At 72.1% G+C, this 454,970-nt stretch carries 412 protein-coding genes, 6 tRNA genes, 10 pseudogenes and 2 riboswitches (2 of these 430 running past the window's edge); of the genes and pseudogenes, 188 read left to right on the forward strand and 240 right to left on the reverse strand.

The window, feature by feature from the left end; translation table 11 throughout:
- The 3 genes from GA0070607_RS03410 to GA0070607_RS03420 form a co-directional block, all read left to right on the forward strand.
- Positions 1-986 carry the 3' portion of a sensor histidine kinase gene (locus tag GA0070607_RS03410; RefSeq protein ID WP_089016859.1) on the forward strand. Its footprint begins 307 nt before the window's first position, so 986 of the gene's 1,293 nt are visible here — the last part of the coding sequence; its start codon lies beyond the left edge, outside the window; its stop codon occupies positions 984-986.
- Positions 974-1,639 (forward strand): response regulator transcription factor, encoded by a 666-nt coding sequence (locus tag GA0070607_RS03415; RefSeq protein ID WP_089016860.1) that lies wholly within the window; start codon positions 974-976, stop codon positions 1,637-1,639. The genes GA0070607_RS03410 and GA0070607_RS03415 overlap by 13 nt, the downstream gene beginning before the upstream one ends.
- Positions 1,640-1,737: 98 nt before the next feature.
- Positions 1,738-2,808: a Gfo/Idh/MocA family oxidoreductase gene (locus tag GA0070607_RS03420; RefSeq protein WP_089016861.1), complete on the forward strand. Its 1,071-nt coding sequence runs from the start codon at positions 1,738-1,740 to the stop codon at positions 2,806-2,808.
- 43 nt (positions 2,809-2,851) lie between these two features.
- Here GA0070607_RS03420 and GA0070607_RS32240 read toward each other — a convergent pair whose 3' ends face one another.
- From GA0070607_RS32240 to GA0070607_RS03430, 3 genes are all read right to left on the reverse strand, one after another.
- Entirely contained in the window at positions 2,852-3,010 is a 159-nt protein-coding gene (locus GA0070607_RS32240) for a hypothetical protein (protein ID WP_157743077.1), read from the reverse strand.
- Positions 3,011-3,194: 184 nt separating this feature from the next.
- Positions 3,195-3,413 (reverse strand): hypothetical protein, encoded by a 219-nt coding sequence (locus GA0070607_RS03425; RefSeq protein ID WP_074318338.1) that lies wholly within the window; start codon positions 3,411-3,413, stop codon positions 3,195-3,197.
- Positions 3,414-3,611: 198 nt separating this feature from the next.
- Positions 3,612-4,709, reverse strand: a complete 1,098-nt coding sequence (locus GA0070607_RS03430; protein ID WP_089016862.1) for a PIN domain-containing protein — start codon at positions 4,707-4,709, stop codon at positions 3,612-3,614.
- Between the two features lie 204 nt (positions 4,710-4,913).
- Between GA0070607_RS03430 and GA0070607_RS03435 the strand changes: the two genes are divergently transcribed.
- Positions 4,914-6,944 (forward strand): glycosyl hydrolase family 28-related protein, encoded by a 2,031-nt coding sequence (locus GA0070607_RS03435; protein WP_089016863.1) that lies wholly within the window; start codon positions 4,914-4,916, stop codon positions 6,942-6,944.
- A 51-nt stretch (positions 6,945-6,995) separates the two neighbouring features.
- On the opposite strand, the gene GA0070607_RS03440 is transcribed toward GA0070607_RS03435, so the two are convergent.
- The 5 genes from GA0070607_RS03440 to GA0070607_RS03460 form a co-directional block, all read right to left on the reverse strand.
- Positions 6,996-7,337: an MmcQ/YjbR family DNA-binding protein gene (locus tag GA0070607_RS03440; protein ID WP_089016864.1), complete on the reverse strand. Its 342-nt coding sequence runs from the start codon at positions 7,335-7,337 to the stop codon at positions 6,996-6,998.
- Between the two features lie 36 nt (positions 7,338-7,373).
- Complete coding sequence (locus tag GA0070607_RS03445; RefSeq protein WP_089016865.1) at positions 7,374-7,994, reverse strand: CG0192-related protein; 621 nt, start codon at positions 7,992-7,994, stop codon at positions 7,374-7,376.
- Positions 7,995-8,122: 128 nt separating this feature from the next.
- Positions 8,123-9,217 (reverse strand): cellulose binding domain-containing protein, encoded by a 1,095-nt coding sequence (locus tag GA0070607_RS03450; protein WP_089016866.1) that lies wholly within the window; start codon positions 9,215-9,217, stop codon positions 8,123-8,125.
- Positions 9,218-9,280: 63 nt separating this feature from the next.
- Positions 9,281-10,330, reverse strand: coding sequence for an NAD(P)H-dependent flavin oxidoreductase (locus GA0070607_RS03455; protein WP_089021626.1), 1,050 nt, complete (start codon positions 10,328-10,330; stop codon positions 9,281-9,283).
- A gap of 4 nt (positions 10,331-10,334) precedes the next feature.
- Positions 10,335-11,450: an SMP-30/gluconolactonase/LRE family protein gene (locus GA0070607_RS03460; protein ID WP_231930804.1), complete on the reverse strand. Its 1,116-nt coding sequence runs from the start codon at positions 11,448-11,450 to the stop codon at positions 10,335-10,337.
- Positions 11,451-11,678: 228 nt separating this feature from the next.
- On the opposite strand from GA0070607_RS03460, the gene GA0070607_RS03465 reads away from it, so the two are divergent.
- Complete coding sequence (locus GA0070607_RS03465; protein WP_089016867.1) at positions 11,679-12,641, forward strand: hypothetical protein; 963 nt, start codon at positions 11,679-11,681, stop codon at positions 12,639-12,641.
- A 199-nt stretch (positions 12,642-12,840) separates the two neighbouring features.
- Positions 12,841-13,113, forward strand: a complete 273-nt coding sequence (locus tag GA0070607_RS03470; protein ID WP_089016868.1) for a hypothetical protein — start codon at positions 12,841-12,843, stop codon at positions 13,111-13,113.
- Between the two features lie 41 nt (positions 13,114-13,154).
- Here the strand turns inward: GA0070607_RS03470 and GA0070607_RS03475 are convergent, their stop codons facing one another.
- Both GA0070607_RS03475 and GA0070607_RS03480 read right to left on the reverse strand, forming a co-directional pair.
- Complete coding sequence (locus tag GA0070607_RS03475) at positions 13,155-13,700, reverse strand: hypothetical protein (protein WP_157743078.1); 546 nt, start codon at positions 13,698-13,700, stop codon at positions 13,155-13,157.
- A gap of 157 nt (positions 13,701-13,857) precedes the next feature.
- The gene (locus GA0070607_RS03480) at positions 13,858-15,126 is read right to left on the reverse strand and encodes an Nramp family divalent metal transporter (RefSeq protein WP_089016870.1); all 1,269 of its coding nucleotides are present in this window, start codon (positions 15,124-15,126) and stop codon (positions 13,858-13,860) included.
- 220 nt (positions 15,127-15,346) lie between these two features.
- On the opposite strand from GA0070607_RS03480, the gene GA0070607_RS03485 reads away from it, so the two are divergent.
- The 3 genes from GA0070607_RS03485 (at position 15,347) to GA0070607_RS03495 (ending at position 17,720) form a co-directional block, all read left to right on the forward strand.
- Complete coding sequence (locus tag GA0070607_RS03485) at positions 15,347-15,754, forward strand: GntR family transcriptional regulator (RefSeq protein WP_089016871.1); 408 nt, start codon at positions 15,347-15,349, stop codon at positions 15,752-15,754.
- 89 nt (positions 15,755-15,843) lie between these two features.
- Positions 15,844-16,734, forward strand: a complete 891-nt coding sequence (locus tag GA0070607_RS03490) for an ABC transporter ATP-binding protein (protein WP_089016872.1) — start codon at positions 15,844-15,846, stop codon at positions 16,732-16,734.
- Positions 16,731-17,720 carry an ABC transporter permease gene (locus tag GA0070607_RS03495; protein ID WP_089021628.1) on the forward strand — a complete coding sequence of 330 codons (990 nt, stop codon included), beginning with the start codon at positions 16,731-16,733 and terminating at the stop codon, positions 17,718-17,720. The genes GA0070607_RS03490 and GA0070607_RS03495 overlap by 4 nt, the downstream gene beginning before the upstream one ends.
- 39 nt (positions 17,721-17,759) lie before the next feature.
- Here the strand turns inward: GA0070607_RS03495 and GA0070607_RS03500 are convergent, their stop codons facing one another.
- On the reverse strand, positions 17,760-18,851 hold the full coding sequence (locus tag GA0070607_RS03500; protein ID WP_197701232.1) for a DNA glycosylase AlkZ-like family protein: 1,092 nt from the start codon (positions 18,849-18,851) through the stop codon (positions 17,760-17,762).
- Positions 18,852-19,012: 161 nt separating this feature from the next.
- Here GA0070607_RS03500 and GA0070607_RS03505 point away from each other — a divergent pair, with 161 nt between their 5' ends.
- On the forward strand, positions 19,013-20,623 hold the full coding sequence (locus GA0070607_RS03505) for a hypothetical protein (RefSeq protein WP_157743079.1): 1,611 nt from the start codon (positions 19,013-19,015) through the stop codon (positions 20,621-20,623).
- 127 nt (positions 20,624-20,750) lie between these two features.
- On the opposite strand, the gene GA0070607_RS03510 is transcribed toward GA0070607_RS03505, so the two are convergent.
- The 4 genes from GA0070607_RS03510 to mmsA (GA0070607_RS03525) all read right to left on the reverse strand — a co-directional run bounded on the left by GA0070607_RS03510 (position 20,751) and on the right by mmsA (GA0070607_RS03525) (position 26,123).
- Entirely contained in the window at positions 20,751-22,013 is a 1,263-nt protein-coding gene (locus tag GA0070607_RS03510; protein ID WP_408630866.1) for an ROK family transcriptional regulator, read from the reverse strand.
- A 112-nt stretch (positions 22,014-22,125) separates the two neighbouring features.
- The gene (locus GA0070607_RS03515) at positions 22,126-23,229 is read right to left on the reverse strand and encodes a substrate-binding domain-containing protein (protein ID WP_089016874.1); all 1,104 of its coding nucleotides are present in this window, start codon (positions 23,227-23,229) and stop codon (positions 22,126-22,128) included.
- A gap of 51 nt (positions 23,230-23,280) precedes the next feature.
- A complete protein-coding gene (gene mmsB, locus GA0070607_RS03520; RefSeq protein ID WP_089016875.1) occupies positions 23,281-24,579 on the reverse strand; it encodes a multiple monosaccharide ABC transporter permease in 1,299 nt (432 codons plus the stop codon).
- Positions 24,576-26,123 carry a multiple monosaccharide ABC transporter ATP-binding protein gene (gene mmsA / locus GA0070607_RS03525; RefSeq protein WP_089016876.1) on the reverse strand — a complete coding sequence of 516 codons (1,548 nt, stop codon included), beginning with the start codon at positions 26,121-26,123 and terminating at the stop codon, positions 24,576-24,578. The genes mmsB (GA0070607_RS03520) and mmsA (GA0070607_RS03525) overlap by 4 nt, the downstream gene beginning before the upstream one ends.
- A gap of 507 nt (positions 26,124-26,630) precedes the next feature.
- Between mmsA (GA0070607_RS03525) and GA0070607_RS03530 the strand changes: the two genes are divergently transcribed.
- The gene (locus tag GA0070607_RS03530; RefSeq protein ID WP_089016877.1) at positions 26,631-27,053 is read left to right on the forward strand and encodes an acyl-CoA thioesterase; all 423 of its coding nucleotides are present in this window, start codon (positions 26,631-26,633) and stop codon (positions 27,051-27,053) included.
- 45 nt (positions 27,054-27,098) lie between these two features.
- Here GA0070607_RS03530 and GA0070607_RS03535 read toward each other — a convergent pair whose 3' ends face one another.
- Positions 27,099-28,250 carry an alcohol dehydrogenase catalytic domain-containing protein gene (locus GA0070607_RS03535; RefSeq protein WP_231930805.1) on the reverse strand — a complete coding sequence of 384 codons (1,152 nt, stop codon included), beginning with the start codon at positions 28,248-28,250 and terminating at the stop codon, positions 27,099-27,101.
- 149 nt (positions 28,251-28,399) lie between these two features.
- Positions 28,400-28,639, reverse strand: a complete 240-nt coding sequence (locus GA0070607_RS03540) for a tautomerase family protein (protein ID WP_089016878.1) — start codon at positions 28,637-28,639, stop codon at positions 28,400-28,402.
- Between the two features lie 84 nt (positions 28,640-28,723).
- On the opposite strand from GA0070607_RS03540, the gene GA0070607_RS03545 reads away from it, so the two are divergent.
- From GA0070607_RS03545 to GA0070607_RS32930, 3 genes and pseudogenes are all read left to right on the forward strand, one after another.
- Entirely contained in the window at positions 28,724-29,344 is a 621-nt protein-coding gene (locus GA0070607_RS03545; RefSeq protein WP_089016879.1) for a TetR/AcrR family transcriptional regulator, read from the forward strand.
- A 140-nt stretch (positions 29,345-29,484) separates the two neighbouring features.
- Positions 29,485-29,940: pseudogene (locus tag GA0070607_RS32925) on the forward strand (ATP-binding cassette domain-containing protein); the annotation flags it as partial.
- Positions 29,941-30,025: 85 nt separating this feature from the next.
- Positions 30,026-30,967 carry an aminotransferase class V-fold PLP-dependent enzyme gene (locus tag GA0070607_RS32930; RefSeq protein ID WP_231930806.1) on the forward strand — a complete coding sequence of 314 codons (942 nt, stop codon included), beginning with the start codon at positions 30,026-30,028 and terminating at the stop codon, positions 30,965-30,967.
- A 35-nt stretch (positions 30,968-31,002) separates the two neighbouring features.
- Here the strand turns inward: GA0070607_RS32930 and GA0070607_RS03560 are convergent, their stop codons facing one another.
- Positions 31,003-31,401, reverse strand: a complete 399-nt coding sequence (locus GA0070607_RS03560; protein WP_089016880.1) for a hypothetical protein — start codon at positions 31,399-31,401, stop codon at positions 31,003-31,005.
- Between the two features lie 342 nt (positions 31,402-31,743).
- Here GA0070607_RS03560 and GA0070607_RS03565 point away from each other — a divergent pair, with 342 nt between their 5' ends.
- Positions 31,744-33,000: a glycoside hydrolase family 16 protein gene (locus tag GA0070607_RS03565; protein ID WP_089016881.1), complete on the forward strand. Its 1,257-nt coding sequence runs from the start codon at positions 31,744-31,746 to the stop codon at positions 32,998-33,000.
- A gap of 75 nt (positions 33,001-33,075) precedes the next feature.
- Here the strand turns inward: GA0070607_RS03565 and GA0070607_RS03570 are convergent, their stop codons facing one another.
- Positions 33,076-34,374 (reverse strand): DUF1479 domain-containing protein, encoded by a 1,299-nt coding sequence (locus tag GA0070607_RS03570; RefSeq protein WP_231930807.1) that lies wholly within the window; start codon positions 34,372-34,374, stop codon positions 33,076-33,078.
- 90 nt (positions 34,375-34,464) lie between these two features.
- Between GA0070607_RS03570 and GA0070607_RS03575 the strand changes: the two genes are divergently transcribed.
- Both GA0070607_RS03575 and GA0070607_RS03580 read left to right on the forward strand, forming a co-directional pair.
- Positions 34,465-35,595, forward strand: coding sequence for an ROK family transcriptional regulator (locus GA0070607_RS03575; protein ID WP_089016882.1), 1,131 nt, complete (start codon positions 34,465-34,467; stop codon positions 35,593-35,595).
- A gap of 123 nt (positions 35,596-35,718) precedes the next feature.
- Positions 35,719-36,741, forward strand: a complete 1,023-nt coding sequence (locus tag GA0070607_RS03580; protein ID WP_089016883.1) for a DUF4331 family protein — start codon at positions 35,719-35,721, stop codon at positions 36,739-36,741.
- Positions 36,742-36,859: 118 nt separating this feature from the next.
- On the opposite strand, the gene GA0070607_RS03585 is transcribed toward GA0070607_RS03580, so the two are convergent.
- Both GA0070607_RS03585 and GA0070607_RS03590 read right to left on the reverse strand, forming a co-directional pair.
- Positions 36,860-37,090, reverse strand: coding sequence for a DUF2188 domain-containing protein (locus GA0070607_RS03585; protein ID WP_089016884.1), 231 nt, complete (start codon positions 37,088-37,090; stop codon positions 36,860-36,862).
- 105 nt (positions 37,091-37,195) lie between these two features.
- Positions 37,196-37,855: a M23 family metallopeptidase gene (locus GA0070607_RS03590; RefSeq protein ID WP_089016885.1), complete on the reverse strand. Its 660-nt coding sequence runs from the start codon at positions 37,853-37,855 to the stop codon at positions 37,196-37,198.
- Between the two features lie 136 nt (positions 37,856-37,991).
- Between GA0070607_RS03590 and GA0070607_RS03595 the strand changes: the two genes are divergently transcribed.
- The 6 genes from GA0070607_RS03595 to GA0070607_RS03620 all read left to right on the forward strand — a co-directional run bounded on the left by GA0070607_RS03595 (position 37,992) and on the right by GA0070607_RS03620 (position 46,608).
- Positions 37,992-40,427: a PEP/pyruvate-binding domain-containing protein gene (locus GA0070607_RS03595; RefSeq protein WP_089016886.1), complete on the forward strand. Its 2,436-nt coding sequence runs from the start codon at positions 37,992-37,994 to the stop codon at positions 40,425-40,427.
- A complete protein-coding gene (locus GA0070607_RS03600) occupies positions 40,424-41,089 on the forward strand; it encodes a hypothetical protein (protein ID WP_089016887.1) in 666 nt (221 codons plus the stop codon). Before GA0070607_RS03595 ends, GA0070607_RS03600 begins: the two co-directional genes overlap by 4 nt.
- A gap of 53 nt (positions 41,090-41,142) precedes the next feature.
- Positions 41,143-41,721, forward strand: a complete 579-nt coding sequence (locus GA0070607_RS03605) for a TetR/AcrR family transcriptional regulator (RefSeq protein WP_089021632.1) — start codon at positions 41,143-41,145, stop codon at positions 41,719-41,721.
- A gap of 253 nt (positions 41,722-41,974) precedes the next feature.
- Positions 41,975-42,604, forward strand: a complete 630-nt coding sequence (locus GA0070607_RS03610) for an ATP-binding cassette domain-containing protein (RefSeq protein WP_231930809.1) — start codon at positions 41,975-41,977, stop codon at positions 42,602-42,604.
- Positions 42,605-42,688: 84 nt separating this feature from the next.
- Positions 42,689-45,709: an FtsX-like permease family protein gene (locus GA0070607_RS03615; protein WP_089016888.1), complete on the forward strand. Its 3,021-nt coding sequence runs from the start codon at positions 42,689-42,691 to the stop codon at positions 45,707-45,709.
- Positions 45,706-46,608: an ABC transporter ATP-binding protein gene (locus GA0070607_RS03620; protein ID WP_089016889.1), complete on the forward strand. Its 903-nt coding sequence runs from the start codon at positions 45,706-45,708 to the stop codon at positions 46,606-46,608. Before GA0070607_RS03615 ends, GA0070607_RS03620 begins: the two co-directional genes overlap by 4 nt.
- Before the next feature lie 22 nt (positions 46,609-46,630).
- Here GA0070607_RS03620 and GA0070607_RS03625 read toward each other — a convergent pair whose 3' ends face one another.
- From GA0070607_RS03625 to GA0070607_RS03635, 3 genes are all read right to left on the reverse strand, one after another.
- Positions 46,631-47,272, reverse strand: coding sequence for a GNAT family N-acetyltransferase (locus GA0070607_RS03625; protein ID WP_089016890.1), 642 nt, complete (start codon positions 47,270-47,272; stop codon positions 46,631-46,633).
- Positions 47,273-47,345: 73 nt separating this feature from the next.
- A complete protein-coding gene (locus tag GA0070607_RS33175) occupies positions 47,346-47,831 on the reverse strand; it encodes a TolB family protein (RefSeq protein WP_231930810.1) in 486 nt (161 codons plus the stop codon).
- Positions 47,832-48,326: 495 nt separating this feature from the next.
- Positions 48,327-49,622 (reverse strand): MFS transporter, encoded by a 1,296-nt coding sequence (locus GA0070607_RS03635; protein WP_231930811.1) that lies wholly within the window; start codon positions 49,620-49,622, stop codon positions 48,327-48,329.
- Positions 49,623-49,844: 222 nt separating this feature from the next.
- Between GA0070607_RS03635 and GA0070607_RS03640 the strand changes: the two genes are divergently transcribed.
- Positions 49,845-51,221: a CBM96 family carbohydrate-binding protein gene (locus GA0070607_RS03640; protein WP_089016892.1), complete on the forward strand. Its 1,377-nt coding sequence runs from the start codon at positions 49,845-49,847 to the stop codon at positions 51,219-51,221.
- Positions 51,222-51,518: 297 nt separating this feature from the next.
- On the opposite strand, the gene mmsB (GA0070607_RS03645) is transcribed toward GA0070607_RS03640, so the two are convergent.
- The 16 genes from mmsB (GA0070607_RS03645) to GA0070607_RS03720 form a co-directional block, all read right to left on the reverse strand.
- Positions 51,519-52,769 carry a multiple monosaccharide ABC transporter permease gene (gene mmsB, locus GA0070607_RS03645; RefSeq protein ID WP_089016893.1) on the reverse strand — a complete coding sequence of 417 codons (1,251 nt, stop codon included), beginning with the start codon at positions 52,767-52,769 and terminating at the stop codon, positions 51,519-51,521.
- Complete coding sequence (mmsA, locus tag GA0070607_RS03650) at positions 52,766-54,304, reverse strand: multiple monosaccharide ABC transporter ATP-binding protein (RefSeq protein WP_089016894.1); 1,539 nt, start codon at positions 54,302-54,304, stop codon at positions 52,766-52,768. Before mmsA (GA0070607_RS03650) ends, mmsB (GA0070607_RS03645) begins: the two co-directional genes overlap by 4 nt.
- Positions 54,305-54,383: 79 nt before the next feature.
- Positions 54,384-55,526, reverse strand: a complete 1,143-nt coding sequence (gene chvE / locus GA0070607_RS03655) for a multiple monosaccharide ABC transporter substrate-binding protein (protein ID WP_089016895.1) — start codon at positions 55,524-55,526, stop codon at positions 54,384-54,386.
- 239 nt (positions 55,527-55,765) lie between these two features.
- A complete protein-coding gene (locus GA0070607_RS03660) occupies positions 55,766-56,755 on the reverse strand; it encodes a LacI family DNA-binding transcriptional regulator (protein WP_197701233.1) in 990 nt (329 codons plus the stop codon).
- A gap of 291 nt (positions 56,756-57,046) precedes the next feature.
- Positions 57,047-58,549: an L-arabinose isomerase gene (gene araA, locus GA0070607_RS03665; protein ID WP_089016896.1), complete on the reverse strand. Its 1,503-nt coding sequence runs from the start codon at positions 58,547-58,549 to the stop codon at positions 57,047-57,049.
- A 26-nt stretch (positions 58,550-58,575) separates the two neighbouring features.
- Positions 58,576-59,565 (reverse strand): galactofuranose ABC transporter, permease protein YjfF, encoded by a 990-nt coding sequence (gene yjfF / locus GA0070607_RS03670; protein WP_089016897.1) that lies wholly within the window; start codon positions 59,563-59,565, stop codon positions 58,576-58,578.
- Complete coding sequence (locus tag GA0070607_RS03675; RefSeq protein WP_089016898.1) at positions 59,562-60,632, reverse strand: ABC transporter permease; 1,071 nt, start codon at positions 60,630-60,632, stop codon at positions 59,562-59,564. The genes yjfF and GA0070607_RS03675 overlap by 4 nt, the downstream gene beginning before the upstream one ends.
- The gene (locus tag GA0070607_RS03680) at positions 60,629-62,170 is read right to left on the reverse strand and encodes a sugar ABC transporter ATP-binding protein (protein WP_089016899.1); all 1,542 of its coding nucleotides are present in this window, start codon (positions 62,168-62,170) and stop codon (positions 60,629-60,631) included. The genes GA0070607_RS03675 and GA0070607_RS03680 overlap by 4 nt, the downstream gene beginning before the upstream one ends.
- Before the next feature lie 116 nt (positions 62,171-62,286).
- Positions 62,287-63,285, reverse strand: coding sequence for an ABC transporter substrate-binding protein (locus GA0070607_RS03685; protein WP_172898975.1), 999 nt, complete (start codon positions 63,283-63,285; stop codon positions 62,287-62,289).
- A 127-nt stretch (positions 63,286-63,412) separates the two neighbouring features.
- Positions 63,413-64,105 (reverse strand): L-ribulose-5-phosphate 4-epimerase, encoded by a 693-nt coding sequence (locus tag GA0070607_RS03690; protein ID WP_089016901.1) that lies wholly within the window; start codon positions 64,103-64,105, stop codon positions 63,413-63,415.
- Positions 64,102-65,784 carry a ribulokinase gene (araB, locus tag GA0070607_RS03695; protein ID WP_089021635.1) on the reverse strand — a complete coding sequence of 561 codons (1,683 nt, stop codon included), beginning with the start codon at positions 65,782-65,784 and terminating at the stop codon, positions 64,102-64,104. Before araB ends, GA0070607_RS03690 begins: the two co-directional genes overlap by 4 nt.
- A 216-nt stretch (positions 65,785-66,000) precedes the next feature.
- A complete protein-coding gene (locus GA0070607_RS03700) occupies positions 66,001-66,789 on the reverse strand; it encodes an ABC transporter permease (RefSeq protein ID WP_089016902.1) in 789 nt (262 codons plus the stop codon).
- Entirely contained in the window at positions 66,786-67,742 is a 957-nt protein-coding gene (locus tag GA0070607_RS03705) for an ATP-binding cassette domain-containing protein (protein ID WP_089016903.1), read from the reverse strand. The genes GA0070607_RS03700 and GA0070607_RS03705 overlap by 4 nt, the downstream gene beginning before the upstream one ends.
- A gap of 44 nt (positions 67,743-67,786) precedes the next feature.
- Positions 67,787-68,629: a DUF4097 family beta strand repeat-containing protein gene (locus GA0070607_RS03710; protein WP_089016904.1), complete on the reverse strand. Its 843-nt coding sequence runs from the start codon at positions 68,627-68,629 to the stop codon at positions 67,787-67,789.
- A 72-nt stretch (positions 68,630-68,701) separates the two neighbouring features.
- Positions 68,702-69,223: a hypothetical protein gene (locus tag GA0070607_RS03715; protein ID WP_089016905.1), complete on the reverse strand. Its 522-nt coding sequence runs from the start codon at positions 69,221-69,223 to the stop codon at positions 68,702-68,704.
- 101 nt (positions 69,224-69,324) lie between these two features.
- Positions 69,325-70,536: an FUSC family protein gene (locus tag GA0070607_RS03720; protein WP_089016906.1), complete on the reverse strand. Its 1,212-nt coding sequence runs from the start codon at positions 70,534-70,536 to the stop codon at positions 69,325-69,327.
- Between the two features lie 230 nt (positions 70,537-70,766).
- On the opposite strand from GA0070607_RS03720, the gene GA0070607_RS03725 reads away from it, so the two are divergent.
- Entirely contained in the window at positions 70,767-72,974 is a 2,208-nt protein-coding gene (locus tag GA0070607_RS03725; protein WP_231930813.1) for a hypothetical protein, read from the forward strand.
- Here GA0070607_RS03725 and GA0070607_RS03730 read toward each other — a convergent pair.
- Both GA0070607_RS03730 and GA0070607_RS03735 read right to left on the reverse strand, forming a co-directional pair.
- Positions 72,971-73,717 (reverse strand): SDR family oxidoreductase, encoded by a 747-nt coding sequence (locus GA0070607_RS03730; RefSeq protein ID WP_089016908.1) that lies wholly within the window; start codon positions 73,715-73,717, stop codon positions 72,971-72,973. The genes GA0070607_RS03725 and GA0070607_RS03730 overlap by 4 nt on opposite strands.
- Positions 73,718-74,091: 374 nt before the next feature.
- Positions 74,092-74,394: a DUF6069 family protein gene (locus GA0070607_RS03735; RefSeq protein ID WP_231930815.1), complete on the reverse strand. Its 303-nt coding sequence runs from the start codon at positions 74,392-74,394 to the stop codon at positions 74,092-74,094.
- A 116-nt stretch (positions 74,395-74,510) separates the two neighbouring features.
- Between GA0070607_RS03735 and GA0070607_RS03740 the strand changes: the two genes are divergently transcribed.
- Both GA0070607_RS03740 and GA0070607_RS33180 read left to right on the forward strand, forming a co-directional pair.
- A complete protein-coding gene (locus GA0070607_RS03740) occupies positions 74,511-75,410 on the forward strand; it encodes a tetratricopeptide repeat protein (RefSeq protein ID WP_089016909.1) in 900 nt (299 codons plus the stop codon).
- Positions 75,411-76,020: 610 nt separating this feature from the next.
- A pseudogene (locus tag GA0070607_RS33180) lies at positions 76,021-76,551 on the forward strand (ice-binding family protein); the annotation flags it as partial.
- A gap of 55 nt (positions 76,552-76,606) precedes the next feature.
- Here the strand turns inward: GA0070607_RS33180 and GA0070607_RS33185 are convergent.
- Complete coding sequence (locus tag GA0070607_RS33185) at positions 76,607-76,903, reverse strand: hypothetical protein (protein ID WP_231931240.1); 297 nt, start codon at positions 76,901-76,903, stop codon at positions 76,607-76,609.
- A 53-nt stretch (positions 76,904-76,956) separates the two neighbouring features.
- Here GA0070607_RS33185 and GA0070607_RS33190 point away from each other — a divergent pair.
- The 4 genes and pseudogenes from GA0070607_RS33190 to GA0070607_RS03775 form a co-directional block, all read left to right on the forward strand.
- Positions 76,957-77,076, forward strand: a pseudogene (locus GA0070607_RS33190) (LPXTG cell wall anchor domain-containing protein); the annotation flags it as partial.
- A 408-nt stretch (positions 77,077-77,484) separates the two neighbouring features.
- Positions 77,485-78,025: pseudogene (locus GA0070607_RS33195) on the forward strand (RNA ligase RtcB family protein); the annotation flags it as partial.
- Between the two features lie 25 nt (positions 78,026-78,050).
- Positions 78,051-78,884 (forward strand): PIG-L family deacetylase, encoded by an 834-nt coding sequence (locus GA0070607_RS03770; protein ID WP_089016913.1) that lies wholly within the window; start codon positions 78,051-78,053, stop codon positions 78,882-78,884.
- Between the two features lie 155 nt (positions 78,885-79,039).
- Positions 79,040-79,567, forward strand: a complete 528-nt coding sequence (locus GA0070607_RS03775) for a MarR family winged helix-turn-helix transcriptional regulator (RefSeq protein ID WP_089016914.1) — start codon at positions 79,040-79,042, stop codon at positions 79,565-79,567.
- A 16-nt stretch (positions 79,568-79,583) separates the two neighbouring features.
- Here GA0070607_RS03775 and GA0070607_RS03780 read toward each other — a convergent pair whose 3' ends face one another.
- Positions 79,584-81,890, reverse strand: a complete 2,307-nt coding sequence (locus GA0070607_RS03780) for an LLM class flavin-dependent oxidoreductase (protein WP_089016915.1) — start codon at positions 81,888-81,890, stop codon at positions 79,584-79,586.
- A gap of 236 nt (positions 81,891-82,126) precedes the next feature.
- On the opposite strand from GA0070607_RS03780, the gene GA0070607_RS03785 reads away from it, so the two are divergent.
- From GA0070607_RS03785 to trxA, 3 genes are all read left to right on the forward strand, one after another.
- Complete coding sequence (locus tag GA0070607_RS03785; RefSeq protein ID WP_089016916.1) at positions 82,127-82,456, forward strand: nuclear transport factor 2 family protein; 330 nt, start codon at positions 82,127-82,129, stop codon at positions 82,454-82,456.
- 206 nt (positions 82,457-82,662) lie between these two features.
- Positions 82,663-83,055, forward strand: a complete 393-nt coding sequence (locus GA0070607_RS03790; RefSeq protein ID WP_089016917.1) for a MerR family transcriptional regulator — start codon at positions 82,663-82,665, stop codon at positions 83,053-83,055.
- Positions 83,025-83,372 carry a thioredoxin gene (trxA, locus tag GA0070607_RS03795; protein WP_089016918.1) on the forward strand — a complete coding sequence of 116 codons (348 nt, stop codon included), beginning with the start codon at positions 83,025-83,027 and terminating at the stop codon, positions 83,370-83,372. Before GA0070607_RS03790 ends, trxA begins: the two co-directional genes overlap by 31 nt.
- A 5-nt stretch (positions 83,373-83,377) precedes the next feature.
- Here trxA and GA0070607_RS03800 read toward each other — a convergent pair whose 3' ends face one another.
- The gene (locus tag GA0070607_RS03800; RefSeq protein ID WP_089016919.1) at positions 83,378-83,929 is read right to left on the reverse strand and encodes a DUF5872 domain-containing protein; all 552 of its coding nucleotides are present in this window, start codon (positions 83,927-83,929) and stop codon (positions 83,378-83,380) included.
- A 98-nt stretch (positions 83,930-84,027) separates the two neighbouring features.
- Here GA0070607_RS03800 and GA0070607_RS03805 point away from each other — a divergent pair, with 98 nt between their 5' ends.
- On the forward strand, positions 84,028-85,923 hold the full coding sequence (locus GA0070607_RS03805; RefSeq protein WP_089016920.1) for an ABC transporter ATP-binding protein: 1,896 nt from the start codon (positions 84,028-84,030) through the stop codon (positions 85,921-85,923).
- A gap of 61 nt (positions 85,924-85,984) precedes the next feature.
- Here GA0070607_RS03805 and GA0070607_RS03810 read toward each other — a convergent pair whose 3' ends face one another.
- The 3 genes from GA0070607_RS03810 to GA0070607_RS03820 all read right to left on the reverse strand — a co-directional run bounded on the left by GA0070607_RS03810 (position 85,985) and on the right by GA0070607_RS03820 (position 88,631).
- On the reverse strand, positions 85,985-86,530 hold the full coding sequence (locus GA0070607_RS03810) for a PepSY domain-containing protein (protein ID WP_089021637.1): 546 nt from the start codon (positions 86,528-86,530) through the stop codon (positions 85,985-85,987).
- Between the two features lie 74 nt (positions 86,531-86,604).
- Positions 86,605-87,939: a HAMP domain-containing sensor histidine kinase gene (locus tag GA0070607_RS03815; RefSeq protein WP_089016921.1), complete on the reverse strand. Its 1,335-nt coding sequence runs from the start codon at positions 87,937-87,939 to the stop codon at positions 86,605-86,607.
- Positions 87,936-88,631, reverse strand: a complete 696-nt coding sequence (locus GA0070607_RS03820) for a response regulator transcription factor (protein ID WP_089016922.1) — start codon at positions 88,629-88,631, stop codon at positions 87,936-87,938. Before GA0070607_RS03820 ends, GA0070607_RS03815 begins: the two co-directional genes overlap by 4 nt.
- Before the next feature lie 102 nt (positions 88,632-88,733).
- Here GA0070607_RS03820 and GA0070607_RS03825 point away from each other — a divergent pair, with 102 nt between their 5' ends.
- Positions 88,734-89,189, forward strand: coding sequence for a septum formation initiator (locus GA0070607_RS03825; RefSeq protein WP_089016923.1), 456 nt, complete (start codon positions 88,734-88,736; stop codon positions 89,187-89,189).
- On the opposite strand, the gene GA0070607_RS03830 is transcribed toward GA0070607_RS03825, so the two are convergent.
- From GA0070607_RS03830 to GA0070607_RS03840, 3 genes are all read right to left on the reverse strand, one after another.
- Positions 89,190-90,263: a hypothetical protein gene (locus GA0070607_RS03830; RefSeq protein WP_089016924.1), complete on the reverse strand. Its 1,074-nt coding sequence runs from the start codon at positions 90,261-90,263 to the stop codon at positions 89,190-89,192.
- A complete protein-coding gene (locus GA0070607_RS03835) occupies positions 90,260-90,607 on the reverse strand; it encodes a PadR family transcriptional regulator (protein WP_089021638.1) in 348 nt (115 codons plus the stop codon). The genes GA0070607_RS03830 and GA0070607_RS03835 overlap by 4 nt, the downstream gene beginning before the upstream one ends.
- A 101-nt stretch (positions 90,608-90,708) precedes the next feature.
- On the reverse strand, positions 90,709-94,650 hold the full coding sequence (locus GA0070607_RS03840) for a ThuA domain-containing protein (protein ID WP_089016925.1): 3,942 nt from the start codon (positions 94,648-94,650) through the stop codon (positions 90,709-90,711).
- Positions 94,651-94,973: 323 nt separating this feature from the next.
- Here GA0070607_RS03840 and GA0070607_RS03845 point away from each other — a divergent pair, with 323 nt between their 5' ends.
- Positions 94,974-95,357, forward strand: a complete 384-nt coding sequence (locus GA0070607_RS03845; protein WP_089016926.1) for an MmcQ/YjbR family DNA-binding protein — start codon at positions 94,974-94,976, stop codon at positions 95,355-95,357.
- A gap of 30 nt (positions 95,358-95,387) precedes the next feature.
- On the opposite strand, the gene GA0070607_RS03850 is transcribed toward GA0070607_RS03845, so the two are convergent.
- On the reverse strand, positions 95,388-96,089 hold the full coding sequence (locus tag GA0070607_RS03850) for a hypothetical protein (protein WP_089016927.1): 702 nt from the start codon (positions 96,087-96,089) through the stop codon (positions 95,388-95,390).
- Positions 96,082-96,582: a SigE family RNA polymerase sigma factor gene (locus tag GA0070607_RS03855; protein ID WP_089016928.1), complete on the reverse strand. Its 501-nt coding sequence runs from the start codon at positions 96,580-96,582 to the stop codon at positions 96,082-96,084. Before GA0070607_RS03855 ends, GA0070607_RS03850 begins: the two co-directional genes overlap by 8 nt.
- A 180-nt stretch (positions 96,583-96,762) precedes the next feature.
- Here GA0070607_RS03855 and GA0070607_RS03860 point away from each other — a divergent pair, with 180 nt between their 5' ends.
- Entirely contained in the window at positions 96,763-99,987 is a 3,225-nt protein-coding gene (locus GA0070607_RS03860) for a S8 family peptidase (protein ID WP_157743080.1), read from the forward strand.
- Positions 99,988-100,139: 152 nt separating this feature from the next.
- Here GA0070607_RS03860 and GA0070607_RS03865 read toward each other — a convergent pair whose 3' ends face one another.
- Positions 100,140-100,733: a TetR/AcrR family transcriptional regulator gene (locus tag GA0070607_RS03865; RefSeq protein WP_089016930.1), complete on the reverse strand. Its 594-nt coding sequence runs from the start codon at positions 100,731-100,733 to the stop codon at positions 100,140-100,142.
- Positions 100,734-100,873: 140 nt separating this feature from the next.
- Here GA0070607_RS03865 and GA0070607_RS03870 point away from each other — a divergent pair, with 140 nt between their 5' ends.
- Positions 100,874-101,893, forward strand: coding sequence for an aldo/keto reductase (locus GA0070607_RS03870; RefSeq protein ID WP_089021639.1), 1,020 nt, complete (start codon positions 100,874-100,876; stop codon positions 101,891-101,893).
- A gap of 45 nt (positions 101,894-101,938) precedes the next feature.
- On the opposite strand, the gene GA0070607_RS03875 is transcribed toward GA0070607_RS03870, so the two are convergent.
- Complete coding sequence (locus tag GA0070607_RS03875; RefSeq protein ID WP_089016931.1) at positions 101,939-102,337, reverse strand: DUF2267 domain-containing protein; 399 nt, start codon at positions 102,335-102,337, stop codon at positions 101,939-101,941.
- Between the two features lie 220 nt (positions 102,338-102,557).
- Between GA0070607_RS03875 and GA0070607_RS32245 the strand changes: the two genes are divergently transcribed.
- Entirely contained in the window at positions 102,558-102,716 is a 159-nt protein-coding gene (locus GA0070607_RS32245) for a hypothetical protein (RefSeq protein ID WP_157743081.1), read from the forward strand.
- A 93-nt stretch (positions 102,717-102,809) separates the two neighbouring features.
- Complete coding sequence (locus tag GA0070607_RS03880) at positions 102,810-103,370, forward strand: NADPH-dependent FMN reductase (protein ID WP_089016932.1); 561 nt, start codon at positions 102,810-102,812, stop codon at positions 103,368-103,370.
- A 99-nt stretch (positions 103,371-103,469) separates the two neighbouring features.
- On the opposite strand, the gene GA0070607_RS03885 is transcribed toward GA0070607_RS03880, so the two are convergent.
- Complete coding sequence (locus GA0070607_RS03885; protein WP_089016933.1) at positions 103,470-103,961, reverse strand: MarR family winged helix-turn-helix transcriptional regulator; 492 nt, start codon at positions 103,959-103,961, stop codon at positions 103,470-103,472.
- Positions 103,962-104,067: 106 nt separating this feature from the next.
- Here GA0070607_RS03885 and GA0070607_RS03890 point away from each other — a divergent pair, with 106 nt between their 5' ends.
- Genes GA0070607_RS03890 through GA0070607_RS03900 form a run of 3 tightly spaced genes read left to right on the forward strand, consistent with a single transcriptional unit; the run spans position 104,068 to position 106,882 of the window.
- A complete protein-coding gene (locus GA0070607_RS03890) occupies positions 104,068-105,102 on the forward strand; it encodes an LLM class flavin-dependent oxidoreductase (RefSeq protein ID WP_089016934.1) in 1,035 nt (344 codons plus the stop codon).
- A complete protein-coding gene (locus GA0070607_RS03895) occupies positions 105,095-106,126 on the forward strand; it encodes an LLM class flavin-dependent oxidoreductase (protein WP_089016935.1) in 1,032 nt (343 codons plus the stop codon). The genes GA0070607_RS03890 and GA0070607_RS03895 overlap by 8 nt, the downstream gene beginning before the upstream one ends.
- 39 nt (positions 106,127-106,165) lie before the next feature.
- Positions 106,166-106,882 (forward strand): NADPH-dependent F420 reductase, encoded by a 717-nt coding sequence (locus GA0070607_RS03900; RefSeq protein ID WP_089016936.1) that lies wholly within the window; start codon positions 106,166-106,168, stop codon positions 106,880-106,882.
- Between the two features lie 4 nt (positions 106,883-106,886).
- Here GA0070607_RS03900 and GA0070607_RS03905 read toward each other — a convergent pair whose 3' ends face one another.
- Positions 106,887-109,136 carry an ATP-binding protein gene (locus tag GA0070607_RS03905; protein WP_231930817.1) on the reverse strand — a complete coding sequence of 750 codons (2,250 nt, stop codon included), beginning with the start codon at positions 109,134-109,136 and terminating at the stop codon, positions 106,887-106,889.
- A 169-nt stretch (positions 109,137-109,305) separates the two neighbouring features.
- On the opposite strand from GA0070607_RS03905, the gene GA0070607_RS03910 reads away from it, so the two are divergent.
- The 3 genes from GA0070607_RS03910 (at position 109,306) to GA0070607_RS03920 (ending at position 113,806) form a co-directional block, all read left to right on the forward strand.
- Positions 109,306-109,761 carry a carboxymuconolactone decarboxylase family protein gene (locus GA0070607_RS03910; RefSeq protein WP_089016938.1) on the forward strand — a complete coding sequence of 152 codons (456 nt, stop codon included), beginning with the start codon at positions 109,306-109,308 and terminating at the stop codon, positions 109,759-109,761.
- A 78-nt stretch (positions 109,762-109,839) separates the two neighbouring features.
- Positions 109,840-110,301, forward strand: coding sequence for an iron chaperone (locus tag GA0070607_RS03915; RefSeq protein WP_089016939.1), 462 nt, complete (start codon positions 109,840-109,842; stop codon positions 110,299-110,301).
- A 166-nt stretch (positions 110,302-110,467) separates the two neighbouring features.
- On the forward strand, positions 110,468-113,806 hold the full coding sequence (locus tag GA0070607_RS03920) for a S8 family peptidase (protein ID WP_231930819.1): 3,339 nt from the start codon (positions 110,468-110,470) through the stop codon (positions 113,804-113,806).
- A 42-nt stretch (positions 113,807-113,848) separates the two neighbouring features.
- Here the strand turns inward: GA0070607_RS03920 and GA0070607_RS03925 are convergent, their stop codons facing one another.
- From GA0070607_RS03925 to GA0070607_RS03950, 6 genes are all read right to left on the reverse strand, one after another.
- On the reverse strand, positions 113,849-116,728 hold the full coding sequence (locus GA0070607_RS03925; protein WP_089016940.1) for an AfsR/SARP family transcriptional regulator: 2,880 nt from the start codon (positions 116,726-116,728) through the stop codon (positions 113,849-113,851).
- 123 nt (positions 116,729-116,851) lie between these two features.
- Positions 116,852-117,376, reverse strand: a complete 525-nt coding sequence (locus tag GA0070607_RS03930) for a sigma-70 family RNA polymerase sigma factor (protein WP_089016941.1) — start codon at positions 117,374-117,376, stop codon at positions 116,852-116,854.
- A 114-nt stretch (positions 117,377-117,490) separates the two neighbouring features.
- The gene (locus GA0070607_RS03935; protein WP_089016942.1) at positions 117,491-120,304 is read right to left on the reverse strand and encodes an AfsR/SARP family transcriptional regulator; all 2,814 of its coding nucleotides are present in this window, start codon (positions 120,302-120,304) and stop codon (positions 117,491-117,493) included.
- 77 nt (positions 120,305-120,381) lie between these two features.
- Entirely contained in the window at positions 120,382-121,311 is a 930-nt protein-coding gene (locus tag GA0070607_RS03940; RefSeq protein ID WP_089016943.1) for an RNA polymerase sigma-70 factor, read from the reverse strand.
- Positions 121,312-121,452: 141 nt separating this feature from the next.
- Positions 121,453-122,082 carry a VOC family protein gene (locus tag GA0070607_RS03945; RefSeq protein WP_089016944.1) on the reverse strand — a complete coding sequence of 210 codons (630 nt, stop codon included), beginning with the start codon at positions 122,080-122,082 and terminating at the stop codon, positions 121,453-121,455.
- Positions 122,083-122,196: 114 nt separating this feature from the next.
- Complete coding sequence (locus tag GA0070607_RS03950; protein WP_172898976.1) at positions 122,197-123,387, reverse strand: MFS transporter; 1,191 nt, start codon at positions 123,385-123,387, stop codon at positions 122,197-122,199.
- 259 nt (positions 123,388-123,646) lie between these two features.
- Between GA0070607_RS03950 and GA0070607_RS03955 the strand changes: the two are divergent.
- Both GA0070607_RS03955 and glnA read left to right on the forward strand, forming a co-directional pair.
- Positions 123,647-124,660 (forward strand): annotated as a pseudogene (locus GA0070607_RS03955) (right-handed parallel beta-helix repeat-containing protein); the annotation flags it as partial.
- Positions 124,661-124,920: 260 nt separating this feature from the next.
- On the forward strand, positions 124,921-126,345 hold the full coding sequence (gene glnA, locus GA0070607_RS03960; protein ID WP_089016945.1) for a type I glutamate--ammonia ligase: 1,425 nt from the start codon (positions 124,921-124,923) through the stop codon (positions 126,343-126,345).
- Positions 126,346-126,505: 160 nt separating this feature from the next.
- On the opposite strand, the gene GA0070607_RS03965 is transcribed toward glnA, so the two are convergent.
- Both GA0070607_RS03965 and GA0070607_RS03970 read right to left on the reverse strand, forming a co-directional pair.
- Positions 126,506-127,135, reverse strand: a complete 630-nt coding sequence (locus GA0070607_RS03965; RefSeq protein ID WP_089016946.1) for a TetR/AcrR family transcriptional regulator — start codon at positions 127,133-127,135, stop codon at positions 126,506-126,508.
- 151 nt (positions 127,136-127,286) lie between these two features.
- On the reverse strand, positions 127,287-128,258 hold the full coding sequence (locus GA0070607_RS03970; RefSeq protein ID WP_089016947.1) for an NAD(P)-dependent alcohol dehydrogenase: 972 nt from the start codon (positions 128,256-128,258) through the stop codon (positions 127,287-127,289).
- Positions 128,259-128,531: 273 nt separating this feature from the next.
- Between GA0070607_RS03970 and GA0070607_RS33200 the strand changes: the two genes are divergently transcribed.
- A complete protein-coding gene (locus GA0070607_RS33200) occupies positions 128,532-129,128 on the forward strand; it encodes a TraR/DksA family transcriptional regulator (RefSeq protein ID WP_231930825.1) in 597 nt (198 codons plus the stop codon).
- Between the two features lie 50 nt (positions 129,129-129,178).
- Here the strand turns inward: GA0070607_RS33200 and GA0070607_RS03980 are convergent, their stop codons facing one another.
- From GA0070607_RS03980 to GA0070607_RS04000, 5 genes are all read right to left on the reverse strand, one after another.
- Positions 129,179-129,421 carry a potassium transporter TrkA gene (locus GA0070607_RS03980; protein WP_089016949.1) on the reverse strand — a complete coding sequence of 81 codons (243 nt, stop codon included), beginning with the start codon at positions 129,419-129,421 and terminating at the stop codon, positions 129,179-129,181.
- Between the two features lie 30 nt (positions 129,422-129,451).
- Complete coding sequence (locus GA0070607_RS03985; RefSeq protein ID WP_157743082.1) at positions 129,452-130,270, reverse strand: rod shape-determining protein; 819 nt, start codon at positions 130,268-130,270, stop codon at positions 129,452-129,454.
- Between the two features lie 53 nt (positions 130,271-130,323).
- Positions 130,324-130,533 carry a hypothetical protein gene (locus GA0070607_RS03990; RefSeq protein ID WP_089016951.1) on the reverse strand — a complete coding sequence of 70 codons (210 nt, stop codon included), beginning with the start codon at positions 130,531-130,533 and terminating at the stop codon, positions 130,324-130,326.
- A gap of 151 nt (positions 130,534-130,684) precedes the next feature.
- Complete coding sequence (locus tag GA0070607_RS03995; RefSeq protein ID WP_089016952.1) at positions 130,685-132,208, reverse strand: non-reducing end alpha-L-arabinofuranosidase family hydrolase; 1,524 nt, start codon at positions 132,206-132,208, stop codon at positions 130,685-130,687.
- Positions 132,209-132,463: 255 nt separating this feature from the next.
- Positions 132,464-133,369: a MerR family transcriptional regulator gene (locus GA0070607_RS04000; protein WP_089016953.1), complete on the reverse strand. Its 906-nt coding sequence runs from the start codon at positions 133,367-133,369 to the stop codon at positions 132,464-132,466.
- Between the two features lie 117 nt (positions 133,370-133,486).
- On the opposite strand from GA0070607_RS04000, the gene eno reads away from it, so the two are divergent.
- Positions 133,487-134,752, forward strand: coding sequence for a phosphopyruvate hydratase (eno, locus tag GA0070607_RS04005; protein WP_089016954.1), 1,266 nt, complete (start codon positions 133,487-133,489; stop codon positions 134,750-134,752).
- A 9-nt stretch (positions 134,753-134,761) separates the two neighbouring features.
- Here the strand turns inward: eno and GA0070607_RS04010 are convergent, their stop codons facing one another.
- Complete coding sequence (locus GA0070607_RS04010; RefSeq protein WP_089016955.1) at positions 134,762-135,028, reverse strand: helix-turn-helix domain-containing protein; 267 nt, start codon at positions 135,026-135,028, stop codon at positions 134,762-134,764.
- 100 nt (positions 135,029-135,128) lie between these two features.
- Between GA0070607_RS04010 and map the strand changes: the two genes are divergently transcribed.
- Together map and GA0070607_RS04020 are read left to right on the forward strand one after the other, a co-directional pair.
- Complete coding sequence (gene map, locus GA0070607_RS04015) at positions 135,129-135,947, forward strand: type I methionyl aminopeptidase (protein WP_089016956.1); 819 nt, start codon at positions 135,129-135,131, stop codon at positions 135,945-135,947.
- Positions 135,948-136,272: 325 nt separating this feature from the next.
- Positions 136,273-136,992 (forward strand): hypothetical protein, encoded by a 720-nt coding sequence (locus GA0070607_RS04020; RefSeq protein WP_157743083.1) that lies wholly within the window; start codon positions 136,273-136,275, stop codon positions 136,990-136,992.
- 46 nt (positions 136,993-137,038) lie between these two features.
- On the opposite strand, the gene GA0070607_RS04025 is transcribed toward GA0070607_RS04020, so the two are convergent.
- The 4 genes from GA0070607_RS04025 to GA0070607_RS04045 all read right to left on the reverse strand — a co-directional run bounded on the left by GA0070607_RS04025 (position 137,039) and on the right by GA0070607_RS04045 (position 141,458).
- On the reverse strand, positions 137,039-137,506 hold the full coding sequence (locus GA0070607_RS04025; protein ID WP_089016958.1) for an NUDIX hydrolase: 468 nt from the start codon (positions 137,504-137,506) through the stop codon (positions 137,039-137,041).
- Between the two features lie 150 nt (positions 137,507-137,656).
- Positions 137,657-139,249, reverse strand: coding sequence for an FAD-dependent monooxygenase (locus GA0070607_RS04030; protein ID WP_197701235.1), 1,593 nt, complete (start codon positions 139,247-139,249; stop codon positions 137,657-137,659).
- Between the two features lie 249 nt (positions 139,250-139,498).
- On the reverse strand, positions 139,499-140,656 hold the full coding sequence (locus GA0070607_RS04035) for a serine hydrolase domain-containing protein (protein ID WP_231930827.1): 1,158 nt from the start codon (positions 140,654-140,656) through the stop codon (positions 139,499-139,501).
- A 514-nt stretch (positions 140,657-141,170) separates the two neighbouring features.
- Positions 141,171-141,458, reverse strand: coding sequence for a hypothetical protein (locus GA0070607_RS04045; RefSeq protein WP_231930829.1), 288 nt, complete (start codon positions 141,456-141,458; stop codon positions 141,171-141,173).
- Positions 141,459-141,620: 162 nt separating this feature from the next.
- Between GA0070607_RS04045 and GA0070607_RS04050 the strand changes: the two genes are divergently transcribed.
- The 3 genes from GA0070607_RS04050 to GA0070607_RS04065 all read left to right on the forward strand — a co-directional run bounded on the left by GA0070607_RS04050 (position 141,621) and on the right by GA0070607_RS04065 (position 145,517).
- Entirely contained in the window at positions 141,621-142,502 is an 882-nt protein-coding gene (locus GA0070607_RS04050; protein WP_089016961.1) for a fructosamine kinase family protein, read from the forward strand.
- A gap of 182 nt (positions 142,503-142,684) precedes the next feature.
- Positions 142,685-143,521: a MerR family transcriptional regulator gene (locus tag GA0070607_RS04055; RefSeq protein WP_089016962.1), complete on the forward strand. Its 837-nt coding sequence runs from the start codon at positions 142,685-142,687 to the stop codon at positions 143,519-143,521.
- A gap of 541 nt (positions 143,522-144,062) precedes the next feature.
- Positions 144,063-145,517: an alkaline phosphatase PhoX gene (locus GA0070607_RS04065; protein WP_089016963.1), complete on the forward strand. Its 1,455-nt coding sequence runs from the start codon at positions 144,063-144,065 to the stop codon at positions 145,515-145,517.
- A 100-nt stretch (positions 145,518-145,617) separates the two neighbouring features.
- On the opposite strand, the gene GA0070607_RS04070 is transcribed toward GA0070607_RS04065, so the two are convergent.
- Entirely contained in the window at positions 145,618-146,010 is a 393-nt protein-coding gene (locus GA0070607_RS04070; protein WP_089016964.1) for a YybH family protein, read from the reverse strand.
- 107 nt (positions 146,011-146,117) lie between these two features.
- Here GA0070607_RS04070 and sigJ point away from each other — a divergent pair.
- The 3 genes and pseudogenes from sigJ to GA0070607_RS04085 all read left to right on the forward strand — a co-directional run bounded on the left by sigJ (position 146,118) and on the right by GA0070607_RS04085 (position 148,754).
- Positions 146,118-147,060 (forward strand): annotated as a pseudogene (gene sigJ, locus GA0070607_RS04075) (RNA polymerase sigma factor SigJ).
- Between the two features lie 86 nt (positions 147,061-147,146).
- The gene (locus GA0070607_RS04080) at positions 147,147-148,082 is read left to right on the forward strand and encodes an NAD-dependent epimerase/dehydratase family protein (RefSeq protein WP_089016965.1); all 936 of its coding nucleotides are present in this window, start codon (positions 147,147-147,149) and stop codon (positions 148,080-148,082) included.
- Positions 148,083-148,214: 132 nt separating this feature from the next.
- Positions 148,215-148,754, forward strand: a complete 540-nt coding sequence (locus GA0070607_RS04085) for a GNAT family N-acetyltransferase (protein ID WP_089016966.1) — start codon at positions 148,215-148,217, stop codon at positions 148,752-148,754.
- An 86-nt stretch (positions 148,755-148,840) separates the two neighbouring features.
- Here the strand turns inward: GA0070607_RS04085 and GA0070607_RS04090 are convergent, their stop codons facing one another.
- The 3 genes from GA0070607_RS04090 to GA0070607_RS04100 all read right to left on the reverse strand — a co-directional run bounded on the left by GA0070607_RS04090 (position 148,841) and on the right by GA0070607_RS04100 (position 150,524).
- Entirely contained in the window at positions 148,841-149,455 is a 615-nt protein-coding gene (locus GA0070607_RS04090) for an NAD(P)-dependent oxidoreductase (RefSeq protein ID WP_089016967.1), read from the reverse strand.
- Positions 149,455-149,919: an SgcJ/EcaC family oxidoreductase gene (locus GA0070607_RS04095; protein ID WP_089016968.1), complete on the reverse strand. Its 465-nt coding sequence runs from the start codon at positions 149,917-149,919 to the stop codon at positions 149,455-149,457. The genes GA0070607_RS04090 and GA0070607_RS04095 overlap by 1 nt, the downstream gene beginning before the upstream one ends.
- Before the next feature lie 68 nt (positions 149,920-149,987).
- Positions 149,988-150,524, reverse strand: coding sequence for a MarR family winged helix-turn-helix transcriptional regulator (locus GA0070607_RS04100; protein WP_089016969.1), 537 nt, complete (start codon positions 150,522-150,524; stop codon positions 149,988-149,990).
- Positions 150,525-150,925: 401 nt separating this feature from the next.
- Here GA0070607_RS04100 and GA0070607_RS33205 point away from each other — a divergent pair, with 401 nt between their 5' ends.
- Both GA0070607_RS33205 and GA0070607_RS04110 read left to right on the forward strand, forming a co-directional pair.
- Positions 150,926-151,738, forward strand: coding sequence for a hypothetical protein (locus GA0070607_RS33205; RefSeq protein ID WP_231930831.1), 813 nt, complete (start codon positions 150,926-150,928; stop codon positions 151,736-151,738).
- Positions 151,739-151,752: 14 nt separating this feature from the next.
- A pseudogene (locus GA0070607_RS04110) lies at positions 151,753-152,175 on the forward strand (tyrosine-type recombinase/integrase); the annotation flags it as partial.
- Between the two features lie 75 nt (positions 152,176-152,250).
- Here the strand turns inward: GA0070607_RS04110 and GA0070607_RS04115 are convergent.
- Positions 152,251-152,322 (reverse strand) — tRNA-Val (locus GA0070607_RS04115).
- 50 nt (positions 152,323-152,372) lie between these two features.
- Entirely contained in the window at positions 152,373-152,999 is a 627-nt protein-coding gene (locus GA0070607_RS04120; RefSeq protein WP_408630867.1) for a TIGR02611 family protein, read from the reverse strand.
- Between the two features lie 294 nt (positions 153,000-153,293).
- Between GA0070607_RS04120 and GA0070607_RS04125 the strand changes: the two genes are divergently transcribed.
- A complete protein-coding gene (locus tag GA0070607_RS04125; protein ID WP_007457244.1) occupies positions 153,294-153,725 on the forward strand; it encodes an SsgA family sporulation/cell division regulator in 432 nt (143 codons plus the stop codon).
- Between the two features lie 114 nt (positions 153,726-153,839).
- On the opposite strand, the gene GA0070607_RS04130 is transcribed toward GA0070607_RS04125, so the two are convergent.
- Positions 153,840-154,616: a glucose 1-dehydrogenase gene (locus GA0070607_RS04130; protein WP_089021645.1), complete on the reverse strand. Its 777-nt coding sequence runs from the start codon at positions 154,614-154,616 to the stop codon at positions 153,840-153,842.
- Positions 154,617-154,814: 198 nt separating this feature from the next.
- Between GA0070607_RS04130 and GA0070607_RS04135 the strand changes: the two genes are divergently transcribed.
- The 4 genes from GA0070607_RS04135 (at position 154,815) to GA0070607_RS04150 (ending at position 157,121) form a co-directional block, all read left to right on the forward strand.
- Positions 154,815-155,771 (forward strand): helix-turn-helix transcriptional regulator, encoded by a 957-nt coding sequence (locus tag GA0070607_RS04135; protein WP_089016972.1) that lies wholly within the window; start codon positions 154,815-154,817, stop codon positions 155,769-155,771.
- A gap of 43 nt (positions 155,772-155,814) precedes the next feature.
- A complete protein-coding gene (locus tag GA0070607_RS04140; protein ID WP_089021646.1) occupies positions 155,815-156,270 on the forward strand; it encodes an RrF2 family transcriptional regulator in 456 nt (151 codons plus the stop codon).
- A complete protein-coding gene (locus GA0070607_RS04145; protein ID WP_089016973.1) occupies positions 156,270-156,788 on the forward strand; it encodes a GNAT family N-acetyltransferase in 519 nt (172 codons plus the stop codon). The genes GA0070607_RS04140 and GA0070607_RS04145 overlap by 1 nt, the downstream gene beginning before the upstream one ends.
- 153 nt (positions 156,789-156,941) lie before the next feature.
- Complete coding sequence (locus GA0070607_RS04150; protein WP_089016974.1) at positions 156,942-157,121, forward strand: DUF4236 domain-containing protein; 180 nt, start codon at positions 156,942-156,944, stop codon at positions 157,119-157,121.
- Positions 157,122-157,215: 94 nt separating this feature from the next.
- Here GA0070607_RS04150 and GA0070607_RS04155 read toward each other — a convergent pair whose 3' ends face one another.
- Both GA0070607_RS04155 and GA0070607_RS04160 read right to left on the reverse strand, forming a co-directional pair.
- Complete coding sequence (locus GA0070607_RS04155) at positions 157,216-158,106, reverse strand: hypothetical protein (protein ID WP_089016975.1); 891 nt, start codon at positions 158,104-158,106, stop codon at positions 157,216-157,218.
- Positions 158,107-158,130: 24 nt separating this feature from the next.
- Positions 158,131-158,652, reverse strand: coding sequence for a VOC family protein (locus GA0070607_RS04160; RefSeq protein WP_089016976.1), 522 nt, complete (start codon positions 158,650-158,652; stop codon positions 158,131-158,133).
- 49 nt (positions 158,653-158,701) lie between these two features.
- Between GA0070607_RS04160 and GA0070607_RS04165 the strand changes: the two genes are divergently transcribed.
- Together GA0070607_RS04165 and GA0070607_RS04170 are read left to right on the forward strand one after the other, a co-directional pair.
- Entirely contained in the window at positions 158,702-159,163 is a 462-nt protein-coding gene (locus tag GA0070607_RS04165) for a MarR family winged helix-turn-helix transcriptional regulator (protein ID WP_089021647.1), read from the forward strand.
- A gap of 57 nt (positions 159,164-159,220) precedes the next feature.
- Positions 159,221-160,900 carry a tetratricopeptide repeat protein gene (locus GA0070607_RS04170; protein ID WP_089016977.1) on the forward strand — a complete coding sequence of 560 codons (1,680 nt, stop codon included), beginning with the start codon at positions 159,221-159,223 and terminating at the stop codon, positions 160,898-160,900.
- Positions 160,901-160,920: 20 nt separating this feature from the next.
- Here GA0070607_RS04170 and GA0070607_RS04175 read toward each other — a convergent pair whose 3' ends face one another.
- Both GA0070607_RS04175 and GA0070607_RS04180 read right to left on the reverse strand, forming a co-directional pair.
- A complete protein-coding gene (locus GA0070607_RS04175; protein ID WP_089021648.1) occupies positions 160,921-162,285 on the reverse strand; it encodes a sensor histidine kinase in 1,365 nt (454 codons plus the stop codon).
- Positions 162,286-162,458: 173 nt separating this feature from the next.
- Entirely contained in the window at positions 162,459-163,115 is a 657-nt protein-coding gene (locus GA0070607_RS04180) for a response regulator transcription factor (RefSeq protein ID WP_089016978.1), read from the reverse strand.
- 96 nt (positions 163,116-163,211) lie between these two features.
- Here GA0070607_RS04180 and GA0070607_RS04185 point away from each other — a divergent pair, with 96 nt between their 5' ends.
- A complete protein-coding gene (locus tag GA0070607_RS04185; RefSeq protein WP_089016979.1) occupies positions 163,212-164,354 on the forward strand; it encodes a LolA family protein in 1,143 nt (380 codons plus the stop codon).
- Between the two features lie 55 nt (positions 164,355-164,409).
- Here GA0070607_RS04185 and GA0070607_RS04190 read toward each other — a convergent pair whose 3' ends face one another.
- The gene (locus tag GA0070607_RS04190; protein WP_089016980.1) at positions 164,410-165,042 is read right to left on the reverse strand and encodes an SGNH/GDSL hydrolase family protein; all 633 of its coding nucleotides are present in this window, start codon (positions 165,040-165,042) and stop codon (positions 164,410-164,412) included.
- A gap of 223 nt (positions 165,043-165,265) precedes the next feature.
- Here GA0070607_RS04190 and GA0070607_RS04195 point away from each other — a divergent pair, with 223 nt between their 5' ends.
- On the forward strand, positions 165,266-167,485 hold the full coding sequence (locus tag GA0070607_RS04195; protein ID WP_172899156.1) for a HelD family protein: 2,220 nt from the start codon (positions 165,266-165,268) through the stop codon (positions 167,483-167,485).
- 62 nt (positions 167,486-167,547) lie between these two features.
- Here the strand turns inward: GA0070607_RS04195 and GA0070607_RS04200 are convergent, their stop codons facing one another.
- Positions 167,548-167,967 carry a hypothetical protein gene (locus GA0070607_RS04200; RefSeq protein WP_089021649.1) on the reverse strand — a complete coding sequence of 140 codons (420 nt, stop codon included), beginning with the start codon at positions 167,965-167,967 and terminating at the stop codon, positions 167,548-167,550.
- A 191-nt stretch (positions 167,968-168,158) separates the two neighbouring features.
- Between GA0070607_RS04200 and GA0070607_RS04205 the strand changes: the two genes are divergently transcribed.
- The 3 genes from GA0070607_RS04205 (at position 168,159) to GA0070607_RS04210 (ending at position 170,751) form a co-directional block, all read left to right on the forward strand.
- Positions 168,159-169,019 (forward strand): glycerophosphodiester phosphodiesterase family protein, encoded by an 861-nt coding sequence (locus GA0070607_RS04205; RefSeq protein WP_197701335.1) that lies wholly within the window; start codon positions 168,159-168,161, stop codon positions 169,017-169,019.
- Positions 169,016-170,200, forward strand: coding sequence for a glycerophosphodiester phosphodiesterase family protein (locus tag GA0070607_RS32940; RefSeq protein WP_231930833.1), 1,185 nt, complete (start codon positions 169,016-169,018; stop codon positions 170,198-170,200). The genes GA0070607_RS04205 and GA0070607_RS32940 overlap by 4 nt, the downstream gene beginning before the upstream one ends.
- A 266-nt stretch (positions 170,201-170,466) precedes the next feature.
- Positions 170,467-170,751: a hypothetical protein gene (locus tag GA0070607_RS04210; RefSeq protein ID WP_408630890.1), complete on the forward strand. Its 285-nt coding sequence runs from the start codon at positions 170,467-170,469 to the stop codon at positions 170,749-170,751.
- 74 nt (positions 170,752-170,825) lie between these two features.
- Here GA0070607_RS04210 and GA0070607_RS04215 read toward each other — a convergent pair whose 3' ends face one another.
- The 3 genes from GA0070607_RS04215 to GA0070607_RS04225 all read right to left on the reverse strand — a co-directional run bounded on the left by GA0070607_RS04215 (position 170,826) and on the right by GA0070607_RS04225 (position 173,709).
- A complete protein-coding gene (locus GA0070607_RS04215; protein ID WP_089016983.1) occupies positions 170,826-171,788 on the reverse strand; it encodes a sporulation protein in 963 nt (320 codons plus the stop codon).
- 143 nt (positions 171,789-171,931) lie between these two features.
- Positions 171,932-172,714, reverse strand: a complete 783-nt coding sequence (locus GA0070607_RS04220) for an ABC transporter permease (protein WP_089016984.1) — start codon at positions 172,712-172,714, stop codon at positions 171,932-171,934.
- A complete protein-coding gene (locus GA0070607_RS04225; protein ID WP_089016985.1) occupies positions 172,711-173,709 on the reverse strand; it encodes an ATP-binding cassette domain-containing protein in 999 nt (332 codons plus the stop codon). The genes GA0070607_RS04220 and GA0070607_RS04225 overlap by 4 nt, the downstream gene beginning before the upstream one ends.
- A gap of 55 nt (positions 173,710-173,764) precedes the next feature.
- Between GA0070607_RS04225 and GA0070607_RS04230 the strand changes: the two genes are divergently transcribed.
- Positions 173,765-174,487 (forward strand): TetR/AcrR family transcriptional regulator, encoded by a 723-nt coding sequence (locus GA0070607_RS04230; RefSeq protein ID WP_172898977.1) that lies wholly within the window; start codon positions 173,765-173,767, stop codon positions 174,485-174,487.
- A gap of 161 nt (positions 174,488-174,648) precedes the next feature.
- Here GA0070607_RS04230 and GA0070607_RS04235 read toward each other — a convergent pair whose 3' ends face one another.
- The 3 genes from GA0070607_RS04235 to GA0070607_RS04245 all read right to left on the reverse strand — a co-directional run bounded on the left by GA0070607_RS04235 (position 174,649) and on the right by GA0070607_RS04245 (position 178,510).
- Positions 174,649-175,536: a bifunctional 5,10-methylenetetrahydrofolate dehydrogenase/5,10-methenyltetrahydrofolate cyclohydrolase gene (locus GA0070607_RS04235; protein ID WP_089016987.1), complete on the reverse strand. Its 888-nt coding sequence runs from the start codon at positions 175,534-175,536 to the stop codon at positions 174,649-174,651.
- 12 nt (positions 175,537-175,548) lie between these two features.
- Positions 175,549-175,631: riboswitch (ZMP/ZTP riboswitch) on the reverse strand.
- Positions 175,632-175,693: 62 nt separating this feature from the next.
- Positions 175,694-176,470 carry a DeoR/GlpR family DNA-binding transcription regulator gene (locus tag GA0070607_RS04240; RefSeq protein ID WP_089016988.1) on the reverse strand — a complete coding sequence of 259 codons (777 nt, stop codon included), beginning with the start codon at positions 176,468-176,470 and terminating at the stop codon, positions 175,694-175,696.
- 36 nt (positions 176,471-176,506) lie between these two features.
- Complete coding sequence (locus tag GA0070607_RS04245; RefSeq protein ID WP_089016989.1) at positions 176,507-178,510, reverse strand: beta-galactosidase; 2,004 nt, start codon at positions 178,508-178,510, stop codon at positions 176,507-176,509.
- Positions 178,511-178,794: 284 nt separating this feature from the next.
- On the opposite strand from GA0070607_RS04245, the gene GA0070607_RS04250 reads away from it, so the two are divergent.
- The 7 genes from GA0070607_RS04250 (at position 178,795) to GA0070607_RS04280 (ending at position 186,373) form a co-directional block, all read left to right on the forward strand.
- Positions 178,795-180,120, forward strand: coding sequence for an ABC transporter substrate-binding protein (locus GA0070607_RS04250; RefSeq protein WP_089016990.1), 1,326 nt, complete (start codon positions 178,795-178,797; stop codon positions 180,118-180,120).
- Between the two features lie 21 nt (positions 180,121-180,141).
- Positions 180,142-181,098, forward strand: a complete 957-nt coding sequence (locus GA0070607_RS04255) for a carbohydrate ABC transporter permease (RefSeq protein ID WP_089016991.1) — start codon at positions 180,142-180,144, stop codon at positions 181,096-181,098.
- Positions 181,095-182,006 (forward strand): carbohydrate ABC transporter permease, encoded by a 912-nt coding sequence (locus GA0070607_RS04260; protein WP_089016992.1) that lies wholly within the window; start codon positions 181,095-181,097, stop codon positions 182,004-182,006. Before GA0070607_RS04255 ends, GA0070607_RS04260 begins: the two co-directional genes overlap by 4 nt.
- Positions 182,003-184,141, forward strand: coding sequence for an alpha-galactosidase (locus tag GA0070607_RS04265; RefSeq protein ID WP_089016993.1), 2,139 nt, complete (start codon positions 182,003-182,005; stop codon positions 184,139-184,141). The genes GA0070607_RS04260 and GA0070607_RS04265 overlap by 4 nt, the downstream gene beginning before the upstream one ends.
- Positions 184,142-184,244: 103 nt before the next feature.
- Positions 184,245-184,646 carry a YciI family protein gene (locus GA0070607_RS04270; protein ID WP_089016994.1) on the forward strand — a complete coding sequence of 134 codons (402 nt, stop codon included), beginning with the start codon at positions 184,245-184,247 and terminating at the stop codon, positions 184,644-184,646.
- Positions 184,647-184,649: 3 nt separating this feature from the next.
- The gene (locus GA0070607_RS04275; protein ID WP_089016995.1) at positions 184,650-185,972 is read left to right on the forward strand and encodes an RNA polymerase sigma factor; all 1,323 of its coding nucleotides are present in this window, start codon (positions 184,650-184,652) and stop codon (positions 185,970-185,972) included.
- Between the two features lie 80 nt (positions 185,973-186,052).
- Positions 186,053-186,373, forward strand: coding sequence for a DMT family transporter (locus GA0070607_RS04280; protein WP_089016996.1), 321 nt, complete (start codon positions 186,053-186,055; stop codon positions 186,371-186,373).
- A gap of 55 nt (positions 186,374-186,428) precedes the next feature.
- Here the strand turns inward: GA0070607_RS04280 and GA0070607_RS04285 are convergent, their stop codons facing one another.
- Positions 186,429-187,790 (reverse strand): cellulase family glycosylhydrolase, encoded by a 1,362-nt coding sequence (locus GA0070607_RS04285; RefSeq protein ID WP_089016997.1) that lies wholly within the window; start codon positions 187,788-187,790, stop codon positions 186,429-186,431.
- Between the two features lie 380 nt (positions 187,791-188,170).
- Here GA0070607_RS04285 and GA0070607_RS04290 point away from each other — a divergent pair, with 380 nt between their 5' ends.
- Both GA0070607_RS04290 and GA0070607_RS04295 read left to right on the forward strand, forming a co-directional pair.
- Positions 188,171-189,133, forward strand: a complete 963-nt coding sequence (locus tag GA0070607_RS04290; RefSeq protein WP_089016998.1) for a TIGR03557 family F420-dependent LLM class oxidoreductase — start codon at positions 188,171-188,173, stop codon at positions 189,131-189,133.
- A complete protein-coding gene (locus tag GA0070607_RS04295) occupies positions 189,130-189,969 on the forward strand; it encodes an alpha/beta fold hydrolase (RefSeq protein WP_089016999.1) in 840 nt (279 codons plus the stop codon). The genes GA0070607_RS04290 and GA0070607_RS04295 overlap by 4 nt, the downstream gene beginning before the upstream one ends.
- A gap of 170 nt (positions 189,970-190,139) precedes the next feature.
- On the opposite strand, the gene GA0070607_RS04300 is transcribed toward GA0070607_RS04295, so the two are convergent.
- From GA0070607_RS04300 to GA0070607_RS04325, 6 genes are all read right to left on the reverse strand, one after another.
- Complete coding sequence (locus GA0070607_RS04300) at positions 190,140-190,949, reverse strand: endonuclease/exonuclease/phosphatase family protein (RefSeq protein WP_089017000.1); 810 nt, start codon at positions 190,947-190,949, stop codon at positions 190,140-190,142.
- Between the two features lie 8 nt (positions 190,950-190,957).
- A complete protein-coding gene (locus GA0070607_RS04305; RefSeq protein WP_089017001.1) occupies positions 190,958-192,448 on the reverse strand; it encodes a phosphatase PAP2 family protein in 1,491 nt (496 codons plus the stop codon).
- A gap of 79 nt (positions 192,449-192,527) precedes the next feature.
- Positions 192,528-193,529, reverse strand: coding sequence for a YihY/virulence factor BrkB family protein (locus GA0070607_RS04310; protein WP_089017002.1), 1,002 nt, complete (start codon positions 193,527-193,529; stop codon positions 192,528-192,530).
- The gene (locus GA0070607_RS04315; protein WP_089021650.1) at positions 193,522-194,526 is read right to left on the reverse strand and encodes a diacylglycerol/lipid kinase family protein; all 1,005 of its coding nucleotides are present in this window, start codon (positions 194,524-194,526) and stop codon (positions 193,522-193,524) included. The genes GA0070607_RS04310 and GA0070607_RS04315 overlap by 8 nt, the downstream gene beginning before the upstream one ends.
- A gap of 98 nt (positions 194,527-194,624) precedes the next feature.
- On the reverse strand, positions 194,625-195,203 hold the full coding sequence (locus GA0070607_RS04320; RefSeq protein WP_089017003.1) for a Clp protease N-terminal domain-containing protein: 579 nt from the start codon (positions 195,201-195,203) through the stop codon (positions 194,625-194,627).
- The gene (locus GA0070607_RS04325) at positions 195,203-195,439 is read right to left on the reverse strand and encodes an HTH domain-containing protein (protein ID WP_089017004.1); all 237 of its coding nucleotides are present in this window, start codon (positions 195,437-195,439) and stop codon (positions 195,203-195,205) included. Before GA0070607_RS04325 ends, GA0070607_RS04320 begins: the two co-directional genes overlap by 1 nt.
- A gap of 169 nt (positions 195,440-195,608) precedes the next feature.
- Here GA0070607_RS04325 and GA0070607_RS04330 point away from each other — a divergent pair, with 169 nt between their 5' ends.
- The 5 genes from GA0070607_RS04330 to GA0070607_RS04350 all read left to right on the forward strand — a co-directional run bounded on the left by GA0070607_RS04330 (position 195,609) and on the right by GA0070607_RS04350 (position 202,710).
- A complete protein-coding gene (locus GA0070607_RS04330; protein ID WP_089017005.1) occupies positions 195,609-196,469 on the forward strand; it encodes a universal stress protein in 861 nt (286 codons plus the stop codon).
- 72 nt (positions 196,470-196,541) lie between these two features.
- On the forward strand, positions 196,542-198,935 hold the full coding sequence (locus GA0070607_RS04335; RefSeq protein WP_089021651.1) for a phosphoketolase family protein: 2,394 nt from the start codon (positions 196,542-196,544) through the stop codon (positions 198,933-198,935).
- A 10-nt stretch (positions 198,936-198,945) separates the two neighbouring features.
- Positions 198,946-199,803 (forward strand): universal stress protein, encoded by an 858-nt coding sequence (locus tag GA0070607_RS04340; RefSeq protein ID WP_089017006.1) that lies wholly within the window; start codon positions 198,946-198,948, stop codon positions 199,801-199,803.
- A 141-nt stretch (positions 199,804-199,944) separates the two neighbouring features.
- Positions 199,945-200,940 carry an Acg family FMN-binding oxidoreductase gene (locus GA0070607_RS04345; RefSeq protein WP_089021652.1) on the forward strand — a complete coding sequence of 332 codons (996 nt, stop codon included), beginning with the start codon at positions 199,945-199,947 and terminating at the stop codon, positions 200,938-200,940.
- Between the two features lie 39 nt (positions 200,941-200,979).
- Complete coding sequence (locus tag GA0070607_RS04350; RefSeq protein ID WP_089017007.1) at positions 200,980-202,710, forward strand: sensor histidine kinase; 1,731 nt, start codon at positions 200,980-200,982, stop codon at positions 202,708-202,710.
- Between the two features lie 15 nt (positions 202,711-202,725).
- Here GA0070607_RS04350 and GA0070607_RS04355 read toward each other — a convergent pair whose 3' ends face one another.
- Positions 202,726-203,364 carry a response regulator gene (locus tag GA0070607_RS04355; protein ID WP_089017008.1) on the reverse strand — a complete coding sequence of 213 codons (639 nt, stop codon included), beginning with the start codon at positions 203,362-203,364 and terminating at the stop codon, positions 202,726-202,728.
- 223 nt (positions 203,365-203,587) lie between these two features.
- Here GA0070607_RS04355 and GA0070607_RS04360 point away from each other — a divergent pair, with 223 nt between their 5' ends.
- Positions 203,588-204,565 (forward strand): Acg family FMN-binding oxidoreductase, encoded by a 978-nt coding sequence (locus GA0070607_RS04360; protein ID WP_089017009.1) that lies wholly within the window; start codon positions 203,588-203,590, stop codon positions 204,563-204,565.
- 33 nt (positions 204,566-204,598) lie between these two features.
- On the opposite strand, the gene GA0070607_RS04365 is transcribed toward GA0070607_RS04360, so the two are convergent.
- The 3 genes from GA0070607_RS04365 to GA0070607_RS04375 form a co-directional block, all read right to left on the reverse strand.
- Positions 204,599-205,591, reverse strand: a complete 993-nt coding sequence (locus GA0070607_RS04365) for an NAD-dependent epimerase/dehydratase family protein (RefSeq protein ID WP_089017010.1) — start codon at positions 205,589-205,591, stop codon at positions 204,599-204,601.
- A gap of 153 nt (positions 205,592-205,744) precedes the next feature.
- Positions 205,745-205,819, reverse strand: a tRNA-Val gene (locus GA0070607_RS04370).
- 47 nt (positions 205,820-205,866) lie between these two features.
- Positions 205,867-205,939, reverse strand: a tRNA-Gly gene (locus tag GA0070607_RS04375).
- 146 nt (positions 205,940-206,085) lie between these two features.
- Here GA0070607_RS04375 and GA0070607_RS04380 point away from each other — a divergent pair.
- Positions 206,086-206,328 (forward strand): DUF6458 family protein, encoded by a 243-nt coding sequence (locus tag GA0070607_RS04380; protein WP_089017011.1) that lies wholly within the window; start codon positions 206,086-206,088, stop codon positions 206,326-206,328.
- A 126-nt stretch (positions 206,329-206,454) separates the two neighbouring features.
- Here the strand turns inward: GA0070607_RS04380 and GA0070607_RS04385 are convergent, their stop codons facing one another.
- Entirely contained in the window at positions 206,455-207,270 is an 816-nt protein-coding gene (locus GA0070607_RS04385; protein WP_089017012.1) for an isocitrate lyase/PEP mutase family protein, read from the reverse strand.
- Positions 207,271-207,340: 70 nt separating this feature from the next.
- On the opposite strand from GA0070607_RS04385, the gene GA0070607_RS04390 reads away from it, so the two are divergent.
- The gene (locus GA0070607_RS04390; protein WP_089017013.1) at positions 207,341-208,321 is read left to right on the forward strand and encodes an ArsR/SmtB family transcription factor; all 981 of its coding nucleotides are present in this window, start codon (positions 207,341-207,343) and stop codon (positions 208,319-208,321) included.
- 48 nt (positions 208,322-208,369) lie between these two features.
- On the opposite strand, the gene GA0070607_RS04395 is transcribed toward GA0070607_RS04390, so the two are convergent.
- Together GA0070607_RS04395 and GA0070607_RS04400 are read right to left on the reverse strand one after the other, a co-directional pair.
- Complete coding sequence (locus GA0070607_RS04395) at positions 208,370-209,326, reverse strand: NADP-dependent oxidoreductase (protein WP_089017014.1); 957 nt, start codon at positions 209,324-209,326, stop codon at positions 208,370-208,372.
- Positions 209,327-209,384: 58 nt separating this feature from the next.
- Positions 209,385-209,966 carry a TetR/AcrR family transcriptional regulator gene (locus GA0070607_RS04400; RefSeq protein ID WP_089017015.1) on the reverse strand — a complete coding sequence of 194 codons (582 nt, stop codon included), beginning with the start codon at positions 209,964-209,966 and terminating at the stop codon, positions 209,385-209,387.
- A gap of 327 nt (positions 209,967-210,293) precedes the next feature.
- On the opposite strand from GA0070607_RS04400, the gene GA0070607_RS04405 reads away from it, so the two are divergent.
- Positions 210,294-211,727, forward strand: a complete 1,434-nt coding sequence (locus tag GA0070607_RS04405; RefSeq protein ID WP_231930835.1) for a DHA2 family efflux MFS transporter permease subunit — start codon at positions 210,294-210,296, stop codon at positions 211,725-211,727.
- 149 nt (positions 211,728-211,876) lie between these two features.
- On the opposite strand, the gene GA0070607_RS04410 is transcribed toward GA0070607_RS04405, so the two are convergent.
- Complete coding sequence (locus tag GA0070607_RS04410; RefSeq protein WP_089017017.1) at positions 211,877-212,629, reverse strand: alpha/beta fold hydrolase; 753 nt, start codon at positions 212,627-212,629, stop codon at positions 211,877-211,879.
- Positions 212,630-212,691: 62 nt separating this feature from the next.
- Between GA0070607_RS04410 and GA0070607_RS04415 the strand changes: the two genes are divergently transcribed.
- Positions 212,692-213,219: a PadR family transcriptional regulator gene (locus GA0070607_RS04415; RefSeq protein ID WP_089017018.1), complete on the forward strand. Its 528-nt coding sequence runs from the start codon at positions 212,692-212,694 to the stop codon at positions 213,217-213,219.
- Between the two features lie 60 nt (positions 213,220-213,279).
- Here GA0070607_RS04415 and GA0070607_RS04420 read toward each other — a convergent pair.
- The 3 genes from GA0070607_RS04420 to GA0070607_RS04430 form a co-directional block, all read right to left on the reverse strand.
- Positions 213,280-213,354 (reverse strand) — tRNA-Val (locus tag GA0070607_RS04420).
- Between the two features lie 14 nt (positions 213,355-213,368).
- Positions 213,369-213,439, reverse strand: a tRNA-Cys gene (locus tag GA0070607_RS04425).
- 34 nt (positions 213,440-213,473) lie between these two features.
- Positions 213,474-213,546: transfer RNA gene (locus GA0070607_RS04430), tRNA-Gly, on the reverse strand.
- A 419-nt stretch (positions 213,547-213,965) separates the two neighbouring features.
- Between GA0070607_RS04430 and GA0070607_RS04435 the strand changes: the two genes are divergently transcribed.
- The 3 genes from GA0070607_RS04435 (at position 213,966) to GA0070607_RS04445 (ending at position 218,330) form a co-directional block, all read left to right on the forward strand.
- A complete protein-coding gene (locus GA0070607_RS04435) occupies positions 213,966-214,568 on the forward strand; it encodes a TetR/AcrR family transcriptional regulator (RefSeq protein ID WP_089017019.1) in 603 nt (200 codons plus the stop codon).
- 94 nt (positions 214,569-214,662) lie between these two features.
- On the forward strand, positions 214,663-215,241 hold the full coding sequence (locus GA0070607_RS04440) for a TIGR03086 family metal-binding protein (RefSeq protein ID WP_089017020.1): 579 nt from the start codon (positions 214,663-214,665) through the stop codon (positions 215,239-215,241).
- Positions 215,242-215,399: 158 nt separating this feature from the next.
- Positions 215,400-218,330 (forward strand): M36 family metallopeptidase, encoded by a 2,931-nt coding sequence (locus GA0070607_RS04445; RefSeq protein WP_172898978.1) that lies wholly within the window; start codon positions 215,400-215,402, stop codon positions 218,328-218,330.
- An 80-nt stretch (positions 218,331-218,410) separates the two neighbouring features.
- Here GA0070607_RS04445 and GA0070607_RS04450 read toward each other — a convergent pair whose 3' ends face one another.
- Positions 218,411-219,295, reverse strand: a complete 885-nt coding sequence (locus GA0070607_RS04450) for a hypothetical protein (RefSeq protein ID WP_231930836.1) — start codon at positions 219,293-219,295, stop codon at positions 218,411-218,413.
- Positions 219,296-219,445: 150 nt separating this feature from the next.
- On the opposite strand from GA0070607_RS04450, the gene GA0070607_RS04455 reads away from it, so the two are divergent.
- The 5 genes from GA0070607_RS04455 to GA0070607_RS04475 all read left to right on the forward strand — a co-directional run bounded on the left by GA0070607_RS04455 (position 219,446) and on the right by GA0070607_RS04475 (position 223,992).
- Positions 219,446-220,114: a class I SAM-dependent methyltransferase gene (locus tag GA0070607_RS04455; protein ID WP_089017022.1), complete on the forward strand. Its 669-nt coding sequence runs from the start codon at positions 219,446-219,448 to the stop codon at positions 220,112-220,114.
- A gap of 9 nt (positions 220,115-220,123) precedes the next feature.
- Positions 220,124-221,314, forward strand: a complete 1,191-nt coding sequence (locus GA0070607_RS04460; RefSeq protein ID WP_089017023.1) for a cytochrome P450 — start codon at positions 220,124-220,126, stop codon at positions 221,312-221,314.
- A gap of 217 nt (positions 221,315-221,531) precedes the next feature.
- On the forward strand, positions 221,532-222,173 hold the full coding sequence (locus tag GA0070607_RS04465) for a polysaccharide deacetylase family protein (RefSeq protein WP_231930837.1): 642 nt from the start codon (positions 221,532-221,534) through the stop codon (positions 222,171-222,173).
- Positions 222,174-222,262: 89 nt separating this feature from the next.
- Entirely contained in the window at positions 222,263-223,195 is a 933-nt protein-coding gene (locus GA0070607_RS04470; protein ID WP_089017025.1) for an ATP-binding cassette domain-containing protein, read from the forward strand.
- Entirely contained in the window at positions 223,192-223,992 is an 801-nt protein-coding gene (locus GA0070607_RS04475; protein ID WP_089017026.1) for an ABC transporter permease subunit, read from the forward strand. The genes GA0070607_RS04470 and GA0070607_RS04475 overlap by 4 nt, the downstream gene beginning before the upstream one ends.
- A gap of 30 nt (positions 223,993-224,022) precedes the next feature.
- Here GA0070607_RS04475 and GA0070607_RS04480 read toward each other — a convergent pair whose 3' ends face one another.
- The 4 genes from GA0070607_RS04480 to GA0070607_RS04495 form a co-directional block, all read right to left on the reverse strand.
- A complete protein-coding gene (locus tag GA0070607_RS04480; RefSeq protein WP_089017027.1) occupies positions 224,023-224,700 on the reverse strand; it encodes a response regulator in 678 nt (225 codons plus the stop codon).
- Positions 224,697-226,286: a sensor histidine kinase gene (locus GA0070607_RS04485; RefSeq protein WP_089021654.1), complete on the reverse strand. Its 1,590-nt coding sequence runs from the start codon at positions 226,284-226,286 to the stop codon at positions 224,697-224,699. The genes GA0070607_RS04480 and GA0070607_RS04485 overlap by 4 nt, the downstream gene beginning before the upstream one ends.
- Before the next feature lie 54 nt (positions 226,287-226,340).
- The gene (gene bioD / locus GA0070607_RS04490) at positions 226,341-227,045 is read right to left on the reverse strand and encodes a dethiobiotin synthase (protein WP_089021655.1); all 705 of its coding nucleotides are present in this window, start codon (positions 227,043-227,045) and stop codon (positions 226,341-226,343) included.
- 135 nt (positions 227,046-227,180) lie between these two features.
- Positions 227,181-228,317 (reverse strand): 8-amino-7-oxononanoate synthase, encoded by a 1,137-nt coding sequence (locus GA0070607_RS04495; RefSeq protein WP_089021656.1) that lies wholly within the window; start codon positions 228,315-228,317, stop codon positions 227,181-227,183.
- Positions 228,318-228,560: 243 nt separating this feature from the next.
- On the opposite strand from GA0070607_RS04495, the gene bioB reads away from it, so the two are divergent.
- The 4 genes and pseudogenes from bioB to GA0070607_RS04515 all read left to right on the forward strand — a co-directional run bounded on the left by bioB (position 228,561) and on the right by GA0070607_RS04515 (position 231,623).
- Positions 228,561-229,556: a biotin synthase BioB gene (gene bioB / locus GA0070607_RS04500; protein ID WP_074318140.1), complete on the forward strand. Its 996-nt coding sequence runs from the start codon at positions 228,561-228,563 to the stop codon at positions 229,554-229,556.
- Positions 229,502-229,756 (forward strand): annotated as a pseudogene (gene bsaP, locus GA0070607_RS04505) (biotin synthase auxiliary protein BsaP); the annotation flags it as partial. The gene bioB and the pseudogene bsaP, both read left to right, overlap by 55 nt.
- Before the next feature lie 4 nt (positions 229,757-229,760).
- Positions 229,761-230,267, forward strand: a complete 507-nt coding sequence (locus GA0070607_RS04510; RefSeq protein WP_089017028.1) for a GNAT family N-acetyltransferase — start codon at positions 229,761-229,763, stop codon at positions 230,265-230,267.
- 135 nt (positions 230,268-230,402) lie between these two features.
- Positions 230,403-231,623 (forward strand): YbfB/YjiJ family MFS transporter, encoded by a 1,221-nt coding sequence (locus GA0070607_RS04515; protein WP_089017029.1) that lies wholly within the window; start codon positions 230,403-230,405, stop codon positions 231,621-231,623.
- A 48-nt stretch (positions 231,624-231,671) separates the two neighbouring features.
- On the opposite strand, the gene GA0070607_RS04520 is transcribed toward GA0070607_RS04515, so the two are convergent.
- The 3 genes from GA0070607_RS04520 to GA0070607_RS04530 form a co-directional block, all read right to left on the reverse strand.
- Positions 231,672-232,658 (reverse strand): GlxA family transcriptional regulator, encoded by a 987-nt coding sequence (locus GA0070607_RS04520; RefSeq protein WP_231930840.1) that lies wholly within the window; start codon positions 232,656-232,658, stop codon positions 231,672-231,674.
- 62 nt (positions 232,659-232,720) lie between these two features.
- A complete protein-coding gene (locus GA0070607_RS04525; protein ID WP_089017031.1) occupies positions 232,721-233,248 on the reverse strand; it encodes a DUF488 domain-containing protein in 528 nt (175 codons plus the stop codon).
- A gap of 51 nt (positions 233,249-233,299) precedes the next feature.
- The gene (locus tag GA0070607_RS04530; RefSeq protein WP_408630891.1) at positions 233,300-235,816 is read right to left on the reverse strand and encodes a glycoside hydrolase family 9 protein; all 2,517 of its coding nucleotides are present in this window, start codon (positions 235,814-235,816) and stop codon (positions 233,300-233,302) included.
- Between the two features lie 276 nt (positions 235,817-236,092).
- Between GA0070607_RS04530 and GA0070607_RS04535 the strand changes: the two genes are divergently transcribed.
- The 3 genes from GA0070607_RS04535 to GA0070607_RS04545 all read left to right on the forward strand — a co-directional run bounded on the left by GA0070607_RS04535 (position 236,093) and on the right by GA0070607_RS04545 (position 239,272).
- Complete coding sequence (locus tag GA0070607_RS04535) at positions 236,093-236,833, forward strand: LPXTG cell wall anchor domain-containing protein (RefSeq protein WP_089017032.1); 741 nt, start codon at positions 236,093-236,095, stop codon at positions 236,831-236,833.
- A 385-nt stretch (positions 236,834-237,218) separates the two neighbouring features.
- Entirely contained in the window at positions 237,219-238,784 is a 1,566-nt protein-coding gene (locus GA0070607_RS04540; protein ID WP_089017033.1) for an aldehyde dehydrogenase family protein, read from the forward strand.
- Between the two features lie 89 nt (positions 238,785-238,873).
- A complete protein-coding gene (locus GA0070607_RS04545; RefSeq protein WP_089017034.1) occupies positions 238,874-239,272 on the forward strand; it encodes a VOC family protein in 399 nt (132 codons plus the stop codon).
- A 65-nt stretch (positions 239,273-239,337) separates the two neighbouring features.
- On the opposite strand, the gene GA0070607_RS04550 is transcribed toward GA0070607_RS04545, so the two are convergent.
- Together GA0070607_RS04550 and GA0070607_RS04555 are read right to left on the reverse strand one after the other, a co-directional pair.
- On the reverse strand, positions 239,338-240,402 hold the full coding sequence (locus tag GA0070607_RS04550) for a GNAT family N-acetyltransferase (RefSeq protein WP_089017035.1): 1,065 nt from the start codon (positions 240,400-240,402) through the stop codon (positions 239,338-239,340).
- Positions 240,403-240,494: 92 nt separating this feature from the next.
- On the reverse strand, positions 240,495-241,199 hold the full coding sequence (locus GA0070607_RS04555) for an ACT domain-containing protein (RefSeq protein WP_089021658.1): 705 nt from the start codon (positions 241,197-241,199) through the stop codon (positions 240,495-240,497).
- A gap of 145 nt (positions 241,200-241,344) precedes the next feature.
- On the opposite strand from GA0070607_RS04555, the gene GA0070607_RS04560 reads away from it, so the two are divergent.
- Together GA0070607_RS04560 and GA0070607_RS04565 are read left to right on the forward strand one after the other, a co-directional pair.
- Entirely contained in the window at positions 241,345-242,424 is a 1,080-nt protein-coding gene (locus GA0070607_RS04560) for a phosphotransferase family protein (RefSeq protein WP_089017036.1), read from the forward strand.
- Entirely contained in the window at positions 242,424-243,644 is a 1,221-nt protein-coding gene (locus GA0070607_RS04565; RefSeq protein WP_089017037.1) for an acyl-CoA dehydrogenase family protein, read from the forward strand. The genes GA0070607_RS04560 and GA0070607_RS04565 overlap by 1 nt, the downstream gene beginning before the upstream one ends.
- A 162-nt stretch (positions 243,645-243,806) precedes the next feature.
- Here the strand turns inward: GA0070607_RS04565 and GA0070607_RS04570 are convergent, their stop codons facing one another.
- From GA0070607_RS04570 to GA0070607_RS04595, 6 genes are all read right to left on the reverse strand, one after another.
- Complete coding sequence (locus tag GA0070607_RS04570; protein WP_089017038.1) at positions 243,807-244,853, reverse strand: LacI family DNA-binding transcriptional regulator; 1,047 nt, start codon at positions 244,851-244,853, stop codon at positions 243,807-243,809.
- A gap of 82 nt (positions 244,854-244,935) precedes the next feature.
- A complete protein-coding gene (locus GA0070607_RS04575; protein WP_089017039.1) occupies positions 244,936-246,369 on the reverse strand; it encodes a GH1 family beta-glucosidase in 1,434 nt (477 codons plus the stop codon).
- The gene (locus GA0070607_RS04580; RefSeq protein WP_089017040.1) at positions 246,366-247,208 is read right to left on the reverse strand and encodes a carbohydrate ABC transporter permease; all 843 of its coding nucleotides are present in this window, start codon (positions 247,206-247,208) and stop codon (positions 246,366-246,368) included. Before GA0070607_RS04580 ends, GA0070607_RS04575 begins: the two co-directional genes overlap by 4 nt.
- Before the next feature lie 10 nt (positions 247,209-247,218).
- Positions 247,219-248,190, reverse strand: coding sequence for a carbohydrate ABC transporter permease (locus tag GA0070607_RS04585; RefSeq protein ID WP_089017041.1), 972 nt, complete (start codon positions 248,188-248,190; stop codon positions 247,219-247,221).
- A gap of 110 nt (positions 248,191-248,300) precedes the next feature.
- Positions 248,301-249,590: an ABC transporter substrate-binding protein gene (locus GA0070607_RS04590; protein WP_089017042.1), complete on the reverse strand. Its 1,290-nt coding sequence runs from the start codon at positions 249,588-249,590 to the stop codon at positions 248,301-248,303.
- Between the two features lie 296 nt (positions 249,591-249,886).
- Positions 249,887-250,450: a plasmid pRiA4b ORF-3 family protein gene (locus GA0070607_RS04595; RefSeq protein WP_089017043.1), complete on the reverse strand. Its 564-nt coding sequence runs from the start codon at positions 250,448-250,450 to the stop codon at positions 249,887-249,889.
- Positions 250,451-250,600: 150 nt separating this feature from the next.
- On the opposite strand from GA0070607_RS04595, the gene GA0070607_RS04600 reads away from it, so the two are divergent.
- The 11 genes from GA0070607_RS04600 to GA0070607_RS04650 all read left to right on the forward strand — a co-directional run bounded on the left by GA0070607_RS04600 (position 250,601) and on the right by GA0070607_RS04650 (position 261,876).
- Positions 250,601-251,347: a pyrimidine reductase family protein gene (locus GA0070607_RS04600; protein WP_089017044.1), complete on the forward strand. Its 747-nt coding sequence runs from the start codon at positions 250,601-250,603 to the stop codon at positions 251,345-251,347.
- Between the two features lie 37 nt (positions 251,348-251,384).
- Positions 251,385-251,615 carry a DUF433 domain-containing protein gene (locus GA0070607_RS04605; RefSeq protein WP_089017045.1) on the forward strand — a complete coding sequence of 77 codons (231 nt, stop codon included), beginning with the start codon at positions 251,385-251,387 and terminating at the stop codon, positions 251,613-251,615.
- A complete protein-coding gene (locus tag GA0070607_RS34065; protein WP_172898979.1) occupies positions 251,612-251,854 on the forward strand; it encodes a DUF5615 family PIN-like protein in 243 nt (80 codons plus the stop codon). The genes GA0070607_RS04605 and GA0070607_RS34065 overlap by 4 nt, the downstream gene beginning before the upstream one ends.
- A gap of 225 nt (positions 251,855-252,079) precedes the next feature.
- A complete protein-coding gene (locus GA0070607_RS04615; RefSeq protein WP_089017047.1) occupies positions 252,080-253,831 on the forward strand; it encodes an ATP-binding protein in 1,752 nt (583 codons plus the stop codon).
- Positions 253,832-253,846: 15 nt separating this feature from the next.
- Positions 253,847-254,995: an exonuclease SbcCD subunit D gene (locus tag GA0070607_RS04620; protein ID WP_089017048.1), complete on the forward strand. Its 1,149-nt coding sequence runs from the start codon at positions 253,847-253,849 to the stop codon at positions 254,993-254,995.
- Positions 254,995-257,469, forward strand: coding sequence for an AAA family ATPase (locus GA0070607_RS04625; protein ID WP_089017049.1), 2,475 nt, complete (start codon positions 254,995-254,997; stop codon positions 257,467-257,469). Before GA0070607_RS04620 ends, GA0070607_RS04625 begins: the two co-directional genes overlap by 1 nt.
- Before the next feature lie 114 nt (positions 257,470-257,583).
- Positions 257,584-258,543 carry a hypothetical protein gene (locus GA0070607_RS04630; RefSeq protein ID WP_089017050.1) on the forward strand — a complete coding sequence of 320 codons (960 nt, stop codon included), beginning with the start codon at positions 257,584-257,586 and terminating at the stop codon, positions 258,541-258,543.
- An 18-nt stretch (positions 258,544-258,561) separates the two neighbouring features.
- The gene (locus tag GA0070607_RS04635) at positions 258,562-259,419 is read left to right on the forward strand and encodes a spermidine synthase (RefSeq protein ID WP_089017051.1); all 858 of its coding nucleotides are present in this window, start codon (positions 258,562-258,564) and stop codon (positions 259,417-259,419) included.
- Positions 259,420-259,546: 127 nt separating this feature from the next.
- Positions 259,547-260,239: a sigma-70 family RNA polymerase sigma factor gene (locus GA0070607_RS04640; RefSeq protein WP_089017052.1), complete on the forward strand. Its 693-nt coding sequence runs from the start codon at positions 259,547-259,549 to the stop codon at positions 260,237-260,239.
- Positions 260,236-261,021 (forward strand): anti-sigma factor family protein, encoded by a 786-nt coding sequence (locus GA0070607_RS04645; RefSeq protein ID WP_089017053.1) that lies wholly within the window; start codon positions 260,236-260,238, stop codon positions 261,019-261,021. The genes GA0070607_RS04640 and GA0070607_RS04645 overlap by 4 nt, the downstream gene beginning before the upstream one ends.
- 204 nt (positions 261,022-261,225) lie before the next feature.
- Positions 261,226-261,876: a hypothetical protein gene (locus tag GA0070607_RS04650; RefSeq protein ID WP_089017054.1), complete on the forward strand. Its 651-nt coding sequence runs from the start codon at positions 261,226-261,228 to the stop codon at positions 261,874-261,876.
- 133 nt (positions 261,877-262,009) lie between these two features.
- Here the strand turns inward: GA0070607_RS04650 and GA0070607_RS04655 are convergent, their stop codons facing one another.
- From GA0070607_RS04655 to GA0070607_RS04665, 3 genes are all read right to left on the reverse strand, one after another.
- Entirely contained in the window at positions 262,010-263,770 is a 1,761-nt protein-coding gene (locus GA0070607_RS04655) for a stealth family protein (protein ID WP_197701236.1), read from the reverse strand.
- Positions 263,767-266,496 carry a bifunctional glycosyltransferase/CDP-glycerol:glycerophosphate glycerophosphotransferase gene (locus GA0070607_RS04660; RefSeq protein ID WP_172898980.1) on the reverse strand — a complete coding sequence of 910 codons (2,730 nt, stop codon included), beginning with the start codon at positions 266,494-266,496 and terminating at the stop codon, positions 263,767-263,769. The genes GA0070607_RS04655 and GA0070607_RS04660 overlap by 4 nt, the downstream gene beginning before the upstream one ends.
- 64 nt (positions 266,497-266,560) lie before the next feature.
- Positions 266,561-268,375 carry a stealth family protein gene (locus GA0070607_RS04665; protein WP_089017056.1) on the reverse strand — a complete coding sequence of 605 codons (1,815 nt, stop codon included), beginning with the start codon at positions 268,373-268,375 and terminating at the stop codon, positions 266,561-266,563.
- Between the two features lie 510 nt (positions 268,376-268,885).
- On the opposite strand from GA0070607_RS04665, the gene GA0070607_RS04670 reads away from it, so the two are divergent.
- On the forward strand, positions 268,886-269,806 hold the full coding sequence (locus tag GA0070607_RS04670; RefSeq protein WP_089017057.1) for a DNA-3-methyladenine glycosylase family protein: 921 nt from the start codon (positions 268,886-268,888) through the stop codon (positions 269,804-269,806).
- A gap of 10 nt (positions 269,807-269,816) precedes the next feature.
- Here the strand turns inward: GA0070607_RS04670 and GA0070607_RS04675 are convergent, their stop codons facing one another.
- Positions 269,817-270,320: a DUF1990 family protein gene (locus tag GA0070607_RS04675; RefSeq protein WP_089021660.1), complete on the reverse strand. Its 504-nt coding sequence runs from the start codon at positions 270,318-270,320 to the stop codon at positions 269,817-269,819.
- A gap of 61 nt (positions 270,321-270,381) precedes the next feature.
- A complete protein-coding gene (locus GA0070607_RS04680; RefSeq protein ID WP_089017058.1) occupies positions 270,382-270,594 on the reverse strand; it encodes a hypothetical protein in 213 nt (70 codons plus the stop codon).
- A gap of 135 nt (positions 270,595-270,729) precedes the next feature.
- Here GA0070607_RS04680 and GA0070607_RS04685 point away from each other — a divergent pair, with 135 nt between their 5' ends.
- The 3 genes from GA0070607_RS04685 (at position 270,730) to GA0070607_RS04695 (ending at position 273,971) form a co-directional block, all read left to right on the forward strand.
- Positions 270,730-271,845, forward strand: coding sequence for an ATP-dependent DNA ligase (locus GA0070607_RS04685; protein WP_089017059.1), 1,116 nt, complete (start codon positions 270,730-270,732; stop codon positions 271,843-271,845).
- Positions 271,846-271,942: 97 nt separating this feature from the next.
- A complete protein-coding gene (locus tag GA0070607_RS04690) occupies positions 271,943-273,460 on the forward strand; it encodes an alpha/beta hydrolase (protein ID WP_172899159.1) in 1,518 nt (505 codons plus the stop codon).
- A gap of 58 nt (positions 273,461-273,518) precedes the next feature.
- Positions 273,519-273,971 carry a GNAT family N-acetyltransferase gene (locus GA0070607_RS04695; RefSeq protein WP_089017061.1) on the forward strand — a complete coding sequence of 151 codons (453 nt, stop codon included), beginning with the start codon at positions 273,519-273,521 and terminating at the stop codon, positions 273,969-273,971.
- A gap of 185 nt (positions 273,972-274,156) precedes the next feature.
- Here the strand turns inward: GA0070607_RS04695 and GA0070607_RS04700 are convergent, their stop codons facing one another.
- The 10 genes from GA0070607_RS04700 to ligD form a co-directional block, all read right to left on the reverse strand.
- Positions 274,157-274,867, reverse strand: a complete 711-nt coding sequence (locus GA0070607_RS04700; protein ID WP_089021661.1) for an ABC transporter ATP-binding protein — start codon at positions 274,865-274,867, stop codon at positions 274,157-274,159.
- Between the two features lie 41 nt (positions 274,868-274,908).
- Positions 274,909-275,904 (reverse strand): ABC transporter ATP-binding protein, encoded by a 996-nt coding sequence (locus GA0070607_RS04705; RefSeq protein WP_089017062.1) that lies wholly within the window; start codon positions 275,902-275,904, stop codon positions 274,909-274,911.
- A 1-nt stretch (position 275,905) separates the two neighbouring features.
- Positions 275,906-278,611: an ABC transporter permease gene (locus tag GA0070607_RS04710; RefSeq protein WP_089017063.1), complete on the reverse strand. Its 2,706-nt coding sequence runs from the start codon at positions 278,609-278,611 to the stop codon at positions 275,906-275,908.
- The gene (locus tag GA0070607_RS04715) at positions 278,608-281,793 is read right to left on the reverse strand and encodes an ABC transporter permease (RefSeq protein ID WP_089017064.1); all 3,186 of its coding nucleotides are present in this window, start codon (positions 281,791-281,793) and stop codon (positions 278,608-278,610) included. The genes GA0070607_RS04710 and GA0070607_RS04715 overlap by 4 nt, the downstream gene beginning before the upstream one ends.
- A 145-nt stretch (positions 281,794-281,938) precedes the next feature.
- Positions 281,939-282,103, reverse strand: coding sequence for a hypothetical protein (locus tag GA0070607_RS32715; RefSeq protein WP_172898981.1), 165 nt, complete (start codon positions 282,101-282,103; stop codon positions 281,939-281,941).
- Entirely contained in the window at positions 282,100-282,315 is a 216-nt protein-coding gene (locus GA0070607_RS04720) for a helix-turn-helix domain-containing protein (RefSeq protein WP_089017065.1), read from the reverse strand. The genes GA0070607_RS32715 and GA0070607_RS04720 overlap by 4 nt, the downstream gene beginning before the upstream one ends.
- Positions 282,315-282,749 carry a DUF2975 domain-containing protein gene (locus tag GA0070607_RS04725; protein ID WP_231930845.1) on the reverse strand — a complete coding sequence of 145 codons (435 nt, stop codon included), beginning with the start codon at positions 282,747-282,749 and terminating at the stop codon, positions 282,315-282,317. The genes GA0070607_RS04720 and GA0070607_RS04725 overlap by 1 nt, the downstream gene beginning before the upstream one ends.
- A 178-nt stretch (positions 282,750-282,927) precedes the next feature.
- Positions 282,928-284,016, reverse strand: coding sequence for a hypothetical protein (locus tag GA0070607_RS04730; protein WP_089017067.1), 1,089 nt, complete (start codon positions 284,014-284,016; stop codon positions 282,928-282,930).
- On the reverse strand, positions 284,013-284,579 hold the full coding sequence (locus tag GA0070607_RS04735) for an RNA polymerase sigma factor (protein WP_089017068.1): 567 nt from the start codon (positions 284,577-284,579) through the stop codon (positions 284,013-284,015). The genes GA0070607_RS04730 and GA0070607_RS04735 overlap by 4 nt, the downstream gene beginning before the upstream one ends.
- Positions 284,580-284,645: 66 nt before the next feature.
- Positions 284,646-285,680 carry a non-homologous end-joining DNA ligase gene (ligD, locus tag GA0070607_RS04740; protein ID WP_089017069.1) on the reverse strand — a complete coding sequence of 345 codons (1,035 nt, stop codon included), beginning with the start codon at positions 285,678-285,680 and terminating at the stop codon, positions 284,646-284,648.
- Positions 285,681-285,727: 47 nt separating this feature from the next.
- On the opposite strand from ligD, the gene msrB reads away from it, so the two are divergent.
- Positions 285,728-286,132: a peptide-methionine (R)-S-oxide reductase MsrB gene (msrB, locus tag GA0070607_RS04745; RefSeq protein WP_089017070.1), complete on the forward strand. Its 405-nt coding sequence runs from the start codon at positions 285,728-285,730 to the stop codon at positions 286,130-286,132.
- Positions 286,133-286,180: 48 nt separating this feature from the next.
- On the opposite strand, the gene GA0070607_RS04750 is transcribed toward msrB, so the two are convergent.
- From GA0070607_RS04750 to GA0070607_RS04760, 3 genes are all read right to left on the reverse strand, one after another.
- Positions 286,181-286,771: a DUF305 domain-containing protein gene (locus tag GA0070607_RS04750; protein ID WP_089017071.1), complete on the reverse strand. Its 591-nt coding sequence runs from the start codon at positions 286,769-286,771 to the stop codon at positions 286,181-286,183.
- 62 nt (positions 286,772-286,833) lie between these two features.
- Positions 286,834-287,574, reverse strand: coding sequence for a lytic polysaccharide monooxygenase (locus tag GA0070607_RS04755; RefSeq protein WP_089017072.1), 741 nt, complete (start codon positions 287,572-287,574; stop codon positions 286,834-286,836).
- 108 nt (positions 287,575-287,682) lie between these two features.
- Entirely contained in the window at positions 287,683-287,958 is a 276-nt protein-coding gene (locus GA0070607_RS04760) for a glycoside hydrolase (protein ID WP_089017073.1), read from the reverse strand.
- Positions 287,959-288,113: 155 nt separating this feature from the next.
- Between GA0070607_RS04760 and GA0070607_RS04765 the strand changes: the two genes are divergently transcribed.
- The 5 genes from GA0070607_RS04765 (at position 288,114) to GA0070607_RS04785 (ending at position 291,828) form a co-directional block, all read left to right on the forward strand.
- On the forward strand, positions 288,114-288,374 hold the full coding sequence (locus tag GA0070607_RS04765; protein WP_089017074.1) for a Prokaryotic metallothionein: 261 nt from the start codon (positions 288,114-288,116) through the stop codon (positions 288,372-288,374).
- A gap of 179 nt (positions 288,375-288,553) precedes the next feature.
- Complete coding sequence (locus GA0070607_RS04770; protein ID WP_089017075.1) at positions 288,554-289,498, forward strand: DMT family transporter; 945 nt, start codon at positions 288,554-288,556, stop codon at positions 289,496-289,498.
- 59 nt (positions 289,499-289,557) lie between these two features.
- A complete protein-coding gene (locus GA0070607_RS04775) occupies positions 289,558-290,013 on the forward strand; it encodes a GNAT family N-acetyltransferase (RefSeq protein WP_172898982.1) in 456 nt (151 codons plus the stop codon).
- A gap of 118 nt (positions 290,014-290,131) precedes the next feature.
- A complete protein-coding gene (locus tag GA0070607_RS04780; RefSeq protein ID WP_089017076.1) occupies positions 290,132-291,247 on the forward strand; it encodes a lytic polysaccharide monooxygenase auxiliary activity family 9 protein in 1,116 nt (371 codons plus the stop codon).
- Between the two features lie 92 nt (positions 291,248-291,339).
- Complete coding sequence (locus tag GA0070607_RS04785; protein WP_089017077.1) at positions 291,340-291,828, forward strand: GNAT family N-acetyltransferase; 489 nt, start codon at positions 291,340-291,342, stop codon at positions 291,826-291,828.
- 13 nt (positions 291,829-291,841) lie between these two features.
- Here GA0070607_RS04785 and hemQ read toward each other — a convergent pair whose 3' ends face one another.
- The 3 genes from hemQ to hemE are packed head-to-tail and all read right to left on the reverse strand — an operon-like array spanning position 291,842 to position 295,107.
- Positions 291,842-292,543 carry a hydrogen peroxide-dependent heme synthase gene (gene hemQ / locus GA0070607_RS04790; protein ID WP_089017078.1) on the reverse strand — a complete coding sequence of 234 codons (702 nt, stop codon included), beginning with the start codon at positions 292,541-292,543 and terminating at the stop codon, positions 291,842-291,844.
- Positions 292,540-293,949, reverse strand: coding sequence for a protoporphyrinogen oxidase (hemG, locus tag GA0070607_RS04795; protein ID WP_089017079.1), 1,410 nt, complete (start codon positions 293,947-293,949; stop codon positions 292,540-292,542). The genes hemQ and hemG overlap by 4 nt, the downstream gene beginning before the upstream one ends.
- A 6-nt stretch (positions 293,950-293,955) precedes the next feature.
- On the reverse strand, positions 293,956-295,107 hold the full coding sequence (gene hemE, locus GA0070607_RS04800; RefSeq protein WP_089017080.1) for a uroporphyrinogen decarboxylase: 1,152 nt from the start codon (positions 295,105-295,107) through the stop codon (positions 293,956-293,958).
- Positions 295,108-295,322: 215 nt separating this feature from the next.
- Here hemE and GA0070607_RS04805 point away from each other — a divergent pair, with 215 nt between their 5' ends.
- The gene (locus GA0070607_RS04805) at positions 295,323-295,895 is read left to right on the forward strand and encodes a DUF3000 domain-containing protein (protein WP_089017081.1); all 573 of its coding nucleotides are present in this window, start codon (positions 295,323-295,325) and stop codon (positions 295,893-295,895) included.
- Positions 295,896-295,984: 89 nt separating this feature from the next.
- Here the strand turns inward: GA0070607_RS04805 and GA0070607_RS04810 are convergent, their stop codons facing one another.
- Both GA0070607_RS04810 and GA0070607_RS04815 read right to left on the reverse strand, forming a co-directional pair.
- A complete protein-coding gene (locus tag GA0070607_RS04810) occupies positions 295,985-296,878 on the reverse strand; it encodes a hypothetical protein (protein WP_089017082.1) in 894 nt (297 codons plus the stop codon).
- A gap of 156 nt (positions 296,879-297,034) precedes the next feature.
- Positions 297,035-298,252: a S1C family serine protease gene (locus GA0070607_RS04815; RefSeq protein ID WP_089017083.1), complete on the reverse strand. Its 1,218-nt coding sequence runs from the start codon at positions 298,250-298,252 to the stop codon at positions 297,035-297,037.
- A 209-nt stretch (positions 298,253-298,461) separates the two neighbouring features.
- Here GA0070607_RS04815 and GA0070607_RS04820 point away from each other — a divergent pair, with 209 nt between their 5' ends.
- The 4 genes from GA0070607_RS04820 to GA0070607_RS04835 all read left to right on the forward strand — a co-directional run bounded on the left by GA0070607_RS04820 (position 298,462) and on the right by GA0070607_RS04835 (position 304,340).
- Positions 298,462-299,799, forward strand: coding sequence for a ribonuclease D (locus GA0070607_RS04820; RefSeq protein ID WP_089017084.1), 1,338 nt, complete (start codon positions 298,462-298,464; stop codon positions 299,797-299,799).
- A 267-nt stretch (positions 299,800-300,066) separates the two neighbouring features.
- Positions 300,067-301,260: a thiolase family protein gene (locus GA0070607_RS04825; RefSeq protein ID WP_089017085.1), complete on the forward strand. Its 1,194-nt coding sequence runs from the start codon at positions 300,067-300,069 to the stop codon at positions 301,258-301,260.
- Entirely contained in the window at positions 301,257-303,326 is a 2,070-nt protein-coding gene (locus GA0070607_RS04830) for a 3-hydroxyacyl-CoA dehydrogenase NAD-binding domain-containing protein (protein ID WP_089017086.1), read from the forward strand. The genes GA0070607_RS04825 and GA0070607_RS04830 overlap by 4 nt, the downstream gene beginning before the upstream one ends.
- Positions 303,327-303,521: 195 nt before the next feature.
- Positions 303,522-304,340 carry a hypothetical protein gene (locus GA0070607_RS04835; RefSeq protein WP_089017087.1) on the forward strand — a complete coding sequence of 273 codons (819 nt, stop codon included), beginning with the start codon at positions 303,522-303,524 and terminating at the stop codon, positions 304,338-304,340.
- Between the two features lie 66 nt (positions 304,341-304,406).
- Here the strand turns inward: GA0070607_RS04835 and GA0070607_RS04840 are convergent, their stop codons facing one another.
- The 4 genes from GA0070607_RS04840 to GA0070607_RS04855 all read right to left on the reverse strand — a co-directional run bounded on the left by GA0070607_RS04840 (position 304,407) and on the right by GA0070607_RS04855 (position 307,238).
- The gene (locus GA0070607_RS04840; protein ID WP_089017088.1) at positions 304,407-304,826 is read right to left on the reverse strand and encodes a VOC family protein; all 420 of its coding nucleotides are present in this window, start codon (positions 304,824-304,826) and stop codon (positions 304,407-304,409) included.
- Positions 304,823-305,230 carry a VOC family protein gene (locus GA0070607_RS04845; RefSeq protein WP_089017089.1) on the reverse strand — a complete coding sequence of 136 codons (408 nt, stop codon included), beginning with the start codon at positions 305,228-305,230 and terminating at the stop codon, positions 304,823-304,825. The genes GA0070607_RS04840 and GA0070607_RS04845 overlap by 4 nt, the downstream gene beginning before the upstream one ends.
- A gap of 173 nt (positions 305,231-305,403) precedes the next feature.
- Positions 305,404-306,573, reverse strand: a complete 1,170-nt coding sequence (locus tag GA0070607_RS04850; protein WP_089017090.1) for a sensor histidine kinase — start codon at positions 306,571-306,573, stop codon at positions 305,404-305,406.
- Positions 306,570-307,238: a response regulator transcription factor gene (locus GA0070607_RS04855; RefSeq protein WP_089021663.1), complete on the reverse strand. Its 669-nt coding sequence runs from the start codon at positions 307,236-307,238 to the stop codon at positions 306,570-306,572. The genes GA0070607_RS04850 and GA0070607_RS04855 overlap by 4 nt, the downstream gene beginning before the upstream one ends.
- Before the next feature lie 138 nt (positions 307,239-307,376).
- Between GA0070607_RS04855 and GA0070607_RS04860 the strand changes: the two genes are divergently transcribed.
- Entirely contained in the window at positions 307,377-308,555 is a 1,179-nt protein-coding gene (locus tag GA0070607_RS04860; protein WP_089017091.1) for a peptidase C39 family protein, read from the forward strand.
- On the opposite strand, the gene GA0070607_RS04865 is transcribed toward GA0070607_RS04860, so the two are convergent.
- Positions 308,556-309,839 carry an outer membrane protein assembly factor BamB family protein gene (locus GA0070607_RS04865; RefSeq protein WP_172898983.1) on the reverse strand — a complete coding sequence of 428 codons (1,284 nt, stop codon included), beginning with the start codon at positions 309,837-309,839 and terminating at the stop codon, positions 308,556-308,558.
- Positions 309,836-309,973: a hypothetical protein gene (locus GA0070607_RS32720; RefSeq protein ID WP_172898984.1), complete on the reverse strand. Its 138-nt coding sequence runs from the start codon at positions 309,971-309,973 to the stop codon at positions 309,836-309,838. Before GA0070607_RS32720 ends, GA0070607_RS04865 begins: the two co-directional genes overlap by 4 nt.
- A gap of 123 nt (positions 309,974-310,096) precedes the next feature.
- Between GA0070607_RS32720 and GA0070607_RS04870 the strand changes: the two genes are divergently transcribed.
- Entirely contained in the window at positions 310,097-311,980 is a 1,884-nt protein-coding gene (locus tag GA0070607_RS04870; protein WP_408630892.1) for a hypothetical protein, read from the forward strand.
- Between the two features lie 8 nt (positions 311,981-311,988).
- On the opposite strand, the gene GA0070607_RS04875 is transcribed toward GA0070607_RS04870, so the two are convergent.
- Both GA0070607_RS04875 and GA0070607_RS04880 read right to left on the reverse strand, forming a co-directional pair.
- The gene (locus tag GA0070607_RS04875) at positions 311,989-313,794 is read right to left on the reverse strand and encodes a hypothetical protein (protein ID WP_172898985.1); all 1,806 of its coding nucleotides are present in this window, start codon (positions 313,792-313,794) and stop codon (positions 311,989-311,991) included.
- Positions 313,794-315,809 carry a hypothetical protein gene (locus GA0070607_RS04880; RefSeq protein WP_089017095.1) on the reverse strand — a complete coding sequence of 672 codons (2,016 nt, stop codon included), beginning with the start codon at positions 315,807-315,809 and terminating at the stop codon, positions 313,794-313,796. Before GA0070607_RS04880 ends, GA0070607_RS04875 begins: the two co-directional genes overlap by 1 nt.
- A 158-nt stretch (positions 315,810-315,967) precedes the next feature.
- On the opposite strand from GA0070607_RS04880, the gene GA0070607_RS04885 reads away from it, so the two are divergent.
- The gene (locus tag GA0070607_RS04885; RefSeq protein ID WP_089017096.1) at positions 315,968-317,161 is read left to right on the forward strand and encodes a hypothetical protein; all 1,194 of its coding nucleotides are present in this window, start codon (positions 315,968-315,970) and stop codon (positions 317,159-317,161) included.
- 119 nt (positions 317,162-317,280) lie between these two features.
- On the opposite strand, the gene dxs is transcribed toward GA0070607_RS04885, so the two are convergent.
- The 4 genes from dxs to GA0070607_RS04905 all read right to left on the reverse strand — a co-directional run bounded on the left by dxs (position 317,281) and on the right by GA0070607_RS04905 (position 323,940).
- Positions 317,281-319,227, reverse strand: a complete 1,947-nt coding sequence (gene dxs, locus GA0070607_RS04890; RefSeq protein ID WP_089017097.1) for a 1-deoxy-D-xylulose-5-phosphate synthase — start codon at positions 319,225-319,227, stop codon at positions 317,281-317,283.
- 140 nt (positions 319,228-319,367) lie between these two features.
- Complete coding sequence (locus tag GA0070607_RS04895) at positions 319,368-320,537, reverse strand: anhydro-N-acetylmuramic acid kinase (RefSeq protein WP_089017098.1); 1,170 nt, start codon at positions 320,535-320,537, stop codon at positions 319,368-319,370.
- 48 nt (positions 320,538-320,585) lie between these two features.
- Complete coding sequence (locus tag GA0070607_RS04900; RefSeq protein WP_089017099.1) at positions 320,586-321,857, reverse strand: class I SAM-dependent RNA methyltransferase; 1,272 nt, start codon at positions 321,855-321,857, stop codon at positions 320,586-320,588.
- Positions 321,850-323,940, reverse strand: coding sequence for an APC family permease (locus GA0070607_RS04905; RefSeq protein WP_089021664.1), 2,091 nt, complete (start codon positions 323,938-323,940; stop codon positions 321,850-321,852). Before GA0070607_RS04905 ends, GA0070607_RS04900 begins: the two co-directional genes overlap by 8 nt.
- A gap of 163 nt (positions 323,941-324,103) precedes the next feature.
- On the opposite strand from GA0070607_RS04905, the gene GA0070607_RS04910 reads away from it, so the two are divergent.
- The gene (locus GA0070607_RS04910; RefSeq protein ID WP_089017100.1) at positions 324,104-324,769 is read left to right on the forward strand and encodes a potassium channel family protein; all 666 of its coding nucleotides are present in this window, start codon (positions 324,104-324,106) and stop codon (positions 324,767-324,769) included.
- 3 nt (positions 324,770-324,772) lie between these two features.
- Positions 324,773-325,462: a potassium channel family protein gene (locus tag GA0070607_RS04915; protein ID WP_089017101.1), complete on the forward strand. Its 690-nt coding sequence runs from the start codon at positions 324,773-324,775 to the stop codon at positions 325,460-325,462.
- A 28-nt stretch (positions 325,463-325,490) separates the two neighbouring features.
- On the opposite strand, the gene GA0070607_RS04920 is transcribed toward GA0070607_RS04915, so the two are convergent.
- The 4 genes from GA0070607_RS04920 to dut all read right to left on the reverse strand — a co-directional run bounded on the left by GA0070607_RS04920 (position 325,491) and on the right by dut (position 327,941).
- Positions 325,491-326,174: a DUF3159 domain-containing protein gene (locus tag GA0070607_RS04920; protein ID WP_089017102.1), complete on the reverse strand. Its 684-nt coding sequence runs from the start codon at positions 326,172-326,174 to the stop codon at positions 325,491-325,493.
- Between the two features lie 25 nt (positions 326,175-326,199).
- Positions 326,200-326,580, reverse strand: a complete 381-nt coding sequence (locus GA0070607_RS04925) for an OB-fold nucleic acid binding domain-containing protein (RefSeq protein WP_089017103.1) — start codon at positions 326,578-326,580, stop codon at positions 326,200-326,202.
- 124 nt (positions 326,581-326,704) lie between these two features.
- Positions 326,705-327,379, reverse strand: a complete 675-nt coding sequence (locus GA0070607_RS04930) for a DUF3710 domain-containing protein (RefSeq protein ID WP_089017104.1) — start codon at positions 327,377-327,379, stop codon at positions 326,705-326,707.
- A 25-nt stretch (positions 327,380-327,404) separates the two neighbouring features.
- The gene (gene dut / locus GA0070607_RS04935; RefSeq protein WP_089017105.1) at positions 327,405-327,941 is read right to left on the reverse strand and encodes a dUTP diphosphatase; all 537 of its coding nucleotides are present in this window, start codon (positions 327,939-327,941) and stop codon (positions 327,405-327,407) included.
- A gap of 84 nt (positions 327,942-328,025) precedes the next feature.
- Here dut and GA0070607_RS04940 point away from each other — a divergent pair, with 84 nt between their 5' ends.
- Positions 328,026-328,559 (forward strand): DUF3093 domain-containing protein, encoded by a 534-nt coding sequence (locus tag GA0070607_RS04940; RefSeq protein ID WP_408630868.1) that lies wholly within the window; start codon positions 328,026-328,028, stop codon positions 328,557-328,559.
- A 27-nt stretch (positions 328,560-328,586) separates the two neighbouring features.
- On the opposite strand, the gene GA0070607_RS04945 is transcribed toward GA0070607_RS04940, so the two are convergent.
- Both GA0070607_RS04945 and GA0070607_RS04950 read right to left on the reverse strand, forming a co-directional pair.
- Positions 328,587-329,384, reverse strand: a complete 798-nt coding sequence (locus GA0070607_RS04945) for a hypothetical protein (RefSeq protein ID WP_089017107.1) — start codon at positions 329,382-329,384, stop codon at positions 328,587-328,589.
- 121 nt (positions 329,385-329,505) lie between these two features.
- Complete coding sequence (locus tag GA0070607_RS04950) at positions 329,506-329,802, reverse strand: DUF4193 domain-containing protein (RefSeq protein ID WP_007075406.1); 297 nt, start codon at positions 329,800-329,802, stop codon at positions 329,506-329,508.
- A gap of 432 nt (positions 329,803-330,234) precedes the next feature.
- On the opposite strand from GA0070607_RS04950, the gene GA0070607_RS04955 reads away from it, so the two are divergent.
- Positions 330,235-330,753 (forward strand): LytR C-terminal domain-containing protein, encoded by a 519-nt coding sequence (locus GA0070607_RS04955; RefSeq protein ID WP_172899161.1) that lies wholly within the window; start codon positions 330,235-330,237, stop codon positions 330,751-330,753.
- 111 nt (positions 330,754-330,864) lie between these two features.
- On the opposite strand, the gene GA0070607_RS04960 is transcribed toward GA0070607_RS04955, so the two are convergent.
- Positions 330,865-331,686 carry an inositol monophosphatase family protein gene (locus GA0070607_RS04960; protein ID WP_089017108.1) on the reverse strand — a complete coding sequence of 274 codons (822 nt, stop codon included), beginning with the start codon at positions 331,684-331,686 and terminating at the stop codon, positions 330,865-330,867.
- A gap of 289 nt (positions 331,687-331,975) precedes the next feature.
- On the opposite strand from GA0070607_RS04960, the gene GA0070607_RS04965 reads away from it, so the two are divergent.
- Together GA0070607_RS04965 and GA0070607_RS04970 are read left to right on the forward strand one after the other, a co-directional pair.
- A complete protein-coding gene (locus tag GA0070607_RS04965; protein ID WP_089017109.1) occupies positions 331,976-333,583 on the forward strand; it encodes an RNA polymerase sigma factor in 1,608 nt (535 codons plus the stop codon).
- A 245-nt stretch (positions 333,584-333,828) separates the two neighbouring features.
- Positions 333,829-334,062 (forward strand): DUF7455 domain-containing protein, encoded by a 234-nt coding sequence (locus GA0070607_RS04970; protein ID WP_007456919.1) that lies wholly within the window; start codon positions 333,829-333,831, stop codon positions 334,060-334,062.
- Positions 334,063-334,313: 251 nt separating this feature from the next.
- Here the strand turns inward: GA0070607_RS04970 and GA0070607_RS04975 are convergent, their stop codons facing one another.
- The 3 genes from GA0070607_RS04975 to GA0070607_RS04985 all read right to left on the reverse strand — a co-directional run bounded on the left by GA0070607_RS04975 (position 334,314) and on the right by GA0070607_RS04985 (position 337,191).
- Positions 334,314-336,047, reverse strand: coding sequence for a DEAD/DEAH box helicase (locus tag GA0070607_RS04975; protein WP_089017110.1), 1,734 nt, complete (start codon positions 336,045-336,047; stop codon positions 334,314-334,316).
- A gap of 222 nt (positions 336,048-336,269) precedes the next feature.
- Positions 336,270-336,932, reverse strand: coding sequence for a trimeric intracellular cation channel family protein (locus GA0070607_RS04980; RefSeq protein ID WP_089017111.1), 663 nt, complete (start codon positions 336,930-336,932; stop codon positions 336,270-336,272).
- Between the two features lie 40 nt (positions 336,933-336,972).
- Positions 336,973-337,191 carry a DUF3039 domain-containing protein gene (locus GA0070607_RS04985; RefSeq protein ID WP_007456912.1) on the reverse strand — a complete coding sequence of 73 codons (219 nt, stop codon included), beginning with the start codon at positions 337,189-337,191 and terminating at the stop codon, positions 336,973-336,975.
- Positions 337,192-337,280: 89 nt separating this feature from the next.
- Between GA0070607_RS04985 and GA0070607_RS04990 the strand changes: the two genes are divergently transcribed.
- Together GA0070607_RS04990 and GA0070607_RS04995 are read left to right on the forward strand one after the other, a co-directional pair.
- Positions 337,281-338,213, forward strand: coding sequence for a pseudouridine-5'-phosphate glycosidase (locus GA0070607_RS04990; protein WP_089017112.1), 933 nt, complete (start codon positions 337,281-337,283; stop codon positions 338,211-338,213).
- Entirely contained in the window at positions 338,210-339,109 is a 900-nt protein-coding gene (locus GA0070607_RS04995; RefSeq protein ID WP_089017113.1) for a carbohydrate kinase family protein, read from the forward strand. Before GA0070607_RS04990 ends, GA0070607_RS04995 begins: the two co-directional genes overlap by 4 nt.
- Positions 339,110-339,137: 28 nt before the next feature.
- Here the strand turns inward: GA0070607_RS04995 and GA0070607_RS05000 are convergent, their stop codons facing one another.
- Entirely contained in the window at positions 339,138-339,497 is a 360-nt protein-coding gene (locus GA0070607_RS05000; protein WP_172898987.1) for a DUF3099 domain-containing protein, read from the reverse strand.
- A 103-nt stretch (positions 339,498-339,600) separates the two neighbouring features.
- On the opposite strand from GA0070607_RS05000, the gene GA0070607_RS05005 reads away from it, so the two are divergent.
- Positions 339,601-339,888 carry a hypothetical protein gene (locus tag GA0070607_RS05005; protein WP_231930849.1) on the forward strand — a complete coding sequence of 96 codons (288 nt, stop codon included), beginning with the start codon at positions 339,601-339,603 and terminating at the stop codon, positions 339,886-339,888.
- Positions 339,889-339,901: 13 nt separating this feature from the next.
- On the forward strand, positions 339,902-340,213 hold the full coding sequence (locus tag GA0070607_RS05010) for a hypothetical protein (RefSeq protein WP_089021667.1): 312 nt from the start codon (positions 339,902-339,904) through the stop codon (positions 340,211-340,213).
- Positions 340,214-340,234: 21 nt separating this feature from the next.
- On the opposite strand, the gene GA0070607_RS05015 is transcribed toward GA0070607_RS05010, so the two are convergent.
- Complete coding sequence (locus GA0070607_RS05015) at positions 340,235-340,816, reverse strand: HhH-GPD-type base excision DNA repair protein (protein ID WP_089017115.1); 582 nt, start codon at positions 340,814-340,816, stop codon at positions 340,235-340,237.
- A 104-nt stretch (positions 340,817-340,920) separates the two neighbouring features.
- Between GA0070607_RS05015 and GA0070607_RS05020 the strand changes: the two genes are divergently transcribed.
- The 3 genes from GA0070607_RS05020 to GA0070607_RS05030 all read left to right on the forward strand — a co-directional run bounded on the left by GA0070607_RS05020 (position 340,921) and on the right by GA0070607_RS05030 (position 343,767).
- On the forward strand, positions 340,921-342,405 hold the full coding sequence (locus tag GA0070607_RS05020; RefSeq protein ID WP_172898988.1) for a DUF7782 domain-containing protein: 1,485 nt from the start codon (positions 340,921-340,923) through the stop codon (positions 342,403-342,405).
- Positions 342,405-342,827: a D-aminoacyl-tRNA deacylase gene (gene dtd / locus GA0070607_RS05025; RefSeq protein WP_089017116.1), complete on the forward strand. Its 423-nt coding sequence runs from the start codon at positions 342,405-342,407 to the stop codon at positions 342,825-342,827. Before GA0070607_RS05020 ends, dtd begins: the two co-directional genes overlap by 1 nt.
- Before the next feature lie 109 nt (positions 342,828-342,936).
- Complete coding sequence (locus tag GA0070607_RS05030; RefSeq protein WP_231930851.1) at positions 342,937-343,767, forward strand: FkbM family methyltransferase; 831 nt, start codon at positions 342,937-342,939, stop codon at positions 343,765-343,767.
- Between the two features lie 131 nt (positions 343,768-343,898).
- Here GA0070607_RS05030 and GA0070607_RS05035 read toward each other — a convergent pair whose 3' ends face one another.
- Positions 343,899-344,687, reverse strand: coding sequence for a sporulation protein (locus GA0070607_RS05035; protein WP_089017118.1), 789 nt, complete (start codon positions 344,685-344,687; stop codon positions 343,899-343,901).
- 244 nt (positions 344,688-344,931) lie between these two features.
- On the opposite strand from GA0070607_RS05035, the gene sigB reads away from it, so the two are divergent.
- The 4 genes from sigB to GA0070607_RS05055 all read left to right on the forward strand — a co-directional run bounded on the left by sigB (position 344,932) and on the right by GA0070607_RS05055 (position 347,341).
- Positions 344,932-345,936 (forward strand): RNA polymerase sigma factor SigB, encoded by a 1,005-nt coding sequence (gene sigB, locus GA0070607_RS05040; RefSeq protein WP_172898989.1) that lies wholly within the window; start codon positions 344,932-344,934, stop codon positions 345,934-345,936.
- A 120-nt stretch (positions 345,937-346,056) separates the two neighbouring features.
- Complete coding sequence (locus GA0070607_RS05045) at positions 346,057-346,434, forward strand: ArsR/SmtB family transcription factor (RefSeq protein WP_089017120.1); 378 nt, start codon at positions 346,057-346,059, stop codon at positions 346,432-346,434.
- Positions 346,431-346,937, forward strand: a complete 507-nt coding sequence (locus GA0070607_RS05050) for an SRPBCC family protein (protein WP_089017121.1) — start codon at positions 346,431-346,433, stop codon at positions 346,935-346,937. Before GA0070607_RS05045 ends, GA0070607_RS05050 begins: the two co-directional genes overlap by 4 nt.
- Positions 346,934-347,341, forward strand: a complete 408-nt coding sequence (locus GA0070607_RS05055) for a VOC family protein (RefSeq protein ID WP_089017122.1) — start codon at positions 346,934-346,936, stop codon at positions 347,339-347,341. Before GA0070607_RS05050 ends, GA0070607_RS05055 begins: the two co-directional genes overlap by 4 nt.
- An 84-nt stretch (positions 347,342-347,425) precedes the next feature.
- Here the strand turns inward: GA0070607_RS05055 and GA0070607_RS05060 are convergent, their stop codons facing one another.
- The 3 genes from GA0070607_RS05060 to GA0070607_RS05070 are packed head-to-tail and all read right to left on the reverse strand — an operon-like array spanning position 347,426 to position 352,097.
- Positions 347,426-349,981, reverse strand: a complete 2,556-nt coding sequence (locus GA0070607_RS05060; protein WP_089017123.1) for a bifunctional acetate--CoA ligase family protein/GNAT family N-acetyltransferase — start codon at positions 349,979-349,981, stop codon at positions 347,426-347,428.
- A gap of 25 nt (positions 349,982-350,006) precedes the next feature.
- Positions 350,007-351,188: an acetoin utilization protein AcuC gene (locus tag GA0070607_RS05065; RefSeq protein WP_089017124.1), complete on the reverse strand. Its 1,182-nt coding sequence runs from the start codon at positions 351,186-351,188 to the stop codon at positions 350,007-350,009.
- A 48-nt stretch (positions 351,189-351,236) separates the two neighbouring features.
- Complete coding sequence (locus GA0070607_RS05070; RefSeq protein WP_089021669.1) at positions 351,237-352,097, reverse strand: sulfurtransferase; 861 nt, start codon at positions 352,095-352,097, stop codon at positions 351,237-351,239.
- 101 nt (positions 352,098-352,198) lie between these two features.
- On the opposite strand from GA0070607_RS05070, the gene GA0070607_RS05075 reads away from it, so the two are divergent.
- Complete coding sequence (locus GA0070607_RS05075; RefSeq protein WP_089017125.1) at positions 352,199-352,888, forward strand: metal-dependent transcriptional regulator; 690 nt, start codon at positions 352,199-352,201, stop codon at positions 352,886-352,888.
- Positions 352,889-352,919: 31 nt separating this feature from the next.
- On the opposite strand, the gene GA0070607_RS05080 is transcribed toward GA0070607_RS05075, so the two are convergent.
- The 3 genes from GA0070607_RS05080 to GA0070607_RS05090 all read right to left on the reverse strand — a co-directional run bounded on the left by GA0070607_RS05080 (position 352,920) and on the right by GA0070607_RS05090 (position 354,876).
- Entirely contained in the window at positions 352,920-353,468 is a 549-nt protein-coding gene (locus GA0070607_RS05080) for a hypothetical protein (RefSeq protein WP_089021670.1), read from the reverse strand.
- A gap of 122 nt (positions 353,469-353,590) precedes the next feature.
- Positions 353,591-353,845: a DUF5522 domain-containing protein gene (locus GA0070607_RS05085; RefSeq protein WP_089017126.1), complete on the reverse strand. Its 255-nt coding sequence runs from the start codon at positions 353,843-353,845 to the stop codon at positions 353,591-353,593.
- A gap of 41 nt (positions 353,846-353,886) precedes the next feature.
- The gene (locus GA0070607_RS05090; RefSeq protein ID WP_089017127.1) at positions 353,887-354,876 is read right to left on the reverse strand and encodes an asparaginase; all 990 of its coding nucleotides are present in this window, start codon (positions 354,874-354,876) and stop codon (positions 353,887-353,889) included.
- A gap of 181 nt (positions 354,877-355,057) precedes the next feature.
- On the opposite strand from GA0070607_RS05090, the gene GA0070607_RS05095 reads away from it, so the two are divergent.
- Both GA0070607_RS05095 and GA0070607_RS05100 read left to right on the forward strand, forming a co-directional pair.
- Positions 355,058-356,353 carry an MFS transporter gene (locus tag GA0070607_RS05095; protein ID WP_157743086.1) on the forward strand — a complete coding sequence of 432 codons (1,296 nt, stop codon included), beginning with the start codon at positions 355,058-355,060 and terminating at the stop codon, positions 356,351-356,353.
- 228 nt (positions 356,354-356,581) lie between these two features.
- Positions 356,582-357,523, forward strand: a complete 942-nt coding sequence (locus GA0070607_RS05100; RefSeq protein ID WP_089017129.1) for a MerR family transcriptional regulator — start codon at positions 356,582-356,584, stop codon at positions 357,521-357,523.
- Positions 357,524-357,564: 41 nt separating this feature from the next.
- Here the strand turns inward: GA0070607_RS05100 and GA0070607_RS05105 are convergent, their stop codons facing one another.
- Positions 357,565-358,500 (reverse strand): DUF2332 domain-containing protein, encoded by a 936-nt coding sequence (locus tag GA0070607_RS05105; RefSeq protein ID WP_089017130.1) that lies wholly within the window; start codon positions 358,498-358,500, stop codon positions 357,565-357,567.
- Between the two features lie 147 nt (positions 358,501-358,647).
- Here GA0070607_RS05105 and GA0070607_RS05110 point away from each other — a divergent pair, with 147 nt between their 5' ends.
- Positions 358,648-359,760, forward strand: a complete 1,113-nt coding sequence (locus GA0070607_RS05110) for an FAD-dependent monooxygenase (protein ID WP_231930852.1) — start codon at positions 358,648-358,650, stop codon at positions 359,758-359,760.
- Between the two features lie 3 nt (positions 359,761-359,763).
- Here the strand turns inward: GA0070607_RS05110 and GA0070607_RS32725 are convergent, their stop codons facing one another.
- Genes GA0070607_RS32725 through GA0070607_RS05120 form a run of 3 tightly spaced genes read right to left on the reverse strand, consistent with a single transcriptional unit; the run spans position 359,764 to position 360,332 of the window.
- Complete coding sequence (locus tag GA0070607_RS32725) at positions 359,764-359,931, reverse strand: hypothetical protein (RefSeq protein WP_172898990.1); 168 nt, start codon at positions 359,929-359,931, stop codon at positions 359,764-359,766.
- Positions 359,928-360,107: a hypothetical protein gene (locus tag GA0070607_RS05115; RefSeq protein WP_231930854.1), complete on the reverse strand. Its 180-nt coding sequence runs from the start codon at positions 360,105-360,107 to the stop codon at positions 359,928-359,930. The genes GA0070607_RS32725 and GA0070607_RS05115 overlap by 4 nt, the downstream gene beginning before the upstream one ends.
- Before the next feature lie 36 nt (positions 360,108-360,143).
- A complete protein-coding gene (locus GA0070607_RS05120) occupies positions 360,144-360,332 on the reverse strand; it encodes a hypothetical protein (RefSeq protein WP_089017131.1) in 189 nt (62 codons plus the stop codon).
- A gap of 122 nt (positions 360,333-360,454) precedes the next feature.
- On the opposite strand from GA0070607_RS05120, the gene GA0070607_RS05125 reads away from it, so the two are divergent.
- Both GA0070607_RS05125 and GA0070607_RS05130 read left to right on the forward strand, forming a co-directional pair.
- A complete protein-coding gene (locus tag GA0070607_RS05125) occupies positions 360,455-360,631 on the forward strand; it encodes a DNA-binding protein (RefSeq protein ID WP_231930856.1) in 177 nt (58 codons plus the stop codon).
- Positions 360,632-360,690: 59 nt separating this feature from the next.
- Positions 360,691-360,947 (forward strand): annotated as a pseudogene (locus GA0070607_RS05130) (transposase); the annotation flags it as partial.
- Positions 360,948-361,371: 424 nt separating this feature from the next.
- Here GA0070607_RS05130 and GA0070607_RS05135 read toward each other — a convergent pair.
- Positions 361,372-361,911, reverse strand: coding sequence for a DUF6817 domain-containing protein (locus GA0070607_RS05135; protein ID WP_089017133.1), 540 nt, complete (start codon positions 361,909-361,911; stop codon positions 361,372-361,374).
- Between the two features lie 189 nt (positions 361,912-362,100).
- Between GA0070607_RS05135 and GA0070607_RS05140 the strand changes: the two genes are divergently transcribed.
- Positions 362,101-362,832 carry a class I SAM-dependent methyltransferase gene (locus tag GA0070607_RS05140; RefSeq protein ID WP_089021672.1) on the forward strand — a complete coding sequence of 244 codons (732 nt, stop codon included), beginning with the start codon at positions 362,101-362,103 and terminating at the stop codon, positions 362,830-362,832.
- Between the two features lie 14 nt (positions 362,833-362,846).
- The gene (locus GA0070607_RS34070; protein WP_408630893.1) at positions 362,847-363,575 is read left to right on the forward strand and encodes an SDR family NAD(P)-dependent oxidoreductase; all 729 of its coding nucleotides are present in this window, start codon (positions 362,847-362,849) and stop codon (positions 363,573-363,575) included.
- A gap of 51 nt (positions 363,576-363,626) precedes the next feature.
- On the opposite strand, the gene GA0070607_RS05150 is transcribed toward GA0070607_RS34070, so the two are convergent.
- Complete coding sequence (locus GA0070607_RS05150) at positions 363,627-366,509, reverse strand: vitamin B12-dependent ribonucleotide reductase (RefSeq protein ID WP_089017134.1); 2,883 nt, start codon at positions 366,507-366,509, stop codon at positions 363,627-363,629.
- Positions 366,510-366,571: 62 nt separating this feature from the next.
- Entirely contained in the window at positions 366,572-367,075 is a 504-nt protein-coding gene (gene nrdR / locus GA0070607_RS05155) for a transcriptional regulator NrdR (protein ID WP_089017135.1), read from the reverse strand.
- A 593-nt stretch (positions 367,076-367,668) separates the two neighbouring features.
- Here nrdR and lexA point away from each other — a divergent pair.
- Positions 367,669-368,454: a transcriptional repressor LexA gene (lexA, locus tag GA0070607_RS05160; protein ID WP_089017136.1), complete on the forward strand. Its 786-nt coding sequence runs from the start codon at positions 367,669-367,671 to the stop codon at positions 368,452-368,454.
- A 71-nt stretch (positions 368,455-368,525) separates the two neighbouring features.
- On the opposite strand, the gene GA0070607_RS05165 is transcribed toward lexA, so the two are convergent.
- The gene (locus tag GA0070607_RS05165; protein WP_089017137.1) at positions 368,526-370,211 is read right to left on the reverse strand and encodes a hypothetical protein; all 1,686 of its coding nucleotides are present in this window, start codon (positions 370,209-370,211) and stop codon (positions 368,526-368,528) included.
- Positions 370,212-370,261: 50 nt separating this feature from the next.
- Entirely contained in the window at positions 370,262-371,716 is a 1,455-nt protein-coding gene (gene hflX, locus GA0070607_RS05170) for a GTPase HflX (RefSeq protein WP_089017138.1), read from the reverse strand.
- Positions 371,717-371,900: 184 nt separating this feature from the next.
- Between hflX and GA0070607_RS05175 the strand changes: the two genes are divergently transcribed.
- Complete coding sequence (locus GA0070607_RS05175) at positions 371,901-373,367, forward strand: NAD-dependent malic enzyme (protein WP_089017139.1); 1,467 nt, start codon at positions 371,901-371,903, stop codon at positions 373,365-373,367.
- 262 nt (positions 373,368-373,629) lie between these two features.
- On the opposite strand, the gene dapF is transcribed toward GA0070607_RS05175, so the two are convergent.
- Genes dapF through GA0070607_RS05190 form a run of 3 tightly spaced genes read right to left on the reverse strand, consistent with a single transcriptional unit; the run spans position 373,630 to position 376,113 of the window.
- Positions 373,630-374,481 carry a diaminopimelate epimerase gene (gene dapF / locus GA0070607_RS05180; protein WP_089017140.1) on the reverse strand — a complete coding sequence of 284 codons (852 nt, stop codon included), beginning with the start codon at positions 374,479-374,481 and terminating at the stop codon, positions 373,630-373,632.
- A gap of 7 nt (positions 374,482-374,488) precedes the next feature.
- Complete coding sequence (gene miaA / locus GA0070607_RS05185) at positions 374,489-375,412, reverse strand: tRNA (adenosine(37)-N6)-dimethylallyltransferase MiaA (protein WP_231931099.1); 924 nt, start codon at positions 375,410-375,412, stop codon at positions 374,489-374,491.
- The gene (locus tag GA0070607_RS05190) at positions 375,397-376,113 is read right to left on the reverse strand and encodes a class III extradiol dioxygenase subunit B-like domain-containing protein (RefSeq protein WP_089017142.1); all 717 of its coding nucleotides are present in this window, start codon (positions 376,111-376,113) and stop codon (positions 375,397-375,399) included. Before GA0070607_RS05190 ends, miaA begins: the two co-directional genes overlap by 16 nt.
- 201 nt (positions 376,114-376,314) lie before the next feature.
- On the opposite strand from GA0070607_RS05190, the gene GA0070607_RS05195 reads away from it, so the two are divergent.
- Together GA0070607_RS05195 and GA0070607_RS05200 are read left to right on the forward strand one after the other, a co-directional pair.
- Positions 376,315-377,523, forward strand: a complete 1,209-nt coding sequence (locus GA0070607_RS05195) for a DUF349 domain-containing protein (RefSeq protein ID WP_089017143.1) — start codon at positions 376,315-376,317, stop codon at positions 377,521-377,523.
- Between the two features lie 316 nt (positions 377,524-377,839).
- Entirely contained in the window at positions 377,840-379,429 is a 1,590-nt protein-coding gene (locus tag GA0070607_RS05200) for a cellulase family glycosylhydrolase (protein ID WP_089017144.1), read from the forward strand.
- A 171-nt stretch (positions 379,430-379,600) separates the two neighbouring features.
- Here GA0070607_RS05200 and miaB read toward each other — a convergent pair whose 3' ends face one another.
- On the reverse strand, positions 379,601-381,094 hold the full coding sequence (gene miaB, locus GA0070607_RS05210; RefSeq protein WP_089017145.1) for a tRNA (N6-isopentenyl adenosine(37)-C2)-methylthiotransferase MiaB: 1,494 nt from the start codon (positions 381,092-381,094) through the stop codon (positions 379,601-379,603).
- A 219-nt stretch (positions 381,095-381,313) separates the two neighbouring features.
- Here miaB and GA0070607_RS05215 point away from each other — a divergent pair, with 219 nt between their 5' ends.
- Positions 381,314-382,222: an alpha/beta fold hydrolase gene (locus tag GA0070607_RS05215; protein WP_231930858.1), complete on the forward strand. Its 909-nt coding sequence runs from the start codon at positions 381,314-381,316 to the stop codon at positions 382,220-382,222.
- Between the two features lie 71 nt (positions 382,223-382,293).
- Here the strand turns inward: GA0070607_RS05215 and fxsT are convergent, their stop codons facing one another.
- The 6 genes from fxsT to GA0070607_RS05245 all read right to left on the reverse strand — a co-directional run bounded on the left by fxsT (position 382,294) and on the right by GA0070607_RS05245 (position 391,494).
- Positions 382,294-386,163 (reverse strand): FxSxx-COOH system tetratricopeptide repeat protein, encoded by a 3,870-nt coding sequence (fxsT, locus tag GA0070607_RS05220; protein WP_089017147.1) that lies wholly within the window; start codon positions 386,161-386,163, stop codon positions 382,294-382,296.
- Complete coding sequence (locus GA0070607_RS05225; protein ID WP_089017148.1) at positions 386,160-387,428, reverse strand: TIR-like protein FxsC; 1,269 nt, start codon at positions 387,426-387,428, stop codon at positions 386,160-386,162. Before GA0070607_RS05225 ends, fxsT begins: the two co-directional genes overlap by 4 nt.
- Positions 387,425-388,084: a TIR-like protein FxsC gene (locus tag GA0070607_RS05230; protein WP_157743087.1), complete on the reverse strand. Its 660-nt coding sequence runs from the start codon at positions 388,082-388,084 to the stop codon at positions 387,425-387,427. The genes GA0070607_RS05225 and GA0070607_RS05230 overlap by 4 nt, the downstream gene beginning before the upstream one ends.
- 52 nt (positions 388,085-388,136) lie before the next feature.
- The gene (locus GA0070607_RS05235; RefSeq protein WP_231930859.1) at positions 388,137-388,964 is read right to left on the reverse strand and encodes an aminoglycoside N(3)-acetyltransferase; all 828 of its coding nucleotides are present in this window, start codon (positions 388,962-388,964) and stop codon (positions 388,137-388,139) included.
- On the reverse strand, positions 388,948-391,242 hold the full coding sequence (locus GA0070607_RS05240; protein ID WP_231930860.1) for an FxsB family cyclophane-forming radical SAM/SPASM peptide maturase: 2,295 nt from the start codon (positions 391,240-391,242) through the stop codon (positions 388,948-388,950). The genes GA0070607_RS05235 and GA0070607_RS05240 overlap by 17 nt, the downstream gene beginning before the upstream one ends.
- A gap of 63 nt (positions 391,243-391,305) precedes the next feature.
- A complete protein-coding gene (locus GA0070607_RS05245) occupies positions 391,306-391,494 on the reverse strand; it encodes a hypothetical protein (RefSeq protein WP_089017151.1) in 189 nt (62 codons plus the stop codon).
- Between the two features lie 170 nt (positions 391,495-391,664).
- Here GA0070607_RS05245 and GA0070607_RS05250 point away from each other — a divergent pair, with 170 nt between their 5' ends.
- On the forward strand, positions 391,665-391,919 hold the full coding sequence (locus GA0070607_RS05250; RefSeq protein ID WP_089017152.1) for a DUF2277 family protein: 255 nt from the start codon (positions 391,665-391,667) through the stop codon (positions 391,917-391,919).
- Positions 391,920-392,013: 94 nt separating this feature from the next.
- Here GA0070607_RS05250 and GA0070607_RS05255 read toward each other — a convergent pair whose 3' ends face one another.
- Positions 392,014-392,493 carry a hypothetical protein gene (locus GA0070607_RS05255; RefSeq protein ID WP_089017153.1) on the reverse strand — a complete coding sequence of 160 codons (480 nt, stop codon included), beginning with the start codon at positions 392,491-392,493 and terminating at the stop codon, positions 392,014-392,016.
- A 233-nt stretch (positions 392,494-392,726) separates the two neighbouring features.
- Positions 392,727-393,716 carry a selenide, water dikinase SelD gene (gene selD / locus GA0070607_RS05260; RefSeq protein WP_089017154.1) on the reverse strand — a complete coding sequence of 330 codons (990 nt, stop codon included), beginning with the start codon at positions 393,714-393,716 and terminating at the stop codon, positions 392,727-392,729.
- Positions 393,717-393,910: 194 nt separating this feature from the next.
- Between selD and GA0070607_RS05265 the strand changes: the two genes are divergently transcribed.
- Genes GA0070607_RS05265 through GA0070607_RS05280 form a run of 4 tightly spaced genes read left to right on the forward strand, consistent with a single transcriptional unit; the run spans position 393,911 to position 397,316 of the window.
- Positions 393,911-394,666 carry an amino acid ABC transporter ATP-binding protein gene (locus GA0070607_RS05265; RefSeq protein WP_089017155.1) on the forward strand — a complete coding sequence of 252 codons (756 nt, stop codon included), beginning with the start codon at positions 393,911-393,913 and terminating at the stop codon, positions 394,664-394,666.
- A 57-nt stretch (positions 394,667-394,723) separates the two neighbouring features.
- Positions 394,724-395,602 carry a glutamate ABC transporter substrate-binding protein gene (locus tag GA0070607_RS05270; RefSeq protein WP_089017156.1) on the forward strand — a complete coding sequence of 293 codons (879 nt, stop codon included), beginning with the start codon at positions 394,724-394,726 and terminating at the stop codon, positions 395,600-395,602.
- 41 nt (positions 395,603-395,643) lie between these two features.
- Entirely contained in the window at positions 395,644-396,351 is a 708-nt protein-coding gene (locus GA0070607_RS05275; RefSeq protein ID WP_089017157.1) for an amino acid ABC transporter permease, read from the forward strand.
- Complete coding sequence (locus GA0070607_RS05280; protein ID WP_089017158.1) at positions 396,348-397,316, forward strand: amino acid ABC transporter permease; 969 nt, start codon at positions 396,348-396,350, stop codon at positions 397,314-397,316. Before GA0070607_RS05275 ends, GA0070607_RS05280 begins: the two co-directional genes overlap by 4 nt.
- Positions 397,317-397,386: 70 nt before the next feature.
- Here the strand turns inward: GA0070607_RS05280 and GA0070607_RS05285 are convergent, their stop codons facing one another.
- The 8 genes from GA0070607_RS05285 to GA0070607_RS05320 all read right to left on the reverse strand — a co-directional run bounded on the left by GA0070607_RS05285 (position 397,387) and on the right by GA0070607_RS05320 (position 406,153).
- Positions 397,387-397,770 carry a hypothetical protein gene (locus tag GA0070607_RS05285; protein WP_157743088.1) on the reverse strand — a complete coding sequence of 128 codons (384 nt, stop codon included), beginning with the start codon at positions 397,768-397,770 and terminating at the stop codon, positions 397,387-397,389.
- A 9-nt stretch (positions 397,771-397,779) separates the two neighbouring features.
- A complete protein-coding gene (gene rny / locus GA0070607_RS05290; RefSeq protein WP_089017160.1) occupies positions 397,780-399,546 on the reverse strand; it encodes a ribonuclease Y in 1,767 nt (588 codons plus the stop codon).
- Between the two features lie 612 nt (positions 399,547-400,158).
- Positions 400,159-400,857, reverse strand: a complete 699-nt coding sequence (locus GA0070607_RS05295) for a regulatory protein RecX (protein ID WP_089017161.1) — start codon at positions 400,855-400,857, stop codon at positions 400,159-400,161.
- 14 nt (positions 400,858-400,871) lie between these two features.
- Entirely contained in the window at positions 400,872-401,918 is a 1,047-nt protein-coding gene (gene recA / locus GA0070607_RS05300) for a recombinase RecA (RefSeq protein WP_089017162.1), read from the reverse strand.
- 184 nt (positions 401,919-402,102) lie between these two features.
- Positions 402,103-402,303, reverse strand: coding sequence for a DUF3046 domain-containing protein (locus tag GA0070607_RS05305; RefSeq protein WP_089017163.1), 201 nt, complete (start codon positions 402,301-402,303; stop codon positions 402,103-402,105).
- A gap of 4 nt (positions 402,304-402,307) precedes the next feature.
- Positions 402,308-403,687, reverse strand: a complete 1,380-nt coding sequence (locus tag GA0070607_RS05310; protein WP_089017164.1) for an MFS transporter — start codon at positions 403,685-403,687, stop codon at positions 402,308-402,310.
- 109 nt (positions 403,688-403,796) lie between these two features.
- Complete coding sequence (locus GA0070607_RS05315; protein ID WP_089017165.1) at positions 403,797-404,501, reverse strand: UdgX family uracil-DNA binding protein; 705 nt, start codon at positions 404,499-404,501, stop codon at positions 403,797-403,799.
- 311 nt (positions 404,502-404,812) lie between these two features.
- On the reverse strand, positions 404,813-406,153 hold the full coding sequence (locus GA0070607_RS05320; protein ID WP_089017166.1) for an aminotransferase class I/II-fold pyridoxal phosphate-dependent enzyme: 1,341 nt from the start codon (positions 406,151-406,153) through the stop codon (positions 404,813-404,815).
- A 34-nt stretch (positions 406,154-406,187) separates the two neighbouring features.
- Between GA0070607_RS05320 and GA0070607_RS05325 the strand changes: the two genes are divergently transcribed.
- A complete protein-coding gene (locus GA0070607_RS05325) occupies positions 406,188-407,429 on the forward strand; it encodes a bifunctional pyridoxamine 5'-phosphate oxidase family protein/GNAT family N-acetyltransferase (protein ID WP_089017167.1) in 1,242 nt (413 codons plus the stop codon).
- Entirely contained in the window at positions 407,429-408,097 is a 669-nt protein-coding gene (leuE, locus tag GA0070607_RS05330; protein WP_089017168.1) for a leucine efflux protein LeuE, read from the forward strand. Before GA0070607_RS05325 ends, leuE begins: the two co-directional genes overlap by 1 nt.
- Before the next feature lie 73 nt (positions 408,098-408,170).
- On the opposite strand, the gene GA0070607_RS05335 is transcribed toward leuE, so the two are convergent.
- The 10 genes from GA0070607_RS05335 to GA0070607_RS05380 all read right to left on the reverse strand — a co-directional run bounded on the left by GA0070607_RS05335 (position 408,171) and on the right by GA0070607_RS05380 (position 418,376).
- Complete coding sequence (locus tag GA0070607_RS05335) at positions 408,171-409,100, reverse strand: sporulation protein (RefSeq protein WP_089017169.1); 930 nt, start codon at positions 409,098-409,100, stop codon at positions 408,171-408,173.
- A gap of 83 nt (positions 409,101-409,183) precedes the next feature.
- Positions 409,184-410,248: a hemolysin family protein gene (locus tag GA0070607_RS05340; protein WP_089017170.1), complete on the reverse strand. Its 1,065-nt coding sequence runs from the start codon at positions 410,246-410,248 to the stop codon at positions 409,184-409,186.
- Complete coding sequence (locus GA0070607_RS05345) at positions 410,245-411,600, reverse strand: hemolysin family protein (protein ID WP_089017171.1); 1,356 nt, start codon at positions 411,598-411,600, stop codon at positions 410,245-410,247. The genes GA0070607_RS05340 and GA0070607_RS05345 overlap by 4 nt, the downstream gene beginning before the upstream one ends.
- 183 nt (positions 411,601-411,783) lie before the next feature.
- A complete protein-coding gene (gene mnhG, locus GA0070607_RS05350; RefSeq protein ID WP_172898991.1) occupies positions 411,784-412,146 on the reverse strand; it encodes a monovalent cation/H(+) antiporter subunit G in 363 nt (120 codons plus the stop codon).
- Positions 412,143-412,406: a monovalent cation/H+ antiporter complex subunit F gene (locus GA0070607_RS05355; RefSeq protein ID WP_089017172.1), complete on the reverse strand. Its 264-nt coding sequence runs from the start codon at positions 412,404-412,406 to the stop codon at positions 412,143-412,145. The genes mnhG and GA0070607_RS05355 overlap by 4 nt, the downstream gene beginning before the upstream one ends.
- Entirely contained in the window at positions 412,403-413,017 is a 615-nt protein-coding gene (locus tag GA0070607_RS05360; RefSeq protein ID WP_089017173.1) for a Na+/H+ antiporter subunit E, read from the reverse strand. Before GA0070607_RS05360 ends, GA0070607_RS05355 begins: the two co-directional genes overlap by 4 nt.
- Positions 413,014-414,519, reverse strand: a complete 1,506-nt coding sequence (locus tag GA0070607_RS05365) for a Na+/H+ antiporter subunit D (RefSeq protein WP_089017174.1) — start codon at positions 414,517-414,519, stop codon at positions 413,014-413,016. The genes GA0070607_RS05360 and GA0070607_RS05365 overlap by 4 nt, the downstream gene beginning before the upstream one ends.
- Before the next feature lie 22 nt (positions 414,520-414,541).
- A complete protein-coding gene (locus tag GA0070607_RS05370; RefSeq protein WP_089017175.1) occupies positions 414,542-415,021 on the reverse strand; it encodes a Na(+)/H(+) antiporter subunit C in 480 nt (159 codons plus the stop codon).
- A complete protein-coding gene (locus GA0070607_RS05375) occupies positions 415,018-417,852 on the reverse strand; it encodes a Na+/H+ antiporter subunit A (protein ID WP_089017176.1) in 2,835 nt (944 codons plus the stop codon). The genes GA0070607_RS05370 and GA0070607_RS05375 overlap by 4 nt, the downstream gene beginning before the upstream one ends.
- A gap of 137 nt (positions 417,853-417,989) precedes the next feature.
- A complete protein-coding gene (locus GA0070607_RS05380; protein WP_089017177.1) occupies positions 417,990-418,376 on the reverse strand; it encodes a hypothetical protein in 387 nt (128 codons plus the stop codon).
- Between the two features lie 178 nt (positions 418,377-418,554).
- Here GA0070607_RS05380 and GA0070607_RS05385 point away from each other — a divergent pair, with 178 nt between their 5' ends.
- Positions 418,555-423,123: an ATP-dependent helicase gene (locus tag GA0070607_RS05385; protein ID WP_089017178.1), complete on the forward strand. Its 4,569-nt coding sequence runs from the start codon at positions 418,555-418,557 to the stop codon at positions 423,121-423,123.
- Positions 423,124-423,304: 181 nt separating this feature from the next.
- Here GA0070607_RS05385 and GA0070607_RS32255 read toward each other — a convergent pair whose 3' ends face one another.
- The gene (locus GA0070607_RS32255) at positions 423,305-423,874 is read right to left on the reverse strand and encodes a hypothetical protein (protein WP_157743089.1); all 570 of its coding nucleotides are present in this window, start codon (positions 423,872-423,874) and stop codon (positions 423,305-423,307) included.
- A gap of 147 nt (positions 423,875-424,021) precedes the next feature.
- Here GA0070607_RS32255 and GA0070607_RS05395 point away from each other — a divergent pair.
- Both GA0070607_RS05395 and GA0070607_RS05400 read left to right on the forward strand, forming a co-directional pair.
- Positions 424,022-424,334, forward strand: a pseudogene (locus tag GA0070607_RS05395) (SAM hydroxide adenosyltransferase).
- Between the two features lie 25 nt (positions 424,335-424,359).
- Positions 424,360-424,620 (forward strand): CPCC family cysteine-rich protein, encoded by a 261-nt coding sequence (locus GA0070607_RS05400; protein WP_074317977.1) that lies wholly within the window; start codon positions 424,360-424,362, stop codon positions 424,618-424,620.
- A 6-nt stretch (positions 424,621-424,626) separates the two neighbouring features.
- Here the strand turns inward: GA0070607_RS05400 and GA0070607_RS05405 are convergent, their stop codons facing one another.
- Entirely contained in the window at positions 424,627-425,874 is a 1,248-nt protein-coding gene (locus GA0070607_RS05405) for a hypothetical protein (protein WP_089017180.1), read from the reverse strand.
- Between the two features lie 109 nt (positions 425,875-425,983).
- Between GA0070607_RS05405 and GA0070607_RS05410 the strand changes: the two genes are divergently transcribed.
- Both GA0070607_RS05410 and GA0070607_RS05415 read left to right on the forward strand, forming a co-directional pair.
- A complete protein-coding gene (locus tag GA0070607_RS05410; protein ID WP_089017181.1) occupies positions 425,984-426,811 on the forward strand; it encodes a DNA-formamidopyrimidine glycosylase family protein in 828 nt (275 codons plus the stop codon).
- A gap of 169 nt (positions 426,812-426,980) precedes the next feature.
- On the forward strand, positions 426,981-430,667 hold the full coding sequence (locus GA0070607_RS05415) for a hypothetical protein (RefSeq protein ID WP_089017182.1): 3,687 nt from the start codon (positions 426,981-426,983) through the stop codon (positions 430,665-430,667).
- A gap of 42 nt (positions 430,668-430,709) precedes the next feature.
- Here GA0070607_RS05415 and pspM read toward each other — a convergent pair whose 3' ends face one another.
- The 7 genes from pspM to GA0070607_RS05455 all read right to left on the reverse strand — a co-directional run bounded on the left by pspM (position 430,710) and on the right by GA0070607_RS05455 (position 437,215).
- Positions 430,710-431,495: a phage shock envelope stress response protein PspM gene (pspM, locus tag GA0070607_RS05420; protein ID WP_089017183.1), complete on the reverse strand. Its 786-nt coding sequence runs from the start codon at positions 431,493-431,495 to the stop codon at positions 430,710-430,712.
- Positions 431,496-431,518: 23 nt separating this feature from the next.
- Positions 431,519-432,400, reverse strand: coding sequence for a PspA/IM30 family protein (locus tag GA0070607_RS05425; protein WP_089017184.1), 882 nt, complete (start codon positions 432,398-432,400; stop codon positions 431,519-431,521).
- Positions 432,401-432,600: 200 nt separating this feature from the next.
- Positions 432,601-433,059 (reverse strand): helix-turn-helix domain-containing protein, encoded by a 459-nt coding sequence (locus tag GA0070607_RS05430; protein WP_089017185.1) that lies wholly within the window; start codon positions 433,057-433,059, stop codon positions 432,601-432,603.
- 152 nt (positions 433,060-433,211) lie between these two features.
- Positions 433,212-433,811: a CinA family protein gene (locus GA0070607_RS05435; protein ID WP_089017186.1), complete on the reverse strand. Its 600-nt coding sequence runs from the start codon at positions 433,809-433,811 to the stop codon at positions 433,212-433,214.
- A gap of 199 nt (positions 433,812-434,010) precedes the next feature.
- Entirely contained in the window at positions 434,011-434,601 is a 591-nt protein-coding gene (gene pgsA, locus GA0070607_RS05445) for a CDP-diacylglycerol--glycerol-3-phosphate 3-phosphatidyltransferase (protein ID WP_089017187.1), read from the reverse strand.
- Positions 434,602-434,678: 77 nt separating this feature from the next.
- Positions 434,679-436,214 carry a 30S ribosomal protein S12 methylthiotransferase RimO gene (rimO, locus tag GA0070607_RS05450; RefSeq protein ID WP_231930862.1) on the reverse strand — a complete coding sequence of 512 codons (1,536 nt, stop codon included), beginning with the start codon at positions 436,212-436,214 and terminating at the stop codon, positions 434,679-434,681.
- A 77-nt stretch (positions 436,215-436,291) separates the two neighbouring features.
- A complete protein-coding gene (locus tag GA0070607_RS05455) occupies positions 436,292-437,215 on the reverse strand; it encodes an ornithine cyclodeaminase family protein (RefSeq protein WP_089021676.1) in 924 nt (307 codons plus the stop codon).
- A gap of 116 nt (positions 437,216-437,331) precedes the next feature.
- A riboswitch (guanidine-III (ykkC-III) riboswitch) is annotated at positions 437,332-437,398 on the forward strand.
- A 61-nt stretch (positions 437,399-437,459) separates the two neighbouring features.
- Here GA0070607_RS05455 and GA0070607_RS05460 point away from each other — a divergent pair.
- Positions 437,460-437,774 carry a DMT family transporter gene (locus tag GA0070607_RS05460; RefSeq protein WP_089017188.1) on the forward strand — a complete coding sequence of 105 codons (315 nt, stop codon included), beginning with the start codon at positions 437,460-437,462 and terminating at the stop codon, positions 437,772-437,774.
- Positions 437,775-437,865: 91 nt separating this feature from the next.
- Positions 437,866-438,111 carry a hypothetical protein gene (locus tag GA0070607_RS05465; RefSeq protein ID WP_089017189.1) on the forward strand — a complete coding sequence of 82 codons (246 nt, stop codon included), beginning with the start codon at positions 437,866-437,868 and terminating at the stop codon, positions 438,109-438,111.
- Between the two features lie 53 nt (positions 438,112-438,164).
- Here the strand turns inward: GA0070607_RS05465 and GA0070607_RS05470 are convergent, their stop codons facing one another.
- Positions 438,165-440,447 (reverse strand): FtsK/SpoIIIE family DNA translocase, encoded by a 2,283-nt coding sequence (locus GA0070607_RS05470; RefSeq protein ID WP_231930863.1) that lies wholly within the window; start codon positions 440,445-440,447, stop codon positions 438,165-438,167.
- A gap of 287 nt (positions 440,448-440,734) precedes the next feature.
- Here GA0070607_RS05470 and GA0070607_RS05475 point away from each other — a divergent pair, with 287 nt between their 5' ends.
- On the forward strand, positions 440,735-441,214 hold the full coding sequence (locus GA0070607_RS05475) for a type III secretion system chaperone family protein (protein ID WP_089017191.1): 480 nt from the start codon (positions 440,735-440,737) through the stop codon (positions 441,212-441,214).
- Positions 441,211-442,851, forward strand: coding sequence for a type III secretion system chaperone family protein (locus tag GA0070607_RS05480; RefSeq protein WP_089017192.1), 1,641 nt, complete (start codon positions 441,211-441,213; stop codon positions 442,849-442,851). The genes GA0070607_RS05475 and GA0070607_RS05480 overlap by 4 nt, the downstream gene beginning before the upstream one ends.
- Positions 442,852-442,907: 56 nt before the next feature.
- Here GA0070607_RS05480 and GA0070607_RS05485 read toward each other — a convergent pair whose 3' ends face one another.
- The 5 genes from GA0070607_RS05485 to GA0070607_RS05505 all read right to left on the reverse strand — a co-directional run bounded on the left by GA0070607_RS05485 (position 442,908) and on the right by GA0070607_RS05505 (position 448,354).
- Positions 442,908-444,596 carry a ribonuclease J gene (locus tag GA0070607_RS05485; protein WP_089017193.1) on the reverse strand — a complete coding sequence of 563 codons (1,689 nt, stop codon included), beginning with the start codon at positions 444,594-444,596 and terminating at the stop codon, positions 442,908-442,910.
- A gap of 52 nt (positions 444,597-444,648) precedes the next feature.
- Complete coding sequence (gene dapA / locus GA0070607_RS05490; protein WP_089017194.1) at positions 444,649-445,575, reverse strand: 4-hydroxy-tetrahydrodipicolinate synthase; 927 nt, start codon at positions 445,573-445,575, stop codon at positions 444,649-444,651.
- A gap of 47 nt (positions 445,576-445,622) precedes the next feature.
- A complete protein-coding gene (thyX, locus tag GA0070607_RS05495; protein ID WP_089021677.1) occupies positions 445,623-446,363 on the reverse strand; it encodes an FAD-dependent thymidylate synthase in 741 nt (246 codons plus the stop codon).
- Between the two features lie 214 nt (positions 446,364-446,577).
- A complete protein-coding gene (locus tag GA0070607_RS05500) occupies positions 446,578-447,135 on the reverse strand; it encodes a DUF2752 domain-containing protein (RefSeq protein ID WP_089017195.1) in 558 nt (185 codons plus the stop codon).
- Positions 447,125-448,354 carry a winged helix-turn-helix domain-containing protein gene (locus tag GA0070607_RS05505; protein ID WP_089017196.1) on the reverse strand — a complete coding sequence of 410 codons (1,230 nt, stop codon included), beginning with the start codon at positions 448,352-448,354 and terminating at the stop codon, positions 447,125-447,127. The genes GA0070607_RS05500 and GA0070607_RS05505 overlap by 11 nt, the downstream gene beginning before the upstream one ends.
- 80 nt (positions 448,355-448,434) lie before the next feature.
- On the opposite strand from GA0070607_RS05505, the gene GA0070607_RS05510 reads away from it, so the two are divergent.
- The gene (locus GA0070607_RS05510) at positions 448,435-448,986 is read left to right on the forward strand and encodes a GNAT family N-acetyltransferase (RefSeq protein WP_089017197.1); all 552 of its coding nucleotides are present in this window, start codon (positions 448,435-448,437) and stop codon (positions 448,984-448,986) included.
- Here GA0070607_RS05510 and GA0070607_RS05515 read toward each other — a convergent pair.
- Positions 448,885-450,159 (reverse strand): glycosyltransferase family 87 protein, encoded by a 1,275-nt coding sequence (locus GA0070607_RS05515; protein ID WP_089017198.1) that lies wholly within the window; start codon positions 450,157-450,159, stop codon positions 448,885-448,887. The genes GA0070607_RS05510 and GA0070607_RS05515 overlap by 102 nt on opposite strands.
- A 35-nt stretch (positions 450,160-450,194) precedes the next feature.
- Here GA0070607_RS05515 and GA0070607_RS05520 point away from each other — a divergent pair, with 35 nt between their 5' ends.
- Both GA0070607_RS05520 and GA0070607_RS05525 read left to right on the forward strand, forming a co-directional pair.
- Complete coding sequence (locus tag GA0070607_RS05520) at positions 450,195-450,791, forward strand: GNAT family N-acetyltransferase (protein WP_089017199.1); 597 nt, start codon at positions 450,195-450,197, stop codon at positions 450,789-450,791.
- Positions 450,792-450,880: 89 nt separating this feature from the next.
- A complete protein-coding gene (locus GA0070607_RS05525) occupies positions 450,881-451,849 on the forward strand; it encodes a sigma-70 family RNA polymerase sigma factor (RefSeq protein ID WP_089017200.1) in 969 nt (322 codons plus the stop codon).
- Positions 451,850-451,866: 17 nt separating this feature from the next.
- Here the strand turns inward: GA0070607_RS05525 and GA0070607_RS05530 are convergent, their stop codons facing one another.
- The 3 genes from GA0070607_RS05530 to GA0070607_RS05540 all read right to left on the reverse strand — a co-directional run.
- Positions 451,867-452,760 (reverse strand): carbohydrate ABC transporter permease, encoded by an 894-nt coding sequence (locus tag GA0070607_RS05530; RefSeq protein WP_089017201.1) that lies wholly within the window; start codon positions 452,758-452,760, stop codon positions 451,867-451,869.
- 1 nt (position 452,761) lies between these two features.
- Positions 452,762-453,883, reverse strand: a complete 1,122-nt coding sequence (locus tag GA0070607_RS05535; protein ID WP_089017202.1) for a carbohydrate ABC transporter permease — start codon at positions 453,881-453,883, stop codon at positions 452,762-452,764.
- Positions 453,884-453,971: 88 nt separating this feature from the next.
- Positions 453,972-454,970, reverse strand: the 3' portion of a protein-coding gene (locus GA0070607_RS05540; RefSeq protein WP_089017203.1) for a sugar ABC transporter substrate-binding protein. It continues 252 nt past the right edge of the window; 999 of the gene's 1,251 nt are visible here — the last part of the coding sequence; its start codon lies off the right edge, out of view; the stop codon is at positions 453,972-453,974.

The following is a 454,970-nucleotide window of genomic DNA, read 5'->3' on the forward strand; positions in this document are numbered from 1 at the left end:
TGGACGGCCGCCCGCTGCCCGCGTCGCCGTGGCCGGGCCTGGCCGCCCGCTACCGCACCGCCGCCGCGTGGCGGGAGGTGGCGTACCTGTTCTGGCTGGGCGGGTTCGTGCCGGTCGCGTACTGGGTGTTCCTGCTGCTGGTGCTGCTGGACGTGGGTCTGGTGGCCAGCCCCTGGCTGGCCGGGGACGCCGACCAGGTCATCGTCGTGTGGGCAACGGTGGACACCGCCGGCGAAGCCGCCCCGTACGCGGTCGTGGGCGTGCTGCTCATCCCGGTGCTCTGGTACGCCGCCGGGCTGCTCGCCGCCGTCCAGGCCGCCGTGACCCGGTGGGCGCTGTCCTGGCCGGTCGACGTGGCGGCGCTGCGCGAGGTCGCCCGGTCGCGGACCCGGCTGGTCGGCGCGTACGAGGCCGAGCGGCGACGGATCGAGCGCGACCTGCACGACGGCGCTCAACCCCGGTTGACCAGCCTCACCCTCCAGCTGGGGCTGGCCCGGCTCGACGTGCCGGAGGACTCCCCCGCCGCCCGACCCCTCGCTGTCGCGCACGAGCAGGCCCGGGGCCTGATGGTGATGCTCCGGCAGTTGGTGCACGGCATCCGGCCGCAGAGCCTCACCGACCTCGGTCTCGCCGGTGCGGTACGGGAGTTGGCCGACGCGTCCGCGGTCGGGGTCACGGTCCACGCCGACCTCGACGGCGAACTACCGGAGATCGTCGAGACGACCGCCTACTTCGTGGTGTCGGAGTCGCTGGGCAACGTGGCCCGGCACGCCGGGGCGAACCGCGCCGAGGTGCGCCTCACCCGCACCGGCGGTGAGCTCGTCGTCGAGGTGTCCGACGACGGCCGTGGTGGCGCCGACCCCGCGCGGGGCAGCGGCCTGACCGGCCTCGCCGACCGGGTCGCCGCCGCGGACGGCCGGCTGCTGCTGTCCAGCCCGCCCGGTGGGCCCACACTGGTCCGGGTGGAGCTGCCATGCCGTCCGTGACCCGTGTCGTGCTGGCCGAGGACGAGGTGCTGCTGCGCGAGGGCCTGGTCGCGCTGCTCACCCGGTTCGACTTCGTGGTCTGTGCCGCTGTCGGCTCCGCCCCCGAACTGCTGGACGCGGCCCGCACGCACCGGCCCGACCTGGTGCTGACCGACATCCGGATGCCGCCCGGCCGGCGGGACGACGGGTTGCGCGCCGCCGTGGCGTTGCGCGCCGAGCGGCCCCAGCTCCCGGTCGTGGTCCTGAGCCAGTACGTGCAGACCGGGTACGCCGCGGCGCTGCTGGACAGCGGCGACGGCCAGCGGGTGGGCTACCTGCTCAAGGACCGGGTGGCCGAGGTCGCCGAGTTCGTCGACACGCTGCACCGGGTCACGGCCGGCGGCACCGCCGTCGACCCGGACGTCGTCCGGCAGCTGCTGCACCGCCCGCGCGACCCGCTCGCCGCGCTCTCCGCCCGGGAACGTGAGGTGCTGGCGCTGCTGGCCGAGGGGCGTTCCAACGCGTCGATCGCCGCCCGGCTGCACGTCACCGAGGCGGCTGTCGGCAAGCACGTCGGCAACATCCTGCTGAAGCTCGACCTGCCGCCCAGCGACGACACCAACCGCCGCGTGCTCGCGGTGCTCACCTACCTGCGCGCCGATCCGGCCGGCTGAGCAGCACCGGGCGCGGGCCTGGCCCGGCCGACCGGGGCGTAGATTCGATCACCGGGACCGCCGTCACCAGGGCGCGGGCCGGGAGACGGGAGTACGGCATGGCGGAGGCGCTGCGGGTCGGTCTGCTGGGGTACGGGCTGGCGGGCCGGGTGTTCCACGCACCGCTGATCGCCGCGACGCCCGGGCTGCGGCTGGACGCCATCATGACCCGCGATCCGCAGCGGCGCGAGCAGGCCCGGCAGCACCACCCGGACGCCCGCCTGGTCGACGACGCCGACGAGCTGTGGCGTACGCCCGACGCGCTGGACCTGGTCGTGGTGGCGACGCCGAACCGGCAGCACGTGCCGATGGCCCGGGCGGCGCTGAGCGCCGGCCTGCCGGTCGTGGTCGACAAGCCGCTGGCACCCACCGCCGCCGACGGCCAGGGGCTGGTCGAGGAGGCCGACCGCCGGGGCGTGCCGCTCACGGTGTTCCAGAACCGTCGCTGGGACGGCGACTTCCTGACCGCACGGCGCCTCGTGGAGCAGGGTGAGTTGGGGCGGGTGCTCCGCTTCGAGTCCCGGTTCGAGCGTTTCCGCCCGACCATCAAGCCGGGTTGGCGGGAGCTTGCCGGCCCCGAGGAGGCCGGAGGCGCCCTCTTCGACCTCGGCGCCCACCTCATCGACCAGGCCGTGCAGCTCTTCGGTGCCGTCGACCGCGTCTACGCCGAGGTCGACCGCCGCCGTGCGGGGGCCGAGGTCGACGACGACGCGTTCGTGGCGTTGACCCACGCCAACGGGGTCCACTCGCACCTCTGGATGGGAGCGATCACCGCTCAGCTCGGGCCCCGGCTGCGGGTGCTCGGTGACCGGGGCGGCTACACGACGTACGGGCTGGACGTGCAGGAAGCGGCGCTGCACGACGGTGGCCGGCCGGACCAGCCGGGATGGGGCGAGGTTCCGCCGGAGCGGTACGGCCTGCTCGGCGTCGACGGTGACCTGCGCCCGGTGCCCACCGAGCCCGGCTCGTACCAGAGCTTCTACCAGCAGGTGGCGGCGGCGCTGCGCGATGGCACGCCGATGCCGGTGGATCCCCGGGACTCGGTCGCCACCGTCGAGTTGATCGAGTTGGCGCACCGGTCGGCCGCCGAGGGCGTGGTGCTGCCGGTTCCGACGGGCCCGGCCGCCTGACCCCTGCCGTCGAGATGGGGCCGGCTCGGCTCGGGCAGAACACCTAGTCGGCGTCCTGCTCGGTACGGTCGATATCCGACACCCGGGCTTCCTCGTCGGTCAGCGCGTCCTCGGACCGGTCACCGAGCGCGCCCAGCCGGCGTTCGGCCTCCCGCGCCTCCTGCTCGATCCTCGGGTTCTCGTCGTTGGGACCCTGCGACATGGGCGACCTCCATCGGGCACGAAACGGCCTCCCTGGGTGTACCCCGCCTGACGCTGGGGACACCGGGATCGCGCAGAACCCGGATCCACGTGCAGGACAGCTGGTGGACAGCCGAGCGCCGGGCCGGCCGGTGACCGCGCCGGGCTGGAGCCCTGGAGCGTTGCCGGCCCGGCCCGGTGCCGGATCAGCGCGTCAGTTCGCGCCAGGAAGGGTGGGTGCCGCGCCAGGCGTCGGCGAGGATGGCCGCCGAGGCCCGGCTGGGGCACTGCTGCACCCGCTCACGACCCGACGCCCCACCGATCTGGGCGCGGACCTCCCAACCCTGCCCGTCAGTACGGATGTACACGTCCCGGCGCCCGCGCGGGGTCGTGTCACCGTTCCACCAGTGTTCCTCCACCATCATTCGCCGACCGTATAGCAATTCGGCGGCAAGGGGTACGGCGCAGGTGGGCTTAGAGCGGCACAATAGCCGCTATCCGGGCGCAGTATGGGCCAACTCGAGACGTGGAGGAGCCCCCGCGGCCACTCCTCCGGGCCTGAGCAGCGGATCAGAACCGGGACGAGGCGGCGGCGCGCATGCCGGCCGGGGGCCGGCTCGCACTCACCCCTGCGCGGTGAGCAGGTAGTCGTCCGCTTCGGGGCTCCAGCGCAGGTCGACCACACCGCCGGTGGCGGCGGCCTTGCAGAACTGGAGGAAGCTGCGGTAACCGAGCTTCTTCTCGCTGAAGTCGGGCCGGGCCCGGCGCAGCTGGTTCTTGAGCCCGGACAGCGCCACCGGGTTGCCCGCGCTGCCCAGGTCCGCCACGACGCCACGGAGCAGACCGAAGGCCACCTCACGATCGCCGTGCTCCGGCAACGAGACCTCCGGGTCTCCCTTCGCGGGGCCTTCGGCCAGCTCGATCACGCTCTGCGCGGCGAGGTGGCGCAGCAGCTCGCCGAAGGTGCGGAACCCGTAGTCGGACTCGCTGAACGTCGGGTCCTTGCGCAACAGGGTGCGCTTGAGCCGGGAGGCGGTCACCTCGCCGCTGGCGCTGCCCTGCAGCCCGGCCACCGTCTGGGCGACCAGCACGGCGAGGGCGTCCACGTCCCGGCCTGGCTCCTCCCCCGCCGGCTGCCGCTCCTCCTCCGGCTCCGGCTCCCGCTGCTCCTCCGGCTCGGGTGCACGCTGGTCCGGGCCCGGTTGCCGTACCGGCCGACCGCGCCGGCCCCGGGTCGGCGGGATGTCCACACCCTCCAGCCGGTCGTAGTAGAGGAACTCGTCGCACGCCGGCGGAAGCAGCGCCGACGTCGACCCCTCGACTCCGACGCCGATGACGCGCTTGTTCAGCTCACGGAGCTTGTGCACCAGCGGGGTGAAGTCGCTGTCGCCACTACAGATCACGAAGGTGGAGATGTAGTCGCGCTCGAAGGCCAGCTCGATGGCGTCCACGGCCATCTTGATGTCGGCCGCGTTCTTGCGGGACGCCCCCATCCGCTGCGGGATCTCGATCAGCTCGACGTGGGACCGGGTGAGCATCCGGCGGTCCTCGTCGAAGTACGACCAGTCGGCGTACGCCCGGCGCACCACCACGCGCCCCCGCTCGGCCAGGGCGTCCGCGATGGGCCGGAAGTCGAAGGCCATGCCGCCACGGTTGTCGCGAGCCCCCAGCGCGAGGTTCTCGTAGTCGAGGAACAGGGCGATCCGGTCTTCTTGATCCACGCGGTTCAGCCTACGCCCGTCGGGACCGGCTCTGGTGGAGCTGGCCGACGGAGAGCATTCACGCGTGTTGTCGGTTTCTTTCTGCAGACCGGTCGTCGCTTTTCATGTTTCCATCTTGCTCTTGCAACGTGACGTACGCCACTGGCATCATGGCGGTCGATGCTGAGCGCCGGTGAGAGCGCCCGCGGCCACAGAGGAGAGTCCATGTCCCGGAGCACAACGCCGGCGCGGCGCCGCCCCCAACGGCCACTGACCGCAGGCGCGGTCGTGGCCGTGACCGCCCTCGCGCTGCTGGGCGGTGGACCCGCCGCGGCCGCCACCCGGCCATCCGGCGCGCAGCCGGTGGTCACCCGGGCCGCCCTCGACCCGGCATTGGTCGCCGGGCGCGGCGCGAAGGTCGGCTTCCTCGAACAGGAGGCGGAGAACGCCAGCACCAACGGTGAGATCATCGGCCCCGACCGGTCCGCCTACACGCTGCCCGCGGAGGCCTCCGGCCGCCGGGCGGTGCGTCTCACCCCCGGGGAACACGTCGAGTTCGTCCTGCCCAGCGCGGCGAACGCGATCACCGTGCGGTACAGCATCCCGGACGCGCCGAACGGCGGCGGGATCACCGCCCCGCTGGGCGTCGCGGTCAACGGCAAGCACATCCGCGGCATGACGCTGACCTCGCAGTACTCGTGGCTCTACAACCAGTACCCGTTCTCCAACGACCCCCAGGCCGGGCTGCTGCACCCGGACTGGTGGATCACCGAGTGCTCATGCGTGCCGTCGGCCACCACGCCGTACCCGACCATCAGCACGCCGTTCCGGCCCACCCACTTCTACGACGAGCAGCGGCTCCTGCTCGGGCGCACCTACCGGGCCGGCGACCGCATCCGGCTGACCGCGCCGGCCGGCAGCGCCGCTGCCTGGACCGTCATCGACCTGCTCGACTCCGAGGTGGTCGCGCCACCGCACGTCCGGCTCCTCGCCGCGAACGTGCTGGCCTTCGGCGCCGACCCCACCGGCCGGCGGGACTCCGCCGCCGCCCTGGACCGGGCCATCACCTTCGCCCGGCGGGCCCACCTGAAGGTGTACATCCCACCGGGCACCTACCAGGTCAACCGGCACATCATCGTCGACGACGTGACCATCGAGGGCGCCGGCAGCTGGTACACCATCATCAAGGGTCGCGAGGTCGCCCTGCCGACGCCGGCCCCGGACGGCTCGGTGCACACCGGCGTCGGCTTCTACGGCCGCGACGCCGCCGACGGCGGCAGCCGCAACGTCCACCTCTCCGGCTTCGCCATCGAGGGCGACGTGCGGGAACGCATCGACACCGACCAGGTCAACGCGATAGGTGGAGCGATGAGCGACTCCACCATCGACGGGCTCTACCTGCACCACACCAAGGTGGGCCTGTGGTTCGACGGGCCGATGACGAACGTGCGCGTGACCAACAACATCATCGTCGACCAGATCGCGGACGCGCTCAACTTCCACATCGGCGTCACGAACTCGCTCGTCGCCCACAACTTCATCCGCAACACCGGCGACGACGGCCTGGCGATGTGGTCGGAGACGACGGCCAACGCGCGGAACACGTTCGACCACAACACCGTGCAGTCGCCGACGCTGGCCAACGGCATCGCCATCTACGGCGGCAGGGACAACACCGTCTCGCACAACCTCATCGCCGATCCGGTGCGCGAGGGCAGCGGCATCCACGTCGGTTCCCGCTTCGGCGCGCAGCCGTTCGCCGGACACCTGCGGATCACCAACAACACCACCGCCCGCGCCGGCACGTACGAGCTGAACTGGAACATCGGACTGGGCGCGATCTGGATCTTCGCCCTGGACCGGAGCATCGACGCGGCCATCGAGGTGGTCGGCGACGCGTACCTCGACAACACCTACAACGCGATCATGCTGGTCAGCGACTGGCCGGTGAAGGACCTCTACTCGATCACCAACGTGCACTTCCGCGACATCCGGGTCGACGGCACCGGCACCTCCGTGGTCAGCGCCCGGTCGGCCGGGTCGGCCTCGTTCGCCAACGTGGACGCCCGCAACGTGGGTGCGGTCGGCGTCAACAACTGCGGGTCGTTCCACTTCACCCCGGCCGGCTCGGAGTTCGCGCTGACCGACCTCGGTGGCAACGACGGCGGCTGGTTGGCCCCGTGGCTGTTGCCGAACGCCATCACCTGCGACGACCGGCCGCCGGTGTCGCCACCGCCACCACCGGCCCGGTGGTGAACGCGACGGGGGCCCGGTAGCCGGGCCCCCGTCCTCGTGGTTCGCCGCCCGTCAGCCGCCCAGCCGCTGCCGGGCCAGGAACTTCGGCACCACCATCCGCCACGCCTCCGTGACCAGCTCGGTCATGTACCCGTGCTCCAGCCGGGCGGTGTGGCAGCACACCCAGTGAAAGCGCAGGTCGGACTCGCCGGGCAGGAAGAACAGATCCGGCTCGGCGGCGACCAGCCCGGCCCGCTCCTGCTTGGGGAACCCGAAGCCCATCGTCGCCTCGTCACGGGAGAACGCGACGTACACGATGGACCCGACCCGGAACTTCACCCGGTCCCGGATCAGGTGCTCGCTGCTGCGGGGCAGCGTCCGGGCGAGGGCCCGCACGTCGGCGACGGTGATCACACCATGACGGTAACGGCCGGCCGGGCCGCCGTGGCGTCAGCGCGCCCGGGCGTACGCCAGCGGCACGGTCGTCGGCTGGCCGTTCCAGCTGCCACTGAGGACCGCCCCGGCGGCATCGGCCGCGCCGGGTCGGCGTACGACGACCAACTCGACCGAGTCGGTGACGATGAGCGTGGCCTCCTCGTCGACCACCGGTCCCGGGGCGTCGACCGGGAGCGGCGCGGCACCGCTGGCGACGATCGTCATGTTCGGCTCACGCAGCTCGCGTCGGCCGTCGACCTCGAAGTACTGGTCCGCCTGACCGGTGCCGGCGAGGATCGCGTCGGCCAGCGCCGCCGCGTACACCGGGTCCGCGCAGCCGTCGTACACCCAGCGCGGACCGAGCACCGAGTGCTCGGTGGTGCCGACGAGCCAGTCGTCGGCGCCGTCGAGCGGCGCGGCGCGGTAGGTGAGCGGGACCTGGTGGACCGGCCCGTCGGCGGCGCCGACCAGGATCGTCTCGATGCCGACCGCGCCGGCCGGGTCGTCGAAGCGGTAGGCGCCCCGGGTCACCAGGTCGGCGCCGGCCGGCCCCCGGTACCACTGTCGAGCGGGCAGCCAGGTCGCCAGCAGGTCGAGCTTCGAGGGGCGCAGAGTCGCCCGGTGCAGCAGTGCCATGCCGCCAGCCTAGGGACGACCGCCCGCCCGCATGCCTCCGGGTCGGGCCGCCGCCGGACAACGGCGAGAACCTGTGGACGCGGCACGACGACCCTCGCCGCGCTCGGGCCGCCCGTCGCGGCCCGCGTTCACACGCCCGCGCACGGGTTGCCGCCCACCGTGCAGCCCTCCGGCTCCCTGGCATTGGGCCGGCCGTCGCGGACGTCGAAGTGGAACGTCTTCGACCCGCCGGCCGGCACTGCCGACCCGGTGAAGGTGAGCGTCCGCCCATCCCGCTCCACGTCGGCGCCGTCCACGTCGTCGAAGGTGCTGCCCTCGGCGAGGGTGACCACCACGACCCAGTCCGCCACCGGTGCGCCGCCCGGGTTGGCGACCACCACCTCGCCCGTGTAGCCGAACAACCGGCTGGAGTCGGTGCGGTAGTTGGCGGTCAGCGGCGGTGGTGCCGGGACTGAGGCGAGGCTGGGCGACGGTTTCGCCGTCGGCGTGCGGCTCGGGCGGGCGGTCGCCGACGCGGCGGTCCGCGAGGGGCGCCCCGACGGCGTCGCCCTCGGTGTGCCGGTGGGCGCGACGGCCGCCACGGACGACGACGAGGGCGCCGGCGACGGTGCCGCCGGGGGCGGGGCGGCGGCGCTGTCCGGCTCGCCCGGCAAGATGACCCACGCCGCCAGCCCCGCGACCAGTACGGCGCCGGCCAGCACCGCGACCACCATGCGGCGACGGCGGCGGGCCCGGGCGGGACCCTCGCCGAGCGCGCCGATCGTCGGGAGTTCGGCCGTCATTCCGGCGTCACCGCGCCGCAGGTCGACCTGTTGGAAGGCGAGCCAGTCGAGAATGGCCGGCAGGCGCACGGTCAGCGCCTGCCGGAGCTGCTGCTCGCGTGGATCGTGCTGCTCGGCGGACCAGGTGCCGTGCGTCGTCACCTCGCGGATTGCCAGCCGGCAGCCCTGCTTCGTGGCGGTGACGACGCAGGTCACCTCGGTGAGCCGGCCGGCCTCGTCGCAGCGCATCGTGAGCAGCTCCGGCACCCGCCGCTCGGTCACCTCGACCTCGACGTTGGCGTCGAAGCCGGGCAGCCCGGCCGTGTGCAGCACCAACCGGTCCGGGACGTCCGCCACGTCGGCCTCGGCGAACCACCGGCCGAGCAGCTCCCGGTCCGTCAATGCGAGCCACACCCGGTCCGGCGGGTGGGACAGGTCGACCTGCGCGCCGATCTCGATCACGGCGAGACTCTACGGCTTTCGCCTCAGCCCCGTCCGGCCCGCCCGGGCCGGGCGTCCGTCCGGTCAACCCCAGTGGGTCGCCCGCTCGGCCGCCGCCGCCAACGCGGTCCGGGCGCCGGCGCTGACCTCGACGACCAACTCGGCCGCCGGCAGGTCCCGGGCCAGGGGGTGCGCCTGCCCGGCCCACAGGTTCGGCACCGACGCGTCCCCGTCGCGCCGGGCGGCGGCGAGCAGCGGGCGGGTCAGGTGCAGCACCTGCGGGTAGCCGGCCGGCGCCGCCGCGTCGTGCCGGCGCAGAAAGTCGTTGACCACGCCACGAGCCCGCTTGCCCGTGTACGCCCGGGTCAGAGCGGTCGGCGCGGAGCTGGCCACCGCCGACCGGTGCATCGGCGAACTGCCCGCCTCCGGGCAGCGCAGGAACGCCGTGCCGAGCTGCGCGGCGGCGGCGCCGGCGGCCAGCACCCCAGCCACCCCGGGGCCGTCGACGATGCCACCGGCGGCCACCAGCGGCAGGTCACAGCCGGCGGCGACCAGCCGAAGCAGCGGCAGCAGCGCGTAGTCGTCGTCGTCCGGCAGGCCGCCGCGATGTCCACCGGCCTCGGTGCCCTGCACCACCACGGCGTCCACGCCCAGCTCGGCGGCGGCCGTGGCGGCGTCCGGCCGGGTGACAGTGGCCCACACCTCGCTGCCCCGCTCCCGCAGCGCGGCCACCGCGGCCCGGTCGGGCAGCCCGAACACGAAGGACACCACCGGGACCGGGTCGGCCAGCAGCATGGCCAGCTTGTCCGGGTACCCGTCGTCGCCGCCCACCGCCTCGCCCAGGGTCACCCCGCGCTGGCCGGCGTACGGGGCGAGCCGGTCCGCGTACGCCCGGATGGCCGCCTCGTCGACGGTGCCGGAGCCGGGCAGGAAGACGTTGACACCGAACGGCCGGTCGGTGTGGGCGCGGACCTCGGCGATGTCGGCGGCCAGCCGGTCGGTGTCGATCATCCCGGCGGCCAGGAATCCCAACCCGCCGGCGGCGGAGACGGCCGACACGAGCGCCGGCGTGGACGGGCCGCCGGCCATCGGGGCGGCGACGATCGGGTGGCGCAACGTGGACAGCACGGACATCCCGTCACCGCCGGGCCGTGTGTCGCCGCCACAGCACACCGGCGAGCCCGACCAGCGCCAGCAGCGTCCCGGCGCCGGCCACCAGCGGCCAGGTCCGGTCGCCCCGGACGCCCACGTCCGCCGCCGCCGGGCGGGCCGCGGTGGGCACCAGCGGGCCAGCGGTGGTGGATTCCACCGGGCGTGGGGTGGCGGCCGTCCCCGTCGTGGCCGGATACCGCAGAATCGCCGGGTCCGTGCCCTGCGGCTGGCCGGCGGACTCGGAGACGGTGAGCAGCGACCGGCCGTCCCGGCTGTAGGTGATCGACTCGCCCTGGGGCTCGTCCGGCAGCGGAGTGACCCGCGGGACGCCCTTGGTCAGCGCGGCAACCAGGTCGCCGTCGGGGACGTCGTACTCGAAGGCGTCGGCGTAGCTGCGCAGCACCACCCGACGCCCGTCCGGCGCGCTCGCCGCGCCGGTGACCACAGCGCGGCCGAGGAAGGAGTACGGGTTGCTGGTCGTGGAGGACGGCAGGGCCACCTGACCGACCGGGGCCAGCGGCGTCGTTCCCGAGGGCCGCAGCGCGCTGGTCGGCGCGTACAGGAAGACCGTCCCGCTGCCCCCCTTGGTCACGATCAGCGGTCGGCCATCCGCGTCGAGCAGCAACGCCTCCGCGTCGTGCGGGCGGTCCGGGTACGTCATCCGGTGCAGCACCGGCCGGTCCGCGTCGGGCGCGAGCCGCCACAGCGCGATCGTCTCCCGCGTGCGGTCGTTGTCGCCGATGTCGGCGACCCAGATGGTGCCGTCCCGGCCGACGGCCAGGTCCTCCGTGTCGCGTGGTTGGGACGGGTAGGCGACCGTCCGCACCACCGCGCAACGCCGGTCGAGAAAGAAGATCCGGCGGCGGGCCTCGTCGTCGGCGCCGTCGTTGACCACCACGTACCCGTCGTCCGTTGCGACCATCCCGGAGATCTCCCGGAGCCGATCGTCGTGCACCTGGCAGACCGGCGTTCCGGGGCCGAGCGCGCCGGCCAGCGCCGCGCCCGGCGTCAGCACCAGCGACACGGCCCCGACGAGCACGGTGGCCAGCGCCGTTCCCGCCCGGGCGTGCCGCCCTCGGGTCACCCGCGCCCGCACCCGCATCGCCCGCCCTCCTCGCCACGGCCGTGGCCGGCCGCCTCGCCCATCCTGGCCGATCTCGGCCACCGGTGGTGGCTATCGCGGGGATGGCCCCCACATCCTTGCCCATCCATAAACGATCTATCTATAGTGCCGGCACCCGGCTGTGTCAGCTCGCCACCGCCGCCGAGGCACGACTGCGGCACCTGCGTTTCCCCCCGCCCTGCCTGACCCCGGACCCCGAGGATGGCCATGCCGACCGCTGCCCTGTTGGCCCGCCGGTGCTGGCGGCTGCTGCGCGGCCGGCTCGGCCGCCCCGCCAGTTACAGCGTCGTCGCCTGGGCCGCGCTGGCCGCGCTGATCTGCGGCCTCTTCGCCGGCGCGCTGGCCAGCCGGCTCGCCTGGGAGACCTCCCGACCGCAGCCCGACCGCGCCGAGGCCGGTGCCATCCTGACCGAGGTCTTCCCCGGACACGATCTGAGCGAGATCGACACCCCACCCGCGCTCTTCGTCGTGTACGGGCACGCGCTGCGCCTGAGCAACCTCAAGACCGTGCTGCTCGGCGACGGCGGCGAGTACCAGGAGAGCGCCACCGGCGCGGCCGCCTTCGGTGCTCCACCCGTGCCCGCCGAGCAGATCGTCACGGTGGCCCGGCAGCGCCTGCGCGAGGCCGGCTGGCGGATGTACGACCCACGGGTGTCCAGTTACACCGGCTGCACGGACAAGCTGTGTGCCACACCGCTGCTGATCACCGACACCACCCTGACCGCCCGGCGCGGCGACACCATCCTGAACGCCTCGATCTCGACGCAGAGCACCGCCGACGCCACCTACCTGGCGGTCGAGCTGCACCGCGCGCCGCCGCCTGCGGTGGTTCCCGCCGGACTGGTCGGCGCGCTGCTGGGCGCGCTCGCCGGTTGGCTGGTCTTCGGTTGGGCCAGCCGACGCACCGAGGAACGCCTGGTGAGCGGCATGGTGAAAGCACTGTTCGGCGTCACCATTGTGCTGTGGTGGCTGCCGGTGCTCCTCTCCGCACCGTTGCTGCTGCGGCACCACTTCGGCGAGCCGCACCCGGCGTGGCACCCGCTGTGGGAGTGGCTGGGCCAGCCGACGGCCTCGCTGCTGTTCCTGGTCGGCGCGGCGTGCGCGCTGCTGGCGCTGGGGCTGGCCGCCGAGTCCCGCCGTGACCGGTCCATGGTGACGCTCGCCGACTGATCCGCCAGAGCCTCTACTGAGGACCGGATCGGTCGATGCGCACCCGACTCCAGTGCCGCATCAGCCGCTCCAGCGCCGCCTGCACCAGGTCCTCGCGCGCGGGGTGTCCACCACGGGACGGCGATGGGGCGTGAATCGGACGGTGACGGGTAGGCAGCGGCCCGGCGGCATGTCGACACCCGCCGGGTAGGAGATGGCGATGAGCACGTACCGGGACGAGCAGAGTGATCCGATTCCCCCGCCGGACGCGGACGCCCTCGAGCAACGGCAGGACGCGATCGACACGGGACCGCCGGATCGAATGTCGGGTGACGTGGACCCGGAGGCGTCCGAGGCCGACCTGGCCGAGCAGGGCGCGCTACCGGCGGGCACGCTCGAGGAGGCGACGTCGCTTCCGGCCGATGCCAACGCGGCGGACGCCCTGGAACAGCGCCAGGCGATTCCCACCCGGGACGAGGGCCGGCGGACGTGACCGGGCCGGCCGCGGCCGGTTGAGCGCCGTCCGGTCGCGGCTCAGCCGAGTCCCCGCAGCCTGCGGTTCCACCAGCCCGGCCGCTGACCGGCGATCTCGCGCAGCCGCCAGTGCTCGGCGTGCTGCGTGACGATGAGCAGAGGCACCAGGCCGAGCGCCAGCAGCGGCAGGTAGCGCGGCGCCGATCGGTTCTCCCGCAGCAGCGCGCCCAGGGCCGCCGCGCCCGACACGTACAGGATCGGGTTGTAGTACCGCATCAACTCCGGACCCATCCCCTCGCACTCGCGCAGCCAGGGCACGCCGAGGCGGGTCCGCCGGCCGGGCCAGCCGCGCAGGTGGGCGATCACCGCGGCCAGCCCGACGCCGTTGCAGACGGCGAAGATCCGGTCGCTGGACGCCGGGCGGGTACCGGCCGCCCGCCACAGCGTGCCGGTGCCCAGGGTCCACAGCCCGGCGGCCGGCATCGGGCCCAGAACGGAGGCCGCCGGCATGCCGACACCGGCGCCCAGCTCGAAAAAGACGTGCGCCGCCAGCCCCGCCGTGGCGATCCTGGTCAGCGGCCGCCGGGTCGCCCGATCCGGTCGCACCCGGCCTCCGCCCGTCCACCCGATCCGGTACGACCCCACGGCAGGACCCTTCCCCAGTACGGCAGCTCGGCTCGTCGCCGGTCACGCTCCCGGACCAGCCCGATCGCGGTACCCGCTCCGGCCCGGCCTACACGCTCCGGCCGGCACCGGCCCCTGCTCAGCCGGCGACGACCTGCCAGAGCAGGAAGGCGTTGAGTGCGACGACCAGGGCGGCCACCAGAGACGCGGTGGCGGTGGTGAGCGGGTGGTTGACCAGGTTGCCCATCAGGTCACGGCGGCGGGTGAAGGCGACCACCGGGATCAGCGCGAACGGGATGCCGAAGCTGAGGATGACCTGGGACAGCACCAGGGCCTGGGTCGGGTCGAGGCCTATGGCGAGCACGGCCAGCGCGGGCAGCAGGGTGACCAGCCGGCGCAGCAGCAGCGGGATCCGGCGGCGCAGGAAACCCTGCATGATCACCTCACCCGCGTAGGTGCCGACACTTGTGGACGCGAGCCCGGAGACCAGCAGGGCGATGGCGAAGCCGAACGCCGCGGCGGTGCCGATGGTCTGGCCGAGGCCGGCGTGCACGCCCTCCAGGCTGTCGGCGCCGACCGGGCCGCCGCCGCGGAAGCTGGCCGCGGCGATCAGCAGCATGGCGAGGTTGACCGCGCCGGCAGCCGTCAGCGCGAGCAGCACGTCCGCGCGCTGACCGCGGAAGAGCGTGCGGCGCTCGGTGTCGTCGGTGGCGGGGATGCGGTCGCGGGTGAGCGCGGAGTGCACGTAGATGACGTGCGGCATGACGGTGGCGCCGAGGATGCCGGCGGCCAGCAGCACGCTGTCGGTGCCCTGGAGCCGGGGCACCAGGCCGGCCACGGCGGAGCCCGGGTCGGAGCCGGCGGCGAGCAGGTTCGCCGCGAAGGCCAGGACGATGACGCCGAGCCCCACGGCGATGGCGATCTCGAAGGCGCGGAATCCACGCGAGCGCAGGGCCAGCACGGCGAACGCGGCGGTGCCGATGATGATCCCGCCGGGCAGCAGGGGGATGCCGAAGAGCAGGTACAGGGCGACGGCGCCGCCGATCACCTCGGCCAGGTCGGTGGCCATGGCGACCAGCTCGGCCTGCACCCACATGACCCGGTTCACCGGCTTCGGCAGGCGTTCCCGGCACAGCTCGGGCAGGCTGCGCCCGGTGGCCAGGCCCAGCTTGGCGGTGAGCGTCTGCACGAGCATGGCCATGAGGTTGGCCACCACCACGACCCAGACCAGCAGGTAGCCGTAGCGGGCGCCGGCGGCGGAGTTGGTGGCGAAGTTGCCGGGATCGACGTAGGCGACGGCGGCGACGAAGGCCGGGCCGAGCAGGATGAGCCGTCCGCGTAGCCGGCCCCGAGCGCGGGCTACCTGGAGCGGCGTCGGTCTCGCCGTCGTCAGTTCGTTGGTGACCATCGAACACCTCCTCATCCACACGGATCACGTGCCCGTTCCCTTCCCGGCCGGTTGACCCGTCGGTGCCACCTGCTGGCCTTCCGGTGCCAACACCGCCGGCCCAGCCCGGAGACCCACCCGTTCGGGGCGACTCTGCGGGCCGCCCTTGACAGCGGTCCGGCTCCCGGTGAAGCTGTCTATTAGTCCTACTGTCGTAGGACAACAGGGAGGAACGTCTCGAGTGATCGAGTTTGTGCTGGACAGCCGGTCGAAGGTGAACACCTACATGCAGCTCGTGCAGCAGGTGAAACAGGCGCTGCGAGTCGGCCTGCTGGTGCCGGGTGACCAGTTGCCGAAGGTCCGGGACGTCGCCCAGTCACTGGCGATCAACCCGAACACGGTGCTGAAGGCGTACCGGGAGTTGGAGATCGAGGGTCTGGTCGGCGGCCGACCGGGAGTGGGCACGTTCGTCCAGCGCACCCTGGCCGGATCGTCCCTGCCCAATCAGGCCGAGCTGCGCGAAGACCTGGTCGCGTGGCTGCACCGGGCGCAGGCCGCCGGCCTCACGGCCGACGACGTCGTCGCCCTGGTGGAGACCACGCTGCGAGCCACCCTCGCCGACGACGCCGCTGAGAAGGAGCCTGCGTGACCGAGCGCAGCGAGCGAACCAATCAGGTACAGCAGCGGGCGCTCGCGCAGCCGCGAAGCGGTGGCGCGAGCGGAACGAGAGGACAGAGGATGGACGTGGTCTTGGAAGCCGACCGGCTGGGCAAGCGGTACGGCAGCACCTGGGCGTTGCGGGACTGCTCCCTGCACCTGCCGGCCGGCCGGATCGCCGCGCTGGTCGGGCCGAACGGTGCGGGCAAGAGCACCCTGCTGCACCTGGCCGTCGGGCTGCTCAAGCCCGACGCGGGCGCGGTACGGGTGTTCGGCAGATCGCCGTACGGCGACACGGAGGGCCTGGCCGACATCGGGTTCGTCGCCCAGGACACCCCGCTGTACCGGGACTTCACCGCCGCCGAGCTGGTCGTCGCCGGCGGCAAGCTGAACCGGCGGTGGGACGCGGCGCTGGCCCGTACCCGGCTGGCCCAGCTCGGCATTCCGCCGGACCGGCCGGTCGGGAAGCTCTCCGGTGGACAACGCGCCCAGGTGGCGCTCGCCCTGGCGCTGGCCAAACAGCCCCGGCTGCTGCTGCTGGACGAGCCGGTCGCCAGCCTCGACCCGCTCGCCCGGCGGGAGTTCCTCCAGTCGTTGATGGGCAGCGTCGCGGACTCGGGCACCACAGTCCTGCTCTCCTCGCACCTGCTGGCCGACCTGGAACGGGTCTGCGACTACCTGATCGTGCTCAACGCCGCCCAGGTCCGGCTCGCCGGAGCGGTCGACGACCTGGTGGCCGGGCACCGGCAGCTGATCGGCCCACGGCACGACGGCGGCCCGATCGGGGGCGTCGCCGCCGTCGTCCGAGCCAGCCACACCGACCGGCAGTCCACGCTGCTGGTCCGCACCGACGGCCCGGTCACCGATCCCGCCTGGACAGCGCGCGAGGTCGGCCTGGAGGACGTCGTCCTGGCCTACCTGGCCGAGGGCACCGCACAGACCAAGCACAGCGAATGGGGGGTCCCGGCATGATCTGGCTGACCTGGCGGCAACACCGCAAGCAGGTGCTCTTCACCCTGCTGGGGTTCGCGGCGCTGGCCGCCCTGATGGTGCCGATCGGCCTGTCGATGCGGAGCAGCTTCGCCGACCTCGGCCTGCCGGAGTGCGTACGCCAACTGAGTGACCCGAACCTGGCCGCCGCGACCCGGGAGGGCTGCGACGCGGCCTTCCACCGCTTCAGCACCCGCTACGGCAGCCTCAACCTGCTGGCCGTGCTGTTGATCACCCTGCCGGTCCTGGTCGGCCTCTTCTGGGGCGCACCGCTTGTCGCCCGGGAGGTGGAGCACGGCACGCACCGCTTCGTCTGGACCCAGGGCGTCGGCCGGACCCGCTGGGCGCTGGTGAAGTTCGGGCTGGTCGGCGCTGGCGGGGTGGTCCTCGCGGTCGGCTACGGACTGGGCATCTCGTGGTGGGTCGAACCGCTCACCCAGGCCACACACGAGGGTCGGCTCGGCATGATCGTTTTTGATCTGCAGGGCATCGTCCCGATCGGCTACACCCTGTTCGCCGTGGCGCTGGGCGTCTTCGCCGGCACCGTGTGGAAGGGCGTGCTGCCCGCCATGGGCATCACCCTGGCCGGATTCGTCGGCGTACGGGCGGCGGTGGAGATCCTGGCCCGACCGCACTACCAGCCCGCCCGCACCAAGACCTTTCCGATCGAGGCGGAAGGGCCGCCGGTGACCAGCTGGGGTGACTGGATCCTCACCCAGGGCGTCCGGAACCCGGACGGGACGATGATCGCTGAGGACACCCGGATCCAGTGTCCGCCGGGCGGAAAGGGACCGGACGGTCGGACCTGCGGGGCGGAGTTGGGCCTTGAGCCGGGCGCGTACAACTGGCAGCTCTACCAGCCGGCGGACCGGTTCTGGCTGTTCCAGGGCATCGAGACCGGCATCTTCGTCGCCCTCGCCCTGCTCCTGCTGTACCTCGCCGTCCGCCGGATCCGCCGGATCGCGTAGCTCGCGACGGGTGATCGCCGGGGCCACGGGGCCTGGCGATCACCTGTCAGCGAGGCCTTCGGCGGTCAGTTTCAGCCAGGACGCGAGGTCGTGCAGCTCGTCGTGCACGGCCCGGGCCAGCTCGGGGGTGAAGGGCACGTCCTCGTGGATGGCGTGCACGGTGAGGACACCGCGCCGGCGGTCCGCCGTGGCGTCGACCTTTCCGACCAGCCGGTCGCCGTGCAGGATCGGCAGCGCGAAGTAGCCCCACCGTCGGCTGGCCTTCGGCTTGTACATCTCCAGCACGTACTCGTACTCGAACAGCTCGGCGAGGCGGACCCGGTCGTGCACCAGCCGGTCGAAGGGCGACAACACCGCCGTACGCCCGGTGAAGGGCTGCCCGAGCGCGGCCGGGTCCACCCGCCAGACCCCCGGAACGCCCTCGACAACCGCCGGCTCACCGGCTTCGCCGACTTCCGCCGGCTCGCCGGGGACGATCACCGCCCTCTCCCGGGCGATGCCCAACGCCCGCAGCCGCCGCTCGTTGCGCAACCGGAGCGCCTGCTCCAGCGGGACCACAGGCGTGCCGGGCGGGTAGACCCGCTCCGCCACATCCCACAGTCGCTGCCGGCCCTGGCGTCCGGCGATCGCGACCTCCCCGCACAGGACCAGGAACTCCAGCATCTGTGTGACGTTGCGGTTGTTGGTCCACCCCGACGACGGCCACGGCACGACGCACGTGTCCGGGATGTCGCGGGAGAGCAGCGGCCCCGAGCGGCCGAGCAGGTGGAGCACGTCGCGGCGGAACGAGTCGTTGGCGCGCAGCCACTCGCGCTGGCGCTCGTGACCAGGCGAGGCCGCCATGGCGGCGAGGTAGAGCCCCAGATCGTCCATCGGCCGCACCATCGCCTGGTGCTCGAAGAGCGACCGGTCCCGCTCCAGCGCCCGCTGCAACTCGGCCGGCTGGTACGACGACCCGAGCCGGCTCCAGGCGACCAGATCAGCGCTCGGCGCGACGGCGGCCGTCGGGTCGATCTGCAACAGCGTCAGCTGACGAACCACGGTCAGCAGGTCGGTCGGCCGCGGGGCGGCGAGCAACTGGGCCCGGACGGCGATCCGCCGCGCCTGCGCCCGGTCGAGTTGGTGCACCACGCCGTCGAGCCTAGCCGCGACCCCCGACGTCGCGCTGACCGGCGAAGTCGGATTCCGGCCCGTCGCCAACGCGACTGAACGTGCCGGTCCGATCACGATCAGTGCTCCGATGTGGACCGCAGGGCCCGCGTTCCGCGGGCCGCAGGGATGGGAGCGTACGCGTGAAGTCTAGAATCCTCCGGCGGGTCGCCGCGTCGGCCGTGGCGCTCGCCTGCGCCGTGCTGGGCACGGTGGCACTGCCGGCCGCCCCGGCGACCGCCAGCCCGATCCGCAACGCGACCGCCTGGTCGGTGCTGCTGTGCAAGTTCAGCGACAAGCCGGCCGAACCGAAGGCGCCGTCGTTCTTCGCCAACTTCCTCACCGCCGCCGGCATCGGCACCGGCGGGGTGGCGGACTACCTGGCCGACCAGTCCGGCGGGCGCGTCTCGCTGGCCGGCTCGGCGGTCCGGGGCTGGTACACCATGCCGTACACCCTCGCGCAGTTCCAGTCGATCGACCGGTGGACCCGGCTCCAGCGCTGCGTGGACACCGCGGCGACCGCCGGCTACGGGGTGCCGGCCGGAAACCGGATCGCAGTGATGCTCAACGACTGGGTGGATTCCGGGGCGGCCGGCGGCCGGGTGCTGCTCGACCCGGGCGCCTGGAACGTCGGCTTCGCCGCGCACGAGATGCTGCACGGCTACAACCTGGGCCACTCGTTCTCCAACGACACCACCTACCAGAACGCGCCGTGGTCCCAGCCCGGCGAGTACGACGACCCGTGGGACGAGATGAGCGCGATGCACATCCACGCCTTCGGCACCACGAACTACGGCACCAGCGCGGTCGGGCTCAACGGGCCGCACCGTGACGAGCTGGGCTGGCTGCCGAAGAACCGGGTGTTCACAATGGCCGCCGACGGCGTGGGCTCGCGCACCCTCACCCTGGCGCCGCTGGAGGTGCCCGCGGCGAGCGGACCGCAGTTGGTCCGGATCCCGTTCGACCCCGCCGACCTGTTCCACTACTACACCGTCGAATTCCGTCGGAAGACCGGCTGGAGCGCCGGCATTCCGGCGGACACGGTGCTGCTGCACGAGGTCCGCAACGGCACCCCCACCCTGCTGCGCACCGGGCCAGGCGGCGGGCCGGCCCAGTCGCTCAACGCCAACGGCGTGCAGATCGGCGTGAACTGGGTGTCCGGCAACTCCGCGTCGGTGACGGTGACGACCGACGTGGTCAACCGCTGCCTGCAGGGGTACGTCTGGCGGGAGGCCCGCCCCGGTGACCTGGTCTGCGTCACCGGCGCCACCCGCAGCCAGGTGTGGGCGGACAACGCCGCCGCGCCGAGCCGCTGGGTGAACGGCCCGTACGGTCCGCACACCTGCGTCGCCGGCTACGTGTGGCGCGAGGCGTACGCCGGGGACGACGTCTGCGTCACCGGCACCCAGCGCAGCCAGGCCGCCGCGGACAACGCCGCCGCCGCGTCCCGGCGCAACCCCGCCCGGCTGGTGTCCGGCCCGAACACCTGCGTCAGCGGGTACGTCTGGCGCGACGCCGACCAGTCGGACTACGTCTGCGTGACCGGCACGACCCGCTCCCAGGTGCTCGCGGACAACGCGGTCGCCGCGAGCCGGTGGGTCAGCGGCCCGTACGGTACGCACACCTGCGTCGCCGGCTACGTGTGGCGCGAGGCGTTCCTCGGCGACGACGTCTGCGTCACCGGCTCCCAGCGCAGCCAGGCCGCGGCCGACAACGCCGCCGGCCCCGGCCGGGTGCTGCGCCCCGCGGGCTGACCGCTGGCGTCCCGATCAGGCGGGCATCCCCCCGCCCGATCGGGTGCCGGCACGAACGCCGAGCAGGTCACCGGAGGCCGCCGGGCCGGCTGCCGCCGCACTGGCGGGCTCACCGCCCGCGGCGCGGCTACGCCGGGTCGTCGGCGCCCAACTGGCCCGTGACGCCGACGTTCAGCGGGTCGGCCAGCAACTTGTCGAAGGCCAGTTCGGCGGCACCGATCAGGACGGCGTCCCGGCCGAGCGCCGCCGCCTCCAGCCGTAGGTGCTCGCGGGAACCCGGCAGCGGCATGGCACCCAACCGGCTGCGAACCGTGTCCGCCCCGGCGATGAAGACGTCGCGCAGCGAGCCGCCGAACACCACGGCGTCCGGGTTGACCACGTTGACCAGGTTGGCCACGCCGAAGCCGAGCCAGTCGGCGACCTGCTCGACCGCCTGCCGGGCGGTCCGGTCGCCGGCGGCCGCCGCACCCAGCACCTCGGCCACCGCCGCACGGTCGCCAGGGTCCCGACCGGCGTGCCGCAGCAGCGCGGCCTCGCCGATCTCGGTCTCCCAGCAGCCGCGGGAGCCGCAGCCGCAGAGCAGCCCGTTCGGGTTGACCACCATGTGGCCGACCTTGCCGCTGTGGCCGCGGTGCCCGATCACCAGCCGGCCGTCGACGATGATGCCGGCGCTGATGCCGAGGTCACCGTGCAGGTAGATGAGATCGTCGATGCCGGCCGCCACGCCACGGATGTGCTCGGCCAGGCCGGCGATGTCGGCCAGGTCTCCGGCCACGAAGCCCGGGCCGGCGACGAACTCGGCCTCGAGCGCGACGCCCAGACTCTCGTCGACGCCGGCGATCCGGATGCTGCCGTCCGCCTCGCAGGTGGTGTCGGTGACCGCGACCGCGCCACCGACCAGCAGCGCGTCGGCGGCCACGGAGCGTTCCATGTCGCGGACGAGGTCGGCCAGCGGCCCGACCGCGTCGACCGCCGTCATGCCACCGGGGCGGGCGACCTCGCGCAGGTCCAGGATGCGCCCACCCAGGCCGACCCGGGCCGCGCGCAGTCGGTCCGCGTCGATGCTCAGCGCGCGGGCGTAGACCCGGTCGGATCGGGGGCTGACCACCAGCGACGGCCGGCCTGCCCGGCGGGCGGTGGTCGGCGCCTCCTCGGTGACCAGGCCACTGGCGACCAGGTCGGCCGCGAGCGCGCCGATGGTGCTGCGGTTGAGGCCGAGGCGGCTGGTCAGCTCGGCCCGGGACGTCGGCCCGTGCAGGTGGACGTAGCGCAGGACGGCGCCGAGGTTCTGCCGCCGGATCTCCTCCTGGCTCGCGCCGGGAACGGAGGGCAGCGGGGATTCGGGGTTACGGCCGACGCCGGCTGGCCTGGCCCGGACTGGTGACGCCACGGTCAGACCTCCTTCCGGATCGGTACCGGCTGGTGCGGGGGTGCCAGGACGACGATGGGTCCCGGAACACGAGATCCGGGACCCATCGGTGTCACTGCCTACCGTGTGGTGCTTACTTGGTGAGCGGCGCGAGCTTCGGGTCGTTGGCGTACGCCTCAGCCGCGTTCGCCTTGGTGACGGCGACCGGCGGGAGCAGGTACGTGTCGACGACCTTGCTGCCGTTGTTGTAGGACTTGGTGTCGTTCACCTGCGGGGTGTCACCGGCCTGGAGGGCCTTGACCATGTTGATGGTCTCCTTGACCAGGTTCCGCGTGTCCTTGTTGATCGTCATGTACTGCTCGCCAGCGACGATCGACTTGACCGACTCGACCTCGGAGTCCTGACCGGTGACAACCGGGACCTTCTTGCCAGCACCCTTGATCGAGGTGATGATCGCGCGGGCCAGGGTGTCGTTCGGGGAGAGGACGCCGTCCAGCTCCTTGTTGCCGTAGGTCGAGGTCAGCAGCTGGTCCATACGGGCCTGCGCACCCTCGGCCTTCCAGCCCTGGATGGCGGTCTGCTTGACGTCGGTCTGCTTCGAGGCGACGACCACGGTGCCCTTGTCGATCTCCGGCTTGAGCACGCTCATCGCGCCGTTGAAGAAGACACCGGCGTTGTTGTCGTCCGGCGAGCCGGAGAACAGCTCGATGTTGTACGGGCCGTTCGGCTTCTTGGCCTTCATGCCCTCGAGCAGGGCCTGGCCCTGGAGCTGGCCGACCTTGAAGTTGTCGAACGCGACGTAGTAGTCGAGGTCCGGCGTGTTGGTGATGAGCCGGTCGTACGCGATGACCTTCACACCGGCGGTGTGGGCCGCGGCGACCTGGGTCGAGAGCTGCGCGGCGTCGGTCGCGCCGATGACGATGACCTTGGCGCCCTTGGTGACCATGGCGGTGATCTGGGCCTGCTGGTCGGCCACCGTGGTCGACGCGCCGGCGTACTGCACGTCACCCTGGAAGCCGGCCTCCTTGAGGCCGTTGGTGAACAGGTCACCGGCGAGGACCCAGTTCTCCGAGGTCTTGGCCGGGAGGGCCACGCCGATCAGCGAGTTCGCCGGGAAGCCCTTGGCGGCCTCGCCGCCGGAGCCGCTGTCGCCGTCGCGGCCGGAGCCGCAGCCGGCGAGAGCCAGCATGGCGGCGGCGCTGATGGCAACCACCGACGTGCCGAAGAATTTACGCATGGGAGGACTTGCCTTTCTGATAATTGAGACGGGTGGAGAGGTCGGTGGCCGTCAGCCGGACACCGCAGCCTTGGCGGGCTCGCGCTCCGCGTCCGGCGGTGAGGCGGGTGGGGCGGCGTCCTCGCGACGGAACGGTCGCATCAGACTTCCGATGATGGAGAAGCGCCCCTGGCTCTTGTTGTAGACGTCGATCGCGACGGCCAGCAGCAGGACCAGGCCCTTGATGATCTGGACGCGGTCGGTGCCGACGCCCATCAGTTGCAGACCGTTGTTGAGCACGGCCATGACGAGACCACCAACGATCGATCCGCTGATGGTTCCGATACCGCCGGAGACGGCCGCGCCACCGATGAAGACCGCGGCGATCGCGTCCAGTTCCCAGCCGTTACCGTCCTGCGGTCCGGAGGCCGCCGAGCGGGCCACGAAGATCATGCCGGCCAGGGCGGCCAGGACGGACATGTTCATCATGACGAGGAAGTTGACCCGCTTGAGCTTCACACCGGACAGCTCCGCGGCCCGGGAGTTGCCGCCGACCGCGTAGATGTGCCGGCCGCCGGCCGTGTTGCGGGTGTAGAAGGAGTAGGCGATGACCAGCGCCACCAGGATGATGCCGGAAATCGGGAAACTGGTGCCGACGCGACCGCTGGCGAAGCGCAGCGAGGCGAAGGCGATCACGCCGACCATGACGGCCATCCGCAGGATCGAGATCCACATCGGCGCGGGGTCCGCGTCCATCGCCCGGCGGGTCTGGCGCAGCCGCAGCTCCCGCCAGACCAGGGCCACCGCCGCGGCCAGGCCGAGCAGCAGCGTGGCGTTGTTGTAGCCGGTGTTCGGACCGAACTCGGGCAGGAAGCCTGCGCCGATCTCCCGGAAGCCCTCCGGCACCGGAACGGTGCTCGCGTTACCGATGAACTGGTTGCCGCCGCGGAAGAGCAGCATGCCGGCCAGGGTGACGATGAACGCCGGTACCCCGATGTAGGCCACCCAGAAGCCCTGCCAGGCGCCGATCACCGCGCCGATGGCCAGACCGAACAGGATGGCGACTGGCCAGGGCAGGTTCCACTCGGCCATCGACTTGGCGACCAGGATGCCGGCGATCGCCGCGACCGAGCCGACCGACAGGTCGATGTGCCCGGCGACGATCACCATCAGCATGCCGATGGCCAGGATGAGGATGTACGAGTTCTGCTGGAACAGCGCGATCAGGTTGTCCGATCGCAGGGTCAGCCCGTCGGTCAGGATCTGGAACAGCAGGACGATCGCCACCAACGTGAAGATCATGCCGAACTGACGGGCGTTGGAGGTGGTGCCTCCAAACAGGTTCTTCTGAAGGTCCTTCAATCGGCTCATCGTGTCAACATCTTCTTCGTAGAGGTCATCTGCTTCATGAGGGTCTCGGGGTCCGCATCCTCGCGGGCGATCTCGCCCGTGATGGCGCCTTCGAACACGGTGTAGATGCGGTCGCAGAGCCCGATCAGCTCAGGCAGTTCCGAGGAGATGACGACGACGCCCTTCCCCTGGTCGGCGAGCCGCTGGATGATGCCGTAGATCTCGTACTTGGCACCCACGTCGATGCCGCGCGTCGGCTCGTCGAGGATCAGCAGGTCCGGGTCGGTGAACATCCACTTCGCCAGCACCACCTTCTGCTGGTTACCGCCGGAGAGCTTCGAGACGCCCTCGTCGACCGTCGGAGCCTTGGTCCGCAACTCCTTGCGGTATGCCTCGGCCGCCGTGTACTCCTCCACCTGGTCGAGGACACCGTGGTGCGTGATCTTGGACAGCTTGGCGGCCACCGTCGACGACTTGATGTCGTCGAGCAGGTTGAGGCCGATCGCCTTGCGGTCCTCGCTGACGTACGCGAGGCCGTTGGCGATCGCGTCCGCCACCGACTTGAGCACGATCTCCTTGCCGTCCTTGATGATCGTGCCCGACTCGTACACGCCGTAGGAGCGACCGAAGATGCTCATCGCCAACTCGGTACGACCCGCGCCCATCAAGCCGGCGAAACCGACGATCTCGCCGCGGCGCACCACGAAGCTCTCGTTCTTGCAGACCTGGCGGTCGGCGGAGATCGGGTGCCGGACGTTCCAGTTGCGGACCTCGAAGAAGACCTCACCGATCTTCGGCGTGTGGTCCGGGAACCGGCTGCTCAGCTCGCGGCCGACCATGCCCCGCACGATCCGGTCCTCGTCGATGCCGTCCTCGGTGACCTCGAGGGTCTCCACCGTCCGGCCGTCGCGCAGGATCGTGATCTGGTTGGCGATCGCCGCGATCTCGTTGAGCTTGTGCGAGATCATGATCGAGGTGATGCCCCTGGACCGGAACCCGCGCAGCAGGTCCAGCAGGTGTCGGGAGTCGGCCTCGTTCAGCGCCGCGGTCGGCTCGTCCAGGATGAGCAGTTTGACGTCCTTGGCGAACGCCTTCGCGATCTCCACGAGCTGTTGCTTGCCGACCCCGATGTCCTTGATCAGGGTGTCCGGGTCCTCCTGTAGACCGACCCGGGCCATCAGGTCCAGCGCCATCCGGTTCGCGGCCGTCCAGTCGATCGCGCCCCGCTTGCGCGGTTCGTTGCCGAGGAAGATGTTCTCGGCGATCGACATGTGCGGGATGAGCGCGAGTTCCTGGTGGATGATCACGATCCCGGCGTGCTCGCTGGCGCGGATGTCGGAGAACCGGGCCTCCGCGCCCTGGTAGACGATCTGGCCGTCGTAGGTGCCGTACGGGTAGACCCCGCTCAGAACCTTCATCAGGGTCGACTTCCCCGCGCCGTTCTCACCCGCGATGGCATGGATCTCGCCGGCGCGAACCACCAGGTTGACGTCGGAGAGGGCCTTGACTCCGGGAAACTCCTTGGTGATGGAGCGCATCTCAAGGAGGATGGGCACGTCGCTCATCGCTCGTACCACCTCGCCAACGTCATCGGTTGCCTCCGGAAGGTTTGACCTTCACTCGGTTTTGTTGTTGACGGCAACGTATTGCGGTGGAAGGGTCATCCGCAAGGCGAGGGCCTGTTGAAAATGTAACAATCCGGCAATATCGACGTCGCGCAGTGTTCACACGCCCCAGCAGTCGCCGGAGCCCCACCGGAGACCCGACCGCCCCTCACCGGACCTCCATCGACCCGGCGTGACGGGCCGATCGACCTCGGCCATCGTCCCGGGCCCGCCAGCAGGCACAACGCGCTCCGAGCGGCTGGCGAAGCACCGCGAGCGGACGCCGACGCCATCGAGCCATCCTGATCGTCAGCCCCCCGACGACCTCGACCAACGCCGATGCGACCCACCCCGGCCGGCGATGTGATCAACGCCTCGGGCGGACGACCGCCGGCGGATGATCTCGCCCGACCAAGACCAGGATCACCGCGTACGTCGGCTTCCCGGGGCCCCACTACCCTCGGGTCCATGGGAGATCCGTTCCGGGTACGCATCACTGTTCGTGGCTACGAGCTGGACACCCAGGGCCACCTGAACCAGGCCGTCTACCTCCAGTACGGCGAGCACGCCCGGTGGGAGTGCCTGCGCGCGGCCGGCATCGCGCAGGACCGGCTTCTCGCCGCCGGCGTGGGACCGGTCGCCATGGAGGTGACCGTGAAGTACCTGCGGGAGCTACGCGGCGGCGACGAGGTGGACGTCTCCTGCCAGTTCCGCTGGGGTGAGGGTCGCGCCTTTCACATCGACCAGGACTACACCCTGCCGGACGGGACCCCGGTGGCGCGGCTGACCGGGGTGGGCGGGCTGCTGGACCTGTCGAGCCGGCGGCTGGTGCCCGACCCGCGCGGGCGGTTCCGGGAGCTGGCCACCGACCCGGCGCCACTCAACCTCTGACGGCCGGCCGGGGCGCCGGCGCTCACGGGCGCAGAACCGCCTTGATCACCCCGTTCTCCCGGCGGTCGAAGCTGCGTACAGCTCGGGCGCGTCGGCGAGGGTGCCGTGGTGGGTGACGATCACGCTGGGCCGGGCTCGGCCGGAGACGACCAGGTCACGCAGCAGCACCGTGTAACGGCGGTCGTGGGTACGGCCGAACCGGACCGAGACGCCCTTGCTGAACAGCGTTCCCCACGGTGCCGTCAATTCCTCCCTGGCGCTCGCGCCGGGGCGCGGTTGCAGGTCCTTCTCCGGGTACACGCCGGCGACCGCGATCGCTCCGGCCGGGTTGACCAGCCGGGCCGCGTCCGCGATGACCTGGTCGGGGCGCTCCTGGTCCGGGCGTTCGCGGTCGCGGGCCTGGAACCCGACGGCGTCGACGACCTTGTCGATCCCGCCCAGCTTCTCCTCGCCCAACGGCAGTCCCGCGCGGGCCCTCTCCGCGCGGATCTGCTCCACGGGGTCGCCGCGGCGGAAGTCGACCGGCACCGCGCCGATCTCACCGGCCTTGTCCAGCCGGGCGTCCACACCGTCCACGCAGTACACCACCCTGGCCCCGCGGATCAGCGCCGAGTACGCGCTGAGCAGGCCGATGGTGCCGGCGCCGAACACGGCGACCGTGTCGCCGGGCTCGACCCCGGCGAGGGTCGCGGTGGCGTGCCACCCGGTGACGAACGCGTCGGCGAGCAGCACGAAGTCGTCCTCGTACCCGTCACCCGGCTCCCCGGGGACGGGTACGCAGTTCGCGTCGGCCCACGGCACGCGCAGCAGGTCGGCCTGCGCACCCCGGTACGGGCCCATACCGGCGTAGCCGTACGCGGCACCCGGCCCCTCCGCGCGGACGCGCAGGCAGGCGGCCGAGAGCCCGCGGGCGCACATCACGCAGGTTCCGCAGAACAGGTGCGTGGGGATCACCACGCGAGTGCCCGGACGGACCGTCTGGACGGCGCTGCCCACCTGCTCGATCACGCCCAGCGGTTCGTGGCCGAACACCAGGCCGGGTTCGGCTCCGGTCCGCCCGTCGTACATGTGCAGGTCGGTGCCGCACAGAGCGGTGGAGGTGATCCGCACGAGCGCGTCGGTCCCCGCCTCCAGCGTCGCGTCCGGGACCTCCCGCACCTCGACGGTCCGGACGTCCGCGTAGACGACGGCCCTCATCTGGACTCCCCACTCCGACGGCGGACGACGTTCTTCCCGCGAGCGGGGCGTTCATGCCACCGGCGGACGCTTCGACCGTCCCGGGGGCGTCGACGTTGCGACGCCCCCGGCGCGGGGGTGTTCGGAGGCCGGTGCGGCTCGGGCGGCCGCTACTCGGCTGTGGCCCCGCTCTGCTGCTGCCGGAACTGGTCGACCGGAAGGCCACCGCGACCCCAGTTCTCGGTGTCGACCTCGTCGATCACCACGAAGGTCGACGTCAACGGCTTGTTCAGGACGTCGCGCAGCAGTTCGCTCACGCCCTTGATGAGGGCGGCCTTCTCCTCGGCGGTCGCCGCGGACGTGCCCGGCGTGTTGCCCTCGCGAGTGATCTGGATGGTGACGATCGGCATTGTCGGCTCCTCGGATCTCGCCCGGAATGACCACTAGACGACTGGTCGACTAAAGCTAGCCGACCGGTCGGGTATCGTCAAAGCATGGGACGGACCAGTGACGCGCGAAACAAGATCCTCGACGCGGCCGCAACCCTGATCGAGCAGCGCGGCTACTCCGCCCTGGGCGTGGCGGAGATCTGCGCTACGGCAGGTGTGCCCAAGGGCAGCTTCTACTACTTCTTCGAGTCCAAGCAGGCGCTCGCCCGCACCGTCATCGACGAGCACTGGGCGAACCAGCGCCGCCAGTGGGAGCAGCTGCTCGGCAGCGGGCGCGACCCGCTGCGGCGGCTGCGGGACCTGTTCGAGGCCACCGAGGAGGTCCAGCGCACCGGCCAGCAGAAGGCCGGCGTGGTCGCCGGCTGCCTGTTCGGCAACCTCGCCCTGGAACTCAGCAACCGGGCCGAGGAGATCCGTCGCCGGCTCCAGGAGATCTTCGAGGCCCAGATCGACCTCATCGAGCAGGTGGTCGTCGAGGCGAAGGCGACCGGACTCGCCGGCCCGGCGGTCGACACCCGCGAGGCCGCCCGGTCCATCGTGGCCCAGATCGAGGGGCGGGTCCTGCTCGCGAAGCTGCTCAACGATCCGGCGCAACTGGAAACGTTGTGGCGCAACTGCCTCGACCTCCTGCAGGTGCCGGCGGAGGCGCGGACCACGACCGACTGAGTGGTCGAGCCGGTGGAGTGGCAGCCGGACGTAGCATCGGCGATGCACGATGTTCAGGCGGGACACTCCCGACCGGATCGAGCACACGCCACATGACGACCGAGCAGACGACGTCTCCCCAGCACGCCGGCGTCGGCATCATGACCAGGGGCCTGGGCCAGAGCGTCCGGGACGGGCGCCGGATCCTGGACGACATCTCGTTGACCATCCAGCCGGGTGAGGTGGTCGCCATCATCGGCGCCAGCGGCGCCGGCAAGACCACCCTGCTGGAGACGCTCGCCGGGATACGGCGACCGGCGTCCGGCACCGTGTCGTACGACGGCGCCACCGGAGACGATGCGGTCGGCTACGTCCCGCAGGACGACATCATCCACCGCGAGCTGCCCCTGGAACGCACACTGCGGTACGCGGCCCGACTGCGCCTGCCACCGGGGACCGGCCCGGTCGAGGTGACCGACCGGGTCGCCGAGGTGCTCGCCGGGTTGCGGCTGACCGACCGGGGTTCCGTCCCGGTGGGGCGGCTCAGCGGCGGCGAGCGCAAGCGCGCCAGCATCGCCGTCGAGCTGCTCACCCGGCCGGGCGTGTTCTTCCTGGACGAGCCCACCTCCGGGCTGGACCCCGGCACGCTACGTACCGCTGACCGGTCCGGAGCTGCGGGTCGCCGAGGCGGACCTGGTCGACGTGCTGGACGCCAACCGCGGCAGGCTGTGGGGCCGGCCCGACGGTCGGGGCCTGTTCGCGTACCCGGCACAGAGCAACTTCTCCGGCGTGCAACACCCGCTGAGCTGGGTGGAGCTGGCCCACCGACACGGGTACGACGTACTGCTCGACGCCGCCGCGTACGCCCCGACGAACCGGTTGGACCTTCGCGTCGTCCAACCCGAGTTCGTCTGCCTGAGCTGGTACAAGCTCTTCGGCTACCCCACCGGCGTCGGCGCGCTGCTGGCCCGCCGCGACGCGCTGGCCCGGCTGCGCCGGCCGTGGTTCGCCGGCCGCACGATCCGGGCGGTCAGCGTGCAGGGCGACTGGCACCGGTCGATGGACGACGAGTCCGCGTTCGAGGACGGCACGCTCAACTTCCTGAGCATCCCGGACGTGGAGTTCGGGTTGCGCTGGCTCGACGCGATCGACGTGGACCTCGTGCACACCCGGGTCGGCCTGCTCACCGGGTGGCTGCTGGACCGGCTGACCACGCTGCGGCACCGCACCGGCCGGCCACTGGTCCAGGTGTACGGCCCAGCGACGGGTGCGGACCGGGGCGGCACTGTGACGTTCAACCTCCGCCACCCGGACGGCTCCCTGGTCGACGAGCGGCTCGTGGCGCGGGAGGCCGCGGCGGCGGGCTTCTCCCTGCGTACCGGCTGCTTCTGCAACCCGGGTGCGGGTGAAGGCGCATTCGGGATCAGCCCGGACTCGCTGCGCCGGCGGCTGCTCGCCCGGATCGACACGATCGACGAGTACCTCGGGGCGCTGCGGCTGCCGACCGGTGGCGCGGTCCGCGTCTCGTTCGGTCTGGCCTCCAACGCGACCGACGCGGAACGTTTCCTCGCGTTCGTCGAGGCGACCTACCTGAACCGCGGGGCCACCGCCGACTCACCGCTGCCGCCCCGGCTGCGCTGCTGACCCGCCTCCGGCACGACCGCGCTGCGGCAGGCCCGTCAGCTCGCCTGAGCCACCGACGCCGGGCGGCGCTTCGTCTCCTCCATGAAGGGGAACCGGGCGGTGAGCTCGGCGAGCGTCAGCCCGGCCCGCCAGGCCGCGGCCAGCTGGGCCACCTGGACCAGGTCCATGGCGTCGCCTCGCGCCTGGACCTCTCCGGACACCCGGAGATCGATCATGAAGTATCGGGCCTGGGAGCCCAGCCCGACGCAGACCACGCCCTGATCGGAGTGCAGCTCGGCGCAGGTGAACCGGGCACGTCCCTGCTCGGGAGCGGTGACCCGGCCGAGGTCGAGCTCGTACCGGGCGGCGATCTCGATGAGCGCGGGGGCCAGACCACCCCGCTCGACCAGGTCCGGGTAGAGGCGCACACCCAGCGCCGTCGACACGTCGCTCATGACTGACTCCCACTTCCTCGTGACAGAGACCAGCAGCGCGCAGGTTACGGGGATGTTTCCGGCGAGCCTCGTCATCCTGTCCCCCATGGACGCCTCACGGCAATAGGAAGGATCGAATAGACCCCTATCGGAGGAATGTGCTCCGAGCCCGCATCGGCCGAGGCGGCGGCTCGAGCGAAGGCGGCGGAGAGAGCGCGCGAGTGGGCGGACGGTAACGGACTGTCGTCGCATTGGAAACACTCTTGACAAAAAGACCGTCATATCGACATGCTTCGCTATAGAGAGCGCTCTCAGGCCCTCCGGTGCACAGCCTCCGCCACCCCACCCGCTGAGGAGCCCCCCGTGTTCACAGCCCGTCCCGCCCCCCGTTTCCGACCCCTCGTCCTCGCCGCGGTCGCTCTCCTCGCCACCACCGCGGCGCTCGTCCTCCCGGCGCACCCGGACCGGGCCGAGGCCGCCATCGGCCCGATCACCTGGCAGGACGAGTTCAACGCCCCGGCCGGCGCAGCCGTCGACCAGAGCAAATGGCGCTTCGACATCGGCGGTGGCGGCTGGGGCAACAACGAGCGGCAGTACTACACCAACAGCACCAGCAACGCCGTCCACGACGGCCAGGGCAACCTGGTCATCACCGCCCGCCGGGACAATCCCGCCAACTATCAGTGCCACTACGGACGCTGTGAGTACACCTCCGCCCGGCTGCTGACCGCGGCCACCTTCACCCAGACGTACGGCCGGTTCGAGGCCCGCATCAAGATCCCGCGCGGTCAGGGCATCTGGCCCGCGTTCTGGATGCTCGGCACCGGCGGCGGCTGGCCCGACGCCGGCGAGATCGACATCATGGAGAACATCGGCAGGGAACCCAACACCGTCTACGGCACCGTGCACGGGCCCGGCTACTCCGGCGGCGGCGGCATCACCGGCAGCCGCACCCTCGGAGGGCCGCTCGCCGACGGCTTCCACACCTACCGGGTGGACTGGGAGCCGAACGTGATCACCTGGTACCTGGACGGCGTGCAGTACCACCGGGTCGACCCCGCCCGGCTGGGCGGCAACCGGTGGGTGTTCGACCACCCCTTCTTCATGATCCTCAATGTGGCGGTCGGCGGTAACTGGCCCGGCTACCCGGACGGCTCCACGCAGTTCCCGCAGCAGATGCTCGTCGACTACGTCCGGGTGTCCGGCTACACCTCCGGAGGTGGCAACCCGGCCCCTGGCACCAGCCGGATCCGGGGCGCGCAGAGCGGGCGCTGCATCGACATTCCCAACGCCAACCCTGTCGAGGGCGCCAAGCTGCAGATCTGGGACTGCAACACCACCGCCGCGCAGGCCTGGACCTTCGCCTCGGACGGGACCGTCCGCGCGATGGGCAAGTGTATGGACCCCGCCTGGGCCGGCACCGCCAACGGCACCGAGGTCAACCTGGTCTCCTGCAACGGGAACCCGGCCCAACGCTTCACTCTCAACGCCGCCGGTGACCTCGTCAACGTCAGCGCCAACCGGTGTGTGGACGTCCGGGACGCCAACCCCGCCAACGGCGGCAAACTGCACCTGTGGGACTGCATCGGCGCGGCCAACCAGAAGTGGTCCCGCGTCTGAGGCCGCCGGCAGCTCGTAGCACCCGCGAGTGGGCCGCCCGAGAAAATGTCCGGGCGGCCCACCGCCATGCGCCAGTCAGTCCAGGCCCAGGCCGCGCCGTCCGGTGGGGTTCAGGCTGTCGGGCTGGAAGCGGTTGGGCCAACCGCGCTCGTAGTGCTCGGCCGGGAAGTCGGTCGGACTCGACCCGGTCTGGAAGGCTTCCCGGACGGCGGCCGAGTACCTCTCGTTGCGGGGGCACCACGGGGCCGCGGGGATGTACATGACGTTGCCCCACCCCAGTTGACCCCGGACGGGCGCCACGCTGTGGATCATGTCGCAGTGCCACCAGACGGAGTCTCCCGCCCGGACGTCGGGGATGCCGGTCAGGGCCCGCATGAGCAGCGGGTGCCACCTGTCGTTGGCGGGAAAGACCTGGTTGACCGTGACGCCGCACATGTCGTCGGCGGGCACGTCGGCCAGCAACGGCCGGAGCATCAGGTAGCCCATCGCCTCGGGAATCGGGACCGTGTGCAGCACCCCCTGGTCGTGGTCCATGTCCGAGAGCGCGGTCCAGCCCTGGAAGGTGCGGAAGGCCGAGCACATGGTGGTGCCGGGATACTGCGGTCCGGCGGTGCGGTGGGCGGCGTCCCAGGGGTCGTACTGCTCGACTGTGCCGTTGAAGAGGTGACCGAAGCTCTTCTGGTACGCCTCGGTCATCCACAGATCGAGGGTGCCGGGGTCGAGATGGGCGCCCAGACCGTTGGAGTCGGCGCCCGGCGGCCGGCGGCGGATCCGGTCCGGGTAGAGCGAGTCGCGGTTCGGGTCGAACCACCGCACGCCCTCGGACTCGTGCTTCCACTGGCTGTTGAGGAACGCCTGCACCCGCGCCATCCGGTCGCTCTGGCGGGCCTGCATCTGCGCCGGCGACCAGTAGATCGGGTAGATCTCGGGCTTGGACCCGACGCTGCCGAAGAAGTCGTCGCCGGGACCTCGGTACGCGTCGAAGAAGCCGTTGCTGTCCACGTAGTCGACGATGTCGCGGTCCCAGTCGAGGGCCTGCTGGCGGTCGAAGTGCCCGCGGACGACGAGGCAGCCCCGCTGGCGCAGTTTCTCCACCGCCGCCGCTGACACCGTGCCCGCCTCGATGTCCGCGTACTCGATGACCGGCCAGATCGTCTCGCCGCGCTCCCTGGCGGCGGTGATGTCGTCGACCTTCGCCTGGACCCGCTGTTCGACGACCGCGAACACCTCCTCGACCGTCCGGCCGGAAGCCTCGATTCGGGCCCGTAGCGCGGCCTTGATCTGGCGGATGGCGGCGGGAAGGTCGTCCGGCGGCGACTCCCAGTGCGGCAGGGACGGGAGCGGGGCGGCGGCCAGAGCGGGGTGGGCGTCCACGGCGCGACTCCTTCTAGTTAGGGCTCCTTCTTGGAAAGACTCTAGGAGGCGGGCACCCTTCTAGGCAAGACTCCTGCCTAGAATCGGTGGGTGACCACCGTCAAGCCCTCGCTGGAGCTGCTCCGCTCGCTGACCGACGAGCACGTGCTGCGGGAGTTGATGCAGGCACGGCGGCTGACCCGGGCCGACCTCGCGACTCGCAGCGGCCTGTCCAAGCCCACCGTCGGCGAGAGCGTGCGCCGGCTGGCCGAAGCCGGCCTGGTCGTGGACACCGGGGAACGGACGCCCGGCGGGCGCGGCCGCGGCCGGGTCGGCTCGTACTACGCCCTCGCCGACACAGCCGGCACCGCCCTGGCCATCAGCATCGCGCCCGACGGAGTGGTGGTCGAGCGAATCGACGCCCACGGCGACGTCCTCGGGCGGACCCGGCACGACATCAGCCGACCGGCGCGGGCCGAGCAGGTGGCGTCAGCCCTGCGCGCCGCCGCCGCACAGGCACGGGAAAGCGCCGGAGGAGCGATCCGACTGGCGGTCGTCAGCGCCGCCGACCCGGTGGAACGCGCCAGCGGACGACTGGTCCGACTGCCCGACGCGCCGTTCCTGCTCGGCGAACTCGACCCGGTCGACGTGCTGGCGTCACAGGTCGGCGGCCCGGTCATCGTCGACAACGACGTCAACTGGGCAGCGCAGGCCGAACGAGACAATGATCCGACCCGCCTGAGCGACTTCGCCTACGTCTTCCTCGGCGAGGGGCTGGGCTGCGCTGTCGTCAGTGACGGCGAGGTACGCCGTGGCCACACCGGGCTGGCCGGCGAGATCGCGCACCTGGTGACCATCGGCCCACACGGCCAGGCAACCCGGTTCATCGACGTGTTCGCCGACCTCGGCCTGCGCCGCGCCGGCACGACGGCCATCGACGTCGATCGCGTCCGCCAGACCGCCACGGCCACGCGTGAAACGCTGGGGCACGCCGTCAGCGGCGTCCTCGCCGCCATCGTCGCGCTCACCGACCCGCGACTGGTCATCGTCGGCGGCCCATGGGGCAGCCATCCGGCGGTCCTCGATGCCATCACCACGGCGTTCGCCCAGATGCCCCGCCACACCGAGATCCGCCCGGCACTGCTGACGGATGAACCGTCGCTGACCGGCGCCCGCGCGGAAGCCCTCAAGCGCCTCCGCTCCACCATCGTCGCTCTCCCCCAGCGGACGGCCCCCCGGTGACCAGCGGCTCCTGATCCCGCACAAGGCCAGCGCGCGGGATTCGGCCGATGACCCGAGGCGCACAAACGATGCCCGCTATGTTCGGGTTCGCCCAGTAATTCCGGCATCACCTGGAGTGAACCCATGTCGCATCACCTCGACACCCCCCTCGCTGCCCAGAACGGCCAGCTCTACATCAACGACCTGTTCGTCTTCAACGGTGAGCGCGCCACCGTGTTCGTCATGGACGTCAACAGCTCGGTGACGAAGGCCGACATCCAGCGCGGCTTCCACGCCGAGGCGCGCTACGAATTCAAGATTCACGTCGATGGCGGGGAGTTCGAGGAGTTGACCTACCGGGTGGCCTTCGGCGAACCGGACGGCGCCGCGAAGCAGACCCTCATGGTGTACGAGCTCACCGGAGCGGATGCCCGCGACGACGCCGCGATGGGCACTCCCGTCGTCGAGGGCCGGACCGGCGAGGTTTCCAGCGGCGGGAACGTCCGGATCTGGGCCGGGCGGATCACCGACCCGTTCTACATCGACCTCGGCCAGCTCGCGACCGTCAACGCCGCGTTCAAGAACGGAGCGAAGCTGGACCGCTCGGCGTGGAAGGCCGACCAGGCCACGAACAGCTTCGCCGGCACCACTGTCGAGTCGATCGTCCTCGAGGTCTCCCAGGACGAGCCGCTGCTGCGCGACGGCACGCAGATCGGCGTCTGGTGCACCACCAAGCTGGCGACCGACGCCGGGGGGTGGCGCCCCATCAACCGTGGCGGCCACCCGATGATGTGGCCGATCTTCTGGCCGACCGACACCGACTTCTCCAACCCGGCCAACGCCCGGCACCCCAGCAGGGACCTCGCGGAGGATGGCGAGGAGATCGCATCGGCGGTCGCGCGGGTGGTCGCCGCGAACGGGACCGCGCCGGATCCACAGGCGTACGGCTGGAGCGTGGCCCGCCAGCTGTATCCCGACGTGCTGCCGTACCGGGTCGGGACGCCGGCCAACTACGGCTTCGCGGTCCGCAACGGTCGCACCATGGCCGACAACGTACCCGAGGTGATGTTCTCCCTGGTGCTGAACACCGGGATGACCTCCGGCCTCACCCCGGACGTGACCAAGGCCGCCAGCGCCGACGCCTTCCCGTACGTGGTGCCGGCCTGACCGGGCCGCCTCAACCCCTGTCCGACCCGGCGGTTCAGGCTCGGGTTTTCCCAGTCGCTGAAAGCGGACCCACCTCCTCGCCGCGCCGAGGAGGTCGGTCCGCAGGGGCTGGACGCCGTCAGCCCTCGATGTCTCGCGGGTCGCGGCTGCGCGGGTAGGTGTTCTTCTCCCCGACCGTGCCGTCCTGCTTCTTGATCACGTGCTCGACGCCACGGTCGGCCGCCATCTCGCGACCCTGGGCCTGCGCGTCGGCCTTGGAGTCATGGGTACTGCTGGCCCGCGCATTGCCCTCGGGCCGGTTCTTCCACTGCCCGTCCTCGTGGTACGTGTCGACGTCACCCTTGGTCATCGCCGGCTCCTCCCTGAGTCTGCTGTGTCCACCAGACCAGATGCCCGGAGCCGTTCTGGGACAAACGTGGGCTACGCGGTCCTCAACGGACGGTGCTGCTCAGCGTCACCCGGGACGACAGTTGTTGCTCGTCCGCTTGACGATGTGTTCGCGCTCGTCGGTGGTGATACCCGACGGCTCCCCGTCGAAGTGCGTCTCGACCTTGTCCCAGCCGCGGCGCTGCTCGTAGTGCAGGTGGGGAGCCCCGGAGTTGCCGGTGCTGCCGAGGCGGCCGATCTGGTCGCCCTGGGCAACCCGCTGACCCTCGCGGACCAGCGGCGGTTCGAGCAGATGCAGGTACTGGGTCTCCCACTTGCCACCGTGGTCGATCTTCACCCAGTAACCGCCACCGCGACCGCGCGGGCCCTCCGGATTGTCCGGGTTACGCCCGCCCAACGATCCGTTGACGCCCGCCACGGTGACCGTGCCGGCGTAGGACGCGAGCACCGGCCGCCCCCACGCCTCGCCCTCGGTCGGAAACAGATCGACGTCGTAGTCGTCGTGGCCGGGATAGGTGCTGAGCTGCCACGTCTCACCGCATGAGACGGGAAGTTGGAAGAGCGGACGCGGGCCCGGCGGTCGCAGCATCGGTACGACGACCAGGGCGGTGCCGATGAGGGCTCCGACCGCGACGACCGCGACGAGAACCCGGACCGTGGTGCGGCTGCGGACGCGGCGGTGGGTGCGGACTCTGGTGGGGTGGCCGGTCGTCACCGCACCGAGCATGGCAGATCCCGGCAACGCCTCAGCTCTGGGTCACGAACTGCCGGCCGACCACCCGGACCGGTCGCATTGCAGTCGTATCGCCAGCCCGGGTACGGTGGGACGCAATGCAGTCGCATTGCATAGAAAGAGGGCCCACGTGCATGTGATCGCGCTGTCCGAGGCAACCGCCGACATGGTCGAGCTGGTGGGTGGCAAGGCGGCAGGGCTGGGCGAGCTGATCCGGCTGGGCGAACGGGTCCCCGAGGGGTTCTGCGTCACCACCGAGTCCCACCGGCTCGGTGTCATCCCGCAGGCGGAGATCCTCGCCGTGTACCAGCGGCTCGGCGCGGGCCTCGTCGCGGTGCGCTCCAGCGCCACGGCGGAGGACCTGCCCGACGCGAGTTTCGCCGGGCAGCAGGACACCTTCCTGAACGTCACAGGCGCCAACGAGCTGATCGCCGCGATCAGGAAGTGCTGGGATTCGCTGCACACCGCCCGCGCGACCGCCTACCGCGACGCCCGTGCCATCGATCATCAGGCGGCGCGGATGGCCGTCGTCGTGCAACGCATGATCACCCCTGCGGTGGCGGGAGTGCTGTTCACCGCGAACCCGCTGACCGGCCGCCGCGACGAGATGGCGGTCGACGCGGCGCCGGGGCTCGGCAGCACGGTGGTGGACGGTGCGACGACCGTGGACCACTACGTCCTCGACGGCGTCACCCGGGACGACACGGGATGCCTGACGTCGGCGCACCTGGCGGAGCTGCGGACCACGGGTGAGCGGCTGCAGGTTCACTTCGGCCGCCCGCAGGACGTGGAATGGGCGATCGACGGGGACGGCCTGCTGTGGTTGCTGCAGTCCCGGCCGATCACCAGCCTGTTTCCCCTCCCTCCGGAGACCGGGAAGCCCCTCCCCCGGGTCTATCTGGAGTTCGGCCACGTTCAGGGCATGCTGCAACCTGTCACACCGATGGGCATGTCCACGCTGCGATCGCAGATCGCCGCGATGCTCGCCTCGCTCGGCGTCCGGGTCGAGATCGTCGACATCGGCGGTCGCCTCTACGGTGACCTGACCGAGCTGGCCCGGAGCAGGTCGTCACGCAAGCGGCTGGTCAAGCTCCTGGCTGTCGACTTCGGCCCGCGGGCACAGGCGGTGATGGAGCACGTCCTGGCGGATCCGCGCTTCGCACCGACCACGGGCGGCGCCGAGCGCGGCGCGGCGGCGGGGGCCTCGTCCCTGCGCACGGCCGGCCGTGCGGTGGTGGGGATCCTGCGCGCACTGGCCCGTCCCGACGCGGCGCGGATCCGGATGTTCCAGGCGATCGAGCGGATGAGAGTGCGGTCGGCGGCGCCCGACGACCTGCGGACCACTGCTGACCGGCTGCGCTTCCTCCGCTCGCAGGACACCGAGGACAGTGCCGACGACATCATGTGGCCCATCGTGACGGGGATGCTCGCCGCCGCGTTGCCGGCCGCGTTGCTCAGGGGCGTCGCCAGCCCGGACGAGATCCACACGGTGCTGGGCGGGATGCCGCACAACGTGACGATCGAGATGGATCTGGCGCTCTGGCGGCTCGCCCGGGGCGCGGACGAACACCGCCAACTCCTGCTCGACACCCCGCCGGACGAGTTGGCCGCGCGGTATCTGCGCGGGACGCTGCCCGACATCGGGATGGCCGGGTTCCTGGACGACTACGGTCATCGCGGCGTCGCCGAGGTCGACCTCGGCGTGCCGCGCTGGGTGGAGGATCCGGCGCCGGTCTTCGCGGCGATCGCCAACTACCTGCGCGTCACCGATCCCCAGCAGGGGCCCGACCGGCGCTTCCACCGGGCCGCCGCGGCAGCCGAGACCGCGCTGGACGAACTGGCCGCGCGGGCCCGCCGTCGCCGGCCGGTACGCGGCACCATCGCCGGGTTCCTGCTACGCCGGGCCCGGTCGTTGGCCGGCCTGCGGGAGGCCGGCAAGTTCGCAGGGCTGTACCCGTTGCGGGAGAACCGCCGGCAACTGCTGCTCATCGGCGCCGACCTGACCGCCGCCGGTCTGCTGGAGCAGCCCGACGACATCATGTTCCTGACCCTGGACGAGGCGGAGGCGGCGGTGCAAAGCAGCACCGATCATCGGGCCACTGTCGCTTCCCGCAGGGCGGTGCACCGCCGGGAGCTGCGCCGCAGGTCGGTCCCCGTGGCCCTGCTGTCCGACGGCACCGACGTGGAGGCCATCCTGCCCTCGGAACCCGCCCGCGACGGCACCCTCGCCGGTGTGGGGGCGTCGGCGGGCCGGGTGACCGGCACCGCCCGGGTCGTCCACGACCCGGCCACCGCCCACATCGAGCCCGGCGAGGTCCTGGTCGCCGCGACCACCGACCCCGGCTGGACGCCGTTGTTCCTCACCGCCTCGGCGCTGGTCACCGAGACCGGCGCGATCATGGCGCACGGGCCCACCGTGGCCCGGGAGTACGGCATCCCCGCCGTCATCTGCGTGCCCGACGCCACCCGGACCATCTCCACCGGCCAGCTCGTCACCGTCGACGGCGGCGCCGGAACTGTCACCGTCCACCGACCGCCGGCCCACGACCGCGAGGACGAGGTATGACCGACATGAAGGCCCCGACCAGGGCGAAGGTAGCTCCGCTGCTCCGCCGGGCGGCCGCGCTGGAGGCGGCGATGTGGCGCAGCCTGTACGCGTGGGCACGGCGCAAGCCGCTGCCGCTGGCCCCGGGCGACGATCCGTTCGGCTACCTCGGCGTGGTCAAGCCGATCCTCGGCATCTTCATCGCCCTGTCGGTCGTGGAGATTCCGATCTTCGACCTCATCGTCACCCACGTCGTGCCATGGTGGCCGGCCCGCTGGATCGTACTCGGCCTCGGCATCTGGGGTCTGCTCTGGATGGCCGGCCTGTACGCGAGCATGCGGATCCACCCACACGTCGTCGGTGACCGGGGCCTGCGGGTGCGGCTGAGTTCGGGCATCGACATCTGGATCCCGTGGACGGACATCGAGGCGCTGCGCAAGCGTTACCGCTCGCTGCCCTCCAGCAGATCGGTGCAGGTCGAGCAGGAGGGCGAACGCCGGGTCCTGCACATCTCGGTCGGCAGTCAGACCAGCGTCGACGTCCTGCTGCGCCGGCCGACGACCTTCGACCTGCCCAAGGGCCGGTCCGAGCCGATGGACGAGCTGCGGCTGTACGCCGACGACCCCGACGGCCTCCTGCGCAGCGCTCGTGGCACCCCCGCGACCGAAGCCCTCAGCCGGTAACTGCCGCCCGCCGGCGGAGGGTCCGTGCCATCCACTCTGAAATGATCGAGGTCATGCCCAAGAAGGTCGATCACCAGGAGCGACGCACGCGCATCGCTGACGCGCTGATGCGGGTCGCCGCGGATCAGGGCCTGGAGGCCGTCAGCCTCCGTCACGTGGCCGCCCAGGCCGGTGTGTCCGCCGGGATGGTGCAGCACTACTTCCGCACCAAGGACGAGATGATGGCGTTCGCGCTGGCCGTGGTCCGCGAGCGCAGCCAGATCCGGGTCACCGAGGCGGTGGAGCGACTGGGCCCGGACCCCTCCCCTCGGCTGCTGCTGCGCACGATGATCGCCGCCCTGCTGCCACTCGACGAGCGGACCCGCGACGACGGCCGGGTGGCGCTGGCGTTCCTCGCCTACACCGCGGTACGGCCGGCGGCCGCGTCCGGCCTGCATGAGGACACCGTGCAGCTGATCGGGTTCATCGCCGGCCTCCTGCCCCCTCCGAACGCCGACGCCGCCGCGGCCGGCCTGCTGGCGCTGATGGAAGGGCTGGGCATCTACCTGCTGGGCGGGCAGTACACCGCCGCGCAGGCGTTGAGCGCACTGGACGCCCAACTCGACCTGCTCTTCGGCGTCGACGGCGCCTGACCAGCGATCGTCAGCACTCCATTCATCACATCGGAACCTGCCTACGTTCCGTTTGACGCATCGGCCGTCGGGAGCGGTGGTGAACAGGCGAGGATGGGCTGATGAGCCGCGTCCTTCGGTCCCGGCCGGTGCCGGTCCAGTGACCACGTTCTCGACGACGGCGCGGCGGACCGAGGATTGTGCCGCCCACGCTCGCCGTGGCACTGTGCGAATCCTCGGGGAGGGGCGGTTGCAGATGTTTACCATCCAGAAGATGACAGTCGGGTACGGCGACGCACCACCCGTCCTCACGGACGTCTCGGTGACGGTCCGGCCGGGTCGGGTGCTGGCGTTGACCGGCTCGTCGGGCGCGGGCAAGACCACCCTGCTCAATGCCATGGCGGGGCTGCTGCGGCCGCGGGACGGCGCGGTGACCGTCGACGGGCAGCCGCTCCGCGACCGCGATCACGCGGTGGACCACCGGATCGTCCTCATCCCGCAGGACAACGGGCTGGCCCCGATCCTGACCGCCGCGGAGAACGTGCAGGTGGCTCTCGTCGCCGGCGGCGTGGCACCGCCCGAGGCGCGCCGGCAGACCGCCGCGGCACTGGCTCAGCTGGGCCTCGCCGCCCAGGCCGACCAGCTGGTCGAGGAGCTGTCGGGCGGCCAGCAGCAGCGTACGGCCATCGCCCGCGGCCTGGCGCTGCGCGGCGGCGTGCTGCTGGCCGACGAGGTGACCAGCGAGCTGGACGCGGGCAACCGGCAACGGGTGCTGGGACTGCTGCACGACGAGGCCCGGCGGGGTGCGGCAGTTGTCTTCGCAACCCACGACGCGGAGGTGGCCGCCGCCTGTGCGGCCGAACTGCACCTCGTCGACGGGCGAGCGCAGATCGTGCGCGGTTGAGAGGCTCGCGGTAGGTCACCGGCTGGTATCGATCTGCCGGCGCAGGGCGGCGGGCGGGCCGGCCCCTCGATACCGTGACCGTCAATGTTGGCCATCATCTGGGGCGCGCTCGCGGCCCGTCGGGCCCAGGCTTTGGCGGTGCTCCTGCTCGCGGTGCTCGCCAGTGCCGCCGCCGCGGCCGCACCCGGCTACGTGGCCGCCGCCGGACGGGCCCTCGCCAGCGACGGGTTCTCCACCGCCGACCCGAACGAGCTGCGGCTGCGGCTCACCGACCCCACGGAGTACCCGGGGATGCCGGGCGACCCGACCGGAAGCGTGTTCGGCACCAAGGTCGAGCGACTCGCGCCGGCCGGGTTCGTTGTCGTCCTCGGCGCGCAGAGCGGCGGCGTCGCCGCTGGGCCGTCTGGGCGCGTGACCACCAGTCTGATCTACCGAGCAGGGGTGTGCGAGCGGGTCGCGGTTGTCGGCGCGTGCCCCCGGCCCACCTCGAAGGGGCAGCTGCCCGAGGTGCTGGTCAGCACGAATACCGCAGCGCATCTGGGTGTCGCCACGGGTGGCGAGTTCACGTTCGGCGCGGTGCCGGTGCGGGTGGCCGGCGTCTACCGGCCGCTGGACGCGACCGACCCGTTCTGGCTCGGCGGCGAATATCTCCGGCCGCCCGCACCGGGTTCGGCGCCCACGTCGGCCGTGGGCAGCGCACCTGACGCCATCTTCACCTCCGAGTCCTCGCCCTTGGCCGACGACGACGCCATCCTGTACCGGGCGATCGCTGACCTGTACGTGACCGAGCAGGCGGTGTCCACCCGGTCGGCGCAGGACCTACGGGACGCCGCCGCGGCGGTGACGCGCGACGGGAGCCGCGAGGGCTTCGGCGCCGGCACCTCGCTGCCGAGCCTGCTCGATCGCCTCACCCTCCAACGTGGGCAGCTGGCAGCTGGCGTGACACTGGGTGCCGGCCTGGTCGTCCTGCTCTGCTGGCTGGTGCTCTTCGTGGCGGTCAGCTCGGCGGCCGACGAGCGCCGACCGGAACAGGGCCTGCTCCTCCTGCGGGGCGTGCAGCGCCGACGGCTGTGGGCACTGGCGATCGGCGAGCACGCCGTACCCGTGCTGGTCGCGATCCCCCTGGGCTGCCTGGGCGGCCTCGCCGCCGCCCGACTGCTCGCCGCGCACACCCTGCCCGCCCGTGCCGACGTCACGGTGGACGCGACCGTGCTCGGCTACGCCGCCGTCGGCGCCGCCGGGGCGCTCACCGCGGTGCTGCTGGCCCAGGCGCGGACCCTGTCGGCACCGGTCGTCGACCTGCTGCGCCGGGTGCCGGCACGGATGCGGGGATGGCGGGCAACCGTCGGCGACATCGTCGCGGTGTCCATCGCGGTGGCCGCCCTGATGCAGTTGCACTCCGGCGGGTCGCCCTCGGGGTTGGCCCTGTTGGCGCCGGTGGCCGGCGCGCTCGCCGCGGGCCTCCTGCTGGCGCGGGTCGCCATGATCGCCGGGGCCGCGGTCGGGGCGGGGCTGCTGGCACGCGGCCGGACAACCGCTGGCCTCGCCCTCGTTCAGGTGACCCGCCAACCACGGTTCCGGCCACTGATCGCGCTGCTCACAGTGGTCGTCGCGATGCTCGCCTTCACCGCCGCGACGAGCGAGGTCGCGTCGGCCGCCTACACGGATCGGGCGACCGTCGAGGTCGGGGCGCCCCGCGTGATCGGCGTCGACGCGCTCTCGCACCGGCACCTGCTGGAGTCCGTCCGGGCCGTCGACCCCGAGGGGCGCTACGCGATGGCCGCGGTGGTGAAGGAGGCGGCGGCCGAGGCGGGCACGCCGGTGCTCGCGGTGGACTCGGACCGGCTGGCGACGGTGACCGCGCCACACTCGTCGTACGGCATGGCCCTGGCGGACGTCGCGCGAGAGATCCGCCCCGAGCCGCCCGGGCCACCGATCCTGCTGCGGGGACGTGAACTCACGGTGGTCCTCTCCGCCAGCTACGACGAGGAGGCCTTCGGCGGGAACCGCGTCCGCCTCTTCGTCTCGGTCGCCAGCAGGACCGGCACCCGCCGGATCACCGCCCACAAGGACATCAAGCCCGACCTTCGCGAATACCGCGTGCAAATGCCCGAGTGCGCACAGGAATGCCGGTTGGTCAACATGGAGATCGTCGCCCCGGTCACCCCCGACGCGCTGAAGATCCGCTTCGAGGGGGTACGCACCGACGACGAGGCGGCGCTGAGCGGCGCCGAGTTGGCAGACCTGCGGCGATGGCGGTTGTCCGACGCGGACGACACCTCCCTCTCCGCCACGAGCGACCGAGAGGCCGCGCTGGTCTTCGACATGGCAGAGGGGCGACGGTCCGGTCCGACCGCCATCTCCGTGGTCGACTCCCCGTTCCCGTTGCCCGGGTGGCTGACCCGGTCCAAGGAGATACCTGTCGGCTGGACCCACCCCTACGACGGGATCGACGGAACGCCGACGGAGGCATCGGTCGGGGGCTTGGCCGACCGGCTGCCGCGGCTCGGCGCATCCGGCATGATCGTCGACCTGGAGTACGCCGACCGGCTCGCCGTCGCCGGCCAGACCGGTGTCAAGGAGGTCTGGTTGGCGCCGACGGCGCCCGCCGACATACTCGACCGGCTGCGGGCACAGGGTCTGGTCATCCAGTACGACCGGACTATCGCCGCAGCGCGACAGGGTTTCGACCGACAGGGGGCGGCGCTGGCGTTGCGATTCAACCTGTTCGCGGCGCTGGCCGGGGTTCTCATCGGGGCGGCCGGCCTCATCGCGGCCGCAGCGGCCGAACAGCGCAACCGGGTCACGATGCTGGTGGCCCTCCGCCGGCAGGGGCTGCCCGCACGCGCCGTCCGCGGCGGCTACGGATGGCCGGTGGCGGTCGCCACCGTGTCCGCCGGTCTCGCCACCCTGGTGATCTGGCTTCTCACCCGCAGTGGGCAGCGCCTGTTCAGTGACGGCCGGTCGCCGGTCCCGTTGCCCGACTGGCCGGACGTTGGCCGACTGCTGCTGTTCGTGCTGCCCACGGTCGTTCTCTTCGCCCTCACCGCGGCGGTGCTCGGCCGGTTCGTCGCCGCCTCGGTTCGTCGCCGGACCGGCCGATGACCGACGCATCGCGCACGGAGGGCGTACCGGTCACCTGCCACCGGCTGATCCACATCTACACGACCGGAACCGGCGACGTGGTCGCGCTCTCCGGCGTGGACCTGTCCATCTCCGCCGGCGAGATGCTGGCTCTGGTCGGGCCGTCCGGCTCGGGCAAGTCCACCCTGGTTTCCATACTTGGCGGGCTCATGCGGCCCAGCGCCGGCCGGGTGTACGTGGGCGACCATGATCTGTCCCGGCTCTCCCCGAGCGATCTGGCCGCCCTTCGCGGGCCCACTGTCGGCACTGTGTTGCAGGGCGCCGAGCGCAACCTGCTGCCGTACGTGTCGCTGTCGCGCAACATCTGGTTGGCCCAGCGTCCGGCGGCGCGGATCGCCGGGCGTCGGCTGGACCCACCGGAGGCGATCCTGGAACTCGTCGGTCTCGCCGGCGCCGGCGCGCGCCGCTCCGGCGACCTGACCCCGGGGCAGCGTCAGCGGGCCGCACTGGCACAGGGGCTCGCCGCCGGGCCCGGTCTGCTCCTGGTCGACGAGCCGACCAGCCAGCTCGACGGGACCGGCCGCGACGAGGTGCTCGCCGCGCTGGCCACCATCAACTCCGAGCGCGGGACGACGGTGGTCGTGGTGACCCACGACGGTGACGTCGGTGCCCAGCTGGGTCGAGCCGTCACCATCCGGGACGGCCGGGTGGGCGCCGAGGGCCGCAACGGCCGCGACTTCGCCGTGGTGGCCGGGGACGGCACGATCCAGTTGCCGCCGGAGACGCTGGCGAGCTTCCCGGCCGGGACGCTCTTCGAGGTCGACCACACCGATGAGTCGATCACCTTGCGCGCGACCGCGCACCCGTCAACACCTCGGAACGGCGAGGTGGTGAGGGGCGAGCGCGGTCCCGCCGGTTGACGACCAGCCGTCGAGCCGGGCGTCAGAGGCCGAACATCGGGCGGCAGGCCTCCACACCGTCGACCCGCACAACGGGCCGCTGCTGGCGCGTCCACGTCTGCCTGGTGAGCCTCAGCCGGTCAGATACCAGAGCCTCGTCGCCCCGAGCGTCGACGGAGATGCCGTCGTGCTCATAGCCGAGCTTGCGGGACACGCCCTGGGAAGCGTGGTTGTCCTGGAACACCTCGGTGCGGGCGGCTCGCGCCCCCAGGTGGTCGAAGGCCAGCGTGAGCAGACCGATCCGGGCCTCGGTTCCGTAGCCTTTGCCCTGGTGGTCGATTCCCAGCCAGGCCGATGTCGTGACCTCCCGAACGACCGCGAAGTCGTTCGCTCGCAGGGTGACCACGCCGAGCGGGCACCCGTGGTGGAACACACCGAGCGCGAGCCGCCACTGTGCCGCGCTCCACCCCGCGAGCTGACCCCAGTGCGCCCGCAACACGAACCGCGCCCGATCCTCCGGGCTGCCGTCGGTCCACGGGGTCAGGAACGGACGTTCATCCGCGCGGTGCACGCCGTCGCCGGCGAGCTGCGCCAGCGCCGCCAACTCCTCGTCCCTGGGCAGGCGCAGTTCGAGGCGTGGCGTCGAGATGGTCAGGCCGTACTGGGGCCACAGGTCGGCAAGCATGGGCTGATCATGATGCCGGCGGCTCGGCCCCGCTACCGGTTTGTGGGGCCGCTCCCCCGGCCGCGCTCGGCCCTCAGGTGAGCGGGGACGGGGATTCGGCGCCCGGCAGAACCAGTGTCGGTGTACCGGACCCGTCGGCCGGGACGGTCCAGACGTCGGGCCGGCCGTCGCTCTGGCGCAGGGTGTAGGCGAGCGTGCCGGCGTCCAGCCAGGCCGCCTGGTCGTCGACGGTGGCCGTCTCCGCCGTTGCGGTCACCCGCATGGTCGCCAGGTCGAGGACCGACAGCCGCCAGCCCTTCGCCGGGTCGGCGTCGATGGCCTCCTTGAAGGCGATCCGGCTGCCGTCCGGCGACAGCGACGGGCACTCGACGTTCTCCTTCATCGTCTCCACCCGGCGGGCGGTGACGTCACCCCGGACCAGGTAACGCTTCCCGCTCGTGGACATGGTCGCGTAGAAGCGGTTGTCGTCGGCGGTGAAGGTGACGCCCCAGAAGTTGACGTCGGGGTTGCGGTAGGCGCGACCGTCCCGGGTGACCGCGAACTCCTCCAGCGACAGCACAGTGGCGCCGGTGGTGGTGTCGAGGATTCCGGTTCGCGTGGAGAACCCGCTGCTGGTGTAAGGAGTCGCCGCCGACGAACGTGGTCCAGGAGACCATCCGGCCGGAGGACGAGACGCGGGCCCGGTTCGGCAGGCCGGGCACGGGAACCGACCGCGTCGGTCGCAGCGCGGCGTCGAGCACGACAACCTGGTACGTCCACGGCGTCTCCGGCTTCAGGCAGACGCCGGTGCCGGCCGCCGCGTACACCCGAAGGCACTCCAGGTCGGACACGGTGCGCGGCCCGGCGGGGTCGGCCACGGCGACGGACGAGACGTGCCGGTCGGTGAGCGCGAGCAGGCGCGGCCCGGGCGTCAGGGTGACCGCCTGATCGGCGCCGGACGCGGGTGGTCGGGTCCGGTCCCGCCGCGCGGCCGTGGCGGTGTAGCCGACCGCCACGGTGCCCAGCAGCACCGTCGCGACGGCCACCACACCGAGTTTCGTTCGGGTCGACAACGTCATCGGGACACCTTCCGGGTGAGCAGGCGGGACGGGGTGGCCAGCAGGAGCACCGTGCCGACGAGGACTCCGCCGACGGCCAGGGCCGCGAGCCGGATCGCGGTCTCCGGTCCCCACGCCTGCCAGGTGAGACCGAACAGGACCGAGGAGACCAGGTACGCCAACGCCTGCCCGGTCTGCACGAGCGCGATGCCGGTGGTCCGCAGCCGTGGTGGCAGCACCGGCCCCGCGAGCGCGATGAGCACACCGTCGGTGGCCGCGTAGAACGTGCCGTACAGCGCCAGGGTCAGCGCGAGCGCCGGCCAGCCGTGGAACGGGCCGGCCAGCAGCAGGTACGTCACGCCGAGGGTCGAGTAACCACCGACCACCACCGGCAGCCGGCCGATCCGGTCGGCGAGCACGCCGAGCGGGGCGGCGAGGACCAGGTACGCCAGGCTGGTCCCCACCGCGAGCAGCGGAAACCACAGCAGTCCGAGGTCCTCGCGGCGCTGGAGCAGCAGATAGACGAAGCCGTCGCCGATCGTGGCCAGCCCGAGCAGTGCCGCCGCCAGCAGCAGGCGGTGGGCTGGACGGCTGCGCAGCAGACCGACCGCCTCGCGTACGGAGACCTTCGGTTCGTCCGGGCCGTCCGTCGGCTCGCCGGAAGGGCGCTCCCGAACGAAGAGCACGAGCACCACGACGGCCAGTGCGGCGACGCAGAAGCTGGTGACGAAGACCGCGTCGTACGACTGCCAGACGGCCAGCAGGACCGCGAACGCGGCCAGCGGTCCGAGGAACGCGCCGACACTGTCCATTGCACGATGCACACCGAACGCCCGGCCCAGCGCCTCAGGTGGTGTGGAGAGCGTGATCAGCGCGTCGCGCGGTGCGCTGCGTAGGCCCTTGCCGAGCCGGTCGACGGCGATGACGGCCCCGATGGCCGGGACCGACCGGCCGGCGAGCAGCAGGCCGAGCTTGGCGGCGGCCGAGAGCGCGTAGCCGACGCCGGCCACCAGCTTGCGCCGGCGGAACCGGTCGGCGGCGAAGCCGCCGACGACTCGCAGCAGCGCGCTCGCGCCGGTGTGGACGCCGTCGAGCACGCCGAAGGCCAGTGGGCTGAGTTGCAGACCCAGCACCAGGTAGAGCGGCAGGACGGCGGTCACCATCTCGGCGGAGACGTCGGTGATCAGGCTGACCGTGCCCAGGGCGACGACGTTGCCGCCGACCAGGGCCAGCCGGCGGCGGGGCCGACCGGAGGCGGGTGGATCGGAGGGAGGCGGGTCGGCGTCCGGTCGGGAGACGGTCGACAGGTACACGAGCATCTCCTCGAATCGGCGGCCTGACGGTCAGCCATCCTGCGAACTGATCGAAGGGGTTACAAGGGGTCGTCGGGGGCGAGCAGGCATGCGGCGGGTGAACACATGGGGAACATCGAAATGTTTCGCTTTCCGAGCGTACTGTTCATCCGGCCGTAGTCCGCCGGTTCGGCGACCTTCCTACGTTCCTTGCGCTCGACACACGCAGAGAAGGGGTCCTGGATGGACATTCGATTCCCCCGCCCACCGGTGACGCTGGCGGCGGTCGCGGTGCTGGTCGCCGCCACCGCCGCCGTCGTCGTGACCGGCGCAGGTGCGGCGTCGGCGGCCACCGTGACGTTCACGCCGGTCGCCGACGCCTACGTCCAGAGCGACACGGCGTCCACCAACTACGGCACGTCCACGCAGATCGTGGCCGACAACTCCCCCGTCCGACGGTCGTTCCTGCGCTTCACCGTGAGCGGCGTCAGCGGCACGGTGACCACCGCGAAGCTGCGGCTGCGCACGATCAGCGGCAACAGCGGCAGCGACGCCGGTGGCACGTTCCGCAGGGTGTCCAACTCGAGTTGGTCGGAGACCGGCACCACCTGGAACAACCAGCCGGCCATCGACGGGGCCACGCTCGGCTCGATCGGGGCGGTCAGCGGCGACACCTGGTACGAGCTGGACGTCCGGGCGGCGGTCACCGGCAACGGCACGTACAGCTTCGGGGTGACCTCCGCCAGCGGCGACGGCGTCTACTACGACTCGCGGGAGAGCGGAGCCGACGCCCCGCAGCTGGTGGTCACTAGCGGAACCACGCCGCCGCCCTCCGGTGACCCGGTCCTGGTCGGAGCCGGCGACATCGCCAACTCCGGCTCGGGCGACACTGCCACCGCGGCGCTGCTCGACAGCATCCCCGGAACGGTCTTCACCACCGGCGACAACGTCTACAGCAACGGCACCGCCGCCGAGTTCAGCAGCTACTACGCCCCCACCTGGGGCCGGCACAGGGCGCGCACCCGCCCGACGCCGGGCAACCACGACTACAACACCTCGGGAGCCACCCCCTACTACAACTACTTCGGTACGCAGGCCGGCCCCAGCGGCCGCGGCTACTACTCCTACGACCTCGGCAACTGGCACGTCGTGGCGCTGAACTCGAACATCAGCATGTCGGCGGGCTCCACGCAGGAGCAGTGGCTACGGGCCGACCTCGCGGCCAGCAGCAAGCCGTGCACGCTGGCCTACTGGCATCACCCGCTGTTCACGTCCAGCTCCAACCACGCGCCGTCGACGTCGACGCGACCGCTGTACCAGGCGCTCTACGACTACAACGCGGACGTCGTCGTCTGGGGGCACAACCACGTGTACGAGCGGTTCGGCCCGATGAACCCGGCGGGTGGCTACGACGCCAGCCGCGGCATGCGCAGCTTCGTCGCCGGGATGGGCGGTGCGGACCACTACAGCTTCGGCACCATCCAGCCCAACAGCGAGGCCCGGAACAGCTCGGCGTTCGGGGTACTGAAGTTCACCCTGCACGCCGGCAGCTACGACTGGCAGTTCGTGCCGGTCGCCGGGCAGACCTACAACGACAGCGGCACCGGCAACTGCCACTGATCCGTCGGCCCCGCTGCGCTGCTCGCAGCGCAGCGGGTCGCCGTCCGGGCGGACGGCGGTGCGGGAGACGCCGAGCGTGCTGGCGGTGGCCAGGGGCCTGGCCGGGCCCTGTAGAGCTGCCCCAGATATGAGACATCGCCATTCAGCAGCGCACCGCACCGCATTGCCCCGCCGGCAGCACACCGCAGTGCACGGCAGCAGCGGTCCATGTATGGGGCAGCTCGACAGGACCCGCGCAGGGGCCGGTACAGCCCCTGACTCCGCCGACTGGTCGATCAGTTGCCTGGAAGCGCGGCGTCAGCGGGTTCCGGCGGCGCGTCGCTTGTTGTAGACGTCGAAGGCCACGGCCACGAGCAGAACGAGCCCCTTCACCACCGACTGGGTCGACTGGTCGACGCCCATCAGCTGCATGCCGTTGCTCATCACCGCCATGATCAGACCACCGACCATCGCGCCCACCACGGTGCCCACACCGCCGGTGACCGCCGCGCCACCGATGAACGCCGCGGCGATCGCGTCCAGCTCGAACATGTTGCCGGCGGCCGGCTGGGCGCCGTTGGACCGCGAGGAGTAGATGACCCCGGCCACCGCCGCCAGGAAGCCCATGTTGACGAACATCCAGAAGTTGACGGTGCGGACCTTCACCCCGGACAGCGCCGCGGCCGAGAGGTTGCCGCCGATCGCGTAGACCTGACGACCGAAGACGGTACGCCGGGTGAGTAGGCCGTAGACCAGGACGAGGACCGCCAGGACGATCAGCACGATCGGAAGACCACGGGCGTGCGCCAACTGCCAGGCGAAGTACATGATGACCGCGCCGACCACGGCGACCCGGGCGACGAACAGCGGGAACGACTCGACGGGCTGCTGGTAGCGGATGCGCGCGACACGGGTGCGGAAACCGCTCACCGCGTACCCGGCCACGGCGACGGCTCCGATCAGCAGCGTGAAGGCGTCGAAGCCCTGCCCGCCGAGCAGTCCGTTGAGGAATCCCGCCGCGACGCGCTGGTACTCGGCCGGGAACGGCGACAGCGAGATGTTGTCGAGCACCCGCAGGGTGAGGCCACGGAACAGCAGCATCCCGGCCAGGGTCACGATGAAGGCCGGGATCCCGGCGTACGCCACCCAGAAGCCATGCCAGGCGCCCACCGCGACCCCGACGACGAGCGCGGCCAGGATGCCGACCCACCACGGGTAGCCCTGCTGGATGACCAGGACCGCGGAGACCGCTCCGGTGAGCGCGACCACCGACCCCACCGACAGGTCGATGTGCCCGCCGATGATCAGGATGACCATCCCGATCGCGAGCACCAGGATGTACGAGTACTGCAGGACGATGTTGGTGATGTTGCCGGGGCTCAGCGACACCCCGTCGGTCAGGATCGCGAAGAGCGCGACGATGACGACCAGGGCGACGTAGATCCCGCTCTGCCGCAGGTTGTTCAGCACCAGGGCCCGCAGGTCGCTCGTCCCGGTGTGCAGGGCGGCGGCCGGCGCGCTGTCCGGGGGCGTCGGGCGCTCCGTCGAGGGGGTCTTGATGCTGGTCATCCGACGAGCTCCTTGTCCTTGGTCATCAGCTCCATGAGGCTCTCCTGCGTCGCCTCGCCGACCGGCTTCTCACCGGTGATGCGGCCGCCGGCGAGGGTGTAGATGCGGTCACACATCCCGAGCAGCTCCGGCAGCTCGGAGGAGATGATGATCACCGCCTTGCCCTCGGCCACGAGCCGGTTGATGATCGTGTAGATCTCGTACTTGGCCCCGACGTCGATCCCGCGGGTGGGTTCGTCCAGGATCAGCACGTCCGGGTCGGTGAAGAGCCACTTCGACAGGACGACCTTCTGCTGGTTGCCGCCGGAGAGCTTGCCGACGACCGCCATCACGCTGGGCGCCTTGATGTTCATCTCCCGCCGGCTCGCCTCGGCGACCTTGATCTCCTCGTTGCCGTTCACCCAGCCCAGCCGGGCCAGCCTGGCCAACGCGGCGGCGGAGACGTTGCGGCGGACGTCGTCGATGAGGTTCAGGCCGAACCGCTTGCGGTCCTCCGTGACGTAGGCGATGCCGTTGTCGATCGCCTCCGCGACCGTACGGGCCCTCACCTCCCGCCCGTGCACGAAAAGCCGACCACTGATGTCGCGGCCGTACGACCGGCCGAACACGCTCATCGCCAGCTCGGTGCGCCCGGCTCCCATCAGCCCCGCGATACCGACGACCTCACCGGCCCGCACGGAGAGGCCGACGCCCTCGACGACCAGCCGGTCCTGGGTCGGGTGCCGTACCGTCCAGTCCTCGATCCGGAGCACCTCCCCGCCGGGGGACGACACGCGGTCGGGATAGAAGCTGTCCAGGTCGCGCCCGACCATGCCCCGGATGATCCGCTGTTGGGTCACGTCGTCGGCCCGCATGTCGAGGGTCTCCACCGCGCGCCCGTCCCGGATGACAGTGGTCGAGTCGGCGATCGCGGTGATCTCGTTGAGCTTGTGGGAGATCATGATGCAGGTGATCCCCTGCTCCTTGAGCTGCCGCAACAGGCCGAGCAGGTGAGCCGAGTCGACGTCGTTGAGCGCGGCGGTCGGCTCGTCCAGGATGAGCAGGCGTACCTTCTTCGACAGCGCCTTGGCGATCTCCACGAGCTGTTGCTTACCGACGCCGAGCTGGATGACGGGGGTGACCGGGTTCTCGTGCAACCCGACGGACGCCAGCAGCTCCGCCGCGTCGGCGTTGGCCCGGTTCCAGTCGATGAGCCCGCTGCGGCCGCGGCGTTCGTTGCCGAGGAAGAGGTTCTCCGCGATCGACAGGTACGGCACCAGGGCCAGTTCCTGATGGATGATGACGATGCCGTTGGCCTCGCTGTCGCGGATGCCACGGAACTGCATCGGCTTGCCGTCGAACAGGATCTCGCCGTCGTAGGAGCCGGACGGGTGCACGCCGGAGAGCACCTTCATCAGCGTGGACTTGCCGGCGCCGTTCTCGCCGCAGATGGCGTGGATCTCGCCCCGGCGCACCGCGAGGGTGACGTCCTCCAGCGCGGTCACCCCGGGGAAGGTCTTCGTGATGCGACGCATCTCGAGGATGGTGTCGTCCATGGTCACTGTCCTCAGTCGGATCGGGACGTGGTACGCCATGATGCCGGGCTCGGCGGTGGACGCCGAGCCCGGCGGCAGGTTACTTCTTCGCCTGACCGGCGGCGACCTCTTCCGCCGTCCAGTAGCCGGAGTCGATCAGCGTGGCCTTGATGTCGTCCTTGTAGACGGTCGCGATCGGCAGCAGGTACGACGGCACCACCTTGACGCCGTTGTTGTACGTCTGCGTGTCGTTGGCCTGCGGCTGCTTGTCCTGCAGGAACGCCTCGGCGGCGTTCACGGCCTGATCGGCGAGCAGTCGGGTGTCCTTGAAGACGGTCGAGCTCTGCACGCCGTCGTTGATCAGCTTGATCGAGGCGATCTCCGCGTCCTGGCCGGTCACCACGGGGATCTTCTTGGCCGCGGTGCCGTAGCCGGCGTTCTGCAGGGCGGTGATGATGCCGCGGGAGATGCCGTCGTACGGCGACAGGACCCCGTCGACCCGCGCGCCGTCGTTGTAGCTGGAGGTGAGCAGGTCCTCCATCCGCTTCTGCGCGGTCTCCTGCTGCCACCGCAGGATGGCCACCTGCTCGATGGTGGTCTGACGCGACTTCACCTTCAGCGTCCCGGCGTCGACGAACGGCTTCAGCGTGTCCATCGCCCCGCCGAAGAAGTACTGGGTGTTGTTGTCGTCGAGCGAGCCGGCGAAGAGTTCGACGTTGAACGGGCCCTTCGCGGTGCCCTTCGAGCCGTCCTTGTTCTGCAGGCCGAGGCCGACCAGCAGCGCGGTGGCCTGGGCGACGCCCACCTTGTAGTTGTCGAAGCTGACGTAGAAGTCGACGTTCTTGCTGCCCCGGATCAGCCGGTCGTACGCGATCACCGGGATCTTCGCGTCGGCGGCGGCCTGCAACTGGCCGCTGAGCGCCGTGCCGTCGATCGCCGCGATGACCAGAACGTCGGCACCCTGGGTGATCATCTGGTCGACCTGCTGCGACTGGGTGGGGATGTCGTCGCCCGCGTACTGGAGGTCGACCTTGTAGCCCTTCGCCTCCAGCTTCTGCTTCACCGCGTTGCCGTCGGCGATCCACCGCTCGGAGGTCTGCGTCGGCATCGAGACACCGATGGTCAGGTCGCCGGGCTTCTTCGCGCTGGTGTCACCGCCGCTGCCAGCACCCTCGCCACTGCATGCCGCCAGGCTCAGCGCCAGCACCGCGCCGCCGAGAGCAACCAGGAACTTCCTGCCCACGGGCCTCTCCTCTCTGGACTCCCCCGCCGACCGCCGGGGCCACCTGTCATCTTCCCCCGAAAGTGTTAGCGCTCACATAGAGCACGTCAACACTTAACCGGCAATACCGGTGTCACGGTCTCGTAACGGAGGCTCGTTCTGACGGGGCGTCTCGAACGCGTCGTCCACATGGGACCCGGGGCGGCGCGACGGCGGCGGGCGGTCCGGTGCGGTTGGACGGACGGCCGCGCCGGACGCCGTCAGTGTCGGGGCGGCGCGGCGACGCTGTCGCGGGCGACCAGGGTCGGGGCGATGGTCTGCCGCAGCGCCCCTCCGGTACCCGATTCGATCTGCGCCAGAAGCAGCTGGATGCTCGCCCGCGCCACGGCGTCGAAGTCCGGCCGGACGGTGGTCAGCGGCGGAATGAAGTACGCCGCCTCCGGGACGTCGTCGAAGCCGACGACGCTGATCTCGTCCGGCACCCGCCGACCGAACTCGTGCAACGCCCGCAGCACACCGAGCGCGAGATGATCGTTGGCGGTGAAGATCGCGGTGACCTCCGGCATCCGCGCCAACAGCTGCCCGCACCGGTATCCCGAGGCCGCGGACCAGTCCCCCTGCATCAACGGCGGCGCGTCGACCTTCGCGGCCAGCAGCGCCTCCCGCCAGCCTTCGATCCGCCCAACGCTGTCGAACCAGTCGGACGGACCCGACACGTGCCAGACCGTGCGGTGCCCGGCGTCGAGCAGGTGCTGGGTCGCCGCCCGGGCACCCGCCACCTGGTCGACCGTCACCAACGGCACCGGGCGGCGTGGGTCACCGTCGACGGTGACCAGCGGGACGTCCTTGGGCAGGCGTTCCAGCGCCTCACCGGCCGACTCCACCGGCGCGATGACGACGATGCCGGCGACCCGGTGCGACAGGTGCCGCTCGACAGCATCGGAGATGGATCGGTAGTCCAGGTCCCGCACGCTGCCCACACTCACCGCGAAACCCTCCTCCGCGGCGGTCTGCTCCAACGCGGCCAGCAACGACGCCGGCCCGTACAACGTCGTGTTCTGCGCGACCACGCCGATCACCTGTGACCGGCCGGTCACCAACGCGCGCGCCGCGCCGTTGGGCCGATAGCCCAGTTCCGCGATCGCCGCCCGCACCCGCAACCGGGTCTGCTCGCGGACGTTGGGGTGCCCGTTCAGCACCCGCGACACCGTCTGGTGGGAGACACCGGCCAGACGGGCGACGTCCGTCATCGCCGGACCATGCACGGCCATGTCACTTCCCCCGTCCGCGTACCCGAAGCCGCGGCCCGCCGACGTCGACCGGAGCGGTCGGCCGATCCCGGCGCTCGGCCAAAACGCCGATGCCAAACCCCCGCTGACCAGCGCTGGATAGCCGACAGCCTACGCCAGCCACGGCTCCTACCAGGCATGCGGCTGGCCGGGGGCGGCGCCCCGGGCGGCGTGTGCGTCGGTTGCCGGGGCAGGGCATCCTGCCGCCCACACCGCGTGTCACGGTCACTGCTTCACCGCCCCATGATCATGTTAGAAGCCACGGGCCAGCCGGTAGTAGGCCTGATTCCAGCGGATCTCGTCGGCGAAGCGGCGGGGCTCGGTGTCGGCGTCGATGACCACCAGTTCGGTCCGGCTCATCTCGGCCAGGTCGTGCAGCTCCTCCACGCCCACCGCCTGCGACAGCACTGTGTGGTGCGGGGCCCCAGCGGTGATCCACGCCTCGGCCGAACCGGGCAGGTGCGGTCGCGGACGCCAGACCGCCCGGGCCACCGGCAGTCGCCGCAGCGGCTGCGGCGGAGACACCACGTCGATCTCGTTGGCCACGAGCCGGAAGCGCTCACCCATGTCGGCCAGCCCGAGCACCACCGCCGGACCGGGTGCGGCGTCGAACACGAGCCGGACCGGGTCCTCGCGGCCGCCGATGCTCAGCGGGTGGATCTCCACGTTCGGCACGCCGCCCGCGATGCTCGGGCAGACCTCGAGCATGTGCGCGCCGAGCACCAGTTCCTCGCCCGGGGTGAGGTCGTAGGTGTAGTCCTCCATGAACGAGGTGCCACCCTCCACGCCCACGGACATCGCCTTGAGGGTGTGCACCAGCACGGAGGTCTTCCAGTCGCCCTCGCCACCGAACCCGTAGCCGTCCGCCATCAGCCGCTGCACGGCGATGCCGGGCAGCTGACGCAGCCCGCCGAGGTCCTCGAAGTTCGTGGTGAACGCCCGGAACCCGCCGGCGTCCAGGAAGGCGCGCATGCCGAGCTCCAAGCGGGCGGCGTAGCGCAACGAGTCGTGCCGCTCGCCCCCGGAACGCAGCGCCGGGACGATCCGGTAGCTGTCGTCGTACTCCTTGACAAGATCGTCCACCTGCGCGTCGGCGACCTCGTCGACCACCTGGACGAGGTCGTTGACGCCGTAGGTGTTTACCGACACCCCGAAGCGCAGCTCCGCCTCGACCTTGTCGCCCTCGGTCACGGCGACGTCGCGCATGTTGTCACCGAACCGGGCCAGCCGCAGCGACCGCATCGCCGACCAGCCGAGCGCCGCGCGGGCCCACGCCCCGACACGGGCGGTCACCCGCGGGTCGCTGACGTGCCCGGCCACGGTCTTGCGTGCCACGCCGAGCCGGGTCTGGATGTACCCGAACTCGCGGTCGCCGTGGGCGGCCTGGTTCAGGTTCATGAAGTCCATGTCGATGTCGTCCCACGGCAACAGCACGTTGGCCTGGGTGTGCAGGTGCAGCAGCGGCGTCTGCAACGCGTCCAGCCCGGCGATCCACATCTTCGCCGGAGAGAAGGTGTGCATCCAGGCAATGACCCCGATGGCGCCCTGGGCGGCGGCGTCCCGACAGACCTGGAGGATCTCACCGCTGTTGGTCAGGACGGGCTTCCAGACCACCCGGGCGGGAACCTGCGGCGAGTCGTCGAGCACGGCCGCGATCAGGCGGGACTGCTCGGCCACCTGCCGGAGGGTCTCCTCGCCGTACATGCCCTGGCTGCCGGTGAGGAACCAGATCTCGGGTGCGCTGTGTGGTGCCATGGAGTTGCCTTCCGCGAGAGGGGCGGTCACTTGTAACGGATTCCGATGAGGCGCTGGAGGAGGATGAACGCGAAGAGCAGGCCGCCGATCACGATCTTGGTCCACCAGGAGTTGAGGCTCCCGTCGAAGGTGATGAGGGTCTGGATCACGCCCAGGGCCAGGACGCCGAGCACAGTGCCGAAGACGTAACCCGAGCCGCCGGTGAGCACCGTGCCACCGATGACGACGGCGGCGATGACGTCCAACTCCATGCCGACGGCGATCAATGGCGCGCCGGAAAGGGTGTAGAAGGACAACAGGATGCCGCCGATCGCGGAGCACAGGCCACTGATCGTGTAGACGGCGATCCGGGTGCGCCCCACCGGCAGGCCCATCAGCAGTGCCGACTGCGGGTTGCCGCCGATGGCGTACACGTTGCGCCCGAGACGTGTGTAGGCCAGCGTGTACGCGGCGACGGCGACCACGACGAAGGCGACCAGCACGCTGATCGACACGAAGTTGCCCCGGGGATCACCGATCCGCTCCTGCGACATCCTGGTCCAGAACCCGTCGGTGATCGGGATGGACGAGCCGGAGATGAACGTGCACATCCCCCGAGCGAAGAACATCCCGGCGAGCGTCACGATGAACGGCTGGATGTCGAAGAAGTGGATGGCGCAGCCCATCAGCAGGCCGAGCGTCGGGCCGATGAGCAGGGCGATGACGAGCACGAGCGCCGCCGGCAGGCCCTGCTGGAGCAGCGAGGCCGACACCATCGCCGTCATGGCGACGACCGAGCCGACGGACAGATCGATGCCGCCGGTGAGGATCACGAAGGTCATCCCCACCGCGACGACGAGCAGGAAGCCGTTGTCGATGAAGACGTTGAAGATGACCTGCACGTTGGAGAACGCCTGGTACTGCGACACCCCGATGCCGTACATGACCAGGAGCAGGACGAGCGTCGCCAGGACCGGTATCTGCCGCCTCGGCAGCCGGAACCGGGTACGGCCAGCGGTGAGCGATCCAGTGGTCATGCCGGCACCTGCTCCTTCGGCGAGTCGGTGACGGTGCTGGGCGGCGGGGCGCTGCTCCTGCGACGGGTGAACCGCGCCCGGAAGGCCGGCGCCTGGATGAGGCAGACGGCGATGACGACGACCGCTTTGAACAGCAGCGAGGTCTGCGGCGAGATGTTCATCGCGTACACCGTGGTGGTCAGGGTCTGGATGATCAGCGCCCCGAGGATGGTGCCGCTGAGGAAGAACCGCCCGCCCGCGAGGGACGTGCCACCGATGACGACCGCGAGGATGGCGTCGAGTTCCACCCAGAGGCCGGCGGCATTGCCATCGGCGCTGGAGACGTTGGCGGTCATCATGAAACCGGCGACCGCTGCGCAGACGGCGCTGAGGACGTACGCGAGGAAGATGACCCGGCCGGAACGGATGCCGGCCAGTCGGCTCGCCTCGGCGTTGCCGCCCACCGACTCGATGATCATGCCGAGCGCGGTGCGGCGGGTGAACGCGGCGACGAGCAGGGCGGCCGCCAGGGCGATGAGGATGGCCAGCGGCAGGGTCAGCACGTGGCCCAACCCGATCGCCCGGTACGGCTCGGAGTTGATGGTGATGATCTGGCCCTCGGTGATCAGCTGGGCGAGCCCCCGGCCGGCCACCATCAGGATCAGGGTGGCGATGATCGGCTGGATGCCGATCACGGCCACCAGCACCCCGTTCCAGGCACCGAGCACGAGCGCGACCCCGAGCGCCATGGCGAGGGCGGTCAGCACCACGGGAAGGCTGTTCTGGTCGGGCTGCTGGCTGATGTACAGGCAGGCGGTCGCGCCACTGATCGCGCACATCGACCCGACCGACAGGTCGATCCCGCCGGTCGAGATGACCACCGTCATGCCCAGCGCGACGAGGATCAACGGCGCGCTCAGCCGCAGGATGTCGATCGGCGTGCCGTACAGGTGCCCGTCCTTGAGCTCGATGGACAGGAACCCGGGCCGGTAGACCGTGTTCGCGGCGAGCATGACGACGAGCACGGCGGCGGGCCAGAACAGCCGGTGACCGGTCATCGCCCGGTAGCGGCCCACGGTGTCGTTCATCGGTCTGCCTCCTCCCGGTGGGTTCCACTGGCGATGGTCTGCATGACGCGGTCGGCGTCGAGGCTGTCGTCGTTGGCGAGCTGCGCGACCATCTGCCGGTCCCGCATCACGGCGACCTTGTGACTGAGGCGCAGCACCTCCTCCAGCTCGGCGGAGATGAACAGCACGGCCATGCCGCCGTCGGACAGCTGCGTCACGAGCTTCTGGATTTCGGTCTTCGCGCCGATGTCGATGCCCCGGGTGGGTTCGTCGAGGATCAGCAGCCGCGGCTCGGTGATCAGCCACCGGGCCAGGAGCACCTTCTGCTGGTTGCCGCCGGAGAGATTGCGGACCGGCACCTCCGGGTCGGCCGGCCGGATGCTGAGGGCCTTGATGTACTTCTCGACCAGCTCGTCCTGACGGCGACGTGGGATGGGCCGAAGCCAGCCCCGGGCGGCCTGCATGGCGAGGATCAGGTTCTCGCGGACCGACAGGTCGGCGACGATGCCCTCCGCGCGGCGGTTCTCCGAACAGAAGCCGATGCCCCGGTCGATGGCCTGCGCCGGGGTGCGCAGGCCGCTCGGCTCACCATCGACCGCGACCTGCCCGCCGTCGGCCCGGTCGGCACCGAACAGCAACCTCGCCACCTCGGTACGCCCGGAACCCAGCAGGCCGGCCAGGCCCACCACCTCACCGGCGTGGATGGTCAGGCTGAACGGCTCGACCGCGCCTGCCCGGCCGAGGTTCGACACCGCCACGAGCGGGCGGCCCTCCTCCACTGCGGCCAGGTCCCGTCGGGAGTGTTCCTCGATGCCCTCCAGGACGTCGAGCTCCTTGCCGATCATCTTCTCGACGAGGCTGAGCTGGGGCAGCTCGGCGGTGGGGTACTCGCCGACGAGCCCACCGTTGCGCAGCACTGTGATCCGGTCGGCGATCTCGTAGACCTGGTCGAGGAAGTGGGTCACGAACAGGATCGCGATGCCCTCGTCACGCAGTTGCCGCATGATGCGGAACAGCTGCGCGACCTCGCCCGCGTCGAGGCTCGACGTCGGCTCGTCGAGGATCAGCACCCGGGCCTGGATGTCGATCGCGCGCGCGATGGCGACCATCTGCTGGATCGCCAGGGAGTACGAGCCGAGCGGCGCGCTGACGTCGAGGTCGAGGTCGAGGCGGGCCAGGAGCGTACGGGCACGACGGCGGACCTCGCCCCAGCGGACGGCGCCGAACAGCCGGGGCTCGCGTCCGATGAAGATGTTCTCCGCCACCGAGAGGTTGGTGCAGAGGTTGACCTCCTGGTAGACGGTGCTCACCCCGGCGGCCGTCGCCTGCATCGGCCCGCTGAAGGACACCGGCGCACCGTCGAGGGTGATCGCACCCTCATCGGTGTCGTAGACGCCGGTCAGCACCTTGATGAGGGTCGACTTGCCGGCCCCGTTCTCGCCCATCAGGGCGTGCACCTCGCCGGGGAAGAGCCGGAAGTTGACGTCGTGGAGTGCACGCACCCCGGGGAAGGACTTGCTGATCCCGGTCATCGTCAGGACCGGACGGCTATCCGTCATCCCATCAGACCTCTTCTGGGGTTGTCGACGCGAACGGACCGCCTACCTCCGGTCCGTTCGGGGGATGGGCCGACGCTGCGGGGCCGCCGCGCGAGCGCGGCGACCCCCGGCGTCGATCAGTACTTGCGGTTGGGCAGGGCCTCCTTGGCCTGCTCCTGGGTGAAGGTGGTCTCCTCGGTCTCGATCCGAGCAGGCACCTCCTCGCCAGCGGAGACCTTCTTGGCCAGGTCCATCAGCTGTGGGCCGAGCAGCGGGCTGCACTCCGCGATGAAGTTGAACTTGCCGTCGGCGAGAGCCTGCATGCCGTCCTTGACGGCGTCGACCGTGATGATGGTGATGTCCTTGCCGGGCACCTTGCCGGCCGCGGTGATCGCCTCGAGCGCGCCCAGGCCCATGTCGTCGTTGTGCGCGAACAGAACGTCGATCTTCGGGTTGGCCTTGAGGAACTGCTCCATGACCTGCTTGCCGCCGGCCCGGGTGAAGTCACCGGTCTGCGAAGCGATGATCTTCAGGTTCGGGTTGGCGGCGATCGCCTCGGCGAAGCCCTTCTTGCGGTCGTTGGCCGGGGCGGCGCCCGCGCTGCCCTGCAACTCGACGATGTTCACCGGGCCCGACGCGGTCTTCTTCTGCTCGACCAGCCACTCGCCGGCGAGCCGGCCCTCCTTGATGAAGTCCGAGCCGAGGAAGGTCTTGTACAGGCTCTTGTCGGCCGAGTCGACCGAGCGGTCGGTCAGGATGACCGGGATGCCGGCATCCTTGGCCTCCTTGAGCACGGTGTCCCAACCGGACTCCACCACCGGCGAGAAGGCGATCACGTCGACCTTCTGCTGGATGTAGTTGCGGATTGCCTTGATCTGGTTTTCCTGCTTCTGCTGCGCGTCGTCGAACTTCAGCTCGACGCCAGCGTCGGCGGCCGCCTCCTTGATCGAGGTGGTGTTCGCCGTACGCCAGCCGCTCTCCGCGCCGACCTGGGAGAAGCCCAACGTGAGCTTGCCGTCGTCGGCGGCCCCGCCGGTGTCGCTGTTGCCGCAGGCCGCCACGCTGCCGACGAGCAGCACGGTGGCGAGGACCGCGGCGGCGCGCCACGGAGCGGAGTGCGTTCGCATCTTTCTCATCGGATCTCCTTGGCTCGGGGGTGCTGGGTGCCCGCGTCACCGCCGACGTGGGGGCGGGCGGCGTACGCGGGTGGTGCGTGCGGTGCGCTCGGTGGTGCAGCCCGGCGGGTGGTGCCGGGGTCTCCGGTCAGGAACTCGCCGGTGCGGTCGGTTGTTGGCCGTAGACGTTCTGGTAGCGGTGGTAGAGCGCGTCGATGTCCGCCTGCGCGATCGGCACCGGCTGCCCGAGTACGCGGGCGAGGTGTGCGGTGCGGGCGACGTCCTCGCACATGACCGCCGCCTTGACCGCCGCGCGGGCGTCACGGCCGATGGTGAAGACGCCGTGGTTACGCATGAGCACCGCGGGTGAGCGGTGCCCGGCGAGCGTGGTGACGATGCCCTTGCCGATGTCGTCCCCACCGATCAGCGCGAACGGGCCTACCGGGATCTCCCCGCCGAACTCGTCGGCCTGGGCGGTGATGTGGCAGGGGATCGCCTCGCCGCAGGCCGCCCAGGCGGTGGCGTACGAGCTGTGCGTGTGCACCACCCCACCGACCTCGGGCATGGCCCGGTAGACGTAGGCGTGGGCGGCGGTGTCGCTGGACGGGGCGAAGTCGCCCTCGACGAGAGCGCCGTCCAGGTCACACACCACAATGGTGTCCGCCGTGAGGTCGTCGTAGCTGACGCCGCTCGGCTTGATCACCAGGAGGTCCTGGCCGGGGACACGGGCGGAGACGTTGCCGGACGTCCAGGCGACCAGGCCGTACCGGGTCAGCTCGGCGTGCAGTCGGGCGACCGTCTCGCGCAGCTCGCGGATCTGTCGGGCCGTCTCGGTGTTCATGCGACCACCTCCAACGCGGTCTCGGGCGTGGCCGCGCCGGCTCCGACCGCCGCGTTGCGGATCGCGCGCAGGCGGAGCATCACGTCGTTGCCTCCACGACCGAAGTGGTCGTGCAGCCTCCGGTACTCGGCGTAGAGGGCGTCGTAGGCGCGCGCCCGCTCGGGATCCGGTCGGTAGACGGCCTCGTGCACCCGGCCCATCGCCTGCGACGCCTCGTGGATCGACGGGTACTCGCCGGCGGCGACGGCGGCATGGATCGCCGATCCGAGCGCCGGCCCCTGCGCGGAGCCGATGATGTTCAGCGGCCGGTTTGTCACGTCGGCGTAGATCTGCATCAGCAGTTCGTTGGAGGCGAGACCACCGGCGATCACCAGGTCGTTCACCGCCACCCCGGCCTCGACGAACGCCTCGATGATCATCCTCGTGCCGTACGCCGTGGACTCCAGCAGCGCCCGGTAGACGTCCTGCGGCCGGGTGGCCAGGGTCATCCCGACGATCATCCCGCTGAGGTCGTGGTTGACCAGCAGCGACCGGTTGCCGTTCCACCAGTCCAGCGCGACCAGGCCGTGCGCGCCGACCGGCTGGCTGGCGGCCAGCTCGGTGAGGTGTTCGTGCGAGGCGACCCCGGCCGGGGCGGCGTGCTCGACGAACCAGCCGAAGATGTCTCCGACTCCGCTCTGCCCGGCCTCGTAGCCCCACGCGCCGGCGCTGATGCCGCCGTCGACGACGCCGCACATCCCTGCGACCTCGGCGAGGTGCGGGCTGTTTACCACGTGGCAGGTGGAGGTACCCATGATCGCGACGAGTCGACCGGGCTCCACCGCCTGCGCGGAGGCCGCGGTGACGTGCGCGTCGACGTTGCCGGCGGCAACCGCGATCCCCTCCGGCAGGCCGGTCCATGCCGCGGCACGGGCGGTGAGCGTGCCGGCCCGGGCGCCGAGCGGCAGCAGCGGACCGTCCAACTTGGCCACGAAGTCGCCGAAGTCCGGGTTGAGCGCGGTCAGGAAGCTCTGCGCCGGGTACCGGCCGTCCTGCCGGATGCCCTTGTAGCCGGCCGTGCAGACGTTACGGGTCTCGGTGCCGCTGAGCTGCCAGACGATCCAGTCCGCGGCTTCGATGAAGCGCTCGGCGCGGTGGTAGACCTCGGGGTCCTCCTCGAGGATCTGAAGGCCCTTGGCGAACTGCCACTCGGCGGAGATCTTGCCGCCGTACCGGCCGATCCACGGCTCCGCCCGCTCGTGGGCGAGGGCGTTGATCCGGTCGGCGTGCGGCTGGGCGGCGTGGTGCTTCCACAGCTTCACCCACGAGTGCGGACGGTCGCACAGCTCGGGCGCCTCGCAGAGTGGGGTGCCGTCGGCGAACGTCGGCAGCACCGTGCAGGCGGTGAAGTCGATGCCGATGCCGACGATCGCGGCGGGGTCCACTCCCGCGGCGGACACGGCCGCCGGGACGGCGTACCGCAGCACGTCGCGGTAGTCCTGGGGATTCTGCAGAGCCCAGTCCGGCGGCAGCGGTCGACCTCCCGGAAGGGCAGTGCTGATGACTCCGTCGCCGTACTCGTGCACCGCGGTCCCCAGCTCGGCGCCGTCGCCGACCCGGACCACCAGTGCTCGCCCGGACAGGGTGCCGAAGTCGACACCGACGACGTAGCGTTCGCCAGCTCCGTCCACAGGATTCATGTCCACCTCCACCGTCGACGCGCCCAGTGTTAACGCTCACATCCATCTTCGTCAAGACATCTGCCGGCAACAGCTCCGTAACGTCGGCCAGGGCGCCACAGCGACGACGACCGTGACCCCGGAGCCGGCACATCCCGAACGCGAACGCCGACGGCCCGGCCTGCCGGCCGGGCTGTCGGGATGTCGCGGGTGGTCGACCGCGAGCGGGCGCTGCGATCAGCGGGCGGGGTTGCGGTTGTACAGCGCCCTGGCCCAGAAGAAGCAGAGCACTGTGATGACGGCACACCAGGCGACCGCGAGGACCGCGCTGGTGCCGATTCCGGTGCCCAGCAGCAGACCACGGAGGGTTTCCATGACGGGCGTGAACGGCTGGTAGTCGGCGAACAGCCGCACCGCCGTCGGCATCGAGTCGGTGGGGACGAACCCGCTGCCGAGGAACGGCAGTAGCACCAGCGGCATCGGCAGGTTGCTGGCCGTCTCGACACTCTCGCTGACCAGCCCGAGGGCCACCGACAGCCAGGTCAGCGCGAAAGTGATCATCGCGAGGACGCCGATCACGGCGAGCCACTCGACCGGATTCGCGGTCGGCCGGAAGCCGACGAGCAGCGCCACGCCGGTCACGACCGCCAGACTGAGCAGCGCCTGGATCAGGCTGCCCAGCACGTGTCCGGTGAGGACCGACGGTCGGAAGATCGCCATGGTGCGGAACCGGGCGACGATGCCCTCGGTCATGTCCATGGCGACCGAGATGGCGGTGCCCTGCGCGCCGCTGACCACCGTGATGAGCAGGATGCCGGGGGTGACGTAGTTGGCGTACTGGGCCCGGTCGCCGGAGGGCCCGAGGCCGGCGCCGAGAGTGCCGCCGAACACGTAGACGAAGAGCAGCAGGATGATGACCGGGATGCCGATGAGCATCAGCGTCATCGACGGATAGCGCCGCATGTGCAGAAGGTTGCGCCGCAGCATGGTGCTCGAGTCGCGGGCAGCGAGGGTGAGGGTGCTCATCGCGCCATGGCCCTTTCGTTGTCGGGTCGGCCGGTCAGGGTGAGGAAGACGTCGTCCAGGTCGGGGCCGTGCACGGTGAGACCGGCCACGCTCACCGAGGCACGGTCGAGCTGGTCGAGCAGGGCTCGGAGCGACCCGACCCCACCGTCGCTCGGGACCCGCAGGGTCAGTGCCGCGTCGTCCCGGGTGGCCGCCGTGAGCAGGCGGGCGGCCGAGTCGAGGCCCGTGTGGTCGGCGAACTGCAACACGACGTGACCGCCGGGGATGAGCCGCTTCAGCTCGTGCGGGCTGCCCTCGGCGATCAGGCGGCCGTGGTCGAGGAAGGCGATCCGGCTGGCGAGTTGATCGGCCTCCTCCAGGTACTGGGTGGTCAGCAGGATGGTGACGCCGTCGGCGACGAGATCGCGGATGATCTGCCACATCGCGCGGCGGCTGCGCGGGTCGAGGCCTGTCGTCGGCTCGTCGAGGAAGATGACGCGCGGATCGCCGACCAGCGTCATCGCGAGGTCGAGCCGCCGGCGCATCCCGCCGGAGTACGTCGCCACCGGCTTGTCCGCCGCCTCGGTCAGGTCGAACTGCCCCAGCAGCTCGACGACGCGTCGTCGGCCGGCCGCCCTGCCGAGGTGGCGAAGGTCGGCCATCAGGCTCAGGTTCTCCCGACCGGTGAGCAGGTTGTCGACGGCCGAGAACTGGCCGGTGACGCCGATCAGTCCGCGTACCGCGTCGGGCTCCCGGGTCAGGTCGTGACCGCCGATGCGGGCGTCGCCGCCATCGGCGTCGATCAGGGTGGACAGGATCTGCACGGTGGTGGTCTTGCCAGCGCCGTTGGGGCCGAGCAGGGCGAAGATCGTTCCTTCGGCGATCTCCAGATCGATGCCGTCGAGCACGAGCTTGTCGCCGTAGGACTTGCGCAGGCCGGTCGCGACTATCGCGGGCCGGGAAGGGCTGGCCATGGTCTCCTCGATTCGTGTACGGGGTTTCGCCGGGCGGGGGTCCATCAGGCGCGCCGGATCGTGATGTCGCCGTAGGAGGTGTTCGCCCGGACCTCGACCGTGTCGTCGGTCTGCGCCGGGCTGTCGGTCGTTTCGAGCGCGTTGTGCACCCGGCCGTGCCTGGAGCTGACATCGAGCCAGGCGGCAGTGCCGCGGCGAACCCCGACCTCGATGGCCCCGTAGGAGGTCTGCAGCTCGATCGACCCGCGCACAACCGCGCCCAGCCGGACGTTGCCGTAGGCCGTGCGTGCCGTCACCGAGGCCATCGGCCCGTCGAGGGTGATGTCGCCGTAGGCGGTGTTGACCCGGACGTCGCCGTTGCTCTGGCCGATCCAGCAGTCGCCGGACGAGTTCTTGATCTCGGCGGCGCCGTCGACCGCGCCGATGCGTACCTTGCCCGAGGAGGCCTTCACCCGGGCCGATCCGGCGACGTGCTCCACGGCCACCTCGCCGTGGCTGGTGTCGATCTCCAGCGGCCCGGTCCGGTCGAGCCGGATCGCGCCACCGGTCTTGAGGTAACACTCGCCGAGCCGGCCCTCACAGCGGAACGCCGCCCAGGACGCCCTGGCGTGCACCCGTGACCCGCTCGGCACCTCGATCAGGAGGTCGACCGAGGGCCCGGCGCCGGGGCCGAAGCGACGCCAACTCTTCGGTGCTCTGATCAGCAGTTGGCCGGCGGCGTACTCGACGGTGGTCTGCTCGGCGGCGCTCACGTCGGCCTTGCTCGACGGGTCACGGGGCCGCACCTGCACGACGGTGTCGGCGCGGTCGGTCGCGGAGATCCACGCGTCCCCGACGGGCAGCTCGATCTGGACGGAGATGGGTTCTGGCGTGTCGAAAGCAGGCATGGTGATCTCCCGGAATGTGGGCAGCGGGCATCGCCGCAGGTGAGTGGGGGGAGGGGAAGACGGGGTACGCGGTCAGCGCGCCCAGCCGGTGAAGTGCTGGCCCGAGCGGGGCTCCACCCGGCGCGTCGGGCGACGGTCCGGCTCGCCAGCCGCGACGGCGCCGGCGACGGCTCGTACCAGCCAGGCGTTGACCGACAGTCCGGCCCGGCCGGCGGCCTCCTCGACGCTGGCCTTCAGGTGGTCCGGAAGGCGGAGGTTGATTCGCGACGTGCCGCCGTCGTCACCGTCCGGTGCGAGCACCGGCGTCGGCAGCACCGGCGGACCGGTGTCCTCGCCCGCCTCAGCCGGTGGGCTGGCCGGCGTCACCACGAAGTCGGGCTCCCGGCCGCGCAGCCGGACGTGCACCGAGCCCGGAGCGAGTTCGCGGGTGATCTCGTCGGCCGCGTCGGAGAGCGCGTCGAGCAGCATGAGACGGGTCGCCGCCTCCAGTTGGGTGAAGAGCCGCTCGGCCAGCGCCCGGCCGTCCGGATCGACCCCCTCCGCGGCCACGGCGTACTCGTTACGCAGGTTCTCGACGTACGGCCTCAATTCCATGACACCATCATGGCACCACTTTGGCTCAGGATGCAACACCCTTGGCTCAAGGCGGTGCCATCGCCCTGGAGGCGGTCGCCTTCCGGCCGGAAATGTCCTGCTCACCCACGGGCCCCGCTGGGCGGCCTCAGCTCACCGAAGGCGCGCCGGACCACACGGTTCGCGGCCTCCTGGGTGACTCCGGTGGCCACCAACAGGTCACTGACGGTCGTGCGGACCTGCGCGACCACGACCGCGCCGGAGAAGCCGACCCCCTCCCGGTAGGCGTCGCCGGCCGCGCAGACCGCCCGCAGCGCCCGATCCCGCGCCCGCTTGGGTTCGTCGCCTGCGGCGAACTGCCGCTTGATCAGCCGGACCGCCTCGGCCAGGTCGGTGATTGCCCTCGGCATCGCCTCCGGTATCGGCTCGCCGTCCTCGATGAGGCTCACCGACCGGCGGATCAACGTCCCGCTGTTGCGCATCGCCCGGTCGATCGGCTCCGCCGCCTGCGCGTACCGGCCCACCGGTCCGTGCCGTTCGTGCCAGTGCATCGGCGACAGGGTGCTGGCCTCCCGCGCGCCCTGGGTCGCCTCGACGAGTGCCTTCAGCTCGTCCTTGTTCTGCCGCAGCTTGACCATGGCGTCACGTGCCGGAGCGGCATCGTGCCGGGCCAACGCGCCGGCCGTGGCGTCGAGCTGCTTACTCAGGAGGTCCAGCGCCGGCCGTGCGGCCCGGTTCAGCACCCGCAGCGGGTTCAGCGGCAGCAGTAAGGCAGTGACCAAAAGCGCCACCGCTCCCCCGACGAGGGCGTCCACGAACCGCGGGATCTCCAGGTCCCGCACGGACGGACTGAGCGTGGCGATGAGCACCGCCGTCGCCCCGGCCTGGATCACCACCGCCGCGCTGCCCGCCAGAAACAACGCGACGAGAATCGCCAGCACGACTATCAGGGCCAGCTGCCACCAGCCGGTGCCGATCACCACGAGCAGCAGGTCACCGATCAGCACCCCGACCGTCACGCCGATGACCAGCTCGACGGTGCGACGCAGGCGTTGGCCGACCGACGCGGCGAGGGTGGACACCGCGGAGATCGGCGCGAACACCGGCTGCGAGATCTGCAGCACCTCGTGCACCACCAGCCAGGACAGCGCCGCGGCCACGCCCGCCTGCACGGCGAGCCCGCTGATGGCGCGTGCCCGGAGCAGGCGGTCGCGCAGAGTGCCCGCCGCACGGCCACGAAGCCGGACGGCGGTCGCCGCCAGGCCGGGGTGATCGGTGCCGTCGGAGCGGGTCGGCGCAGTCCCGTCACCCCCGTGCCGATCGGCGTCGACCATGGCGGCACCTACCCCACCAGGACCGGATCAATCCTGGCCGGCGTCGTCGCGGGACCGGCGCACCCGGCGGTCACAGGCGTCGGGTGAGCGGCAGCGCGTCCGCTGTTGTCACGGTTGGGTCGGTCCGGGTCGGGTAGACGCCGGTCTGTCACACGGATGGCCGTCTCGCGGGATCGCGTGGCCAGGGCCGCCGGGCACGTCGGGGGGCGATGTCGGATGGATCAGCGGGGGTGAGTCGGCCGGAGATACCCGGCGGCGTCGTGGAGCTGCGGGTGCACGGGGTGTCCGGTGCGAGTGCAGCCCAGGTTCTGGACCTGCGGCAGGTGACGCAGGTGGCGGGGGACCGCAGCGGGGGCTTCTACCGACCCCGCCCGCGAAGCTCGGAGACCGGCGGCGCGCGAGGTGTCACGCTGGAGGCGTACCGCTGGGGTGATCTGCCCTCCGGGACCGTGGCCCGCACTGTGGCGCTGGTGTTCCTGCTGCCGTTCATGCTGGCCAATGTGGCGATCTGGATGCGCCCGGCCAACCCTGGCTCCGAGGCGATGGTCAAATCGCTGTGCCGGGTGCTGGCGCTCACGCTCACCGCGTTCTACGTGCTCGCCATTGCCGGCGTCGCCCTGGACCTGGTCGCCTGGAGGTGCATGGCCACGCCCCGCTGCCTGGCCGGACGCAGCTGGTTGTCCTGGCTGGGAGGGCACCCGACCGGACTGCGGCTGGCGGTGCTCGCGCTGGTCCCGGCCGCCGCCATCGGTGTGATCTGGCGCGCCAGCAACCGCCCGGGGAGGACATTCGACGCATTTCGCGCGCCCGACAGGGCGGTCTCGGACCATCCGCTCGGCGCTGTCGGTCAGTGGGACGCCGAACCGCTGGTGGGTCGGCTGCGCTCCATCCACGTGGCGGCGGCGTTCGCGACGCTGGACCTCACTCTGCTCGCCGCCCGGGCCGCGACCGGCGCCTCCGGCGTGACGGTCGCGCTGGCCGTGGTCACCGGAGCGGTCCTGGCCGCCTGTGTGGCGCTGCTCTGCACGCCCCCGCTCATCGACCGGGGCACCGCCGACCGCCGGCTCGACGGGGTCACCCGCACGCTGCGGACGATCGCCATCATCCTGACCGTCGTCGTCGTGGCCCACGTGCTGACCAGCCGTGCGCCGTGGCGGGCGGGGGGCGGCCTGCCCGCCTACGACGCGACCCTGGCCTGGCTGTTCGTCACCCAGACGACGCTGCTGGCCGCTCTGGGCGTGGTGCTGCTCTGGCGCCGGGACCGGCGACGGGACGTCACCCCGCTGTACGGGCTGGGAGCGCTGGTGATCGCGGCCACCGCGGTCAGCCTCGCGGTGGCGTACTCCGCCGAGCTGGTCTACCGGGTGTCGGACTTCCTGGATCGCGATCTGTCGACCGGCGTGGGCATCGCCACCGGCTCGCCCCGGGCGTACACCTGGGCGATCTACGGCTTCTTCCGCGCGGTGCTGATCACGCTGATCGTCGCGGGCCTGATGATCCTGATCTCCCGCCGCGGCCGGTACCGCGCCGCGGCGGCGATCGTCGCGCGCGACTACCCCGACGCGCCCCCGCACACCGAACCCCGGCTGCGCCAGGTGCGGCAGGCGATAGCCCGGGCCCGGTTCACCGAGAACCTGGTGCCGTTGGCCGTGGTCTACAGCTGCCTCGCCGGCCTCGGCACGGCCACCACCTCCATCGGCCTGCTGGAGCTGTTCCCGAGCGACGTCATCGAGCGGAACGTCGGGGTGCCGGGCGATGTGGTCACCTTCGGCATCGCGTTCGGCAGCTGGCTGATCGCGGCGATCATCCTCAGCCTGATCATCGCCGGGGTCTTCGCCTACCGGAGCGTCCCGTTCCGGCGCCACGTCGGCGTCCTCTGGGACCTCGGCACCTTCTGGCCCCGGGCCGCCCACCCGTTCGCGCCACCCTGCTATTCGGAACGGGCCGTGCCGGAGCTGGCCCGACGGATCACGTACCTGGTCTCGCGGGGCAACGCGGTGCTTCTCACCGGGCACAGCCACGGCTCGGTGCTGCTCGCCGCGACGGTGCTCCAACTGCCGCCGCAGGTCGGCAGCCGGGTCGCGCTGCTCACCCACGGGTCGCCGCTGCGCCGGCTCTACGGGCGGCTCTTCCCCGCCTACATCGACGACGCGGCGCTGCGCGAGATCGGGGACCGGGTCGGCTGGCGGTGGGTGAACCTGTGGCGCGACACCGACCCCATCGGCGGCTGGCTCTTCTCCCCCCACCGGTCGGGGGCGCCGGCGACGGTGGAAGGCCCTCCGGGCGCGGTGGACCGCCGACTGCGAGATCCCACCGATGTGGTGACGCCACCCAGCGACAGCGTCCCGCCACCCATCCAGGGGCACTGCCCGGAGGAACCGGACGAGTCGTTCACCGCCGCGGCGCGTGAGCTGGTGCGGCGCCTCGAAAGACCCTAGGCCGCCTGCGTGCGCCAGTCGTCGAGGCGCGTGCCGGCGACGCGCGCGCCATCGGCGGGGACGAGGGAGCGTTCGCCCAGCGTGGTGCCGAAGTACCGGGCTTCGGGATCGGTCACCACCGAGCGGGAGTCGGAACGGGCCGCGAGCATGTGTCGGCCCAGCTCGTCGAGGCGGAACTGCTCTGGCCCGGCGATCTCGACAGTACCGTTCGTCGGTACGCCGACCGTTACCTCGGCAACGGCGGACGCGACGTCGTCGGCAGCCATCGGCTGGATGAGCGCCGGCGGGAGGCGTACCGTGTCGCCCTCCGTGGCGGCGTCGATGATGCCCTGCACGAACTCGAAGAACTGCGTGGCGTGCACCAGCGAGTACGGCAGCCCGGACGCCGCGATGAGCTTCTCCTGGGCAACCTTGGCCCGCATGTACCCGCTGTCCGGAAGCCGGTCCGAGCCCACGATCGAGAGGGCTACGTAGTGCCCGACCCCGGCTTCCGCCGCGGCGGCGAGGAGGTTCCGGGTGGACGTCTGGAAGAACTCCAACACGGCGGCGTCCTCGAACGAGGGGGAGTTCGACACGTCGACGACGACGTCGGCGCCGTCGAGCACCTCACCCACCCCTTCACCGGTCAACGTGTTCACGCCGGTCTTCGGCGACGCCGGGACGGCCTCATGACCCTGCGCGCCGAGCTTGCTCACGAGCTTGGAGCCGATGAGGCCGCTGCCGCCGATAACGACGATCTTCATGGACCAGCCTTTCCCGCTGTCAGCTGACGGATCACCCCGGGGCGGACGGAGTCACGACGCCATCAGGCTACGTACCCGCGGACACCTCGCGTGGAGACATCACGCCTCATGATTCTGTGCGTCTTCACGGCGGCCCGAAACGCGCCACACACGCCGCCGCCAGGTTGTCGGGCGGGTCGCCACCGATCGGGGTGGGGGTGCGGCGCGGAGCGCGCGGGGCGGGGCGGGGCATGCCCAGCCAACTCGCACCCCACCCCGACCTTCTCGCCGCACCAGCGCCCGTCCCGGTTGTCAAGGCGCGCTTGACGCGCATCGTGCGACCTACTGGAATCCCGCGACGGCCCGCACGTGCCCGATCGGCACGTCGTCCGTCCTTATCGGCAGGCCTGCCGGCCGGGCAGCCCGATGATGAGCGCCGCGCCGACGGTCAGGTGCATGCCGAGCAGGACCAGCCGGCTGCTGGTGCCGATGCCGCTGCCCAGCGGGCCGGCCAGCGTGAGCACCAGCACGACCAGCGCGATGATCCGGAACGTCCGAGCGGGGGCGCGGCCGACGGTACGCTCCAGCAGCGCGAGCAGGCCCCAGGCGGCCAGGCCGGCGATCAACGCGGCCACCACCACAACAGCCGGCCCGATGTGCTGGGTGGCCTCGCCCTGGCGGACGGCGAGGTCGCTCATCACTGGCGCGCAGCCTCACCATCGCCACCGGCCTCGGCGCGGACGAGACGGGCGAGCTGCTGTCCGGCGCGCTGGCCACCGCCGGGGGCGAGGACCCCCTGCTGCGCTGGCAGGCGTTGTGGCAGGTCGCCGACTGGCGGCGGCAACGCAAGGAGTACGCCGAGCAGCGGGCCTACCTCGACGAGCTGACCACGCTCAGTGACCAACTCGGGCTGCCCGAGCTGCGGGCCAGGGCACTGGCCGAGCTGGCCCGCTGCCTGCGGTCCACCGGCGAGGTCCCAGCCGCCGTCGACACCGCGCTGACGGCCCACAAACTTGCCAAGGACAACGCGCTGGCCCCCTATGTCATGGCGAACGTCCTGCTGGCCGTGGTGTCGGCGCTGGCCGAGGCAGACCGACTGCCCGAGGCCGGCCGGCACACCGACGAACTGCTCAGCCTCGTCGAGGGCCGGTCAGACCCGCTGTGGGCCGAGGCACTCTGGACCGCGGCCAACGTCCGACTCCGCCAGGGCGAGCCCGCGGTCGCGGCCGAGCTGCTAGGCGAGGCCGTGCGAGGGTTCGACGGACGCGACAACGCCACCCTGTGGACGCGCCTGCGGATCAGCGCGGCCAGGCTCAACCTCCAGACCACCCCGCCGGACACCGAAGCCGCCCACCGCCGCGTCGAGGAAGTCCAGGCCTGCTTCCCCTTGACCGGCACACCCGCCATCGAACAGGAGCTGCTGTTCCTGCGCGCGCACCTCGCCATGGACACCGGACACCCCGCCGAGGCCCGCGCGCTGCTCGACGAGCTCGACCGCCTCGACCCGCTCCTGCCCTACCAGGACCGCATCCAAGTCGACGTGCTGCGCAACCGGCTCCTCCTACTGGAGGGCGCACGCGACGAAGCGGTGGCCGGCCTGCGCGGCCTCGCCGAACAGGCCCAGGACAACGGCAACATGGCACTTGCCGCTGAAATCTGGCGGCTCCTCGCCGAATCCCTCGCCCAGGACCCACCACGGCCGACCCGCGCGTAGACGATGGTGTGTGCCTCCTGCACGATCAGGAGACGGCATCGCATCGGGAGGGTCGACGTGACCCGGTACCCCACCCGGCGTTCGCCCGGGCCCATGAGCGGGTCAGCATGGCGATGGACCGCGCCAGCACCGCGGAGCACCGGCGGAGTCTCGTCGCCGGCCGATCCGGCCGGGTGGGTACGGCCACCGGCCGGCTGCCCTCGCCACCTCCGCTGCCTCTGGCGGTGATTCATGTCGGACCGAACTGACAACCGGACGATCTGTGGGTCGCCGGGGGCGACGCGATGAACACGAGACCGGCAAGGAGGATGTGAAGCTTTGTCCCATTCGTGCCGATCATCCATCCCTATTGCACCATTTTGGTGGCATAAGCGACGCCAACGTGATGTGGTGGTCAGCGCACTTGTCTGCGCTATTTAGGCCGTTTCGCGCAGGGAGCGACTCGCGAGACGCGTCCTGCGGGTAGTACCCACGGAGGAGTTCTGTGACAGCAAAACCTAATCTTCGTCTACGGCGTGCGGTCTTGCCGACGCTCGCGGCTTCCGCGGCCGCCGCCGTCGCGGCCAGCTTGCTGCTCTTCTCGACCGCAGCCAACGCGCAGGAAGCACCGGTGGGCCTGGGGACGGCGGCGAACTTCTCCGTCCTGGCCGGGGCCGAGCCCACCAACATCGGCGCCAGCTTCCTGGCCCAGAGTCTCGGCCGGTACCCGGGCAACACCCAGTCGGGCTTCGAGACGGCAACCATCGGCGGCGAGGTCCACCTCGGCGACGCGGTCGCCCTACAGGCCCAGAGCGACCTGACCACCGCATTCAACGACGCCGCCGGCCGGACCCCGTTCACAGTCCTTCCGTCAGAACTCGGCGCCGGCAACACACTCAACGCCGGGGTCTACCGGATCGGGGCCGCGGAGCTGACCGGGTCCCTGACGCTCAACGGCCAAGGCAACCCGGCGGCCGTGTTCATCTTCCAGGTCGACTCGTCGCTGACCACGGCGGCGAACAGCAGCATCATCCTGATCAATGGCGCCTCGGCCTGCAACGTGTTCTGGAAGATCGGCAGCTCGGCAACGATCGGCACGGGGACCGCCTTCGTCGGCACCATCATGGCTCAGGCCGCGATCACGATGGCCACGGGCGCGAGGCTCCAGGGCCGCGCGCTGGCGAGAACCGCAGCCGTCACCCTCGACAACAACGTGATCACCGCACCCATTTGCGCTGGGCCGTCCGGCCCACCCGGCCCGTCTGGTCCGCCCGGCCCGTCTGGCCCGCCCGGTAGCCCCGGAGCACCAGGCAGCCCCGGCGCGCCCGGCAGCCCAGGAGCACCAGGCAGCCCTGGAGCGCCAGGAAGCCCAGGCGCACCCGGAGCACCCGGTAGTCCCGGCGCACCCGGAGCACCCGGTAGCCCAGGCGCACCCGGAGCACCCGGTAGCCCAGGCGCACCCGGAGCACCCGGTAGTCCCGGCGCACCCGGAGCGCCCGGTAGCCCAGGAGCACCGGGCAGCCCTGGAGCCCCAGGTAGCCCCGGGTTCCCCACGAGATCGGGCGACAAGGTCCTGCCGGTCACGGGTAGCAGCGTGATCCCAGCCATGACGGGCTTCGGAAGTGTCATGGTCGCCCTGGGCGGGCTCGTGTTCTTCCTCGCCCGGCGTCGAAGCCAGGAGTCCTGATCGGTGGCCCGGCCGGCGACCTGCCGGCCGGGCCCCATCTTTACCGCCCTGACGCGACCACTGACGAGAGCGGGCCGCCGCCCTGCACGCAGCGTCACCCGGACCGTGCCATACGACCGGACGTCTGCGCGCCGGGTGGTAGCCCGCACCCCTCAGATCAGACGCGACGCGGTGCGCTCATCTCGGCAGCGAAACGCCGCCAACCCGATCCCGCAGGCTGCCGGACCGTTGCATGCCAGGCGCAGTCGCTGGCCGCCTGGGGAAAATCGCTTGCTGTGCACGGCGGGCTCCGCGACAGTGGTGTCCATGACGTACTGACGGACAACCCCCTGCTCCACGGCACCGGCGACGCCGCCCCGGTGCCGTGCTGCCGTCCGTCCCTGCGTTTCCCTCGGAAGCGAGCGTCTCTTGTCTGAGCACCACTCCCGTCGGGAGTCTCTGCCCCCGTCCACTCCGGCGACCGTCTCGGTGTTCGCCTCCCCCGCCAGCCGGATCGAGTCCACTGCCCTGGCGCAGTGCCAGCAGGTGGCCGCCGTCGACGCCATCATCCGCGTTGCCGCCATGCCAAACCTGCACGCGGCACAAGGTGCGCCCGTCGGTGCCTCCATGGCGTCGACCGTGCTGTACCCGTTCCTGGCGGGCTCCGACATGGGGGGCGGCACCGTCGTTCTCCCGATCCGGCTCAAGCGCGTCGTACCCGAGTGCCTGGCCGCGCGGTTCTCCGACCTCGACCGTGCGCTGGGCCGAGCGGGACACCAACGACCCGGCCCGGGCCACCGTGCCGGGCGACGTTACGGCCGGCCAATGCCTCGGGACGGTCGGCCGGGGCAACCACTTCGGCAGACGTACGCGCGTCGACATCTTCTGCGACCCCAGTTGCGCGGCCCGTCTCGGGCTCGGCGCCGGTGACCCCGTGCTCATCGTCGAGAACGGGCGTGTCGGCTCCGGCGCGGATGGCCTCGTAGGGTGGTGGCATGGCTGAGCGATCTCTGACCTTGATGGCGGTGCACGCGCACCCCGACGACGAGGCGACGAGCACCGGTGGTGTTCTGGCGCGCTATGCGGCGGAGGGCATCACCACAGTGCTCGTGACGTGCACCGACGGGCGCTGTGGCGACGGCCCCGACGGGGTCAAGCCCGGCGACCCGGGGCACGACCCGGCCGCGGTCGTGGCGATGCGCCAGGCCGAGCTGGAGGCCAGCTGCGCGGCGTTGAAGGTCTCCCACCTGGAGACGCTCGGCTACGGCGATTCCGGGATGATGGGCTGGGCGACCAATGACCTGCCCGGCGCGTTCTGGGCCACGCCGGTCGACGAGGCCGCGGACCGGCTGGCGGAACTGATCCGCCGGTACCGGCCGGACGTGGTCGTCACCTACGACGAGAACGGCTTCTACGGCCACCCGGACCACATCCAGGCCCACCGGATCACCATGGCCGCTGTCGCGAAGACGGACGTTCCCGCGAAGGTGTACTGGACCACTGTGCCTCGTACGGCCTTCGCGGAATTCGGCCGGATCATGCGGGAACTCGGCGTCGACTGGGCCGAGCCGGACGCGTCGTCGGCCGAACCGACGCCGGAGCTCGGCCTGCCCGACGACGAGATCACCACCTGGGTGGACACGCGCAGCTACGGCGAGCAGAAGTTCGACGCGTTGGCCGCGCACGCCAGCCAGACCGAGAACATCTTCTTCCTGCAACTGGGCCGGGAGCGGTTCACCGACCTGATGGGCATGGAGACCTTCGTCCGGGTCCGGGACACCACAGGTGCGCCGCTCCCCGAGGACGACCTCTTCGCCGGACTGCGGTGACCCGTCGCCGCCCGGACGCGGCCCGCAGTGCCGCCGGCGGCCCGACCCGGGTCACGATCACGATCCCGGCCGACCCGCCGTGAACCAAGCGGGCGCTAAACAGTTGACCGGACAACACATAAGGTGATCAACACACTGCTTGTTAGAGTTTGCACATGTCCGACATCGACCCCTGCGAACTGCCAGCCGACCGCCAGCGCGGTTCGAACTTCGGGTGGTCTCTCGGCATGGTGCTGCGACGCTGGCACGAGTACGTCGAAGAGACGCTGAAGGACCTGCCCCACGGCAGCCGCGGCTACCACATCCTGGCCGTGGTCGTGCATGAAGACGTGCCGACCCAGGCGGCCCTGGCGACCCGCCTGGTGATCGACCGCAGTGTCCTCACGTACGTGATCGACGACCTGGAGAACGCCGGCCTGATCGAGCGGCAGTTGGATCCGCGCGACCGCCGTGCCCGCCGGATCGTGGCCACCGAGCGCGGGAGGCTGGCACTGGCCGACGCCGAGAAGCGGGTCGCGCACGCCGAGGACCACGTGCTGGCCGGGCTGCCCGAAGATCAGCGTGCCACCTTCCGGGACTTCGCCGACCGCGCCGCCGAGGCGATCCAGGCCGCCGCGCCCGGCACCGACCCCTGCGCCGCGGTGACCAGCGTCATCGGGACGACCGACCAATCCCCGCGCTGACCCGGACGGACCGGCCTCAGGCGGCACTGTCGGTCTCCTCTCCGCCCTGCCGGGCAGGCGCCGGTGGGATGGGGAAGTTGCGGTTGAAGACGTTGTCCGGGTCGTACGTCGCCTTGACGTCGCGCAGCCGGCTGAGGGTGGGCTCGGGGAAGGCGTCCAGGAGCCGCTCCGGGCTCGTGTCGGACTCGAAGCTCAGGTACATGCCGTCGAGGTGCTCGTACAGGTCGGCCCAGAGCTTGTCGAGTCGGGACCGACGGTCCGGGACGGTGGCGGCGAGCACGGAGAAGTTCTGCTCCCGGTGCGCGTAGGCGGTGGCCTCGCGGGTGACGTCGTTGACCGCTCCCCCGACGGAACGGAACTGCATGACCATCACGTCACCGGAGCCGATCATCGTCGCCATGACCTCTGCGGCCTGCGGTGTGATGTGGTGCAGCAGGCCGCTGTGGCTGTCCGACAGGCCCTGGCCCCGATGCTGGTCGCCGGGCGGGGCGACGAGCGCCGGATACGGCGCGAGCTGCGCCTGCTGGTCGAGGATCGGCCCGATCTCCAGGAACGGGCTCAGAGCGGACTGCGCCGCTTCGATGTCGTCCCCGGCGTACACCAGGGTGACCTGGGCCATCGGTGGGTTGCCGCGGCGTCCGGGGAACAGGCTCAGGAAGCTCGTCAACTCGCGCGGCGCGTCCTCGATGAGCCGGCCCCAACGACCGAGCAGGTCGGCGGTGTCGCTCGCGTCGACCACGAGCCGGGCGAAGACGACCTTGTCGACCTCGTACGCCTCCAGCTCGAGGGCGGTGACGACGCCGAAGTTGCCGCCGGCGCCGCGGATCGCCCAGAACAGGTCGGGGTGGTGGTGTTCGTCCACCCGCAGCAGGCTGCCGTCGGCGGTGACGATCTCGGCGGCGACGATGTGGTCGATGGTCAGGCCATACTTGCGCACCAGGTATCCGACGCCGGCGGTGGTGGCGAGGCCACCGACGCCCACGTCGCCGTAGTCCCCCGAGCTCATCGCCAGCCCGTACGGGGCGAGCGCCTGGGCGACGTGCCCCCAGCGGGCTCCCGGCTCGAGGCGGATCCGGTGGGTCGCCCGGTCGAGCACCTCGACCTTGTCCATCCTGGACATGTCGATGACGATTCCGCCGTCGTTCGTCGACCGGCCGCTGATGCCGTGCCCACCGCTGCGTACGGCGAGCGGAAGCTGCTGCGTCCGCGCGTAGGCCACGGCGTCGACCACCTCGGCGGCGTCCCGGGGGCGGATCACCAGGGCGGGTGAGCCCTTCCAGCTGTGGCTGTGGCGCACCTGCTCGTACTCGGGGTCGCCGGGCTCGACGGACCCCGTGGCCAGCGACGCGGGCAGGGCGTCATAGTCGACGCCGGGCTGGCGCCTGGCCAGGGCCACTGTCGACCGGACCCGGCCGGTTGTGGTCCCGTTTCCCGCGCGTTCCTTGGCCACGGCCTCCCGCAGCGCGGGGGCGATCTCCTGCCCGAACGCCTGGATGAGGCGTGGATCGTCGCGACCGATGAGGAAGGTGCTGAACCCCTCGTCGAGGACCAGCGGGAGGAGCTGGTCGACCCACTGCTCGGCCGGCCCCTGGAGGAAGCCGCGGCTACGCGTCGACACGTCGACCGTGAACACGTTGAGCAGCCGGCGGATCTGTCGCGGGTCGCGTCCGGCCGCCACCGCCGCCTCGTCGATGAGTCGGTTGGCGGTGGCCCGGTCCGGTGACCGGAGGTACTCCTGCGTCGGCAACCAACCGTCGGCCTTCTGGCCGGTCAGTGCCAGCATCCGAGGCTGGTAGGCGCCGAGCCAGATGTTGATGTCGTGCTCCGGTGCCGGGCCGCGCCGCATGCCCGGGATCGGGTAGTACTTTCCCTCGCGCTGGAACGGTCCGGCGGTGCCGTCGTCCCAGACGCCACGCAGCACGTCGATCGCCTCGCGCAACGCCTCGACGCCCTGCCCGGCGGTCAGCCGACGCGCGCCCATCCCCTCGACCCCGTCCCAGAAGGCGCCGGCGCCGAGGCCGAGCTCGAATCGGCCGTGCGACAGCCGGTCCAGGCTCGCCGCGGCCCGGGCCAGGACGGCCGGCGGGCGCAGCGGCAGGCTCAGGACGTTCCCCGAGATCCGTAGCTGCTCGGTACGGGCGGCCACCCAGCTCAGCAGGGTCCAGGTGTCGAGGTAGTCGGCGTTGTAGGGATGGTCCTGGAAGGTGGCGAGGTCCAGCCCCGCCGCCTCGGTCAGCTCCGCCAACGCCACGACCCGGTCCGGGTCGTGCGCGGTCGGCGTGAGGAACGTCCCGAACAGGAGGTCATGTCCGTAATCGGGCATTGCCGTACCACCAATCTGCTTCTCATTGGTCGACAGGTTCTGTTGATCCACAACTTATTTGCCGGACCGCACATTCCGTTCGGCAGCGAGGTGTGTTGGTCACAACATGAGTTGTCGAACAAACGATGGTGAGCGCCGGCCCCGGGTCATCCACGCGTCGGACGCGTTCCGCCCGAGGTCAGCGGCGGTTGCTCTACGCTCACCACCGGACTTTCCAACCGACGAAAGATCGACTCATGGCCACCACGGACACTCCTGCCGCCATCCGCGCCTTCATCGACGCGACCAACACCGGCGACTCGGAGGCCTTCGCCGCCGCCTTCACCGACGACGCCTACCTCAATGACTGGGGCCGCGAGTATCGCGGCCGTGACGGCGTACGCGACTGGGACCGCACCGACAACATCGGCAAGCAGTCGCACTTCGAGATCGTCGCGGTCGAGTCCGGCTCCGATCCCGACAGCTACGTCGTCACCCTCACGGTGACCGGCAACGGCTACAACGGCACCGGCCCGATGACCTTCCACCTGCGCGACAACCTCATCGCGAGCCTGCGGATCAGCTGACGGCCGGCGCCACGCCAGGACACCCGGAACCGCGCCGGCCCGTCACCGCGGTGCAAGTGCGTCCACGATTGACAGCACATCGACGCGCCGCTATTTGACTGGTGTTCGCCGTCTACGGGGAGCAGTTCCGCATCGGCTAGACGCCCTTGCCTTGACGCCGGCGACAAGGTTTAGCGTGGTCGCGACGGGCTGACGGAGGGGGTCGGATGCTGATCGGGGAGCTGGCTGAGCGGGCCGGCACGAGCACACGCGCCCTGCGCTACTACGAGGCACACGGGCTGGTCCTGGCCCAGCGGTCGGCCAACGGCTACCGCGTCTACGAAGAGGCGGAGCTTCGGGTCGTACGGGAGATCCGCGCACTGCTCGACGTCGGCTTCGGCCTCGACGACGTCCGCCCGTTCGTCGCCTGTCTGCGGGCCGGCAACGCGTCCGGCGACGTCTGCCCGGATTCGGTGACGGTGCTGCGACGCAAGCTCGCCGAGGTCGACGCCTACCTCGACCGGCTCGGCGCCGTCCGCCAGCAGCTCCACGCCCAGCTCACCCACGCCATCGCGCACCGGGAGGAAACATGCCCCAGGAAACGGCAGTCGGCTCACTAGTCACCGTCACCGACGACACGTTCGCCGAGCTGGTGCTGGCCAGCGACCGGCCGATGGTGGTCGACTTCTGGGCGGACTGGTGCCCGCCCTGCAAGGCGATCGAAAAGAGCCTGGCCGAGCTGGCCGGGGAGTTCGGCGAGCGGATGGTCGTGGCCAAGCTCAACTCCGACGAGAACCCGGAGGCCACCCGGCGTTACGCCGTCATGTCGCTGCCGACGCTGCTGGTCTTCCGGCGGGGCGAGGTCGTCGGCTCGACAGTGGGGTCCAGGCCGAAGACTTACCTGCGGCAGATCCTGACCACCCAGGCCGGCCTGTAGCTCGGTCAGCGGCGGCTGAGCTCCGCCTCAAGTCGCTGGATGAGCGTCTTGCGGCCCTTGCCGTCGCGCTCCCGTCGCAGGGCGGCTCTGAGCTGACGCGTGTCGAGCCCACGGACCAGCTTGGCCGCCTCGGCGACCGACATCTCCGACATCCGTCCGGCCGTCGTGGCGTCCCGGCGGGCTCGACTGGCCGGCCCGGTGTTGGCCACGAACTGCCTGCCGGTTCGCGACGCCTTCCGCTTCTTGGTGTCGGTGGCGCGCTTTTCCTCCTCCGACAGCTCCTCCCAGGCCTTCTTCGGCAGGTAGCGACTGGTTGTGTCACCGTGCCGGGCCCGGGTGTCGCCCTCCCTGGTCTGCCACTCCTCCGCGCCCCACCGCTGCAGGGACTTCTGCCGCTCGTCCTTGGGGCCCAGGAATCCCCCGCCGCGCCTCTTGTACTCCTGAGTGACCAGTTGTGACTTCCGCGCCGACCACTGCCCCGGTCTGCCGCCCTTGTCGGAAGCCTTGATCTCTTCCTTGATCTGCTCTCTGAGCTCGGGCTTCGTGTACCGCGCCATGGATCGCAGCTACCCGGGGCCGCACCGCATATGCCTCCCGCGCGGCGGCTTGACCTCAACCTCACACGAGGTTCTAGCCTGCTTCCCGGAGGTACGGCATGAGCATGGAAGTTACCGCGTGGACGTCGCTGCACCACGCGATGAACGCGCAGGACGAACGACCGCTGTCCCGGGCGACCCTGACGCGCATCGCGCGGTTCGCACGGCCACATCGTGCGCTGATCATCAGGTTCCTGCTGTTGAGCGTGGTGACAGCTGCCCTCACGGTGGCGGCGCCGGTGCTCGCCGGTCGGGTCGTGGACGCGATCGTCGACGGCGCCGACAGCGGCGTCGTGATCCGGTTGGCGGTGCTGATCGCCGTGATCGCCCTGGCCGAAGCCGGCCTGGGTCTGGTGACGCGGTTCCTGTCCGCCAGCATCGGTGAGGGCCTGATCGTCCAGCTGCGGACGGCCGTCTTCGACCACGTCCAGCGCATGCCTGTGGCGTTCTTCACCCGGACCCGTACGGGTGCGCTGGTCAGCCGTTTGAACAACGATGTGATCGGCGCGCAGCGGGCATTCAGCGGCACCCTGTCGAGCGTGGTCGGCAACGCCGTCACACTGGCCCTGACGCTGGCGGTCATGCTCAGCTTCTCGTGGCAGATCACCCTGCTGGCGCTCGTACTGCTGCCGATCTTCGTCCTCCCGGCCCGGCAGATGGGTTCGCGGCTCGCCCGGTTGCAGCGCGAAGCGGCCGAACACAACGCGGCAATGAGCACCCGGATGACCGAGCGTTTCTCGGCACCCGGAGCGACACTGGTCAAGCTGTACGGACGTCCGGCCGAGGAGTCGGCCGAGTTCGCGGCGCGGGCGCGCCGGGTGCGCGACATCGGCGTCCGCACCGCCATGCTCCAGTGGGTCTTCATCACCGCGCTCACCGTTGTCGGCTCGCTGGCGCTGGCCCTGGTCTACGGGTTGGGCGGTTTCTACGCCCTGCGGGGCAGCCTCGACGCCGGCACAGTGGTCGCGCTCGCGCTGCTGCTGTCGCGCCTCTACGCGCCCTTGACGTCGCTGGCCAGTGCCCGGGTGGAGGTGATGAGCGCGCTGGTGAGCTTCGAGCGGGTGTTCGAGATCCTCGACCTCAAGCCGCTGATCCTCGACAGGTCCGATGCGCGGCCGCTCCCGGACGGACCGGTGGCCGTGGAATTTGACGCGGTACGGTTCGGCTACCCGTCGGCCGACAAGGTGTCGCTCGCGTCCCTTGAGGATGTGACGAAGCTCGATACGCGCGGCGGCGAGGAGGTGCTGCACGGCGTGTCGTTCCGCGCCGAAGCGGGGCAGATGGTCGCCCTTGTCGGCTCCTCCGGGGCGGGCAAGTCGACGATCGCCCAACTCCTGCCGCGCCTGTACGACGTCGAGGGCGGCACGGTGAAGCTCGCCGACGTCGACGTACGCGACCTGTCGGCCGAGTCGATCCGAGCGGCGCTCGGCGTGGTGACCCAGGACGGGCACCTGTTCCACGAGAGCATCCGCGCCAACCTGGTGTTCGCCCGGCCGGACGCGACCGAGGAGGAGATGTGGGAGGTGCTGCGACGGGCCCGGCTCGACACCCTGATCCGCTCACTTCCGGACGGGCTCGACACCGTCGTCGGTGAGCGGGGGTACCGCCTGTCGGGCGGGGAACGGCAACGCCTCACCATCGCGCGGCTACTGCTGGCCCGTCCCCGTGTGGTCATCCTGGACGAGGCCACGGCGCATCTGGACTCCACGTCGGAAGCCGCCGTACAGGACGCCCTCGCCGAGGCCCTGACCGGCCGGACCAGTGTGGTCATCGCGCACCGGCTGTCCACCATCCGCGCGGCCGACCAGATCCTCGTCGTCGAGGACGGACGCATCGTGGAACGCGGGCGGCACAGCGAGCTACTCGCGGCCGGTGGCCGGTACCAGGATCTGTACCGCACCCAGTTCGACCAGGACGAGCCGACGGCCCAGGACGAGCGCGTCGCGGCCGTCTGAGGGATGTCTTCGTACCGCCGCCCGCCACGGTGAGCCCGTGGCGGGCGGCGGCAACCCGGCCTCAGTCGTCGTCGTTCCGGTCGTCGTCATCGTCGTCGTCACGGTCGTCACGGTCGTCACGGTCGTCGCCGTCGTCGTCGACGGGCTCCTGCTCGGCCTTGACCACCGTGCCGTTGTCCCGGTCGACGTCCACCTCGTGCTCGGTGTCGCCCGCGACGATCTCGACGCTCCAGACCGGCCGGCCGTGCTCCTGCTCGGCCTCCACCTCGGTGATCTGGCCGCCACCGGCCCTGGCGAGCGCGATCTCGCCGGCCCGCTGCTGGTCGACGGCCCCGCCGGGGCCGCCGCTCGACGGGCTGCCGCTCGACGGCGCACCGCTGGAGGGCGCACCGCTCGACGGCGTACCGCTGGTTCCCGGCGCCGGGTTGGTACCCCTGGTCGCGCTGTCGTCCGGTGCGTCGGTGGCCGTCGGGTCGACGGTGGCGGCGGTGAGTGCGGTGCCGCTGGCCCGCGAGTCGCCGGCGGCGCTGACGCCGACCGCGACCCCGGCCACGGCCAGCACCGCCGCTCCGCCGACCGATGCCAGGAGCAGAGAGCTGCGCTTCATCGTGATGTCCACCTTTCCTCGGTTGTCGACTTCGAGGATCGGATGGATCGGGATAGCGCCGCGCTGTCCGGACGCTAAGGCCGGGTTAAGCCGTTCCCGGCGGGCCTGGGCCCACCGTCCGCCGCGAGCCGCTCGGGCGTCGGCGGTCCGAGCCGGAGCAGCACCTGCGCCCCGCCTCCCGGACCGGTGCGCAGCTCCAGCCGGCCGCCGCCGGCCTGCGCGGCACGCCGGGCGATGTCCAGGCCGAGGCCGGTCGACCCGGCCGGACTGGCACCCCGGCGGACCGCCCCGGCCGGCATCCCCGGACCCTCGTCGGTGATGGTGAGCTGCACCTGGCCCTCTTCCCGGGCGAGCCGGACGGCGAAGGGCGTGCCGTCGGGGGTGTGCGCGAAGACGTTGCCCAGCAGGGCGTCCACGGCCGCCGTCAGGTCGTCGGCGGGCACACCCACGGGAAGCGGGCCGGGCGCCAGGTCCAGGGTGACGGTCCGGCCGGTGTCCTCGGCCAGCACCGACCAGAACGCGACCCGGTCGCCGACGATCGACGCGGCGTCCGAGGTGGCCGTTCCCGTTGCCGGTGACCGGCGCCAGCGCGCCTGCCGGATCAGCCCGGTGACCGCCCGTTCCAGCCCGTCGGCGGCGGCGGTGATCCGTGCCGCGTCGTCCGGGTCGCGCAGCGACTCCGCCTCCAGCCGTAGCGCCGTCAACGGCGTACGCAGCCGGTGCGACAGGTCGGCGACCTGCTCCCGCTCCTGGCGCAGGAGCACCTGGATCCGGCCGGCCAGGTGGTTGAGCGCGCCGGCCACCTCACGCAGCTCGGCCGGGCCGGCCGGCACGACCCGGGCGTCCAGCTCGGCGTTCGCCAGCCGGTTGGACACCGCGGAGAGGTCGCTGATCGGTCGGACCAGGGAGCGCGCCAGCCGGTCGGCGACCACCAGCCCGATCACCACCAGGACCACTCCGAGCAGGGCCAGCACCAGCCAGGCCCGGGTCACCCCGGCGGTCAACTCATGCGGGGGCACCAGGACCCGGATCACTCCGGTGCCGTCCGCCCGGCCCTGCACCGCGATGACCACCTCCCGGCCGTCCGCCGACTCCCCCGTGAGGCTCTGCCCGCGCGCGGCCAGGGCCACCGCGGGCGTACGGGGCACCGGGGCGCCGAGCACAGTGCCGTCCGGCAGGAAGACGCTCACCGGTCGACCGGACTCCGCGGCGAGCTGCTCGACGGTCAGCCGGATGGTCGTCGCGTCGGCGGTGCCGACCACCGGCACCAGGCTCTGCGCGTCGGCGGTGGCCCGAACGGTGGCCCGGTCCTCGGCGACGGCGCGGACCAGCAGCGCCAACGGCACCAGGAACGCGATCAGGGTGAGGACGCTGACCGCGGCGACCAGCAGCGCGAGCCGGGCCCTCACGGCTGCGCCGCCGGGGCTTCGAGACGCACCCCGACACCACGCACGGTGTGCAGGTAGCGAGGCTGCTGAGCGCTCTCCCCCAACTTGCGGCGCAACCAGGACAGGTGCACGTCGACGGTCTTGTCGGCACCGCCGTACGGGATCTGCCAGACCTCGGTGAGCAGCTCGCGCTTGGTGACCACCTGACCCGGCCGGCCGGCGAGATGATGCAGCAGATCGAACTCGCGGGGCGTCAGCTCGACAGTCGCGCCGTCCAGGGTGACCTGTCGGGCCCGGGGGTCGATCCGCAGCCCGCCGACGACGAGCGACGGGTCCTGCGCGTCCGCGCCGGAAGGCCCCCGGCGCAGCACGGCCCGGGCGCGGGCGTCGAGCTGCGCCGCGGTGAACGGCTTGACCACGTAGTCGTCGGCCCCCGCGTCGAGGACCCGAACGATCTCGGCCTCGTCGTCGCGGGCGGTGGCCACGATGACCGGCACCGTGCTGACCGCGCGCAGCATCCGCAGCAGCTCGCGTCCGTCCAGGTCGGGCAGGCCCAGGTCGAGCACGACGAGGTCGGGCCGGTCCTCCAGCGCGTCGCGGAGCCCGGCCATCGCGGTCGAGGCGGCGGCCACCGCGTGGCCGCGTTCCCGCAGCGCCCGGATCAGCGGCGTCCGGATCGTCAGGTCGTCCTCGATGAGCAGCAGGCGGGCCACAGCTCGCAGGCTAACCGCTGCGGCTGGCAGCGAGGCGCACGTTAACCGTGCCTTAGCCTCCGGATATGCCGACGACAACACTGGATCGGGGATAGTCGGGGGATGGGCCGTCGTTCGATCCTCGTCGCCACCGGGTGGGTGGCCACCGCCGTCGTGGCCACCCTGATCGGGTTGGGCGCGATCCGGCTGGTGGGCGAGAGCATCACCGGCACCCCGGGCGGCGTGCGCAGCGAGGCGGAGATCGAACGCGCGCTCGCCTCGCCGGAGCCGGTGCCCGCCGGCACGACGGGCAGCGCGCCGTCCGCCGGCCCCGCCGCGCCGACCGCCAGCTCCGGGGTCCGCCGGGGATTCGCCACCGGCGGCGGCACGGCCGTGGCCGAGTGCGGTGCCGGCGGCGTACGCCTCGTCTCCTGGGCGCCCGCGCAGGGCTACCGGGTCCGTGACGTGGACCGGGGCCCGGACGACGACGTCGAGGTCAAGTTCGAGGGGCCGGCCGGCGAGTACGAGCTGAAGGTGCGCTGTATCGGCTCAGAACCGGTGGCGGTCGCCGACGACTAGCTAGCCCGCTGGCCGCTCGCGATCGGCGGCCCTGCCAATGGCGATCATGCGTAGCGTCTCCTCCCGGCGACGGACGAGCAGGACCCCGGCCAGGAACGTCACCGGTGGGACGAGAACCAGCATCGCCCACTGCACGGGCACCAGGGGGATGGTGTGTCCCATGTGCATAGTGGAGGTGGCCCAGCCGGCGAGGGCACTGTCGATCACCAGGGCGAGCGTGGCCACCGGCAGGAGCATGACGACGATCCGCCGGCGCACCTCGGGGTCGAGCGTGCCCAGCGCGACCAGCATGGCCAGCGCGACGGCCGCCAGACCGGCGATGTAGAGCCAGAGGACCAGCTCACTGCTTGCCTCAAGGTCGTAGAAGACCTGATAGCTGACCCCGCCGTCAGGGTCGAACCCGGGCCTGTTCGCCCGGTTGACCTCCAGCAGCGCGACCGCGGCGGCCGGCGCGAGCAGCAGCGCCACCAACCGGCGTACGCCCAGCAGCGCGAGCAGCCGGCGCCGCGGTGTCGGCACGGTCAGTGCGGCGGCGGCCACCACGGCGAGCGCGAACTGCGGCAGGGTGTCCACCACGTACGTCGGGTCGTCGCTGGCCTGCGGGGCGACCAGCACACCCCAACCGAGCACGCCGGCCCAGGCCAGACCGGCGGCCGCCCAGCGCCACCCGGCCAGAGCGGCCGCACAGACGATCGCCCAGCCGGCCACCCGCAGCCAGTCGACGATGTCGGTGCCGCCCGGGCCGAACCCCGGCGGCAGACCCGGGTTCCGGATGAGCTGGTCGAGCAGGGACTTGACGGAGAAGGCGAGCAGGACGAGCCCGACCAGCAGGCCGGTCACCGCCGCCGCGTCCGCCCAGGTCGACTCGGTGAACCCCCGTGCGCCCACCCGCAGTCGGGCCCGCAGCCCGGCACCGACCAGATTCAGCACGTCACCGGCGGCGGGTCGCCGCTGGCCCGGCCGAGCGCCGGCGACGAGCACGGCCAGCATCTCCTCCTCGTACGCCCGGCGGTGCTCCCACGGATAGACGGCCAGCAGCCGCCGGTAGCGGCGCTCCAGGTCGTCGCCGCTCACGCCGCACCCCCGTCGGTCAGCAGGCCGCCGCGGCGCAGCCGTACGCGAGCGGCGTCCGCGTTATGTCGCAGGCGGGCCGCCTCGTCGGCGAGTCGGCGCGCGCCCAGGGCGGTGAGTCGGTAGTAGCGGCGCAGTCGCGACTGCACCACCTCCTCGCGCTCGACCTCGATGAGGCCGTCGGCGCGGAGCCGGTCGAGAACGGCGTAGAGAGTGCCGGCACGCAGGCGCACCCGGCCGTCGGAGATGCGCAGCACGTCCTCGATGACGGCGTAGCCGTGCCTGGGTGACCCGGCCAGCGCGGTGAGCACCAGGAAGGTCGGCTCCCGAAGTGGACTCTCGGTCATGCTGAGGAGCATATACACGTTAACGGTATATGCAATGCCTGTTGGACGCCGGTCGTGGCCGGCACGGAGAGGTGCGTGCCGGCCACGTCATCGGTGGTGGTTCAGCTCGCGTACGCCTCCAACTCCCAGAGCGAGTGGCCCCACGGGGTGCCCCGGGCGGTGCCGTAGATCCGCAGGTAGCGACCGTTGGCGCCGAGCCCGGTGTGCTCGTCCACGCCACCGTCGGCGCCGGTCACCGTCTTCACGTTGGCCCAGGTGGTGCCGTCGTTCGAGGTCTGGATGCCGTACGCGCTGCTGTACGCCGCCTCCCAGCTCAGCTTCACCCGGCCGATCGCGGTCGGACTGCCGAGGTCGACCCGGATCCACTGCGGGTCGGCGAACGCGCTCGACCAGCGGGTGGTGAGGCTGCCGTCCACCGCCTGGGCGCCGGACACGTCGGCCCCCTCGTTGCTGGACGTCAGAGTCGGCTTGTTCAACAGCAGGTTGGCGCCGGGGCCGGTCGGGCCGCCGGTGCCGCCGTACACCTCGAACTCGAACAGCGAGTAGCCCCAGGCGGTGCCCCGGGCGGTGCCGGTGAGCCGGACGTACCGGCCGGAGCCGGTGATCCCGGTCAGGTCGTCCACGCCACCGTCGCCGCCGGTCACCGTCCGGACCGTGGTGAAGTTGACCCCGTCCGGCGAGGTCTGGATCTGGTATCCGCTGCCGTACGCCGCCTCCCAGGTCAGCTTGACCCGGTTGATGCCGTAGCTCGCGCCCAGGTCGACGTCGATCCACTGCGGGTCGCTGAAGGAGCTGCCCCAACGGGTGCCGAGCGCGCCGTCGAACGCGTTGGCCGCGACGAAGGCACCCTCGAAACTGGAGGCCCGCGCCGGCTTGCCCCGGGCCAGGTTGGCGCCCGGCTCCGGGTCGGGGTCCGGATCGGGCCCGGGACCGCCGGGGCTGGTGGAGAGGGTGAACTCGTCGATGTCGTACATCCCGCCGCCGCCCTTGAACACCAGGAACAGGGTGCGCGTACCGGTCGGAGCGGTGACCCCGCCGGTGAACGAGGCGAACGTGCCGTGCCCGCCGGTGGGTGTCACGGTGGTCGAGCCGACCAGCGGCCCGGTGGGCGAGTCGACCCGCAGCTCCAGCGTGCCGCCGGCACCGGCCGGGGCTCCCGCCCGGACGCTGAACGACTGGACACCTGTCAGGTTGTACGGGCGGAACGAGATCCAGTCGTTGTTGTCGATGTATCCGACCGCGGCGCCGCCGTTGGCCGCACCCGGCGTGACGACCTGGACGCCGGACGAGTCACCGAAGTGCTCGGCCTGCCGTACCCGTGGCTGCAGGACCGCCTGGGTGTGCGTGGTCAGCGGCGGCTGGCCGCCCCCGCCCAGGTCGGTGTACTCGGCGTCGATGATGCCGAAGATGTTCGCCGCCGTGTCGTGTTCGCCGTCGGCCGAGGTCTGGATGACCCCGGTGCAGCCCTGCACACTGCTGAGCTGGTGGCCGTGCGAGTCGTGCCCGAGGACGTAGTTCACCTTCACCCGGGCGCAGTCGATCGCGCCGTCCTGCGCGTCGGTGACGGTGACGGTGAACGGCACGGCGTCCCCGAAGGCGAACGTCCGCCCGTTCAACGGGGTGTTCACGGTGACCACCGGCGCGCTGTTGCCGACCGTGATGACCACGCTGGCGGTGGCCGTCTTGCCGGTGGTGTCCCGGACCGTCAACGTCGGGCTGCGGGTCCCGTTGGTGGTGTACGTGAAGCTCGGGTTCGCCGCAGTCGAGTCGGTGGTGCCGTTGTTGTCGAAGTCCCAGGCGTAGGTGAACGGGTCACCGTCCGGGTCGAGGGTGCCGGCCGAGGAGAAGGCCACGGTCAACGGCGCCGTACCGCTGGTCGGGGTGGCCGAGACCACCGGACGTGGCGCCCTGCCCGTGCGGGCGTACTCGATGCGGTAGAGCGCCGAGTTGGCGTCGCCGTTGAACCAGCCGGTGCCGTAGTCGAGCACGTAGAGCGCGCCGTCCGGCCCGAACTCCATGTCCATGACCTGGGTACCGGTCCACGGGAAGGGGTTGATCTTCAACGGTTGGCCGGCCGGGTCGAGCTTGATGTTCTTGATCCAGCGACGGCCGAACTCACCGGCGAAGTAGGTTCCGTCGTAGTACGCCGGGAACGCCACGTCGGAGGGGTTGTTCGGGTTGTACCGGTACACCGGGCCGCCCATCGGGGACAGGCCGCCGCCGGTGAACTCCGGCGGGGAGCCGGAACCGCCGTACGGCAGCCACGCCGGGGTGGCCGGCGGCAGCTGGGTGATGCCTGTGTTGTTGGGCGAGTTGTTCACCGGGCCGCCCGCGCAGTCGAACTTCGGACCGGACGGGCCGGACGGGAAGGTGTAGTCGTTGTAGGCGTCGTTCCGGGCCGTGCAGTACGGCCAGCCGTAGAAACCGGGCCGGTCGATCCGGGCGAACTCCACGTTGCCCGCCGGTCCGCGGTTCGGGTCGGCGGTGCCCGCGTCCGGACCGTAGTCACCGAGGTAGACGATGCCGGTGGCCTTGTCCACGCTCATCCGGAACGGGTTGCGGAAGCCCATCGCGTAGATCTCCGGCCGGGTCCGCGCGGTGCCCGGGGCGAACATGTTGCCGGCTGGGATGGTGTACCCGCCCGCCGCGCTGGGCTTGATCCGGAGGACCTTGCCGCGCAGGTCGTTGCTGTTGGCCGAGGTGCGCTGCGCGTCGAAGGCCGGGTTGCGGCCGGCCCGCTCGTCGATCGGGGTGAAGCCGGCCGAGTCGAACGGGTTGGTGTCGTCGCCTGTGGACAGGTAGAGGTTGCCGGCCGCGTCGAAGTCCATGTCGCCGCCGACGTGGCAGCACATGCCCCGGCTGGTCGGCACGTTCAGGATCAGCGTCTCGCTGGCCAGGTTGAGCGTGTTGTCCGCGTTCACCGTGAACCGCGACAACCGGTTGACGCCGTCCCAGACGGCGAAGTCGGCCGGGGTGCCGGTGGCCGGTGCGCCACCGCCGGGGGTGCTCAGTGGCGGCGCGTAGTACGCGTACACCCAGCGGTTGCTGGCGAAGTTCGGGTCGGCCTTGATGCCCTGCAGACCCTCCTCGTCCCCGGTGTAGACCGGCAGCGTGGCGGCGACCTTGGTGTTGCCGGCCGCGTCGGTGTGCCGGATCACGCCGTTGCGCGAGGTGTGCAGCACACCCCGGTCGGGCAGGACGGTGAGGCTCATCGGCTCGCCGGTCTCGGCCGCGCCCTTGGCCAGCTCCACCTGTTGGAAGCTGCTGGTCACGGTGGCGCCGCAGTCAGCGCCGACCGCCCCGGACGCCGTCATGATGCCGCCGAGCAGGTGCTGACGGAAGGCCGCGTCGGTGTACGACGCGTCGGTGTGGCCGAGGCCGGTGTACCAGGACCGGCCGCCGGAGTAGTTCTGGCACCAGGAGATCGGGTGGTCGTACCCCATGCTCCCGCCGCTGTAGGTGCTCTCGTCGAGGGTGGCCAGCACGTGCACGTTGCCGCGCGGGTTGACGCGGTAGTTGTACAGCTCGTCGAACCGGCTCCACCGCTGCGGCAGCGTCGCGGTGGACGGGTGCACCTGGTCGGCGACCTTGACGGTGGCGGTCTGCTCGGCCGGGTGCGAGGCGAAGTACGCCCCGACCAGCCCGCCGTACCAGGGCCACTCGTACTCGGTGTCGGAGGCGGCGTGCACACCCACGTATCCGCCACCGCCCTGGATGTAGCGCTCGAACGCGGCCTGCTGGGCGGCGTTGAGCACGTCACCGGTGGTGGACAGCCAGATCACCGCGGCGAACCGGTCCAGGTTGGCGTCGGTGAACTGCGCCGCGTCCTCGGTCGTCTCCACGGTGAACCCGTTGGCGGCGCCGAGCTGCTGGATGGCGGTGATGCCCGGCGTGATGGAGCCGTGCCGGAATCCGGCGGTCTTGGAGAACACCAGCACGGTGAACGGTGCGGCGCTGGCCACGGGGGGCGCGGCCACTATGCCGCCCACGACGAGGATCGCGCTCAGCACGGCGCCGAGCCACGATCTGAGGGATCTGCGCACGGTAGGTCCTTTCCCGGTGCGGGGGACGGCGTGCGCCGATCACGCCTGGTGGTGGGCAGGGTGGTGCCGAGCCTGGTTGCGGTCGCCCGACGGGCCGTTCGCCGCCACGAGCGCGACACATGCGAATGTATCGTTTCCGCTGGATCACGGGCGCGTCAAGCACTCTCCCACCATTCGTGAGAGCGTTATCCGTGCAGGTCAACCGCGACTTCAGCAGGCAAGATCAGATTACGGTTTTTCATCCGGGCGTTCGCCCGGACCCGCATCCTCGGGCTGGCGGTAGCCTGGGCAGATGCGGTTTCTGCGCTTCGCGAGGGGATTCGGTGGCTGACGCGGACGATGTTCGCCGTCTCGCGCTGGCCCTGCCGCAGGCGGTCGAGATCGACAGTGAGGGCTTCGACTTCCGCGTGGGTGGCAAGGGTTTCGTCTGGTCGTACCCGGAGCGTAGTCCGGGCAAGCCACGCCAGATCCGCACCGATGTCGCAGTGGTGTTCGTCGGCGATGAGGCCGAGAAGCAGGCTCTGCTGCTCGGGGAGCCCGATCTCTTCTTCACCACGCCCGGCTACGACGGCCTGCCACTGGTGATGCTGCGCCTGGCGGAGGTGAGCGTCGACCGCCTGAGCGAGCTCGTGACCGACGCGTGGCGGATGCGTGCGCCGCAGGCGCTCCTCGACGACCTCGGCGAAGGAAGCCTTCGCCTGGGCTGATCCCGTCTGCCCCCGGCGAGGGCGGCGGCCTCAGTCGCCAGGGTTGCCCCGGTCCTCGAACTCGTACGTCGTGGTGAGGGCCTCCGGCAGGTCGGGGACCAGGGCGTTGGTGCCGTCGACGACCTGTACGTAACGCTTGCCCTGGAAGATCGAGTAACTGCCGTCGGCGACCTGCTCGATAGTGAAGAGCTGCGTCTGCGCTGTCGCGTCACACACCCGGCCGCGGATGCTTCCCGGCGCGGCGTCGTGCACCACGGTCATGCAGACCTGGCTGGCGTCGCGCGACGCGGCCAGCGTGATCCGGAACCTGTCCCCCTCGGGGCGCAGGACCCACAGCGCACGTTCGTCGACGCCCTGCTCGGTGGTGGCCCGCACCCGGTCGTCGTCACGGCCGATCGCCAATGGTGCCCGACCGAGGCCGGGCACCACGATCAGGACCTGCCGCCGGCCGCCGAGGATCTCCCGCGGTCCCGCTGAGGCGGTCACGGACGGGACGACCGAGGGAGCGACGGTACCGGCAGGGCCAACACCCCGGTCCGGCGTCTGGTGCCATGCCGGCAGGAGGGCTGCGCCAGCGGTCACGACCAGCAGGACCAGTCCCGCCCCGTAGACGGCCCTCCGGCGCCGCCGGCGCTGCTCGCCACGGCGGCGCAGCGTCCCCGCCGCGGGCAGCGCCGTGACTCGCCGGACCGCGTCCGCGATCGTCGTCAGGTCGTGGTGCGGATCAGTCATGGGAGGTTCCCTCCTGCCGCGCCTCGTCCAGCATCCCGGCCATGGCCCTGCGGCCGCGGGCGAGGTACGTCTTGACGGTCCCGATGGGCGCCTGCATCTCGGCCGCCACCTCGGCGACGCTGAGATCGTTCAGGTGGTGCAGCACGACGGCCCGACGCTGGTTGGCGTTCAGCCGTTGCAGCGCCTGCAGCAGGGCGACGTGGTCCTCGCTGAGTCCGGGCACGCTCTGGTCGACGGCGGCCCGGCGGTGTGCGCGCAACCGGTTGAACGTCTTGCGCCAACTGCTCACCGCGGCTCGAGAGGCGACCCGGCGGACCCACGCCTCCGGGCTGTCCGCCTCGCGCACGGTCGGCCAGCGCTGCCAGGCCCGGGTGAAGGCCTCGGCGACGGCGTCCTCCGCCTCACTGCGGTTGCCGGTGAGGGCATAGACGTGACCCACGATCCGGCCGGCGCAGGCCGCGTAGAGGGCGTCGAACTCCTCGGCGTCACGCATCTGACCTGCGCTTTCCGAAGTCCGTCCCGTGGTCACCGGCGCATGTAACCGGGAGGAGCACCTGGTCGCGCCCGCGCGGTGGGCAATTGTGGCGAGCGTCACACCCGCAATGATCAACCCACCGACCGCGCCAGGCGTCATCGTGCCGTCCCGGGAGACGCCCGTGGCGGAGAGGACGATGTGCGACGACGGCAACGACGCGCCCTGACAGCCGGAGTGCTCGCGACCGCGCTGGCTGCGGCGGGCCTCACGGCTTCTCCGGCCGATGCGCAGGAGAAGCCGGCGGCAACGGTCACCGGACCGCGCGGCACCTTCACGTTGATCACCGGGGACCGGGTGTCGGTGGACGCGGGCGGCCACCCGCGGATCGAGCGCGGACCGGGACGGGCCCGCATGCGGTTCGTGAGCAGCCACGAGGGTGGCCACCAGTACGTCATCCCGGTGGACGCGATGCCGATGCTGCGCGACGGGCGGCTCGACCGGCGGCTGTTCGACCTCACCGCGCTCGGCGAGTTCGGCTACGACGACCGGACGGCCGAGCTTCCGCTGCTGGTCGCGTACCCGGAGAACGCGGCGGCGCGGGCGCGGTCCGCCGCCGGAGCCGCGCGGGTGCGCACCGACCTGCCCGCCGCCCACGCGCTGGCCGTGCGGGCAGGCCTGGACGACCGGGTCGAGCTGTGGTCGTCACTCACCCGCGGCACGTCGTCGACGCGCACACTCGCCGCCGGGATCACCCATGTCTGGCTGGACGGCAAGCGCCGCGTCTCCCTCGATCGCAGCGTGCCGCAGATCGGCGCCCCGACGGCCTGGCAGGCGGGCTTCGACGGCGACGGCGTGACGGTCGGGGTGCTGGACACCGGCATCGACGCCGACCACCCCGATTTCGCCGGACAGATCGCCGCGATCCACGACTTCACCGGCGGCAACGACCCCGGCGACACCGTCGGCCACGGCACCCACGTGGCCTCGACGATCGTGGGCAGCGGCGCCGCCTCCGGCGGCAGGTACCGGGGCGTGGCGCCGGGCGCGAAGCTGGTCGTCGGCAAGGTCTGCGCCACCACGGAGTGCCAGGACTCGGACATCATCGCCGGGATGCAGTGGGCCGCGCCGCAGGCAAAGGTGATCAACCTGAGCCTCGGCGACACGGACACGCCGGCTCTCGACCCGCTGGAGACCGCGGTCCAGGACCTCAGCCACCGGTACGGCACCCTCTTCGTGGTCGCCGCCGGCAACGAGGGCAAGCCGAAGTCCGTCTCGACGCCGGCCTCGGCTGACGACGCTCTCGCCGTCGCCGCGGTCGACCCGGACGACCAGCGGGCGTACTTCTCGAGCCGGGGCCCCCGCGTCGGTGACAACCACATCAAGCCCGAGATCAGCGCTCCCGGCGTCGACATCGTGGCGGCCGCCCCCGGTGGCGGTTACGCCCCCATGTCCGGCACATCGATGGCGACGCCGCACGTGGTGGGCTCGGCCGCGATCCTCGCCGGACGCCACCCGGACTGGTCCGGTGCCCAGCTCAAGGCTGCCTTGATGGGCTCGGCCAAGCCGGCCGACGCCGACAGCCTCTACGACCAGGGCGCCGGGCGGGTCGACGTCGGTCGTGCCGTCGCCCAGCCGGTCGCCGCCGAGGTCGCCGCGATCGACTTCCCGGTCCAGCGCTGGCCCCACGCCGACGACACCCCGTTCAGCCGCGTCATCGGTTACCGCAACACCGGCACCGCCCCGGTCAGTCTCTCGCTCAGCGTCACCCCGGCTCCCGCCGGAATGATCACTGTCAGCCCGGCCACCCTGGTGGTGCCGGCCGGCGGCCGCGCCGAGGCCACAGTCACGGTGGACACCCGGGTGGAGGCCACCGACGGCCTCTACCCGGGCGCGGTGACTGCGACCGGCGCGGGCGACCTGCGGGTACGGACGCCGTTCGCGCTCAACCGGGAGATCGAGAGCTACGACGTCCAGCTCGACCACACGGGGCGCGACGGCAGACCGGCCACGGAGTACGAGACCGTGGCGGCGAACCTGAGCACCGGCGAGTTCACCACCCTCGTCGGCGAACCGGGCGGCGGCACGATGCGGCTGCCCAAGGGTCGCTACGCGCTGTACAGCACGATCCACGAGGGCGACGTGTCGACGCTGCTCGTGCAGCCGGTCCTGGACGTACGCGGCCCCCTCACCGAGGCGCTCGACGCCCGCACCGCCCGGCCGGTCTCGCTGACCGTGCCCCAGCGGGACGCCGCAGCGCTCTCGATCAACGTCAGCGCGAACTGGAACGACAACTTCCGCTACCCCGGCGTCCAGCTCAGCGGCGTGTCGGTCGCGGACGTCTTCTTCGGCCGGATCGGGCCCGCCGTCGCGGCCCCCGAGTTCGCGGCCACACTGGGCGTCGGACTCGCCCGCCCCGGTCGGGACGGGACGTTCCGCAACAGCCCCTACACGTACGACCTCGCGTACGTGCGCCAGGGCGACATGTTCACGGGCCTGACCAGGAAGCTCTCCCCGAAGAACCTCGCCACCGTCAAGACGACCTACCGCAGCCAGTCCAGCACCGCCACCGCGACCCGCTTCCACCGTGCGGCGTCCCCCGGCGGCCCGGGCCCGATCGGTTCGAGCACTTCGTTCGACCTGCCGTTCCACGCCACCGAGTACTACAACACCGACGGCGGGATCGTCTGGACGTCCACGTTCGTCGAGGGCGACAACCTCACCACGCAGGAGTCCACCTTCCAGGCGGGCAAGACCTATCACCAGACCTGGAACGTGGCGCCCTTCGGGCCCACAGTGGCGCAGCCTCCGGCGTGGTCGCCGCTCGGCTACGTGGGTCGCGACGGGGACACCATCTCGGTCGTGTCGCCGCCCCTCTTCGGCGACGCCTCCGGCCGCCCCGCCAGCCGTGACGACCTGCAGGTCCACTACCGGTTGTCCAGAAACGGCAAGGAGATCGCCACCGCCGACGGCTCGTACGTGGACTTCCCGGTGCCCGCCGACAAGGCCACCTATCGCCTGGAGGCGACCGTCACCCGCGGTGCTCCGGACACCCTGTCGACGTCGGTCTCGGTGGCCTGGACCTTCACCTCGGCGCACACGTCGAAGCCGGAGCCGCTGCCGTTGACGACGGCCCGGCCGACGCCCGCCTTGGACGACACCAACACGGCCCGGGCGGGCCGGGCGATGACCATCCCCGTGGCACTGGACCGGCATCCGGGATCGGCGGCCGCTCCGAACCGGACGCTCGGCGTCTCCGCGTCGTTCGACGATGGCAGGACCTGGGTCGCGTTGCCGGTCCTCCACGGCGCCGCCCTGATCAAGCATCCGCGCCGGCCCGGCTTCGTGTCGTTGCGCATGACCGCCACCGACACCGCTGGCAACACGGTGACCCAGACGATCCAGCGGGCCTACCGCATCGCCTGAGACAGGCCCCGGCCCGGGGTGGGCGGCGGTACGTAGCCGTCCACCCCGGGCTGGGCCACCGGGGCAGCCCACCGCCGCCCTCGCGTCACGACGGCCGCCCGTCGAACGCCCATAGGCGGTTTCGGTGCGGCCACGACGGGCGGGGCCGGCGACTATCCCCGGCGGAGCAGTCCGGCGATGAGCAGCTCGACCAGGCGCCGGGCGTCGTAGTTGGGGTCGCTGTCGGCGCCGATGCAGAGATTGCCGACCCCGCGCATCAGTTCGTACGCGTCCATGCCGGGGCGGATCTCGCCGGCATCCGCCGCCGCGCCGAGCAGTTGGTTGCACACGGGCACCAGGCGGTCGAGGAAGTAGGCGTGCAGCGTGTCGAAGCCGGCGTTGTCCGGCTGCAGCACGCCGGCAAGTCCGCGCTTGGTGACCAGGAAGTCAACGAAGAGGTCGATCCATCGCCCGAGGGCGGCGTGCGGAGTCGCGCTGCTCGCGAGCAGAGCCGGCCCGGCCTCGGCGCAGGCATCGACCTGGTGCCGGTAGACGGCGATGATCAGATCGGCGCGCGTCGGGAAGTGCCGGTAGATCGTGCCCGTCCCGACGCCGGCTCTGGCCGCGATGTCTCGGACCGGTGCCTCCACGCCCGAGGTCACGAAGACCGCGGCGGCCGCGTCGAGCAGGGCCTTCTCGTTGCGTACGGCATCGGCCCGCTTACGCGGAGACGCTCCCGTCACACTCTCGTCGCCCTCGGTCGCCACGTTGTTCCCTCCGTCACCGGCCTTGGCAAACGGAACACCGTTCCGTATCGTTTAACGGAGCAAGGTTCCGTTTGCTCATGATGGCAGAGCAGAGGACCGACAACCAACCCACGCCTCACCGACCAGTGGAGGAACACGTCATGCAGTACCGCACCTTGGGCCGCACAGGTGTGCAGGTCAGTTCTCTCGCGCTCGGCGCGATGAACTTCGGCAAGATCGGCCGGACGACCCAGGACGAGGCCACGGCCATCGTCGACGCCGCCCTCGGAGCCGGCATCAACCTCATCGACACCGCCGACATGTACAGCCAGGGCGAGTCGGAGGAGATGGTCGGCAAGGCCATCGCCGGGCGCCGCGACGACATCGTGCTGGCCACGAAGGCCAGCATGCCCATGGGCGACGAACGCAACCATCAGGGCAGCTCGCGCCGCTGGTTGGTCACCGAGTTGGACCACAGCCTGCGCCGCCTGGGCGTCGACCACGTCGACCTCTACCAGATCCACCGGTGGGACCCGCGGACCAGCGATGAGGAGACGCTGTCGGCTCTGACCGACCTGCAGCGCGCCGGGAAGATCCGCTACTTCGGCTCCTCGACCTTTCCCGCGTACCGCATAGTGCAGGCCGAGTGGGCCGCCCGGCAGAACCACCTGAGCCGTTACGTCACCGAACAGCCCGCCTACTCCATCCTGCAGCGCGGGATCGAGACCCACGTCCTGCCCGTGACCGAGCAGTACGGGCTCGGCGTACTGGCGTGGAGTCCCCTGGCCTCCGGCTGGCTGTCCGGCGCGATCCGCGAGGGCCAGGAGATCGCCACCAACCGCTCCGCGTTCATGCCTCAGCGCTTCGACACCACCATCCCCGCCAACCGGGCGAAGCTCGACGCCGTCGAGCGGTTGGCCAAGGTCGCCGACGAGGCCGGCCTGACGATGATCCAGCTAGCGCTCGGGTTCGTCACCGCGCACCCCGCCGTCACCAGCGCGATCATCGGCCCCCGCACCATGGACCATCTGCGCTCTCAGCTCGCCGCGGCGGACACCGTGCTCACCGCTGACGTGCTCGACGCGATCGACGCGATCGTTCCGCCCGGCGTCGACCTTGCCGCGCACGAGAAGTTCGACACCCCACCCGCCCTGCTCGACCCGTCATTGCGGCGCCGCTGACCGCTCCCGCGACGGTCGGTCGTCCACGATCGCGTCGCGGGACCGTCAGGCCTGCCGGCGGACGAACGGCGCGGTCTGGTCGGCGACGTCTCCGTACTCCGCCGGCAGTTGGGTGACCACCTGTTCGTAGTCGGTGGGGTCAAGGGCGTCCCGGAGGACGTCGAAGACCGCCGTCACCCCATCCCTCGCCGCCTCCGCGTCAACGTCCGCGCGGCCGCTCACCCGGTCGACGAAGACGTCGAGGCCGAACCGTTCCGCGGTCTCACTGCCGCCGAAGGCGTACGCCCGGAGCCCGGCGGGAAGCTGGCCGGCCAGATCACGCGCCTCTCCGCCGTCGATCCGTTCGGCCAGGGTGGTCAAGGTGGCCTGCGTGACGGCAGTCGCCTGCTCCGACGACATCCCGGATCGCGTCGCCACCAGGGCGAGGAACTCGTTGTCGTTCACCGTGCGGCCTTCCTCTCGCCGTTGGAGCAGTCGAGTTCCCCGACTCCATGTCGACAAACGAGGTCACACGCCGACGCGACTTCCTGATCCTGCGCCTGCACCGGCGCTCGTCGGCGGTCCGGACCGGAGAGACGGGCCCGGTTTGCGTCGGTTGCGCCCGGGAAGCCAGCGATCAAACAGGTGCGGGTCGCACCTGTGCCGTGGCTGAGGGGAGAGCGACATGGCGGATCGCGACAAGCTCCACGACCTGCGCCAGCAGGCCCACAATGCGGGCATCGAGGGCAACTCGAAGATGACCGAGGACCAGCTCCGGCAGGCGCTACGCAAGGTTGGCAAGGGCGCCGAGCCGCAGATGGCCAAGCGGGAAGCCAAGGGCTGACTGTCGCTGTCGGCGCCGGCACCTGGGTCTTGGTGCTGGCGCCGACGGCGACACCTGGCCCGGCGGCGCTGACCGTGCAAGGAGGAACCGCACATGACCAGGATCGGCATCATCATCGGCAGCACCCGGCCGGGACGGAACGGCGCGGCCGTCGCACAGTGGGTGTACGACATCGCCAGGCAGCGTACGGACGTCGAGTTCGAGCTCGTGGACCTGCTCGACTACAAGCTGCCGCACCTGGACGAGGTGTACCCACCGTCGATGGGCCAGTACCAGCAACCCCACACGCTGGAGTGGGCCAGGAAGATCGCTTCGTTCGACGGCTTCGTGATGGTCACGCCGGAGTACAACCACTCGACCTCCGGCGCGTTGAAGAACGCGATCGACTTCCTCTACAGCGAGTGGAACAACAAGGCCGTCGGGTTCGTCAGCTACGGCTCGGTGGGCGGTGCCCGCGCGGTGGAGCACCTGCGGCTGATCTCCGCTGAGTTGCAGCTGGCCGACGTGCGGTCCCAGGTGGCGCTCTCGCTCTTCACCGACTTCGAGAACTACAGCGTCTTCAAGCCCAACGACTTCCAGCGGGACGCGCTGAACGCCACCCTCGACCAGGTCGTGGCCTGGAGCCAGGCCCTCGCTCCGCTGCGAGCCGCGTAGGAGCCTGCCCCACCTCGAGTCGCCGGGCGTGGTTCTCACCGGCGCCGCGCCGCATCCACGGGGGGACGAGGTGGCGGGCGAGCTTTCGCGGGCGCCGACTCATTCCTCGTCGCGTGGATCGAGCTTCGCGCGAAGCGCCTTCGCGATCTCGCCCGCCGCGACGAGTTGCTCCGGCGTGAGAGCGTCGACGAAGAGCTCGCGAATGGCGCGCAGGTGCGGAACGGTGGACCCCTGGAACGCCTCGGCTCCGGCCGGCGTGAGTAGCACCTCCGACCCTCGGGGAACGGTGGGGCACTCCTGGCGGCGGATGAGTCCGCGCCGCTCCATGCGCCCGAGGTGGTGGGAGAGCCGGCTCCGTTCCCAACCGATGTGTGTCGCCAGTTCGGACGAGCGCATCTGCCGGTCCTGCGCCTCGCTCAGGGCGAGCAGCACGGCGTAGTCCGCGGGCGAGAGCGAGGACTCGACCTGGAGGCGGGACGCGAGCTGCCTCTTGAGTGCTCCCGTCGTCTCGATGAAGTCCCGCCAGACCCGCAGCTCCTCCGCGGTCGGCAGTTGGCGTCCTCTCCGCCGCCCGGGTGTGGCCCTTGTCATCCACTTCTCCTTTGTTGACGCGTCAATTGGCAGGTTAGCATCATTGACGCGTCAACTGCTAAGGCCCCTTACCGGGGCGTCCGGCGGGACCGCATGAGGAGGAGACATGACGGCTGAAGCCTTCGAACTGGGGCTCAACTCGTTCGGGGAGGTGGCCACCGATGGCGACCGGGTCCTGAGCGACGCCGAGACCGTGCGGCTGCTCGTCGACGAGGCGCGGCTCGCGGAGTCGGTCGGGCTCGACGTGTTCAGCCTGGGTGAGCACTACCGGGAGGGCCACAACGACTCGGCCACTCCGGTGCTGCTCGCGGCGATCGCCACAGCGACGCATCGGATCCGCCTCGGCACCTCGGTCACGGTGCTCAGCACGAATGATCCGGTACGGCTCTACCACGAGTTCTCCACGCTCGACGCGGTGTCCAACGGCCGGGCCCAGATTGTTCTCGGGCGCGCGTCGGCCACCGAGTCGTTTCCACTGTTCGGTTACGACCTGGCGGACTACGAGCGGTTGTTCGAGGAGAAGCTCGATCTCTTCGTACGGCTCCAGCGGGACGAACCGGTCACCTGGTCCGGGACCGTGCGCAGCCCGCTGACCGCGCAGCGGCTGCATCCCCGGATGCGGACAGGCGGCATCCCGACGTGGATCGGCGTCGGTGGGAGCCCCAACTCGCTGGTCCGCGCCGCCCGCTACGGGCTTCCGCTCATGATGGCGATCATCGGCGGGCGTCCCCAGCGGTTCGCCGGCCACGTCGACCTCTACCTCCGGGCGCTCAAACAGTCTGGGCATACTGTGCGACCGATCGGGCAACACTCGCTCGGCCTCGTCGCGGACACCGACGAGGAGGCGGTGGAGACGTGGTGGCGGTACTGGCAGCCGGTCGTGGCGGCGCTCGCCGAGGAGCGCGGCTTCTACAAGCCGGACCGCGCGCGCTACGAGGCCGAAATCGACCACGGAGCGCTGTTCGTCGGGTCACCGGAGACGGTCGCGCGGAAGATCGCCACTGTGGCCCGCGGCTTCGACCTCAAATACGACATCATGCACCTGCCCCGCGAGGCACGCGCGCGGACGATCGAGCTGCTGGGCAGCGAGGTCGCGCCGCGGGTCCGGGAGCTGCTGGCGAAGGAGCCCACCCATGTCTGACCTCGAGTTCGGCCTCGACACCTTCGGCGACGTACCGGACGACGACTCCGGCAAGCCGCTCTCCCACGCGGCGGCCATCCGGCAGGTCGTCGACGAGGCGGTGCTTGCCGACCAACTCGGCGTCGACGTCATCGCCCTCGGCGAGCACCACCGGCCCGAATATTCGGTGTCGACGCCGGAAACCGTGCTGGCCGGTATCGCCACCCGCACGTCGCGGATCCGGCTCGCCTCCGGAGTGACCGTACTGAGTTCGGACGACCCGGTCCGGGTGTTCCAGCGCTTCGCGACGGTCGACGCGCTGTCGCACGGCCGGGCCGAGGTCATCCTCGGTCGCGGCTCGTTCACCGAGTCCTTCCCCCTGTTCGGATACGACCTGGCGGACTACGACGTGCTGTTCGAGGAGAAGATCGAGCTGTTCGTGAAGCTGCTGGACGAGCAGCCGGTCACCTGGAGCGGGACGATGCGGGCTCCGCTGGAGAACGCGGACGTCTTCCCGAAGACGGAGTCGGGGCGGCTCACCACCTGGGTGGGTGTCGGCGGCTCGCCGCAGTCGGTGGTGCGTACCGCCCGGTACGGCCTCCCGCTCATGCTCGCCATCATCGGCGGGAGTCCCGAGCGCTTCGCGCCCTACATCGACCTCTACCGGCGGGCGGCCGAGCAGCTCGGCACGACCGCGCACCCGGTCGGGATGCACTCCCCCGGCTTCATCGCCGACACCGACGAGGAGGCGAAGGAGCTGTACTGGCCGCACTACCGGATCATGCGGGACCGGATCGGTGGTCTGCGGGGCTGGCCGCCGATCCGTCGCCAGGAGTTCGACGCCGAGGTGGAGCACGGTTCCCTCTACATCGGCTCACCGGAGACCGTGGCCCGCCGCATCGCCGGGGCGATCCACAGTGTCGGCGTCGGCCGCTTCGACCTCATCTACACGGCGGGAGCGCAGCCGGTCAGCGCCCGGATGCGCGCCGTGGAGCTGTACGGCAGCAAGGTGATCCCGATGGTCCGAGACATCCTGGCGAGCTGACCCGTCCCACCACCCGCATCGGCACCCCGGAAGGAAGACATGAACGGCAACGGCCGGAACAGGCCACAGACCCTCGCCGTCCTCGGCGCCGGCAAGGTGGGCACCGTGCTCGCCCGGCTCGCCGTCGCCGCCGGCTACCGGGTGCTCGTCGCCGGCTCCGGCGACCGGGAGAAGATCGCCCTCACCGTCGAGGTGCTCACACCCGGAGCGGTCGCCACCACCGCGGTCGACGCCGCAACCGCCGCCGACATCGTCATTCTCGCCCTCCCGCTGGGCAAGTACCGCAGCGTTCCCGCCGAGACACTGCGCGGCAAGCTCGTCGTCGACGCCATGAACTACTGGTGGGAGGTCGACGGCATCCGCGACGACCTCACCAACCCGCGCACCTCGTCGAGCGAGACCGTCCAGGCCTTCCTGTCCGGCGCCCGGGTCGTCAAGGCCTTCAACCACATGGGGTACCACGATCTTGAGGACGAGGCGCGGCCCGCCGGAGCAGCCGGCCGCAAGGCCATCGCGATCGCCGGTGACGACGCCGCCGATCTCGCGGTGGTCGCGTCCCTAGTCGACGCGCTGGGCTTCGATCCGGTCGTCGCCGGTCCCCTCGCCGAGGGCGTACGGCTCGAACCGGGCAGCGAGTTGTTCGGCGCCAACGTGAGCGCCGACGAGGTACGGGCCATGCTCGATCGCTTTCCCGGATCCGAACGTGGACGGACCATCGCCGCTGCTCGTTCCGCGACGGCGCCGGACGCGGCGTAGCCGATCAGCGGCCGCCGCGAACGGCTTCCCGCGCCGCAGAAGCGAGCTGCTCGTCGTGCGGCCGGCGCAGCTCACGCGCGAGCTCGATGGTCCGGTCGAGCAGCGCCAGCGCCTCGTCACGGCGACCCGCCACACGGCACGTCTCGGCGTAGCTGTGCAGGAAGTCGATCTCCATCTGCACCTCGGCGAGCGGTTCCAGCAGCTCGAAGGCGCGCCGGTGGTGTTCGAGAGCCTTCTCGGGTGAGCCCATGACCCGCAGCGCGACGCCGAGATAGTTGTGGCACCACGCCTGGTTGTGTTGGAGGTTGTTCTGCTCGGAGAGCCGCAACGCGTCGTGCAGCGCCCGCAGTGACTCCGGCGCGTCGCTCGGTGCCAGTGCGACGCCGAGGGTGACCAGCCCGGTGATCCGGGCGGGCCCGTCGGCCAGGGCGACGGACGCCCGGGCGAGTTCGACGGCTTCGCTGTGCCGCCCGAGGTGCAGTGTCACCCATCCGTCGAAGGCCAACGCCTGGGACTGGCCGGCGCGGCGCCCGATCTTCTCGAACAGCTCGCGCGCCCGCCGGAAGTGCCGTTGCGCCGCTTCGAGATCGCCGAGATCCCGGCGAACCAGGCCGATGCGCAGCGCCAGACCGGCTGCCAGGTCGTCGTCGTCCGACCCGGACCGCTCCGCCAGCTCGTAGGCGGAGAGTGCCTCGGTGAGGCGTCCGGCGGCGGCACGGGCGTAGCCGAGGTCCGCCAGCAGCGAAGCGCGCTGCTGGTCGCGGCCGAGACGTGCCGCTGCCTCGGCGGCACGTTCCAGCAGGCGTGCCTGGTCGTCGGTGCCACGGTGCCGGAAGAACCAGACCCGCATGGCCTGCGGCAGTTCGGCAACCACCTCGTCCATGCCCAGGCGCACGGCGGCGTCGAAGCAGGCGATCAGGTTGACGTACTCGAGGTCGAACCAGGCCATGGCCTCCGCCGGATCGCCCGGCGACGGTTCCTTACGGTACGGCGAGGGCAACGTCCGCTCGTGGACGACCGCCTGCGCCAGATAGTGCGACAGGACCCGGCGCAGGGCGGCGTCCGCCTGCGGCTCCTCGTCGGCGGCGAGGTCCGCCGCGTACTGCCGGATCAGGTCGTGCATCCGGTAACGCCCGGGCGAGAGCTCCTGGATCAGGTGGGCGTCGACCAGCTCCTCCAGCACCGAGCCAAGCCGGTCGGGCGGCATGTCGGCGAGCGCGCCGGCCACCGCCGCGTCGAAGTCGGCGCCCGGCAGCACGCCCAGTAGCCGGAACACGCGACGCTGGACCGCGTCGAGCTGCTGGAGCGACATGCCGAACACGGAGTCGAAACGGCTGGCCGTGTCGCGCAGCCGCTCGGCCAGCACCGCGACCGTCCAGCCTGGACGATGACGAAGCCGTGCGCCCGCCATCCGCAGCGCGAGCGGAAGCCCGCCGCACTGCCGCAGCACCTGGCCGACCGCCTCCTTCTCGGCGAGCGTGAGCCCGGCCGCCCGGCCGAACAGGGTCGCCGCGTCGCCGTCGGCCAGAGGCGCCAGAGACACCGGCGGCACCCCGTCCAGACTGACCAACCGGTGGCGGCTGGTGACCAGGACCGTCGACTTGCCCGCGCCGGGCAGCAGTGGGCGCACCTGCTCCGCGTCGACCGCGTTGTCGAGCACGACGAGCGCCCGCCGGCGGGACATCTCCGACCGCCAGAGCGCCGCGCGTTCGACGGCGCCGGCCGGAGGGTGCGTGACGTCCAACGCGCTCAGCAGCCGGCCCAGCGCGACCAGCGGCTCCAGCGGCTCCTGGCCCGGGGTGAAACCGTGCAGGTCGAGGTAGAGCCCGCCATCCGGATACGAAGGGGCGAGGCGATGGGCCACGTGCACGGCCAGGCTGGTCTTGCCCACGCCCGCCATGCCGTCGATGGCGACCGCGCCGGCGGTCCGCAGCAACTCTTCGACAAGCCCGGACTCCGCCTCGCGACCGGTGAAGTCGAACAGGTCGGCCGGCAGGTCGTTGCGGCGTGGGACGGGCGCCGGGCCGGCCTGCGCCGCCTCGGCCCACACCGCACGCAGCGGCCGGGGGTCACGGCCCACGGCCCGGCACAGCGCCACGACGGCGTCCCACGGCGGCACCAGCCGACCGGTCAGGTACCGGGACAGCGACGAGCTGCTCAGACCGGACTCGCGGGCAAGGGCGCGCAGGCTGAGCCCGCTCAGCTCCTTGATCCGGGCCAGCTGAGCCACCAGTTGCTCCTGAGGGCTGGACACCCGCAACACCGTACCGTCCCGGCCCGCGCCAGCGGATCGGTGCTGCGTCTGCGCTGCTGGAGAGGCGTCTCCGTGTCCCACGGTGTCCCACGGGCCGCGCGCAACTCGGCACGCCGATGGTCGGATGACTCCCGTCAGAGACACGCACGACGAAGACGAAGGAGAAGCGATGTCGACCCAGCGCATGCCGAACCCGGCGGTTCTGCTCCCCGACGCGATGGAGGCCCTGATGGCCGTCAACCGGGCCGTCGCGGGCGCCGGGCTGGACGGCAAGCTGTTGGCGCTGAGCCACCTGCGGGCCAGCCAGATCAACGGCTGCGGCCCGTGTGTGGCTGGGGGCGCCCACCAGGCCCGCCAGCACGGTGCGACCGCCGACCAGGTGGACTCCGTCGCCGCGTGGCGGGAGACGCCCTGGTTCAGCGACGAGGAGCGCGCCGCGCTGGCGCTGACCGAGGCCGTGACCCGGCTCGCCGACCGGTCGGACCCGGTGCCGGACCACCTGTGGGACCTGGCCGCCAAGCACTTCGACCAGAAGGAACTGGCCGCGCTGCTGCTCAACATCGCGATGACCAACGCCTTCAACCGGCTCAACGCGCCGACCCGCCAGCAGGCGGGCACGTGGTGACCCGTTCCTGATCGAACCAGACAGTGCTGTACCGACCCGTACCACCCGAAGCCACACGTCACCGAGAGGACATCTGACATGTCGACCACGACGAAGACCACCACCACCGCGAACGGCGAGCAGTACGACGGCTTCACCGAGGAGGAGCGCGGCGCGATGAAGGAGCGTGCCAAGGAGCTGAAGACGCGCGCTCGGCGGGGTGCCAAGGCCGACACCGAGCCCGACGTGCTCGCGAAGATCGCCGAGATGGCGGAGTCGGACCGGGTGATCGCCGAGCGGCTGCACGCCGTGATCAAGGCCAACGCGCCGGTCCTCACCCCGAAGCTCTGGTACGGGATGCCCGCGTACGCCCGCGACGGCAAGGTGGTCTGCTTCTTCCAGAGCGCGGCGAAGTTCAAGACGCGGTACGCGACGCTCGGCTTCAGTGACCAGGCGAACCTCGACGAGGGCACCATGTGGTCGTGCTACTTCGCGCTGACCGAGCTGACGGCCGACGACGAGGCGCGGATCGGCGCGCTCGTGCGGCAGGCGGTGAGCTGAAAACCAGGCGCTCCTCGGCGGGAGGTCGGACGTCCGTTGGCCGACCTCCCGCCGATGCGCCGGCCCACACCGGCTCAACCACTGTGACCCGCGTCACTCGCCTTGAACTTTCACCCGCCGGTCACGTCCGGAGCACCTGGATACCTCTCGAGTTCATCCAGGGAGAATGATGCGTTCAGTTCGCAAGTTATCGGCGCTGGCACTGCTGGTGCTGGGCGTCTCGGCGGTGGCTCCGGGCGGTGTGCCGGCATCGGCGCAGCCCCGGGCCACGAAGCCGGCGACCAAACCCGCGGTCGCGTCCAAGCCCCGGACGGTCACTCTGCTCACCGGCGACACCGTCCACCTCAGCACGGTGAACGGCAAGACAGCCGTCGACGTCGTGCCGGGCAAGGACCGGGAACGGATCCCGTTCATCACCCACAGCGCCGGCGAGGACGTGCGGGTCATCCCCGCCGACGCCGTCGGCCTGCTCAACCGGGGCAAGCTCGACGCACGGCTCTTCGACATCTCGACGCTGGTCCGCTTCGGCTACGACGACACCCGCGCCACCCTGCCGCTCATCGTCCAGCACAACAGCGCCGCGTCCGCCAAGCTCACCGGCGCGCGGACCACCCGGGAACTCTCCGGGGCGAGCGCTGTCGCGGAGAACCGGGCGGACGCGGTGTCCTTCTGGAACAACCTCACGTCCACAGCGGGTGGCACCGAGCGCAAACTGCGGACCGGGTTCGAGAAGGTCTGGCTCGACGGGCTGCGCCAGCCCAGCCTTGACGTCAGCGTGCCGATGACCGGCGCGCCGCAGGCCTGGCAGGCCGGCTGGACGGGCACGGGGGTGAAGGTCGGCGTGATCGACACCGGCGTGGACCAGACCCATCCCGACCTGGCCGGTCACGTCGCCGCCGCGGAGAACTTCACCACCGAGCCGGACGCCCTCGACCGGGTCGGCCACGGCACCCACGTCGCCTCCACCATCGCCGGCAGCGGAGCCGCGTCGCAGGGCCGTTTCAAGGGCATGGCGCCCGGCGCGAAGCTCTACAGCGCCAAGGTCTGCATCCAGGAGGGCTGCCCGGAGTCGGCGATCCTGGCTGGCATGACCTGGGCGGCGGAGCAGGGAGCCAAGGTCGTCAACATGAGCCTCGGCGGCCCGGACAGCCCGGAGACCGACCCGATCGAGGCGGCGCTGACCGACCTCACCCACCGCTACGGCGTGCTCTTCGTCGTAGCCGCGGGCAACAGCGGCCTGGCCGGTGATTCCACAGTGGACTCGCCCGGCTCCGTGGCCGAGGCGCTGACCGTGGGCGCCGTGACCAAGACGGGCGAGCTGGCCGAGTTCTCGGGACGGGGCCCGCGCACGGGCGACGCCGGCATCAAGCCGGAGATCACCGCTCCCGGCGTCGGCATCGTCGCCGCCCGCAGCTCGACCTCCGACCTGTGGCCGGACGACGAGAACCCGCAGTACACCAGCATGAACGGCACCTCGATGGCGACGCCGCACGTGGCCGGCGCGGCGGCGATCCTGACCCAGCAGCACCCCGACTGGGCGCCGGAGCGGATCAAGTCCACGCTGATGGCGGCCGCGCAGCCGAACAGCGCCACCGGCGTCTACGAGCAGGGCGCGGGCTTCCTCGACGTCGCCCGGGCGATCCGGCAGACGGTCACGGCGAGCCCGGTCAGCGTCGCCTTCGAGCGGACCACCGCCGCGCAGACGCGCACTGTCACGTACGCGAACAGCGGCTCCTCCCCCCTCACCCTGGCTGTCGCCCTCGATGCCAAGGACGCCGACGGCGCCCCCGCGCCGGCCGGCCTGTTCGGCCTCAGCGCCTCCTCGGTGACGGTCCCGGCCGGCGGCACGGCCACCGTCACAGTGACCGTGCAGGCCGGCGCCGGCCTGCCCGACCGCTACTTCGGCGGTGAGGTGACCGCCACCGGCGGCGGCACGCAGGTGCAGACCCCGGTCGCGCTCGACATCGCCCGCAGCGAGTTGGCACTCAAGCTCGTCGGGCCGGACGGCGGCGCACCCAGGGCGGACCAGGGCTGGGTGACCATGCTGACCGACCTGGACCGGCAGACCCTCCTGGAGCTCGGCGACCCCACGGCCACCACGTACCGCGTCCGCGCGGGCCGCTACCTGGTCCAGACCTACATGGTGAGCAATGACCCGGGCTTCCCGACCATCACTTCGCTGGTGCGCCCGAGCCTCGACCTGACTACGGACCAGGCGCTCACCATGGACACCCGCCTGGCGAAGCCGATCGCGGTGTCGGTGCCGAACCCGGAGGCCACCGCGGTCTTCCAGGAGTCCGGCTGGACGATCCGGACCGAGGAGCCGCAGATCTGGGGCAGCAACGACCCGTTCGGCGTGCTGATGAACGTCCCCTTCGACCACGTGCGGACCGCGCAGATCGGGGCCGGCAAGACGCCCGGCTTCGTCTCCTACGTCAACGGGATGTGGGGCCAGGTGGCCCAGGACGGCAGCCTGCACAACAGCCCGTACGTCTACCGGGTCTACCTCTACGAGCCGCAGAAGATGATGACCGGGCTGAACCGCAAGCTGCGCGCGGGCGACTTCGCCACGGTCCGCTCCCAGGTCAGCGCGGACGTGGCCGACGTGCCGGTTGCGCGGCTCGCGCGCGCACACGCGCCCGGCAACTCGCCGGTCTACCGCACCGAGCGCGTAGGCCCGCCGAGCTTCACCTACGACGTGCCGAGCACCATCACCGAGTATTACAACCAGGACAAGAAGGCGGTGTGGCAGTCGACCTCGGGCCAGCCGGGGTACACGTACTACGAGTCGGCATGGACCAGCTTCCGGCCCGGGCGCACGTACGACGTGAAGTGGGCCAACGCGGTGGCCGGCCCGGTCTTCCCGGAACCGAACTTCGGCCAGCAGTTCGCCACCCGATACTGGGGCGACACGATGGGCGGGCCGGGGCCGCTGCACGGTGACGGCGCCGGGCACATGGGCTTCCGGCACGTCGTCGGTGGCAGCGTGCAGGTGGACCTCTACCGCAACGGGGTCAAGATCGGCGACGCGAACCAGGCGCCCTGGACGTGGGACGTGCCCGCGGAGAAGGGTGACTACCGGCTGGCCGCGACGTTCCGCAGCGACCCGGCCTTCACCCTGTCGACAGTGGTCGACGCCGAGTGGACCTTCAAGTCCGCCCACGTGGCCGACGGCGATCTGGTGAAGCTGCCGATGACGGCGATCCGATACACCCCGGAGCTCGACATCGACAACAGGGCGCCGGCCGGCCGGCCTTTCGCCATCCCGGTCTCGCTCGACCGGCAGGTCGGGGCGGCGCCCGGCCGGACCAGGACCCTGACCGTCGAGGCGTCCTTCGACGACGGCAAGACCTGGCGCAAGCTGACCGTGAAGCGGTCCGGCGAGAAGGCGGTCGCCTGGGTACACAACCCGGCCGGCACCGGTTTCGTCTCGCTGCGGTCCGCCGCGACGGACACCAGCGGTAACACGGTCAAGCAGACCGTGATCCGCGCCTACCGGTACTGAGGATGGGACCCGGGCGCGGCGCTTACCGGCGCCGCGTCCGGGTCACCGGTGCCAGAGCAGCCGGTCACGGATGCGCCGGGCGATCGGCGAGTCCGTCCCGTCGAGCTCGGCGAGGGCCTCGCTCCACGCCTTCCCGGCCAGGGCCGGGTCGCCGTTGGCGGAGTGGAAGTCGCCGATGGCGACCAGCACCTCCGCGGTGTGGTGGGTCGCCCGGGCACCGCGAAAGGTGTCGAGCGCCTGCTGCCAGATCACCAACGCCTGCGGCAGGTCGTCGATCATCGAGTACGTGTGCGCCAGCCAGGCCTGGGTGGTTCCCACCCCGTGCCGGTCGCCGAGGGCCTCGAACTGCCGCTGCGCCTCGACGAACATGCCCAGCGCCTCGGAGTGCCGGCCGAGCCAGCCCTGTGCCCGGGCGATGACCAGCAGGGCGTTGGTGGCGCCCCGCACGTTGCCCTCAGCGTGAAAGAGCGCCCGCGCGGCCTCGGCATGCCGGATCGCCTCGTGGTAGCGCCTCTGCTCCAGCCGGATCTCGGCGATGTTGTTCTCCACGTGGCCCTGCTCGGCGCGCCGGCCGAGCCGGTCGAAGAGCACCCGGGCGTGCTGCAGGTGTGACAGCCCGCGGTCGAGATCGGCCAGGAAGTAGCAGGCGCCGGCGAGGCTGCGGTGCAGCAGGGCCTGGGCGGCGGGGTCGTCCCCGGCTGCGGCGAGGCCCGCGCTCACCGTTGCCGCCCACTGCTTGAACTGCGCGGTGTCCTGGAAGTAGTTCTGCATTGCCAACGCGATCTGCCAGGCCGTGCTCGGCCGGCCGCGCTCCCTGGCCCGGGCGACGATGTCGGTCAACACCCGCTGCTCGTCTGCGAACCAGGCCATCGCGTCGGCCCGGCCGGTGAAGCCGCGCCCGGTGACTCCGCGTTCGGACGGCTCCGGCACGGACAGCGGCACCTGCGGCTGCAAGGGCAGATGCGCCGCGTACGCGCTGAGCTGGTAATAGTCGTAGACCCGCTCGATGGCAGCGTCCCGTTCGGCCGCGTCGTCGTGCTCCTCGCCGAGCTCCACAGCGTAGGCGCGCAGCAGATCATGCATGCGCCACCGGCCGTCGCCCGGCTGGACCAGCAGCTGTGCCCCGAGCTCGGCGAGCAGACCGCGGGCGGCGCGCAGGGACAGGCCGCCCAGGGCGGCTGCCGCCTCCGTGCTCAGCTCCCCGGCCGGGTGCAGGGGCAGCAGCCGGAAGAGCCGGGCTGCTCCGGGAGTCAGGGCTCGGTAGGACCAGGAGAAGATGGCCTCCAGATCGGCGTGTGCGTCACCGAAGCCGGCCAGCCGGCCGTCGGCCTCGGCCAGCTCAGCGGCGACCGCGGGCAGGCTGAGCCCGGTCCGGCCGACGCCGCGGGTGGCGACCAGCGCCAGGGCCAGCGGCAGCCGGCCGCACCGCGCGATGATCTCGTTGACGGCATCCGGGTCGGCGGCGGCCGCGTCACCGAGCCGGCGGGTGAGCAGCTCGCGGGCCTCGGCGTCGGTCAGCAGGTCGAGGTGCAGCGCGTGGGCGCCCGCCGGGCCGGCCCCACCGGTGATCCGGCGGCGGCTGGTGGCGATGACGAGACTGCCGCCGGTCCCGGGCAGCAGGTGCCGGATCTGGTCCCAGTCGCGGCAGTTGTCGAGCAGGATCAGCATCCGGCGCTCGGCCAGGATGCTGCGGTACAGGCCGGCCTGGGCGTGCAGTTCGGCCGGGATGGCGGCCGGCGTGACCCCGAGGGACCACAGGAAGCCGCGCAACGCCTCCGTCGGTGTCATCACTGAGTCGCCGGAGTCGAAGCCGCGCAGGTCCGCGTGCAACTGCCCATCGGGGTAGCGGGCGGCCAGCTGATGGGCCAGGTGCACGGCGAAGGTCGTCTTCCCGACCCCGGGCATTCCGTCGATGACCAGCGCCGTGGTCCGCCCGTCTTCGGCCAGCAACTCCTGCGCGGCGGCCACGACGCCGCGACGACCGATGAAGTAGGGGTGGTCGGCCGGCAACTGGGCCGGCGGCTCGGCCCGGGTCGCCGGCGACAACTCCCGCTCGGTTGGCGGCCACGATTCGGCCTCCGCACCACCGGGCGGCGCTGCGGGCCGCATGACTGCCGGTCTGACGCCGGGCCGCGACCTGGATCCGTCGGCCGGCACATCGTTGTCGAACAGGCGCTTCCGGGCTTCGCGCAGGTCGCTGCCCGGCTGGATGCCGAGCTCGTCGGCGAGCCGGTGCTCGATGTCCGCATAGGTCGCGAGGGCCTCGGCCCGGCGGCCGTCCGCGGCGAGCGCGAGCAGCAGGCACGCCTGCAGCGCCTCGTCCAGCGGCTCGTATTCGGCGGCGAGCCGGATGGCGGGCAGCACCACGTGGACGCATCCGGCCCGCAGAGCGACGTCGGTCGCCGCCCGGACCGCCGCGAACCGCTCGCCGTCGACAGCGACGAACTCCGGATGGGCACGGCCGCCGGTCCGCAGGCCCGAGGCGCACCGGTCGCGCCACAGCGCCAGCGCCTCCCGGTAGAGCTCGACGGCCCGCTCGCCGGAGCTGCCGCCGGCCTGGGCGATCAGACGCCGGAAACGCAGCAGATCGAGCGACTCCGCGTCGATCCGCAGCCGGTACTCGGCGCCGTCACGGATCAGTACCGAGCCCGCTGCCCTCGTCGGCAGGCCCGGCTCGAAGCGCCGACGGAGGATCCCGACGTGCCGGTGCACCACGTTGACCGCGCTGGGTGGAGGCTCGGACTCCCAGAGCAGGTCGACGAGTTCGGCGATGCTGACCGCGCCGCCGGCCCGGGCGAGCAGCAACGCCAGGATCAGCCGCTGCTGTCGGGTGCCCAGGTCGATCTCGAAGTGGCCGCGCCAGGCGCGCACCGGGCCGAGAACGGCGAAGGAGAGCGGGCCGGTCATCTTGCTGCGATCCATACAGGGCTGGTTGCCACGATCGCGTCAGCATGGCAAAGCCCCGAGCCGCGAGGCGGGCGCGCGTCGGGGCATTGTGAGCCTCGACTCAGCGGGTGACTCGCTGGCGGGCGGATTCGCCCCTGTTCAGGCCGCCTTGAGGCCGGTGCGCAGGGCGCGCATCGCATGGTGGGTCCGGGATTTCACTGTGCCGATCGGCACTCCCAGCCGGCCCGCGACCTCCGCCGGTGACCTCCCAACCAGGTAGACCTCGGAGAGCAGGCTGCGCTGCGCCGGGGTCAGCCGTCCGAGCGCGTACCGGATGGCGTACGACGCGAGTGCGGTGCCGGTCGTGTCGTCACCGGAGGGAATCCAGGTCATGTCGACGAGATGGACCTCGGCCGGGCGGCCCCGCCGCAGCCGGACGCCGTCGATGACGAGCCGCCGGGCGACGGTGACGAGCCAGCGGCGGGCGGCATCGGGCTCGGCCGGCACCGAGTCGAGGTGCCGCCAGGCGCGCAGCATCGTCTCCTGGAGAAGGTCCTCGGCGGTCTGCCGCTGGCCACGGGTCAGCACGAGCAGGATACGCAGCACGGCACGGGCGTGGTCCGCGTGCAGCGCGGTCATGCGCTCGGCCCGGCCGGTCGGTGATTCGTCGGGTGCCCGCAGCACGACATTTCCCCCACAGGCAGGAGCAACGGTGAATGAGGCATGAGCCTAGGGACGAGCGCTGCCAATGGACTGATGCGTTAGTGCGGATCGAGTGCCGTCGCCGATCGCAACCGGTCACGGACGCGACGTGACCGCCGCGAGCAGGCCGGCGAGCCGCAGGCCGGTCCGGCTCTGCGCGTACGGGATCAGAGCCAACGCCTCCTGCCATGCCCGTACCGCGGCGTCCTGGTCGCCGGTGGCGGCGAGGGCGTCGCCGAGCAGCGCCAGCACTTCCGCGGCCGGGGCCGACGCCGACGCCTCCTGGTACGCGACGGCCGCCTCGCGCCAACAGGCGACCGCCGTGCCGAACTCCTGGCGGGCGGAGTGCACCTGGCCGAGCACCTCCCACGCCTCGGCGACGCCAAGGCTGTACTGCGCTCCGCGTGACAGCGCCATCGCCTGCTCGGCGCAGCGCACGGCCTCTTCCTCCCGGCCCAGTTCGGCGTTGCTCGCGGCCATGATCACCAGAGCGTCCGCGAACAGCTTGTCGTCTCCGGCCGCCCACGGCCCCAGGACCGCCGAGAGCGTCCGGACGACCTCCTCGTGTCGCCCCTGGGCTGCCAGGATCATCACCCGGTTGATCGTGGCCCGGGTCAGTTCGTCGTGCAGGCCGAGCCGGGCGAGCAGATCGAGCGCCTGGTCGAGATGCCCGATCGCGGTCTCGTGCTCGTGCCGGAAGTACGCCGCCCCGGCCAGGCTGCGGTGCATCCGGGCCTGCCCAACCAGGTCGCCGCCCGCCCGAGCGGCATCGAGGGCCGCCTCGCCGGTGGCCGTCCAGTCTGCCCACCTGCCGGTGCGGTCGAAGAAGTGTTGCATGCCCAGGGCAAGCTGCCAGGCCTCGGTGTGCCAGCCCTGCCGGGCGGCCCGGGCGACCAGCGCGATCAGGACCTGCCGCTCGGCGCTGAACCAGCGTATGGCGTCACCGTGGCCGGCGAAGCGCAGTGGGGTCTCGCCCGGCCCCAGCTCGATCATCGGGTGGTGCTCGGAGGTCAGCAGCTGTCGGTGCGCCTGGTAGCAGGTGGCCCGGTAGAAGTGCAGGCAGCGCAGCTCCGCGGCAGCGCGCTCCGCGGGGCTGTCGTTCTCCTCGCCGAGCTCCGCGGCGTAGGCCAGCAGCAGGTCGTGGGTGCGGTAGCGGCCCGGCAGTTCCTCGCTGATCAGGTGCGCGCGGCTCAACTCGCCGATCAGCGTCCGCCCGGTCCGCAGTGGGACGCCGGCCAGGCCCGCCGCCCCGGCGATCGAGATGTCGGGGCCAGGATGGATCGGCAGCAGCCGGAAGAGTCGTGCGGCCGGGGCGGTAAGTGCCTGGTAGGACCAGGAGAAGGCGGCACGCAGGCCGGTCTGCGGGTCGTCGCCGTCGAAGCCGTCCAGGCTGCCGGGCGCGCGGGCCAATTCGGCGGCGATCTGCGCCGGCGGCGTGCGCGGCAGACTCGCCGCGCGGGCGGCCACCACGGCCAGCGCGAGCGGCAGCCGCCCGCAGCTGGCGATGACGGCGTCGATCGCGGCCGGGTCCGCCGCGACGCGGCCGGCGCCGAGGGGCCGCAGGAGCGCCGCGCGGGCCTCGTCGAGGCTCGGCAGGCCGACCGGCAACGGGTGGGCGCCGGCCGTGGTCAGCAGGCTGCTGAGCCGGCTGCGACTGGTGACGATCGCCAGACAGCCGGCGCTGCCCGGCAGCAGGTGCCGGATCTGCTCGGCGTCCCGGCAGTTGTCGAGCACGATCAGCAGGCGTCGACCGGCGAGGCTGCTGCGGTACATGCCCGCCTGGGCGTGCAACTCGGCGGGAATGCCGTCCTGGGGCACCCCGAGCGAGCCGAGGAAGCCGCGCAGCGCCTCGGCCGGGCTCATCGCCGGCTCGCGCCCGTCGTATCCGCGCAGGTCGACATACAACTGCCCGTCCGGATAGTCGGCGGCGAAGGTGTGGGCGAGGTGGACGGCGAGGGCGGTCTTGCCGATCCCGGGCATGCCGTCGATCGCGAGCACCGCCGGACCGCCCGGGCGCGCGACCGCCGCGCGGGCTTCGGCGACGAGGTCGTCCCGACCGCTGAAGAAGGGCAGGTCCGGCGGCAACTGCGCGGGCCGGGGAACGGGCGACGGCGAGTCGGTACGCGCCGGCCTTGTGCGTTGGTGCAGCAGCCGGTCGTACGCCTCCCGCAGTTCCTCACCCGGATCGATGCCCAGGTCGTCGGCGAGCCGGCGGCGCACCGTCCGGTACGTCTCGACGGCTTCGGCCTGGCGGCCGTCGGCGGCGAGCGCCAGCAACAACCGGGCCTGCAACGACTCGTCGAGCGGGTGCTGCTCGGCGGCCTGCCGCAGCGGCGTCAGCACCGCGCTCATCCGGCCGCAGCGCTCGGCTGCGTCGGCTGCCGCGCGCACGGCCGCAGCGCGTTCGGCCTCCACCGCGAGGAACGCGGGATGCAGGCGGGATGCCGGTTCCAGGCCCGCCGCGCACCGGCCGCGCCACAGCCGCAGCCCGTCGAGGGAATGCCGCAGCGCCGACTCCGGGTCGCCGTCCTGCAGGCTCCGGCCCGCCAGCCGGCTCAACGACCGGAACTTCAGCAGGTCGAGGGACGCTTCGTCGGCGCGCAGCCGATAGCCCGAGAGCTCCCGGAGGATGTGCCGTCCCGCCGAACGGTTGGGCAGGCCGGGTTCGAGCAGCCGCCGGAGCACCCCGACGTGCCGGTGCACGACGTTCGCGGCGCTGGGCGGGGGCTCCTCGTCCCAGAGCAGGTCGACCAGTTCGGCCAGGGAGACCGGTGAACCGGCCCGGGCCAGCAACAACGCGAGCACCAGGCGCTGCTGGCGCGCCCCCAGATGCAGCTCGACGCCGGCGCGGACGACCCTGATCGAGCCGAGCACCGAGAACCCGATCGTCTCACCCGCCTCCGCCCGCACGCCGGCAACGGTAACCGGCCGACCGTCACCTGGGACCTCGCGGCCACCGCCGCAGGGCGAGCCTGGATCTCACGGCCTCAGCGACGCAGGGCTGTCGCACGCTGCATGTGCGACAGCTTCTCCGGGTTGCGCACGGCGTAGAGCCCGGTGATGAGGCCGTCGTCGATGCGCAGCGCGATGACCGTGTCGATCTCGCCGTCGAGCCGCAGAACCAACGACGGGTAGCCGTTGACCTGGGCCGGTTGCAGCGACGTGGCGGCGATCCTGAACTGCTTGGAGGCCATCAGCCGCGCCACCTTGTCGGCGCCGGCGATGGGCCGCAGCACGGCCTGTCTGACTCCGCCACCGTCACCCAGGAGCACGACGTCCGGCGCGAGGATGTCGAGCAGGCCCTGCACGTCCCCGGTCTCGACCGCCCGCTGGAACGCCTCCAGCGCACCTTTGGTCTCGGCCGGAGAAACCACCCCGCGGGGCCGGCGCGCGGCCACGTGCGCGCGCGCCCGGTGGGCGATCTGGCGGACCGCGGCCGGGCTCTTGTCGACGGCGTCGGCAATCTCGTCGTAGGCCAGATCGAACACCTCGCGCAGGACGAACACCGCCCGCTCGGTCGGCGCGAGCGTCTCCAGCACCAGCAGCATCGCCATCGAGACGCTCTCGGCCAGTTCCACGTCCTCGGCGACGTCGGGCGTGGTCAGCAGGGGCTCCGGGAGCCAGGAGCCGACGTAGGACTCCCTGCGGCGGCTGAGCGTACGCAGCCGGCTGAGTGACTGGCGGGTGGCGATCCGGACCAGGTACGCGCGCTGGTCCCGCACAGTGTCGAGGTCGACGTCCGCCCACCGCAGCCAGGTCTCCTGGAGGACGTCCTCGGCGTCGGCGGCGGAGCCGAGCATCTCGTAGGCGACAGTGAAGAGCAGGTTGCGGTGGGTGACGAACGCGTCGGTGGCGGGGTCCGTACGGCGACCCTCCCTCGTGGCGGCGTCTGCAGCGTCCGGAATTGCGCTGGCCATGGGTCGCTCCTGTCGCTTCGATCCCGACTGCGTCGCCCACAAGACGCCGATCCAGCACATGCTGTGACACCCAGCGCCCGTGACGGACCTCACCTGCACCGGCTGACGGGGCCGGCTCGGCGTCACAGTCGTCGGCACGGCTCACTCGGGCGGCTCTGCCCCTGACTGCTCGCTCGCCATGTACGTCGCGTACCAGTCGGGCCAGTTCTCGTCCGTCTTGCCGGTGCGCTTCTCGTGCTCGCCATGGGCGGCGGCCGCGCGCCGCAGCGCGCCCGCCAGGTCGCTCGCGGAGCCGAACGACGTCACGCCTCCCTCGACGCGCCCGGGAAGCCTGGTCGTGATCTCCTGCATCAGCCAGGTGTTGCCGTCCGGGTCGCGGAACGTGGCACGCGAGAAGTAGCTGCGCCGCTCGGGATCGGGCCCGTCGACCGGGCCGTCCGGGCTGGGGTGGAAGACGCCGGTCACCTCGACACCGGCGGAGACCAGGGCGTTGCGGGCCGCTTCGACGTCCGACACGACCAGGTACGCCGTGGCCGAACCGGGCGCCGCCGAGGTGAGCTCCGGGCCGAACTGCACCGAGCACCCGGAGCCGTGCGGGGTGAACTGGACCACGCCCGGCGGTGTCTGGTCGAGCCGCCACCCGAGGCGCCCGTAGAACTCCTTCGCGCGGTCGACATCCGACACCGGGACGACGATCACCTCGAGCTTCAGGTCGAGGTTCTCGACGCTGGACGTCCCACTCGCGTCGCTCTGGGATTCCTTCGGGCTCATCGCGGCCTCCCCTGGATGAGTGCGGCGCCAGCGCGAGCCACCGCTGGGCCGAGCGACCCCGGCACGATCACCACGCTACTGCGTGCGCCCCGCCCGGATGCCTCGTTCCCGGCATCAGCCGGGCGACATCCTCGTCGCCCTGCGCACCCCGAGCAGTGCGACGAGGGCGAGCAGGATGACGGCGATGGAGTACTCGTCGGCGGTGCGAGGCACGCCGCCGGCGTAGACCACGAGGAAGCCGGCGATCACGGTGGGGAGGCCGAAGCCGACGTAGCAGACGAGGTAGAGCAGGGACAGCACGCTGGAGCGTTCGTGCGCCTCGACCAACGGCATGATCGTCTTGAGGCTGCCCTGGAAACCGCCGCCGAAGCCGACCCCTCCGAGCGCGAGGCCGACGAAGAACCCGGGGACGGACTCGGCCATGACCGCCACCAACGTGACGACCATGCCCAGGATGAGCGCGGCGATCCCGATCAGGATCACGGTCCGCGCGGCGGTGTTCCGCATCAACAGGACGGCGATCGACCCGAAGAGGGCGAAGACGAAGAGGACCAGACCGCCAACAACGATCGACGTGTTCATGAGGGCGCGCACCAGCGCCGGCCCGAGCGCCCCGAAGAAGCCGGCCAGTGCCCAGACCGCGAACAGCACCGGAACGGCGACCAGGACCGGCTCGCGTACGGAGCGGGGCAGCTTGATGTCCGGCCGCAAACTCTGTCGCGCTCCCGCCATCCGCGTGACCGTCTCCGGCATCAGCGCGAGCCCGACGGCCTGGATCAGCAGGATCACGAGAAGGACGACGTACACCAGCCGCGTCGGCGCGGGCAGGAACTGGATGAGCAGCGCCGAGAGCAGGGCGCCGCTCCCGGTCCCGATACCGGGGGCGATCGAGTTGGCGAGCGTGCCACGGGCGCGGTCGATGTCGAGCATGGCGGCACCGATGGCGCCGGTGGCGGCGCCGGTCGCGAGCCCCTGCACGAGACGGGCGGCCAGCAGCGCGGGTACGCCGTTGGCGAAGACGAAGACGACCAGCGAGACCATCTGCACCGCGATCGCGACGGCCAGGACCGGACGCCGGCCGACGTGGTCGGACAACTTGCCGAACGTGAGCAGCGACGCCAGCACCGCGAGCGCGTAGACGGCGAACACCACGGTGGTCGTGGCCGGTGAGAAGTGCCAGCGCTCCTGGTAGATCCCGTAGAGCGGCGTCGGGGCCGCCGACGCGGCCAGGAACGACACGAGAATCGACGCGAGCAGCACCAGTGAGACCCTCGGCGAGAGTCGGGCCCGCCCGGCGATACTCATGTCGGTGCTCCTCGGCTGCGCTGGACGCGGTCAGAGCTGGACACCCCGCTGGCTGTAGGGCCGCAGCGGCGTACCCGGTGTCCTCCATCCCATGCGCGCTCGACCAGACATGGCCCATGGGCCTCGACGCCCGCGCCTCCTGGCCGGAGCATGCTCCTTCCGCACTATTCCGACTATGTGCCGGGAAAGACGAGCTTCATCCGAGTTAGATGGCATATGAACGACAGCGCGACCGCGGTCACGAGAACAGGGCGGACAGATGTCGAAGAGTCCGGTGACGGCAACCCCCTCTGGCGTCCGCCCCTACCCCGTGGCCGGGGCGCCGCTGCTCTGCGATGCCCGGGACCACGGCCTGACCGGCGACGGCACGACCAACGACCAGCCCGCGCTCGCCGCGCTGGTCGACCTGCTCGGCGACGCGTTCGCCGCGGACGGGCGGGCGCGGGTGATCTACTGCCCACCCGGGGTGTACGCCATCCGCGACGCTGGCACCGTCTGGCGTAGCGGGGTGTCACTGACGGGGGCTGGGCCGGGAACGACCCGGTTTCTCCTGAGCAACGAGGGCAACAGGTCACAGCCCGTGCCGTTGGCCTTCTACACCGCCCAGTTGCACGGAGCGAGTCCGGACCGGAATCTCGCCTACTGCACGTTCGCCGACTTCGAAATCGACGGGTCGGGGGTGGCGTGTGCGGCGTACGACCCCCTGGCCAAGGGGCTGGGGCTGCAATACGTGACCGGCGGCCTGTTCCGGGACCTGTTCATCCATCACACCGCGGCCACCGGCTTCGGATGCGACTTTCTGCAGGACACCCTGCTCCAGGCGATCCGCGTGCTCGAGTGCGGCCGGATAGACAACGGCATGGAGATGGGCGGGGCGGGTATTGGCATCGGCATCGGTGGATGGGGGCCGATGGAACGGCTGACCATCGCCAACTGCGTGGCCGTTGGCAACGCGACCAACGGCATCTTCCTGGAGATGCAGCACAGTGACCGACCCCAGCCGCGGGGCATCCGAATCATCGGCTGCCACGCTGAGGGCAATCGATTCGGTATGTCCGACTGGGGTGCCGACGGGCTCATCGTCAGCGGGAGCACGATGGCGGGAAACCTGGAGGCCGGCTTCCAGGTCTCGGCGAAGGGCACGACGGGCATCCCCGGCAAGGGGGGCCTGTTGACCGGCTGCGTCCTCGACGGGAATCTGCGCGACGGGGTGAGCATCGGCAACACCGGTGGCCCCTACACGGTGCGGGGCAATCGGATCACCGGCAACGGCCAAGGTCGGTCGCTGGACCGCCGGATGACATCCCTTTCCTCCCGACAAACGTAATTCGTCGGCCCCTGGTTCGCCCGGGTCCGGTCTCCACCAGACCAGTCCCGGACGGCCGAGCCATCCGTCCGGGCGGATGGCCGGATGGCCAGATGGCCAACGCTGGCCCCGCGGGCCGTCGTACGGTCGGGGCATGGGTGCGCCGACCGGGTCGGGCACGGCCGCCGGCCTCGCCCATGATCGGGCTACGCCTTCCGGGAGGACGTGTGTTCGCCAATTCCGAGGAACTGCTGCGGTACCTCAAGAACGAGGACGTGAAGTTCGTCGACGTTCGTTTCTGTGACCTGCCCGGTGTGATGCAGCACTTCAACCTGCCGGTCGAGTCCGTCAACGACGATCTGTTCACCGACGGCCTCGCGTTCGACGGCTCATCGATCCGCGGTTTCCAGGCGATCCACGAGTCGGACATGCTCCTGCTCCCGGACGTCGCCACCGCGTTCATCGACCCGTTCCGGGCGCAGAAGACCCTCGCGTTGAACTTCTTCATCCACGACCCGTTCACCCGCGAGGCCTACACCCGCGACCCCCGCAACGTCGCCAAAAAGGCCGAGGCGTACCTCGCCGCGAGCGGCATCGCCGACACCGCCTACTTCGGCGCCGAAGCCGAGTTCTACATCTTCGACTCCATCCGCCACGAAACCTCCGCGCACCAGTCGTTCTACTACATCGACTCGATCGAGGGCGCCTGGAACACCGGCCGCGAAGAGCCCGGCGGCAACCGCGGCTACAAGACCGCCTACAAGGGCGGCTACTTCCCCGTCCCGCCGGTCGATCACTACGCCGACCTGCGCGATGCGATCGTGCGCCGCCTCGTCGACTCCGGTTTCACCGTGGAACGTTCGCACCACGAGGTGGGCACCGCCGGCCAGTCCGAGATCAACTACCGGTTCTCCACCCTGCTGCACGCCGCCGACCAACTCCAGCTCTTCAAGTACATCGTCAAGAACGAAGCCTGGGCCAACGGCAAGACCGCCACGTTCATGCCCAAGCCCCTGTTCGGTGACAACGGCTCGGGCATGCACACCCACCAGAGCCTCTGGCTCAACGGCGAACCCCTGTTCTACGACGAGACCGGCTACGCCGGCCTGTCCGACACCGCCCGCTGGTACATCGGCGGCCTGCTGCACCACGCGCCGTCGCTGCTGGCCTTCACCAACCCGACAGTCAACTCGTACCGGCGCCTCGTGCCGGGCTTCGAAGCGCCGGTCAACCTGGTCTACTCCCAGCGCAACCGCTCCGCCTGCACCCGCATCCCCGTCACCGGCGCGAACCCGAAGGCCAAGCGCGTCGAGTTCCGCGTCCCGGACCCGTCGGCCAACGTCTACCTCGCCTTCTCGGCCATGATGATGGCCGGCCTCGACGGCATCAAGAGCAAAATCGAACCACCCACGCCGATCGACAAGGACCTCTACGACCTCCCGCCCGAGGAATGGGGCGACGTCAAGCAGGTCCCCGGCTCCCTCGCACATGCGTTGGACTCCCTCGCCGACGACCACGACTATCTGCTCGACGGCGGGGTCTTCACCCCCGACCTGATCTCCACCTGGGTCGACTGGAAGCGCGCCAACGAGGTTCAGCCCATGGTGCTGCGCCCGACACCGCACGAATTCGCCCTCTACTTCGACTGCTGACTCGTCCGGCACACGCCGATGTCACCGCAGGCCCGACGTCGCGCACCGCGTGTGTGACGCGGACACGATCTCGTGGCGACGACACCCTCGGGAACCCTCACCAGCGCGGTGACCGCACCGTCTGTTGACGACGGGTACGCCGCCTGCACAGCAAGCTTCGTCAACCCGCCTGGTGGACGTGCGGCGCAGGCCCTTGAAGAGGGGTCCGCCCGGGGGCGCGGATCCCGTCGAGCAGGATGGTGACGACGCGACGCCACCCGTCGGGCCCCGCGTCGACGCCGAGGCAGTGGTCGGTGTCCAGCGCCGCCCGCGAAAAGATCAGGATGTCCTGCCAGGTCACGTCGTCACGCAGAGCACCGGCCGCACGCGCCCGCTCGGTCAGCCGCGCGACAGCGTCCTGTAGTGCGGTGGTCCGCTGTGCGAGCTCGGGCGACGGCGGCCTTTCGCACGCCGCGGTGACCTCAGCCAGCCCGCGGCTGTCCCGGTGCGCTCCGGCCAACTCCATCACGAACTCCGCCAGGCCCGCCCATGGATCGGGGTGCTCCAGAAAGACCTGCGCGGTGTCGCAGAGCTCGTCGTAGAGACCGAGCACCGCGTGGTCAAGCAGCGCTTCCTTGGTGCCGAAGCGCCGGTACAGGGTGCCCACCCCCACGCCCGCCGCGGTCGCGATGTCCAGAGCTGAGACGTCGAGCCCGCGGGAGGCGATCGCCTCCCGCGTCGCGACGATCAGCTGGCGCCGGTTACGCCGGGCGTCCGCGCGGACGCCCTGCTCAGGGTCCAGGTCAGGCATCCCCGGAGCCTATCATAAGCGGACGCAATTCGTCCGATTGCCGTCAACCGGATCAGGCGTCCGGAGTCCAGTTCTCCACCACCCGGACGCGGGCGGAGGAGACCGCCACGAACGTGGCACGCCGATCGCGTTCGTCGGATCGATCCTCGGACTACACCCTGACGACGACCTTGCCGGCGGGGTGGCCCTGGGCGAGGTAACGGATCGCGTCAGGGGCATCGGCGAGCGGGTAGACCCGGTCGATGACCGGGGTGACCGAGCCCGACTCGATGAGCGAAGTCAGTTCCTCGAGGTCCTCGTAGCGTTCGCGGGCGGTCACGCCGCACAGCCTCTGGGTCATGATCAACGAGATCAACGGTGCGGCCATCTGGCGCTGGAAGCCGCCCATGATGCGGCCCTTGGCGTGCCCGCCGCCGACAAGGGCGATCGTTCCGCGCGGTGCGAGTGCACGCCGCAGCAACGACAACGGCCGGTTGCCCGCGGTGTCGATGATGACGTCGTACTGCGCACCATCGCGGTCGATCTCGTACCGGGTGTAGTCGATGACGTCGTCGGCACCGATGGAACGCACCAGCTCGATCTTCGAGGTGCTGCAGACACCGGTCACCCTAGCGCCGTAAACCTTGGCAAGCTGGACGGCGAACGACCCGACGCCCCCGCCCGCGCCGGTGATCAGCACCCGCTGTCCGGCCTGCACCCGGGCGTCGCGGATGCTTTGCAGAGCCGTCACCGCGGAGATGGCCGTCGCCGCCGCCTGATCAAAGGTGAGGTTGGCCGGCTTGGGTGCCAGTCGGCGCTGCCGCGCCACCGCGTACTCGGCGAAGGAGCCGCTCTCGCAGGTGCCGTACACGTCATCGCCCACGTGCAGACGGGTGACGCCCGCTCCGACCGCCGCCACCACCCCGGCGACGGCCCGACCGAGCACCGCCACCTTGGGCCGGCGCAGCCCGACCGCGAGGCGCACGGCCATGGGCCGGCCAGTCATCAGGATCCACACGCCAGGGTCCACCCCGGCGGCGCGTACCTCGACGAGCACCTCGTCGTCGCCGATCGAGGGCTTGTCGATGTCGCGGAGTTCGAGTACGTCAGCCGGGCCGTAAACGTCGTGGACGATCGCTTTCATGAGTGCTCCTCAGCGGAGTCGGGGTACTGGAACGCGGTCGTCGAGCGGAACGCCGAACACCCGGCTGGGCCGCAGCCGTGCTCCCCCGCAGGTCATCCGACATTCAGATCGCGTGCTACGTGGCCGAGCGGCATCGGCTCGCGCCGGTACCCGACCCCGACAGTAGGCCCCGGGTGCTCGCTGGCGCCCTGCAGATACCCGCGGTAAAGCCCCTGCGGGGAGCATCCGTCGGACGGCGTTGGCATTAGGGCAACCACGTCCTATGGTGGAGGCATGCCGCCGGTGACGTTCCGCTCGCCTGCCGTCACTGATGTGACGCCAGGCGGTGCCGTGCGCGTGGCGACGGCGGCGCGCCGTATGGCCGGGATGCGAGTGCCGGTTGTCCGCACGTCGCACATCGCGCCCATGCACAGGCTGTCGAGCCCGGCGCGAACCAACCGAGGCCCTCCCGCGGAATCGTTGCACCCAAGAACGGCCGCCAGGGCGAAGCTATCCAGCTTCGGCCCTTTTTCTTTTTCCGTTCCTTTCGAAGGGCAGACCATGAGCGTCGATCATCGAACCGTCGACCAGCGTTGGCTGGCTGATCTGCGAGCGTCCCTGACAGACGATTTCGCCACACAGACGGCTCGGCTGCGGGAACTGACCGAGCTCAACGCGGACACCGGCGATCCCAGCGAGGCCCACAACCAGGCCGCGCTGCTGGCCGCCACCCGCCGCAACATCGAACAGATCACGGGTGCGCTGAGCCGGATCACCGACGGCACCTACGGTGCCTGCCAGAAGTGCGGCAAGAACATCCCGGCCGAGCGGCTCGAGGTTCTCCCGCACGCGCGCTTCTGCGTGCCGTGCCAGGAGAAGCACAACAGGTGACACCGGATGTGGCTGCCGTGCCACGTCAGGTGGCACGGCAGCCACAGGTTCTACGCGCGAGACGGTTCCGCGACGTCGACGACGTCAAGGATGCCCAGGAGCCCGGCGAGGGCTATGGCCTCGGAGCGGGTCAGGGTCAGGCAGCAGGTGGCGTCGGGATCGTCGTCGGACTCGTAAACGAGATCCCGCCGGCCGCCCGGATGGTGCGTGACCACACCGACGCGGCGGCCTTCGGCGGTGGTGAACATGCGGCGCAACCCGATACCGGGCAGCGGGGTCAGTTCGACATTCATGACGACTCCAGAAGCAAGCGGCGAAACGGCTCAGCGGGTCAACAGCAGGCGCAGGCCGGCGAGCGTGGCCAGGTGCGGCTCGGCGGGCATGGTCACCGTGCGGCCGGTCATGGCGGCCAGCCGAGCGGCGAGATCCGGATGAGTGGCGCCGCCACCGGTAAGCAGCAGCCGCCGGACCAGGTGCGGTCCGGCGCTCAGACGCCGCACGCAGGCGGCGATCGCCGGGATCTGATCAACCGTGTTGGTCACGTCCGCGCGTTCGACGGCCACGACCGTGCCGTCGGTGATGCGGGCGACCTCCGTACGCCCGTCGCCGATGTCCACGGCCAGCACGTCGTCGGAGTCGGGACCGCAGGCGAGCGCCGCCGCGAGTGGTTCCTCGACCACGGCGACCCGCCCACCAGTTGCCCGACGCACCACCGCGATCAGCGTGTTCTTCTGCCGCACCGTCGCGGTGGCCGGAACGCCCACCAGGACCGGGGATTCGTCATCGCTGGGCCGGCCGGTGGCGGCGCTGAGAACACGCAGCAGGTACACGCAGGCGAAGAAGTTGTCCACCACGCCGTCACGAACCGGCCAGGTGGGTTTCCCAGCGCTGGAGGCGACCGCATCGAGCGCGGCGTGACCGACGAGGTGCCGTCCGGACGGTCCCGGCGCGATGACGGTTGGTGCGGTGACGACCGCACCGCGCGTCGGGCTCCAGAGCCGCACTGTCGACGTGCCCAGATCAAGAGCGAGAGGATGCCGTACGCCCGGACGGGCGTACGCGCCCGGGGTCAGCATGTGCACCGCCCCGGCGTCGGGGCGGCGGGAGGTGTCGAGGGCGGAAGCGGGTATGCGGGGACGCACGAAGTGGGCATGATGCTCCCAGGCGGGGACCGGCGCGGGCCGGGACGAGTGGGTCAGGCGAAGGCGCGCGCGTGGCGCGGCGGAGCACGATCCGCCGACCAGGCGGGCACGCAACCGGGGATCGCCCGCCGTGCGGAGCGGAACACGATGCACAGGCCGATCGACCGGGTGGCCGAGAGCACCATCACCAGGACGGCAAGCACCAGCATCGTCGGCAGCGGCATCCGCTCGCCGACGCGCCGAAAAGTGCGCCGGTCCTGCATGCGGCAAACCATAGCCGTCGCCCAGCGTGCCGGCCACATTCGCGCCAGGTGACTGCCACGGCTGGTGAGCGGACCGGCTCCTCGACCGAATCCCCCTCCCGGGCCGGCAACCGGGGCGGGCTCGGCCTCGCACCGAGCCCGCCCCTTCACCTCAGCGTTGCAGTGTCAGTAGGCCCGGCCGGTACGGCAGGAGCCCGTAGTCGCCGCCGGAGTTGGGGGAACGTCCCTGGTAGAGCAACTGCAGATTGCAGGGATCAACGGTCATGGTCTGATCGGCGTTGGTCCGGATCAGTTCGCCGTGGCTGATGTCGTTGGTCCAGGTGGCGCCGCTGTTGGCCTTACCGGCGAACGGGTTGCTCTCGGACGCCGCCTGCGGTGTCCACGAACCGCCCAGGCTGGTGGCCGTGAACGAGCGGAAGTAGCGACCCTGCGAGCCGATCGCCTCGACGATCATCAGGTACCGGGTCTGGCCCTGGAGCTTGTAGACCTGAACGGCTTCGAACAGGTTGTTCGTCGTGTCACTCATGATGGTCGTGTAGTTGCTGCCGAAGTTGCCCGGGAAGTTCCCGATCGGCATGCTGGCCCGGTAGATCTTGCCGTTGTCCCCGGCGAAGAAGAGGTACATGTTCGTGCCATCGCCGATGACCGCCTGGTCGATCGGACCCGTACCAGAGCCGGAAATGCTTCCGGTGAACAACGGCTGCGCCGCCGACCAGCCATTCGGGTTGGTGGGGTCACTCGACGTCCGGTAGGAGAACGCGGTCCCACCCCACTGGTAGGCGAGCACCCAGATGTTGCGCGGCGCGAAGTAGAACAGTGATGGCGCGACAGTTGCCGAATTCATCGCGTTCTGGCTGGCCGAGGCCATCTCCGACCAGTTCGTGAAGAGGCCGAAGTTCATCGAACCCCAGCTCGACCCGAAGTCGTGCGTCGTGGCGTAGACGAGTTGCCTGCCGTTGTAGGGGGCGACGGTGAAGTCCTTGAGCGACACCCACCCCGACCTCGGGTTCGCCAGCGCGCCCGTCGACGACCAGCGGTACGTCGACGGAAGGTTGCACGTGCCGGTCGGCGGTGGCGTAGTGGGGTTGCCCCCGCCGTCGACGCGGACGAGTTGCCACTGCTGGTTGTTGCCGTTCCAGTCGTCGTACTGCACGATGTTGCCGCCGTCGGCGGTCGAGGCGCCCTGCACCTCCACCACCTTGTTGCTGTTCCGGTTGATCAACCGGACGTAGCCACCATCGGAGTCGGCCAACCGGAACTGCTGATTTGTCCCGTTACCGTCACTCCACTGCACGATGCTGGCACCGTTGGCGGTCGAGAAGTTGTAGACGTCCAGCACCTTGCCCGACAGTCGCGACTTCAACCGGTAGTAGCCACTGCCCGAGTCCACGAACTGCCACTGCTGCTGATTGCCGTTGTTGCGCGCCCACTGTGTGATCCGCGCACCGTCATTCGTGGCCAGGTTGTACACGTCCAACGCCTTGCCACTGTTCCGATTCACCAGCACGTACCACGCGCTCGTGTCGACCGTCGCCGCGGCGGCGGGTGTCGACACCACCGCCGCGGCGGCACCACCGACCACCAACGCCGCCACGCCAGCGACGACGACCCGTAACAACCTCCCGCGCCGCCATGACGACGGCGCGATGGATGGAGACCTACCAAAGGCAGACATGATCTTCCTCCAATGACCGAGAGCCGTAGGCCCGCCCGAAGACGGGCGGACCGCGGGGCGTGACCGGGCACATACGTCGGAGGTGTCAGCGCTAACAAGACGTCGGCATGCCCTGGCGCACGCAGTGATTCGAGGTCGACGAAGCAGGCTTGCCCGGTAAGCCGCAGGTGTCGTCGTCCTCAGACATCGACTGTGAGCGATAACATGCCATTGGTCAAGCCACAATTTCCAGGCCCAGCGGAAAGCATGGGGCTACTACTGCCGGGCAGACGGGCGTCGCTTGGTGAGCCACCGCATGACGTCCAGCGCGTGGGACGCGGGCTCCGGGATCGGGTGGAACACGTGCTCGACCACCTCGTCGGCGACGATCAGGGTCAGCCGCTCGTATAGCGTCATGTCACCGGCCGTGAAGGTCGGCAGCCTGAGCTCGGCGGCCAGGGTCAGCCGCGGATCGGGTATCAGCGGGTACGGCAGGCGCAGCCGGTGCACCAGTTCACGCTGGTAGCCGGTTGACTGCGCGGACAGCCCGTAGACCCGCTCCGCTCCGGCGCTGAGGATCTCCGTGTGGTGGTCGCGGAGCCAGGTGGCCTGCTCGGTTCCGCCCCGCGCGCCGGGGATCTCCAGCAGGCTCCTGGGCAGGTCGACACCCGGCCTCCCGCTGAGCGGATAGATGAATATGACGGTACGTCCAGGGCCGAGGGCGCCGAGATCGACAGGCCGACCGTCGGTGGCGTAGAAGCTCAGCGGCGGCAGAGGCCTGCCAACCAGGTCCGCGGGGTTCGCGCCGACGGCCGGGCCACCGGTCACCACCTGGCTCGCGGCTGCGTCGAGGCGCGCGTCGAGGGCGTCCCGCTGAGCGGTCAACTTGCCGATACGTTCCTGGACAGCGGAGACGGTGCTCCGATACGTCGCCAGTGCCGCCGCGCACACATCCGCGTCGTCAGATCCGTCGGTGATCGACTCGACGAACGGGCGAGTCTCCTCGACGGTGAGGCCCAGCGCCATGAGCTCGCGAATCTGCGCGACCAGGCGTAGCGCGATCGGTTCGTAGTCGCGGTAGCCGTTGCTCAGACGCCAGGGCACGACCAGCCCGGCCGACTCGTAGTACCGCAGGGCACGCACAGTCGTCCCGGTGCGGCGCGCCAGCTCACCCACTCGCATCCGACAACCCTAAACCCGCACCTCAGGGTGCAGGTCAAGGTGTTCATCGTCGCGGTGGCGGGACCACATTTCTCTGCCAGTCTGGCCCCGTAGACAGGCGAGAACAGGGAGTACGTGATGACAGCTATCAGCCGGGTGATCGGTCGACAGGTCCTGGACAGCCGTGGCAACCCCACAGTCGAGGTGGATGTCGTCCTGGCGGACGGGTCGGCCGGCCGAGCCACCGTGCCGTCCGGCGCGTCGACCGGGGCTAACGAGGCGGTCGAACGGCGCGACGGCGACCCCGGACGCTTCCATGGCAAGGGCGTCAGCAACGCCGTCGCCGCGGTCACCGGGGAGATCGCCGAGGCGGTGCTCGGCCTCGACGCGGAGGACCAGGCGCTGGTCGACGAGACCATGATCGAGCTGGACGGCACGAAGGACAAGGGCCGCCTCGGCGCGAACGCGATTCTGGGGGTCTCCCTCGCCACGGCGAAGGCCGCGGCCCTCGCCCATCGCCAGCCGCTCTACCGCTACGTGGGTGGAGTCGGAGCCCGCCTGCTGCCGGTGCCGATGATGAACATCGTCAACGGTGGCGCGCACGCCGACAACCCGCTCGACTTCCAGGAGTTCATGATCGCCCCGGTCGGTGCGGCGAACTTCTTCGAGGCCGTACGGATGGGCTCCGAGGTGTTCCACACCCTGCGCCGATCCCTGGCCGCGGCCGGACACAGCACAAACGTCGGCGACGAGGGCGGCTTCGCGCCGAACTTCGCGACCGCCGACGAGGCACTGCGGTTCGTGCTGCGCGCCATCGAGGACTCCGGCTACGAACCCGGCCAGGACATCACCATCTGCCTGGACCCGGCCAGCTCGGAATTCTTTCGGGAAGGCGTCTACGAGTACGCCGGCGAGGGCCGCACCCGGACCATGGAAGAGCACATCGACCACCTCCTCGACCTGATCTCCCGGTACCCGATCAGCTCGATCGAGGACCCGATGGCCGAGGACGACTTCGCCGGCTGGAAGCGGCTCACGGCCCTGGCCGGCGATCGGGTCCAACTGGTCGGCGACGACGTCTTCTGCACCGACGTCGACCGGTTGCGCGACGGCATCGCAGGCGGTTACGCCAACGCGATCCTGGTCAAGGTCAACCAGATCGGCACCCTCACCGAAACCCTCGCGACGGTGGATGCCGCCCACAAGGCGGGTTACCGGGTGGTGATGTCGCACCGATCCGGCGAAACCGAGGACACCACGATCGCGGACCTGGCGGTGGGCGTCGGCTGCGGTCAGATCAAGACAGGTTCGCTGTCACGCTCGGACCGAACGGCGAAATACAACCAGCTCATCCGAATTGAAGAAGAGCTGGGCTCTCGTGCCGGCTACCCGGGCCGCCGCTGAGGTGTGGACTCAGGACGCTTCGCGGACGCGCAGGTCGGCCAGCCACACCTCGGCCAGGTCGCTGAGCGCGACGCCGAGGACCTCGCTGAGGCAGACCACGGTGCCGAACGCGGGTGCGGGGAGCCGACCCACCTCGATCTTGCGGAGCGTCTCCGGCGAGATGCCGGCCGCCAAGGCCACCTCGACGAGGCTGCGGCCACCTCGCGCGACCCGAAGCGCCGCCCCGAGACGTTGCCCCGCGGCGATCTGTTCAGGAGTGAGCGGTGGGCGAACCATGTGAGCAGGATAGTCCCTTCTCGGACCGGCGACGCCAACCTGCGGACGCCCCCGGCCAGCGTGGTATAAATATACCGCTACGGAGACGGAAGGGTTGGTCGTGATCGAGCTTAAGTCCCCCGACGAGATCGAACGGATGGCCGTGACCGGCCAGTTCGTCGGCGAGCTGCTGGCGGAACTGCGTGAGGTCGCCGCCGTCGGGGTCAACCTGATGGACCTCGAGCACCACGCCCGCCGCCGGATCAAGGAGCGCGGCGCGGAGTCCTGCTACTGGGACTACGCGCCGTCGTTCGGCCGCGGCCCGTTCCGCAACGTCCTGTGCCTCTCGGTGAACGACGCGGTGCTGCACGGTCTGCCACACAAATACGCCCTGCGCGACGGTGATCTCCTGAGCATCGACATGGCGCTCGGGATCGACGGCTGGGTCGCCGACTCCGCACTGTCTGTCATCATCGGCACCCCCTCTTCGGACGACCTGAAGCTGATCGAAGCCACCGAGGTCGCGCTGGAGGCCGCAATCGACGCCGCGCGGCCGGGCAACCAGCTCGGCGACATCTCCGCCGCCATCGGCGAGGTTGCCCGCCGCTACGGCTACCAGGTCAACAACGAATTCGGCGGACACGGCATCGGTCGCACCATGCATGAGGCCCCACACGTCGCCAACAACGGCCGCCCCAGCCGGGGCATGAAGCTCAAGCCGGGCCTGACGATCGCGATCGAGCCGTGGTTCTGCCGCAGCACCGACAAGATCAAGTTTGACGAGGACGGGTGGACGATCCGGTCCGTGGACGGCTCGCGGACGGCACACTCCGAGCACACCGTCGCCATCACCGAGGCCGGCCCCCAGGTGCTCACCCGCCGCCCCGGGCACGCCACAAGGCCGGGCAACCGCAGCGGGCAGTCGGTCGCGACGTCCTGACGGACGCCGCCCTGGCGCGTGCGGTTGCTCTGGCAGGTCCCTCCCGCGAGGGAGGGCCTTCCCCTGTCGGCGGGGGCCACACGCGCCGGGGCGCCGCAAGGATCGGTGCATGACGACATCGGCATCGATCGCTCGCAGGACCGGCCACGGCCTGACGTACGCGGTGCTCGCCTGGGCTGTGGCATACGGGGGCGTTCGCCTGGCGTGGACCGTCGGCGAGGCTCCGGAGTTCGGACAGTTCGGGTCGGATCTGCTCGGTTTCACCGGCTGGCGATCGGTGGCGTTATGCGTGTCAGCGGGTGTTCTGGCGGTTGCCTTGGACCGGGTGGCGACATGGCGACCGGCGCTTGCGGGAGTCGCCTGGACGGTCGCCGGGGCACTTGTCGCGGCAGCCGCGATCCTGCTGCCGGAGTTGGTGGGCTTCCTGCTGTTCACTGTCGGCCCGTACTTCGACCCGGTGGCGTTCACCAGCCGGCTCGGTTGTGTCACCGGAGCGGTCCTGCTCGGTCTGGCCACCGCCCGCTATCAGCGGCGTACCCGGGGCGACTGTCCGGACTGCTGCCGGACGGTCCGACCGGGTCCGCGGCGCTCAGCACCCGCGCTGTGGGCGCGTTGGGCCGCGTACGCCGCGGTAGCCGGCCTCGTCGCCCGCTTCGCGGCCCAGGTCGTGGTGGGATTCGACGGGCTTACGCACGACGCCTCGGTGATCGGGTTGGAGATCGGGCTGTTGCTGGCTGGAGTGCTGTTGCCGCTGGCACTGGTACACCGCTGGGGTGAGATCTGGCCGGGGTGGGTGCCGCTGCTCGCCGGACGCACGATCCCTCGTCCGCTGTTGCTGGTGCCCGGCTTCGGGCTCGGGGCGGGCATCGTGGCCTACTTCGGTATGGGGCTGGCGCAATTGGCGTCGGGATCGGTCAGCCAGTTCTCCGACACGTTCCTCTGGGTGGCGATGTCGGCGTACTGCGTCCTGGGGCTCGGCCTCGTCGCGGCGTCAAGCGACTACCACCTACGCACCCGCGCCGCGTGCGGGGCCTGCGGCCGGTGAGCGGTGACCGGTGTCAGCGCCCACGGCCGTCATCTGGCTGCTCCATTCAGTGCTGGATGAGACCGCCGGCCGGGACGGAGGCGACGTGGCCGGTTACCGGAAGGGTCTGCGCCAGTGCGAGACCAACGTCGACAAGCGCCGATCGGCGCAGGCGAGCTACGTCGGTTATCGGAGTCCAGACCGACTCGGCGGTTGCGCCGTTCGGCTCGGGCCGGAGAGTGCCGCCGGTGATACGAACTCTGTAGAAGACGCCGACATTCTGGTGCTCGTTCCCCAACCACGCCTCGGCAGCGGGGATCACTCTCGAGTCCACACCCAGTAGGCGTTCGACGACCGCGTCGTAGCCGGTCTCCTCGGCGACCTCCCGGATCACCGCATCGAACGGATCCTCCGCGTGCTCGACCTTGCCGCCTGGGAGGGTCCACTGCGGGTCGCCCGTCGGCGGCACGTAATGGGCGAGCAGCACCCGCTCATCCGCGATGCACACGGCGTACGCCGCCAGCCGAAAGCTCATCCTCGCACCCCCGCCCGGACCCTATTCCATCGACCTGTGCCGCGACACTGGCCAAACGGGGGTGCCCTGTTCGCGGGCACTCAGTCGAGACAGAACTCGTTGCCCTCGATGTCCGGCCGGTTGGCGAGCCCGTCAGGCGAGCCTCCACGATTACGGCCCGAGCCAGCGGTCCAGGTAGGCGAGCAGCCCGGTCAGGTCGGTGCCACCAGCCCGGTAGCCGATGTGCCCATCGGGACGGACCAGGAACACGCCATTGACGCCGGCGCCGAGACCCAACCGTCGCAACGCCTGAGCAGCGGACGTGGAGGCCGCTGCGGCGGCCCCGGGCTCGGTCAACCGGTGCACGGTGAGCCGATGCCGGGCCAGCCTCGCGGTGTCGCCGGCCGGCCAGGCAGCGGATGGTCCGCACAGCAGCAGGTGCCATCCGGGCGTGGAGGTGAGCCGATGCAGCGTGCTGGCGTCTCCACCGCCGGGCAGCGGGGCGTCGGGCAGCCGGTCGCCGGGGCGTGGACCGGTCCGCGACGGGTGCGGCCCTTGCACCGACAGCGCACTGTTCCGGTAGCTGATGCCCAGCTGCGACACCGTCCGGAACGCGGAGGCCCGCACCAACCGGGACGCGAGCACGACCGGGATGAGAGCGGGGGCGATCCGGGTACGAGCGAACCGGACGGCTGGGTTGGTGGACGTCGCGACAGTGAACGCCCGGTCGCTGAAGCGCAGCACCATCCGACCGACTGGCGCCCGTTCCGTCTCGTAGGTGTCCAGCAGCGTCGAGTTGGCGTCGCCCCGCAGGACCTGGGCGAGTTTCCAGCCGAGGTTGACCGCGTCCTGAATGCCGGTGTTCATTCCCTGCGCGCCGGCGGGGCTGTGGATGTGCGCGGCGTCGCCGGCCAGGAACACCGGCCCGGCACGGTAGTGGGTGGCGGCGCGGTGGTGCAGCCGGAAGTTGGTCATCCAGACCGGATCACGCAGACGCACGGTCGCACCGGTGTACGTGTCGGCGAGTGCCTGCACTTCGTCGAGGGTGACCGGGGCGCCTGGTGAGACCACCTCGGCGGGTGGCCGCATGACCAGCAGGCGCCAGGTGGCCGGGTGCCCGAGTGGGAAGAGGAAAAGCATCCCGCGCTCGGACAGGAACACGTGCGCCGCCCCGGTGTCGAGGCCCTCGGCCTCCAGGTCGGCCAGGACGAACGTCTGCGGATACGCGGCGCCCTCGAATCCGATTCCGGCGAGGTGCCGCACGGCGCTGTGCGCGCCGTCGCAACCCACCACGTACCGGGCCGCCACCCGCTCCGCCCGGCCGTCCCCATGGTGCAGCGTCGCCACCGCACCGTCGCCGCCACGGTCCAGACCCGCCAGCTCGACACCCCGTTCGATGTCAAGCCCCACCGCCGCGAGGTGCTCGCCCAGGATGCGCTCGGTCTCCGCCTGCGACAGGAACAACAGGTACGGATACGCGGTGCCCGACAGACCCAGGTCGAACAGCGGCACGGTGCGCGCCCGCCCCCGCGCGTGCAGGCACAGCCGTACCGCGCGGTTCCCGACGGCCACCATCTCGTCGGTCACCCCGAGATTGGCGAGGACCTCCAGGGTCCGGGGCTGAACCGCCAGGGCACGGGACTCATGAACCCGGTCGAGAGATCGATCTACCACCCGGACCCGCACGCCTGAGGCGGCCAGTTGCCCGGCCATGGCGAGTCCGGTTGGCCCCGCCCCGACCACCAGAACCTCGACGGCGCTCACCGGACATCGGCCCGTCGAGAGCCGACGCTCGCGACCGGCGCCTGCAGCGGACCGGCTGAGGTCCCGAACGTGATCACGTCCTCAATGCCGACCATCCAGATCCCTCGGCTCGACGCGCGCCTGCCCCGTCTCGACCCGACGGTATCGCCAACTGCGGCCCGTCAACCAGCCACCCCGGTCGACGACGCCGCGAAGATCCTCGCCGCCGACCGGGTGTACATCGAAGTCCCGTGCTCTCCCCGCTGACTGTCAGCCGCAGATCAGGTCGTCGAGCAGTACCATCTGCCGCTGTATGACAGCCGTTGCCCGGTCCGGGTCGGCCAGCTCGGTGGCCAGGTACAAGACCGTCGAGCGTTTTCCGCCGGGGGTGACCGCGGCGAGGGTGCTCATCCCTGGCATGGATCCGACGTGCGCCCAGGAGCCGCCGCACCGGTTGGGTATCCACATGATGCCGAGCCCGTAGCGGATGCCGGGCCGGATTGCCTGGAACCCGTCGGCCAGCACGGTTCGGTGCAGCTCGGCCATCTGTCCGGGCCGCAACAGCTGGCCGCGCGCCAATGCCTGCCAGAAGCGGGTCATGTCGCTGGTGGTGCTGACCAGGCCGCCGGCCGAGGCCGTCACTGTCGGATTGAAGATCGTCGTGTCTACCAGCGGCTCGCCCGGCGCGAACTGCCGGTACCCCTCGGCGTGGGGCTGGGGCAGGGTCGGCCGGTCGCCGGGGTAGAACGTATGGGTCAGGTGCAGCGGCGCCAGGATCCGGGAGCGTACCTCGCCGTACCACAGGTGTCCGGTGACCCGTTTGATGAGCATCCCGGCCAGGAGGTAGTTGGTGTTCGCGTAGCTCCAGTGCGTGCCGGCGGCGAACAGCGGCGGGTGGCGCATCGCGATCGCCACCAACTGCGCCTCGGTGTAGTGGTCCAAGCGGTGCGCCAGGAACCCGTCGGCCGACCTCAGCACGGCGAGGTCGTTGGTGGCGTCGTAGAGGCCGCTGGTGTGCTGCAGGACGTGTCGTACGGTGACGTGCCGGCCGTCGTTGCCGTTGCCTTCGACGACACCGGGCAGCCACCGTTCGATCGGGTCGTCCAGCCCGATCCGGCCCTCGCCGACGAGTTGAAGCAGCACCACCGACACGAAGGTCTTCGTGGTGCTGCCGATCCGGAAGTACCCGTCCACCGGCATCGGCGCGCCGGTGTCCATGTCGGCCACGCCGCTGCGGGCCACGGTCACCCGGTTCGCGTCGCGGACCAGGCCCTGCGCCCCGGACACGCCGAGGTCGCGCAGATCGTCGAGGCCGTGCTGGAGCACCGCTGCCGGGGACCGGTGATCCGAGGCCGGCGGCGCAGCCGTCCCGGCCCCACCGCCGACCGCCGCGGCCAGCACCGCGCCAGCCGTCGCGGCCGCTACCACCCTCCGCCACCGCACAGTTCTCTGGACTGCGGAATGTGTTCTCACATCGAGGCTCCTTTTCGGGAATGCGACTGTGCGCAAACCGTACGAAGAACCTCGATGTCTGCACCAACCGGAAAACCCGGAACTCGACCTGGGGGCTAGCACCCACTACCCGATCTGATCGTCACAAGATCAGTGGCAACTGACTCCGAGGGTGGTTCGGGAGGGCCGCCGACGGTACCGACTGCTCGGGCCGGTCGAGGTGTGGTCTCTCGCCGGGGTGCGGCTGGCCATCGGCACGCCGATGCAGATGCGCCTGCTGGCCATCCTGATGCCCGGCCGCGTCGGACTCAGGGACGCTCGACCGGCTGTGAGCGTCCGCTCCTGTCTCAGGCTGCCCTCGGCCTGACCCTCGTCGAAGCCCCGGCACGGGTGAGGCAATGCGCCCGGCAGCCATCCGAACGCATTGCATCGACAGGGGCCGCATACCGGCGTCTCCAGCCGGCGGCATCGGCGGCGATCGGTTTCCTGATCAGAAGGGGGGCGCGTCCTCGCCCATCAGCGCCAGCACGACGCCTCCCTTACCGGTCTTGAGACTCTGGACCACGACCTTGCCGGTGCTGCCGTTGGGCAGCTCCAACGTGAAGGTCTTCCCGACCGCGTTCTTGGGGCCGTTGCCGGCGCTGTTGGCGGGTCGGAAGTCACCTGCCCACGGTGGGATCCCACCCCTGCGGGCGGGCTCGGCGAAGAGCGCGGCGGTGCCGGGGGTCCTGGTGCCGTCCGAGGAGAGAAGCACTGAGGCGCTGCGATAGGTAGCCATATACGGCAAGGCTATCCCGGACTGTGCTCGTTCGCGTCACGACTACTCCAGCGGCCGACGAGATAGCGCGTCGACCCGATGGACAGTCGGAGTCGTTGGGTGGGCGCAGCTGCCACATACGATGGCGCGAACGAGCACCCCGCTCATGAGGAGTCCGTCCTGATGCCCTCGACGACTGTCCTGCTGGAGCGCCTACTCAGGGCCGGAATGCGTGAGGTCGTCACAGTTGAGCCGGTGACAGGTGGGGTCGCGGCGCTCGCGGGCATCGCGACCCGCCGGGACGCGCCGTCGGTGTTCGTCAAGGCCTTCGCCGAGGCCCCGGCCGACGACGTCTTCGTCGCGGAGGCCGAGGGGCTGGCCGCCCTACGTGAGCTCGGCGGAGTGGCGACACCCGAGGTGATCCTGGCGGACCGGGAACTGCTTGTGCTGTCGGTGCTGCGGCCGAGGCCGCACAGCGAGGTCTTCTGGGAGCAGTTCGCCCACGTGCTCGCCCGCATGCACATGAGCACGACCCATCCGCGCTTCGGATGGCACCACGACAACTGGCTGGGCCGTCGCCGCCAGATCAATACGTGGAATGACGACGGCTTTGCCTTTTTCGCACAGCACCGGCTGCTTCGGTGGCTCGGGCAGCCTCGCGTCGAGGCGGCACTGGACGCCGGAGACCGGGCGGCGTTGGAGCGGTTGTGCCACCGGCTGCACGACCTGCTGCCGGGCCGGCCGGCGTGCCTGACGCACGGCGACCTGTGGGCACAGAACATCCTGGCCACTCCGGACGGGCAACCCGCGCTGATCGACCCGGCCGTGTCGTACATGTGGGCCGAGGTCGACCTCGCTCACGTGTGGTCCACCTCGCCCCCGCCCGAGGCGCGACGGATGTTCGAGGTCTATGCGGAGCTGACGTCGCTCGACGGCGACTGGCCGGCCCGCATGCCGATCATCCAACTACGGCAACACCTCGCCGTGCTGGCCCAGTTCGACGACGACTGGGGCGCGGCTGACCAGATCCGCGCCGTCCTTGCCCCGTTCCGGAAGCGATCCTGACCAGAGAACCAACGGTGACCATCGAGACGATCTCGTGCGGTTGGTCCTCAACGTCCATGAGGCAGACTCTGGCGGTCGAGCCGCGCAGGCTCACCTCGAACTGGGCATCGCCGGCAAAAGGCGAAATGTGCGGACGCCTTGCCTGTTGACTCTCACATCGTGTCAGGGGCCAGGATGGAGTCGTGTTCAGCATCGGAGACTTCGCCGCGCTTGGTCGCGTGTCCGTGCGCATGCTGCGTCATTACGACGCGATCGGGCTGCTGACGCCGGCCAGGACCGACCCGGCCACCGGGTACCGCTATTACCAGGCCGACCAGCTGCGCCGGCTCAACCGGATCATCGCCTTGAAGGATCTCGGCCTGACCCTTGAGAAGGTCGCTGCCATTCTCGACGACAAGGTCAGTGTCGAGCAGCTGCACGGCATGCTGCGGCTTCGACGAGCGCAGATGGAGGCGCAGTTGAGCGCCGACACCGCCCGGCTGATCAGCATCGAGGCGCGACTGCGCATGATCGAGGAGGAGGGATATATGAGCACCGAGGACGTGGTACTCAAGCAGATCGCGCCCGTCCGCGTGGCCGAACTGTCCGCGCTGGCCGCCAGTTACGACGGTGAGGACATCGGCCCGGTGATCGGACCGTTGTACAACGAAATGTGGCGTCGCCTGGGCGCTACCGGAGTTCGCCCGAGCGGGGCCCCGATCGCGTACTACGAACCGGACACCGGCACAGGCGGCGACGGGCAGACAGTGCTCGTGCACGCGGCCGTCGAGGTGGTGTCCGGCACGAGCGGCGCTGACGACCTCGACCTGCGAGACCTGCCGGGTATCGAGTCAGCAGCGACGATCGTGCACCGTGGCCCGATGAACGAGGCATTCCGCAGCATGCAGATCCTGGCCCGTTGGATCGACGACAACGGGTACAAGCCGGTGGGTTACGCCCGGGAAGTCTGCCTCCAGTTTGATCCACAGAACCCGGCCAACTGGGTACACGAATTCCAGCTCGAAGTGACTCGGGCTTAACCGCGCAGGCACCGGCCGCCCTGGCACTGGTCGGCATACGGGTCGCGCCCGCGCTCCCCGGGCCGCCTGCACCGCCCTGCCGGACGGACCGGCTACTCCTCCGGGACGCGCGGCCCAACCTCGCCCCGCTTCAAGTGCTCCGCATTGCGGTCGGCTTCGCTGTCGGCGTGCGCAGCCCCGGAGCCCGGGTCTGTCGTTCGGCGCCCCTCGGCGTCCTGATACACCTCGCCGGTCTCGAGGGCTCTCTCCTGCTGACTCTGCTCAGGGCTGGTCATAGCCACCCAACTACCCTCCGGCCCCACCAGCAAACGGATACACCTGCTGTTCGACCGGCGTCTCCTCGCCGAGGAGGCCTTCCTGATGTCGGCTTTGTGCTCCGGCCGTGTTTCCGCAGGTGGTACGCCGCCGGCCTGGCGATGCGTGAGTGCCGCTGATTCTTCACTCGGATGTCACCAATCGATCCCGCAGGTGACGCGTCCGTGTCTGTCCGCAGGAGTTGGCTGTCGATCGTCGCACTTGTCTCGACCAGGAGCTGATCCGCGTGCCTTCCTCTCGTCGTACCTTCCTCGCTGGTGGCGCCGCCGCTGGCGTAGGCCTTGTCGTCGCCGGCGGCCTGCCGTCCCTGGCGCAGGCCCACCCGGGCCGGCCTCACCCGCCGGTCAAGGCCGGCCACCTGCCCTTCCCGCCGCTCGTGGACGACCCCAAGGGGATCCTCGCCCTGCCCGAGGGCTTCAGCTACACCGTGGTCACCCGCACCGGCGTCACCCGGCTCGACCGCGGCCAGGGCATGACCCCGGCCGACCACGACGGCATGGCCGTCTACGACGCCGGCCACGGCCGTTACAACCTGATCCAGAACCACGAGATCGACCCCGGCGCTGAGTTCGGCGTGCCGCACGTCAAGGGCACGGTGTACGACCCGGGCGCCGTCGACGCGGGCGGGTGCACCGTGATCAAGACCGACCGGGCGGGCCGGAACCTGGGTGAGTTCGTCGCCCTCTCCGGCACCATCTCCAACTGCGCCGGCGGGCCGACCCCCTGGGGCACCTGGCTCACCTGCGAGGAGACCGAGGACCGGGCCGGCGACAAATGGGAGGAGGGCAGCCGGTCCGGCGTCTACCAGAAGGACCACGGCTACGTCTTCGAGGTGTGGGCCGACGGCAGCGCGGACCCGAAGCCGATCAAGTGCCTGGGCCGCTACTCCCACGAGGCCCTGGCGGTCGACAAGGACCGCACTCGGGTCTACCTCTCCGAGGACGCCGACGGGCCCAACGGCCTCTTCTACCGCTGGACGGCGCCGCACGGCGTCAAGCTCGGCCCCGGCGTGCTCACCCGGCTCGCACCGAACGCCGGTGTCCTCGCCGCGATGCAGATCATCATGGACGACGGCTCGGTGCTGCCGGACGTCGCCTACCTGACCTCCGCCCAGCTGGGCCGCCCCTTCCCGGTCCGCTGGATCGAGGTGCCGGACCGCGACGCGCGGACCACGTCGGTGCGCGAGCAGTTCGCCGACGGCCAGGTCACCCGCGGACGCAAGTTCGAAGGCGTGTGGGCCACCGACGAGGGCGTATACGTGGTCAACTCCTACGCCTGGGACGACGGTGACCTGCCGGCCGACGCGGCGCCGCACGACGGCATGGTCTGGTTCTACAACTACAAGGCGCAGACCATCCAGCTCGTGACGTACTTCCCGCACCAGACCGCAGCCGAGGAAGGGTCGCCGGTCAAGTACACCGACCTCACCTTCGACGGCCCGGACAACGTGACAGTCACCCCGTGGGGAAGCCTCGTGCTCGCCGAGGACGGCAAGGGCGCCTCGCACGTGCTCAGCACGATCCCGGGTGGCCCGACGTACGCGATCGCCCGCAACCAGCTCAACGACTCGGAGTTCTGCGGACCGACCTTCTCCGCCGACGGCAAGGTGCTCTTCGTCAACATGCAGGACCCGGGTCTCACCCTGGCCATCACCGGCCCGTGGGAGACGTACCTGGGCTGACGGAGCCGGACCGACCGGTGGGGTCAGGCCATTCCGCCTGCCCCCACCGCAGGTACGACGCCAGGTTCGTCCGACACCCGGAAGTGGCGCGGTCCTCGGGTCACGAACCGTCCGGAGGATTGGCCGGCTGCTGTCCCGGCCAGAACGGCCACTCCTCGAACGACCGGCAACGTCCGTCGTCCGCGAATCGCATGATCCACAGGTCGCGGTACTCCTGGTTGACCGGGTCGCCGTAGCGGACCTCCTGGCGCGACACCGCGGTGTCGCCGTCGACCGCGACGATCTCCCTGGTCATCTGGAACACCTCGTCGGGACCATTGCGCTGCTCTTCCCACATCCGGGCGATCGCCGGCAGGCCGACGACAGGCGTCCAGTACGGCCCCTGCTGGTAGCTCGCATCCTCGGTGAAGAGCGTGACCAGCGCGTCCGTGCCCGGCGTCCGCCACACCTGCTCGTAGGCGGCGAGCCAATCGGCGACGTGGTTCCTGTTCATGGACATCACCCTGCCACTCACCGGGCGGCCCGCGGCGGGAACCGGCCCCCGATCCACGAGAGAAGCCGTGCTCAGCTGGAGGCGTTGCGGGTAAATATGATCGGCTCATGCCTCTGACAGTGGACGACGTCGACCGATTCGAGCTGTCGAGGCCCCGTCTGGAGGCCATCGCCTACCGTCTCCTCGGCTCCGCGCACGAGGCAGAGGACGTCGTGCAGGAGACGTTCTTGCGCTGGCAGGCCGCCGACGTCGACCGGGTCGAGGTCCCCGAGGCTTGGCTGACGAAGGTACTCACCAACCTGTGCCTCAACCTGCTCACCACCGCGCGTGCACGCCGCGAGACCTACGTGGGCCGATGGCTCCCCGAGCCGCTGCTCGCGGGGGGATCCGATGCTCGGCCCGGCCGACACCGCCGAGCAGCGCGAATCGGTCTCGTACGCGGTCCTCACGCTCATGGAGCGCCTGTCCCCCAACGAACGGGCCGTGTACGTGCTGCGGGAGGCGTTCGACTACCCGCACCGGGAGATCGCCCAGATCCTCGACATCACCGAGGCCGCCAGCCAGCAGATCTTTCACCGTGCCAAGAAGCATGTCGCGTACGGCAAAGCCCGCAGCGAAGTTGAGCGGGCCGCCGCCCGGCGGATCGTCGAGGAGTTCCTCGCGGCCGCCACCAGTGGCCAGACCGATGAGCTCGTACGCCTGCTCACCACGGACGCCATCTCCATCGGCGACGGCGGCGGGAAGGTTCCGGCACGCACCGAGGCGTTCGAGGGAGCCGTCGCGGTCGCGAAGTTCGTGTGGGGCTTGTTCAAGCCTGCGGAGGCCAAGCGCGCCATCGTCGGCGGCTCGCCCGAGATATACGCCTGGACCGCCAATGGCGAACCCGCCGTTGTGGCCGTCGTGCAAGGCCGGGTTGTCGCCATCATGTGCCTGGAGGTCACCGTCGAGGGCATCACTGCCTGCCGTACCCAGGCAAACCCCGACAAGCTCGAACGCGCGACCGAGCAATGGGCGGCAGCCAACCATGGGGAGCCCCTGCTGACGGTATGACGTGGATCACCTTCGACTCCTGTCAGGAATCGGCAGGCCATCCGGTTCAAGTGACGAATCCGAACCGGACAGCAAGGGAGCCGACGATGAGAGTGCTGGTGGCAGGAGCGACCGGAGCGATGGGCAAGGAGCTGGTGCCGCGTCTGGTCGATGCGGGACACCAGGTGTTCGCCATGGTCCGCAGCGAATCCAACAAGGCCAGGGCAGCACAGCTGGGTGCGGTACCGGTCGTCGCCGACGCGCTGGATCGCGCCCAGGTCGAGGCGGCCGTGCGCCAGGCCGCCCCAGAGGTGATCGTCAACCAGCTGACCGCCATCGGGCACGTCGACACCCGCCATTTCGAACGCAGCTTCGCCGCCACCGACCGGCTGCGGATCGAGGGCACCGACAACCTGCTCGCGGCCGCACGCGCCACAGGAGTACGACGGTTCGTCGCCCAGAGCAACGGCGCGTTCACCTACACGCGGACCGGCGGGCCGGTCAAGAACGAACAAGACTCCCTGGATCGCTCACCGGTCGGCCAGATGGCCCCTATGATCGCCGCGATCGAGCACTTGGAGAAGGCCGTGCTGGGCGCCGCCTGGACCGAAGGGATCGTGCTGCGCTACGGCGCTTTCTACGGAGCCGGCACGTCCATGGCGCCAGGATCCGAGCAGCTCGAGATGATCCGCAAACGCAGGTTCCCGGTCGTCGGCGACGGCGGCGGGGTGTGGTCGTTCATCCACATCGCCGATGCCGCCGAGGCCACGGTCGCAGCGGTGGAGAACGGCGGCCGCGGTGTCTACAACATCGTCGATGACGACCCCGCCCCGGTCGCCGAATGGCTGCCGGAACTGGCAGCGATGCTGGGCGCCAAGAAACCGATGCGCGTACCGCGGTTCATCGGACGCCTCGCCGCCGGACAGGCCGGCGTCGTGCTCATGACCGAACTGCGCGGCGCATCCAACGCCAAGGCCAAGCGCGAACTGGGCTGGCACCCGACACACCCCACCTGGCGCCAAGGCTTCCGGGTTGTGCCGTGACCTGCTGAGCGTCGTTCTTCCTTATCCATACGCACGTCCGTCGTCAGCACGGCGGACTCTGGTACGCCGCACGGTCCGGGGCCCCGGTTTAACCCGGTGCTGGATCTCCATGCCGACTGTTAGCGTCGCGGCATGTTCGCCACCGATCGGGTCCGACTGCGCCCGCCCACGCCGGACGACGCGCCGAACATGTTCCGCCTGTACGGTGATCCCGAGTTGCACCTGATCACGGACGGCGAGCCGTTCGTGCCGCGCCATGTCGGCCAGGTCCGGGCCCGGCTGGAGAAAAAGGTCACCGAGCCGCCCGACGGCCAGACCCAGGTGTCGCTGCTGGCCGAGACCGTGGCCGACGGCACTTTCCTCGGTGGCAGCGTGCTGTGGGGGATCAACGCGTTCAGTCGGTACGCCCACCTCGGTATCTCGCTGCTACCCGAGGCACGTGGCCAGGGGTACGGGACCGAAGTGATCCGGCTGCTCTGCCGGTACGGCTTCCGCAACCGCAACCTGCGCCGTCTGGAACTGGAGACGCTGGCCAGCAACACGGCCATGCGGCGGACCGCTGAGACATGCGGCTTCACGCACGAAGGCACGCAGCGGGAGCGCGAGTACGACGGCGACGGCTTCGCAGACATGGTGATCTACGGTCTGCTCCGGCGCGACTGGACGCCGTAGCTCGTGAGAACGCTGAGTGCGTACCGCAGTCAGGCCCTGGTGTCGTACAGGTCAAGGGCGATGCTCGGTTTGCGTGTGATCCTCGGTCAGGAGCCGGCGACGTTGATGGCGCTGCGCGCGTGGGTGGAGTTCTCGACCGCGTCGAGTAGGACTGCGGCGGCATCTGCGCGGGTGAGCGGACGGGGTCGGTCGAGCAGGTCGCGGCTGATCTGCACGCCGCCCCGCGCGGGCCGGTCGAGCAGGCGGTTCAGGCGCACGATTGTCCAGTCCAGGTCGGAGGCCGAGACGACCACCTCCATCCGCGCGGCATCTGCGTAGGCGTCGGCGAACAACCGCCGCAGCAGTGCGATGGGCAGCCGGGGACTGTCGGCCACGATCGGATATGCGCTGGTGACGGCGAGCCGGCGCACACCGGCGTGGGCCATGCTCGTGGCGAGGACGCGTGCCACCGCCTCGGCGTGGTGCGGGCCCTTGCGATCCGGTGCGGAGATGATGGCGATCACGGCGTCGGCGTCGCTGATGGCGGCCCGTACCGAAGCCGCGTCACGCCCGTCGCCGGTCACGACTCTGGTCGGGGCCGGGGTTGGTGGCAACGTGTGTGGCCGGCGGCTGAACGCGGTGATGCGATGGCCGCGCCGTAGCCCTTCGCTGACCACGAGCCGGCCGGTGCGGCCGGTCGAGCCGAGCACGGTGAGGTTCATCAGGCTCCTTCACCCTCGGTTCGCGTCATCAGCCGGCCCATGATGGTGCGTGACCAGGGCCGGTACCGGGTGTTCTGGAACGCGGCCACCGGCCAGTCCTCACCTCGACGCACCACGACGAACGTCACAGCGGACAGGCGTTTCGCCGACGGTTCGGCACGGCCGCGCTGCCAGCGCATGATGATGCCGCCGAGCGCGCACACGACTGCGACATCGGGCGCGACGAACCGGATGCTCGGAGGTCGCATCGTCATACGGGAGCCGCGCATGATGCCGGCGAACAGCGCTCGATGTCCGTCCGCGATCGCCTGTCGGCCGGCCATTCTGGTGCCGTCGAAGGCGGTGTAGTCGGCGTCCTCGGTGAACAGGGCCGCGTACCGGCCGGGATCACCCTCGTGCCAGGCGTCGGCGACCCGGGCCAACGTCTCGCGAATCGCGGCCTCGACCGCAGTAGTGTCACTCATCGACCACTCCCATAGAAGTTTACTCTGCTAAAAAGTTTAGCGAAGTAAACTATCCTCTGCAAGCGTGGTCAGGCTCGAGTGTCGTTGCTCAGCCGTGCGGTCTGGTCGCGGAGGATGCTGGTCACGTTGGTGACGAAGTGGTCGATGGTGGCAAGCTGCTCCGGGGTATAGCCGTCGGCCAGCTTCATCATGGCCTCCCGCATGGGCTCGAAGACGGGCCGCAGATCAGCGTTGACCCGGTCCACGTCGACCACCACGAACGTCTTGCGCCGATCCGCGGCGTCGGAGACACGCTGGGCGTACCCGGCCCGGGCAAGGCGGTCCACGAGCCCGGTGACCGCGCCCGGCGTGAGCCCGAGCTCCCGAGCGAGATCGCCCGACGTGACAGGCCCGCGGCGGGTCAACACGTCCAGAGCCTTGTTCTCCGTCGCGGTCAGGCCACGACGGGCAGCGACCGCCTCATGGAACATGATCACAGCCGCACTCAGCTCCCGGCCGAGAAGCTCACCGAGGTCCGGTGTGTCGCCATCGGGCCCATCCGGGTGACGTGATCGCCGCGCCAACTGACCTGGCTCCCTTCCGCTGGGGGCCGCCACGGCCGCCATCGAGGTGTCCCGACCAGTATGCGGTTCGAGGTCCAACCGCTTCCGCGCAGGTCGCGGGCGGATTCGAGCGATCGTCACAGCGGCGCTCGTCAGAGTGCCAAGTGGCGTTGAAAACGTCGGCCGGGTTCGCCAGCCGAGAGTCCTGCGAGGCCGGTCAGCTTGGAAGGTGCCTTGAATCCCGTCCCGGGCGAACAACGCGACGAGGCAGAAGCGGCCGCCGGCAACACATGGCACGAGAACGACGTGGCATTCGCCACGCACTATGACATGCCCATCGGGCCGCGCAACTTCCAGCGCTCCGGGCAAACCCAGTGCGAAAGAGCTCCGCGCCGAACCGCTCCTCCACCATGTCCAGGAGCACGCCGCACACCCGGCGAAGGTCCACGTGGCAGGCTGCGGTGGTGATCATTAGCTCGCGCAAGGTTGCGCGCATCACCGCAGCAGTGCTCATCGCGATGCTAGGTGGTGCCTGCGGAACAGGTCGCCGAGACGCCGTAGCCGAACCTCCACAAGAGGCTGCATCGTCCCTGTCGACGGCACCGCAGCATGAAACCCGAGCCTCGACACCGGATGGATCCATCGTGCTGCCATGGGTCGCAGCGATCGTCGCTCGCGACGACACCTCGATCACCGTGGCCACCGGCATAGACAGCGCAATCTGCGGAGAGCCCACGCGTCCCCCCGAGGCGACGGTCACCCATCAAGACGACACCCAGGTGGTCCTTTCGGTGACCACGAGCGTCGTGCGAGCAGAAGAGGAAGACTGCGCCGTCACCGGTGACGCCGCGCCCGCTTACGTGTCGCTGCAAGAACCCCTCGGTGACAGAGTTCTGCGCGACGCCGCCGCCACCCTGCCGCATCCGACCTACTACGAGCGAGATGTGCCGGACCTCCTTGCAGACAAGCGGTGGGATCCTTCCGGAGGACACCTGAGGCCCGACGAACGCTGGTTCCAGAGCTTCCGCGACCCTGGCGGCACAATGCTGATCCTCGATGCGCAGCCCACAACTAGGGCGCACCGGTCGGCCACCATCGCCACTGTCCCGATCGGCTCATGGCAAGGCATCATCACTACCTACGGCGCACCAGGCTCTTGGAAGGTCTGGTGGGAGCAGGGCCAGGTCACCTACTCGCTGTCGCTCATACCACCCGAGAGTCATGGCTTCACCCTGAAACAGTTCAAGCAACAACTCGCCGGGCTTACGTGGAGTTGATCGTGCCACGCTGACAGCTCCTCCACCGCGACACCAAGACCCAGGCGTCCGACGCCACACTCCCCCTGCCTGACATATGCCTGACCGCCCTCAAGCTCAGGCAAGAACAACGCGACGAGGCACGGGCAGCCGCCAGCAAGGCCTGGCACGAAACCGACCTCGTATCCACCACCCGCTATGGCACGCCCATCGAACCGCGCAACTTCCAACGTTCCTGGCAGACGAGGTGCGAGAAGGCAGGCGTCACGCCCATCACCGTCCACGACGCCCGGCGGACCTGCGCCACGCTCCTGGCCGACCTCGACGTCCACCCGCGAGTCGCCATGCAGGTGCTCCGGCACGCCCGCTTCTCCGTGACGATGGAGATCTACACGCAGGTCTCATCGAAGGCGACGAGAGAAGCACTCAAGCGGCTCGGCGATTCTCTCGGCCGCTGACTATTGCTGTACTTAACTGCCGTACGCAAGCAGAAAGGCCACCTCCCGAACCCGGGAAGTGGCCTTTGACCTGCGTGGGCGATACTGGGATCGAACCAGTGACCTCTTCGGTGTGAACGAAGCGCTCTCCCGCTGAGCTAATCGCCCTCAGCGCCGATGACTCTACCCGATCGTGGAACCAGACCGGAAATCCGGGGTCAGTGCGTCGCGAGGTAGTGCATCGCCGTGGCCACCACGTCGATGCCGAGGCTGTACTTGAGTGAGAGCCACACCACCACGGCCACGAAGACCAGGCCGACGGAGCCGAGCACGATTCGCACCGGCAGTGACTGGCGTTTCGCCCAGTTGGTCCAGCCGTGGACGTGACGGCGGGTGAAGCCGAGCAGCCGGCGGGCCCAGTGGTATTCGACGGCCCAGATGCCGAGCCCGGCGATGACCAGCAGCCAGCCCGGCCCGGGCAGCGGGATGAGGGCGATGCCGATGGTCACGACCAGCGCCCCGGCGATCGCAATGAAGATCTTGAGGGCGATCCGGCCGGTGGGGTTGGCCCGGATCAGGTCGAGGGTGGTGGAGATCCGCTCCCGCCAGCGTGGGCGCCGCGGCGGGTTCGCCACGAGGACGCCACCGGCACGACCGGCCCCGTCTCGGACGGGGCGATCCGTACCACCGGCGGCGGAACGACCCGCTTCTCCGGCAGCGGGGCGGCCGGGCTCGGCCGCCGGCCGACCGGACCGCTCGGGCTGCTCCATTGGCACTGCGTACCCCCGCTTTTCGGCTGCTCGGACCGCGACGTTCGGCGGACCGGACGCCGCTGCCGGATCCACTGAGGATCGATTCGTGACCATTTCACCCCCCAGTGTCGCTCGGGCCCGTCACTGCAACGGCCGACTGGACGTTACCGGAGTAAGTCGACGACTGAGCCACCCGATGCCGGGCGGGATCACGCACTGGGCAGAACCGGAAATCCTACATGAATCCTCACATTCACGCGGCCTTTCCGTCCCCCTTCCCACCACTGGGTGAAGTCAGCGTATGGCGGAGCGTAGCCAGGAGTAGCACCTGAGTATGGGAAAAGCGGGACACGCGCGTTCCGCAGCGGTGCCGGGGGGAGAACGTCCATGAGTGTCATTCGACCGACGACCGTAGAGGTCGAGACGTCGCTAAGGCTCGTCGCGCCTGACGCCACCGCATTGCCGGTGCGTGCCAGTCTGCGTTACGACCCTGCTGACCCGTATGCGGTCCATGTCCTGTTCCATGCCGAATCGGCCGGCGGCGAAGCGGTGAGTTGGTCCTTCGCTCGCGAACTGCTCGTCACCGGCCTGGACGAGCCAGCCGGCATCGGCGATGTGCGGGTCTGGCCCTGGGCCACCCCGCGCGGCGATTTCGTCGCGCTGGCCCTGTCGTCACCGGACGGCAACGCCCTCTTCGAGGTGCCGCGCAGCGTCCTGGTGCGTTTCCTTCGACGGACCTACGTCGTCGTCCCGCGCGGCCGCGAGGCCGAGCACCTGGACGTCGACACGGCGGTGAACCGACTGCTCGCCGGTCGCTGACCACCGCCCGACCGGGCAACACCGGCCATCACGGGGCCGCGCGGATCTGCCGACCGCGCGGCTCCGGCACACCCCGGGGGTACGCGGGCCCGCCCGCTCCGGGTCGGCCGGTGCTCAGCCGTGCGTGGTGATGCCGCCGTCGACCGGGATGACCGCGCCGGTGAGGTACGCGCCGGCCCGGGAGGAGAGGTAGATGGCCGTGCCGGCCATGTCCTCCGGGCGCCCGATGCGGCCCAGCGGCACCTGCTGCTCGATGCTGGCCCGGCTCGCCGGGTCGTTCAGCGCGAACGCCATCATCTTGCTCTCGAACGGACCGGGCGCGATCGCGTTGACGGTGATCTGCTCGCCGGCCAGTTGGTAGGCCAGGCTGCGGGTGAGCATGTGCACGGCCGCCTTGGTGGCCGAGTACGCGTACACCTCCATCCACGGCACCCGGATGCCGTCGATCGACCCGATGTTGATCACGCGGGCCGGATCGTCGGCGCTGGCGGCGGCGCGCAGCGCCGGCAGCAGCGCAGTGGTCAGCCGGAAGACGGCCTTGACGTTCACCGCCCAGAGCTTGTCGAACGCGGCCTCCGGGTAGTTTTCCAGCGGGGCGCCCCAGGTCGCGCCGGCGTTGTTGACCAGCACGTCGAGGCGACCGAAGCGCTCCCGCACGGCGGCAGCGAGGGACTCGGCCCCGGCGTCGGCGCCCAGGTCGGCCGGGATCGCCTCGCAGCGCCCCTCGGCGGAGAGCTCCTTGGCGACCGCCTCGCAGACGTCCGCCTTACGGGACGAGATGATCACCTGCGCACCGGCCCGGACGAAGCCCTGGGCGATCATCAGACCGATCCCCCGCGACCCGCCGGTGACCAGGACCGTCTTGCCTTCGACCGAGAACAGCTGCGTCATGCCCATCCCATCGCGAGTCGGCGGGTCCGCCGGTCCGGCGGGCGGCCCGGCGGGGCGCCGGGCGGAGCGGAGACCGGACGGCGCTACCGCCGGGTAACGTAGCCCGACCGCCGGGACCGCGACAAGCCCGTGGCGGCGCGCCGGGCCCGCCGGGGGTCGGGATGCGGTGACCTGCGGTTCGGGCTACCGTCGCAGGCGATGGTCTCCACCGGTCCCCTTCCTGCGGCAACGATCGGAGCGGCGCCACCCGTCCCCGACGAGATCGCCACGTTCGCCCTGGCCGACCTGGCTGGCGACCAGGGCTGGCGGCGCCCGGTGTTCGTCGAGCGGGAGCTGCTGATCCTCACCACCCGTGGGCACGGCGACGCCGAGCTGGATTTCCACCTGCTGCCGTGCCGGCCCGGCACGCTGCTGCGGGTACGCGCCGGCCAGGTGCTGCGCTGCGCCGGCCCACAGTTCGACGCCACCGTGGTCGGCTGGGATTCCGAGGCGCTGCGCGGTCTCGACGTGGACCCGGACGCACCCCCGACCTGGCGGCAGCTCGCCGGCGAGGACGAGGATGCCGTGATCAGTGAGGTGAGCCAGCTGGCGGTCGACTGCCAGCGGCATCGCGACACACCCGCCGGCCGTGCTCTGCTCCGCCACCAGCTCGCCGTGCTGCTGCTGCGGCTGGCCCTGCCCGGCGGGGACCGGTCGGCTGCCCGGCCCGAGGCGGAGACGTTCCACCGGTTCTGCCGGGAGGTGGAACACGCCTACCAGTACACCCGGCGGGTGGAGGACTACGCCGCCGCGCTCGGCTGCTCGGTACGGACCCTGACGCGGGCCTGCCTGGCGGTCACCGGGCGCAGCGCCAAGCAGGTCATCGACGAGCGGGTCGCGTTGCAGGCGGGACGGCTCCTCGCCGCGACCGACGAGCCGATCGCCCAGATCGGTCGGAACCTGGGGTTCTCCGAACCCACCAACTTCGGCCGCTTCTTCACCCGGGAGGTCGGGCTCAGCCCCGGCGCGTTCCGGGCCGCCCGGGACCAGCCGGCCGCCGCCCGGGTGGTCCGGCCCCGGTCACCGGCCGAGGCGACGACCGCCAATGCCGGCCGGTTCCGCCCCGGTGCCGCCGGCGAGCCGGCCAACGGCGGTCACGCCGCCCGACCCGGGTAGCCCGCGGGACCGGGCAGCGGCGCGGGCCGGGCATGATGGCAGGGTGCAGATCTCCGCGCGCGGCGACTACGCGGTACGGGCGGCGCTGAGCCTCGCCACCGCGTACCCCTCGCTGCTGTCCACCCAGGCCATCGCCGCGGAGCAGGACTTGCCCCGCAAGTTCCTGGAGGCGGTCCTGGCCGATCTGCGCCGGGCCGGCATCGTGCGCGCCCAACGTGGCGCCGAGGGCGGCTACACGCTCGCCCGCCCGCCGCGTGAGGTGACCGTCGGCGCGGTGCTGCGCGCCGTGGAGGGTCCGCTGGCCGGGGTCCGCGGCCTGCGCCCGGAGGAGACCCGGTACGAGGGCGCGGCGGAGAACCTGCCCGGCCTCTGGGTGGCGGTTCGCGCCGCGGTCCGCCGGGTGGTCGACGAGGTGAGCCTCGCCGAGATCATCAGCGGTCGGCTGCCGGCCCACGTCCGCAAGCTCACCGCTCTGCCTGACGCCTGGGAGCCCCGCTGATGCCCACCCCCACCCTGCGCACCGACCGTCTGCTGCTGGAGCCCTACCGACCGGCCGACGCCGAGGACTTCGTCGCGCTGCTCGCCGACCCCGAGGTGGGCCGGTTCATGGGCGACGGGCCGATGACCGAGGCGGATGCCGCCGACCTGTTCGGGCGGGTGTTCAGCCGGGTCTACGCCGACGACCTCTTCGACGTGTGGGCGGTCCGCCGGGACGGCCACTACGTCGGGCACGCCGAGATCAAGCGGACCGACGACGTCGAGGGTCACGAGCTCGTCTACGCGCTGGCCAAGCCGGCGTGGGGTGGTGGCCTGGGCACCGAACTGGCCACCGCACTGGTCCGGTACGGCTTCGACCGTCTCGATCTGACCCGGGTGTACGCCACGGTCGCCGACGCCAACCACGCCTCGCTCGGGCTGCTCGCCAAGCTCGGCTTCGTCCACCAGCAGGACGTGACCGAGGAGGACGGCAGCGTCACCCGGGTCCTCGCGCTGGACCGGGACCCCGTCCCGGCCTGAGGCCGGCCGGCTCACAGCGCATCTCCTGAATGGAGACCGAGACGCCGTTTCGGGCGACCGTCCACGCCGGACTCCGACGGGGTTTCGGAATTCACCGGTTCGGGCATGTTCGATCTCGACACGGCAGGGAACGGTGACGAGGGGAGTCCTCCGATGGGCCTCATGTTTCGCAAGCGCAAGAAGATCGGTCCGATCATCCTGAACTTCACCGAGAACGGCTTCTCCTCGTGGAGCATCAAGATCGGGCGTTGGTCCTGGAACTCCAGGGCCAGGGCACACCGGGTCGACCTGCCGGGCCCGCTGTCGTGGAAGCAGGACAAGTCCCGGTCGTAGTGTCCCGGGAGTCGAGCGGGGTGCCGGTGGACCACCGGCACCCCGCTCGGCGTGTGCGGGCCGGTGTGACATCGGCCCAGCGGCCGGGGCGCGCTCAGCGCGTCGACGTGATGGTCTCGTCGCCGGCCAGCCGGCCGGTCTCGCGTTCGCGGCGCACGTTGCCGGAGTCGAGCAGGCCGGTGAGCGCCCGGGTGGCGTCGGCGGCCCGGTAGACGGTCGCGGTGAGGGTGTGCCGGCGCAGCTCGGTGACCGGCCGCGGCCCGCCCCGGCGCAGCTCGGCCAGCAGTTCGCGGGCCAGCGGCTCGGCGTCGGGGTCACCGGCCAGGTCGACCGGCGCGCCCGCCGGGTCGCCCGGGTCGGACAAGCGCACGTCGCGGTCCGCGCCGACGGCCCAGAGCGCGTCGCGGACCGCCTCCAGGCTCCGGTCCGAGCGGCTGCCGAACGCGATCACGCCGGCCGCCGCGCCGTTCGGGAGCACCGGCGCCACCTCGGCGACCAGAGGGAAGCCGGCGGCGACCAGCGCGTCGCGGGCGTCGCTGCCGGCGTGCAGCAACACCTCCCCGGCGCGGCCGTTCGCCGCGGCGGTGAGCAGCTTCGGGGTCACCGCGCCGGGCAGGTCCAGAAAGCAGAACAGCGGGGAGCCGGCGGCACCGGCCGCCTTCACCGCGACCGGCAGCCGATCCGGGACGCCCGGCAGCAGGTGCACGGTGACCTCGGCGGGCAGCTCCGCCTCGACCGGACCGAGCCGGGTCGGCAGGTCGGCGGCACCGTCGGCCAGCACAAGCACGGTCACCCGCCGGCCGCGCACCTGGTCGGCATGCCCGGCGACCACCCGCAGCGCGGCCTCCGCGCCGCCGGCGTCGTCACCGGACCAGGCCAGGGCGATGGTGGCTCGCCGGGAGCGGTGCAGGGCCGCGGGCAGCCAGGTCGTCAACTGGCGGACCAGCAGCTCGCGGAGGAAGTCGGTGGTCCGGTCGGTCGACATCGGTCCGTTCTACCCTACGAGCGGTCAGGCCGGGACGGAGATCCCCACCCCGCCGCGGGTCTGCCCGCCGTAGCGCTGCCGTTCGGCGGTCAGGTCGAGCCGGCCGATCCGCTTGCGGGCGGCCAGCGCGTCGTCGTCGAGCCGGTCGGCCGGGACCAGCCAGACCACCTCGAACTCCAGGCCGTCCGGGTCCTGCCCGTAGAGGCTCTTGGTGGTGCCGTGGTCGGAGGTGCCGACCAGAGCGCCGGCGGCCGAGAGTCGCTCGGCGGTGGCGGCCAGCTCGTCGAGGGTGTCCACCTCCCAGGCCAGGTGGTAGAGCCCGACGGTGGCCCGGCCGGCGGTCGACCGCCCGGCGCCGGCACCGACCTCGAACAGGCCGAGGTCGTGGTCGTTTGTCGAATCGGGGGCCTGGAGGAAGGTGGCGCCCCGGAAGCCGTCCGGGGTCATCGCCACCGGGCGGAAGCCCAGCACGTCGCGGTAGAAGGCGACGCTGCGGGCGAGGTCACTGACGTAGAGGACCGCGTGGTTGAGCCGGTGGATTCCCATGGCTCCAGGCTAGCGCGATTTAGTTGAACTCTCAACCATTGCGGGTATGATGACGGTCATGACCCGTTGGCTGGACTCCGACGAGCAGCGCACCTGGCGGGCGTTCCTCACCGCCTCCCGCGCGCTGATGGACACGCTCGACCGCGAGCTGCAACGCGACGCGGGGATGCCGCACGCCTACTACGAGATCCTGGTCCGGCTCTCCGAGGCGCCCGATCGGCGACTGCGGATGAGCGACCTGGCCGAGACGACCGGGTCGTCGCGCAGCCGGCTCTCACACGCCGTGGCCCGGTTGGAGGCGGCCGGCTGGGTCCGCCGCGAGGAATGCGCCACCGACCGGCGTGGACAGGTCGCACTGCTCACCGACGCGGGCTTCGCCACCCTCGCCGCCGCCGCCCCCGGCCACGTCGAGGGGGTACGCCGGCACCTGTTCGACGCGTTGAGCCCCGCCCAGGTCGACCAGCTGCGCCGGATCAGCGAGACGCTGGCGGAGCACCTGACGAGATCCTGACCGATCGACACCGGCGCGGGTCTTGTACTTACCGTCGTCGGATGAGCACGATGGGGCGTGCCCTCCGGCTTCGGCGAACTGACTGATCAGGCGCACCACCTCGTGTCCGCCGGCGACCTGGCCGGCGCACAGCGGCTGCTCTCCGACGCGCTCACCGACGCCGACCCCCGCCCGGCCAACGCCAACCCCGAGCTGGCCGAGGCCGCCAGCCTCCAGGCGCGGGTGCTTGTCGCGCTCGGCGAGCCGCACTCCGCCCGGGGTTGGGCCGCCTTCGCGTACGCGGCCACCACCCGGTTGCACGGCCGCTCCGATCCCCGCACGGTGGCCGCCGCGGCGACCCTGGCCGCGGTGCTGCACCGGGTCGGCAGCCACTCCCGGGCCGCCCGGCTCTACCAGGAAGTCATCCTCGAGCTGACCGCGCAGGACGGCCCGGAGTCGTTGCGGGTGCTCGCCGCGCACGCCGACCTGGCCACCGTCGAGTACGCCCGCGGCCAGTGCACGGTGGCCCGCGACCGGCTCCAGGACGCCTGGGAGCTGCACCGCGAGGTGTACGGCGACGGGCATCCCAGCGGCATCAAGATGCTGGCCCGGCTCGGCGCGATGCAGCGTGACTGTGGGCAGTTCGCCGAGGCGCACGACAACCTGGCGCTGGCCCGCGAGCTGTGCCGGCAGCACCTGCCCGCCGACGACCCGCTGGCCGCGCAGGTGGCGGCGCTGGCGCGGGCGGCGGCCAACCCCGATCACGTCTGCGCCGACGAGACGCCCCGGGACAGCCCCGTGGTGCCGGCCGCCCGGGCCCCGTCCCAGGGAAACAGGCCGGTCGAGCCCGGCTCTCAGCCACCGGATCCCCCGCACGCCGATCCGGCCCCCGGCCCGGCCATCGGTGACGATGAGGCCCTGGCCGGTCATGGGGGCGTGACCGGCGGCGGTGCGGTGCCGAATCCTCGATCGCCGGCCGACGAACCGGGTGGGTCGGTGGGCTTCACGTGGCCAGCCGATCCGGCGGACGGGCCCGACCGCCACCTGACCGACACGCCGGTCCCCCCGTCCGTGGTCGGGCTCGCGGGCAGCGCGGAAGAGGCGTCCGGGGTGTACCGGCTGCACCGGCCGGGCACGCCGTCCGAGCCGTATCCGCCGTCCGAGCCGTACACGCCACCCGGCGCGTACGGGCCGCCGGATCCGTACGCGCCGCTTGAGCCGTACACACCGTCCCGGCTGCTGCCGGTGCCCGTGCACCGGGCACCGGCGCCGCGACGCAACCGGCTGGTGCCGGTGCTGGTGGCCGGCGTGGTCGTGGTGGTGCTGGGCACCGCGGCCGTGATCGCCGGGGTGGCCCGGGTCGGCGACCGGGACGATGAGCCGCCCGGCCCGGGCACCGCCTCCCCCAGCGCCGGCCCGACCGGCACGGGCGCGCCGGCCAGCGGCGGCGCCTCCCCTGCCGGCTCGGCGCCGCCCGCGGCCGCGCCGGGCACCCCGCCGGGCACGGTGACCCTGCGCGACAACCGGGACAGCATCGCCCTGCGCTGGACCTACCCGGCCGGCGGCGAGGGACCGGTGGTCGTCTCCGCCGGCAGGGCCGGCCAGGGCAAGAACGCCATCGCCACGTTGCCCGCCGGCGCCACGAGCTTCGTCGTCTACGCGCTCAACCGCGCCAACGACTACTGCTTCACGGTCGCCGTCGTCTGGTCCACCGACACCGTGGCCAGCGCCGACGAGGTCTGCACCCGCCGCCACTGAGCGTGCTGAGCCGCGACCGGTCAGCGGCCGGTCGGTGACTCCTCGTCGGTTGGCAACGCCGGCAGCAGCAGACGCACCCGTAGCCCCCGCTGGTCCTCGCCGTCGGTCAGGGTGATGCTGCCGCCGGCCCGGCGGACCAGCTCCCACACGATGGCCAGGCCGAGGCCGGCCCCACCGTCGTCGCGGGCCCGCCCGTCATCCAGACGAGCGAACCGGCCGAAGACCCGTTCCCGATCGGCCACCGGAATCCCCGGGCCGTCGTCGGTCACCGTCACCAGGTGGTACGCGGCCTCCGGGTGCCTGGCCGGCGTCGCCTCGACGGCGAGCAGAACAGCGCCGTACGCGTGCCGGACCGCGTTGTCGACCAGGTTGGCCAGCACCCGGCGAAGCTCGTCGGCGTTCCCGACCGTCCACAGCGGGCCCGGCGGCGGCACCACCCGCACCGGCGGCGACGGGTACCGGGCGGCGACCTCGGTCAGCAGGGATCCCAGCTCCACCGGCCCGGTCCCCCGCGCCGGTGGCGTCTCGTCCAGGCGGGCCAGCAGCAGCAGGTCGTCGACCAGTCGGCTCAGCCGATCCGTGTCGGCGAGCAGGTTGGCGGTAACCGCCGTCCAGTCCGTCCGGCCGGCGAGGCGCTGGGCCACCTCCAGCTCGGTGCGGATGTTGGTCAACGGACTGCGCAACTCGTGTGCCGCATCGGAGACGAACGCCCGCTGCCGCGCACGGGCGGACTCCAACCGGCCCAGCATCCCGTTGAGGGTGACCGCCAACCGATGGATCTCGTCGGCCGAGGCGGGTACCGGCAGTCGCCCGGTCCCGGCCCGTCCGGTGATCTCCTCGGCGCCCCGGCGCAGCGCCTCCACCGGCCGCAGGGTCGCGCCCACCACGCGCCAGGCCACCGCGGCCAGCACGGCCACCAGCAGCGGGAACGCCACCAGCAGGATGGTCCGGACCACATGTGTGCTGTGCCGCACATCGGCCATCGAGCGGGCGACCAGCACGGTGAGCGGGTCGGCCGCGGTGCCGGCCGGTACGGCGACCACCCGGACCGGGCCGGCGAGCCCGACCCGCTCCGCCGGCACCTCCAGCCGCTGCCGGCGGTCACCGGTCAGCCGCTCCGGGCGGACCATCGGGACCAGCCGGTCCGCGTCGATCGAGGCGGCCCGGATCCGCCCCTGCGTGTCGATCACCTGGACGCGGACCTGCCCGCCCGCCACCGGCAGCGGGTCGGGCAGCGCGTCCTCGGCGGCGAGCAGGGCGACGGCGTCGGCGGTCCGGAACGCCTCGGTGTCCACGGTGCGCTGGAGCACGAAGCCGAGCGCGCCGAGCAGCACCACCCCGCCGAGGGCCAGCCCCACGGTGAGGCCGAGCACCCCGATCGCCATGAGCCGGCCGCGCAACCCGAGCACCGGCAACCGGCTGCGCCAGGTCCGGCCGACGCGCCCCGGGCCGGCCGAGGTCACCGGACCGGCGGAGGTCCCCCGGCGGTCGGCGGTCGGCACGGCGACCTCGGGCGCGGGCGGCACACCGGCCGTCAGGTCGGCCGGCACGTCGGTGCTCACGTCGCCAGCCGGTAGCCGGCACCCCGGACGGTCTCCAACCGGTCCCGGCCGAGCTTGCGACGCAGGTAACCGACATACACCTCGACCGCGTTCGGCGCGGTCTCCAGGCTGGCGTCCCAGACGTGGTCCAGCAGCTCGATCTTGGAGACCACCTGGCCCGGGCGGCGCATCAGGTAGTCCAGCAACGCGAACTCCCGCGCGGTCAGCGCCACCTCGGCGTCGGCCCGGGTCACCCGCCGCCGGGCCGGGTCCAGTCGCAGGTCGCCGACGGTCAGCACCGCCGGGCGTTGCGGCGCTCCCCGGCGCAGCAGCGCCCGCAGGCGAGCCAGCAGCACCACGTACGAGAAGGGCTTGGTGAGGTAGTCGTCGGCGCCGCAGTCCAGTCCGTCGGCCTGGTCGTACTCGCCATCCTTCGCGGAGAGCATCAGCACCGGCAGCCAGTGCTCCTCCGCGCGCAACCGCCGGACCAGCTCGTACCCGGAGAGGCCGGGCAGCATCACGTCGAGGATCATCGCGTCGTACCCGCCGTGCCGGGCGGCGTCCAACCCGGCCGGGCCGGTCGCCGCCACGTCCACGGCGAACCCCTCCGCCTGCAGGCCGCGTTGCAGCGCGGCCGCCAACCGGGCCTCGTCCTCCACCACCAGCAAGCGCACGGCTCAAGGGTGCCACCCGGGTCAATCCCGGCGGATCGGCGTCCTCAGCGTGTTCACAGCGCCGAGCGGGCAGGATGGTCGGCAGGAGGTAGCCACATGTCCGTTCTGAGAAGCCGTCCCGTCCTGCGCTGGCTGGTCCCGGCGACCGCCGCCGTAGCCGTCATCGGTGGCGGCGCGGCGATCGGCACGTTCGCCGCCGAGGCCGAACCGAGCCTGCCGCCGCGCACCGCCGCCCAGCTCCTGGTCGATCTGCAGACCTCCCGGCTGGAGGGGCTGTCCGGCACCGTCGTGCAGCGCGCCGACCTCGGCCTGCCGCCGCTGGTCGGTCTGGTCCCCGGCAACGACCTGACCACCCTGTTGACCGGCACACACACCCTGCGGGTCTGGTACTCCGGTCCGGAGCGGCAGCGGGTGGCGCTGCTGGACACCCTCGGCGAGCAGGACATCATCCGCAACGGCCGGGACGTGTGGAGCTGGGAGAGCCGCAGCAACACCGCCCGCCACGCCACGCTGGGCGACGCCATGGCCGGGAAGCCGGGGCCCGAGGCGGCGCCGAGCCTGCCGGCCACCCCGCAGGAGGCAGCCGACCTGGCGTTGCGCGCGGTCGACCCGAGCACCGAGGTCAGCGTCGGCCGGTCGGCGACCGTCGCCGGTCGGGACGCGTACGAGCTGGTGCTCCAGCCGCGCGACAAGGACTCGCTGGTGCACCAGCTGCGGATCGCCATCGACGCCAAGCAGCACGTGCCGCTGCGCTTCGAGGTGCTCGCCACGGGCAGCGACCAGCCGGCGTTCGAGGTGGCCTTCACCCAGGTCGACTACCAGCGCCCCGACGCCGACCAGTTCACCTTCAACCCGCCGCCCGGTGTGACAGTCACCGAGGAGTCGGTCGAGCGGCCGCCCGCGGGCCGGCCCGACCAATCCAAGCCGACGGGTGATCCGCAGGTACGGGCAGTGGGCACCGGCTGGACCACAGTGCTGGTCGCCCGCCTCGACGGGGCCATCGGCGGCAAGCCGGCCAGTACGAAGCCGGCCGGCGACAAGCCAGCCCGCGACAAGCCGGCCGGTACGCCCGACGTCGACGTGTCGAAGCTGCTCGGCGGGCTGACGGCGGTCAGTGGTGACTGGGGCAGCGGTCGGCTGCTCACCAGCAAGCTGTTCAGCGTGCTGCTCACCGACGACGGCCGGGTGCTCGCCGGCGCCGTCACCCCGGAGAGGCTCTACCAGGTCGCCCGCGGCTGAGTTCGCGGTGTTGTCGCGCCGGGTCGACCATCGGTCGGCCCGGCGCGTCGTCGTGTCAGGGAGCGGTCACTCCGAGAGCGCTGAGGAACGCGTCGGCGAGCACCGCGTGGCCGGGCAGGTGCGGATGCACCCGGTCGTCGGCCCAGCGCTTCGCCGGGCTGACCGCGAGCACCCGGTCGAACGCCGCCTGGGTCGGCACGTGCACCGCGTCGAACTCGGCGGCCAGCGCGGCCACCACGGCGCAGTACCGGTCGGTGTCGGCGCGCTGCGGGTCGCTGCGGTCCGACTCGATCAGGAACGGGTCGGCGAGGATCAGCCGGCAGCCGGTGGCATCCACCGCACGGCGGAGCAGGTCGCGCAGGGTGCGCTCGTACTCGTCGAGGGGGACGGCCTCGTCCGGCCGGTCGCCGTAGCGCCGCCAGATGTCGTTGATGCCGATCATGACCGAGAGCCAGTCGGGGCGCTCGGCGACGGCGTCGTCGTCCCAGCGAGCCGCCAGGTGCCGCACGGTGTCCCCACTCACACCCCGGTTGATCCACTCGACGTCCAGCTCGGGGTGGCGGGCGCCGACCAGGGCACGGACGAGGGTGACGTAACCGGCGCCGTAGGGCGCCGCGGTGTCTCGCCGGCCGCAGTCGGTGATGCTGTCGCCGATGAAGACCACCCGTTGCCCGGTTCGCAGGATCATCCGCCGCCACCTCGTGATCACCGGGCGCGCCGACCCGGTCACCGTGGTCGAGGCCGGCCGGACGCGCTATCTTCAACTGTTCGAGGGCACAAAAAAGAACGGCTCGAAAGCCGTTCCTGCAAAGGATTCTAATCTTTAGGGAGACGGCTTGTCAAGGCACTCCGGCGGTTCCGGCGAATTGCCGCTCGACGACGAGATCGGTCACGAGCAGGAGTACGTCTCGATGCTCTACGACCGGCTGGACGGGCTGCGTGAGCAGGCCGCCTCCCGGCTCACCGACGAGCTGCGCAGCACCGGGGGCACCCGCCAGGACCGCTCCCAGCGGGACAGCTCGGTAGCGATGTACGCCGACCAGGTCGAGCAGTTCTCCGCCGTGGAGGACGGGCTCTGTTTCGGGCGTCTCGACGGCGACGACGACTCCCGCCGCTACATCGGCCGGATCGGCATCTTCGACACCACCGGCGACTACGACCCGCTGTTGATGGACTGGCGGGCCCCCGCCGCCCGCCCGTTCTACCTCGCCACCGCCGCCAACCCGCAGGGCGTCCGCCGCCGCCGGCACCTGCGTACCCGCCAGCGCAAGGTGACCGGGCTCAACGACGAGGTGCTCGACATCGACACCGCCGCCCCGGGCGCGCACGAGGAGCTGACCGGCGAGGCGTCGCTGCTCGCCGCGCTCAACGCCGGTCGGACCGGCCGGATGCGCGACATCGTGGAAACCATCCAGGCCGAACAGGACCGGATCATCCGCGCCGACCTGCCCGGGGTGATGGTGGTCCAGGGCGGGCCGGGCACCGGCAAGACCGCTGTCGCGCTGCACCGCGCGGCGTACCTGCTCTACACACACCGGCGGGAGCTGTCCAGCCGGGGCGTGCTGCTGGTCGGCCCGAACGCGACCTTCCTGCGCTACATCTCCCAGGTGCTGCCCACCCTGGCCGAGACCGGCGTGCTGCTGCGTACCCAGGGCGACCTCTTCCCCGGGGTGAGCGCGCAACGGAACGAGCCCGCCGAGACCGCCGCACTCAAGGGCCGGGCGGTGCTCGCCGAAGTGCTGGCGTTGGCCGTGCGGGACCGGCAGTGGGTGCCCGACGAGCCGTTGGAGATCGAGGTGGAGCGGGAGTCGCTGACCCTCGACCCGGAGATCGTGCGCACCACCCGGGACCGGGTGCGCCGCGCCGACCGGCCGCACAACCTGGCCCGGGCGCTTTTCGACGTGGAGATCGTGCACGCGCTCGCCGACCAGGTGGCCGAGCGGATCGGCGCCGACCCACTGGGCGGGGAGAACCTGCTAAACGAGGCCGACCGGGCCGAGATCCGCCGGGAGTTGCGCGACGAACCGGAGATCCAGGCCACCCTCGACCGGCTCTGGCCGGTGCTCACCCCGCAGCGCCTGCTCGCCGACCTGTACGCCGACCCGGACCGGATCGCCGCCGCCGCGCCGATGCTCACCGACGAGGAGCGGGCCCTGCTGCACCGCGAGCCGGGTGGCTGGACGCCGGCGGACGTCCCGCTGCTGGACGAGGCCGCCGAGCTGCTCGGCGAGGACGAGCGGGCCGCCGCCGCCCGGCTCGATCGCATCCGCAGGATGGAACGGGAGTACGCCGAGGGCGTGCTGGAGATCGCCCGGGGTTCCCGCTCGATCGACGTCGAGGACGAGGCCGAAGGCGGTGAGATCCTCGGCGTGACCGACCTGATCGACGCCGACCGGCTGCTGGAACGGCAGGAGGAGGCCGACCGCCTGACCACCGCGCAGCGCGCCGCCGCCGACCGGAAGTGGGCGTTCGGTCACGTCATCGTGGACGAGGCGCAGGAGCTGTCGCCGATGGCCTGGCGGCTGCTGATGCGCCGCTGCCCGAGCCGGTCGATGACGATCGTCGGGGACGTGGCGCAGACCGGCGCGCTCACCGGCACACCCTCCTGGGCCGACGCCCTCGCGCCGTACGTGGCGCAGCGGTGGCGGTTGACCGAGCTGACGGTCAGCTACCGCACCCCGGCCGAGATCATGGCGGTCGCCGCCGACGTGCTGGCCGAGATCGACCCGGCGCTGCGGCCGCCGCGCTCGGTGCGGGAGAGCGGCGTACCGCCGTGGGACCGGACGGTGCCCGACGAGCAGTTGGCGGCGGAGCTGGTGGGGGCGGCCACCCGGGAGGCGGCCGGGCTGGCCGAGGGCCGGCTCGGCGTGATCGTGCCGGCCGGCCGGGTGGACGCGCTCGGCGCGACGTTGACCGCGACGCTGCCGGAGGCCGCCGTGGGCGAGCATCCGGAGCTGGAGAGCCGCGTGGTGGTGCTGACCGTCGCGCAGGCCAAGGGGCTGGAGTTCGACTCGGTGCTGGTGGTCGACCCGGACCGGATGGTCGCCGAGTCCCCGCGCGGGCGCAGCGACCTGTACGTGGCTCTCACCCGCGCCACCCAACGCCTCGGCATCCTTCGTCCCAGCCGCTGACCCGGATCGCCCCCGCCGACGCATCGGTCGGCGGGGGCGACTGCGGGATCACGCCGCGGCGGTCAGTCCCTCGACCTGTCCTGAATGGTCTTGGACGGCCCGGTCGCGGACGTGGACTGGTCACTGGTGCTGCCGCCCATCGGGGTGCTCAGGCCACCGGTGGTGGCGTCACCCGTGGTGGTCGGCGCCACCTTGCCCCGGTGCCGCTCCGGCTGTCGGGCCACCCGGCGTACGCTCGCCGGCCCGGCGGTGCCACCGGTGGTGGTCACCGCGCCCTGCCCGCCGACGGGGCCACCGTCGCGCAGCACCTGCGGGTCGATCCGTTCCTTCGCCGGATCGAACGGGTCATCGCGCTGGATCTGACTCTCCACATCGGTGCGGGGCACCGTCACCTCGTCGAGGGCGCCCTTGCCGTACACGCCACCGGCGATCCGATCCTCGGCCTCGCGGGCGGCGTCCTGCCGCATGTCGTCCTCACGCACGTCCATCACCTCGCAGAAGCTGTGGAACTGACTGCGTGCCCGACGGCCGGCCGGCCAAACCCGCCGACGCCCGGAGGTCGTCCACCCCGGTTCACCGCCGCGCCGTCCGCCGGCCGCCTGCCGGCTGTCCACGATGTCCATGCTGTCCGGCGACCGGTGGGAGACGCCCACCGGCGGGAGGGGATGACAGCGTGCGCAGAGTACGCCGTACCGCCATCGCGGCCCTGGTGGCCGCGACGGTGACGACCGGGCTCGCGATGCCCGCCCAGGCGAAGCCGCGACCGGACCGGACATTCGACGTGCAGGCCCACCGCGGGGGCCTCGGGCTGCGGGTGGAGAACACCCTCGCCTCCTTCGGCAACGCCCTCCAGCTCGGGGTGAGCACCCTCGAACTGGACGTGCAGATCACCGAGGACGGTCAGGCCGTGGTCACCCACGACCGGAAGGTCACCGGCACCAAGTGCGTCGACACCACCCCGGTGTCGCCCGGTGACCCGGAGTTCCCGTACGTCGGGAAGTACATCAACACGCTCACCCTGGCCCAGGTGCGAACCCTCGACTGCGGTTCGAAGACGCTGGCGGACAAGCCCGGTCAGCTCGCCGTGCCGGGTGCCCGGATGCCGCTCCTTCGTGAGGTGTTCGCGCTGGTCAACCGCTACCAGGCGAAGGACGTGAAGCTCAACGTCGAGACCAAGGTGGAGGCCGGGGCGCTTAGCGAGACCGCGCCCCGCGAACAGTTCGTCCGGGTCACCGCGGCCGAGATCCGCGCTGCCGGGCTGCTCAGGCAGGTAACCATCCAGAGCTTCGACTGGGGCGCTCTGATGCGCATGCGCCAGGTCGAGCCGAAGCTCCCGTTGGTCGCGCTGACGAACTACGACTTCCTCCAGACCGGCCAGCCGGGTGCCTCGCCGTGGCTCGGCGGGCTGGACATCGACGACTTCGGCGGCGACCCGATCCGGGCGATCCGCAGCTTCGGCGCCAGCGCCTTCTCCCCCGTGCACGGCTCCCCGCAGAACGGCAGGTTACCGACCCCGGCTACAAGCCGTACGTGACGAAGGAGATGGTCGCCCAGGCGCACCGCTACGGGATCAAGGTGATCCCGTGGACGGTCGACGACCTGCCGACCATGGCCAAGCTCGTCGACGACGGCGTGGACGGGATCATCACCGACTACCCGGACCGGCTGCGCGCCCTGCTGGCGCAGCGCGGCTACCGGCTGCCGAAGGCGTACGCGGCGCCGTTCGACATCCAGGCGCACCGCGGCGGTCGGGCCACCCGGCCGGAGAACACCCTGCCCGCATTCGCGGACGCGCTGGCCAACCGGGCCATCTCCACCCTTGAGCTGGACACCGGGGTGACCGCCGACGGCAAGCTCGTGGTGCTGCACGACCGGACCGTCAACGGCTCACACTGCGTCGACACCGCCCCGGCACACCCCGGTGACCGGCAGTTCCCGTACGTCGGCAAGCCGGTGCACGAGCTGACCCTGGCGCAGCTCAAGACCGTGGACTGCGGCACGAAGACGCTGCCCGAACTGCCCGCGCAGGTGCCCGCGCCGGGTGCCCGGATTCCCACGCTTGATGAGGTCTTCGCCCTGGTGAAGGCGAGTGGCCGCAGCGACATCGGGATGAACATCGAGACGAAGATCAGCCCGGTGGTGAACGACACCGAGCCGTACCGCAGCTTCACCCGCAAGCTGGTCGGCGCGATCCAGCGGGCCGGCTTCACCGACCGGGCCACCATCCAGTCGTTCGACTGGCGCACCATCACCTACGCCCGGCAGCTCGACCGCCGGATCGGCACCGTCGGCCTGGTCTGGCAGTACGGCCCGGCCGAGTGCGCCACGCTCGCCGACGAGTGCTCGCTCGAGGCGGTGTACGGCGACCCGTCGGTGAAGAGCCCGTGGACCGGTGGGCTGGACTGGTGGAAGTCCCAGGACCTGGGCAGGCTGACCCGCGCCGCGGGCGCCGGCACGGTGTCGGCGAACTGGCAGGTGCACGACCCGCATCAGGGCACCGTCGCCTCGCCCGACTGGTACCTGCGGGAGAACCCGGCATACTTCCACGGACCGGACGTCCGCACCCTCCAGACGCGGTACGACCTGAAGGTGATCCCGTACACCGTCGACGACGCCCGGGTGATGCAGCGGGTCATCGACCTCGGCGTCGACGGCCTCATCACCGACGACCCGGATCTGCTGGTGAGCGTCGCGGTCCGCAACGGCCTGCGCTGAGCGCACCCGACCGCCGACCGGGATCTTTTTGCCGGCGGTCGGGTGTTACCTGCTCGGCGGGCTCGGGTAGTCGGGGGGTGTCCCCGCCGTGAACACGAACCGTGCCGTGGCCGAAACGCGGTAGCGGGGCGAGGGAATGCAGGTACGACTCATCGCATCCTGAGGAGGACCAGATGAGCACGCAGGCTGCTTCCACCCGGCCGACGAACCGGCCGACGTCGGACGTCCAGAACCCGGCGTCGATGCAGAACACGCAGACTCGGCAGATGCCGGTCATGCAGGACGGGCGCCGCAACGACATGCAGGCACCCGGTACGGAGACCAAGCAGGCGTTCAAGACCACCGAGTTCTGGATCTATCTGATCGCGGTGGCCGCCGTACTGGGCGCGTCGCAGGTTGTCGGGAAGAACTCCGCCGGAGTGGACATCTTCCGGGCCGACAACGCCTGGTTCCTGATCACCCTGCTGACGCTGGGTTACCTCGGTAGCCGCGGACTGGCCAAGGCCGGCAGCAACCACCGCAGCGGTGAAGAGCGCAAGGCCCGGCACTGACCGGGTAGGCGGTAGCACAACGCGCAGTGGCCTCCGGGAGATTCCTCCCGGAGGCCACTGTCGCGTCTGGACGGCTACTCGCCGCCGAAGTCACCACCGAAGTCGCCGCCAAAGTCGCCCTCGAAGGCGTCCTCGATCATCTCGCCGGCGATCATGCCGCCGGCCACGCCGAGCGCCGCACCGGCCACCATGCCGCCCATCCCGTGTCCCCGGCCGTGGCCGTGCCCGTGACCCGGGCCGAAGCCCTGCGCGCGCAGGCTGCCGTAGCGGGAGGTGGTCTCGCGCAGCCAGCCGTCGACCACCTGCGCCCAGTCGACGCGGTCGACGTCGGCGTGCGACACCTGGTACCGGCCGAACGCGTCGTGCCCGGCGCTGAGGAAGCCGCCGCGCTTGTCGCACTCCAGGATCACGTCCGCCCCGCGCTGGTTGGTCACGAAGGTCAGCTCGACCTCCCGGATCGTGCTGGCGTACTGCGGCGAGGCGAAGAACTCGATCTCCTGGTAGAACGGCAGCGTCTGCTGGACCCCCCGGATGTGGCCGCGCTCCAGATCGGCGTGCTTGAACCGGAAGCCGAGCCGCTGGAACGCCTCCAGAATCCGCTCGTGCACCGGCAGTGGATGCACCGCCACCTGGTCCAGGTCGCTCTTGTCCACGGCGCGGGCCACCGCCAGCTCGGTGCGCAGGCCCATCGTCATGCCGTGCAGGCGCTGGCCGTACACGTCGGTGATCGGCGTTTCCCACGGCACCGGCAGCTGGAACGGCAGCGAGAGCTGCTGCTTCGGCGCGAGCTGGATCGGGCCGCTGACGGCCATCCGGTGAAACTCCATGGTGCCCGCGTACTCGGTGTCGTGTCCCTCGACCTCGACCCGGGTGACCAGGCCGATCACCACCTGCTCGATGGCCGCCGGGCTGTCACCGCCGACGAGGTTGACCTGCCCGTCGAGGGTCAGGCCAGGCCGGGTGTTGGGGTTGGTCAGCACGGTGTCCACGCTGGGACCGCCGACACCGAACGCGCTCAACATCTTCTTGAAGACCATCGGAACTCCTGTGCGACAGCCGACCGCTCCACCATGGAGTCGGACGTTGACTCGTGGGCACCCTATCCAGGGGCCCTGTGAGATGGCTGTGAAGTACTGGCGGTGAGCACCCTGTGTCGCCGTGTCGGCGCGCTGGGGTCATGTCAGCGGCTCGCACGTCGCCGGAACAGCACGCCGGACGCGGTCACACCCACCACCAGGAACCCGACGGCCCAGGCGAGCGCGGCCGGGGCCGACTCGGCGGCCGGACCGCCCACCAGCAGCCCACGAACCGTCTCGACAAGCGGCGTCATCGGCTGGTTGCGGGCGAACCCCTGGAGGAAGTCCGGCATCGTCTCCGGTGGCACGAACGCGCTGCTCACGTACGGCAGGAACAGCACCACGAAGGAGAACGCTCCGGCCGCCTCCGCGTTCGTCACCAGCAGGCCGAACGCGGCCGACAGCGCTGATATCCCGCACATGAACAGAGCCAGCAGCCCGAGCAGGGCCACCCAGTCGAGCACCGAGGCCGTCGGCCGGAAGCCGAGAAGGAGAGACACCGCGACCACGATGGCCGTCGAGACCAGGTTGCGCGCCACGCTGGCCACGATGTGCCCGATCAGCACCGCCGAGCCGAGGACCGGCAGCGAACGGAGGCGGGCGACCATTCCGGTGGTCATGTCCTGGTTCACCCCCACGCCGGTGGAGGCGGAGCCGAAGGCCGCGCAGATCAGCACGATCCCCGGCACGACATAGGTCAGGTACCGGGTGCCCGTCTCGATCGCGCCACCGAAGACGTAGACGAACGCCAGCAGGATCAGCACCGGCAGCAGGATCGCGGTGATCAACGCGTCGACGCTGCGTAGCGATCGTCGCAGACCGCGACCGACCAGCGCGCCCACGTCCACGAGCGCGCCGGGCATCCGGGTCAGCTCGGGGGCGGTCATCGGGTCACCGCCACGGCCGGCGGCTGGCCGCCCTGCGGCTGCTCGGTCAGCGGCTGCTCGGTCAGCGGCTGCTCGGTCAGTGCGAGGAACACCTCATCGAGCGTGGGCCGGTGCAACGCGAGCCGCTCCACCTCGACGCCCCGGGCGTGGAGCAGGCCGAGCAGGTCCCGCACTGCCGCCGCGCTGCCGTCGGTGGGAACGTGCACGGACAGCGTCTCCGCGTCCTCCCGGATGGGTACCGCGGTCGCGGCGAGTAGCGGCACGGCGCGGGCGAGCGTACCGGCGTCGGGAAGGAAGAGCTGCGCCGTCTCGCCGCCGATCCGGGCCTTGAGCTGCTCGGCGGTTCCCTCGGCCACGACCCGGCCGCCGTTCAGCACGGTGATCCGGTCCGCCAGCCGGTCCGCCTCCTCCAGGTACTGGGTGGTCAGCAGGACGGTGACGCCGGCAGCGGCCAACTCCCCGATCGAGCCCCAGACGTCGCGGCGGCTGCGCGGGTCCAGCCCGGTGGTCGGCTCGTCGAGGAACAGGACCCGAGGCTCGACGACGAGGCTCAGCGCGATGTCCAGCCGGCGGGCCATGCCCCCGGAGTAGGTCGACACCCGCCGCCCGCCGGCCGCGGCCAGCTCGAAGCGGTCGAGCAGTTCGTCGGCTCGGGCCCGCGCCGCAGCCCTGGTCAAGTGGCGTAACCGACCCATGAGGACCAGGTTCTCGCGGCCGGTCAGCATCTCGTCGACCGCCGCGTACTGGCCGGTGAGGCTGATCGAGCGGCGCACCGCCGCCGGCGCGGACACGACGTCGTGCCCGGCCACCACCGCCCGGCCGCCGTCTGGACGCAGCAGCGTGGAGAGCACCTTCACCGCCGTCGTCTTTCCGGCCCCGTTCGGCCCCAGCAGCGCCGCGACGCTGCCGCGGTCGACCCGCAGGTCAACCCCATCGAGTACGGCGATACCGCCGAACCGCTTCGTGACTGATTCAAGTTCAACTGTGTATGCCATAAACCGAGTGTATGCCATACACCAGGTATAGGATCAACCCCTCATGGAACGCGCGATGTCACCGCTCGAGGCGGTCTGGACGGCCAAGCCCGCCCCGGAGGCACGGGAGGGGCTGTCGCTGGCGCGCATCGTCGGCGCCGCGATCGAGGTAGCCGACACCGACGGCCTCGTCGCCGTGTCGATGAGCCGGGTCGCCAAGAGCCTCGGGTTCACCACGATGTCGCTCTACCGGCACGTCGCGAACAAGGAAGAGCTGATCCTGCACATGCAGGACGCCGCCGTCGGCCCCCCGCCGGCGGACCTGTTGACGGGCCAGGGCTGGCGGTCGGACCTGGACCGCTGGGCCTGGGCGGCGGTCCGGAAGCTCCGCAGCCACCCGTGGATCCTGCAGACGCTGTCGATGTTCGGCCCGCCCGCCACCCCGCACCAGCTCAGCTGGTTCGAGTACGGCCTCCGCGCCCTGGGCCCGACTCCGCTCGACGAGAACGAGAAGGTGTCGGCCATCCTGCTCATCCAGGCACACAGCTTCGCCGACCTGACGTTCCACGCGGCCGGTGCGCCCACCGCGATCGCCGATGCCGACCCTTACGAGACGCTCTTCACCCGGATCATCGATCCGGCCCGGTTCCCCGCACTGATGGCCGCGTTCAGCGGCGGCGGCTTCGCCACAACCGACGACCCCGAGGCCGACCGGGACTGGCTGTACCAGTTCGGCCTGCAACGGATCCTCGACGGCGTCCAGGTCCTCATCGAGCAACGTCTCCCCGGGGAAGCCTGAAACCCCACACCTTCCGTTGTTGATCCACTCGACATCAGCGATATCGGGGTATCCCGGTCGGCGGAAACCCCGATATCCGCGATACCGAGTCGATCAACTAATGCCGCCACCAGGAAGGGTGCCAGTGCGGACCATGTCTGCCTGCCGACGCTCCCTAGGGCCTAGCCAACCTGACGCTCGGCGGCGGCGACGGCGTTGCGGAAGAGCATGGCCACAGTGGTGGGGCCCACCCCGCCGACTCGGGGGGTGATCGCCCCGGCGACCTCCGCGCACGTCTCGTCGACGTCCGGCAGCAGCCGCCGGCCCGCGTACCGCACGCCACCGCCGATGACGACGGCCCCCGGCTTGACGTGCTCGGGCTGGATGATGCCGGGTACGCCGGCGGCGGCGATCAGGATGTCGGCTCGGCGGGTGTACCGGGGCCAGTCCGCGACGCCGGTGTGCACGACCGTGACGGCCGCGTTGGCGGTGGGGCGCTTCTGGGCTAGGAGGGTCGCGAGTGGCCGCCCGAGCGTGGCGCCCCGCCCGAGGATGACCACCTCGCGTCCGGAGACCGGAATGCCGTGGTGGGCCAGCAACGCCTCGATGCCGGCCGGCGTGCAGGGCACCGGACCCGGCAGCCCGAGTGCGAGCCGACCCAGGTTCAGCGGATGCATGCCGTCGACGTCCTTGTCCGGGTCGATCCTCTGCAAGGCCGCGTCGTAGTCCAGGTGGTCGGGGACCGGGTACTGCACGAGGATGCCGTGCACGGCGGGATCGGCGTTGAAGGCGGCGATCACCTCGTGGAGTTGTTCCTGCGTGGCATCGGCGGGCAGGTGGCGGTGCGGCGAGGCGAAGCCCAGCTGGGCGGCCTGGCGCTGCTTGATGCCGATGTAGCCGGCACTGGCGTCATCGTCGCCGACCAGAACGGTGGCCAGGGCCGGGACGACGCCCGCGGCGCGGAGCACGGCCACCCGCTCGGCAACGTCGGCGAGGACCGCGTCGGCCACCGGCTGACCCGGCAGCAGGGTGGCAGTGCGCGGGGTGGTCTGCTCATCGGTTGACGGCATGGCTCTCCTCGGCGCGGAAGCCCAGGCGGTCGACCCCCGCGATGAGCTCCCCGATGGTTCTGCCATCCCAGGTGCCGCCAGTCGCGTCGCCGCCCATTCTGCCCGACGAACCGGGCACCGGGCCAACCGGCCGGGCCCGTGGCCAGCGGTCGGGCCGTCAGCCGGCCTGGACGACGATCAGCTCGCCGACCTGCTCGCCGATCGCGGTACGTGCCTCCGCCGGCAGCCCGACGTCGGTGATCAGCACGTCGGCGGCCTCCAACGGGGCGATGGTGGCGATGCCGATGGTCTCCCACTTGGTGTGGTCGGCGAGCACCACCAGCCGGCGGGCGGCGCCGATCAGGCAGCGGTTCACGCCGGCCTCCAGCAGGTTCGGCGTGGTGAAGCCGGTCCGTGGGCTGAGCCCGTGCACGCCGAGGAAGAGCAGGTCGACGTTGAGCGCGCTGATCGCCGCCTCGGCCACCGGCCCGGTCAGCGCGTCCGACGGAGTACGGATGCCGCCGGTGAGCACCACCGTCTGGTCGGCGCGCGGATTCTGGTAGAGCGCGTCGGCCACCGGGATCGAGTTGGTCACCACGGTCAGCCCTCGTACGTCGGAGAGCAGCGTGGCCAGCGCGGCGGTGGTGGTGCCGGCGGAGAGCGCGATGGCCATCCCCGGCTCCACCATGGTCGCCGCCCGCTCGGCGATGGCCCGCTTCTCCGCCTGCTGGCGGATCGACTTCGCGGCGAAGCCGGGCTCCTCGGCGGAGCCCGGACCGGCCAGCGTCGCGCCGCCGTGCACCTTGTCCACCAGCCCGCGTTCGGCCAGCACCTCCAGGTCGCGCCGGATCGTCATGTCGGACACGCCGAACCGGCTGACGAGCTGGCTCACCCGTACGCCGCCACGCTGGCGGATCAGATCGAGAATGGCGGTCTGCCGCTGCTGGGCGAGCACCTGGGGAACCTCCTTCGCGCCGTGACTGTCACCGGGTCAGGCCGGTCCGTCGACCCGGTCCTCCCGGACCACCGCCACCTCGCCGGCCGGCACTGTCAGCTCACCGGCGCACCGTGCTTCGCTCAACAACTCGGTGCCGGTCACCGCGAGCCGTACCTCGCTCTCGGTGTGGTTGATCGCGAACAGCCAGCTTCGCTCACCGTCGCGGCGCCGGACCACCTCCACCCCCACGGGCGCCCGCACCGCCGGGCGGACGCCCGCCTCGTCGACCAGCCGGGCGACCAGCCGATCGGTGGCCGGCTCGTCCAGCCGGGTGCCGACGTACCAGGCGGCGCCCGCGCCGACCGGGTGCCGGGTCAGCGCCGGCACGCCCGGCAGCGGCCCATCGGTGTACGAGGCGAGGACCTCGGCGCCCACCGGGTGCAGCCACTCGGTCCACACGTCGGCCGTGCTGCCGTCGTCCAGCCGCACCTGCTCGCCCTCGCGCAACGGGAAGAACTCCTCGGTCCGTACGCCGAGCAGCTCCCGGAACGCGCCCGGGTAGCCGCCCAGCCGGATGTGGTCATTCTCGTCCACGATGCCGCTGAAGTAGGTGATCGCCGCGGTGCCGCCGGCCTCGACGAACCGGCGCAGCGCGTCGACGTCGGCATCGCGGACCAGGTAGAGGGTGGGTGCCAGGACCAGCCGGTAGCCGCTGAGGTCGGCGGACGGGTGGACGATGTCGGCGGTCACGCCGGCCCGCCACAGCGCGCCGTACAGGGCGGTCAACCGGTCGGCGTAGCGGACGTCCACGCTGGGGTGCGAGTCCAACTCGACACCCCACCACGCCTCCCAGTCGAACAGGATCGCCACCTCGGCGTCCACCCGGCTGCCGCGTACCTCGGCCAGTGCCTTGAGGTCCGCGCCGAGCTGGCAGACCTCGTGGAACACCTTGGTCTCCGGCCCGGCGTGCGGCACCAGCGCGGAGTGGAACTTCTCGGCGCCGGCCCGGGAGGCCCGCCACTGGAAGAACAGCACCCCGTCGGCGCCCCGGGCGACGTGCGCCAGGCTGTTGCGGCGCAGCTGCCCCGGCAGCTTCGCCACGTTGCGCGGCTGCCAGTTCACCGCGCTGGTGGAGTGCTCCATCAGCAGCCACGGATCACCGCCCGCCACGCCGCGGGTGTGGTCGGCGGAGAGGGCCAGCCCGAGGTGCGCCTGCGGGTCGGCGGCGGTGAGGTAGTGGTCGTTGGAGATCAGGTCCACGTCGTCGGCCCACGAGTGGTAGTCCATGTGCTTGATCCCGGTGCCGATCATGAAGTTGGTGGTCACCGGCTGACGGACCAGCGTCTTCAACAGCTCGCGTTCGGCGCGCAGTTGGGCCCGTTGCTCGTCGGAGGAGAAGCGCAGGAAGTCCAGCTGCTGCGTGGGGTTGGCGAAGGTCGGCGCGGTGCGCGGCGGGTTGATCTCGGCCCAGTCGCCGTAGCGCTGGCTCCAGAACGCGGTGCCCCAGGCGTCGTTGAGCCGGTCCAGGTCGCCGTAGCGCTCGCGCAGCCAGCCCCGGAACGCCTCGGCGCTGACGTCGCAGTAGCAGTGCACGTTATGGCAGCCCAGCTCGTTGGAGACGTGCCACATCACCACCGCCGGGTGCTCGGCGTACCGGTCGGCGACCGCGCGTACCAGCTCCAGCGACCGCTCCCGGAACACCGGGGAGCTGGGGCAGTACGCCTGCCGCCCGCCCGGCCAGAGGATCGCGCCGTCGGACCGGCGGGGCAACGTCTCCGGGTACGCGCGGGCCAGCCACGGAGGCGGGCTGGCGGTGGCGGTGGCCAGGTCGACCTGGATGCCGCCGTCGTGCAGCAGGGCCAGCACCCGATCCAGCCAGCCGAACTCGAACCGGCCGGGGGTGGGCTCCAGCAGAGCCCACGAGAAGATGCCGACGGAGACCAGGTTGACCCCGGCCCTACGCATCAGCTCGACGTCCTCGGACCAGGTCTGCTCGGGCCACTGCTCGGGGTTGTAGTCGCCGCCGAAATAGATGCCGTCGCCCTGCCATCGCCGCATGACAGCTGAGGTTGCACCCGGCAGCCCACGGAAGTCAACAGGTTCCAACATCGATTTCTTTTCCAACGTTTACCACGTAACGGCCGTGTCACGACTGGGTTCTGGGAGGCGAATTGCCCTCTTGACAGCGCCCGGCGGACGGGTAGCTTGAGGCCCCAATGGCCATTCGTGTTTGCCATTGTGGATTCTCGTGGGATCCAGATGTGCATTCACAGCGTCGAACCTGCCTTCACCACCCCCGACGGCCCTTGGGCGTAGCACCTCTTCATCCGCAGGAGGCACAGATGTCCCGTCCCCGATCCCAAGCCGAGTACCTGGCTCGGCTCGTACCGCCCTCCGTAGCCGGCATCAACCGACGCTCGCTGCTGGCCGGCGCGGCCGGCACGGGCGCGCTGCTCGGCACTGGCCTGCTCGCCGGCTGCGGCGACGACTCCGGTGGGTCCGAGTCGAAGGACGTGTCCCTCGGCTCGAACCAGTCCGACCCGAAGCCGAAGGACGTCGTCGCCAAGGTCACGGACGGTTTCAAGACGTCGTCCGGCATCCAGGTCGCGGTGAACACGGTCGACCACAACACGTTCCAGGAGAACATCAACAACTACCTGCAGGGCAAGCCGGACGACGTGTTCACCTGGTTCGCCGGCTACCGGATGCGCTTCTTCGCCCAGAAGGGCCTGGCCAGCGACATCAGCGACGTGTGGGGCAAGCTCTCCGGCTACTCGGACGCCTTCAAGAAGGCGTCCACCGGGGACGACGGCAAGCAGTACTTCGTTCCGGCGTCGTACTACCCGTGGGCCGTCTTTTACCGCAAGTCGGTCTGGCAGCAGCACGGCTACCAGACGCCGAAGACCCTCGACGACTTCACCACCCTCGCCGCTCAGATGAAGAAGGACGGCCTGACCCCGATCGCCTTCGCCGACAAGGACGGCTGGCCGGCGATGGGCACCTTCGACATCCTGAACCTGCGGGTCAACGGCTACCAGTTCCACATCGACCTGATGGCCGGCAAGGAGGCCTGGACCTCCGACAAGGTCAAGAAGGTCTTCGACACCTGGGCCGGCCTGCTCCCCCTGCACCAGCCGGACAGCCTCGGCCGCACCTGGCAGGAGGCGGCTCAGTCGCTGCAGCAGAAGAAGAGCGGCATGTACCTGCTCGGTCTCTTCGTCGGCCAGCAGTTCAGCAACGAGGAGCAGGACGACCTCGACTTCTTCACGTTCCCGGAGATCGACCCGGCGATCGGCGCCAAGGCCCTGGACGCCCCGATCGACGGTTACATGATGGCCCGCAAGCCCAAGAACGAGGACAACGCCCGGAAGCTGCTGGAGTACTTCGGCGGCAAGGACGCCGCGGACATCACGGTCAAGAACGACCCGGCCACCCTGGTCGCCAACACCGGCGCGGACGTCAGCGGCTACACCGCCCTGCAGAAGAAGGCGGCCGAGCTGGTCGGGTCGGCCACCGAGATCGCCCAGTTCCTCGACCGGGACACCCGGCCGGACTTCGCCTCCACGGTGATCATCCCGGCGCTCCAGCAGTTCATCAAGAACCCCAAGGACATCGACGGCCTCACCTCGAGCATCGAGAACCAGAAAAAGTCGATCTTCACCGACTGACGGCGGAAGGGGGAGGACATCGTGTCCGACCTGCCCCTGATCCAAGCGGATCGCGCCGTGCCGCCGCCGGCCGCGACCACCTCCACGGGTGGTCGTCGCCGGCGGCTACGGCTCCTGTCCCGCACCGACCGCGTGGTCATCACGCTGATGGTGCTCGTCCCGCTGCTGCTCGTCACCGGGTTCGTCTGGGTGCCGGCGGTGGCCACCGTGCTGCTCTCCGGCACCAACTGGGACGGCATCGGCCCACTGAACGAGATCGAATTCGTCGGCGCCCGCAACTACAGCGACGTGGTGAACATCTACCCGCCGTTCGTGCCGGCGGTCCAGCACAACCTGCTCTGGCTGGCGGTGCTGTTCCTGGTGGCCAGCCCGTTCGGCATGTTCCTGGCCGTCCTGCTCGACAAGGAGCTGCGGGGCAGCCGCTTCTACCAGACGGCGCTCTACCTGCCCGTGGTGCTCTCGCTGGCGCTGATCGGCTTCGTCTGGCAGCTGCTCTACTCCCGCGACCAGGGTCTGATCAACGCCGTGTTCGGCAGCAACGTCGACTGGTACGGCGACTCGAACGTCAACATCTGGGCGGTCATGGTCGCCTCCGGCTGGCGGCACGTCGGCTACATCATGCTGCTCTACCTGGCCGGGTTGAAGGGCGTCGACCCGTCGCTGCGGGAAGCCGCCGCGGTCGACGGCGCCTCGGAGAGCCGGACGTTCTTCCGGGTGGTGTTCCCGGTGATGCGGCCGATCAACATCATCGTGCTGGTGGTGACGGTGATCGAGTCACTGCGCGCGTTCGACCTGGTCTGGGTGGTCAACAAGGGACGCAACGGCTTGGAGCTGCTCTCCGCGCTGGTCACCCAGAACGTGGTGGGTGAGGCGAGCCGGATCGGATTCGGCTCGGCGCTGGCGACCATCATGCTGGTCGTCTCGCTGGTCTTCATCACCATCTACCTGGCGACCGTGATGAGGGAGAACCGGCAATGAGCAGCGCGACAGTGACCCGGCGTACCGAGAGTGAGCTCGAGGCCCCGGCCCGCCGCAAGCTGACCCCGCTGCGGCTGCTGCTGCACGGCTTCCTCATCACCGTCGCGCTGACCTGGCTCTTCCCGATCGCCTGGGCGGTGCTCACGTCGCTGCGCTCCTACGAGTACACCGCCGCCAACGGCTACGTCTCGTTCGGCGGCTGGACCCTCGACAACTACGTCACCGCCTGGCGGACCGCGGAGTTCGGCAAGCACTTCCTCAACTCGGTGTACATCACAGTGCCGGCGGTGCTGCTGACGCTCTTCCTCGCCTCCTGCGTGGCGTTCGTCATCGCCCGGTTCAGCTGGAAACTCAACCTCGTGCTGCTCGGGGTGTTCACCGCGGCCAACCTGCTGCCCCAGCAGGCGCTGCTCATCCCACTGTTCCGGCTGTTCACCGAGGTGCCGCTGCCGGAGTTCATGAGCGACTCGGAGCTGCTCTACGACAGCTACTGGGGTCTGATCCTGATCAACGTGGCCTTCCAGTGCGGGTTCTGCGTCTTCGTGCTCAGCAACTACATGAAGGCGCTGCCCCGCGACCTGTACGAGGCGGCGATGGTCGACGGGGCGAGCATCTGGCGGCAGTACTGGCAGGTCACCATGCCGCTGTGCCGGCCGGCCCTGGCCGCGCTGGCGACCCTGGAGGTGACCTGGATCTACAACGAGTTCTTCTGGGCCACCGTCCTGATGCGCACCGGCGACAAGTTCCCGGTGACCAGCTCGCTGAACAACCTGCGCGGCGAGTTCTTCACCGACAACAACCTGGTCTCGGCGGGCAGCGTGCTCGTCGCGATCCCCACACTGGTGATCTTCTTTATGCTCCAGCGGCACTTCGTCCGGGGCCTGACCTTGGGAGCCTCCAAAGGATGATGATCCTGCACCTGCGCCGCGCGCGGACCAGCCTGGTGCTCGACGCGCGCGGCCCGGGGCTGCCCCGGATCGCGCACTGGGGCGGCGACATCGGCGACCTCGACGACGACGGCCTGCGCCAGCTCGTCGACGCGACCGTACCGCCGGTGGTGCCGAGCAGCTTCGACGAGCCCACCGTGCTCTCCCTGCTGCCGGAGCCGAGCGCCGGCTGGAGCGGCCGGCCGGGTCTGGCCGGGCACCGCGACGGGACCGGCTGGTCCACCGCCTTCCGCCTGGACGGCGTCGACGTCGAACCAGGCACCGACGAGGGCTCGGCGCGGGTGACCGTACGGGCCAGCGACCCGGACGCACAGCTGTCCCTGACCATCGAGATCGAGGTGGACCCGGCCGGATTGCTGCTGCTGCGCCACCGACTGCGCAACGACGGCGACGACGCGTACGAGCTGCGGGAGCTGACGCCGGTGCTGCCGGTGCCGGCGGTCGCCACCGAACTGCTCGACCTGACCGGTCGGTGGTGCCGGGAACGGTCCCCGCAGCGGCACGCGTGGCAGTTGGGCAGCTGGGTCCGCGAAGGCCGGCACGGGCGCACCGGGCACGACGCCACCCTGCTCCTGGTGGCCGGCACCGCCGGGTTCGGCTTCGGCCACGGCGAGGTGTGGGCGGTGCACACCGCGTGGAGCGGCGACCACGTCACCTTCGCCGAGCGGCGGCCCACCGGCGAGTCGACCCTCGGCGGCGGCGAGCTGCTGGCCCCCGGCGAGGTCCGGCTGGGCCCCGGCGAGTCGTACGCCACTCCCCTGCTCTACGCGGTCTGGTCCGACGCCGGGCTGGACGGGCTCAGCGACGTACTGCACACCCACCTGCGGGCCCGGCCCCGGCACCCACGCTCCCCCCGCCCGGTGACCCTGAACGTCTGGGAGGCCGTCTACTTCGACCACGACCTGGACCGGCTGCGGGCACTCGCCGACCGGGCCGCGCAGATCGGCGTCGAGCGGTTCGTGCTCGACGACGGCTGGTTCCGCGGCCGGCGCGACGACACCGCCGGGCTCGGCGACTGGTTCGTCGACGAGGGCGTCTGGCCGGACGGCCTGCAACCGTTGATCGACCACGTGACCGGCCGGGGTCTGGAGTTCGGCCTCTGGGTGGAGCCGGAGATGGTCAACCCCGACTCCGACCTGTTCCGGGCGCACGCCGACTGGTTGCTGGCGGTGCCGGGGCGGCTGCCGCCGCTCTGGCGCAACCAGCAGGTGCTCGACCTGGGCCGGCCGGAGGCGTACGACTACCTGCTGGAACGGCTCGACAAACTGCTCACCGAGCATCCCGGCATCAGCTACCTCAAGTGGGACCACAACCGGGACCTCACCGAGGCCGGGCATCACGGCCACCCCGGGGTGCACGGGCAGACCCTGGCGGTCTACCGGCTCCTCGACGAGCTGCGCCGCCGCCACCCCGGCGTGGAGATCGAGAGCTGCGCGTCCGGCGGCGCCCGGGTGGACCTGGGCATCCTGGCGCGCACCGACCGGGTCTGGGCCAGCGACTGCAACGACGCGCTGGAACGGCTCAGCATCCAGCGCTGGACGGGGCTGCTGCTGCCACCGGAGCTGATCGGCACGCACGTCGGGCCGGAGCGCTCGCACACCACCCACCGGGTGCACGACCTCGGCTTCCGGGCAGCCACCGCGCTCTTCGGCCACCACGGCATCGAGTGGGACATCGCGTCGATCAGCGCCGCCGAGCAGACCGAACTGGCCGCCTGGGTCGCGCTGCACAAGCGGCTGCGTCCGCTGCTGCACACCGGGCGGGTGGTCCGGGTCGACCATCCGGACCCGGCCGTCTGGGCCCACGGCGTGGTCGACCACGACGGCACCAGAGCGGTGTACGCGGTGGCTCGGCTGACCACCTCGGTGGCGCAGTCCCCGGGCGCGGTCCGGCTGCCCGGCCTGGACCCGGGCCGGCGTTACCGGGTGCGACCGGTGTCGGACGTGCCGGCCCCGGCGACCATCGACCGGTCCGCGCCGGCCTGGCTGGCTGGCGGCGTCATGCTCAGCGGAGCGGCACTGGCCCGGGTGGGGGTGCAGGTGCCCGCGTTGCACCCCGAGCAGAGCCTGGTGCTGGAGGTTGACGCCGTCGACTGAAATTTCCCGGGACATCTTTGACCGGGGTGTCGAGAACGGTGCCGTCGGCTTCTACCTCAGGGTGAGAGCACCGAAGATGGTGCGCAGGCGTGAGGAGCGAACCATGAAGTACATGCTGCTTATGCAGTTCAGCGCCGCCGGGACCGACTTCCCGGGCATCGACACCTGGACGCCGGAGGAGATCGAGGCGCACATCGGGTTCATGGGCGAGGTCAACCGCAAGCTCACCGCCGCCGGAGAGTGGGTCGACGGGCAGGGCCTCGGCGGCCCGCAGCAGGCGCGGATCGTCCGCGCCGGTGAGGGCGGGGCCCCGGTGGTCACCGAGGGGCCGTTCGCCGAGACGAAGGAGTTCCTCGCCGGCTTCTGGATCGTCGACTGCGACAGCCCGCAGCGGGCGGTGGAACTGGCCGCGTACATCTCCACCGCACCCGGCCCCGGCGGACGGCCGCTGAACATGCCGATCGAGGTGCACCCGATCATGTCCGCCCCAGCCCAGGAGCTGTGAGGGCTGGCCACCACCGATCCCCACGTCGAGGACCTGCTGCGCGAACTGGCGCCGCAGGTCCTCGGCGTGCTCGCCCGCCGGTTCGGTGACTTCGCCACCGCCGAGGACGCGGTGCAGGAGGCGCTGCTGGCCGCCGCCACCCAGTGGCCGGCGGACGGGCTGCCGGCGAACCCGCGCGGCTGGCTGATCCAGGTCGGCTACCGCCGGATGATCGAGCTGGTCCGCGGTGAGCAGGCGCGGCGCCGCCGCGAGGACCTGGTCGCCCGCCGGGACCCGGACGACCGCCAGCACGCGCCCGCGGCGGACGAGGAGCTGACCGCCGAACGGGACGACAGACTGGTCCTGCTCTTCCTCTGCTGCCACCCGGCGCTCACGCCCGCGTCGGCCGTCGCGCTGACCCTGCGCGCGGTCGGTGGGCTCAGCACCGCCGAGATCGCCCGCGCGTTCCTGGTGCCCGAGACGACCATGGCGCAACGGATCAGCCGGGCCAAGCAGCGCATCCGCTCCTCCGGGCTGCCGTTCCGGATGCCGGAGCCGACGGAGCGGGCCGACCGGCTGGCCACCGTGCGGCAGGTGCTCTATCTGATCTTCACCGAGGGGCACACGAGCACCGCCGGCCCGGATCTGCGCCGGGTCGACCTGGCGGCGGAGGCGATCCGACTCACCCGTGCGCTGCACACGCTGCTGCCCCACGACAGCGAGTCGGCCGGCCTGCTGGCGTTGATGCTGCTCACCGAGGCGCGCAGCCCGGCGCGGACCGGGCCGTCCGGTGAGCTGATCTCGCTGGCCGACCAGGACCGCGCCCACTGGGACGCGGCGGCGATCGCCGAGGGCATCGAACTGGTCACCCGGGCGCTGCCGCGCGGGCCGGTCGGCCCGTACCAGGTGCAGGCCGCCATCGCCGCACTGCACGACGAGGCGCCGAGCACCGAGGCGACCGACTGGCCGCAGATCCTGGCGCTCTACGGCGTGCTGGAACAGCTCTCCGGCAGCCCGGTGGTGGCGCTCAACCGGGCCGTGGCGACCGCCATGGTGCACGGGCCGGCAGCCGGCCTGGCCGCTCTCGACGCGCTGGCCGCCGACCAGCAGTTGGCCGGGCACCACCGGCTCGCCGCCGCCCGCGCGCACCTGCACGAGATGGCCGGGGACCGGGCCCGGGCGATCGCCGACTACCGGGCCGCCGCCGGGCGGACGAGCAGCCTGCCCGAGCATCGCTACCTCATGATGCGGGCAGCCCGGCTCGCCGCCGAGCCGGACCGGCCGACGTCGCATCAGGCTCCGACGGAGGACCGAGTGGATGGGAATCTCGGCCTCGGGCCGGAGTAGTTACCCGCATCGCCTGTGGAGCTGATGTCGTAAACGAATCACCCGCTACCCGCCACCGAGCATTCAGGACTGAGGACCGCATGGCGTACGTGCTGCTGGGGATCGCCATCGCCGCCGAGGTGCTGGCGACCAGTCTGCTCAAGACCACCGCCGGGTTCACCCGACTCGCGCCGACGGTGGCCTGCCTCGGCGGCTATCTGCTGGCGTTCGTCCTGCTGGCCCAGGCCGTCAAGGAGATACCGGTGGGCGTCGCGTACGCCCTCTGGTCCGGCCTGGGCACCGCCACCATCGTGGCGATCGGCGCGGTCTTCCTGGATGAGCCGGTCGGGCTGGCCAAGCTCGCCGGTATCGCACTGATCATTGCCGGGGTCGTCATCGTGAACCTGGCCGGGGAGCACTGACCACGGCTGAGCGCGGTGGCCGGGCCCGGTGCGGTCCCGGCCACCTGCTCGTCGATCAGCTCGCGGTGCAGCTCACCTCCGGCCTGGCGTTGCTGCCGGTCCAGCTGCCGATGAAGCCGAAGCTGGTGCTGGCACCGGCGGCCAGCCGGCCGTTGTAGGCCACGTTGCGCGCGGTCACCGCGGCTCCGCTGCTGGTCAGCGTCGTGTTCCAGGACTGGCTGACGCTCTGGCCGTTGGCGAAGGTCCACCGGGTGCTCCAGCCGGTGATCGCGGTCGCGCCGGCGGTCACCTTCACCTCACCCTGGAATCCGCCCTGCCACTGGTTGGTGACGGTGTAGGTAGCGGTGCAACCACCAGCCGGGGGCGGCGTGGTCGGTGGCGGCGTGGTCGGTGGCGGGGTGGTCGGCGGGGGCGTGGTCGGCGGCGGGGTGCCGCCGAAAACCGTTGCCTCCCGGGCGGTCTGCCGGATGCCGTTGGCGCCGTTGAAGATCCGCTGGCCCCAACTGGTCAGGCTGGCCGGGTTGAAGGCGGTGGCCATGTCGAGATACTCCACGCCGCCGCCGTTGCCGCTCCACGACCAGCCCAGCCAGCCGATCCCGTTGGCCTGGCTGTAGGCGAGGATGGTGTCCTCGTCGGGGTCGCCGTCGGAGTGGTTGAAGCCGAACTCGCCGACCACGATGGGCAGCCCGGCCGCCCGGAAGCGACCCAGGTAGTCGCTGATCTCCGCGGCGGTGTCGAAGACCCCGTACATGTGGATGGAGAAGACGGTGTTGCGGGCCGGGTCGGCGGCGAAGACCGAGGCGGCGTTGTCGCGCATGGTGAACGACCAGTCCTGCCCCCAGTTCGGCGCGTCCACCATGATCGTGTGGGTCAGACCGCCGGCGCGTAGCCTGGTGATCGCGGTGGCGTTGTCGGTGGCCCAGGAGGCGTAGTTCTGGTTGCCGTACGGCTCGTTGCCGATGTTGACGATGACGTACTTCTCCTGGCCGGCCAGGACGTCGGCGAGACTGAGCCAGTAGTCGACGGCCCGGGCGAGGGTGATAGCGCCGCTCTGCTCGCCGTAGCCGGTGGTGTCGTGCACCTCCAGCACACAGATCAGCCGGTTGGCCTTGCACAGCGAGATGACGTTGGCGACGTCGGCGTTGGTGTTGCGGGTCCACCGGTCGCCGCTGGAGAGCACCACCCGGACGGTGTTCGCGCCGAGCGCCTTCACGTCGGCGAACGAGCTGGTCTGCTGTGGGTACCAGGTGTGCGCGTGGTTGACCCCGCGCATGATGAATTCGGTGCCGTTGGCGTCGTACAGCTTGCCGCCCGCGACTGTGAAACCGGCTGCGGCCTGCGCGGGCTGGCCGAACGCCAGCACGGCGACGAGCAGCGCGAGCAGGGCGGCGCCGGCGGCGGAAAGTCGAGTCTTCATGGCCTTCCTCAGGGAGGACCCCCGGTGCCCGACAGGGGTGGGACGTGACAGGGGAAGGCGGCTGCAGCCCGACAGCCGCCGCCTGGATCCCGGCGGCGCACGCATCAGCGTAGGGCGATGGATTGGTCGGCGCAACCGGTTCAGTGGCTGAGCCAAAGCCGGCGGACAGCCGTGACGGCCCACGCGAACGCGGGCCGTCACGGGGCGGTCATCCCCACCACAGGATGTGCGCCACACCCGGCACTCTTAACCGGTTAAGAGCGACGGTAGGCAGGTCACGGCCATCCGTCAAGCGCCTCCCGTCCGAACCGGACGGGAGGGTTGGCCGCTGCCGACCTGGGTATCCCGGGACGATCCGTCGGCGGGAAGGAGAAACCAGAATGGTCAGCGTCGGCTACACCCTGATGTGCGAGCAGGCCGGTCCGAAGCAACTGGTCGACCACGCGGTGCGGGCCGAGGCGGCCGGCTTCGACCAGCTGGTGGTCTCCGACCACTACTACCCGTGGCTGGATGCCCAGGGCCACTCCCCGTACGCCTGGTCGGTGCTCGGCGCGGTCGCCCACGCCACCTCCCGGGCGGAGCTGATGTCCTTCGTGACCTGCCCGATCCGCCGCTACCACCCGGCCGTGGTCGCGCAGAAGGCCAGCACCATCGGAGCGCTCTCGGACGGCCGGTTCACCCTCGGCCTCGGCGCCGGGGAGAACCTCAACGAGCACGTGGTCGGTGGCTGGCCGCACGTGCAGCAGCGGCACGAGATGTTCGAGGAGGCCCTGCAGATCATCCGCCCGCTGCTCAACGGCGAGTCGCTGACCTTCTCCGGCAACCACTTCGACGTGCCCGACGCCTACGTCTGGGACCGCCCGGAGCAGCCGGTCCCGATGGCCATCGCCGCCTCCGGCCGGCAGTCCGCCACCCTCGCCGCCGAGTACGGCAACGGCATCATCGCCACCGAGCCCGACCGGCACATCATCGAGATGTACGACGACGCCGGCGGCACCGGCCAGCCCCGCTACGGGCAGGTGCCCATCTGCTACGGCCCGGACGAGGCCGAGTGCCGCAAGATCGTGCACGACCAGTTCCGCTGGTTCGGGCTCGGCTGGAAGGTCAACGCCGAGCTGCCCGGCCCGGACTCCTTCGCCTCCGCCACCCAGTTCGTCCGGGAGGAGGACGTCGCCGAGGGCATCTCGTGCGGCCCGGACGTGGACGCGCACGTCGAGGCCTTCCGGAAGTTCGTCGACGCCGGCTTCACCCATGTAGCGCTCCTTCAGGTCGGCGGGGAGAACCAGCCGATGTTCCTGGACTGGGCGCAGGAGCAGTTGCTGCCCCGGCTGCGCGAGCTGTGAAGCTCACCTCCGCCGGGCGGTTCGGTCTGGCCGATCTGCGGCTGGCGCTGGCCGCGCCCCGGCCGGCCGCCGGGCTGACCAGCGAGTGGCGGCGGGTCGACGGGCTGCGGACACACACCCGGCGCAGCACGGATCCCGGGACCGGGGCGCCGCCGATCGTGCTGGTGCACGGCCTGGCGGTCTCGCACCGCTACCTCACCCCGCTGGCTGTCGCGCTCTCCGCCACCAACCCGGTGTACGTACCGGACCTGCCCGGCTTCGGGCTGACCGAGCGCCCCCGGGGGGCGTACGACGTACGCGCGCACGCCGAGCACCTGGCCGCCTGGCTGGCCGCGTACCGGCTGCCGCCGGTCTGCCTGCTCGGGCACTCGTTCGGCGCCGAGGTCGTCGCCGCGCTCGCCGCCGTACACCCGGACCTGGTCCGCGCGGTGGTCCTGGCCGGACCGACAAGCGACCCGGATGCCCGGACCCGACGGGGACAGGTCGGCCGGTGGCTGGTGGACACCCTGCGCGAGGCGCCGTTGCAGGCGCCGATCCTGGCCCGCGACGTCTGGGACGCGCGGCCCTGGCGGGTGGTCGCGACGCTGTCCCACTCGGTCCGCAATGCCACCGAGGCGGACCTGGTCCGGGTCGCGGCGCCGACCCTGGTGGTCACCGGCGAACGGGACCCGGTGGTGCCGGCGGCCTGGCGCGACCGGGTGGCCCGGCTGGTCCCGGACGCCCGCCCGGTGACCGTGCCCGGCGCCGCCCACAACGTCGCCACCACCGCCCCGACGGCGGTCGCCGACGCCATCCGCCACCTCCTCGCCCCCGCTCCCGCACTCACGGACAGGTGAACCCATGCGCTTCGGCAACACGGAGATCCGCCCACTCGGCGGCGGCCTCGGCTGCCTCCTGATGATCCTCTTCTCGATCGTGGCCTCGGTCGTGCTGACCGTCCTGCTCAACCTGGTCCTCTGATCCGCCCGGCCCCGCGCGTCCCGGCCCGAGCGCGCGCGGGCCCGGGTCAGGCCGGGTCGAGGTCCAGCTCGGCGACGACGGGGTAGTGGTCGGAGGCGGTCTCGGCGTCCCCCTCGCGGACCACCCGGACGCGCCGGCTCCGCTCGGCCACCGCCGGGGTGCCGAACAGGTAGTCCAGCCGCATCCCGGCGAACTCCTCCCCGCCGAACCGGGTGGGCACGGTGAGGCCGTCGGCCTCCGGTGCTCCGGCGGCGTACGAGAGCCAGAGGTCGACCAGGCCGGCGGCCCGCAGCCGGGCGACAGCGCGGGTGTCCACGACGCCGCCGGTCCGCCGCAGGTGACGCCGCCGGTAGAGGTCGGGCATCCCGGCCAGGCGCGCGGTGTGGTCGACGGTCGGGTCGAGCGCGTTGAGGTCACCGGTGACCAGCGTCAGCGGCCCCTGGGCGCGCCGCACCGCGGCCACCAGCCAGTCCACCTCCATCCGACGCCGTCCCCCGGAGTACGGATGGAGGTGGGTGCCGAGCACGGTCAGCGGTCCGGCCGAGGTGGCCACCACGACGCGGGCGGCCGCGTGGTGGAACGGCCGGCGCAGCGCCCCCGCGGCGACGACCCGGAGTGGCGACCGGACCAGCACCGCCACCGGCTGCCCGAAACAGGACCCGGCCAGGTGCTGTGCCATTCCCACCCGACCCGCGATCTCGGCCATGAGCCCGCCCCGGTCGAAGTCACGCAGCTCCTGCAGGGCCAGCACGTCCGGCGCCTGCGCGGTGACGACCCGGACCACCTGGTCCAGCCGGTCGGGGCCGCCCCGGTCCCGGCCGCCGGTACGGATGTTCCAGGTCATCACGCGCAGCACAGCGACGCTCAGTCAGCCCGGCTGGCCCGGGCCAGCTCGTCGTCGAGGGTGCCCACGTCCTCCGACTCGATGCTCGGCCGGTTCCCCTCCCGCACGTCGGCGTTCGGTCGGATGACCAGGTAGAGCAGCCCGACCCAGAGCGCGGAGAGCAGGATCGCGCCGATGAAGTCGGTCGGGTGGTGCATCCCCCGGTACATCCGGGAGGTGGCCACCCCGACCGGCATGATCACCGCGAGCGCCACGAAGATCCAACGCCACCACCGGTCGGTACGCGGGAACACGATGAGGGTGATCGCCAGCCAGACGCAGATCGTCGCCGCGATGTGCCCGGACGGGAAGGAGGAGGTGGGCATCTGGCCGTCCAGGTTCTCCACCGGCGGGCGTGGCCGGTCGACCGCCCGGGCGGAGGCGAGGAAGAGGGTCAGCTCGCCGACCATCGCCAGCGCCACGAAGAGCACCGGCCGCCAACGCCGCCACACCGCGAGCACCAGCGGACAGAACACCAGCGAGATCAGCAGGATGGCGTGCGTGTCGCCGAACTTGCTCCACCACCAGCTCACCTCGGTCAGCACCTCGGTGTGCCGGTCGGCGAACCAGCGCGGCACGTCGGTGTCGAGGGTGTCGAAGAAGGTGCCCTTGGCGTGGTAGCTGACGTACGTGCCGAAGGCGTACAACGCCCCGAACACCAGCACCCACCCGACCAGCAGCTCGGCCACCGCCGAGCGCGGGTGGGCCAGTACCTCCTCCTCGGCCGGGGCGGGGACGATGTCGTGCCCGGCCTCCGGCTCCAGACCCTCGGTCAGCGGCGGCACCGGGCGCCCCCGCTCGCGCCGCCAGAGCCGGAACGCGTACGCGGTGACACCCAGCCACGCGGCGCCGAGCAGCCAGCCGGCCAGCACATCGGAGACGAAGTGCACGCCCAACGCAATCCGGGTCAGCCCGACCAGCGCCACCAGCACTACCGCACCGGCGATCGCCGGCTTACGCCAGCGTGGCGCCATCGCCGGCAGGAACACCAGCAGCAGCGCCCCGTACGCGACGAACGAGCCGAGCGCGTGCCCGCTCGGGAAGCTGTTGCCCGGAGCGCTGGCGATCGGCACGTCCACCACCGGGCGGAGCCGACCGACAAGCGTCTTCAGGGACGGGTCGAGGATCAGGCCGCCGACCCCGGTGATGATCAGATAGACGGCCAGCCGTGGCTGCCGCCGGATCAGCAGCCCGACCACGGCGATGGTGACCAGCCAGATGAGAATCGGCCGGCCGCCCAGGTCGGTCACCGCCTGGAGCACGGTGACCAGCGCGTGGTGCGGGGCGACGAGACCGTTGAACCACTCGGCGACCGCGTGGTCGGCGTCCTGCAACGGGCTCCACCGCACCCGGACGAGCAACAACAGCAGCCCGAAGGCCACCCCGGCGCCGGTGACGGCCACCAGACCGGCGATGCTCCGCTCGGCGAAATGACCGATCGGACGCCGCGCCACCTCTTTGACCGCGGTCACCCCGCACCTCCCTTGTCCACTGGCGAGGCGCTTTACCCGATCGGCGCCGCGCGTACACGCGGGCGACCGGCGGGGGCGGCTAGAGCGCCGTCATGTCCCCGGTGTCGAGGAGCTCGGCGCGCTCGGCCTCGGGCTCCCACAGGTCCGGTTGGGCCGGTTCCCGCACGCCGATGCGCAGCGCCTCCAGTTGGGCGGCGAAGGCCAGCCCGCCGAAGAGCGCCATGCCGGTGAGGTTGGCCCAGAGCAGCAACGCCATCATCCCGGTCAGCGCGCCGTACGTCTGCCCGAAGCCGCCGCTGAACCGCACGTACGCGGCGAGGAGCAGGCTGGCGAGCCACCACAGCGCCGTGGCGATGCCGGCGCCGAAGAACAGCCAGGACAGGCCGGGCTGCTTGCGGCGCGGCGCGTGCCGGAACAGCACCGCAACGGCGAGCACGGTCAGCGCGAGGCTCAGCGGGAAACGGACCACTGTCCAGATGCCCTCGGCGACCTCGCCCCACTCGTAGTGCTCCCGCACCGAGTCGCCCACCGCGCCGCCGCCCACCAGGATCAGGAAGCCGGCGAGCGCGGGCAGGCCGGCGGTGGCGGCCAGCACTGCGGCGCGGACGTACTTCCACAGCGCCGGGCGGTCCCGCTCCACGCCGTAGATCCGGTTGGCGCCCCGTTCGATCTGGGCCATCGTGGTGGTCAGCGCGACCAGCCCGGTGAGCAGACCGAGGGTGAGCGCCAGCTCGCCGGCGTCCTCGACACGTTCACCCTCGCCGAGCAGCTCGGCCACCATCTGCTCGCTCTGGCCGGGGGTCAGCGCCAGCACGGTGTCGGCGACCACGCGGCCGCCCTCTTCGACGCCCAGCTCGCTGATCAGACCGGTGAGGGCGATCAGGAACGGCACCACGGCCAGGCAGAGTTGCAGCGCGAACGCGCGCGAGTGGCTGAACCCGTCGCCGTAGCGGAACCGGATGAAGGCGTCCCGCAGCAGGTGCCAGCCGCCCTGGCGGCGCAGAGTGTGCCAGGCGTCGTCGGCGGAGAGCTCCTCGTCGGCCATCAGCCGGGTCTCCGGCACGATCCGGGTGCTACTCACGGCGCGCTTCCTCGATCAGCTGCTCGCCTCGCTCCCCGGCGCGCTGCGCGTCGACGGCGAGGTCGGGGGCTTCCTCAGGCTGGGGCACGCAGAGCCAGAGCGCCTGGTGCCGGACCTCGGCCCGCAGTCGCCGGCTGGGAGCGATGAGATCGCCGTCCAGCTCCCGGGGCTGGGCCCGGTTGCTGGTGACCACGACGCGACGGCCGCGGAACACCTCCATCTGCGGCACCCGGCCGTTGCGGCGGATCACCGCCCAGCCGAGCGCGAGCCAGTGCCGCAGGTTTCGCGGGGTGAGCACCGCGATGTCGAGCCAGCCGTCGTCCGGCTCGGCCTCGGTGAGCAGCCGCACGCCGCCTTGGAGCCGGCCCACGTTGGCGATCAGCACCGAGCGGGCCCGGCGGCGCACCGGTGGCCGGTCGTCGATGCGGATCTGCACCCGCATGGGCCGGTCCCGCAGGTGCCGGGCGGCGCCCATGACGTACGCCGGCCAGCCGATGCGGGCCTTGGTGGCCTCGGAGGTGGCGGCGAGCATCTGGGCGTCGAAGCCCATCCCGGCCATCACCGTGAAGTACCGGTCCTCGACGGCGCCGACGTCGAGCAGCCGCCGGCCGCGTTCGATGGCGACCTGGAGCCCGGCGGCCATGTCGGTGGAGAGACCCAGGTTGGCGGCGAGCAGGTTGCCGGTGCCCTGCGGCAGCACGGCCAACGCCACGTCGGTGCCGACCAGGCCGCTGACGCAGGACATCACAGTGCCGTCGCCGCCGCAGGCGAAGACCAGATCGACGCCGGCCTTGACGGCCTGCTCGGTCTGGTCGCGGCCCGGGTCGTCGACGGTGGTCTCGAACCACTGCGGCTCGGGCCAGCCGGCGGCGGCCAGGGCGTCGTTCACTGTGCGGCGCAGGTCGTCGAGATCGGCGACCTTCACCGGGTTGACGACCACGGCGGAGCGCAGCCCACCGTCGCCGCCCGAGGGTCGCCTCTCCTTTGCAGCATCCACGGCGCCAGTGTGCAGCACCGGGGCGGCTTCAGCGAGCCCGCGAGCGGCCGGCGTCGGAAGTGCCACAGACAGGTTTCAAGGCGCCGGCCATCGCATCGTCAGGCCGCCGTCCGCACTGCGCTCTCCACTCGTCGGCGCAGGTCGTCGAGGTCGACCCCGGCCTCGGTGAGGACCAGCGCGCCGAGCCCCCGCCCCTCGCGGAGCACCCCGAGCAGGATGTGTTCGGTGCCGATGTGGTGGTGGCGCAGCCGCACCGCCTCCCGCAGCGACAGCTCCAGCGCCTTCTTCGACCGGGGCGAGAAGGGCCCGCCCAGGGACCGACGGCGGCCCCAGCGACGGCGCGGCGCCGGCACGGCCTCGCGCAGGGCGTCCGGGCCGAAGGACTGCTCGATGCGGGCGACGATCGCGGCCAGGTCGATGCCGATCTCCCGCAGTGCCGCCGCGTCGGCGTCACCGAGGCCGGCGCCACCGTTGACGGTGTGCCGACGGACCCGCTCACGCAGGTCGTCGGCGCGTACGCCGGCGTCGGCCAGCACCCGGCTGGCCAGACCCGCCTCGTCGGCTGTCAGGGCGAGCAGCAGGTGCTCGGTGCCGACCGGGCGCTGGCCCTCGGCCCGCGCCTCCTCCAGCGCCCGCCGCACGACCTCGCGCGCCCGGTGGGTGAACCGTTCGAACATCACGCCTCCCAGGATTGACTGACCGCCGGCCGCCCGGCGTGCTTCTTGTGAACCGCCTGCCGGCTGACCTCGAGCGCGTCAGCGATCTCCTGCCAGGACCAGCCCTGTCGACGGGCGTTGTCCACCTGGACCACCTCGAGCCGCTCGAGCAGCCGGCGCAGCGCGCGGACGGCGCGCAGCCCGACCCGGGGGTCGGTGCTGCCGGCTGCCGCCGCGAGTTCCGTCGCCTGACTCATGTCGTCAACATACGTTGACAGTGCCACTCGTGTCAACCCTCGTTGACGAACAGTGGCCACCATGGCCGACGGCGCGGCCCGATCCGGCCCGCCACCGCTACCGCACGACTACCCTCGGTCAGGGACAGCGTGGTCGTGCCCGGGCGCGACGCCCGGGAGGTGATGTCGGATGGCCGCATCCGCCGATGCAGCGGTGCTGGTTGGACTCGGCACGGAGCACGACCTCCCGGTCGTTCACCAGGCCGCGCAGGAGGCCGCCGCGCACAACCGGCAGCTGCACCTGCTGCACACCTTCGACTGGCACGCGGCCTTCGCCGCGGACACCGTCGCCGCACCCCGGGACCAGGCCGAGGATCTGATCACGCGGGGCGCGCAGCTGGCCCACGGAATCGAGCCGGGACTGACCGTCCGCGGCGAGATCGTCGAAGGGGCCATGCTGCCCATCCTGATCCGTCGATCGCAGGCGGCCTTCCTGCTCGCGGTCGGCGACAGCGGGATGGCCGGCAGCGGCAAGTGCATCCCGTCCGAGACGACCGCCGTGCAGCTGGCCGCCCGGGCCGGCTGCCCGCTGCTGGTGGTCCGTCAGGAGCAGCCGCCGTCGGGCCCGGTGCTGGTCGGGGTGGACGGGTCACCCAGCTCGACCCTCGCCCTGGAGTGGGCCTTCGAGTGCGCGGCCCGGCGCCACACCCGGCTGCTGGCACTACGGGTGGTGGAGCCCGACGAGGACACCGACCTGGTCACCGACCAGCTGTCCGAGGTCGTCGCCCGGTTCTCCGCCCGCCGGACGGACGTGCCGGCCGAGTGCCGCGTCATCCGAGGCGATCCCGGCCAGGTGCTTGTCGACGTGTCCCGCTCGGCGCAGGTCGCGCTGGTCGCCGCCCGGGGCGACGAACCGGGGCGCGGGATGCTGGGGGCGGTCGCCCAGTCCATGCTCTACCACTCCCCGGCCCCCGTGGTCATCGTCCGAGGGCTGGCCGAGGCCCCGCTCACCGGGCCCGACGCCCACCCGTCCCGGGACCAACGGCCCTGACCTCGGGGCGCAGGCGACGGCGAGGCTGGACGTCGGATGCCCCACTCCCCGATCTGCGAGAGGCTCAGCATCATGGACACCGCACTCGATCCAAACCGGTCGATCACCGACGACGAGCTGCGCCGGCTGCACGCCTACTGGCGCGCCGCGAACTACCTCACCGTCGGGCAGATCTACCTGCTCGGCAACCCGCTGCTGCGCGAACCGCTGACCGTCGACGACATCAAGCCGCGGCTGCTCGGCCACTGGGGCACCAGCCCCGGGCTCAACCTGATCTACGCCCACCTCAACCGGGTGATCGTGGCGCGCGACCTGAACGCCATGTTCGTCACCGGCCCCGGGCACGGCGGCCCGGCCATCGTGGCCAACACCTGGCTGGAGGGCACCTGGTCGGAGCGCTACCACGACGTGTCACGCGACGAGGCGGGAATGGCCCGGCTGTTCCGCCAGTTCTCCTTCCCCGGCGGCATCCCCAGCCACGTGGCGGCGGAGGTGCCGGGCTCGATCCACGAGGGCGGCGAGCTGGGGTACGCGCTGAGCCACGCCTACGGCGCCGCCTTCGACCACCCGGACCTGCTGGTGGCCTGCGTGATCGGCGACGGCGAGGCGGAGACCGGGCCGCTGGCCGGCAGCTGGCTCTCCAACGTCTTCCTCAACCCCGCGCGCGACGGCGCGGTGCTGCCCATCCTGCACCTCAACGGCTACAAGATCGCCAATCCGACCGTACTGGCCCGGATCCCCGAGGCGGACCTGCTCGGCATCCTGCGCGGCTCCGGCTACGAGCCGTACGTGGTGGCCGGCGACGACCCCGCCCAGGTGCACCGCATCCTCGCCGCGACGTTGGACCGGGCGCTGAACGAGATCGCCGCCATCCAGCGCAGGGCCCGCTCCGGCGGCATCGTCGACCGTCCCCGCTGGCCAATGATCATCCTGCGGACGCCGAAGGGCTGGACCGGCCCCCGCGAGGTCGATGGCAAGCAGGTGGAGGGCACCTACCGCGCCCACCAGGTACCGCTGTCACAGGTACGCGACAACCCCGCGCACCTGGCCGAGCTGGAGCACTGGCTGCGCAGCTACCGGCCCGAGGAGCTGTTCGACGCGACCGGCGCGCCGGTGGACGAGTTGCGGGCACTGCCGCCGCGGGGCGACCGGCGGATGAGCGCCAACCCGGTCACCAACGGCGGCGTGGTGCTCCGCGACCTGCGCCTGCCCGACTTCCGCGAGTACGGCGTGGACGTCCCCCAACCGGGCGAGCCGATGGCCGGCGCGACCGGTGTGCTCGGCCCGTGGCTCCGGGACGTCATCGCCGCCAACCCGCAGACGTTCCGGCTGTTCGGCCCGGACGAGGTCGCCTCCAACCGGTTGGACGCCGCCTTCGAGGTGACCGGCCGGGCCTGGGTGGCGGGCACGGTGCCGGGCGACGAACACCTCTCTCCGGACGGCCGGGTGATGGAGGTGCTCTCCGAGCACCTGTGCCAGGGCTGGCTGGAGGGGTATCTGCTGACCGGCAGACACGGCGTGTTCACCAGCTACGAGGCGTTCATCCACATCGTCGACTCGATGCTCAACCAGCACGCCAAGTGGTTGAAGGTGACCCGGGCCATCCCCTGGCGGCAGCCGCTCGCCTCGCTGAACTATCTGCTCTCCAGCCACGTCTGGCGGCAGGACCACAACGGCTTCTCCCACCAGGACCCGGGCTTCATCGACCACGTGGTCAACAAGAAGGCCGAGGTGGTGCGGGTCTACCTGCCGCCGGACGCCAACACCCTGCTCGCCACGATGGACCACTGCCTGCGCAGCCGGCACTACATCAACGTGGTGGTCGCCGGCAAGCAGCCGGCACCGAACTGGCTGACGATGACCGAGGCGATCCAGCACACGCGGCGTGGCCTGGGCATCTGGGAGTGGGCCAGTAACGACGGCGGCACCGAGCCGGACGTGGTGCTCGCCTGCTGCGGGGACGTGCCCACGCTGGAGACGCTGGCCGCCGCCGAGCTGCTGCGCCAGCATCTCCCGGAGCTGAAGGTGCGCCTCGTCAACGTGGTGGACCTGATGCGGCTCCAGCCGGACACCGAGCACCCGCACGGCCTGACCGACAACGAGTTCGACACCATCTTCACCGAGGACCGCCAGATCATCTTCGCGTACCACGGCTACCCGTGGCTGATCCACCGGCTCACCTACCGCCGTACCAACCACGACAACCTGCACGTGCGCGGCTACAAGGAGGAGGGAACCACCACCACGCCGTTCGACATGGTGATGCTCAACGACCTGGACCGCTTCCACCTGGTCATCGACGTCATCGACCGGGTGCCCGGGCTGGCCGCGCGCGCCGCGCACCTGCGCCAGCAGATGGTCGACGCACGGCAGTCGGCCCGCGACTACACCCGCCGGTACGGCGAGGACGACCCCCAGGTCGCGGAGTGGCGCTGGGTCCGCGAAACCGACCCGACCAACCGCTGAGGAGGACGACGTGCGTGACGCGGAGATCCTGGTCGGCTACGACGGCTCGACCGACGCCTCGGTGGCCCTGAACTGGGCGCTGGACGAGGCCGCGCACAGCGGGCAGCCGGTACGGCTGGCGTACGTCTTCGAATGGCTGACCGTGGCCGGCTGGGTCGGTCCGGGCGTGGCGCCCGGCGTCTGGCCGGACGACACCGCACGGCGGCAGGTGGAGGAGCTGGTCCGGGACGCGGCGGCGCAGGCCGCCGCCGCGCATCCCGGGATCACCGTCACCGGCGAGGTGTACGACGGTCCGCCCGCCCTGGTGTTGCAGGAACGCTCGGCCGAGGCCGGTCTGCTGGTGCTGGGCAGTCGCGGCCACGGCGGGTTCGGTGGGCTGCTCGTCGGGTCGACGGCGGTGGCGGTCGCCGCGCACGGGCACTGCCCGGTCGTGGTGGTCCGGGACGGGGCCGGCGGCGCGCCGTCCGACGCGTCGGGCGGACCGGTGGCGGTCGGCGTGGACGGCTCCGAGCCGTCGCTGGTGGCGCTCGGCTTCGCCGCCGAACGCGCGGCCCAGCGACGGCTGCCGCTGCGCGTGCTGCACGCGTGGACCCAGGGCCCCGGCGGGGCGGCCGGAGCACCGGATGAGCGGGCCGCCGTGGAGCAGGCGCTGGAGCCGTGGCGGCGGACGTACCCCGACCTGGCCGTGACCGTCGACCTGGTCCCGGGCAGCCCGGCGGCCATGCTGATCGAGGCGAGCCGCGATGCGCGGCTGGTGGTGGCCGGCAGCCGGGGCCGGGGCGGGCTGGCCGGCATGCTGCTGGGCTCGGTGAGTCAGCAGCTGATCCAGCACGCCCACTGCCCGGTCGCCGTCGTCCGGGAACGCTGACCCTGGGGGCGTAAAGGCCCGACCCGGGCGGGACCTACGACCCCTGCGCGCCGCCGTCGGATGCCGCAGGATGAAGCGGCAAGCCACGCTGAGCACCGCCGGCCCGAGGCACGGACGGGCAGAGACGGAGAGGTCGTGACGATGAGTCAGGAAGGCCAGCTGACCACCGCGCTGGCGGAGGCCGCGGCGACCGCCGGTCACGCCCCCTCGGTGCACAACACCCAGCCGTGGCGTTGGCGGGTGCTGCCCGACGCGTTGGAGCTGCGCACGGTCCGCGACCGCCAGCTCGCGGTCACCGACCCGGAGGGCCGGCTGCTCGCCCTCAGCTGCGGCGCGGCCCTGCACCACGCCCGGCTGGCGCTGGCCGCCGAGGGGTGGCGCGCGGTGGTGGAGCGGCTGCCCGATCCGCGCGACAGCGAGCTGCTGGCCCGCGTGACCACAGTGGACCGGATCGAGGTCGACCCGGACGCCATGCGGATGGTGCAGTGCATGCAGGTCCGGCACACCGACCGGCGGCCGGTCAGCGACGAACCGGTGACCACCGCCGCGATCGAGGAGATCACCCGAGCGGTCACCGCCGAGGGCTGCCGGCTGCAGATCCTCAATCGCGACCAGGTGCTGGAGCTGGCCGCCACGGCCGCGCACGCCGGCACTGTCGAGGCCAAGGATCCGGAGCTGCGCGCCGAGCTGGCGTACTGGACCAGCCGGGCCGGCACCGGCACCGGGCTGCCGCCGGAGGTGCTGCCCGAGGAGCCTCCGCAGACCACCGTGCCGGCCCGCGACTTCGGCCGCCCCGGCAGCCTGCCGGTGGGCTCCGGCCACGACCGGGCGGCGGTGTACGCGCTGCTGCACGGCGACGAGGACGAACCGGACAGCTGGCTGCGCGCCGGCGAAGCGCTCTCCGCCGGCTGGCTCACCGCCACGCGGCTCGGCGTGTCGGTGGTGCCGCTCAGCGCCGTGGTGGAGGTGCCAGGCACCCGGCAGACCCTGCGGCAGCTGCTCGCCGGCCTCGGCTTCCCGTACCTCGTGCTGCGGTTGGGGATCGCGGACCCGGCGCACGCGGGCCCGCCGCACACCCCGCGGCTGACCACCGGGCAGGTGGTCGACACCGCCGCGGTCCGCGGCGAGCAGGGCTGACGGGGCTGGGCACCACGGCCACGGCGGTACCATCGCGCGATGACCAGCGCCCCGCAGCCCCGCAAGGAAGCCCGGGTGACTCCGTCGCTCGGGCTGAGCCCGCTGTCCCGGGTCCACCTCGACGAGCTGCTTCAGGAGATGCTGGACCGGGTCGGCGAGGTGGTCACCAGCCGGGAACGGCTGCGCGCCCTGCTCGACGCGGTCGTCGGCATCGGCACCAACCTGGAACTGCGCAGCACGCTGCAACGCATCGTGCAGGCGGCCTGCGAGCTGGTCGGCGCCCGGTACGGGGCGTTGGGTGTGGTCGGCCCGGACCGGCTGCTGTACGACTTCATCGTGCACGGCATCACCCCCGAGCAGCACGCGCGGATCGGCGACCTGCCGCACGGGCGGGGCGTGCTCGGCCTGCTCATCGACGACCCCCGGCCGTTGCGGATGCCGGACATCACAAAGCACCCCCGCTCCTACGGTTTCCCGCCCAACCACCCACCCATGCACAGCTTCCTGGGCGTGCCGGTACGCATCCGGGAGCAGGTGTTCGGCAACCTCTACCTCGCCGAGAAGCAGGGCGGCGCGCAGTTCACCGATGACGACGAGGAGATCGTGGTCGCGCTGGCCGCCGCGGCCGGCGTGGCCATCGAGAACGCCCGCCTGTACGCCCTGGCGCACCGGCGGGAACGGTGGCTGGCCGCGACCGCCGAGATCACCACTGTGCTGCTCGGCGAGGTCCGCCGCACCGACGCGCTGGCGCTGGTCGCCCGCCGCGCCCGGGAGGTCGCCGAGGCGGAGCTGGCGCTGGTCCTGCTCTACGACACCGACACCGCGCAGTTCACCGTCGAGGTGGTCGACGGCGCCGACGAGCAGGCCCACGCGCTGGTCGGCACGGTCCTGCCGGCAGCCGACACCAGCTTCGGCGCGGCGATCGCCGAGGGCCGGCACGACCAGGTGGACAACCTCGCGCACGCCGCCCCGTGGCCGGCGCTGCTGCACACCGGGCCCGCGGTGATCTCACCGCTGGCCACCGCCGAAACCCTGCACGGCGTGCTGGTGGTGGCACACCGGCCGGAGCGCGGTGGCGGCACCAGCGACGAGGACGTGGCCCTGTTGGGCAGCTTCGCCGGGCAGGCCGCGCTGGCCATGGAACGCGCCCGTGGCCAGGAGGAGCGGGAGCTGCTGGTGGTCCTGGAGGACCGCGAGCGGATCGCCCGCGACCTGCACGACGTGGTGATCCAGCGGCTCTTCGCCACCGGCCTGCAACTACAGAGCGCCGCACCGATGATGACCCGCCCGGAGGTGGCCAAGCGGATCAACGCGGCCGTCGACGATCTGGACGCGACCATCCGGGACATCCGCCGGACCATCTTCGAGCTGCGTACGCCGATGACCGCGGCTCTGCGTACCGAGATCCGTGAGGCGATCGAGGTGGCCGCCGAGTCGTTGGGCCACAAACCACGCCTGGAGCTGACCGGCCCGGTGGACAGCGCCGTCCCGGACGCGGTCCGCCCGGATCTCACCGCAGTGCTGCGCGAGGGGCTGTCCAACGCAGTCCGCCACGCGCAGGCCACCCAGGTCGCCGTTGCCGTACGCGTCGACGCCGGCCAGGTCACCGTCACGGTCACCGACGACGGGGTGGGCTGCGACCCGGCCGCCGCCCGGGGCGGCCTCGTCAACCTGCGCGAACGCGCCGAACGTCACGGTGGCACCTTCACGATCCGCCCGGTCGAGCCGCACGGCACCGAGGTGAGCTGGTCCGTGCCGCTGCGCGACTGACCGGGGCGGGTCGGCTCAGGAGGTCTTGCCGAGCAGCCGGGTGGCCAGGACGGCGGCCTGCGTGCGACGCTCCAGACCCAGCTTGGCCAGCACGCTGGAGACGTAGTTCTTCACCGTCTTCTCGGCCAGGAACATCTTCCCGGCGATCTCCCGGTTGGTCAGCCCCTCCGCCACGTACTCCAGGATCCGCCGCTCCTGCTCGGTGAGCGACTTCAGCTCGCGCGGCTGCTCGACGCCGTTGCGGATGCGCTCCAGCACCCGGGTGGTGATCGCCGGGTCGAGCAGCGACTGCCCGGCCGCCACCCGGCGCACCGCGTCGACCAGGTCGGTGCCGCGGATCTGCTTGAGCACGTACCCGGCGGCACCAGCCATGATCGCCGCGAACAGCGCCTCGTCGTCCTCGTACGAGGTGAGGATCAGGCCCTTGATGGACGAGTCGACGGCGCGCACGTCGCGGCACACGTCGATGCCGTTGCCGTCGGGCAGCCGCGCGTCGAGGATCGCCACGTCGGGCCGCAACGCCGGAATACGGCGGGCCGCCTCCAGCGCCGAGCCGGACTCGCCGACCACCTCGATGTCGCCGCTGCTCTGCAACAGGTCGGCCAGGCCACGGCGGACGACCTCATGGTCGTCGAGAAGGAACACCCGGATCATTCCTCGTTTCTACCCGTGCCCCGCGTCGGGTGCACGGGCCGAAGGTCCCGATCCGGGCGGCCCGAGGCCCGGGGGTGGGGTCCGGGCACCGGCCGGGGGCGGTCGGGCCCGACGGGTCGGGACGTCCGGCCCTGCCCGGCACCCACCCGACGGACGGACCGTAGGGGTACGTCGGACGTCGCGCACCACCGGCCGCCGGCGGACATCGGAGAGGAGCAGCGCCATGGACATCGGCTACACATCGACCCACCTGCGGACCGCCGCCGTGGACGCGGTCCGGGCACCCTCCCTGCACAACACCCAGCCGTGGCGGTTGCGGCTGCGCGACGGTGGGATCGAGGTGCTGGCCGACCCGGTTCGGCGGCTGCCGGCGACCGACCCGAGCGGGTGGGGCGTCCGCATCGCCTGCGGCGCGGCGCTGTTCAACCTGCGGCTCGCGCTGGCCGTGGCCGGTGTCCCGGCCCTGGTGCGGCTCCGCCCCGACCCGGCCGAGCCGGACCTGCTGGCCCGCCTCGTCCCGGACGTCCCGCGCCCGCCCACGCCCGGCGAGCAGAGCCTGTACGCCGCCATCCCCCGCCGGTTCAGCAACCGGATGCCGTTCTGGCCGAATCCGGTGCCGGCCGACGCACGATGGCGGCTCGGCGAGGCGGCCCGTGCCGAGCAGTGCTGGCTGGAGCTGTTGATCGGGGTGAGCGCGGTCTCCGCGTTCGGCGAGATCGCGCGCGGCGCGCACCGGGTGCTGGAGCGCGACCCCGCCTACCGGTCAGAACGCGAGCGGTGGCTTCGCCAGGAGGCCGCGCCGGACGGCGTGCCGGCGTCGGCCGGCGGCCCGCAGAGCGAGCCGCAGGACGTGCTGCCGGCGCGCGGCTTCGGCGGGCGCGACCGGGCCCCGGGGCGCGACTTCGAGCCGGAGCCCCTGGTCGGGGTGCTCGGCTCGGTGGGCAACACCGCCGTGGACCAGGTGGTCGCCGGGCAGGCCCTGCAACGGGTGCTGCTCACCGCCACCGACACCGGGCTCAGCGTGTCGCTGCTCTCCCAGCCGATCGAGGTGCCCACCGCGCGGGAGCAGCTACGGCTGTCACTGGGCCGGTTCGGCATGCCGCAGATGGCGCTGCGGATCGGGTACGGCCGGCCCGGCCGACCGACCCCGCGCCGCAGCGTCGAGGAGGTGCTGGACCTGCCGGTGGTGCCGGCCCCCTGAGCCGGCACCACCGCCCCGCTCGACGAACCCCGTTCACGCGGTGAGCAGCGCCGCTTCCCGCGCCGGGTCCAACCCGACCGTCACCCGGCGCGGCTTGCCGGCGCGGGGCGGCACCGACCCCACCGCGCGCAGCCACCGCCAGGTGTCGGCCACGGTGTCCGTCACCGGGCGGCATTTCAGCCCCGCCGCGTACGCCTTCTCCACGCCGCGCTCCTGCAACCACCGGAACTCGTGACCCGGCGGAATCCAGATCGGCAGGTCGTTCCAGGGCACGACGCCGGCGGCCAGGATCGGCTCCGGATCGGTCCAGCGCAGCGTCGCGCCGGAGCCGGTCACCGCGACGACCGAGTCCAGCAGCTCACCCATCGTGGCGTGCCCCGGGCGGCTGATCACGTTGAACGCACCGCCGACCCCCTCGACGGCCCGGTCCAGCGTCCACCCGACCAGGTCGCGCACGTCGATGTACTGCAGGGGCAGGTCCACCGGGCCCGGCGCGAGCACGTCACCGCCCCGGGCCACCCGCTGCAACCACCAGGGCAGCCGGCCGACGTCCTCCCCCGGGCCGAGGATCAACCCGGCGCGCACCAGCAGCGCCCGTTCGCCGTAGACCTCCGTCGCGGCCAACTCCCCGCCCGCCTTGCACTCCGCGTAGTCCCCGTCGACGGCGTCGCCGGACGCGTCCACAACGGACGACTCCTCGCCGACGTTCGTCGGCGCCGGTGGGGCGTAGACCGAGCCGCTGGAGATGTAGGTGTAGTGCGGGACCGTCGCGACCAGCGCGCGGGCCGCGTCCCGCACCGCCCGTGGAGCGCTGTCCCAGGTGTCGACCACCAGGTCCCACTCACCGCCCGCCAGCGCCGCCAGGCCGTCCGGCGCGGTCCGGTCACCCCGCAACCGGTGTACGCCGGGTGGCGTCGACCCGTGCATCCCCCGGTTGAACACCGTCACCGACCAGCCCCGGCGGACCGCTTCGGCGACCGTCGCCCCACCCACGAAACCCGTCCCGCCCAGCACCAGCAGTCTCATGCGGTCCACCCTGCCCGGTGGCGGCGGCGGGCGGCACAGGTGTTCACCGGTAGCGGATCTCCCCACAGCAGAACGCGCCCCGACGACGCACGATCAACGTGGCCCGACGCGGAACGGCTCGTCACCGGGATTCCGGTAACGAGCCGTTTTTGCTGGTGGGCGATACTGGGTTTGAACCAGTGACCTCTTCCGTGTCAAGGAAGCGCGCTCCCACTGCGCCAATCGCCCGTGGTGACCGCCCGAACCGGCGGCCAGGCCCCGTGGGGCGGATCGCGAGCGGACGACGGGATTCGAACCCGCGACCCTCACCTTGGCAAGGTGATGCGCTACCAGCTGCGCTACGTCCGCACGTCCCCGGTGTGCCCGGCGACAGGTGAACTCTACCCGACCGCAAGATCGCCCGGAGCGCCACCCTGACCGGTGGCGGATTGCGCTGGTCGGCGGCGGGGTACTGAAGGGCTCGACAGCGCACCACATCCCCTAAGGAGGCTGTCGTGGGTATCGGCACCAGCATCTTCCTGATCGCGCTCGGCGCGATCCTCACCTTCGCGCTGGACGCGAGCGTCGGCGGCATCAACCTCGACGTGGTCGGCTGGGTCCTGATGGCGGCCGGTGTGCTCGGCCTGATCATGACCACGCTGATCTGGGGTCGCCGCCGCGAGGTGGTCACCACCAGCGAGCAGCCGGTGGAGTACCGCCGGGTCGAGGAGCGGCGGGACATCGCCCCGCCGCTGTGACCCGGTCACCGTCCGTCACCGGCGGATCGCGCGATCCCGGGCCGGCCGCCTCGATCGAGGTGGCCGGCCCGTCGTACCCGTGGCCCCGGCGCGCCGCAGGAGCCACAGCCGCGCGGCCCTCGCCGGTCACCGCATCAGCGCGTTGAGCGTTCCGTAGTCGAGGGCGTCCGCCAGCGCACCGTACGTGCCCGCGCCGAGGGCCTCGTCCGCCGCCCGGCGCGCGACCGCGTACGCGGCCTCCGCGACCGACGAGCCGAGGCTCACCCGGGCCACCCCCAGCCGGGCCAGCTCCCCCACCGTCGGCGCACCGGGCCCGGCGAGCACGTTCAGCGGCGCCGGCACCGCCCGCACCAGCGCGCGGATGATCTCCGGGTCCACCACACCGGGCACGAAGATGCCGTCCGCGCCGGCGGCGAGGTAGGCGGTGGCTCGGGCCACGATCTCGTCGACGTCCCCGGCGCCGCTGAGGAAGGTGTCGATCCTGGCGTTGACGTAGAGCGGCAGATCCGCCGCGTCGGCCGCGCCCCGCACCGCGCCGATCCGGGCGCACTGATCGGGCATGTCGCGCAACGGCGTGCCGCCGTCGCGGTGGGCGTCCTCGATGTTCACGCCGACGGCACCGGCGTCGAGCACGGCGCGGGTGGTCACGCCGACCTCCGCCGGCGTCGCCCCGTACCCGGACTCGATGTCCGCGGTGACCGGCAGCGACACCGAAGCGGTGACCCGGCCGATGAGGTCGACGGCCGCGTCGCGGCCGAGGACGTCGCCATCGGGCGCACCCAGGCTCCAGGCGACGCCGGCGCTGGTGGTGGCCACCGCGCGGGCGCCGGCGGCCGCCACGATGCGGGCGCTCGCGGCATCCCAGGCGTTGACCAGCACCAGCGGCGACCCGGGGGTGTGCAGGGATCGGAACAGTTCGGCTCGGGTGTGTTGTTCGCTCACCCGGCAAGTTTCGGCCCGCCCCGAGCCCGGCGGTAATGTTTCAGCCCCAGCTGAATCCACCGGGGGTGCCGTGGTCGCCATCAGCATGTCGGCGGGTGCGGTCGCCCGCATCCGGTTCGCCGTCTCCTGCCTGTGGGAGGTCGTCGCGAGCGTCCGGGTGCTGCGCGATCCCGGGGACCACGCCGTCCACCTGCCCTGGGTACGCCGGGTCCGTCCACCGCTGGTCGAGGCCGGGTTGATCGACGCGGACGGCGGGCTGCTCTGGCAGCTGGTGCCGGCCCGGCCCCGCTACCTGGCCGACTTCCTCACCCCGTCGCCCGCCGGCCTGATCCCGGACCTGGCCGCCGAACTGGCCGCCCTGGGCGGCACCCCAACCGACACCGTCCGCGCACACCTGGACCTGTACCCGGGCGAGCGCACGCCCACGCTCGCCGCCCTGTACGCCGACCCGCCGGCCGGGCTGCGCCGGCTGACCGAGGAGATCGAGGCGTACTGGCGGATCGCCCTGGCCCCGCACTGGCCCCGGCTGCGGCTGCTGCTGGACGCCGACGTCACCGCCCGCGCCCGCCTGCTCGCCGAGGACGGCGCGGGAGCGCTCCTCAACGATCTGCACCACCAGGTCCGGTGGGAGGACGACACGCTGCTCGTCGCCCAGCGGCACTGCCTGGCCCCGGACGTCCCGGACGGTCCGGGCCTGGTGCTGGTTCCGTCGGTCTTCGTCTGGCCGTCGGTGGCGAGCGTGTCCGCCGGGGACGCGCCGCAGCTCGCCTATCCCGCGCGTGGGCTCGGCGCACTCTGGGAGCATCCGGCCGGCGTTCCGGACGCGCTGGCCGCCGTGCTCGGGCGCGGTCGGGCCCGGCTGCTCACCGAGCTGACCGCGCCGGCGAGCACCACCGAGCTGGCCCGACGTAGTGGCATGTCGCCCGCCGGGGTCTCCCAACATCTCACCGCGTTGCGCGCGGCTGGTCTGGTGGTGACCCACCGGCGGGGCCGCGCGTTGCTCAGCGCCCGCACCGACCTCGCCGAGGCGCTGTTCTCCGCGACCGGGTAGGCCGATGCGGCGTGCGGGTGGGTCGGCACCGGACGGTGTGCTGCGGCGTCAGAACTCGATGACCAGCCGGCCCCGCACCCCGCCCGCCTCGAGGATCTGGTGCGCCCGGGACGCCTCCTCCGGCGGGAACCGGCCGGCGACACGGAGGGTCAGGGCCCCCTCCTCGGCGAGCCGCCGAAGCAGGTCGAGCTTGTCGCGCCGCCCGTCGTAATCGTGGACGAACGCCGGCACCAGTGTGACGTCCGGGCGGGCGGCACGGGCCAGCTCCGCCGGGCTCGGCGCGCCGCGCAGCACCGCCACGGCACCGCCGTCGCGCACCGCCGGCAGCAGCGCGGGACCGATCAACGCGGCGTCGACCGCGGCGTCCACGCCGTCCGGCGCGTGCTCGCGGAAGCGGTCGGCGACCCCGGGGCCGCGGGTCACGGTCACGTCGGCGCCGAGCGCGGTGACCAGGTCGGCGTCATCGGGCGCCGCGTCGGCCAGCACCCGGTGACCGGCGGCCCTGCCGAGCTGTACGGCGTACCCGCCGACGGCGCCGGCCGCACCGGTGACCGCGAGGGTGCTGCCCGGTGCGAGCCGCAGCTGGTCCAGGGCGTGCAGGGCGGTCAGCCCGTTCAGCGGCAGGGTGGCCGCCTCGGCCGCCGACGATCCGGCCGGCGCGGGCACCACCCAGGCCTCCGGGAGCACGACGAACTCGGCGTAGCCGCCGCCGGCCGGCCGGGTCGGATTGATCATGGCCATCACCAGGTCGCCCGGGGCGAGCCCGCCGCTGGTGTCCGGACCGACCTCGTCGATGGTGCCGGCGATGTCCAGGCCGGGAAGGAGCGGGCTGGCGGTGGGGAGCCGTACCGCCGTCGCGCCGGCCCGGATCAGGGTGTCAGCCGGGTTGACCGCGGCCGCGCGCACCCGGATGCGGACCTCGCCGGGCCCGGCGTGCGGTGTCGGGAGGTCGACCACCCGCAGGACGTCCGGCCCGCCGTAGCGCAGCAGTCCGACAGCTTTCATTTCGACTCCTCGTGACAGATGCGCGGCGGCGCGGGGTACTCCGCTGGGGAGGGATCAGTCAGTTCAGGCAACTGAGCGCGACCTCGGCGGAGCGCATCAGGGTGGCTCGGTCCGGGTTGATGGCACCCATCACGCGCAGGCCCTGGAGGCTGGTCACCAGGAAGCTGGCCAGGTCTCTCGCGCTGCGGTCCGTGCTGATCTGGCCCCGTAGCTGTCCTTCGGCGAGCAGGTCGTAGAGCGCCAACTCCACGCACTGGGTGGTTGAGCGGAGGCGCTCGGCGACCCGCAGGTCCTGGTGCGCCCGCTCCATCGACGCGCCCACGATCAGGCAGGCCAGGCGCTGGCCATCGCCGGCCATGTCGTCCACCACGCCGACGAACACCTCGCGGATGACCTCGCGGGCGTCCTCGCCCGAGCGCAGCATCTCGACCAGCGGTTTGGCGTAACGCTGCCGGTACCGGTCGAGCACGGCCAGGTAGAGGCCGTCCTTGCTGCCGAACGCGGCGTAGAGCGAGCCGCTGCCGACACCGGTCGCCTGAGCGAGGTCACGGATGGAGGTGCCCTCGTAGCCCTTGCTCCGGAACACCTCCATGGCGGCGTCGACTGCGGCGTCGAGGTCGAACTCCCGGGTACGTGCCATGCCCCGACGCTAACAGCTATCTGGAACGACCGACAAAGTATCGCGGATCACCGTGCCGACATTTGGCCCTCGCTCGGCGAGTTCGTGCCACGCTGAGCGCTTTTTGTGGGCCCTCCACGCCACCCTCGCAGCCCCTCAGTGACGTCGAATACTTGTACGGGCGTTCAAGATATGCCTACTGTCGTCGCCGCCCAGCCGCATCTACCCGGCCACATCCGCACGGGACCTCGCGACAGAAGCTGCGCCCCGCACCCCTCACCACTCAAGGACTTCGAAATGTCACCTGCCCCGAACCGACCAGATTCGCGCCGCCGATGGAAGGCGCTGGTGGTCATCTCCATCGCCCAGCTGATGGTCATGCTCGACTCGGCCGTCATGAACATCGCTCTGCCCTCCGCCCAGCAGGCGCTCCACCTCTCCGACGGCAACCGGCAGTGGGTCATCACCGCCTACGGCCTGGCCTTCGGTGGGCTCCTGCTCGTCGGCGGCCGCATCGGCGACATGGTGGGCCGCAAACGGGTCTTCCTGCTGGCCCTGCTCGGTTTCGCCCTCGCCTCCGCGCTCGGCGGCGCCGCGACCAACGCCTCGATGCTGCTGACCGCCCGGGCGCTGCAGGGGGCTTTCGCCGCTCTGCTCGCCCCGGCCGCGCTGTCCCTGATCTCCCTGGCCTTCACCGAGGCCCGGGAGCGCGCGAAGGCGTTCGGCATCTTCAGCGCGGTGGCGGTCGCCGGCGGCGCCGTCGGACTGCTCCTGGGTGGCCTGCTCACCGAGTACCTGAGCTGGCGCTGGGCGATGTTCGTCAACATCCCGATCGCCGTCGCCGGTGTCCTGGGCGCTCTGCCCACCGTGCACGACGCCGGCGAGCGGCACCGCTCGCGGCTCGACATGCCCGGCGTGGTGTTGGCCAGCCTGGGGCTGGTCGCGGTGGTCTTCAGCTTCAGCAACGCCGAGGGCCACGGCTGGACGGCCCCCTCCACCATCGGGTCCGCCGTCGCCGGCATCGTGCTGCTCGTTGCCTTCATCCTGGTGCAGGCCCGGGTGAAGGCCCCGCTGCTCCCGCTGCGGATCCTGACCGAGCGGAACCGGGCGGCCGCGTACCTCTCGGTCGCCCTCGCCGTGGTCAGCATGTTCGGCATGTTCCTGCTGCTGAGCTACTACTTCCAGGCCGTCAGGGGGTACTCCCCGGTCGAGGCCGGACTGGCGTTCCTGCCGCTGGCGGTCGCACAGGCACTCGGGGCCAGCCAGGTCGCCGCCCGCCTCTCCACCCGCATCGCACCCCGGCCGATCATGGTCGGCGGCTACCTGGTCACCGCTGTCGGCGTGGCGATGCTGGCCCTGCTCGCCGTGGACAGCTCGTACCTGACGATCGCGCTCGCCGAGATCATCGTCGGTCTCGGCATCGGCGCGGCGTTCATGCCGGCGATGAGCCTCTCCACACACGGCGTCGGCACCCGGGACGCCGGGGTGGCGTCCGCGATGATCAGCTCGTCGCAGCAGGTGGGCGGCTCGATCGGGACCGCGTTGCTCAACACCGTCGCGACCAGCTCGGCCGCCGGCTACCTGGCGTCCCATCTGGGCGGGGCCCAGGCCCAGCAGCGGGCGTTGGTGCACGGCTACTCGGTCGCCTACTGGTTGGCGGCCGGCTTCCTGGTGGTGTCCGCGCTGGTGTCCGCTATCGCGGTGAACGCCAGCGCGCCGGAGCGGGCGCCGTCCCGCAACCGGACGGCCACGCAGGAGGCGGTCCCGGTCCCGACGGCCTGAGGTCGGGCCCGGCCGGCGGCGAGTTGCGCCCCCGGCCGGGCTGGCACACGCGTTGTCGTTGGTGGACCGGCGTCCGGAGCCCGACATCAGGATCCAGGTCATGAAGTCGGTCGACACGGTGCTCGCCGCGCACAGGGGATAGGCGTGGCCTACGCCCGCAGCGCCGCGGCGGTGGCCGCCACGAAGCCCTCCGGATTGTCCAACATGATGTTGTGGCCGGCGTTTGGCACGGCGACCACCCGCACGCCGGCGTCGGTGAGGGCCCGAACACCCGTCGGTTCGCAGTCGGCGGGGTGGAGGTAGGTGCGCGGCACCGGCAGGTCGAGCAGCAGTTCCCGCATGGTGGGTGTGGTGCCGCGACCGAGGTGGGCCGCGGTGCGGTAGAGCGCCTCCGCGCCGGTGAGCCGCATCGTCGCCGCCCAGGCCGGCCCGACGCGGTCGAGCGTCTCGGCTCGGCCGTCACCGTGCAGGAACTGCTCCTCGGTGTAGCGGGCGCGGATGCCGACGCCCGGAGGCTGCGGGTCGAGGGTGGCGTCGACAAGAACCAGCGCCGAGACAAGGTGCGGATGGCGGGCGGCCAGGACGATGGCGACCGAGCCGCCCATGCTGTGCGCGATCACCTCCGCGGCACTGACCCCGGCGGTGGTCAGCGCGGTGGCGAGCAGGTCGGCGTGCTCCTCGAGGGTGTAGGAGGCGTCGGCCGGCCGGTCGCTGATGCCGTGCCCGAGCAGATCCACCATCAGGGCGCGCCGCCCGGCGAGCGTGGGGTTGGTGGCCACCGCCGCGAAGTACACCGGTGAGGAGGCGCCGAGCCCATGCAGGTAGACCCGTGTGGGCTCGGCTCCGGGCAGCTCCACCCAGCGGATCGTCGTGCCGTCCGGCCGCACCTGGGCACCGCGCATCACGTACCTCCTGACCAATACCTCGAACCCGAGGTATACCGTTGTGGAGGTAAGCTAACACGATGTTGGAGTTCGCGATACTGGGCTTCCTCGCCGACGCCCCGCTGCACGGGTACGAGCTGCGCAGGCGCGTCGCCGCGCTCACCGGCCACGTCCGGCCCATCGCGGACGGGACGCTGTACCCGACGATCAAGCGCATGGAGCGTGCGGGCCTGCTGCGTCGCGACGTTCAGGCCGGCCAGGTGGCCGCGCCACGGCACGTGCTCACGCTCAGCCCGGCCGGGCAGGCGGAGCTGCTGCGCCGGCTCCGCTCCCCCGACGAACTGTTCATCACCGACGAGAACCGCTGGTTCACGCTGCTGGCCTTCCTGCGCCACCTGGACGACCCGGCCGGTCAGGCCGCCGTGCTGCAGCGGCGGCTCGATTTCCTCACCCAGCCGGCGAGCTTCTTCTGGGACGGTGACCGACCGCTGCGCGCGGACGACTTCCCCGACGACCCCTTCCGTCGAGGGCTGTTCCGCATCGCCACCGCCACCAGCCGCACCGAGATCGCCTGGCTGCGGGAACTGCTGACAGCACTCACACGGTGAGGTGGCGAGCAGATACAGAAAAGCTCGTTACCGGGATTCCGGTAACGAGCCGTTTCCTGCTGGTGGGCGATACTGGGTTTGAACCAGTGACCTCTTCCGTGTCAAGGAAGCGCGCTCCCACTGCGCCAATCGCCCGTGCCTTGTTGCTGAGGTGGGGACGGGATTTGAACCCGCGTACACGGCTTTGCAGGCCGTTGCCTCGCCTCTCGGCCACCCCACCGAGGTTGCCCCCGTCGTACGTGGCGGCAGCTCCGAGCGGACGACGGGATTCGAACCCGCGACCCTCACCTTGGCAAGGTGATGCGCTACCAGCTGCGCTACGTCCGCACGCCCCCGGCGTTCCCGGGTGACGGATGAGAACTTTAGCCGAGCCGGTGAACGACTGCCAACTCGGGGTCCGCGTCGGCGCGTCCGCCGGGCACTGCGGGACGGACGTGCCTCCGCTCGACGGGACCGAGCCGCCACGACGGGACCGACCCCACCACCGCGAGGCTTCCTAGGGGGCCGCCCTGATGGTTGGCGGCCGTCACACTCCGACATCGCGGAGTCGAGCCGCCCGCCGACGGGCGGTGCGGCGGGCGGCGGGCGTTCCGGCGCGTCGACTGGTGCCGGCGGACCTCGACGAACGACCTCAGGAGAACGACGGAAGGCACCGTCTGGAATTGTCAGGCTTCCGACTGTCGCATCGCGGATCGGACGGTGGCGGTAACTGTTCGTGTTCGGTCGGATGGGCTACGGTAACGGTCGTGACGAGACGTGCGGCCGAGATCCGCCTGGATGCCCTGCTGCGCACCGCCTGTGACGTGATCGTTGAGCGCGGTCTGTCCAACACCCGGACGGCTGACGTGGCGCAGGCCGCCGGCGTCAGTCAGGCCCTGGTGTTCTACCACTTCGCCACCAAGGAACGGTTGCTCGCGCAGGCGTTCGCGTACGCGGTCGAGCAGGATCTGGCCCGGCTGGACGCGGTGATCCGCTCCCCGGCCCCGCCGCTGACCAAGCTCCGCCGGATACTCAAGCTCTACACCCCGGCCGGGCGCGCCACCTCCTGGTCCATGTGGATCGACGGCTGGTCCGAGTCGCTGCGTACCCCCGAGCTGGAGAAGGTCTCCCGCCGCCTCGACCTGCGCTGGCGGCAGGACCTGGCGGCGGTGATCTCCGCAGGGGTGGCCGACGGCACCTTCCAGTGCGCCGACCCGGACGGGGCCGCCTGGCGGATCAGCGCGGTGATGGACGGCCTGGCCGTGCAGCTCGCCGTGCACGACCGGGTGATCTCCCGCCGGCAGCTCGGCGAGTGGGTCCGCCTGGTCACCGCCCGGGAGCTCGGCCTGGACCTGACCGACCTGGACTGAGCCGCTGGCGGCCACCGCACTGGCCCGGCGGATCACCCTGTCGGTGCCGGGCAAAACCGCTCGGCTCGCCGAGCCGCCCGGAACAATCGGCAGAATGGATCTGCTGGAGGCGTACCGCCGGAGCCTGGCCGAGTTCGTCGACCGGGTGGACCAGGTCGGGCCCGGCCAGTGGTCCGATCCGACACCCTGCCCGGACTGGGACGTGCGTGCGCTGGTCAACCACGTGGTCGGCGAGGACCGGTGGAGCGTGCCGCTGCTCGCCGGCCGGACCGTCGACGAGGTGGGCGGCCGGTTCGCCGGCGACCAACTCGGTGCCGACCCGGCCACGATGGCGCGCGAGGCGGCCGCGCAGGCCGAGATCGCCGCCACCCATCCCGGCGCGCGCGCCCGCACCGTGCACCTGCCCGCCGGCGACACCCCGGCCGAGGAGTACCTCCAGCAGCTCCTCGCCGAACACCTGGTGCACGGCTGGGACGTGGCGGTGGCGATCGGGGCCGAGCCGCGGCTGGACCCGGACGTGGTGCGGATGTGCGCCCGGTGGTTCGCCGGCCGCGTCGACGACTACCGGCGCAACGACCTGGTCGGGACGGGGCCGTGGATGTCCACCGACGACGAGCAGGACCGCCTCCTTGCCGCCTTCGGCCGCGACCCCGACTGGACGCCGGGCGGCTGAGCGCGCCGCAGCGGCGGAACCATTATCTCGATCCGTCGGCGCGTCGCCGTGCCCGGACCTTGCCGCCATCCCCACCGGCTGATATCCACAGATGCGCATGCGTTACCGCGCAGCGTCGGCCGGCGGCCGCCGGCCATCCGCTCCCACGAGGAGGTCCCGTGCCACAACCGGAGTGGTCACCCCCGATGAGCCGGCGTCGACGCCGGCTCATCGCCGTCCTGGCGTCGACGGCGACGGTCGCCGCGCTGCTCCCCACCGGCGTGAGCACGGCGGCCCCCGCCGGCGGCGCACCGTCCGCCGAGCGCCGGTCCGGGCCGTTCGCCGAAGGACACCAGCACGCGGACGTCGACAACCGCCGGGGTACGGCGGCACCGGACGCCCGCCAACGCGGGCTGGCCCGCGCCGCCGACCCCGACGTGCGATGGAACCGGCTCGGCACCCCGCAGGCGCTCGGCCCTGGCCGCGCCCCGCTCGCCACCGGGCTGCCCACCGACCCGGAGGCCGCCGCCCGCGCCTACCTGGCCGCCAACCGGGACCTGTTCGGGATGGACGCCACCGCGGTGACCGCTTTGGAACGGGTGCTGGTCCGGCCGATCGGCAGCGGAGCCGTGGTCACCCTGCGGCAACGCTTCGGCGACCTGCCGGCCGGGCCGGACGGCCTGGTCACCGTCGCGATCACCGGCGGCACTGTGCTCTCGGTCAACTCCTCGCTGGCCCGCACCACCGGCGCACCCGCGCCGGCCACCCGCACCGCCGACCAGGCGTACGCCGCAGCGCTCGCCGACGCCAAGCTGGACGCCAGCGCGGTGGCCAGCCACAGCGTGCGCGCGGTGGCCGTGCCGACCCCGCTGGACGGGCCCCGAGCCGGGTACGAGGTGACAGTGATCGGCGCAAACACCGACGACCCGGCCGCCTTCACCACCTATGTGGACGGGATCACCGGGCAGGTGCTGGTCCGTGAGGACCTCGTCGACTTCGACTCCGACAACCCGAGCTGGGCCGTATTCCCAGCCACCCCGCCCCGCAACCTCGGCCCCGGGCAGGACCCCCGGGTGCGCTGGTGCGGCGACCCCACGCCCGGCTGCCAGGCGGCCTTCCGTGACCCGGCCACCGGCCAACCGTGGGATGTCGACGCGGCCACCGGCACGCCCACCTTCACCTCGCGCGGCAACTCGGCCAACACTGTGCTCTCCTGGGGCGCCGGCACCCCCGCCGTCCCGGCCACGCCCAGCCCGGAACGCCGTTACGAGTACCCGTTCACCGACCAGTGGCACCAGGCGAAGTGCAACCCGGCGGTGTTCACGTCCGCCCAGCGCAACGACGCGGACGCGTCGATCGCCAACCTGTTCGCCATGCACAACCGGATGCACGACTGGTCGTACCAGTTGGGCTTCACCGAGTCGGCGTGGAACCTGCAGGCCGCCAACCTCACCCCGGCCGGGTTGGGCGGCGACGCCGAGCAGGGCCGCGCCCAGCAGGGCGCGCTGAGCGGCAACCGGAACAACGCCAACCAGGGCACCCCGCGCGACGGGCTGCCGCCGACCACCAACATGTACCTGTGGCAGCCGCAGGCCGGCGGGCCGTACCCGCCGTGCGTGGACGGCGACTACGACATGACGGTGATCGGCCACGAATACACCCACGCGATCACCAACCGGATGATCGCCGGCCCGGACAGCGGGATCGGCGGCCACCAGGGCGGGTCGATGGGTGAGTCGTGGGGCGACCTGCTCGCCGCCGAGTACCTCTTCCAGAACGGGTTCCGCGCACCCGGTGAGTCGCCCTTCGTCACCGGCGGCTACGTCACCGGCAACCTGGTCAGCGGCATCCGCAACTACGACCTCAGCCGCAGCCCGCTCAACTACTCCGACATCGGTTACAACACCGGCGGGCCCGCCGTGCACGCCGACGGGGAGATCTGGGGCGCCACCAACTTCCGGGTCCGCTCCGCGCTGGTGAAGCGGTACGGCCTCGGGACCCCCCAGCGGCAGCTGGAGTGCGCGCAGGGCAAGGTCGCCGCCGACAAGTGCCCGGGGAACCGGCGCTGGTCCCAGCTGGTCTTCGACTCGTTCCTGCTCCAGGCTGCCAGCCAGGTCAGCATGCTCGACATGCGGGACAACCTGCTCACCGCCGACCTGCTCCGCTTCGGCGGCGCCAACCAGGACCTGATCTGGGCCGAGTTCGCCCGCTCCGGGATGGGCCGCGACGCCGTCACCAACGGCGCCGGCGACACCGACCCGACGCCGAGTTTCGCCTCGCCGCGCGGCGGCAACGCGACGCTCACCCTGCGCCCGCGCGGGGACAGCGCCGACGCGCCGATCCGGGTGTACGTCGGGGCGTACGAGGCACGGGCGACGCCGATCGCGGACACCGACCCGGCGACGCCGATCCCGGACACCCTGGAGATGGTGGCCGGCACGTACGACCTGCTCGCGGTGGCGCCCGGCTTCGGGCACCAGCGGCTCAGCGTGGTCGCCAAGGCCGACCACGACGGGTACGTGGACCTGCGGATGAGCCGCAACCTCGCGTCCACGGCGTCCGGCGCCACGATCACCGGCGACGGGGTCAACCTGGACCGGATCGCCGACGACACCGAGGCGACGAACTGGGCCTCGCTGGACGGGGTGGCCGGCCGGCGGCTCACCGTGGCGCTGCCCGGGGACGCACCGCAGGTGGTCAAGCGGGTGAACGTCAGCGCCATGCTGCGCCCGGCGATCACCGGGGACCCCGACACCGGCAGTCAGAACGCGCTCAGCGCGCTGCGCTCGTTCGCGGTGTCCGCCTGCAACGCGAAGACCACCGACTGCGCGGATCCGGCGCGCTGGCAGCGGATCTACACCAGCGCGGGCGACGCGTTCCCAGGTGGGGCGTACCGGGCGTACAGCCGGGACATCAACCTCCGGACGTTCGCGGTGCCCACCACGCTCGCCACCCACCTGCGACTGGAGGTGCTGGCCAGCCAGTGCACCGGCGGCCCGCACTACGCCGGTGAGCAGGACGACGACCCGGCCACGACGACGGACTGCGCGACCGCCAGCCCCGCCCGGGACCAGGTCAGGATCGCCGAGTTCCAGGCGTTCTCGAAGTGACACCGTCGGGGCCGGCGGATCTCCGCCGGCCCCGACGGCCCCCGATCAACGCACGGCCCCCGATCAGCGCGCGGCCCACGTCACCAGCGGGCCGGGCGCCAACTGTCGGCCGGGGGTCGCTCCCAGCGCCGGTCCACCGGCGGGTCGTCCGCCTCGGCGGTCGCCGCCCGCGTCAGGTGGCGCAGCCGCAGCAGCAGCCCCGCCCCCAGCGACAGCAGCAACCCGCCGAGCAGGAAGGCGGCCTGCACCAGGCCGAAACCGCCGGACTGCGCGACCGGACGACCGTTGCCGGCCGCCGGCGGCGCGGCGTCGACCGGTTGGTCGCCTACCGGCTCCTCCGCCGGGTCGCTCTCCGCCCCGGCCGGCTCGCTCGCCGGGTCGCTCGGCTCCGCCGGTGTCGCGGTCGGCTCCGGCGCCGCGGTCGGGGTGCCGCCCGCTCCCACCACCGAGCGGGTGGCCGTCTGCCGGGCCAGCAGGCGCAGGTTCGCGTCGTACGCCTCAGCGGCGAGGCTTACCCGCCCGTCGGTGACGTCCTCCGCGAAGGCCAACCGGTAGCGGGCGGTGACCGTGCGGCCCGGGCAGAGGGTGCCGGGATCGAGCTGCCGGTCGGTCAGCCGGGCCACGTCACCCTCGGTCCGGATCTCCAGCGGGAAGTCGCCGGTCTCCTCCACCCGGTCCATCTTCACCTGGTCCAGTCGGATGCCCTGCACGCTGAGCACCATCGACCAGCGCACCTTCACGCATCCACCGCGCCGGTCCGTCCGGGACACCACCGCGGAGACCGTACGCACCTGGTCGCCGGCGGTGAACCGGGCCGGCAACCCGTTCAGCTCGGTGGTGAACGCCGCCTGCGCCGGAGCGGCGAGCACCAGCTCCACGCCGCTCAGACAGGCCAGCACCACCCCGAGCCTCAGCGCGTACCGCCACACCGTCACCACCGCCGTCCTCCGTTCGGTCGTCCCCACCCCGCAACGCTAGGAGCGCGGCCTCGACCCGACCAGACGGGTGTGTTCGCACCGGGCGGCAAGCACAGGGCCGATTTTCACCGACCGTGGTGAACCGGTCACCGCTCCCCCGCGACACGCCGGAAACCGGGTCGCTGGGACAATCCCGGGGTGTCCGAACTCTCCAGCACGTTCGTCCGGCTGCACGCCCGGCTCGCCCCGGTCGCCTTCGTCCCGGAGGTGCGGCTGCACCAGGCGGACGAGCCGATCGGGCTCTGGGAGCTGACCGAGGGTGAGTTCAGCAGCGACCGGCCCCCACCGTTCTGGGCCTTCGCCTGGGCCGGCGGCCAGGCCCTCGCCCGCTATGTGACCGACCATCCGGAGCTGGTCGCCGGCCGCCGGGTGCTCGACCTCGCCTCCGGCTCCGGACTGGTGGCCATCGCCGCCGCCCGCGCCGGCGCGGCGTCGGTGCGGGCCGTCGAGGTCGACGAACTGGCGGTCGCGGCGGTCGCGCTCAACGCCGAGGCCAACGGGGTACGCGTCGACGCCGAGTTCGGCGACATCCTCGACGTCGACGCCGGTGACGCCGAGGTGGTGCTCGCCGGGGACGCCTTCTACAGCGAGGCGATGGCCCGCCGGATGCTGCGGTTCCTGCTGCGCGCCACCCGCGCCGGTGCCCTGGTGCTGGTCGGGGACCCCGGCCGGGCGTTCCTGCCCCGGGACCGCTTCGACGAGCTGGCCCACTACGACGTGCCGGTGCCGGAGGCCCTGGAGAGCGTCCGGGTGAAGCGCACCACCGTCTGGCGGCTGCGGGCCGGCCTGCCGGGAGCCGCCGGCTAGCGTGTCGGCGTGCTGTTCCGGAGCTGGGGGTCCGCGGTCGGGGCGCCCTGGCCGGACGTGGCCACGGTGGCCGACCACGTCGGCGTACGCCATCTGGTGGTCACCCGCCACGCGCTGGTCCGCGAGGTCCTCGCCGACCCGGTCACCTACCGGCCGGACAACGCGCTGGACGCGGTGACCCCGATGCCGGTGACGGCGCTGCGGGTGCTCGCCGGACATCGCTTCCGGCTGCCGCCCACCCTGGCCAACAACTCCGGTGCCAGTCATCCGGCCATCCGGTCGATCGTCGCCGACGCGCTGCACCCCGCTCGGGTGGCGGCGCAGCGCCCCTGGCTCACCGCGCTGGTCCGGGACCGGGTCGCCCGGCTGACCGCCACGCTCGACGCCGGTGCACCGGTCGACCTCTACGCGGAACTCGCCGCCGACCTGCCCCTGCTGGTGCTGGCCCGACTGGTCGAGCTGCCGGACGCGCCGGTCGGCGCGGTCAAGGAGTTCGCACGGGCCGCACTGGAGTTGTTCTGGGCGCCGCTGGACGCCGACCGGCAGTCGGCGCTCGCCACCGAGGTGGGCCGGTTCCACGGTGTGCTGCGCGACTTCGCGGCCACCGGCGGCGGGTTGGCCGCCGAGCTTCGCGCGGCCGGGCACGCGCCGGACGTCGTGGTCGGTGCGCTCTTCTTCCTGCTCGTCGCCGGGCAGGAGACCACATCGCAGTTCCTCACCCTGCTGCTGCACCGGCTGGCCGGCGAACCCGCGGTGCGGGCCGGGCTCCGCGCCGGCGAGGTCGCGGTGGCCGACGTGGTCGAGGAGGGGCTGCGGCTGGAGCCGCCGATCGTCACCTGGCGCCGGGTGGCGGCGGCGGACGGCACGCTGGGCGGGACCGCGGTGCCGGCGGGGACCAGCCTCGTACTCTGGCTGGCCCGCGCGGGCCGGGACCCGGCGGTCGTCGAATCGCCTGACGAGTTCCGCCCGGGCCAGCGGGGATCGCGCCGGCACCTGGCGTTCGGAGCGGGCGCACACCGCTGCGTCGGCGACGTGCTGGCCCGGATGGAGGCGGCCGTGGTGGTGGCCGAGGCCGCTCCGCTGCTGGACGGAACGACAGTGGTCCGCGCGCCGTGGTGCCCCGACAATCTGACCTTCCGGATGCCCGACGCGTTCATCGTCCGTCGCCCGGGCCTACCGGCCCCTGACGCGACTCGGTAGGTTTCCGGGCGTGTCAGCCACCCCCGCTCGGCAGATCCGTTTCGTGGTACCACTTCTGGCGCTGCTGGCGCTGAGTGCCTGCACAGCCAGTCCCGGACAGACGTTCCACGCGCGGCAGATCGCCGCGAGCCGGCCGATTTCGTCCACCCCGCCCCCGACACCGTCGGCTTCGCCGTCCCCGACGGCGAAGCCCGCGCCCGGGAGCTTGGAGTGGTACGTGTCCCAGGTGCCGACCTTTCCCGAGGCGCCACCACCGCAACCGGTGCTGTTGCCCGCGACCGGTACGGCCGCGTTCTGGCACCGCCTGCCGACCGACCAGAAGGTCGCCTTCATCAGCATCGACGACGGTGGTCTGGCCCGCCCGCCCGCGGTGGCCGAATTCGTCTGGCGGGCCCGCATCCCGGTCACGATGTTCCTAAATTCACCGGCGGCCCAAGAGCACGACGTCTACTTCCGGCAGATCGAGGTGGCGGGCGCGGTCGTCGAGAACCACACAATCAACCACACCTCACTGGCCGGCCGGTCGTACAGCTACCAGAAGCAGGAGATCTGCGGTGCGGCGGACAGGCTGGAGGCGCTGTTCGGCAAGCGGCCGACGCTGTTCCGCCCACCGTTCGGTGAACATGACTCCACCACGTTGCAGGCCGCACACGACTGCGGCGCGAAGGCGGTCATCCACTGGACCGAGACGGTCCACGAGGGGAAGGTTCGTTACCAGACCCCCGAGAAGGTGGTACGTCCTGGCGACGTACTGCTCATGCACTTCCGGCCGGCGCTCATGGACGACCTGCTCGCGGCGCTGAAGGCCATCCACCGGGCCGGGCTCACACCGGCGCTGCTGGAAGACTACGTACGGTGAGAAACCCGCGCTCGGCCTGACGAAAGTCAGGGTCGGGTGGTGCCGTTCGGGCGCAGTGGGGCACCTGTCCGCACGCCTAGCGTCAGCGCATGATCACATTACGTGGGTTGACGAAACGGTTCGGGGCGGCCACCGCTGTCGACGCGCTGACCGTCGACGTCGCACCCGGCCGGGTCACCGGCTTCCTCGGCCCGAACGGCGCGGGCAAGTCCACCACCATGCGGATGATCCTCGGCCTGGACCGCCCCACCGCCGGGCAGGCGTTGATCGGCGGCCGGGCGTACCGGGAACTGCGGCGGCCGCTGCACGAGGTGGGCGCGCTGCTCGACGCCCGGGCCGTCCACCCCGCCCGGGCCGGTCGGGCGCACCTGCTGGCCATGGCCAGGAGCAACGGCATCCCGGCTCGCCGGGTGGACGAGGTGCTCGACACCGTCGGGCTGGACGGGCGCGCCGCCGCCAAGCCGGGCCGGACCCTCTCCCTCGGCATGGGCCAGCGGCTCGGCATCGCCGGCGCGCTGCTCGGCGACCCGCCGGTGCTGATGTTCGACGAGCCGGTCAACGGCCTCGACCCGGACGGGGTGCGCTGGGTGCGGCAGCTGATGCGCTCGCTGGCCGACCAGGGTCGGACCGTCTTCGTCTCCAGCCACCTGATGAGCGAGATGCAGCTCACCGCCGACCAACTCGTGGTGATCGGCCGAGGGCGGCTGCTCGCCGACGCGCCGATCGACGACGTGATCGCCGGCAGCGCCGTCGCCGTCCGGGTCCGCAGTCCGCACCCGGACGGGCTGGCCACCCTCGCCGCCCGCCTCACCGCCACCGGCGCCACCGTCGAGCCGGCCGGGCCCGACGAGGTGACCGTCAGCGGGACCACAGTGGACCGGATCGGTGACCTGGCGTACGAGCTGGGGGTGCGGTTGCACGAGCTGAGCCCGCACGGTGCGTCGCTGGAGCAGGCGTTCATGGAACTGACCGCCGACAGCGTCGAGTACGCCGGCGGCCCGACCGTAAGCGAGGCACGATGAGTACGAGCACCATCGCGGGCACCCGCCCCGCCCCGGCCGACTTCCGCGGCGCGGTGGCCGCCGAGTGGACGAAGCTGTTCTCGGTGCGGACCACCTGGTGGACAGCGCTGGCCGGGCTGGTGCTGATGGCCGCGAGCGCCGCACAGCTCGCCATCTACGCGGCCAACGACAACACCAACGACGACCCGCTCGACGACCGGGGCATCGTCACCGTCGGCACCGTGCTGATCGACTCGGTCGAGCTGACCCAGTACGCGGTGCTGGCGCTGGGCCTGTTGGCGATCACCGCCGAGTTCACCAGCGGCACCATCCGGACCACGCTGCAGTGCACCCCGTCCCGGGGTCGGGTGCTGCTGGCCAAGGCAGTGGTCACCGGCGCGGTCACCTTCGTCCTCGGGCTGCTGCTCGGCTGCGTCGGCGCACTGGCCGGCCGGCCGCTGCTCGGCGAGTGGGGCAGCGCACCGGCCGCCGGCACGATCGGCGACATCGTGGCGGTGGCGACGTACCTGGCGCTGGTCGGCGTCCTCGCGCTGGGTCTCGGCGCGGCACTACGCAGCGCGGTGCTCACCCTCACCGTGCTCTTCGCCACCCTGATGATCGTGCCGCTGTCGCTCCAGGAACCGGACATCGCCGCGCTGAACCGGATCGCCGACGTCTTCCCCGGTGTGGCCGGCGCGCACTTCATGGCCGGCGACACCGAGCCGTACCCGGCCGCGATCGGGCTGCTGCTGCTCGCCGGATGGGCCGGCGCGGCGCTGCTGCTGGGCCGGGCCGCGCTGCGCCGCCGCGACGCCTGAGCCGCTGAGCGGGGGCTCCCGGGCCCCCGCTCAGCCGTCGACCAGCCCCGCCTCGTACGCGATGATCGCGGCCTGCACCCGGTTACGGACGTCCAGCCGGGTGAAGATGCTGGTCAGGTAGCTCTTCACGGTGCCTTCCACCAGGTGCAACCGGCGGGCGATCTCCGCGTTGGACAGCCCCGCCCCGACCAGGGCCAGCACCTCCCGTTCCCGCTCGGTCAGCCCGGCCGTCCGGTCCCGCGCGGCGGGCCGGCGAGCCAACTGCCCGGCGCCCAGCTCGATCACCCGGCGAGCCACCCGAGGCGACAGGTACGCCCCGCCCTCGGCGACCGCGTGCACCCCGGCGATCAGCTCGCGGGGGTCGCCTGCCTTGAGCAGGAAGCCACTGGCACCGTGCCCGAGCGCCCGGGCGACGTGGTCGTCCTCACCGAAGGTGGTCAGCATGAGCGTGGCCGTGTCCGGCGCCACCCGGCGGATCTCGGCGGCGGCGGCCAGCCCGTCCAGGCGCGGCATCCGGATGTCCAGCAGCGCCACCCGGGGCCGGTGGGCGCGCACCAACTCCACGGCCGTCCGCCCGTCGCCGGCCTCGGCGACCACCTCGATGCCCGGGTCGGCGGCGAGGATGGCGCGGACGCCGGCCCGGATCATCGCCTCGTCGTCGGCGAGGACCACCCGAACCGGCGTAGCCATGAAGGTCTCGTTGGTCATCCTGCGATCCGCTCCTTGCTGACCAGCCGGCCATCTGTGAAACAGAGCCGCCAGGTCGGCTCGGCGAGGGGGAAGTTGCCGTCGGTGTAGAACTCGCAGCCGACTTCCCGCGCACCCGTTGGCGGGGTGAGCGCCCGGCGGGGCAGATCGGCCAGATCTGAGCGCGCGGTGCCGGGCCGCATCCGGTCGAACGCCGACTCGTCCAGCACCGTGCCGGCCGTGGCGAACGAGTAGTAGACCAGCGACAGCGCCAGCGCCAGCCCGGCCGGGGCGGCGAGCGCGGTCAACAGACTGCGGCGTACCCGGAGGCGGGCCTCGCGCAGCCGACGCTCCGCGTCGACAGGCCGCTCCACCCCGTCGACCCCGCTGGACACCACACCGGGTTCGGCAACCACTGCCGACCACGGCTCGGCGGGAACGACGCCCGTCGGGTGAACGGACAGCGGCAGTCGGGCCCGTACCGCGAAACCACCGTCCGGAAGTGGACCGGTGTCCAGGACGCCACCGGCCAGCCGAACGCGCTCGGCGAGGGCGAGCAGGCCGCTGCCCGACGACGGCGGGCTGGGCAGCGGATCGGCCGGCGGCTGCGCGTTCCGCACCCGCACCTCGATCCCGTCCCCGGCGGGGGCGAGGGTGACGGTGACCGGGGCGCCCGGGGCGTACCGTGCCGCGTTGGTGAGCGCCTCCCGGACCACCCCGTGCGCGGCCGGCCCGGTCATCCCGGGCAGCTCCACGGCACCGGGCGGCGCGTCCAGCCGCACCGCCATCCCGGCCTCCCGAGCCCCGTCCACCAGGTCGGCGACCGTCTCCCCGGCCGGCCGGAGCCCCGCCCGGCCGCCCTCCTCCCGGAGCACCCCGATGATGCCGTGCAGCCGTTCCGTCGCGGCGGCGACGCTGGTCCGCAGCTCCCCCACCGCCGCACGATGCCCGGGATCCAGGTCGTCGGCGAGCTCCAGGGCGGCGGCGCGCAGCGCGATCAGGCTGAGGTCGTGACCGAGCGAGTCGTGCATCTCCTCGGCGATCCGGGCGCGCTCACGCAACCGGATCCGCTCGGCGGCGCCGCGCTGCTCGCGCGCCAGCGCCTCGGCGTGCCGGTCGCCCGCGTCGGCCAGCTCCTGCTGCTGCCGGCGGTACCGGCCGACCAGCCACGGAAACACCCCGGCGAACAGCAGCACCGACGCGAGCAGGAACCAGGAGCCCGCCCCGGTGCCGAGCAACCCCAGGTTGAGCGTTGTGCCACCGACCGCGATCACGCCGAACAGCACGGCCGCCGGGGCCGCCCGGGCGCTGCGCCGCCCGGTCAGGTAACTGAACACCGGGAGGCCGAACACGAAGTTGCCGTCGACAAGTGACCCGAGCACCACCAGCAGCAGGCCGACCAGCGGCCGACGCCGGGCCAGTGCCACCGCCACGGCCAGCACCGCCGGCCCACCCAGCAGCAACGCCAGGTTGTGCCGCGAATGCGGCGGGGTCAGCCTCGCGTACCCGATCGGGGCGGCGAGCACCGCCCAGAGCAGCACGTCCGCCAGACCCTGCCGCCGCACCACCCCCGACGCCCCGTCCGCCAGCCACCGCGCGATCCTCACGGTGGCCACGCTACCCACGCCCGACCTGGGCGGACACTGACGAAAGTGAGGTGTTCAGCCACTCTCCTCGGCCCAGGCCCGCCAGTCGTCGAGCACACCGTGCAGCGACGGCGTGAGCCAGCCCGGCGCGGAGCGCCGGAACACGCCCGGGTCCATCGCGCCGGCACCGGCGGGCACCGCGCCGAGCAGGTTCGGCACCAGGTCGGTGAGGTTGGTCCAGTGCACCAGTTCCGGCGTGTTCGGCCAGGCGCCGATCACCACGCCGGCGGGCACCGCCCGGCGGTCCAGCGCCTCCAGGGTCAGCGCGGTGTGATTGAGGGTGCCCAGCCCGGCACGGGCGACCACCACGGCGGGCGCCCCGAGCGACACCGCCAGGTCGGCCATCGTCCACGGCTCGCCGGACGGGCGCAGCCCCATCGGGACCAGCAGCCCGCCAGCCCCCTCGACCAGCACCAGATCGTGCTTGTCGATCTCGTCACGGACGGCGTCCACGGCGGTGTACAGCTCCAGCGGCGGCAGCTCGGCGACCCGGGCGGCGGCCAACGGTGCGAGCGGGTCCGGGTAGCTGGCCAGGGTACGACCGGTGAGCGGGGCCGCCAGCCGGTTGACCGCGTCCACGTCCCCGGGTTCACCGCCGGCCGTACCGGTCTGACCCGGTTTGACCATGGCCACCCGCAGGCCGGCGGCCTGCGCGGCGGCGGTGATCGCCGCGGTCACCACTGTCTTGCCGACCCCGGTATCGGTACCGGTGACCAGCACCACCCCCTGCCACGCGCTCACGGCGCCACCTCTGCTCGCGACTGCGGGGCTCGCAACACCGGCTCACTCCTCGCGCTCACGGTGCCACCTCTGCTCGCGACTGCGGGGCTCGCAACACCGGCTCACTCCTCGCGCTCACGGTGCGCACTCGACGATGACGTCCAGGGCCCGCTCGAAGGCCTGCCGCGACACCCCGGCGCTGACGGTGAGGCGCAGCCGGGAACGGTTGTCCGGGGTGGACGGGGGCCGGAAGCAGCCCACCGCGACACCCCGGTCCCGGCAGTCGGCGGCCCAGGTCGTCGCCGCTTCCGGCCCGGGGGCGGTCACCGAGATCACGGCCGCGTCCGGCGCGGAGACGGTCAACCCGGCCGTGCGCAGCCGGTCGACCGCGAGAGCCACCCGCTCGGCCAGTTCGGTACGCAGGTCGTCACCGGCCCGGGCCAACCGCAGCGCGGCGTGCACCCCGGCGGCGACCGCCGGCGGCAGCGCGGTGTCGAAGATGAACGTGCGGCCGGTCTCGACCAGGTGCCGGACGAACTCGGCAGGGCCGGCGACCACCCCGCCCGCCCCACCGAGTGCCTTGGACAGGGTCGCGGTGACCACCACGTCCGGTTCGCCAGCGAGCCCGGCGGCGGCGACCGCCCCGGCGCCGGCCGGGCCGGTCACGCCGAGCGCGTGCGCGTCGTCGACAAGCAGCAGCGCGCCGTAGCGGCGGGCCACCGCGTGCAGCTGGGCCAGCGGGGCGAGATCGCCGTCAACCGAGAAGACCGACTCGGTGACCACCACCGCCGGGCGGCCCGGGGCCACCGCGAGCGCGGCGGCCACCGCCGTCACGTCGGCGTGGGCGGTGACCACGGTCTCCGCGCCGGAGATCCGGCAGCCGTCGATCAGGGACGCGTGGTTGTGCGCGTCGGAGACGAGCAGCGTGCGGGGCTGGACGAGGGCACGCAACGCACCCAGGTTGGCCAGGTAGCCGGAGGAGAAGACCAGGGACCGGTCGGTGCCCAGCCACTGCGCCAGCTCATCCTCGAGGGCCTGGTGCGCGTCGGTGGAGCCGCGTACGAGACGCGACCCGGTGGCCCCCAGCCCGTACGCCGACAGCGCCGCCGCGGCGGCGCCGATGACCTCCGGGTGGGTGGCCAGGCCGAGGTAGTCGTTGCCGGCCAGGTCGGTCATGCCGTCGGCGGCGGGACGCGGGTGCAGCCGCCGGGTCAGCCCGGCCTTCGCCCGCAACTGCGCACGGCGGTCGAGCGCCGCCAGCCAGTCCGCCACCGTCACCCCTTCGCCGCCGTCCGCGCCGGTCACGCCGACACCCGCCGGGCGAAATTACCACCCGCCACCACCGGCCCGACGGATCCACTCGGTACGCGAGGTCGACCTGAACCGAACGTGAGCTTCGCGGCCGGTCCGATGCGACGACTGCCGGGTACCGCCGGAGCCCTGCCACGCCGGCCGCCCGCTCGCCCGGCCGGCGGGCCGTTCCGGCTGACCGGGGGGCCTTGTAGGGTACGAGCCATGCCAGAGATCCTCGACCAGGCCCGCACCCAGGTCCTGGGTGACGGCGTCGGTCTTGACGAGGCCGGCGTCCTCGCCGTGCTGAACCTGCCCGACGAGCACCTGCCCGCCGCCCTCCAGCTCGCGCACGACGTGCGGATGCGGTGGTGCGGCCCGGAGGTCGAGGTCGAGGGGATCGTCTCGCTGAAGACGGGCGGCTGCCCGGAGGACTGCCACTTCTGCTCCCAGTCCGGCCTGTTCACCTCCCCGGTGCGCTCGGTCTGGCTGGACATCCCGTCGCTGGTCGAGGCGGCGAAGCAGACCGCGAAGACCGGGGCGACCGAGTTCTGCATAGTGGCCGCCGTCCGCGGCCCGGACGCCCGGTTGATGAAGCAGATGCGCGAGGGCGTCGCCGCCATCAAGGCCGAGGTCGACATCCAGGTCGCCGCGTCGCTGGGCATGCTCTCCCAGGAGCAGGTCGACGACCTGGTCGACATGGGCGTGCACCGCTACAACCACAACCTGGAGACCTGCCGGTCATACTTCCCCAACGTGGTCACCACGCACTCCTGGGAGGAGCGCTGGGAGACGCTGCGGATGGTCCGCGACTCCGGCATGGAGGTCTGCTGCGGCGGCATCCTCGGCCTCGGCGAGACCGTCGAGCAGCGGGCGGAGTTCGCCGCGCAGCTCGCCGAGCTGAACCCGCACGAGGTGCCGCTGAACTTCCTCAACCCGCGGCCCGGCACTCCGCTGGGTGACCGCCCGGTGGTGGAGGGCAAGGACGCGCTGCGGGCCATCGCCGCGTTCCGGCTGGCCATGCCGCGCACCATCCTGCGGTACGCGGGCGGCCGGGAGATCACCCTCGGTGACCTCGGCACCCGCGACGGTCTGCTCGGCGGCATCAACGCGGTGATCGTCGGCAACTACCTGACCACGCTGGGCCGGCCGGCGACCGCCGACCTGGACCTGCTGGACGAGCTGAAGATGCCGGTCAAGGCCCTCTCCGCCACGCTGTGACGGCCATGACGACGACGGAGCTGTGGTGCGACCGGTGCGGTGACCCGGTGGCGGCCGGCGACGCCCACCCGGGCTGCGCGTCGGCCCGCCAGTTGGAGCCGCCCCGGTACTGCGCCCGCTGTCGTCGCCGGATGAAGGTGCAGGTGCTGCCGGTCGGCTGGTCGGCTCTCTGCGTCGAGCACGGCGAGATCCGGGGCTGAGCCGATGCTGCGAGGGCGGGCGGTGACCCTGCGACCGGCGACGGTCGCCGACGTGCCGGCCCTCGCGGCGATCCGCGCCGATCCCGAGGTGCGGCGGTGGTGGCGGGGCGGCGACGACCTGGTCGAGTCCGTCAGCGCCGACCTGGCCGACGACGAGCTGATCCTGTACGCCATCGAGCACGACGGCCGGGTGATCGGCGCGATCCAGTGGTACGCCGAGCCGGACCCGGACTACCGGCACGCCAGCCTGGACATCTTCCTCGACCCGGCGGTACGCGGCGCCGGGCTCGGCGTGGACGCCATCCGCACGCTGGCCCGCCACCTCATCGAGGAGCACGGCCACCACCGGTTCACCATCGACCCGGCGGCGGCGAACAGCGCCGCCATCCGCGCGTACGCCAAGGTTGGTTTCCGGCCGGTGGGGGTGCTGCGCCGCTACGAGCGCGGCGAGGACGGTCGCTGGCACGACGGCCTGCTGATGGACCTGCTCGCCGACGACCTGGTGGAGTGAGCCGCAGCACCACCGCGTCCGCCGGCGATGTCCCGATCCGAGGGTCACCTGTCCATCCGGCCGGCCACCGACCACCGGCAGTGCCGGGTTCCACCTGATCAGCGGGCCGACGAGCCCGCCGACCAAGGAGGAACCATGTCCCGATTCCCGTCCTGGCGGGAACCGCTGATCGCGCTCGGCCTGGCCGCTGGACCGGTCGTGGCGCTCGGCTTCACCCGCTTCGCGTACGCCCTGCTGCTGCCCGCCATGCGCGGCGACCTGCACTGGACGTACGCCCAGGCCGGCGGCCTGAACACCGCGAACGCCGCCGGCTACGTGCTCGGCGCCGGCACGGCCGTGTTCTGGGCCCGCCGGCTCGGCGAGCGGGCCGCGTTCCTGGGAACCCTCGCGGTGAGCGCGCTCATCCTGCTGCTCACCGCCGCCACCGCGGACTACCCGGTGCTGGGTCTGCTGCGTTTCGTGGGCGGGGTCACCACGGCTGTCACCTTCGTGCTCGGCTCGGCCCTCGCCGCCCGGGTGTCCGCCGGGGGTGGGCAGCGGCGGGCCGCGACGCTGGTGGCCCTGTACATGGCCGGCGTCGGCATCGGGGTGGTGCTCTCCGGTCTGCTGGTGCCGGCGGCGCTCGCGGTCGCCGGGGACGCCGGCTGGCGGGCCGGCTGGCTGCTGCTCGGCGGGGCCGCCGTGCTCGCGGTCGTACCGGCCCTGCTCGCCGTTCGCCGGATCGCGCCGGTGACCGGGGTCACCCGCGCCGGCCTGTCCCGGGCGGACCTGGCCCGGCTCGCCCCGACCTTCGTCTGGTACGTGATCTTCGGCGCCGGCTACGTGAGCTACCTGACCTTCGTGATCGCGCTGCTGCGCGACGAGGGGCTGCGCACGCCGGGGGTCGCCGCGTTCTTCGTGATTCTCGGCCTCGCCTCCGCGCTGGCCACGCTCACCGTGTGGGGGCGGCTGGTCAGCCGGCTGCCCGGTGGGCGGGCACCGGCGCTGGTCTCCCTGGTGGTGCTGCTCGGCGTGCTGCCGGTGCTGCTGCTGCCCGCCGGGCTGCCCGCCGCACTGCTCTCGGCGGTGGTGTTCGGCAGCGCGTTCATGGCCGGTCCGACGGCGGCCACGGTGCTGGCCCGCCGGGCCCTGCCGGTCGGCGGGTGGACCGCCGGCATCGCCCTGTTGACGGTGGCGTTCTCGCTCGGCCAGGCGGTCGGTCCGCTGGTCTCCGGCGTGCTGTCGGACTCCGGCGGGATCGCGGTCGGCCTCTGGCTCTCGGTGGCCCTGCTCGCCGTCGCCGCGCTGGTCGCCCTGCGGCAGTCTGATCCCGCGCCGGCGGTCGTCCCCGAACGGGAGTTCGCCTCCGGCCGGTGATCCCGGTGGGTCTCCGGTCGGGACGCCGGCCGGAGACCCACCGCCGGCTCAGTGGTGGCCGGAGATGCCGGTGGTGCGGAAGCGGGACCGGTAGGCGCCGGGGCTGACGCCGACGTGCCGCAGGAAGACCCGCCGCATCGTCTCCGGCGAGCCGAACCCGACCCGCCGGGCCACCACATCCAGGGTGTCGTCGCCGCGCTCCAGCAGGTCGCGCGCCGCCTCCACCCGGATCCGGTCCAGGTACCCGCCCGGGGTGGTGCCCAGCTCGGCCCGGAACAGCCGGGCCAGGTGCCGGGGGCTGACGCCGCCGAGCGCTGCCATGCCGGCCAGGTCGTACGACCTGGCCGGGTCGTCGACCACCGCGTCCAGTACCCGGCGAAGCACAGCGTTGCGGGTGCTCTCCACGCTGGTTCGGACGCTGAACTGGGACTGCCCACCCGGGCGCTGCATGAAGACCACCAGGTGCCGGGCGACCGCGCGGGCGATCTCCGGGCCGAGGTCCGCCTCGACCAGCGCCAGCGTGAGGTCGATGCCGGCGGTGATCCCGGCCGAGGTGATGATCCGGCCGTCGGTGATGAAGATCGGATCCGGGTCGACGGTGACCGCCGGGAAGTGCGCGGCGAGCTGGTCGGCCAGGTCCCAGTGGGTGGTGACCCGCCGCCCGTCGAGCAGGCCGGCCGCGGCGAGGGCGAACGCCCCGGCGCAGACCGACGCGGTCCGTCGGGCCCCGGCGGCGAGCCGGCAGATCTGGTCCAGCAGCGCCCGGTCCGCGGCCGCCGCCTGCCAGTCGGGCGCGCCCGGCACGACGAGGGTGCCCACCGGCCCGGTGACGTCGGGCAGCGCCACGTCGGCGCCGAGCCGGGCGCCGGCGCTGCTGACCACGTCCCGGCCGTCGGGCGAGGCGAGCACCGACCGGTACGCCCCACCGTGCTCGTTGGCGACGGCGAGGACCTCCAGCGGGCCGGTGACGTCGAGCAGCCGCACCCCGTCGTAGAGGACGAACAGCACAGTGTCACCGCGCTTCGGGGCCCCCACGGGTCGAGCCTAGCCAGCCGCCGGAGGCCCCGGTACGCCATTGGGTGCGACGGCCGAGCCCCTCAACCGTCCCAGCACAGGTGCCCTTCGGGAAGCCGGCGGGCGCCCTCGGCTGCCCGGTGCGGGCTGAGCCGCCCGTCCGGCATCAGGTGCGCGACGGGCGTTGCCCGACCGAGCACCGCGACGTCGGCGATGAGCCGGCGGTGGCAGCGCCACCAGAGGCTCTCGCTGCACATCACCGCGGTGGTCCGCACGGCCACGTCGGCCAGCACCTCGTCCAGAGCCACGTCGAACTCCGACGTGCGGGTGTACGCGGCGTACGCCCGGAACGCCGCGACCGTCCACCAGGTGTCCGGCTCCGGCTCCCCGGCCGGGACGTGCCGGCGTCCGCCGAGGCGCGGCTCCCAGCGGTAGTCGATGCCGCACTCGGGCAGCCACCGCTCGAGCTCCTCCCGCCGGACGTCCGGGTTGGTGCGGCTGGCCGGGTACCGCCGCACGTCCACGACCAGCTCCACCCCGGCCCCGGTCAGCAGCTCTCCCAGCCGCACCCGGTCGGCCGTCCCGTGCCCGACGGTCAGCAATTCCCGCACAACGCTGGCTTGCCCCAAATCCCGCCGGGTTATCCCTGGCCGCGGTTCCCGTCAGGCGAGGGTGCACGCATTCCCGTTGACGGTGAAGGCCGTCGGTCGGGGGTTGCTGCCGGTGTGCGCGCCGTTGAAGCCGAAGCTCACCGACGCCCCCGGGGCCACTGTGCCGTTGTAGGTGAGGTTGGTCGCGGTCACCGCCGCGCCGGTCTGGCTGACCGCCGCCGACCAGCCCTGGTTGACGGTCTGCCCGCCGGGGAAGCTGAACCGCAGCGTCCAGCCGTTGATCGCGGTGGTACCGGTGTTCGTGATCGTCACGGTGGCGGTGAAGCCGGTGCTCCAGTCGCTTGTGACGTACCCCACCGAGCAGGCGCCGGCGACCGGCGGGGGCGCGGTGGTCACCGCGACCGGCGCGGACGCCGCGGAGGTGTTGCCGGCCGCGTCCACGGCCACCACGTAGAACTGGTGCGCCGTCGAGGCGGTCAGCCCGGACACGGCCAGCGTGGTGCCGGTCGGCGAGCCGACGAGCGGATCGGTGGCGCCGGCCTCGCGGTGGACGCGGTACCCCGTGACGCCGACGTTGTCGGTGGACGCCGCCCAGTTCAGGGTGAGTCCGGTGGCGGTGACCGCCGAGGCGACCGGCGTGCCGGGCGGGCTGGGCGCGGTGGTGTCCGGCACGGTTGGCCCCGGCTCGTCGCCCCAGACCCGGGTGTCGCCGGAGTAGAGCGGCACCTTCCGGTTCGGCCCGGCGGTGGCCTGGTACGACGGGTCGTTGGTCGGGTCCCAGGTGCCGCCCTCCGGCACCCCGATCTTGAACTGGACCTCCATCCGGTGCTGTGACTGCCCGGCCGGGGCGATGGTGTGCCCGGTGCAGTCCACCTCGACGTACCAGATGTCGCCGCTGAGCTGCCGCGCGGTCGTCGGGGACGGGCAGCCCTGGGTGTACCCCGGGGTGACCTGCACCGGCCCGGCGCCGTCCGGGCGGAAGTAGTACCGGAACCGGCCGTCGGTCAGCGCGCGGGCCGGGAACGCCGACTTGTTGTAGACCATCACCTTGAGACCGGTGGCCCGCGGCTCGGCCTGCATCACCGTGGTCTCCACGCTCAGCTCGTCGAGGTCCGGCGTCTCGGCGACCGGGAAGCCGGCGAGCGGGGTGCCGCCGTACTCGGAGACCAGCCGGACCAGCGCGGACGTGAAGCCGGCGTTGTAGTCGGTGGCCACCTCGTTCATCACGTAGTCCGACCGGCTGTCGGTGTACGCGTCGTTGGCCGCCGACGGCCCGCCGACCAGCGCTCCGTAGAGGGTGTGCCGGGTCTCGACGGGCACTGTCTGGCTGTCCCACCAGGAGCCGTGCGCGGTGCGGTGGTGCGGGTTGCGCGGCGCGTTGGCGCCGAAGCCGATGACGTAGCTGGAGTTGCGCGGGTTGTCGCCGAGCGCGTAGTTGATCTGCCGGACGGCGAAGTCGTGGTAGCGCGCCTTGCGGGTCGCGTCGGTGGTCGTGTCGCTGTAGACCAGCGCGGCGAACGAGGTGTTGGCGGCGTACCGCAGGGCGCCCCAGGAGTCGAGCACTGCCATCCCGCCCGGCGAGTAGGGCACCCGCTGCCCGTCCACCCCGACGGTCCAGTAGTCCAGCCAGCGGTTGGCGTCGTCGACGTACTTCTGCTTGCCGGTCAGATTGGCCAGCAGCACGTACGCGCCGAACTGCTTGTTGTCCCAGGCGATTGTCCACTTGTAGGAGCGGGTGGTGGACTGGTTCTCGGTGCCGAGCTTGTCGTACTCGCTCTCCGCCTTGGCCAGGTAGCTGGCCTCGCCGGTGGCCCGGTGCAGCCAGATCGCGCCCCAGACCAGTTCGTCCTGCCAGCCGCTCCAGGAGCGGTAGAAGCTGGTCGCGTCGGTGATGCACTCGTGGTAGGACTTCCGCACCGTGTCCGCGAAGGTGTACAGCTGCCGGGCGTGCCCGAGCAGCCGGTCGGCGTAGGCCGCGTCGGTGGGCCGGAACACCATCGAGGAGGCGGCCATCGCGGCCGCCGTCTCCCCCGCCAGGTCCGCGCCGCCACAGCTCGCATCGATCCGGTACGCGGGCCGCGCCATCGGCAGCACCTCGGCCGGTCCCCACCACTTGTGGTCGTCGTCGCCCTTGCCGACCTGTCCGTAGAGGACGTTCGGCGCGGGGTGTGCCTTGATGAAGTAGTCGTTGACGTGGCGCAGGTTGTTCAGCAGGTGCGGCAACTGCCCGGAGGCGGTGTAGCCGCCGCGGTACTCGACCGCGCCCCAGGCGAGCATCGTGGCGCTGAACGCCATCGGAAAGCCGAACTTCACGTGGTCGCCGGCGTCGTACCAGCCGCCGGTGAGGTCCAGCCCGGCGTCGGCGCCGTCGGTGAGCGCGCTGTCGCCCCGCCAGGAGACCCGGTTCCAGTCCGGCAGCCGGCCGGACTGCTGCGCCTCGTAGAAGAGCAGCGACTTCTGCAACGCCTCCGCGTAGTTGAAGGCCGGCGCAGCGGACGCGGGCCCGGACGGCGGCGCGGCGACCGCCAGGGCGAGCCCGGTGAGCAGGGCGACGCCGGCAGCCAGCAGCCGGCGTGGCCAGGGCTGGTCGGCGACCGGTGGCGGGAACCGGTCGGGGTGGCCGGGGACCCGCCGGTTGGGAAGCCCGCCGCGCGCCGCAGCGCCCCAGCGCCCCAGCGCCCGTACGCGTTACAGCGACACGCGCAGGAACACTGTCGAAGTTGGCCCGAAATCCTGTTCCTGTCCGGCATGTCGTCCCAGCTCAGGCCGATCGACCGGTGTCGCCGACGGATCCCACGCATGGGATCATGTGCCGTCCCCTCGATCAATCCCGGAGGAATCCTCATGCCACAGCGTCGGCGCCTGGCGCGCGCGGCCATCTGCACGGCCGCCGCCACGGCCGGTCTCGCTCTCGCCACCCCGGCGTGGGCGGTCGCCACGTCGGTTCCGCTCAACCCGGCTCACGTGGACTCCACCGCGGCGACCTTCCCTGGCAAGGACTGCAACGACGACCGGTTCGACAGCCTGCCCGCCGGCTACGACGGCTGGCACTTCGTCCTTCCTCAGGGCAAGCCGTCCAGCAGCTTCGAGTCGCTCACCCTGACCTTCAGCAACGGGTCCACCGCGGTCACCGTGCAGGTGCCGGACAGCACCGACGCCTACCCGGACTACTTCTACTCGGCCGGCGGCAAGCAGATGCACGCCTACCTCTTCACCCCGGCCGGGTGGAAGCTGACCGGCGGCAGCGCCGAGGTCACCAACGCGGTCGACAAGTTCAACCTGAGCCACACCTGTGCCGGCACCATCGCGACACAGTCCCCGAGCCCCACGCCGTCGACGTCGGTCTCGCCGACTACGTCAGTCTCGCCGTCGAAGTCGGTTTCCCCGTCGGACTCGACCACCTCCACGGGCTCGGGCTCGCCCTCGGCGAGCACGGGCGGCAACGGTGGCAGCGACACCGAGGGCGGCCTGCCCCTGACCGGTGTGGCCACGACCAGCATCGCGCTGGGTGGCGTCGCCCTGATCGGCGGTGGCGCCCTGCTGATGATGCGGCGCCGTCGCGACCGGATCACCTTCACCAGCTGACCCCGCACGACGCCGCGGCCGGCCGCCGGACCCTGTCCGGTGGCCGGCCGCGACCCGTTTCCTCCGCCGGCCGGCACGTCCGCACCACTGCCGAGGTGAACACCACTCTGGACGATTGATCCGTTGCGGGCGCCCATCCGTACCGACGGGTAACCCGGTCGACGGCGCCCGAAGGAAGCTCACATTATCGAAGTCAACCGATCGATGGTCGGCGTACGCGCAGTTCAAGGTGATCCGGGGCGCACGCGGCGCCCAGCGAGAGGGCTCGTGGGCGTCCAGCCAGACAAACGTACTGTTGCTGACCCGCTACCCGGCGCGGGACAGTACCGATCACCAGCGGTGCCATCGACGCCGCCGCTCCCCGGTCAACCCTGAGGAGAACGCGATGGCACTACGACTCGCCGAGGGCACCGCATGGTCCGACGTCCTCGCCCGCGCGGTGGCCGCCACCCCCGAGGCGTTCGGCGCCGAGGTCGACGGCGTCACCACGCTGCACAACCTGGTCGAAGGCGACTGGCGGGCGGGCGGACGCCCCGCGCCGGTCCGCACCCCGGTGGACAACGCAGTGGTGATCAACCTTCCCCGGCTCGACGCCGACACCGCCCGCGCCGTCGTCGCGCACGCCGCCGCCGCGCACCGGGCCTGGGCCCAGACCCCGCTCGCCGACCGCAAGGCGCGGGTCGTCGACGCGCTGGACGCGCTCACCGCCCACCGCGACCTGCTCGCGCTGCTGCTGGTCTGGGAGATCGGCAAGCCGTGGCGGCTGGCCTGCGCTGATGTGGACCGGGCGCTGGACGGCGTGCGCTGGTACGCGGACGAAATCGACCGGATGCTCGCCGACGGCCGCGAGCCGCTAGCCGGCCCGGTCAGCAACATCGCCTCATGGAACTACCCGATGAGCGTCCTCGTGCACGCCGAACTGGTCCAACTGCTGGCCGGCAACGCGGTCATCGCCAAGACCCCGTCCCAGGGCGGCGCGGTCTGTCTGACCGTCGCACACGCGCTGATGCGCCGGGCCGGCCTGCCCGCCACCCTCGTCTCCGGCGGCGGCGAGGAACTGTCCGAAGTGCTGGTCCGGGCACCGGAGATCGGCGCGGTGGCGTTCGTCGGCGGACGCTCCAACGGGGGCAAGGTGGCCGCCGCGCTGCTCGACAGCGACAAGCGGCACTTCATCGAGCAGGAAGGCCTCAACGCCTGGGGGATCTGGAACTTCTCCCAGTGGGACCTGCTCGCCGCGCACCTCAAGAAAGGCTTCGAGTACGGCAAGCAGCGCTGCACCGCGTACCCCCGGTTCGTCGTACAGCGTGACCTCGTCGACGAGTTCCTCGACATGTACCTGCCGGTGGTCCGCTCGGTTCGCTTCGGGCACCCGCTCGCGGTGGACGAGACCTGGACCGCCGGTGACCCGCTACCCGAGCTGGACTTCGGGCCGCTGATCAGCGCCGCCAAGGCCGAGGAGTTGCACCGCAAGGTCGACGAGGCGGTCCGCGGCGGTGCGGTGCCGCTGCACCGGGGCAAGCTGACCGGCGCGCCGTTCCTGCCCGGGCAGGACACCTCGGCGTACGTGGCGCCGTCGGTGCTGCTCGCCCCACCCGGCCGGTCCCGGCTGATGCACGCCGAGCCGTTCGGGCCCGTCGACACGATCGTCGTGGTGGACACCACCGACGAGTTGCTGGCCGCGATGAACGCCTCCAACGGCGCGCTGGTCGCGTCGTTGGCCTGCGACGACACCGACGAGGCCGGCAAGCTCGCGGTGGACCTCCAGGCGTTCAAGGTGGGCATCAACAAGCCGCGCTCGCGGGGCGACCGCGACGAGCCGTTCGGCGGGCGGGGCGCCTCCTGGAAGGGCGCGTTCGTCGGCGGTGACCTGCTGGTGCAGGCGGTGACGGTCGGCGGCGACAGCCGGCTCTACGGCAACTTCCCCGACTACAGCAGCTACCCCACCACCTGATCGAGGTGTAAGGAAGGGCCCCTTGTTAACGCCTGGCGCATAGCAAGGGGCCCCTCTTAACAACGGGCCCTCGGGCGTACCGTCAAGAGATGGCGATCATCGCGCAGCTTTCCCTGGGCGTGTCCGACGCCGAGCGGGCGGGAGCGTTCTGGGCCGCGGCCCTGGGCTACCGCCGACGGGCGCCCCGATTCGAGAGCGACGAGTGGATCGTGCTGGAGCCGCCGCCCGGGACGCTCGGAACGGCCATCGCGATGGACCTCAGCGAGAGCCCGGTGCAGGAGTTTCCCCGGCTCCACATGGACCTGGACGCCGGCGAGCGCAGCCTCGACGAGGAACTCGACCGGCTGCTCGCCCTCGGCGCCCAGCGGGTGGACTGGCGGCACTACCCCACCGACCCGAATCCGACCGAGCCGCCGTACGTGGTGCTCGCCGACCCCGAGGGCAACCGGTTCTGCGTGTCCGGCCACCGCGAACCGCCCGCGCGTTGACACGTCCGCGCTCCGTCCACGGGTGAACCTCCGCGAGCTGCGTCGTTGTTAACAAGGGGCCCTTCCTATGCACCAGGCGTTAAGAAGGTGCCCTTCCTTTCTCCGGTGAGCGGGACGGTGAGGCTGAGCAGGGTGCCGTCGCGCTCGGTCGAGCCGGGCCGGTCCAGCCGGCGCAGGGTACGCAGCATCGGGATGTTCTCGGCCTGTACGTGCAGCACCAGCGCCGCGTACCCGGCCCGGTCGGCGTGCCGGGCCAGCCGGCGCAGCAACGCCGAGCCGAGCCCACGCCGCTGCCAGTCGTCGCGCACCAGCAGCGCCACCTCGGCCTCGTCGCCCTCACCGAGCAGATTCGCCATCGCGACCACCGACTCGGCGCCGCCGTCGTCGTCGGCGGCCGTGGCGAGCAGGGTCAGCCCTCGGCTCGCCTCCAGCAGCCGGCGCAACCGGGCCTGCTGCGGCGGCGCCGCGCCGCTCAGGTAGCGCCGCTGCCGGCTGCGTGGCGAGCACCCCTCGTGCAGCTCCAGTACCCCCGGCAGATCGTCCGCGCAGGCCGGTCGGACGGCCAGCTCGGCGCCGTCGGGCAGCACCAGGTTGACCTGTTCGGCGGCCCGGCGCGTCACGGTGGCGGCCAGCTCGACCAGGGCCTGCGCCCGGGCGTACTCCGCCGGAGTGAACGCGGGCGCGGCCCGGTGCAGCGCGAACGAGCCGCCCACCGGGTCCGCCAGCAGCATCCTGGTGCCGGTGATCCCCCGGTCGACCGGTGTCGAGGCCGGCCGCCAGCTGACCGTGTCAGCGCCGAGCAGGGTGGAAAGCGCCTCGCCCGTCGCGTCCGGGTCGCGCACCAGCCGGTTGGCCAGCCCGAGCACCCGGGTCGGCTGGTCGGCCAGGCCGCGCGCCTCGCTGCGCGCCACCCAGCAGTCCCGGCCCCGGCCCCGCTCGATGGCCGCGACCAACTCGGCCTCGGCCAGCGTGTCCGGCGCGTCGACCAGGAAGTCGTCCACCGCGCCGTGCTCGGTGGGTTGCACCTGCACGGTGAGGATGTTGACTCCGCGCAGCGCGAGGCTCGCGGTGAGGACCGACAGGTAACCCGGCCGGTCGTCCACGGTCGCTCGGATCCGCCACAACGTCATGGTTGGCCCCCTTTCCCGGTACGAGCCTCGTCCCGGGCTGTTGCCGTCCGGTTGCTCGCCGGTGACGGCCCGGGAACTCCTCGGACCACCGCTCAGGGGCTGGCGACCACGGGGGGCGCGCCGACCAGGTCCAGCCGGTCGCCGAGAATCACAGCGCTGGCCCGGACGAGCTGACTGAGCCGGTCCACCTCCGTGCTGTGGAACGCGGCGGCCGACAGGGTCTCGGTGTGCTCGCGGGCCACCACCAGGACCAGGCCGGCCCGCCCGAACGGCGCGATCGCGTGGTGGGTGCCGTCGGGGGTGGTCATCGACCGGCCGCGCAGCGGGGTCACCTCCGGAAGCCGCGGCGGTACGGGAGCCCGCCAGCTGGCGTGTCCGACGGTCGCCCCACCGGTGCCTCCGGCCCGCGAGGCCCAGTCCACCGGCACCACGGCGGCGACGGCCCAGTCGGCCGCCAGCAGCCCGGGTACCGCGTCGACAAGCGTGGCCAGCCCGTCGGCCGGGTTCGCCGCGACCTGGGCCAGCAGCTCGGCGTCCTGACCGGTGGTGGTGGGCGCGCCGATCGCCCGCCACACGCCGTCGACCCGTACGCCCGGGATCGCCGCGAGCCCGGCCAGCAGCCGCTCGACGCGGGCCGCACCCGGCCAGACCACCGTGAAGTCGTCCACCGCGCGCCCGCCGAGCCGCTCCAGGACTACCACCTGGACGATGTCCGCGCCGGACACGCCCAACGTGCGGGCGACCTGGCCGAGGGTGCCCGGACGGTCCGGCAGGGTGACCCGAACTCGCAGCAACATGTCTGTCCCTCCGCTCGGCGGGCCGGCGGCGGCCGGCAGGCTGGTCACAGCCTGGGCGTTGACCATTTCGTCCCTGTTGCAGAGGCATGTCCCGAGAGGAAAATCTGACCTTGACAACGTGAGCGGGCTGCCATCAACTAATCGGATGACCGATCCGGCCGTCGATGCGCTCCGGCCGGGGGCCCTTCCGGCGTCCCCCGCCGGTCTGGACCTGGACCGACTCGCCGGCTATCTGGCGGAACACCGCCCGGAGCTGGCCGTCGGGCCGCTGCGGGCACAGCTGATCGCGGGCGGCAAGTCCAACCTCACCTACCTGCTGCGCCTCGGCGAACGCGAGGTCGTGCTCCGCCGGCCACCGCTCGGGCACGTGCTGGCGACCGCGCACGACATGGCGCGCGAGTTCCGGGTCATCTCGGCGCTGGCGCCGACCGAGGTGCCGGTGCCGGGCGCGCTGCTGCTCTGCACCGAGCCGGAGGTGATCGGCGCGCCGTTCTACCTGATGGAGCGGATGCCCGGCGAGGTGTTCCGCACCCGCCGGCAGACCGATCCGCTGGGCGACGAGCGACGCCGCGCGCTGGCCATGGCGATGATGGACACCCTCGCGGCGCTGCACACCGTCGATCCGGCAGCGGTCGGGTTGAGCGACTTCGGCCGCCCGGAGGGCTACCTGGCCCGACAGGTCCGCCGGTGGGCCGGGCAGCTCGACCGCTCGCGCAGCCGCCCGCTGCCGGGCATCGACGAGCTGCGGGACCTGCTCGCCGCCACAGCGCCGGAGGGCGCGAACGCCGGCCGGATCGTGCACGGCGACTACCGCCTGGACAATCTCCTCGCCTCGGCCGACCCGGTCGCCGTGCACGCGGTACTGGACTGGGAGATGGCCACCCTCGGTGACCCGCTGGCCGACCTGGGGCTGCTGCTGACGTACTGGGACGTGCTGGGCGACAGCGAGACGGCCGCCGGCAACCCGGTGGCCGACGGGCTCGGCCCACGCGCCGGCTTCCCCACCGGCGCCGAGCTGATCGACCGGTACGCGGGGCGCAGCGACGTCGACGTCGGGCCACTGCACTGGCACGTGGCGCTCGGCTGTTTCAAGCTCGCGGTCATCTGCGAGGGCATCCACTACCGCCACACGCTCGGGCAGACGCTCGGCGAGGGCTTCGACCGGATCGGCGAGATGGTGGCACCGCTGGTCGCGCACGGGCTGACCGCCGCCAGGGAGCGGTGATGGACTTCTCGTACGACACCCGGACCGAGGAGCTGCGCGACGAGCTGACCCGGTTCCTGACCGAGCACGTCTATCCGGCCGAGGCGGTGCACGCCGAGCAGGTGGCCGCCGGCGACCCGTGGTCGCGTACCCCGGTGCTGGCCGAGCTGAAGGCGGAGGCCCGCAAGCGCGGCCTGTGGAACCTCTTCCTGCCCGACCCGCGCTACGGCGCCGGCCTGACCAACCTCCAGTACGCTCCGCTCGCCGAGCTGACCGGGCGCAGCCCGCACCTGGCGCCGGAGGCGGTCAACTGCGCGGCGCCGGACACCGGCAACATGGAGCTGCTGGCCGAGTTCGGCTCGCAGGCGCAGCGGGAGCGCTGGCTGATGCCGCTGCTGGAGGGCGAGATCCGCTCCGCCTTCTGCATGACCGAACCGGACGTCGCCTCCTCCGACGCCACCAACATCGCGACCCGGATCGTCCGCGACGGCGACGAGTACGTCATCAACGGCCGCAAGTGGTGGTCGTCCGGTGCGATGGACCCGCGCTGCGAGATCTTCATCGTGATGGGCAAGACCGACCCCGGCGCCGACCGGCACCGCCAGCAGAGCATGGTGCTGGTCCCCCGGGACACCCCGGGCGTCACCGTGCGCCGGGGCATGACCGTCTTCGGCTACACCGACGGCTCACACGGCGGGCACGCCGAGATCGACTTCACAGACGTCCGGGTGCCGGCGGAGAACCTGATCGGTGCCGAGGGCACCGGTTTCGCCATCGCCCAGGCCCGGCTGGGTCCGGGCCGGATCCATCACTGCATGCGGCTGATCGGGATGGCCGAGCGGGCGTTGGAGCTGCTCTGCCGGCGGGCGAACGAGCGCGTCGCGTTCGGCCGGCCGCTGGCCGAGCAGGGCGTCGTCCGGGAGTGGATCGCCGAGTCGCGGGTGCGCATCGAGCAGTCCCGACTGCTGGTGCTCAAGACGGCCTGGCTGATGGACACCGTCGGCAACAAGGGCGCGCACACCGAGATCCAGGCCATCAAGATCGGCACCCCGGCGATGGCGGAGTGGGTGATCGACAAGGCCATCCAGGGGTACGGCGGCGCCGGCGTCAGCCAGGACACGCCGCTGGCCGCCCTGTGGGCGCAGACCCGCACCCTGCGCCTCGCCGACGGCCCCGACGAGGTCCACCGCTCCTCCCTCGCCAAGCGCGAACTCCGCCGCTGGGCCCCCACCCCGGCCTAAACCCCCACCCACCCCACCCGGACCCGGGTCCGGCCCCGCGCCCCCGTCCTCGCCCGTTGATCATGAAGTTATTGCCACCCGTGTCGGCGTGTCAGGGCAATAACTTCATGATCAACGGCGGGCCGGCGGACCGGCGGGCGCGGTACGGCGGGGTGGGGTGGGTTAGGCGGAGGCGCGGTGGATCAGTTGGGTGTCCAGGAGGATGTGGGGGGCGGGGAGGTCGTCGCCGCGGATCCGGGCGACCAGCAGCCGGGCCATCTGCCGGCCCATCTCCTCCACCGGCTGGAAGACGGTGGTCAGTGGCGGGTCCGCCTGCCGGGCGATCGGCGCGTCGTCGAACCCGATCACCGCGACGTCCTCGGGCACCCGCCGGCCGGCCTCGCGCAGCGTCCGTAGCGCGCCGAACGCCATCAGGTCGGACGCGACGAAGACCGCGTCCAGGTCCGGGCAGGCGTCCAACAGCCGACGCATGCCGGCCGCGCCGCTGCCCTCGCTGAAGTCCCCGTACGCGATCAGGTCTGGGTTGACGCCGGCCCCGCTGGCCTTGACCGCCTCGGTGTAGCCGGCCAGCCGGGCCAGGCCGGCACCCATGTCCTGCGGGCCGGCGATGGTGGCGATGCGTCGCCGTCCCCGGCCGGCCAGGTACTCCACCGCCTGCCGGGCGCCTCCCACGTTGTCCACGTCGACGAACCAGGCCGGCTGGGCGCCGGGTTGCAGCATCCGGGCCGGCCGACCGCCGAGCACGGCGGGCAGGCCGCGCTCCTCCAGCAGGGTCGGCAGCGGGTCGGAGTCGTGCAACGACAGCAGCAGGACGCCGTCGACGTGCTGGTTGGTCAGGTGGTGCTCGACCCGCTCCCGCTCCACCGCCGACTGGGCCATGGCCAGCCAGAGCTGCATGGGGGTCTCCAGCAGCGCGGAGCTGATCCCCCGCACGATGCCGGCGAAGAACGGCTCGGTGAAGACCCGTTCGCCGGATTCGGACACCACCAGCGCGACGGAGTCGGTCCGCTGGGTGACGAGCGCGCGGGCGGCTCGGTTCGGCACGTACCCCAGCTCGGCGATGGCCTGCTGGACCGCGGCCCGGGCCTCCGGACTGACCTGGGGCGAGCCGTTGACCACCCGGGAGACCGTCCCCCGCCCGACGCCGGCGCGCGCCGCGACCGCATCGAGGGTCGGGCGCCCGAGCGACCGGGTGCGCTGCGTTGTCATCGTCTGCTCCTCCGACGGCGGGCGGGCCCGGTGCCACCTGCGGGATGTGGACACCGGGCCCGCCCTGATGGCTGGCCCGAGCCTATTGTGCGGCCAGACCGTTGCGTCGGATCACCGAGGCGTACCACCTGGCACTGGACTTGGGGGTGCGGACCTGAGTGTCGTAGTCGACGTGGATCATGCCGAACCGCTTGGTGTAACCCCAGGCCCATTCGAAATTATCCATCAGCGACCAGGCGAAGTATCCCCGCAGGGGCACCCCGGCGTTGATCGCCTCGTGCGCGGCGCGCAGGTGGGCGTCGAAGTAGGCGAGGCGGTCGACGTCGTCGACCTCCCCGTCGACCACAGTGTCGACGAACGCGGAGCCGTTCTCGGTGACGTAGAGCGGAAGGTCGGTGTACTCGTCGTGCACCCGGCGCAGCGTCTCGACCAGGCCCGGGGCGTCGATCTCCCAGTTCATGTCGGTGACCGGGAAGCCCCGGGTGACGAACCGGACGTCCTCGCTGCCCGGCCAGCAGGAGGGCGCACGCCAGTACGGCTCCGGCTCGGCGCCCTCCACCGGGGCGGCGACCACGTGCCGGCTGTAGTAGTTGACTCCGACCAGGTCCAGCGGCGTGGAGATGGTGGCCAGGTCACCGTCGTGTACGTGGTCGAAGTCGGTCACCGCGCTCAGGTCGGCCACCAGGTCCTCCGGATACGACCCGCGCAGCAGCGGGTCGAGGAAGAACCGGTTGGCCAGCGCGTCGATCCGCCGGGCGGCGTCGGCGTCGCCGGGCGCGTCGCTGGCCGGGTCGACGGGGTAGAGGTTGACGGTCACCCCCACCTCGGCGCCCGGCCGGGCGGCCCGCAGCGCCTGCACGGCCAGGCCGTGTCCGAGCATCAGGTGGTGCCCGGCGCGGACCGCGTCCGCTCCGTTGGACCGGCCGGGGGCGTGCGCCCCGGAGCCGTAGCCGAGGAAGGCCGAGCACCACGGCTCGTTCAGCGTGGTCCAGTAGCGCACCCGGTCGCCGAGCGCGTCGGCGACCAGCGTGGTGTAGTCGGCGAAGCGGGCGGCGGTGTCCCGGGCGGGCCAGCCGCCGGCGTCCTCCAGCGGCTGCGGCAGGTCCCAGTGGTAGAGGGTGAGCCACGGCTCGATGCCGTGCGCCAGCAGCTCGTCGACGAGCCGACGGTAGAAGTCCAACCCCTGCGGGTTGGCCGCGCCGGCGCCGCCGGGCTGCACCCGGGGCCAGGAGACCGAGAAACGGTACGACTTCAGCCCCAGCTCCGCCATCAGCGCGACGTCGCCGCCGAGCCGATGGTAGTGGTCGCAGGCCACGTCGCCGGTGTGCCCGGCGACCACCCGGCCGTCGGTGTGGCTGAAGGTGTCCCAGATCGACGGGGTACGGCCGTCCTCGGCCGCCGCCCCCTCGATCTGGTACGCCGCGGTCGCGGCCCCCCACAGGAAGCCGGGCGGAAAGGTCAGCCCGGGGCGCTCGTCGAGGACGCCGACGGCGGGCGGGCTGGCGGGGTTGCTCACGACTTGACGGCACCTTCCATGATCCCGCCGATGATCTGGCGGCCAAACACGAGAAAGACGATTACCAGGGGGATGGTGCCGATCGCCGTGGCGGCGAACACCTGCGAGTAGTCGGTGTAGTAGGCGTACGAGAGGAAGGAGAGCGAGACCTGCAGGGTCGGGTTCTCCGGGGTGAGGATGGCGTACGGCCAGAGGAACGAGTTCCAGGTCTCCATGAAGGTGAGCAGGCCGAGGACACCGGCGGCGGGGCGCAGCGCGGGCAGCACGATGCTCCAGTAGATCCGGAACGTGCTCGCGCCGTCGACGCGACCGGCTTCGATCAGCTCGTCGGAGATGGCCTGGCTGGCGTACTGGCGCATCATGAACACACCGAAGGCGCTGACCAGGAACGGCACCGTGACCGCGTAGAGGGTGTCGTACCACCCCAGGTCCTGCATGATGCCCCAGAGCGGGATGAGCCCCATCTGGGTCGGGATCATCATGGTGACGATGATCGTCAGCAGGAGGATGTTGCTGCCCCGGAACTTCAGCTTGGCGAAGGCGAACCCGGCCAGCGAACCGGTGAGCACCACCGACAGGGTGACCACCGAGGAGACGATGATCGAGTTCATCATGCCGGTGAGGAAGTTGGCGGCGTCGTTGTCGAGCACCCGCCCGAAGTTGTCACCGAACGCGCCACCGGGGGTCAGCGGCGGCGGCACGTCGTTGATGTTGTCCAGGCTGCGACTGCCGATCACCAGCATGTAGTAGAACGGGTAGATGGAGAGCAGCGCCGCCAGGACGAGCGCCAGGTAGGTCAGCGGGCTGGTGCGCCACAGGCGCTGGGAAGCCGAGGTCATCGATCTCTCCTCACTTCGCCGAGCGGCGGACGAGTAGGAAGTTGAACAGCGACACCACGATGATGATCATGAAGATCGCCCAGGCGACCGCGGCTCCGTAGCCGGCGGTGTTCAGGTTCACGATGCCCATCTCGTACATGTACATGGCCAGCGTCTGGAACTCCCGCTGGTTGCCGCCGATGATGTTGCCGTTGCCGAAGAGCAGGGGCTCGGTGAAGAGTTGCATGCCGCCGATCGTGGACAGAATGACCACGAAGATGAAGGTGGGCTTGAGCATGGGCAGGGTGATCTGCCAGAACTGTCGCCACGGGCCGGCGCCGTCGATCTCCGCGGCCTCGTAGAGGTCCTTCGGGATCGCCTGCATGCCGGCGAGCAGGATCAGGGTGTTGTACCCGGTCCACCGCCAGTTGACCATGGAGGAGATGGCCGTCCAGGAACTCCACCGGTGCCCGTCCCAGTCGACCGGGTCGACACCGACGAAGCTGAGCAGCCAGTTGAACAGGCCGAACTCCCGCTGGAACAACATCCCGAAGACGATCGCGACCGCGGCCACCGACACCACGTTCGGCATGAAGATGGCCATCCGGAAGAAGGTCTTGGCGCGCAGGAAAGTGCGGTTGAGCAGGTTCGCCAGGAAGAGGGCGAGCAGCAACTGCGGGATGGTCGACAGGGCGAAGATGCCGAACGTGTTGACAAGTGCGTTCCAGAAGTACTCGTCGGACACCAGCCGGGTGTAGTTGTCGAAGCCGATGAACGAGTGGTCGCCGATCATGTCCCAGTCGTGCAGCGACATCCAGGCGGTACGCAGCATCGGGTAAAACCCGAAGGCGCCGAAGATCACGAAGAACGGGGCGATGTAGAGGTACGGCGAGTACTTGACATCGAGGCGGTTGAGTAGCCTTCCCCGTCGACGTCGGGAAGAATCGTCGGGAGGAGGCGGTGCTGCTGGCGACGGCCGTGCCGTCGTGGCCGACAGGCTCATGCGAATTTCCTTTTCCGGCGAGGCCCGGGGGCCCTCGCGCAGGGCGCTACGCGGAGGGGGACCGGCCGGTGGCGTCCGGGAAGCCCCGAACGCCACCAGCAGGGAATCACTCAGAAGGCACCCTGAGTCTTGGCGTCCTTCATGAACTGCTCCCAGGCCTTGTCCTTGCTGGCCTGCCCGTTCTCGAACGCCCGCAGGGCCGGCTCGAGCGCGTTCTCCTTCACCGCCTGGTGCTTCGGACCCAGGTGGATCGGCTGGATCTTGGCGACGCTCTCCCCGAAGATCTTGCCGGTCGGCGCGTTGCTGAAGTACTCGTTGGTGTAGCCGAGGAAGGCCTCGTTCTTCAGCGCCTCCAGGTTGGTGGGCAGCGGGCCCTTGAGCTTGAAGGCCTCCACCTGGCTCTTGGCGTTGGTCAGGTACTCGGCGAGCTTCGCCGCCTCATTCGGGTACTTGCTCTGCGCCGGAACCGCGAGCCACGAGCCGCCCCAGTTACCGCCGCCACCCGGCACGGCCGCGACATCCCACTTGCCCTTGTTGGCCGGACCGGAGTTGTCCGACACGATGCCGAGCATCCAGGACGGGCAGAAGGTGGCCGCGAAGGTGCCCTGCTTGAAGCCACCCGACCACTCCGGCGACCAGGTGGACGCCTTGGCGGAGATGTCCGCCATCGAGGTGGCGGTGTCCCAGGCGTTCTTCACCGCGGGGCTGGTGTCCGCGATGATGTTGTCTTCCTTGTCGTAGAACAGGTCACCGTTGCCCTGGAAGAGCACACCGTTGGAGACGGCGGTGATCGAGTCGATGAACGCCTTGCCGCCGCTGCCCTGCTTGTACTTCAGACCGGCGTCGTGGAAGCCCTTCCAGTCCGGCCAGAGCGCGGACACCTGGTCGCGCTCGGTGGGCAGGCCGGCCGCCTGGAACAGGTCCTTGCGGTAGCAGACGGCGAGGCTGCCGACGTCGGTCGGCAGGCCGATCAGCCGGCCGTCCGGCGCCTTACCCAGCTCCCACTTCCAGGGCAGGTATTCCTTCGAGTGGTCGGCGACCAGCGGGCTGAGGTCGGCCCAGTTGCGCGCGTTGGGCTTGAACTCGTTGAGGATGCCCTCTTCCAGGGCGGTGACGTCCGCCGCGCCCTTGCCGGTGGCCAGGTAGCGAACCAGTTTCGGCCGGTACTCACCGAGCTGTGCGGTCTTGCGCAGCTCGACCTTGATGCCGGTGTCCTTCTCGTACTGCTTGACGAGCTCGTCGTAGCCCATCTCGCCGAAGGTGTCGACGACCAGCTTGGCCGGCTTCTCGCCGGCTGCCGGCTTGTCGTCGTCGTTGCCGCAGGCCGCGAGACCGCCGATTGCGGTGATCGCGGCCAGGGCAGCGGCCGCCAGGCGGGTACGCCGCGTGGTGACACTCATTCGCTGACCCCTCTTTCCGGTGGTGAGGCTGGGTGGTTTGTGGTGGGGGGTGCTTGCCGCGCCGGTCGGCGCCGTTGGTGTGGCGGCCGGATGGAGGAGCGTGGGTGACCCGCGCCATCTCCGGGAGCGCTCCCATGAGATTGCCGGCGGGTAACGGGGGTGTCAATAGGGCGATGGGAGCGTTCCCAGATCGTTACCGCCATCGACCCCGGCGGCAGGTCACCCGAAAACGCGAAAATCCCGGCAGCTCGGCCGTCCACCCACCGTGGGTGCCGACCGGAGCGGACGACGCGGGATCAGCAGAAGCGGCGCAGCAGAGTGCCGGCGCGGTCGACGTCGAAGCGGGACGGGTCGAATGTGGAGCCCGCCCAGTCGAGCAGCAGGGCGTGCGCCGGGTCGGCGACGTCGGCCGGACCGCCCTGATCGTCCAGCGCCAGCAGCAACGCCCGATAGCCCGACGGGCCGCCGATGCCCTCCGGCGGGCAGGCCCGCTCGCCGTCCAGGCAGACCGGGTACCGCTCCTCCGGGTCGGCGGTCAGCGCGTCCTCGACCACCAGGTCGTGCTCCCACCAGTCGCCGAAGTCGTAGGTGTAGGAGAACCGGCTGCCCTTGCCGAGCACCGCGTCGAGCCGCACGTCCAGCTCGTCGTGCAGCGCCAGCTCGCCGTCCGGGTCGGGCTCGCCGTACTGCACCGCGTCGATCTCGAACGAGTGCAGGTGGCAGTCCCGCCAGCCCATCGCGTGCTGCACCACCCGGTGCAGCCGATCGAGCGTGTAGCCGGCCGGAACGAGCACCCGGCGCCAGACCGGCGGACGGACGCCGGCGAGGGACATCTTCAGCTGGAAGATCTGACGCGGCATGCTGTCCTGTCCTCCCGCGGCTTAGGCTGCCAGCATGATCTGCCGAGCGTGCCGGGCCCGGCGACACGACGACTGCCCGGGCCGGAACTGGTGCGACTGCCAGCACCGTACCGCCCGACCGACCCCTCCGGTCACCGGTCCGGCCAGCGAATGACCGTCGGAATCCCGATCCGACAGCTCTGGCCCGAGCCGTCGGCGCAGCCGCTCGACGACGCCGCGCTGACCGCAATCTACGGCCGCGCCGACCGACCTCACCTGCGGGTGAACTTCGTGACCAGCCTGGACGGCGCCCTCAGCGTGGACGGCTACTCCGCCGGGCTCTCCGGCGAGCCGGACAAGCGGGTCTTCGGCCTGCTGCGGATGCTCTGCGACGCGCTCGTGGTGGCCGCCGGAACGCTGCGGCACGAGGGCTACCGGGCGGTCCGGCTCGACGAGCGCCGCCGCGCCTGGCGTCGCGCGAACGGGCTGGCCGAGTACCCGACGCTTGTCGTCGTCTCCGGCTCGCTCGACCTGGACCCGGCGCAGGCCGCGTTCGCCGACGCGCCCGTCCGGCCGGTGGTGCTCACCCACGCCGACGCCGACCCGCCGCCCGGCCTGACCGACGTCGCCGACGTGCTGCGCTGCGGCACCGACCGGGTCGACCTGGCCGCCGGCCTCGACGAGCTGCACCGGCGCGGGCTGTCGCAGCTGCTGTGCGAGGGCGGCCCGCACCTGTTCGGCGCGCTCACCGCCGCCGACCTGGTGGACGAGCTGTGCCTCACCGTCTCGCCGCTGCTCGCCGGTCCCGGACCGGCCCGGATCATCGCCGGCGACGCCGTGCCGCCCCGCCAGCTGCCACTGCGGCACGTGCTCGCCGCCGACGACGGCGTCCTCCTGCTCCGCCACGCCCGCCCGTGACGCCCGAGCAGGCCGGCCGCCCGTCTAGCATGACCGGATGAGGTTCGAACGAATCACCATCGATGCCTCGGTCATGGGTGGGATGCCCTGCATCCGAGGGCTACGGATTCCGGTCGCGACCATCGTCACGATGATCGCGGACGGCATGACGACCCCGGAGATCGTCGCCGATCTCCCGGACCTGACCTCGGCCGACGTCGAAGAGGCCCTGCGGTACGCCGCCGAGGCGGTGCGGGAACGGGAACTGCCCCTGCGACACGCAGCATGAGGTTCCTGGTCGACAACAACCTGTCACCCAAGGTCGCGGCAGGGCTGACGGTGGCAGGCCACGAGGCCACGCATGTCCGAGAGTACGGAATGAGCGCGGCTCCAGACGAAAAGGTGATGGCAAAGGCGCTCGCGGACCGGTCCGTCGATCCTGCTGGTTCGCCGGATCAGCGCGCGCCGGGCCGAGCAGATGGTGGCAATCATCCTCGCCAACCTGCCGCCGGTGCTGGAAGACCTTGACCGGGGAGCCATCGTGGTCCTCGGCGAAGAGTCGATCCGAATTCGCTCGTTGCCGATCCTGGGTCGCTGAGTCAGCAACGTACCGTCGCCGACCAGGCACCTAGCGTCGTGTGCGTGACCAGCGATGGTGTCGTCCGCCGCGTCGCATGGCGACCTGTCGTACTCCTCGGGCAGGATGCACGTCATGCGCGCCGACCGTGAAGCCCGACCGACCCGAGTCGCCCGATGACCGACGCCGGCCTCGACACCCCGGGCGAGCCGGTCGGCCGGGTTCTGGGCACCGCCGACGCCACCCCGCTGCAGTTCTGGACGGCCGTGGCCCCCGGCAGCTACCTCCAGCTCGACGACGTGGTGGTGACCCGGCGTGAGCTGCCCGACCGGGAGCCGGTGACGATCGCCGGAGTGGTCACCCAGGTCCGGGCCCGGCACGAGGGCGCCCAGTTCGACTCCGACGTCTTCGCCATCGCCGACGGCACGCTGCCCGCGCAGGTGCAGGAGGCGGCGGAGGTGACCACCACCCGGGTCGACCCGGAGTTCTACGTGCCGCCGACCCCGGGGGCCGTGGTGCACCGGGCCGAGGGCGACGCCCGCGCCCGGGCGCTGCACTTCGACCGGATGGAGCGGCGCATCCCGATGGGGATGGGTCGCGATGGGGTGCCGGTCTACCTCAACGCCGACTTCCTCGACGGCAGCCGGGGCGCGCACGTCTCCATCTCCGGCATCTCCGGCGTGGCCACCAAGACCAGCTTCGCCACCTTCCTGCTCTACTCGGTCTTCCGCTCCGGGGTGCTGGGCGGCGACGCGGTCAACGCCAAGGCGCTGATCTTCAACGTCAAGGGCGAGGACCTGCTCTTCCTCGACCATCCCAACACCCGGCTCGACGAGCCCACCCGCGCGGCGTACGCGAAGCTCGGGCTGACCGCCGGCGCGTTCCCCGACGTCCGGGTCTACGCCCCGCCCCGGGTCGGCGACTCGGCCGGCACCCCGGACGTGAGCAGCCGGCTCACCGGCGTGGACGCCTTCTACTGGACGCTGAGCGAGTTCTGCGCCGACCGGCTGCTGCCGTACGTCTTCGCCGACGCCGACGACGAGCGCCAGCAGTACACGATGGTGGTCCACTCGGTCACCGCGCACCTGGCCCGCTACGCCCAGCCGGCCGACGGCGGGGTGAGCATCGACGGGGTCCGGCTCGGCTCCTACGGCGATCTGGTCGACCACATCGTCGACCAGCTCAACGACGACGAGACCCGCTCCGACTGGGCCGGCAGCGCGGTCGGTCTGGGCACCGTCAACGCGTTCGCGAGGCGGTTGATCGGCAGCAAGAAGGACCTCGCCCGGCTGATCCGCGGCGACCTCGCCACCCGCCGCCCACACTCGATCAACACCAGCGAGTCGGCGCAGGTCACCGTGGTCGACCTGCACAACCTTCCGGACCGCGCGCAGCGGTTCGTGGTCGGTGTGACGCTCAAGAGCGAGTTCGAGCGCAAGGAGAAGTCCGGCACCGCCAAGCCGCTGCTCTTCGTCGTCCTCGACGAGCTCAACAAGTACGCCCCCCGCGAGGGCTCCTCCCCCATCAAGGAGGTGCTGCTCGACATCGCCGAGCGGGGCCGCTCGCTCGGTGTGATCCTGATTGGCGCCCAGCAGACGGCGAGCGAGGTGGAACGCCGGATCGTCACCAACTCGGCGATCCGGGTGGTCGGCCGGCTCGACCCGGCCGAGGCCTCCCGCCCCGAGTACGGTTTCCTGCCGCCAGCCCAGCGGCAACGGGCGCTGCTGGCCAAACCGGGCACCATGTTCGTCAACCAGCCCGACATCCCCGTGCCGCTCTGCCTGGAGTTCCCGTTCCCGGCCTGGGCCACCCGGGTCTCCGAGGCGGGCCGGGCGCCATCCGAGACGCTGCGCTCGATCACCCAGTCCGCCGACCCGTTCGCCGTCGTGGGCTCCGGCGGCGGCACCGACGACGACATCCCGTTCTAGGGGGCCAACGCAGCCATGAAGATCCTGCACACCTCGGACTGGCACGTCGGCAAGGTGCTCAAGGGGCAGTCCCGGGCCGAGGAACACAAGGCCGTGCTGGCCGGGGTGATCGACATCGCGATCGCCGAGCAGCCGGATCTGGTCATCGTCGCCGGTGACCTCTACGACACGGCCGCGCCCACCTCCGAGGCGACCCGGCTGGTCACCCGGGCGTTGACCGCGCTGCGCCGCACCGGCGCGGACGTGGTCGCGATCGGCGGCAACCACGACAACGGCCCGGCGCTGGACGCGCTGCGGCCGTGGGCGGAGGCCGCCGGCATCACGCTGCGCGGCGGAGTGCGGGAAAACCCGGACGAGCACGTGATCGACGGCACCACCGCCGGTGGCGAGCGGTGGCAGCTGGCCGCGCTGCCGTTCCTGTCCCAGCGGTACGCGGTCCGCGCGCTGGAGATGTACGAGCTGACCGCCGCCGAAGCCAACCAGACGTACGCCGACCACCTGGGCCGGGTGCTCGCTCGACTCACCGAGGGCTTCACCGAGCCGGACCGGGTGCACCTGGTCACCGCGCACCTCACAGTCACCGGCGCGACCACCGGCGGCGGCGAGCGGGACGCGCACACCGTGCTCGGCTACGCCGTGCCGGCCACCGTCTTCCCGGCCACCGCGCACTACGTGGCGCTGGGACACCTGCACCGGGCGCAGCGGGTCATCGGGCCCTGCCCGGTGCGCTACAGCGGAAGTCCGCTCGCGGTCGACTTCGGCGAGCAGGAGAACGTCCCCTCCGTGACCGTGGTCGAGGTGACGGCGAGCACCGCGGCCCGGGTCCGCGAGGTGCCGGTGACCGCGGCGAGCGCGCTGCGCACCGTGCGGGGCACAGTGGCCCAGCTCGCCGAGATCGAGGCGCCGGACGCCTGGCTACGGGTGTACGTGCGGGAGCAGCCCCGCGCCGGCCTCCGCGAGGAGGTCCAGGAGCTGCTTCCCCGCGCCCTGGAGATCCGGATCGACCCGGAGCTGCTCGCCGCGCCGGGCAGCGGCGCCCGCATCGCGCAACGCTCCGGGCGCTCGCCCCGGGAGCTGTTCGCCGACTACCTGGACAGCCGGGGCCACGCCGACGAGGGCGTCCGGGAGCTCTTCGACGAGCTTTTCGAGGAGGTCGATCACTGATGCGTCCGATGCGGCTGGACATGGCCGGGTTCACGGTCTTCCGGGACGAGACGACCGTCGACTTCACCGACGCCGACTTCTTCGCCCTGATCGGCCCGACCGGCTCGGGCAAGTCCACAGTGCTGGACGCCATCTGTTTCGCCCTCTACGGCACGGTGCCCCGCTGGGGTGGCACCCGGGGGTTGGCGAACGCGCTGGCGCCGTCGGCGACCGAGGCGCGGGTCCGGCTGGTCTTCGAGTCCGGGGGCGCGCGGTACGTGGCCACCCGGGTGGTGCGCCGGGACGGCCGGGGCAACGTCAAGACCGCGAACGCCGGGTTGCAGCTGATGCCGGCCAACTTCGACGTGACCAAGCTGGACACCGGCCTGAGCCCGGAGGACCTCGGCGAGGTGGTGGCCGGCACCCCCGCCGAGATGGAGCAGGCGGTCCTGGAGGCGGTCGGGCTGCCGTACGAGCAGTTCACCAGCTGTGTGGTGCTGCCGCAGGGGCAGTTCGCCGATTTCCTGCACGCGAAGCCGGCGACCCGGCAGCAGATCCTGGTCAACCTGCTCGGCCTCGGCGTCTACGAGGACGTGCAGAAGCGCGCGACGGCGCGCGCGGCGCAGGCGGAGGCCCGGCTGGACGCGGTCGACCAGGTGCTCGCCGGGCTGACCGGCGTGGACGACGAGGCGCTGGCCGAGGCCGACGCCCGGGTCGACCGGATGACCGAGCTGGCCGCCGCGGTGACCGCGGCCGTGCCGGAGCTGGCGGCGGCCCGGGCCGCCGCGCGCGAGGCGGCGGCGGCGCTGACCGCCCTCGACGACGAGCTCAGCGTGCTGACCGGGGTGCGCGCGCCGGGCGGCGTGGCCGAGGTGGCCCTGGCCGTGACCACGGCACGGGCCGACGCCGAGGCGGCGGCCACCGGCGTCTCGCTGGCCGAGGAGCGGGAGGAGAAGCTGCGCGGCGAGCTGGCCGGCGCCGGGGACGAGAGCGCTCTGCGGATGCTGCTGCGGGCGTACGACGACCGCGACCGGTTGACCGGCGAGGCCGAGACGGTCCGCGCGACGGTGACCGCGGCGAACGACGAACACGCCGCGGCGGTGGCGGCGCTGGCGGCCGCCCGCGCCGACGCCGAGCGGGCCGAGGCCGAGCTGGAGGCGGCCTTCCGGGCGCACGAGGAGGCGAAGGCCACCGACCTGGCGGTCAGCCTGCGGGTGCACCTGCATCCCGGCGCCGCCTGCCCGGTCTGTGAGCAGCCGGTGGCCGAGGTGCCGGCGGTGCCGGCCGACTCGGCGGTGGCCGCCGCGACGGCGGCCGGCAAGGCGGCACGGGCCGCCACCAAGGCCGCCCAGGCGGTCGTGCAGCAGCGGGACGCGGCGGCGCGCGACCTGGAGCGCCTGCTGGTGCAGGCCCGGGCTCGGCAGGAGCAGTTGGACGCCCGGTTGGCCGAGCTGGCCGGGCAGCTCTCCGGGGCGGCCGAGCCGGCCGTGTTGCGCCGGGAGTTGGCCGAGCATGCCCGACTGCGACGCGCGCTGGAGGAGGCGGCGACCGCCGTCCGGGCCGGCCGGGACGCCGCCCGCCAGGCCCGCGCCGGGGTGGACGCCGCCGAGGAGCGGCTGCGGGCGGCTTGGCGGGGCTTCGACACCACTCGGGACGGGCTGGCCCGGTTCGGTCCCCCCGCAACCGACCGGGATGACGTCGCCGCCGCGTGGGCGGCGTTGACCGGCTGGGCGGCCACCGAGGCGGACCGGCGCCGCGCCGACCGGGCCGGCCGGGCCGCAGTGGTCGCCGAGGCCGAGGCTGCGGCCGACGTGGTGCAGCGGAGCATCGCCGGCATCTTCGCCGCCGCCGACGTACCGGTCGCGGACGACCCGGTGCGCGCCGCTACCGTGGCGGTGGAGCGGGCCGAGGCCGACCGCCGCCGGCTACGGGAACGCCGCGAGCAGGCCGGGACGCTGCGCGAGCAGCGCGCCGGTCACGAGCGGGAGGCTCAGGTGGCCCGCGCGCTGGCCGGGCATCTGCGGGCCAACAACTTCGAACGGTGGCTGCTGGCCGAGGCGTTGGACCTGCTGGTCGACGGCGCGTCGGGGATCCTGCGGGAGCTCTCCGGCGGGCAGTACGAGCTGGTGCACGACAAGGGTGAGTTCTTCGTGGTCGACCACCACGATGCCGGGCTGCGCCGGGGCGTGCGCACGCTCTCCGGCGGCGAGACGTTCCAGGCGTCGCTGGCGTTGGCGCTCGCGCTCTCCGAGCAGTTGGCCGGGATGTCGACCACTGCGGCGAGCCTGGAGTCGATCGTCCTGGACGAGGGCTTCGGCACGCTGGACGCGGCGACCCTGGACACGGTGGCGGCCACCCTGGAGAACCTGGCCGCCCGGGGCGACCGGATGGTCGGCGTGGTCACCCACGTGCCGGCGCTGGCCGAACGGATCCCGGTCCGTTTCGAGGTGCGCAAGGATGCCCGTTCGGCGCGCGTGGAACGGACCGGCCGGTGAGCGCGAGGAGTGCAGCGCAGCGGAGCCCCGCAGTCGCGAACGAAAGGCCAGCCCGGTGAGCGCGAGGAGTGCAGCGCAGCGGAGCCCCGCGGTCGCGAACGAAGGCGCGACTCCGTGACCGACGCCGCGTTCTTCGTCGACTCGTGGGACCCGGCGTACGGTGCGTCGTTCGAGGCGTCCGCCGCCGGGCCTGCGGCGCCGAGCAGCGCGCAGGTCGACGCGGACGTGGAGCTGCCGGCAGTGGACTGGCGGGCGATCGGGGTACGGCCGGGCGTGTGTGCTCCGGACGTGGTGCTGCTGGTCGACGGGGTCCGCCGGATCGACGCGAGCATCTGGACGGCCGAGGCCGACGGGGGGTCGTTCCCGGGGCTGGCCGCCTCGTACGCGGCGGGGGTGGTCCGCTGCGACCTGGGCCGGGGTGCGGCGCAGCTGGCCGGCGCCCGGGTCGGCCGGGGTCTGTTCACGGCGAGCCCGTCGGCGCAGGACGTGGTGACGGGGGCGATCCGCTACCCGGTGCACCGGGTGGGCGGCACCGGTGAGCTGGCCAAGCTGCCGGCCGCCGTGCAGGGTCCGCTGACCGCGCTGGAGGTGGCGGTCTCCGACGCCGCCCGGGTGGACGGCGATCTGCTGGTGGTGGACGGCCCGTTGCGCAGCCGGCGGCAGTTGCCGCGCACGCTCGGCTACATCAAGACCCAGCACAGTCAATATCTGGACGCCCGGCTGACCGCGGTGGTGACCAGCCTGACGCCCGGTGAGCGCTCGCCCGTGTTCCGGCTCGGCACGGCGTGGGGCGGCTGGTCGTGGTATCTGCGGCTGCCGGTGGCCGTCGGCGCACCCTGGGCCGGCATCGTCCGGGTGGAGTGCTCCGCCGACCTGCCCGTCGAGGCGGCGATCGAGCTGGCCGACCTGTCGCTGGTCACCCTGCCCAGGTTCGCCTCCACCCCGTACAAGGACCCGCGGGCCCCGCAGAACCTGATCCCGATCGCCGGCCTGGAGCGCCGGTTGCGGGCCCTGCTCGGCGACTCCCGGTTGTTGCACCGCGCCCTGACGGCCGCGGCCCGAGCGGGCCGCTGAGCGCGGATACTGGTCGGGATGGGACGCAAGCGGGCGGGTGACCGGGTGGTCGAGCAGGTCGACACCGGGCAGGCGGAGCTGATCCCGGATCCGGACCGGCCGGGTTCGTGGACGCTGCTGCTGGACGGCGCCCCGCAGTCGCACGTCGACCTGAACGACCCCACCCACCTGGAGTTCGAGTACGTCCGGCGGCTGGCCGCGGCGATCGACCTGATCGCGCCCACCGGCGAGCCGCTGCGGGTGCTGCACCTCGGCGGTGGGGCGTTGACCCTGCCCCGGTACGTCTCGGCCACCCGGCCCGGCTCCACGCAGCGGGTGTCCGAGGTGGACGCCGCGCTGGTGGAACTGGTCCGCCGGGCGCTGCCCTGGCCGGCCGATGCCCGGCTGCGGGTCCGGGTCGAGGACGCCCGGGCCGTGCTGGCCGCCACGCGGGACGCCAGCTACGACGTGGTGGTCGCCGACGTCTTCGCCGGCGCTCGCACCCCGGCCCACCTCACCTCGGTGGAGTACGCGGCCGAGGTGGCGCGGGTGCTCCGGCCGGCTGGCTGGTACCTGGCGAACCTCGCGGACGGCCCGCCGCTGCGGCACGCCCGTGGGCAGGTCGCCACGGTCCGCTCGGTGCTGCCCCGGGCCTGCCTGGTCGGGGACGCGGCGGTGCTGCGCGGCCGGCGGTACGGCAACCTCGTCCTGGTCGCCGGGCGGACGACGCCTCCGGTGGCCGAGCTGACCCGGCGGGCGGCCGGCGACTGGTTCCCCGGCCGGGTGGTGGCCGGTGACGAGTTGGACCGCTTCGCCGGCGGTGCGCCGGTGGTGCGGGACGCCGACGCCACCGGCTCCGACCCGCCACCGCCGGGCCTGTTCTCCGTGCGTCGCTGACCGGCCCGGTCGGGCGGCGTCGCAGAACTTTTTTCGCGGTTTGTTGATCCGCTGGCGGCGGCGCTGCGTACCACCGGGCGGCCCGCCTGGTGGGCGGCGTTGGTCAACAGACATCCCGGAGGTCTGCATGCATGCGGTGGCGGCCGGTTGGCATGGCGACGCGATTCGCGCGGACTGGATGTCCGCACGGTCCTCGTCGCGGCCGACCTCGTCTGCCCGGGGGGTCGACGGACGACCGCCCTCTCGCCAGAATGGTCCGGTGACGCCGCGACCGGCGCCCGGGCGCCATCAGGCGACGTCAACCGAGGCGAGCCACTCCGACCAGTTGATCCGGCTGCTCTACGCCGAGCACGCCGGCCCGTTGCTGATGTTCGTCATGCGCCTCACCGGGGGGGACCGGCAGCGCGCGGAGGACATCGTCCAGGAGACGCTGTTGCGGGCCTGGCGCAACGCGCACCGCCTCGGTACGCAGGGGCAGGGGTCATTGCGGCCCTGGCTGGTCACTGTGGCCCGCCGCATCGCCATCGACGAGCATCGCAGCCAGGAGGCCCGGCCGCCGGAGACGTACGACCGGGACCTCACCGCGTTCGCCGAGGCGGACAGCACCGACCGGGTGCTGCGCACGATGACCGTGGCGGACGCCCTGCGTACGCTGAGTCAGTCGCACCGCGAGATCCTGATCTCGACGTACTTCCGGGGGCGGACGGTGCCGGAGGCCGCCGAGGAGTTGGGGCTTCCACTCGGCACCGCGAAGTCGCGGGTCTACTACGCGCTGCGCGCGCTTCGCACGGCTCTGCAGGAGCGGGGGGTGACAGAATGAGCCGGCCAGATCACATGGACGTCGCCGCGTACGCGCTGGGCGTCCTCGACGAGCAGGACACCGAGCGGTTCGAGGAGCATCTCGCCACCTGCTGGGCCTGCGCGGCCGAGTTGGAGACGATGGTGCCGGTCGTCGGGCTCCTCTCCGACATCGACGGCGAGACGATGATGGCGCTGGAGCAGACCGCGACCGACCCGGCGCTGCTGGACCGGACGCTGGTCGCGGTCCGGGCCGATCGACGACGCACCCGGTTCCGCCAGCTGCTCGCGAGCGCCGCGGCGGTGGTGGTCTTCGGTGGCTTGACGGGGATCGGTTTCGTCAGCGTCACCGACGACGAACCGCAGGGGGTGCTCGCCGAGCCGACGCTGACCGCGCCGGCGAACGAGCCGCCGACGAGCGCGCCGACCGGGGCGCCTACGGGCCCGGGGGTCGGCGGCAACGAGGAGGTGGAGGGTGACCAGGTCGACGCCACCGACCCGACCACGGGTGTGCAGACGACGATGTTCCTGGTCACCAAGGACTACGGCACCCGGATCAACTTCAGCCTGCAGCGGCTGCCCGGCCCGCGGACCTGCCGGCTGGTGGTGCTGCGCAAGAACGCGAGCACGGAGGTCATCTCGACCTGGTCGGTGCCGGATGGCGGCTACGGCACCAACACCCGCCCGCAGAATCTCGAGTTGAGCGCCTCGACGTCGGCTCCGGTGGCCGACATCAAGCAACTCCAGGTGCAGTCGGTGGATGGTAACGGGGTGGCCAGCCCGCTGGTCACGGTGCCCATGTAGGTTCGCGTACCGCATCGGCGCCGGCCATTACGACAATGGCCGGCGCCGATCTGTTGTCCTGCGGGAATGGTCCGCCTACGGGCACACGTGCGGGTGCCCGTATCGGTTCAATCAATTCACGTGAAATTGACCACTGTTGGTCCTTCAACCTTGACAGCTCTCCTGCCGTACCTATGGGTGAACTGCCAAGAATGAGGAGGGCACGTGGCACAGATGAAGCGGACCGTCATCGTCGCGAGCGCGATGGTCGCACTAACGGCCTGCGCTCCCGCGGGTTACGACGGGGCGAACTCGAGCGCGGCCGAGCCGGTCGCCGTCGCCGCGGCCGAGCCCACCGCGGCGGCTGAACCCGAGGCCTCGGCGTCCGCGGAGGCGCCCGCCGCCGACGCGCCGCCGCCCGCGGACGTGGACCTGACCGAGCAGTTGATCGGCAAGAAGGTCGCCCGGATGGGCAAGGTGGTCACCGACCAGGACGGCTGGATCCTGTACCGCTTCGACAAGGACACCGCCGACCCGCCCGCGTCGAACTGCGTGGACAAGTGCGCGCAGGTGTGGCCGCCGGCGCTGACCGACGGCAACGCGCAGCTCACCGGCGTCTCGGATGACAAGGTCGGCAGCGTGACCCGGCAGGACGGCACCCGCCAGCTCACCGTCGGCGGCTGGCCGGTGTACCGCTACATCGGTGACAAGAAGCCCGGCCAGTGGAAGGGCCAGGCCGTCGGCGGCACCTGGTTCGTGGTCCAGCCGGACGGCAAGAAGAACCTCAGCTGCCTGCCGAAGACGACGCCGAAGGCGGTCGCCCCGCCGGCGGACAGCGAATCGAACGACGCTGGCAGTTCGGGCTACTCGTACTGAGTCCGGGCGCCACGAGAGCGCGGTGGTCGGTCGCAGCCGGGGAGGGCGCGGCCGGCCATCGGCGTACGCGGGACGTCGGCACACCTGTGGTGCCGGCGTCCCGCCCTTGCGGTGCGAACCGGTGGCGATCCGGTCAGGCCAGCTCCCACGGGCTCGGCACCGGGAAGTACGTGTCCAGGAACGGGGTGAGCAGCGCCAACTGGGTGGCGAGATCCTGCTCGACCGAGAACGCGTCGTTGAGGCAGAACACCTGCCGGTCCCGGCGCGCCAGCAGGTGGGCCAACCGGGCGGGCGTGTCCGGGTGGGACAGCTCGGCAATGGTGTAGCGCAGGTCCCCCGGTACCGCACGGCCGGTGTGGAAAGCGTAGTAGTGGTGCAGCGACGAGGCGACCGACAGGTCGTCCATGCTGCGGAACTGGCTGGCCGCGGTCCGGTGGAACGGGTCCGGGAAGGCCTGCTCGATCTCCTGGAGCACGCTGCGGCGCAGCGCGTGCGGCATGTGCTTCATCTTCTGGGTCAGCACCGTGCCGAACCGCTCGACGATCAGCGCCCGGTTGTTCTTCCCGGCCACCGACGACGGGATGTCCTCGGCGCTGGGCGGACCCGGCGGCACCAGCGCCGGCGAGGGGAAGAACCGCGAGATGCCGTTGGCCAGGAAGAAGTCCTGGGGTACGACCTCGGTGCCGAGGAAGACGTCGTCGTTGAAGTACAGGAAGTGCTCGGCGAGCCCGTCGATGTGGTGCAGTTGGCTCTCGATGGCGTGCGAGTTGTAGGTGGGCAGCACCGTCGGGTCGGTGAAGATCTCCCGGTGGCTGACCACCCGCAGCCCTGACGCGGACTGGTCCAGCCAGGCCGGCACCTGGTCGTCGGTCACCAGGTAGACGTGGCGCACCCAGGGCGCGAACAGGTGCAGCGACCGCAGCGAGTACCGCAGCTCGTCCCGGCTGAGGAACCGGGCCGCGTTCGCCGCCTCGGCGTGGTACGGCACCCCGGCCACCTCGGCGCGGCGGCGCAGCCAGGCCGGGTCGGTGCCGTCGACCCAGGTGTAGACCACGTCGATCGGGAACGGCACGTCGTCCGGGCGGGGGGCCCCGAACTCGGGGCGGGTCCACGCTGTCGCCGGGGCGGCGGCCGGCGCCAGGCCGGTGAACCGCGACTCGGGTACGAGGACCGCCGGCGCCGATGCCGCCACCTGTTCGGCGACGGGATTGGACCGCGGCGCGACGAGCGAGTCGCCCGACCGGGTCCAGAACTCGACATCGCACCCGTACGCCTGCCCGAGCACCAGCCGGCGGCGGGGATCCGTCCAGTACCAGGTCAGCCGGAGCACCGGGGCGTCCGCCAGACGGTCCCACGTCTTCGGCTCGAACCCGGCGGCCGGCTGCCCGGTGCCGTCGGGCACGGAGACGTAGCCGGGAACCCGGCCGCAGGCGGTGGCGAGCGCGCCGTACGCCCGGGCGCGGTGCTCGGCGTCGACGGCGACCACCGACGAGCGGTGGGAGGCGCCGCGTACCCGGAAGTGGGGCACGCCGGCCTCGTCGAGTGCCGCGGTCACGGCGTTGAGATTCTCCAGCCGGGCCCGCAGCGGCGTGACGGCCGCGCCGACCCGGGCCACCCGAGGCCCTCGGTCGGCGGTGACGACGACCCGATCCGGGCCGGCCACCAGCTCCGGCTGGCGGCGGGCCAGCCGTTCGCCCCGCCGCTCGGAGAGGTGACCGTCCCGCGCGGCCCGGGCGACCCACTGCTTCAGCTGGTGCCGGGCCCGTGGGCTCACCTTCGTCGCGATGGCGCGGCGGGTCTGCGGGCTCAGCACCCGGCGGTAGACCTCCACCAGGCCGGACGGTTCGGCCAGCGCCCGGGGCGGCTCCCCCGGGGTGGGCGTCGGCCCGGTCACCGCTGCGGACCGGGCAGCGCCGCGATGGCGGCGGCGACCCGCTGGGAGTTGTTGCGGTCCTGAACGGCGAAGAAGTCGGCCGCGCGACGCGAGTACTCCTCCTCGCGGGCACACCCGTTCTCCAGATACCGGATGATCGCGTCCACCGTCTCCGCCGCGGTCGCACAGACCGGGCCGAACCCGTGCTCCTCGTGCTCGAAGTAGCCCTTGCGGTAGCCCCCGATCGAGAAGTACTCCTCCTTGTCGAAGTGGGCGTAGATCAGCGGTGTGCCGAGGTAGGCGACGTCGAAGGCGGTGGACGAATAGTCGGTGATGAAGAGGTCACACTGCCGCAAGGCGTCCTGCACGCTGCGCTGCGTCTGGTCCACCACGCTGAAGCAGGGGTCCTCCGGCACCATGGCCGTCGAGACGTTCCGCATCTCGTAGTGCGGAAGGAACTCCAGGGTGTACCCGTGCCGTCGGAGGCTGAGCCGCAACTCCTCGCTTCCGAACAACTCGCTCAGGAACCGGGCGTACCCCGACGTGTCGAACGGGAACCTGGGGCGCAGTGTCGGGTTGTAGGACGGGCTGACCAGGTAGCTGCGCCAGGTGGGCATCAGCAGGATCCGCCGCCCGCCGCGGTCCGGGACCAGTGCGTCGAAGCGCGGGAAGCCCAACCGCTGGGCCGCGTCGCCGTAGTCGAACTGCTCCGCCACGTACTCGGCCTCCTGGCCGGCTGCCGCGACGAACAGGTCGACCCCGGTCTTGGCCCGGTGCAACCCGCCGCTGACGTCCTTGTCCGTGACGCCGTGTTGGAGGAAGACGCGGGCAGGGCCGACCCGCCAGTTGAGGTGCTTGAGGTACTGCCCCCGCTCCCAGCGGGACGGCAGCATGTACGAGTCGATGTCGTAGGAGTTGATCAGCTTCGTGGCGTGCAGCATGAGGAACTTGTGCCGGAACGAGTCGTACGTCACGACGTTGCCGAGCCCACGCAGCCGCTCCCGGTCCGGGCTGTCCTTGGTCATCAGGTAGTAGACGTTCCGCCTGCGCTCGACCTTGCGAAGGTGCCGGAACAGGTGCCAGGAGTTGTCCTGCGCGGTGTCCTTGCGCTCACCGACGAGCCAGATGTCGCGCCCACGCATCAACGGCTCGGTGATCAGACGCAGCAGTCGCTGCTTCCAGAAGGGCCGACGGGAGACGACGTGTCGAAGGTCCTTACGCACCAGCATCCGCCGCCACCGGCGTCGACCCTCGGTGCCACCGGCCCGCTGAACCAGCAGGGTCGCGTTCTCCCGCCCGGCGAAGCCCGGCAGGATGCGGGTGTCACCGGCAAGCTTCATCGGAGCGTCGCGCAGGAAGGCCGCAGAGATCAGACACTGTCGGGACGCCTGGCCCGTCTCGGTCAGGAAGACGAGCCGCAGGAGGTGATTGCCGGTGCGCAGCTGCGCGACGGGTACCTCGGCCGCGAACCCGGACCACTCCCGACTGTCGTCGGCGGACTTCAGATCGCTGCGCCGCTCCAACGTGGCGGGCACCGTCAGCTTGCCGCCCCGCAGCCGCAGCGCGAGGGGCGTACGGATCGGTCGGTGCATGGGCAACCCGTTGATCTGCACGTGCCCGGACAGTTTGAGGACTTCACCGGACTCGGTCAGCCGCGCCTGCTCCAAACGCACGGAGACCGCGCTCACCCGGGTCAACGGAAGCAGGGCCGGCGTGACCGGGTAGTCGAGGTGCAGCTCGCCACCGCAGGCGACGACCCCCTGCACCTTCTCCCAGGGGCGCGCGAACAGGTCGAAGTCGTACGACTTGAAGGCGAGGTAGGCCACCCGGTGCCGGGTGTCGGCGGTCCAGCGGGCGATGAAGGCCGGATCGACGTCCTGGTAGATCTGCGTGCACTTCTCAAAGATCCGCCACAACGCGGCGTCGTCGAACAGGGTGTGCGCCCGCATCGCGAAGCCCTGGTAGCTGCGCACCAGGAAGCGTTCCAGCACCTCGCGGCGGAAGACGTCCAGCTCGGGCCGCAGGTTGGCCAGGGTCTCGCAGAGCTCCAGGTGATCCCAGTAGTTCTGTTCCCGGACGAACAGGTTGTCCATGATGGAGCTGCCGCTCTCCCGGCGGCGGTACTGGTAGACGACCTCGTCCACCAGGGCGATGCGCTCCGCCTTGAGCAGCATCGGGACGGCCAGGAAGGCGTCCTCGAAGTGGACCCCCTCGCGGAACCGCAGGCCGTGCTGGCGTAGTTGGGCGAGGTCGTACAGCTTGTGGCACGGGCCCGCGTCGAAGATCAGCTCCGGGGCGTCGACCACGGTCTCCAGCAGCCGGTCACCCTTGCCGAACGGCTTCTTCCACAGGAACGCGGTCGGCTTCGGGAAGGTGTTCATGTCGCCGATGGCGATGCTCGCCTTGTTGGCCACGATCGCCTTGAGCAGCACCTCGATGGCGCGTGGCGGCAGCAGGTCGTCGGAGTCGACGAACGCCACGTACGGGGTGTCGGCCATGTCGAGGGCCAGGTTGCGGGCCGCCCCCGGTCCGCTGTTGCGCTGTTGCAGGGCGGTCACGTTGGGGTGCTCCGCGGCGAACTGCTTGGCCAGCAGGTCGGAGCCGTCAGTGCTGCCGTCGTCCACCAGGATGACGCGGCACTGGGCGAAGACGGTCTGCGCCGCGATCGACTCGAGTGTCTCGGGCAGATAGTCCTCGACGTTGTAGACCGGAACGATGATCGTGACCTGGGGGGCGAGGTCTACCACTCTGGGCTCCACTGGGACGGGTTGCGGGAAACGCGGGGGCATCGGCTGGTCGGGCTGCGCCAGTTCATTCGTCGCGGCGTAGCAGGAGTGCCCGGAAGTCGTTGACCGTGTTCAGCAGGCTGTTGGGCATGGTCGGCGCGTCGATGGGGGCGGCACGCCGGTCCACCATCGGGCGGTACGACCGGCGCCACAGCTCTCCGGCACCCACCTTGCGCCGCTCCGCCACCACGTCGTCCGGCAGCTCGAACGGCGCGGGGAAGGGCAGATAGCGCGGCAGGAAGTCCGCCAACATCGCCTCCTGCTCCGCAAACGAGCGCGGGTCGGAGTCGGTGTCGTTGAGGCAGAACACGTCACGGTCGCGGCGGGCCAGCAGCTCCGCCAGGCGCGCGGGGGTCGAGGGGTGACCCAGGTCGGCGTACTCGTACTCGATGTCACCGGGCACGGCCTGCGCGGTCAGGAACGCCCAGTACTGGTGCAGCGACGAGGGGATGGCGAGGTCGCCGTGGTGTCGGAAACGGTGCCGTGCGGTGGCCGTCACCTCCGCCGGCAACCTGCCCTCGATCTGCTGCATGATGCTTCGCCGCAGCGCGAACGGGGTGTGCTTCATCTTCTGCGTGATGGTCACGCCGAACTGCCGTTGGATGTGCCGGCGGTTGTTCTTGCCGGCGGCCTTCACCGGCGCGTCCTCCGGTCTCGCCTCGCCCAGCCCGAACTGCGCGGGTGAGGGGAAGAACTTCGCGATCCCGTTGGCGTGGAAGAAGTTGGTCGGCAGCAGCGGCCGGCCGAGGAACACGTCGTCGTTGAGGTAGAGGAAGTGTTCGGACAGGCCGTCGATGCGGTGCAGTCGGGATTCGATGGCGTGCGAGTTGTACGACGACCGGCCGCCGAGGTCGGCGAAGAGTTCGGCGTGCGAGACCAGCGTGATCATCGGGTGGCTCGGGTCGAGCCAGCTCGGCAGCTGACTGTCGGTGATCAGGAAGATCCGCCGCAGCCAGGGCGCGAAGCTGTGCAGCGACCGCATCGAATACCGCAGCTCGTCGCGGTTGTGGTAGCGCGAGGAGTTCGCCGCGACCGCGTGCAGCGGGCCGTCCGGGGTGCCGAGCGCGATCGACTTCCGCTTCAGCCACTGCGGGTCGGACCCGTCCACCCAGGTGTAGACGGCGTCGATCGGGAAGCCCACCCGGTCGGGCGCCCGGACGGCCAGGTCGCGGCGGGTGGCGTAGGCGTGGTCGTCGGCCTCGGGCACGAAGTGGCTCAGCAGTGCCGCGGCGACCCGGACCCGCTGCGCCTCGGCGGGCGCCTCGTCGACGACCCCGTTGCGGCGGGGGGCGCGGACCACGTCCCGGTGCCGGCTCCAGAACTCGATCTCGCAGGCGAACTGGACGCCGAGGACCACGCCCGCACGGGCGTCGGTCACCGGGAACCAGACCTGGAACACCTCGGTCGGTACGGCGTCCGGCTGGTCCCGACCGGGCTTGACCTGCACCACGCGCACCTGGGCGCCGGACAGCGCCGGTGCGGAACGGATCAGGCGTCGCACCGCCGCCCGCTGGTCGTCGAGGACGGCGACGGTGCTGCGGAGGTGGTCGTCGTTGCGGATGCAGTGGTATTCGATGCCGGCCGACTCCAGGGCGGTGGTGACGGCGGTGAGGTTCCGGTGCCACTGCGACAGGGGGGTGGCCGTCGCGACCACCTCGGCGCGGGTACGGATGCCGCCGTCGGAGACCCGCACCTGGGCGCCGAGCGGATGCACGGTGTCGGCACCGCGCCGACGGGAGAAGGTGTGCACGAGCCCCATCCGCCGGTGCGCGGGCAGCATGCCCAGCAGGGCACGGCGTACCGGCTGGGGCATCAGGCGGTAGATGCGCAGGGCGATCATGCTTCGGGCCGTCCCGCCGGGGTGGCCACGTCGTTCGCGGCCACTGTCAGCGCTGCTGCGGGACCGTGGCGTCGAACGCCACCCGCTCGAACCGGACCATTCGGTACGCAGCCATCACCACATGCCTTTCCACAGCTCCCCCGTTACGCTGCGCGACGAGTCGACGCGGTGAGGGGACGCTGTGATCAGTCAGCAGCGTACGACAGCAACCGCACCCGTCTCGGGGCCAGCCACCCCGCTCCGGTATCGGGAGGGAGGGGCCGCCGCAGGTGGCCCCGAGCAGCATATTCACCTGCGGGCCATCAAAAAAGCACAGGACGGATGCATGACCTACAGACGATCGTCGCATAAGAATGATTTGCACCAATCTGCCCGACTAATCCTGGCCGTTCAGCGGGTACGCCTGCACCGGGACGGCCGACTGAACGTGCCTTCATGTTTCTCCCCGCGCCGACCCGGAGCGGGTATGGCGGTCCGCGGCGATGGTCCGGCACCTGGCAGAGTGGCGGCGTGACCGAGACCGAGCCCGCCGCGACCCGGGTGCTGCGCCCGCCGGCCGGCTACCGGCTTGCCGCCTCGGTCCGCTCGCTCACCTTCAGCCCGTACGACCCGTGCGCGCGCATCGCCGCCGGCACCTTCTGGTGGGCCACCCGCACTCCGGACGGGCCCGCCACGCTGGCCCTGCGGCCGGCCGGCGGCGAACTGGTCGCCGAGGGGTACGGGCCGGGCGCCGAACACGTGCTGGCCCGGGCCGACTCGATCGCCGGGCTCCGCGACGACCTCACCGGCTTCACCGAGCTGGCCGCCGCGCACCCGCTGGTCGCCCGGTTGGCCCGGGAGCACCGCGGCCTGCGGATGCCGGCCACCGGACAGGTCTTTCCCCGCCTGCTGCGCGCGGTCTTCGAGCAGAAGGTCACCGGCAAGGAGGCGTACCGGGCGTACGCGGCGACCGTGCGGCACTTCCGCGAGCCGGCGCCCGGTCCGCTGCAACCGCTGCTGCTGCCACCCGAGGCCGCCGCTGTGGCCGCCACACCGTACTGGGTGTTCCACCCGTTCGGGGTGGAGCAGCGTCGGGCCGACACGCTGCGCCGGGTCGCCGCGATCGCCGACCGGTTGGAGCGCTGCGCCGACGCGACCGAGGCCACCCGCCGGCTGACCGCCGTCGCCGGTATCGGCCCGTGGACCGCCGCCGAGGTGGTCCGCACCGCCTACGGCGACCCGGACGCGGTCAGCGTCGGCGACTACCACATACCGAACACGGTGGCCTGGGCGCTGGCCGGCGAGCCACGGGGCGACGACGCCCGGATGCTGGCGCTGCTGGAGCCGTTCCGGGGTCACCGGGGCCGGGTCTGTCTGCTGCTGGAGGCCGCAGGCATCCAGGCGCCGAAGTACGGCCCCCGCGCGCCGATCCGCTCGTTCGCCCGGTTCTGACCGACGCCGCTCAGCGGCCGGCGCAGAGCCGGCGCAGGGTTCGGCCGAGCCACCAGGCGTACCCGTGCTGCACAGCACGGGCGGCTGGGCCGGCGGCGCGGGTGAACCAGCGGTCCGGGCGGCTGAACGCGCGTACCTCGAACCAGACCGCGCCGGTGTCGTCGCGGCCGACCACGAACGCCTCCTCGCCGCGCTCCGGGTGCCCCGGCAGGGTGCCGTAGCCGAAGCCGGCGGACCGCGGCGAGTCCTCGCTCCAGATCACCCGGCAGGGCCCCCAGATGCGGGCCGGACCGATGCCCAGACCGGCGCTCACCGTGACGCCCTCGGTGGCCCGCGGAGCATCGGTGCGCATCCGCACCCCGGCGACGCGGTGCAGCCGCCAGCTCAGCACCGCCTCGGCCGCGGTCTCGAAGCAGCCGGCCGGTAGCGGGAACCGGTGGCGCAGGTGGTGGTATCCGCCGGGCAGCGGTCCATGCCGCGTCCGTCCCACCTCCGGGTACGTCAGCTCGGTCACCACTCCCCCTCGCCCTCGTCCGGACAGGGCCAGGGTACGGCCGGCGCCGGCGGGCCGCCGGTCAGGCGGCTTCGTGCAGGTCGGCCAGGCTGAGCGGGGTACGCCGGCGCAGCAGATCCTCCAGCTCGGGCACCGAGCCGACCTCGCCGAGCACGTTCCGACCGCCACCGAACCGCTCGGGGTAGCGCCGGGTCAGCCGGTACCGGTAGCGGCCCCGGATCAGCTCGACGCTCACCCGCCACCGCCCGCAGCAGTCACAGACCCACTCGGACACCTCGCGAAACTAGCTCTGACCTGCGGTTATCTGATTCGCCCGGACAGGACGAGCGGCGCGCGGGCGGACAGGCCACCCCGCCGCCCACGGTGATCTGCCTCACGACTGTCGGCACCGTCTGATTGACTGGTCGCCGTGGACCTGCCGATCAACCCCCCGGTCGAGCCGATGCTGGCCAAGAGCGTCCCCAAGCTGCCCACCGCGCCCGGGATGACGTACGAGCCCAAGTGGGACGGGTTCCGGTGCATCGTGTTCCGCGACGGCGACGAGGTGGAGTTGGCCAGCCGGGGCGGCAAGTCGATGACCCGCTACTTCCCGGAGGTGGTCGAGCAGGCCCTCCGGCAGCTGCCCGAGCGGTGCGCGGTCGACGGTGAGCTGATCGTGATCCGGCGCGACGGCGCGGGCGGCCAGCCCCGGCTGGATTTCGAGCTGCTGGCCCAGCGCATCCACCCGGCCGCGTCCCGGGTGAAGCTGCTGGCCGAGACCACCCCGGCCGACTTCGTCGCGTTCGACCTGCTGGCCATCGGCGACGAGGCGCTGCTCGACCAGCCCTATCCGCGCCGCCGGGAGCGGCTGGTCGAGGCGCTGGCCGGGGTCCGTCCGCCGGTGCACGTCACCCAGGTCACCACCGATCCGGAGACCGCCCGCCGCTGGTTCGACGTCTTCGAGGGCGCCGGGTTGGACGGGTTGATCGTCAAGCCGGCCGACCTGCCGTACGAGCCGGGCAAGCGGCTGATGGTCAAGGTCAAGCACGCCCGCACCGCGGACGCGGTGGTGGCCGGCTTCCGCTGGCACAAGTCCGGTCCGGTGGTCGGCTCGCTGCTGCTCGGTCTCTACGACGACGCGGGGGTGCTGCACCACGTGGGTGTGAGCGCGTCGTTCAGCATGGCTCGGCGGGCCGAGCTTCTCGACGAGCTGGCGCCCTACCGGGACACCGGCGGCGAGCACCCTTGGGTGCACGGCGACCACGAGCGCGGCCAGCGCATCCCGGGCGGGGTGAGCCGGTGGACCGGCACGAAGAACCTGGAGTGGGAGCCGCTGCGCCCGGAGCTGGTGGTCGAGGTGGGCTACGACGCGATGGAGGGCGAACGGTTCCGGCACACCGCCCAGTTCGTCCGGTGGCGGCCGGACCGCGACCCCCGCTCCTGCCGCTACGACCAGCTCGACCGCCCGATCCGCTTCGACGTGGACCAGGTGCTGCGCGGCGATCCGGCGGCCACCGTGGACCGGGCCGCCGCCGGCCCGGCGTAGCCTGGCCGTCGACCCGATCCCGGAGGACCACGTGACCCGCACCGCCGACAGGGCCCGTCGGGTCCGTCGCACTCTCGTCGCCTTCGCCGTAGCGGCGCTGCTCACCGCCGGCTGCACCCTGCCGGCCTTCGCGCCGCGTACCGAGGTGGAGGACGAGGCGGCGCCAACCGGCAGCTCCCCGGCCTGGCGGGCCTGTCCGGAGGTCGCCGACGAGCTGGTCGGGCGGGGCGCCCCGAACATGCGCTACGAGTGCGCCCGGATCGAGGTGCCGCGCGACTGGGGCGCCGGCGGCGGGGCGACCGCCGGGCCGGGCGCGGGGCAGAGCTTCGAGATCGCTCTGCTGCGGGCCCGGTCCACGAAGCAGCGGGCCCGGCTCGGCTCGCTGGTGGTCAATCCGGGCGGCCCCGGTGGCTCCGGCGTCGACACCGCCGTCTACCTCTCCTTCGGCACCCAGTTCGGCGGGCTGCCCACCACGATCACCGAGCGCTTCGACATCGTCGGCTTCGACCCGCGCGGGGTGAGCCGGTCCAGCCCGGTCAAGTGCATCTCCGACGCCAACCTGGACGCCAGCTTCGGCTACGACCCCGATCCGAGCAGCCAGTCCGCGTTCGACGGTTTCGTGGGGCTGAGCCAGCGGATCGGGCGCGGCTGCGGCGACCGGTACGGCGACCAGTTGCCGCTGTACGGCAGCGAGCAGGCCGCCCGGGACATGGACGCGGTCCGCGCCGCTGTGGGCGACGAGAAGCTCACCTACCTGGGCTACTCCTACGGCACGCTGCTCGGCGCCATCTACGCTCAGCTCTACCCCCAGCGGGTACGGGCTCTGGTCCTGGACGGCGCGGTCGACCCGCAGCAACGGCTGGTGGCCGGGTCGGAGAGTCAGGCCCGCGGCTTCGAGCGGGCCTTCGGCAACTTCACCCGCTGGTGCGCCGCCAACGCCGCCCGCTGCCCGATCGCCCCGGACGCGCGCGCCGCGGTCACCACCGCGATCGACAAGGCCCGGGTCTCCCCGGTACGCGGCGACGACGGGCGGGAGGCCACCGCCGGCTGGGTCTTCTACGCGGTCATCTCCTCGCTCTACACCGAGTCCGGCTGGCAGGAGCTGGCCCGGGCGATCGACCGGCTGGCCGAGGGCGACCCGAAGGACGTGTTCCGGCTCGCCGACGCGTACGCCGGCCGGGGCGACGACGGGCACTACTCGAACCTGTTCGACGCCAACCTCGCCATCAACTGTGCCGACGAGACGGAGAAGCCGAGCCGGGAGCAGATCCGCCAGTTGCAGTCGCAGTGGCGCACGAAATATCCGCTGTTCGGGCCGGCGCTCGCGGTCGGCATGCTGAGCTGCGTCGAGTGGCCGGGCGGGCGGGACCCGTACCCGACCGGCCGGGCGACCGGCGCGCCGCCGATCGTGGTGGTCGGCACCACCGGCGACCCGGCGACGCCCTATGAGCAGACCGGTCGGCTCGCCTCGATGCTCGGCGTCGGCCGAGTGCTCACCTGGGAGGGTGAGGGGCACACCGCCTACCCGCAGACCTCCTGCATCACCGCCGCGGTCGACGCCTACCTGATCGACCTGACCGTTCCCAGGGAGGGGCTGCGCTGCCCGGCCCGCTGACGGCTCACGTGGTCGACACCGGCCCATCCGCCGATGTCGCTGTGCCAGGCTCATCGGCATGACCGATGTGATCTACCGCGAGGCCGTCCGGGCCGACCTGCCCGCCGTCATCGCCCTGCTCGCCGACGACGTCCTGGGCAAGGCCCGCGACTTCACCGAGGTCGACGAGGCGTACGAGCGGGCGTTCGCGGACATCAACGCCGACCCCCGTAACCAGCTGATCGTCGCCGAGCAGGGCGGCGAGTTGGTCGGTTGCCTCCAGATCACCTACATCCCCGGGCTCGGCCGGCACGGAGCCGAGCGCTCCCTGATCGAGTCGGTCCGGGTCCGCTCCGACCGGCGCGGTCAGGGCCTGGGCCGCGACCTGATGACCTGGGCCATCGACCAGGCCCGGCAGCGCGGCTGTGCCCTGGTGCAGCTCACCACGGACAAGACCCGCCAGGATGCGCACCGCTTCTACCTGGGCCTGGGCTTCCAGGCCAGCCACGAGGGCATGAAGCTGGCGCTGTGACGGCCCGCCGGCCGTGATCCGGCCGGCGCCAGCAGGCGACCATCCGCCCCGCGGGCCAGGCCCCGGGTGACCCGTCGCCGGTGCCTGTCGAGCTGCCCCAGATCCGTGCCCGGCCGGCGCGCGGTTCATATCCGGGGCAGCCCGACAGGGAGCCACTCACCTCCTGCCGGCCGGCCCTCGTCGAATCACTCGTCGACGAGGCGACCGTCGCGCAGGATCAGCACCCGGTCGGCGAGGTCGATCAGGGCCGGGTCATGCGTGGCCACCAGCGCCGTCATGCCACGGGCGTGCACCACCGCGCGAAGCAGGTCCATGATCGACCGCCCGGTCTCCGAGTCGAGCTGGCCGGTCGGCTCGTCGGCGATCAGCAGGTCCGGCTCGTTGGCCAGCGCGCGGGCCACCGCCACCCGCTGCTGCTGCCCGCCGGAGAGTTCGTACGGTCGCTGCGCCGCGTGCCCGCCCAGCCCGACCAGCTCCAGCAGCACCGCCACCCGCTGCTCCCGCTCGGCGGCCGGCACCTGGGCAAGCCGCAGCGGCACGCCCACGTTCTCGGCGGCGGAGAGGATCGGCACCAGCCCGAAGGTCTGGAACACGAAGCCGACGGTGCCCCGGCGCAGCCGCAACAGCTCCGCCTCACCCGCCGCGGTCACGTCGTGCCCGGCCACCACCACCTGACCGCTGTCGGGCCGGTCCAGCCCGCCGATGAGGTTCAGCAGCGTGGTCTTGCCGGCGCCGGAGCGGCCCCGGATGGCGACCAGCTCGCCACGGTGGGCGCTGAAGGAGACGTCCCGCACCGCGTGCACGGCGTGCTCGCCCCGGCCGAAGGTCCGGCTCACACCGCTGACCCGGACCACCTCGCCGGGCGCGGACCCGGCCCGCCCGTCGGCTCCGGCCACACCACCGGGCCAGGCCGCCCCCGTCACCACCGTGTTCCGGCTCACGCCCGTGCCTCCTGCCCACCCGTGGCCCGGTCACCGGGCCGTACCTGCACATGGTCCGGCTCCAGGTCGAGCCGAACCCGCTCCCGCAGCGCCAACGCGTCGACGAAGGCGGCCGGCAGCTGCATCCGGCCGTTCCGGTCCAGCACCGCGTACTCCTCGCTGACCAGCTCGGTGCTGCCGTCCGCGCCGACGCGCGCGGTCCGGCGTACCTCTGAGGCGGTCCGGCCGTCGCGGATCGCGACGGTCCGGCGGACCTGCGTGGCCACGGCGTGGTCGTGGGTGACCACCACGATGGTCACGCCGAGCTCGGCGTTGATGGTGCGCAGCGCCCCGAAGACCTCGGCGCCGGTCGCCTCGTCCAGCTCGCCGGTCGGCTCGTCGGCGAAGAGCACCTCCGGGTCGTTCGCCACCGCCACCGCGACCGCGCACCGTTGCTGCTCGCCGCCGCTGAGCTGACCCGGTCGCCGGTCCGCGCAGTAGCCCACCCCGACCATGTCGAGAAGCTCCCGGGCTCGTTGCCGCCGGGCCCGCCCGGAACGCTTGCCCGCGAGCTGCATCGGCAGCTCGACATTCTCCAGCGCGGTCAGGTACGGCAGCAGGTTGCGGCCGGTCTGCTGCCAGACGAACCCGACAAGCTCCCGCCGGTAGCTGAGCCGTCGCTTGGCTGACAGCGCGAGGAGGTCGTAGTCGGCCACCCGGGCGATACCGGCGGTCGGGGTGTCCAGGCCGGACAGGATGTTGAGCAGCGTCGACTTGCCCGAGCCGGAGGCACCCACGATCGCCACCAGCTCACCCCGGTCGATGACCAGGTCGAGCCCCTGCAGGGCGACCACCTCCACCCCCTCGGTCTTGAAGATGCGCACCAGGCCGTCGCAGACGATGTGCCCACGGAGCCGGTCCTGGCCGCCGGCCCGCTCAGCGGCGCGTTGCGCGGCCCGCTGTTGCAGGGCGGCCAGATCGGGCACCAGTGAAGTCTCGGCGGTAGCGGTCATCTCAGCTCTCCTCTCCGAGCCGAAGCACCTCACCGAGGCGCAACCGGCGGTTGTTCAGGGCTTCGACGGCGACCGCGAAGCCGAGGGCGACCGCCCCGAGCACGAGCACCGCGGCGACCAGGCTGGGTTCGAAGGCCACCCGGACCGGCATACCACTGGTGAACGCGGACAGGCCGAGCACCGGGTTGAGCAGCAGGGGCAGCACCGCGCCGACCAGCGCGCCGGTCAGCACCGACACCGCGACCAGCGGGGTCAACTCGACCAGCAGGAGCCCCCGCCACTGCCGGCGGGACAGGCCGAGGGTACGCAGCCGGGACAGCACCTGGCCCCGGGCTCGCGCACCGGCCAGCACTGTGAACGCGATGGCCAGCAACCCGAGCACTGTGCCGCCGACGGCGCCGGCCACGAAGCCGAAGGCCAGTACGCCGTTCGCGCCACCGTTACCGAGATCCCGCAGGACACCCGCCCGGGTGTCGACGGTGACCCCGATCGGCCGGTCCTTGCCGGTCACCGCACCGGTGTGCTGGTACCGCTCCTGTCCCTGGTCACCGGCCCGGCGCAGCGCCTCCGGGTCCAACCGGTCGCCGGCGACCAGCAGGCTGGTCGGGACGGGCGTGGTGTTCCGCGCCGGCAGCGCCTGCCAGGGCAGGATGACGAACCGGGCGGTGTTCGACGACAGCAGCGGGAAACTCTCCTCGGTGCCGGCCACCCGGAACTCGTACCGCTGGCCCTGCACCGAGATGAACGCGGAGTGGTCCAGCCCGGCCTTGGCCAGGTCGGCGGCGACCGCCGGGGAGACGATCGCCGGCAGCGATCCCGGTTCGGGACGGGCGGTGCGCAGCGCGGCCGGGACCGGTAGGTCCACATCGGATTCCCGGGCCACCGCGTCCAGTCCCGAGCCGTCGACCAGCAGCACGGCCGTCTGCGCGACCCGCGCGTCGGTGCCGAGTTCGTCCACGGCCAGTCGTTCATCAGACTGCAACAGCACAGGCGTGACGGCTCGCACCCCAGGCAGACGGCCCAGCTCGTCCACGGTGTCGGGTGCGAAGCGCTCCCCGCGGATCACCGCGTCGGCGGGCACGATCTGCTCGGCGGCCCGTTCCCGGCTCGCGCCGACGCCGGCGGCGACCACCGCGCAGAACGCCGCGGTGCCGATCGCCAGCACCACGACGACCAGCGGGGCGGCGACCGCCGACCGGCCGGCCCGCGCCGTGCCGAGGAAGGCGACGCTGCCCCGGGTCCGCGCGGCCAGCCGGCTGACCAGCAGCAACGGCCATGGGTACGCCCGCAGCGCGAGCACCGCCGCCGCGACCGCGAGCAGCACCGGTACCGACACCAGCAGCGGGTCCACCTCGCCGAGGGTGAGGCCGCGCCGGCGCAGCAGCACCGCGGCGAGCCCGGCGAGCAGCAGCAGGGAGACCTCGACGGTGAGCCGGCGGGCCGACGGGCGTATCCGGACGAGGTCACGACGTGCCGCCCCACCGGTCGGTATCGCCAGTGTCGCCATCGGCAGCGCCAGGGTGACCAGGACGGTCGCCGCGGCGGCGTACGGCGCCGTCGGGTCCGCGGCGCCGGGGAACAGGGTGCCCAGCCACCAGCCCACCGCGGCGGCTATCGGCACCACCAGTAGTGACTCGGCCAGGCTGCGCCGGGCGCCGGCGGTGGCGGCGCCACCGCGGGCACGCAGCAGCACGAACTCCGCGCGGCGTCGCCGGATGGCGAGGGTGGCCGCGAGCACGATCAGCCCGGCCAGGGTGGCCAGCACGCCGGCCGCGATCACCGCGAGCAGGGTACGCGCGGCGTTCACCTGGGCGGCGAACGCGCGCAGCGGCACATCGACACCCTGGGTCAACGTGAGGGTCGACGGTTTGCTGCGCTGCATCTGCTGCAGGCCGTCGATCAGCTCATCCAGGTGACGCGCGTCGATCCGGTCGACGCCCAGCCGGTACCGCCAGTCGTACCGCACCGACCAACCGGCCGCAGCCCGCTTGTTGAGGGCCGACTCGGCGACCACGCCTACGACGATCAAGGACTCGCCGTCCCCGAGCGGCTCGGTGATCCGCAGCAGCGGTGGCAGCCCGTCCCAGATGCCGTTCGCAGGATCGATGGGGCGGAACAGCCCGACCACCACCACCGGGGCCGCGTCGGTGAGACCGTGTCGGGTGGCGTTACCGATGCGCAGTGCGCTGCCGGTCCGCAGGTTGAGCTTGCGGGCCACGTCGACGTCGAGCGCCACCTCGATCGGCCGACCGGGGACGTACGTCTCGTTCGGCCACGCCCCCTCGACGAGGGTGCCCGCCTGCTGAATGCCGGGGACGGCACGCAGACTCAGATCGACAAGCAGTTTGCGGGCTGCCAGGTCGGGGCCGGCCAGTCGGGCCGGCGCGACGTCCACGCTGTACCACTGCTCCTCCACCGCCGAGCGCACCGCCGGCGGCATCTGCTCGGCCAGGCCCTCGGACCGCCCACGGGCGTCGGCCATGACCGAGTCCACCGGGGAGGCGGCCAGGAACTCGGAGGTGTACGAGACGTCCCGGCGGGCGGCCGGCTCGCTGTTCAGCTGGGTGCGCAGCCCCTGTTCGGCGAGCCGGTTGACCAGCCGGGGCACCCCGCTGATGAGCAGCGTGACCACCAGGGTCAGCACCGCCAGGAGCAGGAACTGCCCACCGTACGCCCGGACCCGCCGGACGGCCCCGCCGACGCTCATCGTTCTCCCCCGATTCGCAGCTGCACCGCCGCCACCCGCTGCCGGATGCCGGTGGCTATGAACGCGCTGAAGGCGAGCGCCGCCAGCAGCAGACCGACCGCCGTCACGCCGATCGGCACCCAGGGCAGCGCGAACGTCGCCGGGGGCACCGGCCGGCCGGCGGCCGGGGTGAGGATGACCAGCGGGGCCATGGTGGCCCCGACCGCGGCGCCGAGCAGCAGCCCGACCCCCACGCCGATGCCGGCGAGGAAGGTCTGTTCGGCCAGCAGCGCCCGGGCCAGCAGCCGAGGCGTGGCGCCGAGGGTGTGCAGTACCGCGAACTCGCCCAACCGGCGCCGCGCGGTGGCCCACACGTCCACCATGAGGCCGACCAGGGCGAGGAGAACCGCGCCGAGCGCCGCGGCGAGCATTCCGGTGCGGGATCCGCGCCAGTACGGGTCGTCGGCGGCCGACTCGATGACCGCCTCCCGGTTGAGCACGGTGACGTCCGGCAGCTCGCTGGCCGCTCGGGCGGCGGCCATCGGGTCGTCGGCGCCGACCCACCACTCCGGTACGGGTCGCACCGCGCCGCTTTCCAGGATCAGGGTGTCGACCGCCGCGGGCAGGTCGAGCAGTATCCCCTCCCCGGTGGTGGCCGGCACGGCGGTCAGCTCACCGACCAGGTGGACCCGGAGCGTCGCCCCGGAGAGCGTCAGGTCGACGGTGTCGCCGACGTTCAAGCTCAGTGCGTCACGTACCCGGGGGGTCATCAGCACCGGCACGGGCGTGCTGTCGCCGGCCGGCACGACGGCGAACCGGGTGTACGGCTGGTACGCGAACTCCCCGCCCGGAATCACCGCCACCGGGTTGACCGCGGCGAACCCGCTGCCGGTGGCCACCACCGGCGAGGGCCCCTTGCCGGGGACCATCATCGCCCAGTCACCCGTCAGCTCGACGGGTTGGGTCGTGCCGTCGGCGGCGACCGCCGTCAACCCGTCCACCTGGAGTCCGTAGGAGCTGCCGGCCGCTCGCCCGCCGTCGGCCTCGAACCCGGCCAGCCGCAGTCGTGCCGCGCCCACGTCGGGCAGTCGCACGGTGAACCGGGTGGCCCGGCCAGCACTGTCCGAGTCGGCTACCGGCAGCCGCAGGGCGAGCCCGTCGGAGCTGGTGACCAGGAGCGTCACAGCGACCCGGAGCGGCTGTAGGGCCCTGACCACCGGGGTGCGGACCGTGCCGGTGATCGCGCGGACGTCGGCGGGCAACTCGACGCCGACGGGCTTTCCCCGGGCACCGACCATCCGGTTGTACTGGTCCGACACCGGTTCGTCGCTCAGCCGGTCGGCGAGTCGGACGACGCCGGGAGCGCTGGCGGGGTCGACGCCGATCACGGTCACCGGCAGGTCCTCGCGGCCGACCCGCGTCTCGTCCCGCCACGCCGGCAACACCCGGTCCACGCCGGGCAGCGCGACGAGTTGACCGGCGCGGCTCGGCGGGGCTGACCCGGTCCGTTCGGTCACCCGCAGGTCGGCGCCGACCGTGTGACTGGCCTGCTCGACCTGGGACCGCTCCCCCGTGCTGATCAGGGACCAGGCCAGGGTGCTGCCGCCGACGGCGAGGGCGAGGAGCAGCACCGGGCCGGCGTGTGGACGCCGACCGGCCTGCCACATGCCGAACATGGTGGCCGTCCAGGGCCGTCGGTCGACGAACCGCTCGGCGAACCGGGTGAGCGGCGGGAGCACCCGCAACGCCAGCACGGCGCCGGCCAGCACGCCGAGCGTGGGCGCGGCGATCAGCAGCGGGTCGAGCCCGAGCCGGCCGCCCGAGCCGGCCAGCGGGGAGGCGTACCGGCGCAGCTGCACCCAGGCGAGCACGGCGAGCGCAACCAGCACCAGGTCGACGCTGGCCCGCTGGACGCTCGCGGCCCGGTTCGGCCGCGACCGGGCGGCCATGTCCGCCACGTACGTGCCGGCGCTGCGCAGCGCCGGAAGAACCATGGCGACCAGGCAGCCGGCCGCGGTGGCCGCGGCGGCTGCCCAGACCAGGGTGGTGTTACCGCCGGCGGTGGAGAGTTCCGCCGACCCGCCGGGCCGGATGTACCGCAGCGCCTCACTGGCGATCAGCGGGCCCAGCACGGCGGCCGGGGCGACCACCAGGGTCGCCTCGCGGGCGGCCAGGCCGGCCAGCTGCCGGCGGGCTGCGCCACGGGCACGCAACAGCGCGGTCTGGGGGCGGCGGTCCTCATGCAGCAGTGCGGCGACCAGCACCAGCGCGTACCCGCCGAGCACCAGGATGAGCAGGAGCGGGGTGGCCAGCGAGGAGCGGCCCACCAGATCGGCGCGGGCGATCCGGTCCAGCAGCCGTTCCATCTTGGTGACCGCCTGCCCGGAGCTGCCCAGTTGAGCGGCCTCGGGCACCGTCGTGGTGGCCTCGGTGAGGGCGTTCCGCATGGCCGGCAGGTCGGCGGTGTCGACACCGCCGAGGTCCGGTTCGGCCAGCCAGGACGCCGACACCGAGCCCCGGAAGGTGGCCGCGAAGTCAGCCGGGTCGAGCGCGAACGGCCCGTACGAGGTGGTGGATCCGACGCTGTCCGCCCCCACTCCGGGGGCCAGCAGCCAGTACGTGTCGATCGGGTCGCGGGGCCGCCAGATGCCGGCGACCACGAATTCGCTGCGCCGTTCGGCGGACCGGTCGCGTGCCGGGACGCGTTCGCCGACGCGCAGGCCCAGCTGGCCGGCGACCCGCTCGGGGAGGCTCACCTGGATCGGGTTCGCCCCGGGCTGGGGCCAGGCCCCGCTGGTCAGCTCCGCGTGCCTGGCGAGGTCGTCGAACGTGGCCACATTCGCGAAGATGGGTTCGTCGTCGGTGCGGGGCACGGATCCGAGATCGCCGGTCAGCTCCCGGCCGGTGCCGTACCGGGCCGCGCCGACGGTGACCGGGACGCCGGCGAACCCGTCGGCGAACCCGGCGCGGACGGCCTTGTCCCGGGTGGCGAACTCGGCGGCGTCGCGCCCACCGGAGCCGCTGACCAGCAGGCCGCGCTCCTCGGCCGGCGAGGCTGCCACCAGGGCCCGCTGCCCGGCGTCCACCGCGCGGCGGTTGTAGTCGGAAAGGCCGGTGACCAACGCGACGGCGACCAGGGCGGCGATCACCGCGGCAACCAGCAGACCGCGCGCCTCGCGGGCCCGCCTCCACACCAACTTCATCCGACGCCTCCCCTGGCCCTGGCGGGCCGACGACCATCAAGACAGGTCATCTACCGGGAAAGGTTCGCGCCCGTTACTTGATCGTTACGCGGGGAGTCGGTGGAGGCCCCGCCCGGCGACCTGGCTGATCGCCGCAGCCGGTCCGCTACCTGCGGCGGCGAAAGCTCCGCACACCGAGCGCGACAGCGCTGACGACGATCACGACGCCCAGGAACTGGAGGCCCGGAGAGTCATCGGCTCCCCCGAGCACGACGCCGGCGACACCGAGCGCGACGGCGAGGACGGTGACGATCGCGGGGACGTACTTCATGGGCTGTCCTCCTCGACCCACTCGAGCAGATCGCCGGGCTGGCAGCCGAGCACCCGGCACATCGCCTCCAGGGTGCTGAAGCGGACGGCTTTGGCCCGGCCGTTCTTCAGCACGGCCACATTCGCCGGCGTGAGGCCGACACGTTCGGCGAACTCACCGACGCTCATCTTGCGTTTCGCCAGCTCGACGTCGATGCGGACGATGATCGGCATCAGATCACCGCTTCCATGTCGGTGCGCAGGGTGGTGGCCTGCCGCAGCAGTGCCCGCATCACCACCATCAGGAGCCCCAGCACGGTGACGCCCGTCGTCATCAGGAACAGCAGGAGCGGCAACCCGGGGTCGTCCGCGTTGAAACCGACGTACAGGAAGACGCCCACCAGCACCACCCACGCGGCGGCGATGGCCCACACGATCGCGTCCACCCACTTGAGGGCAACCTCGGTGAAGATGCGGTCGTTCTCGACCAGGCTGAGCAGCTTCCAGGTGGCCACGATCACCACCTGGACACACAGCACCCAGAACACCGTCACGGCCGTCGCCGGCCACCTCAGGTACGCGAAGTCCGGCGACTCCTTCGCCATGTGGGCGAACTGCCCGGGCAGCGAGAAGGTCTGGAACATGACCAGGACCCCGAACAGCAACACGAGAAAGACTCTGAGCGGAAACACCGCTCGATGCGCTACGACCATGCATCGATCCTCGCTCGCTACCTATCGAAAGTCAATAGGTATCGAGCCTCTGGCTATCCGATGCCGGGCCGGGCGCCGGGGATCCACTGATCCTCGGCGCCCGGCCCGAAAGCTGCTCGGCGGTGCGGGACAGCTACTCGCAGCCCAGGGCATCCCGGTAGCCGGCCGGCGACTTCCCGGCGGCCACCTCGTCGGCGGTCTCCCAGAACACCTCCGGCCAGTCGCCCTCATCGTTCATCTGGTGCAGCACCTTCCACGTGTGGCTGCTGCGCAACGCGTCGGCGGCCCGCTTGACGGCGGCGTCGTCGCCGGCCTGCTTCGCGCGCAGCCACTCGGCGATCCACCCACAGCCGACCCGGCTGGTCACCTTGGCGCCGAACTGGTAGGCGTCGTTGGTGCCCAGGGCGCCCAGCGCGGTGGCGTCGAAGCCCGGAGGGAGCGGCACCCCCGCGAGAACCTTGGCCGCCTGCTCATCCGCCCGCTCGGGCGTGACGATCTCCGCCGGAAGCGCGGCCAGCCAGGTGCGGGCGTCGACGCGCACGACGTCGGCGATGACCCGATCGAACTCGGTCCGCGTCCACGTGCCTCCGGCACGAAGTTCGACGAAGGAACCGTCGCGGGGCTTCAGCATGACCGCGAAGTCGCTCGCGCTGTACCGGAACAGGTCGCCCGGCCAGCCGTCGACCTTCACCTGCTCCGGCTTGCTGACGTGGAGCCGATCCTGGTGGTACCCGTTGTACTGGTCGGCCGGGTACCAGTTCATCGACAGTTCGCGCTCGTCGTTGCGGAACGCGATGGTGCCCTCTTTCTCGGCGAACCCGTAGACGGTGGTCGCCTTCCAGCCGGGCTGGTCGATCAACAGCCGCGGGTTCTCCTCGGCCGCCTTGAGCACCATCGCGGAGTAGGAGGTTGTTCTCGTCGCCTCGGACGTGGGACCGGTCTCCGGGGAGGCTTCGCCGCCTCCCGGCTGGTCGGAACCCACCACCGAGACGGTGAAGACGACGGCGAGAACGGCGGCCGCGACGCTGGCGCTGGCGAGACCGCCCAGCACGGCGCGGCGCCTGCGGGCGCGTGTGCCCGGTGGTTCGGCGACGGGTTCGAGGGTCGGCGTGGACATGATCTCCTCCAGGAGGGTCTGTGCGGTCCCGTCGAGGTGCGCGACGACCTCGGGTCGGTACGGGTCGGCGTCTCGGACCATCCGGTCGAGGTGCTCGTCGGTCATCTGCCCTCCTCTGGGGCCCGTGCGGCCATGACGTCGAGTACATGTCCGGGCGGCCTCAGATCGTCACCGACGAGATCACGCAACCGGGCCCGGGCCCGCGACAGCCGCGTACGGACCGCGGCCGGGCTCACGTGCAGGACCGTGGCGACCTCACGCGGCTCCAGGCCCTCCCAGAAGGTCAGCATCAACACCTCCCGGTCCACCTCGCCCAGCCGGGCCAGCGCGGCCCGGACCGCGAGCCGTTCGGGCACCTCGCTGCCCGGGTCGACCGCGACGGTGGCCCGGATCCGTTGCCGCAACCGCTCACCCAGCCGGCCCCGGCGCATCCCGCCCCGGTGGTGGTTGGACAGCACCCGCCGGGCCACGCCGTGCAACCAGAGCCGGATCTCGGGCTCGGGCGGCATCTCACGGCTGCGCCGCCAGGCGACGAGGAAGGTCTCGGCGACCACGTCGGCCGCGTCCTCGGGCTGCTCCACGCGCCGTAGGGCGTACGCCAGCAGCGGCTCGAAGTTGGCCGCGTAGACGCGTCGGAAGAGGTCCTCGTGCTCGGTCCCGGAGCTCACGTCTATCTCATGTCCGGTCGAGCGCCGGTCGTGACGGGTGCGAGCCGGAAAAAGGCGCGACGCGTGTCAGGCGCTGTCGTCGGGGGTGCGCTTGGCGCGGCTGGGCTGGACCCGCTTGGGCTCGCCCGGCATCTTCGGGTGGTCCGGCGGGTATGGCAGGTCGCCCTGGCCGCCGGCGGCGTCCCGCTCGGCCCACTCCAGCAGTGGGGTGATGTCCCACGGGCTGTCGTCGATGCCGGCGTGCGGGTCGGCCCGCTCGGTGAGCCGGGCCGGGACGGTGCGCAGGTCGAAGTCGTCCGGGTCGACGGCGGGCAGCTCGTCCCAGGTGACCGGGGTGGACACGGTGGCCCGCGCGTTGGCCCGCAGCGAGTACGCGCAGGCGATCGTCCGGTCCCGGGCCATCTGGTTGTAGTCGACGAAGACCCGACTGCCCCGCTCCTCCTTCCACCAGGCGGTGGTGACCAGCTCGGGGCAGCGGCGCTCCACCTCCCGGGCGAGCGCGATGGTGGCCCGGCGCACCTCGGTGAACGTCCAGCGTGGGGCGATGCGCAGGTAGACGTGCACGCCCCGGCCACCGGAGGTCTTCGGCCAGCCGGTGGCACCCAGCTCGTCGAGCACCAAGCGGACCTCCGCGGCGGCCCGTGCCGCGTCGGCGAAGTCGGTGCCGGGCTGTGGGTCCAGGTCGATGCGCAGCTCGTCGGGGCGGTCCACGTCGGCGGCGCGCACCGGCCACGGATGGAACACGATCGTGCCCATCTGTGCCGCCCAGGCCACGTGGGCCAGGTCAACCGGGCAGAGCTCGGACGCGCTCCGGCCGCTCGGGAAGGTGATCTCCGCGGTCGTCACCCAGGGTGGGACACCCCGGGTCGGCACCCGCTTCTGGAAGAACATCTCGCCTTCGACGCCCTCGGGAAAGCGTTGCAGCGTGGTGGGCCGGTCCCGCAGGGCGCGCATGATCCCGTCGCCGACCGCCAGGTAGTAGTGGAAGACGTCCGCCTTGGTGAAGCCCCGCTGCGGGAAGATCACCCGGTCGGGACTGCTCAGCCGTACGGTGTGCCCGGCCACCTCGACCTCGGCGACCGCTGCCTTGGTGCCACCCATCCCGCGACCTTATGCCACGCCCCCGACGTTCGACGTACCGTTGACGGGTGAGTCTTGACGACAACGAGCTGCCCCAGACCGAAGACGAGTGGCGGGTCCGGTTGACCCCCGAGGAGTTCCACGTACTGCGGGAGGCCGGCACCGAGCGGCCGTGGACCGGTGAGTACGTGGACACCAAGACGGCCGGCGTCTACAACTGCCGCGCCTGCGGGCTGGAACTCTTCTCCAGCGACACGAAGTTCGACTCGCACTGCGGGTGGCCGAGCTTCGACGACGCCATCCCGGGCCGGGTCAAGGAGATCGAGGACCGCAGCCTGGGTGCGGTCCGTACGGAGATCCGCTGCGCCCGCTGCAACAGCCACCTCGGGCACGTCTTCCACGGCGAGGGCTTCACCCCGAAGGACACCCGACACTGCGTCAACTCGGTCTCGGTCCGGCTGGAACCCCGCTGAGCTGAGCGGCCACCGCGCGGCGGTGGGGGCGCCGGCGGCGTACCCCGGTCACCGCCGCGCGGCCGGCGGCCCGGTCAGCAGCCCGACCTCCGCGGTCCGGGACCGCTCGATCCGCCGGGCCAGGTCGCGGACCTGCTCGCTGCGGCCCACGTCGACCTGGGCCCGGGCCAGGTCGGCCGCCGCCCGCTGGTGGTCGGCGAGCACCTCGCGCAGCACCCGGTCGACGTCGGCGTCCGACGCGGCCCGCAGCCGGTCGAGCGCGGCGTCGTCCCCGTGCCCGGCGTGGTGGTGCGCGCCCGCGCTGGCACCCGGGCCCGCCGTGCGCAACCAGCCGCGCATGGCGGCCAGCTCATCCGCCTCGGTCGCGTCGATCGCGGCGGCCAGGGTGCGCAGCGAGCCGTCGCGCAGCCGGTCCCGAGCCAGCCGGACGATCTCCAGGGTGCGTTCGCTGTGCCCGACCATCGTGCTGAGGAAGACCACGTCGATACCGCTCAGCGCGTCCCCGGCCGCTGCCGACCCGGCCGGGGACGCGGGCGCCGGTTGAGGCACGGCCGACGGGGTCGACGCGGGCGGTCCGGCGCAGGCGGCGGTGAGCAGCAGCACGGTGAGCAGGGGCGCCAGCAGGGTTCGGCGGGTCATGCCGGGTGCTCCGATCACGCGAAGACGGCGACACGGGCGCGACCGGGGTCGCACCCGTGCGGTCAGACCTGACTCCAGAGCGCCGGCACGTTCGGCGGCTCCCACCCGGCGATCGCGGTGTGCGCCTGCCGGCAGCGGTACGTCGACCCGCCGTAGGTGACCTGGTCACCGACCTGGTACGCCCGGCCGGCCGCCCAGGTGCCGCCCGGCGCGGGCGGAGTGGTCGGCGTGGCCGTCGGCGTGGGCCGTGGCGTGGGTGTGGGGGTCGGGCTGGGCACCGGCCCACCACCACCGCCGCCGATCTGCACGTCGATGCAGGAGTAGAAGGCGTTCGCGGTGTCGGCGATGTTCCACACCGCGAGGATCTTCTGCCGCCCGGAGAAGCCACCGAGGTTGACATTGTGCGAGACGGTGGCGCCGGGCTGCTGGCCGTTGCCGTTGACCGAGGCGACCCGGGTGTTGCCGATCCAGTACTCCCAGTTGCTGGTCGCGTGCCGGGCGGTGTTCACCCAGGTGAAGGTCAGCGAACTGCCGACCGAGGTGGCGGGCCAGCCCCGGCTGTCGTCGTTCAGGACGGCGAACTGGGCGATTCCGGCGTTGCAGCTGCGCAGGCCCTTGGGACCCTCGACGCTCTGCGGCTCGTACTTGATCTGCCCGCAGTCGGGCACCCGGCCCTGGGCGCAGAGCGCCTGGCGGCTCGGCGGGGCGGACACGTAGCCGTGCGCCTGGGCGGGCGCGGCGACGGTGAGGGTGGCGGCGACGGCACCCGCCGCCACCAGCGGGACGGTGATTCTTCGACGCATCGGGGCAGCTCCTTCTCGAGGTCCGGTGGGTGCCCCTCAACGTAATTTAAACTTTGTTAACAGTAAAGACCCCCATCGATAAATACATCGATGATGACGAGTTTTCTCTCAGAGCCGGAGCAGGCCGCCCCGTTCGTCGACCTGGTCGGCCGACTCGTCGTCCAGCCAAACCCCACCGGTGGCGAGGTAGCGGAACCGGTACTCGCCCGGCCCGAGCCGCACGGTCACCGTCCGGGTGCCGTCACGGCGGGTCACCAACTCGTGCCGGCCGGGCTCCCAAGCGTTGAAGCAGCCCACCACGCTCACCGGACCGGGCGGGGTGTCCCGGGGCAGGCAGAAGGTGACCCGGGTCTGGTTGCCGAAGAGTCTGTTGCGCTTGATCATTGCGATCCCTCCCGGTGTTGCGGCGGTTCATCCGGTCTAACGGACGACACGCCGGAGCCGACACGCCGCTGAGGTCGTCCGGCTAGCGGCATTCCGCCCGGTACCGACATACGCAGAGGCATTCTGAATGCACATGTCCTGATACGGGGGTTTTCATGGCTACCTGCGAGGTTTGCGGCAACGACTACTGGATGGCGTTCGAGGTGCGTACGGTCAGCGGCGACGTGCACACCTTCGACTCGTTCGAGTGCGCGATCCACCGACTGGCACCGATCTGTGAGCACTGCGAGATCAAGATCGTCGGGCACGGCGTGGAGGTCAACGGCCGGTTCTTCTGCTGCGGACACTGCGCCCGGGCGGTCGAGGGCGCCGAGGGCGCCGAGATCCGCGACGCCGTCGGGGCACGCCCCGCCTGATCCCGCCCCTGCGGTACGGTCGTGCGATGCGGCCGTACCTGGGCGTCCTGCCCCCACCGCGCTCCTGACCGGAGCGCCGCGCCTCTCGCCGAGCGGTCACTGACCCACTCGGCCACCTCGCCGTACGCGCTCCGTCGACGTCGTCCCCGTCAACGGCTCACCCTTTTCGGAGCGCACCCGTGTCCACCTCCCGTACCGCGCCGCCGGCCGCCCCGGCCCCGGACGTCACCCGGGCCCGCACCGGCCTGATCCAGATCACCGTCACCGGAGTGCTGTGGGGCACCACCGGCGTGGCGGTGCAACTGTTGCGCGAGAGCACCGGGCTCAGCCCGGTGAGCATCGGTTGCCACCGCCTGGCCATCGCCGCGCTCGTCCTGCTGGCGTGCACCGCCGGCCGGCTCGGCGCGATCCTGGCCGCCCTGCGCGCGGCGCCGGTGTCGCTGCTGCTCACCGGCGTGGGCCTCGGCCTCTACCAGGCGCTCTACTTCGCCGCCGTGGCGCTGGCCGGAGTGGGCGTGGCCACAGTGGTCAGCCTCGGCCTGGCCCCGGTGCTCGCCGCGGCGTGGGAATCGGTACGGGCCCGCCGGATGCCCGACCTGGTGCGGCTCGGAACACTTGTCGCCGCCGTGGCCGGCCTCGCCCTGATCACCGGTGCCACCGCGCAGCCCACCACGGCGGCGCCTGCCCCGCTGCTCGGTCTGCTCGCGGCGGCCGGATCCGGCCTCGGCTACGCCGTGACCACCCTGATCAGCCGACAGGTGTCGCAGCGCACCGCGCCGATGACGCTGACCACCATCTCCACAGTGATCGGTGCCCTGACCCTGGCCCCCCTGGCGCTGGTCGCCGGGGTCGGCGTACCGGTACGCGCCGACACCGTGGCGCTGCTGCTGCACCTGGGCGTGGTCACCACCGCGGTGGCGTACGCGCTGTTCTACGCCGGGCTGCGCACCACCGCGGGCAGCGTCGCCGCCGTACTGACCCTGCTCGAACCACTGACCGCGGCGGCACTGGCCGTGGCGCTGCTGCACGAGCCGCTCCCGCTGCCGGTGATCGTCGGCGGCGCGCTGCTGCTCACCGCAGTGGCCGCCACCTACCTCGCCCCCACCCGGGCGGACGTACCGTGACCACCGGGCCGGGCCGTACGCCTCGGGCCCGGTCCGACCGGACGGCCTAGGATCGGTGGGTGCCCCAGCAGACCATCGAGGTCCGGACGGCGTCCTTCGCCGACCTGAACGCCCACACCTTCCACGACCTGCTCAAGCTGCGCATCGACGTGTTCGTGGTCGAGCAGCACTGCCCGTACCCGGAGCTCGACGGACGGGACGTGGAACCGGGCACCCGGCACCTCTGGCTGACCGACGGCGGTGCGCCGCTGGCGTACCTGCGGATCCTGGCCGATCCGGACGGCGTCGCCCGGATCGGCCGGGTGGTGGTGGCCCCGGCCGCGCGCGGCGGCGGGCACGCGGGCCGGCTGATGACAGCGGCGCTGGAGGTGGTGGGCAACCGGCCCTGCGTGCTGGACGCCCAGTCGCACCTGGTCGCCTTCTACACCCGGCACGGCTTCGCGGTCAGTGGCCCCGAGTACGTCGAGGACGGCATCCCGCACACTCCGATGCGCCGCGATGCCATTGACGACTGACGATCTGCCTGGCATCGTGCCGGGTAGAGCCATCGCGGGAGCCTGCGAGTAGGCACGGGAGCGGGCATCTCCCGGCAGTCCGGGTGTCGTCGTCCGACCTCATCCCCCCGGGGGCTCCATGTCCACTCTCGTCCGATCACCACGCGTGCTCTGGCTGCTCGCCATCGCGGCGGCCGCCACGCTCATGGTCACCACCGCGCTGACCACCGCGCTGGTCCAGCCCGCCTCGGCACACGGGTCGGTCGTCGACCCGGCCTCGCGCAACTACAGCTGCTGGCAACGCTGGGGCAGCGACTTCCAGAACCCTCGGATGGCCACCGAGGACCCGATGTGCTGGCAGGCCTGGCAGGCAGACCCGAACGCCATGTGGAACTGGAACGGCCTGTTCCGCGAGGGCGTGGCCGGCAACCACCAGGGCGCCATTCCCAACGGTCAACTGTGCAGCGGCGGGCGTACCCAGAGCGGTCGCTACAACGCCCTGGACACCGTCGGTGCCTGGAAGACCACAGCGGTGTCGAGCAACTTCCGGGTCCGCTTCTTCGACCAGGCCAGCCACGGCGCCGACTACATCCGGGTGTACGTGACCCGGCAGGGCTTCAACCCGCTGACCGAGCCTCTCGGCTGGGACGACCTGGTGCTGTCCGGCCAGATCGGCAACACCCCGGCGTCGCAGTGGAAGCAGGAGACCGGCGGCGTCTCCATCGAAATCCCGGTCAACGCGTCGGGCCGCACCGGCCGACACATCGTCTACACCATCTGGCAGGCCAGCCACCTGGACCAGTCCTACTACCTGTGCAGCGACGTCGACTTCTCCGGTGGAACGGGCACCCCGCCGCCCACCACTCCGCCGCCGACGACGCCACCGCCCACCACGCCACCGCCGACCACGCCACCGCCGACCACTCCGCCGCCGACGACGCCGCCGCCGGCCGGCGCCTGCACGGCCACGTACGCGGTCACCGGCCAGTGGGCCGGCGGCTTCCAGGCCGAGGTGCGGGTGACAGCCGGCGGCTCGCCCACCCGGGGCTGGTCGGTCAGCTGGAACTACACCGGCGGCCAGCAGGTCACCTCGGCGTGGAACGCGACCGTCACCAGCAACGGCACGCTGGTCACCGCGCGCAACGTCGCCCACAACGGCACCCTCGCCGCCGGGGCGAGCACCACGTTCGGTTTCCTCGGCTCGTGGAACGGCACCAACCCGCTTCCGCTGGCCTCCTGCACCACGACCAGTTGATCCCCGGCCGGCGCCGCACCCGGGCGGGGGTGCGGCGCCGGCCGGCGGGAATTCGATGGTGCACGCCGCCCTGCACCCGGCATCATCCCGACATGATCGAGATGACCGTGCTCGCCCCGGACGACTGGCACACCTGGCGCGAGCTGCGGCTCGCCGCCCTCGCCGAGGCGCCGGACGCGTTCGGCTCCCGGCTGGCCGACTGGCAGGGCGACGGCGACCGCGAGGAACGCTGGCGCGGCAGGCTGAGCATCCCCGGCTCGCACAATCTGGTGGCCAGCCTGAACGGGCGGCCGGTCGGGATGGCCAGCGGCGTACCCACGCCGGACCCGCTCGTCGCGGAGCTGATCTCGATGTGGGTGCACCCCGAGGCGCGCGGCCACAAGGTCGGCCACCAACTGGTGGAGGCCGTGGCGGACTGGGCCCGTGCCGGCGGCGCCGACCGGCTGCGCCTCAGCGTCATGCCGGACAACGCGGCGGCCAAGGCCCTCTACCGGCGCACCGGTTTCAGCCGCACCGACGAACTCGGCGACCTCCTGCCCGACGGCGTACGCCGCGAGCAGGTCATGCTCCGCCCGCTCTGAACCACGCGCGGGATCAGACCAGGCAGTTGACGATCTCGGCGACCGAGCGGCGGCGACCGGTGTAGAACGGGACCTCTTCCCGGACGTGCCGGCGGGCGCCGGAGGCGCGCAGGTCACGCATCAGGTCGACGATGCGGTGCAGCTCGTCGGCCTCGAAGGCGAGCATCCACTCGTAGTCGCCCAGCGCGAAGGAAGCGACGGTGTTGGCCCGCACGTCCGGGTAGCCACGGGCCAGCCGGCCGTGCTCGGCAAGCATCTCGCGCCGCTCCGCGTCGGGCAGCAGGTACCACTCGTACGAGCGGACGAACGGGTAGACGCAGATGTAGGGGCGGGCCTCCTCACCGGCCAGGAACGCCGGGATGTGGCTCTTGTTGAACTCCGCCGGCCGGTGCAGCGCCATCTGCGACCAGACCGGGGCCATCGCCCGCCCCAGCGTGGTGCGGCGGAACCGCAGGTACGCGTCCTGGAGCGCGTCACTGGAGGCGGAGTGCCACCAGATCAACACGTCCGCGTCGGCGCGCAGCCCGGATACGTCGTACACGCCCCGGATCACGACGTCCTTGCCGGCCAGCTCCTCGAAGAGGGACTCGACCTCACCTGTGACGTTGTCCCGCAGCGACGGCAGCGGGGCGCTGGCCCGGAACACCGACCACATGGTGTAGCGGATGCTGTCGTTCAGCTCCCGCATTCGGGCCGCGTTGGTCTGCTCGGTCATCTCGCCGATCCTCCCAGTGCTGTGATGATCTCGTCGGCCGCCGTCTCGCCGGAGCGGACGCAGACCGGAATGCCGACGCCGTCGTAGCCGGCGCCGGCAAGGACCAGGGTGGGGTGCGCGGCCCGCAACGCGGTCCGCGCGGCGGCGACCCGGTCGGCATGCCCGGGGGCGTACTGGGGCAGAGCCCCTCCCCATCGCTGCACGTGCCCGTCGACCGGGGCCGGCAGCGGCGCGCCGAGTACCGCCGACAACTCCCGGTGCACAGTGGCCGCCAGGTCGGCGTCCGGGCGCTGGAGCTGCGCCTCGTCGCCGTACCGACCCACCGAGGCGCGGACCAGCGCCAGCCCGTCGGGCCGGCGCAGGTGCCCCCACTTCGTGGTGAAGAAGGTGGACGCCTTGATCAGCAGCCCCTCGGTGCTCGGCACCAGGAAGCCGGACAGTGCGGGCAGCTCGGGCTGCGGCAGCGCCAGGGTGACCAGCGCGACGCTGGCGTAGTCCAGCTCACCGACGCCCGTGGCGGCGGCCGGGGCGGGACCGGCGAGCAGTCGGGCCGCCGGGCGGGCCGGCACCGCCAGCACCACGGCGTCCACGTCGACCAGTTCAGGGTCCCGGGTCGGGCCGACCGTGAGCCGCCAACCGGTGTCGGTCGGGGTCAGTTCGCGGACCGCGGCGTCGCGTCGCACCGTCGCGCCGCTGGCCGTCACCGCCGCCTCGACCAGCGTGCTCAGCCCACCGGCCAGGGTGCCGAAGACCGGGGCGCCGGGAGCGCGGGGCGCGGCGGCCTGCGCCGCCCGGACCGCGCCGGTCAGGGTGTGCTCCACCCGGGCCGCCCGAGCCAGCGCCGGCATGGTGGTGACCAGGGAGAGATCGTCGGCGCGGCCCGCGTACACGCCGCCCAGCATCGGGTCGACCAACCGGTCGACCACCTCGTCACCGAAGCGGGACCGGACCAGCGCGCCCACCGAGACGTCCGCGTCGGGCCCGACAAGCGGCCGGCCGTCGTCGGTGTCGGCGTCCGCGACCGGGCGGGCGACAGTTCGCACCCGGTCCAGATCCCCGGGTACGCCCACCAGGGTGCCGCCCGGGATGGGACGCAGCCCTCCGTCGACCACCAGGGCGGCCTGCCCCACCGTGGGGTGCACGATCTCGTCGACCAACCCGAGCCGGCGGGTCAGCGCCACCGCCGCGGATTCGGCGCCCGTCGGGTCGCGCAGCAGGAACGACTCGGCGCCGAACTCCACCCGCTGGCCGGCCAGTTCCCCGGTGCGCAGCTTGCCGCCCAGCGCGCCGGACTGCTCGTACACCGTGATCTCGGTGCCCGCCGGAGCGCGGTCGCGCAACCGGACCGCAGCCGCCAGCCCGGCGATCCCGCCGCCGACCACCGCCACCCGCCAGGGCTGCCGCATTGCGTGTCAGCCCTGGTCGGCTCGGCGACTGGAGAGCTCATGCACCAGCGCGACCACCCGGGTCAGCACGTCGGGGTCGGTCTCCGGCAGCACCCCGTGGCCGAGGTTGAACACGTGCCCGGGTGCGGCCCTGCCCTGGTCCAGGATCCGGCGCACCTCGGCCTCCACCACCGGCCAGGGCGCGAGCAGTACGCACGGGTCCAGGTTGCCCTGCACCGCCTTGTCCGGGCCGATCCGGCCGGTGGCGACGTCCAGCGGGGTCCGCCAGTCGACGCCGACCACGTCCGCGCCGGCCTCGCCCATCGCGCCGAGCAGCTCGCCGGTGCCCACCCCGAAGTGGATCCGCGGGACCCCGGCGTGCGACTGCTCCGGCTCGGCGCGTCTGTCGCCGCGCCCCGACCCGGAGCAGTCGTCGACCAGCCCGCTCAGCACGGCGGTCGAGTGCGGCAGCACGTAGCGGCGGTAGTCGGCCTCGGAGAGCGTGCCGGCCCACGAGTCGAACAGCTGCACGGCGGACACACCCGCCTCGATCTGCACCCGCAGGAAGGCGAGCGTCACCTCGGCCAGCCGGCCGCAGAGCGCGTGCCACAGCTCCGGATCGCCGTACATCAGGGCCTTGGTCTTCGCGTGGGTCCGCGACGGGCCCCCCTCGACCAGGTAGCTGGCCAGGGTGAACGGGGCGCCCGCGAAACCGATGAGCGGAGTGTCGCCCAGCTCGATCACCAGCTGCCGGACCGCCTCGTCCACGTACCAGACGTCGTCGCGGGTGATCGGGCGGATCCGCTCCACGTCGGCGGCGATGCGGATCGGCTCGGCGACCACCGGGCCGGTGCCCGGCACGATGTCCAGGTCGACCCCGGCCGCGGCGACCGGCACCACGATGTCGCTGAACAGGATCGCCGCGTCCACTCCGTGCCGGCGCACCGGCTGGAGTGTGATCTCGGTGACCAGCTCCGGGCGACGGCAGGACTCCAGCATCGGCACGCTCGCCCGAATCTCCCGGTACTCCGGCAGTGAGCGGCCCGCCTGGCGCATGAACCAGACCGGGGTGTGCGGGCCTGGCCGGCGCCGGCACGCTCGGATGAAGGGCGAGTCGGCCGGCCCTCCGGGTCGCTGTTCTCCGTCTCGGGCGGCAGTGCCCGTGGTGTCCGTGCTCATCGCCGCAATCGTGCCACGGCACCCACCCCCTCCCCGCCTGGGGTGAAAGGAAGAACACTTCCTGCCGCCACCGACCCCTGACACACCCGTGCCGCGAGCCGGGCCGGATGGGACGCCGGGTACGCGTAGCCGAACCGCGGTACGGAAACCGCCGCCGTCCGGGGCGTCGGCGCGCCGTCGAAGCCGGGGGGCCGACGGCGGCATAGGCTGCCTGCATGGCCCCCCCGATCGCGCTCCCGGAGACCTTCGCCCGCGCGGTCGCCGGGCTGCGGTCGGCGGCGCCCCGGCCGGAGATCACGCTGGAGGAGGTCGGTGCCCCCCAGCGGCTGGCCCCGTACGCGTTCGCGCTCTCCGCGACGGTGCTGCGCGACGGCGACGAGGTGGCCACCGGCCGGCTGATCCTGCTGCACGACCCGGTCGGGCATGAGGCGTGGCAGGGCACCCTGCGGCTGGTCACCTACGTGACCGCCGAGCTGGAGGTCGACCTGGCCGCCGACCCGCTGCTGCCCGGGGTCGGCTGGACCTGGCTGACCGACGCGCTGGACGCCCACGACGCCGGCCATCGGGCCATCGGAGGGACTGTCACCCAGACAATGTCCACCCGGTTCGGCGACCTGGCCGGCCCACCCACCGCCGGTGACATCGAGATCCGCGCCTCGTGGACCCCGGTCGACGACGACCTGGTCCCGCACCTGCTCGGCTGGTGCGCGCTGCTCGCCTCCACAGCGGGCCTGCCCCCACCCGGGGTGACCGCCCTGTCCGACCGCCGCCCCGCCACCGCCACCTGAACCACCCGCCACGACCGCCCCGCGGCGTCGATCATGGAGTTGTGGTGGGCGGGACCCCCTCTACTCCATGATCGACGGGAAGCCGGCTGTCAGAGGTAGTTGTCCGCCTCGTCGCAGACCTTGTCCAGGCCCTTCATCGCCGCGTCGTAGGCGCTCTTGTTACCGGCCGCCGCCGCGCCGAGCGCGGTGGTCAGCTTGTCCAGGCAGCTCGCGATGATCTTCTTCTGCCGGGCCTGCTCGTCGCGGTCGTTACGGGTACCGGTCAGGTCCTGCTCGGTGTTGTCGAGCTTCTCCTGCATCGTCTGCAGGTCGGTCTTCAGTTTGCTGATCTCCGTGGAGTTGGCCGCGATGGTGTCGTCGCGCTGACCGACCTGACCGGTGAGGCGCTTCTCCGTCCGGTTCAGCTCGTTGCTCCTGGTCACGAACAGCCCGGTCATCACCCCGCTGACGACGAAGAGCAGCGCGGCCACCAGGGCCAGGACCAGCACCGCACGACCTCGGCCGGACACCGGCGCCATGGGCGGGCCGTACGGCGGCGCCATTCCGGGCGGCGCGGACATCGGCTGGCCGTAGCCGGGGCCGGACACCGGCGGCGCGGAGACCTGTCCGGCGTACGGCGGGGCGCTGGCCGGGTAGCCGGGCGGGACCTGCGGTACGCCGTACTGCGGTGGCACGGGCGGAGCGGCGGCCGCGTACTGCGGCGTGGCCTGGCCCGGGGCGTACTGCTGCTGCGGCGCGGGCTGGCCCGGCGTGTACTGCTGCTGCGGCGCGGGCTGGCCCGGCGTGTACTGCACAGTCGGCTCAGCGCCGGTCGGGTGCGGCACGGTCGGGTGCGGCACGGTCGGGTGCGGCACGGTCGGGTCGGAGTTGGATGGGCCCGCCGGCGGACCGGCGGCGTACGACGCGGTCTGGTCCGTGGCGGACGATTGCGGCGTCGGGGTGGCCGGCGGGAGGCCGTCCGGCCCGGTCGGTGGCTGGGACATCTCTATTCCTCCAGGTGAGCGGGTCCCGCGCCGGCAGCGCGACGGACCGGGTGCGGCGATGGGATTCGCCGGGGCCGAGAACCCGGCCGGATTCGAGGGCGGCCGGCGACGTCCGGGTGGCGCGAGCGGCACGGGCGACGTCGCCGGCCCACCGGGTCAGCAGATCTTGAAACCGTCGCAGGCGACCTTGATCGGTACGGCCAGCCCGATGCCCTCGGCGTCGCGAGCCTTGGCGGTGGCGATGCCCACCACCTGCTTGCTGCCGTTGATCACCGGCCCGCCGGAGTTGCCCGGGTTGATCGGGGCGTCGAACTGGATGGCCGGTCCGGAATTCCCCTGTGCGGTGCGCAGCGCGCTCACGACACCGGTGGTGACGCTGTCCTCCAGGCCGAGCGGAGCGCCGACGACGACGATCTGCTGGCCGGACTTCACCGCGGAAGGGGCGGTGACCAGGCCGGTGAACTTCCCGCTGGTACGCAGCTGCGCCACATCGTTGGCCTTGTCGACCTTGATGATGGTGGCCGGAAAACGCTGGCCGGTGCGCTCCAGGAAGACCTGGCGTCCACCGCCGTCCCAGACCGCCTCGACCACGTGGAAGTTGGTGAACAGGTTCGTCCCGCCACCGTTCGCCGGCTTGCCCACCGCGAACGCCGTGCCGGTGAACTCTCCGGCCCGGACCCGGAACACGCTGGGCAGCACGGCGCTCGCCACCGCCTCCGGGTTGAACGCGGCACCGGCCTGCTTCTCCAGCGTCTCCGCGCGCTTCTCCAGGCCGTCGAGGCGGGTGCCGTCGCCATCCTGGGCCTGCGCCAGTCGCCGGTCGGTGTCGGCGAGCCGGTCGCCGAGCCGGTCGAGCTGGTACGCCTGCACTCCGGCCACCGCGCCCAGCACCACGACGGCGAACGTGGCGAGCAGGGCGGGCCAGCGGCGACGGGCGGGCCGGGCGGGCGGCGGTGGGGCCACGGGGGTCGGCCAGCCGGGCTGCGCCGGCGCACCGGGGTGACCCGCGGTGGCGAACGGCGGGGCGCTGGGCGGTGGATAGCCACCGTTGGGGAGACCCGGTCCCGGGTAGCTCGGTCCCGCCGGCTGGTACGCGGCGGGGGCGCCGTACGCCGCGGCGGTGCCGTGCGGAGCGTGCGGAGAGCCCCACTGGCCGGTGTTGGGTGGGGCGGACCAGCCGGCGCGGGGGGCCGGAACGGTCTGCGACGGATCGGTGCCGCCGGTCGGCCCGGACCAGGTCGGCCCGGCGCCGGGGTGCGGTTCGATGCGTGGCGGCAACGGCCCCGGCCGGTCGGCAGCCGGCGTGGCCCTGCCCACGTCGTCAGGCTCGACGCCCTCCGGTCGCCCGTCCCCCGAACCGAAGCCAACCGCCATGATCGTCTTGCCTTTCCCCGTGGTCTCCCGTGGCCGCGAGCAACCGTTCGTCATCTTCAACGGGGCTCCGGCTCGATGGACCGTACCTGCGTGAACGGGCTTTGTCTCCCCTGATGTCCGGCATCGGAAAGGACACCTTGCGGACACCTGACCGACACACGCCGGACCGGCTGCACCCACCGGATCACCGCGCGCACTAGGGTTGGCAGGTGACCGACGAACCACCCCTGCGCCGTCGGCCCACCGAAGAACTCCAGGGAAACGCACCCCAGCACCCGCCGTCGGCCCAGCCGCAGCCGGCGGGCGACGGGGGCGACCCGACCGACGGTGGGCCCGTTCCGCTGACCGCCCCGCGTGACGGCACCCCCGATCCGGTGGCCACTCCGGCCGATCTCGCCGAGGTCGTGGCGCGTTTCGCCGCGGGCACCGGCCCGGTCGCCCTGGACGCCGAGCGGGCCTCCGGCTACCGCTACAGCCAGCGCGCCTACCTGGTGCAGCTCCGTCGGGCCGGCGCCGGCACAGTGCTGATCGACCCACTCCCGTTGCCCGACCTCAGTGCGCTGGACGCCGTGATCGGTGAGGCCGAGTGGGTGCTCCACGCGGCGAGCCAGGATCTGCCCTGCCTGGCCGAGGTGGGGCTGCGCCCGCGCCGGCTGTTCGACACCGAACTGGCCGCCCGGCTGGCCGGGTTCGAGCGGGTCGGCCTGGCCGCGCTGACCGAGCAGTTGCTCGGGTTCACCCTGGAGAAGCACCACTCGGCGGCCGACTGGTCGAGCCGGCCGCTGCCCGAGTCGTGGCTCACCTACGCCGCCCTGGACGTGGAGCTGCTCACCGACCTGCGCGACGCGCTGGACGCCGAGTTGGCCCGGCAGGGCAAGTCGGCCTGGGCCGCGGAGGAGTTCGCCGCCCTGGTCCGGACCGGGGCCCGCCCACCGCGGGTTCGCGCGGAGCCCTGGCGGCGCACCTCCGGCATCCACCGGGTGCGCGGGGCGCGGGCCCAGGCCCGGGTCCGCTCGATGTGGTATGCCCGGGACCAGATCGCGGCCCGGCGGGACGCCGCGCCCGGCCGGGTGCTGCCCGACTCGGCGATCATCGCCGCTGCCGAGTTGGACCCGAAGGACGAGAAGACCCTGCTGACGCTTCCCGGTTTCGGCGGCCGGTCGGTGCGCCGGCTGGCCCGCACCTGGCTGGCCGCGCTCGACGACGCCCGGCAACTGCCGGATGACGCGCTGCCGGTCACGCCCGCGGTGGAGGGCCCACCTCCACCGCACCGGTGGGCCGAGCGGGACCCGGTGGCGGCCGGTCGGCTGGCCCGCTGCCGGGAGGTGGTGGTCCGTATCGCCAGCAAGCACAACCTGCCCCCGGAGAATCTGATCACCCCGGATTCGGTGCGCCGGCTGGCCTGGACCCCGCCGGAGGAGCTCACCGAGGACGCCGTGGCGGAGACCCTGCGGGGCTTCAACGCCCGCGAGTGGCAGATCGCCCTCCTCACCCCCCACCTGACACCAGCCCTGAATCCGGACCCTCCCACCCCCGAACTCCCCTAACCCCCTGCCCCACCCCTCCTGACCCACCCCCACCGCGGTTGATCATGAAGTTATTGCCGTCCGGCCCGGCGAGTCGTGACAACAACTTCATGATCAACCGGGTGCGACAAGCCGGCGGATGTGGGGTGGGCCACAGTGGGGGGTGCGGACGGGGTTGGTTACTGGCGAGTAGCATCCGGTGGACCTGCCCGTGTCGGCGACCCTCATTCAGTCCGGAGCGCCGCCCGCCGGCGCGAAGGCCGGATCATGGTCGAAAAGGAGGCTCAAGTGCCCCGTGAAGTTCGGGATGTCGTCTTCGTCGACGGCGTCCGTACCCCGTTCGGCAAGGCGGGTGGCATGTACGCCAACACCCGCGCCGACGACCTGGTGATCCGCTGCATCCGTGAACTGCTGCGCCGCAACCCGCAGCTGCCTCCGGAGCGGGTCGAGGAGGTCGCCATCGCGGCCACCACCCAGATCGGTGACCAGGGCCTCACCATCGGGCGGACCGCCGCCCTGCTGGCCGGTCTGCCCAAGACCGTTCCCGGCTTCGCCATCGACCGCATGTGCGCCGGCGCGATGACCGCGGTGACCACGGTCGCCGGTGGCATCGCCATGGGCGCGTACGACATCGCCATCGCCGGCGGCGTCGAGCACATGGGCCGCCACCCGATGGGTGAGGGCGTCGACCCCAACCCGCGCATCATCGCGGAGAAGCTGGTCGACCCGTCCGCGCTGGTCATGGGCGCCACCGCGGAGAACCTGCACGACCTGGTCCCGCACATCACCAAGGCGCGCACCGACGCGTTCGCGCTCGCCTCGCAGCAGAAGACCGCCAAGGCGTACGCCAACGGCAAGCTCCAGGACGACCTGGTGTCGGTGGCCATCCGCGACGCCGAGGGCGGCTGGGGACTGGCCACTGTGGACGAAGCGCCGCGGGACACCTCACTGGAGAAGCTCGCCACCCTGAAGACCCCGTTCCGCCCGCACGGCAAGGTCACCGCGGGCAACGCGGCCGGCCTGAACGACGGCGCCACCGCGAGCCTGCTCGCCGACGAGGCCACCGCCCGCGAGCTGGGCCTGCCGGTCGCCATGCGGCTGGTGTCGTTCGGGTTCGTCGGCGTCGAGCCGGAGGTGATGGGCGTCGGCCCGATCCCGTCGACCGAGAAGGCGCTGCGTATCGCCGGGCTCAGCATCGACGACATCGGCCTGTTCGAGCTGAACGAGGCCTTCGCCGTCCAGGTGCTCGCCTTCCTCGACCACTTCGGCATCGCCGACGACGACCCGCGGGTCAACCCGTGGGGCGGTGCGATCGCCATCGGCCACCCGCTGGCCTCCTCGGGCGTGCGGCTGATGACCCAGCTGGCCCGCCAGTTCGCCGAGCACCCCGAGGTCCGCTACGGCCTCACGGCGATGTGCATCGGCATCGGCATGGGCGGCACCGTCATCTGGGAGAACCCGCACTGGGAAGGAGACAAGTGAGCGCGCTCGCCGCACCGAACGAGGTCGTCACCAGGGCGCTGCTGCGTCAGGTGAACGTACCGGGGCTGGACCGACCCGCCGCCCTGATCACGTTGGACAACGGCTTCGACCACACCAAGCCGAACACCTTCGGCCCGGCCGGGTTGACCAGCCTGGACGAGGCGATCACCGCCGCGCTCGCCGCCGACCCGGCGTTCATCGCGGTCACCGGCAAGCCGTACATCTTCTGCGTGGGCGCGGACATCGTCGGCCTGCCGCAGCTCGCCGACCGCGCGCAGGCGCTGGAAATCGGCCGGCTCGGCCACCGGGTCTTCGCCCGGCTCAAGGACAGCGCGGTGCCCACGTTCGCGTTCGTCAACGGCGCGGCCATGGGTGGCGGCCTGGAGCTGGCGCTGCACTGCCACTACCGGACGCTCTCCGGCGGCGCCGCGGCCCTCGCGCTGCCCGAGGTCTCCCTCGGTCTGGTCCCCGGGTGGGGCGGCACCCAGCTGCTGCCGAACCTGATCGGCATCCCCGCCGCCACCCAGGTGATCATCCAGAACCCGCTCATGCAGAACAAGATGCTCAAGCCGAAGCAGGCCGCCGAGCTGGGCATCGCTGATGTGCTGCTGGAGCCGGCCGACTTCCTGGAGCGGTCCCTGGAGTGGGCCGCCGGCGTGGTGCGGGGCCAGGTCACAGTGACCCGGCCCGCTGTCGACAAGGACATGTGGGCCGGCGTGCTCTACTTCGCCCGGCAGACCCTCGACCAGCGGCTGCACGGCGCGGTTCCGGCCGCGTACAAGGCGCTGGACCTGCTGGAGACGGCGAAGGACGGCGACTTCGCCGCCGGCACCGCCGCCGAGGACGAGGCCCTCGCGGACCTGGTCTTCTCCGAGGAGCTGCGCAGCGGCCTGTACGCCTTCGACCTGGTGCAGCGGCGGGCCAAGCGTCCGGCCGGCGCGCCGGACAAGGGCCTCGCCCGGCCGGTCACCAAGGTCGGCATCGTCGGCGCCGGCCTGATGGCCAGCCAGCTGGCACTGCTGTTCGCCCGCCGCCTCCAGGTGCCGGTCGTGATGACCGACCTGGACCAGTCCCGGGTGGACAAGGGCGTCGGCTACGTGCACACCCAGATCGAGAAGGCCGTCACCAAGGGCCGGATGGACAAGGGCACCGCCGCCAAGCTGTACGGCCTGGTCAGCGGCACTGTCGACAAGAGCGCCTTCGCCGACGCCGACTTCATCATCGAAGCCGTCTTCGAGGACCTGGGCGTCAAGAAGCAGGTCTGGGCCGAGCTGGAGAAGATCGTCTCGCCGGAGGCGGTGCTGGCCACCAACACCAGCTCGCTCTCCATCACGGAGATGGCCGCCGAGCTGGACCACCCGGAGCGGGTGGTCGGCTTCCACTTCTTCAACCCGGTGGCGGTGCTGCCGCTGCTGGAGATCGTCCGGGGTGAGCGGACCGACGACGCCACCCTCGCGACCGCGTTCGCGGTCAGCAAGCAGCTGAAGAAGTCCTCGGTGCTGGTCAAGGACGCCCCCGCGTTCGTGGTGAACCGGCTGCTCACCCGCTTCCTGGGCACCGTCTTCGCCGCTGTCGACGCCGGCACCCCGCTGGACGTGGCGAACAGCGCGCTGGACCCGCTGGGTCTGCCGATGCGCCCGCTGGCCCTGCTCCAGCTGGTCGGGCCGGCCGTCGCGTACCACGTGGGCGGCACCCTGCACGCGGCGTACCCGGACCGGTTCGGCGTCAGCGAGAACCTCAAGCGGATCGCCGACTCGGGCCAGCCCATCGTGGTCGACGACAAGGTCAACGAGGAGGTCGCCAAGCTGCTCGTCGTGGGTGACCAGCCGCTGACCGCCGAGCAGGTACGGCAGAACGCGCTCGACGCGCTCGCCCAGGAGATCCGGCTGATGCTGGACGAGGGCGTGGTCGCTGAGGCGCAGGACATCGACCTGTGCATGATCCTCGGTGCCGGCTGGCCGTTCCACCTGGGCGGCGTCACGCCGTACCTGGACCGGACCGGCACCAGCGAGCGCGTCACCGGCCAGCGGTTCCTGCCGCGCGGGGCGGCGAGCCTGCCCGCCTGACCGTTCGCGGTACCACCGTCGCGGTGGTCGGGCCGTTCCTCGTGGACGGGCCGGCCACCGCGTTCGCGTCTGGCCCCGGCCGCAGCGGAGACGGGAGCACCGGCTGCGGACAGCGCACTGCCGCGAGTGGGCAGCGTGCGGGCTCGTCACCGGGTTAGGATCACCCGCTTTGCTACCCGATCTTGGAGCTGACTGATGTCCCAGCCGCCGGTCGACCCCTACGGACCGCCGCACGGTTCCTATCCCCCGCCGCAGCAGCCCGGCCAGCCGGTGCCGCCGCAGCCCGGCGGCCAGCCGGGCTTCCCACCCGCACCGCAGGGCTTCCCGCCGCCGCAGCAGCAGGGCTTCCCGGCCGCACCGCAGGGCTTCCCGCACGTGCAGCAGGGTCAGCCGTGGGGCGACCCGAGCATGGTTGGCGGCCCGCCGCCGGCGAAGAAGTCGAAGGTCGGCCGGATCGTGCTGATCGTGCTGGCCGTGGTGCTGGTGCTCTGCCTCGGCGGCGCGGCGATCACCTGGCTCGCGGTCAAGGACGAGGTGGGCGAGGTCGTCGACGCCACCAACACGCGGGTGGTCGCGCCGACCACCCTCGCCGGCCGGCCGAAGATCGACGACCCGGAGCTGCAGAAGCTCTCCGACGATCTGGTCGCCGAGATGAAGTCGACGGTGCAGAACGAGACCAGCGCCGTCGGCGCCTTCTACGGCGACCCGGCCGAGGAGGACCTCGTCATGATCGCCGGCACGTCCGGCCTGATGGCGGACCCGAAGAAGGAGTTGGACACCGCGGTGACCGGGCTCTCCACCGAACTCGGGGTGGCCACGATGGCAGCCGTCGAGCCCGGTCCGCTCGGTGGCGAGGCGCGCTGCGGCGACGGCACGACCGACGGTGTGCCGCTGGGCGTCTGCGTCTGGGCCGACAAGGGCAGCGTGGGCCTCGTGGTGATGTTCTTCAAGTCCGGCGCGGAGGCGAAGGCCGAGTTCGCCACCATCCGGGGCCAGGTCGAGCAGCGCTCCTGAGCCGTACGGACCGACCGGGCCCCGGCCACCCTCGGGTGGCCGGGGCCCGATGCCGTACGCCGTCGGTCAGGCCGGTTCGCCGTCCTCCGCGGCGGCCCGCGCCGCCGCTGCCGCCGCCCGCTCGTGCGCACTGCGCAGCACGCAGAACTCGTTGCCCTCCGGGTCGGCGAGCACCACCCAGCCGGAGCCGTCCGGCCGGGTCTGGTCGTCGACGAGCGTCGCGCCGATGCCGAGCAGCCGCTCGACCTCCTCGGCCCGGGTCCGGTCGGCGGGCTGCAGGTCCAGGTGCAGCCGGTTCTTCACCGACTTGCCCTCGGGCACTGCGATGAACAGCACCTCCGGGCCACCCGGGGGCAACAGCATCGCCTCCGGGTCGCCGGGAAAGTCGTCCGGCTGCCGGGGGCAGTCGAAGACCTGCGACCAGAAACCGGCCAGCGCGTACGTGTCGTGGCAGTCGATGCTGATGTTGTGAATCGTCGAGCTCACGGTTGATCCTCCACAGTGGTGGTGGCGACACGCTCCCCGGCGCTGCGCAGAACGCAGAACTCGTTGCCCTCCGGGTCGGCGAGCACCGCCCAGCCCGTGCCGTCGGCGTGCCGCCGGTCGGCGACCATGCTGGCTCCGAGGCCGAGCACCCGCTCGATCTCCTCGTCCCTGGTCCGTTCGACGGGCTCCAGGCAGATGTGCAGCCGGTTCTTGGTCACCTTCTCGTCCGGCACCGCCTGGAAGAACAGGTCCGGGGTCGCCGCGTCCGGTGGCAGCAGCGCCGCCTCCGGATCACCCGGGACGTCCTCGGGATGCCGGGCGTACCCGAGCACCGCCGACCAGAAGCCGGCCAGGGCGTACGTGTCGTGACAGTCGAAACTGATGTTGCGGATCCGTGGATACACGGGTGTTCCCTCCGTGCTGGATAGGGATGCTCCGCCTCCGGGGATCAGCCGAGAGAGACCCGGGGTGCGGAGTCGGTGATCGTGGACATCGAACGCACCCCCCTTCGATCTCGAGCTGACGGGGTGATCGTGCCATCGGGTCAGCGCCGCCCGCAACCCGTCCGACGGGTGGGTCAGCCGGCGGTGGGCACCGCCGGGGCGTCCGCCGACGGCAGGGTGACCGTCACCTCGAGGCCCCCACCTGGTTGCGCGATCACCCGCACCGTGCCGCCGTGCGCGTCGCAGACCGCCCGGACGATGGACAGCCCCAGGCCGGAGCCACGGGCGCCGGTGCGTTCCCGGCCGCCGCGCCGGAACGGCTCGAACAGGCCCGGCACGTCGGCCTGGTCCACCTCGAAACCGGTGTTGCCCACCACCAGCCAGGAGCGCTCGCGGTCGGTGCCGGTGCGCACCCAGAGCCGGCCGTGCAGGTGGTTGTAGCGAACCGCGTTCTCGATCAGGTTACCGGCCAGCCGGTCCAGCAGCCCCGGGTCGCCGACCACCGGCGCGGACTCCAGCGACGTCTGCACCCGCAGGCCGATCCGCTCCACCTCCCGCCGCATCGCCGACAGCGCATTGGCCGTGCCGGTGGCGAGGTCACACTCGGTGCGGCGGCCGAGCCGCCGCCCCGCCTGCGCCTCGCTGCGCGCCAGCACCAGCAGCGCGTCGACCAGACCGTTGGCCCGCTCCGACGCGTCCCGGACCACCATCGCCATCCGGCGGTACTCGGCGGCGTCCGCATCGTCGTCGCTGAGCGTCACGTCGATCTCGGTCCGCATCACGGCGAGCGGGGTACGCAGCTCGTGCGAGGCATTGGCCACGAAACGCTTCTGCGCCTCGAACGCGGACGCGATCCGGTCCAGCATGGCGTCGAAGGTCTTGGCCAGCTCGGCCACCTCGTCGTCGGCGCCCGAGTAGCCGATCCGCTGGTCCAGGGTCGCCTCACCGAGCCGCTGCGCGGTCGCGGTGACCTGGTGCAGCGGCCGCAGTGCCCGGCCGGCCACCGCGTACGCGCCGGCCACCCCGACCACGCTGATCGCCAGCAGCGCGACCAGACCCTTGGCCAGCAACTCCCCCGAGGCGGCGTCGACCAACTGGCGCTGCCACTGTTCGGCGTCGAGCACCCGGCCGTCGGACAGCACCACTGTCGTACCCGGCAGCAGCTCGTCGGTGGGTCGCAACGCGTCCCGAACGAGCAGCCAGGCCAGCAGCACCAGGATCGCTCCCGCGCCGATCAGCAGCACGCCGTTGAGCACGGTCAGCCGCAACCGCAGGGTGGGCCGCAGACGCCCCCGATCGGTCATGACACGGCCTCAGCGGTGCGGTAACCCGCGCCGACCACCGTCTCGATCAGCGGCGGTTCGCCGAGCTTCTTACGCAGTGTCATCACGGTGACCCGGACGATCGTGGTGAACGGGTCCGTGTTGGCGTCCCAGACCCGTTCCAGCAGCTCCTCGCTGGACACCACCGCGCCGCGCGCCTTGAGCAGCTCGCTGAGCACCCCGAACTCCTTGTTGGTCAGGTCGACCGGCACGCCGGCCCGGGTGGCGACCCGGCGGGCCGGGTCGAGCACCAGATCGGCCAGTTCGAGCACCGGCGGCGCGGCCGGGGTGGCCCGCCGGCCCAGCGCCTGCACCCGGGCGACCAGCTCGTCGAAGGCGAACGGTTTGGGCAGGTAGTCGTCCGCGCCGAGCTGCAACCCCTCCACCCGGTCGGCCACCGTGCCGCTCGCGGTCAGCATCAGCACCCGGGTCAACGCGCCGGAGGCGGCCAGGTCGGCGCAGATCTGGTCGCCGTGCACGCCGGGCAGGTCGCGGTCCAGCACGACGACGTCGTACCGCGTGACGAACGCCGCCTCGTGGCCGGCGTCACCGTCGTAGGCCACGTCGACCGCCATCCCCCGCTTGCGCAACCCGCGCGCGATCGCGTCGGCGAGGTTGCGCTCGTCCTCCACCACCAGTACCCGCATCCCGGCCTCCTCGCTGCTGACCACCGACAACCTAGTGCCGGCCGGCAACCATCGTCCCTCGCCGCCCGCGCGGGCCGGCGTTGCGGACCATCCCGGCGTACGCGATGCTTCCGGCACCGAGCGACGGACGGACCTGTCATGACCATCGCGGCACCACCTGCCCTGCGGGACATCGCCTACCGGGGCTTTCACCTACCAACGGACCGGGCGGCCGGCACCGGTGACGGCCTGCGCGCCGACGACCGGGGGCTGACCCCGGCCGACGCGGACCCGCCGGCGGCCCGGGGCAGCTGGACGTCACCACCGGTCCGGGTCGGTTTCCCGGTCGCCGAGGTGGTGCCGTCCTGGACCGCCGACACTCCCGACGGCTGCTGGATCGAGGTCGAGCTGCGCGGCTGGCACGGGAACGGGCCGAGCACAGGTTGGTACCTGCTGGCCCGCTGGGCGGCCGACGACCGCGCGGTGCGGCGCACCTCGGTGCCCGGGCAGCGCGACGGCGACGCCCGGGTGGACACCGACACGCTGATCGTGACAGGTGCGACGGTCACCGGCTGGCAGGCCCGGGTGACCCTGTGCCGGCCGCCGGGCAGCCCGGCCGGCCCGGTGCTGCGCAGCATCGGCGCGGTCGCCACCGGCCACCCGCCGACCGATCCGTCCGATGAGCCGGAGCCGGGCGGCGACCGGCAGCCGACCGCCGGCGCCGGCCGCGGAAGGGTGCTGGACGTGCCCCGCTACTCGCAGCGGCTGCACGCCGGCCAGCACCCGCAGTGGGGTGGCGGCGGCGACTCCTGGTGCAGCCCCACCTGTACCTCGATGGTGCTCGCCTACTGGGATGCCGGGCCGGCGCCGGAGCGCTACGCCTGGGTGGAGCCGCCCGGCCCGCGCCCGGTGGTGGTGCACGCCGCCCGGCACTGCTACGACCACGGGTACGCCGGGGCCGGCAACTGGCCGTTCAACACCGCGTACGCCGGGCTGCACGGGGTGGAGGCGTTCGTCACCCGGCTGCGGTCGCTGGCCGAGGCCGAGGCGTTCATCGCCGCCGGCATCCCGTTGATCGTCTCCGCCGCGTTCCGGGCCGGCGAGGTGCCGGGGCTGGCGTACGACACCAGGGGGCACCTGATGGTGCTGGTCGGCTTCACCGCCGACGGTGACCCGGTGCTCAACGACCCGTACGCGCCGGACGACGACGCGGTACGCCGGACCGTGCCCCGACGGCGGTTCGAGGTGGCCTGGCAGCGGGGCAGCGGTGGGGTGGCGTACGTGCTGCGGCCGGCGTCGGTGCCGCTGCCCCCGCCGCCCGCCCAGGCCAACTGGTGATCAGTCGGGCAACCGCCACAGCCCGTACGAGCCGTCGACCCGGCGGCACAGCAGCCGGCCCGGGCTCGCCTGGCACTCCCCGTTCGCGTCCGGCAGCACGTCCAGCATCCGCACCGTGCCGGCACGCACATCCAGCTCGGCGACGAGCAGCCCGCCGTCGGGATGCCGGCGTAGCCCGATCATCGGGCCCCCGAGATCGGAGCCGGCCAGCTCCCAGCGGCCCAGGTCGGCCAGCACCCGACCGGTCGGCGGATCGAGCACGACCAGTTGCTCCGCCCCGGGGCCGGCGCTGCTCAACGTGGTGGCCACCAGCCGGCCGGCGACCGGCCAGACCCACCCCCAACGCTCGCTGCTCCAGAGCTCCCGGCCGGTCGCAGGGTCGACCGCCCGCAGCCGACCGGAACGGGTCTGCAGGCAGACGACGGGGTCGCAGCCGGTCGCGTACAGCGAGCCGTCGGCGGTGGTGCTCCAGCGCTGGTCCAGCTGGTCCAGCCCGTAGGCGGTGACCATGGCCGGAGTCCCGCCGACGGTGAACAGGAGGCCGTCCACCACCTGCACGGTCTCGTAGGCCCCGCCGCCCACCCGCAGGCGGGCCCGGGTCAGCACCCTGCCGGTGGCCGCGTCGCGTATCTCGAACGACCCGTCCGCGTTCCTGAGCAGCACCCGGTCCACCGCATTCCCGGCCGTCCCGTAGTTGATCTCACCCGGGGCGGTGGTCAGCTGCCAGCGCACTGTGCCGCAGCAGGTATCGACCACGCGCAGGCTGCCCGGCTCGTCCTCGCCGCCGGGCTGGAACAGGATGTTGCCGTCGGCCAGCTCGACGGGGCTGCCCGGCTGCTGCCACCGATACGCCCCGGTCGCCCGGTCCAGCACCACGGTGAGTGCGCCCCGCCCCTCGGAGCCAACCTCGTACCCGGTGACCAGCAGCATCCCGGCCAGCGGCGTGACTCCCCAGTAGCGGCCCTCCGCGGGCAACGGCACCTGCCAGACCGGCTCGCCGCCGGGCAGCCGGTAGGCGGCCAGCCGCCGCTGCGGCGTCTGGGGGGTGATCGGATCGATGACCAGGAACAGGTCATCCGTGACCACCACATTGGCCCCGAGCCGGGCCGGCAGCGGCACCACGGCCCGCCGGGACACCGGTCCGGCGGCGACGAGGGTGGCCAGCACGAAGAGCAGGACCAGCGCGCAGCGCAGCGGTCGGCCGTTGGCGCGAGGCCGGCGGGGCCGCGTGTCGGGCTCCGGCTCGTGCCGCAGCTCACCGAGGTCGATCACCGGGCCGGTCACCGCCGGAACCGCCACAGCGCGGTCGATCCGTCGAGGCGACGGCAGCGCAGGACCGGCGGGGCCGGTGTCGCGGCGGTCAGGACAGCCGGCACCGGCGGCAGCACCGCCGCGCCGAGCTCGATGACCGACGACACCGACAGTCCTTTCCCGCCTCCGGCTGGCCGGCGCACCGGGCACCGCAAACCGACCGTTGGGCGTACCGGCCCGGCAAAAGCGACGCATCCTCGCCTGTACGATGGCGCGTCGTGGCCGTGCCGGTGGTAGACCCTTCGCTGAATTCCAAGACCGACGCCGATCCGGCCGAGGTCGAGCCGACACCACGGCCTCGACGCCGCCCGGCCCGTGCCGACCTGCTGGCCCTCGGAGCCTATGTGCTGCTGGGCGTCTTCGTCTGCCTCAACTACTGGGGGGACGTGCAGGCCCGGGTATCCTCGCACCTGCCCACCGACCACAGTTGGTTCGAGTGGCTGTTCGCGCATGGCGCGTACTCGCTGCGGCACCTGGAGAACCCGCTGTTCACGGCGCGGCAGAACGCCCCGGACGGGGTGAACATGATGGCCAACACCTCGCTGCTCGGGGTGACCCTGCCGCTGGCCCCGCTGACCATGCTGCTCGGACCGCAGGTGATGTACGCGCTCTACCTGGGCGGGGCACTGGCGGCCACCGCCGGCACCGGGTACTGGGTGCTCTCCCGGCACCTGGTGCGCTCCCCGGCGGCGGCCTTCGTCGGTGGCGCCTTCCTCGGCTTCGCGCCGGGGATCATCCACCACGCCAACGGCCAGCCCAACTTCGTGTCCAACTTCCTGCTGCCGCTGATCGTGCTGCGGGTGCTGCGGCTGGGCGAGCCGGGCCGGTGGCGGCGCAACGGGCTGGTGCTCGGGGTGCTGGTGGCGTACCAGATCTTCATCAACGAGGAGATGCTGCTGCTCACCGCGCTGGCCTGCCTGGTCGTCGTGCTGGCGTACGCCGTGCAGCGGCCCGGGGCGGCACGCGCCGCGGCGGGCCCGTTCCTGGCCGGGCTGGGCGTCGCCGGCGGGCTGGCGCTGCTGCTCGCCGCGTACCCGATCTGGTTCCAGTTCAACGGCCCGCAGTCCTACCGCGGCCTGCAGGGCGGCGTCTTCCACAACTGGGGCGAGGACCTCGTCGCCTTCGTCACCTTCGCCCGGGACACCTGGGCCGGTGACCCGGCGGTGGAGCAGACGATCGGGCTGACCGAGCAGAACACCTGGTTCGGCTGGCCGCTGGTGCTGCTCTCGGTGGTGGCCCTGGTGCTGCTCGTGCGGCGGTCGTTGGCCGCCCGGATCGTCGCGGTGCTGATCGTGGTCTTCAGCGTGGCCGCGATCGGGCCGCGGGTGCGCTTCAACGGCGTGGAGACCGGGGTACGCGGACCGTGGTCGTACGTGTCGGACGACCTGCCGCTGGTCGAGATGATGATGCCGACCCGGCTGAGCCTGGTGGTGGCCGCCGCCGTGGGCGTGCTGCTCGCACTGACCTGGGACGCGGCGTCCCGCCAGGGTCGCCCGGTAGCCGACCGGGCCCGGGTGCCGGTCCCGCGTGCCGGCGAGCCGACCCCGGCAACGCCGGACGAGGCGGCCACGTCGGTCGCGTCGCGCCGGCGGTGGCTTCGTCCGGTGGGGTACGCGGCGGTCGCTCTCGCCGTGCTGCCGCTCCTGCCCCGCCCGCTGCCGGCCCAGACGATGGACCCGCCGCCGCACTTCATCACCGCGGGCGGCTGGCGGCCGTACGTGCCGGCGGGCCGCACGTTGGTGCCGGTGCCGATCCCGAGCAACGTGCACGGTCTGCCGACGCTGCGCTGGAGTGCGCTGACCGGCCAGGAGTTCCCCATCCCGGGCGGCTACTTCATCGGCCCGAACGAGGTGGGCGAGGGAGTGTTCGGCGCACCGAACCGGCCGACCAGCAGCCTCATCTACTCCACGATGGACGCTGGCGTGGTTCCCGCGCTCACCGACGAGAATCGCCGCCAGGCGGTCGAGGATCTGCGGTTCTGGCGGGCGTCGGTGGTGGTGCTCGGCGCGCATCCGCGCGAGGCGGTGCTGCGCGAGCTGGTCACCGCCCTGATCGGGTCGCCGCAGCGGGTGGACGACGTCTGGGTCTGGGACGTCCGCGCGCTGGTGGGCTAGCCGGCCGGTCAGCCGACGCGGCCTCGGACGTCCCACACCCACCCGCCGTCGACGGGCCGGCCCGGCCCGAGCAGCTCCTCGATGGTCCGGCGGACCGGTTCGCCGTGCGCCAATCGGCCGAGCACCACCAGCGCGGCCCGCCAGTACCGCAGATCCTCGACCGCCTGACGGCGGTCGGCGTCGGTGAGCGCCGGCACCGCGCCGGTCTCGGCCACCCGGCGCAGCAGCACGGCGGTGGGCCGGTCCGGCGCACCCCAGCGCGCCGCCGGGTCGTCCGGGCCGGTCGGGCCGATGAAGTACCCGCCGGGCGCGCGGAAGGCCAGTCCGGTGCGGGCGGACCAGAGCATCACCGGGCTCAGCGCGGCACCGGTGACCGGGGGCACAGCGACCACTGTCCGGCCGGGTGGCACCAGCGGGCGCCACCCGCCGTCAGCGACGAACTCCGGCACCGGTGCGACCGGTACGGCTTTGATCGGCGTCGGGACCAGGGGCAGCAGCGCGGCGGCCACCGCGCCGGTCCACAGCAGCCGCACCGGTAGCCCCGGAGCGGCCGGCGGCCGACGTGCCGGCCGGACCCGGTCCAGGGAGAGTGCCATCAGCACGCCCAGCACCGGCACGCAGACCAGCGCGAACCGCGCCGGGACCGCGAGGTCGAGCAACGGCAGCTCGGCGATCAGCCGGTACGGCCCGGGGATGCCGGTGGCCGTGCCGTCCACCCGCAGCTCGGTGCCGAGCGAGAGCAGGGCGAAGACCAGGCCGCAGCCGGCCAGCGCGCGGACCAGCGGCCGTCGCCACAGCCAGATCACCACCACCACGGCGAGCACGAGCAGCCCGGGACCGAAGAACGAGTTCTCCTCGGTGGGGTTCGGCGAGAGCAGCCCCGGCAGCCAGTCGTCACCGAGCACGGTCTGCCGGGCCGACGCGGTGAACGACGCGGCGTCCAGTTGGAAGCCGCGCGCGGCGAAGGCCATGCCGGAGTAGTGCTGTGGGCCGTGGAACTGGAACCAGATCGGGTACGCCAGCAGCACCGCCGCCACGACGGCGGCCACCGCGAGCCGGCGGAGCAGGTCCGGCGCGAGCCGCCGGGCCGCCACCCGGTCGGCGAGCGCGTAGCCCAGCGCGAACACCCCGGCGGCGAGCGCCAGGAAGACCAGCACCTCCTCGCCGATGAACACCTGCCAGACGAGCAGCAGCCCGAGGCCCACGCCGGGCCGCCACACCGCACCGGGCCCCGGCCCGGGCCGGAACACCAGGGCGAGGATCGCGGGCACCAGGAACTGGGCGGCCACGTGCAGGTGCGCGCCGGCCTGGGAGATCATGCCGGGGGCGAAGCCGCAGATCAGCCCGCCGACCGCCGCCGCGGACGGCGCGGTGACCAGCCGGCGGCGCAGCAGCGCGTACCAGGCCGTGGCGGTGCCGGCGAGGCAGCAGACGACCGCCACGCAGAACGCCACCTGCGAGCCGAAGAGCAGGGTGACCGGGGCCAGCGGGACACCCAGGCCGAGCACCGAGGTGTTCGCCATCAGATTGACGCCGTCCGGCGCGTTCAACGCGGTGCTGTGGAGCGGGTTCTCCCCCGCCACCACGGCGCGGGCCGCGTGGGCCAGCATCCACTCGAACAGAACCTGGTCGCCCGCCTGGTGGAAGAGCCGCCCGGGGTGGCGCCACTGCCCGCTGGTCAGCAGCACGGCCAGCCCCAGGTAGCCGACCACCACCAGGGCGTCCGGCAGCCAGGTGGGCCGGGACCTGCGTGCCGGCACCGGAACCGCCGACACCGGGTCCGCGGTCGCCGGGGACGCCGTCCCGGCGGTCATCAGACCGAGTGGTCGGTCAGCGTCCGGACGTCCCACACCCAGACGTCCAGCTCCTGACGGCCGGGACCGACCAGCTCCTCGACGGTACGCCGCAGTGGCTCGACGTGCTGCTGCCGGACCGGCAGCACCAGGATCGCCGCCCGCCAGTGCCGCAGCTCGTCCATGAAGCGGCGGCGCTGCCGGTCGTCCAGTTTGGGCGTCCGGCCGGTGGTCGCCACCTCCTCCAGCAGCTGACCCACCCCGCTCGGTCGGCCACCGAACCGGCCCGGGTCACCGGTGTTGCCGTTGCGGGGCGCGAGGAAGTAGCCGCCGGGAATCTTGAAGTCGAGGTTGGTGGCCGCCGCCCAGCGCATGCCGTGCGTGTTCCCCATGCTGGGCACCGGAACCGGCACCAACGTCTGGTCCGGACCGACGTACGCCCGCCAGCGGTCGGCTGTGATGAACTCCGGCACCGGAGGTCGGGACACCATCCGCAGTGGCATCGGGGCGATCGGCAGCAGCGCGAACGCCAGACCGGCGACGACGAGCTTTCGCACGGTGCGCCGGTCGGCCGGGCGCAGCGCCCAGGCCCGTTCGACGGCGAGCGCGATCAGCAGGCCGACCACCACGCTGGTGATCAGGCCGAACCGGGTCGGCACCACCGCGTCCAGCAGCGGCAGGTGGACCAGCCACTGCCAGGGCCCGGTGACCAGCTCCCGGTCCCACCAGGAGATCCGTTCGCCGAGGGAGAGCACGGCGAAGAACCCGCCGGTCGCCGCGAGCGCCCGGACGATCAGGTTCCGCCGCAGCCAGACCACGACGCCGACGGCGAGCAGTGACAGGCTCCAGCCGAAGAAGGCGTTCTCCTCCGAGTAGTTCGGCGCCAGGTTGATGTTGGCCCGCTGGTTGCCGCCCAGGGTGGGCGAGCCGGGGGCGAAGAAGGCGGCGACGTCGTTGCCGTAGTCCTGCACCGCGTCGCTGAGCCCGTGGTACGCCATCGGCCCGGCGAACTGCACGTACAGCGGGTACGCCAGCAGTGCCCCGGCCAGCAGCGCGCAGGCCGCCAGGCCGGCGGCCAGCGGCCGCCACGCCGCCGACCAGCGGGCCGGCTCCTGCGCGAGCACCGCGAGCAGGAAGACCCCGCAGGCCATCGCGGTGAAGAGCAGGATCTCCTCGTTGATGAACGCCTGCGCGGTGACCAGCAACGCCAGAAGCACCCCATCGCGCACCGGCCGGTGGGACCGGGTGAGCGCGAGGACCCGCCAGACGATGAACGGCAGCAGGAACTGGCTGATGATGTTCGGATGCCAGCTTGCGTGCGAGAGCATCGCCGGGGAGAACCCGCAGAACCAGCCGCCGACGGCCGCCGCGAGCGGCGTGCGCACCAGGTGCCGGGAGAGCACGGTGTACCAGGCCATGGCGGTGCCGGCGAGGCCGAGCGTCACCAGCACCACGAAGGACACCGCCGGTCCGAAGAGCAGGGTCACCGGCACCATCGGGATACCCAGCGCCAGCACTGCCGTGTTGGCCATCAGGTTGACGCCGTCGGGGTAGTTGAACTGCTCGGTGTAGAACGGATACTCGCGGTGCAGCACCACGCGTACCGAGTGGGCGAGGAAGAACTGCACCTGGGCCGGGTCGCCGGTGTAGAGCGAGGCCACCCGGCCGGCGGGGTCCAGCCAGAGCCGGCTGGTCACCCAGAGCGCGGCGAGCAGGAACAGCGCGCCCACGGCCAGGTCCTGCCGCCGCCGGGTCCACCCGGTCCACCCGGTCCACCAGAGTCGCCGTGTCCTGCCCGGTGCCTCCACCCCGGATCCCGTTTCCTCGTCCACCCTGGCCGCAGCGGGAGCGGACGTCGGCGACGCGACCGGCCCCGCGAGCGCGGATTCCGCGACGCGGGGAACCATGGCGGGCGCGACGGGACCTGCGGAACCGACGAGAGCGTCGGCCGGAGTGTGGTGGCTCACTGTCTCGTCGGGGCGGTTCCCCGCCTCCCGGTGCGGCGCGGACAGGGCGCGGGACTCGGCAGGCGTCACAGTCGGCGGAGTCTACCCGAGCGACGAAAGGGTACTTAACCCCCGGTGTCGTCCAATGTGGTGGATGGACCGACCGCCACCGGAGGCGCCGCGTCGGACATCTCGTACTATGGCGCTTTCGCACGGCGACGACGAGGCGATCGGGAGGGGCGGACCAGGTGACTCCAGACCGCCGGCACGGCAGGGCCCTCACCGTCCTGCTGGCCGCCCTGCTGGCCGTCACGGCGTGCGGTCCGGTCGCCGATCGCAAGCCGAAGGACCTACGGGTCGGGTACGACAGCCTGGACGGCACACTGACGGTGTGGCCACCCCGGGGCGACCTGTCCGGCGACGCCACCACGACGTCGGCGGTCACCGACGCGGTACGCGACTGGCGGTCACCGGCAGACGACCGGGCGCACCTGCCCTCGTCCGGCATCCTCTTCTCCGGCCGCGTCGACGGCACCCCGGTGGCGCTGGTCGCCGCGGACGTGCCCGGCGAGAGCGCCTCCTGGCTGCTGCAACTCACCCGCGACGGCGACCGGTACGCGGTCACCCGCGCCACCGAGTACACCGACCCCGGCTACCTGGTCTACTCCGACGTGCTGCCGGTGCAGACCGCCGGCGGCCGGCGCTACCTGGTCTCCGCCCGCGTGCAGCGGCTGCTCGGGCCGCAGGGCCGGGCGCTGGCCGTCGCCGACGGCCTCAGCGCGCCGGTCGACGTGCCGGCCTGCGCGGCGGTCCCGGTGACCGCGACCCTGCGGGCCACCGAGTCGCTGCCCCGGGGTCGGGCCGCCGACCGGCTGCTCGACCTGGGCACCGGCACCGCCGATCCGCGTTATCCGCTGGTACGCGACGAGTCCGGCACCGGCCGGCGGGCGCTCACCGGCCTGGACACCTGCGTGCTGGCCGGCGACCGGGGCCCCTTCGGCAGCATCCCCCGCCGGATCGGCGACCGGGACGCGCCGCGGTCGGTGCCGACGTCCTGGCCGATGGCGAAGCTCACGGTCCGCTCGCTCGGCGAGGTCGCCCTCGGCGGTGGCGAGCCGGCCGAGTTGCAGCAGCTCAGCTGGGCCACCGACGCCGGCACGATGACCGCGGTGGTCTACCGACCGGCGGACGGGAGCGCGCCGGTGGTCTCGCCGGCCGACCGGGCCACCCCGTTGCAGACGTACCAGCTGCCGGTGCCCGGCCAGCCGCTGGTGGTGCTCAGCTGGCGGGCCACCCGCGACAGCTCGCTCTCCGTCCCACCGGGCACCCCGGTGCTGGTCGAACGCCCCGGCCTGGTGGTCATCCCCGAACCGCAACGCAGCCAGACCTTCAGCCTCGCCGGCACCGACAAGACCCACTACCGCTCGGTGCAGCCCCGCTAGCTGACCGGCCGCTGCCGCAACGCTACGTCAGGTCCGACGTCGAGAAGCCCGGCCATCGCTGAGCGGGGTTGACGAGCGGGCGGCCCCCATCCGGAGCCGCCCGCCGTCGTTCGTTCTCGTCAGTTCTGCGCGGCCGCGTCGCTGGGGGTCAGGCGGTCCGGGGTGGCGTCCAGGCTGGAGATCCAACCGGTGACGTTCCGGGCCACGTCCTGCGCGGTCAGGCCCAGGTCGGCGAGGATCTGGGCGCGGGTGCCGTGCGGGTGCCAGTCGGCCGGCACGCCCAGGTCCTTGAGCGGCACCCGGACATCGGCGTCGCGCATCGCCTGGCCGAGCGCGTCGCCCACGCCACCGACCCGGACGCCGTCCTCGACGCTGACCACGAGTCGGTGGCCGGCGGCAAGCTCGACCAGCTCGGCCGGGACCGGACGGACCCACCGTGGGTCCACCACTGTGACGCCGTAGCCCTGCTCGGCGACCCGTGCGGCCACCTCCATGCCCAGCTGCCCGAAGGAGCCGACGGCGACCAGCAGCACGTCGGTGCGGGCTGACTCGGCCAGCACGTCGACCGGGCCGACCCGGCGCAGCGCCGGCAGGTCCGCGGCGACCGCTCCGGTCGGGAAGCGCACGACGGTCGGGCCGTCGTTGACGGCCACCGCCTCGCGCAGCTCCTCGCGTAGCGTGGCGGCGTCCCGGGGGGCGGCGATCCGCAGCCCGGGCACCACCCCGAAGACCGACATGTCCCAGATGCCGTAGTGGCTGGGGCCGTCCGGGCCGGTGATGCCCGCGCGGTCCAGCACGAAGGTCACCGGCAGCTTGTGCATCGCCACGTCCAGCAGGACCTGGTCGAAGGCACGGTTGAGGAAGGTGGCGTAGACCGCGACCACCGGGTGCAGGCCACCCAGCGCCAGCCCGGCCGCCGAGGTGGCCGCGTGCTGCTCGGCGATGCCCACGTCGTACACCCGCTCGGGGTACTTGCGGGCGAGCTTGGCGATGCCGGTCGGCTCGGCCATCGCGGCGGTGATGCCCACCACGTCCGGCCGCTCGTCCGCGACGGCCAGCAGCTCGTCGGCGAAGACGTGCGTCCACTTCACCGAGGGGGCGGCCAGCAGCGCGCCGGTCTCCACGTCGAAGGCGCTGCCGGGGCCGTGCAGGCAGTCCGCCTCGTCCTCCTCGGCCGGGCGGTAGCCGTACCCCTTGCGGGTGACCGCGTGCACGATGACCGGGCCGCCGAAGTTCTTCGCCGCGCGCAGCGCCGACTCGACCGCCGCCACGTCGTGCCCGTCCACCGGGCCGACGTACTTGATGCCGAGGTCCTCGAACATGGCCTGCGGGGCGACCGCGTCCTTGATGCCCTTCTTGACCGCGTGCAGCACCTCGTACATCGGCTTCCCGACCAGCGGGGTGGAGCCGAGGGCGTCCTTGACCGTGTCGAGGACCTTCTCGTAGCCGGGGTTGAGCCGCAGCGAGGAGAGGTGGTCGGCGAGGCCGCCGATGGTGGGCGAGTAGGACCGGCCGTTGTCGTTGACCACGATGACCAGCGAGTTGCCGGCGGTGGCGATGTTGTTCAACGCCTCCCAGCACATGCCGCCGGTGAGCGCGCCGTCGCCGACCACGGCCACCACGCTGCGCGCCTCACCCCGCAGGGCGTACGCCTTGGCGAGGCCGTCGGCGTACGAGAGCGCGGTGGAGGCGTGCGAGTTCTCGATCAGGTCGTGCTCGCTCTCGGCCTGACTGGGGTAGCCGGAGAGGCCACCGCGCTGGCGGAGCTTGTCGAAGCCGGCCTGACGCCCGGTGAGGATCTTGTGTACGTACGCCTGGTGACCGGTGTCGAACAGGAGCCGGTCGCGGGGGGAGTCGAAGACGCGGTGCATGGCCAGCGTCAGCTCGACCACACCGAGGTTGGGCCCGACGTGCCCGCCGGTGCGGGAGACCTTGGCGATCAGAAAGTCCCGGATCTCGGCGGCGAGGACGTCCAGCTCCTCGCCGGACATCCGCTTGACGTCCTGCGGACCGCGCACCGTCCCCAGCAGCCGACCGTGGTTGGCCGTGTCCTCTTCAACGCTCATGACCGCAGAGTCTATCGGCCCCCCGGTACTCCGCAGCCCGGCCCGCGCACCGCACGCCCGGACCCGGCCCGTACCCGCGCGCTGAGTGCTCGGTCAGACACCGTTCGGCCGGACCACCCGGTGAGTGGCCGCGCGCCTGGTCAGGACCGGATCCGCAGCCGGCGCGGCGGATCGGCCGGCGTGCCGGGGTACGCCGGACCGGCCGGGGTCCAGGAGCCGAGCACCGCGCCCCGGGTGGCGCCGGTCACCGACGGAAGCGACCCGGGCAGACCGTGCCAGGACAGCCAGCCGAGCAGCGCGAAGGCGTACGCCTCCTTGGCCTGCGCGGGCACGCCCAGCTCGTCGGTGCCGCGCAGCCGCCACCTGCCCGCGCCCAGCGCGGCGAGCCGGCCCAGCAGGGTGGGGTTGCGCACACCACCGCCAGCGGCGACCACCTCGACCACGTCATGCCGGTCGCACTCGGCGGCCACCACCCGGGCGGTCAGCTCGGTCAGCGTGGCCAGGAGGTCGTCCACCGGCACCGACTCGCCGAGCGCGGCGAGCCGCCGGTCCAGGTAGCCGGCGTGGAACAGTTCCTTGCCTGTGGATTTCGGCGGCGGCGCCGCGTAGTACGGCTCGGCCAGCAGGTCGGCGAGCAACCCCTGGTGCACCCGGCCGGCGGCCGCCCGGGCACCGTCGAGGTCACACGGCCGGTCCAGGAAGCGCCGGGCCGCCGCGTCCAGCAGGGCGTTGGCCGGGCCCACGTCGTAGCCGAGCACCGGCGCCTCCGGCGCGACCACTGTGAGGTTGGCGATGCCGCCGAGGTTCAGCGCCGCGCGCGGCGCGGCGACGCTGTCGGCCGGGTCCAGCAGCAACGCGTCGAAGGCCGGCACCAGCGGCGCGCCCTGCCCGCCGAGGGCGATGTCCGCCGAGCGGAGGTCGCTGAGCACCGGTACGCCGACCCGGGCGGCCACCCGGGCCACCGCGCCCAGTTGCAGGGTGCCCAGGGCCACCCCGTCGGCGACCCAGTGGAAGACCGTCTGTCCGGGCGAGACCACCGCGTCGGCCCGCCCACCGGCCAGCTCCAGGCCGACCGCCGCCGCCTCCGCGAAGACCTCGCCGAGGCGGTTGTCGAGCCGGCAGACCGCCTCGATGGTGGTGGCCGCCGGCGGCAGCAGCGCGGCGATCTCGGCGCGCAGCCGCTCGTCGTAGTCCAGGCCGCGGTGCCCCAGCGGGCGCAGCCAAAGGGTCTCCCCCTCGGAGCTGAACTCCGCCGCCACCACGTCCACCCCGTCGTACGACGTCCCCGACATCAACCCGACGATCCGCATGAAGGAAGGGCCCCCTGTTAACGCCTCGTGTATAGGAAGGGTCCCCTGCTAACGCCCGGCCGGCGGGAGCAGCAGCCCGACCAGCTCGACGTGCTGGGTCATCGGGAACAGGTCGAAGCCGCGCAGTGCCTCCAGCCGCCAACCCAGCTCGGCGAAGGTGCGTACGTCCCGGGCGAAGGCGGCCGGGTCACAGGCCACGTACGCGACCGCGCGCGGACCGGCGGCGGCGAGCGCGCGCACCACCGGGGCGCCCGCCCCGGAGCGCGGCGGGTCGAGGACCACCACGTCGACCGGGCCGGTGATCCGTCGGCGGGCCAGCGCCGTCTCGACCCGGGCCGACACCACCTCGACCCGGGGCAGGTCGGCCAGGTTCTCCCGGGCGGCCGCGACGCCCTGCGCGGCCGCCTCCACCAGGGTCACCCGGCCGGTCGCACCGACCCGGGCGGCCAGCCCGGCGGCGAACAGCCCGGCGCCGCCGTAGAGGTCCCAGGCCACCTCCCCCGGCCGCGGGTCCAGCAGTTCCAGCACGGCTGCCGACAAAGTGTCCGCCGCCGCCGGATGCACCTGCCAGAAGGCGGACGCGGGGAGCGCCCAGTCCCGCCCGGCGGCCACCTCGCGGACCACGGTCGGCCCGCTCACCGGGGTCGCCACGCCGTCGCGGACCTCCGCGACTGTCACGTCCCCGCCGGTGCTGGCGACGGTCTCCACCGCCTCGGCCGCCGGCCAGCGCGCGCCGGTCGGGGTGAGCACCGGCAGCTGCTGGATGGCCGGGTGGGCGATCCGGCAGCGGTCGATCGGCACCACCTCGTGCGAGCGGTGCTTGAGCAGACCGGCCCGGTCGGCGGCGTCCACCGCGTAGCGGACCCGGGAGCGCCAGCCCAGCAGCCCGCCGGGCAGCGCCTCGACCCGGACGCCGAGCCGGTCCAGCTCGGCGTCGGGGAGCCCGCCGAGGCGGACCAACTGCTCGCGCACCACGGCGGCCTTCCAGGCCAGCTGCGCGTCCGCGGCGACGTGTTGCAGGTCGCAGCCACCGCAGGCGCCCGGCTTCGCGTACGGGCAGGGCGGCTCGACCCGGTCCGGCGAGGCTTCCAGCACGGTCACCGCGTCGGCCCGGACGAACCCCCGGTGCACCTCGGTGACCTCGGCGATCACCCGCTCGCCGGGCAGCGCGTGCCGGACGAAGACGACCTGGCCGTCGACCCGGGCCACGCAGTGCCCACCGGGGGCGACGGCGTCGACGGTCAGCTCGACAAGCTCGGCCTCGGCCAGCCCACGCTCCGGCGGTGGTGTCTCGGCCCGCCGTACGCCCGGCTCAGTCACGGCCGGTCCCGACCGGGCCGCCGTCGACCGGCCCGTTCTCGCCGGACGGCGCGGAGACCACGGGCGGTACGACCGGCGGCAGGGTGCCGCGCGGGGCCACCCGTGGCCCGCGCGCCGGGGTCCGGGACAGCGTGGCGTCCAGCCGGTCCAGGTTCTTGCTCGCGGTCGAGGCGAGCTGCCACGGGACGCTGACCACCATCACCCCCGGTTCGAAGAGCAGGCGCCCCTTGAGGCGCAGCGCGCTCTGGTTGTGCAGCAGGTTCTCCCACCAGCGCCCGACCACGTACTCCGGGATGAAGACGGTGACCACGTCCCGGGGTGACTGGCGTCGGGTGGAGGCGACGAAGTCCAGGATCGGCCGGGTGATCTCCCGGTACGGCGAGTGGATCACGGTGAGTGGGATTGCCATCTCCCGCCGTTCCCACTCGGCCTGGAGGTCCCGGGTGTCCTTGTCGTCCACGTTCACGGTCACCGCGGTCAGCGTGTCCGGCCGGGTGGCCCGGGCGTACGCGATGGCCCGCAGGGTCGGCTGGTGCAGCTTGCTGACCAGCACGATCGCGTGGTTGCGGGCGGGCAGCACTGCGCGACCCTCGTCCGGTGGGGTCAGCTCCCGGGCGACCCGGTCGTAGTGCCCACGGATGGCGAGCATCAACAGGTAGATCACCGCCATCGCGGCGATCGCGATCCAGGCGCCGAGCAGGAACTTGGTGATCAGCACGATCACCAGCACCGTACCGGTCAGGCCCATGCCGAACGTGTTGATGGCCCGGGAGCGGTGCATCCGCCGGCGCGCCTCCGGGTCCCGCTCGGTGCGCAGGTGCCGGTTCCAGTGCCGGATCATGCCGGCCTGGGAGACGGTGAACGAGACGAAGACCCCGACGATGTAGAGCTGGATGAGCCGGGTCACCTCGGCCTGGAAGCCGACGATCAGCACGATCGCGAAGAGGGCGAGGAAGACGATGCCGTTGGAGAAGGCCAGCCGATCGCCCCGGGTGTGGAACTGCCGGGGCAGGTAACGGTCCTGCGCGAGGATCGAGCCGAGCACCGGGAAGCCGTTGAACGCGGTGTTCGCGGCCAGGAACAGGATCAGGGCGGTCACCCCGGCCACCACGTAGAGCAGGATCGACCCGGAGCCGAAGACCGTCTCGCCGAGCTGGGTGGTGACGGTCTTCTGCACGTACCCCTCGGGGCCGGAGACGATCTGCAGGGCCGGGTCCTCGACGAACTGCAGGTGGGTCAGCCGGGCCAGCCAGATGATCCCGACCAGCATGCTCACCGAGATGGTGCCGAGCAGCAGCAGGGTGGTGGCGGCGTTGCGGCTCTTCGGCGCCTTGAACGCCGGAACCCCGTTGGAGATCGCCTCGACTCCGGTGAGTGCGGCGGCGCCCGAGCTGAACGTCCGCAGCAGCAGGAAGATCAGCGCGAAACCGGTCACGCTGTGCTCGGCCTGGATCACCAGATCGGCGCTCGGCGCGCGGAGTTCGTCGCCCAGCACGAAGACCCGGACGAGCCCGGTGAGCAGCATCCCGCCCATCACGATCACGAAGCCGTAGGTGGGGATGGCGAACGCGGTGCCCGACTCACGCAGGCCGCGCAGGTTCACCGCGCTCAGCAGCACCACCGCCGCCACCGCGATCATGACCTTGTGGGTGGCCACGAAGGGCACCACCGAGCCCAGGTTGGCCACGCCGGAGGAGACCGACACCGCCACCGTGAGGACGTAGTCGACCAGCAGGGCGCTGGCCACGCCGACGCCGAACTTCGGGCCCAGGTTGACAGTGGCCACCTCGTAGTCCCCGCCCCCGGAGGGGTAGGCGTGCACGTTCTGCCGGTAGCTGGCCACCACCGTCAGCATCACCACGACCACCGCGAGGGCGATCCACGGCGAGAAGACGTACGCCGACGCGCCGGCGATGGAGAGGGTCAGCAGGATCTCGTCGGGCGCGTACGCGACGCTGGACAGCGCGTCGGAGGCGAACACGGGCAGCGCGATGCGCTTCGGCAGGAGGGTGTGCTGCAGCCGGTCGGACCGGAACGGTCGACCGAGGAGCAGCCGCTTCAGCAGCGAGGTGGGACTGGCCACGAACGCCAAGAGTACGACCACCACGGCGGGAACGCGGGGGTGGGCGATCAGGGCTGGCTGGGGCGACGGGGTACGGTCGGTCCCCGCCTGCGACCCGGACGTGGCAGGCTCGCACTCGAAGGCCACCGGCAGCGGGAGCGGTACGCACCTTGGGAGGGACAGCGTGCACGTCGTGATCATGGGATGTGGTCGGGTCGGGTCGACCCTCGCCCACAGCCTGGAGTCCCGGGGGCACTCGGTTTCGGTGATCGACCAGGACGCCGACGCCTTCCGCCGGCTCGGTCCCGACTTCGCCGGGATCACGGTGACCGGGGCGGGCTTCGACGGCGACGTGCTGCGGCAGGCCGGCATCGAGCGGGCGGACGCCTTCGCCGCGGTCTCCAGCGGCGACAACTCCAACATCATCTCAGCTCGGCTGGCCCGGGAAACGTTCGGCGTGTCCCGGGTCGCGGCCCGCATCTACGACCAGCGCCGGGCGCAGGTCTACGAGCGGCTGGGCATCCCCACCGTGGCGACCGTGCGCTGGACGGCCGACCGGATGCTGCGGCACCTGGTGCCGGAGGGCAACGTGGAGATCTTCCGCGACCCGACGAGCACGGTGTCGATCGTCGAGGTTCCGGTGCACAAGGACTGGGTCGGCCGGCCGGTACGCGCCCTGGAGGAGGCGACCGGGGCCCGGGTGGCCTACCTGATCCGCTTCGGCATCGGCACGCTGCCCACCGCCTCGACCGTCGTACAGGAGGGTGACCAGGTCTTCATGCTGGTCAGTGACGACATCGTGGCGACGGTCACGTCGGTGGCGGCGACGCCGCCGGAAGGGGGGCAGTGAGCCATGCGGATCGCCATCGCGGGCGCCGGCAACGTGGGCCGCTCGATCGCCCAGGAGCTGATCGAGAACGGCCACCAGGTGATGCTGATCGAGCGCCAGCCGAAGATGCTGCGTCCGGAGCGGGTGCCGTCCGCCGAGTGGGTGCTGGCCGACGCCTGTGAGCTGGCCAGCCTGGAGGAGGCCAACGTCGCCGGCTGCGACGTGGTCGTCGCGGCGACCGGCGACGACAAGGTCAACCTGGTGGTGTCGCTGCTGGCCAAGACGGAGTTCGCGGTGCCCCGCGTGGTCGCCCGGGTCAACCGGGCCGAGAACGAGTGGCTGTTCACCGAGCAGTGGGGCGTGGACGTCGCGGTGAGCAAGCCGCGGGTGATGGCGGCACTGGTCGAGGAGGCGGTCACGGTCGGCGACCTGGTCCGGCTGATGACCTTCCGGCAGGGCGAGGCGAACCTGGTCGAGATCACGCTGCCGCCGACCGCGCCGTACGTCGGTCAGCCGATCCACGCCGTGCCGCTGCCCCGCGACTCCGCCCTGGTGGCGATCCTGCGCGGCAAGCGGGTCCTGGTGCCCAGCCCGGACGACCCGATCGAGGCCGGCGACGAGCTCGTCTTCGTCTGCACGGCCGAGGTGGAGGACCAGGTCCGCGCGGTGATCCTCGGCCCGGACAGCGTCGAGCGGACCCGCAGCTCCCGTTGAGCCGTGGCCCGCGACGCGGCGCCTGCGGTCAGGCGCCGGGCAGCGGGGTCGGTTGCGGCTCGCGGGTGACCCGGCGCACCGTCCAGACCGTGATCAGCAGCAGCAGCGCGTACGGCGGGTAGCCCAGCGCCAGCCGGGCCACACCCAGCGCGGTGTCCTGGTGGGCGAGGTAGAGCCCGGCCTGCACGCCCACCTTGGCCAGCCAGACCACGCCCCAGAGCACGGTCAGCTGGGTGAAGGTGCGCACCAGCTTCGGGTCGTCCCGCCACTCCGCGCGGCCCTTGGCCACCAGCACCGACCAGATCCAGCCCACCAGAGGCTGCCGGATGGCCGCCGAAACCAGCAGGGCAATGCCGTAGCCGATGCCGTAGAGGATGCCGGGGAGGTAGAAATCGCGCTCGTTGCCGGTACGCCAGGCGATGGCGGCACCGATGCCGATGCCGAACAGCCCGTTGATCGCGTGCCGGATCGGCCGGCGTTGGGCCAGCCGCAGCCCGGCGATCACCAGCGCGACGGCCACCGAGGCGATCACCGCGGGCCGCAGCTCGCCGATGATGTTGGCGATGACGAAGACCACCACCGGGATGCTGGACTCGACCAGCCCCCGCCAGCCGCCGAGCTGGTCGGCCATCTGCTCGGCGATCGTCGGCAGCTGCTCGTCGTCCTGAGGGCCGGTCTCCGGCTGCGCCGCCCGGTGCTGTCCCGTCGTCATCGCCGGCCTTCCGTCCGCAACGCCGTCACTTCGGCGAGTCCAGCTCGTAGTAGGGGTTGTAGATGACCTTGCGGTCGTCGCGCACCGCGACGCGGCCGCGCGCGGTCAGGTGCCGCCCCGGCTCGATCCCGGCGATGTGCCGCCGCCCCAGCCAGACCAGGGTGACCACGTCGCTGCCGTCGTACAGGTCGGCCTCGAGCGTGGGCAGGTTGGTCCGCGGTGTGTAGACCACCGTGCGCAGCCGACCGGCGACCGAGACCACCTGGCCCCGGGAGCACTGCTGGGCCGGGACACCGCCGCACTCGGCGCTCTCCCGACGCAGCTCCTGCGCGTCGATCTCGGCCTCGCTGGCGGTGAGCCGTTGCAGGATGCGCCGTAGCGACACCCGGCTCTCGTCGGTCGTCATGACCTCCGCGTCACCCTCTCCACGCTCACCGGCCCTGGCCGGCACTGGCCCGCCCCGGCGACGCCGGAACCGTGCCGCCAGCGTACGCCGACGGGGGCGGTTCCGGCGGGCCGGTGCGCGTGGGTCAGACCTGGCGCGGTTCGGCGGCGGACGCGTCGTCCCCGGCCTCGGCGCCGGCCTGGTCGGCGACCTCCTTGGGCAGCCGCAGCGGCAGCGGCTCGCGGACCGGCTTCGCCTCCTGGCCCCGGTCGACCACCAGGCCGTCCAGGCACTCGGCGAGCGGCCCGGCGGTGGCCGGGTCGAGGGCCACCGGGCCCTGGAACACGCCACGGACCATCCAGCGCGGCCCGTCGACGCCGACGAACCGCAGGTTGGTCGGGCCGTCCGGGGTCTGCACCTGGGCGTGCAGCTCGGGGCCGTACTCGCCGTCGACCTCCTGCGCGCTGGCGCCGTCGCGGAGCAGCGACTGGTGGATCTCCTCGCGCACCTCGTCCCAGATTCCCTCGGACCGGGGGGCGGCGAAGACACCCAGCTGCAGCGCGTTGTCCCCGTGCACCAGCACCACCTGCTGGATCACGCCCTGCGGGTCGGCCTGCACCCGCACCTCCACCTCGGCGACCGCCGGGATGTGCAGGCTGCCGAGGTCGAGCCGCTGCACGTCGTCGTTGACCTCGGAGATGTCGTACGGGCCGCGCTCCAGCGTCGGCGTCGACGCCTCGGTGCCCTGGTCGCCGACCTCGGTGGTCCGCTCGTCACGGGTGTGCCGCCCGGCACCGGCCCGCTTTCGGGAGAAGATCACTGCGCCCACCCTCCGCTGTTCGCACTCACCCTGCCACCTCTTCCGTCCACCCGTGGCCCGGCTCGTTCAGCCGCTGCTCGATCCGGTCCAGGCCCGCCGGCGACGGCACAAGCCCGGCGTGTCCGCCGGTGGAGCCGTGCCCACCGGTCCCGCGCTGGGACCCGGGCAGCTCGGCCACCGGCTCGAACCGGGCCCGTGCGACCCGCTGGACCACGAGTTGCGCGATCCGGTCGCCGCGGGAGATCTTCGCCGGCGTTTCCCGATCATGGTTGATCAGGTTGACCAGGATCTCACCCCGGTAGCCGGCGTCGACCGTACCGGGCGCGTTGAGCACCGTTACGCCGAGCCTGGCCGCCAGGCCGGAGCGGGGATGGACCAGGCCCACGTACCCCTCCGGCAGCGCGATGGCCACGCCGGTGGGCACCAGGGCCCGGGCGCCGGGCGGCAACTCCACGTCCGCGGCCGCCACCAGGTCGGCCCCGGCGTCGCCGGGATGGGCGTACGCGGGCAGCGGCAGCTCGGCATCGAGCAGCCGTACGGGCACGGGTACGACGTCGGTCACAGGTCTCTCTTCCGTCCGGTTGATCGGGGTGACCCTGCCATCCTGCCGGTTACCCGGGCCGCCGTGCGCCGTACCCTCGCAGGAGTGAGCATGTCGCCCTCTCCGTCCGCCGGTCAGCCACCGGTCGCGGCCCGCACGGCGTACGCCGAACGGCTGGATCTGCCCTGGTGGTTGTGGCTGGCCGGGCTGGTGGCCGCCGCGCTGCTGGCCGTCGAGATCTGGTTGGGCGCCGGCGGCGTCCGCGCCTGGCTGCCGTTCGCGGTGCTGCTGCCGGCCACCGCGGCCGGGCTGTGGTGGCTGGGCCGGATCCGGGTCGCGGTCGCCGACGACGAGCTGCGGGTGGACGACGCCCGGCTGCCGGTGCGCTTCGTGGCGGACGTGGTGCCGCTGGACGCGGCCGGCCGCCGTGAGGTGCTCGGGGTGGGCGCGGACCCGCTCGCCTTCGTCATCCAGCGGCCGTGGATCGGCGGGGCCGTGCAGGTGGTGCTCGACGACCCGGCCGACCCGACCCCGTTCTGGGTGGTGAGCACCCGGCATCCGGTCGAGCTTGCCGAGGCGGTGCTGACCGCCCGGGACGCCCGAGCCCCCGTCGATCGCACGACCGGCGAGCCGGGCTGACCACGGCGGCGCGGCGTGTCGGCCCGTTCAGGTGCCGGTCGGCGGGCCGGGTAGGGCTGGCGGCGGAGCCGGCCGGGCGATGCCACGCCGACGCAGGTCGACCTGGAGCTGGTCGGCCATCGACCGGGTCGCCCGGCGGTTGAGGAAGCTGGCCACCGCCGCGCCGGTGAGGAACGGCCCGAGCGTGGTGAGGTTGCGCCCGAAGCGCCGGAGCAGGGTGTCCCGCAGTTCCTTGCGGGCGGCGGTGCCGAGCACAGCGCCCACCCCCACGCCGGGCATCATCGGGTTGACCCCACGCTGGGTGGCCCAGGAGTGCACCAGGGCGACCGCCCGTTGGCTGCCGCCGGGCGGCAGCGCCACGCCGTGCACCTCGTGCAGCTCGCCGACCAGCTTCAGCTCCACCGCCACCACGGCGACCGTCTCGGCGGCCAGCAGCACCGGCGCGGAGAGCAGGGTCGGCGCGACCGCCCACTCGACGGCGGCGACTCCCCCACCGGCAGCGCCGATACCGGCGGTGGTCCGGGCCGCGTTGCGGATCAACCGCTCGGCCAGCGCGTTGTCATCCAGCCCCGGGAAGTGTCGACGCAGGGTGGCCAGGTCCCGCACCGGTACGTGCGGGGCGATCTCGGCGACGGTGTCGACCATCCAGCGCACGGCGGCGCGGGGCTTGAAAAGGTCGCCGATGCCACGGGCGCGGGCCTGCCCGACCATCCGGGTGAGCAGTTGGCGGCGCCGCGCGGGCTCGATGTCGTCCGCGGTCAACGCCGCGACGGTGGCGCCGAGGTCGTCCGCGCCGGCGCCGGTGGTGTCGCCTCGATCGCTCATGGGGTCGGACCTCCCGGTGCTGTGGCTACCCCCTACGAGTCAAGCAGGTACCCACCGGTGCCGCATGGCTACACCGGCAGCGGCGGCCCCGATCAGGAGGCCGCCGCTGGTGTCGTGAGTGTCAGACGCACTCGCGGCAGATCAGTTCGCCGTTACGCTCGACCGCCAGCTGGCTGCGGTGGTGCACAAGGAAGCAGCGAGCGCATCGGAACTCGTCCTGCTGCATCGGTAGCACCTTGACCGTGAGCTCCTCGTCGGCCAGATCGGCGCCGGGCAGCTCAAAGCTCTCGGCCACCTCGGCCTCGTCGACGTCCACCGCGCCCGACTGTGAGTCGACGCGCCGTGCCTTGAGCTCTTCCAGGCTGTCCTCGCCGAGGTCGACCTCGTCGCGACGCGGGGCGTCGTAGTCGGTGGCCATCGGTTTCACTCTCCCATATCGATGTTGTCGCTTCCGGTTGTAACGCCGGACGACGCTGTTTCGGTTCCGCTGGCCGGCCACCAGTTGTGTCGGGCACCCGACCCGGGGACCGAACGGGTCGAGCCCGCTGGGGCGACTCCCCTGCGAGCGCGGAACCTTACCCCCCCTTGGGCGAGGCATGTATACCGCCCTTGCGGCTGAGATGTACGCCCCAGCACCCCAAGTTGTTCCCAATGTGACTCAGGCGACACGAAGATAGGGGTAGTAGTACCCGGTTCGCGGTCGGCGCGCCGGCATGTCGGACTGTTTCCACGCGACGGCCGGACAACCGTTAACCTCAGCGGCGTATTCGACGGCCGCCGGTCAGTGCGATCGTTGGCGGCCGCCGCCACCCACCTGACGTCCGGGAGCGCCCAGATGAGTTTTGCGCGAGTGCGAGCACTCGTCGTCGTCGGCATGCTCGGGGTACTGGCCCTGGCCTTCGTGATCACCGCGCTGGTCCGCGACACGCAGGGCAAGGCGGGCACGGCCGAGGGTTGCCCCGAGGGCTGGCCGCTGGCCGACGTGACTCTGCACGAGCCCAAGGACGTCAAGATCAACGTCTTGAACGCGACCGACGAGCCGGGCCGGGCGGGCAGCGTCGCGGATGACTTCCGCAACCGCAAGTTCCAGGTCAAGAAGGTCGGCAACGCGCCCAAGGGGATCGACGAGGTGGCCGTGCTGCGGTACGGGCCCAAGGGCGTCGGCTCGGCGCACCTGCTGCAGGCGTACTTCCTCAACAACGCCGAGCCGGGCTACGACCCGAAGCGCACCGACGACACGGTGGACGTGGTGCTGGGCAGCCGCTTCCAGCAGCTCGCCACGACGACCGAGGTGAACCAGTCCCTCGGTGACCTGGGCGCTCCGGAGGCGCCCCCGGAGTCGTGCCCGTCCCCGGTCGCCAAGAACTGACCGGGCGGGTCGGCGGGCGCTGACCCGTTCGGTCACCGCCCGCCGGGCCACCAGCCGGCCCGGCGCGTCGCCGACCGGTCCCCGGACGCACGGACGCGCCGGCCGCGCCGGTCAGGGGCCGCCGGCGGCGTCCAGGACGGCCAGCCGGTCGTGCAGCGGCGCGAAGAGCGCCGGCGGAGCCGCGAGCACCAGGTCCGGGCCGGGCGGACGCCCGTCCAGGCCGGTGACCCGCACGCCCGCCTCGGCGGCCACCAGCCCACCGGCCGCGAGGTCCCAGGCGGCCAGGCCCTTCTCGAAGTACGCGTCCAGGCGCCCCTCGGCGACCAGGCAGAGGTCCAGCGCGGCGGCGCCGAGCCGGCGGATGTCCCGCACGTGCGCGATCAGCCCGGCCACCACCCGGGCCTGGTGCGCCCGGCGACCGGCGTCGTAGCCGAAGCCGGTCGCGACCAGCGCCTGCCCCAGGTCGGTCTCGCCGGAACAGCGCAACCGGACGCCGTCACGCCAGGCGCCACCGCCGGCCGTGGCGGTCCACTCCTCGCCGGTGCTGACGTTGCGCACCACGCCGGCGACCACCACGCCGTCCACCTCGGCGGCGAGCGACACCGCGCAGTACGGCAGCCCGTAGAGGTAGTTGACGGTGCCGTCGATCGGGTCGACGATCCAGCGCACGCCGCTCGGCCCGACCGGCCCGGTGTCCCCCGTGCCGTACTCCTCGCCGAGCACCGCGTCGCCCGGCCGCAGCCGGTGCAGCGCGTCGAGCACCTGCCGCTCGACCGCCCGGTCGGCCGCGGTGACCACGTCGGTGACCGTACTCTTGGTCGCGGCCACGGCGACGCCCTCGGCCCGCATCCGGTACGCGGTGGCCGCCGCGTCCCGCGTAACGTCGAGCGCGACAGCCAACAAATCCTCGGGCGACGGCACCGAACGGTCCATCCCACGTCCCCTTCCCGCACGACCGGGCCGTTCCGGGCCACGCGTGAGTATCATCCTTACAAAGTCCACATCTGCGCCGAATCGGCGGTCCCCGCCGTCGTTACGCCGTGCGGCGCAGGATGATCGCCGCAGACGGCGTTACAATTCACCACTGCGCCCACGCGCCACGGACCGCCGACCACCGGCCGGTCCGGGACACGGGGGTCCCTCACCACATCGCCCGGCCAGTCGCCCCACGCTGTGCCGGACGACCCGGCCGTACCCGCTCTTCGCCTCCGGAAGGTCATTCGTGACAGAACCCCGCCAGCCCGGCGCCGACGTTCGCTCGCTCACCGACACTCTGATCGCCCACGCGCAGAGCGCCGGCGGTCAGCTCACGTCGGCTCAGCTCGCGCGCACCGTCGAGTCCGCCGAGGTGACTCCGGCCCAGGCCAAGAAGATCCTGCGGGCGCTCTCCGAGGCGGGAGTGACCGTGGTGGTGGACGGCTCGGCCAGCACCCGTCGCCGGGTCGCCGCCGCCCGCTCGACCACGCCGGCGTCCCGGGCCACCACCGCCAAGACCACCAAGAAGGCCGCCGCACCGGCGCCCAAGCAGGCGCCCGCCTCCGACGAGGGCCCGTCCACGCCGGCCCCGCGCAAGGTGGCCGCGCGCAAGGCGGCCGGCAGCACCGCCGAGGGCGCCGCCGCGCCGGCGAAGGCCGCGACCAAGTCGACCCGGGCCACCAAGGCGACGGTCGCCGCGGCCGCCGGCGCCAAGCCGGCCAAGGCCGGCGGCAAGAAGGGCGAGGGCGCCGAGGGTGAGATCGACCCGGAGGAGCTGGCCGCCGCGATCGAGGACGTGGTGGTCGAGGAGCCGGCCGAGCTGACGCAGGCCGCCGAGACCGACGCCGCCGCCTCGGCCACCGACAACGACTTCGAGTGGGACGACGAGGAGTCCGAGGCGCTCAAGCAGGCCCGGCGGGACGCCGAGCTGACCGCCTCCGCCGACTCGGTGCGCGCGTACCTCAAGCAGATCGGCAAGGTCCCGCTGCTCAACGCCGAGCAGGAGGTGGAGCTGGCCAAGCGGATCGAGGCCGGGCTCTACGCCGCCGAGCGGCTGCGCGCGGCCGACGAGGGCGAGGAGAAGCTCACCCGGGAGATGGTCCGCGACCTGGGCTGGATCTCCCGCGACGGCGAGCGGGCCAAGAACCACCTGCTGGAGGCGAACCTCCGACTGGTGGTGTCGCTGGCCAAGCGGTACACGGGGCGTGGCATGGCCTTCCTCGACCTGATCCAGGAGGGCAACCTCGGCCTGATCCGCGCGGTCGAGAAGTTCGACTACACCAAGGGCTACAAGTTCTCCACGTACGCCACCTGGTGGATCCGGCAGGCGATCACCCGCGCGATGGCCGACCAGGCCCGCACCATCCGCATCCCGGTGCACATGGTGGAGGTCATCAACAAGCTCGGCCGCATACAGCGCGAGCTGCTCCAGGACCTGGGCCGCGAGCCCACGCCGGAGGAGCTGGCCAAGGAGATGGACATCACACCGGAGAAGGTGCTGGAGATCCAGCAGTACGCCCGGGAGCCCATCTCGCTGGACCAGACCATCGGCGACGAGGGCGATAGCCAGCTCGGCGACTTCATCGAAGATTCCGAGGCCGTGGTCGCGGTCGACGCGGTCTCGTTCTCGCTCCTGCAGGACCAGCTCCAGCAGGTGCTGCAGACGCTCTCCGAGCGTGAGGCGGGTGTGGTACGCCTGCGCTTCGGCCTGACCGACGGCCAGCCGCGGACGCTGGACGAGATCGGCCAGGTCTACGGGGTGACCCGGGAGCGGATCCGGCAGATCGAGTCCAAGACGATGTCCAAGCTGCGTCACCCGTCCCGGTCGCAGGTCCTCCGGGATTACCTGGACTGAGCGAGGTTCGTCAACCGAACGTGTCGTTTTGACCACCTGGTGTGCAACGCCAGATGGTGATCGTCCGGATGCACGAATGTGATCGTTGACGTGGCACCCTTGGTGCACGGCACACTGTCCCAGCCAGGTGTGACCTCGGTCCCCCGCGGGCACACAGGGAAGGCAGTTCCTAGTAAGGGTGTTGCACGATAGGTGAGCAACGACCGAAGAGATTGTTCATCGGTGACGACCAGAGGAGGAAGGCGATGAACTCGACCCTCACGCCGCCGCCCGAGACGGTGGCGCCCCCAGCCGCCGATGAACGGTGCGACCGCTGCAATGCTGCCGGCAAGCTCCGGATCACCCTGGTGGGTGGGAGCGAGCTGGTGTTCTGTGGGCACCACGCGAACAAGTACGCGGAGGATCTCGTGAAGATCACCGAGCGGTTCGCAACGGAGCCCGATTTCAGCTGGCGTGGCGCCGATCTGATGGCGAACTAAATCCGTAAACCGACATAGCCGGCCGGAGACACCCCGAGGGTGTCTCCGGCCGGCTTTTCGCTGCCCCCGCGCCCGCGCCCGCGCCCGCGCCCCAAGATCGTGCTCAATCCTGGATGTAGTGGTCTCATCGACGCGCCGACGCCACTACATCCTGGATCCAGCACGATCTTGGCGAGGTGATGCCGTCGCGGAGGGCCGGCAGATCGCCGATCCGGTCTGGACGGGTGGGTGGTGCCGACGCGGTGGGTGGGTCAGAGGGTCTGCACGGTGGCGATGCGTTCCTCAAGCTGTTCGATTGTGGCCTGGGCGCTCGGCGGGCCGCCGCAGAGCCGGCGCAGCTCGGCGTGGATCTTGCCGTGCGGTTGGCCGGTGCGGTGGTGCCGGGCGGCCACCAGAGCGTTCAGCTGGCGCCGGAGCGCCACCCGGCGCTGGGCGGCACTCATTGGTGCCGGCGGCGCCGCGACGGGCGTACCGGCCGGCTGAGCGGCCCGCTCGGTGCTGCGGCGGCGCTGGGCGGCCAACTGCTCGGCCTGCCGCTTGGTCAGCAGCAGGGAGACCTGGTCGGCGGTGAGCAGGCCGGGCAGGCCGAGGTACTCCTCCTCCTCCGGAGTGCCCGCCTGGGCCGCGGTGCCGAACGACGCGCCGTCAAAGATCACCTGGTCCAGCTCGGCGGTGGCCGAGAGCGCGGCGAACCGCTTCTCCAGCTCACCGCTGGCCTGATCGTCGCGCTGCGCCCGCTCCAGCAGGTCGTCGTCGAAACCGTCGGATTCCTTGGGCTTGCCGAGCACGTGGTCCCGCTCGGTCTCCATCTCGCTGGCCAGCCCGAGCAGGTGCGGCACGCTGGGCAGGAAGACCGACGCGGTCTCCCCGGGCCGGCGGGCCCGGACGAACCGGCCGATCGCCTGGGCGAAGTAGAGCGGGGTGCTGGCGCTTGTGGCGTAGACCCCGACCGCCAGTCGCGGGATGTCGACCCCCTCGGACACCATCCGCACCGCGACCAACCACCGCTGGTCGGACGCTGCGAACGTCGCGATCCGGGCGGACGCGCCCAGGTCGTCGGAGAGCACCACGGCGGCCTTCTCGCCGGTCACCTGCTCGATCAGCTTGGCGTACGAGCGGGCGGACTGCTGGTCGGTGGCGATGATCAGCCCGCCGGCATCGGCCATCCCGGCGTTGCGCAGGACGGTGAGCCGGGCGTCGGCGGCCCGCAGCACCTGCGGCATCCAGTCCCCGGCCGGGTCCAGCGCGGTACGCCACGCCTGCGCCACCAGATCCTGCGTCATCGGCTCGCCCAGCCGGGCCGCCAACTCCTCCCCCGCGTTGGTCCGCCAGCGGGTCTCCCCCGAGTACGCCAGGAAGAGCACCGGCCGGACCACGCCGTCGCGTAGCGCGTCCGAGTAGCCGTACACCGAGTCGGCGCGGGAGCGCAGCAGCCCGTCACCGCCGCGCTCGTAGCTGACGAACGGGATCGGGTTGTCGTCGGAGCGGAACGGCGTCCCGGTGAGCATCAGCCGGCGTACGGCGGGCTCGAATGCCGCCTTCACCCCGTCGCCCCAGGTCCGGGAGTCGCCCGCGTGGTGGATCTCGTCGAGGATGACCAGGGTCCGTCGCGTCATGGTGCGCCGCCGGTGCACCTGCGGCGCCATCCCCACCTGCGCGTAGGTGATCACCGCGCCGTGGAAGTCGGCAGCGGAGTGCACGTCGGCGTTGCGGAACGCGGCGTCGAGCTGGATGCCCACCCGGGCCGCGGCCTCGGCCCACTGGTTCTTGAGGTGCTCGGTCGGGGCGACGACCGTGACGGCCTCCACCGTGCCGTCACCGAGCAGCTCGGCCGCGATCCGCAGGGCGAACGTGGTCTTGCCGGCGCCGGGCGTGGCGACCGCGGTGAAGTCCTCGCTGCGCCGGCGCAGGTACTCCACCAGGGCCTTGCGCTGCCAGGCACGTAGTGCCGGGAACGTCTCGAGCACCGGCGTCCGGGCTGCCACGCGAAGCTCCTCTCCGACCGCACGACGGCGGACCCCGGGCGAGGGCCACGAGTACCGCCGCCCATGAAAACGCCTCCGCGCAGAAGCTGCCGCGAAGGCCGACTCAGCATAACCAGCGCGGGCCCCACGGCCCAGGCGACGCCACGCTGGTCACATCCACCACCGGCGAACCAGGCCGCCCGGCCGTACCCGAAAGCCCCGCCGACCCGTCGGCCTGAGCCCTCACCAGTCCCGGTCGGTGCGCGGCTCCACCCCGCCGGTACGCGGCGGGCGCAGCGGCGCCACCGGAACGGACCAGCGCCGGCGCAGGGCGATCAGGCGCAGCCCGAAGACCAGCACGGCGGCGGCGGTGAGCGGCAGCGGCCCGGTGTGGTCGGCGACGTACAGCAGCGCCACCGCGACCGATCCGACCAGGGCGACGACCGCGTAGATCTCCCGACGCAGCACCACCGGGATCTCGGCGGTGAGCAGGTCCCGCGCGAGGCCCCCGCCGATCGCGGTGAGCATGCCGATCAGGCAGGCGCCGACCGCCGGCACCCGGGCGTCGAGCGCCTTGAGTGTGCCGGTCACGGTGAACAGCGCGAGGCCCGCGGCGTCCAGCACCAGCACAGTGGTGCGTAGCCGCGCCAGCTGCGGGTGCAGCCAGAAGACGGCGAGCGCGGTGACGGCGGCGGTCGCCACGTACCGCCAGTCGGCGAAGGCCAGCGGCGGGACCTCGTCGATGACCAGGTCCCGGAAGATTCCGCCGCCGAGGGCGGCCACGAAGCCGACGAACGCGACGCCGAAGAGGTCGAGCCGCTTGGCCACCGCGGCCGAAGCCCCGGACGCGGCGAAGACCGCCACCCCGGTCAGGTCGGCGAGGAGCAGGGCGGTGGAGGTGGTCACCGCCGCAGGCTACGTCGCCGGCCGGGACAGCGGCCGTCGTTCACTCCCGGTACGAGTCGTAGATCTCCTTGCACTTGGGGCAGACCGGAGAACCCGGCTTGGCCGCCTTGGTGACCGGGAAGGTCTCGCCGCAGAGCGCGACGACGAAGGTGCCCATGACGGCACTCTCGGCGATCTTCTCCTTGCGGACGTAGTGGAACATCTCGGGACCGGTATCGGCGTCCTTCAGCTCCGGACGCTCGAGAACCTCTGTGCTCACGTCTGCACCTCCAACCGTCAAGTTTGGCAGGTCATCACGGCCGGGTCCACTTGAGGCCGGCCGAGGCCCCACCCCGTACCGTGCCCCCCGTGACTGACTTTCGCATCAGCTACGGCACCGAGGTGGCCGACGCCCTGCACGACGGCCGGCCCGTCGTCGCCCTGGAGAGCACAATCGTCTCGCACGGCCTGCCCCGGCCGGAGAACCTTCGGGTAGCTCGGGAGATCGAGCAGGCGGTCCGGGACGCCGGCGCGGTCCCGGCGACGATCGGCATGATCGGCGGCCAGCTGGTGGTCGGCCTGGACGACGCGCAGCTGACCCGCCTGGCCACCGTCGATGGCGTGACCAAGCTCTCCGTCCGCGATCTCGCGGTCGCGGCGGCGACCGGCGCGGACGGCGCCACCACCGTGGCCGCGACCAGTGCGGTGGCCGCCGCGGCCGGGATCGGGGTGTTCGCCACCGGCGGGCTCGGTGGGGTGCACCGGGAGGCCGCGCACACCTTCGACGAGTCGGCGGACCTGATCACACTGGCCCGGACGCCGATCGCGGTGGTCTGCGCCGGGGTCAAGTCGATCCTCGACGTGGGCGCGACCCTGGAGCGGCTGGAGACCCTCGGGGTCGCCGTGGTCGGTTACCGCACCCACCGGTTCCCCGGCTTCTACCTCACCGACGGCGGCTTCGACCTGGACTGGTCGGTCGAGTCGGCGGAGCAGGTCGCCGCCGTGCTCGCCGCCCGTGACCGGCACGCCGTGCACGCCGGTGGCCTGATCGTCGCCAACCCACTGCCGGTCGACGAGCAGCTCGACCCGGAGCTGCACGACCGGACCCTCGCCGAGGGTCTGGCCCTGCTGGAGCGGGACGGGGTGACCGGCAAGGCCGTCACCCCGTACCTGCTGGCGCACTTCCACTCGGCCACCGAGGGCGCGAGCCTGGCGGTGAACGTCCGGATCATCCTGCGCAACGCCGATCTGGCCGCGCGGATCGCGGTAGCCGCCACCCGCGCCAACGCCGACCCGGCATGACCCGACCGGCCCGGGTGGTCGTCGTCGGGGACGTGATCACCGACGTGGTCGCGGTGCTGTCCGGGCCGCTCGCGGCGGGTTCGGACACCGCGGCCGACATCAGCATCGGCGGCGGCGGGCAGGCGGCCAACACCGCCGCCTGGATCGCGGCGCAGGGGGTGGACGTCACCCTCGTCGGCGCGGTCGGCGACGACGACGCGGGGCGTGACCGGATGGTCGAGCTTGAAGGCGCGGGTGTCGACTGCGCGCTCGACCGGGTGGAGGACGTCCCGACCGGCACGGTGATCGTGCTGGCCACCGACGGCGAGCGCACCATGGTCAGCCAGCGGGGCGCGAACCTGCGGCTCAGCGCCGAGCACGTCGAACGGGCCCTCGCGGCGGTGCCCGACGCGGGGCACCTGCACCTGTCCGCGTACACCCTGTTGGACGCCGGGTCGCGCGGCGCCGGGCTGCGGGCGCTGGCGGTCGCCCGCGAGCGCGGGCTCACCACCAGCGTCGACGCGGCCTCCGCGGCGCCGCTGCGGCGGCTCGGCGCGGCGGCCTTCCTGGGTTGGGTACGTGACGTCGACCTGCTGCTGGTCAACGCGGACGAGGCGACGGTGCTGGCCGGCGGGCTGGACCCGGCGGCGCAGGGGCGGGCGCTGTCGGCGACAGCCCGTCGGGTGGTGGTCAAGCGGGGCGCGGCCGGCGCGGTCTGGGTGGACCGCTCGGCCCCGGTCTGTGTGGCCCCGGCCCGGAGGGTGGCGGTGGTGGACGTCACCGGGGCGGGCGATGCCTTCGCGGCCGGTCTGCTCACCGCCTGGCTCGGCGGGGCCGCCCCGACTGCGGCGCTGAACCGCGCCACCGACCTGGGGGCCCTGGCCGTCTCCACCGCCGGAGCCCGGCCCCGGCCGTGACCTGCCGGACCCTGGCCCGGCACGCGGGTCAGGGTTCGGCGTCGATGACCTTGTGTGAACGTTCCTCGGCGGTGAGGCTCATCGGCGGGGTGTCGTCCTTCAGGCGGGGGTGGAACCGGTTGGCCAGCCGGTGCTCTTCCTTGGGCGGGCGGTCGTTGGCCAGCAGCACGGCCAGCCACGGGATGAGCACCATGCCGAGGGCGCACAACGGCAGCCATAGCCAGAGCAGTGGGGCCTTCGCGCCGACCAGGATCGCGCCGAGAATGATGCACGCCACCCGGATGCCCATCATCAGCACATAGCGACGCTGACGGCTGGTGAGCTGGTCGTTCTGGCTGCGCGAGGCGTCGGTGATCAGAATCGGCTGGTACGCCTGATGCTTCACCATGAACCTCCTCGAGGGGATTACGACCCATCCTGTCACCGCGGGGCCGTGATCAGCGAAATATGACTCATGCCGGTGCGTGTTACGCGCGTGGTACGCTCCGCTCGTGGGCAGCAGGTTCAGCTTCACCGACGAGGCGTTGGCCAACCTGAGGGTCTACGACGTCACACCCGGGGAAGTCTGGGAGGCGCTGCACAGCGCCCGACGGGTGATCCGCCACCTGGGAGACGATGTGATGGTGGTCTACGCCGCCGCCCGTCGGGGCCGCCGACTGGCGGTGCTGCTCGCCGAGGCTGACGGCGCCGACAACGACTGGGACATCCTCTCCGCCCGGGAGCTGAGCGACGTCGAGTCCAAGCGCTACGACGAGGCCGTGCGGAGATCTCGCCGATGAGGAGGCCGTGACGATGCACCGTAACGACGCGACCAAGCAGTTCCACGGCGGCGACGACCGGATCGCCGAGCTGATCGACCAGAGCCCGGCGGTGGACCTGCCCACGCCCGACACCGACGTGCCGATGGTGAGCCGGTCGGTCCGGCTGCCGCTGGAGACCTACGAGCGGGTGCGGGCCGCCGCCGACGCCCGCGGCATCGGGGTCACCACGCTGATGCGGCAGTGGATCGAGGCCGGCCTGGCCGACCTGGACGACTCCGCCACCGTCTCGCTCGCCGACGTCCGGCGCGCGCTGGCCTCGCTGGCCCACCCCACCGCCGCCTGAGCGAACGCGCCTTCGGGGTCGTCAGCCGTCGGAGGCCTTCGCCTTTGCGGCAGCCTTCATCTGCTGCTTGTACTCGCGCACCCGGCGCAGCGAGTCGGCATCCGTGACGTCGGCCACCGACCGGTACGCGCCCGGGTCGCCGTAGCCGCCGGCCGCCTTCCGCCAGTCCTGCGGGGTCACGCCGAACCGCTTGCCGAGCAGGGCCACGAAGATCTGCGCCTTCTGCTTGCCGAAGCCGGGCAGCTCGGCGACCCGCCGGAACAGCTCCGGCCCGTCGGCGACGTCCGACCAGAGCCGCTCGGCGTCCCCGTCGTAGCGGTCCACCAGGACCTGGCACACGTCCTGCACCCGGGCCGCCATCGCCTTCGGGAACCGGTGCAGGGCGGGCGGGGTGGCGAAGAGCGCGATCAGCGCCTCCGGGTCGTACCCGGCCAGCTCCGCCGCGTCCAGGTCGTGGCCGAGCCGCTGCGCCAGCACGTACGGCGAGGAGAAGGCCTTCTCCATCGGCACTTGTTGATCGAGGACCATACCAAGGAGCCTGGCCAGCGGGCTGCGCTCCAGCAGCCGGTTGGCCTCGGGGTCGATGGGCAGCACGAGCGTCATGACCCCATCCTGCCCGGCCGCCGACCAGGGACGAACACCGACGCTCCGGCTTCGATCCGGCGGGTGGCGCGGACCGGGCGCGCGGCGGGGGGCAGGATGGCGGAGTGGACGAACACGACATGCTGCTCTCCCCTGCCGGCGTCGACGCGTTGCGCACCGCGCTGACCCGGGCCGGTTTCACCAGCAACGGCATCGCCGGCCGGCTCGGCTCGCAGGCCACCGGCGGGGTCGCGCGCAACGACTACCGGGCCGCGCTGCGGGCCACCGAGGACCGCGACGCGCTCGGCACCCTGATCCGGGTGTTCATCTGCGACCAGACCGAGTCGGAGGCGACAGTGGCCGCCGCGCTGGCGCCGCTGAGTGTGGCGGAGGCCGTGGCCGGCGGGCTGGTCGAACGGCACGGCGACGGCCTGCGCGCCGGCGTCGACCTGGAGCCGTACGGCGACGACTGGTGGGTGCTCGCCGACGTGCCGGCCAGCGCCCGACCGGGCCGACCGCTGCACTCCGAGCACGTGCTCGGCATCGGCGGGGCCACCCAGACCCTGATCGGGGCGACCGTCCGCCGGCCGGTCGGCACCGCGCTGGATCTCGGCACCGGCTCCGGCGTCCAGGCCCTGCACCTGGCCACCCACGCGGGCTCGGTGACCGCCACGGACCTCTCGGAGCGGGCCCTGCGCTTCGCCGCGACGACCGCCGCCCTGAACGGCCAGGACTGGGAGCTGCTGCGCGGCGACATGGTCGCACCGGTCGCCGGCCGCCGCTTCGACCTGGTGGTGAGCAACCCGCCGTTCGTGGTCGGCCCCGGCACCACCACGCACGTCTACCGCGACTCCGGCCGGGTGGGTGACGCGATCGGCGCCGAGCTGGCCGCCGCCGCCCCCGGTCTGCTCACCGAGGGTGGCACCATGCAGTACCTGGCGAACTGGGTGCACGTCGCCGGTGAGGAGTGGGACGAGCGGGTCGCCGGCTGGTTCGCCGGGACCGGCCTGGACGCCTGGGTGATCCAGCGCGAGGTGGCCGACCCGATGGCGTACGTCAACCTGTGGCTCACCGACGTCGGCGAGAGCGCCGACCCGGAGCGGATGGCCGCCTGGCTGGACTGGTTCGACGCGCACAAGGTGGAGGCGATCGGCTTCGGCATCGTGTCACTGCGCCGCGGCGGGCACGACGAGCCGGTGGTCCGGGTGGAGGACCTGCGCCAGCGGGTGCAGCCGCCGCTGGGCGACCAGGTGGGCGCCTGGTTCGACCGTCAGGACTTCCTTCGGGTACGCGACACCGAGGCGCTGCTCGCCGAGCGCTACCGGGCCGCCGACGGCCTCCAGCTGCGCCAGGAGGCCACCATGGGCGACGAGGGTTGGGCGGTGGACCGGCAGGTCCTCGCGATGCCGGACGGCCTGCGGTGGACCGAGGAGGTCGACCCGCTGGTGCTGGCGCTGGTCGGCGGGGCCGACGGCCGGCTGCCGTTACGTGACCAGCTCGCCCTGCTGGCGGCGGCGCACGAGGTCGAGCCGGACGAGCTGGCCGAGGCGGCGGGGCCGATCGTCGCGCACCTGGTGGAGCGGGGCTTCATCGCGCCGGTGACCGGCTGATGCGGGCGGTGGTCCAGACGGTCGGCCGGGCCAGCGTGACGGTCGACGGCGCCGTGGTCGGCGCGATCGAGGACGGGCTGCTGGTGCTGCTCGGGGTGACCCACACCGACACGCCGGAGACCGCCCGGACGATGGCCCGCAAGGTGCACGAGCTGCGGATCCTCGACGACGAGCGGTCCGCGGCCGACAACGGTGCCCCGGTCCTGGTGGTCAGCCAGTTCACCCTCTACGGCGACGCCCGCAAGGGCCGCCGTCCGAGCTGGACGGCCGCCGCCCCGGCCGAGGTGGCCGAGCCGCTGGTGACCGCGGTCGTCGAGGCGCTTCGCGAGCGCGGCGCCAAGGTGGAGACGGGCCGCTTCCGCGCGCACATGCTCGTCGAGAGCGTCAACGTGGGCCCCCGCACGATCCTGCTCGACCTGTAACCGCATGCCGCGCGTCCCTCTTCCCCGCTGATCTAGGGCATATCGTCGCTAGTGGATCTCCAACAACGACGATATGCCCTAGATCGCGGGGCATTCAGGTGCCCGACAAATGGACGCGAATCGCCCTCGCGTTGCTCCGGACGCGACTACGGTCAGACCAGTGGCCGATGACCTCAGCGCGGTGGAGGCACTCAAGGCGGACCCGACCCTGTCCGGGTTGCGCCGCTCCCTGGAGGCGTACTACGGCGACCCGGCCCGCGACGCGGCGATGGACGCGTTCTACGCGCCCCTGGTCCGCCCAGGGGACCTGGTCTTCGACGTCGGCGCGCACGTGGGCGACCGGCTCGGCAGCTTCCGGCGACTGGGCGCCCGCGTGGTGGCCGTCGAGCCGCAACCGCTCTGCGCCCGGGCCCTGCGCGCCCTCTACGCGGATGACGACCGGGTGACCGTGGTGGAGGCGGCGTGCGGGGCGCGTGCCGGGCCGGTGCGGCTGCACGTCAACTCGGCGAACCCGACGATCTCCACGGCGTCGGCGGGTTTCCTGCAGGCCGCCGAGGGGGCCGGCGGCTGGGAGGACGAGATCTGGGACGTCGAGATCGAGGTGGCCGGAACCACACTCGACAACCTGGTCGCGGCGCACGGCGTGCCGGACTTCGTGAAGATCGACGTGGAGGGGTTCGAGGACGCCGTGCTGGCCGGGTTGAGCCGCCCCCTGCCGGCGCTGTCCTTCGAGTTCACCACCATCGAACGGGACCTGGCCGCGCACTGTCTGGACCGGCTCACCCGGCTGGGCTTCACCGCGTTCACCGTGGCGCTCGGCGACGAGATGGCGTTCGCCCTTGATGGCTGGCGGCCGGCGGGCGAGGTGGCGGCGTACCTGCGGGCGCTGCCCCACGAGGCCAACTCGGGCGACGTCTACGCCCGCGCCCGGCCCGCCTGACCCGCCTGGCGGACGGCAGGCAACGGCGAAGGCGGCGGATGCCCTCGGCCCCGCCCACCGAGCGTCGGTGAGACCGTGCCGCCGCCCCTGCCGCTACCTCATGATCACCGGAGGCCGGGCCGAGGGGTGGGTCAGGAGAAGAGGCCGCGGCGGGAGAGGGACTGGCGGAGCCAGCCGTCGAGTTCGGCGGTCCAGTCGGTGCGGTCAGCGGTGGCGTGGTCGACAGTGAAACGACCGAAGGCGTCCCGGCCCTCGGTGAAGACGCCGCCGCGCTTGTCGACCTCCAGCACCACCTGCATCTGCTGCTGGTCGGCGATGAAGGTGACCTCCAACTGGTTGATCGAGCGCGCGTACTGCGGCGCCGGGCTGAACTCGATCTCCTGGTAGAACGGCAACGTCTGCCGGACGCCGTAGATGTGCCCACGCTCCACATCGGCGCGGGCGAACCGGAACCCCAGCCGCAGCAACGCGTCGAGCAACCGCTCCTGCGCCGGCAACGGGTGCACCGAGACCGCGTCCAGGTCACCCTTGTCGACCGCGCGGGCCACCTCCAGCTCCGTACGCAGCCCCATCGTCATACCGTGCAGGTGCTGCCCGTACAGCTCGGTGACCGGCGTCTCCCAGGGCACGTCGAAGCGGAACGGGATGTCGTGGCGCTGCGCGGGCTCCAGCCGGAACGCGCCGGTGACCCGCTGGCGGTGGAACTCCTGGGTGGTGTCGTAGTCGTTGTCGCCGCTCTCCACCTCGACCCGGGTGACCAGCCCCAGCGTCACGTGGTCGATGTCGACCTGGTGGTCGCCGCCGACCACCTGGATACGGCCCTCCAACTGACCGCCCGGGCGGCAGTTCGGGTTGGCCAGCACCGTCTCCACCGACGGGCCGCCGACCCCCATCGCCTTCATGAGCCGCTTGAAGACCACGCGGTCCTCCCCCTCCTGTCGTCGTCGGCCATGGTTGGCCGACCGTCGGCACGGTAGCCGGGGCGGGCAACGACGCACCGGGGCGACACACCGGGCCCGCTACCCGACCGGATTCCTGTCGGGTGCCCGATCGCCTCACTCCCGTTTTACGTCCCGCCCGCCAAGCTGTGTGTCACACCGGCACCACTGGGCCGGAGACACGGCACAGACGTGGACACGGGGAGAGACAGAGATGGTCCTGCAGATGACGGAAAACCGGACGCGCCCGGCCGCCAGCACCGACACCGACGGGGTCACCGAGGTCCTCGTCGACCTGGACGCCACCGACGAGCGCGGCATCTCCACCGACCTGGTCCGGGCGTACCTCAACGGGATCGGCCGGACGAAGCTGCTGACCGCGGCGCAGGAGGTCGACCTGGCCCGGCGGATCGAGGCCGGCCTGTTCGCCGACGAGAAGCTGGCCACCTGCACCCCCGTCTCACCGGAGCTGCGGGCCGATCTGGAGCTGATCGTCGCGGAGGGCCGGGCGGCCAAGAACCACCTGCTGGAGGCGAACCTGCGGCTGGTGGTCAGCATCGCCAAGCGCTACACCGGGCGCGGGATGGCGTTTCTCGACCTGATCCAGGAGGGCAACCTCGGCCTGATCCGGGCGGTGGAGAAGTTCGACTACGCCAAGGGCTACAAGTTCTCCACGTACGCCACCTGGTGGATCCGGCAGGCGATCACCCGCGCGATGGCCGACCAGGCCCGCACCATCCGCATCCCGGTGCACATGGTGGAGCAGGTCAACCGGATGGTCCGGGCCCGCCGCGAACTCGCGGTGACGCTCGGCCGCGAACCGACCGTCGCCGAGGTCGCCCGGGCGCTGGACATCCCCGAGTTCCAGGTCATCGAGCTGATCTCCTACGACCGGGAGCCGGTCAGCCTGGACCAGGCCGTCGGCGACGACGGCGAGAGCGCGCTCGGCGACTTCGTGGCCTCGGTGGACCCGCGTGGTGAGCCGGGCGACGCGGCCGCGCAGGGCGAGCTGCGCAACGAGGTGAGCATCGTGCTGGCCACTCTCTCCCAGCGGGAGCAGGCGGTCATCCGGCTCCGGTTCGGGCTGGACGACGGCCGGCAGCGCACCCTGGACGAGGTCGGCCGGGAGTTCGGCCTGTCGCGGGAGCGGATCCGGCAGATCGAGAAGGTGACGCTGCTGAAGCTGCGCGCGCCGGAGCGGGCCCAGCGCCTGGAGGCGTACGCCTGCTGACGCACCTGCTCATGGAAGGCCCTGGCGGTTCGCCGGGGCCTTCCATGCTGTCGGGGTGCTTGACCGGTGGCAGCATCCACGGTAAAACCATGTGGTTATAAAACCAGGAGGTTATACGTAGTGGGCACCGAACTGCTGGACGCGACCTTCGCGGCGCTGGCCGACCCGACCCGACGGGCCATCCTCGCCCGGCTCGCGGCCGGGGAGGCGACCGTGACAGAGCTGGCAGCACCCTTCGCGATGAGTCAACCGGCCATCTCCAAGCACCTCAAGGTGCTGGAGCGCGCCGGCCTGGTCAGCCGGGGGCGGGACGCCCAGCGCCGGCCCTGCCGGCTGGAGGCCCGACCGCTGCGGGAGGCAACGGCCTGGCTCGCCGATTACCGCGACTACTGGGCGGAGAGCTATCAGCGCCTCGACGCCCTGCTGGACGAACTCCAGGCCGTCGACGAAACCGCCACCGAGCGCCGCCGCCCCCAACCGGACGGGACCGACGGATGACCGGCATCGACGACCCGCTCGTCGTACACACCCCCGACGACCGGGAGATCGTGCTGAGTCGGCTGTTCGACGCACCGGCACACCTGGTGTTCGCCGCCTTCACCCAGCCCGCACTGCTGGTCCGGTGGTACGGCGCGCGCGGCTGGCGACTGGCGGAGTGCGACGTCGAGCTGCGGGTCGGCGGCCGGTGGCGGTTCGTGTCACTGGGGCCGGAAGGGGCCCGGATGGTCCAGGCTGGGGTCTACCGGCAGATCGAGCCACCGCACCGGCTGGTCTGCACCGAACTCTTCGACGACCAGTCCTACCCCGGCGAGACGCTGGTCAGCCACGCGTTCACCGAGCTGGCCGGACGGACGACCGTCACCACCACACTGCGCTACGCCACCCCCGAGGGACGGGACACAGTGCTGCGCTACCCGATGGCCCGTGGCGTCGGGCAGAGCTATACGCGGCTCGCCGACCTGCTGCACCTGACAACGACGACGCGAGGAGAGACACCGTGAACTGGACGCTCGAAGTGGTGATCGTGCCGGTCTCCGATGTGGACCGGGCGAAGACGTTCTACGCCGACCAACTCGGCTTCACCGTCGACCACGACACGGTGATCGGCGACGACGCGCGGATCGTCCAGCTGACCCCGCCCGGCTCCGGCTGCTCGGTCGTGATCGGCAAGGGCGCCGTGCCGGACATGCCGCCGGGCTCGCTCAAGGGACTGCAACTGGTGGTGCCCGACCTGGAGCGGGCCCGCGCCGAGCTGGTCGAACGGGGTGTGGACGTCAGCGAGATCCAGGTGTTGGGCGCCAGCCCGAGCCCCACGCCGCACCCGCTGGACAACGTCGGCTTCGTCTTCTTCACCGACCCGGACGGCAACGCCTGGGCCATCCAGCAGATCTCCAGCCGAGCCTGATCCGCCGCACGCCGGCCCTCGCACGACGGCCCCAGTTAAGAAGGGGCCCTTCCTCTACCGGAGGCGTTAAGAAGGGGCCCTTCCTTACAAGCGGCGGGGGCCGGTGTCGGGGCGGGCGGTTGCGCCGCCGACCCGCACCTGCGCGTGCAGGACCGATATGCCGTCCGGGCGGGCGAGCACCGGGTTGAGGGTCAGCGAACGCACCCGGGGCTGCTCGTCGGCGAGCTGACCGACCCGCAGCAGCAGGTCCGCCAGGGCCGCCCGGTCGACCGGGGCGGCACCCCGGTGCCCGCGCAGCAGCGGCGCCGCGCGGGGTTCGTCGACCAGCTCGGCGGCGTCCCGGTCGGTCAACGGCACCGCACGCCAGGCCCGGTCGCCGAGCAACTCGGTGGCGACGCCGCCCAGACCGAAGCCGACCACCGGCCCGAACGCCGGATCCTCCACCAGCTCCACCACGCAGGCCACACCGGGCGGAACCATCAGCTGCACCAGGACGTCCGCGCCGAAGACCACCGCCAGCTCGGCGTACGCCCGGCGTACCGCCAGCTCGTCGGGCAGGTCGAGCCGGACGGCGCCGAGGTCGAGCCGGTGCCGCAGCCCCGGGGCGGCGGCCTTGAGCGCCACCGGGAAGCCCAACCGCGCCGCCGCGTCGGTCGCGCCATCGACCGAGTCGACCGGCACCGACGCCACCACGTCGATGCCGTACGCGGCCAGCAGCGCGGTCGGGTCGGTGGCGTCGGCGCGCAGCGCGGCCTGTGCGGCAGCCCGGTCGATCCGGGGCAGCTCGGGTGCCACCCCGGGCTGCCGGCGCAGCCACTCGGCGTACCGGTGCACCCGCGCCAGGGCCCGCACCGCCTCCTCCACGCCGCCGTACGCCGGCACCCCCGCCGGCAGTCGGCCGACCAGGACGGTGGCCACGGTCGGCTTGCCCAACGCGAGCACCGCTGGCAGCGCGGCAGTGACGTCGGCGTCCACACCTGTCAGTTGGCCGGGCAGCGGCGGGGCGAAGACGACCACCAGGGCGTCCACCCGGTCGTCGCCGGCCGTCTCGGCCAGGGCGGTCGCGAACTCGGCAGCTCCGGCCTGCGGCCCGACGTCGCGAGGGTACCCGTCCACGACGGTGAGGCCCTGCCCCGCGCAGGCGCTGGCGGCCAGGCCGGTGAGTGCTGAGGAGTTGCCGACCACGCCGACCCGGCCACCGGCGGGCAGCGGCTGGTTGGCCAGCAGCACCCCCACGTCGAGCAGCTCCGGCACGGTGTCCACCCGGATCACCCCGGACTGGGCGAAGAGCGCGGCCACGGCCACCTCGTCCGGGCCGGCGGTGTCGCCCACCCCCACCGGGCGGGCCGACGAGGCCAGCGCCACGACCGGTTTGGCCCGGCCGATCCGCCGCGCCAACCGGGCGAACTTACGCGGATTGCCGAAGGTTTCCAGGTACAACATGATCACGTCCGTGCCGGGGTCGTCCTGCCAGTACTGGAGCAGGTCGTTGCCGGAGACGTCCGCCCGGTTGCCGGCCGAGACGAAGCTGGACAACCCCAGGCCGCGCCGGTCAGCCTCGGCGAGCAACGCCACCCCGAAGGCGCCGGACTGGCTGAAGATGCCGACCCGCCCGGCCGGCGGCAGCGCCGGGGCGAGGGTGGCGTTGAGGCGTACCGCCGGGTCGGTGTTGGCCACGCCGAGACAGTTCGGGCCGACCACCCGCATCCCGGCGGCGTGCGCCGCGCGGACCAGCGCCCGTTGCGCCGCCGCACCCTCGGCGCCGGCCTCGGCGAAGCCCGCGGAGATGACCACCAGGCCGTGCACGCCGGCGACCGCCGCGTCGGCCACCACCGCGGTCGCCACCTCCGGCGGCACCGCCACCACCGCCAGGTCCACCGGCACCCCGGCGTCGACCGCCGACGGGTACGCGGGCAGCCCCGCCACGGTCGACGCGCTCGGGTGTACCGGCACCACCGCGCCGGTGAAGCCGCCGTCACGCAGGTGCCCGAGCACCGCCGCGCCGACCCCCTGGCCGGTCGCGCTCGCGCCGTAGACGGCGATACCACGCGGGGCGAGCAGCCGGGCGATCGAGCGGGCCTCGGTGCGGTGCTCCCGGCCGCGCTGCACCTCCAGGGTGGCCTCGGTGGGCGCGATCGGGAAGTTGAGGTGCACCACCCCGTCGGCGAACTCGCGCTGGACCTGGTAGCCGAAATCGGCGAAGACCCGCAGCATCTGCCCGTTTGCCGGCAGCACCTCGGCCACGAAGCTCATGATGCCGTTACGCCGGGCGGCGTCGGCCAGGTGCTCCATCAGCACCGAGCCGATGCCCCGACCCTGGTGGGCGTCCTCCACCACGAAGGCGACCTCCGCCTCCGGGGCCTGCGGTCCCAGCCGTTCATAGCGGCCGACCGCGACGATCCGGTCGCCGGCCAGCACCACGAACGCCTCCCGATCGTGATGGTCGACCGTGACGAAACGGATCAGATCCCGCTCGGGGATACGCGGATACGGCGAGAAGTAGCGCAGGTAGCGGGTGCGTTCGGAGAACCTCCCGTGCATCGCCACGATGGCCGGCGCGTCCTCCGGCCTGATCGGTCGCAACTGGACGGTGCTGCCGTCGCTGAGCAGCACGTCCAGCGGTTGGTCCACGGTGGTCACCGGCGCGGTCCTCCCCCGGCCCGGCTCAGTCCCGCGGATCGTACGGGTCGAGCCCGAGCAGCGGGAAGACCGTCTTGCGGGTGGCCGCGATCGCCCGGTCCACCGCGTTCGGCTCGCCGGTCGGCTGCCACGGCTCGTACGACGGGTCGGCGTCGTCGGTCATCCGCAGCGGCACCTCCCGGCCGGGATGGCGGGCGGCGGCCAGCTCCCGCCAGCGCGGCGGAGTGAGCGTGGCCGGGTCGAGCGGGTCACCGGTGGCCACGGCCAGCAGATGGCTCCAGGCCCGGGGCACCACCTCGACCAACGCGTACCCGCCGCCGCCGGTGGCGACCCAGCGGCCGCCGCACAACTCGTCGGCGAGCGCCCGCAACGCCACGTAGGTGGCCCGCTGCCCATCCACCGTCAGGTTCAGGTCGGCGAGCGGATCCAGCCGGTGCCCGTCGGCGCCGCACTGGCTGACCAGCACCTGCGGCCGGAACGCGCGCAGCACCGACGGCACGATCGCGTGGAACGCCCGCTGCCAGCCGGTGTCGTCGACGCCCGGCGGCAGCGGCATGTTGACCGCCGTGCCCTGCGCGCCCGGACCACCCGTCTCGTCCGGGAAACCCGTGCCCGGGAACAGCGCCAGCGGAGTCTCGTGCACGCTGACCGTGAGCACCCGAGGGTCGTCCCAGAAGATCTGCTGCACCCCGTCGCCGTGATGCACGTCCACGTCCACGTACGCGATCCGCTCGGCGCCCAGGTCGAGCAGGCGGGCGATGGCGACCGCCGGGTCGTTGTAGACGCAGAAACCCGAGGCCCGGGCGGGCATCGCGTGGTGCAGGCCACCGGCCACGCTCACCGCCCGCCGCGCCTCACCGCGCCAGACCGCCTCGGCTGCGGCCACCGTGGCACCGGCGACCAGCGCGCTGGACTCGTGCATCCCGTCGAAGACCGGGTTGTCGGAGGTGCCCAGCCCGTACCCGGCGAAGAGCGGGTCGTGCGGCGCGGCGCGCACCGCGGCCAGGTAGGCCGGGTGGTGCACCCGGGTGAGCAGGGCGTCGTCGGCGGGCTCCGGCTTGACCAGGCGGACCCCGGGACGGTCCAGGATGCCCAGCTCGCGGGCGAGCGCGACGGTCAGCTCCACCCGGACCGGGTCGAGCGGATGGTCACCCATGTCGTAGGCGAGCAGCGACTCGTCCCACACCACCACAGTGTCGTCGGACATGAGCCCATCGTCGCACGAGGACCGTCGCCGGCCCACCACACGCGCTGCTCAGCGGCCAGGTGTCGGCCCGGAGGCGACCGGCCGGGTCGGGTCGGCCACCCAGTTGCTCCACGATCCGACGTAGAGCGCCGCGTCCGGCCGGCCCGCCAGGTGCAGCGCGAGCACGGCCTGCGCGGCGGTCACCCCGGAGCCGCAGTACGCCCCCACCGACCGCGCCCCGGTCACCCCGGCGGCGGCGAACCGTTCGCGCAGCACGTCGGCGGACGGGAAACGCCCGTCCGGGCCGACGTACTCCCCGGCGGGCAGGTTCGCCGCGCCCGGGACGTGCCCGGCAACCGGGTCGATCGGCTCGACCTCACCCCGGTAGCGGGGGGCGGCCCGGACGTCCAGCAGGACGGCGTCGTCCGCGGCCGCCAGCGCGGCGGCCTGCCCGGCGTCGAGCACCGGAAGATCCCCGGGGCGCACCTCGACGTCGCCGGGGGCCGGGGTCGGCGCCGCCGTGGAGACGGATCGACCGGCGGCGACCCAGGCCGGATAGCCCCCGTGCAGCACGCGGACGGGACGATGCCCGGCCCAACGCAGCGTCCACCAGGCCCGGGCGGCGGCCAGCCCGTCGCCGCCGTCGTATACCACCACTGGGTGACCGGCCCGGACGCCGGCGGCCCGCAGCGCGGCCTGCAACGCGGCCGGGTCGGGCAGCGGGTGCCGGCCGCCCGCGCCGGGCGGCCCGCAGAGCGCGGTGTCCAGGTCGACGAAGACCGCACCGGGCAGGTGACCGGCCAGGTAGTCGTCGCGGCCGGGCGGGCCGGCGAGCCGCCAGCGGACGTCGAGCAGGGTGGGCGGGTCGGCGCTGTCGAGCTCGGCGGCGAGCCGCTCGACCTCGATCAGCGGCTCCTGATTACCGGACATGGCGACCATCCAACACCATCCTGGTCGTCGGCTCGCGGGTCGGCGGCGGTCGATCGCCCGTTCTCCGAGGTAGCATCGTGCACCGGAGGGCCGCTGACGTCATGAAGTCTCACGACCTGGTCGACACGACCGAAATGTACCTGCGCACCATCCTCGAGTTGGAGGAGGAAGGTGTGCCCCCGCTACGCGCCCGGATCGCCGAGCGGCTGAAGCAGAGCGGTCCCACCGTGAGCCAGACCGTCGCCCGGATGGAGCGCGACGGCCTCCTCACGGTCGAGGGCGACCGGCACCTGATGCTCACCGCACAGGGTCGCGGCACAGCCGTGTCCGTGATGCGCAAGCACCGCCTCGCCGAGCTGCTGCTGGTCAACGTCATCGGGATGCCCTACGAGGAGGCCCACGAGGAGGCCTGCCGCTGGGAGCACGTGATGAGCGACGCCGTGGAGAAGCGGGTGTACGACCTGCTCAACCGGCCGACCCGCTCCCCGTACGGCAACCCGATCCCGGGCCTGGAGGAGCTGGGCTCGCCGGAGGCGGCGCCCACCGAAGCCGGCGAGGGTGAGCGCAACCTGGCCTTCCCCGGTCTGTCCGGGCCGGTCGTGGTGCGCCGGATCTGCGAGAGCGTGCAGACCAACGCCGACGTGCTGCGCCAGCTGCACGCCGCCGGCGTCGACCCGGGTGCCACGGTGACGGTGGCCCAGGAGCGTGACGGGGTGTCGATCGACCGCTCCGGCGACCGGGTCCGGCTGCCCCGCGAGGTCGCCTCCCGGGTCTTCGTCGCCGCCAGCTGACCAACCGCCGGCCAGGAGGGCGGCGCCGGCGTCACAGCGCCTTGGTGTCCACCTTCTTGGCCAGCGCGATCAGATCGCCGGTCAGCTTCTCGGCCGCCGAACGCTGGGCGCCGCGCGCCGTCGTCCAGCTCAGCGTGGCCAGCCGCCCCTCGCTGGCCAGCCACCCCACCTCGGCGACCGGCCCGCGCCCGCTCGCCGCCGCGATGGTCCGCCGGTACGCCTGCTGACCCAGCCCGGTCACCTTCGTCGCCTTGTCGGGTACCACGTCCGCGCCGAAGGTGGTCTTGTCGATCTTGGCGTCGGTCACGCTGAGCGTCAGCTCCGGCAGCGTCGCGCCCTCGGCCCGGACCACGCAGGCGTACGTGTCGCTCCGCTCACTGGCGGCCGCCACGTCGAACCGGACCTTCAACAGCTGCTCGATGAGCGCGAAGTCCAGCAGCCGGCAGGCGCCGCCCGAGGAGGCCGCCGCCACGTCCACCGCGATCGGCGCCGGAGGCGGCACCGCCACCGGCTCGGCCTTGGCTGCACAGCCGCTCAGCAGCAGCCCCGCCAGCCCGGCGACCACGATCCGCCCGCGCACGCTCCACCCTCTCGCCGACCGACGGCGGAAGGTGCCCGCCAGATCTCCGTCGGACACCGTACGGGGTGTCCCGGTCCGGCGGAAGCCCTCGTTCGGCGGGTCCGCCGCGGCCCGGCCGGCGCTCATCCGGCCGGTTGGTCATCCACGTACGGGCAGTGCCGGCAGCCGCGTCCGCAGCAGGTGCCGCGGGCAGCCAGGAAACCGGCGCTGAGCACGAACAGCCCGGTCGCCGGGTCGAGGTAGCCGGCCTCCCCTGCCGCGAGCGCGGCCGAGTGCGCGGCGAGGATCCGGGCCCGGTCCGGGTGCTCGGGCGGCAGCCGGGACGGGTGCGGCTCGGTGAGCGGCCGGTCGGCCAGGGGTCGTCGCTCTCCGGTCACCGCAGCAGTCTAGGGACGCCGTAGGAACGCGCGCCCCGTGGTCAGCCGTGCCCGACCAGCGCGGCGGCCACCTCGTCCCGGTTGGCACCGGCGGCGAGCAGCAGGCGCAGCAGCACGCGCGCCTTGTACGGGTCGAGCAACCCGCCGTTGAGGAGCCCGCGCCGTTGCAGGTCGGTCTCCGAGCCGACCGCCCCGTACGTGTGCCGCAGCACCGACCCGGCCCCGGATCGGGAGGTGAGCACGACCGGCATCCGGCCGGCGAGACCCCCGAGCACGGGAGCCAGGGTCGCGGGCACGTGCCCCACCCCGAAACCGGCGACCACCAGGCCCTGGTGGGTGTCGGCGAGCCCGTCCAGCAGCAGCCCGTCGTCGTCCATCGTCACCACGTACAGGGCCACCCGGGTCGCGTCGAGCCGGTCCGGGTCGACCCGCGGCAGCGGCTCGTGCCGCTGCGGCCGGGTCAGCACCCGCACCACCCCCTCGATCACCTGCCCGATCGGGCCGGCGTTGGGCGCGGCGAAGGTGGCGGTGCTGGTGCTGTGCGTCTTGCGCAGCCAGCGGGCGGCGTGCACCTCGTCGTTGACGGCGACCAGCACACCCAGGTCACGGGTGGCCGGCGCGGCGGCCACGCGCAGTGCCGCGAGCAGGTTCGCCGGCCCGTCCGCGCCGGCCAGGGTGGGGTTGCGCATCGCGCCGGTGAACACCAGCGGGGCGGCGTGCGGCCAGACCAGATCGGCCAGGAACGCCATCTCCTCCAGCGTGTCGGTGCCCTGCGTGACCACCACGCCGGTCGCGCCGCCGGTCACCGCCCGGGACGCCTCCCTGACCACGTCGAGCAGCTGGCGGCCGGTGAGGTGGGCGCTGGGCACCGCGTGGGTGTCGCGCACGTCCACGGGTACGCCCAGCTCGGCGAGGCCGGGCACGGCGGCGGTGAGGTCCGCGCCGGTGAGCCGGGTGACCACTCCCGTCCGGCGGGCGTCGACGCCGCCCATCGCGATCGTGCCGCCGAGGGTGATCAGGGCGATGGACACTCGTGGACCTCCGTTCCGCGGCCGGGGCGCCGGCGGCCCTGGGACCGTACCCGCCCGGCCGACCGGCTCGGCGACCCGACCTGGCTGCGCGAAAAGCGGTGTCGTGTGCGATCGCGGCCCGGGTAGCGTCCGCGGGCCGCCGTCCGGCGGTACGTGTGACCGCACAGACAGGAAGCGCCTCGTGACCCAACAGGTGACCCGGACCCCGGCGGACACGACCGGGCCCGGCCCGTCGCTGTGGCGCAGCAGGAACTTCCTGCTGCTCTGGGGTGGTCAGACGGTCAGCGAACTGGGCACCCGGCTCGCCGGAGTGGCGGTGCCGCTGCTCGCCGCCGACACCCTGAACGCCAGCGTCTTCCAGGTCTCCCTGCTGACCGTCCTGGCCTGGTTGCCGTACCTGCTCTTCTCGCTGCCAGCGGGCATCGTCGCCGACCGGGTCGACCAGCGGCGGCTGATGATCGGGTGTGACCTGGGTCGGGCCGCGCTCATGCTGTCGCTGCCGGTGGCTGCCCTGGTCGGCCAGCTCACCCTGCCCTTCCTGTACCTGGTGGTCGGGCTCGGCGGGGTGCTCACCGTGCTGTTCACCGTGGCGTACAAGAGCCTGCTGCCCCGGCTGGTGCCGGCGGACCTGCTGGTGGACGGCAACGCCAAGCTCACCATCAGCCAGGATGCCGCCGAACTGGTCGGCCCGACGGTCAGCGGCGCGTTGATCGGGCTGGTCGGCGCCGCCCGGACGTTCCTGACGAACGGATTCGCCTTCCTGGTCAGCGCGCTGACGTTGATCCTGATCCGGGACGAGCCGGTACGCCGCGAGCCGGCCCCCCGCGTGCCACTGGCGGTGGAGCTGACCGACGGGATCGGCTTCATCCGGCGGCAACCCATCCTGGTCAGCATTCTGGCCTGCACCACCTGGTCGAACTTCTTCGTGATGGCGTCCGCGTCGATCGAGGTGACCTTCCTGGTTCGCGTGCTGCACGCCAACCCGGTGCAGGTGGGGTTGGTCTTCTCGGTCAGCGCGGTCGGCGGGCTGATCGTGGGGGTGCTGGCCGCCCGACTGTCGGCCTGGCTCGGCTCGGCCCGGGTGATCTGGGTGGCGATGGCCGCGCCGGGCCCGTTCTACCTGCTCATGCCACTGGCGCAGCCCGGCTGGGGGGTGCTGCTCTACGGGGTCGGTCTGGCCGCGTTCTCGGCAAACGCGGTGCTGTTCAACGTGGCGGCGATGTCGTACCGGCAGCGCATCACCCCGCCGGCGATCCTCGGGCGGGTCAACGCGGCGTTCCTGTGGATCTGCTTCGGGGTGATTCCGCTCGGCGCGCTGACCGGTGGCGCGCTCGGCACCGCGCTGGGACTGCGCGGGGCGCTGTGGGTGTGCGTACTGGGCACCTGGGCCGCCTGCCTGTTCGTGGTGTGCTCCCCGCTGCGCCGGATGCGGGACCTGCCGGCGGTGCCGCTGAAGGGTCCGACGGTTTCGTCGTAGGCGACCTTGCGCTCGGCGGGGCCGACCTGGCCGCCGTGGCGGGCGGCCCCGGCCCCCAGTTGTGGTCCTTTGCTCTGCTTCATCGGACGCAACACTTTTCGGCGCTAACCGTTGCGTGGACTGAAGCAGAGCATTAGGGCGCGTAGCAGGGTACCGCCGGGATGTGGCCGTCGACTGCCGCTGGTGTTGGCTTGAGTCTCCAGTGGGGGGAGACAGCAGGGTGGGGGCATGAACGACGAAACGCGCTATTCGATCGGCGAGCTGGCCCGGCGGACCGGCCTGAGCGTCAAGACCATCCGGTACTACGCCGACCGTGGGATCGTGCCGCCGACCGGGCGGACCCCGGCCGGCTACCGCCACTACGGCCCGGACGCCGTCGCCCGGCTGGAGCTGGTCCGGACGTTGCGCGACCTCGGCGTGGACCTCGCCGCCATCCGGCGGGTGGTGGACCGCGAGGTGCCGTTGGCGGAGGTGGCCGCCGCGCACGCCGAGGCGTTGGCGGTGCAGATCCGCGTGCTACGGCTGCGCCAGGCGGTGCTCACCGCAGCCGCTCGGGGCGGCGGAGGAGCCGAGCAGATAGAGCTGCTGCACACCCTGGCCCGGCTCTCCGGGCAGGAGCGTCGACGACTGGTCGCCGATTTCCTCGACGCCGTCTTCGACGGCCTGGCCACCGCACCGGCGTACCCGGGGATCATGCGGTCGCTGACCCCGGAGCTGCCCGACGATCCCAGCACCGAGCAGGTGCAGGCGTGGGTGGAGCTGGCCGAGCTGGCCCAGGACGCGGACTTTCGCGCCAGCATGCGGCGGCTGGTGCGGCAGTACGCCGCCGACCACGACGTCCCGGGGCTGCCGCGCCCGGACGCCGTCGCGGTGGTCCGCGACGCGGTGGCCCCCGCCCTGGCGGCCGGCCTGGACCCGGCCGGGCCCGAAGCCGACTCCGTGATCAGGGCCGTCACCGCCCGCTACGCGGGCCTTCGAGCCAGTCCCGACGACGCCGACCTGCGCAAGCGGCTGTTGGACCGGCTGGACGCCGCGAACGACCCCCGCCGGGACCGGTACCTCGACCTGCTCGCAGTGATCAACGGCTGGTCGGGCGGCGGCGCGGTGGCACCAGCACTCGACTGGTTCAGCCGTGCCCTGCGCGCCCGAATGCCGTCGCCGGCCCGCTGAACTGTTCGGCGGCCGCAGCACGGCCGGGTCGGCTCGCGGCGTCAGGCGAACCAGGTGATCGCCTGGCCGTGTCCCCGGGTCCAGGCCAACGGCGTGCCGTCCAGCGCGAGGACGTTGTACAGCCCCTCCTCGGGCGACTCCGGCAGCACCTCATGCGGCAGCACCTCCGGTGCCTCGTTGGCGACCCAGTGCCCGGGCAGCCCACGGACCAGCCGGACGAACGCCTCCCGACGCGGCGCGGACACCTGGTAGAGCACGGAGGTGTGGAAGACCACGAGGGTCGCTCCGGCCGGCGCCCGCGCCGCCAGCGCCGGCAGGTCGTCCACCAGGTCGCCGCGTACCAGCAACGGCGGATCGGCCGCGGCGACCGCCGCCGCGGCCCGCAGCCGGGCCCGCCGGTGCTCGTGCTCCGGCCAGACGAGCGCGTCCAACCAGGACACGTCGTCGGGGTCGGTCACGTCGAGGGGGTTGAGGTCCAGGCCGGCCCGCCACACCACCTCGGGTACGCGTGCCGGCGGGACAAACCCAGTGGCCGCGCACTCCAGGACCGGCTCGCCGGAGCCCACCCGATGCTCGCCGTAGCGGTAGGCGTACCGGTCGGGATAGAGGCAGAGCCCGGCGGACGCCCCGACCTCCAGCAGAGCGAGGGGCTGCGGCAGCGCGGCGAGCACCGGCAGCAGGACCGCACACCGACCGGCCTCGTTGGTCTGGGTGGCCCGAGTCCGCATCTGCGCCTCGATGGCCGACCAGTTCGCCACCGCGTACTCGTGGAACGCGGCCGGGTCCTCGACCGGGCCGCCGAGCCACCGGACAACACCGAACAACAGGTTCGGCTGCCGCTTGGCCGGCGGAAGCCCGTCGAGCAGGGCGAGCAGGGCATCGTCGCGGGACACCGCCAGGGACAGCCGCTCGTACGCGGGCGAGACCCCGCGCACCTCGCGGCCGGCGAACGTGGCGTACGCCTCAGCGGTCGTCATGCCCTGATCGTCGCAGCCACCCACGGGTGATTCACACCCCGTTTCCCGTGGCCCGTGTCACCAATGCTCCGCGCCTCCTCGTAGAGTTCCGCGGCGGCCGGGACGCTGATCCCCAGCTCAGCTGGCCGCAAAGGGGAGGAACTGGTCGTGCGGGGTGACGGTGTCCGGGTACTGATCGTCGGCGGCGGTGTCGCCGGGCTGGCGACGGTGGCCGCGTTGCGGGACTGGGGCGCGACGGTCGACGTGGTTGAGCGGGCACCTGGGCCGGACGACTCCGGTACCGGCATCTACCTCACCGGCAACGCGACCCGGATGCTCGACGTACTCGGTCTGCGGGAGCCGATCCTCGACGTCGCCGTGGAGATCACGCGGCAGCGCAGCGCCAACCAGCGCGGACGCCGCCTCTTCGACATCGACGTGGCCGCACTGTGGCAGGGCGTCGGGCCCTGCGCCTCCCTGCCGCGAGCGCAGTTGCACCGAGCCCTGCTCGCGGGCGTCGGCGACGCGCCGATCCGCTGGGGCCGCCAGCCGGTCGCGCTCGCCGAGGAGGGCGCCGTGATCGCCGTCGAGTTCGACGACGACAGCACCGCACGGTACGACCTGGTGATCGGCGCCGACGGCGTGAACTCGACGGTCCGGCGGCTCGCCTTCAACGGTCGGACGGCCCGCGACCTCGGCCAGTACGCGTACCGGTGGGTCGCTCCCCGAATCGACGACGAGCCGGTCTGGTCAGTGCAGTTGGGGCGCGGTAGGCAGTTCCTCACGATCCCGATCAGCGACGAGCAGACGTACTGCTACTACAACGACGGCCCGGTGGCCGACCGGCCCGGCTGGCGCGACGAGTTGGGGGCAACGTTCACCGAGCCGGCCGCGATGATGCTCAAGGCCCTCGACTACGTCACCAGCACCCTGCACGCCGGGCCGAACCAGGAGGTCGTCCTCGACTCCTGGTCCCGAGGGCCGGTGCTGCTGATCGGCGACGCCGCTCACGCCACCTCGCCGAACATGGCCCAGGGCGCGGCGATGGCCCTGGAGGACGCCGTCGTGCTCGCCGATTCACTGGCCGCCGCCGGGAACATCGCCGAGGCGTTGCACGGGTACGAGATGCGCCGCCGCCCGCGTACCGACTGGGTGCTCAGCCAGACGCACCGCCGGGACAAGGCCACCGGGCTGCCGCCCGCGCTGCGCGACCTGGTGCTGCGCCGCCTTGGCGAGCAGATGTTCCGGTCGAACTACGGGCCGCTGTTCACCCAGCCCTAACGATCAATGGCGTGGTTTCCTGCGCCGGGAGATCTCCTCCAGGTGCTGGCGCTGGTGCTGCCGGACCATCTCGTCCCAGACCTCCTGGTCGTAGTCCGGGTCCGGCGGGATCCACCTGTGCGAGTTGTCGCTGTAGTGGAACCGCTCGTCGCCCCGCCGGATCAGACTCACCGGACCCAGCCCAGGAAGCGCCGGTGCAGCAGCCCGGCGGGCACCCAGGTGAGATCCTCAGCGGCCCAGACCAGGTAGGACCCCATGTAGAGACCCAACGACACCGGTGCGCCGTCGAACTCGGCGCGCCGCTCGGTGCGCCGGTGTCTGGCAGGGCCAGGGCGCGTCGCGGCCACCACATGTCCACACCGGAAGGACCGGGCCATGGGTGGTCACGGCTGCTCCTCCCCTGGCCAGTGGCCTCGCCGGATCGGGATGCGGTGCCGGGCTCGACACGGCAGGTCCGCACCGCAGCGACAGGTTCGCCGCCACCGTCGCCACGACCAGACCGGCCGGTGCCGCCGCGCCAGGGTCAGCGCCACCGCCAGCAGGTAGTCGTCGTACGGCACCCGATCCGGCATCAGACCTCGCAGCTATCGCTGTGCCCACTGATGGCTTGTCAATCTGTAATGAGCAATAGTCAACCACAAGTCGCGCCTATTTTCAGGCCGTGAAGCGACCGCGCTTGTACGGGCCTGGCGAGTTGACCGCCCTGTTCGGCGTGTCGCGGCAGCGGGTACTACAGATCACCCGCCGACCCGGCTTCCCTGAGCCGATCGCTCGCCTGATCGGAACGACGATCTGGGACGCGGACGAGGTGGACGAGTGGGCCAAACACAACCGCCCACCACGCCCAACCGATGGCGACGAAGACCGCTGATCCGGCGTCTCAGCTCGTGTTCACCCTGGCCAAGACCAGCGCGCCAGCAGCGGGTCGAAGCCCCTGACCGGTGGATCGGATGGGCCCGCCGCAGCCGCATCGACGTGTTCGTCGACCTGCAACGCCGCGTGAGCCGTCACCGCGACGCCATCCTCGCCTCCATCGGACACGGCCTGTCCAACGGACGCATCGAGTCGGTCAACGCCAAATCCGCCTGATCACCCGGATGGCCTTCGGATCCCACTCACCCAACGCCCTCATCGCCCTGGACATGCTCAACCGCGGCGGCCACCGACCCCAACTCCCCCGCCGATGACCACCCGACCCACACACCCAGCACGAGACCCATAAATATGACTCACAGGCATCATGGGCAACGGCAACATGCCCTCCGCCAGAGTCCGCGAGGACCTGGAAACGGCGCTGCCCCGACCTCCGATCACGGAGGTCGGGGCAGCGCCGCGGTTCGCGTATGTCAACTGTACCTGACCGATCTTGAGGTGTCCCCCTGACTTCGGGGTCCCCTCCGGTGCGGCGCATGTCCCTCTATGCGGAGGTCGCGTCCTTGATCACCGGGTCGGCACGGCCCAGCATACTGTCCCCTTGCGTCTCGCGGAAGCAAGACATGCGGACGATCCATGCAACGGTGCCGCCGGAATCAATCATCGCGTAGATCCGCGTTCGACCTGAGCGCTGCCGGCCATGCCCGGCGCCGAGGCTCGATGGTTAGGCCGTCGAGTTCACTTACGCGGTCCCATCAGCCGCTGGATCTCGTCGGCCACCTTGGGCGACGTCAGTGGCGCCCAGCGGGCGAAGAGGTCGCGGAAGTAGTCGCCGTGTTTGACAAGCAGCGCCGGACTCTGCTCGATGACGTCGAGTTCGTTGACGATGCTCAGATCCACGAACGACCCAATGAGATGGGACTCGAGAACCCTTCTCTGCCCGGTGAAGCGATCATGCACGGTGGAGGTGGTGGCCAAAGCCGGCCAGGTACGGTCACGGTCACAAGCCCCGTACAGGTATACGAGTGCCTCGGCTTCCAGTCCGATCACGGCTCGGAGCAGGTCCCGATCGGTCCAAGGGATCAGCGCCAGGTCGAAACCATCCGTGCTGTAGGCAGCATGGGTGAGACCGGCCAGCTGCACGGGTGGGGCAGCACCGGCTGCCGCGAGGCGCTGTTCGACGCGACACAGGTGGGAGTAGAGAGTGCCGCCGGGATGCTCGATCGCTTCCGTGCCGTGCTCTCGCAGAAACGCCCGCGCCGCGCTGCCGAAGGTCATAGGCGTGACCCTAAGCGCGTCAACGCGCACAGGGGTGTTCCCTGGCGCTGCCTGATAGATCACAGTGCGTCCGAGTGAACCGCTGACGTGCGAAGTCGTCTGCGTTTTCACGCGCCCGGAGACCTCGATCGATGTGAACCGGTGCACTCAGTCTTGCTCACCGTGTGGTCGGCCGGGTTGGGTCGGCGCATGGCTCTCATCGCATACGACAACGTGGACGCAGCGGCGTTCGAGGAGACCCGGCACCTGCGAGATGATGACCTCGCTACCTGGCGTGCCGCGATCGGCCGGCACTTCGAGCCCCGATCCGGGGCGCGCCTGCTCGACCTTGGATGCGGCACCGGCAGTTGGGCACGGGCGTTCCGCACCTGGTGGCCCGGCATAGACGTCATGGCAGTCGAGCCCTCGGCAGCGATGCGTGAGCGGGCGATGTTTCAGCCAGTCGCGGCCGGCGCGGCCGACGACATCCCGCTCCCGGACGCAAGCCTCGACGGGGTCTGGCTCTCCACCGTGATCCACCACGTTCCCGACCTGGAAGCCGCCGCCCGCGAGATCCGGCGGGTGCTGAAGCCGGGCGCACCGGTGCTGATCCGCTCCGCGTTCGCCGGCCGGCACGAAGCGATCAACCTGTTCCGCTGGTTCCCGGAAGCCGTCGCCGTGTTGGACCGCTACCCGAGCATCCCCAACGTCGAGGCGGCGTTCGCCACCGCCGGCTTCACGACGACCGGCTGCGAACCAGTCCCACAAGTGACCGCCCAGTCGGTGGCCGATGCCGCCGCCGGCCTGCAGCGCGAGGCGCATACGCCGCTGCAGTTGATCAGCGACGAAGCCTATGCGGCGGGCGTAGCCCGTCTGCAGGAGGCCGCACGAACCGAGTCCGGCCCGGTCGTCGATGCCCTCGACCTGCTGGTACTCCGGTGACCACCCGGCTGGCAGTGGTCACCGGCAGCAGCCGAGGGCTCAGCGCGGCCCTGACCGAGCATCTCGCCGACCAGGGTTGGAACGTCGTCGCCTGTGTCCGCACAGAGTCCGCAGCCGTGTCGATCAAGCGGGCCGGCGTTGAACCTGTTCTGCAGGACGTCCGGGCACCGGTGAGCGAGGCCCTTCTGGCGGCTGTCCGGGGACGGCCGATCGATGCGCTGATCAACAACGCCGGCATCGGAGCTCCGGCCCGCCCGCTGGCGGACTGCGACCCGCAGACGATCCTGAACGCCGTTGACGTCAACGTCGCGGGTCCGATGCGTCTGACTCAGGCCATGCTGCCGATGCTGCTGGCCGCGCCCGCACCGCTGATCATCAACGTGTCGTCCCCGGCTCGGTTCGCTGGCTGCGCAGGCCGCGGGCGACTTCGCCGGCCGACGGACCAGCTACGCCTACCGCATCTCCAAAGCCGCTCAGAAAATGCTGACGGTCGCCCCCGCTCGGGAACTTGCTGGTCGCGTACGGTGCTGGGCTGTCCATCCGGGCAGCCTCACCACCGCCATGGGAGCGGGCGACGCGGACACGTCGCCCGGCGAGGCCGCCGCCCGGCTCGGCCAACTGCTGGACAGCTCCGTCAGGTGTCGTTGCCCGCCGAACCCAGGTCGTGTCCGCGTCGTGAGCAACGGAAAGTCCCCCGGACGCTATCGTCCGGGGGACATCCCTTTGGTCAGACTCGCCGATGACCCTTGGATCTCAACGCACCCCTGGAGGGGACACGCTGAGAATGGTCACACTCAGCTGCAGCCGCTGGTGGAGCCGCAGCCCTCGCAGACGTAGCAGCTACCGGCCGGGCGCATCTTCGTACCGCAGGTGAAGCAGAGCGGTGCGTCGGCGGCCTTGCCGATCACGGCCTCGAGCAGTTCGGTGCTGGAGCCCACGTTCGGGGCCGGCTTGGCGGCGGCCACCTCGGCGATCTCCTGCGCCGGCTGGGCGACGGGCTCCGGCTTGGCCGGGGTCTCCACCGGCGCCGAGGACGCCATCGCGGTGAGCTCCGCACCGGTGACGGCGGCGCTCTCCGCGTCGGCTTCGGCCCGCAGCTGCGCGGCCCGCTCGCTGGCGGTGAAGATGCCCAGCTCGGCGCGGCGCTCGTACGGCAGGAAGTCCAACGCCAGGCGACGGAAGATGTAGTCCATCACCGAGGCCGCCATGCGCACGTCCGGGTCGTCGGTCATGCCGGCCGGCTCGAAGCGCATGTTTGTGAACTTGCTGACGAACGTCTCCAGCGGCACTCCGTACTGCAGACCGATGCTGATGGCCACCGAGAAGGCGTCCATCACCCCGGCCAGGGTCGAGCCCTGCTTGGACATCTTGAGGAAGACCTCGCCCAGGCCGTCGTCCGGGTAGGACGACGCGGTGAGGTAGCCCTCGGCGCCGCCGACGGAGAAGGAGACCGTCTCGGACGGCCGCTTCTTCGGCAGGCGCTTGCGCACCGGCCGGTACTCGACGACCTTCTCGACGACCGGCGCGGCCTCGACGGCGACCGGCTCGGTGGCCTTGTTGGACTTGGCCACCGAGAGCGGCTGGCCGACCTTGCAGTTGTCCCGGTAGATCGCCAGCGCCTTGAGGCCGAGCTTCCAGCCCTCGAAGTAGATCTTCTCGACGTCCTCGACGGTGGCCGCCTCCGGCATGTTGACCGTCTTGGAGATGGCGCCGGAGACGAACGGCTGGATGGCCGCCATCATCCGCACGTGGCCCATCGGGGCGATCGACCGCTCGCCCATCGCGCAGTCGAAGACCGCGTAGTGCTCCGGCTTGAGACCGGGGGCGTCCACCACGTGACCGTGGTCGGCGATGTGCTCGACGATCGCCTCGACCTGCTCCTCGGGGTAGCCGAGGCTGCGCAGGGCACGCGGGACCGTCTGGTTGACGATCTGCATCGAGCCGCCGCCGACCAGCTTCTTGAACTTGACAAGCGCCAGGTCCGGCTCCACGCCGGTGGTGTCGCAGTCCATCATGAAGCCGATGGTGCCGGTCGGCGCGAGGACGCTGGCCTGCGAGTTACGCCAGCCGTTCTTGTCGCCGATCTTGTTGCCCTGGGTCCACTGCTTGGTCGCCTCGCGGACGATCGCGGTGGCCACCGGGCTGGTGGGCTTGATCTCGTCGTTGGCCGCCGCGTGCTTGCGCATGACCCGCTTGTGCGGCTCGGCGTTGCGGGCGTAGCCGTCGTACGGGCCGACGACGCCGGCCAGCTCGGCGGAGCGGCGGTAGGCGGTGCCGGTCATCAGGGACGTGATCGCCGCGGCGACCGAGCGGCCCTGCTCCGAGTCGTACGGCAGGCCGGTGGCCATCAGCAGGGCGCCGAGGTTGGCGTAGCCGATGCCGAGCTGCCGGTAGGCGCGGGAGGTCTCACCGATCTTCTCGGTCGGGAAGTCGGCGAAGCAGATCGAGATGTCCATCGCGGTGATGACGAACTCGACCGACTTGACGAACTTCTCCACCTCGAAGCCACCGTCGGCCTTGAGGAACTTCATCAGGTTCAGCGAGGCCAGGTTGCACGAGGAGTTGTCCAGGTGCAGGTACTCCGAGCACGGGTTCGACGCGGTGATCCGGCCGGTCTCCGGGCAGGTGTGCCAGTCGTTGATGGTGTCGTCGTACTGCAGGCCCGGGTCGGCGCACTCCCAGGCGGCCTGGGAGATGGAACGGAACAGCTTCTTCGCCTCGACCGTCTCGATGGTCGCCCCGTCGAGCCGACCACGCAGGTCGAAACCGCCGTCGTTCTCCACCGCCGTCATGAACTCGTCGGAGACCCGGACCGAGTTGTTGGCGTTCTGGTACTGCACGCTGACGATGTCGGAGCCGCCCAGGTCCATGTCGAACCCGGCGTCGCGCAGCGCGCGGATCTTGTCCTCCTCGCGCGCCTTGGTGACCACGAACTCCTGGATGTCCGGGTGGTCCACGTCGAGGATGACCATCTTGGCCGCCCGCCGGGTGGCGCCGCCGGACTTGATGGTGCCGGCCGAGGCGTCCGCGCCGCGCATGAAGCTGACCGGGCCGGAGGCGTTGCCGCCGGAGGAGAGCAGCTCGCGGGACGAGCGGATCCGGGACAGGTTGACCCCGGAGCCGGAGCCGCCCTTGAAGATCAGCCCCTCCTCCTTGTACCAGTCGAGGATCGAGTCCATCGAGTCGTCGACGGAGAGGATGAAGCAGGCGCTGACCTGCTGCGGCGACGGCGTGCCGACGTTGAACCAGACCGGCGAGTTGAAGCTGAACACCTGGTGCAGCAGCATCCAGGTCAGCTCGTGCCCGAAGATCTCCGCGTCGGCCGGGCTGGCGAAGTAGCCGTACTCCTCACCCGCTGTGCGGTAGGTGCCGACCACCCGGTCGATCAACTGCCGGAGCGACCACTCCCGCTCCGGGGTCCCCACCGCGCCCCGGAAGTACTTGGTGGTCACGATGTTCGCCGCGTTGACGCTCCACGACTCCGGGAACTCCACCCCGCGCTGCTCGAAGTTGATCGAGCCGTCCCGCCAGTTCGTCATCACGACGTCGCGGCGCTCCCAGGTGACCTCGTCGTACGGGTGGACCCCCTCGGTCGTCCACACCCGCTCGATCTTCAGCCCGGCGCTCGCGCTGGCCTTGCTCCGTGACCTGCTTGTCGTCACACCATCCCCCGACATCTCATCCGCCCCCTCGTCCACGCGGCCACCCGCCGCGCTTCCACCTGTCAGCAACACAAACCTCAGTTGGTACGGCCGGCGGTCCCCGCCGCCCCGGCCTGGCTCGCGCCCTCCCGGGCGCGGGCAGCGGCCCGCAATGTCTCGATCTCCTGCTCGAAGTCGGCGAGCGAGTCGAAGGACCGGTAGACGCTGGCGAACCGCAGGTACGCCACCTCGTCCAGGTCCCGCAGCGGGCCCAGGATGGCCAGCCCCACGTCATGGCTGGGGATCTCGGCCGCACCCTTGGCCCGCACGGTCTCCTCGACCTTCTGGGCCAGCAGCGCGATCGAGTCCTCGTCGACGGGCCGGCCCTGGCACGCCTTGCGCACCCCGCCGATGATCTTCGTACGGCTGAACGGCTCGGTCACCCCGCTGCGCTTGACGACCGCGAGGACCGCCTCCTCGACGGTGGTGAACCGCTTGCCGCACTCCGGGCAGGACCGTCGCCGCCGGATGAGCTGACCGTCGTCGGCCTCCCGCGAGTCGACCACCCGGGAGTCGGCGTGCCGGCAGTACGGACACCGCATCGCCTACCTCCTAATCATGATCAACCACGGCTGCGCCGGGCACCTCCGGGCACGGCTCGCCACGACGGTGCCGTCCGGAGATGGCGCCCGCCGTGGTCGACGTTACGGAAGTGCGGTCGGTAGTCGGACCCAACCTGTAGGCAACTTACGCCCGTGTCACTACTACATCTAGGGGTTGACCGTATGTCGCTGGCGAACCCGGGTCAAGTTGGCCGGCGTGTCCGGCGCGTCACGGACCATCCGGTCATCCGCCCCCAGCGCTCCACCGGAAGACCCAACGCCGTGCCCCCGCCACGGTTACCGGCCAGCGGGCCGAAGTAGCCCGGAAAACGGCCGAGGATCGAACACCCGTGCTACCCCGACGTACCATTTATCAGAACATCCGTACGACAGAAGTGTTTTTTCACCCCGACACGCCGGTGAGAGGTCGTACAGATGTTTGAAAATGACCGATCTCACCTATACGGTCAGGAACAGCCGGGTGCGATGGATCTTCACCACACGCGGCGACGCACCACCCTCAGCACCGCCGTGGCACCACCGCACGCACCACGAGCCGACGAGGCACCCAGCGCCGACCAGGGAGGACGGACGTGACCGAGGACCGGGCCAGCCGGCCGAAGAGCCCGCAGCAGATCACCGAGGCGGGCCCGCCGGCCACCCGACGCCGCAGCGCCGCGCGCAGCCGGACGGGCCAGCCCGCCGTGCGCCCGGTCACCCCGGTGGTCAGCAGTTTCCCCGACCCGGCGACGGTCGACCTGACCGCCCGCCAGCGCCGCATCCTGGAGTTCATCCGCACCTGGGTGGAGCGCCACGGCTACCCGCCGAGCGTCCGGGAGATCGGCGAGGCGGTCGGCCTCGTGTCGCCGTCCAGCGTCGCCTACCAGCTCAAGGAGCTGGAAAAGAAGGGCTTCCTGCGCCGCGACCCCAACCGACCGCGCGCGGTGGACGTCCGGGCTCCGAGCGAGGCCATTGACGACGAGCTGTCCCGCGCGCAGCGGCCGACCCCGGCGTACGTGCCGATGCTCGGCCGGATCGCCGCCGGTGGGCCGATCCTCGCCGAGCAGGCGGTGGAGGACATCTTCCCCCTCCCCCGCGAGCTGGTGGGCGAGGGCGAGGTCTTCATGCTCCAGGTCAAGGGCGACTCGATGCTCGACGCGGCGATCTGCGACGGCGACTGGGTGGTCGTCCGGCAGCAGCCGACCGCCGACTCGGGCGAGATCGTGGCCGCCATGCTCGACGGCGAGGCGACCGTCAAGACCTACCGGCGGCGCGACGGGCACGTCTGGCTGATGCCGCAGAACCCGGCCTTCGACCCGATCCCCGGTGACGACGCCACCATCATGGGCCGGGTCGTGGCGGTGCTGCGCCGGATCTGACCGGTCCGCGGGTGAGTGCCCCGGCACTCACCCGCACTGCGGGATGCGTGAGGGCAGGCGGCCGGGAGGCGTCAGTAGCGGTCGCCCCGGTGGCCGCGACCGCCCCCGGGATACTGCCCGTACGGGTCGACGGGCGCGTCCTCTTCACGCCGCCGGCCGGGCCGCTGGCCGCGGTAGTCCGGCTCCGGCCCACCACGCCGTGGCGGCTCGGCCCGACCGCCGCCGGGCTGGCCACCGGCGCCGTACACGCCTCCGCCGGGATGCCCACCGCTCGGAGGACGGCCGCCGCCACCCGCCGGCCGACCGCCACCCGCCGGCCGACCGCCACCCGCCGGGGGACGACCCCCGCCGTAGACGCCGGGCGCGCCGCCCGCCGGGGCAGGGCCGTAACCACCGTCGGCGGGCGCGGGACGGCCACCGCCGTACACCGCGCCGCCCGCCGGGGCGGGACCACCACGACCCGCGCCGCCGCCGTACGTCCCGCCGCCGGCGCCGTAGACCGCCCCGCCGGCCGGGGCGCCGCCACCGTAGACGCCACCGGCACGGTCACCGGCCGGGAACCCGTCGTCGGCACGGGTGCCGGGCGGGCCCAGAGGATCGCCATCCGGGTCCGACCGGTCGGACCCGTCGGCGGTCGGCGGTCGGCGACGGGCCCGGAGGATGCCGAGGATGCCCGCGCCAACCAGCAGCAGGCCGATCAGCCCGATCGCGCCCACCAGGTACGTGATGTCGTCGAAGCTCAGCCCGTCGGTCCAGGACTTGGAAGCTGCCGACTTGGGGTCACCGGCGTTGGCCGCCAGCGGTTGCGCCGTCGAGGTGGACGGCGTGTAGCTGAGGATGTCGACCGTCTCCTCCTCGGTGAACTGCTGGCCGTCGGAGACGGTGAGGAAGGTCTTGCCGTCCGTGGTGTAGCTGATGGCCTCACCGAACGGGTCCGTGAGCGCCGTCACCCGGGGCTTGCCGGTGGTGAGCGCGCCGACGATGTCGCCACCGGTCACGTCGAACTCGAAGGCGTCCGCGTAGGTGCGCAGGACCACCCGGCCGCCGTCCGGCGACCGCGCCGCGCCCGTGATCGCGACGCGACCGAACGTGTTGAGCGGGTTTTCGGTCTCTGTCCGGGGCAACGCGATGTCGCCGACCTTGCGCATCGGCACCGGGTCGGTGTCGCCGTTCTTCAGCGCCGCCGCGGGGGTGTAGATCTCGGCCTTCCCGCTGGTCACCTTGGTGATGATCAGCGGTTTGCCATCGTCGCCGATGAGCAGCGCCTCGGCGTCGTGCGGCTTGCCCTCCGGGTAGGAGAGCCGGTGCAGCACCGGCTCCTTCTTGCCGGTGACCGGCATCGACCAGAGCGCGACCCGCTTACGGCGTTCCTTGGCAAAGACGTTGTCGCCGGTGTCCGCGATCCAGAGGGTCGCGCCGTTCGGTGAGAGAGCCAGGTCCTCGGTGTCGAACGGCCCATCCCCCGAGTACCGGACCGGGTCCTTGGAGATCTTGCACTTGGTGTCCAGAAAGAAGACCCGCTTGCGTGCCGGGTCCTCGGTGCTGTCGTTGATGACGATGTAGCCGCTCTTGGTCGCCACGAGCCCGGACAGCTCGCGCAGCCGCTCATCGGCGATCGTGCACCGCTTCTTACCGGGAGTGGCGGCGGGCGCTTCGACAGATGCGGGGGCGGGGGCGGCGACAGCCACTCCGGCGAGCGCCACGGTTGCCCCGAACAGGCCGAGGGCAACCGTGACCGAGGAAACAACGCGGCGCATTCGGCCAGTGTCGCATGCCGCGCGTTTCCGGGATATGACGCCGGGGCCGCTCAGCGCCGGCTGCCGGCTGTCTGCCCCTGTCGCTCGACGTCGAACGGCGCCAACTCGGCGGCGAGCGCCTCGCCGACCCGCACGTGCAGCAGAGTGCCTTCCGGCAGGTGCGACGTGCTGAGCACCTCGCCCGTGCGGTGCACCCGTGCCACCAGGTCACCCCGGTCGTACGGCAGGACGGCCCGGACCTCCACGGCCGGTCGGGGAAGTCGCTCCTCGATCGCCTCGCGCAGCCCGTCGACGCCCCGCCCCGTGTGCGCGGAGACGAAGATCGCGTCCGGCCAGAGCCGCTTGAGCCGCAGCAGCGTGTCCTCGTCGGCCGTGTCGGTCTTGTTGACCACCAGCAGCTCGGGGAGCCGGTCGGCGCCCACCTCGGCGAGCACCTCGTGCACCGCCCGCACCTGCTCCTCCGGGTCCGGGTGGGCACCGTCGACGACGTGCACCACCAGATCCGCCTCGGCGACCTCCTCCAGCGTCGAGCGGAACGCCTCGACGATCTGGTGCGGCAGGTGCCGGACGAAGCCGACAGTGTCCGAGAGGGTGTAGAGGCGCCCGTCGGCGGCGGTGGCCTTACGGGTGGTCGGGTCCAACGTCGCGAAGAGCGCGTTCTCCACCAGCACACCCGCACCGGTCAGCCGGTTGAGCAGGCTGGACTTGCCGGCGTTGGTGTAGCCGGCGATGGCCACCGCGGGGACGGCGTTACGCGAACGCCGCGCGCGCTTGGTCACGCGTACCGTCTTCATGCTCTTGATCTCGCGGCGCAGCCGGGAGATGCGGTGCCGGATGCGCCGCCGGTCGGTCTCCAGCTTGGTCTCACCCGGGCCACGCACACCCACGCCGCCGCCGGCGCCGCCGCCGCGACCGCTACCACCGGTCTGCCGCGAGAGCGTCTCGCCCCAACCGCGCAGCCGGGGCAGGAGGTATTGGAGCTGGGCCAGCTCGACCTGCGCCTTACCTTCCTTGCTCTTGGCGTGCTGGGCGAAGATATCGAGGATCAGCGCCGTCCGGTCGACCACCTTGACCTTGGTGCGCTGCTCCAGGTTCCGCAGCTGGGACGGGGACAGCTCACCGTCACAGATCACCGTGTCGGCGCCGCTGGAGAGCACCACCGCGCCCAGGTCGTCGACCTTGCCCCGACCGATGTAGGTGGCCGGGTCGGGCCGCGTACGGCGCTGGATCAGCCCTTCGAGCACCTGCGAGCCGGCGGTCTCGGCGAGCGCGGCCAGCTCGGTCAGCGAATTCTCCGCGTCGGTCACCGAGCCCTCGGTCCAGACACCCACCAGGACGACCCGCTCCAGCCGCAGCTGCCGGTATTCCACCTCGGTGACGTCGGTGAGCTCGGTGGACAGGCCCGGTACGCGTCGTAGCGACTGCCGCTCCGACAGCTCCATCTCGCCGGTGGTGACGTCGTCGAGCTCGTCCTCGACGGGGACAAAGCTCTCCTGGTCTCGCAAGCGGTTCTCCTGTCCGTTTTGATAAGTAGAACGTAATCCTGACATGTGGCAACGCCTAACGCACCTGCTATATGCCCGTGCTGAAGGTCGCCAAAAGCGGGGGCGAATGCCGGTCGACCTCGACAACCCGGTAGAAATGCTGGGCGGCGGCCGAACGGCCGCACAGCCGTGACGGAGGGACCCCGTGGCCATCACCCGACTGCCGAGCGCCGGATTCTCGATCACCATCCGGATCGCCGTGACCGCGGACGCCTCCTCGATCGGCCGGCTCACCACCTCGGTCGGCGAAGCCGGGGCGATCGTGACGGCGCTGGACGTGGTGGACTCCGATCCGACCCACGTGATCGTCGACCTGACCTGCGACACCGCCGACGCCGGCCACGCCGACCAGGTGGTCGACGCGTTGACCGCGCTCGACGGCGTGGACGTGCGCAAGGTGTCGGACCGGACGTTCCTGCTGCACCTGGGCGGCAAGATCGAGGTGACCTCGAAGGTCGCGCTGCGCAACCGTGACGAGCTGTCCCGGGCGTACACCCCCGGGGTGGCCCGGGTCTGCATGGCGATCGCCGAGAACCCGGCGGACGCCCGCAGACTGACCATCAAGCGCAACACCGTCGCGGTGGTCAGCGACGGCTCGGCGGTGCTCGGCCTGGGCAACCTGGGCCCGGCCGCGTCGCTGCCGGTGATGGAGGGCAAGGCGGCGCTGTTCAAGCGCTTCGGCGGGGTGGACGCCTGGCCGGTGGTCCTGGACACCCAGGACACCGACGAGATCGTGGCCATCGTCAAGGCGATCGCGCCGGCGTACGGCGGGATCAACCTGGAGGACATCGCCGCGCCGCGCTGCTTCGAGATCGAGGCCCGGCTGCGTGAGCTGCTGGACATCCCGGTCTTCCACGACGATCAGCACGGCACCGCGATCTGCGTGCTGGCCGCGCTGACCAACGCGCTGCGGGTCGTGGGCAAGCAGCTCGCGGACGTCCGGGTGGTGGTCTCCGGTGCCGGCGCGGCCGGCACGGCGATCATGAAGCTGCTGCTGCGCCAGGGCGTCGGCGACATCATCGCGTACGACCGGGAGGGCGCCCTGCACCGCGGGCAGACCGGGCTCAACTCGGCGTGGCAGTGGCTGGCGGACAACACCAACAAGGACAACTACTCCGGCGACCTGCCGGGCGCGATCCGGGGTGCGGACGTCTTCATCGGCGTCAGCGCGCCGAACCTGCTCACCGGCGACGACATCGCCCAGATGGCCAAGGACTCGATCGTCTTCGCGCTGGCCAACCCGGACCCGGAGGTCGACCCGCGGGAGGCGCGCAAGCACGCCGCAGTGGTGGCCACCGGCCGCTCGGACCAGCCGAACCAGATCAACAACGTGCTCGCCTTCCCCGGGGTGTTCCGCGGCATGCTGGACGCGCACGCCGAGGAGTTCACCGAGGAGATGGCGATCGCCGCCGCCCGGGCCATCGCCGACGTGGTCGGCGAGGAGAAGATCAACCCGACGGTGATCGTGCCCAGCGTCTTCGACGCCCGGGTCGCCCCGGCGGTCGCCGCGGCCGTGCGCGCCGCCGCCCACAACCCCAGCCCGCTGCCGGCCGCCGACCCGGGCCCCGCCGACCTCCCCGAGATCGCCGCCAACGCCAGCGCCACCCCCTGACGGGCTGATTGACGCGACGCCGGCCCGGTACTCGGTGGTATCGCCGTGAGCGGGGGAGACGACCAACCGGTCGTCTCCCCCGCTTTGCTCTGCTTCAACCAGCGCAACGGTCGGTGCCCGATTATCGGACATCAGCCGGTGCGTGGGGTGAAGCAGAGCAAAGGCGTCGCGGTGACCGACGGCCCCGGTCGGGCGCGGCACACGGGCGCCAGCAGACGCGCCGGGACGCCAGCCAGACCAGACGGGCCAGCGCCGCCCGGCGTCAGGCGGAGGCGGGCAGCGCGGCGAGGTCGACCTCGCCGGTGGCCACCAGGAGGGCGGGGCCGGACAGCCAGCAGGAGTCCTCGGTGACGGTCACCGTGACCCGGCCGCCGGGAACATCGACGGCGACGCTGCCGGTGTCCCGGGCAGCGTCGCGCAGGGCCACCGCGGCCACCGCGCAGGCACCGGTGCCGCAGGAGAGGGTTTCGGCGCTGCCGCGCTCGTACACCCGCATCAGGGTGTGCTCGTCGGTGCCGTCGACCGGATCGCCCGGCACGATGAACTCCACGTTCACCCCGCTCGGGAAGAGTGCCGGGTCGAATCCGGGCGCGGTGGTCAGATTCAGGGCGGACAGCTCCAGACCGGCCGGCAGGACGCAGACCAGGTGGGGGTTGCCGACGTCCACGGCGGTGCCGGACAGGGTCAGCCCGCCGAGCGTGGCGGTCGAGTCGGCGTGCAGCCGGGGGCGGCGCATCTCGACGGCGACGACGTCCCCCTCGACCCGGGCGCGCACGACGCCGGCCCTCGTGGCCACCGGCAACGCCACGCCGGCCGGCGTGGCCAGCCCGGTGTCGATCAGGTAGCGGACGAAGACCCGGGCGCCGTTGCCGCACATCTCGGCCAGCGAGCCGTCGGAGTTCCAGTAGTCCATGAACCACTCGGCCTCACCGGCCTGCCCGGCACCCTCCGGATGCTTGGCCGCGCGGACCACTCGCAGCACCCCGTCCGCGCCGATGCCCCGCCGCCGGTCGCAGAGCGCCGCGACCAGCTCCGGGGTCAGGTCGAGCTGACCGTCCGGGTCGGGGAGAACGACGAAGTCGTTGCCGGTGCCATGGCCCTTGGTGAACTCCACGCCTCAATCATCGCGCAGGAGCGGGCACCAGGCGCAGGGCGGTCTCGATCACGTCCGGGGCGGCCGAATCCAGCCAGTGGATCCGCGGGTCGCGCCGGAACCAGGACCGCTGCCGGCGGACGAACCGCCGGGTGGCCCGGACCGTCTCGTCGTGCGCCTGTGTCTCGGTCAGCTCACCGGCGAAGAATCGCAGCACCTGCTGGTAGCCGAGCGCCCGGCTGGCCGTCCGCCCCTCGGGCAGCCCCCGCCCGACCAGCTCGCGGGTCTCGGCCAGCAGGCCGTCGGCCCACATCCGATCGACCCGCAGCGCGATCCGCTCGTCCAGCAGCCCGGTGTCCAGGTCGACTCCGAGCTGCACCGACGGGTAGTACGGCACCGGCTCGGGCAACGACGCCGTGAACGGGGCGCCGGTGAGTTCGATCACCTCCAGGGCCCGGACGATCCGCCGGCCGTTGCCGGGCAGGATGCCCTCGGCGGCGGCCGGGTCGGCCGCGCGCAGCCGCGCGTACAGCGGGGCCGGGCCGACCTCGGCCAGCTCCCGTTCCAGCCGCTCGCGCAGCGCCGGGTCGGTGCCGGGGAAGTTGAAGCGCTCCAGCACCGCCCGCACGTACAGCCCTGAGCCGCCGACCAGCAGCGGCACCCGGCCCCGGGACAGGATGTCGTCCACCGCCGCGCGGGCCAGACGCTGGTACTCCGCGACGCTGGCCGGCTCGGTGACGTCCCAGATGTCCAGCAGGTGGTGCGGCACGCCGTCCCGCTCGGCCGGGGTCAGCTTGGCGGTGCCGATGTCCATGCCGCGGTAGAGCTGCATCGAGTCGGCGTTGACCACCTCCCCGTCCAGGGCGTGCGCCAACGCGATGCTCAACGCCGACTTGCCCGCCGCGGTCGGGCCGACCACCGCGACGACCGTGCCGGTCACACCAGCTCCCAGGACGCCACGAAGTAGGCGACGCCGTACGGGGCCGAGTCGTGCAGCAGCTCGCCGCGCCACCTCCCGCCGCCCGACCGGGCCGCGCCGGCGAGCACCTGCCAGGACGCCCGGCCGGCGGCCTTCAGCTCGGCGGACACCACCGGGTCGAGGTCGAGCAGGACGTCCACGTCCGTCTCGGCCAGGGCCGTGGCGACCTGCTGGTCGTACGCCTCGGCGCGCGGGTCGTCGTACCCCGGGGATTTCTGCCCCCGGCAGGCGGACCCGTCACCGAGCACCAGCAACGCCACCCGGGCACCCGACCCGGCGACCGACTCGGCCAGGGCCGCCAACTCGGCCGCGCCGGCGTCGCCGGCCACCTGCACGGCGGCCACCGGCGCGCGCACGTCCTGGCGGGCAAGTAGCCACGCGCCGACGGTCAAGCTCAAGGGCAGCACGGCACCCCGGTCGGGCTGACCGGGAATCAGGGGTACGTCCAGGTCCACGCCCCAGGGCTGGAGCGAGCCGGTGGCCGGAGCGAAGATCGGGCCGGTCGCCTGACCCGCGCCGAGCAGGACAACGACGTCCGGGGAGGCGGTGAACAACCGGCCCACGGCGGTGTCGCAGGCCGCCCGCAGATCGTCCAACTCGGGCGCGGCGGCGCCCGCCACCTCGGGCACGAGCAGGGGCGGATGCGGGCAGACGGCGGCGGCGACCAGTGGCACCCGTTTACCGTAGCGGGAACCCCCGGTGCGTCTCCGCGCTGATCCGGTCAATCGGGCCCTAGGACACCGTATGGTCACGGTCGGCGATAGGCGCTCGACGCGGACCGGGTCGGACCTGTGACAATGCCGGAAGCAACTTGGCTGCGCCGTGGCGGCGACGGGGGACGGTTCCCTCGACGCCGGGAGAACGAGGATGGGCACATGAGCGACTGGACTGCCTTCGGACGGGTGGACGCGGACGGCACCGTGTACGTCAAGACCACCGAGGGCGAGCGGGTGGTCGGATCCTGGCAGGCGGGAGCACCGGAGGAGGGCCTCGCGCACTTCGCACGCCGCTTCGCCGATCTGGTGACCGAGGTGGACCTGACCGAAGCGCGGCTCAACTCGGGTGCGGCGGATGCCATGCACTCGCTGAGCACGATCCGGCGGATCCGCGCCTCCCTGCCCGAGGCCCACGTGGTCGGCGACATCGACGCGCTGGCCGCGCGGCTGGACAAACTCGCGACCCTCGCCGAGGAGAAGGCCGGCGAGGCGCGTGCCGCCCGGGACGCCGCTCGCGGCGAGGCCCTGGCCCGCAAGACCGCGCTGGTCGAGGAGGCCGAGAAGCTCGCGGCCGAGTCCACCGGCTGGAAGACCGCCGGCGACCGGCTCAAGGAGATCCTCGACGAGTGGAAGACCATCCGGGGGGTCGACAAGAAGACCGACGGCGAGCTGTGGAAGCGGTTCGCCGCCGCCCGGGACGGTTTCACCCGTCGCCGGGGCGCCCACTTCGCCTCCCTGGACGCGCAGCGCAAGCAGGCGCAGACCGCCAAGGAGGAGTTGGTCGCCGAGGCGGAGAAGCTCAAGGACTCCACCGACTGGGCGGCAACCGCCAACCAGCTCAAGGAGCTGATGACCCAGTGGAAGGCCGCGCCGCGCGCCTCCAAGGAGGCCGAGCAGAAGCTCTGGGAACGGTTCCGGGCCGCGCAGGACGCCTTCTTCAGCCGGCGTAGCGAGGTCTTCTCCGCGCGGGACAACGAGCAGCGCGCCAACCTGGAGCGCAAGCAGGCCCTGTTGGCCGAGGCCGAGGCACTGGACATCGACGCCGACCCGAAGGGTGCCCAGGCCAAGCTGCGGGAGATCCAGGCCCAGTGGCACGAGGCCGGCCGGGTGCCCCGGGAGGCCGCCGCCGGGCTGGAGCGCCGGCTGCGTGTCATCGACGACAAGGTCCGCGAGGTGATGGATTCGGCCTGGCGCCGGACCACCAAGGAGGACAACCCGCTGCTCGCCCAGATGCGGTCGCAGGTGGCGGAGGCCGAGGACCGGCTGGCCCGGGCCCAGAGCGCCGGGGACGCTCGTCGCATCAAGGAGGCCGAGCAGGCCCTCGCCGCCAAGCGGCAGTTCCTCCAGCTCGCCGAGCAGGCTGGCTGAGCTGAGCTGAGCCTTCCGGAGCCCCGGTCCCGTGCGGGACCGGGGCTCCCGCGTATCCCCACCCGGGGATTGTTGACGCATCGAGCTGAGCTGATGAGAATGGGCGCCGGAGCCAGGTTGGGCCACCGGCACGAGGGCGACGACGGCGGGACACCGCTGTCGGGGGTCGTCGGTGCGCTTCCGCGAGTGTCCCCGTCCGCGTGACCTCGACCGTCGCGCACTGTCCGCGTACCCCCAAAGGGACCGTGACGTGCGGACGGCCGCCCGCCCGCGCCGCCGCCCACGGCGGGCGCCGGGCCTCCGAAGTGGAGCTCGTATGTTCCGTCCCACCGCACTTGGCGGCGCGCTGACCGCGCTCGCCACCGCCGCGGCCGGCGTGTTCATCGCCGCCGCCGTCAGCACCAGCCCGGCAGCCGCCGCTGGAACCGGCACCGGGTACCTGCACACCAGCGGCAACCAGATAGTGGACAGCACCGGTACCACGGTCCGGCTGACCGGTATCAACTGGTTCGGCATGGAGACCGACAACAAGACCTTCCACGGGCTCTGGTCGAGCAACCCCTGGCGGGGGCAGCTCGACACGATGGCCCGGCTCGGCTACAACACCCTGCGCGTGCCGTATTCGAACGACGCGTTGAAGCCGGGCGCGACCGCCAGCGGGATCAACGACTTCGTCAACCCGGACCTGGTCGGGCTCTCCCCGTTGCAGATCCTGGACAAGGTGATCGGGTACGCCGGGAGCAAGGGGATGCGGGTCATCCTGGACCGGCACCGGCCGACGTCGGCGGGGCAGTCGCCGCTCTGGTACACCTCGACCGTCTCCGAGGCGACCTGGATCAACGACTGGAAGATGCTCGCCCAGCGGTACGCGGGCAACCCCACGGTGATCGGCGCGGACCTGCACAACGAGCCGCACGCCGAGGGCACCAACCCGGCGGCCACCGGCGCCTGCTGGGGCTGTGCCGACCCGGCCCGGGACTGGCGGCTCGCCGCCGAGCGGGCCGGAAACGCGATCCTCGGCGTCCAGCCCAACTGGTTGATCTTCGTGGAGGGGGTGAGCTGCCCGAGTGGCGGCCTCTCCAACATCTGGGACAACGACCCGAGCAACGACGAGGACTGCGGCTGGTGGGGTGGCAACCTGTCGAAGGCCGGCCAGTTCCCGGTACGGCTGGACGTGGCCAATCGGCTCGTCTACTCACCGCACGAGTACGCCACCTCGGTCTACCGGCAGAGCTGGTTCGACGCGCCGGACTATCCGGCGAACATGACAGCCATCTGGGACAGGTACTGGGGTTACCTCCACAAGCAGAACATCGCGCCGATCATGATGGGTGAGTTCGGCAGCACGCTGGCCGATCCGAAGGACCGGGTGTGGCTGGAGAAGCTGATGGCCTACACCGGCACCGGGGTCACCGGGATGTCCTTCACCTACTGGTCGTGGAACCCCAACTCGGGCGACACCGGCGGCATCGCGCTGGACGACTGGACCAGCATCAACACCACCAAGCAGGCGATCCTCCAGCCGTACCTGATCGCCCCCACGGGTGGTGGGAGCACCGGCCCGGACCCGACCGACGGCCCGACCACGCCGGCGCCGACCGGCGGCTGCACCGCCAGCTACCGGCAGGTCAACGCCTGGCAGGGCGGCTTCCAGGGCGAGCTGACGGTGACGAACACCGGCTCCGCCGCGCTGAACCCCTGGTCAGTGACCTGGACCTGGCCGTCCGGCGTGACGCTGGCCAGCGGTTGGAACGCCACAGTCACCCAGTCCGGCACCACCGTCACCGCCGCCGCCCCGAGCCACGCTCCGTCCCTGCCGGCGGGCGGATCCGTCACTGTCGGCTTCACCGCCAACGGCACCGCCACCCCACCCACCACAACAAAACTCAACACAACGTCCTGCTAACCCACCCCACCCCGCGCCCTCCCGCGCCCTCCGCGCACCCGCCACCCGCGTCGATCTAGGGGAAATCGTCGCTAGTGGATCTCCATCCACAACGATTTTCCCTAGATCGACGGGGGCGGGGGCGGGGGGGCGGGGGCGGGGGGGCGGGGGCGGGGGCGGGGGGGCGGGGACTTAGTGGGTGGTGCAGCCGGTGGTGGGGGCGGGGGATGGGGATGGGGCGCCGATCGTGGGCAGGCCGAGCAACACCCCGGGGGTACGCGGGGAGCGGCCCGCCTCGGCGGCGTCGCCGGCCCGGGTCCGCCGGTGTGCCAGCGGCGCGCCGTCGGCGTTGAGGTGATGCGGGGCGGCGTACGTCACCGCGGTGTGCACGACGTCTCCGGGCCGGATCTGATCGGCCAGCGACCCGCCATCGGACGCGGTGGTCGCGAAGTGCACCAGCCGGCCGTCGCGGGCCCGGCCGGACATCCGACCGGTCCGCTCGTCCTTGCGACCCTCGCCGACCGCGACAAGCACCTCGACGGTCTCCCCCACCAGGCGCTTGTTCTCCGCCCAGGTGATCTCCTCCACGGTGGCGACCAGCCGCTCGTAGCGTTCCTGCACGACCTGCTTGGGCAGCTGATCGGCCATGGTCGCCGCCGGGGTGCCGGGGCGCTTGGAGTACTGGAAGGTGAAGGCCGAGGAGAACCGGGCCTCGCGGACCACGTCCAGCGTGCGCTGGAAGTCGGCCTCGGTTTCGCCGGGGAAGCCCACGATGATGTCGGTGGTGATCGCCGCGTCCGGCATCGCCGCCCGGACCTTCTCGATGATCCCCAGGTAGCGGTCGGACCGGTAGGACCGGCGCATCGCCCGGAGCACGTCGTCGGAGCCGGACTGCAACGGCATGTGCAGCGAGTGGCAGACGTTCGGCGTCTCGGCCATCGCGGCGATCACGTCGTCGGTGAAGTCCTTCGGGTGCGGGCTGGTGAACCGGACCCGCTCCAGCCCGTCGATGTCGCCGCAGGCGCGCAGCAGCTTGCCGAACGCGTACCGATCGCCGAACTCGACGCCGTACGAGTTGACGTTCTGCCCGAGCAGGGTCACCTCCAGCACGCCCTCGTCGACCAGGGCGCGCACCTCGGAGAGGATGTCGCCGGGGCGGCGGTCCTTCTCCTTGCCGCGCAGGGCGGGCACGATGCAGAACGTGCAGGTGTTGTTGCAGCCCACCGAGATCGAGACCCAGCCGGCGTACGTGGATTCGCGCCGGGTGGGCAGCGTGGACGGGAAGACGTCCAGCGACTCCAGGATCTCCACCTCGGCGGCGGCGTTGTGCCGGGCCCGCTCCAGCAGCACCGGCAGCGCACCGATGTTGTGCGTGCCGAAGACCACGTCCACCCAGGGCGCCTTGCGGACGATCTCGCCGCGGTCCTTCTGGGCCAGGCAGCCGCCGACCGCGATCTGCATCCCGGGGTGCTTGTCCTTCACCGGGCGCAGACGACCGAGGTTGCCGTAGAGCCGGTTGTCGGCGTTCTCCCGCACCGCGCAGGTGTTGAAGACGACGATGTCGGGGGTGTCGTCGGCCGGCGCCGCGCGTACGTAGCCGGCCTGTTCGAGCAGGCCGGAGATGCGCTCGGAATCGTGCACGTTCATCTGGCAGCCGTACGTCACGACGTTGTAGGTCCTAGCCACCCTCTTGGTGCCCCTTCCCCTCGGGCTACCAGGGTAGCGGCCCGGTCGGCGGGCCCAGCGGACCGGCATTGACCCGGTGGCCCATGGCGGGGGTCCACGACGGGCAGTACGCTGCACAACAAGAATGTGTTCTGGGCGATTTCGGGGGCTTTGCACTCGGTGCCGCCGATGCGCGGCTCCGTACTCGGGGGAGCACATGACGACCCGCGGGAGGCAACCGTGACGCGACAACATGCGGCACAGCGCTCCGTCGCCACTCCGGACGGCCGGCACCTCGCGGTGGAGACCTCCGGTTCGCCGGACGGGCCCGCGGTCTTCCTGCTGCACGGTACACCGGGCAGCCGCAGCGGCCCCCGCCCTCGCGGCATCGTCCTCTACCGCCTCGGCGTGCAACTCGTCTGCTACGACCGGCCCGGTTACGGCGACTCCTGCCGGCACGAGGGGCGCCGGGTGGCCGACGCGGCGGCCGACGTGGCGGCGATCGCCGATGACCTCGGCATCGAGCGGTTCGCGGTGGTGGGCCGCTCCGGTGGCGGGCCGCACGCCCTGGCCTGCGCCGCGCTGCTGCCGGACCGGGTCACCCGGGCCGCCGTGCTGGTGGGGCTCGCCCCGGCCGGCGCGCCCGACCTGGACTGGTACGCCGGCATGTCCGAGACCAACGTCGAGGACTACGGGCAGGCCGATGAGGACCTGGCCGAACTCACGCTCAGTTTGCAGGTACGCGCGGAGCAGGCCCGGCGGGACCCGATGACGCTGCTGGAATTCCTCCGCCCCCAACTGCCCGAGGCGGACATCCGGGTGGTCGACGACGTCGCGATCCGCCGACTGCTGACCGACATGTACGCCGAAGCGCTACGGCACGGCCCCGAGGGTTGGATCGACGACGTGCTGGCGATGCGGCGTGGCTGGGGGTTCGACCTGGGCGCCATCCGCGCGCCGGTCCGGTTGTGGCACGGCGAGCAGGACCGGTTCTCCCCGGTGGAGCACTCCCGGTGGCTCGCCGCGCGGATCCCGCACGCGGAGGTCCAGGTGCAGGCCGGCGCCGCGCACTTCGGCGCGGTGGAGATCCTGCCGCAGACCCTGGCCTGGCTGGCCACGCCGGAACTCGCGGCAAGCCCGCAGCTGTAAGCCGGAGCCGGAACACGGCCACGACGGCGGCCCGGACGCCCGGACCGCCGCCGAGCCACCTCCCGGCCCGGTCAGAACGGGTGCGGGTCGATCACCCGGACGACGAACCGCCGCTCACGCAGGGTCTGCACGGTCGGATGCTCCTGGCCGAGCACCTCGGCCAGCCGGTCGGCGACCGCCGTGACGGCCTCGGCGGGAGCGCCGTCGCCGGCGTGCCTCGACACCAGGGCGAGATCGCCGAGGCAGCGCAGCGTGTCGGGGTGGTCCGCGCCGATCACCCCGGACAGCCGGTCGGCGGTCTCCCGCAGCCGGTCCCGCGCCGGCATCCACTCGCCCTCCTCGGCGAGGCACACCGCCTGGTTCACCTCGGCCGCCAGGGTGTGCGGGTGTTCGGGGCCGAGCACCTTGCGCAGCTCGCCGACCGCACGCGTGGCCGACGCGAGGGCCGCCGACCGACGGCCGACCGCACGTTCGGCGGCGGAGATGTTGCTCAACGTCGCCAGGGTGTGCGGATGGGTGGGGCCCAGGCGCAGCTCCTCCTCGTACGCCCGACTGACCGCGATCATCTCGGCGAGCGCCCGGGCCGCGTCGTCGACGGACAGCAGGTTCGCCGCCCGGCTCGACCGGCACGCCACCGTGTCCGGGTTGTCCGGCCCGAAGCGTTCTTCGAGCTTTCGGTAGGCCGTCTCGAACATCGGCGCGGCCTCGCCGGCCCGCCCGGCACTGCGCAGGGACACCGCCAGGTTGACCTGTGCGCCGAGGGAGAGGCCGTCGTCGGGCCCGAGCACCTCGCAGTACGCGTCGTAGACGGTGCGCAACAGGGTCGCCGACCGCTCGTACTCGCCGGCCTCGCGCAGGTCGCTGCCGAGGCGGACAGCTGAGATCAACGTGTACGGATTTGTGGGGCCGAGCACCAGCCGCCGCCGCTGGTGCACCTCGTCGTCCCAGCGGCGGGCCGACCGGTAGTCGCCGACCAGCCGGTACGAGACGGCGAGGTTGTTGGCCGCGCTCAGCGTCCGGGGGTGGTCCTCGCCGAACACCTGGAGCCAGGAGGCGTAGGTGGACCGGTCCCGTTCCAGCGCCTCGGCGTACCGGCCGAGCGCCCGCAGGTCACCCGCGAGGCTGCCGGCGGTCATCAGGCTGTGCGGGTGCAGATTGCCCAACAGCCGGCGTTGCTCGGCCAGCACCGCCTCGTCCAGGTCCCGGGACTCTTCGAACCGACCCAGGCTGCGCAGGATGTTCGCCCGGTTGAAACGCAGGTGCAGCAACTGTCGACCCAGCGCCGTGGCCGCACCCTCGTCGTCCAGATCCCTCAGCCGGGCGGACCAGGTGTCGTCCACCCGTTGGCTGAACCCGTCAGCCTGCTCCAGGCCGCCGCGCTGCCACAGGTAGCGGACCCGGTCGATGAGCAGCTGACACACCGACTCGTCGGGGCAGGCCACCGCCTCGGAGACCTCCAGGTGTGGCCAGAGCATGCGCAGCCGCGGCCAGGTGGTCGGATCGTCCACGTCGCCGCGGGGTCGGGAGGCGGCCAGCACCAGGTGCACCTGGTGCCGAGCAGTGACGATCTCGTCGTCGGTCATCCGGTCCCGAACCACCGCCTGCAGAAGCCGGTGCACCTGGACCCGACCGCCCTGGACGTCCAGTTTGAGCAGCGCCAGCCGGTTGATCTGCTGGATCAGGGCGCCGCGCACGAGCCGTTCCGACACCGACGGGTCGAACGGCACGAGGGCCGACGCCATCTCGTCGCTGTAGATCAGGTCGAGGGCGATCTCCGGAGCCAGCACCGAGCAGAGCTGCAACAGCCGGTACGCGGCGGGTGCCTGATCGCGCAACCGGTTCAACGACAGGTCCCAGGTGGCCGCCACGGAGAGCGCGCTGGGGCCGTGCCGCTCGATCTGCCGCAGGTAGTCGGCGACCGATGTGCCGGTGTCGGCGAGCCAGGCGCCGGCGGCGGCCACGGCGATCGGCAGGTCGCCGAGCGCCTCGGCCACCCGGTCGGCTTCCTCGGCGCTGATCGTGGGCACCCGCTGGGCGAGGTGGGCGACGCTCTCCGTCCGGTCGAAGACGTCGACCTGGATCGGGTTCGCCCGATCACCCCAGGCGCGGTTGCGCGAGGTCAGCAGGACATGGCCGGGCCCCTGTGGCAGGAACGGCTCGATCTGGTCGAGTTCCTCCGCGTTGTCGAGCACGACGAGCCACCGCTCGTACGGCTCGCCCCGACCCAGGACCTGCAGCACGGACCGGACGGTGTCGGGCAGGGTGGGCCCGGCGGCGATGCCGAGCCGACTGGCGAGGTCGGCCAGCGCGGTGTCGACGAACTGCGGCGGGTCCGCGACGATCCACCAGACCACGTCGTACGCGGCCTTGAACCGGTGCACGTACTCCAGGGCGACCTGTGTCTTGCCGACGCCGCCCATGCCCTGCAGGGCGACCGGCAGCACCACCGCGCTTCCGCCGCTCTGCAACTGCCTGCGCAGTTGCGCCAGGTCGTCCTCGCGGCCGGTGAACCGGGCGTTCCGGTTGGGCGCGTTGAAGATCAGCGGCTCGGCGCCGGGATAGCGGGCGCCCCCGCCCGCCGGGCCGTCCGCTGCTGCCGGCACCGGACGGCCGACCAGCCGTAACACCCGCTCCACCGCTGTCGCGGCGCTCACGTTGACCAGGTTGGTCGAGCTCTGGGCCGGGAACTCCGCCAGCGGGCGCAGATCGGCGACGTACACGGCGAGGGCCGTGGAGCCGGTGCTGGTGTCGCGGGCCGGCAGGCCACCGGACGGCGTCGCCACGTAGGCCGGCGAGACCACCGTCAGCGTGCGCGGGGCGGGCGTACCGGCGGACCCGACGGCGGACGCGGCGTCCACCACCCGCATACCGGCGGCGGTGAGCACGCGTTCCAGCCACTCGGCCCAGATGGCGTCCTCCGGGGCGCAGCGCAGCACGATCTGGTCGTCGATCGCCTCGGTGCGCCGTCGGAAGCGGGCCTTGCCCCGTTCCCGCACCGACTCGTCCATCACCGGCAGCGCGGTCACCGCGCCGTCGGTGAGGATCCCGGTCAACGTCTCGAACGCGGCCAGCAGCGACGTCGGCGAGCCGGGCGCGTCGCCGAACGTCGCCAGCGTCTCCTCGTACGCGTAGAACGGCCGGTACGGGACCTCCACCGCCGCCCAGTACCGGCGCCGCTCCGCCTCCGTCATGCCGGTCGGCAGCCCCGCGAAGCGGCGCATGGCCAGCAGGCGGCCCGCCTCGGCGCGTTCCTTCTCGGCCGGGTCCACCCGCATCGGCACCGGCAGGACCCGGATGTCCCGCCGCCGGTAGCGGTCCCGCACCGAGTGCGCGACCCGGGCCGCACCGTCGATGCCCTGGTCGCTGAGGGTGAAGCAGTCGACCAGGGTGTCCGGCAGGTGCAGGGTGCAGATGTCGGCGACGTCGCTCAGCCCCGTCCGGCTGTCGATCAGGGTGAAGTCGTACTGCCGCTTCATGTCCGCCCGGAGCGCCTCGAAGAACTGCGCCCCGCCCAGCCGGTTGTAGAAGTTGTCCCAGTCGAGCCCGCTCACCGAGACGGCGTAGTCGCTGTTCTGCCGGCCGGCGGAGAGGAAGTCGAGGCCGCCGCCGTCGGGGAAGTTCCAGCGCAGCGAGAACGCGTGGCGGCCGACCCGGGCGTACTGCTCCATCCACCGCTCGGGGCGGTCGTCGGCCCGGGTGGTCTCCCACTCGTAGTCGCGAATGAGGTCGATGACGCCGCTGGTGCCCTGGATCGCCTCGGCGTCGAGGAAGGGGTGGAAGAAGCGGTGCAGGCCGGGTGACTCGAGGTCCCAGTCCGCGACCAGGACCCGCCGTCCGCTGGCCGCCAGGATCCAGGCCACGTTGGCCAGCGCCATCGTCCGGCCCGTTCCACCCTTGAACGAGTAGAAGGTGACGACCTGGCCGTCGCGATCGTTGCTCATGGGGTCTCTCCGTGGGGACGCGGTGTCGCCGGATCATCGGGCGCGGACGCAGGGTCGGGCGGAGTCGCCGGGCCGGGGTTGGGCGGCCCGTCGCGCAGGCTGGGCACCGGCTCCGGCGGGGGGAAGGCGACGACCGGGGCGTGCTTGAGGAACTGGCGGCGGGCCTCGGTGACCAGCGCCGGCATCAGGTCGACGAACTCCCGCATGGTGCACGCCTGCTTCACCTGGGGCAGGCCGGCGTCGTGCAGCAGTTCGGTCACCTCGGTGGCCCATCTGGCGGCGTCCTGCGCATCGTCGTCGTCGGTGACCACCAGCGGGACGACCCACTCCCGCAGGCCGTGCAGCAGGTCTGCGACGGCGCCGAGCGCGTCCGGTGCCGCCACGATCCACGGGTCGACCAGCAGCACGGCCGGGCGGCGCTCGAGCAGCCCGGCGGCCTGCGCGAAGTCCGCCGTGCGGGCCGACAGCCCAAGCCGCTCGGCGGTGCTGGCCGCGTACTCGGCGGCGGGCAGCTCCTGACGGCGGCCGTACGGCCGCCAGAGCCGGCCGCTGGCGGCGTAGCCGGCGGGATCGCGGAGCGCGGGGAGGTGGTCCCGGGTGGGGGCCAGGACGGCGACGACGAAGTCCGGGTCGGCCGGTGCCGGGCGGGTGACCTCGTCCAGGCCGGGTGCCCGGGACGGGCCGAGCGGGCGCCGCTCGGCGGTGTGCACGATCCGGCCGGCCAAGCGGCTCAGCAGGAGTTCGTACTGTGCCCGGTAGGAGGCCAGCATGCAGAGCGCGCGCAGGCCGTTCTCGGCGTACTCCGGGACGTCCCGGCCCAGGTCCAGCGCGCCGTCCAGCTCCGGATGGGTCTCCCACGGCGGGAAGGGGATCCACAGCACCGGGGTGAGGTGGCCGGCGGCGGCCCGGGCCGGCGCGGCGGCGGTCAGCCGGGCCCGGAACGATTCCTGCTCCCCCAGCGCCCAGGGACGGCTGAAGTAGCCGGGCGAGTAGAGCGGGACGAAGACCTCGGCGGCACCGAGCGCCTCGGCGAGGGCCGCCTTCCAGTCGGCGCCCAACGGGATGTGCTGGTCGAAGAACCCGATCCGCATCCCGGCCACCGGCTTCGCCTGGCGGGTCACCTCGTCGGTCAGGTCGGCGAAGAACTTGCCGACCCAGACGTCGGTGTCGGCCTGGGCGCCCTGCGGCGGAGCGGAGTGGGCATAGCTCAGGAAGAAGTACGTCCCCGGGGCCGCCACCCTGCGTCGGCCCGCCGGCGGGCTCATCCGGGCTCCTCGGTGAACCGGTTGCACAGCTCGTCCACGCTCGCCGGCACCCACGGCTCCACCAGGTACGACCGGTGGATGGCCACGATCCGCTGTGCGAGCCGCCAGACCACCGCCCGGTAGGCGTTCTCCCACTGCATGGTCAGCAATCCGTAGACCCCATCCCGCTGGTAGTGCACCGCGATGTCCGGATCCGGCATCGCGGTCGGGGAGAACCGTTGGATGTCGCGGAGCACCCGGGGCAGTGGCGTGCCGTTGGTCGGCGACCAGGTGACCGGCACGATCGCCGTCTCGTGCGCCGACGAGGCACCGGATCGCGGGACGATCCGCCGGCGGGCAAAGGCGTCCCACTCCCGGCCACACCAGTCACTGCCGAGCAGCGTGCTGGACACCAGCGGAACGAAGACCTGGCAGGTGCCGGCGGCCTGGAGAAGCTCGGGGCTCCAGCGTTCCCCACCGGCGATGGAGCTGTCCAGGAAGCCGGGATCCACACCGGTCACCGGGCCGACCAGCTCGCTGACGTGGACCGACAGGTCCTTGTAGAAGCGGGAGATGTTCTCGGCGGGGTTGCCGGTCACCCAGTGGATCGGCGGCAGGGAATAGCTGAGAAAAAAGAGCGGGGCGCGCGCGCCGGAGCGTGGGTCCACTGTGCTCACCGCAGTCCCTCCGCCCTCCCCACGCGGCCGGAACATCAGCGTAGTCCCCACGTCAACGCCGTACCGTCAACCGGTTCGCGGCGAACCAACCGAGCGCGAAGTCCACAGTGGCGCGCAGTGGGAGCAGTCGTGCGCTCGCCCGGCCGACCGACCCGTGCCGGACGAACGGCTCGGCGTCGAGCGCCGCTCCCACCCTCGGAAAGTCGGTGTCGTCCAGGTCGAGGGCGCGGAAGTCGAGGCGGACCCGACGCCCCTCGACGAGCCGGAAACAGCTGTAGTCCCGCTCCGGCGGCGGCACCGGGAGGCGGTATTCGGCCAGGTGCAGCGCGCTGCACGCCTCGTAGCCGAGGCCGAGCAGCAGGATCTGCCCGTCCGCCGCGTACAGGGCGCCCACCGGTGAACGTTCACCCAGGTGGCAGTCGAGGTCGTGGCCGTCGGTGAGCTGCCGCGCCCGGGGACCGAGCGCGGCGAAGGAGGTCTGCGGATGGTCGCTGCGCGCCGCGCCGGCGGCGCACCGGACGTACTCGGCGAGCACCCCCATCCGTTGCGAGGGGGTGGTCCGGCGGTCCCAGCCCGGCAGGGCCGCCTCGTATCGCGCGAGCTGCGCCGCGTCCATGCCGGCGGTGGCCGAGAGGTGCGTGCGGGAGGTTGTCGAGTTGCCGTCGGTCTGGGTGGGGACCAGCAGCGTGCCGGCCGGGCCGAGGACGTCGCGCAGCGCGCCGACGAGCGTCGCCGGACCGTGCTCCAACGGGCCCACCCGACGTAGGCCACAGTGCACGAGGAGGCACGCACCCGCACGGACGCCCAGCGCCCGCAGGTCCGCGGCGAGGCCGGCGCGACCCAGCGCGGGCAGGTGTCGCGGCTCATCCGGGCCCGACACGGGTCTCCTCCAGGGCGTGCCGTATCCGCCCCACGAACCGCTCCCCCGCCGTGGTGAGCGTGCGGCTGTCCAGCAGCGCGTCGGCGCCGTCCCGCGTCCAGGACAGGTAACGGGCCGCGTGCGCCGGCGCGTCCCGATGTTCGGGCCGGTCGGCATCCGCCCGGGAGCGCCACACCTGGGTGACCGCCAGGTGCGCGTACACCCCCTGGAGCACTCCCTCGGGCGGCCGGCGGTCCGACCGCCAGGGCACAGGGATCCGGGTGGCCGAGCTGGGCTCGACGAGGTCGTACAGGTCGAGCACCGCGCCGAGCTTCGCGTGCTGCCACTCGTGCACGAGCAGCACCGCCATCGCCTCCGGGTCCGCGACGGGGGTGACGGCGACCGCACCGAACGCGTCCCGGGCGGTGGCACTGCGCAGCGGTCTCGTCGGATCGGGGGCCAGCGGCACGACGGCGCGCAGGCCGGCGTCGAGCGCCGCCGCGTGGGCCGGCACGTCGCGGTGCACGACACGCCAGGCGTCAGCCAGGGTATGGCCGAACGCACGCGCCTCCGCGTCGTCCAGGCGGGACGCGACCGGCTGGCCGTAGCAGTCCCGGTACGGGTCGCCGTCCTCGACGAGCAGGTGGCGCCCGGGCACCGGTACGCGACGCGTGGGTCGCCAGCCGGCCGGCGGCGGCCCGGCCGGATCGACTGACACCACCTGCTCCGTCCGCCCGCCGTGGACCCGGAACCCGCCCGGGGCCACTGTCACCTCGGCACTCTCCCCGCTACCGCTGGGCAACACCAGGCTGCCGAGTGTGGGCAGCGTGATCGTGCCGGACCGCACCGGGACGCTCAGCGCGGTCGGGACGCCCGCGTAAAGAGCGGCGACGATGGCGAGGGCCGGTAACCGGTCTCCCGCACGGGTGGGCCCGGACCGGGTCGACGAACGGAGACGGTGCACCAGCCACGGGCGGACGAAGGAATGCGTCAGGACCGCCCGGACCGCGTCCGGTGCCGTGCCGTCGAGGTGTGCGAGCAGCTCCCAGGCGTCGCTGGGGCCGGTCTTCTCCCGCCAGGCCGCCAGCAGCGCCCGGGTGATGGAGAGTTGGGTGGCGGCGAGCAGATTGCGGGTCTGCTCCGACTCGTGCCCGCTCGCCAGCTCGTCCAGCAGCTCGTCGACGGGCGAGTCGTCCCGCTCCCGTGGCGTGGGCCGGGCGGCGTGGCCCGGTGCCGGGTACGCGGCCACCGTGTCGATCAGGCGGCGCAGATCCGCGCAGTACACCGAAGGGTTGTCGAAACCGGAGCCGGTGCGCCAACGGTGGGCGTACAGGCCGCCGCCGCACCGGTCGACGACCGGGCAGGCCCGGCAGGTGGCGCTGAGCCCGGCCACGCCGGCCTGCCGAACGGCGACCCCGGGGTGCCGGGCGGCCTCGTCCACCGACTGACCGAACACGTCGAAGCCGGTGCCGGCCGCACCGTGGTACGCGGTCTTGAGCGAATCGACCTGTTCCCAGGTGCCGTCCGACTCGACCACCAGCACGTCGGCCGGGGCGAGGCCGAACGCCTCGGTTCCGCCTCCCCCCGGGCGCAGCGCCTCGAACAGCCGGATCGACACGGGCCGCCCGTCGTCCACCCAGCGCCGGTAGAGCCGCCCCAGCCAGTCCGCGTACGGGGTGGCCGTGACGCCGGGGCGGTCCGGGGGGCGGTCCCAGGTGGCGTGCGGCAGCAACAGGTCGACCCGGGGCGGGTGTTCGGCGAGCAGGGCCTCGTACACCCGGTCGGGATCGTTGCGGACGTCGACGGTGCAGAGGATGCCGGCGTAGCTGGCGTGATGAGCCGGCTGACGGAGCAGGGCCAGAGCCCGCCGGACGTGGTCGTGACTGCTGCCTCCGTGGGCGAACACGCGGTGCCGGTCGTTGGCGGCGCGGTCGCCGTCGAACGACACGCCGACCTTCACGTCGTGCTCGACCAGCACGCCGCACAGCGCCTCGTCGAGCAGCACGCCGTTGGTCTGCATGCGCAGGTCGAGGTCGGTCCAGGGTGTGATCGCCGCCCGCAGCTCGGCCGCCACCTCGCGTAACCCGGCGGCACCGAGCAACAGTGGCTCGCCGCCGTGCAGCACCACGTGCACGACCGGCAGCTCGTGCTCGCGCGCGTGCTCGGCGATCCGCTTCGCGGCGGCCCGGACGGTGGCCGCTGACATCCGGACCGGTCGGCCACGCCAGGTCTGGTCGGCGTGCTGGTAGACGTAGCAGTGGTCGCAGCTGAGGTCACACCTGCTGTGCACCTTCAGCACGAACTGGCTGATCCGCCGGCAGGATCCGCCCGAACCGGGCGATCCGCACCGGCAGACCATCGATCAGATGGACGAGTTGAAGGCGGCGACGGGAACGGCGCCCGAGGGCATCGCCTCACCGGCGAGGACGCGCTGCCGAACCGTAGCGACCAGGTCGGCATGCTCGACGGCGATCCGCTCCAGCGGGGTGTGCAGGCTACGCGTCAGATCGTCGAGCGCGGGACGGGATGGGCGGGTGGGGGCATGGTCCACAATGAGTCTCCGGGGGCCCGGGGCGCGGGAGCGCGAGCGGCGACAATGGCTCGAAAGGCTCTGGTCCGTGACCAGGATAGACAAATATCGACTCAATGTCACCGTCGGTGCAGCCGCCGGCACCCCCGGTGGCAGCACCGGTGTCGACAGCTGCAGACGAGGAGTGTCACATGTGCCGGAGCATCAAGACGCTGCGTGAGCCGTTCACCCCGCAGGTGACCGAGGCGGACATCGAGGCGGCGGCGTTGCAGTACGTCCGGAAGATCTCGGGCTTCCGGGCACCCGCCGCGCACAATGCCGCCGCGTTCGACGCCGCGGTGGCCGCCGTAACCGAGGCCACCCGCACCCTGCTCAACCAACTAGTGGTGCGCGGCACCGCCCCCACCGCCCCCACCGCCCCCGCGTCCCCCGCCGCGTCGATCTAGGGCATGTTGCTGCCAGTGGATCTCCCTGAGCAACGATCTTCCCTAGATCGACGAGCAGGGAGGGTGCCGCCGGCGCACGGCCCGACCCGTGGGGTCAGGCCGCGGCGAGCGCCGGGGCGATGGTGTCGGGCGCCCAGCGCGAGCGGTGACACTGCGACCAGCCCCGGCAGCCCGGGTCGGCCAGCGTGCAGAGCCGCTGCCTGCTGAGCACCTCGCCGTCGTCGGTGTCCCGGACGTCGAAGTGCACCGGGCGGACCGTGCCGTCCGGGGCGACGAGCAGGTGGCGGCCGGCGTCGAGCGTGTCGTCGCGCAGCAGGCAGTTGCGGTCCAGCAAACGGGCCAGCGCGGCGATGCTCGCATGCTCGGGGAGCCGCTCGGGCACCCCGTAGCAGTCCACGATCGTCGCGAACTCGCCCGGCGCCTGCCAGACGTCGCAGACCACGGCGTACGCCGGCAGCCGGGCCGGGTCGGCCACCGCCAGCGGCATCACCACACGGCCGAGCGCCTCGGCCAGCGCCGGGTAGACCTCCACGGGTCGTACCCGGTCGATTCTCCAGTTCCACAGCTCGGTCATTCCGCCTCCTCGCTGCGTTCGTCCCACCGGCCTCCGGATCGGGCCTTACTGACGATGGTGGGGGGCATATGACCTCAGCCGGGGGCAAGTTACCGGTCTGTGACCATTCCGGGCAAAATTTACCTGAGCGCCAATGCTCGGAGTAGCGGGAAGGTGACAGTTTATCGGGTATGGTGCCCCCTCCGCGCGATCGGCGACGGGTGTTCCGAACCGCGACCCGCGTCGGCCGTCGGTCAGCGCAGGACGAGCAGGTGCTCGCCGCGCGGCAGCAACTCACCCACCACCGGCGCGCCCGGAAGCTCACCGGCGACCAGCAGGCCGCCGGACGTCTGCGCGTCGGCCAACAACAGCCGCTCGCCCTCGCCCACCGCGCCGAAGTCGGTCCACGGGGTGACCCAGTCCAGGTTGCGCCGGCTGCCGCCGCTGACGTACCCGTCGCGCAGCGCCTCCCGCGCGCCTGGCAGGTAGGGCACCCGCGCTGTGTCGATGGCCACCGTCAGCCGGCTCGCACGGGCCAGCTTCGAGGCGTGCCCGAGCAGGCCGAACCCGGTCACGTCGGTGCCGCAGCGGATGCCCGCCGCGACCGCCGCCCGGGCGGCGTCCCGGTTGAGCGCACTCATCGTGGCCACCGCCTCCGGAAAGATCTCGCCGGTGGCCTTGTGCCGGGTGTTCAGCACGCCCACCCCGAGCGGCTTGGTCAACGACAGCGGCACCCCGGCGCGGCCCGCGTCGAGGGTGATCAGCTCCTCCGGCCGGACGGTGCCGGTGACCGCGAGGCCGTACTTCGGACCGTCGTCGTCGACGCTGTGCCCGCCGGCCAGGTGACAGCCGGCCTCCCGGGCCACGTCCTGACCGCCTCGCAGCACCTCGCGGGCCAGCTCCAGCGGCAGCACGTCGCGCGGCCAGCAGAGCAGGTTGAGCGCGACCAGCGGGACGCCGCCCATCGCGTACACGTCGGAGAGCGCGTTGGCCGCGGCGATCCGACCCCAGTCGTACGCGTCGTCGACCACCGGCGTGAAGAAGTCGGCGGTGCTCACCAGGCCGGTCCGCTCATCCAGACGGACCACCGCCGCGTCGTCACCGTGGTCCAACCCGACCAGCAGTTCCGCGGTGCCGGTGGCCGGTCCGAGACCGGCCACCATGATCTCCAACTCACCTGGAGGGATCTTGCAGGCGCATCCGCCGCCGCGGGCGTACCGGGTCAGGCGTACCGGTTCGGTCATCCCCCCATGATCTCGGCAACCCGCCGCCGACGCCAGCGATGCGGCCCGCACGGTGACCGGAATCGGACTCGTGGCGACGAACGCGACCGGTGTTACCGCTCCGTGACCCGCCAGGTTGCGTTCCGCCACATCACGCCGCCTACAGTGGCCGCACCGGGGGTCAACCGACCCCTATCCGGGAGACGACAGGGACGGTGGACGACGTGACGACGGGCGAACCGCTCATCGTGCTGGACGCGGTCAACAAGTGGTTCGGGCCGCTGCACGTGCTGGACGACGTCTCGCTGTCGGTGGGCCGGGGCGAGGTGGTCGTGGTGATCGGCCCGTCCGGCTCCGGCAAGTCGACGCTGTGCCGCGCCATCAACCGACTGGAGCCGATCAACTCCGGCACCATCACCTTCGACGGCCAGCCGCTGCCGGCCGAGGGCAAGCCCCTCGCGAAGCTGCGGAGCGAGGTCGGGATGGTCTTCCAGTCCTTCAACCTCTTCGCCCACAAGACCATCCTGGAGAACGTCACCCTCGGCCCGATCAAGGTCCGCAAGGAGAAGCCGGCCGCGGCCCGCGAGCGCGGCCTGGCTCTGCTCGACCGGGTCGGCATCGCCAACCAGGCGGACAAGTTCCCGGCCCAGCTCTCCGGTGGCCAGCAGCAGCGGGCGGCCATCGCCCGGGCGCTGGCCATGCAGCCCAAGGCGATGCTCTTCGACGAGCCGACCAGCGCGCTGGACCCGGAGATGGTCGGCGAGGTGCTGGACGTGATGACCTCGCTGGCACGGGACGGCATGACGATGGTCGTGGTCACCCACGAGATGGGCTTCGCCCGGCACGCCGCGAACCGGGTCATCTTCATGGCCGACGGCCAGCTGGTCGAGGACGCCCCGCCGGCGGAGTTCTTCGCCAACCCGCGCAGTGAGCGCGCCCGGGACTTCCTCTCCAAGATCCTCACGCACTAGGCGTTCGTACTGGAGCACGCCGGCCACCGGCGGGCCCCGTTGAAGAAGGAGAAGAGTATGCGTATCAAGCGCGTTGCGGCAGTCGCCGCGGTCGCCGCTCTGGCGCTCGGCCTGACCGCCTGTGGCGGCGACGAGGGCGGGGAGGGCACCGGCTCCGGCAGCAAGTCCTTCGCCGCCGGCAGCACCATGGAGAAGCTGAACAAGGCCCAGAAGATCAAGGTCGGCACCAAGTTCGACCAGCCAGGCTTCGGTCAGAAGGGCCTGTCCGGCAAGCCGGAGGGCTTCGACGTCGAGATCGCGAAGATCATCGTCAAGGAGCTCGGCATCCCCGAGGACAAGATCGAGTGGGTCGAGGCCCCCTCGAAGGTCCGCGAGGACGTGATCGTCAACGGCACGGTCGACCTGGTCGCCGCGACCTACACGATCAACGACAAGCGCAAGGAGCGCATTGCCTTCGCCGGGCCGTACTACGAGGCCGGCCAGAACATCATGGTGAAGAAGGACGACACCGCGATCACCGGTCCGGACTCGTTCAAGGACGGCACCAAGAAGGTCTGCTCGGTCACCGGCTCCACCCCGGCCGAGGAGATCAAGAAGTACGTCAAGGACGTCGCCACCCAGCTGGTGCTCTTCGACACCTACGACAAGTGCCGTGACGCCCTCAAGGGCGGCCAGGTCGACGCCGTGACCACGGACAACGTGATCCTGCTCGGCTACATCGCCAAGGACGAGGCGTCCTTCAAGCTGGCCGGCCCCAACTTCACCAAGGAGCCGTACGGCATCGGTGTGAAGAAGGAGGACGCGGACTTCCGCAGCTTCATCAACGACACCCTGGACAAGGCGGTCGGCGACGGTAGCTGGAAGAAGGCCTGGGACGACACCGCCGGCAAGTTCGGCGCGGAGCTGGGCTCGGCGCCCACCATCAACCGCTACTGATCTGACCCTTTCGATCTGGAGGGTGGGAGGAACACCGACCCGTGAACGTGCTCATCGACAAGTTCGACGTCTTTGCCGGTGGCTTCTGGCTCACCCTCCAGATCTGCATACTCGCCGCGATCGGCGCCCTGATCCTGGGCGCGATCGTGGCGGTACTGCGGATCTCCCCCGTGCCGCCGCTGCGGGCGGTCGGCACCGCGTACGTCAACGTCTTCCGCAACATGCCGCTGACCGTGGTGATGTTCTTCGCCGCGTTCGGCCTGCCGGCGCTCGGCTCCAACGCGGACTTTCTCCGCATCCCGGTGATCGACTCGTTGTTCACCCGGCTCGGCACGGACCTGCCGTACTTCCGGTTCGCGCTGATCGCCCTGGTGCTGTACACCGCCGCGTTCGTCTGTGAGGCGCTGCGGTCCGGGGTCAACGCGGTGCCCGCCGGCCAGGCGGAGGCCGCGCGATCGCTGGGTCTGACCTTCGGGCAGAACCTGCGTCACGTGGTGCTGCCGCAGTCCTGGCAGGCCTCGGTGGTGCCGCTCGGCTCGGTGATCATCGCGATGATCAAGAACTCGGCGCTGGCCGGCTTCTTCGGGGTGGTGGGTGACCTGTCGGCCACTGCCGACCAGCTCACCGGGGCCGAGGGCTACGCCTTCGTCCCGGTCGCCATCGGCATCTCGATCGGTTACCTGATCATGACGGTGCCGCTCGGCACCCTGCTGGACCGGATCGAGAAGCGACAGGCGGTGTCCCGATGAGTCAGCAGACCAGCGTCCTCTACGACGTCCCCGGGCCCCGGCAGCGGCGGATCACGCTGATCAGCAGCATCGTCGCCGGGCTGGTCCTGCTCGTCGGGGCGTACTTCCTGATCTACCGGCCCCTGGACGAAAAGGGCCAGTTCTCGATGGAGTTGTGGGGACCGTTGGTCGACCCCTCCAACGAGAACTTCTCCCTGGTCTGGGACCGGATCGGCCTCGGCTTCAAGAACACCCTGATCGCGGCGGCGATGGCCATCGTGGCCTCGCTGGTGGTCGGCACGCTGCTGGCGGTGCTGCGGATCCAGCTCAAGTCCCTGACCCGTCGCACGTTCACCGGGCTCGCCACGCCGCTGGCGTATCTGCTGCGGGGGCTGAGCACGCTGCTGTCGGCGATCACCCGGGTCTGCGTCGAAGTGTTCCGCGGCCTGCCGGTCGTGATCACCATTTTCTTCGTGGCCCGCGGCTTTCCCGAGTTCGGCATCACCTTCGACAACCTCTGGTATCTGGTCATTGGCCTCACCATCTACAACTCGGTGGTGATCGCCGAGATCCTCCGCTCCGGCATGGAGGGACTGCCCGGCGGCCAGGGCGAGGCCGCCGCCGCCATCGGGCTGTCCCCGGCACAGACCACCCGGATGATCCTTCTGCCGCAGGCATTCCGGATCATGCTGCCGGCGCTGATCAGCCAGCTCGTCGTGGTGCTCAAGGACACCTCGCTCGGCTTCATCATCAGCTACGAGGAGACCCTGAACATCGGCAAGCAGATCATCGGCGCACTGGGTAACCCCATCCAGGTCTACGTCGTGATCGCCGTGCTCTTCATCGTGGTGAACTACTCGCTGTCGAAGCTCGCCCAGTACGTCCAACGGCGGCTCGCCCGGGGCCGCAAGACCGCGAACACCCCGGCACAGAACCCGCCGCCGGCGGCACTGATGTCCCAGGCCGAGGGCGCCGGGGGCATCTGACAATCAGCTCGCAGTGAAAGGGCCAGCCCGGTGTCCGGGCTGGCCCTTTCCGCTTCGCTGACGGCTTGCCTCAGAAGCTGTGGTCGGTGCCGAACCAGAACCACAGGAATGGTAGGGCCAGCGCTACGACGGTCGCCGCCAGCAGAGGCAGAGAGCCGACGAACCGAACGGCCCGGAACCGGCGCCACTGCCGACGATTGAAGAGCACCACGGCGACCAGCAGCACTGTGCCCATTACGGCGATCTCGAAGACGGCGAAGCGGGCGCCGTCCCGGCCGTACGGTGCGACGACCTCATCACCATTGATCGCGCGAATGTAGTAGGTGAGAGTGTCCACGGCAGCGATCAGCACGATCGTGAGCAGGCCGATGACCAGGTTGCCGGCCAGCCAGACCAACACGATCCGGAGTAGGCCCGGGCGGTTGGCGGTCGCCGGCACGCCCACTGTCTGCATCGGGTCGGACTAGCGGGCGATCTCGGTGACCCGGGACTCGCGGACCACTGTGACCCGGATCTGACCCGGGTAGGTCAGCTCCTCCTCGATCTGCTTGGCCACGTCCCGGGCAAGCACGGCCGCCCCGATGTCGTCCACGTCGTCCGGCTTGACCATCACCCGGATCTCCCGGCCGGCCTGCATGGCGAAGACCTTGTCGACGCCGAGCTTGCTGGCGGCGATCTCCTCGATCCGCTCCAGCCGCTTGACGTACGCCTCCAGGCTCTCCCGGCGTGCGCCCGGCCGACCGCCGGAACAAGCGTCGGAGGCCTGGGTGAGAACGGCCTCGATGGTCTGCGGGGGCACCTCGTTGTGGTGCGCCTCGATGGCGTGCACCACGTCCTCGTGCTCGCCGTACTTGCGGGCCAGGTCGGCGCCGATGATGGCGTGGCTGCCCTCCACCTCGTGGGTGAGCGCCTTGCCGATGTCGTGCAGGAACGCCGACCGCTTGATGGTGGGCACGTCCAGCCGCAGCTCGGCGGCCATGATGCCGGCGATGTGCGCGGTCTCGACCAGGTGCTTGAGCACGTTCTGCCCGTACGAGGTGCGGTAGCGCAGCCGGCCCAGCAGGGTGACCAGCTCGGGGTGGATCTCGGTGATGCCGACCTCGACCAGGGCGTCCTCGGCGGCCCGGTGGCAGAGCTCCTCCACCTCGTGCCGGGCCAGGTCGTAGACCTCCTCGATCCGGTGCGGGTGGATCCGCCCGTCCAGCACCAGCTTCTCCAGGGTGAGCCGGCCGACCTCGCGGCGTACCGGGTCGAAGCAGGAGAGCAGCACCGCCTCCGGGGTGTCGTCGATGATCAGGTTGACCCCGGTCACCGACTCGAAGGCGCGGATGTTGCGCCCCTCCCGGCCGATGATGCGGCCCTTCATCTCGTCGCCGGGCAGGTGCAGGACGCTGACCACGCTCTCCGCGGTCTGCTCACTCGCCACCCGCTGGATCGCGTCGACCACGATGTGCCGGGCCCGCTGCTCGGCGGTGTTGCGTGCGTCGGACTCGATGTCCCGCACCAGGAGCGCCGCCTCCCGCTTGGCCTGCGTCTCGATCGCCTCGATCAGCTCCAGCCGGGCCGCGTCGGCGGTGAGCCCGGCCACCCGCTCCAGCTCCCGGCGGCGCAGCTCCTCCGCCTCGGCCAGCTCGGCTTCCCGTCGGGTGAGCTCGGCCTCCCGGGCCGCCAGTGCCGCGCGGGCCCCGGTGAGCTGCCGCTCCCGCTCGGCGAACCGCTCCACCTCCTCGGTGTGCAGCCGCTCGCGCTCGTCCATCCGGGCCGCGCGGCGTTCCACCTCGGCCGCCTGTTCCCGGGTGGTGGCGGCGAGCACCGCGACCTCCCGCTCGCCACTGCGCCGGGCCGTGGTGCGCAACTGCTCGGCGTCCGCCTCAGCCTGCTTGTGCGCCCGCTCCAGCACCGTGTCGGCCTCCGCGCGGGCGTCGTCGAGCACCCGGCGGGCCTCGGCCCGGGCCGCCTTCGCCTCGGCCTTCGCCGCCGCGGCCTCGGCCCGAGCGGCCGACGCCGCCGACTTCGCCACGTCGATAGTGCTGTTGGCCTGGTCGGCCGCGCTGCGCAGGGCGGCCAGGGACTGCTCCTGGCGGTCCTTCTCGGCGATGAAGGCCGGGTCCTCCGGCACCGGGGCCGTGCCGACCTGGCGCAGCGTCCGGACGCCGAAGAGCACCGCGCCGACCACCACCACGGTCAGGACCAGTACGGCAGCGAGGAGCACCATGTCGAAGTTGCTCATGCCGGGACCTCGTGCGGACCGCCGGTGAACCTGTGCCGCCCCGCCATGGCCGCCTCCCCCTGGATACGTCGGCGCCGCAGCGACCGTGCCAAGGGCACGCTCCTGCGGCTCTGGACGCCCGACCGGAGCGACTGGCCGTGGGTAGCTCTCTCCGCCGGCGGTGCCCGCGGGCATCGTCGGCGGCCGGGTGCAGTTGTCGCGCGGCTCCGGACCGGCCTGCCCGGAGCTGCGATGAATGGCCGGTTGCGCTGGCCAAAGTGATGCTGTTCTGTTACGCGATCTATGTTGTGCGCTTAGCCTGCGCTTGGTCGGGCAATGTGAGCCTGTATGGCGAGGCTAGGTCTCCGGAGGCGGTCTGGTCAAGAACTCATGATCAAACCCCCCGAACGGAGAGAAGCCGCGGCATCACCGCGTGCTGATGTCGGGCCGGACACGAGCGGACAAACTCCGCGAGCGGGCTCCCTTGGGGAGCATGTCAGCCCTGCTCAACCCCGGCCAAGCGCCCACTGGGCGACACTGGACCGTCCGGGCCGGCTCCGGGGTGTGACCCATCCGTCGAATTGCGGACATCGCCGAGGGCGCGCGGGTCGGCCCCGGCACGCACCGGGGCACTCACCCGCCCGGGTGGTTGTCCCGCTCCAACTCGCCCTCGGCGTCGGCGAGCGCGTCGGCATCGATCTGCTCGGCGAACTCGGCCGCCTCGGCGCTCTGCGCGGCGAGCGCGTCCTTCACCGCCCGGATCGCCACGCCGGGTGGGTAGCCCTTGCGGGCCAGCATGCCCACCAGCCGCCGGAAGACCGCGTCGGGCTCACCACGGGCGGTGCGCAGCTTTCGCTCCACCAGGGCACGGGCGGTCTCCGCCTCGGTCTCCTCGTCCAGCTCGCCCAGCGCCTCGGTGGCCACCTCGCCGTCCACGCCCTTCTGGCGCAGCTCGTTGGCGAGCGCCCGCCGGGCCAGACCCCGCCCGGAATGCCGACTGGAGACCCAGGCCCTGGCGAACGCGGCGTCGTCGATGATGCCGACCTCGTCGTACCGGTCGAGCACCTCGGCCGAGACCTGCTCGGAGATGCCCCGCTTGGCCAGCGCCCCGGCCAGCTCGGACCGGGTGCGTGGCCGGACGGCGAGCTGGCGCAGGCAGATCTCGCGGGCCACCTCCGACTCGTCGCGAGGTGGTGACGCGGATTCGGCCGCGTCGGCCTCCTCGGACCGGCCACGGCGACCCCGACGGGGGCGGGGCGGATCGCTGGCGTCGCCCGTACGGGGCGGACTAGCATCCCAGCCCCGCCCCGTACGAGCGCGTCGTCCTGCCACGGGTCAGCGACCGGTCAGAAGTCGACCGGCGGCAGCTCCGGGCCACCGGCGGCGTCACTCGCGCCGACCCCGACGCCGAGCTTCTCCAGGATCTTCTTCTCGATCTCGGCCGCCACGTCCGGGTTTTCCTTCAGGAACTCCCGGGCCTTCTCCTTGCCCTGGCCGAGCTGGTCGCCGTCGTACGTGTACCAGGCGCCGGACTTGCGGATGATCGCCTGCTCCACGCCGACGTCGATCAGCGAGCCCTCGCGCGAGATGCCCTTGCCGTACATGATGTCGAACTCGGCCTGCTTGAACGGCGCCGCGACCTTGTTCTTCACGACCTTGACCCGGGTGCGGTTACCGACCACGTCGGTGCCGTCCTTGAGGCTCTCGATGCGGCGCACGTCGAGCCGGACCGACGCGTAGAACTTCAGCGCCCGACCACCGGTGGTGGTCTCGGGGCTGCCGAACATCACGCCGATCTTTTCCCGGAGCTGGTTGATGAAGATCGCGGTGGTGCCGGTGTTGCTGAGCACACCGGTGATCTTCCGCAGCGCCTGGCTCATCAGCCGGGCCTGGAGGCCCACGTGGCTGTCGCCCATCTCGCCCTCGATCTCGGCACGCGGCACCAGGGCCGCCACCGAGTCGATCACGATGATGTCGATCGCACCGGACCGGATCAGCATGTCGGCGATCTCCAGCGCCTGCTCGCCGGTGTCCGGCTGAGAGACCAGCATCGCGTCGGTGTCGACCCCGAGGGCCTTCGCGTAATCCGGGTCGAGCGCGTGCTCAGCGTCGATGAAGGCAGCGATGCCGCCAGCCCGCTGGGCACTGGCCACCGCGTGCAGCGCCACAGTGGTCTTACCGCTGGACTCGGGGCCGTAGATCTCGACCACCCGGCCACGGGGCAGGCCACCCACGCCGAGCGCCACGTCGAGCGCGATGGAGCCGGTCGGGATCACGGCGGTCTGGATGACGGGCCGCTCCCCCAGCCGCATCACCGAGCCCTTGCCGAACTGCTTGTCAATCTGAGCGAGAGCAAGGTCGAGTGCCTTCTCCCGGTCAGGCCCTGCTGCCATGGTTGCCACCCCTGCCTTCGCCGGCGTCTTTGCTGAGCTTCGCGTCACGCGGACACGCTAGGCGCTGGGTCCGACAGAAAACCAGCCGACGGGCCGCGAGCTGTGGACGAGCACCCCGCTGTGGACAATAGCCGAACAGGTGTACGACTCGACGAGCGACACGCGGAAGCCCCGAAAAGGCTGCTCAGCGTAGTCGCGCGGGCACTCGGTCGGGGTACGCGGCGCAGACCGCCCGCCACACCACGTGCGTCTGCTCCCCCGACGCCAGCGCCTGCTCGATGGTGCGTCCATCGAGCTCGGACAACACCTGGTCCCGGGCGATGCTGGCCGCGTAGCCGGGGCCGAACGCCTCCTCCAGCCGCGCCCAGAAGTCGGTCAGCCGCACGTGATCAGCCCTCCTCGTCCGGTGCCCCGGTCGGCACCGGGCGCAACGCTAGCGCCACCAGGGGCACCGTCGCGACCGCCGCGAGCAGGGTGAGCACCGGATAACCGGCCACCTGCATGACAAACCCGCTGGCCATGGCGGCCCCCGCCCCGGCCAGCCCCATGGTCAGGTCGGACAACCCCTGGACGCTCGGCCGCACGCCGGCCGACACCGACTCGGAGAGCAACGTCGAGCCGGCCACCATCGTCCCGGACCAACCCAGCCCGAGCAGGACCAGCCCCACCGAGAGCCGGGGCGTGTGGTGCCCGGCGGTGCCGGCGACCGCGCAGGCGGCCAGCAGCAGCCCCACCCCGCCGAGGATCACCACCCGCCGGCCGAGCCGGTCGGTGAGCCAGCCGACCAGCGGGGAGAACGCGTACATGCCGGCGATGTGCAGGCTCAGCACGATGCCGACCAGCCGCAGCACGTCGGCGTCGGCGTGCGACTCACCGAGCCGGACCGGGGTCATCGACATCACCGCCACCATCACCAGGTGGCCGACCGCCACCGCCGCGATGCCGAGCCGGGCGGCGGGCCGCCCGCGTACCACCGACCAGGCCACCCGCATTCCGGCGCCGCGCGGCGCGCGCACCTTGATCGGCGCGGCGGCCGGCGTCGCACCGCCACCGACCGGGACGTCGTCCGCCCCGGCCGCCACGACAGCCGCCGGCACGTCGGTGGCCGGCGGCGCGTCAGCGGCCGCGAGACGGCGCGCGGTGAGCAGCGGGTCGGGCCGGAGCAACGTGAGGAGTACGCCGCCAGCCAGCACGAACGCGACCGCGCTGAACGCGAACGGGCCGGCCAGCGGCGGCAGGCCCCAGCCGGTGGTGACCCGGTCGGCCAGCGCGGCGAAGTTCGGCGCGGCCACCGCGCCGATGGTGGTGGCCCACACGATCAGGGAGAGCTGCCGGCCCCGACGGGCCGGCTCGGCGAGATCCACCGCCGTGTAGCGGGCCTGGAGGTTCGCGGCGGTGCCTCCGCCGAACAGCAGCATGCCGAGGAAGAGCAGCGGCACCCAGCGGGTGGCGGCGGCCACCACCACCAGTACGCCGCCGACGGCACCCACCACGTACGCCACCACCAGGCCCGGCCGCCGGCCGTGCCGCGCCATGATCCGGGTGACCGGGACGGCGAGCAACGCCGCGCCCACCACACCGGCGCTCTGCGCCAGCCCGGCCACCGCGGTGCCGGCGATCCGGGCGGCGAGCAGCGCACCGACGGCGATGCCGATGGTCACGCCGATGCCGCCGATGATCTGGGTGGTGAAGAGCAGCCGCAGGGTACGCCGCTGGATCGGCGCGACGTCGGGCCGGACGGTACGTGGCGCGGTCAGGTCGGTGGCCATCGGCGCTCCTCAGGACGGGGGTAACCCATCCTCGCGCACCCGTGCTGACCGGCGGCAGTGGGTTTCGCCACCGGGCGAGCCGGTGCTCGTCCCTCCGGCGTCGCCGGTGTCAGCCGGACAGGGCGCGGGCGGCGACGGTGAGGTCGGCGACCAGGCCCTCGTACGCCTTGTCCTGATCGTCGGCGCGCAGCACCGCGGACGGGTGGATGGTGGCGAGCAGGCGGGCCTCGGGCGCGTCGGTCACCGTGCCGGCGCTGTCCACCGGCACCTCTGTGAAGTCCTCCGGATGCTGGGCCGACGCCGGCCAGGGCAGCAGCTCCCCGCGCTGCTTCGTCACCCGGAACGTCGGGCCGAGCAGCGCCTTCGCGGCGGTGGCGCCCAGCACCACGACGATCTCCGGGTCGAGCCGGGCGAACTCGGCGACCAGCCAGGGCCGGCAGGCGGTGATGTGCACCCGGTCGGGGGTCTGGTGGATACGGCGCTTGCCGCGCAGTTCGAAGCGGAAGTGCTTCACCGCGTTGGTCAGATAGATCTGCGCGGGGTCGAGCCCGGCGTCGTCGACGGCCTTGCGCAGCAGCCGCCCGGCGGGACCGACGAAGGGCAGTCCCTTCTGGTCCTCCATGTCGCCGGGTTGTTCGCCGACCAGGACCACCCGGGCGCTCTCGTCGCCCCGGCCGAAGACCGTCTGCGTGGCGTCCCGGTACAGCTCGCACCCCTGACAGCCACCCGAGGCGGCGCGCAGTTCGTCGATGGTGTCCGCGTCCGGCGGGATGAACCGCTGGGCGCCCGGGGCGCTTCCGGTCTGCTCGGCCATGCCGACTGTTATATACCCGTTCGCCGCCCGACGCCGGGTACGCCGTGCCTGGGCGCCGGCACCCTCGGCCGCGCCGCGTCAGTATCCGTTGCCGCCGCCATCACCACCGGACGCGATCGCGATCAGCACGATGATGATGATGATGACCACCACCGCCACCGCGATCCAGAGCCCCTTGCGCGAGCCACCTGAAGCCATGTCATCCACCTCCGGCGGCCCGCATACCCACCCCAACCGTTGCGAATCGTCTCGATAGTGCCCTTTCTGCCCCAGGTAACCGGGGCCGGGCCTGGCGGGCCAACTCCGATGCGTCAGGTGGAGAAGCCCGGTGGTGGGGTGGGATGAGCGGCGCGAGCCAGGGCGGCGGCCAGCGGGACCAGGTCCGAAATGGTGAGAGGGCTGACGGTGATGCGCAGGGCGGGCGGGGCGGCGATCCGGTAGAGGGCTCCGGGCGCCACCGACCAGCCGGCGTCGCGCAGTGCGGTGACCGCGCTGGTCTCGTCCGCCACCGGCAGCCAGACGTTGATGCCGCTGCGGCCGTGCGCGGCCAGGCCGTGCTCCGCCAGCGCGGCCAGCAACCCCTCGCGCCGCCGCTCGTAACTCTCCGCCGCCCGCTCTACCACCTCGCCGACCGCCGGATCGCCCCACAGCGCGAGCACCAGCCGCTGGAGCACTGTGGAGACCCAGCCGGCGCCGACCCGCGTCCGGCCGGTCACCCGGGCCACCGTGGTCTCGTCGCCGGTCAGCACGGCCAGCCGCAGGTCCGGGCCGAAGGGTTTGCTCACCGAGCGGAGGAAGGCCCAGCTCGCGGTCGCGCCGGCCAGCGGGTGCAGCGGTACGCGGGCCAGCTCGGCGGCGTGGTCGTCCTCGATCAGCAGCAGGTCGCGCCGGCCGGCGAGCAACGCCCGGAGCGCCTCGGCCCGGGTGGCGGAGACGGCCGCGCCGGTCGGGTTCTGCGCCCGGCTGGTGACGACCAGCGCCCGCGCGCCGGCGGCCAAGGCTGCCGCCACCCCGGCCACCAGCGGCCCTTCGTCGTCCAGCGGTACGCCGATCGGGCGCAGCCCCAGCGCGGCGACCAGGTCGAGCAGGTTGGCCCAGCCGGGATCCTCCACCGCGACCGCGTCGCCGGGCCGCAGGTGGGCGCCGAGCAGCCGCTCGATGCCGTCCAGCGCGCCACCGGTGAGCGTGAGCTCCCCGGCCGGCACACCGTCGGCGCTCAGCCGGGCGCGGGCCGCCGCGGCCAGCTCGGGCAGCACGCCGGCGTCGGAGTAGCCGACCGGCGGGCCGGTTTCCGTGGCGAGCGCCGCCAGGTGCGGGCCGAGGGCGGGCAACAGTCGGGGATCGGGCTCACCCCGGGACAGGTCACGGGCCCCGGGCAACGGCGCCGGACGCAGCGCCGAGCGCCTGGCGGCCACCGGCGGGCGGGGACGGACCCGGGTGCCGTGCCGACCGGCGGTGGCGAGCAGGCCGCGCTGGCGCAGCTCCTGGTAGGCGCGGGCGACAGTGGCCGGGCTGACGCCCAGCTCGGCGGCGAGCACCCGGACCGGCGGCAGGGCGGCACCGGGCGGCAGGCCCCCCGTACGGATGCCCGACTCGATGCTGGCCGAAATCGCGACGGCCGTCGCCCCGGCGAACTGATAGCGTGCTGACACAAATAAGAGATTGTACTAGAACAAAGGGGCGAGCATGTACCCACCCACCGCCCGTACCATCCCGAGCCGTTCCCGGGACCGGATGAGCTACGACCGGGCCGCCGCGCACGCCGTGCTCGACGAGGCGTACCACTGCGCGCTCGGGTTCACCGTCGACGGCCAGCCGCGGGTGCTGCCCACCCTGCACGTACGCATCGGCGACACGCTCTACCTGCACGGCTCAACCGGCAGCCGGCCACTGCTCGCCGCCCGCGGCGACGGACTGCCGGTCTGCGTCACGGTGACCCTGCTCGACGGGCTGGTCTACGCCCGTTCCCAGTTCCACCACAGCGCCAACTACCGCTCGGTGGTCGCGCTGGGCACCGCCCGGCTGGTCACCGACGAGCGGGAGAAGAGCGCCATGCTCACCGCCCTGGTGGAGAAGGTGGGCGCGGGACGCAGCGCGGACAGCCGCCCGCCCAACCGGCGGGAGCTGGCCGAGACCGCCGTGCTGGCGCTGCCACTGCACGAGGTGTCGGTCCGGTCCCGCACCGGTGGGGTGCGCGAGGACGAGGACGACCTGCACCTGCCGCACTGGGCCGGCGTGCTGCCGCTGCGGCTCACCGCCGGGCTGCCGGAATCCGCCGCCGGGGTCGCCGCGCCGCTGCCGGCGTACCTGCGGGCGGCCCGCACGCCCTGGCACGACCCCGCTCCGATGGCCGGCGAGCACGTCCGGCTGGAGCCGCTGGACCTGGCACACGCCGACGAGCTGCACACCGCCACCGCCGACGCGGAGGTCTGGCGGCACCTCGGCGTCACGCTGCCGACCACGCCGGCCGGGACCGCCGAGGTGATCGCCGCCGCGCTCGCCGCCCAGCACCGCGGCGAGCGGGTGGCCTGGGTGCAGCGCTGCGCGGCGACCGGGGCGGTGGTCGGCACCACCTCCTACTACGACATCGACCCGGAGCGGCGGTCGGTGGCGATCGGGCACACCTTTCTCGGCCGGGCGTGGTGGCGTACCGGGATCAACACCGAGGCCAAGCTGCTGCTGCTCAGCCGGGCCTTCGACGAGCTGGGCGCGGTGCGGGTGGCCTGGCACACCGACATCCGCAACGAACGCTCACAGGCGGCCATCGAGCGGCTCGGCGCCACCCGGGAGGGCGTGCTGCGGATGCACCGGCAGCGTCCGGACGGCTCCTGGCGGGACACCGTGCAGTACGCGATGACCGTCGACGAGTGGCCGAACGCACAGGTCAGGCTGCGGGAAAGGCTTCACCGGACGGCACCCGTGGCGTGATGATGGCGGGCGTGCTGGGGATCACCGACATCTGGACGTACGTGCTGGGCACCGTGGCCATCATCCTGCTGCCCGGGCCGAACTCACTCTTCGTGCTCTCCACCGCCGCCAAGCGGGGAGTGGCGGCCGGTTACCGGGCGGCGGGCGGGGTGTTCGTCGGCGACGGGGTGCTGATGTTCCTGTCCGCCGCCGGGGTGGCGTCGGTGCTCAAGGCGTACCCACCGCTGTTCCTGGTGATCAAGTACGCCGGTGCCGCGTACCTCGGTTATGTCGGGGTGACCATGCTGCGCGGCGCCTGGCGGCGCTGGCGCGACCGCAACGACCCGAGCACGCCGCGGCTCATCGACGCCGCGGAGCCGGCGGCGATGCGCAGCCCGTTCCGCAAGGCGCTGGTGATCAGCCTGCTGAACCCGAAGGCGATCCTGTTCTTCATCTCGTTCTTCATCCAGTTCGTCGACCCCGGCTACGCCTGGCCGGCGCTGTCGTTCCTGCTCCTCGGACTGATCGCCCAGGTGACCAGCGCGATCTACCTGACCGCACTGATCTTCGCGGGCACCTTCCTGGCCACGCAGTTCCGCCAGCGCCGCAGGCTCGCCGCCGGCGGCACCACCGCCGTCGCCGCGCTCTTTCTCGCCTTCAGCCTCAAACTGGCCACCGCCTCGGTGTAAGGAGGGGCCCCCTGTTAACGCCTGCGGTAGAGGAGGGGGCCCCTGTTAACAGCGTTGAGGGGCACAGGCCACGTCAGGTGCCGTCACCGCCGCCACCGCCCCCACCGACTCCGGCGGCGCCGGCGGTGCCGCCGAGGCCGTAGCCGGGATGGACCGGCTCGTCGGGGTGGCGGCTGACGTGGGCGGACTCGTTGAGCTGCGCGGACCAGTCGGCGTGTGCCGCCGCCATGGCGTGCCGGTTGATCGCCTGGCGCAGCCAGCCGTCCACCGTGGCGATCCAGTCCCGCCGGTCGGCGCCCGCGTGCCAGATCCGGAACCGGCTGATGCTCTGGTGGGTGATTCCGGCCAACGCCAGCCGGCGGTCCATCCAGAAGATCACCTCCAGGCCCGCCGAGTTGGTCACGAAGATCACCTCCAGCTCGGTGACCGGGCCGGCGTAGAGCGGCGCCACCCAGTAGCCCCACCGCTGGTGCAGCGGCAGGGTGTGCTCCACCCCCGGCAGCCCACCCTCCTGCAGCCCGGCCTGACGGATCATGAAACCCAACGTCTCCAGGGCCGCCAGCACGTGCTGCTGAGTGGGGATCGGGTGCACGAAGACCGGCACCATGGCCCCCTGATCCAGCTCCGGGTCGACGGAGACCTCGGTACGCAGCCCCATCCGCAGGCTCAGCAACGGCACCCCGCCGAAGATGGTCACCGGGGTCTCCCACGGCAGCGGCAGTGCGAAGTCGACCGCCCGCCGCCGGCCAGCCGGTACGACGAACCGGCCGGCGATCGGCAGCTGAAAGAACTGCACCAGGCGCCGGGCGGCGGCCGGATCATCCGGCTCGACCGTGGTGACCAGGCCGAGCCGGATGTGCCGCACCAGTACGTCGTCCGGCCCGGCCGCCAGCGTCACTCGCCCCGGCAGGCGCAGGCCCGGACGCGTACTCGGGTTGGAAAGTGTGGTCCGCACGGACAGCCCGGTCCAGCCGGACTCCCGGGACACCCCGGTCAGCCGCACCGCGCGCCCCCTTCTCGGGAAGGGACCCTGCTGGTCCGCACCAGCCGCGCCTACCCGGTCGAGGTCACCTCAAGCCCGCCGGTTCATCGCAACCGCCGGCCGCGCGGCACCGTGTCGGTCTCGTCGTCGAACTCGCCGATGACCTCCTCCAGCAGGTCCTCCAGAGCGACGAAACCGATCGGCCGGGCCGGGCCACCGCCGTTGCGCACCAGCGCGAGCTGGGACTGCCGCGCCCGCATCGCGGCCACCGCCTCGGTGACCGAGGACGTCGCGGGCAGCGTGAACGCGGATGTCATCAACTCACCGGCGGTGGCGACGCGACCTGTGGTGACCACCCGCACCGCCTCCCGCACGTGCACCAGGCCGCAGACGTCGCCCGCCGCGTCCAGCACCGCCAACCGGGACCGGCCGCTGTCCCGGCTGACCTGCTCGATCCGCTCGGCCGGGTCGTCCCGGCGGACGGTGACCATGGTGGCGAACGGCTCCATCACCTGCGCCACCGACGTGCCCTGCAACTCCAGCATGCTGGTGAGCAGCTGGTGCTGCTCGGCGCCGAGCAGCCCATGCTCGCGGGACTGCTCCAGCAGCATCCGCAGCTCGTCCGGGCCGTGCACCTGGGCCAGCTGATCCTGCTGGTTGACCCCGACCATCCGCAGGATCGCGTTGGCCAGCGCGTTGAGCGCGGAGAGCACCGGCCGGGCCACCCGGGCGAAGGCACGGAACGGCAGCGCGAGCAGTGTCGCCGAGCGCTCCGCGTCGGTGATCGCCCACGACTTCGGCGCCATCTCCCCCACCACCAGGTGCAGGAAGGTGACCAACCCGAGGGCGAAGATCAGGGCGATCAGGTGGCTGGCCGCGTCCGGCAGCCCCACCGCGTGCAGCAGCGGGCTGAGCAGGTGCTCGATCGCCGGCTCAGCCAGCGCACCGAGGCCAAGGGTGCACAGGGTGATGCCGAGCTGCGCGCCGGCCAGCATCAGCGACAACTCGCGGACGCCGTCCAGCGCGGCCCGAGCCGCTCGGCCACCGCTGGCCGCCGCCTGTTCCAGGCGGTACCGCTTGCTGGCCACCAGGGCGAACTCGGCGGCCACGAAGAACCCGTTCAGCGCCAGCAGGATCCCCGAGCTGAACAGCGCGATCCCCGGACTCATGCGGTCACGCCCGGTCTGGTCAGCTGCAACCGCACCGAGTCGGCAACGTGCCTGTCGACGGCCAGCACCTCGACCAGCGCCCGCGGTTCCGCCTCGCCGTCCTCGGCGTCGGCTCCCTCCGGCAGCAGACTGATCTCCAGCCGGTCGCCGACCTCCGGCACCCGCCCCAGCTCCCGCATCACCAGCCCGGAGAGGGTGTCGTACTCCGGGGCCTCGGGCAGCGCGATGCCGGTGCTGTCGGCGACCTCGTCGATCCGCCAGCGGGCCGGCACCACCCAGGACCCGTCGTCCTGCCGGGCGGGTGCCCGCTCCGGCGGGTCGTCCTCGTCCCGGATCGGGCCGACCAGCTCCTCGGCGATGTCCTCCAACGTGATCACTCCGGCGAAGCCGCCGTACTCGTCGACCACGCAGGCCATCTGCCGGTGCCCGGACCGCAGCCGGTCGAGCACCGTGGGCAACGGCAACGTCTCCGGCACCAGCAGCGGCGGCCCGGCCACCGCGCTCACCGGGGTGGTGGCCCGCTCCCCCGGCGGTACGCCGAGCACGTCGGCGATGCCGACGATGCCGAGCAGGTCGTCGACGCCCTCCGCGCCGCGCACCGGGAACCGGGAGTGGCCGGTGTCCAGCAGCTCGACCACCCGGCTCACCGGTTCGTGCGCCCGTACGGTGTGCACGTCGACCCGGGGCACCATGGCCTCGCCGGCGGTCAGCTCGCGGAAATCCAGCCCCCGGTCGAGCAGCGTGGACATCTCGACGTCCAGGCTGCCCTCCTCACGGGACTCGGCGATGATCTGTTCCAGGTCGGCCGGGGTGGCGCCGCTGGGCAGCTCCTCGATCGGCTCGATGCCGACCCGACGGAGCAGCCGCACCGACGCCCGGTCGAAGAGCCGGATCACCGGCCCGGCGACGGTGAGGTACGCCAGGGTGGACCGGCTCAGCGCCCGGGCCAGCGGCTCGGCCCGGGCGATGGCCAGATTCTTCGGGGCCAGCTCACCGAGGACCATCTGGACCACTGTGGCGATGACCAGCGCCAGCGCCACCGACAGCGGCAGGCTGACCGCATCGCCGACGCCGGCGAGGCCGAGCAGGTCGGCGAGGCCGCCGCCGAGGTACGGCTCGGCGACGTACCCGACCAGCAGGGCGGTGACGGTGATGCCGAGCTGCGCGCCGGAGAGCATGAAGGAGAGCCGGCTGGTGACGGTCAGGGCCCGGGCGGCGGCAGCGTCACCGTCGTCGGCGAGCTGGCGGAGCTTGCCCCGGTCGACGGCGACATAGCCGAACTCCTGCGCCACGAAGTAGCCGGTGGCGGCGGTGAGCACGATGATCAGAAGGAGACCGACGACGATCAACACGGGTCGCTCAGGGCTCCCGGGGTCGTCGGAACGGGAATATGCCGGGCACGACCCGGCTGGCTACTGCTGCCCTCCTGGGCAGAAGAGTCGATCATGCCCCCATTTTATCGGCGCTGGCTGGGACTCCGCTGAGGGTGGGCCGAAGGCGCCGATCGTCCGATTCCTGAGCGGCGGCTCGGGACATCACCCCGGGCCCGCCGGCCCGCCGCCCGATCCGCGCTCGGCCAACTCGTCCGCGTCGAGCAGGTCCCTGTCGAACCGGCCGGCCCGGTACGCGGCCCGGCCGATCATCTGTGCCGCGACGGGCGCGGTGGCCAGCTGGAAGACGGCCACCAGCAGGATCATGCCGAAATCCGTCCGGGACCGCAGCCGCAGCATGATGCCGAGCAGCAGCAGGAGCACCCCGAGCACCTGCGGTTTGGTGGCCGCGTGCATCCGCGACAGGGCGTCCGGAAAACGCAGCACGCCGATCCCGGCGGCCAGGCCGAGCAAGGCGCCGGCCACCAGACAACCGGCGCCGAGCCAGTCCGCGATCGTCCCGATCATGCCTGCTCCCGGACTGCGAAGCGGACCAGCGACACTGAGCCGATGAAGCCGAGCAGGGAGAGCACGACCAGGATGGGCAGCGTGGAGGCGTGCCGGTTGACCGCCGCTTCGGCGCCCACCGCGGCGACCATGGTGGCGAGCAGCATGTCCGCGGCGATCACCCGGTCCAGCAGCGACGGGCCCCGGTAGAGCCGGGTCAGCGCGAGCAGCGCGGTCACCGAGAGCAGTGTGGTGAGGACGACGGCCAGGAACGTGATCACGGCAGGGTTCCCTTCTCGACAACATCGGTCTCGACGCGGCGCAGTTCGGCGGCGGAGCCGACCGACCGGACGATCCGCCGCTCGACGGCGAGGGTGCGCTCCCGGGCGAGGGTCAGCTCGGCCGGCCCGTGGGTGTCCAGCACGTGCAGGTAGAGCGTTCCGGAGTCCCGGTCCACCTCGAGGATCAACGTGCCGGGCACCAGCGAGACCGCCTCCGCGGTGAGCGCCAGGTTCAGGTCGGTGGGTACCCGCAGCCGCACCGCGATGATCGCCCCGCGTGGTCGGTAGCCGGGCTGCACCGCGATCCGGGCCACGTGCAGGCTCGCGCCGACCAGCTCGGTGCCGAACCGGAACGCGAACACCAGCAGCGCGCGAGGGCGCAGCCGGCCGGCGAAGGTGACCGCCGGCAGTGGGAAGAACAGCAGCACCGCGCCGCCGACCAGCAGGCCGCCGGCCAGGTTCGCCCAGTTGACCTCGCCCCAGAGCAGGCACCAGACCGCCACCAGCCAGCCGAACGCCAGTGCCTGGTCCCGCCAGCGTCCGAGCCGGCGCCGCCCCGGCGCGGCCGGCTCGTCGGCGCCGCCCGGGACCGTCCCGCGCGGGGCGGTCACGGCACGCCGCCCGGCAGCACGGCCCGCACGTACGGGGTGCGCGAGCGCAGGTCGGTTGCCGCGTCGACGGTGACCTCGAAGAGCGGGCCGGCCAGCACGGTCAGCGCCAACCCGAACGCGACAAGGGCCACGGTGGCCCCGACCATCAGCCTGGGCAGCCGGACGGCCGGCTCGGAGGTGGCCAACCGGGGCGACCGCCAGAAGGCGATGTTCCACACCCGGGAGGCCACGTAGAGGGTGAGCAGGCTGGTCAGCGTGCCGGCCCCGACGAGCACCGCAGGCAGCGGCCCGCCGGCCGCCACCCCGGCCTGGAGCAGGCCGAGCTTGCCCAGGAAGCCGGAGAACGGCGGTACGCCGGCGAGGTTCATCGCCGGGACGAAGAACAGCACGCCGAGCAGCGGCGCCATCCGGGCCAACCCGCCGAGGCGGCGCAGGTCGGTGCTGCCGGCCCGCTCCTCGACCAGCCCGGCGACCAGGAACAGCGTGGTCTGGATGGTGATGTGGTGCACCACGTAGAAGATCGCGCCGGAGAGCCCGGCGACGGTGCTCAACGCCACCCCGAAGATCATGTAACCGATGTGGCTGACCAGGGTGAACGAGAAGAGCCGCTTCATGTCCGACTGGGCCACCGCGCCGAGGATGCCGACCACCATGGTCAGCCCGGCGACGACCATGAGCAGTTCGTCGGCCTGCCCACCTGGAAAGAGCAGCGTCTCGGTGCGGATGATCGCGTAGACGCCCACCTTGGTCAGCAGCCCCGCGAAGACCGCGGTGACCGGAGCCGGCGCCGTGGGGTAGCTGTCCGGCAGCCAGGCCGAGAGCGGGAAGACCGCCGCCTTGATGCCGAACGCGAGCAGCAGCATCAGTTCCAGGGTCAGTCGGACGCCGGCCGGCAGGTCGTCGAGGCGCTGGGCGAGTTGGGCCAGGTTGAGTGTGCCGGTGGCCGCGTACACCAGCCCCACCCCGGCCAGGAAGATCATCGAGGAGAGGATGCTGACCACCACGTACGTCGACCCGGTGCGGATGCGGATCTCGGTGCCGCCCAGGGTGATCAGCACGAAGCTGGCGGCCAGCAGGATCTCGAAGCCGACGAAGAGGTTGAACAGGTCACCGGCGAGGAACGCGTTTGTGATGCCGGCGGTGAGCACCAGGTACGTCGGGTGGAAGATGACCACCGGCGCGGTCTCGCCGGTCTCGCTGCGGCCCTGGCCGATCGAGTACAGCAGCACGCAGAGGATGACCGACGAGGAGACCACCAGCATCAGCGCGGCGAGCTGGTCGGCGACCAGGACGATGCCGACCGGCGCCGGCCAGCCGCCGACCGCCATCACCACCGGCCCGTACCGGTACGCCTGCACCAGCAGCAGCAGCGCCACGACGAGGGTGCCGCTGAGGCAGAGCACGCTGACCGCTCGTTGGAGCCGGGGCCGGGCGGCCAGCAGCAGGGTCAGCGCCGCGCCAAGCAGCGGCATCACCACCGGCAGGGGCAGCAGCCGGCTCATCGCGTCCCCCGCGGCCCGGCCATCACGCCTCGTCCCCGCGCCGCAGCCGGCGCCGGGCGGGCTCGGGGTCAACCTGCTCCGGGTCGCCGTTCGGGCCCTCCCCACCGCGGTCGGCGGTGCCCACCTCGTTGCGCTCGGCCTGGCTGATGATCTGCCGGTCCTCCAGGTCGTCAGGCACCTCATCGTCTCCGGTGAGGAACCAGCTCCGGTACGCCACGGCGAGCAGGAACGCGGTCAACCCGAAGGTGATCACGATGGAGGTCAGCACCATGGCCTGCGCCAGCGGGTCGCTCATCCGGTCCACCGGGCCGGTGCCGACGATCGGTGCCCCACCGGACCGACCGCCCAGCAGGATCAGCAGGTTGACCCCGTTGCCGATCAGGATCACGCCGAGCAGGATCCGGGTCAGGCTGCGCTCCAGCAGCAGGATCACCCCGCAACCGACCAGCACCCCGACGGCGAGCACCAGCACCAGCACGGGACCGGCGCCACTGGTGGTCATGGCCTGCCCCCCTTGTCGACGGTGAGCCCGCCGGTGGCGGTTCCGGTCGCCTCGATGTGCCGGTCCACCTCGGCACCGAGGCTGCGCAGGATGTCCAGCACCAGCCCGATCACGATCAGGTACACGCCGACGTCGAAGAAGAGCGAGGTGACCAGGTGTGCGTCGCCGACCAGCGGCAGGGACCGGTCGACCTTGGCGCTCTCCAGCACCGAGCCGCCGGCCAGCAGCGCCACCACGCCGGTGCCCACCGACAGGGCCAGGCCGGCGCCGAGGACCGTGCCGGCGCCGACCGGCGCCGCCTCGGCCAGCTCGTACCGGCCGCCGGCCAGATAGCGGACCACCAGGGCGAGCCCCGCGACCAGCCCGCCGGCGAAGCCGCCGCCCGGCGCGTTGTGCCCGGAGAAGAGCAGGAACAGGGAGAACAGCACCACGGTGTGGAAGATCAGCCGGATGACCACCTCCAGCACGATGGACCGGCGTTCCTCGTACAGCGTGGGCCCGCCACGCAGCCACACCGGCCGGTCGGTCTGGTTCGCCGGCCGCGCCGACTCCGGCCGGCGCGGCCGGGGCCCGGTGCGGGACCGCTCGAAGATCAGACTGGCGACCCCGGTCGCCGCCACCACCAGCACCGCCAGCTCACCCATGGTGTCCCAGGCCCGGATGTCGACCAGTGTCACGTTGACCACGTTGCGGCCGTACCCCTGCGCCACCGCCAGATCCGGAAAGACGACGGAGATGTCCGGCGCCCGACGGGCGCCGGCGGCGACCAGAGCCAGCCCGGCTGCCACCACGCCCACCGTCACCCCGATCGCCCGACGGACCCACCGGCTGCGGCGCAACGGACGGACCGAGAAACGATTCGGCAGGCGGCGTAGCACCAGCACGAAGACGGCGATGGTCGCGGTCTCCACCAGGAACTGCGTGAGCGCGAGGTCGGGCGCGCCGTGCAGGACGAACAGCATGGCGCTGCCGTAGCCGGTAATCCCCACCAGCAGCATCGCGGTCAGCCGGCGGCGGGCGCGGACCGCCAGCACCGCGGCCACCCCGATCACGAGCACGACCACCGGTTGCAGCGGGGTGTCCCAGAGCGGGATCCGGGCATGCCACGGGCCGACGGCGAGCATCGCACCGCCGGGCAGCAGCACCAGGACGACCAGGATGACGCCCAGGTACTGCGGCAGGGAGCCGCGCTGGGTCGCACCGGTGACCTCGATGGCCATCCGGTCGAACCGGCCCACGATCCACTCGTAACCCTGTCTGCCGCTGACCGGCCAGCGGAGCCGGGCCAGCACCGGAGCGAGCGGCCCGCGCAGAGCGAAGAGCAGGCCGCCGCCGGCGAGCGCCAGCGCGGACAGGCCCAGCGCCGGGGTCGGTCCGGACCACAGCGCGAGGTGCGTGTGGACGTCGCCGGACAGGTCGGCGTACGGGCGCAGCAGGCCGTCCAGCAGGCCGGCTGCCGGTCCGGCGAGCAACCCGACGCCGGCCAGCACCGCCGGTGGGACCAGCAGCGACCCGGCGATCGGGCCCACCTGGACCGGCTCCACACCGGGCCGGTCGGCGAACGCGCCCCAGACGAAGCGGGCGCTGTACGCGACGGTGAGCACCGTCCCGGCGACCAGACCGACGAGGAGCACCGGCATGTCGGTGAACGCCGCGAACACCGCCTCCTTCGCCACGAAGCCGACCAGCGGCGGTACACCGGCCATCGACGCCGCGGCCAGCACCGTGACCACGAACAGCGGTCGGGACCAGTGCCGCAGCCCGGACAGCTCGCGCAGGTCGCGGGTGCCGGCGCCGTGGTCGATGACGCCGACGACCAGAAACAGCGCCGCCTTGAACAGCGCGTGCGTCAACAGCATCGCCGTACCGGCCAGCGCGGCGTCCGGCGTGCCGGACCCGGTCACCGCGACCAGCAGGCCGAGCTGGCTGACCGTCCCGTACGCCAGCAGCAGCTTCAGGTCGGTCTGCCGCAGCGCCGCCCAGCCGCCGACCAGCATGGTGGCCAGGCCGGCGACCTGCACCACGGGCCGCCAGGGGCCGACCGTCGCCAGCGCCGGGGCGAGCAGTCCGACCAGGTAGACGCCGGCCTTGACCATGGCGGCCGCGTGCAGGTACGCGCTGACCGGCGTGGGTGCCGCCATCGCGACCGGCAGCCAGGAGCTGAACGGCAGCAACGCCGACTTGGACAGCGCGCCGGTCAGAATCAGCAGCACGGCGGTGACCAGGTAACCGCCGCCGGGCAGCGGCTGTGCGGCGATCTCCGACCAGCGGTAGCTGCCCGCGTGCTCGCCGAGCAGGATGAACCCGACCAGCATGGCCAACCCGCCCAGCGTGGTGACCGTCAGCGCCTGCGCCGCCGCCCAACGGCTGGACCGCCGTTCGGTGCTGTGCCCGATCAGCAGGTACGAGAAGACCGTGGTCAGCTCCCAGCCGACGTAGAGCAGCAGCAGGTTGTCGGAGAAGACCAGGACCAGCATCGCTCCGGCGAAGGCGACCAGGACCGCGGCGAACTGCGCCAGTCCGATCGAGCCGGTGGCGAAGTACCGGGCGCTGTAGATCAGCACCAGCGCGCCGACGCCGCCGATCAGCAGGGTCATCAGCCAGGACAGCGTGGTGAGCCGCAGCGCGATGTCCAGGCCCAACTGTCGGATCCACGGGTACGTCTCGACCACCGCCCCGCCGTGGCTGACGGCCGGGGTGCGGGCCACCGCCCAGCCGAACGCGGCGGCCGGCGCCAGCGCCAGCGGGTAGCACGCACGCGGACCCCACCATCTGACGAACAGCGGCGCGACGAGGGCCGCCACGAGATGGAGGATGAGAAGTACCAGCACCCGCGCTCCCGGTCGTGGTGGCCGACGCCCGTACAGCGGTGGCGCCTAGCAGCGATCAGACGCCAGTTCGTCGCCGCTCGGGCCGTTTTGCCGGAATTCGCCCGCGCTGCGGTGCGTCCGCGCTGCTGCCGCTGGCATCAGCGCAGCAGGGCGTCCCCGACGGGCAGTGCGTCGTCGGGGGCGGGGCGGTCGCGGCGCAGCTCGGCGAGCAGGTCGACGCGGCCGAGCTGGCGGGCGACCTTGTCGACCACCCGCTCCGCGGCGGCCAGCGACCGCACCGAGAGCAGCCGGCCGCGGCTCTCCCGGCGCAGCACGAAGTAGTGGACGGCGGCGCGGACCTGGCCCCGGTCTGCGGCGCTGGCCTGCGCGGTGGAGATGACCAGCTCACGCAGGCAGCGGGCGAGGCGTTCGGCGAGCTCCAGCTCCGGCCCGTGCAGGCCGCCACGGAGCGTGGCGAGGTGGCTGTCAACCTTGCGGATCAGCACGTCCGTGCCGGGTTCGACATTCCGCTGCTCGCCGGCCATCCGATCCCCCCACCCCGGTTCGCGTTGCGAGTGAAGTTACTTTATGTTGCTCCTCACAAGCAAGCAGTTAAGTGAGACTTAACGCATTAAGCACGCATCCGGTGCTTATGGCTTTGACTCGGACACATTTCACGGTCGGGCGCTCGTGGTTGTCGTACCGGCGGGGCACGATGGACCGGTGACCGGCGCAGACGCAGACACGGCCGGGGTGCTGGCCGGGTTCGGCCCGGCCACCCGTGCCTGGTTCGACGCCGCCTTCGCCGCCCCCACCGCCGCACAGACCGGCGCCTGGCGATCGGTCGCCGCCGGCCGCAACGCCCTCGTGGTGGCGCCCACCGGCTCCGGCAAGACGCTCGCGGCCTTCCTGTGGTCCCTCGACCGGCTGGCCCGCGAGCCCGCCCCGGCGGAGGCCCGGCAGCGCTGCCGGGTGCTCTATGTCAGCCCACTCAAGGCGCTCGCCGTGGACGTCGAGCGCAACCTGCGCGCCCCGCTGGCCGGCATCCGGCAGGCGGCGACCCGGCTCGGCGTCGCCCCGCCCGACATCACCGTCGGCATGCGCACCGGCGACACCCCGGCCGACGAGCGACGAGCCTTCGCCCGCACCCCACCGGACATCCTCATCACCACGCCCGAGTCGCTGTTCCTGCTGCTCACCTCCGCCGCCCGGGATTCACTTCGAGGCGTCCAGACGGTGATCGTCGACGAGGTGCACGCGGTGGCCGGCAGCAAGCGCGGCGCCCACCTCGCCCTCTCGCTGGAACGCCTCGACGAGCTGTTGCCCGCGCCGGCGCAACGGATCGGCCTCTCCGCCACCGTCCGGCCGATCGACGCCTGCGCCCGGTTCCTCGGCGGCGCCCGCCCGGTCGACGTCGTGCAGCCGGCCACCGCGAAGACCATCGAGGTCAGCGTGCAGGTGCCGGTGGAGGACATGACCCGCCTGGACGAGCAGGAACAGCCGCCGGAGGACGACCTCGGCGGTCCCGGGCCACGCCGAGCCTCGATCTGGCCCGCCGTCGAGGAGCGGGTCTTCTCCCTGATCGGCGAGCACCGCTCGACCATCGTCTTCACCAACTCCCGACGCAGCGCCGAGCGGCTCTGCGCGCGGCTCAACGAGCTGGCCGCCGAGGGCGTGGCGGACGGCGCGGCCGGTCCGGCCCGCAACCGGCCCCCGGCGGAGGTGATGGCCCAGTCCGGCGCGGCCACCGGCGCGACGGCGGTGATCGCCCGGGCGCACCACGGCAGCGTCTCCCGGGAGGAGCGCAAGCACATCGAGGAGGCGCTCAAGTCGGGCCAGCTTCCGGCGGTGGTGGCCACCTCCAGCCTGGAGCTGGGCATCGACATGGGCGCGGTCGACCTGGTGGTGCAGATCGAGGCGCCGCCGAGTGTGGCCGCCGGCCTGCAACGGGTCGGCCGGGCCGGGCACCAGGTCGGCGCGGTCTCCCGCGGGGTGGTCTTTCCGAAGCACCGCGGCGACCTGCTCTCCTGCGCGGTGGTCGCCGAACGGATGACCGACGGCGCGATCGAGGAGCTGCACTACCCGCGCAACCCGCTGGACGTGCTGGCCCAGCAGATCGTCGCGATGGTGGCCCTGGAGCCGTGGCGGGTCGGTGATCTGGCCGTGCTGGTCCGTCGGGCCGCGCCCTTCGCCGAGCTGCCCGATTCCGCACTGCACGCCGTGCTGGACATGCTCTCCGGCCGCTACCCGTCCACCGCCTTCGCCGAGCTGCGCCCCCGGCTCGTCTGGGACCGGGAGACCGATGTTCTCACCGGCCGCCCCGGCGCGCAGCGGCTCGCGGTGACCAGCGGCGGCACCATCCCCGACCGGGGCCTGTTCGGCGTCTTCCTGGCCGGCGCCGAGCGGGCCGCGCGGGTCGGCGAGCTGGACGAGGAGATGGTCTACGAGTCGCGGGTCGGCGACGTCTTCCTGCTCGGCTCCTCCTCGTGGCGCATCGAGGAGATCACCCCCGACCGGGTGCTGGTCTCGCCGGCCCCGGGGCAGGCGGCCCGGATGCCGTTCTGGAAGGGCGACCAGCTGGGCCGGCCGGTGGAGCTGGGCCGGGCCATCGGCGCCCGGGTACGCACCCTGTTGCGGCAGAGCGACGAGGCGGCGCTGGCCACGTTGCGCGCCGGCGGTCTGGACGACTGGGCCGCCGCCAACCTGATGGCGTACCTGCGCGAGCAGCGCGAGGCCACCCGTTCGCTGCCGGACGACCGGACGATCGTGGTCGAGCGGTTCCGCGACGAGCTGGGCGACTGGCGGCTCGCCGTGCACAGCGTCCTCGGTGCCCGGGTCAACGGGCCGTGGGCCCTCGCGGTGGGCCGCCGACTGGCCGAGCGGTACGGGGTGGACGCCCAGGTGATGCCCTCCGACGACGGCATCGTGGTGCGGCTGCCGGACACGGCCGACGAGCCACCCGGCGCCGACGTGGTGGTCTTCGAGCCCGACGAGATCGCCCAGTTGGTGGAGGAGTCGGTGGGCACCTCCGCGCTCTTCGCCGCCCGGTTCCGGGAGTGCGCCGCCCGGTCGCTGCTGCTGCCCCGTCGCGACCCGCGCCGCCGTCAGCCGCTCTGGCAGCAACGGCAACGTGCCGCGCAGCTGCTCGACGTGGCCCGCGAGTACGCCGACTTCCCGGTCACCCTGGAGGCCGCCCGCGAGTGCCTCCAGGATGTCTTCGACCAGCCGGCGCTGGCCGGGCTGATGCGCGACCTGGCCGCCCGTAAGGTGCGGCTGGTCGAGGTGGAGACCAGCGCGCCGTCCCCGTTCGCCAGGTCGCTGCTCTTCGGCTACGTCGGGGCGTTCCTCTACGAGGGCGACGCCCCGCTCGCCGAGCGGCGCGCCGCCGCGCTCGCGCTGGACTCCACGCTCCTCGGTGAGCTGCTCGGCCGGGTCGACCTGCGCGAACTGCTCGACCCTACGGTCCTCGCCGAGACCGAGCGGCAGCTGCGCTGGCTGACCGAGCAGCGCCGCCCGCGCGACGCGGAGGACGTGGTCGAGCTGCTGCGGGTGCTCGGCGACCTGAGCGACGCCGAGCTCACCGAGCGGGGCGTACCGGAGAGCTGGCTGACCGAGCTGGAGGCCGCCCGCCGGGTGCTGCGGGTCCGGATCGCCGGCGAACAGCGCTGGGTGGGCGTCGAGGACGCCGCCCGGCTGCGCGACGCGCTCGGCGTGGCGCTGCCGGTCGGGGTGGCCGAGGCGTACCTCGCCCCGGTGGCCGATCCGCTCGGTGACCTGGTGGCCCGCTACGCGCGCACCCACGGGCCGTTCGCCGCGGCGAGTTGCGCGGCCCGCTTCGGGCTCGGCGTGTTCGTGGTCGAGCAGACGCTGCGTCGGCTCGGCGCCACCGGTCGGGTGGTGTCCGGGGAGTTCACCCCCGATTCGGCCGGCGCCCAGTGGTGTGACGCCGAGGTGCTGCGGCTGCTGCGCCGCCGCTCCCTCGCGGCGCTACGCCGGGAGATCGAGCCGGTGCCGCCCCGGGCGCTGGCCACGTTCCTGCCCCGCTGGCAGCAGGTCGGCTCGTCGGCCCGGGGGGTGGAGGCGCTCGCCGCCACGGTGGAGCAGTTGCAGGGCGCCGCGGTGCCGGCGTCCGCGCTGGAGCGGCTGGTGCTGCCCGGCCGGGTCGCCGACTACTCCCCCGCCCAGCTCGACGAGCTGTGCGCCAGCGGGGAGGTGGTCTGGGCCGGGTCGGGGGCGATCTCCGGCGGCGACGGCTGGGTCACCCTGGCGTACGCGGACACCGCGCCGCTGCTGCTCGCCCCGCCCGACGAGGCGCTGACCCGGACCCCGCTGCACGAGGCGGTGCTCGACGCGCTCGGCGACGGGCAGGCGCTGTTCTTCCGGCCGCTGGCCGACCGGGTCGGCTCGACCGACGACGCCGCGCTGACCGCGGCGATCTGGGACCTGGTCTGGGCCGGTCACCTCACCAACGACACCCTCGCCCCGCTGCGCGCGGTGCTCGGAGCCGGTGGGGCGCACCGCTCCCGGCCGTCCGCGCCGCGTACCCGCTACCGGCGGCCCGGCCGGGTGGCGCTGCCCACCCGGGGTGGTCCACCGACCGTCGCCGGTCGCTGGTCGCGGCTGCCGGAGCGGGACCTCGACCCGACCCGCCGCGCCGCCGCTCTGGCCGACGTGCTGCTCGAGCGACACGGCGTGGTCACCCGCGGCGCGGTAATGGCCGAGCAGGTGGTCGGCGGTTTCTCCGCGGTCTACCCGGTGCTGTCGGCGCTGGAGGAGCGCGGCGCGGCCCGCCGGGGCTATTTCGTGGAAGGGCTGGGCGCGGCCCAGTTCGCGGTGCCCGGCGCGGTCGACCGGTTGCGTGCGCTGGCCGAGCCGGCCGACGGAGCCCGGGCCCGGGGCGGGCCGGCGACGGTGCTCGCCGCCACCGACCCGGCCAACCCGTACGGCGCGGCGCTGCCCTGGCCGGACCGGGTGATCGACTCCGGCGACGGCGCCGCCCCGGCGACCGGGCACCGCGCCGGCCGCAAGGCGGGTGCGCTGGTGGTGCAGGTCGCCGGTGACCTGGTGCTCTACGTGGAGCGCGGCGGCCGGACACTGCTCTCCTTCACCGACGACACCGACACACTCGCCGCGGCCGGCAAGGCACTCGCCGACGCCGTCCACTCCGGAGCGTTGGGCGCGATGTCGGTGGAGCGGGCCGACGGTGAGGCGGTGCACTCCTCGCCGCTGCGCGACGCGCTGACCGCCGCCGGCTTCCGGGCCACCCCGCGCGGCCTACGCCTACGCGGCTGACCCGCCCTCCCGGCTGACGGCGCCGTCGCCCACTGCCGAACCCACCCCACCTGAAGGACGGCCAACGCCCGGCGGGTCCCACGCTTGTGAGCGTGATACCTGTGAGTCATAAATATGACTCACAGGTATCACGCTCACAGGACACATATGCCCCCGACCGCCGGGACCACGGGCTCGGCGCTCAGCCGAGGTTGGCGAGGACCTTCTCGTAGCGCGTGCGGTCCGCGGCCGGGGTCTTCGCCTCGAGGTAGTTGAGCACCACAGTGCCGCTCCGGTACGACTGTCCGCTCCAGGTCTCCGCGATGTCACTGGCGCTGGTCTCGTCGGGGAACACGTACACCGTGACGGCGTCGGTGGCGATCAGCTCCGAGCAACCCAGGCCGAGCCCGTCCGGCCCACAGTCGACCGAGCGGTCCTTGGGGTGCGGCACCTTCAGGCCGGCGGCCTTGAACGCGGCCACGACCTGCTTCGCGCCGGGGGCCCCGGCCGACCGCTTGGGCAGCACCACCGGCGGCGGGCTGGCCGGTCGGCGCTCGGTCGGCCCCTGCGGGGCGACGGCGGGCGCGGAGGCGGCACCGCTGGCGCCGGACGGGGCTGTCGACGGCGTCGCCCCGCTCGAAGGACCGGTGGCCGCCGGAGCCGAGACGGACGAGGCCGCGTCCGGCTGACCGGTGTCGTCACTGCCGCAACCGGCGGTGAGGGCGACAGCGACGACGAGTACCGCGACGGCGGGCAGGCTCCGATGTATCACCAGGGCAGTCTGCCCAACACCGCCCAGCGGCGGGAGTGGCCGGTCGGCCAGTGCCGTGTCCCATATCCGCCAGCCTCCGCTCGACCGAGCGACGCGCGCACGCGCCAACCCGGCCGGGCAGACGGCGGCGACGGTCAGCCTGCCGGCATGTCCGCCACGCCCTGGATCTCGCTGACCACCGACTACGGTCTCGTCGACGGCTTCGTGGCCGCCTGCCACGGGGTGATCGCCCGCTCCGGCCGACCTGCTCGTTCCACTCCCCCAGACGGTCCGGGTGGGCCCGCCGGCGTCGGCGCCGGGCCGGTCGGCGGTGAAGGGGCGGACCTTCGGCGACGCCCGGGCCGGTGGCCTGGTGGTGTACGTAGACTCCGCCGGTCTGGTCGCGGTGGCGGTCAACGGCGGGCGGGCGGTGGACCTGCTCGGGGTGGCCGCCGGTGACCTCCTGCGGGTCGCCGGCTGATATTCGACTGTGGAATGCTTCCCCGGTGGGTGAACACGTAGTTCCCGTGGCCTGTCCCTGCTGCGCCTCCCGGACCGGCGGCGGGACCTGCCCGGTCTGCTTCTGGACCGACGACGGTCAGTCCGACGCCGATGCCGACGCGGTCCGGGGTGGCCCCAACGGCGACCTGAGCCTCTCGCACGCCCGACTCAACTACGCCGTCTACGGCGCCAGCCACCCGCGCTACCAGGACATGGTGCGCCTGGCCCGCCCCGACGAGCGCCCGGACGGCGCCCGGCGGGGCTGAGCCCGGTCAGCAGACCGGCACGGAGCCGCCGTACACCGCCGAGATGTACGCGTGGCTGACGTACTGCCCGGTGGCCAGGCGGTTCCACCGGGTCGTGGTGCGGTAGGGGCCGGCCACCGACTGCCCGGTGACGTAGCACTGGATCGGCACGTTGGCGAACCGGGCGGCGAGGCCACGGGTCGGGTACGACGTGCTGGCCCCGGTGCGGATGTTGAGCGGCCCGTCGCCGACCACACCGCGCGGCCCGCCACCGGTCCACAGGTAGGCCACGTCCACCCAGGCGTTGGTGGTCAGCCGCAAGCCGTCCCAGAAGGTCCCGTCGGCCAGGTCGATGCCGGCCGGGTTGAGCACCGTACGCCCGAACTGGTCCCGCCCGCCGTTGTAGCCGGACTGGTACGCGGCCTGCGCCTCGGGCCGGCCCTGCGGCAGGTTCTTCCAGTTCTCCCGCACGGCCGACGGGTTCCAGTAGTCGTCGCGGGTGTTCCACGGCCCGACGTCCCAGACCGGGGCGTACTCGCACCGGGAGCCGGTGGTGGTGCAGACCCGCACGGTGTAGTCGCCGCTGTTGAGCGGGGAGAGCCCGCGACGCGACGGCAGTGCCGCGAAGTGGTCCCGCGGCTGCACCGTACGGCCGTTGGCGGTCAGCTCGCCGACCAGCCCGATCCGGGTGGCGTACACCCGGTAGGTGCGGCCGGGGGTGGCGGCGGAGACGGCGGCGGCCGCGTCGGCGGTGAGCTGGACGCCGCGTACCGTCGCGGTGGCGCCGCCGGCCGGCGCGGTGAGCACCACCCGGGTCTGCACCCGGCTGACCGGCCGGTCGAAGACCGCGCCGGTGGTGGCGGCCCGCCACTCCGTCCAGCCGCTGGCCCGCCATCCCCGGACCTGCGCCTCCACTGTGGCACCGGCGGGGACCGAGGCGGTGATCTCGGCGCGGACCCGGGTGGCCGGCCGGGTGAGGGCGCGTGGGGCGGTCAGCAGCATTCCCTCGGCGACCGCGCTGTGGCTGCGTCCGGCTGCCCGGGCCTCCCGCAGCCGCAGCCCGGCGGCGCTGCGCCGGACGTTGACGTCGTCCCGGTCGACGACGGACAGGTCGGCGTTCCACCGTTCGCCGCCCGGGGCGGCGGTGAGGGTCAGGGGGTGGCCGACCGCGGGCGTGGCCGGGACGGGGCTGGTGGCGGGCACGAGCGCGGCGGTGAGCGCGAGGGCCAGGGTGGTGACGAGGATGTAGCGAGTGCGACATCGAGGTCGAGTCATGGGCATTCTCCTCAGAACTTCCTGACCCTCGCATGTCAGGAGATCATGAGGAACCTGAGTACAAATGGCGACACATGCGAATCTTGCTCGACGGAGGGATGATGGCGGGGTGCCCGAAGGCGACACCGTCTGGAACACCGCGCGCGTGCTGCACCGCGCGCTGGCTGGCGCGCGTCTCACCGGCAGTGACTTCCGGGTGCCCCAGCTGGCCACCACGGACCTCACCGGTTGGACCGTCCGCGAGTCGGCCAGCCGGGGCAAGCACCTGCTGCTCCGCCTCACCGCCCCCGCCGGCGGGCCCGGGCTGGACGGATCGCACTGGACGCTGCACTCGCACCTGCGGATGGACGGCGTCTGGCGTGCGTACGCGCCGGGCGAACGCTGGAGCGGCCGGCCGACGCACCTGATCCGGGTGGTGCTGCGCAGCCCCGGCGCGGTCGCGGTCGGCTACCACCTGCACGAGCTGGCCCTGGTGCCCACGGCCGAGGAGGACGGCCTGGTCGGCCACCTCGGCCCCGACCTGCTCGGCCCCGACTGGGACCCGGCCGAGGCGGTCCGCCGGCTCGCCGCCCAGCCGGAGCAGACCATCGGTGAAGCGCTGCTCGACCAGCGCAACCTGGCCGGCGTGGGCAACCTCTACAAGTGCGAGGTGCTCTTCCTGCGCGGGGTGTCGCCGTGGACGCCGGTGCGTGCGGTGCCCGACCTGGCCGGCACTGTGGCGCTGGCGCAGCGGCTGCTCGCCGCCAACCGGGGCCGCTGGACGCAGAGCACCACCGGCTCGCTGCACCGGGGGCAGACCAGCTACGTGTACGGCCGCCGCGCCCAACCATGCCGCCGCTGCGGCACCCCGATCCGCAAGCAGGAGCTGGGCGAACGCGTCACCTACTGGTGCCCGGTCTGCCAACCGGAGCGCCCGGAGCCCGCTCCGCCCGCCTGACCACCCCACCGGGACCGAGGTCATCCCAGATACGGACGATTGGGTAATTCCTAACGGGCCGTCGGAGTCGCATGCTGCGGTTGAGTGCTCACCGATCGTCAGAGTGCCGGGCCCGACAAGGTCGCCACGCCGGGGTGGCGACCCTCGTGCCCCGACCCCGGGGAGAGCCATGACGATGTTCCGCAGACTCCGCTCCACCTGGTTCGAGCGGAGCGCCCGCGACAGCAACGGCGACGCCAACGGACGGGTGGCGTCCGTGCCGGCCGCACGTAGCGCCGAGGAGGCCGCCCCGGCGCCCAGCCTCGACCCGGCCGTCGTGCCGCACTGCTTCGGCCCGGTGCCGAACTTCGCGCACAGCCCCCGACCGGCACGCGATGCGCACGGGCGCGCGGTGCCGGGCACCGGGCTGCGCAAGTTCGTCGACGTGCTGCCCATTCCGGGTCAGCTGGGCCGCGGCGACCTCGGTGGATACCTGCCGGTGGCGGTGCCCGACACGATCAGCTATCCGGGCTGCGACTACTACGAGATCGGCCTGCAGGAGTACGTCCAACGGCTGCACCGGGACCTGCCGGCCACCCGGCTGCGCGGCTACCGGCAGCTGAACCTGGGCACCGACGCGTCGGGCCACAACACGGTGGCGCCACCGGAGCGGCCCTGGCACCTCGGGCCGATGATCATCGCCCGTCGGGGCCGGCCGGTCCGGGTGAAGTTCATCAACCAACTCCCCACCGGCCGGGCCGGGGAGCTGTTCCTGCCGGTCGACGACACGATCGAGGGGGCCGGCAGTGGCCCGCTGGACGGCCCGGCGCCGTACCCGCAGAACCGGGCGGTGCTGCACCTGGCCGGAGCGCAGACCGGCTGGACGAGCGCCGGCAACCCGGGGCATTGGATCACCCCGGCCGGGGAGATCACCCCGTACCCGACCGGGACGGGCCTGACCCACGTGCCGGACATGCCGCCGCCCGGGGCCGGCGCCACCACGCTCTACTACCCGAACGAGCAGAGCGGCCGGCTGATGTGGTTCCACGACAACACCCTCGGCCTGGCCCGGCTCACCGTCTACGGTGGGCAGCTCGCGCCGTACCTGCTCACCGACCCGGCCGAGGACCAGCTCATCGCGGACGGGGTGCTGCCGGCGGACCAGCTGCCGCTGGTGATCGAGGACAAGACCTTCGTGCCGGACGACACCCAACTGGCCGCCGAGGACCCGACCTGGGACCGGGAACGCTGGGGCGCCCGGGGCAGCCTCTGGCATCCCCACGTCTACCAGCCCCGGCAGAACCCGTACCGGTCCGGCGGGCGCAACCCGACCGGCCGGTGGGACTACGGCCCCTGGTCGCGCAGCACCGCCCCGGACGGCACCCGTGGCGACGGCTGGCCCGCGGCGGACGGCTGGCCGGCTGCGGACGGCGTCGCGGGCGGACCGCCGCTGACCGGGCCCGGCCCGGTGCCGAACCCGCACCACGACCCGGTCGGCGCGCCGGACGAACCACCGCTGGGCCCCGGCACGCCCCACCCGTCCGCGGTGCCCGAGGTGTACGGCGACACCCCGCTGGTCAACGGCGTCGCCTACCCGTACCTGGAGGTGGGGCCGCGCGCGTACCGGTTCCGGATCCTCAACGCCTGCCTGGACCGCAGCCTCAACCTCCAGCTCTACCGGGCCTGCTCGGACTCCCCGATGTGGACGGACGACGGCGCGCTGGCCGACGCCGACGCCGGTGAGGTGCCGATGGTGCCCGCCGTGCGGGCCGCGGACCGGCCGGCGGACTGGCCGACCGACGGGCGTGACGGCGGGGTGCCGGACCCGCGCGCCGCCGGGCCGGCGTTCATCCAGATCGGCAACGAGGCCGGGCTGCTGCCGGCTCCGGTCGTGCTGCCGAACCGGCCGATCGGCTACCGCTACGACCGCCTCGACCCGACCGTGCTGAACGTCGACGGGCACACGCTGCTGCTCGCCCCAGGCGAGCGGGCCGACGTGCTCGTCGACTTCTCCGCCGTACCGCCGGGCAGCACGCTGATCCTGTACAACGACGCCCCGGCACCGCTGCCCGGCTTCGATCCGCGCTACGACCAGCACACCGACGCGCCGGACCGGACCGCCGAGGGCGGCCCGCCCCCCACCGAGCCAGGGTACGGCCCGAACACCCGCACCCTGCTCCAGTTCCGGGTGACCGGCGCGCCGGCCCCGACGTACGACCTGGCGCGGCTGCGCCGCCGGCTGCCCCTCGCGTACGCGGCGAGCCAGCGCCCGCCGATCGTGCCGCAGCCGGCGTACGACCCGGCGTTCGGCACCCGGACCGCTCGGGAGACGACGGTGCCGGTGCACGCCACCACGGTCACCTTCACCCCGGCGGGCGCGACCGGGCCGGTCACCCTGCCGGTTGCGGTGAAGGCCGCGCAGCAGGTCTTCGAACCCGACCATGGCCGGCTGGCCGGCCGGCTCGGCGTGGGGCACCCGAACGCCGGCCCGCTCACTCCGGCGACCCTGCCGCTCGGTCCGACCGACCCCGTCACCGAGGTGCTCTTCGCCGCCGATCCGGCCGTGCCGCTCGGGGCACCGACCGACGGGACCCAACTCTGGCGGATCAGCGGCAACGTGCGGCAGACCGAGCCGCTGCGCTTCGGCGGCTGCGACGTGCAGCTGATCAACCGGGTCGGCTGGGACGGCACGCTCCGGCCTCCGCACGGCAACGAGCTGGGCTGGAAGGAGATCGTCCGGGTCAACCCCCGGGAGGACGTGGTGGTGGCGCTCCGCCCGGTCGCACCGGCGCTGCCCTTCAAGCTGGGCGACAGCGTCCGACTGCTCGACCCGGGCCGCCGGGCCGGCACGCGGACCGGCTCGACCCCGGTCAGCCCGGCCGACGGGCGTCCCGCCCTGGTGGTGAACCAACTGGTCAACCTGGGCTGGGAGTACCGCTGGCACAGCCAGCTCGCCGGCCACCGCGATCTCGGGATGAACCGGCCGTTGGTGCTGCGGGTGGCGCCGAAGGCACCGACCGGGCTGACCGCCACACCGGTGCCGGGCTCGGCCACCGCGCTACCGGCGATCGCGCTGGCCTGGACCGGCAACGGCGGTCGCCCGCCGGCCACCAGCCACCTGCTGCAACGGGCCACCGACGCGACCTTCGGCGGCGAGGTCACCACCATCACCGTCGCGGCCACCGCCACCCGCTACACCGACGCGACGGTCACCCCCGGGGTCACCTACCACTACCGGATCCGGGCGGAGAACGCCGTCAGCTACTCGTCCTGGTCGAACAGCGTGCCCGCCTCGGTGCACCTGACCGCGCCGAGCGGGCTGGCCGCGGCGATCCCGCCGGCCGCGCCGCTGCGGGTGGCGCTGCGCTGGACGAACCGCTCCTTCGCCACAGGCATCGACGTGCAGAGGGCCACCAACCCGACCTTCACCAGCGGCCCGGGCACCACCGCGATCGGGGTCGGTGACAACCACCTGGACGTCACGGTCGCCCCGGACACCACGTACTACTACCGGGTGCGCACCACGTACCTGGGTGCCGCGTCGGCCTGGTCCACGGTGGCCGCGGCGAGCACCCCGCCCGCACCTGTCACGCCGAGCGGAGTCGGTGTCACCGCCAGCGCGCCGGGGCCGGACACCGCGACGGTGGTGCTGGCCTGGTCGGCGAGCACGCCGGCCGGCCCGGGGGCCGGGTTCATCGTGCAGCGGGCGCTGGACCCGGCCTTTGGCCGGGAGGTGGCCACCTTCACGGTGACGGGTCGCGGCTTCACCAACACCGGGCTGGCCCGAGGTGTGACGTACCACTACCGGGTCCGGTCGTTCAACGTCGTGGGCAGCTCGCCGTACACCGATCCGGTCCCGGTCACCACCCCGCCGTGACCTGGGGCCACACGTGCCGCCGGGTCAGCGGGGTGTACGGGCTCAGCGGGTGGGTGCGCGCAGCGGGGTGCCGACCGCGCGCAGCTCGGCCAGCGCCGAGGCCACGCCGTGCAGCAGGTCGGTCGCCTCGGTGAGCCGCGCGGCGGCCGGGTGGGCGGTCTCCGGTCGGGCGTCCTCGGCCAGGTAACCGGCGGCGGCGACGACCAGCCGCTCGTAGGCCGCGACCCCGCTCTCCAACTGGGCGGTCAACGCGCCGTGCGCCTCGGCCAGCGGTGCCCGGGCGTCGGCCGGGGCCAACCGCAGCGCCCGTTCGACGCTCGCCACCCGGGCGGCCAGGTCACGCAGCGACCGGTCGGCGGCGGCGGCCTCCAGCACCGCCGGCTCGGCCAGCCCGGTGAGCCGGGTGGCCATTCCAGCCAGGGTGAGGGCTGCCCGGTCGAGGCGGGCCCACTGCTGCCCGGCACTGGTGCCGCGCAGCGCGACCCGGCTGCGGACCCGGCGTACCTCGGCCAGCACTCCCGAACCGACCGGCAGCCGCTCGACCGCGGCGACCAGCCGGGCCCGCGAACGGGCCGCGGCCTCGGCCGGGTCCAACGCGGGGGGCGCCGGCCGGGCGGCCAACGCACGCAGGTCGACCCAGCGCCAGGCGGCCAGCGCCAGCGCACCGCCCGCGGCGCCGGCCCAGGCCGCGTCGGGCAGACCGAGACCGGCGTACGGGGTCAGCACGGCCGCAGCGCCGCCGAGCCCACCGGCCAGCACGCTCCACCGCCGGGCGGACCGGCGCAGCCGGCCCAGCTGACGGAAGTACCGCGTCCGCTCGTCTGCCACTCTGACCTCCTCGGACCGGTCGTTCAGCCGGCGGCGGTCGGGTCGCCGGTGCCCCGTTCACGGGCCATGCTGGCCCGGAGCTCGTCCAGCCGGGCAGCGGCGGCCGGGTCGCTGGCCGGACCTGCCGCGCCGGTCGTCTCGCCCTGCGGCACGGCCGGCCGCTGCGCCGCGCCGCCGAGCTGTTCCCCGGCCATGCTGGATCGGATCTGCTCCAGCCGCGCCGAGCCGGCCGAGTCGATGGTCGCCTTCTGGATCTCCAACATCCGGCCCTCGACCGAGTTGCCGGCCAGCTCCGCGCGGCCCATCGCGTTGGCGTACCGCCGCTCGATGCGGTCGCGGACCTCGTCCAGGGACGGGGTGGTGCCGGGTGCGGTCAGCGACGACATCGACTCCAGCGAGCGGGCCACCGTCTCCTGCATCTTGGCCTGCTCCAGCTGGCTGAGCAGCTTGGTGCGCTCGGCGAGCTTCTGCTGAAGGATCATCGAGTTGTTCTCCACCGCACGGCGGGCCTGCGCGGCGGCGCCCAGCGCCTGGTCGTGCAGGGTCTTCAGGTCCTCGGTGGCCTGCTCGGCGGAGACCAGCTGGGTGGCCAGGGTCTGCGCGGACTGCTCGAACCGCCCGGCCTCGGCCTCGTCACCCTTGGCCCGTGCCTGGTCGGCGAGCACCAGGGCCTGGCGGGCGTTGCCCTGCAACCGCTCGACCTCGGACATCTGCCGGGACAGCTTCATCTCCAGCTGACGCTGGTTGCCGATCACCGCGGCAGCCTGCTGAACCAGCGCCTGGTGCTGGCGCTGGGCATCCTCGATGGCCTGCTGGATCTGCACCTTGGGATCGGCGTGCTCGTCGATCTTGGCACCGAAGAGCGCCATCAGGTAGTTCCAGCCCTTGACGAACGGGTTCGCCATCTCCGCCGTATCCCCTCAGTAGCGTCGCTCCACCGTGGCCCGGCCGGATCGACCGGCCGACCACGACCCGGCCGGTCTCCATCGTCCCAGCCGGACGCCAACGAGGCATCCGTACCGGGCGGTCGACGGCACCGGCGGCTCCTGCCGGCCACCCTACGCGGCCGGGGCCAACTCGCCCATGGTCAACCGGAAGGACGGGCTCAGGCGGCGCAGACCACGTCCCGGTCGCGCTCGGTGGGGCGGACCCGGGTGCTGCGCAGCGTGGCCTTGAGCGGCGATTCCTGGCGGACCGAGACGGCCACCTTGCCGTCGGAGGTGACCTGGCGAACGCCCCGGTTGGTGTTCCTGCGAACCGCGGGGGCGGCGCCGACGGGCACGGCCTCGGCCGACTCGTCCTGCATCGGGACCAGCACCCCGGGCATCTGCTCGGCCAGCGCCACTGTGTCGCTGACCTCGCGCAGCAGCTCGGACAGGCGGGCGCCGAGCGCGTCGCAGATGGCGGCGAGCAGCTCGCTGGACGGTTCCTTGTGCCCGCGCTCGATCTCGGAGAGGTAACCAAGGCTGACGTTGGCGGCGGTGGACACCTCGCGCAGGGTGCGCTGCTGCCCCTGCCGGCGCGCCCGCAGTGCGTCACCGATCACCCGGCGTAGCAGGACCATCGCACCTCCCCCTGAGGGATACCTCTCGCTCGGCGCTCCGCAGTCGGTCGCGGCGGACCGCGCCGGCCCCGAGCGCCGAAGCCTTCCCGCAACCGTACCCGGTGTGGGCCCGGGCGACATCCCGCCCCGCCCGTCGGTTCGTCCGGGGCGGCTCACCGTCGCCCGGCCCCGGCCGTACCCGTCCCGGCGGCGCTGCCGGTCCCCGCCGCCTCCGCGGCGTCCGCGTCGGCGGCGTCGGCGGCGTGGATCCGCTCGGCGAGCAGCCGCAACGCCTCGGTCACCGCCGCCGAGCGGACGTGGTCCCGGCCGCCGTCCAGGTCGAGCTGGCGCACCTCACCACCGTCCGGGCCGGCGACCGCGACGTAGACCAGGCCGACCGGCTTGCCGTCCTGCGGCTCGGGACCGGCGACCCCGGTGGTGGCGAGCCCCCAGTCCGCGCCGCAGCGCTGCCGGCCACCCTCGGCGAGCGCCGCCGCCACGTCCGGGTCGACCGGCCCCCGCTCGGCCAGCAGCTCGGCCGGTACGCCCGCCAGCTCGGACTTCAACTCGGTGGCGTAGACCACCAGCCCGCCCTGGTAGACGCCGCTGACCCCGGCGATCTCCACGATCGAGGCGGCGAGCAGCCCACCGGTGAGTGACTCGACAGTGGCCAGCGTCTCGTGCCTCAGCGACAGGCTGTGCACCACGCCCGCGGCCGGACTACCGACCTCCGGGCTGCCCACCGGACGCTCCCGACCCTCATCCTGCTCCATACACCCGTCCTTCCCCACCCATCCCCACCCAACCCTCCCCGACCAGTCCCGTCGATCATGAAGTTATCGCCCCGACACGCCACGCCGGACGGCAACAACTTCATGATCGACCAGGCCGCGGGCGGGGCCGGGGGGCGGGGACGGGGTGGGGGTGGGGGGTGGGGGGTGGGGGGTGGGGGGTGGGGTGGGGTGGGGTGGGTCAGTGGGGGCGGCGGAGGCGGAGGGCCTGGGCTATGTAGTCGAAACCGGTGGCGACGGTGACCAGGACGGCGGCGCCCATGATCCAAGGACCCACGGAGGCGAGGGCGGCCGGCATCGGCCAGAGGTACCAGGCGATGGCCAGGATCTGGAGCGCAGTTTTGATCTTGCCGCCTCGGCTGGCCGCGATCACGCCGTGCCGAATCACCCAGAACCGCATCCCGGTGATCCCCAGCTCACGGACGAGGATCAGCGCGGTCACCCACCAGGGCAGCCGGTCGTACCAGGAGAGCAGCACCAGTGCGGCGCCGGTGAGCGCCTTGTCCGCGATCGGGTCCGCCACCTTGCCGACCGAGGTGACCAGCCCGAACCGGCGGGCGATCCAGCCGTCCACCAGGTCGGTCGCGGAGGCGACCGCGAAGATCAGGCAGGCCGCCATCCGCCAGCCGGCGTGGGTCATCCCGGACACGATCACCGAGGCGGCGAAGACCGGCACCAGCACCAGCCGCAACGCGGTCAGCGCGTTGGCGGCGTTGAGCACCGGCACCCCGGGAACCACCCGGGGTGGCGTCGACTCCGTCGCCCCGGTCACCGCCGCACCCCGCTCGGGTCGCCGTGGCGTTCCCGGTACCGCACCACGTGGCTCCCCCGCTCCGCTCGGGCCCGCCGTCACCGTGCCGCGCCGGGCGCCGCCGAGATCATCTCATCCGGCACGGCGAGCAGGTCCACCCCTTCAGTGCCGGTCACCGTTGCGCGTACCAGGTCACCCGGGCGCAGCGCGGAGAGGTCGACCCCACCCTCGGCCGGGGCGACCAGGGTGGTGGAGCCGTCCACCTCCGGCGCCTGGTGCGCCGCCCGGCCCTCCACCACGCCGTCCTCGATCGTGTCGACAAGCACCTCGACGCATCTGCCGAGGCGGTCCTCGGCCCGCTGCGAGCAGAGCTCGTCGGCGAGCGCGCTGAGCCGGTCGTACCGTCGCTTGATCGTGGCGGCGGAGACCTTGCCGGGCAGGCCGGCGGCCTCGGTGCCGTCCTCGTCGCTGTAGTCGAACATGCCGATCGCGTCGAGCCGGGCCTCGGTCAGGAACCGCACCAGCTCGTCGACGTCGGCGCGCGTCTCGCCGGGGAACCCGACGATGAAGTTGCTCCGGGCACCCGCGTCCGGGGCCAGGGCACGGGCGCTCGCCAGCAGCTCCAGGAACCGGTCGGTGGAGCCGAAACGCCGCATGCGGCGCAGCACCGGCTCGCTGGAGTGCTGGAACGACAGGTCGAAGTACGGGGCCACGCCCGGGGTGTTGGCGATCGCCTCGACCAGCCCGGGCCGGGTCTCGGCCGGCTGGAGGTAGCTCGCCCGCACCCGGACGATGCCGGTCACGGCGGCGAGCTGCGGCAGCAGCTTCTCCAGGGCGCGCGGGTCGCCCAGGTCCTTGCCGTACGAGGTGGAGTTCTCGCTGACCAGCACCAGCTCCCGGACGCCGGACTTGGCCAGCCACTCCGCCTCGGCGAGCAGCTCGTCCGGAGTACGCGAGACGAACGCCCCACGGAAGGCCGGGATGGCGCAGAACGCGCAGCGGCGGTCGCAGCCGCTGGCCAGCTTCAGCGAGGCGACCGGGCCGGTGTCCAGCCGGCGGCGCAGCACCTGACGCAGGTGCGCCGGGGTGTGCTCGTCGGTGTCGACGGCCGTACGGGTCGGAGTGCCGTGACCGGGCAGCGACACCGCGGCGTCGCGCCGCTTCACCGGGGTGAGCGGCAGCAGCTCCCGCCGGTCCCGGGGGGTGTGCGCGGTGACCTGCTCACCGGCGACGACAGCGCTCAGCCGGGCGGCGATGTCCGGGTAGTCGTCGAAGCTCAGCACCGCCTGCGCCTCGGGCAGGCTGTCGGCCAGCTCCCGGCCGTACCGCTCGGCCATGCAGCCGGCGGCGACCACCTTGGCGCCGGTCTCGGCGGCCGCGAGCAGGGTCTGGATGGAGTCCTGCTTGGCCTTCTCCACGAAGCCGCACGTGTTCACGACCACCACGTCGGCGCCCTCACCGTCCGTGGTCACCTGCCAGCCGTCGGCGTGCAGCCGGGCGGCCAACTCCTCCGAGTCGACCTCGTTGCGGGCACAGCCCAGGGTGAGCAGGGCGACGCGACGGCCCTCGGCGGCGGACGGCAGCTCCAGCGGCGTCGGACGCGCCGAGCTGGAAGGGGAGGTGGCAGACACCATCCGAGGGTACCGGGCCGGCCGGGGAAGCCCACGCAGGCGGGCGCGCCCTGGCCTGGGAGACCATTCGCCGCCCCCGGTCAGCGCGTCGCGGCTCCCACCCGGGTCAGCCGGTCGAGCAGGAAGACCTCGGTCCCGGCCAGACCCGTGCAGCAGAAGACGGAGACCTGGTCCGCGGTGGTCCGGCCGGGGACCGCGCCGGCCAGGATGCCCCCCAGGTCGCGCAGCCGCCCGGCGTACGGGGGCGTGGCGGCGAGCATCGGCGGCCGGTAGTCCGCCGCCTGGGCCGGCGAGTCGGTGACCAGCAGGTCGGCGACGTCCAGCAGGTCGGCACCGAACTCGCTGCGATCGCGCTGCTTGAAGCCGACCGCGTTGACGTGCGTGCCGGGGCTCAGGTCGGCGGCGCGGAACACCGGGGTCGGGCTGGTGGTGGCGAGCACCACCATGTCCCGTCCGGTCACCGCCGAGCCGGCGTCGGCCACCGCGCGGGCCGGCACACCCAACTCGGCGCGGACCCGGGCGGCGAAGGCGTCCCGCCGGGCGGCGGAGCGGCTGTGCACCACCACCTCGCGCAGTGGGCGGACCGCGGCGGCGGCCCAGACCTGCGTCCACGCCTGCCGACCGGAGCCGATCACACCGAGGGTGGCCGCGTCCGGTCGGGCCAGCGCGTCGACCGCCACGCCACCCAACCCTCCGGTACGCCGGGAGCCCAGCTCCTCGCCGACCGCGACCGCCCGGACCGCGCCGGTGTGGGCGTCGTGCAGCACCACCAGCTGCTCGCCCTGCGGATGGCCGAAGGTGTCGTACGAGCGGAAGCCGTACCACTCGCCGACCAGGTGCCCGGCGGTGAGCACCATCCGCCCACCGCTCAGCGGGGCGGTGGCCCGGGGCGGGGCGACCAGCCGCCCGTCGTACGCGGCCAGCAGGGCGGCGCGCATGGCGTCGACCGTGGTGGCGGCGTCCAGCACGGCGGCGACCTCGGGGTCGGCGTAGAGCAGGGTCATGACCGCCATACTGCAAGTTGAAGTGAGGTGCAGGTCAACGCGAGGTGGCGGGGGTCACCGAGCCGTCGACGGACCGCACCCCCACCGACCGGGGCGGGTGTTAGCGTCGGTGCCGGTGGCCCGGTCGTCCTGGCCGCCCCGGACGAGTGGTGGGCGTACCCGGTCAGGCCAAGACGCCCCGCGTGACGTGCAGACTCGACTCGTCCGGGCGCGAGAGCCCCGGGCACTCTTCGTGAGGTGAACGATGGCCTGGCTGGTACTGGTGATCTCGGGACTGCTGGAGACGGCCTGGGCGATCGCCCTGGACCGCAGCGCCGGCTTCAGCCGGCTGGTCCCGTCGCTGGTGTTCGCGGTGGCCCTGGCATTCAGCATGGGCGGGCTGGCGTACGCGCTGCGGGAGATCCCGGTCGGCACCGGGTACGCGGTCTGGGTCGGCATCGGCGCGGTCGGCACCGCCCTGGTCGGGATGCTGTGGCTCGGCGAGTCGACGAGCCTGCCCCGGATCCTCTGCCTCCTGCTGGTGGTGGCCGGCGTGGTCGGCCTGAAGATCTTCCACTGAGTACCGCGCGGCGCGGCTCCGACACGCGTGAGCAGCGCCCACAGTGGGTAGAGACCGATCCGTCACGACAGGCTCTCACCCGGAGGCAGACATGGCCGACATGCCCAGCACCGCCCGCCCGCGCAGCAACGCCGCCCGGATCCTCACCATCGTGGGCTTCGTCTTCGCGGTGCTCGCCCTGTTGCTCAACCCGATCATCTTCGGCGTGCTCGGCGTGATCGCGGGCATCGTCGGCGCCGTGCTCGGCGACAAGCCGCTGGGCTGGTACGCCGCCGCGGCCAGCGTCGTCGCCGCGGTGATCAGCCTGGTGATCTTCTCCGCGCTGATCAACAACTGACCACTGCTCCAGCACGGGCCCGCCGGACACCGGCGGGCCCGTCGCGTTGCCGGTCAGTCCCCGCCGCCGCGCAGGCCGGCGAGGACCTCGTCAAGCTCGTCCGGCTTGACCAGCACGTCGCGCGCCTTGGAGCCTTCCGAGGGCCCGACCACGCCGCGGGTCTCCATCAGGTCCATCAGCCGGCCCGCCTTGGCGAAGCCGACCCGCAGCTTGCGCTGCAGCATGGAGGTGGAGCCGAACTGCGAGGTGACCACCAGCTCGACCGCCTGCGTGAGCAGGTCGAGGTCGTCGCCGATGTCCTCGTCGATCTTCTTCTTGGTGTCCTGTGCGGGGGCCAGCACGTCCTTGCGGAACTCCGGCTCGCGCTGGTCCTTGCAGAACTTCACCACGTCGGCGATCTCGCGCTCGGTGACCCAGGCGCCCTGGATCCGTACCGGCTTGGAGGCGCCCATCGGCAGGAACAACCCGTCACCGCGGCCGAGCAGCTTCTCCGCGCCCGGCTGGTCGAGGATGACCCGCGAGTCCGCGAGGGAGGAGGTGGCGAACGCCAGCCGGGACGGCACGTTCGCCTTGATCAGGCCGGTCACCACGTCGACCGAGGGGCGCTGGGTGGCCAGCACCAGGTGGATGCCGGCCGCCCGGGCCAGCTGGGTGATCCGGACGACCGAGTCCTCCACGTCGCGCGGCGCGACCATCATCAGGTCGGCCAGCTCGTCCACGATCACCAGCAGGTACGGGTACGGGCGCATCTCCCGTTCGCTGCCCGGCGGGGCCTTGATCTCGCCGTTGCGTACCTTGCGGTTGAAGTCGTCGATGTGCCGGACCCCGTTGGCCGCGAGGTCGTCGTAGCGCATGTCCATCTCGCGGACCACCCAGTCCAGCGAGTCGGCGGCCTTCTTCGCGTTGGTCACGATGGGCGTGACCAGGTGCGGGATGCCCTCGTAGCCGGTCATCTCGACCCGCTTCGGGTCGATCAGCAGTAGCCGCACCTCATCCGGAGTGGCCCGGGTGAGTACGGACACCAGCAGGGTGTTCAGGCATGACGACTTGCCGGCGCCGGTCGCGCCCGCAATGAGAATGTGAGGCATCTTCGCGAGGTTGGCCACCACGTAGCCACCCTCGATGTCCTTGCCGAGCGCCACGACCATCGGGTGGTGGTCGCTGGTCGCCGCCCGCGAGCGCAGCACGTCGCCGAGCGCGACGTTCTCCGGGTCGGTGTTGGGGATCTCCACGCCGACGGCGCTCTTGCCCGGGATCGGGCTGAGGATGCGTACGTCCGGCGACTTCACCGCGTAGGCGATGTTGCGGGAGAGCTGGGTGATGCGTTCGACCTTGACGCCGTGCCCCAGCTCCACTTCGTACCGGGTGACCGTCGGGCCCCGGGTGAAGCCGGTGACCGCGGCGTCCACGTCGAACTGGTCGAACACCCCGGTCAGCGCGGCGATCACCTCGTCGTTGGCCTTGCTGCGGGTCTTCGCGGCGGCGCCGGCGCTGAGCATGTTGGCCGGCGGCAGGACGTAGTCGCCGGCCAGCCCGGTCAACGCGAGCTGCTCGGCACGCGTTGGCGCGGGCGAGTGTTCCGGCGGCTCGGCCGGCTTGCGGCTGGCCGGCACCTTCGCCGGGGCCTTGCGCGGCAGGACCATCGTCTCCTGGAGGTCGGCGCCGTCCAGGTCGTCGAAGTCGTCCGGGTCGACCGGCGGCGGCATCCGCTTCGCGGGTCGCTTACGCGCCGGCCGGACGACCGTCTCGTCCGTCTCCTCCTCGGTGGCGTCCGGCGAGGCGACCAGCCCACCCGCGAGCAGGCCCAACCGCTCGGGAATCTTGTTGATCGGCGTCGCGGTGACCACGAGCAGGCCGAAGAGCAGCAGCAGGATCAGCAGCGGCACCGCGACCCACGCGGTGACCGCGCGCTCCAGCAGGCCGCCGACGCCGGCGCCGACCAGGCCGCCGGCGAAGTCACGTTGCACCGGGTCGACCGGGTCCTGGCCGATCTGGAGCAGCGCGGCCGTCGAGACGAGCAGTGAGCCCCAGCCGATCAGCCCCCGGCCCCGGTGTGCCGGATCGGCCGGCTGGCGCATCAGGCGCCAGGCCCCGATCATCAGCAGCACCGGAACGACCACGGAGATCGCGCCCAGGAACAGCCGCACGGTGTCGGCCAGCCGCGCGCCGACCGGGCCCGCCCCGGAGAACCAGAGCGCGACGGCGCTGAGCAGGGCGAGGCCGAACAGCAGCAGCCCACCGCCGTCGCGACGGTGCTCGGGGTCGAGGTCGCGGGCGGAGGCGGCCTGCCGGCCGGCGGCCCGCACCGCCCACCCCATGCCGTGCGCGAGGCCCATCCACAGTGCACCGATCGCTCGGCCCACGTAGACGGCCGGTCCGGGCCGGGAGGCCGTGGTGCGGCGCCGAACCGGCGCCCGGGTCTTCTTCGCCGGTTGGCGGGCACGACTGTTGGTGCCACCGCGCGGCGACGCGCCGCGTCGCCGGCTCGCCTGAGAGGTACGGCCCGCCATAGAGTCACGGTAACGGCGGGACCCGGCAGATCGCCGCTTTTCCGGGTCGTGTCCGCGCGTCGCAGCACGGACCGCGCCGCCGGCCGTGATATCCGCCTCAGAAGGGATGCCCAATGGCGTCGCCGGGATTCGAGGACGGTCCGGACGATCCGCTGGCCGGGCACCCTGACGCGTTGCGTCCGCTGACCGGCGAACTGGTCGCGGCGGTGCTCGCCGCGCGCGGCCGGCCGGTCGGTCGAGCCGTCAACGGCGACCTGGTGGGCCGCTTCGACGACAACCTGATCTGGTTCCTGCGCCTCGGCGGGGACGGCGAGCTGCTCCAGGTCCGCACCCTGGTCGCGCCGACCTTCCCCATCGAGCAGGTGCCCGCCCTGTACGCCTTCTGCAACTCCTGGAACCACGACCGGCTCTGGCCGAAGGCATTCGTGCACGTCGACGACGGCGGCCGTGCTCGGGTCTGCGGTGAGGTGATCACCGACCTGGAACGCGGAGTGACAGCGCACCAGCTCGACCAGTTGCTCGACTGTGGCATCTCGGCCGGCTGCCAGCTCGCCGTGGCGGTCGGCCGGCTGCCCGGTGCGGGGCCGGCATGACCGGCCGGGAGGAGTCGACGAGCAGCCGGACGGACGATCCCGGCGCTGCGCGCAGCGGGCCCGCCAACCGGGTCGCCGTCCGTCGCGTTCCGGCGCTGGTGACCGCGCTCACCGACGCCCGGGACCTGCCCGACGGGCCGGGCCGGCTGGTGGCCCTGGAACGGCTCGCCGAGCGGGCGGACGCCGCCGGGGACGCGCGGACCTCGGTCGAGGCCCGCTTCGCGCTGATCGAGGCGTACCTGCTGCACGGGGAGCGGTGGCGGCTGGTCGAGCCGGTACGGCGCTGCCGGACAGCCGCCGATCACCGACCCGAGCTGCTCGCCGACGCCGAAGCCGCTCTGCTGCTGCGCTACCAGCGGTACGCGGTGGAGGCGCTGCTCGGCACCCCCCGGGTCGGGCTGGACCAGACCCGGTCCCTCCTGGACGACCTGGCCCATCGGGTCGGCGCGGACGGCCCGGACGCGTCGACCGTCGCGGAGCTGCGCTGCCGGATCGCCGATCACCTCGGCGACGAGCCCACCGCCCGCCACTGGTACCAGCGCTGGGCGGGGACGCGTCCCGGGCCGACCGGCGGTTGCCCGGGCTGCGCCCCGGCCCGGCGCGCGGAGCTGCTCGCCGGCTGGGGCGAGTGGCGGGCCGCGCTCGCCGAGCTGCGGGAGGGCGCCGACGAGCCGGAGGAATGCACCGACCAACCCGAGCGGGCGCTGGTCGCGGGGCTGCTGCCCGAGCTGCGGGCCGGCGGGCCGGAGCGGGCCGCGGCGGCACACGTGCGGGCGTACCGGCGGCACCGGCGCGAACGCGCGGCGTTCGGGCACCTCGCCGCGCATCTGCGGTTCTGCGCGCTGGGCGGGCACCTGGAACGCGGGCTGGACGTCCTGGCCGAACAGCTGCCCCGGTTGGACCAGCCCACCGACGACCTCGCCGCGATGGAGTTCGCCGCCGCGGGTGCCCTGGTCTGCGGGCTGGCCGTGCAGGCCGGCCTGGGCGGGCGGACGGTGCACCGCCCGGCGTACGGTGGCCGGCCGGCCACCGACCCGGACGTGGCCAGCCTCGGCACGCTGCTGCTCGGGGTCGCCACTGAGCTGGCCGGCAGCTTCGACGCCCGCAACGGCACCGGCCACCACTCCGGCCGGATGGCTGCCTGGCTGGCCGAGCGGCCGCTCGCCGAACCGGTCCCGCTGCCCGCCGACGACGAGCCCGTTGAGGGTGCCGGTGACGGGCTGGGTGAGGGTGAGCTGGTGGCGCTGACCGTCGACATGATCACCGGGGCGCTGGACCGGCGCGGCGACCAGTACCTGGTGGACGAGGGCGGCACGGTGGTCGGCCGGTGGGGTGCCGCGGTGATCCAGTTCCGTCGGGCGGGCGAGAGGGGCGAGGTGCTGCACGCCCGGGCGATGGCCGTCCGCCGACTGCCGGCCGCGCGACGCGCCGAGGCGTACGCCTTCTGCAACGCGTGGAACCGCGACCGGCTGCTACCCAAGGCGTACGCGCACGACCTGGGCGAGGAGCTGGTGCTGGCCGGCGACGTGGCCACCGACCTGGCGCACGGGGTCGCCCCGGCGCAGCTCACGGTGCTGGTGGACGCCGCGATCGCCACCGGCGTCGCGTACGCCGAGGCGGTCGCCGCACTGCCCTGACCAACGGCGACGCCCGCCGGCACACGGGGTGCGGGCGGGCGTCGCGACGCGCGGTGTCAGACCTCGACGACGGTGGGCACGATCATCGGCCGACGACGGTACGCGTCGTTGACCCACCGCCCCACGGTCCGCCGGACGATCTGTTGGAGCTGGTGCGGGTCGGTGATGCCGTCCGCGGCGGCCCGGTTGAGGGCCTCGGTGACCAGCGGGATCACCGGGTTGAACGCCTCCGGGTCCTCGGAGAAACCCTTCGCGGACAGGGTCGGGCCGGCGACCACCTTGCCGGTTACCGAGTCGACGACCACCGTGGTGGCGATGAAGCCGCCGTCGCCGAGGATCCGTCGCTCGGTGAGCAGGGACTCGCTGACGTCGCCGACCGCGAGGCCGTCGACGTACACGTACCTGCTCTTCACGTGACCGACCAGTGTGGCGCGACCCTCGACCAGGTCGACCACGTCGCCGTCCTCGCAGAGCACCACCCGGTCGGCGGCCACCCCGGACTCGACGCCGAGGCGGGCGTGCGCACGCAGGTGGCGCCACTCGCCGTGCACCGGCATCAGGTTGCTGGGCCGGACCACGTTGAGCAGGTAGAGCAGTTCACCGGCCGGGGCGTGCCCGGAGACGTGCACCTTGGCCACGTCCTTGTGCACGACCACCGCGCCGGCCCGGGCCAGCCGGTTGATCACCCGGTAGACCGAGGTCTCGTTGCCCGGCACGAGCGAGGAGGCCAGCACGACGGTGTCGCCGGGGGCGATGGTGATGTGCCGGTGGTCGCCGCTGGCCATCCGGCCCAGCGCGCTCATCGGCTCGCCCTGCGACCCGGTGGACATCAGCACGATCTGCTCGGGCGGCAGCGTGGTCGCCTCCTCGATCCCGATGACCAGGCCGGCCGGGATGTTGAGCAGGCCGAGGTCCCGGGCGATGCCCATGTTGCGGACCATCGACCGACCGATCAGCGCCACCTTGCGGCCGTGCTCCGCGGCGGAGTCGAAGACCTGCTGCACCCGGTGCACGTGCGAGGCGAACGAGGCCACGATGATCCGGCCCTTCGCCTTCGCGAAGATCGAGTCGAGCACCGGCCCGATCTCCCGCTCCGGGGTGACGAAGCCGGGGATCTCCGCGTTTGTGGAGTCGGACAGCAGCAGGTCGACGCCCTCGGCGCCGAGCCGGGCGAAGCCGGCCAGGTCGGTGATCCGGCCGTCCAGCGGGAGCTGGTCCATCTTGAAGTCGCCGGTGTGCAGCACCAGGCCGGCCGGGGTACGGATGGCGACGGCCAGGGCGTCCGGGATCGAGTGGTTGACCGCGAAGAACTCGCACTCGAACGGGCCGAGCCGTTCCTTGCCGCCCTCCCGCACGGTCAGCGTGTACGGCTGGATCCGCCGCTCGGCCAGCTTCGCCTCGACCAGGGCGAGGGTGAACTGTGAGCCGACCAGCGGGATGTCCGGCTTGTGGGCGAGCAGGTAGGGCACCGCGCCGATGTGGTCCTCGTGACCGTGGGTCAGCACGATCGCCTGGACGTCGGCGAGCCGGTCCAGGATCGGGCCGAAGTCGGGCAGGATCAGGTCCACACCCGGTTGCTCGACGTCGGGGAAGAGCACCCCGCAGTCGACGATCAGCAACTTGCCGTCGTATTCGAAGACGGTCATGTTCCGACCGATGGCGCCGAGCCCGCCGAGCGGGATGATCCGCAGGCCACCTTCCGGCAGCGGCGGGGGCAGTTCCGCCTCGATGTGCGCCTCGGTCACGCGTTCACCTCATTCTGCGACGCCGTCACTCGGCGCCCATCGTGTCGTTCGATCATTCGGGCAGCTCCAGGCCCGCTGCCGCGAAGTCCGCGCGCAGCTGGGCGATCTCGTCGTCGGTGGCGTCCACCAGCGGGGGTCGCACCGGGCCGGCCGGCAGGCCCAGCGACGCCAGGCCCGCCTTGACCAGGATGGTGCCCTGGGTGCGGAAGATGCCGGTGAACAGTGGCAGCAGCCGCCGGTGCAGGGTCAGCGCGGTCGGCATGTCCCCCGCGTCGTACGCCTCGATCATCTGTGCGGTCAGCGCCCCGGTGAAGTGCGTGGAGGTGCCGACCAGGCCAACGCCGCCGACGGCCAGCGCCGGCAGGGTGAGCGCGTCCTCGCCGCTGTAGAAGGCGAGGGCCGTCCGGCTGGTCACCCAGCTGGTGGCGGTCAGGTCACCCTTGGCGTCCTTCACCGCGACGATCCGGGCGTGCTCGGCGAGCCGGACCAGCGTCTCGGTCTCGATGGGCACGCCGGCGCGGTGCGGGATGTCGTACAGCATCACGGGCAGGCCGGTCGCGTCGGCCACCGCCGTGAAGTGCCGCAGCAGCCCGCTCTGCGGCGGCTTGTTGTAGTACGGGGTGACCACCAGCAGGCCGTGCGCACCCGCCTTCTCGGCGGCGGCGGCCAGCTCGATGGTGTGCCGGGTGTCGTTGGTGCCGACGCCGGCGACCACCTTGGCGCGGTCACCGACGGCCTCCGTCACGGCCCGGATCAGGCGCTCCTTCTCCGCGTCGGTGGTGGTCGGCGACTCACCGGTGGTGCCGTTGACCACCAGCCCGTCGTTGCCCTGCTCGTCGACCAGGTGGACCGCCAGCCTGGCGGCGCCGTCGAGGTCGAGCGAACCGTCGGGGGTGAACGGGCTCACCATGGCCGTGAGCAGCCGCCCGAAGGGGCGGGACACCGGTCGGGCAGCGGTGGCAGGGCGGTCGTGCGTCATACCCTCCAACCTAGCGGACGACCAGCCGGGGCCTGCCGGGGAAGGCCTCAGGACGCCTCGTGCGGGCTGGCCGCCACCTCGGTGCCGTCCGGCAAGGCGGAGATCACGAAGTCGGCGAACACGTTCGGGGCGACCCGCTGCAGCTGGCGCAGGCACTCCACGGCCAGCTCACGGATCTCGACGTCAGCCTGTTCGGTGGCCCGCATCGCGATGAAGTGCCGCCACGCCCGGTAGTTGCCGGTGACCACGATCCGGGTCTCGGTGGCGTTGGGCAGTACCGCGCGGGCCGCCTGCCGGGCCTGCTTGCGGCGCAGCGTCGGGTTCGGCTCGTCGGAGAACCGCTGCTCCAGCCCCTCCAGCAGCTCGTTGTACGCGCGCACGCTCGCCTCGGCGGCCTCCACGAAGCGCTTGTGCAGCTCCGGGTCGTCGGCGATCACCGTCGGCTCGACCATGGCCGCGTCCCGCTCCGGAACGTACCGCTGGGAGAGCTGCGAGTACGAGAAGTGCCGGTGCCGGATCAGCTCATGCGTGAAGGAGCGGGACACCCCGGTGAAGTAGAAGGTGACCGAGCCGTGCTCCAGCACCGAGAGGTGCCCGACCTCCAGGATGTGCGCGAGGTAGCCGGCGTTGGTGGCGGTCGCCGGGTTCGGCTTCTTCCACGACTGGTAGCAGGCCCGGCCGGCGAACTCGGCGAGCGCCTGGCCACCCTCCGCGTCCGTCGACCACGGCACGTCGTCCGGGGCCGTGAACTGGGTCCACGCGATCAACTTGACCTGGGGCTGCACCATCTCCGGCATGCCTGGGACTGTAGTGGCGCGGCACCTCTCAGCCCAACTCAGGCGCGCCCCGTGCAATGTCGATCACCCGACGGCTTGGCGGCGGTGGGATCGATGGAGCGCGGCCTCCGCCGGTGATGTCGTCAACGACTCAGCTCCAAAGGGCCCGAACACCGCATGCCGGCGAACCAGCCGACCAGCAGATCGCCGCGTTCGGGCGGCGGGGTCAGACGTAGAGCGAGGTGAACGGCGCCCAGGGCAGGTTTCGCAGCACCGAGAAGGCGAGCCACGCGGCCAGGAAGCCGCCGATGACCTTGGAGCTGATCCGCAGCTCCGGCAGCCGCCAGCCGAACGCCTGGTTGCCCGCCCAGGCCACGAAGAGGTACGCCAGGAACGGCAGCGCGAAAATGAAGAGGAAGTGGTGCCGGGCGGCGGCCGGCAGGTCGCCGTGCAGCACGTACCAGAGCGCACGGGTGCCTCCGCAACCCGGACAGTCGAGGCCCGTGGTGAGCTTGAGCAGGCAGGTCGGCGCCGCGTCCGGGTCGGCGTGGGTCGGGTCGCTGAGCAACGCGTAGCCCATGCCGGCGGCGACGCAGCCGACCGCGGCCAGCGGCACCGCCCAGCGCGGCGAGCGCTCGTGGAGCCGCAGCACGAACCGGGTGAGCCGGTCCGGCTCAGGGGCCGGGTAGCCACCCGGCGGGCTCGTCGGCCAGGCAACCGCAGCGGGGGCGGGCTGCGGCTGGTCGGCCGGTCCGGGGGCGCTCGTCACGCGCTCACGGTACACCGGACACGCCGGCCAACGCGGCGGTGAGCGGACCGGCCAGGTCGCCGGCCGTGGGCGGCGCCACCGCGTCCAGCCCGAGCCAGCCGGCGAGCCGGTACAGCTCGGCGGCGAGCGCCACAGCGGTCTCCCCCGGGTCGGCGCCCGGCTCGACCCACGCGGCCGGAACCAGCAGCACCCCGGCCTTGCGGTCGGCCTTCAGGTCGACCCTTGCGGTGAACCGGTCGCCCTGCAGGAACGGCAGCACGTAGTAGCCGTAGACCCGCTGCGGCGCCGGGACGTAGATCTCGATGCGGTAGGTGAAGTCGAAGAGCCGCTCGGTGCGGCCCCGCTCCCAGACGAGCGGGTCGAACGGGCTCACCAGCGTGTTGCCCCGGACCCAGCGCGGCAGCCGGGCGCTCGCGTGCAGCCAGGCCGGCTGCCGCCAGCCCGGCACGGTGACCGGCACCAGCTCACCCGCCTCGGCCAGCTCCGCGACGGCCTGGCGGGCACCGGCCAGCGGCAGCCGGAAGTAGTCGCGCAGCTCCGGCTCGGCGGCCACCCCGAGCGACCGGGCGGCAAGGGCCACCAGCGTGCGGTACGCCTCGGCGTCGGTCGGGGTGGGCGCGGCCAGCACCGCCGGGGGCAGCACCCGCTCGGGCAGGTCGTAGCGGCGGGCGAAGGAGGTGCTGCGCTCCGCGGCGGCCACCTCGCCGGCCCAGAACAGATATTCCAGCGCGCGCTTCACCGCCGACCAGTTCCACCCCCAGTTGCCGGTCTCCCGAGGCGCGTCGTGCTCGATCTCGGCGGCGGTCAGCGGACCGCGGGCGGCCACCTCGTCGCGCACCCAGGCGACCAGCTCCGGCTGCTCCTGGGCGATCCGCCGCATGCCACCCCAGGACTCGCTGCGTGCCCGGGCCATCCGCCAGCGCAGCATCGGGTGCAGCCCGACCGGGACCAGCGACGCCTCGTGGCCCCAGTATTCGAACAGCTCCCGTGGGCGGCGGTAGGCGGCCTGGTCGAGCAGCGTTGTCGGATAGGGCCCGAGCCGGCTGTAGAGCGGCAGGTAGTGCGCGCGTTGCAGCACGTTTACCGAATCCATCTGGATCAGCCCGACCCGGTCAAGGACCCGGCGCAGATGCCGACGCGTGGGCACCCCGGTGGGCGCCGGGTCGGCGAAGCCCTGGGCGGCGAGCGCCACCCGCCGGGCCTGGGCGAGCGAGAGTGATTCCGGTGCGGCCATCGTCGGCGACCTTAAATCATCGGTACGACGCCGGTGCGGGAAGCTGGACTCCGACCGTCACCGGGGCATAGAACGGTGCAATGCTGACCATCCGCCGGGAGGAGCCGGACGACGCCGAGGCGGTCGCCCGGGTGCACGTACACGGCTGGCAGGCGGGTTATGCCGGCGTCATGCCGGACGAGGTGCTCGGACGGCTCAACGTGGTGGCCTGGGCCCAGCGCCGCCGCGACATCGCCACGGCCGACCCCGAGCATCCGTTCACCACCCTGCTCGGCGAGGTGGACGGGCTGGTGGTCGGCTTCACCACCTTCGGGCCGTACCGCCGCAACCAGGACCGCGACGACCTGGACCCGGCAGTCGGCGAGGTGCTGGCGCTCTACGTGGAGCCGGCGTGCTGGGGCGACGGCACCGCCGCCGCGCTGCTGGCCGCCGCCCGGGCCGGGCTCGTCGAGCGGGGCTGGACCGGCTACCGGCTGTGGGTCCTGGCGGAGAACCGGCGGGCCCGCCGGTTCTACGAGCGGGCCGGGTTGTCACCGGACGGTGAACGGTCGACCTACCAGGTGCCGCTGGCCGGTGGGCGCCCGCCCGTCGGACTGGTCGAGCTGCGGTACGCCGGGCGGCTCGACGGCTGACCCGCCCGGGGTCAGCCACCGGCGCACCGGTAGGAAGGCCAGCAGCGCCAGGCTGATCCAGACGTAGGCGTTGCCGCCCAGGAAGCCGTCGACACCGGTGAAGTCCTTCTCCCAGAACCAGACGGTCCGGCTGATCAGCAGCGCGTACCCGACGGTCGCCGCGGCCAGCAGGGCCCGCCGCCGGTTACCGGCCGGCGCGGCCATCGCGTTGTCGACCAGCAGGATCAACCCAGGCAGCAGCCAGACCAGGTGGTGCACCCAGGTGACCGGGCTGACCAGGCACATCACCGCACCGGTCAGCGCCAGGCCGGTCGCCTCGTCGCCCGTCGCGACGGCCGCCCGGGACCGCCAGGCCCAGAGCGCCAGGGTGCCGAGCACCAGCAGCAGCCAGAGCAGGGTGCTCGGGTGCTCCGGGTCGAGCCGGGCGACCACCCCGCGCAGCGACTGGTTGGAGACGAACGCCAACTCGCCCACCCGACCGGTGTTCCACAGCGCCTCGGTCCAGAACTCCCGGGAGGCGTCCGGGAAGAGCGCGCCGGCCAGCAGTGACACCCCGGCGGCGGTGCCGCTGGCGGTGAGCGCCGCCCGCCAGCGCCCCGTGACCAGCAGGTAGACGATGAAGATGCCCGGGGTGAGCTTGATCGCTGTCGCCAACCCGATGCCCACCCCGGCCCACCGGTTGCCGGCGGGCAACAGCCGCAGAAGATCCACCGCGACCAGGAAGAGCAGCAGCGTGTTGACCTGCCCGAAGTTGACCGTCTCCCGCATCGGCTCGAACGCGGCGGCCAGGCAGAGCGCCACGGCGAGGGCGAACCACCGGGTCCAGCCGGCCCGGCGGGCGATCGGGTCGACCAGCCACCAGATCAGCACCGTGGTGGTGACCACGCTGGCGAGCACGCTCACCACGATCGCGGCCGTCCACGGCAGGTAGGCCATCGGCAGCATGGCCAGCGCGGCGAACGGCGGATAGGTGAAGCCGTACTGGGTGCCCGGCTTGAGGTAGTCGTAGATCTCGCCGCCGTCGTGCACCCACCACGTCAACGCGCCGTAGTAGACCTTCAGGTCGAAGAATCCGTGCCGGACGGCGGCGACGGCGAGGAACGCGGTGACCGCCGCGGCGAGCACGACCACCCCGACGACCTGCGCGGCCGTCCTTTTGGCACCCTGCGCCACCGTCGCCTCCCTGGCCCTGCGTAGGCTTCCGTCCCATGGCTCTCGGGTACGTCCGCCCGGCGCGTCCCGAGGACGCCGGCGAGATCGCACGCATCCAGCTCGCGACCTGGCGGGTCGCGTACCGCCGGATCCTGCCTCGGCACGTGCTCGACAACCTGGACGAGGCGTTCCTCGCCCGGCGGTGGAGCGCCGCGGTGCAGGAGCCGCCCTCGGGCGCGCACCGGGTGCTGGTCGCCGTCGAACAGGCCGAGCAATCGTATCTGGTGGGGTTCGTCGCCTCCGGCCCGGCCGACGCCGAGGCGCTGGCCCCGGGCGAGCCGGCCGAAGCCCTCGGCCCGGACGTGGCGGCGGTGACCGACCTGCTGGTCGAGCCCCGCTGGGGTCGGCGTGGGCACGGCAGTCGGCTGCTCGCCGCCGCCGTCGACCTGTGGCGGGAGGACGGGCTGAGCCGGGCGGTGGCGTGGGCCTTCGAGGGCGACGAGGCGACCCGTAAGTTCCTCACGAGCACCGGCTGGGAGCCCGACGGCGCGGCCCGCGCGCTGGACGTCGACGACATGCTGGTGCCCCAGGTGCGCCTGCACGTGGCCGTCCCGGCCGAGAAGGTGCCGGCCGACGACCAGCCCGGCGACTGACGGGCGATCCGCTCGGGGCGGTGGGTCGGGGCGGCGCGTCCGGGCCGTCGCGCGTGCCGATGTCAGACGGGTCGCCTACCGTCGGCCTCATGAGCGCAGCGACCGTGCCGGTGACGGCGCCGACCGACGGCCGGCTGGAGGAGTTCCGGGTCGAGCTGACCGGTTACTGCTACCGGATGCTCGGCTCGCCGTACGACGCCGAGGACGCTGTGCAGGAGACGCTGCTGCGGGCCTGGCGGGGGTGGGACGGCTTCGACGGCCGGTCCAGCCCGCGCACCTGGCTCTACCGGATCGCCACCAACGTCTGCCTGGACCTCCTGCGCGGTCGCCGGCGCCGGGCCCTGCCTATGGACCTCGGCGATCCGTCGTCGCCGGTGGCCACGGCGCTGGGCGGTCCCGAGACCGGCTGGGTGGAGCCCGCCCCGGACGCGGCGGTCCTGCCGGCGGCAGACCCGGCCGACCTGACTGTGCTCCGCGAGTCGGTCCGGTTGGCGTTCGTGACCGCGCTCCAGCACCTGCCGGCCCGGCAGCGCGCGGTGCTGATCCTGCGGGACGTGCTGCGCTGGCGGGCCGAGGAGGTCGCCGGCCTGCTCGACACCACCGTGGCCGCGGTCAACAGCGCGCTGCAACGAGCCCGGGCCACGCTGGCCGACCGGGTCGGTGACGCTCCGGGCCGGCCGTTGGATCGGGAGCACCGCGACCTGCTCGACCGCTACGTGCAGGTCTTCGAGCGCTACGACATCGACGCCCTGGTGGGTCTGCTGCGCGCCGACGCCGTCCAGAGCATGCCGCCGTACCGGATGTGGTTGCGCGGTGCGGGCGACATCGGCCGCTGGCTGGCCGGGCCGGGGGCCGGTTGCCGGGGTTCCCGACTGATCCGGGTGGCGGCCAACGGCGGTCCCGCCCTGGCCCAGTACCGGCCCGACCCGGCGGGCGGGCACCGACCGTTCTCGATCCAGCTGCTGGACGTCGCCGGTGGCCGGATCACCCGGCTCACCCACTACCTCGACCCGGGGCTCTTTCCGCGCTTCGGCCTGCCCGCCCGTCTCGATCCGTGAGCAGGAGGCCGGCCGGGTCAGCCCTTGTCCGAGCCGTCGTTGGCATCCCTGACGAAGTACCGCTGGAACACCACGAAGATGATCGCGACGGGGATGGTGGCCAGCAGCGCCGCGCCCAGCTTGAGCGGATACTGGGTGCCCTTGCCCAGCGAGCCGCTGACCAGGTCGGCCAGCCCACGCGGCAGCGTGAACAGGTCCGGGTCCTGCACCGACACGAGGCTGTGCGGAAACTCGTTCCAGGAGCCCTGGAACGACAGGATGGTCAGGGTGATCAGCGCCGGTTTCGCCATGGGAAGCACCACCGACCAGAAGGTGCGGAAGATGCTCGCCCCGTCGATCCGGGCGGCCTCCTCCACGCTCAACGGGATCGACTCGAAGAACTGCTTCATGATGAACACGCCCGCCGCGTCGGCCAGCAGCGGCACCACCAGACCCGCGTAGCTGTTGTAGAGGCCGAGCTGGTTGAGGACCAGGAACTTCGGGATCAGCAGCACCACTCCGGGCACCGCCATCACCGCGATGACCGCGGCGAACAGCCCACGGCGCCCCCGGAACCGCAGCCGGGCCAGCGCGTACCCCGCGAGCGAGTCGAAGAACACCCGACCGAGGGTGACGAGCACCGTCACCAGCAGTGAGTTGCCCAGCCAGAGCGGGAAGTTGGTGCCGGCGAAGATCCGCTCGAAGCCGGCAAGCGTGAGTGGGTCCGGGAACGGCGAGAGCGGGTTGGCCGCCGCGTCGGGCTCGGTCTTGAGCGAATTGCCGATCTGGATGACGAACGGGTAGAGGAACACCAGCCCGAAGAAGATCAGCGTCGCGTACCCCAGGAAGCGGGTGGCCAGGGCGCGGGCCGCGCGCTGGTCGCGCCGCACGGGCGCGGGCGCCGCCGCCGGGCGGTGGGTCAGCACGGCCATCTCAGGACCTCTCCGGTACGCGCCGGAGCCGCCAGCCGCGTCGCGGCCGGTCGGTGTCCCGCTCGGCCAGCGCCCGGCGCTGGATCAGCGTGAGCACGATGATGATCAGGAACAGGACGAAGGAGATCGCCGCGCCGGAGCCGTAGTCGAAGTCCCGGAAGGCGGTCCGGTACGACAGGTAGGCCGGGGTGAGCGTGGTCTTGGCCGGGTCTCCCTGGCTCATCACGTACACCTGGTCGAAGACCTGCCAGGAGCCGATCAGGCCGAGGGTGAGCACCAGGAAGGTGGTCGGCCTGATCAGCGGCAGGGTGACGTGGCGGAACCGCTGCCACCGGGACGCGCCGTCGAGGGTGCTCGCCTCCTCCAGCGCCACCGGCACGTTCTGCAGGCCGGCCAGGAACATCAGCATGAAGGTGCCGGAGGTGGTCCAGACCACCAGCGTGATGATCGACATCATCGCCACGCTGGGTCCGGCCAGCCAGTCCCACCAGCTCAGCCCGAACGGCCCACCGTCGGCCAGCGCCGCCGGGGGCGAATCGACGCCGACCGCGCCGAACAGCAGGTGCAGCACGCCCCGCGAGTCGGCGAACCACTCCGGTCCGTCGATGCCCAGGACGCTGAGCAGCGCGTTGACCGCGCCCGAGTTGGCGAACAGGAACAGGAACACCACGCTGATCGCCACCGAGCTGGTGACCGAGGGGAAGTAGAAGGCGCTGCGGAAGAAGCTCTTGCCCTTGAGCATCCGGTTGTTGACGACCAGCGCCAGCCCGAGCGCGAGCACGGTCTGCGCCGGTACCACGATCGCCACGTAGTAGATGTTGTTGCGGATGCTGGTCATGAAGTCGCGGCGGGCCAGCCCGTCCTCGGTGAACAACTGGGTGTAGTTGTGCCCGCCGACGAACGGCACGTCGCCGGTGAACGGGCTGCCCTGGCCGTTCCAGTCGGTCAGGCTGACCCAGAGCGCCATCAGGATCGGCAGCAGCAGGAACAGCCCCAGAATGACGATCACCGGCGCGACGAAGAGCCATCCGGCGACGTTCTCGTTGCTGCGGACGCCGCCCCAGCGCCGACGGGGACTCTTCCCCGGCTCGGTCGCCACGGCGTTCAGTGTCTCGGTTGCCATCTCCCCTCCCTCCCTTACTCGGGCCGACGGTGGAAGGAAGGGCCCCTTGTTATCGCCTGGTGTATAAGAAGGGACCCTTCCTAACGCCTCAGCTGGTGCCGAGCGCTGCCTTCGCGTTCTTGTCGAAGTTCTGCAGCACCGTCTTCGGGTCGCCGTTGGCCAGGCCCTGCAGGCTGGTGTCCAGGTCGGAGAGGACGCTGTCCATCTTCGGGGCGTTCACCGGGCCCTGCGCGTACGCGGCGCCGTCGATGAACGGCTTGTCCGCCGGGAAGGCGCTGGTGTACTGGTCGCGCACCGACTGCCGGGACGGCATCACGCCGAACGCCTTGGCGAAGCTCATCTGCTGCTCACCGCTGGTCATCGCCTCGACGAACTTGATCGCCTGGTCCTTGTACTTGCTCTTGGCCGCGATGCCCCAGCACTGGGTGAAGGAGAGCGTGCCCGGGCCCTTCGCGCCGGCCGGCAGCGGGACGATCTTGTACTTGATGTTCGGGAAGTCGTTCTGCAGGGCGCCCTTGATCCAGTTGCCCTCGATGGTCATCACGGCCTTGCCCTTGCCGAACGCCTCACCGGACCAGCCGGCGTCGAGCTGCTTCGGGTACTTGGCGAGGCCCGTGGTCAGCATGGTCTTGACGTACTGGAGGGCGGCCAGGTTCTCCGGGGTGTCGGCGGTGGCCTGCTTGCCGTCCTTGCTCATCAGCCAGCCGCCGTTCTGCACCATGAAGGCGCCGATCCGGTCGCGGGTGTCACCGAGGGCCAGCGGGACCTGCCCCTTGGCCTTGATCTTCTGGGCGGTCGCGGTGAGCTGGTCCCAGGTGGTCGGCACGTCGGCGTCGGTCAGCCCGGCCTTGGCCCACAGGTCGGTGTTGATCTGCAGGGCCAGGGTGGAGAAGTCCTTGGGCGCGCAGTAGAGCTTGCCGTCGTAGGTGAAGGCGGTGCGCAGGCTCTCGTAGAAGTCGTCCGGGTTGCTGACCTTGTCGCCGTACGGCTCCAGGGCGCCGACGCTGGCGTAGTCGGCGAACCGCGCCGCGTCGACGTAGAAGACGTCCGGCGGGGTGCCGCCGGCGAGGGCCTGGCCGAGCTGCTG

Origin of the sequence: Micromonospora coriariae (genome assembly GCF_900091455.1) — a bacterium.
Classification (GTDB): Bacteria; Actinomycetota; Actinomycetes; order Mycobacteriales; family Micromonosporaceae; genus Micromonospora; species Micromonospora coriariae.

Excerpts from the sequence above, each read along its gene's own strand:
- GA0070607_RS05510 (WP_089017197.1), top strand. The coding sequence starts at position 448,435 with ATGCTGACCATCCGCCGGGAGGAGCCGGACGACGCCGAGGCGGTCGCC.
- GA0070607_RS05480 (WP_089017192.1), top strand. The coding sequence starts at position 441,211 with ATGACCGGCCGGGAGGAGTCGACGAGCAGCCGGACGGACGATCCCGGC.
- GA0070607_RS03910 (WP_089016938.1), top strand. The coding sequence starts at position 109,306 with ATGTCGACCCAGCGCATGCCGAACCCGGCGGTTCTGCTCCCCGACGCG.
- GA0070607_RS03680 (WP_089016899.1), bottom strand. The coding sequence starts at position 62,170 with ATGACGGATAGCCGTCCGGTCCTGACGATGACCGGGATCAGCAAGTCC.
- leuE (WP_089017168.1), top strand. The coding sequence starts at position 407,429 with ATGATGGCGGGCGTGCTGGGGATCACCGACATCTGGACGTACGTGCTG.
- GA0070607_RS04760 (WP_089017073.1), bottom strand. The coding sequence starts at position 287,958 with ATGATCAAGCGCAACAGACTCTTCGGCAACCAGACCCGGGTCACCTTC.
- GA0070607_RS03675 (WP_089016898.1), bottom strand. The coding sequence starts at position 60,632 with ATGAACGACACCGTGGGCCGCTACCGGGCGATGACCGGTCACCGGCTG.
- GA0070607_RS03540 (WP_089016878.1), bottom strand. The coding sequence starts at position 28,639 with ATGCCGATCGTCACCATCCAGATCACTCGCGAGGGCAACACGCCGGGC.
- GA0070607_RS03900 (WP_089016936.1), top strand. The coding sequence starts at position 106,166 with ATGAACGGCAACGGCCGGAACAGGCCACAGACCCTCGCCGTCCTCGGC.
- GA0070607_RS05280 (WP_089017158.1), top strand. The coding sequence starts at position 396,348 with ATGAGTCAGCAGACCAGCGTCCTCTACGACGTCCCCGGGCCCCGGCAG.
- GA0070607_RS04480 (WP_089017027.1), bottom strand. The coding sequence starts at position 224,700 with ATGACCAACGAGACCTTCATGGCTACGCCGGTTCGGGTGGTCCTCGCC.
- GA0070607_RS04850 (WP_089017090.1), bottom strand. The coding sequence starts at position 306,573 with ATGACCGATCGGGGGCGTCTGCGGCCCACCCTGCGGTTGCGGCTGACC.
- GA0070607_RS03605 (WP_089021632.1), top strand. The coding sequence starts at position 41,143 with ATGCCCAAGAAGGTCGATCACCAGGAGCGACGCACGCGCATCGCTGAC.
- GA0070607_RS04565 (WP_089017037.1), top strand. The coding sequence starts at position 242,424 with ATGGACTTCTCGTACGACACCCGGACCGAGGAGCTGCGCGACGAGCTG.
- GA0070607_RS03470 (WP_089016868.1), top strand. The coding sequence starts at position 12,841 with ATGAGCACGTACCGGGACGAGCAGAGTGATCCGATTCCCCCGCCGGAC.
- GA0070607_RS05075 (WP_089017125.1), top strand. The coding sequence starts at position 352,199 with ATGAAGTCTCACGACCTGGTCGACACGACCGAAATGTACCTGCGCACC.
- GA0070607_RS04325 (WP_089017004.1), bottom strand. The coding sequence starts at position 195,439 with ATGAGTCAGGCGACGGAACTCGCGGCGGCAGCCGGCAGCACCGACCCC.
- hemQ (WP_089017078.1), bottom strand. The coding sequence starts at position 292,543 with ATGACCGAGCAGACCAACGCGGCCCGAATGCGGGAGCTGAACGACAGC.
- GA0070607_RS05380 (WP_089017177.1), bottom strand. The coding sequence starts at position 418,376 with ATGGCCGGCGAGCAGCGGAATGTCGAACCCGGCACGGACGTGCTGATC.
- GA0070607_RS32245 (WP_157743081.1), top strand. The coding sequence starts at position 102,558 with ATGGCGGATCGCGACAAGCTCCACGACCTGCGCCAGCAGGCCCACAAT.
- GA0070607_RS04330 (WP_089017005.1), top strand. The coding sequence starts at position 195,609 with ATGGCCGCATCCGCCGATGCAGCGGTGCTGGTTGGACTCGGCACGGAG.
- GA0070607_RS03480 (WP_089016870.1), bottom strand. The coding sequence starts at position 15,126 with ATGGTCACCAACGAACTGACGACGGCGAGACCGACGCCGCTCCAGGTA.
- GA0070607_RS03495 (WP_089021628.1), top strand. The coding sequence starts at position 16,731 with ATGATCTGGCTGACCTGGCGGCAACACCGCAAGCAGGTGCTCTTCACC.
- GA0070607_RS04165 (WP_089021647.1), top strand. The coding sequence starts at position 158,702 with ATGACGGTCATGACCCGTTGGCTGGACTCCGACGAGCAGCGCACCTGG.
- GA0070607_RS05525 (WP_089017200.1), top strand. The coding sequence starts at position 450,881 with ATGAGCGCAGCGACCGTGCCGGTGACGGCGCCGACCGACGGCCGGCTG.
- dapA (WP_089017194.1), bottom strand. The coding sequence starts at position 445,575 with ATGACGCACGACCGCCCTGCCACCGCTGCCCGACCGGTGTCCCGCCCC.
- GA0070607_RS03610 (WP_231930809.1), top strand. The coding sequence starts at position 41,975 with ATGACAGTCGGGTACGGCGACGCACCACCCGTCCTCACGGACGTCTCG.
- GA0070607_RS04000 (WP_089016953.1), bottom strand. The coding sequence starts at position 133,369 with ATGCGAGTGGGTGAGCTGGCGCGCCGCACCGGGACGACTGTGCGTGCC.
- GA0070607_RS05250 (WP_089017152.1), top strand. The coding sequence starts at position 391,665 with ATGTGCCGGAGCATCAAGACGCTGCGTGAGCCGTTCACCCCGCAGGTG.
- GA0070607_RS04410 (WP_089017017.1), bottom strand. The coding sequence starts at position 212,629 with ATGCGCGGTGCCCAGGTGCGGCCGGACGGCACGACGATCCGCTGGGTG.
- GA0070607_RS04895 (WP_089017098.1), bottom strand. The coding sequence starts at position 320,537 with ATGCGGATCGTCGGGTTGATGTCGGGGACGTCGTACGACGGGGTGGAC.
- GA0070607_RS04285 (WP_089016997.1), bottom strand. The coding sequence starts at position 187,790 with ATGAAGACTCGACTTTCCGCCGCCGGCGCCGCCCTGCTCGCGCTGCTC.
- GA0070607_RS03880 (WP_089016932.1), top strand. The coding sequence starts at position 102,810 with ATGACCAGGATCGGCATCATCATCGGCAGCACCCGGCCGGGACGGAAC.
- GA0070607_RS04365 (WP_089017010.1), bottom strand. The coding sequence starts at position 205,591 with ATGAGACTGCTGGTGCTGGGCGGGACGGGTTTCGTGGGTGGGGCGACG.
- GA0070607_RS03940 (WP_089016943.1), bottom strand. The coding sequence starts at position 121,311 with ATGGCCAGCGCAATTCCGGACGCTGCAGACGCCGCCACGAGGGAGGGT.
- GA0070607_RS04970 (WP_007456919.1), top strand. The coding sequence starts at position 333,829 with ATGAACTCGACCCTCACGCCGCCGCCCGAGACGGTGGCGCCCCCAGCC.
- GA0070607_RS03600 (WP_089016887.1), top strand. The coding sequence starts at position 40,424 with ATGACCGACATGAAGGCCCCGACCAGGGCGAAGGTAGCTCCGCTGCTC.
- GA0070607_RS05405 (WP_089017180.1), bottom strand. The coding sequence starts at position 425,874 with ATGACTCGACCTCGATGTCGCACTCGCTACATCCTCGTCACCACCCTG.
- GA0070607_RS03580 (WP_089016883.1), top strand. The coding sequence starts at position 35,719 with ATGTCGCATCACCTCGACACCCCCCTCGCTGCCCAGAACGGCCAGCTC.
- GA0070607_RS04810 (WP_089017082.1), bottom strand. The coding sequence starts at position 296,878 with ATGTCCCAGCCACCGACCGGGCCGGACGGCCTCCCGCCGGCCACCCCG.
- GA0070607_RS04570 (WP_089017038.1), bottom strand. The coding sequence starts at position 244,853 with ATGACAACGCAGCGCACCCGGTCGCTCGGGCGCCCGACCCTCGATGCG.
- GA0070607_RS05255 (WP_089017153.1), bottom strand. The coding sequence starts at position 392,493 with ATGACCGAGCTGTGGAACTGGAGAATCGACCGGGTACGACCCGTGGAG.
- GA0070607_RS03460 (WP_231930804.1), bottom strand. The coding sequence starts at position 11,450 with ATGCGGGTGCGGGCGCGGGTGACCCGAGGGCGGCACGCCCGGGCGGGA.
- recA (WP_089017162.1), bottom strand. The coding sequence starts at position 401,918 with ATGGCAGCAGGGCCTGACCGGGAGAAGGCACTCGACCTTGCTCTCGCT.
- GA0070607_RS04135 (WP_089016972.1), top strand. The coding sequence starts at position 154,815 with ATGGTCTCCACCGGTCCCCTTCCTGCGGCAACGATCGGAGCGGCGCCA.
- bioB (WP_074318140.1), top strand. The coding sequence starts at position 228,561 with ATGCCAGAGATCCTCGACCAGGCCCGCACCCAGGTCCTGGGTGACGGC.
- GA0070607_RS32240 (WP_157743077.1), bottom strand. The coding sequence starts at position 3,010 with ATGTCGCAGGGTCCCAACGACGAGAACCCGAGGATCGAGCAGGAGGCG.
- dxs (WP_089017097.1), bottom strand. The coding sequence starts at position 319,227 with ATGAGCGTTGAAGAGGACACGGCCAACCACGGTCGGCTGCTGGGGACG.
- GA0070607_RS05140 (WP_089021672.1), top strand. The coding sequence starts at position 362,101 with ATGGCTCTCATCGCATACGACAACGTGGACGCAGCGGCGTTCGAGGAG.
- GA0070607_RS04195 (WP_172899156.1), top strand. The coding sequence starts at position 165,266 with ATGCTCTACGACCGGCTGGACGGGCTGCGTGAGCAGGCCGCCTCCCGG.
- thyX (WP_089021677.1), bottom strand. The coding sequence starts at position 446,363 with ATGGTGCAGCCCCAGGTCAAGTTGATCGCGTGGACCCAGTTCACGGCC.
- GA0070607_RS04535 (WP_089017032.1), top strand. The coding sequence starts at position 236,093 with ATGCCACAGCGTCGGCGCCTGGCGCGCGCGGCCATCTGCACGGCCGCC.
- GA0070607_RS04620 (WP_089017048.1), top strand. The coding sequence starts at position 253,847 with ATGAAGATCCTGCACACCTCGGACTGGCACGTCGGCAAGGTGCTCAAG.
- GA0070607_RS03980 (WP_089016949.1), bottom strand. The coding sequence starts at position 129,421 with ATGAATGTCGAACTGACCCCGCTGCCCGGTATCGGGTTGCGCCGCATG.
- GA0070607_RS03685 (WP_172898975.1), bottom strand. The coding sequence starts at position 63,285 with ATGAGAAAGATGCGAACGCACTCCGCTCCGTGGCGCGCCGCCGCGGTC.
- GA0070607_RS05010 (WP_089021667.1), top strand. The coding sequence starts at position 339,902 with ATGCACCGTAACGACGCGACCAAGCAGTTCCACGGCGGCGACGACCGG.
- mmsB (WP_089016875.1), bottom strand. The coding sequence starts at position 24,579 with ATGAGCCGATTGAAGGACCTTCAGAAGAACCTGTTTGGAGGCACCACC.
- GA0070607_RS04250 (WP_089016990.1), top strand. The coding sequence starts at position 178,795 with ATGTCCCGTCCCCGATCCCAAGCCGAGTACCTGGCTCGGCTCGTACCG.
- GA0070607_RS04720 (WP_089017065.1), bottom strand. The coding sequence starts at position 282,315 with ATGCCGATCATCGTCCGCATCGACGTCGAGCTGGCGAAACGCAAGATG.
- GA0070607_RS03770 (WP_089016913.1), top strand. The coding sequence starts at position 78,051 with ATGGCTGAGCGATCTCTGACCTTGATGGCGGTGCACGCGCACCCCGAC.
- GA0070607_RS03690 (WP_089016901.1), bottom strand. The coding sequence starts at position 64,105 with ATGAACACCGAGACGGCCCGACAGATCCGCGAGCTGCGCGAGACGGTC.
- GA0070607_RS04710 (WP_089017063.1), bottom strand. The coding sequence starts at position 278,611 with ATGAGCGTCGGCGGGGCCGTCCGGCGGGTCCGGGCGTACGGTGGGCAG.
- GA0070607_RS03945 (WP_089016944.1), bottom strand. The coding sequence starts at position 122,082 with ATGAGCCCGAAGGAATCCCAGAGCGACGCGAGTGGGACGTCCAGCGTC.
- GA0070607_RS04815 (WP_089017083.1), bottom strand. The coding sequence starts at position 298,252 with ATGGCGGTTGGCTTCGGTTCGGGGGACGGGCGACCGGAGGGCGTCGAG.
- GA0070607_RS03425 (WP_074318338.1), bottom strand. The coding sequence starts at position 3,413 with ATGATGGTGGAGGAACACTGGTGGAACGGTGACACGACCCCGCGCGGG.
- GA0070607_RS03775 (WP_089016914.1), top strand. The coding sequence starts at position 79,040 with ATGTCCGACATCGACCCCTGCGAACTGCCAGCCGACCGCCAGCGCGGT.
- GA0070607_RS04355 (WP_089017008.1), bottom strand. The coding sequence starts at position 203,364 with ATGATCCGGGTGTTCCTTCTCGACGACCATGAGGTCGTCCGCCGTGGC.
- GA0070607_RS04400 (WP_089017015.1), bottom strand. The coding sequence starts at position 209,966 with ATGGCACGTACCCGGGAGTTCGACCTCGACGCCGCAGTCGACGCCGCC.
- GA0070607_RS03890 (WP_089016934.1), top strand. The coding sequence starts at position 104,068 with ATGACGGCTGAAGCCTTCGAACTGGGGCTCAACTCGTTCGGGGAGGTG.
- GA0070607_RS03730 (WP_089016908.1), bottom strand. The coding sequence starts at position 73,717 with ATGAAGATCGTCGTTATCGGCGGCAGCGGCCTCATCGGCTCCAAGCTC.
- GA0070607_RS04155 (WP_089016975.1), bottom strand. The coding sequence starts at position 158,106 with ATGTCGACCGACCGGACCACCGACTTCCTCCGCGAGCTGCTGGTCCGC.
- GA0070607_RS04915 (WP_089017101.1), top strand. The coding sequence starts at position 324,773 with ATGCGGATCGCCATCGCGGGCGCCGGCAACGTGGGCCGCTCGATCGCC.
- GA0070607_RS04635 (WP_089017051.1), top strand. The coding sequence starts at position 258,562 with ATGGGACGCAAGCGGGCGGGTGACCGGGTGGTCGAGCAGGTCGACACC.
- GA0070607_RS32715 (WP_172898981.1), bottom strand. The coding sequence starts at position 282,103 with ATGAAGTACGTCCCCGCGATCGTCACCGTCCTCGCCGTCGCGCTCGGT.
- GA0070607_RS04950 (WP_007075406.1), bottom strand. The coding sequence starts at position 329,802 with ATGGCCACCGACTACGACGCCCCGCGTCGCGACGAGGTCGACCTCGGC.
- araB (WP_089021635.1), bottom strand. The coding sequence starts at position 65,784 with ATGAATCCTGTGGACGGAGCTGGCGAACGCTACGTCGTCGGTGTCGAC.
- GA0070607_RS05070 (WP_089021669.1), bottom strand. The coding sequence starts at position 352,097 with ATGTCCGGTAATCAGGAGCCGCTGATCGAGGTCGAGCGGCTCGCCGCC.
- GA0070607_RS04475 (WP_089017026.1), top strand. The coding sequence starts at position 223,192 with ATGAGTACGAGCACCATCGCGGGCACCCGCCCCGCCCCGGCCGACTTC.
- GA0070607_RS04600 (WP_089017044.1), top strand. The coding sequence starts at position 250,601 with ATGACCGTCGGAATCCCGATCCGACAGCTCTGGCCCGAGCCGTCGGCG.
- hemG (WP_089017079.1), bottom strand. The coding sequence starts at position 293,949 with ATGCGGCAGCCCTGGCGGGTGGCGGTGGTCGGCGGCGGGATCGCCGGG.
- GA0070607_RS04510 (WP_089017028.1), top strand. The coding sequence starts at position 229,761 with ATGCTGCGAGGGCGGGCGGTGACCCTGCGACCGGCGACGGTCGCCGAC.
- GA0070607_RS04995 (WP_089017113.1), top strand. The coding sequence starts at position 338,210 with ATGACCCGACCGGCCCGGGTGGTCGTCGTCGGGGACGTGATCACCGAC.
- GA0070607_RS04590 (WP_089017042.1), bottom strand. The coding sequence starts at position 249,590 with ATGAGTGTCACCACGCGGCGTACCCGCCTGGCGGCCGCTGCCCTGGCC.
- GA0070607_RS04545 (WP_089017034.1), top strand. The coding sequence starts at position 238,874 with ATGGCGATCATCGCGCAGCTTTCCCTGGGCGTGTCCGACGCCGAGCGG.
- GA0070607_RS05370 (WP_089017175.1), bottom strand. The coding sequence starts at position 415,021 with ATGACCACCAGTGGCGCCGGTCCCGTGCTGGTGCTGGTGCTCGCCGTC.
- GA0070607_RS04580 (WP_089017040.1), bottom strand. The coding sequence starts at position 247,208 with ATGACCTCGGCTTCCCAGCGCCTGTGGCGCACCAGCCCGCTGACCTAC.
- GA0070607_RS03790 (WP_089016917.1), top strand. The coding sequence starts at position 82,663 with ATGCTGATCGGGGAGCTGGCTGAGCGGGCCGGCACGAGCACACGCGCC.
- GA0070607_RS04190 (WP_089016980.1), bottom strand. The coding sequence starts at position 165,042 with ATGATCCTGCGAACCGGGCAACGGGTGGTCTTCATCGGCGACAGCATC.
- GA0070607_RS03625 (WP_089016890.1), bottom strand. The coding sequence starts at position 47,272 with ATGCTTGCCGACCTGTGGCCCCAGTACGGCCTGACCATCTCGACGCCA.
- trxA (WP_089016918.1), top strand. The coding sequence starts at position 83,025 with ATGCCCCAGGAAACGGCAGTCGGCTCACTAGTCACCGTCACCGACGAC.
- GA0070607_RS04070 (WP_089016964.1), bottom strand. The coding sequence starts at position 146,010 with ATGAACAGGAACCACGTCGCCGATTGGCTCGCCGCCTACGAGCAGGTG.
- GA0070607_RS03465 (WP_089016867.1), top strand. The coding sequence starts at position 11,679 with ATGCCGACCGCTGCCCTGTTGGCCCGCCGGTGCTGGCGGCTGCTGCGC.
- GA0070607_RS04010 (WP_089016955.1), bottom strand. The coding sequence starts at position 135,028 with ATGGTTCGCCCACCGCTCACTCCTGAACAGATCGCCGCGGGGCAACGT.
- GA0070607_RS05150 (WP_089017134.1), bottom strand. The coding sequence starts at position 366,509 with ATGTCGGGGGATGGTGTGACGACAAGCAGGTCACGGAGCAAGGCCAGC.
- GA0070607_RS03455 (WP_089021626.1), bottom strand. The coding sequence starts at position 10,330 with ATGTCCGTGCTGTCCACGTTGCGCCACCCGATCGTCGCCGCCCCGATG.
- GA0070607_RS04345 (WP_089021652.1), top strand. The coding sequence starts at position 199,945 with ATGAGTCAGGAAGGCCAGCTGACCACCGCGCTGGCGGAGGCCGCGGCG.
- GA0070607_RS04750 (WP_089017071.1), bottom strand. The coding sequence starts at position 286,771 with ATGACCCGCCGAACCCTGCTGGCGCCCCTGCTCACCGTGCTGCTGCTC.
- GA0070607_RS03535 (WP_231930805.1), bottom strand. The coding sequence starts at position 28,250 with ATGAGGGCCGTCGTCTACGCGGACGTCCGGACCGTCGAGGTGCGGGAG.
- GA0070607_RS05425 (WP_089017184.1), bottom strand. The coding sequence starts at position 432,400 with ATGGCGAACCCGTTCGTCAAGGGCTGGAACTACCTGATGGCGCTCTTC.
- GA0070607_RS03435 (WP_089016863.1), top strand. The coding sequence starts at position 4,914 with ATGTCCCGGAGCACAACGCCGGCGCGGCGCCGCCCCCAACGGCCACTG.
- GA0070607_RS03805 (WP_089016920.1), top strand. The coding sequence starts at position 84,028 with ATGAGCATGGAAGTTACCGCGTGGACGTCGCTGCACCACGCGATGAAC.
- ligD (WP_089017069.1), bottom strand. The coding sequence starts at position 285,680 with ATGGGTGGCACCAAGGCAGCGGTCGCCGAGGTCGAGGTGGCCGGGCAC.
- GA0070607_RS03660 (WP_197701233.1), bottom strand. The coding sequence starts at position 56,755 with ATGACGGACGTCGCCCGTCTGGCCGGTGTCTCCCACCAGACGGTGTCG.
- GA0070607_RS05505 (WP_089017196.1), bottom strand. The coding sequence starts at position 448,354 with ATGGCCGCACCGGAATCACTCTCGCTCGCCCAGGCCCGGCGGGTGGCG.
- GA0070607_RS03620 (WP_089016889.1), top strand. The coding sequence starts at position 45,706 with ATGACCGACGCATCGCGCACGGAGGGCGTACCGGTCACCTGCCACCGG.
- GA0070607_RS03825 (WP_089016923.1), top strand. The coding sequence starts at position 88,734 with ATGGGCCGTCGTTCGATCCTCGTCGCCACCGGGTGGGTGGCCACCGCC.
- fxsT (WP_089017147.1), bottom strand. The coding sequence starts at position 386,163 with ATGAGCAACGATCGCGACGGCCAGGTCGTCACCTTCTACTCGTTCAAG.
- GA0070607_RS04705 (WP_089017062.1), bottom strand. The coding sequence starts at position 275,904 with ATGACCGCTACCGCCGAGACTTCACTGGTGCCCGATCTGGCCGCCCTG.
- GA0070607_RS04245 (WP_089016989.1), bottom strand. The coding sequence starts at position 178,510 with ATGCGGCGATGGCAGGGCGACGGCATCTATTTCGGCGGCGACTACAAC.
- GA0070607_RS04540 (WP_089017033.1), top strand. The coding sequence starts at position 237,219 with ATGGCACTACGACTCGCCGAGGGCACCGCATGGTCCGACGTCCTCGCC.
- GA0070607_RS04395 (WP_089017014.1), bottom strand. The coding sequence starts at position 209,326 with ATGAAAGCTGTCGGACTGCTGCGCTACGGCGGGCCGGACGTCCTGCGG.
- GA0070607_RS04925 (WP_089017103.1), bottom strand. The coding sequence starts at position 326,580 with ATGACGACCGACGAGAGCCGGGTGTCGCTACGGCGCATCCTGCAACGG.
- hemE (WP_089017080.1), bottom strand. The coding sequence starts at position 295,107 with ATGAGCACGGACACCACGGGCACTGCCGCCCGAGACGGAGAACAGCGA.
- GA0070607_RS04220 (WP_089016984.1), bottom strand. The coding sequence starts at position 172,714 with ATGACCGCCCCCGAGCTGACCCGGATGCCCGGCGCGCTCGTGGACGTG.
- GA0070607_RS05475 (WP_089017191.1), top strand. The coding sequence starts at position 440,735 with ATGGCGTCGCCGGGATTCGAGGACGGTCCGGACGATCCGCTGGCCGGG.
- GA0070607_RS03895 (WP_089016935.1), top strand. The coding sequence starts at position 105,095 with ATGTCTGACCTCGAGTTCGGCCTCGACACCTTCGGCGACGTACCGGAC.
- GA0070607_RS04605 (WP_089017045.1), top strand. The coding sequence starts at position 251,385 with ATGAGGTTCGAACGAATCACCATCGATGCCTCGGTCATGGGTGGGATG.
- GA0070607_RS03925 (WP_089016940.1), bottom strand. The coding sequence starts at position 116,728 with ATGGATCGCAGCAAGATGACCGGCCCGCTCTCCTTCGCCGTTCTCGGC.
- GA0070607_RS05435 (WP_089017186.1), bottom strand. The coding sequence starts at position 433,811 with ATGGAGCAGGATGAGGGTCGGGAGCGTCCGGTGGGCAGCCCGGAGGTC.
- GA0070607_RS04050 (WP_089016961.1), top strand. The coding sequence starts at position 141,621 with ATGCCCTCGACGACTGTCCTGCTGGAGCGCCTACTCAGGGCCGGAATG.
- GA0070607_RS04350 (WP_089017007.1), top strand. The coding sequence starts at position 200,980 with ATGACCAGCGCCCCGCAGCCCCGCAAGGAAGCCCGGGTGACTCCGTCG.
- GA0070607_RS04645 (WP_089017053.1), top strand. The coding sequence starts at position 260,236 with ATGAGCCGGCCAGATCACATGGACGTCGCCGCGTACGCGCTGGGCGTC.
- GA0070607_RS33200 (WP_231930825.1), top strand. The coding sequence starts at position 128,532 with ATGCCGCCGGTGACGTTCCGCTCGCCTGCCGTCACTGATGTGACGCCA.
- GA0070607_RS03590 (WP_089016885.1), bottom strand. The coding sequence starts at position 37,855 with ATGCTCGGTGCGGTGACGACCGGCCACCCCACCAGAGTCCGCACCCAC.
- GA0070607_RS05100 (WP_089017129.1), top strand. The coding sequence starts at position 356,582 with ATGAACGACGAAACGCGCTATTCGATCGGCGAGCTGGCCCGGCGGACC.
- GA0070607_RS04175 (WP_089021648.1), bottom strand. The coding sequence starts at position 162,285 with ATGGCGATCGGGGTGCTCGGCCTCACCGTGGGGCTGGCCCTCGGCGGG.
- GA0070607_RS05325 (WP_089017167.1), top strand. The coding sequence starts at position 406,188 with ATGTACCCACCCACCGCCCGTACCATCCCGAGCCGTTCCCGGGACCGG.
- GA0070607_RS03950 (WP_172898976.1), bottom strand. The coding sequence starts at position 123,387 with ATGAGTATCGCCGGGCGGGCCCGACTCTCGCCGAGGGTCTCACTGGTG.
- GA0070607_RS04260 (WP_089016992.1), top strand. The coding sequence starts at position 181,095 with ATGAGCAGCGCGACAGTGACCCGGCGTACCGAGAGTGAGCTCGAGGCC.
- GA0070607_RS04945 (WP_089017107.1), bottom strand. The coding sequence starts at position 329,384 with ATGAGCGATCGAGGCGACACCACCGGCGCCGGCGCGGACGACCTCGGC.
- GA0070607_RS03810 (WP_089021637.1), bottom strand. The coding sequence starts at position 86,530 with ATGAAGCGCAGCTCTCTGCTCCTGGCATCGGTCGGCGGAGCGGCGGTG.
- GA0070607_RS05455 (WP_089021676.1), bottom strand. The coding sequence starts at position 437,215 with ATGACCCTGCTCTACGCCGACCCCGAGGTCGCCGCCGTGCTGGACGCC.
- GA0070607_RS04280 (WP_089016996.1), top strand. The coding sequence starts at position 186,053 with ATGGCGTACGTGCTGCTGGGGATCGCCATCGCCGCCGAGGTGCTGGCG.
- GA0070607_RS05015 (WP_089017115.1), bottom strand. The coding sequence starts at position 340,816 with ATGACGCTCGTGCTGCCCATCGACCCCGAGGCCAACCGGCTGCTGGAG.
- GA0070607_RS05050 (WP_089017121.1), top strand. The coding sequence starts at position 346,431 with ATGACCGGCATCGACGACCCGCTCGTCGTACACACCCCCGACGACCGG.
- GA0070607_RS04145 (WP_089016973.1), top strand. The coding sequence starts at position 156,270 with ATGCCCACCCCCACCCTGCGCACCGACCGTCTGCTGCTGGAGCCCTAC.
- GA0070607_RS05225 (WP_089017148.1), bottom strand. The coding sequence starts at position 387,428 with ATGAGCCCGCCGGCGGGCCGACGCAGGGTGGCGGCCCCGGGGACGTAC.
- GA0070607_RS03640 (WP_089016892.1), top strand. The coding sequence starts at position 49,845 with ATGGACATTCGATTCCCCCGCCCACCGGTGACGCTGGCGGCGGTCGCG.
- GA0070607_RS05315 (WP_089017165.1), bottom strand. The coding sequence starts at position 404,501 with ATGGCCGAGCAGACCGGAAGCGCCCCGGGCGCCCAGCGGTTCATCCCG.
- GA0070607_RS05365 (WP_089017174.1), bottom strand. The coding sequence starts at position 414,519 with ATGAGCCGGCTGCTGCCCCTGCCGGTGGTGATGCCGCTGCTTGGCGCG.
- GA0070607_RS04080 (WP_089016965.1), top strand. The coding sequence starts at position 147,147 with ATGAGAGTGCTGGTGGCAGGAGCGACCGGAGCGATGGGCAAGGAGCTG.
- GA0070607_RS05415 (WP_089017182.1), top strand. The coding sequence starts at position 426,981 with ATGACGATGTTCCGCAGACTCCGCTCCACCTGGTTCGAGCGGAGCGCC.
- GA0070607_RS03915 (WP_089016939.1), top strand. The coding sequence starts at position 109,840 with ATGTCGACCACGACGAAGACCACCACCACCGCGAACGGCGAGCAGTAC.
- yjfF (WP_089016897.1), bottom strand. The coding sequence starts at position 59,565 with ATGACCACTGGATCGCTCACCGCTGGCCGTACCCGGTTCCGGCTGCCG.
- GA0070607_RS03855 (WP_089016928.1), bottom strand. The coding sequence starts at position 96,582 with ATGCGTGACGCCGAGGAGTTCGACGCCCTCTACGCGGCCTGCGCCGGC.
- selD (WP_089017154.1), bottom strand. The coding sequence starts at position 393,716 with ATGACCGAACCGGTACGCCTGACCCGGTACGCCCGCGGCGGCGGATGC.
- GA0070607_RS04615 (WP_089017047.1), top strand. The coding sequence starts at position 252,080 with ATGACCGACGCCGGCCTCGACACCCCGGGCGAGCCGGTCGGCCGGGTT.
- GA0070607_RS05530 (WP_089017201.1), bottom strand. The coding sequence starts at position 452,760 with ATGGCCGTGCTGACCCACCGCCCGGCGGCGGCGCCCGCGCCCGTGCGG.
- GA0070607_RS04515 (WP_089017029.1), top strand. The coding sequence starts at position 230,403 with ATGTCCCGATTCCCGTCCTGGCGGGAACCGCTGATCGCGCTCGGCCTG.
- GA0070607_RS05470 (WP_231930863.1), bottom strand. The coding sequence starts at position 440,447 with ATGGGCCTCGCGCACGGCATGGGGTGGGCGGTGCGGGCCGCCGGCCGG.
- GA0070607_RS04225 (WP_089016985.1), bottom strand. The coding sequence starts at position 173,709 with ATGGCATACACAGTTGAACTTGAATCAGTCACGAAGCGGTTCGGCGGT.
- GA0070607_RS04730 (WP_089017067.1), bottom strand. The coding sequence starts at position 284,016 with ATGACCGACGAGCACCTCGACCGGATGGTCCGAGACGCCGACCCGTAC.
- GA0070607_RS03785 (WP_089016916.1), top strand. The coding sequence starts at position 82,127 with ATGGCCACCACGGACACTCCTGCCGCCATCCGCGCCTTCATCGACGCG.
- GA0070607_RS04625 (WP_089017049.1), top strand. The coding sequence starts at position 254,995 with ATGCGTCCGATGCGGCTGGACATGGCCGGGTTCACGGTCTTCCGGGAC.
- GA0070607_RS04695 (WP_089017061.1), top strand. The coding sequence starts at position 273,519 with ATGACCGATGTGATCTACCGCGAGGCCGTCCGGGCCGACCTGCCCGCC.
- GA0070607_RS05340 (WP_089017170.1), bottom strand. The coding sequence starts at position 410,248 with ATGAGTCCGGGGATCGCGCTGTTCAGCTCGGGGATCCTGCTGGCGCTG.
- GA0070607_RS04025 (WP_089016958.1), bottom strand. The coding sequence starts at position 137,506 with ATGAGCTTTCGGCTGGCGGCGTACGCCGTGTGCATCGCGGATGAGCGG.
- GA0070607_RS04320 (WP_089017003.1), bottom strand. The coding sequence starts at position 195,203 with ATGTTCGAACGGTTCACCCACCGGGCGCGCGAGGTCGTGCGGCGGGCG.
- GA0070607_RS05520 (WP_089017199.1), top strand. The coding sequence starts at position 450,195 with ATGGCTCTCGGGTACGTCCGCCCGGCGCGTCCCGAGGACGCCGGCGAG.
- rimO (WP_231930862.1), bottom strand. The coding sequence starts at position 436,214 with ATGGTGTCTGCCACCTCCCCTTCCAGCTCGGCGCGTCCGACGCCGCTG.
- GA0070607_RS03995 (WP_089016952.1), bottom strand. The coding sequence starts at position 132,208 with ATGTCTGCCTTTGGTAGGTCTCCATCCATCGCGCCGTCGTCATGGCGG.
- GA0070607_RS03885 (WP_089016933.1), bottom strand. The coding sequence starts at position 103,961 with ATGACAAGGGCCACACCCGGGCGGCGGAGAGGACGCCAACTGCCGACC.
- GA0070607_RS05285 (WP_157743088.1), bottom strand. The coding sequence starts at position 397,770 with ATGCAGACAGTGGGCGTGCCGGCGACCGCCAACCGCCCGGGCCTACTC.
- nrdR (WP_089017135.1), bottom strand. The coding sequence starts at position 367,075 with ATGCGGTGTCCGTACTGCCGGCACGCCGACTCCCGGGTGGTCGACTCG.
- GA0070607_RS04875 (WP_172898985.1), bottom strand. The coding sequence starts at position 313,794 with ATGACCGCCGGGACGGCGTCCCCGGCGACCGCGGACCCGGTGTCGGCG.
- GA0070607_RS05195 (WP_089017143.1), top strand. The coding sequence starts at position 376,315 with ATGAGCGACTGGACTGCCTTCGGACGGGTGGACGCGGACGGCACCGTG.
- GA0070607_RS03850 (WP_089016927.1), bottom strand. The coding sequence starts at position 96,089 with ATGACTGATCCGCACCACGACCTGACGACGATCGCGGACGCGGTCCGG.
- GA0070607_RS04835 (WP_089017087.1), top strand. The coding sequence starts at position 303,522 with ATGTCCCAGCCGCCGGTCGACCCCTACGGACCGCCGCACGGTTCCTAT.
- GA0070607_RS04360 (WP_089017009.1), top strand. The coding sequence starts at position 203,588 with ATGGACATCGGCTACACATCGACCCACCTGCGGACCGCCGCCGTGGAC.
- GA0070607_RS04785 (WP_089017077.1), top strand. The coding sequence starts at position 291,340 with ATGATCGAGATGACCGTGCTCGCCCCGGACGACTGGCACACCTGGCGC.
- mmsA (WP_089016894.1), bottom strand. The coding sequence starts at position 54,304 with ATGGACGACACCATCCTCGAGATGCGTCGCATCACGAAGACCTTCCCC.
- GA0070607_RS04415 (WP_089017018.1), top strand. The coding sequence starts at position 212,692 with ATGTTGGAGTTCGCGATACTGGGCTTCCTCGCCGACGCCCCGCTGCAC.
- GA0070607_RS04335 (WP_089021651.1), top strand. The coding sequence starts at position 196,542 with ATGGACACCGCACTCGATCCAAACCGGTCGATCACCGACGACGAGCTG.
- GA0070607_RS03870 (WP_089021639.1), top strand. The coding sequence starts at position 100,874 with ATGCAGTACCGCACCTTGGGCCGCACAGGTGTGCAGGTCAGTTCTCTC.
- GA0070607_RS03920 (WP_231930819.1), top strand. The coding sequence starts at position 110,468 with ATGATGCGTTCAGTTCGCAAGTTATCGGCGCTGGCACTGCTGGTGCTG.
- GA0070607_RS05120 (WP_089017131.1), bottom strand. The coding sequence starts at position 360,332 with ATGCCGGATCGGGTGCCGTACGACGACTACCTGCTGGCGGTGGCGCTG.
- mmsB (WP_089016893.1), bottom strand. The coding sequence starts at position 52,769 with ATGACCAGCATCAAGACCCCCTCGACGGAGCGCCCGACGCCCCCGGAC.
- GA0070607_RS04185 (WP_089016979.1), top strand. The coding sequence starts at position 163,212 with ATGTCCGTTCTGAGAAGCCGTCCCGTCCTGCGCTGGCTGGTCCCGGCG.
- GA0070607_RS04560 (WP_089017036.1), top strand. The coding sequence starts at position 241,345 with ATGACCGATCCGGCCGTCGATGCGCTCCGGCCGGGGGCCCTTCCGGCG.
- GA0070607_RS04780 (WP_089017076.1), top strand. The coding sequence starts at position 290,132 with ATGTCCACTCTCGTCCGATCACCACGCGTGCTCTGGCTGCTCGCCATC.
- GA0070607_RS05030 (WP_231930851.1), top strand. The coding sequence starts at position 342,937 with ATGGACGCGAATCGCCCTCGCGTTGCTCCGGACGCGACTACGGTCAGA.
- GA0070607_RS05165 (WP_089017137.1), bottom strand. The coding sequence starts at position 370,211 with ATGCGCCGCGTTGTTTCCTCGGTCACGGTTGCCCTCGGCCTGTTCGGG.
- GA0070607_RS04585 (WP_089017041.1), bottom strand. The coding sequence starts at position 248,190 with ATGAGCCTGTCGGCCACGACGGCACGGCCGTCGCCAGCAGCACCGCCT.
- GA0070607_RS04555 (WP_089021658.1), bottom strand. The coding sequence starts at position 241,199 with ATGTTGCTGCGAGTTCGGGTCACCCTGCCGGACCGTCCGGGCACCCTC.
- GA0070607_RS04920 (WP_089017102.1), bottom strand. The coding sequence starts at position 326,174 with ATGACGACGGGACAGCACCGGGCGGCGCAGCCGGAGACCGGCCCTCAG.
- GA0070607_RS04595 (WP_089017043.1), bottom strand. The coding sequence starts at position 250,450 with ATGCCGCGTCAGATCTTCCAGCTGAAGATGTCCCTCGCCGGCGTCCGT.
- GA0070607_RS03800 (WP_089016919.1), bottom strand. The coding sequence starts at position 83,929 with ATGGCGCGGTACACGAAGCCCGAGCTCAGAGAGCAGATCAAGGAAGAG.
- GA0070607_RS04550 (WP_089017035.1), bottom strand. The coding sequence starts at position 240,402 with ATGACGTTGTGGCGGATCCGAGCGACCGTGGACGACCGGCCGGGTTAC.
- GA0070607_RS04045 (WP_231930829.1), bottom strand. The coding sequence starts at position 141,458 with ATGGCTACCTATCGCAGCGCCTCAGTGCTTCTCTCCTCGGACGGCACC.
- araA (WP_089016896.1), bottom strand. The coding sequence starts at position 58,549 with ATGGCACCACACAGCGCACCCGAGATCTGGTTCCTCACCGGCAGCCAG.
- GA0070607_RS03780 (WP_089016915.1), bottom strand. The coding sequence starts at position 81,890 with ATGCCCGATTACGGACATGACCTCCTGTTCGGGACGTTCCTCACGCCG.
- rny (WP_089017160.1), bottom strand. The coding sequence starts at position 399,546 with ATGAGCAACTTCGACATGGTGCTCCTCGCTGCCGTACTGGTCCTGACC.
- GA0070607_RS04765 (WP_089017074.1), top strand. The coding sequence starts at position 288,114 with ATGGCTACCTGCGAGGTTTGCGGCAACGACTACTGGATGGCGTTCGAG.
- GA0070607_RS04665 (WP_089017056.1), bottom strand. The coding sequence starts at position 268,375 with ATGATCGCCCTGCGCATCTACCGCCTGATGCCCCAGCCGGTACGCCGT.
- GA0070607_RS05135 (WP_089017133.1), bottom strand. The coding sequence starts at position 361,911 with ATGACCTTCGGCAGCGCGGCGCGGGCGTTTCTGCGAGAGCACGGCACG.
- GA0070607_RS05200 (WP_089017144.1), top strand. The coding sequence starts at position 377,840 with ATGTTCCGTCCCACCGCACTTGGCGGCGCGCTGACCGCGCTCGCCACC.
- GA0070607_RS04085 (WP_089016966.1), top strand. The coding sequence starts at position 148,215 with ATGTTCGCCACCGATCGGGTCCGACTGCGCCCGCCCACGCCGGACGAC.
- GA0070607_RS05310 (WP_089017164.1), bottom strand. The coding sequence starts at position 403,687 with ATGGCCACCGACCTGACCGCGCCACGTACCGTCCGGCCCGACGTCGCG.
- GA0070607_RS05105 (WP_089017130.1), bottom strand. The coding sequence starts at position 358,500 with ATGACGACCGCTGAGGCGTACGCCACGTTCGCCGGCCGCGAGGTGCGC.
- GA0070607_RS04715 (WP_089017064.1), bottom strand. The coding sequence starts at position 281,793 with ATGAAGTTGGTGTGGAGGCGGGCCCGCGAGGCGCGCGGTCTGCTGGTT.
- GA0070607_RS04130 (WP_089021645.1), bottom strand. The coding sequence starts at position 154,616 with ATGACGCAGCTGTTCTCGGTCGAAGGCAAGACGGTCCTGGTCACCGGC.
- GA0070607_RS04125 (WP_007457244.1), top strand. The coding sequence starts at position 153,294 with ATGAGTGTCATTCGACCGACGACCGTAGAGGTCGAGACGTCGCTAAGG.
- GA0070607_RS04160 (WP_089016976.1), bottom strand. The coding sequence starts at position 158,652 with ATGGGAATCCACCGGCTCAACCACGCGGTCCTCTACGTCAGTGACCTC.
- GA0070607_RS05430 (WP_089017185.1), bottom strand. The coding sequence starts at position 433,059 with ATGGTCCTGCTACGCCGGGTGATCGGTGACGCACTGCGGGCGCGCCGG.
- GA0070607_RS04860 (WP_089017091.1), top strand. The coding sequence starts at position 307,377 with ATGACCATCGCGGCACCACCTGCCCTGCGGGACATCGCCTACCGGGGC.
- GA0070607_RS03720 (WP_089016906.1), bottom strand. The coding sequence starts at position 70,536 with ATGGTCGACGCCGATCGGCACGGGGGTGACGGGACTGCGCCGACCCGC.
- GA0070607_RS04470 (WP_089017025.1), top strand. The coding sequence starts at position 222,263 with ATGATCACATTACGTGGGTTGACGAAACGGTTCGGGGCGGCCACCGCT.
- GA0070607_RS03530 (WP_089016877.1), top strand. The coding sequence starts at position 26,631 with ATGGGAGATCCGTTCCGGGTACGCATCACTGTTCGTGGCTACGAGCTG.
- dtd (WP_089017116.1), top strand. The coding sequence starts at position 342,405 with ATGCGGGCGGTGGTCCAGACGGTCGGCCGGGCCAGCGTGACGGTCGAC.
- GA0070607_RS05465 (WP_089017189.1), top strand. The coding sequence starts at position 437,866 with ATGGCCGACATGCCCAGCACCGCCCGCCCGCGCAGCAACGCCGCCCGG.
- eno (WP_089016954.1), top strand. The coding sequence starts at position 133,487 with ATGACAGCTATCAGCCGGGTGATCGGTCGACAGGTCCTGGACAGCCGT.
- GA0070607_RS04440 (WP_089017020.1), top strand. The coding sequence starts at position 214,663 with ATGGATCTGCTGGAGGCGTACCGCCGGAGCCTGGCCGAGTTCGTCGAC.
- GA0070607_RS04100 (WP_089016969.1), bottom strand. The coding sequence starts at position 150,524 with ATGGCGGCCGTGGCGGCCCCCAGCGGAAGGGAGCCAGGTCAGTTGGCG.
- GA0070607_RS03700 (WP_089016902.1), bottom strand. The coding sequence starts at position 66,789 with ATGAGCACCCTCACCCTCGCTGCCCGCGACTCGAGCACCATGCTGCGG.
- GA0070607_RS04090 (WP_089016967.1), bottom strand. The coding sequence starts at position 149,455 with ATGAACCTCACCGTGCTCGGCTCGACCGGCCGCACCGGCCGGCTCGTG.
- GA0070607_RS05535 (WP_089017202.1), bottom strand. The coding sequence starts at position 453,883 with ATGGCAACCGAGACACTGAACGCCGTGGCGACCGAGCCGGGGAAGAGT.
- GA0070607_RS04150 (WP_089016974.1), top strand. The coding sequence starts at position 156,942 with ATGGGCCTCATGTTTCGCAAGCGCAAGAAGATCGGTCCGATCATCCTG.
- GA0070607_RS04290 (WP_089016998.1), top strand. The coding sequence starts at position 188,171 with ATGGTCAGCGTCGGCTACACCCTGATGTGCGAGCAGGCCGGTCCGAAG.
- GA0070607_RS04265 (WP_089016993.1), top strand. The coding sequence starts at position 182,003 with ATGATGATCCTGCACCTGCGCCGCGCGCGGACCAGCCTGGTGCTCGAC.
- GA0070607_RS04855 (WP_089021663.1), bottom strand. The coding sequence starts at position 307,238 with ATGCGGGTACTGGTGGTGGAGGACGAGCGCAACCTCGCCGACGCGATC.
- GA0070607_RS04230 (WP_172898977.1), top strand. The coding sequence starts at position 173,765 with ATGTCACCGCTCGAGGCGGTCTGGACGGCCAAGCCCGCCCCGGAGGCA.
- GA0070607_RS03490 (WP_089016872.1), top strand. The coding sequence starts at position 15,844 with ATGGACGTGGTCTTGGAAGCCGACCGGCTGGGCAAGCGGTACGGCAGC.
- GA0070607_RS03835 (WP_089021638.1), bottom strand. The coding sequence starts at position 90,607 with ATGACCGAGAGTCCACTTCGGGAGCCGACCTTCCTGGTGCTCACCGCG.
- GA0070607_RS03445 (WP_089016865.1), bottom strand. The coding sequence starts at position 7,994 with ATGGCACTGCTGCACCGGGCGACTCTGCGCCCCTCGAAGCTCGACCTG.
- GA0070607_RS03420 (WP_089016861.1), top strand. The coding sequence starts at position 1,738 with ATGGCGGAGGCGCTGCGGGTCGGTCTGCTGGGGTACGGGCTGGCGGGC.
- GA0070607_RS03965 (WP_089016946.1), bottom strand. The coding sequence starts at position 127,135 with ATGCCTGACCTGGACCCTGAGCAGGGCGTCCGCGCGGACGCCCGGCGT.
- GA0070607_RS03415 (WP_089016860.1), top strand. The coding sequence starts at position 974 with ATGCCGTCCGTGACCCGTGTCGTGCTGGCCGAGGACGAGGTGCTGCTG.
- GA0070607_RS04960 (WP_089017108.1), bottom strand. The coding sequence starts at position 331,686 with ATGGACCGTTCGGTGCCGTCGCCCGAGGATTTGTTGGCTGTCGCGCTC.
- GA0070607_RS05065 (WP_089017124.1), bottom strand. The coding sequence starts at position 351,188 with ATGTCCGACGACACTGTGGTGGTGTGGGACGAGTCGCTGCTCGCCTAC.
- GA0070607_RS04270 (WP_089016994.1), top strand. The coding sequence starts at position 184,245 with ATGAAGTACATGCTGCTTATGCAGTTCAGCGCCGCCGGGACCGACTTC.
- GA0070607_RS03705 (WP_089016903.1), bottom strand. The coding sequence starts at position 67,742 with ATGGCCAGCCCTTCCCGGCCCGCGATAGTCGCGACCGGCCTGCGCAAG.
- GA0070607_RS05270 (WP_089017156.1), top strand. The coding sequence starts at position 394,724 with ATGCGTATCAAGCGCGTTGCGGCAGTCGCCGCGGTCGCCGCTCTGGCG.
- GA0070607_RS03970 (WP_089016947.1), bottom strand. The coding sequence starts at position 128,258 with ATGAAAGCGATCGTCCACGACGTTTACGGCCCGGCTGACGTACTCGAA.
- sigB (WP_172898989.1), top strand. The coding sequence starts at position 344,932 with ATGACGGAAAACCGGACGCGCCCGGCCGCCAGCACCGACACCGACGGG.
- GA0070607_RS04805 (WP_089017081.1), top strand. The coding sequence starts at position 295,323 with ATGGCCCCCCCGATCGCGCTCCCGGAGACCTTCGCCCGCGCGGTCGCC.
- GA0070607_RS03735 (WP_231930815.1), bottom strand. The coding sequence starts at position 74,394 with ATGAGCGACCTCGCCGTCCGCCAGGGCGAGGCCACCCAGCACATCGGG.
- GA0070607_RS04755 (WP_089017072.1), bottom strand. The coding sequence starts at position 287,574 with ATGCGTCGAAGAATCACCGTCCCGCTGGTGGCGGCGGGTGCCGTCGCC.
- GA0070607_RS03710 (WP_089016904.1), bottom strand. The coding sequence starts at position 68,629 with ATGCCTGCTTTCGACACGCCAGAACCCATCTCCGTCCAGATCGAGCTG.
- GA0070607_RS03990 (WP_089016951.1), bottom strand. The coding sequence starts at position 130,533 with ATGCAGGACCGGCGCACTTTTCGGCGCGTCGGCGAGCGGATGCCGCTG.
- GA0070607_RS34065 (WP_172898979.1), top strand. The coding sequence starts at position 251,612 with ATGAGGTTCCTGGTCGACAACAACCTGTCACCCAAGGTCGCGGCAGGG.
- GA0070607_RS05460 (WP_089017188.1), top strand. The coding sequence starts at position 437,460 with ATGGCCTGGCTGGTACTGGTGATCTCGGGACTGCTGGAGACGGCCTGG.
- GA0070607_RS05000 (WP_172898987.1), bottom strand. The coding sequence starts at position 339,497 with ATGGTGAAGCATCAGGCGTACCAGCCGATTCTGATCACCGACGCCTCG.
- GA0070607_RS04095 (WP_089016968.1), bottom strand. The coding sequence starts at position 149,919 with ATGAGTGACACTACTGCGGTCGAGGCCGCGATTCGCGAGACGTTGGCC.
- GA0070607_RS03560 (WP_089016880.1), bottom strand. The coding sequence starts at position 31,401 with ATGAGCGACGTGTCGACGGCGCTGGGTGTGCGCCTCTACCCGGACCTG.
- GA0070607_RS04235 (WP_089016987.1), bottom strand. The coding sequence starts at position 175,536 with ATGCCGTCAACCGATGAGCAGACCACCCCGCGCACTGCCACCCTGCTG.
- GA0070607_RS04210 (WP_408630890.1), top strand. The coding sequence starts at position 170,467 with ATGCCGGTCATGCAGGACGGGCGCCGCAACGACATGCAGGCACCCGGT.
- GA0070607_RS03715 (WP_089016905.1), bottom strand. The coding sequence starts at position 69,223 with ATGGAATTGAGGCCGTACGTCGAGAACCTGCGTAACGAGTACGCCGTG.
- GA0070607_RS03545 (WP_089016879.1), top strand. The coding sequence starts at position 28,724 with ATGGGACGGACCAGTGACGCGCGAAACAAGATCCTCGACGCGGCCGCA.
- GA0070607_RS03615 (WP_089016888.1), top strand. The coding sequence starts at position 42,689 with ATGTTGGCCATCATCTGGGGCGCGCTCGCGGCCCGTCGGGCCCAGGCT.
- mnhG (WP_172898991.1), bottom strand. The coding sequence starts at position 412,146 with ATGATCGGGACGATCGCGGACTGGCTCGGCGCCGGTTGTCTGGTGGCC.
- GA0070607_RS04215 (WP_089016983.1), bottom strand. The coding sequence starts at position 171,788 with ATGGTCTTCAAGAAGATGTTGAGCGCGTTCGGTGTCGGCGGTCCCAGC.
- GA0070607_RS04640 (WP_089017052.1), top strand. The coding sequence starts at position 259,547 with ATGCATGCGGTGGCGGCCGGTTGGCATGGCGACGCGATTCGCGCGGAC.
- mmsA (WP_089016876.1), bottom strand. The coding sequence starts at position 26,123 with ATGAGCGACGTGCCCATCCTCCTTGAGATGCGCTCCATCACCAAGGAG.
- GA0070607_RS03585 (WP_089016884.1), bottom strand. The coding sequence starts at position 37,090 with ATGACCAAGGGTGACGTCGACACGTACCACGAGGACGGGCAGTGGAAG.
- GA0070607_RS03515 (WP_089016874.1), bottom strand. The coding sequence starts at position 23,229 with ATGCGTAAATTCTTCGGCACGTCGGTGGTTGCCATCAGCGCCGCCGCC.